Annotated in this window: 416 protein-coding genes, 15 pseudogenes and 1 riboswitch (2 of these 432 only partly in view); of the genes and pseudogenes, 225 read left to right on the top strand and 206 right to left on the bottom strand. The window is 62.4% G+C overall.

The window, feature by feature from the left end:
* Positions 1–217, top strand: partial view of a glycolate oxidase subunit GlcF gene (glcF, locus tag FJ970_RS29395; RefSeq protein WP_140756658.1) — the final stretch only. Its footprint begins 1,109 nt before the window's first position; only the last 217 of its 1,326 coding nucleotides appear in the window; the start codon falls outside the window, past its left edge; it ends in the stop codon at positions 215–217.
* A gap of 15 nt (positions 218–232) precedes the next feature.
* On the opposite strand, the gene FJ970_RS29390 is transcribed toward glcF, so the two are convergent.
* Together FJ970_RS29390 and FJ970_RS29385 are read right to left on the bottom strand one after the other, a co-directional pair.
* Positions 233–1,153 carry a bifunctional 5,10-methylenetetrahydrofolate dehydrogenase/5,10-methenyltetrahydrofolate cyclohydrolase gene (locus FJ970_RS29390; protein ID WP_140756660.1) on the bottom strand — a complete coding sequence of 307 codons (921 nt, stop codon included), beginning with the start codon at positions 1,151–1,153 and terminating at the stop codon, positions 233–235.
* Positions 1,154–1,442: 289 nt separating this feature from the next.
* On the bottom strand, positions 1,443–2,174 hold the full coding sequence (locus tag FJ970_RS29385; protein ID WP_140756662.1) for a L,D-transpeptidase: 732 nt from the start codon (positions 2,172–2,174) through the stop codon (positions 1,443–1,445).
* A 213-nt stretch (positions 2,175–2,387) separates the two neighbouring features.
* Here FJ970_RS29385 and FJ970_RS29380 point away from each other — a divergent pair, with 213 nt between their 5' ends.
* On the top strand, positions 2,388–3,026 hold the full coding sequence (locus FJ970_RS29380) for a DNA-3-methyladenine glycosylase I (RefSeq protein ID WP_140756664.1): 639 nt from the start codon (positions 2,388–2,390) through the stop codon (positions 3,024–3,026).
* A 37-nt stretch (positions 3,027–3,063) separates the two neighbouring features.
* On the opposite strand, the gene FJ970_RS29375 is transcribed toward FJ970_RS29380, so the two are convergent.
* On the bottom strand, positions 3,064–3,312 hold the full coding sequence (locus FJ970_RS29375) for a hypothetical protein (RefSeq protein WP_140756666.1): 249 nt from the start codon (positions 3,310–3,312) through the stop codon (positions 3,064–3,066).
* Between the two features lie 235 nt (positions 3,313–3,547).
* On the opposite strand from FJ970_RS29375, the gene hisS reads away from it, so the two are divergent.
* The 4 genes from hisS to FJ970_RS29355 all read left to right on the top strand — a co-directional run bounded on the left by hisS (position 3,548) and on the right by FJ970_RS29355 (position 8,914).
* On the top strand, positions 3,548–5,053 hold the full coding sequence (hisS, locus tag FJ970_RS29370; protein WP_140756668.1) for a histidine--tRNA ligase: 1,506 nt from the start codon (positions 3,548–3,550) through the stop codon (positions 5,051–5,053).
* A gap of 178 nt (positions 5,054–5,231) precedes the next feature.
* The gene (locus tag FJ970_RS29365) at positions 5,232–6,353 is read left to right on the top strand and encodes an ATP phosphoribosyltransferase regulatory subunit (RefSeq protein ID WP_140756672.1); all 1,122 of its coding nucleotides are present in this window, start codon (positions 5,232–5,234) and stop codon (positions 6,351–6,353) included.
* A complete protein-coding gene (gene hisG, locus FJ970_RS29360; RefSeq protein ID WP_140756674.1) occupies positions 6,350–7,048 on the top strand; it encodes an ATP phosphoribosyltransferase in 699 nt (232 codons plus the stop codon). The genes FJ970_RS29365 and hisG overlap by 4 nt, the downstream gene beginning before the upstream one ends.
* Positions 7,049–7,141: 93 nt before the next feature.
* Entirely contained in the window at positions 7,142–8,914 is a 1,773-nt protein-coding gene (locus FJ970_RS29355) for an AMP-binding protein (protein ID WP_140756677.1), read from the top strand.
* A 7-nt stretch (positions 8,915–8,921) separates the two neighbouring features.
* On the opposite strand, the pseudogene FJ970_RS29350 reads toward FJ970_RS29355, so the two are convergent.
* A pseudogene (locus FJ970_RS29350) lies at positions 8,922–9,401 on the bottom strand (alpha/beta fold hydrolase); the annotation flags it as partial.
* Positions 9,402–9,475: 74 nt separating this feature from the next.
* On the bottom strand, positions 9,476–10,384 hold the full coding sequence (locus tag FJ970_RS29345; RefSeq protein ID WP_140756681.1) for a hydrogen peroxide-inducible genes activator: 909 nt from the start codon (positions 10,382–10,384) through the stop codon (positions 9,476–9,478).
* A 179-nt stretch (positions 10,385–10,563) separates the two neighbouring features.
* Here FJ970_RS29345 and katG point away from each other — a divergent pair, with 179 nt between their 5' ends.
* The gene (gene katG / locus FJ970_RS29340; RefSeq protein WP_140756683.1) at positions 10,564–12,765 is read left to right on the top strand and encodes a catalase/peroxidase HPI; all 2,202 of its coding nucleotides are present in this window, start codon (positions 10,564–10,566) and stop codon (positions 12,763–12,765) included.
* Between the two features lie 69 nt (positions 12,766–12,834).
* Here katG and FJ970_RS29335 read toward each other — a convergent pair whose 3' ends face one another.
* Positions 12,835–13,512 carry an MIP family channel protein gene (locus FJ970_RS29335; RefSeq protein ID WP_135861795.1) on the bottom strand — a complete coding sequence of 226 codons (678 nt, stop codon included), beginning with the start codon at positions 13,510–13,512 and terminating at the stop codon, positions 12,835–12,837.
* Positions 13,513–13,829: 317 nt separating this feature from the next.
* On the opposite strand from FJ970_RS29335, the gene FJ970_RS29330 reads away from it, so the two are divergent.
* The 5 genes and pseudogenes from FJ970_RS29330 to FJ970_RS29310 all read left to right on the top strand — a co-directional run bounded on the left by FJ970_RS29330 (position 13,830) and on the right by FJ970_RS29310 (position 19,555).
* The gene (locus FJ970_RS29330) at positions 13,830–15,119 is read left to right on the top strand and encodes an RsmB/NOP family class I SAM-dependent RNA methyltransferase (protein ID WP_140756685.1); all 1,290 of its coding nucleotides are present in this window, start codon (positions 13,830–13,832) and stop codon (positions 15,117–15,119) included.
* A gap of 140 nt (positions 15,120–15,259) precedes the next feature.
* Positions 15,260–15,718 carry a PaaI family thioesterase gene (locus tag FJ970_RS29325; protein ID WP_023686843.1) on the top strand — a complete coding sequence of 153 codons (459 nt, stop codon included), beginning with the start codon at positions 15,260–15,262 and terminating at the stop codon, positions 15,716–15,718.
* Positions 15,719–15,722: 4 nt separating this feature from the next.
* Entirely contained in the window at positions 15,723–16,388 is a 666-nt protein-coding gene (locus FJ970_RS29320) for a 5'-methylthioadenosine/S-adenosylhomocysteine nucleosidase (protein WP_140756687.1), read from the top strand.
* A 55-nt stretch (positions 16,389–16,443) separates the two neighbouring features.
* A complete protein-coding gene (gene guaA, locus FJ970_RS29315; RefSeq protein ID WP_140756689.1) occupies positions 16,444–18,006 on the top strand; it encodes a glutamine-hydrolyzing GMP synthase in 1,563 nt (520 codons plus the stop codon).
* 292 nt (positions 18,007–18,298) lie between these two features.
* Positions 18,299–19,555: pseudogene (locus FJ970_RS29310) on the top strand (tyrosine-type recombinase/integrase).
* Here FJ970_RS29310 and FJ970_RS29305 read toward each other — a convergent pair.
* Entirely contained in the window at positions 19,509–19,805 is a 297-nt protein-coding gene (locus FJ970_RS29305) for a helix-turn-helix transcriptional regulator (RefSeq protein ID WP_140756691.1), read from the bottom strand. The pseudogene FJ970_RS29310 and the gene FJ970_RS29305 sit on opposite strands and share 47 nt — an antisense overlap.
* A gap of 858 nt (positions 19,806–20,663) precedes the next feature.
* The gene (locus tag FJ970_RS33975; RefSeq protein WP_227791958.1) at positions 20,664–21,047 is read right to left on the bottom strand and encodes a hypothetical protein; all 384 of its coding nucleotides are present in this window, start codon (positions 21,045–21,047) and stop codon (positions 20,664–20,666) included.
* A 428-nt stretch (positions 21,048–21,475) separates the two neighbouring features.
* On the opposite strand from FJ970_RS33975, the gene FJ970_RS29295 reads away from it, so the two are divergent.
* From FJ970_RS29295 to FJ970_RS29250, 10 genes and pseudogenes are all read left to right on the top strand, one after another.
* Positions 21,476–22,567 carry an HlyD family secretion protein gene (locus tag FJ970_RS29295; protein ID WP_140756693.1) on the top strand — a complete coding sequence of 364 codons (1,092 nt, stop codon included), beginning with the start codon at positions 21,476–21,478 and terminating at the stop codon, positions 22,565–22,567.
* Entirely contained in the window at positions 22,564–24,174 is a 1,611-nt protein-coding gene (locus tag FJ970_RS29290) for an MFS transporter (protein ID WP_227791957.1), read from the top strand. The genes FJ970_RS29295 and FJ970_RS29290 overlap by 4 nt, the downstream gene beginning before the upstream one ends.
* 120 nt (positions 24,175–24,294) lie before the next feature.
* Complete coding sequence (locus FJ970_RS29285) at positions 24,295–25,044, top strand: SDR family NAD(P)-dependent oxidoreductase (protein ID WP_140756695.1); 750 nt, start codon at positions 24,295–24,297, stop codon at positions 25,042–25,044.
* Positions 25,045–25,425: 381 nt separating this feature from the next.
* Entirely contained in the window at positions 25,426–29,460 is a 4,035-nt protein-coding gene (locus FJ970_RS29280) for a PAS domain-containing protein (protein ID WP_140756697.1), read from the top strand.
* A gap of 233 nt (positions 29,461–29,693) precedes the next feature.
* Positions 29,694–32,582 (top strand): PAS domain-containing sensor histidine kinase, encoded by a 2,889-nt coding sequence (locus FJ970_RS29275; protein WP_227791956.1) that lies wholly within the window; start codon positions 29,694–29,696, stop codon positions 32,580–32,582.
* Complete coding sequence (locus FJ970_RS29270; protein WP_140756699.1) at positions 32,579–33,220, top strand: response regulator transcription factor; 642 nt, start codon at positions 32,579–32,581, stop codon at positions 33,218–33,220. Before FJ970_RS29275 ends, FJ970_RS29270 begins: the two co-directional genes overlap by 4 nt.
* A gap of 2 nt (positions 33,221–33,222) precedes the next feature.
* The gene (locus FJ970_RS29265; RefSeq protein WP_140756701.1) at positions 33,223–33,612 is read left to right on the top strand and encodes a response regulator; all 390 of its coding nucleotides are present in this window, start codon (positions 33,223–33,225) and stop codon (positions 33,610–33,612) included.
* Positions 33,602–34,309: a response regulator transcription factor gene (locus FJ970_RS29260; RefSeq protein ID WP_140756703.1), complete on the top strand. Its 708-nt coding sequence runs from the start codon at positions 33,602–33,604 to the stop codon at positions 34,307–34,309. The genes FJ970_RS29265 and FJ970_RS29260 overlap by 11 nt, the downstream gene beginning before the upstream one ends.
* 56 nt (positions 34,310–34,365) lie before the next feature.
* Positions 34,366–34,614, top strand: a pseudogene (locus tag FJ970_RS33970) (ferritin-like domain-containing protein); the annotation flags it as partial.
* 348 nt (positions 34,615–34,962) lie between these two features.
* Positions 34,963–35,943 (top strand): alpha/beta fold hydrolase, encoded by a 981-nt coding sequence (locus FJ970_RS29250; protein ID WP_415752016.1) that lies wholly within the window; start codon positions 34,963–34,965, stop codon positions 35,941–35,943.
* Between the two features lie 843 nt (positions 35,944–36,786).
* Here FJ970_RS29250 and FJ970_RS29245 read toward each other — a convergent pair.
* Entirely contained in the window at positions 36,787–37,014 is a 228-nt protein-coding gene (locus FJ970_RS29245; RefSeq protein WP_140756707.1) for a DUF680 domain-containing protein, read from the bottom strand.
* 452 nt (positions 37,015–37,466) lie between these two features.
* Here FJ970_RS29245 and FJ970_RS29240 point away from each other — a divergent pair, with 452 nt between their 5' ends.
* The 7 genes from FJ970_RS29240 (at position 37,467) to FJ970_RS29210 (ending at position 43,052) form a co-directional block, all read left to right on the top strand.
* A complete protein-coding gene (locus FJ970_RS29240; protein WP_140756709.1) occupies positions 37,467–38,384 on the top strand; it encodes an MBL fold metallo-hydrolase in 918 nt (305 codons plus the stop codon).
* 453 nt (positions 38,385–38,837) lie between these two features.
* Positions 38,838–39,623, top strand: a complete 786-nt coding sequence (locus tag FJ970_RS29235; protein WP_140756711.1) for an alpha/beta fold hydrolase — start codon at positions 38,838–38,840, stop codon at positions 39,621–39,623.
* A gap of 70 nt (positions 39,624–39,693) precedes the next feature.
* Positions 39,694–40,452, top strand: coding sequence for an SDR family oxidoreductase (locus tag FJ970_RS29230; protein WP_140756713.1), 759 nt, complete (start codon positions 39,694–39,696; stop codon positions 40,450–40,452).
* Between the two features lie 80 nt (positions 40,453–40,532).
* Positions 40,533–40,937, top strand: a complete 405-nt coding sequence (locus FJ970_RS29225; RefSeq protein ID WP_140756715.1) for a cupin domain-containing protein — start codon at positions 40,533–40,535, stop codon at positions 40,935–40,937.
* A gap of 57 nt (positions 40,938–40,994) precedes the next feature.
* The gene (locus FJ970_RS29220) at positions 40,995–41,642 is read left to right on the top strand and encodes a hypothetical protein (RefSeq protein ID WP_140756717.1); all 648 of its coding nucleotides are present in this window, start codon (positions 40,995–40,997) and stop codon (positions 41,640–41,642) included.
* Between the two features lie 60 nt (positions 41,643–41,702).
* Positions 41,703–42,140 carry a cyclic nucleotide-binding/CBS domain-containing protein gene (locus FJ970_RS29215; RefSeq protein ID WP_140756719.1) on the top strand — a complete coding sequence of 146 codons (438 nt, stop codon included), beginning with the start codon at positions 41,703–41,705 and terminating at the stop codon, positions 42,138–42,140.
* 102 nt (positions 42,141–42,242) lie between these two features.
* Complete coding sequence (locus tag FJ970_RS29210; RefSeq protein WP_140756721.1) at positions 42,243–43,052, top strand: sensor histidine kinase; 810 nt, start codon at positions 42,243–42,245, stop codon at positions 43,050–43,052.
* Between the two features lie 91 nt (positions 43,053–43,143).
* On the opposite strand, the gene FJ970_RS29205 is transcribed toward FJ970_RS29210, so the two are convergent.
* The 3 genes and pseudogenes from FJ970_RS29205 to FJ970_RS29195 all read right to left on the bottom strand — a co-directional run.
* Positions 43,144–43,893, bottom strand: coding sequence for a cyclic nucleotide-binding domain-containing protein (locus FJ970_RS29205; protein ID WP_227791954.1), 750 nt, complete (start codon positions 43,891–43,893; stop codon positions 43,144–43,146).
* A 25-nt stretch (positions 43,894–43,918) separates the two neighbouring features.
* Complete coding sequence (locus tag FJ970_RS29200) at positions 43,919–44,146, bottom strand: mechanosensitive ion channel domain-containing protein (protein WP_415752055.1); 228 nt, start codon at positions 44,144–44,146, stop codon at positions 43,919–43,921.
* A gap of 237 nt (positions 44,147–44,383) precedes the next feature.
* Positions 44,384–45,066: pseudogene (locus tag FJ970_RS29195) on the bottom strand (IS5 family transposase); the annotation flags it as partial.
* Positions 45,067–45,223: 157 nt separating this feature from the next.
* Here FJ970_RS29195 and FJ970_RS29190 point away from each other — a divergent pair.
* Positions 45,224–45,625: a hypothetical protein gene (locus FJ970_RS29190; protein ID WP_140756723.1), complete on the top strand. Its 402-nt coding sequence runs from the start codon at positions 45,224–45,226 to the stop codon at positions 45,623–45,625.
* A gap of 171 nt (positions 45,626–45,796) precedes the next feature.
* Here the strand turns inward: FJ970_RS29190 and FJ970_RS29185 are convergent, their stop codons facing one another.
* Together FJ970_RS29185 and petA are read right to left on the bottom strand one after the other, a co-directional pair.
* A complete protein-coding gene (locus tag FJ970_RS29185) occupies positions 45,797–47,089 on the bottom strand; it encodes a cytochrome b (protein ID WP_140756725.1) in 1,293 nt (430 codons plus the stop codon).
* Positions 47,090–47,103: 14 nt separating this feature from the next.
* Entirely contained in the window at positions 47,104–47,568 is a 465-nt protein-coding gene (gene petA / locus FJ970_RS29180; protein WP_140756727.1) for a ubiquinol-cytochrome c reductase iron-sulfur subunit, read from the bottom strand.
* A gap of 453 nt (positions 47,569–48,021) precedes the next feature.
* Here petA and FJ970_RS29175 point away from each other — a divergent pair, with 453 nt between their 5' ends.
* From FJ970_RS29175 to FJ970_RS29145, 7 genes and pseudogenes are all read left to right on the top strand, one after another.
* Positions 48,022–48,648: a glutathione binding-like protein gene (locus FJ970_RS29175; RefSeq protein WP_227791952.1), complete on the top strand. Its 627-nt coding sequence runs from the start codon at positions 48,022–48,024 to the stop codon at positions 48,646–48,648.
* Positions 48,649–48,946: 298 nt separating this feature from the next.
* Entirely contained in the window at positions 48,947–50,008 is a 1,062-nt protein-coding gene (locus FJ970_RS29170) for an alpha/beta fold hydrolase (RefSeq protein ID WP_140756729.1), read from the top strand.
* A gap of 503 nt (positions 50,009–50,511) precedes the next feature.
* Positions 50,512–50,817 (top strand): preprotein translocase subunit YajC, encoded by a 306-nt coding sequence (locus FJ970_RS29165; protein WP_140756731.1) that lies wholly within the window; start codon positions 50,512–50,514, stop codon positions 50,815–50,817.
* A 236-nt stretch (positions 50,818–51,053) separates the two neighbouring features.
* Positions 51,054–52,621, top strand: a pseudogene (gene istA / locus FJ970_RS29160) (IS21 family transposase).
* A pseudogene (locus FJ970_RS29155) lies at positions 52,554–52,847 on the top strand (ATP-binding protein); the annotation flags it as partial. The pseudogenes istA and FJ970_RS29155, both read left to right, overlap by 68 nt.
* Before the next feature lie 85 nt (positions 52,848–52,932).
* Positions 52,933–55,317 carry a mechanosensitive ion channel family protein gene (locus FJ970_RS29150; protein ID WP_227791951.1) on the top strand — a complete coding sequence of 795 codons (2,385 nt, stop codon included), beginning with the start codon at positions 52,933–52,935 and terminating at the stop codon, positions 55,315–55,317.
* 149 nt (positions 55,318–55,466) lie between these two features.
* Complete coding sequence (locus FJ970_RS29145) at positions 55,467–57,143, top strand: tetratricopeptide repeat-containing sulfotransferase family protein (RefSeq protein WP_140756733.1); 1,677 nt, start codon at positions 55,467–55,469, stop codon at positions 57,141–57,143.
* Between the two features lie 333 nt (positions 57,144–57,476).
* On the opposite strand, the gene FJ970_RS29140 is transcribed toward FJ970_RS29145, so the two are convergent.
* From FJ970_RS29140 to FJ970_RS29130, 3 genes are all read right to left on the bottom strand, one after another.
* Complete coding sequence (locus FJ970_RS29140; protein WP_140756735.1) at positions 57,477–58,643, bottom strand: porin; 1,167 nt, start codon at positions 58,641–58,643, stop codon at positions 57,477–57,479.
* Positions 58,644–58,945: 302 nt separating this feature from the next.
* Positions 58,946–59,128, bottom strand: coding sequence for a hypothetical protein (locus FJ970_RS29135; protein ID WP_140756737.1), 183 nt, complete (start codon positions 59,126–59,128; stop codon positions 58,946–58,948).
* Positions 59,129–59,178: 50 nt separating this feature from the next.
* Entirely contained in the window at positions 59,179–60,246 is a 1,068-nt protein-coding gene (locus tag FJ970_RS29130) for a cyclic nucleotide-gated potassium channel (protein ID WP_140756739.1), read from the bottom strand.
* Between the two features lie 370 nt (positions 60,247–60,616).
* On the opposite strand from FJ970_RS29130, the gene FJ970_RS29125 reads away from it, so the two are divergent.
* On the top strand, positions 60,617–61,681 hold the full coding sequence (locus tag FJ970_RS29125; protein WP_181178366.1) for a RelA/SpoT domain-containing protein: 1,065 nt from the start codon (positions 60,617–60,619) through the stop codon (positions 61,679–61,681).
* 311 nt (positions 61,682–61,992) lie between these two features.
* On the opposite strand, the pseudogene FJ970_RS29120 reads toward FJ970_RS29125, so the two are convergent.
* A pseudogene (locus FJ970_RS29120) lies at positions 61,993–62,427 on the bottom strand (ATP-binding protein); the annotation flags it as partial.
* Between the two features lies 1 nt (position 62,428).
* Here FJ970_RS29120 and FJ970_RS33820 point away from each other — a divergent pair.
* A pseudogene (locus FJ970_RS33820) lies at positions 62,429–62,570 on the top strand (ABC transporter ATP-binding protein); the annotation flags it as partial.
* Between the two features lie 48 nt (positions 62,571–62,618).
* On the opposite strand, the gene FJ970_RS29115 reads toward FJ970_RS33820, so the two are convergent.
* The 3 genes from FJ970_RS29115 to FJ970_RS33965 all read right to left on the bottom strand — a co-directional run bounded on the left by FJ970_RS29115 (position 62,619) and on the right by FJ970_RS33965 (position 67,367).
* Positions 62,619–64,028, bottom strand: coding sequence for an adenylate/guanylate cyclase domain-containing protein (locus FJ970_RS29115; protein WP_140756743.1), 1,410 nt, complete (start codon positions 64,026–64,028; stop codon positions 62,619–62,621).
* 270 nt (positions 64,029–64,298) lie between these two features.
* Positions 64,299–67,211 carry a trifunctional glycosyltransferase/class I SAM-dependent methyltransferase/polysaccharide deacetylase gene (locus tag FJ970_RS29110; RefSeq protein WP_140756745.1) on the bottom strand — a complete coding sequence of 971 codons (2,913 nt, stop codon included), beginning with the start codon at positions 67,209–67,211 and terminating at the stop codon, positions 64,299–64,301.
* Between the two features lie 6 nt (positions 67,212–67,217).
* Complete coding sequence (locus FJ970_RS33965; protein WP_415752054.1) at positions 67,218–67,367, bottom strand: glycosyltransferase family A protein; 150 nt, start codon at positions 67,365–67,367, stop codon at positions 67,218–67,220.
* Between the two features lie 473 nt (positions 67,368–67,840).
* Here FJ970_RS33965 and FJ970_RS29100 point away from each other — a divergent pair, with 473 nt between their 5' ends.
* From FJ970_RS29100 to FJ970_RS29085, 4 genes are read left to right on the top strand one after another with little or no spacing between them, the layout of a single operon-like run.
* On the top strand, positions 67,841–68,506 hold the full coding sequence (locus FJ970_RS29100) for a hypothetical protein (RefSeq protein ID WP_140756749.1): 666 nt from the start codon (positions 67,841–67,843) through the stop codon (positions 68,504–68,506).
* A gap of 7 nt (positions 68,507–68,513) precedes the next feature.
* A complete protein-coding gene (locus tag FJ970_RS29095; RefSeq protein WP_140756751.1) occupies positions 68,514–71,573 on the top strand; it encodes an OmpA family protein in 3,060 nt (1,019 codons plus the stop codon).
* A gap of 32 nt (positions 71,574–71,605) precedes the next feature.
* The gene (locus FJ970_RS29090; RefSeq protein ID WP_265336207.1) at positions 71,606–72,079 is read left to right on the top strand and encodes a Rab family GTPase; all 474 of its coding nucleotides are present in this window, start codon (positions 71,606–71,608) and stop codon (positions 72,077–72,079) included.
* 3 nt (positions 72,080–72,082) lie between these two features.
* Positions 72,083–73,153 carry an adenylate/guanylate cyclase domain-containing protein gene (locus FJ970_RS29085; RefSeq protein ID WP_140756755.1) on the top strand — a complete coding sequence of 357 codons (1,071 nt, stop codon included), beginning with the start codon at positions 72,083–72,085 and terminating at the stop codon, positions 73,151–73,153.
* A 128-nt stretch (positions 73,154–73,281) separates the two neighbouring features.
* Here FJ970_RS29085 and FJ970_RS29080 read toward each other — a convergent pair whose 3' ends face one another.
* A complete protein-coding gene (locus FJ970_RS29080) occupies positions 73,282–73,962 on the bottom strand; it encodes a redoxin domain-containing protein (protein WP_140756757.1) in 681 nt (226 codons plus the stop codon).
* 19 nt (positions 73,963–73,981) lie between these two features.
* A complete protein-coding gene (locus tag FJ970_RS29075) occupies positions 73,982–77,281 on the bottom strand; it encodes an adenylate/guanylate cyclase domain-containing protein (protein WP_140756759.1) in 3,300 nt (1,099 codons plus the stop codon).
* A 238-nt stretch (positions 77,282–77,519) separates the two neighbouring features.
* Here FJ970_RS29075 and FJ970_RS29070 point away from each other — a divergent pair, with 238 nt between their 5' ends.
* Positions 77,520–79,292: an adenylate/guanylate cyclase domain-containing protein gene (locus tag FJ970_RS29070; protein ID WP_140756761.1), complete on the top strand. Its 1,773-nt coding sequence runs from the start codon at positions 77,520–77,522 to the stop codon at positions 79,290–79,292.
* Positions 79,293–79,314: 22 nt separating this feature from the next.
* On the opposite strand, the gene FJ970_RS29065 is transcribed toward FJ970_RS29070, so the two are convergent.
* From FJ970_RS29065 to FJ970_RS29055, 3 genes are all read right to left on the bottom strand, one after another.
* The gene (locus tag FJ970_RS29065; protein WP_140756763.1) at positions 79,315–80,688 is read right to left on the bottom strand and encodes a hypothetical protein; all 1,374 of its coding nucleotides are present in this window, start codon (positions 80,686–80,688) and stop codon (positions 79,315–79,317) included.
* Positions 80,688–81,209, bottom strand: coding sequence for a GNAT family N-acetyltransferase (locus FJ970_RS29060; protein WP_140756765.1), 522 nt, complete (start codon positions 81,207–81,209; stop codon positions 80,688–80,690). Before FJ970_RS29060 ends, FJ970_RS29065 begins: the two co-directional genes overlap by 1 nt.
* A gap of 74 nt (positions 81,210–81,283) precedes the next feature.
* The gene (locus FJ970_RS29055) at positions 81,284–82,108 is read right to left on the bottom strand and encodes a hypothetical protein (protein WP_140757047.1); all 825 of its coding nucleotides are present in this window, start codon (positions 82,106–82,108) and stop codon (positions 81,284–81,286) included.
* Positions 82,109–82,314: 206 nt separating this feature from the next.
* On the opposite strand from FJ970_RS29055, the gene FJ970_RS29050 reads away from it, so the two are divergent.
* Positions 82,315–83,730: an adenylate/guanylate cyclase domain-containing protein gene (locus tag FJ970_RS29050; RefSeq protein WP_140756767.1), complete on the top strand. Its 1,416-nt coding sequence runs from the start codon at positions 82,315–82,317 to the stop codon at positions 83,728–83,730.
* Positions 83,731–83,862: 132 nt separating this feature from the next.
* On the opposite strand, the gene FJ970_RS29045 is transcribed toward FJ970_RS29050, so the two are convergent.
* The 8 genes from FJ970_RS29045 to FJ970_RS29010 all read right to left on the bottom strand — a co-directional run bounded on the left by FJ970_RS29045 (position 83,863) and on the right by FJ970_RS29010 (position 94,887).
* A complete protein-coding gene (locus FJ970_RS29045; protein ID WP_140756769.1) occupies positions 83,863–84,342 on the bottom strand; it encodes a class I SAM-dependent methyltransferase in 480 nt (159 codons plus the stop codon).
* Between the two features lie 206 nt (positions 84,343–84,548).
* Positions 84,549–85,730: an ABC transporter permease gene (locus FJ970_RS29040; protein ID WP_140756772.1), complete on the bottom strand. Its 1,182-nt coding sequence runs from the start codon at positions 85,728–85,730 to the stop codon at positions 84,549–84,551.
* A complete protein-coding gene (locus tag FJ970_RS29035) occupies positions 85,727–86,725 on the bottom strand; it encodes an ABC transporter permease (RefSeq protein WP_140756774.1) in 999 nt (332 codons plus the stop codon). The genes FJ970_RS29040 and FJ970_RS29035 overlap by 4 nt, the downstream gene beginning before the upstream one ends.
* A gap of 2 nt (positions 86,726–86,727) precedes the next feature.
* On the bottom strand, positions 86,728–88,596 hold the full coding sequence (locus FJ970_RS29030) for an ABC transporter substrate-binding protein (protein ID WP_415752015.1): 1,869 nt from the start codon (positions 88,594–88,596) through the stop codon (positions 86,728–86,730).
* 26 nt (positions 88,597–88,622) lie between these two features.
* Positions 88,623–90,518: an ABC transporter ATP-binding protein gene (locus FJ970_RS29025; protein ID WP_140757049.1), complete on the bottom strand. Its 1,896-nt coding sequence runs from the start codon at positions 90,516–90,518 to the stop codon at positions 88,623–88,625.
* Positions 90,519–90,666: 148 nt separating this feature from the next.
* Entirely contained in the window at positions 90,667–92,007 is a 1,341-nt protein-coding gene (locus FJ970_RS29020; protein WP_140757051.1) for an adenylate/guanylate cyclase domain-containing protein, read from the bottom strand.
* A gap of 261 nt (positions 92,008–92,268) precedes the next feature.
* Positions 92,269–93,612: a nucleotide sugar dehydrogenase gene (locus tag FJ970_RS29015; RefSeq protein ID WP_140756778.1), complete on the bottom strand. Its 1,344-nt coding sequence runs from the start codon at positions 93,610–93,612 to the stop codon at positions 92,269–92,271.
* 114 nt (positions 93,613–93,726) lie between these two features.
* Complete coding sequence (locus FJ970_RS29010) at positions 93,727–94,887, bottom strand: DUF3095 domain-containing protein (protein ID WP_140757053.1); 1,161 nt, start codon at positions 94,885–94,887, stop codon at positions 93,727–93,729.
* A gap of 92 nt (positions 94,888–94,979) precedes the next feature.
* Between FJ970_RS29010 and FJ970_RS29005 the strand changes: the two genes are divergently transcribed.
* Together FJ970_RS29005 and FJ970_RS29000 are read left to right on the top strand one after the other, a co-directional pair.
* Positions 94,980–96,068, top strand: a complete 1,089-nt coding sequence (locus tag FJ970_RS29005; RefSeq protein ID WP_140756780.1) for a glycosyltransferase family 4 protein — start codon at positions 94,980–94,982, stop codon at positions 96,066–96,068.
* Positions 96,065–96,829, top strand: coding sequence for a polysaccharide deacetylase family protein (locus FJ970_RS29000; protein WP_140756782.1), 765 nt, complete (start codon positions 96,065–96,067; stop codon positions 96,827–96,829). The genes FJ970_RS29005 and FJ970_RS29000 overlap by 4 nt, the downstream gene beginning before the upstream one ends.
* A 1-nt stretch (position 96,830) precedes the next feature.
* Here FJ970_RS29000 and FJ970_RS28995 read toward each other — a convergent pair whose 3' ends face one another.
* From FJ970_RS28995 to FJ970_RS28985, 3 genes are read right to left on the bottom strand one after another with little or no spacing between them, the layout of a single operon-like run.
* Entirely contained in the window at positions 96,831–97,685 is an 855-nt protein-coding gene (locus FJ970_RS28995) for an MBL fold metallo-hydrolase (RefSeq protein WP_140756784.1), read from the bottom strand.
* A gap of 23 nt (positions 97,686–97,708) precedes the next feature.
* Positions 97,709–98,155 carry a cyclic nucleotide-binding domain-containing protein gene (locus tag FJ970_RS28990; protein WP_140756786.1) on the bottom strand — a complete coding sequence of 149 codons (447 nt, stop codon included), beginning with the start codon at positions 98,153–98,155 and terminating at the stop codon, positions 97,709–97,711.
* Between the two features lie 34 nt (positions 98,156–98,189).
* On the bottom strand, positions 98,190–100,904 hold the full coding sequence (locus tag FJ970_RS28985) for an ABC transporter transmembrane domain-containing protein (RefSeq protein WP_140756788.1): 2,715 nt from the start codon (positions 100,902–100,904) through the stop codon (positions 98,190–98,192).
* Between the two features lie 176 nt (positions 100,905–101,080).
* Between FJ970_RS28985 and FJ970_RS28980 the strand changes: the two genes are divergently transcribed.
* Positions 101,081–101,752 (top strand): class I SAM-dependent methyltransferase, encoded by a 672-nt coding sequence (locus FJ970_RS28980; RefSeq protein ID WP_140756790.1) that lies wholly within the window; start codon positions 101,081–101,083, stop codon positions 101,750–101,752.
* 119 nt (positions 101,753–101,871) lie between these two features.
* Here FJ970_RS28980 and FJ970_RS28975 read toward each other — a convergent pair whose 3' ends face one another.
* The 4 genes from FJ970_RS28975 to FJ970_RS28960 are packed head-to-tail and all read right to left on the bottom strand — an operon-like array spanning position 101,872 to position 106,010.
* Positions 101,872–103,068, bottom strand: a complete 1,197-nt coding sequence (locus FJ970_RS28975) for a glycosyltransferase family protein (protein WP_140756792.1) — start codon at positions 103,066–103,068, stop codon at positions 101,872–101,874.
* Positions 103,065–104,309 carry a glycosyltransferase gene (locus FJ970_RS28970; RefSeq protein ID WP_140756794.1) on the bottom strand — a complete coding sequence of 415 codons (1,245 nt, stop codon included), beginning with the start codon at positions 104,307–104,309 and terminating at the stop codon, positions 103,065–103,067. Before FJ970_RS28970 ends, FJ970_RS28975 begins: the two co-directional genes overlap by 4 nt.
* Before the next feature lies 1 nt (position 104,310).
* Positions 104,311–105,525: a glycosyltransferase family protein gene (locus FJ970_RS28965; RefSeq protein ID WP_140756796.1), complete on the bottom strand. Its 1,215-nt coding sequence runs from the start codon at positions 105,523–105,525 to the stop codon at positions 104,311–104,313.
* The gene (locus tag FJ970_RS28960) at positions 105,522–106,010 is read right to left on the bottom strand and encodes a hypothetical protein (RefSeq protein WP_140756798.1); all 489 of its coding nucleotides are present in this window, start codon (positions 106,008–106,010) and stop codon (positions 105,522–105,524) included. Before FJ970_RS28960 ends, FJ970_RS28965 begins: the two co-directional genes overlap by 4 nt.
* 936 nt (positions 106,011–106,946) lie before the next feature.
* Here FJ970_RS28960 and FJ970_RS28955 point away from each other — a divergent pair.
* On the top strand, positions 106,947–107,201 hold the full coding sequence (locus FJ970_RS28955) for a hypothetical protein (protein ID WP_140756800.1): 255 nt from the start codon (positions 106,947–106,949) through the stop codon (positions 107,199–107,201).
* Positions 107,202–107,493: 292 nt separating this feature from the next.
* Here FJ970_RS28955 and FJ970_RS28950 read toward each other — a convergent pair.
* A pseudogene (locus FJ970_RS28950) lies at positions 107,494–107,822 on the bottom strand (proline racemase family protein); the annotation flags it as partial.
* 406 nt (positions 107,823–108,228) lie between these two features.
* Entirely contained in the window at positions 108,229–109,179 is a 951-nt protein-coding gene (locus FJ970_RS28945; protein ID WP_227791948.1) for a LysR substrate-binding domain-containing protein, read from the bottom strand.
* A 302-nt stretch (positions 109,180–109,481) separates the two neighbouring features.
* Between FJ970_RS28945 and FJ970_RS28940 the strand changes: the two genes are divergently transcribed.
* From FJ970_RS28940 to FJ970_RS28910, 7 genes are all read left to right on the top strand, one after another.
* On the top strand, positions 109,482–110,435 hold the full coding sequence (locus FJ970_RS28940) for an ABC transporter substrate-binding protein (RefSeq protein ID WP_140757055.1): 954 nt from the start codon (positions 109,482–109,484) through the stop codon (positions 110,433–110,435).
* 73 nt (positions 110,436–110,508) lie between these two features.
* On the top strand, positions 110,509–111,396 hold the full coding sequence (locus FJ970_RS28935; protein ID WP_140756804.1) for an ABC transporter permease: 888 nt from the start codon (positions 110,509–110,511) through the stop codon (positions 111,394–111,396).
* Positions 111,389–112,435 carry a quaternary amine ABC transporter ATP-binding protein gene (locus tag FJ970_RS28930; protein ID WP_140756806.1) on the top strand — a complete coding sequence of 349 codons (1,047 nt, stop codon included), beginning with the start codon at positions 111,389–111,391 and terminating at the stop codon, positions 112,433–112,435. The genes FJ970_RS28935 and FJ970_RS28930 overlap by 8 nt, the downstream gene beginning before the upstream one ends.
* Before the next feature lie 121 nt (positions 112,436–112,556).
* Positions 112,557–113,660: a glycine cleavage T C-terminal barrel domain-containing protein gene (locus FJ970_RS28925; protein ID WP_140756808.1), complete on the top strand. Its 1,104-nt coding sequence runs from the start codon at positions 112,557–112,559 to the stop codon at positions 113,658–113,660.
* Positions 113,657–115,273 carry an AMP-binding protein gene (locus FJ970_RS28920; protein WP_140756810.1) on the top strand — a complete coding sequence of 539 codons (1,617 nt, stop codon included), beginning with the start codon at positions 113,657–113,659 and terminating at the stop codon, positions 115,271–115,273. The genes FJ970_RS28925 and FJ970_RS28920 overlap by 4 nt, the downstream gene beginning before the upstream one ends.
* A 56-nt stretch (positions 115,274–115,329) precedes the next feature.
* The gene (locus FJ970_RS28915; protein WP_265336206.1) at positions 115,330–116,058 is read left to right on the top strand and encodes a crotonase/enoyl-CoA hydratase family protein; all 729 of its coding nucleotides are present in this window, start codon (positions 115,330–115,332) and stop codon (positions 116,056–116,058) included.
* An 8-nt stretch (positions 116,059–116,066) separates the two neighbouring features.
* The gene (locus tag FJ970_RS28910) at positions 116,067–117,770 is read left to right on the top strand and encodes an acyl-CoA dehydrogenase family protein (RefSeq protein WP_140756814.1); all 1,704 of its coding nucleotides are present in this window, start codon (positions 116,067–116,069) and stop codon (positions 117,768–117,770) included.
* Between the two features lie 34 nt (positions 117,771–117,804).
* Here FJ970_RS28910 and FJ970_RS28905 read toward each other — a convergent pair whose 3' ends face one another.
* The 3 genes from FJ970_RS28905 to FJ970_RS28895 are packed head-to-tail and all read right to left on the bottom strand — an operon-like array spanning position 117,805 to position 120,939.
* Complete coding sequence (locus tag FJ970_RS28905) at positions 117,805–118,890, bottom strand: ABC transporter substrate-binding protein (RefSeq protein ID WP_140756816.1); 1,086 nt, start codon at positions 118,888–118,890, stop codon at positions 117,805–117,807.
* Entirely contained in the window at positions 118,887–120,278 is a 1,392-nt protein-coding gene (locus FJ970_RS28900; RefSeq protein WP_140756818.1) for a sensor histidine kinase, read from the bottom strand. Before FJ970_RS28900 ends, FJ970_RS28905 begins: the two co-directional genes overlap by 4 nt.
* Positions 120,265–120,939, bottom strand: a complete 675-nt coding sequence (locus tag FJ970_RS28895; RefSeq protein ID WP_140756820.1) for a response regulator transcription factor — start codon at positions 120,937–120,939, stop codon at positions 120,265–120,267. Before FJ970_RS28895 ends, FJ970_RS28900 begins: the two co-directional genes overlap by 14 nt.
* 276 nt (positions 120,940–121,215) lie before the next feature.
* On the opposite strand from FJ970_RS28895, the gene FJ970_RS28890 reads away from it, so the two are divergent.
* The 4 genes from FJ970_RS28890 (at position 121,216) to FJ970_RS28875 (ending at position 124,628) form a co-directional block, all read left to right on the top strand.
* Positions 121,216–122,190, top strand: a complete 975-nt coding sequence (locus FJ970_RS28890; protein ID WP_140756822.1) for a Bug family tripartite tricarboxylate transporter substrate binding protein — start codon at positions 121,216–121,218, stop codon at positions 122,188–122,190.
* Positions 122,191–122,283: 93 nt separating this feature from the next.
* Complete coding sequence (locus FJ970_RS28885; protein ID WP_140756824.1) at positions 122,284–122,742, top strand: tripartite tricarboxylate transporter TctB family protein; 459 nt, start codon at positions 122,284–122,286, stop codon at positions 122,740–122,742.
* A 38-nt stretch (positions 122,743–122,780) separates the two neighbouring features.
* On the top strand, positions 122,781–124,322 hold the full coding sequence (locus FJ970_RS28880) for a tripartite tricarboxylate transporter permease (protein ID WP_140756826.1): 1,542 nt from the start codon (positions 122,781–122,783) through the stop codon (positions 124,320–124,322).
* A 39-nt stretch (positions 124,323–124,361) separates the two neighbouring features.
* The gene (locus tag FJ970_RS28875; protein WP_210243032.1) at positions 124,362–124,628 is read left to right on the top strand and encodes a hypothetical protein; all 267 of its coding nucleotides are present in this window, start codon (positions 124,362–124,364) and stop codon (positions 124,626–124,628) included.
* 35 nt (positions 124,629–124,663) lie between these two features.
* Here the strand turns inward: FJ970_RS28875 and dgoD are convergent, their stop codons facing one another.
* Positions 124,664–125,812, bottom strand: coding sequence for a galactonate dehydratase (gene dgoD, locus FJ970_RS28870; RefSeq protein WP_140756828.1), 1,149 nt, complete (start codon positions 125,810–125,812; stop codon positions 124,664–124,666).
* Positions 125,813–125,828: 16 nt separating this feature from the next.
* On the bottom strand, positions 125,829–126,518 hold the full coding sequence (locus tag FJ970_RS28865) for a FadR/GntR family transcriptional regulator (RefSeq protein ID WP_140757057.1): 690 nt from the start codon (positions 126,516–126,518) through the stop codon (positions 125,829–125,831).
* 259 nt (positions 126,519–126,777) lie between these two features.
* On the opposite strand from FJ970_RS28865, the gene FJ970_RS28860 reads away from it, so the two are divergent.
* The 5 genes from FJ970_RS28860 (at position 126,778) to FJ970_RS28840 (ending at position 131,979) form a co-directional block, all read left to right on the top strand.
* Complete coding sequence (locus FJ970_RS28860; RefSeq protein WP_140756831.1) at positions 126,778–127,767, top strand: arabinose ABC transporter substrate-binding protein; 990 nt, start codon at positions 126,778–126,780, stop codon at positions 127,765–127,767.
* Positions 127,768–127,837: 70 nt separating this feature from the next.
* Positions 127,838–129,349, top strand: a complete 1,512-nt coding sequence (gene araG / locus FJ970_RS28855; RefSeq protein ID WP_140756833.1) for an L-arabinose ABC transporter ATP-binding protein AraG — start codon at positions 127,838–127,840, stop codon at positions 129,347–129,349.
* Between the two features lie 10 nt (positions 129,350–129,359).
* On the top strand, positions 129,360–130,310 hold the full coding sequence (araH, locus tag FJ970_RS28850) for an L-arabinose ABC transporter permease AraH (RefSeq protein ID WP_140756835.1): 951 nt from the start codon (positions 129,360–129,362) through the stop codon (positions 130,308–130,310).
* Positions 130,311–130,316: 6 nt separating this feature from the next.
* Positions 130,317–131,207, top strand: coding sequence for an aldose 1-epimerase (locus FJ970_RS28845; RefSeq protein ID WP_140756837.1), 891 nt, complete (start codon positions 130,317–130,319; stop codon positions 131,205–131,207).
* Entirely contained in the window at positions 131,200–131,979 is a 780-nt protein-coding gene (locus FJ970_RS28840; RefSeq protein ID WP_140756839.1) for an SDR family oxidoreductase, read from the top strand. The genes FJ970_RS28845 and FJ970_RS28840 overlap by 8 nt, the downstream gene beginning before the upstream one ends.
* A 203-nt stretch (positions 131,980–132,182) precedes the next feature.
* Here FJ970_RS28840 and FJ970_RS28835 read toward each other — a convergent pair whose 3' ends face one another.
* The 4 genes from FJ970_RS28835 to FJ970_RS28820 are packed head-to-tail and all read right to left on the bottom strand — an operon-like array spanning position 132,183 to position 134,334.
* The gene (locus FJ970_RS28835; protein WP_181178376.1) at positions 132,183–132,356 is read right to left on the bottom strand and encodes a hypothetical protein; all 174 of its coding nucleotides are present in this window, start codon (positions 132,354–132,356) and stop codon (positions 132,183–132,185) included.
* A 31-nt stretch (positions 132,357–132,387) separates the two neighbouring features.
* On the bottom strand, positions 132,388–133,515 hold the full coding sequence (locus FJ970_RS28830) for a WD40 repeat domain-containing protein (protein ID WP_140756841.1): 1,128 nt from the start codon (positions 133,513–133,515) through the stop codon (positions 132,388–132,390).
* A gap of 13 nt (positions 133,516–133,528) precedes the next feature.
* The gene (locus tag FJ970_RS28825; protein WP_140756843.1) at positions 133,529–133,861 is read right to left on the bottom strand and encodes a hypothetical protein; all 333 of its coding nucleotides are present in this window, start codon (positions 133,859–133,861) and stop codon (positions 133,529–133,531) included.
* On the bottom strand, positions 133,858–134,334 hold the full coding sequence (locus FJ970_RS28820; RefSeq protein ID WP_140756845.1) for a hypothetical protein: 477 nt from the start codon (positions 134,332–134,334) through the stop codon (positions 133,858–133,860). The genes FJ970_RS28825 and FJ970_RS28820 overlap by 4 nt, the downstream gene beginning before the upstream one ends.
* Before the next feature lie 563 nt (positions 134,335–134,897).
* On the opposite strand from FJ970_RS28820, the gene FJ970_RS28815 reads away from it, so the two are divergent.
* The 10 genes from FJ970_RS28815 to FJ970_RS28770 all read left to right on the top strand — a co-directional run bounded on the left by FJ970_RS28815 (position 134,898) and on the right by FJ970_RS28770 (position 145,269).
* A complete protein-coding gene (locus tag FJ970_RS28815) occupies positions 134,898–136,571 on the top strand; it encodes an aromatic/alkene/methane monooxygenase hydroxylase/oxygenase subunit alpha (RefSeq protein WP_210241170.1) in 1,674 nt (557 codons plus the stop codon).
* Between the two features lie 58 nt (positions 136,572–136,629).
* Entirely contained in the window at positions 136,630–137,691 is a 1,062-nt protein-coding gene (locus FJ970_RS28810; protein WP_140756849.1) for an NADH:ubiquinone reductase (Na(+)-transporting) subunit F, read from the top strand.
* Between the two features lie 47 nt (positions 137,692–137,738).
* Positions 137,739–138,797, top strand: a complete 1,059-nt coding sequence (locus tag FJ970_RS28805) for an aromatic/alkene monooxygenase hydroxylase subunit beta (RefSeq protein WP_140756851.1) — start codon at positions 137,739–137,741, stop codon at positions 138,795–138,797.
* Between the two features lie 17 nt (positions 138,798–138,814).
* The gene (locus FJ970_RS28800; RefSeq protein WP_140756853.1) at positions 138,815–139,186 is read left to right on the top strand and encodes an MmoB/DmpM family protein; all 372 of its coding nucleotides are present in this window, start codon (positions 138,815–138,817) and stop codon (positions 139,184–139,186) included.
* A 71-nt stretch (positions 139,187–139,257) separates the two neighbouring features.
* Positions 139,258–140,280, top strand: a complete 1,023-nt coding sequence (locus tag FJ970_RS28795) for an amidohydrolase family protein (protein WP_140756855.1) — start codon at positions 139,258–139,260, stop codon at positions 140,278–140,280.
* A gap of 4 nt (positions 140,281–140,284) precedes the next feature.
* Positions 140,285–141,082 (top strand): iron-sulfur cluster assembly protein, encoded by a 798-nt coding sequence (locus FJ970_RS28790; protein ID WP_140756857.1) that lies wholly within the window; start codon positions 140,285–140,287, stop codon positions 141,080–141,082.
* Between the two features lie 76 nt (positions 141,083–141,158).
* Positions 141,159–142,790 carry a molecular chaperone GroEL gene (locus FJ970_RS28785; RefSeq protein WP_140756859.1) on the top strand — a complete coding sequence of 544 codons (1,632 nt, stop codon included), beginning with the start codon at positions 141,159–141,161 and terminating at the stop codon, positions 142,788–142,790.
* A gap of 37 nt (positions 142,791–142,827) precedes the next feature.
* Positions 142,828–143,871, top strand: a complete 1,044-nt coding sequence (locus FJ970_RS28780; protein WP_140756861.1) for an NAD(P)-dependent alcohol dehydrogenase — start codon at positions 142,828–142,830, stop codon at positions 143,869–143,871.
* Between the two features lie 71 nt (positions 143,872–143,942).
* Positions 143,943–144,632, top strand: coding sequence for an aquaporin (locus tag FJ970_RS28775; protein WP_140756863.1), 690 nt, complete (start codon positions 143,943–143,945; stop codon positions 144,630–144,632).
* A 139-nt stretch (positions 144,633–144,771) separates the two neighbouring features.
* A complete protein-coding gene (locus FJ970_RS28770) occupies positions 144,772–145,269 on the top strand; it encodes a DUF1097 domain-containing protein (protein WP_181178378.1) in 498 nt (165 codons plus the stop codon).
* A 101-nt stretch (positions 145,270–145,370) separates the two neighbouring features.
* Here the strand turns inward: FJ970_RS28770 and FJ970_RS28765 are convergent, their stop codons facing one another.
* Together FJ970_RS28765 and FJ970_RS28760 are read right to left on the bottom strand one after the other, a co-directional pair.
* Positions 145,371–147,455, bottom strand: a complete 2,085-nt coding sequence (locus tag FJ970_RS28765; RefSeq protein ID WP_140756867.1) for a sigma-54-dependent Fis family transcriptional regulator — start codon at positions 147,453–147,455, stop codon at positions 145,371–145,373.
* 105 nt (positions 147,456–147,560) lie between these two features.
* A complete protein-coding gene (locus FJ970_RS28760; RefSeq protein ID WP_140756869.1) occupies positions 147,561–148,034 on the bottom strand; it encodes a hypothetical protein in 474 nt (157 codons plus the stop codon).
* Between the two features lie 450 nt (positions 148,035–148,484).
* On the opposite strand from FJ970_RS28760, the gene FJ970_RS28750 reads away from it, so the two are divergent.
* From FJ970_RS28750 to FJ970_RS28740, 3 genes are all read left to right on the top strand, one after another.
* On the top strand, positions 148,485–148,859 hold the full coding sequence (locus tag FJ970_RS28750) for a Fur family transcriptional regulator (protein WP_265336205.1): 375 nt from the start codon (positions 148,485–148,487) through the stop codon (positions 148,857–148,859).
* Between the two features lie 55 nt (positions 148,860–148,914).
* Positions 148,915–149,886 carry a CobW family GTP-binding protein gene (locus FJ970_RS28745; RefSeq protein ID WP_140757059.1) on the top strand — a complete coding sequence of 324 codons (972 nt, stop codon included), beginning with the start codon at positions 148,915–148,917 and terminating at the stop codon, positions 149,884–149,886.
* 71 nt (positions 149,887–149,957) lie between these two features.
* The gene (locus FJ970_RS28740; protein WP_140756873.1) at positions 149,958–150,200 is read left to right on the top strand and encodes a hypothetical protein; all 243 of its coding nucleotides are present in this window, start codon (positions 149,958–149,960) and stop codon (positions 150,198–150,200) included.
* Positions 150,201–150,300: 100 nt separating this feature from the next.
* On the opposite strand, the gene FJ970_RS28735 is transcribed toward FJ970_RS28740, so the two are convergent.
* The 3 genes from FJ970_RS28735 to FJ970_RS28725 form a co-directional block, all read right to left on the bottom strand.
* Complete coding sequence (locus tag FJ970_RS28735; protein ID WP_140756875.1) at positions 150,301–151,086, bottom strand: hypothetical protein; 786 nt, start codon at positions 151,084–151,086, stop codon at positions 150,301–150,303.
* Complete coding sequence (locus tag FJ970_RS28730; RefSeq protein WP_321575707.1) at positions 151,076–151,726, bottom strand: HupE/UreJ family protein; 651 nt, start codon at positions 151,724–151,726, stop codon at positions 151,076–151,078. Before FJ970_RS28730 ends, FJ970_RS28735 begins: the two co-directional genes overlap by 11 nt.
* A gap of 633 nt (positions 151,727–152,359) precedes the next feature.
* The gene (locus tag FJ970_RS28725) at positions 152,360–153,268 is read right to left on the bottom strand and encodes a LysR family transcriptional regulator (protein WP_140756877.1); all 909 of its coding nucleotides are present in this window, start codon (positions 153,266–153,268) and stop codon (positions 152,360–152,362) included.
* A 788-nt stretch (positions 153,269–154,056) separates the two neighbouring features.
* On the opposite strand from FJ970_RS28725, the gene FJ970_RS28720 reads away from it, so the two are divergent.
* The 5 genes and pseudogenes from FJ970_RS28720 to FJ970_RS28700 form a co-directional block, all read left to right on the top strand.
* Positions 154,057–154,632 (top strand): carboxymuconolactone decarboxylase family protein, encoded by a 576-nt coding sequence (locus tag FJ970_RS28720; RefSeq protein WP_140756879.1) that lies wholly within the window; start codon positions 154,057–154,059, stop codon positions 154,630–154,632.
* 71 nt (positions 154,633–154,703) lie between these two features.
* Positions 154,704–155,426 carry an SDR family oxidoreductase gene (locus FJ970_RS28715; protein WP_140756881.1) on the top strand — a complete coding sequence of 241 codons (723 nt, stop codon included), beginning with the start codon at positions 154,704–154,706 and terminating at the stop codon, positions 155,424–155,426.
* A gap of 70 nt (positions 155,427–155,496) precedes the next feature.
* Positions 155,497–155,880 carry a DoxX family protein gene (locus FJ970_RS28710; RefSeq protein WP_140756883.1) on the top strand — a complete coding sequence of 128 codons (384 nt, stop codon included), beginning with the start codon at positions 155,497–155,499 and terminating at the stop codon, positions 155,878–155,880.
* Positions 155,881–155,922: 42 nt separating this feature from the next.
* A complete protein-coding gene (locus FJ970_RS28705; RefSeq protein WP_140756885.1) occupies positions 155,923–156,795 on the top strand; it encodes an NmrA family NAD(P)-binding protein in 873 nt (290 codons plus the stop codon).
* Positions 156,796–157,290: 495 nt separating this feature from the next.
* Positions 157,291–157,542: pseudogene (locus FJ970_RS28700) on the top strand (Arm DNA-binding domain-containing protein); the annotation flags it as partial.
* A 102-nt stretch (positions 157,543–157,644) separates the two neighbouring features.
* Here FJ970_RS28700 and FJ970_RS28695 read toward each other — a convergent pair.
* From FJ970_RS28695 to araD, 7 genes are all read right to left on the bottom strand, one after another.
* Positions 157,645–158,541, bottom strand: coding sequence for a carbohydrate ABC transporter permease (locus FJ970_RS28695; RefSeq protein WP_140756889.1), 897 nt, complete (start codon positions 158,539–158,541; stop codon positions 157,645–157,647).
* A 1-nt stretch (position 158,542) separates the two neighbouring features.
* The gene (locus tag FJ970_RS28690) at positions 158,543–159,394 is read right to left on the bottom strand and encodes a carbohydrate ABC transporter permease (protein ID WP_411908769.1); all 852 of its coding nucleotides are present in this window, start codon (positions 159,392–159,394) and stop codon (positions 158,543–158,545) included.
* A 287-nt stretch (positions 159,395–159,681) separates the two neighbouring features.
* A complete protein-coding gene (locus tag FJ970_RS28685) occupies positions 159,682–161,010 on the bottom strand; it encodes an ABC transporter substrate-binding protein (protein ID WP_140506225.1) in 1,329 nt (442 codons plus the stop codon).
* A gap of 42 nt (positions 161,011–161,052) precedes the next feature.
* Positions 161,053–162,108, bottom strand: a complete 1,056-nt coding sequence (locus FJ970_RS28680; RefSeq protein WP_140756891.1) for an ABC transporter ATP-binding protein — start codon at positions 162,106–162,108, stop codon at positions 161,053–161,055.
* Between the two features lie 389 nt (positions 162,109–162,497).
* The gene (locus FJ970_RS28675) at positions 162,498–163,208 is read right to left on the bottom strand and encodes a ribonuclease activity regulator RraA (RefSeq protein ID WP_140756893.1); all 711 of its coding nucleotides are present in this window, start codon (positions 163,206–163,208) and stop codon (positions 162,498–162,500) included.
* 24 nt (positions 163,209–163,232) lie between these two features.
* Entirely contained in the window at positions 163,233–164,132 is a 900-nt protein-coding gene (locus tag FJ970_RS28670) for a dihydrodipicolinate synthase family protein (protein ID WP_140756895.1), read from the bottom strand.
* 17 nt (positions 164,133–164,149) lie between these two features.
* On the bottom strand, positions 164,150–165,889 hold the full coding sequence (gene araD / locus FJ970_RS28665; RefSeq protein ID WP_140756897.1) for an L-arabinonate dehydratase: 1,740 nt from the start codon (positions 165,887–165,889) through the stop codon (positions 164,150–164,152).
* A gap of 211 nt (positions 165,890–166,100) precedes the next feature.
* Here araD and FJ970_RS28660 point away from each other — a divergent pair, with 211 nt between their 5' ends.
* The 5 genes and pseudogenes from FJ970_RS28660 to FJ970_RS28640 all read left to right on the top strand — a co-directional run.
* Entirely contained in the window at positions 166,101–167,144 is a 1,044-nt protein-coding gene (locus FJ970_RS28660) for an ABC transporter substrate-binding protein (protein WP_140756899.1), read from the top strand.
* Positions 167,145–167,196: 52 nt separating this feature from the next.
* Positions 167,197–167,616 carry a tripartite tricarboxylate transporter TctB family protein gene (locus tag FJ970_RS28655; RefSeq protein WP_140756901.1) on the top strand — a complete coding sequence of 140 codons (420 nt, stop codon included), beginning with the start codon at positions 167,197–167,199 and terminating at the stop codon, positions 167,614–167,616.
* A 26-nt stretch (positions 167,617–167,642) separates the two neighbouring features.
* Positions 167,643–169,160, top strand: a complete 1,518-nt coding sequence (locus FJ970_RS28650; RefSeq protein ID WP_140756903.1) for a tripartite tricarboxylate transporter permease — start codon at positions 167,643–167,645, stop codon at positions 169,158–169,160.
* A complete protein-coding gene (locus tag FJ970_RS28645; RefSeq protein ID WP_227791946.1) occupies positions 169,157–170,248 on the top strand; it encodes a LacI family DNA-binding transcriptional regulator in 1,092 nt (363 codons plus the stop codon). The genes FJ970_RS28650 and FJ970_RS28645 overlap by 4 nt, the downstream gene beginning before the upstream one ends.
* A 106-nt stretch (positions 170,249–170,354) precedes the next feature.
* Positions 170,355–170,559 (top strand): annotated as a pseudogene (locus FJ970_RS28640) (transposase); the annotation flags it as partial.
* A 3-nt stretch (positions 170,560–170,562) separates the two neighbouring features.
* Here FJ970_RS28640 and FJ970_RS28635 read toward each other — a convergent pair.
* A pseudogene (locus tag FJ970_RS28635) lies at positions 170,563–170,793 on the bottom strand (transposase); the annotation flags it as partial.
* A 107-nt stretch (positions 170,794–170,900) separates the two neighbouring features.
* Between FJ970_RS28635 and FJ970_RS28630 the strand changes: the two are divergent.
* The 7 genes from FJ970_RS28630 (at position 170,901) to uxuA (ending at position 176,786) form a co-directional block, all read left to right on the top strand.
* Positions 170,901–171,917 carry a Zn-dependent oxidoreductase gene (locus tag FJ970_RS28630; protein WP_140756905.1) on the top strand — a complete coding sequence of 339 codons (1,017 nt, stop codon included), beginning with the start codon at positions 170,901–170,903 and terminating at the stop codon, positions 171,915–171,917.
* Positions 171,918–171,945: 28 nt separating this feature from the next.
* The gene (locus tag FJ970_RS28625) at positions 171,946–172,935 is read left to right on the top strand and encodes a TRAP transporter substrate-binding protein (RefSeq protein ID WP_227791945.1); all 990 of its coding nucleotides are present in this window, start codon (positions 171,946–171,948) and stop codon (positions 172,933–172,935) included.
* Positions 172,936–173,043: 108 nt separating this feature from the next.
* Complete coding sequence (locus FJ970_RS28620) at positions 173,044–173,538, top strand: TRAP transporter small permease (RefSeq protein ID WP_140756907.1); 495 nt, start codon at positions 173,044–173,046, stop codon at positions 173,536–173,538.
* On the top strand, positions 173,538–174,002 hold the full coding sequence (locus FJ970_RS33725) for a TRAP transporter large permease subunit (protein ID WP_265336204.1): 465 nt from the start codon (positions 173,538–173,540) through the stop codon (positions 174,000–174,002). The genes FJ970_RS28620 and FJ970_RS33725 overlap by 1 nt, the downstream gene beginning before the upstream one ends.
* Positions 173,978–174,814: a TRAP transporter large permease gene (locus tag FJ970_RS33720; RefSeq protein WP_321575745.1), complete on the top strand. Its 837-nt coding sequence runs from the start codon at positions 173,978–173,980 to the stop codon at positions 174,812–174,814. Before FJ970_RS33725 ends, FJ970_RS33720 begins: the two co-directional genes overlap by 25 nt.
* Before the next feature lie 10 nt (positions 174,815–174,824).
* Positions 174,825–175,538: a GntR family transcriptional regulator gene (locus tag FJ970_RS28610; protein WP_224589927.1), complete on the top strand. Its 714-nt coding sequence runs from the start codon at positions 174,825–174,827 to the stop codon at positions 175,536–175,538.
* Positions 175,539–175,592: 54 nt separating this feature from the next.
* A complete protein-coding gene (uxuA, locus tag FJ970_RS28605; protein ID WP_140756909.1) occupies positions 175,593–176,786 on the top strand; it encodes a mannonate dehydratase in 1,194 nt (397 codons plus the stop codon).
* A gap of 335 nt (positions 176,787–177,121) precedes the next feature.
* Here the strand turns inward: uxuA and FJ970_RS28600 are convergent, their stop codons facing one another.
* Entirely contained in the window at positions 177,122–178,240 is a 1,119-nt protein-coding gene (locus FJ970_RS28600) for an NAD(P)/FAD-dependent oxidoreductase (protein ID WP_140756911.1), read from the bottom strand.
* A gap of 102 nt (positions 178,241–178,342) precedes the next feature.
* Here FJ970_RS28600 and FJ970_RS28595 point away from each other — a divergent pair, with 102 nt between their 5' ends.
* The 5 genes from FJ970_RS28595 (at position 178,343) to FJ970_RS28575 (ending at position 185,070) form a co-directional block, all read left to right on the top strand.
* Entirely contained in the window at positions 178,343–179,248 is a 906-nt protein-coding gene (locus tag FJ970_RS28595; RefSeq protein ID WP_140756913.1) for a LysR family transcriptional regulator, read from the top strand.
* An 89-nt stretch (positions 179,249–179,337) separates the two neighbouring features.
* Positions 179,338–181,416, top strand: a complete 2,079-nt coding sequence (locus FJ970_RS28590) for a hydantoinase/oxoprolinase family protein (RefSeq protein ID WP_140756915.1) — start codon at positions 179,338–179,340, stop codon at positions 181,414–181,416.
* A gap of 5 nt (positions 181,417–181,421) precedes the next feature.
* Complete coding sequence (locus FJ970_RS28585) at positions 181,422–183,407, top strand: hydantoinase B/oxoprolinase family protein (RefSeq protein ID WP_140756917.1); 1,986 nt, start codon at positions 181,422–181,424, stop codon at positions 183,405–183,407.
* The gene (locus FJ970_RS28580; protein WP_140756919.1) at positions 183,404–183,706 is read left to right on the top strand and encodes a (2Fe-2S)-binding protein; all 303 of its coding nucleotides are present in this window, start codon (positions 183,404–183,406) and stop codon (positions 183,704–183,706) included. Before FJ970_RS28585 ends, FJ970_RS28580 begins: the two co-directional genes overlap by 4 nt.
* On the top strand, positions 183,703–185,070 hold the full coding sequence (locus FJ970_RS28575) for an NAD(P)/FAD-dependent oxidoreductase (protein ID WP_140756921.1): 1,368 nt from the start codon (positions 183,703–183,705) through the stop codon (positions 185,068–185,070). The genes FJ970_RS28580 and FJ970_RS28575 overlap by 4 nt, the downstream gene beginning before the upstream one ends.
* Positions 185,071–185,086: 16 nt before the next feature.
* Here the strand turns inward: FJ970_RS28575 and FJ970_RS28570 are convergent, their stop codons facing one another.
* A complete protein-coding gene (locus FJ970_RS28570) occupies positions 185,087–186,412 on the bottom strand; it encodes an NAD(P)/FAD-dependent oxidoreductase (RefSeq protein ID WP_140756923.1) in 1,326 nt (441 codons plus the stop codon).
* A 223-nt stretch (positions 186,413–186,635) separates the two neighbouring features.
* Here FJ970_RS28570 and FJ970_RS28565 point away from each other — a divergent pair, with 223 nt between their 5' ends.
* The gene (locus FJ970_RS28565; protein WP_140756925.1) at positions 186,636–187,112 is read left to right on the top strand and encodes an Lrp/AsnC family transcriptional regulator; all 477 of its coding nucleotides are present in this window, start codon (positions 186,636–186,638) and stop codon (positions 187,110–187,112) included.
* Positions 187,113–187,157: 45 nt separating this feature from the next.
* Here FJ970_RS28565 and FJ970_RS28560 read toward each other — a convergent pair whose 3' ends face one another.
* Positions 187,158–188,099 carry a LysR substrate-binding domain-containing protein gene (locus tag FJ970_RS28560; RefSeq protein WP_140756927.1) on the bottom strand — a complete coding sequence of 314 codons (942 nt, stop codon included), beginning with the start codon at positions 188,097–188,099 and terminating at the stop codon, positions 187,158–187,160.
* Between the two features lie 93 nt (positions 188,100–188,192).
* On the opposite strand from FJ970_RS28560, the gene FJ970_RS28555 reads away from it, so the two are divergent.
* On the top strand, positions 188,193–190,247 hold the full coding sequence (locus tag FJ970_RS28555; protein WP_140756929.1) for an FAD-dependent oxidoreductase: 2,055 nt from the start codon (positions 188,193–188,195) through the stop codon (positions 190,245–190,247).
* A 63-nt stretch (positions 190,248–190,310) separates the two neighbouring features.
* Here FJ970_RS28555 and FJ970_RS28550 read toward each other — a convergent pair whose 3' ends face one another.
* The 8 genes from FJ970_RS28550 to FJ970_RS28515 form a co-directional block, all read right to left on the bottom strand.
* Positions 190,311–191,966, bottom strand: coding sequence for an ABC transporter ATP-binding protein (locus FJ970_RS28550; protein WP_140756931.1), 1,656 nt, complete (start codon positions 191,964–191,966; stop codon positions 190,311–190,313).
* Positions 191,963–192,814, bottom strand: coding sequence for an ABC transporter permease (locus tag FJ970_RS28545; RefSeq protein ID WP_140756933.1), 852 nt, complete (start codon positions 192,812–192,814; stop codon positions 191,963–191,965). The genes FJ970_RS28550 and FJ970_RS28545 overlap by 4 nt, the downstream gene beginning before the upstream one ends.
* Positions 192,811–193,761, bottom strand: a complete 951-nt coding sequence (locus FJ970_RS28540) for an ABC transporter permease (protein ID WP_140756935.1) — start codon at positions 193,759–193,761, stop codon at positions 192,811–192,813. Before FJ970_RS28540 ends, FJ970_RS28545 begins: the two co-directional genes overlap by 4 nt.
* Positions 193,762–193,847: 86 nt before the next feature.
* Positions 193,848–195,458 carry an ABC transporter substrate-binding protein gene (locus tag FJ970_RS28535; RefSeq protein ID WP_140756937.1) on the bottom strand — a complete coding sequence of 537 codons (1,611 nt, stop codon included), beginning with the start codon at positions 195,456–195,458 and terminating at the stop codon, positions 193,848–193,850.
* Positions 195,459–195,524: 66 nt separating this feature from the next.
* The gene (locus FJ970_RS28530; protein ID WP_415752053.1) at positions 195,525–196,217 is read right to left on the bottom strand and encodes an HAD-IA family hydrolase; all 693 of its coding nucleotides are present in this window, start codon (positions 196,215–196,217) and stop codon (positions 195,525–195,527) included.
* Between the two features lie 266 nt (positions 196,218–196,483).
* Positions 196,484–197,857, bottom strand: coding sequence for an aspartate aminotransferase family protein (locus FJ970_RS28525; protein WP_140756941.1), 1,374 nt, complete (start codon positions 197,855–197,857; stop codon positions 196,484–196,486).
* A gap of 126 nt (positions 197,858–197,983) precedes the next feature.
* Positions 197,984–198,823 carry a GNAT family N-acetyltransferase gene (locus FJ970_RS28520; protein WP_140756943.1) on the bottom strand — a complete coding sequence of 280 codons (840 nt, stop codon included), beginning with the start codon at positions 198,821–198,823 and terminating at the stop codon, positions 197,984–197,986.
* A 179-nt stretch (positions 198,824–199,002) separates the two neighbouring features.
* Complete coding sequence (locus FJ970_RS28515) at positions 199,003–199,143, bottom strand: hypothetical protein (protein ID WP_181178383.1); 141 nt, start codon at positions 199,141–199,143, stop codon at positions 199,003–199,005.
* Between FJ970_RS28515 and FJ970_RS28510 the strand changes: the two genes are divergently transcribed.
* On the top strand, positions 199,142–199,810 hold the full coding sequence (locus FJ970_RS28510; RefSeq protein ID WP_140756946.1) for a haloacid dehalogenase type II: 669 nt from the start codon (positions 199,142–199,144) through the stop codon (positions 199,808–199,810). The two genes, FJ970_RS28515 and FJ970_RS28510, sit on opposite strands and share 2 nt — an antisense overlap.
* A gap of 16 nt (positions 199,811–199,826) precedes the next feature.
* Positions 199,827–201,101 carry an NAD(P)/FAD-dependent oxidoreductase gene (locus tag FJ970_RS28505; RefSeq protein WP_140756948.1) on the top strand — a complete coding sequence of 425 codons (1,275 nt, stop codon included), beginning with the start codon at positions 199,827–199,829 and terminating at the stop codon, positions 201,099–201,101.
* A 34-nt stretch (positions 201,102–201,135) separates the two neighbouring features.
* On the opposite strand, the gene FJ970_RS28500 is transcribed toward FJ970_RS28505, so the two are convergent.
* The 6 genes and pseudogenes from FJ970_RS28500 to argE form a co-directional block, all read right to left on the bottom strand.
* Positions 201,136–202,593 (bottom strand): NAD-dependent succinate-semialdehyde dehydrogenase, encoded by a 1,458-nt coding sequence (locus FJ970_RS28500; RefSeq protein ID WP_140756950.1) that lies wholly within the window; start codon positions 202,591–202,593, stop codon positions 201,136–201,138.
* Positions 202,594–202,610: 17 nt separating this feature from the next.
* Positions 202,611–203,653: pseudogene (locus FJ970_RS28495) on the bottom strand (tartrate dehydrogenase).
* 10 nt (positions 203,654–203,663) lie between these two features.
* Positions 203,664–205,127, bottom strand: coding sequence for an aldehyde dehydrogenase family protein (locus FJ970_RS28490; protein WP_140756952.1), 1,464 nt, complete (start codon positions 205,125–205,127; stop codon positions 203,664–203,666).
* A 149-nt stretch (positions 205,128–205,276) separates the two neighbouring features.
* Positions 205,277–205,630: a cupin domain-containing protein gene (locus FJ970_RS28485; protein ID WP_140756954.1), complete on the bottom strand. Its 354-nt coding sequence runs from the start codon at positions 205,628–205,630 to the stop codon at positions 205,277–205,279.
* A 24-nt stretch (positions 205,631–205,654) separates the two neighbouring features.
* Positions 205,655–206,578, bottom strand: coding sequence for a 2-hydroxyacid dehydrogenase (locus FJ970_RS28480; RefSeq protein ID WP_140756957.1), 924 nt, complete (start codon positions 206,576–206,578; stop codon positions 205,655–205,657).
* 13 nt (positions 206,579–206,591) lie between these two features.
* A complete protein-coding gene (gene argE, locus FJ970_RS28475) occupies positions 206,592–207,716 on the bottom strand; it encodes an acetylornithine deacetylase (RefSeq protein ID WP_140756959.1) in 1,125 nt (374 codons plus the stop codon).
* Positions 207,717–207,946: 230 nt separating this feature from the next.
* Between argE and FJ970_RS28470 the strand changes: the two genes are divergently transcribed.
* Positions 207,947–208,849: a GNAT family N-acetyltransferase gene (locus FJ970_RS28470; RefSeq protein WP_140757069.1), complete on the top strand. Its 903-nt coding sequence runs from the start codon at positions 207,947–207,949 to the stop codon at positions 208,847–208,849.
* A gap of 382 nt (positions 208,850–209,231) precedes the next feature.
* On the opposite strand, the gene FJ970_RS28465 is transcribed toward FJ970_RS28470, so the two are convergent.
* On the bottom strand, positions 209,232–209,696 hold the full coding sequence (locus FJ970_RS28465) for a hypothetical protein (RefSeq protein ID WP_140756961.1): 465 nt from the start codon (positions 209,694–209,696) through the stop codon (positions 209,232–209,234).
* A gap of 196 nt (positions 209,697–209,892) precedes the next feature.
* On the opposite strand from FJ970_RS28465, the gene FJ970_RS28460 reads away from it, so the two are divergent.
* Positions 209,893–210,336 carry a MerR family transcriptional regulator gene (locus FJ970_RS28460; protein WP_140756963.1) on the top strand — a complete coding sequence of 148 codons (444 nt, stop codon included), beginning with the start codon at positions 209,893–209,895 and terminating at the stop codon, positions 210,334–210,336.
* A complete protein-coding gene (locus tag FJ970_RS28455) occupies positions 210,333–210,479 on the top strand; it encodes a hypothetical protein (RefSeq protein ID WP_181178380.1) in 147 nt (48 codons plus the stop codon). Before FJ970_RS28460 ends, FJ970_RS28455 begins: the two co-directional genes overlap by 4 nt.
* A 39-nt stretch (positions 210,480–210,518) precedes the next feature.
* Here FJ970_RS28455 and FJ970_RS28450 read toward each other — a convergent pair whose 3' ends face one another.
* The 4 genes from FJ970_RS28450 to FJ970_RS28435 all read right to left on the bottom strand — a co-directional run bounded on the left by FJ970_RS28450 (position 210,519) and on the right by FJ970_RS28435 (position 213,395).
* Positions 210,519–211,331, bottom strand: coding sequence for an SDR family NAD(P)-dependent oxidoreductase (locus FJ970_RS28450; protein WP_140756965.1), 813 nt, complete (start codon positions 211,329–211,331; stop codon positions 210,519–210,521).
* A gap of 122 nt (positions 211,332–211,453) precedes the next feature.
* Positions 211,454–211,957 (bottom strand): SRPBCC domain-containing protein, encoded by a 504-nt coding sequence (locus FJ970_RS28445; RefSeq protein WP_140756967.1) that lies wholly within the window; start codon positions 211,955–211,957, stop codon positions 211,454–211,456.
* A gap of 3 nt (positions 211,958–211,960) precedes the next feature.
* Positions 211,961–212,560, bottom strand: a complete 600-nt coding sequence (locus FJ970_RS28440) for an NADPH-dependent F420 reductase (protein ID WP_140756969.1) — start codon at positions 212,558–212,560, stop codon at positions 211,961–211,963.
* A gap of 100 nt (positions 212,561–212,660) precedes the next feature.
* Entirely contained in the window at positions 212,661–213,395 is a 735-nt protein-coding gene (locus FJ970_RS28435; protein WP_140757071.1) for an SDR family NAD(P)-dependent oxidoreductase, read from the bottom strand.
* Between the two features lie 267 nt (positions 213,396–213,662).
* Between FJ970_RS28435 and FJ970_RS28430 the strand changes: the two genes are divergently transcribed.
* The gene (locus FJ970_RS28430; protein ID WP_140756971.1) at positions 213,663–214,559 is read left to right on the top strand and encodes a LysR family transcriptional regulator; all 897 of its coding nucleotides are present in this window, start codon (positions 213,663–213,665) and stop codon (positions 214,557–214,559) included.
* On the opposite strand, the gene FJ970_RS28425 is transcribed toward FJ970_RS28430, so the two are convergent.
* Both FJ970_RS28425 and FJ970_RS28420 read right to left on the bottom strand, forming a co-directional pair.
* On the bottom strand, positions 214,556–215,464 hold the full coding sequence (locus tag FJ970_RS28425) for an MBL fold metallo-hydrolase (RefSeq protein WP_140756973.1): 909 nt from the start codon (positions 215,462–215,464) through the stop codon (positions 214,556–214,558). The two genes, FJ970_RS28430 and FJ970_RS28425, sit on opposite strands and share 4 nt — an antisense overlap.
* Positions 215,465–215,680: 216 nt before the next feature.
* On the bottom strand, positions 215,681–216,706 hold the full coding sequence (locus tag FJ970_RS28420) for a LacI family DNA-binding transcriptional regulator (protein WP_140756975.1): 1,026 nt from the start codon (positions 216,704–216,706) through the stop codon (positions 215,681–215,683).
* Between the two features lie 195 nt (positions 216,707–216,901).
* Between FJ970_RS28420 and FJ970_RS28415 the strand changes: the two genes are divergently transcribed.
* From FJ970_RS28415 to FJ970_RS28395, 5 genes are all read left to right on the top strand, one after another.
* Positions 216,902–217,933: a Gfo/Idh/MocA family protein gene (locus tag FJ970_RS28415; RefSeq protein WP_140756977.1), complete on the top strand. Its 1,032-nt coding sequence runs from the start codon at positions 216,902–216,904 to the stop codon at positions 217,931–217,933.
* Positions 217,933–218,838 (top strand): sugar phosphate isomerase/epimerase family protein, encoded by a 906-nt coding sequence (locus tag FJ970_RS28410; protein ID WP_181178381.1) that lies wholly within the window; start codon positions 217,933–217,935, stop codon positions 218,836–218,838. Before FJ970_RS28415 ends, FJ970_RS28410 begins: the two co-directional genes overlap by 1 nt.
* A 98-nt stretch (positions 218,839–218,936) precedes the next feature.
* Positions 218,937–219,950, top strand: coding sequence for a substrate-binding domain-containing protein (locus FJ970_RS28405; protein WP_140756981.1), 1,014 nt, complete (start codon positions 218,937–218,939; stop codon positions 219,948–219,950).
* Positions 219,951–220,024: 74 nt separating this feature from the next.
* Positions 220,025–220,822, top strand: a complete 798-nt coding sequence (locus FJ970_RS28400; protein ID WP_127870434.1) for an ATP-binding cassette domain-containing protein — start codon at positions 220,025–220,027, stop codon at positions 220,820–220,822.
* Positions 220,819–221,871, top strand: coding sequence for an ABC transporter permease (locus tag FJ970_RS28395; RefSeq protein WP_140756983.1), 1,053 nt, complete (start codon positions 220,819–220,821; stop codon positions 221,869–221,871). Before FJ970_RS28400 ends, FJ970_RS28395 begins: the two co-directional genes overlap by 4 nt.
* Before the next feature lie 177 nt (positions 221,872–222,048).
* Here FJ970_RS28395 and FJ970_RS28390 read toward each other — a convergent pair whose 3' ends face one another.
* From FJ970_RS28390 to FJ970_RS28365, 6 genes are all read right to left on the bottom strand, one after another.
* A complete protein-coding gene (locus FJ970_RS28390; protein ID WP_140756985.1) occupies positions 222,049–222,792 on the bottom strand; it encodes a ribonuclease activity regulator RraA in 744 nt (247 codons plus the stop codon).
* Between the two features lie 23 nt (positions 222,793–222,815).
* On the bottom strand, positions 222,816–223,979 hold the full coding sequence (locus FJ970_RS28385) for a mandelate racemase/muconate lactonizing enzyme family protein (protein ID WP_140756987.1): 1,164 nt from the start codon (positions 223,977–223,979) through the stop codon (positions 222,816–222,818).
* Between the two features lie 28 nt (positions 223,980–224,007).
* Positions 224,008–225,105, bottom strand: coding sequence for an ABC transporter ATP-binding protein (locus tag FJ970_RS28380; protein WP_140756989.1), 1,098 nt, complete (start codon positions 225,103–225,105; stop codon positions 224,008–224,010).
* 10 nt (positions 225,106–225,115) lie between these two features.
* Complete coding sequence (locus tag FJ970_RS28375) at positions 225,116–226,006, bottom strand: carbohydrate ABC transporter permease (RefSeq protein WP_140756991.1); 891 nt, start codon at positions 226,004–226,006, stop codon at positions 225,116–225,118.
* Positions 226,003–226,962: a carbohydrate ABC transporter permease gene (locus tag FJ970_RS28370; protein ID WP_140756993.1), complete on the bottom strand. Its 960-nt coding sequence runs from the start codon at positions 226,960–226,962 to the stop codon at positions 226,003–226,005. Before FJ970_RS28370 ends, FJ970_RS28375 begins: the two co-directional genes overlap by 4 nt.
* 77 nt (positions 226,963–227,039) lie before the next feature.
* Complete coding sequence (locus FJ970_RS28365; RefSeq protein WP_140756995.1) at positions 227,040–228,518, bottom strand: ABC transporter substrate-binding protein; 1,479 nt, start codon at positions 228,516–228,518, stop codon at positions 227,040–227,042.
* Between the two features lie 184 nt (positions 228,519–228,702).
* Between FJ970_RS28365 and FJ970_RS28360 the strand changes: the two genes are divergently transcribed.
* From FJ970_RS28360 to FJ970_RS28340, 5 genes are all read left to right on the top strand, one after another.
* Positions 228,703–229,413: a GntR family transcriptional regulator gene (locus FJ970_RS28360; RefSeq protein WP_140756997.1), complete on the top strand. Its 711-nt coding sequence runs from the start codon at positions 228,703–228,705 to the stop codon at positions 229,411–229,413.
* Between the two features lie 42 nt (positions 229,414–229,455).
* The gene (locus FJ970_RS28355) at positions 229,456–230,622 is read left to right on the top strand and encodes a mandelate racemase/muconate lactonizing enzyme family protein (RefSeq protein ID WP_140756999.1); all 1,167 of its coding nucleotides are present in this window, start codon (positions 229,456–229,458) and stop codon (positions 230,620–230,622) included.
* A 54-nt stretch (positions 230,623–230,676) separates the two neighbouring features.
* On the top strand, positions 230,677–232,035 hold the full coding sequence (locus FJ970_RS28350) for a mandelate racemase/muconate lactonizing enzyme family protein (protein WP_140757001.1): 1,359 nt from the start codon (positions 230,677–230,679) through the stop codon (positions 232,033–232,035).
* A gap of 103 nt (positions 232,036–232,138) precedes the next feature.
* Positions 232,139–232,465, top strand: coding sequence for an NIPSNAP family protein (locus FJ970_RS28345; protein WP_140505846.1), 327 nt, complete (start codon positions 232,139–232,141; stop codon positions 232,463–232,465).
* Positions 232,466–232,474: 9 nt separating this feature from the next.
* Entirely contained in the window at positions 232,475–233,674 is a 1,200-nt protein-coding gene (locus FJ970_RS28340; protein ID WP_140757003.1) for a mandelate racemase/muconate lactonizing enzyme family protein, read from the top strand.
* Positions 233,675–233,797: 123 nt separating this feature from the next.
* Here the strand turns inward: FJ970_RS28340 and FJ970_RS28335 are convergent, their stop codons facing one another.
* Positions 233,798–234,706, bottom strand: a complete 909-nt coding sequence (locus FJ970_RS28335) for a GntR family transcriptional regulator (protein WP_140757005.1) — start codon at positions 234,704–234,706, stop codon at positions 233,798–233,800.
* Positions 234,707–234,964: 258 nt separating this feature from the next.
* On the opposite strand from FJ970_RS28335, the gene FJ970_RS28330 reads away from it, so the two are divergent.
* The 4 genes from FJ970_RS28330 (at position 234,965) to FJ970_RS28315 (ending at position 238,799) form a co-directional block, all read left to right on the top strand.
* A complete protein-coding gene (locus FJ970_RS28330; RefSeq protein ID WP_140757073.1) occupies positions 234,965–235,921 on the top strand; it encodes an ABC transporter permease in 957 nt (318 codons plus the stop codon).
* Positions 235,918–236,703: an ATP-binding cassette domain-containing protein gene (locus FJ970_RS28325; protein WP_140757007.1), complete on the top strand. Its 786-nt coding sequence runs from the start codon at positions 235,918–235,920 to the stop codon at positions 236,701–236,703. The genes FJ970_RS28330 and FJ970_RS28325 overlap by 4 nt, the downstream gene beginning before the upstream one ends.
* Before the next feature lie 93 nt (positions 236,704–236,796).
* The gene (locus FJ970_RS28320) at positions 236,797–237,714 is read left to right on the top strand and encodes a sugar ABC transporter substrate-binding protein (RefSeq protein ID WP_140757075.1); all 918 of its coding nucleotides are present in this window, start codon (positions 236,797–236,799) and stop codon (positions 237,712–237,714) included.
* A gap of 68 nt (positions 237,715–237,782) precedes the next feature.
* The gene (locus FJ970_RS28315) at positions 237,783–238,799 is read left to right on the top strand and encodes a zinc-binding alcohol dehydrogenase family protein (RefSeq protein WP_140757009.1); all 1,017 of its coding nucleotides are present in this window, start codon (positions 237,783–237,785) and stop codon (positions 238,797–238,799) included.
* A gap of 229 nt (positions 238,800–239,028) precedes the next feature.
* On the opposite strand, the gene FJ970_RS28310 is transcribed toward FJ970_RS28315, so the two are convergent.
* Together FJ970_RS28310 and FJ970_RS28305 are read right to left on the bottom strand one after the other, a co-directional pair.
* A complete protein-coding gene (locus FJ970_RS28310; protein WP_140757011.1) occupies positions 239,029–239,622 on the bottom strand; it encodes a DJ-1/PfpI family protein in 594 nt (197 codons plus the stop codon).
* Positions 239,623–239,768: 146 nt separating this feature from the next.
* Positions 239,769–240,467: a GntR family transcriptional regulator gene (locus FJ970_RS28305; protein ID WP_140757013.1), complete on the bottom strand. Its 699-nt coding sequence runs from the start codon at positions 240,465–240,467 to the stop codon at positions 239,769–239,771.
* Between the two features lie 156 nt (positions 240,468–240,623).
* Between FJ970_RS28305 and FJ970_RS28300 the strand changes: the two genes are divergently transcribed.
* From FJ970_RS28300 to FJ970_RS28285, 5 genes are all read left to right on the top strand, one after another.
* Entirely contained in the window at positions 240,624–241,850 is a 1,227-nt protein-coding gene (locus FJ970_RS28300) for an iron-containing alcohol dehydrogenase (protein ID WP_140757015.1), read from the top strand.
* 17 nt (positions 241,851–241,867) lie between these two features.
* Entirely contained in the window at positions 241,868–243,355 is a 1,488-nt protein-coding gene (locus FJ970_RS28295; protein WP_140757017.1) for an NAD-dependent succinate-semialdehyde dehydrogenase, read from the top strand.
* 9 nt (positions 243,356–243,364) lie between these two features.
* Entirely contained in the window at positions 243,365–244,180 is an 816-nt protein-coding gene (locus FJ970_RS28290; protein ID WP_140757019.1) for an alpha/beta hydrolase, read from the top strand.
* A 108-nt stretch (positions 244,181–244,288) separates the two neighbouring features.
* Entirely contained in the window at positions 244,289–244,411 is a 123-nt protein-coding gene (locus FJ970_RS33715) for a hypothetical protein (protein ID WP_265336202.1), read from the top strand.
* Between the two features lie 86 nt (positions 244,412–244,497).
* Positions 244,498–245,441 (top strand): IS630 family transposase gene (locus FJ970_RS28285; protein ID WP_227791897.1). Its coding sequence is split into 2 segments (ribosomal slippage): positions 244,498–244,834 and positions 244,834–245,441, totalling 945 coding nucleotides; the frame shifts between segments, so codons are not numbered across the junction.
* 12 nt (positions 245,442–245,453) lie between these two features.
* Here the strand turns inward: FJ970_RS28285 and FJ970_RS28280 are convergent.
* From FJ970_RS28280 to FJ970_RS28255, 6 genes are read right to left on the bottom strand one after another with little or no spacing between them, the layout of a single operon-like run.
* Positions 245,454–245,963: a sarcosine oxidase subunit gamma family protein gene (locus FJ970_RS28280; protein WP_181178820.1), complete on the bottom strand. Its 510-nt coding sequence runs from the start codon at positions 245,961–245,963 to the stop codon at positions 245,454–245,456.
* A complete protein-coding gene (locus FJ970_RS28275; protein ID WP_140765175.1) occupies positions 245,956–248,904 on the bottom strand; it encodes a sarcosine oxidase subunit alpha family protein in 2,949 nt (982 codons plus the stop codon). Before FJ970_RS28275 ends, FJ970_RS28280 begins: the two co-directional genes overlap by 8 nt.
* Positions 248,901–249,167, bottom strand: a complete 267-nt coding sequence (locus FJ970_RS28270; protein WP_140765173.1) for a sarcosine oxidase subunit delta — start codon at positions 249,165–249,167, stop codon at positions 248,901–248,903. Before FJ970_RS28270 ends, FJ970_RS28275 begins: the two co-directional genes overlap by 4 nt.
* A gap of 14 nt (positions 249,168–249,181) precedes the next feature.
* A complete protein-coding gene (locus tag FJ970_RS28265; RefSeq protein ID WP_140765171.1) occupies positions 249,182–250,438 on the bottom strand; it encodes a sarcosine oxidase subunit beta family protein in 1,257 nt (418 codons plus the stop codon).
* A 9-nt stretch (positions 250,439–250,447) separates the two neighbouring features.
* Entirely contained in the window at positions 250,448–251,596 is a 1,149-nt protein-coding gene (locus FJ970_RS28260; RefSeq protein ID WP_140765169.1) for a M24 family metallopeptidase, read from the bottom strand.
* A gap of 35 nt (positions 251,597–251,631) precedes the next feature.
* On the bottom strand, positions 251,632–252,813 hold the full coding sequence (locus FJ970_RS28255; protein ID WP_140765167.1) for a M24 family metallopeptidase: 1,182 nt from the start codon (positions 252,811–252,813) through the stop codon (positions 251,632–251,634).
* Positions 252,814–253,040: 227 nt separating this feature from the next.
* Between FJ970_RS28255 and ehuB (FJ970_RS28250) the strand changes: the two genes are divergently transcribed.
* Genes ehuB (FJ970_RS28250) through FJ970_RS28230 form a run of 5 tightly spaced genes read left to right on the top strand, consistent with a single transcriptional unit; the run spans position 253,041 to position 256,829 of the window.
* The gene (gene ehuB, locus FJ970_RS28250) at positions 253,041–253,904 is read left to right on the top strand and encodes an ectoine/hydroxyectoine ABC transporter substrate-binding protein EhuB (RefSeq protein WP_224589876.1); all 864 of its coding nucleotides are present in this window, start codon (positions 253,041–253,043) and stop codon (positions 253,902–253,904) included.
* Positions 253,905–253,961: 57 nt separating this feature from the next.
* Entirely contained in the window at positions 253,962–254,690 is a 729-nt protein-coding gene (gene ehuC / locus FJ970_RS28245) for an ectoine/hydroxyectoine ABC transporter permease subunit EhuC (RefSeq protein WP_140765163.1), read from the top strand.
* Positions 254,687–255,346 carry an ectoine/hydroxyectoine ABC transporter permease subunit EhuD gene (ehuD, locus tag FJ970_RS28240; RefSeq protein WP_140765161.1) on the top strand — a complete coding sequence of 220 codons (660 nt, stop codon included), beginning with the start codon at positions 254,687–254,689 and terminating at the stop codon, positions 255,344–255,346. Before ehuC (FJ970_RS28245) ends, ehuD (FJ970_RS28240) begins: the two co-directional genes overlap by 4 nt.
* Positions 255,343–256,122, top strand: coding sequence for an ectoine/hydroxyectoine ABC transporter ATP-binding protein EhuA (gene ehuA / locus FJ970_RS28235; RefSeq protein WP_140765159.1), 780 nt, complete (start codon positions 255,343–255,345; stop codon positions 256,120–256,122). Before ehuD (FJ970_RS28240) ends, ehuA (FJ970_RS28235) begins: the two co-directional genes overlap by 4 nt.
* Positions 256,119–256,829, top strand: a complete 711-nt coding sequence (locus FJ970_RS28230) for a GntR family transcriptional regulator (RefSeq protein WP_140765157.1) — start codon at positions 256,119–256,121, stop codon at positions 256,827–256,829. The genes ehuA (FJ970_RS28235) and FJ970_RS28230 overlap by 4 nt, the downstream gene beginning before the upstream one ends.
* Positions 256,830–256,873: 44 nt before the next feature.
* Here the strand turns inward: FJ970_RS28230 and FJ970_RS28225 are convergent, their stop codons facing one another.
* The 4 genes from FJ970_RS28225 to FJ970_RS28210 all read right to left on the bottom strand — a co-directional run bounded on the left by FJ970_RS28225 (position 256,874) and on the right by FJ970_RS28210 (position 262,672).
* Entirely contained in the window at positions 256,874–258,193 is a 1,320-nt protein-coding gene (locus FJ970_RS28225; protein WP_227791942.1) for an O-antigen ligase family protein, read from the bottom strand.
* A gap of 183 nt (positions 258,194–258,376) precedes the next feature.
* The gene (asnB, locus tag FJ970_RS28220; RefSeq protein WP_140765155.1) at positions 258,377–260,347 is read right to left on the bottom strand and encodes an asparagine synthase (glutamine-hydrolyzing); all 1,971 of its coding nucleotides are present in this window, start codon (positions 260,345–260,347) and stop codon (positions 258,377–258,379) included.
* A gap of 73 nt (positions 260,348–260,420) precedes the next feature.
* Complete coding sequence (locus FJ970_RS28215; protein WP_140765153.1) at positions 260,421–261,215, bottom strand: class I SAM-dependent methyltransferase; 795 nt, start codon at positions 261,213–261,215, stop codon at positions 260,421–260,423.
* Positions 261,216–261,391: 176 nt separating this feature from the next.
* On the bottom strand, positions 261,392–262,672 hold the full coding sequence (locus FJ970_RS28210; RefSeq protein WP_140765151.1) for a nucleotide sugar dehydrogenase: 1,281 nt from the start codon (positions 262,670–262,672) through the stop codon (positions 261,392–261,394).
* A 128-nt stretch (positions 262,673–262,800) separates the two neighbouring features.
* Here FJ970_RS28210 and FJ970_RS28205 point away from each other — a divergent pair, with 128 nt between their 5' ends.
* Both FJ970_RS28205 and FJ970_RS28200 read left to right on the top strand, forming a co-directional pair.
* The gene (locus FJ970_RS28205; protein WP_140765149.1) at positions 262,801–263,931 is read left to right on the top strand and encodes a glycosyltransferase family 4 protein; all 1,131 of its coding nucleotides are present in this window, start codon (positions 262,801–262,803) and stop codon (positions 263,929–263,931) included.
* Positions 263,928–264,749 (top strand): class I SAM-dependent methyltransferase, encoded by an 822-nt coding sequence (locus tag FJ970_RS28200; protein ID WP_140765147.1) that lies wholly within the window; start codon positions 263,928–263,930, stop codon positions 264,747–264,749. Before FJ970_RS28205 ends, FJ970_RS28200 begins: the two co-directional genes overlap by 4 nt.
* Positions 264,750–264,973: 224 nt before the next feature.
* On the opposite strand, the gene FJ970_RS28195 is transcribed toward FJ970_RS28200, so the two are convergent.
* The gene (locus FJ970_RS28195; protein ID WP_227791941.1) at positions 264,974–266,782 is read right to left on the bottom strand and encodes an ABC transporter ATP-binding protein; all 1,809 of its coding nucleotides are present in this window, start codon (positions 266,780–266,782) and stop codon (positions 264,974–264,976) included.
* A gap of 139 nt (positions 266,783–266,921) precedes the next feature.
* On the opposite strand from FJ970_RS28195, the gene FJ970_RS28190 reads away from it, so the two are divergent.
* The 3 genes from FJ970_RS28190 to FJ970_RS28180 all read left to right on the top strand — a co-directional run bounded on the left by FJ970_RS28190 (position 266,922) and on the right by FJ970_RS28180 (position 271,194).
* Positions 266,922–267,830, top strand: a complete 909-nt coding sequence (locus FJ970_RS28190; protein ID WP_140765145.1) for a hypothetical protein — start codon at positions 266,922–266,924, stop codon at positions 267,828–267,830.
* A 127-nt stretch (positions 267,831–267,957) separates the two neighbouring features.
* A complete protein-coding gene (locus FJ970_RS28185; protein WP_181178819.1) occupies positions 267,958–269,220 on the top strand; it encodes a glycosyltransferase in 1,263 nt (420 codons plus the stop codon).
* Complete coding sequence (locus FJ970_RS28180; RefSeq protein WP_140765141.1) at positions 269,221–271,194, top strand: hypothetical protein; 1,974 nt, start codon at positions 269,221–269,223, stop codon at positions 271,192–271,194.
* Positions 271,195–271,274: 80 nt separating this feature from the next.
* Here the strand turns inward: FJ970_RS28180 and FJ970_RS28175 are convergent, their stop codons facing one another.
* The gene (locus FJ970_RS28175) at positions 271,275–273,287 is read right to left on the bottom strand and encodes an acyltransferase family protein (protein WP_181178818.1); all 2,013 of its coding nucleotides are present in this window, start codon (positions 273,285–273,287) and stop codon (positions 271,275–271,277) included.
* A gap of 381 nt (positions 273,288–273,668) precedes the next feature.
* Here FJ970_RS28175 and FJ970_RS28170 point away from each other — a divergent pair, with 381 nt between their 5' ends.
* From FJ970_RS28170 to FJ970_RS28160, 3 genes are all read left to right on the top strand, one after another.
* The gene (locus tag FJ970_RS28170) at positions 273,669–274,682 is read left to right on the top strand and encodes an NAD-dependent epimerase/dehydratase family protein (RefSeq protein ID WP_140765137.1); all 1,014 of its coding nucleotides are present in this window, start codon (positions 273,669–273,671) and stop codon (positions 274,680–274,682) included.
* 158 nt (positions 274,683–274,840) lie between these two features.
* A complete protein-coding gene (locus FJ970_RS28165) occupies positions 274,841–275,467 on the top strand; it encodes an MraY family glycosyltransferase (RefSeq protein ID WP_227791940.1) in 627 nt (208 codons plus the stop codon).
* Positions 275,468–275,576: 109 nt separating this feature from the next.
* Positions 275,577–276,095, top strand: a complete 519-nt coding sequence (locus FJ970_RS28160; protein ID WP_227791939.1) for a hypothetical protein — start codon at positions 275,577–275,579, stop codon at positions 276,093–276,095.
* Positions 276,096–276,107: 12 nt separating this feature from the next.
* On the opposite strand, the gene FJ970_RS28155 is transcribed toward FJ970_RS28160, so the two are convergent.
* From FJ970_RS28155 to FJ970_RS28105, 11 genes are all read right to left on the bottom strand, one after another.
* Positions 276,108–277,051 (bottom strand): IS630 family transposase gene (locus FJ970_RS28155; RefSeq protein WP_227791897.1). Its coding sequence is split into 2 segments (ribosomal slippage): positions 276,108–276,715 and positions 276,715–277,051, totalling 945 coding nucleotides; the frame shifts between segments, so codons are not numbered across the junction.
* 122 nt (positions 277,052–277,173) lie between these two features.
* The gene (locus FJ970_RS28150; RefSeq protein WP_140765887.1) at positions 277,174–277,737 is read right to left on the bottom strand and encodes a hypothetical protein; all 564 of its coding nucleotides are present in this window, start codon (positions 277,735–277,737) and stop codon (positions 277,174–277,176) included.
* Positions 277,734–278,306, bottom strand: a complete 573-nt coding sequence (locus FJ970_RS28145) for a L,D-transpeptidase (RefSeq protein WP_140765885.1) — start codon at positions 278,304–278,306, stop codon at positions 277,734–277,736. The genes FJ970_RS28150 and FJ970_RS28145 overlap by 4 nt, the downstream gene beginning before the upstream one ends.
* Positions 278,293–279,456, bottom strand: coding sequence for an AAA family ATPase (locus tag FJ970_RS28140; protein ID WP_140765883.1), 1,164 nt, complete (start codon positions 279,454–279,456; stop codon positions 278,293–278,295). Before FJ970_RS28140 ends, FJ970_RS28145 begins: the two co-directional genes overlap by 14 nt.
* Positions 279,453–280,076: a TadE/TadG family type IV pilus assembly protein gene (locus FJ970_RS28135; protein ID WP_227791938.1), complete on the bottom strand. Its 624-nt coding sequence runs from the start codon at positions 280,074–280,076 to the stop codon at positions 279,453–279,455. Before FJ970_RS28135 ends, FJ970_RS28140 begins: the two co-directional genes overlap by 4 nt.
* A 17-nt stretch (positions 280,077–280,093) precedes the next feature.
* Positions 280,094–280,630, bottom strand: a complete 537-nt coding sequence (locus FJ970_RS28130; RefSeq protein ID WP_227791937.1) for a TadE/TadG family type IV pilus assembly protein — start codon at positions 280,628–280,630, stop codon at positions 280,094–280,096.
* Between the two features lie 5 nt (positions 280,631–280,635).
* On the bottom strand, positions 280,636–282,183 hold the full coding sequence (locus FJ970_RS28125; RefSeq protein WP_140765877.1) for a TadE/TadG family type IV pilus assembly protein: 1,548 nt from the start codon (positions 282,181–282,183) through the stop codon (positions 280,636–280,638).
* Positions 282,184–282,253: 70 nt separating this feature from the next.
* Positions 282,254–282,535 (bottom strand): hypothetical protein, encoded by a 282-nt coding sequence (locus tag FJ970_RS28120; RefSeq protein ID WP_227791936.1) that lies wholly within the window; start codon positions 282,533–282,535, stop codon positions 282,254–282,256.
* A gap of 4 nt (positions 282,536–282,539) precedes the next feature.
* On the bottom strand, positions 282,540–283,985 hold the full coding sequence (locus FJ970_RS28115; protein WP_140765732.1) for a type II and III secretion system protein family protein: 1,446 nt from the start codon (positions 283,983–283,985) through the stop codon (positions 282,540–282,542).
* 53 nt (positions 283,986–284,038) lie between these two features.
* Positions 284,039–285,079: a Flp pilus assembly protein CpaB gene (gene cpaB, locus FJ970_RS28110; RefSeq protein ID WP_140765730.1), complete on the bottom strand. Its 1,041-nt coding sequence runs from the start codon at positions 285,077–285,079 to the stop codon at positions 284,039–284,041.
* A 91-nt stretch (positions 285,080–285,170) separates the two neighbouring features.
* Positions 285,171–285,389, bottom strand: a complete 219-nt coding sequence (locus FJ970_RS28105) for a Flp family type IVb pilin (RefSeq protein WP_140765728.1) — start codon at positions 285,387–285,389, stop codon at positions 285,171–285,173.
* Positions 285,390–285,928: 539 nt separating this feature from the next.
* Here FJ970_RS28105 and FJ970_RS28100 point away from each other — a divergent pair.
* From FJ970_RS28100 to FJ970_RS28065, 8 genes are all read left to right on the top strand, one after another.
* Positions 285,929–287,317 carry a CpaF family protein gene (locus FJ970_RS28100; RefSeq protein WP_140765726.1) on the top strand — a complete coding sequence of 463 codons (1,389 nt, stop codon included), beginning with the start codon at positions 285,929–285,931 and terminating at the stop codon, positions 287,315–287,317.
* A complete protein-coding gene (locus tag FJ970_RS28095) occupies positions 287,317–288,288 on the top strand; it encodes a type II secretion system F family protein (RefSeq protein ID WP_140765724.1) in 972 nt (323 codons plus the stop codon). The genes FJ970_RS28100 and FJ970_RS28095 overlap by 1 nt, the downstream gene beginning before the upstream one ends.
* An 18-nt stretch (positions 288,289–288,306) precedes the next feature.
* Positions 288,307–289,257 carry a type II secretion system F family protein gene (locus FJ970_RS28090; protein ID WP_140765722.1) on the top strand — a complete coding sequence of 317 codons (951 nt, stop codon included), beginning with the start codon at positions 288,307–288,309 and terminating at the stop codon, positions 289,255–289,257.
* Positions 289,258–289,310: 53 nt separating this feature from the next.
* A complete protein-coding gene (locus FJ970_RS28085) occupies positions 289,311–289,871 on the top strand; it encodes a tetratricopeptide repeat protein (RefSeq protein ID WP_181178847.1) in 561 nt (186 codons plus the stop codon).
* A gap of 1 nt (position 289,872) precedes the next feature.
* On the top strand, positions 289,873–290,412 hold the full coding sequence (locus FJ970_RS28080) for a prepilin peptidase (RefSeq protein ID WP_140765718.1): 540 nt from the start codon (positions 289,873–289,875) through the stop codon (positions 290,410–290,412).
* 296 nt (positions 290,413–290,708) lie between these two features.
* A complete protein-coding gene (locus FJ970_RS28075) occupies positions 290,709–291,371 on the top strand; it encodes a methyltransferase family protein (protein ID WP_140765716.1) in 663 nt (220 codons plus the stop codon).
* Positions 291,372–291,477: 106 nt separating this feature from the next.
* Positions 291,478–291,672 carry a hypothetical protein gene (locus FJ970_RS28070; protein ID WP_140765714.1) on the top strand — a complete coding sequence of 65 codons (195 nt, stop codon included), beginning with the start codon at positions 291,478–291,480 and terminating at the stop codon, positions 291,670–291,672.
* Between the two features lie 122 nt (positions 291,673–291,794).
* Positions 291,795–291,959: a hypothetical protein gene (locus tag FJ970_RS28065; RefSeq protein WP_140765712.1), complete on the top strand. Its 165-nt coding sequence runs from the start codon at positions 291,795–291,797 to the stop codon at positions 291,957–291,959.
* 16 nt (positions 291,960–291,975) lie between these two features.
* Here FJ970_RS28065 and FJ970_RS28060 read toward each other — a convergent pair whose 3' ends face one another.
* The 7 genes and pseudogenes from FJ970_RS28060 to FJ970_RS28030 form a co-directional block, all read right to left on the bottom strand.
* Positions 291,976–292,251 carry a hypothetical protein gene (locus FJ970_RS28060; RefSeq protein ID WP_140765710.1) on the bottom strand — a complete coding sequence of 92 codons (276 nt, stop codon included), beginning with the start codon at positions 292,249–292,251 and terminating at the stop codon, positions 291,976–291,978.
* Positions 292,252–292,380: 129 nt separating this feature from the next.
* A complete protein-coding gene (locus tag FJ970_RS28055; RefSeq protein ID WP_140765708.1) occupies positions 292,381–292,899 on the bottom strand; it encodes a ferritin-like domain-containing protein in 519 nt (172 codons plus the stop codon).
* Between the two features lie 130 nt (positions 292,900–293,029).
* The gene (locus FJ970_RS28050; protein WP_415752013.1) at positions 293,030–294,043 is read right to left on the bottom strand and encodes an ATP-dependent DNA ligase; all 1,014 of its coding nucleotides are present in this window, start codon (positions 294,041–294,043) and stop codon (positions 293,030–293,032) included.
* A gap of 16 nt (positions 294,044–294,059) precedes the next feature.
* Positions 294,060–294,502 (bottom strand): annotated as a pseudogene (locus FJ970_RS28045) (PPC domain-containing DNA-binding protein).
* Between the two features lie 26 nt (positions 294,503–294,528).
* Entirely contained in the window at positions 294,529–294,846 is a 318-nt protein-coding gene (locus FJ970_RS28040; RefSeq protein WP_027042484.1) for a hypothetical protein, read from the bottom strand.
* A gap of 76 nt (positions 294,847–294,922) precedes the next feature.
* Positions 294,923–296,635, bottom strand: a complete 1,713-nt coding sequence (locus FJ970_RS28035) for an HAD-IIB family hydrolase (RefSeq protein ID WP_227791934.1) — start codon at positions 296,633–296,635, stop codon at positions 294,923–294,925.
* Positions 296,636–296,645: 10 nt separating this feature from the next.
* Positions 296,646–297,617, bottom strand: coding sequence for an SDR family oxidoreductase (locus FJ970_RS28030; protein ID WP_140757801.1), 972 nt, complete (start codon positions 297,615–297,617; stop codon positions 296,646–296,648).
* 625 nt (positions 297,618–298,242) lie between these two features.
* Here FJ970_RS28030 and fghA point away from each other — a divergent pair.
* Complete coding sequence (fghA, locus tag FJ970_RS28025; RefSeq protein ID WP_181178430.1) at positions 298,243–299,106, top strand: S-formylglutathione hydrolase; 864 nt, start codon at positions 298,243–298,245, stop codon at positions 299,104–299,106.
* 219 nt (positions 299,107–299,325) lie between these two features.
* Here fghA and FJ970_RS28020 read toward each other — a convergent pair whose 3' ends face one another.
* Entirely contained in the window at positions 299,326–299,619 is a 294-nt protein-coding gene (locus FJ970_RS28020; protein ID WP_321575705.1) for an FAD-binding oxidoreductase, read from the bottom strand.
* A 362-nt stretch (positions 299,620–299,981) separates the two neighbouring features.
* Here FJ970_RS28020 and FJ970_RS28015 point away from each other — a divergent pair, with 362 nt between their 5' ends.
* The 7 genes from FJ970_RS28015 (at position 299,982) to FJ970_RS27985 (ending at position 307,055) form a co-directional block, all read left to right on the top strand.
* A complete protein-coding gene (locus FJ970_RS28015) occupies positions 299,982–300,755 on the top strand; it encodes an SDR family NAD(P)-dependent oxidoreductase (protein WP_140757800.1) in 774 nt (257 codons plus the stop codon).
* An 80-nt stretch (positions 300,756–300,835) separates the two neighbouring features.
* The gene (gene hisD, locus FJ970_RS28010) at positions 300,836–302,158 is read left to right on the top strand and encodes a histidinol dehydrogenase (protein WP_140757799.1); all 1,323 of its coding nucleotides are present in this window, start codon (positions 300,836–300,838) and stop codon (positions 302,156–302,158) included.
* A 15-nt stretch (positions 302,159–302,173) separates the two neighbouring features.
* Positions 302,174–303,202 carry a zinc-dependent alcohol dehydrogenase gene (locus tag FJ970_RS28005; RefSeq protein ID WP_140757798.1) on the top strand — a complete coding sequence of 343 codons (1,029 nt, stop codon included), beginning with the start codon at positions 302,174–302,176 and terminating at the stop codon, positions 303,200–303,202.
* 1 nt (position 303,203) lies between these two features.
* A complete protein-coding gene (hutC, locus tag FJ970_RS28000; protein WP_140757797.1) occupies positions 303,204–303,935 on the top strand; it encodes a histidine utilization repressor in 732 nt (243 codons plus the stop codon).
* Positions 303,936–304,359: 424 nt separating this feature from the next.
* Positions 304,360–305,370 (top strand): ABC transporter substrate-binding protein, encoded by a 1,011-nt coding sequence (locus tag FJ970_RS27995; protein WP_140757796.1) that lies wholly within the window; start codon positions 304,360–304,362, stop codon positions 305,368–305,370.
* A 28-nt stretch (positions 305,371–305,398) separates the two neighbouring features.
* On the top strand, positions 305,399–306,262 hold the full coding sequence (locus FJ970_RS27990; protein WP_140757795.1) for an ABC transporter permease: 864 nt from the start codon (positions 305,399–305,401) through the stop codon (positions 306,260–306,262).
* A gap of 10 nt (positions 306,263–306,272) precedes the next feature.
* On the top strand, positions 306,273–307,055 hold the full coding sequence (locus FJ970_RS27985) for an ABC transporter ATP-binding protein (RefSeq protein ID WP_140757794.1): 783 nt from the start codon (positions 306,273–306,275) through the stop codon (positions 307,053–307,055).
* A gap of 34 nt (positions 307,056–307,089) precedes the next feature.
* Here FJ970_RS27985 and FJ970_RS27980 read toward each other — a convergent pair whose 3' ends face one another.
* A complete protein-coding gene (locus FJ970_RS27980) occupies positions 307,090–307,413 on the bottom strand; it encodes a hypothetical protein (protein WP_140757793.1) in 324 nt (107 codons plus the stop codon).
* A 306-nt stretch (positions 307,414–307,719) separates the two neighbouring features.
* Here FJ970_RS27980 and FJ970_RS27975 point away from each other — a divergent pair, with 306 nt between their 5' ends.
* Positions 307,720–309,144: a DHA2 family efflux MFS transporter permease subunit gene (locus FJ970_RS27975; RefSeq protein WP_227791933.1), complete on the top strand. Its 1,425-nt coding sequence runs from the start codon at positions 307,720–307,722 to the stop codon at positions 309,142–309,144.
* A 53-nt stretch (positions 309,145–309,197) separates the two neighbouring features.
* Here FJ970_RS27975 and FJ970_RS27970 read toward each other — a convergent pair whose 3' ends face one another.
* Positions 309,198–311,090, bottom strand: a complete 1,893-nt coding sequence (locus FJ970_RS27970; RefSeq protein WP_140757791.1) for an ABC transporter ATP-binding protein — start codon at positions 311,088–311,090, stop codon at positions 309,198–309,200.
* Complete coding sequence (locus tag FJ970_RS27965; protein WP_140757790.1) at positions 311,090–312,943, bottom strand: ABC transporter ATP-binding protein; 1,854 nt, start codon at positions 312,941–312,943, stop codon at positions 311,090–311,092. Before FJ970_RS27965 ends, FJ970_RS27970 begins: the two co-directional genes overlap by 1 nt.
* A gap of 318 nt (positions 312,944–313,261) precedes the next feature.
* Here FJ970_RS27965 and FJ970_RS27960 point away from each other — a divergent pair, with 318 nt between their 5' ends.
* Positions 313,262–314,704, top strand: a complete 1,443-nt coding sequence (locus FJ970_RS27960; RefSeq protein WP_140757789.1) for an NAD(P)-dependent oxidoreductase — start codon at positions 313,262–313,264, stop codon at positions 314,702–314,704.
* Between the two features lie 10 nt (positions 314,705–314,714).
* On the opposite strand, the gene FJ970_RS33710 is transcribed toward FJ970_RS27960, so the two are convergent.
* The 5 genes from FJ970_RS33710 to FJ970_RS27940 all read right to left on the bottom strand — a co-directional run bounded on the left by FJ970_RS33710 (position 314,715) and on the right by FJ970_RS27940 (position 319,500).
* Positions 314,715–314,840, bottom strand: coding sequence for a hypothetical protein (locus FJ970_RS33710; protein ID WP_265336200.1), 126 nt, complete (start codon positions 314,838–314,840; stop codon positions 314,715–314,717).
* 21 nt (positions 314,841–314,861) lie between these two features.
* Positions 314,862–315,965, bottom strand: a complete 1,104-nt coding sequence (locus FJ970_RS27955; protein WP_140757788.1) for an alcohol dehydrogenase family protein — start codon at positions 315,963–315,965, stop codon at positions 314,862–314,864.
* 9 nt (positions 315,966–315,974) lie between these two features.
* Positions 315,975–317,354: an aspartate aminotransferase family protein gene (locus tag FJ970_RS27950; RefSeq protein ID WP_140757787.1), complete on the bottom strand. Its 1,380-nt coding sequence runs from the start codon at positions 317,352–317,354 to the stop codon at positions 315,975–315,977.
* Positions 317,355–317,384: 30 nt separating this feature from the next.
* A complete protein-coding gene (locus tag FJ970_RS27945; RefSeq protein ID WP_140757786.1) occupies positions 317,385–318,878 on the bottom strand; it encodes an NAD-dependent succinate-semialdehyde dehydrogenase in 1,494 nt (497 codons plus the stop codon).
* Positions 318,879–319,008: 130 nt separating this feature from the next.
* Positions 319,009–319,500 (bottom strand): Lrp/AsnC family transcriptional regulator, encoded by a 492-nt coding sequence (locus FJ970_RS27940; protein ID WP_140757785.1) that lies wholly within the window; start codon positions 319,498–319,500, stop codon positions 319,009–319,011.
* Positions 319,501–319,583: 83 nt separating this feature from the next.
* Here FJ970_RS27940 and FJ970_RS27935 point away from each other — a divergent pair, with 83 nt between their 5' ends.
* The 11 genes from FJ970_RS27935 (at position 319,584) to FJ970_RS27885 (ending at position 330,139) form a co-directional block, all read left to right on the top strand.
* The gene (locus FJ970_RS27935; RefSeq protein WP_140757784.1) at positions 319,584–320,969 is read left to right on the top strand and encodes a PLP-dependent aminotransferase family protein; all 1,386 of its coding nucleotides are present in this window, start codon (positions 319,584–319,586) and stop codon (positions 320,967–320,969) included.
* Between the two features lie 179 nt (positions 320,970–321,148).
* The gene (gene ehuA / locus FJ970_RS27930; protein ID WP_027145205.1) at positions 321,149–321,940 is read left to right on the top strand and encodes an ectoine/hydroxyectoine ABC transporter ATP-binding protein EhuA; all 792 of its coding nucleotides are present in this window, start codon (positions 321,149–321,151) and stop codon (positions 321,938–321,940) included.
* A gap of 69 nt (positions 321,941–322,009) precedes the next feature.
* Positions 322,010–322,861 (top strand): ectoine/hydroxyectoine ABC transporter substrate-binding protein EhuB, encoded by an 852-nt coding sequence (gene ehuB / locus FJ970_RS27925; RefSeq protein WP_140757783.1) that lies wholly within the window; start codon positions 322,010–322,012, stop codon positions 322,859–322,861.
* A 166-nt stretch (positions 322,862–323,027) separates the two neighbouring features.
* A complete protein-coding gene (gene ehuC, locus FJ970_RS27920) occupies positions 323,028–323,687 on the top strand; it encodes an ectoine/hydroxyectoine ABC transporter permease subunit EhuC (RefSeq protein WP_140757782.1) in 660 nt (219 codons plus the stop codon).
* A 34-nt stretch (positions 323,688–323,721) separates the two neighbouring features.
* A complete protein-coding gene (ehuD, locus tag FJ970_RS27915) occupies positions 323,722–324,381 on the top strand; it encodes an ectoine/hydroxyectoine ABC transporter permease subunit EhuD (RefSeq protein WP_140757781.1) in 660 nt (219 codons plus the stop codon).
* A gap of 3 nt (positions 324,382–324,384) precedes the next feature.
* Complete coding sequence (eutA, locus tag FJ970_RS27910) at positions 324,385–325,164, top strand: ectoine utilization protein EutA (RefSeq protein WP_140757816.1); 780 nt, start codon at positions 324,385–324,387, stop codon at positions 325,162–325,164.
* A 5-nt stretch (positions 325,165–325,169) separates the two neighbouring features.
* A complete protein-coding gene (gene eutB, locus FJ970_RS27905; RefSeq protein WP_140757780.1) occupies positions 325,170–326,162 on the top strand; it encodes a hydroxyectoine utilization dehydratase EutB in 993 nt (330 codons plus the stop codon).
* Positions 326,159–327,151 (top strand): ectoine utilization protein EutC, encoded by a 993-nt coding sequence (gene eutC / locus FJ970_RS27900; RefSeq protein ID WP_140757779.1) that lies wholly within the window; start codon positions 326,159–326,161, stop codon positions 327,149–327,151. Before eutB ends, eutC begins: the two co-directional genes overlap by 4 nt.
* 137 nt (positions 327,152–327,288) lie before the next feature.
* The gene (gene doeA / locus FJ970_RS27895) at positions 327,289–328,467 is read left to right on the top strand and encodes an ectoine hydrolase DoeA (RefSeq protein ID WP_140757778.1); all 1,179 of its coding nucleotides are present in this window, start codon (positions 327,289–327,291) and stop codon (positions 328,465–328,467) included.
* Between the two features lie 5 nt (positions 328,468–328,472).
* Entirely contained in the window at positions 328,473–329,474 is a 1,002-nt protein-coding gene (gene doeB, locus FJ970_RS27890) for a N(2)-acetyl-L-2,4-diaminobutanoate deacetylase DoeB (protein WP_140757777.1), read from the top strand.
* Positions 329,475–329,740: 266 nt separating this feature from the next.
* Complete coding sequence (locus FJ970_RS27885; RefSeq protein ID WP_227791932.1) at positions 329,741–330,139, top strand: GntR family transcriptional regulator; 399 nt, start codon at positions 329,741–329,743, stop codon at positions 330,137–330,139.
* A gap of 123 nt (positions 330,140–330,262) precedes the next feature.
* On the opposite strand, the gene FJ970_RS27880 is transcribed toward FJ970_RS27885, so the two are convergent.
* From FJ970_RS27880 to FJ970_RS27845, 8 genes are all read right to left on the bottom strand, one after another.
* A complete protein-coding gene (locus FJ970_RS27880) occupies positions 330,263–330,718 on the bottom strand; it encodes a MaoC/PaaZ C-terminal domain-containing protein (RefSeq protein ID WP_181178438.1) in 456 nt (151 codons plus the stop codon).
* On the bottom strand, positions 330,715–331,788 hold the full coding sequence (locus FJ970_RS27875) for a Gfo/Idh/MocA family protein (RefSeq protein ID WP_140757775.1): 1,074 nt from the start codon (positions 331,786–331,788) through the stop codon (positions 330,715–330,717). The genes FJ970_RS27880 and FJ970_RS27875 overlap by 4 nt, the downstream gene beginning before the upstream one ends.
* Positions 331,781–332,110 (bottom strand): L-rhamnose mutarotase, encoded by a 330-nt coding sequence (locus FJ970_RS27870; protein ID WP_140757815.1) that lies wholly within the window; start codon positions 332,108–332,110, stop codon positions 331,781–331,783. Before FJ970_RS27870 ends, FJ970_RS27875 begins: the two co-directional genes overlap by 8 nt.
* Before the next feature lie 10 nt (positions 332,111–332,120).
* A complete protein-coding gene (locus FJ970_RS27865) occupies positions 332,121–333,233 on the bottom strand; it encodes a mandelate racemase/muconate lactonizing enzyme family protein (RefSeq protein ID WP_140757774.1) in 1,113 nt (370 codons plus the stop codon).
* Positions 333,234–333,238: 5 nt separating this feature from the next.
* Positions 333,239–334,336 (bottom strand): ABC transporter ATP-binding protein, encoded by a 1,098-nt coding sequence (locus FJ970_RS27860; protein ID WP_140757773.1) that lies wholly within the window; start codon positions 334,334–334,336, stop codon positions 333,239–333,241.
* Between the two features lie 4 nt (positions 334,337–334,340).
* Entirely contained in the window at positions 334,341–335,207 is an 867-nt protein-coding gene (locus FJ970_RS27855; protein WP_140757772.1) for a carbohydrate ABC transporter permease, read from the bottom strand.
* A gap of 32 nt (positions 335,208–335,239) precedes the next feature.
* Positions 335,240–336,136, bottom strand: a complete 897-nt coding sequence (locus FJ970_RS27850) for a carbohydrate ABC transporter permease (protein ID WP_140757771.1) — start codon at positions 336,134–336,136, stop codon at positions 335,240–335,242.
* A gap of 123 nt (positions 336,137–336,259) precedes the next feature.
* Positions 336,260–337,579 carry an ABC transporter substrate-binding protein gene (locus tag FJ970_RS27845; protein ID WP_140757770.1) on the bottom strand — a complete coding sequence of 440 codons (1,320 nt, stop codon included), beginning with the start codon at positions 337,577–337,579 and terminating at the stop codon, positions 336,260–336,262.
* A gap of 168 nt (positions 337,580–337,747) precedes the next feature.
* On the opposite strand from FJ970_RS27845, the gene FJ970_RS27840 reads away from it, so the two are divergent.
* Positions 337,748–338,533 (top strand): IclR family transcriptional regulator, encoded by a 786-nt coding sequence (locus tag FJ970_RS27840; RefSeq protein WP_023771193.1) that lies wholly within the window; start codon positions 337,748–337,750, stop codon positions 338,531–338,533.
* A gap of 65 nt (positions 338,534–338,598) precedes the next feature.
* On the top strand, positions 338,599–339,438 hold the full coding sequence (locus FJ970_RS27835) for an amidohydrolase family protein (protein WP_140757769.1): 840 nt from the start codon (positions 338,599–338,601) through the stop codon (positions 339,436–339,438).
* A gap of 17 nt (positions 339,439–339,455) precedes the next feature.
* Here FJ970_RS27835 and FJ970_RS27830 read toward each other — a convergent pair whose 3' ends face one another.
* The 6 genes from FJ970_RS27830 to FJ970_RS27805 form a co-directional block, all read right to left on the bottom strand.
* Positions 339,456–340,583 carry an extracellular solute-binding protein gene (locus FJ970_RS27830; protein ID WP_140757814.1) on the bottom strand — a complete coding sequence of 376 codons (1,128 nt, stop codon included), beginning with the start codon at positions 340,581–340,583 and terminating at the stop codon, positions 339,456–339,458.
* 32 nt (positions 340,584–340,615) lie between these two features.
* A complete protein-coding gene (locus FJ970_RS27825) occupies positions 340,616–341,776 on the bottom strand; it encodes a CaiB/BaiF CoA transferase family protein (RefSeq protein ID WP_140757768.1) in 1,161 nt (386 codons plus the stop codon).
* A gap of 2 nt (positions 341,777–341,778) precedes the next feature.
* A complete protein-coding gene (locus FJ970_RS27820) occupies positions 341,779–342,330 on the bottom strand; it encodes a MaoC family dehydratase (protein ID WP_140757767.1) in 552 nt (183 codons plus the stop codon).
* Between the two features lie 360 nt (positions 342,331–342,690).
* Positions 342,691–343,677, bottom strand: coding sequence for a Tim44 domain-containing protein (locus tag FJ970_RS27815; RefSeq protein WP_140757765.1), 987 nt, complete (start codon positions 343,675–343,677; stop codon positions 342,691–342,693).
* 72 nt (positions 343,678–343,749) lie between these two features.
* Positions 343,750–344,049, bottom strand: coding sequence for a zf-TFIIB domain-containing protein (locus FJ970_RS27810; RefSeq protein WP_181178436.1), 300 nt, complete (start codon positions 344,047–344,049; stop codon positions 343,750–343,752).
* A 181-nt stretch (positions 344,050–344,230) separates the two neighbouring features.
* Entirely contained in the window at positions 344,231–345,220 is a 990-nt protein-coding gene (locus FJ970_RS27805; protein ID WP_140757763.1) for a zinc-dependent alcohol dehydrogenase family protein, read from the bottom strand.
* A gap of 102 nt (positions 345,221–345,322) precedes the next feature.
* Between FJ970_RS27805 and FJ970_RS27800 the strand changes: the two genes are divergently transcribed.
* Complete coding sequence (locus FJ970_RS27800) at positions 345,323–346,225, top strand: LysR family transcriptional regulator (protein WP_140757762.1); 903 nt, start codon at positions 345,323–345,325, stop codon at positions 346,223–346,225.
* A gap of 93 nt (positions 346,226–346,318) precedes the next feature.
* Complete coding sequence (locus FJ970_RS27795; RefSeq protein WP_140757761.1) at positions 346,319–347,965, top strand: acetolactate synthase large subunit; 1,647 nt, start codon at positions 346,319–346,321, stop codon at positions 347,963–347,965.
* Between the two features lie 70 nt (positions 347,966–348,035).
* On the opposite strand, the gene FJ970_RS27790 is transcribed toward FJ970_RS27795, so the two are convergent.
* Positions 348,036–348,683, bottom strand: coding sequence for a GNAT family N-acetyltransferase (locus tag FJ970_RS27790; protein WP_140757760.1), 648 nt, complete (start codon positions 348,681–348,683; stop codon positions 348,036–348,038).
* Between the two features lie 176 nt (positions 348,684–348,859).
* On the opposite strand from FJ970_RS27790, the gene FJ970_RS27785 reads away from it, so the two are divergent.
* The 4 genes from FJ970_RS27785 to FJ970_RS27770 are packed head-to-tail and all read left to right on the top strand — an operon-like array spanning position 348,860 to position 353,182.
* Positions 348,860–350,161 (top strand): ArgE/DapE family deacylase, encoded by a 1,302-nt coding sequence (locus FJ970_RS27785; protein WP_181178432.1) that lies wholly within the window; start codon positions 348,860–348,862, stop codon positions 350,159–350,161.
* Positions 350,158–351,216 carry a phosphotransferase gene (locus tag FJ970_RS27780; protein WP_140757758.1) on the top strand — a complete coding sequence of 353 codons (1,059 nt, stop codon included), beginning with the start codon at positions 350,158–350,160 and terminating at the stop codon, positions 351,214–351,216. Before FJ970_RS27785 ends, FJ970_RS27780 begins: the two co-directional genes overlap by 4 nt.
* A 6-nt stretch (positions 351,217–351,222) precedes the next feature.
* On the top strand, positions 351,223–352,512 hold the full coding sequence (locus FJ970_RS27775) for an aspartate aminotransferase family protein (protein ID WP_140757757.1): 1,290 nt from the start codon (positions 351,223–351,225) through the stop codon (positions 352,510–352,512).
* Between the two features lie 13 nt (positions 352,513–352,525).
* Positions 352,526–353,182 (top strand): GntR family transcriptional regulator, encoded by a 657-nt coding sequence (locus tag FJ970_RS27770; protein WP_140757756.1) that lies wholly within the window; start codon positions 352,526–352,528, stop codon positions 353,180–353,182.
* Positions 353,183–353,198: 16 nt separating this feature from the next.
* On the opposite strand, the gene FJ970_RS27765 is transcribed toward FJ970_RS27770, so the two are convergent.
* From FJ970_RS27765 to FJ970_RS27745, 5 genes are read right to left on the bottom strand one after another with little or no spacing between them, the layout of a single operon-like run.
* Positions 353,199–354,503: an NAD(P)/FAD-dependent oxidoreductase gene (locus tag FJ970_RS27765; protein WP_140757755.1), complete on the bottom strand. Its 1,305-nt coding sequence runs from the start codon at positions 354,501–354,503 to the stop codon at positions 353,199–353,201.
* Complete coding sequence (locus FJ970_RS27760) at positions 354,500–355,483, bottom strand: branched-chain amino acid ABC transporter permease (RefSeq protein ID WP_181178427.1); 984 nt, start codon at positions 355,481–355,483, stop codon at positions 354,500–354,502. The genes FJ970_RS27765 and FJ970_RS27760 overlap by 4 nt, the downstream gene beginning before the upstream one ends.
* Positions 355,480–356,388 (bottom strand): branched-chain amino acid ABC transporter permease, encoded by a 909-nt coding sequence (locus tag FJ970_RS27755; RefSeq protein ID WP_140757754.1) that lies wholly within the window; start codon positions 356,386–356,388, stop codon positions 355,480–355,482. The genes FJ970_RS27760 and FJ970_RS27755 overlap by 4 nt, the downstream gene beginning before the upstream one ends.
* Entirely contained in the window at positions 356,385–357,125 is a 741-nt protein-coding gene (locus tag FJ970_RS27750; RefSeq protein WP_140757753.1) for an ABC transporter ATP-binding protein, read from the bottom strand. Before FJ970_RS27750 ends, FJ970_RS27755 begins: the two co-directional genes overlap by 4 nt.
* Positions 357,122–357,922, bottom strand: coding sequence for an ABC transporter ATP-binding protein (locus FJ970_RS27745; RefSeq protein ID WP_140757752.1), 801 nt, complete (start codon positions 357,920–357,922; stop codon positions 357,122–357,124). The genes FJ970_RS27750 and FJ970_RS27745 overlap by 4 nt, the downstream gene beginning before the upstream one ends.
* A 127-nt stretch (positions 357,923–358,049) precedes the next feature.
* Here FJ970_RS27745 and FJ970_RS27740 point away from each other — a divergent pair, with 127 nt between their 5' ends.
* The 7 genes from FJ970_RS27740 (at position 358,050) to FJ970_RS27710 (ending at position 364,010) form a co-directional block, all read left to right on the top strand.
* Positions 358,050–358,784, top strand: coding sequence for a GntR family transcriptional regulator (locus tag FJ970_RS27740; RefSeq protein ID WP_140757751.1), 735 nt, complete (start codon positions 358,050–358,052; stop codon positions 358,782–358,784).
* Positions 358,781–359,263, top strand: coding sequence for a DUF3830 family protein (locus FJ970_RS27735; RefSeq protein ID WP_140757750.1), 483 nt, complete (start codon positions 358,781–358,783; stop codon positions 359,261–359,263). Before FJ970_RS27740 ends, FJ970_RS27735 begins: the two co-directional genes overlap by 4 nt.
* A 1-nt stretch (position 359,264) precedes the next feature.
* Complete coding sequence (locus FJ970_RS27730; RefSeq protein WP_140757749.1) at positions 359,265–359,618, top strand: TIGR04076 family protein; 354 nt, start codon at positions 359,265–359,267, stop codon at positions 359,616–359,618.
* Complete coding sequence (locus tag FJ970_RS27725; RefSeq protein WP_140757748.1) at positions 359,615–360,670, top strand: aldo/keto reductase; 1,056 nt, start codon at positions 359,615–359,617, stop codon at positions 360,668–360,670. Before FJ970_RS27730 ends, FJ970_RS27725 begins: the two co-directional genes overlap by 4 nt.
* Complete coding sequence (locus FJ970_RS27720; RefSeq protein WP_140757747.1) at positions 360,667–361,098, top strand: DUF4440 domain-containing protein; 432 nt, start codon at positions 360,667–360,669, stop codon at positions 361,096–361,098. Before FJ970_RS27725 ends, FJ970_RS27720 begins: the two co-directional genes overlap by 4 nt.
* 47 nt (positions 361,099–361,145) lie before the next feature.
* Positions 361,146–362,405, top strand: a complete 1,260-nt coding sequence (locus tag FJ970_RS27715; RefSeq protein ID WP_140757746.1) for an ABC transporter substrate-binding protein — start codon at positions 361,146–361,148, stop codon at positions 362,403–362,405.
* Positions 362,406–362,615: 210 nt separating this feature from the next.
* Positions 362,616–364,010, top strand: coding sequence for an FAD-binding oxidoreductase (locus FJ970_RS27710; protein ID WP_140757745.1), 1,395 nt, complete (start codon positions 362,616–362,618; stop codon positions 364,008–364,010).
* Positions 364,011–364,012: 2 nt separating this feature from the next.
* On the opposite strand, the gene FJ970_RS27705 is transcribed toward FJ970_RS27710, so the two are convergent.
* The 8 genes from FJ970_RS27705 to FJ970_RS27670 all read right to left on the bottom strand — a co-directional run bounded on the left by FJ970_RS27705 (position 364,013) and on the right by FJ970_RS27670 (position 372,275).
* On the bottom strand, positions 364,013–364,813 hold the full coding sequence (locus FJ970_RS27705) for an ABC transporter permease (protein WP_140757744.1): 801 nt from the start codon (positions 364,811–364,813) through the stop codon (positions 364,013–364,015).
* Entirely contained in the window at positions 364,810–365,643 is an 834-nt protein-coding gene (locus FJ970_RS27700; protein ID WP_246682123.1) for an ABC transporter permease, read from the bottom strand. The genes FJ970_RS27705 and FJ970_RS27700 overlap by 4 nt, the downstream gene beginning before the upstream one ends.
* A gap of 35 nt (positions 365,644–365,678) precedes the next feature.
* Positions 365,679–366,782, bottom strand: coding sequence for an ABC transporter ATP-binding protein (locus FJ970_RS27695; protein ID WP_140757742.1), 1,104 nt, complete (start codon positions 366,780–366,782; stop codon positions 365,679–365,681).
* Positions 366,783–366,858: 76 nt separating this feature from the next.
* The gene (locus FJ970_RS27690) at positions 366,859–367,884 is read right to left on the bottom strand and encodes an ABC transporter substrate-binding protein (RefSeq protein WP_140757741.1); all 1,026 of its coding nucleotides are present in this window, start codon (positions 367,882–367,884) and stop codon (positions 366,859–366,861) included.
* Positions 367,885–367,937: 53 nt separating this feature from the next.
* Entirely contained in the window at positions 367,938–368,936 is a 999-nt protein-coding gene (gene araD1 / locus FJ970_RS27685; protein ID WP_140757740.1) for an AraD1 family protein, read from the bottom strand.
* 32 nt (positions 368,937–368,968) lie between these two features.
* Positions 368,969–369,748 carry an SDR family NAD(P)-dependent oxidoreductase gene (locus FJ970_RS27680; protein ID WP_140757739.1) on the bottom strand — a complete coding sequence of 260 codons (780 nt, stop codon included), beginning with the start codon at positions 369,746–369,748 and terminating at the stop codon, positions 368,969–368,971.
* Positions 369,749–369,759: 11 nt separating this feature from the next.
* A complete protein-coding gene (locus FJ970_RS27675) occupies positions 369,760–371,487 on the bottom strand; it encodes an IlvD/Edd family dehydratase (protein ID WP_140757738.1) in 1,728 nt (575 codons plus the stop codon).
* A complete protein-coding gene (locus FJ970_RS27670) occupies positions 371,484–372,275 on the bottom strand; it encodes a FadR/GntR family transcriptional regulator (RefSeq protein WP_181178425.1) in 792 nt (263 codons plus the stop codon). The genes FJ970_RS27675 and FJ970_RS27670 overlap by 4 nt, the downstream gene beginning before the upstream one ends.
* A 60-nt stretch (positions 372,276–372,335) precedes the next feature.
* Between FJ970_RS27670 and FJ970_RS27665 the strand changes: the two genes are divergently transcribed.
* Complete coding sequence (locus tag FJ970_RS27665; protein WP_140757737.1) at positions 372,336–373,265, top strand: aldose 1-epimerase; 930 nt, start codon at positions 372,336–372,338, stop codon at positions 373,263–373,265.
* Positions 373,266–373,298: 33 nt separating this feature from the next.
* Here FJ970_RS27665 and FJ970_RS27660 read toward each other — a convergent pair.
* The 8 genes and pseudogenes from FJ970_RS27660 to pcaQ form a co-directional block, all read right to left on the bottom strand.
* Positions 373,299–374,743, bottom strand: a pseudogene (locus FJ970_RS27660) (aldehyde dehydrogenase).
* A gap of 35 nt (positions 374,744–374,778) precedes the next feature.
* Positions 374,779–375,564, bottom strand: coding sequence for a coniferyl-alcohol dehydrogenase (locus tag FJ970_RS27655; RefSeq protein WP_140757811.1), 786 nt, complete (start codon positions 375,562–375,564; stop codon positions 374,779–374,781).
* 2 nt (positions 375,565–375,566) lie between these two features.
* On the bottom strand, positions 375,567–376,634 hold the full coding sequence (locus FJ970_RS27650; protein WP_140757736.1) for a branched-chain amino acid ABC transporter permease: 1,068 nt from the start codon (positions 376,632–376,634) through the stop codon (positions 375,567–375,569).
* On the bottom strand, positions 376,631–377,527 hold the full coding sequence (locus tag FJ970_RS27645; protein WP_140757735.1) for a branched-chain amino acid ABC transporter permease: 897 nt from the start codon (positions 377,525–377,527) through the stop codon (positions 376,631–376,633). The genes FJ970_RS27650 and FJ970_RS27645 overlap by 4 nt, the downstream gene beginning before the upstream one ends.
* Positions 377,524–378,252, bottom strand: coding sequence for an ABC transporter ATP-binding protein (locus FJ970_RS27640; protein WP_140757734.1), 729 nt, complete (start codon positions 378,250–378,252; stop codon positions 377,524–377,526). The genes FJ970_RS27645 and FJ970_RS27640 overlap by 4 nt, the downstream gene beginning before the upstream one ends.
* Positions 378,249–378,896 (bottom strand): ABC transporter ATP-binding protein, encoded by a 648-nt coding sequence (locus FJ970_RS27635; protein WP_265336239.1) that lies wholly within the window; start codon positions 378,894–378,896, stop codon positions 378,249–378,251. The genes FJ970_RS27640 and FJ970_RS27635 overlap by 4 nt, the downstream gene beginning before the upstream one ends.
* Positions 378,897–379,013: 117 nt before the next feature.
* A complete protein-coding gene (locus FJ970_RS27630) occupies positions 379,014–380,330 on the bottom strand; it encodes an ABC transporter substrate-binding protein (RefSeq protein ID WP_140757732.1) in 1,317 nt (438 codons plus the stop codon).
* 139 nt (positions 380,331–380,469) lie between these two features.
* Positions 380,470–381,387 (bottom strand): pca operon transcription factor PcaQ, encoded by a 918-nt coding sequence (gene pcaQ / locus FJ970_RS27625; protein ID WP_140757731.1) that lies wholly within the window; start codon positions 381,385–381,387, stop codon positions 380,470–380,472.
* Between the two features lie 93 nt (positions 381,388–381,480).
* On the opposite strand from pcaQ, the gene pcaD reads away from it, so the two are divergent.
* From pcaD to pobA, 6 genes are read left to right on the top strand one after another with little or no spacing between them, the layout of a single operon-like run.
* A complete protein-coding gene (gene pcaD / locus FJ970_RS27620; RefSeq protein ID WP_140757730.1) occupies positions 381,481–382,293 on the top strand; it encodes a 3-oxoadipate enol-lactonase in 813 nt (270 codons plus the stop codon).
* Complete coding sequence (gene pcaC / locus FJ970_RS27615; RefSeq protein ID WP_140757729.1) at positions 382,286–382,696, top strand: 4-carboxymuconolactone decarboxylase; 411 nt, start codon at positions 382,286–382,288, stop codon at positions 382,694–382,696. The genes pcaD and pcaC overlap by 8 nt, the downstream gene beginning before the upstream one ends.
* Positions 382,689–383,441, top strand: coding sequence for a protocatechuate 3,4-dioxygenase subunit beta (pcaH, locus tag FJ970_RS27610; protein ID WP_140757728.1), 753 nt, complete (start codon positions 382,689–382,691; stop codon positions 383,439–383,441). The genes pcaC and pcaH overlap by 8 nt, the downstream gene beginning before the upstream one ends.
* Positions 383,441–384,055 (top strand): protocatechuate 3,4-dioxygenase subunit alpha, encoded by a 615-nt coding sequence (gene pcaG / locus FJ970_RS27605; RefSeq protein WP_140757727.1) that lies wholly within the window; start codon positions 383,441–383,443, stop codon positions 384,053–384,055. Before pcaH ends, pcaG begins: the two co-directional genes overlap by 1 nt.
* 19 nt (positions 384,056–384,074) lie before the next feature.
* Positions 384,075–385,127 carry a 3-carboxy-cis,cis-muconate cycloisomerase gene (locus tag FJ970_RS27600; RefSeq protein WP_140757726.1) on the top strand — a complete coding sequence of 351 codons (1,053 nt, stop codon included), beginning with the start codon at positions 384,075–384,077 and terminating at the stop codon, positions 385,125–385,127.
* A complete protein-coding gene (gene pobA / locus FJ970_RS27595) occupies positions 385,127–386,299 on the top strand; it encodes a 4-hydroxybenzoate 3-monooxygenase (RefSeq protein ID WP_140757725.1) in 1,173 nt (390 codons plus the stop codon). Before FJ970_RS27600 ends, pobA begins: the two co-directional genes overlap by 1 nt.
* Positions 386,300–386,365: 66 nt before the next feature.
* Here the strand turns inward: pobA and FJ970_RS27590 are convergent, their stop codons facing one another.
* Both FJ970_RS27590 and FJ970_RS27585 read right to left on the bottom strand, forming a co-directional pair.
* Positions 386,366–387,649, bottom strand: coding sequence for a D-tagatose-bisphosphate aldolase, class II, non-catalytic subunit (locus FJ970_RS27590; protein WP_140757724.1), 1,284 nt, complete (start codon positions 387,647–387,649; stop codon positions 386,366–386,368).
* On the bottom strand, positions 387,646–388,599 hold the full coding sequence (locus tag FJ970_RS27585; RefSeq protein WP_140757723.1) for a sugar kinase: 954 nt from the start codon (positions 388,597–388,599) through the stop codon (positions 387,646–387,648). The genes FJ970_RS27590 and FJ970_RS27585 overlap by 4 nt, the downstream gene beginning before the upstream one ends.
* A 249-nt stretch (positions 388,600–388,848) precedes the next feature.
* Between FJ970_RS27585 and FJ970_RS27580 the strand changes: the two genes are divergently transcribed.
* A complete protein-coding gene (locus tag FJ970_RS27580; RefSeq protein ID WP_140757722.1) occupies positions 388,849–389,883 on the top strand; it encodes a LacI family DNA-binding transcriptional regulator in 1,035 nt (344 codons plus the stop codon).
* Here the strand turns inward: FJ970_RS27580 and FJ970_RS27575 are convergent.
* The 3 genes from FJ970_RS27575 to FJ970_RS27565 all read right to left on the bottom strand — a co-directional run bounded on the left by FJ970_RS27575 (position 389,871) and on the right by FJ970_RS27565 (position 393,012).
* Positions 389,871–390,821, bottom strand: coding sequence for an alpha/beta hydrolase (locus tag FJ970_RS27575; RefSeq protein ID WP_140757721.1), 951 nt, complete (start codon positions 390,819–390,821; stop codon positions 389,871–389,873). The genes FJ970_RS27580 and FJ970_RS27575 overlap by 13 nt on opposite strands.
* Positions 390,822–390,838: 17 nt before the next feature.
* The gene (locus tag FJ970_RS27570; RefSeq protein ID WP_140757720.1) at positions 390,839–391,987 is read right to left on the bottom strand and encodes a Gfo/Idh/MocA family protein; all 1,149 of its coding nucleotides are present in this window, start codon (positions 391,985–391,987) and stop codon (positions 390,839–390,841) included.
* 263 nt (positions 391,988–392,250) lie between these two features.
* Entirely contained in the window at positions 392,251–393,012 is a 762-nt protein-coding gene (locus FJ970_RS27565) for a DeoR/GlpR family DNA-binding transcription regulator (RefSeq protein WP_140757719.1), read from the bottom strand.
* Between the two features lie 162 nt (positions 393,013–393,174).
* On the opposite strand from FJ970_RS27565, the gene FJ970_RS27560 reads away from it, so the two are divergent.
* The 12 genes from FJ970_RS27560 (at position 393,175) to FJ970_RS27505 (ending at position 404,756) form a co-directional block, all read left to right on the top strand.
* A complete protein-coding gene (locus tag FJ970_RS27560; RefSeq protein WP_140757718.1) occupies positions 393,175–393,975 on the top strand; it encodes a class I fructose-bisphosphate aldolase in 801 nt (266 codons plus the stop codon).
* A gap of 3 nt (positions 393,976–393,978) precedes the next feature.
* Positions 393,979–394,929, top strand: coding sequence for a PfkB family carbohydrate kinase (locus FJ970_RS27555; protein WP_140757717.1), 951 nt, complete (start codon positions 393,979–393,981; stop codon positions 394,927–394,929).
* An 89-nt stretch (positions 394,930–395,018) separates the two neighbouring features.
* Positions 395,019–396,164: an ABC transporter ATP-binding protein gene (locus FJ970_RS27550; RefSeq protein ID WP_140757716.1), complete on the top strand. Its 1,146-nt coding sequence runs from the start codon at positions 395,019–395,021 to the stop codon at positions 396,162–396,164.
* Between the two features lie 111 nt (positions 396,165–396,275).
* Positions 396,276–397,523 carry an ABC transporter substrate-binding protein gene (locus tag FJ970_RS27545; protein WP_140757715.1) on the top strand — a complete coding sequence of 416 codons (1,248 nt, stop codon included), beginning with the start codon at positions 396,276–396,278 and terminating at the stop codon, positions 397,521–397,523.
* A gap of 120 nt (positions 397,524–397,643) precedes the next feature.
* Complete coding sequence (locus tag FJ970_RS27540) at positions 397,644–398,540, top strand: carbohydrate ABC transporter permease (protein WP_140757714.1); 897 nt, start codon at positions 397,644–397,646, stop codon at positions 398,538–398,540.
* A 6-nt stretch (positions 398,541–398,546) separates the two neighbouring features.
* Complete coding sequence (locus tag FJ970_RS27535; RefSeq protein WP_140757713.1) at positions 398,547–399,389, top strand: carbohydrate ABC transporter permease; 843 nt, start codon at positions 398,547–398,549, stop codon at positions 399,387–399,389.
* 78 nt (positions 399,390–399,467) lie between these two features.
* Positions 399,468–400,289, top strand: coding sequence for a sugar phosphate isomerase/epimerase family protein (locus FJ970_RS27530; protein WP_140757712.1), 822 nt, complete (start codon positions 399,468–399,470; stop codon positions 400,287–400,289).
* A 4-nt stretch (positions 400,290–400,293) separates the two neighbouring features.
* Entirely contained in the window at positions 400,294–401,370 is a 1,077-nt protein-coding gene (locus FJ970_RS27525) for a Gfo/Idh/MocA family protein (protein ID WP_140757711.1), read from the top strand.
* A complete protein-coding gene (locus FJ970_RS27520; RefSeq protein ID WP_140757710.1) occupies positions 401,370–402,188 on the top strand; it encodes a sugar phosphate isomerase/epimerase family protein in 819 nt (272 codons plus the stop codon). The genes FJ970_RS27525 and FJ970_RS27520 overlap by 1 nt, the downstream gene beginning before the upstream one ends.
* Entirely contained in the window at positions 402,188–403,018 is an 831-nt protein-coding gene (locus FJ970_RS27515) for an alpha/beta fold hydrolase (RefSeq protein ID WP_140757709.1), read from the top strand. The genes FJ970_RS27520 and FJ970_RS27515 overlap by 1 nt, the downstream gene beginning before the upstream one ends.
* Entirely contained in the window at positions 403,015–403,737 is a 723-nt protein-coding gene (locus tag FJ970_RS27510; RefSeq protein ID WP_140757708.1) for a ribulose-phosphate 3-epimerase, read from the top strand. The genes FJ970_RS27515 and FJ970_RS27510 overlap by 4 nt, the downstream gene beginning before the upstream one ends.
* Positions 403,734–404,756, top strand: a complete 1,023-nt coding sequence (locus FJ970_RS27505; protein ID WP_140757707.1) for an ROK family protein — start codon at positions 403,734–403,736, stop codon at positions 404,754–404,756. The genes FJ970_RS27510 and FJ970_RS27505 overlap by 4 nt, the downstream gene beginning before the upstream one ends.
* Before the next feature lie 172 nt (positions 404,757–404,928).
* Here the strand turns inward: FJ970_RS27505 and FJ970_RS27500 are convergent, their stop codons facing one another.
* Positions 404,929–406,257 (bottom strand): dicarboxylate/amino acid:cation symporter, encoded by a 1,329-nt coding sequence (locus tag FJ970_RS27500; protein WP_140757706.1) that lies wholly within the window; start codon positions 406,255–406,257, stop codon positions 404,929–404,931.
* Between the two features lie 231 nt (positions 406,258–406,488).
* On the opposite strand from FJ970_RS27500, the gene FJ970_RS27495 reads away from it, so the two are divergent.
* Genes FJ970_RS27495 through FJ970_RS27480 form a run of 4 tightly spaced genes read left to right on the top strand, consistent with a single transcriptional unit; the run spans position 406,489 to position 409,876 of the window.
* Positions 406,489–407,025, top strand: a complete 537-nt coding sequence (locus FJ970_RS27495; RefSeq protein WP_227791931.1) for a hypothetical protein — start codon at positions 406,489–406,491, stop codon at positions 407,023–407,025.
* A 53-nt stretch (positions 407,026–407,078) separates the two neighbouring features.
* Positions 407,079–408,068, top strand: a complete 990-nt coding sequence (locus tag FJ970_RS27490; RefSeq protein WP_227791930.1) for a sensor histidine kinase — start codon at positions 407,079–407,081, stop codon at positions 408,066–408,068.
* The gene (locus tag FJ970_RS27485) at positions 408,065–409,417 is read left to right on the top strand and encodes a sigma-54-dependent transcriptional regulator (RefSeq protein ID WP_140757705.1); all 1,353 of its coding nucleotides are present in this window, start codon (positions 408,065–408,067) and stop codon (positions 409,415–409,417) included. The genes FJ970_RS27490 and FJ970_RS27485 overlap by 4 nt, the downstream gene beginning before the upstream one ends.
* Positions 409,418–409,447: 30 nt before the next feature.
* Positions 409,448–409,876: a GNAT family N-acetyltransferase gene (locus tag FJ970_RS27480; RefSeq protein WP_140757704.1), complete on the top strand. Its 429-nt coding sequence runs from the start codon at positions 409,448–409,450 to the stop codon at positions 409,874–409,876.
* On the opposite strand, the gene FJ970_RS27475 is transcribed toward FJ970_RS27480, so the two are convergent.
* From FJ970_RS27475 to murA, 9 genes are all read right to left on the bottom strand, one after another.
* The gene (locus FJ970_RS27475) at positions 409,877–410,992 is read right to left on the bottom strand and encodes an anhydro-N-acetylmuramic acid kinase (protein WP_140757703.1); all 1,116 of its coding nucleotides are present in this window, start codon (positions 410,990–410,992) and stop codon (positions 409,877–409,879) included.
* A 9-nt stretch (positions 410,993–411,001) separates the two neighbouring features.
* Positions 411,002–412,006, bottom strand: coding sequence for a serine hydrolase domain-containing protein (locus FJ970_RS27470; RefSeq protein WP_140757702.1), 1,005 nt, complete (start codon positions 412,004–412,006; stop codon positions 411,002–411,004).
* 223 nt (positions 412,007–412,229) lie between these two features.
* Positions 412,230–413,978 (bottom strand): ABC transporter ATP-binding protein, encoded by a 1,749-nt coding sequence (locus FJ970_RS27465; RefSeq protein WP_140757700.1) that lies wholly within the window; start codon positions 413,976–413,978, stop codon positions 412,230–412,232.
* On the bottom strand, positions 413,975–414,814 hold the full coding sequence (locus tag FJ970_RS27460) for an ABC transporter permease (RefSeq protein ID WP_140757699.1): 840 nt from the start codon (positions 414,812–414,814) through the stop codon (positions 413,975–413,977). Before FJ970_RS27460 ends, FJ970_RS27465 begins: the two co-directional genes overlap by 4 nt.
* Positions 414,814–415,773 (bottom strand): ABC transporter permease, encoded by a 960-nt coding sequence (locus tag FJ970_RS27455; protein ID WP_140757698.1) that lies wholly within the window; start codon positions 415,771–415,773, stop codon positions 414,814–414,816. The genes FJ970_RS27460 and FJ970_RS27455 overlap by 1 nt, the downstream gene beginning before the upstream one ends.
* A 37-nt stretch (positions 415,774–415,810) precedes the next feature.
* Positions 415,811–417,325, bottom strand: a complete 1,515-nt coding sequence (locus FJ970_RS27450) for an ABC transporter substrate-binding protein (protein WP_140757697.1) — start codon at positions 417,323–417,325, stop codon at positions 415,811–415,813.
* A 146-nt stretch (positions 417,326–417,471) separates the two neighbouring features.
* Positions 417,472–418,395, bottom strand: a complete 924-nt coding sequence (murQ, locus tag FJ970_RS27445) for an N-acetylmuramic acid 6-phosphate etherase (protein WP_140757696.1) — start codon at positions 418,393–418,395, stop codon at positions 417,472–417,474.
* A 170-nt stretch (positions 418,396–418,565) separates the two neighbouring features.
* Positions 418,566–419,447, bottom strand: coding sequence for an N-acetylglucosamine kinase (locus FJ970_RS27440; protein ID WP_140757695.1), 882 nt, complete (start codon positions 419,445–419,447; stop codon positions 418,566–418,568).
* Positions 419,444–420,700, bottom strand: a complete 1,257-nt coding sequence (murA, locus tag FJ970_RS27435) for a UDP-N-acetylglucosamine 1-carboxyvinyltransferase (protein WP_140757694.1) — start codon at positions 420,698–420,700, stop codon at positions 419,444–419,446. Before murA ends, FJ970_RS27440 begins: the two co-directional genes overlap by 4 nt.
* 171 nt (positions 420,701–420,871) lie before the next feature.
* Here murA and FJ970_RS27430 point away from each other — a divergent pair, with 171 nt between their 5' ends.
* A complete protein-coding gene (locus tag FJ970_RS27430; protein ID WP_140757693.1) occupies positions 420,872–421,732 on the top strand; it encodes a MurR/RpiR family transcriptional regulator in 861 nt (286 codons plus the stop codon).
* 5 nt (positions 421,733–421,737) lie between these two features.
* On the opposite strand, the gene FJ970_RS27425 is transcribed toward FJ970_RS27430, so the two are convergent.
* The 3 genes from FJ970_RS27425 to FJ970_RS27415 form a co-directional block, all read right to left on the bottom strand.
* On the bottom strand, positions 421,738–423,093 hold the full coding sequence (locus FJ970_RS27425; protein WP_140757692.1) for a glutamine synthetase family protein: 1,356 nt from the start codon (positions 423,091–423,093) through the stop codon (positions 421,738–421,740).
* A gap of 248 nt (positions 423,094–423,341) precedes the next feature.
* Positions 423,342–424,040 carry a GntR family transcriptional regulator gene (locus tag FJ970_RS27420; protein ID WP_140757691.1) on the bottom strand — a complete coding sequence of 233 codons (699 nt, stop codon included), beginning with the start codon at positions 424,038–424,040 and terminating at the stop codon, positions 423,342–423,344.
* 186 nt (positions 424,041–424,226) lie between these two features.
* On the bottom strand, positions 424,227–426,287 hold the full coding sequence (locus tag FJ970_RS27415; protein WP_140757690.1) for a N,N-dimethylformamidase beta subunit family domain-containing protein: 2,061 nt from the start codon (positions 426,285–426,287) through the stop codon (positions 424,227–424,229).
* Between the two features lie 438 nt (positions 426,288–426,725).
* On the opposite strand from FJ970_RS27415, the gene ftsZ reads away from it, so the two are divergent.
* Positions 426,726–427,763, top strand: a complete 1,038-nt coding sequence (gene ftsZ, locus FJ970_RS27410) for a cell division protein FtsZ (RefSeq protein ID WP_140757689.1) — start codon at positions 426,726–426,728, stop codon at positions 427,761–427,763.
* A gap of 31 nt (positions 427,764–427,794) precedes the next feature.
* Here the strand turns inward: ftsZ and FJ970_RS27405 are convergent, their stop codons facing one another.
* On the bottom strand, positions 427,795–428,520 hold the full coding sequence (locus FJ970_RS27405) for an MgtC/SapB family protein (protein WP_140757810.1): 726 nt from the start codon (positions 428,518–428,520) through the stop codon (positions 427,795–427,797).
* A 253-nt stretch (positions 428,521–428,773) separates the two neighbouring features.
* Here FJ970_RS27405 and FJ970_RS27400 point away from each other — a divergent pair, with 253 nt between their 5' ends.
* The 10 genes from FJ970_RS27400 to FJ970_RS27355 all read left to right on the top strand — a co-directional run bounded on the left by FJ970_RS27400 (position 428,774) and on the right by FJ970_RS27355 (position 440,582).
* Positions 428,774–429,748, top strand: a complete 975-nt coding sequence (locus tag FJ970_RS27400) for a sugar-binding transcriptional regulator (RefSeq protein WP_181178420.1) — start codon at positions 428,774–428,776, stop codon at positions 429,746–429,748.
* 45 nt (positions 429,749–429,793) lie between these two features.
* The gene (locus tag FJ970_RS27395; protein WP_140757688.1) at positions 429,794–431,239 is read left to right on the top strand and encodes an extracellular solute-binding protein; all 1,446 of its coding nucleotides are present in this window, start codon (positions 429,794–429,796) and stop codon (positions 431,237–431,239) included.
* A gap of 152 nt (positions 431,240–431,391) precedes the next feature.
* Positions 431,392–432,315 carry a carbohydrate ABC transporter permease gene (locus FJ970_RS27390; protein ID WP_140757687.1) on the top strand — a complete coding sequence of 308 codons (924 nt, stop codon included), beginning with the start codon at positions 431,392–431,394 and terminating at the stop codon, positions 432,313–432,315.
* A gap of 9 nt (positions 432,316–432,324) precedes the next feature.
* Positions 432,325–433,182 carry a carbohydrate ABC transporter permease gene (locus FJ970_RS27385; RefSeq protein ID WP_127276378.1) on the top strand — a complete coding sequence of 286 codons (858 nt, stop codon included), beginning with the start codon at positions 432,325–432,327 and terminating at the stop codon, positions 433,180–433,182.
* Positions 433,183–433,184: 2 nt separating this feature from the next.
* Positions 433,185–434,303, top strand: coding sequence for an ABC transporter ATP-binding protein (locus FJ970_RS27380; protein WP_140757686.1), 1,119 nt, complete (start codon positions 433,185–433,187; stop codon positions 434,301–434,303).
* On the top strand, positions 434,300–435,424 hold the full coding sequence (locus FJ970_RS27375; RefSeq protein WP_140757685.1) for an ABC transporter ATP-binding protein: 1,125 nt from the start codon (positions 434,300–434,302) through the stop codon (positions 435,422–435,424). The genes FJ970_RS27380 and FJ970_RS27375 overlap by 4 nt, the downstream gene beginning before the upstream one ends.
* Entirely contained in the window at positions 435,424–436,977 is a 1,554-nt protein-coding gene (locus tag FJ970_RS27370) for an FGGY-family carbohydrate kinase (RefSeq protein ID WP_140757684.1), read from the top strand. The genes FJ970_RS27375 and FJ970_RS27370 overlap by 1 nt, the downstream gene beginning before the upstream one ends.
* 10 nt (positions 436,978–436,987) lie before the next feature.
* A complete protein-coding gene (locus FJ970_RS27365; protein WP_140757683.1) occupies positions 436,988–438,028 on the top strand; it encodes a 2-hydroxyacid dehydrogenase in 1,041 nt (346 codons plus the stop codon).
* 46 nt (positions 438,029–438,074) lie between these two features.
* A complete protein-coding gene (locus FJ970_RS27360) occupies positions 438,075–439,592 on the top strand; it encodes a glycerol-3-phosphate dehydrogenase (protein WP_140757682.1) in 1,518 nt (505 codons plus the stop codon).
* 48 nt (positions 439,593–439,640) lie between these two features.
* Positions 439,641–440,582 carry a sugar phosphate isomerase/epimerase family protein gene (locus FJ970_RS27355; protein ID WP_140757681.1) on the top strand — a complete coding sequence of 314 codons (942 nt, stop codon included), beginning with the start codon at positions 439,641–439,643 and terminating at the stop codon, positions 440,580–440,582.
* A 55-nt stretch (positions 440,583–440,637) separates the two neighbouring features.
* Here the strand turns inward: FJ970_RS27355 and fba are convergent, their stop codons facing one another.
* Complete coding sequence (gene fba, locus FJ970_RS27350; RefSeq protein ID WP_023782262.1) at positions 440,638–441,702, bottom strand: class II fructose-bisphosphate aldolase; 1,065 nt, start codon at positions 441,700–441,702, stop codon at positions 440,638–440,640.
* Positions 441,703–441,974: 272 nt separating this feature from the next.
* Between fba and FJ970_RS27345 the strand changes: the two genes are divergently transcribed.
* Genes FJ970_RS27345 through FJ970_RS27335 form a run of 3 tightly spaced genes read left to right on the top strand, consistent with a single transcriptional unit; the run spans position 441,975 to position 443,989 of the window.
* Positions 441,975–442,745 (top strand): DeoR/GlpR family DNA-binding transcription regulator, encoded by a 771-nt coding sequence (locus FJ970_RS27345; RefSeq protein ID WP_140757680.1) that lies wholly within the window; start codon positions 441,975–441,977, stop codon positions 442,743–442,745.
* A gap of 48 nt (positions 442,746–442,793) precedes the next feature.
* Positions 442,794–443,522 (top strand): triose-phosphate isomerase, encoded by a 729-nt coding sequence (locus tag FJ970_RS27340; protein ID WP_265336238.1) that lies wholly within the window; start codon positions 442,794–442,796, stop codon positions 443,520–443,522.
* Between the two features lie 26 nt (positions 443,523–443,548).
* Positions 443,549–443,989 (top strand): RpiB/LacA/LacB family sugar-phosphate isomerase, encoded by a 441-nt coding sequence (locus FJ970_RS27335; RefSeq protein ID WP_140757678.1) that lies wholly within the window; start codon positions 443,549–443,551, stop codon positions 443,987–443,989.
* On the opposite strand, the gene dhaL is transcribed toward FJ970_RS27335, so the two are convergent.
* The 4 genes from dhaL to FJ970_RS27315 form a co-directional block, all read right to left on the bottom strand.
* Positions 443,986–444,621, bottom strand: coding sequence for a dihydroxyacetone kinase subunit DhaL (dhaL, locus tag FJ970_RS27330; protein ID WP_140757677.1), 636 nt, complete (start codon positions 444,619–444,621; stop codon positions 443,986–443,988). The genes FJ970_RS27335 and dhaL overlap by 4 nt on opposite strands.
* Positions 444,622–444,631: 10 nt before the next feature.
* The gene (locus FJ970_RS27325; protein WP_140757676.1) at positions 444,632–445,639 is read right to left on the bottom strand and encodes a dihydroxyacetone kinase subunit DhaK; all 1,008 of its coding nucleotides are present in this window, start codon (positions 445,637–445,639) and stop codon (positions 444,632–444,634) included.
* 154 nt (positions 445,640–445,793) lie between these two features.
* Positions 445,794–446,267 carry a 6,7-dimethyl-8-ribityllumazine synthase gene (locus tag FJ970_RS27320; RefSeq protein ID WP_140757675.1) on the bottom strand — a complete coding sequence of 158 codons (474 nt, stop codon included), beginning with the start codon at positions 446,265–446,267 and terminating at the stop codon, positions 445,794–445,796.
* A 75-nt stretch (positions 446,268–446,342) separates the two neighbouring features.
* Positions 446,343–446,487, bottom strand: a riboswitch (FMN riboswitch).
* A 101-nt stretch (positions 446,488–446,588) separates the two neighbouring features.
* Positions 446,589–447,764 (bottom strand): MFS transporter, encoded by a 1,176-nt coding sequence (locus FJ970_RS27315; RefSeq protein WP_140757674.1) that lies wholly within the window; start codon positions 447,762–447,764, stop codon positions 446,589–446,591.
* Positions 447,765–447,812: 48 nt separating this feature from the next.
* Here FJ970_RS27315 and FJ970_RS27310 point away from each other — a divergent pair, with 48 nt between their 5' ends.
* Complete coding sequence (locus FJ970_RS27310) at positions 447,813–448,352, top strand: Lrp/AsnC family transcriptional regulator (protein WP_140757673.1); 540 nt, start codon at positions 447,813–447,815, stop codon at positions 448,350–448,352.
* A gap of 58 nt (positions 448,353–448,410) precedes the next feature.
* Here the strand turns inward: FJ970_RS27310 and FJ970_RS27305 are convergent, their stop codons facing one another.
* Together FJ970_RS27305 and oiaX are read right to left on the bottom strand one after the other, a co-directional pair.
* On the bottom strand, positions 448,411–449,733 hold the full coding sequence (locus FJ970_RS27305) for a four-carbon acid sugar kinase family protein (protein ID WP_140757808.1): 1,323 nt from the start codon (positions 449,731–449,733) through the stop codon (positions 448,411–448,413).
* Between the two features lie 8 nt (positions 449,734–449,741).
* Complete coding sequence (gene oiaX, locus FJ970_RS27300; protein ID WP_140757672.1) at positions 449,742–450,992, bottom strand: 3-oxo-isoapionate-4-phosphate decarboxylase OiaX; 1,251 nt, start codon at positions 450,990–450,992, stop codon at positions 449,742–449,744.
* Positions 450,993–451,181: 189 nt separating this feature from the next.
* Here oiaX and FJ970_RS27295 point away from each other — a divergent pair, with 189 nt between their 5' ends.
* Positions 451,182–451,895, top strand: a complete 714-nt coding sequence (locus tag FJ970_RS27295; protein WP_027145252.1) for a transcriptional regulator NanR — start codon at positions 451,182–451,184, stop codon at positions 451,893–451,895.
* Between the two features lie 10 nt (positions 451,896–451,905).
* Here the strand turns inward: FJ970_RS27295 and FJ970_RS27290 are convergent, their stop codons facing one another.
* From FJ970_RS27290 to FJ970_RS27260, 7 genes are all read right to left on the bottom strand, one after another.
* A complete protein-coding gene (locus tag FJ970_RS27290) occupies positions 451,906–453,744 on the bottom strand; it encodes a hypothetical protein (RefSeq protein WP_140757671.1) in 1,839 nt (612 codons plus the stop codon).
* On the bottom strand, positions 453,741–454,775 hold the full coding sequence (locus tag FJ970_RS27285; protein ID WP_140757670.1) for a Gfo/Idh/MocA family protein: 1,035 nt from the start codon (positions 454,773–454,775) through the stop codon (positions 453,741–453,743). The genes FJ970_RS27290 and FJ970_RS27285 overlap by 4 nt, the downstream gene beginning before the upstream one ends.
* A 2-nt stretch (positions 454,776–454,777) precedes the next feature.
* Positions 454,778–455,842, bottom strand: coding sequence for an ABC transporter permease (locus FJ970_RS27280; protein WP_140757669.1), 1,065 nt, complete (start codon positions 455,840–455,842; stop codon positions 454,778–454,780).
* Positions 455,842–457,386, bottom strand: a complete 1,545-nt coding sequence (locus tag FJ970_RS27275) for a sugar ABC transporter ATP-binding protein (protein ID WP_140757668.1) — start codon at positions 457,384–457,386, stop codon at positions 455,842–455,844. Before FJ970_RS27275 ends, FJ970_RS27280 begins: the two co-directional genes overlap by 1 nt.
* On the bottom strand, positions 457,383–458,045 hold the full coding sequence (locus FJ970_RS27270) for a DUF2291 family protein (protein WP_140757667.1): 663 nt from the start codon (positions 458,043–458,045) through the stop codon (positions 457,383–457,385). Before FJ970_RS27270 ends, FJ970_RS27275 begins: the two co-directional genes overlap by 4 nt.
* A 143-nt stretch (positions 458,046–458,188) precedes the next feature.
* Complete coding sequence (locus FJ970_RS27265) at positions 458,189–459,130, bottom strand: D-ribose ABC transporter substrate-binding protein (RefSeq protein WP_140757666.1); 942 nt, start codon at positions 459,128–459,130, stop codon at positions 458,189–458,191.
* A 262-nt stretch (positions 459,131–459,392) separates the two neighbouring features.
* Positions 459,393–459,894, bottom strand: partial view of a phosphogluconate dehydrogenase C-terminal domain-containing protein gene (locus FJ970_RS27260; protein WP_140757665.1) — the 3' portion only. The gene runs 326 nt beyond the window's last position; the window shows 502 of its 828 coding nt (coding positions 327–828); the start codon falls outside the window, past its right edge; the stop codon is at positions 459,393–459,395.

The raw sequence follows: 459,894 nt of genomic DNA, 5'->3' as shown, positions 1-459,894 counted from the left end.
GCAATCCGAGATTTCGGCCAGGCTGCGCGATCGTAAGGTCAGGAACATCGAGGCGACGGGTGCCTCGATCGTCGCCACCGGCAATATCGGCTGCATCACGCAGATCGCATCCGCCGCCAGGATGCCGGTGGTGCACACGATCAAGCTGCTCGACTGGGCCTATGGCGGGCCGAAGCCGGACGGCGTTACGGAAGACAGCCTGGTCGCGGCGGAATAGGCGTTCGTTTCATTGCTACTCGGCCGCGAGCCTGTCCGACGTGCCATAGGTCGCCTCATAGAGCGCGCGCTGGCGGCTGAGCGCGACCATTGTGTTGCGCAGCAGGATCGCCACCGTGATCGGGCCGACGCCGCCCGGCACCGGCGTGATCCAGGAGGCAACCTCGCGCACGCTGTCGGTGTCGACGTCGCCGACGATGCGGCTCGTGCCATCAGGTCCAATTTCGGAATTGATGCCGATGTCGATGACGGCCGCACCCGGCTTTACCATGTCGGCCTTGATCAGGCGCGGCCTGCCGACGGCGACGAAAAGCGCGTCGGCGCGGCGCGCATGGGCGGCGACCGATCGTGTCATATGATGGCAGACGGTGACGGTCGCGCCCTCGCTCATCAGCAGGAAAGCGATCGGCTTTCCGACGATTTCGGAATGGCCGACGATGACGACTTCGAGCCCCTTGAGGTCGAGCCCGGTTTCCTTGAGCAACTCGACCGAGGCCGCCGCCGTGCAGGGCGCGAGGTCGAGCTGGTTGTAGACGATATTGCCGATCGAGGCCGGGTGCATGCCCTCGACGTCCTTGAGCGGGTGGACGGCCGCCTGCAGAGTCTTGATCGGGATATGCGCGGGAACCGGCCGCTGGATGATGATGCCGGTGACGCGCGGATCGGCGTTCAGCCCGTGGATGGCTGCTTCGAGTTCACCCGAGGTGATGGTGGCGGGAAAGCGCCGTTCCTCGAAATCGATGCCTGCGAGCTCAGCCTTGGCGCGCTGGTTGCGCACATAGACATCGACCGCGTCGGTATCACCGACGGTGATCGAGATCAGCTTGGGCGGAAAGCCCTCGGCCTTGGCAATGGCCGCGTCCTCGCGCACGGCGGCGATGATGCGCTGGGCAACCGGCCCGCCCTTGAGATAGCGGCTGTCGTCGGACAGGGACATAGTTCGAACCTTTGGTGGGGAGATTGTGCACTGCAATAGCAGAGCATGGCCAGGAAATCAGCCCTGAAAACGAAACACCGTGCCTCCGGGGCGACCTGTCGCACCGTGAAACGAAAAGGGCAGCCCGGTTACCCGTGCTGCCCTCTCGTGACTGGCCGTATCCCCACACGGCCCGTCCCCCGTTAACTCGCTGCCAGTCTAAGCACGTCTTCCAAAAGTGCGCTATGGCTTGAGGGCAACAGTGCGCCAAAATCTACTCAGCACTGCTTAACCGGTTGATTCGCTATCACTATATCACTTCGACCGTCGTTCCGACATTGACCCGTTCATAGAGGTCGACGACATCCTCGTTGCGCATGCGGATGCAGCCCGACGATACCGCGCCGCCGATCGTCCAGGGCTGGTTGGTGCCATGGATGCGGTACTCGGTCGTGCCGATATAGAGTGCGCGCGCGCCGAGCGGGTTCTCCATGCCGCCGGCCAGATAGGTCGGCAGGTAGCGGCCCTTGGCCGCCTCGCGCTTGATCATCTCGGCCGGCGGACGCCAGTCCGGCCAGACGCGCTTGTTGGTGATCTTGTGCGTGCCCGACCATTCGAAGCCGGGCTTACCGGTGCCGACGCCGTAACGCCGCGCCTTGCCGTTCTTCTCGACCAGATAGAGGAAATTCTGCGTGGTATCGATGACGATGGTGCCCGGCTTCTGCGCGCCGTCATAGGCGACTTCCTGCGGCAGGTAGACCGGGTTGATCTGCGGGCGCATGACCATGCGTTTGCCCGGCGCCTGCACGGCGGCCGTCTGCACGCGGTCTGGCTGCGCGGTGCGCTGGCGCGGCTGCGCGGCCTGTCGGTTCTGCCGCACGATGCCCGGCGCATGGCCGAGCTGCAGCACCCAGGGCGCGGAAAGGTCGGGGCTCACCATCACCGGCGGCCTGTCGGCATAGCGGTCGCCGGCGGTTGAGGGTGTGACGCCGGCGGCAAACACAGCCACGGCGCCGAGCAAGGGAAACAGAACTCTCTTCATCGGGAACGCACCTTGATCGTCTAAATACACCGGGCGAGAACGCTCCCGGCTTGCGCGATCATTGGCGGCGAGCAGCAACCGAAACATGAATCGGAATGCGTAAAATGCGGTTCTGTCAGTAAACCCTTTGGTGTGGTTACCGCCGGGTTCAGGAATCTGGTAAAGCCACGGTAAAGACAGCGCGGAAGCGCGTTAACGGATGGATTTTTCAGGATGAGCAATGAAAATACCGGCCTGCTTGCCGGTCCTGACGGTGTCGCGCGCTGCTTCTGGCATGGCAATCTGCCCGACTATCTGCATTACCACGACCACGAATGGGGCCGGCCGATGGCCGACGACCACAGGCTGTTCGAGAAGATCTGCCTAGAAGGCTTCCAGTCGGGCCTGTCGTGGCTGACCATTTTGCGCAAGCGGGAGAATTTTCGCGAGGCCTTCGCCGGCTTCGATTTCGACAAGGTCGCCGCCTTCACCGAACGGGACGTCGAGCGCCTGCTCGGCAATGCCGGCATCATCCGCCATCGCGGCAAGATCGTCTCGACCATCAACAATGCCAAACGCGCCCGCGAGATGGTCGACGAGTTCGGCTCGCTGGCCGCCTGGTTCTGGAAGTTCGAACCCGGCAAGGAAGAGCGCCCCAAGATCGTCGACCTCGCCCATTTGCGCGCCAATCCGACCACCGCGGTCTCCGTGCGGATTTCGAAGGACCTGAAGAAGCGCGGCTGGACCTTCGTCGGCCCGACCACGGTCTACGCCTTCATGCAGGCCATGGGCCTGGTCAACGACCATCTCGAGGGGTGTGTGTGCCGCAAGGAGGTCGAGAAGGAACGGAAGGCTTTCAAACGGCCGAAATAGCGGCGACGCTCAGGTCCCGAGAGCAGGCCGGCAGATATCAGGTGCCGCCGGCTCCGGACAGGTAAAGCCCGGCGACAATGGCGGCCACGATGGCGAGGGCCGGATAAATCACCAGCAGGCCGGTCACCAGCGCATCGCGCATAGTGGGGCTGGCGCCTTCGCCTGGCTCGAAGGGACCGGCTGCCTGGCTTGTTATCTTGTGAGTGTGGGTGTTGGCTGGGCGCAGCTGTGCGTGCAGGTCGCTGGCGCTGCGATAGCCGATGTCGAATTTCCGCGCCACCGCCATGGCCCGATCCCCTTGTTCCGGTCCGCTTTATCGCCTGCGATTGTGTCGGCGGAATGCCGCGCTTATGGCGGAATTGGTTCATTTCTGCAGTGGTTTGTTGCAGCGAAGCGAGGCTTCGCGCGGCCTTGCCGCACCAAGCGTCATCGTTTAGGACACGCGCGTTGTGAAAATCGCATCATATTGCGAAAATCGCACCACTACCGACCTGCCATCGCCACAAACACCGAGCAAACCCATGGCCGACAAATCGGAAAAGACGAAAGCGCGGCTGCCGCGCGGTTTTGCCGACCGCAGCGCCGAGGACATCCGCGCCGTCGAGAAGATGATGGCGACGATCCGCTCGGTCTATGAGCTCTATGGCTTCGAGCCGGCCGACCAGCCGCTGATCGAATACACCGATGCGCTGGGCAAATTCCTGCCCGACCAGGACCGGCCGAACGAAGGCGTGTTCTCTTTTCAGGACGATGACGACCAGTGGCTGTCGCTGCGCTACGACCTGACGGCGCCGACGGCGCGTTTCGTCGCCGAGAACTTCGAACGCCTGCCCAAACCCTACCGCAGCTACCGCTCAGGCTGGGTGTTCCGCAACGAGAAGCCCGGTCCCGGCCGCTTCCGCCAGTTCATGCAGTTCGATGCCGACACGATCGGCACGCCGGGCGTGGCGGCGGACGCCGAGATGGCGATGATGATGGCCGACGTCATGGAAGCGCTCGGTATCAAGCGCGGCGACTACGTCATCCGCGTCAACAACCGCAAGGTGCTGGACGGCGTGCTCGAAGCAATCGGCCTTGGCGGCGAGGAGAATGCCGGCCGCCGGCTGACGGTGCTGCGCGCCATTGACAAGCTCGACAAGCTCGGTCCGGACGGTGTGCGGCTGCTGCTTGGCCCGGGGCGTTGGGACGGCGGTAAGGAAGGCGAGGGCGACTTCGCCAAAGGCGCCGGGCTGAATCACACGCAAGCCGAGGCCGTTCTTCTGGCGACCGCGCGCAATGCGCAGGCTGGCCAGGATGCCAGCGTCAGCGGAAACGCGGTCTACCAGGAGGGCGTAGGCGAACTCGCGACGATCGAAGCCCTGGTCAGGGCCGCCGGATATGCCGAGGACCGCATCGCCATGGATCGTTCCGTCGTGCGCGGCCTGGAATACTATACCGGTCCGGTCTTCGAGGCCGAGCTTCTGGCCGAAATCCCCAATGAGGACGGCCAGATCGTGCGCTTCGGCTCGGTCGGCGGTGGTGGGCGCTACGATGGCTTGGTTTCCCGCTTCCGTGGCGAACCGGTTCCGGCGACCGGCTTTTCCATTGGTGTCTCCAGGCTGATGACGGCGCTGAAGAACCTCGGCAAGCTCGACAGCGCCGATGTGATCGCGCCGGTTGTCGTGCTGGTCATGGACAGGGACACGGAAAGCCTCGGCCGCTACCAGAAGATGGTCTCGCAATTGCGCGCCGCCGGCATCCGCTCCGAAATGTATCTCGGCGGCGCCGGCATGAAGGCGCAGCTCAAATATGCCGACCGGCGCGGTTGTCCCGTCGCCATCATCCAGGGCGGCGACGAACGCGCCAAGGGTGAGTTGCAGATCAAGGACCTGATCGAAGGCGCCCGCATGTCGGCGGAGATCACCGACAATGCCGAATGGCGCGCCGCGCGGCCGGCGCAGGTGACGGTGGCGGAAAACGAACTGGTCGCCGAGGTCAAGAAGATTTTGGCGGCGCAAGCCGCCGATCGCGGGAAGGGTGGCGCTTGAGCGCCCCCCTCTGTCCTGCCGGACATCTCCCCCGTAAGGGGGGAGATTGGCAGCTTCAAGTGCGGAGTCCTTTCTGCAACGCCGACGGTTGGCGAAGGCATGCGCGACATCCGATCTCCCCCCTTGCGGGGGAGATGTCCGGCAGGACAGAGGGGGGTGCCTCGCGCACATCCTGTCCATGACCTCCCGCTACCCCGCCATATCAACCGACATCACCACGCTGTTCGCCACGCGCAACGCGCATGCGGTGGAAGTCGCGGTGCTGCAGCCGGCCGATCCGTTCCTCGACATGGCCGGCGAGGATCTGCGCCGCCGCATTTTCCTGACCGAGAGCGAGACCGGGCAGACGCTCTGCCTGCGGCCCGAATTCACCATCCCCGTCTGCCTCGATCACATTGCCAGCCAGGCCGGCACGCCGCGCCGCTACTCCTATCTGGGCGAAGTGTTTCGCCAGCGCCGCGAAGGCGGCAACGAGTTCTTCCAGGCCGGTATCGAGGATCTCGGCGACCGCGACACGGCTGAAGCCGATGCCCGCTCGGTGGCCGACGCGCACGCGCTGCTGTCGCTGGTGCTGCCCGACCAGTCGCTGGCGGTCACGCTTGGCGACCAGGGCATCTTCGAGGCGGTGTTGGCGGCACTCGGCCTGCCGCGCGGCTGGCGCATGCGGCTGGCCCGCGCCTTCGGCTCGGCGCCGATGCTGGAGTCGGCACTCGCCGATCTCGCCAACCCGCCGCGCAACGGCCAGCTCTCCGGTCCCGTCGCGGCGCTTGTCCTCGACGGCGATCTGGACGGTCTTTCCCAGCACATTGCCAGCGGCATGGAGAAGGCCGGCCTGTCGGCATCCGCCGGGCGCGCGCCTTCGGACATTGCGCGGCGGCTGATCGAGAAGGCCGAATTGCGCAGCGTGCGGCTGTCGAACGAGGCCTTCGCGGCGCTGAAAAGTTTTCTGGCGATCAATGTGCCGCTCGATGGCGCGGCGCAGGCGCTGGATTCTTTCGCCGCCGGCGCCGGACTTTCGCTGGGTGTGGCGCTGGAAAAATTCTCGGCCCGCGCCAAGGCAATCGAGGCGCATGGCTTGCCCTCGGGAAAAATCCGCTACGACGCCGCTTTCGGCCGTCCGCTCGATTACTACACCGGTGTCGTCTTCGAAATCGCGGCCGCCAATGGCGAGCGTCCCCTGGCCGGTGGCGGGCGTTATGACAGGTTGCTGACGCTGCTCGGCGCCAAGACCGCGATCCCCGGTGTCGGCTTCTCGGTGTGGCTCGACCGCATCGAGGCGTTGCGGGAGACGGCACCATGATCACGCTGGCGATCCCGTCGAAGGGCAGGCTCAAGGAGCAGGCGCTGGAGGTGCTCGCCAAGGCTGGCCTCGCCGTCAGCCTGCCCGGCGACGAGCGCAAATATCACGCCCGCGTCGAGGGCATGGACAATGTCGAAGTGGTCTTCCTGTCGGCCTCCGAAATATCGGGCGAAATAGGCCAGGGCGCGGTCGATCTCGGCATCACCGGCGAGGATCTGGTGCGGGAAAATCTCGCCGACTGGGAAGCGCGGGCCGAGATCGTCGCCCGCCTCGGCTTCGGCCATGCCGATGTCGTGGTCGCGGTGCCCGAGATCTGGCTCGATGTCGATACCATGACCGATCTCGACGACGTTGCAGCCGATTTCCGCCAGCGCCATGGTCGGCGACTCAGGATCGCCACCAAATACTGGCGGCTGACGCAGCAGTTCTTTTCGCTCAAGCACGGCATCCAGGTCTATCGCATCGTCGAGAGCCTCGGCGCGACCGAAGGTGCGCCGGCGGCCGGCCTTGCCGACGTTATCGTCGACATCACCAGCACGGGCTCGACGCTGCGCGCCAACCATCTCAAGGTTCTGGGCGATGGCATCGTGCTGGAGTCGCAGGCCTGCCTTGTGGCCTCGAGGAAGACACGTGCAGCCGCCGACGAAGCGGTCTTGCGCGACATCGTCGCGAAAATGGCGGCCGCGGTCGCATAGCGGTCTTTTCAGGGAAGAGGCTCCAGTACCATCGACGGGATTTCCACCATCCCGGCAGGCTGATAGGTTCGGCCAGTCTTGGAGGAGACAGCGATGCCGGTCAATCTCGACGAGTTGAAGAACGCCACCAATCTGCGCGGACGCGGCGCGCGCGCCGACGGCGTCTTTATCGCGCCCGTGGACGGCAGGGCACATGTCTCGGGCGATCGCGGCGTGCCGCTGCTCGACAAAACGATCCCTGAGCTTTTCTCCGACACCGTCAGCAAATACGGCACGCTCGATGCCGCCGTCTTCGTCGGCCAGGACAAGCGCTTCACCTGGGGCGAACTGTCGGACACGGTGGATGCGCTGGCCGCCGGCTTCCTGGCGCTCGGCCTCCACAAGGGCGACCGCGTCGGCATCTGGTCGCCCAACCGCTGGGAATGGCTGGTGACGCAGTTCGCCACCGCCCGCATCGGCCTGATCCTGGTCAACATCAATCCGGCCTATCGGCTGACCGAACTAGAATATGCCCTCAACAAGGTCGGCTGCAAGGCCCTGGTCACCGCGGCCAGCTTCAAGACCTCGGACTATCTCGGCATGATAGAGACGCTGGCGCCGGAGATCGCCACGGCGATCCCGGGCAAGCTGAAGGCCAGGAAGCTGCCGACGCTCAGGATCGTCATCCGCATGGGCGAGGAGAATTCGGCAGGCATGTTCAATTTCGGCGATGTGTTGGCAATGGCCGGCCGCGACGAGCATGACAGCCTCGACCGCATTTCCGAGCGCTTGAAGCCGGGCGATGCGATCAACATCCAGTTCACGTCAGGCACGACAGGCGCTCCCAAGGGCGCGACGCTCACCCATCTGAACATCGTCAACAACGGCAATTTCGTCACCTCGGCCATCAAGCTCACCGTCGACGACCGCCTCTGCATTCCTGTGCCGCTCTATCATTGCTTCGGCATGTCGATGGGCACGATGGGTTGCGTGTCGAAGGGCGCGACCATGGTTTTTCCGTGCGAAGGCTTCGATCCCGGCCTGACGCTGAAAGCCGTGGCGCAGGAGCGCTGCACCGGCCTCTACGGCGTGCCGACCATGTTCGTCGGCATGCTCGATCATCCGGACTTTTCGTCCTTCGATCTCTCCAGCCTGCGTACCGGCATCATGGCCGGTTCGCCGTGCCCGATCGAGGTGATGAAGAAGGTGGTGTCGCTGATGCATATGGCGCAAGTGACCATCGCTTACGGCATGACCGAGACCAGTCCGGTCTCGTTCCAGAGCAGCGTTGACGATCCGTTGGAAAAGCGCGTCTCGACGGTCGGGCGCATCCACCCGCATGTCGAGGTCAAGGCGATCGACGCCGATGGCGCCACCGTTGCGGTCGGCGCGCCGGGCGAGCTTTGCACGCGCGGTTATTCGGTGATGAAGGGCTACTGGGACGACGACGAAAAGACCCGCGAGGCGATCGACAGCGACGGCTGGATGCACACCGGCGACCTCGCCACTATCGACGCCGAGGGCTATTGCAACATTGTCGGCCGCGTCAAGGACATGGTCATCCGCGGCGGCGAGAACGTCTATCCGCGCGAGGTCGAGGAATTCCTCTACCGTCATCCCAAAGTGCGGGAAGTGCAGGTCTTCGGCATCCCGGACGCCAAATATGGCGAGGAGCTGTGCGCCTGGATCGTGCTCAAGCCCGACCAGGTGGCCACCGAACAGGAGATCAAGGCCTTCTGCGCCGGCCAGATCGCCCACTACAAGGTGCCGCGCCACATCCGCTTCCGCACCGAATTGCCGATGACGGTGACCGGCAAGCCGCAGAAATTCCTGATGCGTCAGGCGATGGTCGAGGAACTCGGGCTGGTGACGCAGAAAACGGCGTGAGGCCGGATCAGCCGCGTCGCACCAGCGCGCTGATGCTGTCGAGCAGCGACCGCTGGTCGCCGACCCAGAACCAGTGATCGTCGCCATCGACCTCCATGAACCGCGCGCCGGGAATCCTGGACGCGAGAAACCGCCCGGCCTCGATGCGCACGGCGCGGTCGCCGGAACGGTGGAGGATCATCGTCGGGGCGGAGACTTTTGCCAGAAGATTACGGACATCGGCGTCCCGTAGTGCATCGAGCAGGCCCGCGACCGCACCCGGGCTGGAGGCTGCCCTGAGCAATCCGGCCCACCAGGTCCTCGCCTGACGGTCGCCAGTGAGGCTCGGGGCGAAGGTTTCGATTTCCGCCGGGCCACCCCAGCCCGCGAGCAGGCGTTGCTTCCACAGGTCATACTGCGCGGCGGTCAAGGCGTAGGGATAGTCGGGCGCGCGGCTGCCTTTCGCGAGCGTCCCCCACAGGACAAGGCCCGTCAACCGCGCGAGATGATCGCCAATCCGACTTCGCCGCGGACCCGCGAGTTCCTATCGCGGGTGCTGTAGCGGCTGTTTTTGGCCAGTTCTCAAGCGGCCAGCATCACCGCACCCAAACCCCGGATAATCTTCGCCAGTTCGACGCATTCGCCGTGCCGCGCATTGTTGCGCCGCCAGGCAAGGCAGATCATGCGCTGCGGCATCGGCTCCTGGAACGGCACGATCTTGAGGTCGGGAATGGTGCCGGCCGGCCCCGCCGCCATTTCGGGGATGAGTGTGACGCCGAGCCCGTGCGCCACCATCTGCAAGAGCGTGGTCAGGCTGGTGGCGCCATAGCTTGCCATCGCCACCGGCCGTACATTGCCGCAGACGGCGAGCGCCTGTTCGCGCAGGCAATGGCCTTCTTCCAGCAGCATTAGTCTTTCCAGCGCCGGGCTCTCGGGTGGAACCGGCGGCGAGGCAAAGGCCGGATCGCCTGATGGCACGGCCAGGAAGAACCGGTCGGGAAACAGCGCTTCGGTGATCAGTCCGGGATGGTCGAGCGGAAGCGCGGCGATGAAGGCGTCGAGTTTTCGCGATGCGGTGTCCTCGACCAGGGAGGTGGTGACCGCCTCGCGCAGTTCGAGCAGCAGGGCCGGGAAATGCTTCTTCAGTTCGGGCAGGGCGCGCGGCAGAAGATAGGGCGCGACGGTCGGGATGATGCCCAGCCGGAAGCGTCCCTCCATGGCCGTGCGACCACGCCGGGCCGTCGTTTCCACGTCACGTATGTCAGCCAGGATGCGCTCGATACGCGGCAACAGAGCGATCGCGTCGTCCGTCATGCGCACCGACTTGCCACCGCGTTCGAACAGCCGGCAGTTCAGCCGTTGCTCCATTTCGGCGATCTGGGAGGACAGCGCCGGCTGGCTGACACCCGCAAGTTTCGCCGCGCGCCCGAAATGCAGCGTCTGCGCCAGCGCGTCGAAATAATGCATCTGGCGAACTGTCAATCCGATCATGCAGTCAAGCCTATCATAAGAAAATCCTATCGAAATGAACAGGAAAGGCAATTTGTTTTTATCGTCAGTGTGGCCTAGTCTGGAACGGTTCCAGATTGGCGCGGGCCGCTGGCCGCCCCCAAAATCTTGGCAAAAATCAACCTCGGCAAAATCAAACCTCGGCAAAATTGGAGTGAGAGATGGACGCGAAAACCGACGACAACAGCGCGGGCAAATGCCCTGTGGCGCACGGATCCACCGGCCGGACCAACCGTGACTGGTGGCCGAACCAGCTTGACCTCGGCGTTCTCCACCAGCAGTCGAACCTGTCGGACCCGATGGGCGAGGACTTCGACTATGCCAAGGAATTCGCAAGCCTCGATCTCGATGCGGTCATCAAGGACCTGCACCATGTGATGACGGACTCCCAGGACTGGTGGCCGGCTGACTTCGGCCATTACGGGCCGCTGTTCATCCGCATGGCCTGGCACAGCGCCGGCACCTATCGCATCGGCGACGGCCGTGGCGGCGCCGGAGCGGGCCAGCAGCGTTTCGCGCCGCTCAACAGCTGGCCTGACAACGCCAATCTCGACAAGGCGCGCCGCCTGCTTTGGCCGGTCAAGCAGAAATATGGCCGAAAGATTTCCTGGGCCGACCTGTTGATCCTCACCGGCAACGTCGCGCTGGAATCGATGGGCTTCAAGACCTTCGGCTTCGCCGGCGGCCGCGCCGACGTCTGGGAGCCCGAGCAGGACGTGGACTGGGGTTCGGAGACCAAGTGGCTCGGCGACGAGCGCTATTCGGGCGACCGCGAGCTTCGCGGCCATCTCGGCGCCGTGCAGATGGGTCTGATCTACGTCAATCCGGAAGGGCCGAACGGCAAGCCCGATCCGCTGGCCTCGGCCCGCGATATCCGTGAAACCTTCGCTCGCATGGCGATGAACGACGAGGAAACCGTGGCGCTGATCGCCGGCGGTCACACTTTCGGCAAGACCCATGGCGCCGGCGATGCCTCGCTGGTCGGCGCCGAGCCGGAAGGCGCCGGCATCGAGGCGCAGGGCCTCGGCTGGTCGAGCAAGTATGCGTCGGGCATTGCCGGCGATGCCATCACTTCGGGCCTGGAAGTCACCTGGACCACGACGCCGACCAAGTGGAGCAACAACTTCTTCGACAACTTGTTCAACTATGAATGGGAATTGACGAAGAGTCCCGCAGGCGCCCATCAGTGGACGCCGAAGGGTGGCGCCGGCGCCGGCACGGTGCCGGATGCGCACAACCCCTCGAAGCATCGCGCGCCGGCCATGCTGACCACCGACCTCGCGCTGCGGGCCGACCCGGCCTATGAGAAGATCTCGCGGCGTTTCCACCAGCATCCGGACCACTTCGCCGATGCCTTCGCCCGCGCCTGGTTCAAGCTGACCCACCGCGACATGGGTCCGGTCGTGCGTTATCTCGGCCCGTTGGTGCCGAAGGAAGAGCTGATCTGGCAGGACCCCATCCCTGCGATCGACCATGAACTGGTCAGCGACCAGGACATCGCATCGCTGAAGGCCAAGATCCTGGGCTCCGGCCTGTCGGTTTCCGAACTGGTCTCGACCGCCTGGGCCTCGGCTTCGACCTTCCGCAATTCCGACAAGCGCGGCGGCGCCAACGGCGCCCGCATCCGGCTGGCACCGCAGAAGGACTGGGACGTCAATCAGCCGGCCGAACTGGCGAAGGTGCTTGCCAAGCTCGAAGGCATTCAGAAGGAGTTCAACGCTGGCGGCAAGAAGGTCTCGCTCGCCGACCTGATCGTGCTCGGTGGTGTCGCCGCTGTCGAGAAGGCAGCGAAGGATGGCGGCAACGACCTGAAGGTGCCATTCACACCGGGTCGCATGGACGCCTCGCAGGAACAGACAGATGTTGCTTCCTTTGCCGCGCTCGAACCGAAAGTCGACGGCTTCCGCAACTACGTCAGGGGCAAGCAGCCCATGTCGGTCGAAGCCATGCTGGTCGACCGGGCGCAATTGTTGGGCCTGACGGCTCCGGAACTGACCGTGCTTGTCGGCGGTCTGCGGGTGCTCGGCGCCAACACCGGCAAGTCCAGGCACGGCGTGCTTACCGACAGGCCCGGCACGCTGACCAACGACTTCTTCGTCAACCTGCTCAGCATGAGCACGGTCTGGGATCCGGCGGCCGGCTCCGAGCCGGGTTCGGAAGAGGTCTACGAGGCGCGCGACCGCAAGACCAAGGCAGTCAGGTGGACCGGCACCCGCGCAGACCTGATCTTCGGCTCGCATGCGCAGTTGCGGGCGCTGGCCGAGGTCTACGGGTCGGCGGACGCCGGGCAGAAATTCGCCCGGGATTTCGTTGCGGCATGGACCAAGGTGATGAACGCCGACCGCTTTGATATCGCCGCCTGATCCGAGCTTAAGGACGTACGAAAAAGGCGCGGGCCACGGCCCGCGCCTTTTTCATCCTGGCTCCGGAAATCAATCCTTCTCGAAGACGCGCGCCTTGGCGACGACGCCGGCAATGGCGCCACCGATTAGCGGCGCGACGATGAACAGCCACAGCTGGCTGAGTGCGGCACCGCCGGTAAACAGCGCCGGGCCGATCGAACGCGCCGGATTGACCGAGGTGCCGGTGACCGGGATCATGGCAAAGTGAATGCCCGCCAGTGTCAGGCCGATGACCAGACCGGCAAAAGCCGTCGAGTGCTTTTCAGCGGTAACGCCAAGGATCACCGTGACGAAGGTGAACGTGCCGATCAGCTCCCACAGGAACGCCGAGCTCATGCCCCACTTCGTCTCGTCCCAGCCATTGGCGCCGAAGCCGCCGGTGTGGCCGCCCGTCTGGCCGGAAACGATGATCCACAGCGCCAGCGAGGCGATGATGGCGCCGATGATCTGCGCGATCCAGTAAGGGATGACGTCCTTGGCCGGCAGCCGGCCGGCAAGGAACACGCCGAGCGTCACCGCCGGGTTGAGATGCGCGCCCGAAATCGGGCCGATCGCATAGGCCGCCGCGATGAGGCCGATGCCGAATGCCAGGCCGATGCCCTCCTGGCCAAGCGGCAGCGCGCCGCCGAAGCCGCCCGTCACCACGGACGCCGTGCCGATGAACACCAACAGAAATGTGCCTAGAACTTCCGCCAGATAAGTCTTCATTGCCCTCTCCTCGTGACGATCCGCCGGTCCACGTTTTCCGCGCCGCGAATCATGGCGGCAAGAGTATTCCCAACCGAAAAACTTGGAAAGCAGAGCTGTAGCGCCACGCACCAACCTTGCGGACGCCAATTATGAACATTAGAAGTCTTGCATCTACTGGTCTGCCTGCCGCCAGCGGCCGCGAAGATTTACTGATCGGACAGGTTTGCCGACCATGGCCAGCTTGCGCTCGCGGCGAGACCGAGCGGGGTTCAATCCGGACGTGAAAGGCTCTAAGAGCAAACCGAGATAATGTGCTCGATTTGATGGAATGACGAATGCGACTGGGCGGACGGCTGGCTGCGGCCATCGAAGTGCTGGAGGACATTGGCCGGCGTCACCGGCCGGTGGCCGACGCGCTGAAGGACTGGGGCCTGTCGCATCGCTTCGCCGGCGGTGGTGATCGCGCCGCGATCGGCAACATCGTCTACGACGCGCTGCGCCACAAGCGCTCCGCCGGCTGGTTGCTGGGCGAAGACACGCCGCGTGCCATCGGCTTCGGGGCGCTGCTGCTCGAATGGAGCCAGACGGGGCAGTCGCTCAACGCCACGCTCGAAGGCGACAAGTTCGCGCCGCCGCTGCTCAGCGCCACGGAACTCCAGGCGATCGCGGAACGCCGGCTTGCCGACGCGCCGCCCGCGGTTCGCGCCGACATACCCGATTGGTGCGAACCGCTTTTCGAGCGGGCCTTTGGCGAGACATGGGTCGAGGAGGGCGCCGCGCTCGCCACACGCCCGCCCCTCGACATCCGGGTCAACACGCTTCAGGCCGATCGCGCCAAGGTCTTGGCCGAACTGGAGCAGACCGGTGCCAGCGCCGCCCGGATCGCACCCTACGGCATCCGCATTCCCCCGATCGACGGTGACGGCCGACACCCGAACGTGCAGGCCGAGCCGGCTTTCCAGAAGGGTTGGTTCGAGGTCCAGGACGAGGGGTCGCAAATTGCGGCGGCGCTTGCCGGCGCGACGGCTGGAATGCAGGTGCTTGACTTCTGCGCCGGCGCCGGCGGCAAGACGCTGGCGCTCTCGGCTGCGATGGACAATCACGGTCAGATCTTTGCCCATGATGCCGAAAAGGCGCGGCTGGCGCCAATCTTCGACCGCATCCGCCGCTCGGAAAATCGCAATGTACAGGTCGCCACCAAGCCGGCCGAGCTTGCCCCGCTGGTCGGTCACATGGACATCGTGCTGGTCGACGCGCCCTGCACCGGCAGCGGCACCTGGCGGCGCCGTCCCGACGCCAAATGGCGGCTGACGCAGAGACAGCTCGACGCCCGCAAGAGCGAGCAGGCGAAGATCCTCGATGCCGCCAAGGTGTATGTCAAACCCGGCGGCCTGCTGGTCTATGTCACCTGTTCGGTGTTCGACGAGGAGAATGGCCAACAGGTCGCCGCGTTTCGTGAGCGCAGCAGCGGCTTTGCCCCGGTCGATCACCGCGCCCTTTGGGACGGCCGTTTTCCGGGCCACCAAGCAGCGGCGCGGATCGGCGCTGGCGGAGATATTTCCCTGTCGCCAGCGCTGAGCGGCACTGATGGGTTCTATTTCTGCGCGCTGCGCCGGACCATCTAAGCTCGCCGGATTCCCCCGTCGGTTCGCGGCCACTCGGACGGCGACGGCCTACGAGACCGATTGTTGCAGTGCAGCAATTGAGATTGCCTGCCACCGATCCCTCTGCAATAAGCTTTGCCAGACAAACGAAGGCAACGGCGATGGCAGCGAAGATCGTACCGGCTCCGGACTATGAGGATCGCGTCAGGGCGTCCTTCGCGCGCCAGCAGGCGATGGCGACGATCGGCGCCGAACTGACATTGGTGACGCCCGGCATCATCGAGATCGAGATGCCCTATTCAGCGGCGCTGACCCAGCAGCATGGCTTCCTGCATGCAGGCGTCATTTCGACGGCGCTGGACTCGGCTTGCGGCTATGCGGCGTTCTCGCTCATGCCGGAGAATTCCGGCGTGCTGACCATCGAGTTCAAGGTCAACCTTCTGGCGCCGGGCCGCGGCGAGCGCTTTCTGTTCCGCGGTTCGGTGACCAAACCCGGCCGCACCATCATCGTTGCCGACGGCCAGGCCTATGCCTTCGCCGCCGACGGCGAGGCCAAGCTGATCGCCACCATGACCGGGACGATGATGACGGTGGTTGGTCGCGACGGCATAGCAGGATGATCCGATGAGCAACATCGTGCGCATTGGCGGCAAGGATGTCCTCTTCGTCATGGCGGCGCAGGCCGAATACGGCCCGCATCTGCAGCGGCTGTTCACCCCGCTGATGACGGGCGTCGGCCCGGTCGAAGCCGGCGTACGGCTGGGCGCCGAGCTCTCCTGGTTGAAATCCGAGAAGGCATTGCCGGACCTCGTCGTATCGCTCGGCTCGGCCGGCAGCCGGACCCTCGAGCAGGCAGAAATCTACCAGGCCATCTCGGTGAGTTATCGTGACATCGATGCATCGCCGCTGGGCTTCGAAAAAGGCGCGACGCCGTTTCTCGACCTGCCGGTGACTGTGCCGCTGCCGTTGCGCATTTCCGAAATCAAGGAGGCGACGCTGTCGACCGGCGGCGCCATCATCACCGGCGCGGCCTACGACACGATTGAGGCCGACATGGTCGACATGGAGACCTTCGCCTGCTTGCGCGCCTGTCAGCTTTTCGACATTCCGATCATCGGGCTGCGCGGCATCTCCGACGGCGCGGCCGATCTCAGGCACGTCGGCGACTGGACCGAGTATCTGCACGTCATCGACGAAAAGCTGGCCGACGCCGTCATGCGCCTCGAACGGGCGATCGGTTCGGGCTTGCTCCGGCCGGAATCACCCCGTGACGAGGCGATACCTCTCTGAAAGTCAGGCGACGCAACCCATTGCGCCGACTCGTTTCTTTCTCTAAAGGCTCGCCATGACGACAGCCAATCACACCGACACCGTCCTGATTGTCGATTTCGGCAGCCAGTTTACCCAGCTCATCGCCCGCCGCATCCGCGAGGCCGGCGTGTTTTCCGAGATCGTGCCGTTCCAGTCGGCCGAGGCGGCGTTCAAGCGCATCAATCCGAAAGCGGTGATCCTGTCCGGCGGCCCCGCCTCGACATCTGATATCGGCAGCCCGCGCGCGCCACAGATCGTCTTCGACGCCGGTGTGCCGGTGCTGGGCATCTGCTACGGCCAGATGGCCATGTGCGTGCAGATGGGCGGCGTCGCCGAAAGTTCCAACCATCGCGAATTCGGCCGCGCCTTTGTCGAGATCGAAAAGGACAGCCCGCTGTTCGAGGGCCTGTGGGCCACCGGCCAGCGCCATCAGGTGTGGATGAGCCATGGCGATCGCGTCATCGCCCTGCCGCCCGGCTTCGAGGTGTTCGGCAAATCGGAAAGCTCGCCCTTCGCCATCTTCGGCAATGTCGAGCGCAGGATGTACGGCATCATGTTCCACCCGGAGGTGGTGCACACACCCGACGGCGCCCGGCTGCTCCGGAATTTCGTTCACAACATCGCCGGCATCGAAGGCGACTGGACGATGCGCGCCTACCGCGAACACGCGGTCGAGGCGATCCGCAAGCAGGTCGGCAAGGGCAAGGTCATCTGTGCGCTGTCGGGCGGCGTGGATTCCTCGGTCGCCGCCCTTCTGATCCATGAGGCGATCGGCGACCAACTCACCTGCATTCTCGTCGACCATGGCCTGATGCGCAAGGACGAGGCCGCCGGTGTGGTGGCGATGTTCCGCCAGCACTACAATCTGCCGCTGATCCTTGTCGATGCGTCGGAAAAATTCATCTCCGCGCTCGAGGGCGAGTCGGATCCGGAAAAGAAGCGCAAGACCATCGGCCGGTTGTTCATCGAAGTGTTCGAGGACGAGGCGAAGAAGCTCGGCGGCGCCGATTTCCTGGCACAAGGCACGCTCTATCCCGACGTCATCGAGAGCGTCTCCTTCACCGGCGGCCCGTCGGTGACGATCAAGTCGCACCACAATGTCGGCGGTCTGCCCGAGCGCATGAACATGCAACTCGTCGAGCCGCTGCGCGAACTGTTCAAGGACGAGGTGAGGGCGCTCGGCAAGGAACTCGGCCTGCCCGAAAGCTTCATCGGACGCCATCCCTTCCCAGGTCCTGGCCTCGCCATCCGCTGTCCTGGCGGCATAACGCGCGAAAAGCTGGAGATCCTGCGCGAGGCCGACGCCATCTATCTCGACGAGATCCGCAAGGCCGGCCTCTATGACGCGATCTGGCAGGCCTTTGCAGTGCTGTTGCCGGTGCAGACCGTCGGCGTCATGGGCGACGGCCGCACCTACGAATTCGTTTGTGCGCTGCGCGCCGTCACTTCGGTCGACGGCATGACGGCTGATTTCTACCACTACGACATGGCCTTCCTGGGTGCCGCCGCCACGCGCATCATCAACGAAGTGCGCGGCATCAACCGCGTGGTTTATGATGTCACCTCGAAGCCGCCTGGGACGATCGAGTGGGAATGATTCAGGCCTACGCAAACGCCGCCGAATCTACGCCAAGCTACGACGCAAGCCAGTGAATACAAAAATAAATCCTTTCCAAGACAATCGGTGACTATCGGCACGCAGAGTTTGGCTTTGGCGGCCTGCCTGACGGACCTTCGGCATATTGCTCGGACAAGTTTTTCAAAGTACCGTCACGGCCAATCAGGCTCGTGACGGTACTTTTTTTGCTTTAACGGATTGAAAGTAAAAGGTAATCGCCACCACGAGCCCTTGAAATTGCGCTGACGGTACTTTTCAAGAGACAATACGGATGTTGACGGATGCTGCCCTCAAGGCACTGAAACCCAAAGACAAAATTTACAAAGTTGCGGACCGCGACGGGATGTATGTTCGCGTCATGCCAAGTGGCGCAATTTCGTTCCGCCTGGATTACAGGCTCAACGGCCGCCGAGAGACCGTCTATCTGGGAGGGTACGGACGGGACGGGATCTCACTCGCCCGAGCTCGGGAGAAGTGCATCGACGCGAGGCGCGCCATCGGCGAAGGACGATCGCCAGCGATCGAGAAGCAGCGCGAGAAGCGCCGTCTGAAGGAAGCCAAGAGTTTTGGCGAATTCGGCGAGAAGTGGCTGGCCGGCGCGCCGATGGCCGACAGCACGCGGGCCATGCGGCGATCGATCTTCGAACGGGATCTGCTGCCTGTCTGGCGCAATCGTCTCCTGACGGAGATTACGCCAGACGATCTAAGAACCCAATGCGGCAAGATCGTTGAGCGCGGCGCTCCGGCAACGGCCATCCACGTACGAGACATTCTCAAGCAGATCTACGCCTTCGCGATCTTGCATGGTGAAAAAGTTGCCAACCCAGCGGACGACGTCGGGCCGGCATCGATTGCCACCTTCGTGCCAAAGGACCGCTCACTTTCGCCCTCCGAGATTCGCGTGATGCTGAAGCAGCTCGAGCACATCGCCACGCTTCCCACAATCCGATTGGGAATGCGGCTTTATCTGCTCACCATGGTGCGGAAGAGCGAACTACAAGACGCTGTCTGGGATGAGGTCGATTTCGAGAATGCGGTCTGGACGATCCAGAAGGAACGAATGAAGCGGTCCAAGGCGCATAACGTCTACCTATCACGCCAAGTGCTTGACATCATGATTGCCCTGAAGACCTGTGCAGGAAATTCAAGATACCTTCTGCCGTCGCGGTAGGATGCAGATGCCCCGATGTCGCGTGCCACCTTCAACCGGGTAACCTACGCAGTTGTCGAACGGGCAAAGGCGGAAGGTTTGCCCCTGGAACCGTTTACGGTGCACGATCTGCGGCGGACAGGTTCGACTTTGCTGAACGAACTCGGCTTCAGCAGCGATTGGATAGAGAAGTGTCTGGCACATGAGGACGGGCGCTCGTCGCGTGGCGTCTATAACAAAGCCGAGTATGAGGTACAGCGAAGGCACATGATGCAGGAGTGGTCGGACATCTTGGACGCTTGGGTCGATGGAAAGAAGTACGTGCCAACGCTCATCCCGCCGTCGATGCCGATCCTGGCTCCCGATCCTGCTCTCTGACCGGGCGAGCTCGACGTTGTTTCACGTCGGGGCCGGGAGCACGGAGAACTGGCTTTGAGCGACGGGCCGCAAGCCATGCCTGAACCTCGCCCAAATCCCAAACCACGCATCTTGGGGTCAAAGCGAAGCGTCGGGGAAATTCCCCCCGCTGTTCCATTTCGTAGATTGTGCTGTCCGCTAGCGGCACGATCTCGCGCAGGCGCTGCCTGCGAGTGGTTTGTCTGATTGGCAGTGGTTCTGCGCGGCTCATGCCCTGTACCTCCATCGTGAACACTGAAGGCGATAGAAGCCGATAATCGGTGACGTTAAAATACTTTCGTGAAGGCGGTAGCAGAAGCGGTCGATTTGGCCTGTAGAAAGGACAGTGTGGTTGATGATAGTAGCGGGAGAGGGCTACCGCCAATACAGCGCTGTTGTAGAAATCGTCTGCTAACCGAACGTTCGCGGCGTGTCTGTGCGGTTTCGATCCGATGGGCGAAGTGTGTGATCTGGCGGGACGAATGACTGGCCTAATGTCGAAGCAACGCGCCCCACTCCACCGCCTCGTTGGTTCGAAACTGTGACCTCACATGGTTGAACACGTCTCGGAGCGGGCCTCGATCAGCCCATCAGAGGTAAGCGGCCGTCTAAACTGCTCGTCTCCATTGGAAACTCCGCAAAGCTATTTCGGGCGCCTCGGCAAAGCGTCTGGCCGGATTGGCCTGCTGCCGATTTCGTGGGTGGTCGATCGGCGCTACTTTCGGCGTCGGAACCCTCGATCGCCACTTGCCGCGGGCAGCGGTCTCGCGGTGTGCCATACACCTTCGCATCACCTTGGAGATACCCCGGTTTAATGGTTTTCGGCGGCCACGCCATCGTATTTCGTGTCTTTGCCAACTGCGGCCATATGGCAAAGACGATGCGAAGTTGTCACGAGACCATGATGCTCGGCGCGTCTCTTACTGTCGCCGGAACCTTGCCAGCGCATGCCGTCGCGACCGATGAAGTTCGGGCCGTGGAGGAAGCCACAACGGAATTGTTGAGCTGCGACGGTCTCACGACGGAGTTATCCAGCAGCGGACCCACTTAAAATGAATATCCGAGGGCTGCACGAGACGTACGACAAAACTCAAACTCGAAAAATCACGGGAAGTTCAACATGAAAATTGTGGTCATTGGTGGCACCCGTCATATCAGGTCGAGGACGGTCAAGAAGCTGCGACGAGAGGGTCACGAAGTTGAGGCCGTGTCCCCGAAGATCGGCATCGATATCATCAACACGGATTATTTCGACGCTGGGTACTCGGGCCAAGCTCTGCGACTTTGTCTTCTGAATATCGTGGCAGTCATGCGTGAAATGTGGCGCTACCGAAGTGCCGGGCGTGGCAGACTTGGCGTTTTCAGGGTGAGGCGTTCTTACTCGGATTAAGGTCGGCGCGGCGGATGGCCCACAAGTTCGCAGATGCGGCGTTTCTGTTTCGAAGGATTGCGCCCCGCGGGTGACCGAGAACATGGGGCGCCAATCTGTCTTGGCATACAACGGTTCCACGTGCACCCGGTGGCCGAGTTTTCAGGATATTTCGGTGATAATCGAAGCCCGGCTCGTCCTTGAAGACTTCCGCCCCATTCAGGTGCATCAGGTTTCGATCGAATCTGTAGGCCGCGGCTGAGCCAAACGGCATTGAAGTCCCTATGGGCATTTTCTTTCTGACTAACCAACCTATGCCAAAGTTTGGCAAGACCTACCGATCAGTGAGCGCTGGGATACCAGTCCGCGTGATGGCGGGGAGATCTAAACAACCATCATCATTGTAGCGGATCCCAGTTCGACGGAGACACCATGGTGACGCCGCACCAACCTCCAAACGCTCACAGCCCCAGCGACCATATCGCGGGAATTCTCGTCAATAGCGAGCGGGTCGATTTGTGGGCGAGGCAATCATGAGCATAACTCGCAAGATCGCGATCGCCATCGTTGCCGCGGTGGTGATGTCCTTGGGAGGTACGTGGGGCTGGCAGTGGTTCGTGAGGGGCCGTTTCGAACAAACAACTGACAACGCTTATCTCCGCGGAGACATCACCAGCATTGCTCCCAAGCTCGCGGGCTATGTTGTCGAAGTTGATGTAGATGACAACGCCGGCGTTTCGAGGGGCACTGTCCTGTTTCGCATCGACGATAGCGACTACAAGGCCAAGGCGCATCAGGCGAGGGCCAACGTCGCCGCCCGGGAGGCGGAAATCGCGAACATCGAGGCAACTCGGAAATTGCAGGACGCTTTGATCGCGCAGGCTGAGGCGCAGAAGCAGTCGGCCGCAGCCGACCTGCAGTTCGCGCGCGCCAACCTGGACCGCTACGTCACACTCCAGAAGAACGGGACCGCAAGCGACCAGAAGCTTCAGGATACGCAAACTGCCCACGACAAGGCGCGGGCATCCCTGGACGGGGCAGAGGCCAATCTGTTGGCTCAAAGACTGAAGCTCGGCGTCCTGGACGCACAGTTGACCGGCGCGCAAGCAGCCTTGTCACAAGCGCAGGCCGCGCTCGACCTGGCTGTTCTTGACCTAGCCAATACCGTTGTGAAGGCTCCGGTCGACGGGATTGTCGGCAATCGCCAGATCCGTGTCGGTCGCTATGTCACCCCGGGGACGGCTGCGCTGGACATTGTTCCCGTCAACGACGTCTGGATAGTCGCCAATTTCAAGGAAACGCAACTGAGCCAGGTTAGGATCGGCCAACGGGTCCGCGTGAAGATCGATCAATACCCAGATCTCGAAATCGACGGTGTTGTTGATAGTTTCGCCCCCGGCAGCGGCGCGGCATTCAGCCTGCTGCCGCCGGACAATGCCACCGGAAACTTCATCCGCGTTGTCCAGCGCGTGCCGGTCAAGATCAGGATGACGCGCAATCCGTTGCCCGGCCGCCTTGTTCCGGGGCTCTCGGCCCGCGTTGCCGTCGCTGTCGGCGGGAATGCCGAGGCCGTGGCGCTCGAAACGCGGACTGGCGAAACCGCCAACGGACGCTCGGTACAGTGACAAACCTCGCTGAAAAAGGGGTCGTGCAGGACCGTCTCGACGCGCCGCTGCGCGCTTGGTTGATGGCGACCGGCGTCGTATTGGCCGCCCTCATGGATGCGGTCGCAAGCACGGCTCTATCCATCGGCAGGATCGACATGCTGGGCGATACCTACGCAACGCCGGATGAACTGGCGATGGTCGACATTGTTTTCATCGCTGCGAAGCTGACTGCCTTCCTTGTGGCTCCGCTTTTTGTCAAGGCAGCCAAGCCGACCGCCTGCCTGCGCGCAGGGGCTGTCACCCTGTTGCTGGCATCCGCCGCCATGACTTTCTCGGTCGACCTCACCTGGATTTGCATCTGCCGTCTTGTCCAAGGGCTGGCTGGCGGCACAATTCTGGTCGCGGGTCAGACGTTGCTGTTCTCTCGCTTCCCGCATCGCCAACAGCCGATCGTTCAAGCCGTTTTTGCCGTAGGCGCCGTCATGGCTCCGGCTGCCATAACGCCGGCTCTGCAGGGCTGGCTCGTCGACCATCTCTCTTGGGACTGGATATTCCTGAGCAACATTCCGCTCGGCATCACCTCCCTTGCCCTTTTGGCCACGGACGGCGATCGGACCTACTGGCGGGAAATCAGGCTTCCTGTCCCGGAGATATTCTTGCTCGGGATCGGTGCCGCGCTTTTGACTTACGTCCTGCTGCAGGGCAGCAGGTTCAACTGGTTCGACGACCCGGACATCACTGTCCTTGCAACGATCGGAGTGGCGACGGTCGGTCTTTTGGCTATCTGGGAAACCTGTTTGCGTTCAGAAGGCTCACTGCTGGCCATCTCGCCATTTGGCAATCCCGACTTCTGTTTTGGCCTTCTCGTCAGCCTCGTAGCGGGTCTTGCCCTTTCGGGCAGCGCCTATCTCATTCCGGCTTTCGCCCTCAACGTCCTCGACTTTACCGCTACGGGCGCGGGAGTGCTTCTGCTGCCCAGCGGAATGGTGCTCGCGCTGGCACTTCTGTTGTCCGGGCTCGCCATCGAAAAGACCGGGATCCGTCCGATCATGCTTGTTCCATTTGGCATTCTGCTCTTCGCAGGAGCGATGTGGCTCCTGTCCGGTTCGACGAGCGGCAGCGGATCACCGGACCTGACCCTTCCTCTACTTTTGCGAGGTGGCGGCCTGGGCCTTCTGTTCGTGGCATTGACGCTGATTACACTGCAGGGACTTGCCGCCGACGCGCTGCCGTTCGGCATTGGGCTGTTCAACTTCGGCAAGCAGGCAGGCGGTCTGATCGGTACGGCCCTCTTGCAAACGTATATTGATCACCAGAATGCACATAACCGGACGATGTTGTCTGCCCATCTCGTCCGTGGCGACCCGGCCGTGGATCAGCGCTTGCGGGCCATTGCGAATGTTCTTGCGTCGAACGGCATCGACAGCGCCTCCGCAACGAAGGCCACGCTCTCGGTATTGCAGCGCACCCTTGAGAAGCAGGTCGCCACAATCTCGTTCGACGAAGCTTTCTTCGCGCTTGTCCTGCTGTTCGCGGTCGCAGCGCCCTGTGTCATTCTCGCAAAGCAATTGCTCGGCCGCCAAGCCGCTCCGGGCAGCAACCAAACCGCTCTGGAGGGGACGTAGCCATGACCACCGGGCTTTGCCAGGTAAATCCACCACGTTCGCCGTCACCATAGTGAAAGCTGCCGGCAAGTGACGGCCTCAGCCGACATCCCTTTTCCGAAACAGGAGCATGAAAACAACATGGGTACTCTCACGGGCAAAATCGCCTTGGTCACCGGCGGAAACAGCGGAATCGGACTGTCCGTCGCAAAGACATTCGCCGCTGAAGGCGCCCAGGTCGTCATCACCGGCCGCCGCCAGCAGGCGATCGACCGGGCGGTGGAGCAGATCGGGTCAGGGGCTGTGGGTATACAGGGAGACGTTGCCGATCTCGCCCATCATGATCTCGTCGCAAAGGAAATCCTTCAGAAGTTCGGAGCGCTCGACATCTACATGGCGAACGCAGGGATCAACACCATCACGCATTCGGCCGAAGTTTCCGAAGCGGAGTATGATGCACAATTCGCCGTCAACACGCGCGGTACGTTCTTCGGCGTTCAGAAGCTCGCCCCGATCATCCGGGATGGCGGCACAATCATTCTCACTGGGTCGATTGCCAGTGAAAAGGTACTCGACGGGCATGCCGTCTATGCCGGCTCCAAGGCGGCCCTTACTGCCTTCGCTCGAAGCTGGGCAATTGAGCTGAAATCTCGCCGCGTCCGCGTCAACGTGCTGAGCCCTGGGCCTGTGGATACGGAAATCCTCGCCAAGTTGGGCATACCCGGCGAGCAGCGCGGTATCTTCGAAAAAGCGATGGCGGACGCGATACCCCTCGGCCGAATGGGCCTTCCGGAGGAGCTGGCACAGGCTGCGCTGTTTCTGGCATCGGACGCGAGCAGCTTCATTACGGGCGTCAACCTGCGTGTCGATGGGGGAATGACGGTTCTTTAACGTTGAAGCTTCCTCCACTGGAGTATGTCGAACGACTGCTAAATCACTCTGTCTAAGGCGAGCGTCCTACATGTCCGGCAATCATTTCTCGGCGGTGAGTGGCGCCGCCTCGTTGATGTGCACGTCGCTCCATGCGCGCCGAGGCGGCGATCGTCTCGCGCGCACGAGCGCCCCGGCTTGGTTCCAGCTTTCCGCGAGGGGGCCGCCGGCCATTCGTCCGTCAATACATGGATTTCCATGGGGTGCGCTGGGGCATGGTGGACTTAGAGTGGAGGCACCGGGTTCGCCAGCACATCTTAAGGTGACTTCGCCAGCGAGATGTCCAGAAGTAGTGCTATACGAAGCATCGACGGTCCAGTTTTTGTCCGGTAGGAGCAGCCGATGACATGCGTGAGGTCGCACCGCCCCCAGTTCTTGCACCTGGGGCTTTTTGTTGCGGCCTATGTTCTGGGCTGCGGATTCGCTCAGTCGCTCGCAATCGTCCCTGGAACAGGTATTGCCATTTGGCCTCCGAGCGGGCTTTTCATCGCTACTCTTGTCCTCGCCTCCAGGCATAGCTGGTCATGGTGGATACTGGCTGCCTGCCTGGCCGAACTGTTCAGCAATTTCTTGTGGTTCCACAGCCCGCTGCCTGCGGCCTTCCTGATCTATACCGGTAATGCTCTTGAAGCGATGGCCGGCGCGTGGCTCGTGAACCGGACCTTGCGGCGACCCGTTCGGCTGGAAACCTTGCAGGAGGTTCTCGCATTCGTCGCGCTGGGTGCCGGAGTTGCGCCGGTCATAAGCGCGACGGTTGGGAGCGCGACGCTTGCGTGGTTTGGCATGCAATCGCAAACCTTCGCGGCGGCCTGGCCTCTCTGGTGGATTGGAGATGCCACCGGGGTCCTGATCATAGCGCCACTGGCGCTGGTCGTGCTCCAGAACTGGCGCGGTAAGATCCAACTGTCGGTAGCGCGATGGATAGAAGCTTGCATCCTGGGGGTGATCTTTCTCGGCGTTGCCACGCTTTCCTTGAGCGGTTACCTGCCGTTCGCCTACATCATCATGCCGCCACTTCTTTGGGCGGCGGTGCGCTTTGAGTTTAGAGGCGCTGCCGTCGCCCTGGCCCTCCTCGCTGTCATCACGGCGGTATTCACAATCTCCGGTGCCAGCCAATTTGCCGGCGATGTCGAGTCCCAGAAGCATAATCAGATCATGCTTCAGCTTTTTCTGGCCATCTCGGCATTTTCAGCGCTGATCGTGGCCGCCATATCCCGGCAGCATCAACTGGCGTTGCTCACATTGCGTCAAAGCGTGGAGGCATTGCGCGACCGGGAAGGGGAGCTCTCGCACCTTGTCGACATGGTTCCGAGCCACGTTTGGCGTCTGACGCCGGACGGCGAGCCGACCTTCTTCAACAAGCGGATGGTCGATTTCCTCGGTATGGACATAGTGGATACGAACAAGCCCGGCATGGGCCGACTGGAGGCGGTCATAGAGACCGTCCATCCGGACGACGCAGCGGAGTTTAGGGACGCCCTATACCGCTGTCTCGCCACCGGCGAGAGCTTTGCGATGCGATACCGCCTGCGCCGCGCCGACGGCGTCTACCGCTGGATGTCGAGCCGCGCGGAGCCCATGCACGATGATGGCGGACGCATCGTCCAGTGGTACGGCCTCTGCCATGACATAGACGATCAGATGTACGCCGAAGAAGCGCTGCGGCGGAGCGAGCGGCAGCTTCAAGAAATGATCGACGCCGTGCCGGTCCGCGTCTGGAGCGCAACCCCTGCGGGTGGGCCAGTCTACTTCAACAAGCGATACCAAGACCATTTTCGCTCCGTCATCCCGAATTTCGAAGCGCTTGAGGAGCCGAGCATCGAAGAATTGCTGCAAGAGCTGATTCATCCCGAAGATGCTCTCGAGGTGCAGCGAACGTTGCGGAATTCTTTCGAAACCGGCGGCGGCTCCGCGATGCGGTTTCGTTGGCTTGAGAAGGATGGCGCTTATCGCTGGGCGGAGTGCAGGGTGGAGCCCCGGCGTGATCAAGATGGTTCGATTGTGCAATGGTACGGGGTCTCTCTCGATATCGACGATGAGGTGCGCGCGCAGCAGGCATTACGCGACCGGGAGCGTGAGCTCTCGCAACTCGTAGACATGGTCCCGGTCCAGATCAGGCGTCTGACGCCCGAAGGCGAGCCGACCTTCTTCAACAAGCGCTTGCTGGACTTTTTCGGTCTGGACGACGTAGCGCAATTGGATAAGGCGAACATGAGCCGGCTGTCGGCAGCCATTCAGACTCTCGTCCACCCTGAAGACAAGGCCCGTCTGCTCGATACCGTCCGCCACTCCCTCGCTACAGGCGACCCCTATTCGATGAAGTATCGTATGCGTCGCGCCGACGGCGCGTACCGGTGGGTTGACGGTCGCGGGGAACCGCTGCGGGATCAAGGCGGAACGATCGTGCAATGGTTCGCAATTTCCATCGACATCGACGATGAGATGCGCGCGCAGGAGGCATTGCGTGAACGCGAGCGAGAGTTGTCGCAGCTCGTCGACGTTGTCCCGGTCGCTATCTCACGTTCGACAGCCGATGGCGAGCCGACCTTCTACAACAAGCGCCTGATAGATTTTCTGGGTCTTGATGTGGCGGATGCACACAAGCCAGGCATGAGTCGCCTGGCCGCCGCCCTGGCCACCGTCATTCATCCCGATGACGCAGCCAGCCTGGGTGAAACCTACAGCCACTCGCTCCTCACCGGCGAGCGTTTCTCCATGAAGTATCGCCTTCGGCGTGCGGATGGCGTGTATCGCTGGGTGGAGGGCCGCGCGGAGCCTCTGCGTGATCAGAGTGGAGCAATTGTGCAATGGTACGCGGTCACACTCGACATCGACGAAGAGGTGCGCGCGCAGGAAGCATTGCGCGAGCGGGAAAGGGAACTCTCGCAGCTTGTCAATTTGGTTCCGAGCCTCCTCTGGCGCCTGTCTCCCGAAGGCGAACCGGTTTTCTTCAGCAAGCGCATGATCGAGTTCTTCGGCCTGAATGTAGGAGATTACGACAAGCAGGGAAGGAGCGGGCTGGCGGCTGCCATAGCAGCCCTCGTTCATCCCGACGATACGGCCCGGCTGGGAGAAGCGCTCAATCGAAGCTTCGCTACCGGCGAGCGCTTCTCGATGAAGTATCGTTTGCGTCGTGCGGACGGCGCCTATCGTTGGATGGAAGGCCGCGCGGAGCCGCTGCGGCACGAGGACGGACGTATCCTCCAGTGGTACGGCCTCTCGCACGACGTTGACGACCAGGTGCATGTCGAGGAGGCATTGCGTGAGAGAGAACGATTCCTCTGGCAACTTGTTGAAACGCTGCCCGCATTGATCGATTGCGCCGCGCCGGATGGCGAGCCGATCTATCGCAGCCAGCAGCTCCGCGAATTCCTCGGATACAACCTTGAAGAATTAGACGGTGCGGGAAAATCCCGGTTGGTCGGCACACTCGACGCCGGCGTTCATCCCGATGACGTCGCGGGGGTGAAGGAGCAGTACGCCCATTCATTGTCCACCGGCGAGCCATACTCGCGCAAGCACCGTCTGCGGCGTTTCGATGGCGAATATCTCTGGGTCGACACGCGCGCTGCGCCGATGCGCAACGCCGAGGGCGCCATTATACAGTGGAATGTCATCTGCCTGGACATCGATAGTGAGGTTCGGACGCAGGAAGAGCTGCGTCTGGCGCAAGAGCGTCTTGCACGGGCAAGCCAGGCGGCAAGCCTTGCTGAGCTTTCGGCGTCTATCGCGCATGAGGTGAACCAGCCACTGGCGGCGATCGTGGCCAACTCACACGCCTGCTACCGTTGGCTGGCCGCTGAACCCCCTAACCTCGTTCGTGCGAAGACCACGGCCGAGCGCATCATCCGGGACGCCAACTCGGCGGCGGATGTTGTCAGCCGCATCCGCGCTCTGTTCAGACCATCCCTTGAAATGAGAACCAGCACACCGATCCCCAGCGTCATTGCCGAAGCGCGTGACCTGATGGCCGAGGAAGCCACGCGCCGTCGCGTTCGCATGAAGGTTGATGTCGAGGGCGAGCTGCCGCCTGTCGCGCTCGATCATGTCCAGGTTCAGCAGGTTCTGATCAATCTCATCCGCAACGGCATGGATGCTATGGGCTCCGTTGCGGGCGACAGGGTTCTTGAGATACGCGTGCGCCGAATGGGGAACGAGGTTCAGACTGAAATCAGCGACCTCGGTCGAGGCGTAGAATTCCCCGACAAGATATTCGAGCCGTTCTTCACGACCAAAGAGCACGGTATGGGCATGGGGTTGGCGGTCTGCCGTTCAATTGTCGAGTCTCATGGCGGGCGGTTGTGGGCGGAGAAGAACGAGCCGCATGGAGCGACATTCATCTTCACCTTGCCCATAAAAGCGAAAGCGACGCCGTGACGATGGCGGATCATATGTCTTCATCGTGGATGAGGATGGACACAATCCCGAAGCTCTCAGCGCACTGCGGCCCTCTATAGCGGCCACACCCCAATACATGGATTTCCATAAGATGCAGCTCTAGCGCGACCGCACTAGAGTGGGGCGTGAACTCGCCAGCCCAGATATTAAGAACAAGTGCTGAACGAAGCGCTGACGGTCCCAAGGCCTTGCTTGTCCGGCAGGAGCCGCCGATGATGATGTTAGCAACGCTCCTGCAACAACGCCTGGCCCTTGTCATCGGAGCATCCGTCGTCGGGATCACCGCTTCCTGGCTGACCGCGACGCCATTTGGCCTGGTGGCCCCGGTTGCCGCCCTTAACCTCTATGCACGTGGTCGCAAGGTTCAACTCCTCTATGCGATATTGGGGATCGCGCTCGTCGGTTTGGTCTGGGCCGCCTGGTTCGACGTTGGCGGTATGCGCGATCTCGCATTGCCGTGGGCAACGTTCTTTGCCGTAGCGCTTTGCGTTGCGGCGGTCGTTGCCACAGGTGTCTCGGCGCCACCCGATGCCGACCCAGGTTGGGCAGCGCAGGTTGTCGAGAGGGTAGTCGGCAATGCATGGGCGACCGATGCCGCCGGCAGGTTCACCTACGTGACGCCGGCCGCACTGGCTGTTCTTGGGATGAGGCTGGACGATCTGAATTCTTCGTCGCAAGAAGGTGAATTTGGCTGGAAGCACGTGATTCATCCAGACGATTGTGACGACGCCGTCGCCACATGGCGTCGCTGCCTGCAAACAGGTGAGCATTACAATGTCGAACATCGCATGTTACGCGCGAGTGGTGCTTACGGTTGGAGTCGAATCTCGGGGCAGCCATTGCGTGACAGCCACGGTTATGTCCTTGCATGGTACGGCACAATTATTGACGGCGATGTTCCGCCCGTCGTCAGTGATCGATTTGCGGACGCCGCCAGTGCCGCGCTCGAGGAAAAAGCCGCGCCCGATGCACCGCATTCGCTGGGCCTTATTCATCCGGATGATCGGACTGCGACGGCTCATGCGGCCGCCCGCGCCTTCTGGACCGGCGTCCCCCAGGTCACGAGACATCGGCAACTCCAGGTCGACGGCAACTATCGTTGGACCGAGACCCGATCAGAGCCCGGGTACAGTACAAGTGTCGACATCGACGATCTGGTGACGGACAGGGAGCCGCCAATTACCACAGGATTAGACCCGCTGGGTGAACCCGAAGCCGAACCAATCCGGTCGGCGAAGGTCATCGAGAGCATATTCGGCAACGGATGGGCATTCGATGCGGCCGGCAGATGGATCTACCTGCATCCGTTTGCCCAGAACTCCCTCGGGGTGACGCCGGAGGATTTGAACGCCTCCTTGAAGGAGGGTCATACCGCCTGGAAACGGCTGCTTCATCCGGACGACTATGACCAGGTCGCAGCCGCATGGCGTCACTGCCTGGAGACCGGCGATCATTTCAATGTCGAGTTTCGCTTTCGGCGCGCGACCGGCATCTATGTCTGGGCTCGAACCGCCGCACGGCCAACGCGCGACAGCCAGGGTCAAATCACAGGATGGTTTGGCATCGCGCTTGACATCGACGTTTATAAGAAAACCGTGGCGGCGTTGCGCGAACGGGAGCAGCAGCTCCAGCAGTTGATCGACACCGTTCCTGCCCTGATCTGGACCACAACGCCCACAGGAACACCGACTTACGTCAACAAACGCTTTATCGACATAACTGGCGCCACCCTCAAGGACATCACCGACGCTGAGGGCTCGCCCTCCCTCAGCGTTATCCATCCGGACGACGTCGGGGCGGCAAGACAGGCAATTGGCCATTCACTCACAACGGGCGATCCCTACATTCAGCGGTATCGGCAGTTGCGGGTGGACGGGAGCTATCGCTGGACGGAGACACGCGCGGAACCGTTGCGCGACGAGGATGGCGCCATCCTCCAGTGGTATGGCGTGTGCGTTGACATACACGATCTCGTCACCGCTCAAGAGGCGCTGCGCGAGAGAGAGCGTTTTGTCTGGCAGCTCGTCGAAACGCTGCCGGCATTGATCGATTGCGCCGCGCCGGATGGCGAGCCGATCTATCGCAGCCAGCAGCTCCGCGAGTTCCTCGGCTACGAGCTTGAAGACTTGGATGGTAACGGAAAATCACGGCTGAGCGGGACGCTCGACGCTGGCGTTCATCCCGACGACGTCGCGGGGGTGAAGGAGCAGTACGCCCATTCATTGGCCACCGGCGAGCCATACTCGCGCAAGCACCGTCTGCGGCGTTTCGATGGCGAATACCTCTGGGTCGACACGCGCGCTGCGCCGATGCGCAACGCCGAGGGGGCCATTGTGCAGTGGAATGTCATCTGCCTGGACATCGATAGTGAGGTTCGGATGCAGGAGGAACTGCGTCTGGCGCGAGAAAGACTTGCACGGGCGAGCCAGGCGGCAAGCCTTGCCGAGCTTGCGGCTTCTATCGCGCACGAGGTGAACCAGCCACTGGCGGCGATCGTGGCCAACTCACACGCCTGCTATCGTTGGCTGACCGCTGAGCCCCCTAACATCGTTCGTGCGAAGACCACGGCCGAGCGCATCATCCGGGACGCCAACTCGGCGGCGGATGTTGTCAGCCGCATCCGTGCTCTGTTCAGACCATCCCTTGAAATGAGAATCAGCACGCCGATCGCCAGCGTCATTGCTGAAGCGGGTAGCCTCATGGCCGAGGAGGCGGCGCGGCGCCGTGTCCGTCTGGACATCGACGTCGAGAGTGAGCTTCCGCCTGTCGCGCTCGATCGTGTCCAGGTCCAGCAGGTTCTGGTCAACCTCATCCGCAACGGCATCGAGGCGATGGACCCTGCTGCGGGCGAAAGGATTCTCGGTGTGCGAGTGCGTCGAATTGGGGATCTGGTCCAGACGGAAATCAGCGATCGTGGCCTGGGCGTCGAATTTCCGGACAGGATATTCGAGCCGTTCTTCACGACGAAAGAGCAGGGGATGGGGATGGGGTTGGCGATCTGCCGGTCGATCATAGAGTCTCACGGGGGGCGATTGTGGATGGAGAGGAACGAGCCGCATGGAGCGACGTTCATCTTCACCTTGCCTATAAAGGCGCCATGACGATGGAAGATCATATTGTCTTCATCGTGGATGACGATGAACGTATTCGGGAGGCGCTCGGCGAATTGCTGGCCTCGCACGGTTTGCGCGCCATCGCGTTTGGATCAGCGGGTGACTATGTCAGCGCGGACAAGCCGGACGCCCCGTCGTGCCTCATCCTCGATGTCGAGCTGCCGGATATTAACGGCCTTGATCTGCAGGGGCAGATCGCGGAGGGCGATCATCCGCCGATCGTTTTCATAACCGGACATGGAGACATCCCATCCTCGGTGCGTGCGATCAAGCACGGCGCCGTGGATTTCCTGACCAAGCCCTTCAGTGATGCGGATCTTATGGCCGCAATCCACGCGGCGATCGCGCAGGATCGAGAAAAGCGAGCAGAGCGCGCCGAGCTTGGTGTGCTGCGGCAACGCTATCTTGATCTGACGCCGCGCGAACGTGAGGTGCTGCCACTGGTGGTGAGCGGTCTGCTCAACAAGCAGGCCGCCGCGGAACTCGGGATCAGCGAGGTCACGCTACAAATCCATAGAAGGAATGTGATGCAGAAGATGGCGGCGGCGTCGCTGGCCGATCTCGTCCGTTTCGCGGAGCGACTGGAGATCCCGATCACCCACTCGCGCCGAGCGGGAGGGAGCTGAGCGTGACCAAGCGAAGACCTGTCGTGGCGGTTGTAGATGACGATCCAAGACTGCTTGAGTCGCTGGAGGACCTTCTTGAATCCGCGGGCTATGTGGCTCGCAGCTTCTCGTCGGCGGGATCGCTGCTCGTCGACGGACTGTCGGGCGTGGACGTACTCATCACGGATATCGGGATGCCTGGTATGGACGGCTTCGAACTTCGCGACCTGGTGAAGAAGGCGCGCCCGGAACTGCGGGTCTTCCTGATCACCGGCCGTCACGAGATAGCGGATCAGTACCGCGCCAGGGGCATCAGTGGGTTTTTCCGCAAACCTTTTGATGGCCAGGCCCTGCTTGCCGCCGTCAGCGACGCTTTACGCAACCAAGAAACCGAGGACAAACATGAGAGTTGACCAGCCGCTCTTACGGAAATCGGCGCCGTTATCGCAGCAGCAGCGGAAGCGTGAAGCGGGGCAGCCGCTCGTCATCATTGTCGATGACGATGCGTCTGTTCGAGAGGCGCTGTTCGAATTGATCCTGTCGGCGGGTTTCCTGCCGGTCTGCTTCACCTCGACCCGCGAATTGCTTGACGCCGACATACTGGACAGCCCCGGCTGCCTGATCCTCGACGTGCGCATGCCAGGGACGAGCGGTCTCGATCTGCAGCATCATCTTGCGAAGAACGGAAACCCCAAGCCCATCATCTTCCTGACCGGGCATGGCGACATTCCGATGACCGTCCAGGCGATGAAGGCCGGCGCCGTGGACTTTCTGACCAAGCCGGTGCGGGACCAAACACTGCTCGACGCCGTGATCGCGGGCATCGCGACGGATGCCGAGCGGCGGGCGCAGGCCGTGGTCGTCAAGCGCAACATCGAGCGCGTCGAGACGCTGACGCCACGCGAGCGCGAGGTTCTGCATGAAGTGGCGCGCGGCCGTCTCAACAAGCAGATCGCCTTCGAACTCGGCATCAGTGAAGTGACAGTCAAGCTGCATCGCGGCAATGTCATGCGCAAGATGGAGGCCGCTTCCATCGGCGAGTTGATCCGGGCATGGGAAACACTGCCCGCGCCGATGCGCGAAGCCGGGGCAACTTCTGCTCTGGGATAGGCTTATCCATGCTCCGTCAGCAGAGTCAGCAATGCACCGTTTCGCAGCCTTCGGTGCGCAAACTCGGCGGCACCGCCATTCGCTCGGTTGGCGACATTTCCCGCCGCCAACGACTCATGCACAACGACGCCGATTTCGTCCAGTCGCATGAGGCGCTTGCGTAAATGCGCGAGGAAAATGGCACGCCGGCCACCCGCATGCGCGTCCGGCAGACCTTTGCGACGAACACAGCGACGTGGCCACCTCGAGCCTCCTATGAGAATTGGATCGACGAGTCCGAGCGGCGGGTCTGGCTCCTGTCGTGACCCTTCGCAGATCGAACCGATATCGCCGGTTGCAACCCGACGCCCGGGGGGCCATATCCTTGATGCCCCATCCGGGAGCACGCATGCCTGCCGAATGATGTCATGAGCGCCCTGCCTCGGCAGGACCCACACCTCGGCGTGCCTATCCTGCACCTTGGCATCGTATCACAGATCCTTCCGTAGAATAGGTTCGCGGCCCGGATCGGCGCATCCTCTTCCCAGCCATCACGCCCGTCGAGTTTCGACCGCTCCTTCGCTCGCCCCTCCCCAAATGCGATCGTGCAGGTCGATTTCGACAGTCGTGATGGTGAGCTGGAAGTTCAAAGCCACACATCATGGATGGATGCGATGAATAAGAATGGACTTTTCTCCGTTGGCGGATCCCGCCGCGATGTCTTGTTGGCTGGCTTGAGCGCCGTTGCGGCGGCCGGTCTGCCTCCGGCTGCCTTGGCCACGAACCGAAAGCAAAACCTTCCCACCTCTCAATCAAACAAAGGATCCAAGCCGATGAGCACCATCACAACCAAGGACGGCACCGAAATTTACTACAAGGATTGGGGCAAGGGCTCGGTTGTAACGTTCTCGCACGGCTGGCCGCTGAACTCCGACGCCTGGGACGGTCAGATGCTCTTTCTCGCACAGAACGGCTTCCGGGTGGTTGCGCACGACCGCCGCGGCCATGGCCGGTCCAGTCAAGCCTCGTCCGGCAATGACATGAACGGCTATGCCGACGATCTGGCAGCGGTGATCGAGGCGCTGGACCTTCGGGACGCCACGCTGGTCGGACATTCCACCGGAGGCGGCGAGGTCGCTCGCTATATCGGACGTCACGGGACGAAGCGTGTCGCCAAGGCCGTTCTTGTCGCCGCCGTTCCGCCGATCATGCTGAAGACCTCGGCCAATCCGGAAGGCCTGCCCCAGGAAGTATTTGACGACATGCGGAGCGCGCTCGTCAGGGACCGCTCGCAATTCTACCGCGACCTGGCGCCGATGTTTTATGGCGCAAACAGGCCCGGCGCCAAGGTTTCGCAAGGGATCCTGGATCAGTTCTGGCTGTGGAGCATGCAGGCCGGTCTTCTGAACGCCTACGAAAGCGTCAAGGCATTCTCCGAGACCGATTTCACCGAGGACCTCAAGAAGTTCGACGTGCCGACCCTGATCCTGCACGGCGAGGACGACCAGATCGTTCCCGTCAAGGACTCGGCGGTCAAGTCGGCGCGACTGATAAAGGGTGCCAAGGATATCTACTACCCCGGGGCGCCGCACGGCATCACAGCCACGCACCAGGACCAGGTCAACGCTGACCTGCTCGCCTTCATCAGGGGATGATGTTGCCTAAACTGCCGCGTCGTTCGCAATTCCCTGGAGTTCCCAATGACCATCCTCGGCAACCTTTCGCGGGTGTTGAACCGCATGTCGGGCGGCCCTCGAGGCCAAACGTTGAGCGCTCGCATAGCCGAGTGGTGGCCGGAATGCTGGTTTTGTCTACTCATGTCTCGGGCGGTGGAGCCGAACCACTGCGCCATCGAACTCGATCGCTGGCGTAGTCAAAGTGAACACGCTGAGGCACGCATGGCGTACGGACGGCCACCAGGGCAACAGCTGCCGAGGCATGAAACTTCTGCCGAACAGGCGGGCACTGCACACGCTCAACTCGTCCGCGAGCTAGCGAACTGGTCATTATTTGAAGGAGGGATGCCGCCAGAGGTCCTGGAGACCTCTGGCGGTCCTCCGCTCGCTACGGAGGTGGCCGCCGGCGTTCGACACTATGTGATTGCCGACCATCGCCGCCGGGCGCCTGTCCTTCCACAAGGACCAATCCATAAGGACCAATGCGCTCTGGAGGAATTTGGGCCGGCAGAGGGCCGGGAAATTTATCGATCGTAAGTAGCTGTTTTGCGAGTCCAATCTCGGCGCTGCTGTTCATCCGCCATGATATGACAGGCCGGGCCGGTCGATCTATCGATCAAACCTGGCGCTGAACTACAGGGCGTGATCGCAGAGCAGATCGATACCTATTCGTGGCAGAGGTCCCGGCGCGCCGTACAGCCCAGCTGTGCGAGCGGTGCAGGATCTGCCCGAGAAGTAGGGTTCACATTTCCAAGGAATATCGCTGATACGACGAAAGGACCGAGGCCGCGCCCCGGTCCTTCAATTTCCTGACTGTCAGGCTCAGCGGCCCCAAATGCCCTGGCCGTATTCGTCGTTGGGAATCATCGGTTTGCGTACGGTTTGCCGCACGTCGGCGTCGTTGTTCGTCTTTTTGGTCGAGCGAGTATGCATGTAGTCCGTGACAGCTGCAGGCTGCAGATCCCTGTCTGACCCATAGTGGTCGCTTCCGGCGAAGGCGCCTCCTGCCGAAACAAGAAGAACAGCGGCAGTAAGGACGGTCGTTTTCATCGAGTAACTCCTGTATTGGTTTCTGGACAATCAGTACTACAGAAATATAATACCCGCGCAGGTGCCGAGCGATAAGACGAGCTGACTGCCTGAGCGGCACAAAAGAATTGGGCGGTGTAGGCCAAGGTGCAGGGGATAATGTCGTTGGCTTTTCGGCCGCGCCGCCCTTGCTTGTTCTACCAGCGTGCAAACCAACGACATGCGTAAACGCCGTGCTGGAGGTATGTCGACTGCATCATAGCCGTTTGCGGGAGATCACCCATGCTCGCAACGGGTCTGGCATAGACCTTCGCATGGCGAGACCGACGCTTCTGTTCGATGGCCTCGCGGGCCGATGCGGTGCAATTTCCACCGACGTCAGTGACCATCCGTGGAGGCGCATGCCGACCCAGGGAGGCCAGCGGCGGAGGTGGCCGATACGGCCGTGATAAGGCGATCAGCAGGAGACAGACATGAGCTTGGACAATACCTCACAGCCCGGTAGACCGGGGTCGGACGAATTGGTTCCGTCGCGCTACGCGCTGCGGGTCGGCGAGATTGAAGTAATGGTGGTCAGCGATGGAGTGCTACCGATACCAGCCCCGGTTATGGCACACAACGTCGACCCGGCCGTCCGGGCGGCCTGGCTGGAGGACATGTTCCTGCCGCCCGAAATGCTCGAGTGGCCGCTGAACGTGATCGTGCTGCGTAGCGGCGGCCGGACCATACTCGTCGACGCTGGGCTGGGCATGGACCCGGACTTGCACTTGCCGCAGGCAGGGCGGTTGGGCCAGCGACTGGAAGCCGCCGGCATCGATCTCGCATCCGTCACCGACGTGGTGCTTACCCACATGCACATGGACCACATTGGCGGGCTGCTCGTCGAGGGAGTGAAGGACCAGCTGCGTCCGGATCTGCGGATCCACGTGGCAGCCGCCGAGCTCAAGTTCTGGGAGTCGCCCGATTTCTCGCGCGCCTCAATGCCGCCGGGGTTCCCAGACGCACTTCGGCGAGCGGCAAAGCAGTTCGTGAACGACTACCGCAAGCAGTTGCGGCCATTCGAAGAGGAGCATGAGGTGGCGCCGGGGGTGATCGTCCGTCGCACCGGCGGCCATACCCCCGGGCACAGCGTCGTCCGCCTCGCGTCCGGCGGCGATCGGCTGACGTTCGCGGGCGACGCCGTGTTCCAGGTCGGGTTCGACCGCCCAGACTGGCACAACGGCTTCGAACACGATCCCGAAGAGGCGGCCCGCGTCCGCATCGGTCTCTTGCGGGAGTTGGCGGCGACCCGCGAGCCCCTGGTGGCCACTCACCTGTCGTTCCCATCCGTCTGCCACGTCGCGGTCGACGGCGACGCTTTTCGTTGCGTACCGGCCGTCTGGGATTACTGACCGCTTGTCGGGTTAATGCATGTCGCGCAAAAGTGACCCCGGTTTTGCGGACATGCATCGAACAAAAAAACTTAGAGCGCGTCGCATGGATCAGTTTTGACGCGACGCGCTCTAAAATCGCCGCTCGGACATCGTCGCGGATCATGGCGACGGCCGCTTGAAGTGTGACTCTCTTCGCCAGAGACCTTCGGCGCCAGGCTATGAAGAGTTAGCGCGGAAATGCTGGCCAGCGGCCGCGATTCCTGTTCCGGCATCTGCCGGCCTTCCACACTAGCGATAAATACCTCACTGCGACGCACGGGAAATCGGGCCTCATCCCGCTGGTCCCCATCCCCTGATGGCCTACCCTGTACCTTGGCATCGTATGACAGACCCTTCCGTAGAATAGGCGGGCGCGCCGCGTCGGCGCATCTTCTCCCTCACGGTCACGACAGGCCATGAAGGAGAAAGCAAATGTCAAATATTACTGGAGTTCTGGCGCTCACTGCAGCGCTTGCTATGTCGGGCAGCGCGGTAGCGCAGGCCGCGAGCCCTCAGCCCAAGCCGACGATCGTACTGGTGCACGGCGCCTTCGCAGGGTCATCGAGCTGGGACGCAGTCATCACCAAACTCACCAGGGACGGTTATGTAGCGATAGCCGCAGCCAATCCGCTCCGCAGCGTCGCCGGCGATGCAGCGGCGGTCTCGGCCATCGTCCGGTCGGTTTCCGGGCCGGTCGTGCTGGTGGGTCATTCCTATGGCGGGCCTGTCATCACCGAGGCCGCCAATGGCAACGCCAATGTCAAGGCCCTGGTGTACGTGGCAGGATTCGCACCGGATACCGGCGAATCGGCCTTCACGCTTTCTGGCAAGTTTCCCGGCAGCACCTTGGGGAGTGCGATTGTCCCAGTCGCATTGCCGGACGGCGGACGGGATCTCTTCATCCAGCCGGACAAGTTCCGCGCGCAGTTCGCCGCCGATGTTCCCGAAGAGCAGGCTTTGCTCATGGCGGCCACACAACGCCCCGTTACGCAGGCAGCTCTGGCTGACGCTTCGGGCGTCGCCGCATGGAAGACGCTGCCGTCCTACATGATCTACGGCTCAGATGACCGCAATATCCCGCCAGCCGTCATGAGCTTCATGGCTAAACGCGCGCACGCCGTAAAAACCATCGTCATCGAGGGCGCGTCCCACGCTGTGATGGTCTCGCATCCCGACGAGGTCACTTCACTGATCGAGGACGCTGCATCGGCTCACTGAGCAGTTGGCCGGGAACGTCTCTGTTCGATCAAACAATCCAGTAGCAGCACGCAAAACCAGGAGCTTAGACATGAAAATCGTCGTCATCGGCGGAACCGGGCTGATCGGCTCAAAGACTGTGGAGAGGCTACGAAACAAAGGACACGACGTGCTTGCCGCGTCACCGAACTCGGGAGTCAACACCGTCACGGGCGAAGGGCTGGCCGCCGCGCTTGCGGGCGCGCAGGTCGTCGTTGATCTCGCAAACTCGCCGTCGTTCGAGGAAAAGGTTGCCATCGAGTTCTTCGAGACGGCCGGACGAAACCTCTTTGCAGCCGAAACGGCAGCTGGCGTGCGCCATCACGTTGCGCTGTCGGTTGTCGGCACCGACCGCCTGCAGGGCATGGGGTATTTCCGCGGCAAGATGGCTCAGGAGAGGCTCATCAAAGAGTCGGGCATTCCCTACACGATCGTTCACGCGACGCAGTTCTTCGAATTCACGTCCGCGATCGCCAATGCCGGCGCCGTCGGGGACACCATTCACCTGTCGCCGGCATACTTCCAGCCGATGGCAGCCGACGATGTCGCCGATGCAATGGCGGACGCCGCGCTTGCGGCGCCACTGAACGGTATGATCGAAATCGCCGGTCCGGAGCGGGTGCGTCTCAGCGAACTCGTCGGGCGGTTCCTGAAGGCTACCAAGGACCCTCGCAAACTGGTCGTGGATCCTCACGCGCTCTACTACGGCGCGGTGGAAATTGACGATCGAACGCTCGTCCCCGGCGAGAATGCTCGCATCGGCTCGATACACTTCGACGATTGGCTCAGCCACTCCGCGCAACAGAAATAGGCAGTCAGAAAAGGACCGCCGATCTCGTGATCCACCAGATCGGCGGTCTTTCACCATTCTCTTCCAAACAGGAGACCGACATGATCAAGACATTTCTCTGCGCGGCGGCGCTCGCCACCGCATTTGTTCCCGCAGCTATGGCCCACGATGATGCAAGCGTGAAGCTTGTTTACGACCAGGCTCTTCCAAACGTGCCCGGCAAGAGCATGAAAGCCGTGCTTGTCGAGTATGCACCGGGCGGCACATCGCCGGCCCATACCCATCCCAACTCCGCGTTCATCTATGCAACCGTCCTGGAAGGAGCGATCCGGAGCCAGGTCAACGATGGACCCGTGACGACCTATCGCGCCGGCGAAAGCTTCTCTGAATTTCCGGGCGACCATCACGCCGTGAGCGAGAACGCGAGCAAGACGGAACGCGCTCGCCTGCTTGCGATCTTCGTCGTTGATACAAGCGAGACGAACCTGACGACGTACGCGAAGTGAGCTTGGAGCACCCAGTTAATCTGGGCGCACCACCGGCGGGAAGGAAAGGTCACTGCCATGAATGCAATCGCCAGTCGGATACTCGCGGGGATCGCAGTCGCCGATACGCCACTCGTCGTTCAGGCGATCGAATATGCCCGCCAGAAATGTGAACCTTATTTGTTCAACCACGTGGTCCGATCCTGGCTGTTCGCGACCAGGATCGGACAGATTCAGAACGTCGAGCACGACGCGGAAGTCGTTGCCGTCGGCACCCTGTTACACGACCTCACGCTCAATGAGAACTTCGCCGGGCCACGCCGTTTCGAGGTGGAAGGCGCCGACCTTGCCCGGACTTTCGTTCGGGAAGGCGGCTTCGACGAGCGACGCGCTCAACTCATCTGGGACAGCGTCGCCCTGAACTCGACGCCGTCAATCGGCCTCTACAAGGAGGCTGAGGTGGCGCTGTGCACCGCCGGCGTCTGCCTCGATGTCGTTGGGCTGCAATACAACCTCATTTCGTCCGCCGAGATCGCAAAGGTCGTCCGCGAATTCCCGCGCCTTGGAATGAAGCAACGAATGACGCGATGTTTTTGCCATATCGCCAAGGTCAGGCCGGAAACGACATATGACAACTTTGCCCGGGATTTCGGTGAGCGCTTTGTCACTGGCTATAAGGCTCCTTCATCGGTTGATTATGTGATGAACACGGCCTTCGACGACTGATGTTGGCCAGTTGCCCATCTTGCTCCGGCACGCTCCGCAAGGCGCGCCCAGGAGGACGTCATGCGCATTGACAGTCTGCATCCGGTGACATCGGCCCGCCTCATGGTGATCGGCGTGGACGCTACGCTGCGGAATGCAGCGCTCTCACTTTCCAATCCAGCCATAGGCCTGGTTGTAGTGTGCCACGGCAGTGGAGAGGCCGCAGGCGTGTTGAGCAAATCCGACCTTGTGCGTCATCTGGCGAATTCAGGATCGGCGGACGCGGCCGCATCGACACTGATGGGCCGGTCCGTCGTCTCCTGCGGTCCCGAAGACGACGTCCATTCAGTCTGGCAGACCATGGTCGCACAAGGACTTCAGAACGTCCCGATTCTCGGCGCCGGCTCGAAACCGCTTGGCATTCTCGATATCCGCGATGCGATGAAGGCGCTCTTCGAGCAAGAGGAGTTCCAGGAGCGGCTGCTCGCCAACTACATTGGCGGTGTCGGCTACCAATAGCGCATCAGCGGGACACCGCTTTGCGACCTCCACCAGGCAACAGGACACCACCGACCGCAGATGCCCATCACACGCCTAAACGTCGAGCAAACGGGGAATGGAATGTCACGCGCAGAAGTAAAAATAGATGTCTTCGACCGCCCCGCCAGTGTTGTTCCGGACGGGGCGCCCATGCAGCTGTCGACAGCTGGCATCGTTCATGACCTGGGCAACCTCATTCAGGTCGCTTCATCCGCATTGAACCGGCTGGCTCGCGACCCGGGCGTCTCAGCGACCCCGGCACTTGTGCTCGTAATCGCCAGTGCCAGGACGGCCCTGGAACGAGCTGGCGGGCTTGTCCGCCATACCATCAGCCTGGCCCGGGAGAACCACACTGAAATCGAACATGCCGACGTGGCTACGTGCCTGGCCGAAATCGAGACTTTCATCCGAACTGCCTGGGATCCCAACATCCGTCTTGCGGTTCGAGTCAGGCCCGATTTGCCCTTGGCAAAATGCGATCGGATGGATCTGCAAAACGCGGTTCTAAACCTCGTGTTCAACGCGCGCGATGCAATGCCGAACGGCGGTTTGATTTCTATCGAGGCGGCGGCGATCGGGGAAGGCTCCGACGCCACCCAGATCGATCTTCGTGTCGCGGACAACGGCATCGGAATGACGCGCGAGACGATCGCCTGCGCCTTCGATCCTTTCTTCACGACGAAAGGGGAAGGCCTGGGCGGTGTCGGCTTGCCGATGGTGAAGCGTTTCGCCGGGCAGTCAGGCGGAAGTGTCGAGATCGAGAGCATGCTGGGGTCAGGCACAACCGTAATATTGCGGTTGCCCGCGATACGATTGGGAATCGACGAGACGCGATCAGTCGACCTGCCTTATGAAGCGTCCGATCAGGCGCCGATCCGCGGAGGGCAATGAGCATCGCACCTTGATTCCCTTCGCCAAGTCACGGACCGCTGTCAAGACGACTGTGTCGATATTCACGATTCCGGTCCGGCGATCTTGCGTGCTAATGTTCTGGAATGCTGCTTTCGCCGAACGTCGGCGTCCCGCTCGACAGGATCGCCGCAAGATCTTTGGCCATTTCAGGCCTCTCGAGCAGCAAGGAAGCGAAGCTTTTCTGATCAATTTCGTAAACTGCGACGTGGGTCATTTCCCGTAACGTCGACATCTCGCCAATGCCAGCGAGCAGACCGTTCTCGCCGAAGAAGTCGCCGGGCGAGAGGCGGCCGATTTCCCGCGGGCTGGCCTCGTCTTCGCCGCGTCGCCGGACGATGACGCCGGTCCGAACGATCATCAGTGACGGCAGGATCTCTCCTTGCCGGGCGATGATGTCGCCCTTGCGGTAGGTGCGAACAGAGGTCGTTGCAGCGAGCGACTCCTGTTCGGCATCCGTCAGTGCGGAGAACAGCGGTATGGACTTGATAAGTTCGATCGGGGTGAAGCGCGGGGGTGCCGCCGCCTCATCGCTCAACGGGCTGGTCGCAGCAACCGAAGCGGAAAGCGGCATCGCCAGCAGCATGCAGGCCCACTTCGAATGGCGATAGATCAGATCGAAGATTTCGTTTCTGGCCGCACCTTGCTGGTCGAGATTTGCGACGCGAAAAAAGAGCTGGACCTCGATAGCCGCCGCATCCAGGCTGGCGATCGCAACCGCAGGCGAGGGCTCCTTGAGAATTGTGTTGCAGCTCAGCAGTACGGTATGCATGAGGTCTACGACGATCGCCGGCGTCGTGGTTGGCGCCATCCTGACGGTCACGGCAAGTCCGTGGCTCTCGTCCGGGTTACTGACATTTGTTCACGCCGATTTCGGCGAGAAGGCTGTTCGGTACCGCTACAACGTCATGGGCCGCGGTAAGGAGATGGGTCGACTGCCAATTGGTCTCGATAACGCGCCCTTCGGTTCCGTCGCTCAGAATGATCCAGTTTCCAAGCACATAGGGGCGACCGACGTTGAGCGCGATCCCGGAAAACAAGTCACCGAGCGTGTTCTGGAGCGCCAATCCCAGCATGATGGCAAAGACGCCCGACGTCGTGATTAGGGTGCCGACCGGCACGGCAAAGACGAATGCCAGGATCGACAGGAGCATTCCAACGTAGACGATACCGACGACGAGGTCTTGCAAGAGGCGTGCCTCGCGCGGCTTTCGCTCGACGACGAGATAGATGCGAACAAATCCGATCAGCGCCCACCAGATGCGGATTGCGACGAGTTTAAGGGCGGCGAGATAATTTTCGGCCAGCTTGTCATAGCGCGTCGCGATGCGACGGAACTGCTTGGCTTTGTTGAAGAAGCGCTCGATCAGATTACGGGCTTTGTATAAGAAGGGGCTGAAGCAGATCGGGTCTTTTCGATTGGCCTTCGGCGGGATATTGGCCCATGCCTTCTGGTCGGTGATGGCAGTGCGAAATGCGTTGGCATCGTAGCCCTTGTCGGCGAGCAGCATGGCACCCTCGGGCAAATCCTTGATCAAGTCGGCTGCGGAGGCGATGTCGCTCTTCTGGCCTGCCGTAAGCATCAGCTTTATTGGCCTGCCTTCGGCGTCGACGAGAGCATGGATTTTAGTTGTCAGCCCATCTCGGGAACGATCGAGACAATGATCTCGACCCCCCTTTTTGCCGTCGCGCCATGCTGATGGACGCGAACAATGGAGGTGTCGATCATCTGCACCTTGCCGTCATGGCCTGTGGTGATAGCGTCCATGAGGCGATCCCACACACCTGCTTTCCGCCAGCGGACGAAGCGGTTGTAGCAGGTGGTGCGTGGGCCATATCGCTCGGGTAGGTCTCGCCACGGTGCGCCGGAACGAAGCACCCAGAAGATGCCGTTGAGCACGCGGCGGTCGTCTGCACGCGGCACACCACGCGGTTTGTTGGGGAGAAGCGGCTTGATCACGCGCCATTCGAAGTCGCTAAGATCATATCGGCTCATGATGATTCTGAATCAGAACCTGGCGTGATATGAAAGCGTCAATTGAAAGAATGATCCATTGCCGAGGAAGGCATAGCTATAAGGCCGGTAGATGAATTCCGTTAGAGCCGACGAGTGGGACGCCGTTCACACTGTCCATGAATTTTATGATCGACCCTTGAAGGGGATCGCCGACTATAAAGGGTTCCCGCATGCTTATATGCGCGAATGGGATGTAGATCAGGACGACTGGGCGGATACGCTCCTGTTGAGCCCGGTCAGTGACGAACAACTGTCTGCCGTCAAAGAGCAATGGCATCTCTGGTTGCGGTGGCGATCGGCGCACGACAATGGCACTCTGCGGCCAGAAGACCATCACCCGACTCTCGCAAAGGATAGGAAGCGCTACGAAGAGCTAGCCACAGTCGTCGAGGCCGCCCTGAAGGTCGAAGACGCGAAATCGATCAGGGTGAAGGCCGACTTCCGTGGCGACATCCTGTCTATGGGGAAAACGGCAGTTCGATGGACTGAGCCCGATGATGGCGGCACTCCACCCATCTCGGCCATTCCGCATTTATGAGTTCACGACCTAACCCTCTATTTCCTGAACTAAGGCCCTGGCTATTCCTGCACGCGAGGGTTCCCTTGTCGTGCGGATCGGCATTGACTGCTCGGATCGGTCCAGGATGTTTTCTATCGGTGCCTGGTCAACGGGCGGAAAGCACGCGCCGTGGACAACCCACCCTGTCCATCAAGGTTTGGTCTCCGGCCCGGCGATCCCGCCATCACCTGCGGCCTCGCTTTTTTCGAGAACCGCTTCGGTGATCGAGTTCGGCAGCCGACGCGGTGTCTCGACCAGCCCGAGCACTGGCATGACGACGATGAAGAACGCAAAATAGTAAAGCGTGGCCAATTGGGACATGATTGCGTAGGCGCCTTCCGCCGGCCCTGAGCCAAGCCAGCCGAGAAAGAGAGCGTTGGCTACGAACACCCAGAAGAACACCTTGTACCAGGGCCGGTAGACCGCCGAGCGGACCTTCGAGGTATCGAGCCACGGCACGACGAATAGCATCGCTATTGAGCCGAACATCGCGAGCACGCCGCCGAGTTTCGAATTGATAGGTCCGACATTGAAGGTGACGGCGCGCAGGATTGCGTAGAACGGCAGGAAGTACCATTCCGGCACGATATGGGCGGGCGTCTTCAGTGGGTTGGAGACCGTCTGATTGTCCGGATGACCAAGGTAGTTCGGCAGGTAGAAGACGAAGTAGGCGAAGAAGAACAGGAACACGATCATGCCGAATGCGTCCTTGACGGTGGCGTAAGGCGTGAAGTCCACGACATCGGCCGTCGATTTTACCTCAATGCCGGTCGGGTTGTTCTGGCCGACTACGTGAAGCGCCCAGATATGCAAGGTCACCACGCCGGCGAGCATGAACGGCAGCAGATAATGGAGTGCAAAGAAGCGATTGAGGGTCGGATTGTCGACCGCGAAGCCACCGAGCTGCAACTGTTGGATCCAGTCGCCGACGAGCGGGATGGCGGTGAAAAAGTTGGTGATGACGGTTGCACCCCAGAAAGACATCTGCCCCCAAGGCAGCACGTAGCCCATGAAGGCCGTCGCCATCATCAACAAAAGGTTGGTACAGCCAAGTACCCACAGAAGCTCACGCGGGGCCTTGTAGGAGCCGTAGTAGAGTCCGCGGCGGATGTGGATGTAGACGGCGATGAAGAAGAACGAAGCGCCGTTCGAATGCAGAGCGCGCAACAACCAGCCCGAATTCACGTCGCGCACGATCTTTTCGACCGAATTGAACGCCAGCGCCGTGTCGGGAACATAATGCATCGCCAGCACGACGCCGGTGAGGATCTGCGAAACCAGCATGATCGTGAGAATGCCGCCGAAGGTGTAGGCGTAGTTCAGGTTGCGCGGGACGGGATAGACGATGAAGCTGCCGTGCACCAGCCGTGGCAACGGCAGGCGGGCGTCGAACCAGCGTCCGATACCGGTCTTGGGCTTGTAGGTCGAGTGGCCCGCGCTCATGGAAATCCCCTGCCTCAGCCGATACGGATCTTGGTGTCGGAAATGAACTTGAACACCGGCACCGCCATATTCTCTGGCGCCGGCCCCTTCCGGATACGGCCGGCAGTGTCGTATTGCGAACCGTGGCACGGGCAGAGCCAGCCGCCGAAATCGCCTTCCTGACCGAGCGGGATGCAGCTGGAATGGGTGCAGACCTGGACCATCACCATCCAAGCTTCTTTGCCCGGCGTGGTGCGGTTGGCGTCCGTCGCCGGCGCGTCGGCGGTCAGATTGGCGTTGCGGGCGATCGGGTCTTTGAGATCGCCAAGATTGACTGCCTGGCCATCCTTCATTTCCTGTTCGGTGCGGTTGCGCACCACCACCGGCTTGCCGTGCGACTTGACGACGAGCGACATACCGGGCGTCAACGAGGAGATGTCGACTTCGACCGCGGCCAGCGCCTCGGCGGTGCGGGTTTCGGAGTCGGAAGCGTCGGCCATGATAGCGACCCCTGTTATTGGAAAGGCTGCGTCGAGCAAGCAAGGTCGGTGTGCCCGCCTCGCCTCGAGGTTCCATCTCGGGTCGAAATATGCCGGCCACGGCGGGATGTGAGCCATCGTGCCAAGGGCACGTGCTTCCAATACCTTCGTTTATGGTCTCCTGAGCGAAGGACTGGCCGGACCATCGAGGCGTCACGCGCCGTGACAGAGGCTGGACCCCTGCGTGGCGCACACCGCAGTCGCAGGACAATTGTTTCAGCCCGCTCATACCTCGGCATAGGCGCGCCTACCTGTCGGTGTCGTGGCCGCGCTTTCATCGAAGTGCGATTTTTCTGGAGGGGTTTTCTCTTCGAAGCCGCGGGCAAGGATAGCGACAAGCAGCGCGTGGCGCTGGGGACGTCTCCGTCCGAGACCAAATAACAGAACGCAGTCGGGTCCAGAAAGGAAAAAACGGTGAAGCTCTTCTATAACCCTCTTGCCCGCAGCCTTTCTTACCACATCGCCCTACTGGAGGCTGGTGCTTCCTTCGAGCGCGAAACGGTGAACCTCAAGACGAAAAGAACGGCCTCTGGGGATGATTTCACCGGCATCACGCGCAGGGAGTACGTTCCAACCCTCGTGCTGGATAACGGGGAGACGTTGACAGAAAATGTCGCCGTTCTCGACTGGATCGCGTCGCAATATCCAGAACTGGGCGTCGGAGGGCCGCTGGGCCGTACCCGCGTTCTGAAGGCGCTGACCTACATTTCAACCGAAATACATCGAAGCTTCAAGCCCATGTGGCATCAGGACAGCGATGCGGAAAAGGCCAAGGCGAGCGCGACGAATGCGATGCAATTCGACCTGTTCGCCGATGGTCTGTGGACCGATTATCTATTCGGCGACAACCCGAGTGTCGCGGATTTCTACCTCCTCGTAACGCTGCCTTGGGTCGCGCGCTTCCACGTCCCGATCCCTGCGCCCGTTGGAATCCCTGCGCGCCCGAATGGCGGCCCGTCCTGCGGTGCGCATCGCGATGGAACGCGACGGGCTCGTCTAACCGCGAACTGGATCTCCTTGCATCCACCAAACACAAGATAACGCCCGAGCCAGACACAACGAAGGAGTCCATTCAATGCTACCGTTTCTGCAGACGCTACATCTGATCGCTGCCAAGCGCGGCGATGGGTTACGCCCCGAATTTCTGAGGATGGAAGCCGAGGAAGCGCTCACGCTTCCGTACATTCGATCAGAACTCCTAGCACTGCCCCCTAATCGCATGGGTCAAATACTTGCGTCGATGAAGACGCCGTCGAAATAGGCGTGACGCTTTCTTGTCGGCTGATGCGGCGGGTTGTCGTTTCCGCTTGTCGGTCATAGCAATCACAGAGGCTTCATCATGGATAAGAGCAAGTCTAACGAGAAAATCGACCATAGTCGCCGCCGCATTGTTGGTGCCGCGGCAATGACGTTCGCCGCCACCGAGTTTGGCTTGAATGTGCCGGTAACGGCAGCCGGTTGGGCGAAGCAGGCAACAGCGTCTGCAACGCAGCCGGCGCACAGATCATTCGGCTCGCTCAGGCAGGTCAATGCCGGAGCGCTGAGCATCGGATATGCGGAGCTGGGACCCGCCGACATCGCGCCCGTCGTCCTGCTTCACGGCTGGCCTTACGATATTCACACCTACGCCGACGTCGCGCCCATGCTCGCTTCGAAGGGGCACCGCGTGATTGTGCCTTACGTGCGCGGCTACGGCACGACGCGCTTCCATTCGGACGCGACGATGCGCAACGGCCAGCAGTCGGCGCTCGCCACAGATACGATCGCCCTGATGGACGCGCTAGGAATCGAAAGGGCCACGATAGCCGGTTGCGACTGGGGCGCCCGGACAGCGAACGTCGTCGCCGCGCTCTGGCCTGAACGTTGCAAGGCGATGGTCTCGGTGAGCGGCTATCTCATTGGCAATCAGCAAGTCGGCATCCTGCCGCTGCCACCGAAGGCGGAGCTGCAATGGTGGTACCAATATTACTTCGCCACGGACCGCGGTCGTGCTGGCTACGAGAAATACACGCGCGATTTCGCCAAACTTATCTGGCAGCTCGCTTCGCCGAAGTGGAATTTCGATGATGCCACCTTTGAGCGCAGCGCCGCGGCCTTCGACAATCCGGACCATGTCAGTATCGTGATCCACAACTACCGCTGGCGGCTCGGGCTTGCCGAAGGCGAGCCGAAATACGATGATCTGGAACAGCGGCTCGCCCAGGCCCCGGTCATTGCCGTGCCTACCATCACCCTCGAAGGCGACGCCAATGGCGCGCCACATCCGGACGCCAGTTCCTACGCCAAGAAATTCTCCGGCAGATATTCGCACAGGGTCATCAGCGGCGGCATCGGACATAATCTGCCGCAGGAAGCTCCGCGAGAATTTGCCAACGCAGTCATCGAGGCCGACCGCTACTGAAAGCAATCGGGGGCGATGCACCAAAATCGCTGCCACCAGCGAATGTCGGTATCGGCGATTCGCCTTCGCACCCAATTACCTTGCAATTCGCATCCTCCACGTCGCTTGTTCGGACAACGGCTCGCGGGGTCGAACCTCAATCGTCGTCCTCGTTATCGGGTTCGACAGATCATACGAGATCATACGAAGGGTATGGGTTGGCGAACCACCCTGTCTGAGCAGGAGAGAATGTCTCTGATCACCTTTTGTTTCCCTAGAGAAATTGTCACGAGCCGCGGTTCATCGACCCCGTCAACAAGATAGCCAGCCCTGAGAGGGTCGCTGGATCGCCGGCGATCAAATATTTCATTGATCGGCGGCGCTGGAAATGCCCACCCGGGCTTCCCGAAGCCCACTAGGAAACGGTGCTCGGACCGATGGAGGCGACGGCGCAGAGACTTGCGATTTCACGCAACCAAGTCAGTTTGTCGGCATTAATATCTGGGAAGGCGCCGGAGGAGGCTATGCTAGACCACAGCGTGCCCCGGGAATTTGAGATCGGTGACGAGGTCGCCTTGACGGGTACGGTCACCACCATGCTGCCTAGCGGACGTGCCAAAGTAAACATTCCATCGTATGACCCACCCTATTCGGTTGACCCGCCACCGAAAACCCGCGCTGGAGATAAGGTCGTTCTTGTTGGGGACATCATCCGTATCGATCGCAAAGACGACAAGTTGACGGTGCGGATTGACTGCGGCGGTATCATCACCGTCGGACGCTCGGCGGTTACCAGGCTGAGAAAGTACCGCGGGTCTTCATCGCGCTGACGCTCAGCGCCGGAGAGCGCGCCCACGAAGTCTGCCGCGCAACTCGCAGGTGGTTAGCAGTCGAGAGCCTGCGGCGCGGGATGCCTCGCAGCATGTCAAAGTCATTGAGAACGCATTGCGTGTGAATCGGCGCGCAAAATTGACCCCATAAGCCGGGGAATCGGCGTCCAATTTTGACCCCCCTGATGCTTTGATTTGCGACCATCCGCTCGTCGTGGCGAGCGGATGGTGTGGGGATGAAGTCGGTGGATACGATTGCCCGGGTTCGGCGCGCCTTCCATGTGCAGGGATGGTCGCTCAAGCGGATTTGCCGCGAACTGCATGTGTCGCGGAACACCGTCCGCAAGATACTCAGGTCCGATGAGACATCGTTCTCCTACGAACGCGAGCGGCAGCCCAAGCCGAAGATCGGTCCGTGGCAGGATCAGCTTGACGGGTTTTTGAATGGCAACCGTGGCAAGGCGGCGCGCGAGCAACTGACACTGATCCGGATTTACGAAGAGCTCTGCAGCCTCGGCTACGAGGAAGGCTATGACGCCGTCCGCCGATACGCGAAGAGCTGGGCCAAGGCGCAGGGGTCGGCGACGGCGGACGCCTATGTGCCGCTATTCTTCGCGCCGGGCGAGGCCTACCAGTTCGACTGGAGCCATGAGATCGTCCTGATCAACGGCGTGACAGTGACCGTGAAGGTCGCCCATGTCCGGCTCTGCCACAGCCGCATGATGTTCGTCAGGGCCTATCCGCGCGAGACCCAGGAGATGGTGTTCGACGCCCATGACAGGGCGTTTGCCTTCTTCGGCGGCGCCTGCACGCGCGGCATCTACGACAACATGAAGACGGCGGTGGAAACGATCTTTGTTGGCAAGGACCGCCAATACAATCGCCGCCTCCTGCAGATGTGCAGCCATTATCTGGTGCAGCCGGTCGCCAGCACACTGGCGTCGGGCTGGGAGAAGGGTCAGGTCGAGAACCAGGTCGGGTTGGTGCGCGAGCGCTTCTTCAAGCCCAGGCTGCGCTTCAAGACCTATGAGGAACTGAACGCCTGGCTGCAGGACAAGTGCGTCGCCTACGCCAAGGCGCATCGTCACATCGAACAGCCGGAACGAACGATCTGGAACGTGTTCGAGGAAGAGCGCGGCAAGCTGGTCGAATATCGCGGCCCCTTCGACGGGTTCCATGCGGTGCCGGCCTCGGTGTCGAAGACCTGCACGGTGCGCTTCGACAACAACAAATACTCCGTGCTCTCGACCGCAGTCGGCCGCCCGGTTGAGATCCATGCCTATGCCGACCGCATCGTCATCCGCCAGGACGGCGTGATCGTCGCCGAGCATGCACGCTGCTTCGGCCGCAACGAGACGGTTTATGATCCCTGGCACTATGTTCCGGTGCTGGCCCGCAAGCCTGGCGCGCTGCGCAACGGGTGCACCCTTCCAGGGCTGGGCTCTGCCACCGGCAATGGAGCGGGTGCCGCGGAGATTGAAGGCGGCGCATGATGGCGATCGGCAGATGGTGTCGATCCTGGCCGCGGCGTTGACCGACGGCATCGATGCCGTGGAGGCCGCCTGCCAGGAAGCGCTCGACCAGAACGTCTGCTCGTCCGCCGTCATCCTCAACATCTTGGCGCGCCGGCGCGATCCGGCGCCGGCCGTCACCATCCTCACTCCGGACGCTCTTCGCCTGCAACACGAGCCGCAGGCCGACTGCGCCCGATACGACAGCCTCAGGAGGGCAAGCTGATGGAACGCACTCAGGTTCTCGACTTGATGGGCACGTTGAAGCTCTACGGCATGCGCGGCGCCTATGACGAGGTCATGGCGACGGGCATCAAACGCCAGCATGAGCCGCCGCGGATCGTCGGCGATCTGCTGTCGGCCGAGATCGCCGAGAAGCAGGCGCGCTCCATCAAATACCAGCTCACCGTCGCCAAGCTGCCGCTGGCCAAGGACATCGAGGAGTTCGACTTCGACGGCACGCCGGTCAACGAGGTGCTGGTCCGGGACCTTGCCAACGGCACCTTCGTCGCCGACCAGCCGTGACGCCCAGCGTCTTCGAATTGCTGATCCATGATTTGCACGACCAGACCCTACGCAATGGTCTAGCTTGAACGATGGCGTCTTGCACCACAACATCGGCTTCTTCAAGGTAGGAGCAATGGCGGGCATAGATGTCGTTGCTTGCCGATTTGACCGGAAGGCTAACAGCACGATGCCACTCATGATTCGACGATTGGGAGCCAGGTATCTGGCACGCCCGACACAACGTCTCCTGGGCGCGATGTTTGTCCTGGTTGCCAGGGCGCTGATTGTTGGGATCGCCCTCTTGTTGGCTGGTCAGGCAGAGGCGCAGGCGCCGGCGACCGTCCCGCCTGAAAGGGTCAAACAGCTATTCGAGCTTCTCGACGATCCATCAGTGAAGGCCTGGGTGGCCGAACAGCGAAATCAGGACGCCGGGTCAACGGGAGCGCCTGCCAAGGCAGGAGCTTCTCCGGCCGACGCATCGTCCGACGCCGTGGCCGCACCAGGCCAGATGAATACGATGGCATCCTCGACGCTCGATCGGATCAAGCATCATATCGAAAGAATCATACAAACTTTGCCCTTGCTGCCCGGTCAGTTCGCGCTCGTCCGCGCAAAGACCATGGAGGATATGTCCAGCAAGGGATCGGCCGGAATAATCATGCTGATCGCGGTGTTCATCGCAGCCGGCCTGGCGCTCACTTGGGCAACGTATAAGTTGACCCGTCCATTTCGCCTTTGGATTATCGCGCAACCGAAGGATACGCCCATTGGGCGAGTCAAGAAGATTGGTGGTCGCATGCTTTATTCCAGCACGCTGATCGTCTCGTTCGCACTGGGCAGCGCCGGCGCGTTCATGCTGTTCGACTGGCCAATGCTTATCCGCGAGATAGTACTGACATTTCTGATGGCGGCGGTCGTTACATGGGGTGTGCGCATGTACGTCATGGCCATGCTCGTCCCTTCCTTCATGAACGTCGAGAACGCCGTCGAGGTTCGTGCCTTGCCAATCACCAACGAAGCGGCTGACCATTGGTCCTATTGGCTACCCCGGATCGTTGGCGTCTTCGCCTTCTTCGGCGCCGCGTTCATCCTCTTGCCAGGTCTCGGCATCGATCAGGACGGAATGATGGTCCTGTCGCTGGGCGCCGATTTCGTGCTGCTGCTGCTCTTGGTGCTGGCCATTTGGCGCCGGCCAAGAACGCAGCGAGTCGGTGCGCGCCACAGCGTTCACACGGAAGCGACATGGCTACTGACGGCTTATTTCGTCGTCCTGTTCCTGCAGCGCATCGCCGGCCTTTATGGATACTTCTGGTTTACCTTCGCCGCATTCTTCCTGCCGTTGGCAATCGTGACGACGCAACGCGGGGTTAATTTCGTCCTGCGGCCAGGTTCGGAAGATCTCGGCCGGCCTACGATCCCGGCGGTGACGATCGCTGTCATCGATCGCGGAATCCGAATGATTTTCATCCTGGCGGCGGCTTACTTTCTCGCGCGTGTCTGGGGTCTGAATATGCAATCCATGCGGGACAGCGATACGACGACGACCTTCATATTGCGCGGCTTGATCAATGTCGTGGTCATTGCCCTCGCAGCCGATTTCGGCTGGTCGATCATCAAAGCCTTGATCGAACGAAAGCTGGGCATCGAAACACCGCACCCTGTGATCAGCGACGAAGAGGTCCCGATCCTCGATCCGCAGCAGGCGCGGCTGCACACGCTCTTGCCGATCCTCCAGAACATTCTGCTCGCATCGATCATCGTGATGGCGGTGCTGATGATGCTCGCCTCAATGGGTATCGAGATCGGCCCGCTGATCGCTGGCGCTGGCGTCGTCGGCGTGGCGGTGGGCTTTGGGGCACAAACCATCGTCAAGGACATCATTTCGGGCGTGTTTTTTCTGCTCGACGATGCGTTTCGCGTCGGCGAATATATTTCCTCGGGCAATTACAAGGGTACCGTGGAAAGCTTTTCGCTGCGCTCGGTGAAGCTGCGCCACCATCGAGGTCCGCTGTTCACCATACCTTTCGGTGAACTCGGGGCCGTCCAGAACCAGAGCCGTGACTGGGTTATCGACAAATTCAACATCACCGTCGGCTATAACACCGATATCGATTTCGCTCGCAAGCTGATCAAGCGGATCGGGCTCGAGCTGGCGGAAGATCCCGATTTCAAACACTGGGTGCTCGACCCGATCAAGATGCAGGGCGTACAGGAGTTCGGCGAGTACGGCATCGTATTGAGGGTCAAGGCCACGACCAGACCGGGAGGCGCCTTCGCTATGAAACGCAAATTCTATGTACGCCTGCGCCAGGTCTTCAAGGAGCAGGGCATCGAACTCCCATTCCCGACCGTCCAGGTCCAGGGGCTACAGAATCCACATGGGGCAGAGAATGCGCCGCTGGACATCACACCCGCGTTGCAAATGGCCGCCGCGCAATCGCACACCATTCGTCGCAGAAAAAAAGCTGGCGCAACGGAATAGGAAAGAGCGCCGTCACCGGACCGACCGGAGCGGAAATCCGATAAGGCTCGATCCGGAAGAATGGGCAAATCGATGGGGCCACGCCAGCGCTCTGCGCAAAACGGCTATTGAGGCTGGATTCTCCAAGCCCCTTTTGCTAGCGAAACAGGATGAGCAACCGATTGCCGCCCGCATGGGCAAAGCACCTGAAGACCCAACCCTCGCCGAAGGCGGCATCACCGAAGGCTGCGCCACTCAAAGCGCAGCCTAAGGCAGGCCCCCACCGCAGCCACGCCGACGACTTGCTTTTACGGCAGGCGCTCGAATTGCAGCAGGCCGAACGTCTGTCCGAGGCTGAGGAACTGTGCCACAGGGTCTTGGCTCGCACGTCAAACCATCCGCTGGCCCTGTATATCCTGGGAACGCTCGGGCTCGGTTTCGATAACGAAAAGTCACTGCGGTATTTCGCTCGGGCGGTGGCAGAGGATCCGCAGAACCCCTACTACCATCTTAGCCTCGGCGAGACCTATTTGAAGGTCAGCGAATTTACGCCGGCGATCAGTCACCTTCAGTACGCCCTGGACTTGAAGCCGGATCTGGTGGAAGCGCTTTGCGCCTTGGGCGATGCATACAATGCGTTTGACAAGGGGGAAATGGCGCTGCCGCTCTTTGAGAAGGCGCTCAGGGTCGACCGAGATCATCCCGTAGCCCGGTTGGGGCTGCCCCGCGCGCTCGCAAGCCTCGGCCGTATGGACGAAGCCGCGGTTCATCTGAAAGAGGCAATAGAACGGCGCATCGCGGTACCGGCTGCCCACAATGCGCTTGTACGCACGCGCAAATTCGCTGAAGAGCCGCCAGAACTCGGGGCAATCCTGAGGGAGCTTCAAGATCCGGGCCATGGGCCGGGGGGAGCGGCAGCGCTCCATCACGCCGCTGGAAAGGTTCTCAACGACCTCCGTCGCTATAAGGAGGCGATGGATCACTTCAAGAAGGGGAATCAAGCCGGGGGCCATACATTCGATCTGCAATCTTATCGTCGCTGGATCGATGTCATGATCGAAACCTTCACGCCGGAACTGGTCGCTTCAAGAGCCGCGTACGGCAATCCCTCGGAGACGCCTGTATTCGTCGTCGGCATGCCTCGCTCGGGCACGACGTTGACAGAGCAGATCTGTGCCAGTCACCCCGATGTTCATGGTGCCGGCGAGCTCAGCAAACTTAGGCGAATAGCCAGTGGACTCGGTGTCGTAGACGGTTCCAACGCGAGCCTCGGTCAATCGATCGCGATGATTACTCCCGATCTGACCAGGACTTTGGCCGAAGAGCACCTTGCTTATCTGCGCGAGCGGGCTCCGGACTCGCTGCGAATTGTTGACAAGATGCCTCACAATTTCGAGATGATCGGCCTGGTTGGTCTCCTTTTCCCAAAAGCGCGTATCATTCATTGTCGTCGCGACGCCATCGACAATTGCATCTCCTGTTTCGTCCTGCAGTTCAATAAAGCCCACAGCTACAGTGCCGATCTTGAGACGCTGGGGCTTTACTACAGGGAGTATGATCGCTTGATGCGGCATTGGGATAAGGTTTTCCCGGGTCGCATTTTCGAAAATCGCTACGAGACGTTGATCGAAAATCAGGAGGAGCAGTCGCGCCGGCTCATAGATTATCTCGGATTGCCGTGGGACGATGCCTGCCTGCGCTTTTTTGACAGGGGCGGCTCCGTAAATACCTACAGCAATTGGCAGGTCCGCCAGCCGATCTATAATTCGTCCGTCAAGCGTTGGAAGAATTACGAAAGCGAGATTCAGCCGTTGATCGAAGCCTTGGGCGATCTGGCTGAGGTTTGAGCGGTAGTGCCTGATGCTGCGCGCATCTTAGGTTGCATCCTATCCGGCAGGCGTACGCTTTCCGCCGCCAGGGTTTGCTCAGGCTGAGTTCTTTCACACCCGCTCTGTCCTGCCTGCGTATCCTGGCCACAGAGTCTCCCGCCGTTTCGAGCGTCGCTTGCCAAGCAGTTTTGCTTCCTGCTTTCCTTTCGCTGCGAGGATTGCTCTTCCACGTCTGCAAGCGTGGCAGCAGGCGGGCGGCCATGCCATCGGCTGTCCGAAGTTCCATACAGACGGCATAAAAAAACCCGGCGGTTGCCCGCCGGGTTTTCGATTTCAATCAGGCAGCGCCTGTTAGAAGGAGCGCTGGAAGCGGAGCATACCGCCGACGCTGTTCTTCTTGTCGGCATTCGTCCAGTTCGAGAAGCCCACATCGCCGAAATGACCTGCGTGCAGGTAGTCGACTTCGGCCGTGACTGTGAAGCCGGGAACGATGTCGTAGGCAACGTTTGCAACGAGACTGAGGTTCTTCCAGTCGTCATAGCCCGCCTGGGCGTTGAACGAGGTCTTCTCGTTGAACTTGTAGGTGCCACCGCCCCAAACTGCCCAGTTGCCGCCCCACTGCTTGTAGAAGCCGCGGCCGCCAGCCGGGAGCGCATAGCTGGTATCGTTGAGGTGGTTGTCAGAACCATAGCCGCCCATGATCCACAGCGACAGTGCGCTGGAGACATTCACGTCCAAGCGAACCTTGCCGGCCACTTCTTCGTAGTTGCTGTCATAAGCGACGACACCGGTGATGGCGCCCCAACCCTGCGTCCACTTCACGCCACCGACGACATGCGGAACGTAGCTGTCGATCGTGCCCACGCCGTAGGCACCAGGAGTGCCTTTGCCCGAACCTTCTTCGAGCGAAACCACGGCCGAGAAGCCGTTGCCGGCGTCGAAGTAGTACTGCACGACGTTGGTGTCGAAGTCGCCGTAAGGAACAAGCGTATCCTGGATCACGTTGCCGGCGTAGCCGATGAACGTGTTGAAGGCCGATTCGTCCTTACCGACGCGCAGGCCGCCGAGCTGGATCCAGGCGAAGTTCAGCGACGCGCCCGTGTTGCCCGCAGGATTGCCATAGTAGGAGGCATAGCCGTTGCGATTTTGGAAGTTGAAGCGGGTCTCGGTGTAGGTCTTCAACGTGCCGAGCTCGGTTTCCTGGCCGGTCCAGGTCTTCAGCGTGAAGCGGGCCTTCTTGCGCCAGGTCTCCTGTACGTCACCGTCCTTCACGTCACGGGACTTCGCACCATCGAACGAACCGACGTCGCCACCGCTGATGTCGTAACGGATATAGCCACCGATGCGCAGGCAGGTTTCGGTGCCGGGGATGTAGAAGTAGCCAGCGCCGTAGACGTCGCAGATCTTGACGTATTCAGCGGGTTCCGGCTCGGCGACGACGACGGCGTCGGCGGCGCGCGCACCGGAAACTGCGAGCAGAGCCGCAGCGGAGCCGAGGAGAAGGCTCTTGATGTTCATTTTCTGACCTCCAGTCAAAAGTTAAAAAACGGGTCTGGGTATTCTTTGCTGAAGGACAGCGTTCCCTGCCCCATCCCCACTACCGAAAAAGATGCGCACCGCGCCGCTCCTTCGAATTCGACATTACCCATGAGCCGGCGGCGTTCAACAACGATCGTACCGGCGAAAGGACAGTTCGGCTGCTATCCCCGACCTGTGTTGCAGAAACGTCACGATTTGGCCTCACTCAGAAAGCTCTCGTTAACTATCGGGCCCGCCGCAACCGCCTGTTTCCGGCCGAATCCGGCGATCGGCCGACGGAATCATGGCAAGGCCTGGAGTCGTCTGCCAGGGAATTGCCGCGGATTCGCCGCATCCGAGGAAAGGCCGATGTTCGGCGCGCTCAAACTTTTCCATAGAAAGACGCGGCCTTGTTGATTGTGCCGGCGCTCGGCTGCCGCCTCGGCGAAGCGCCCGGTTTGACCTGGAATGACATCAAGGAACATAGCGTCAGTTTCCGGATCCGCGTCCTCCTCCTGGCGAACGCCTGGTACGGTCAAGCCGTCGGTGCCGCGCCGTGCCGTTCGCGCGCGGTCTTGCGGATGATTTCCGCGATTTCCGGGCTGCTGCTGCACAGCATCTGGAAATCCGCCGCGTGCAGCGACAGGAGTGAGACCGCCGTTGCGGCGCTGACGGTCGCCGAGCGCGGTTCGCCGCTGATCAGCGCCATCTCGCCGAAAAAGGCGCCAGGGCCAAGCTCCACCGGGTGTGGCGTCGCGACGCTGACACGGCCCTCCACAACGAAGAACATCCGATCCCCAGTCTCGCCCCTGCGGCAGATCACGGCGCCCGGCGGCAAATTACGAGGTCTCAACGCGCGCACGATCTCGACCAGCGTGGCCGGGCCGAGCTTCTGAAACAACGGCACGGCGGCGACCAATTGCCAATTGCGGACGAAATCCTCGCGGCGGATTTCTTGATAGAAGCCGGAGGCAAGAATACCGGCCCAGAGCGCGAAGACGCCGATGCCACACATCATGACCGCCCCGGCAAGGAGGCGGCCGGCGAAACTTTGCGGAATGGCGTCGCCGTAACCGGTGGTGGACAGCGTGACCACCGCCCACCACATTGCCTGGGGGATGCTGCCGAACTTTTCCGGTTGGATGTCGCGCTCGATGACATAGGCCGCGAGCGCGACACCGAACAGAACGACGCCGAAGAGCGTGGTGACGCCGATCAGGTTGCGCGCTTCGTTGGCCAGCACCCTGCCCAGTACCGGGAAGAAAGTCGAGTCGCGCAGCGGTTTCAGCAGCCAGACAGCACAGTAGAGGCTCCGGTCGGGCGTGCCGACGAGCAGAAATGCGGCGAGTGGAACCAAAACCGCGAGCATATCAACGGCGATTGCCGGCGTCCTGTCCCGAAGGTCTCCCGCCCAGCGCTTGAACAACGTCTCGGCCATCTGCAGAAGATAGGCGCCCCAAATGACCGTGAGCACGGCAGTCAGAGCCAGCCTGCTTCGTCCGGACATGTCCGGCATCGTGAGCGCAGCCACCGCCAGCAGCCCAGGCGCAGCCAGCACCGCGTTGAGCGGCGCGTAAATTCTCAGGAAAGGCAGTACCGACATTCTGTGCCCACGAGCGGATGCTATTCCTCCAGAATAGGATGCCTTCAAGGCAAGCGCAAAGGTGCTTACTTTCGCTGCGATGTTCATCACACGGTGAAACTCAGATGGCCGGGAAAGTGAACAGACGCATGGTCCGACGTCGCATGCGCTTGAGCTGCAGGAGTCGGTGAGGTTAGCGCCAGCGCAACTCGAGGAGGCACTGTCGAGGGCTTCCGGCTTCGATCCCAGCCGCTCTGAGCGGACTTCGCGTACACAAAGAGATACGATCCATGCGATCGATTCCCTTGCGGTAGTCCCGCCAGTCCAGAATGAGGCGGCCTACCTTGATTATATGGGTCCAATGACTGAGTACCCGCGCCTTGAATACAGCATGAAAGCCGTTCGCAAGGCAGGCGATCGGCTGGCAAAACCTATGCAGTTCGGACGAGACATCACTGCCGGCCAGTATGTGGACGCACTCGAAATCTTCTCAATCGCCAATAGCTGGCGCGACTCGCACTTTCTGCCGATGCGGAGCGTTCGGTTCTCTGTCGGTCACCACATGAGAGCCCTGCGGTTGAAGGGCGACATGGCATCGCGTCCGAAGCGCATGGCATCCATTCGTCGGAAGCTTCGAGAGTCCACCACCAATTTGGATACCATGAACGATATCGGCGGCTGCCGAGCAGTCATGCCCGACATCAAAAGTGTTCGCATGCTTCTCGCATCGATGCGAGACAGGTTCCCCCATGAGATACACTCTCGGGAATTTGACTATATCGATGAGCCGAAGCCGGACGGCTATCGAAGTCACCATATTGTTTTCCAGTACCGACCCAGAGCTGCCGACACTGAGGCTTTCGAGGGACGACGCATCGAATTGCAAGTTCGGACCACACTTCAGCACTCATGGGCAACTGCAGTTGAGGCCGTCGGGCTATTCCGGCGCCAGGACTTGAAGCACGGAAACGGCGAGCAGGATTGGCTACGCCTTTTCCAGCTTATGTCGGCGGAATTCGCGTACGTTGAGCAGTGTCCCGTTCCTATCGGTGTTCCGGATCACGATGACCGAGTGCGGGAATTGCGGGATATCAACACGCGTATAGGTGCGACAAGCATATTAGACGACATCAAGGATCTTCCCCTCTACTCAGAGAACGTCGTCCAGAAGACGGAAAAATTTCGATACTATTTGCTCCAATATAGCAAAGATCATAACGTAACAATTGAACCATACAGAACTATTATGTTAGGCGTGCGGACGTTGGAGGAGATAGAGAAAAAGATCGAGATAAGAGGTATTGATGTAACGGCCGCCTTGGTCGAAGTAGATAAATTTGAAAAACTTATTGAAATGTACCCGAATTATTTCGGGAACATTTCCTTGTTTGTCCGTAATCTGAAATCCATCTGCACGGGAAAGGCGGATATCGAATACAGTCTAGCAGACTTTTGAAACGGCACTCGCCACCGGACCGCAGCGGTGACTCACTGGTTCGGAAGGGATTCGGAGGTGACGAGTGCGCGGGGGCGACGATCGAACTGGCGAACTGTTCAGCTACGCTGACGTTGAGGCTGACGGAAGCCTGTAGACGCTCTCCCCCTCGACGAGCAACGCCTCACTGTCAAACGGCTTCCAAAACTGACCCCCGATCGGCGTCCAATTTTGACCCCCCCTTATGTAATGCGCGGCGGTCAGCGTTCGCCCGGGCGGAGCTGGTCAGGGTTGCGCAGCCCGGGCGAAGGCGGATGACGCTTGGCAGGTGATCAGGCGCGGTTCTTGAAGCGCCAGGATTCGTTTCCGGTCTCGATGATCTCGCAATGATGGGTGAGACGGTCGAGCAGCGCTGTCGTCATCTTGGCGTCGCCGAAGACGGCGGGCCATTCGCCGAACGCCAGGTTGGTGGTGACGATGATCGAGGTCCGTTCATAGAGTCTGCTGATCAGGTGGAAAAGCAATTGTCCGCCGGCCTGGGCGAAGGGCAGATAGCCGAGTTCATCGAAGACGACGAAGTCGAGCCGAGTAAGATGATCGGCAATGCGGCCCTGCTTGCCGCCGCGGTGCTCGGTCTCGAGCCGGTTGACGAGATCGACGACGTTGAAGAAGCGACCGCGCGAGCCGTTGCGGATCAGGGCGCGGGCAATGGCGATTGCCAGATGCGACTTGCCGGTTCCTGTGCCGCCGATGAGCGCGGCGTTGCGTGTGCTTCTGGTAGACCAGAACGCGTACGCCGCGTTGGGCATCGCGGACCGAGGCTATGTGATGGAAACCGGGCGCATGACCATGCAGGGCCGCCGAGGAACTGATTGCAGACGAGCGGATAGGCGCTGACTATCTGGGTTCCGACACAGCTGTAACACATGAAGGCAGCCAAAAGCATCGCCGTGTGCGTCTATCCTCGCACAATGCGATAGACAGTCGCATCGCCCTCTACACCTCGAAGAGGCGCATCAAACGCGACGATGCCTAGGCCAGCAAGCAGGTCGCTCACGCCTGGCGCGGAATAGAGCGCTTCGGAGATGCAAATCTGCCCGGCTTCCGCCAGTGACTGCACGCGTGCGGCGACATTAACGGTCTGGCCGAAGTAGTCGAGGTTCTCGTTGAGCGTGACGGCGATCGATGGACCGCAGTGGGCACCCATCTTTAGGATAATACCCGGCCTGACATTGTCGCCATTGAAGCGATCGATTTCTTCAAAGATGTGAAGAGCGGCCGAAATCGCATCCGGTGGCCGCGAGAATACTGCCATCACCGCATCTCCGATCGTCTTTACAACGGCGCCGGAATGCTGGTGGACCGCAGCATTGAGAAGCGCGAAATGCTCGCGGACGAGGGCATAGGCGTTGAGATCGCCCAGGCGCTCATACATGGCGGTGGAACCCTTGAGGTCCGTAAACAGGAAGGTGATCTGCCGGATGCCGAGCCCCTCCTTCTCGTCGACACGCTCGGAACGGAAGAGCTGGCGGAAGGTTTGCCGCGCAAGCAGAGCCCCGCCGGAAACATATGGATCGAAATCGAGCGCCGGTTTGGTCTTCAACGCGACAAGCTCGGGCGGCCAGTTGATGAGAAGCAACGCGCCACGACCGGGCCCGGTATTCGCAACCTCAATGACAACCGGACCGGGCGGCACGACCGGCAACGCCGGCAAGAAACGCTTGCCGTCATAATTGATCTTAAGAAGTGTCGGTGCCGACACCGGATCCCCTGATATAGGTACAGCGAACGCAGCCTGTGTCTGCACGTTCACGCCCGACAGGGATCCGGCATCGAGGTCGGCGCGCAGCATTGTTGTGGTGCCCGGAGGCAGGAACGTCATGCCCCGCACCAAGCCTCGCAAAAGGTCCAGAAAGCGTACGTCCTGCCCGGGCAGCCGTCCGTCATTGCCAAAGCGTAGCTTCCAATGAAAATCCTCGACAGAGAGCGTCTCGGGCTCGTGGAACGGAAGCCGCCGCAAATGGGGCGATACAGAGAAGGAGACCTCGATGAAGTCGTCGAGGTCGGTATCGCCCGATACGTCGCACAGGCCGCAGACGTAATGGGTCTGCAGCGTGCGCAGGGCGCCGAAACTGTCGAGCACCATCCCGGACTGGGGACAGAGCACGTCCCAGCTCATATCGAACAGGCCGCAGCGAGCCGCGTGAAGGAAGAGGTCGATTGCTTCAGGCTCGGCGATTGCGCGGTCGCGGGCGAAGGCCAGCGGATTGACCCGATACAGCGCAAGGTCGTCGCCGCTCCTGACAAGCGTTTCGAATTTTGAGATGACGCGCGGGCTCCATGCTCGCGCTTGCTCGATCTCGGTCATCTTGCGTTCGAGAAGACGATCGTTGACCACCGGAACAACAGCTCCACCCGTTTGCCCTGCGGCAGCTTACCAAAATTCGGCCCCGATGCGAATGGATGGAAATCCTTCGTCTGTCTCGAGCCTTAGGGCGGCACGTGCCACGCTGGTGCAGGTGCTCTGAACGTCGGCATAGGGTCGTCACGAGCGTAGGACCGCAAGGTCACGCTGCGAAGTGTCTCGTCGATCTTGCGCATTGTGAGCGGAAATAATGACACTGACAAAGCTCACCGTTCAATTGAGCACGGCCTCGACGGTGGCAACAAAGTCATCGAGCGAACGATCCCCACGAATCTCGATGCGTGGAAGGTCGATGGGATCGCTATCAAGGTCCGCCGGCCCGTGTCTGCCGCCGAAGCCGATCCGATAGCCGGACTCCTTGGCCAGCCCGCCGAGCCGTCGGTCGGTGACGGAGAAGGGTGCCGCGAACGCCGAGATTGGCCGGCCGGTCCACCGTTCGATGAACATCCGAGAGCGCAGGAGTTCGGCCGCCAGGTCAGAGCTCGAAAGACCATCGATAGCGCGATGCGTCGCCAGATGGCTTCCGAAGAACGCACCTTCGGCGGCGAGACGTCGCACCGTCGCGGCGTCCATAAGCGGCGCCGGCGGACCGCTGACGGCGTCCCACTTTGCACTTTCACCCACCAGGTCCGTCACCAGGAACACTTCCGCGGTCAGGTCGTGCGCACGCAGAATCGGCCAGGCATGGTCGGCAAAGTTCTGAAAGCCGTCATCGAAGGTGATGAGCACCGGGCGGCCAGCGAAAGGCTGACGGTTGGCGACGGACCATTCCAGCTGCTCGGACATGATCGCGTGAAAGCCGTTTGCGCGCAGCCATGCCATCTGGCTCGCGAATGCGGCGGGCGTGAGCCGGAAACGGGCGAGCGCGGCCGGACCTTCATCGGCGACGCTGTGATACATGAGGACAGGGATGCGTTGCCGCCGCTCGCTGCGCGCGACGTCGCGGCGCAAGACCCGCGCCCCGCCCCAGACGATATTTCGCGCGACCCCGATTCCGAGGGGTGCGCGGACCGGCACATGATCGATCACCGGCTCCGTCGCCATGTGGTCCGGTGACAGGCGGCGGAAGCGATCTATGCGATAGAGTTCGGTCTGGATCGATTGCGCAAGAACGAGTCCTTCGGTCTCTGCCAGGGTTTGCGAGATCGTTTGTGCACCGAATGTGTTCCAGTCGAAGCCCGTCCTTTCAACATTGTCGCGTAGCACGAATGCGTGTGCGTTGATGAAACTGCCGCCAGGCGCCAATGCCTCAACGAATTTCTTGGCGATGCGACGCAACCCGGCGAGATCATCCAGGTAGTAGAGCACTTCCGAACAGACGATCAGATCCATCTCACCGGGCAGTGTGTCCGCAAAAAAATCCAGGACGCCGAACTCGACATTCGGCTGGTCCGAGCAGCGCGCGCGCGCCCGTTCGATGGCTACGGCGGAAATGTCGGTTGCGGTCAAATGGCCCACCAGCGGCGCCAGTTGTCGCGTGAAATGGCCCTCCGCGCAGGCCAGCTCAAGCGCTCGTCCGATGGGACCGGCCGGCAGAATCTCGAGCTGGCGCTCATATTTTTCCTGCTCGTAGGGCGAGCTGTAATTCCAGGGATCCTCTATCGCGAAATAGCGATTCCAGAACAAAGTACGATCCTTGTCGTGGCCATCCGAGGCCGGTGCACGGCGCGGCGCCGGAATAGGCTGCGTAGCTTCGGCGCTCGACCGAACCAGTTCCCGCGCTTCCGAGACCAATCGCGCGAGTCTGCCGAAGTGGCTGTCCGGATCAGGCCGGCGTTCCGCTGTGGTCGACAGTGCCTCGGCTGCAAGCGTGTTTGACGTGTCGGCACCGTCGTCCTTTTGCGGTGCGAAATTCAGGATCAGTTCAATCCAGTGACGCCTTGTCACTTTCCCGAGTACGCCGAACTGCACGACAGCTTCGATCTGGCCATCCATCATCAGGTAGGCATAGATTTGATCGATTCCTTCCGGAAGCTCGGTCGAGGTTGGATTTCGAGCGTCGACACGAATTCCGAGTGTCCGCGCCAGCCTGCGAGGTGCGGCAAGATCATCGGCATCGAGAAGCATTTGCTCGAGATGATACTGGACGCGACGACCCGCGACCGGATCGCCCCAGACCTTGCCGAGTTCGATGATCAACTCGGTGAGGGCGCCGCCAAACCTGTTCCATCGGGCAGCCAAATGCGCTGGCACCGATAGGCTTCCTACCATAAGGCCATCGAAGGCCACCTTGGCGATCTCACGCGCCCATTTGCGCCCTGCCGGGAGCGCGCGCACGGATTTCGGGTCGATCGAGCCCCCGCCGCGGCCGCAATCAGCTGCCGCGATCCACAGCGCGAACCACGCCAGTGCCTCGGAAGCGGTGCGGCCGTCCGCCGAGGTCGCCCCATTGGCATGCGCCGAAGCTGGGTGCTTGACCCTTGGGTCGGCGGAAAAGCCGCGGGCGATGACGATTTCCGCGTCTGCCAGCATCTGCGTCGAATTGCGGGTGAGCGAGTTGGAGCTTGCCCGATAAAAAGCGAGCGGCTCGTCGACCATCACCCAAGGTTTGCTTTGACGTGCGACGCGCTGCCACAAATCCCAGTCCTCGCAGGTGCGCAGCGACACATCGAAACCGCCCAACTCGACGATTGTTTCCCGGTCGACCAGCAGCGCGTGAGTGGCGATGGCACATCGGCGGGCGAATGTTTCGAAGGGCTGGATCGCGATCTCGGGGTCGATGCTCGACGGCGTGAGTGCTCCATCGGGCATCACGCGCCGCGAACCGCAATAGGCGGCCACCGCATCGGGAGCGGTTTTCAGTGTGGCCAGCATTGTCGCAAGGAAGCTGGCATCCACCCAATCGTCGGCGTCCAGGAACATCAGCCAGCGGCCACGCGCCATCGAAACCCCTATATTGCGCGCCCCCGCGGGGCTATTCGCGCAAGAACTCAACGTCCGAAATCGGGCATCTTGTTCCACATAAGCGGCGATGAGCGCGGGGGTGCGGTCCGTGGAGGCGTCGTCGACGATGATCGCCTCCCAATCCGCGATTTCCTGATCGAGAAGGCAATCGAGTGCGCGCGTCAGCGTTACCTCCGCGTTGTGCGCAGGAACTACGATTGAAACCAATGGATTATGCGCCACGTTGTCTTACCCGCGCCTGGTTCGTAAGAGGTAGTACAAGTTGCGTCGATCTTTGTCGGCGCAGGCCGTCACGATCGACGCCGATCCATTCGACCCATCGTCCACCACGACTATATCCACTATCTGGTAGGTCTGCCGGCGGCTGCCGGCATGCATTGCGCCGATGCTTTGCTCGACATTGAACATCGGTACCACACCGCCTTGCGGTAGCATTCTGGATCATCGAGCTTTCGTTTTCTTCGGCAAGAGTCGGCGAATGTCAAAACCGCATAACGGCATCGGATGGCTGCACTGCCCTGTCAAGATCGGGGCGAATTAGGGTAAGAAAAAAGACTTGAAGACAGGCTTGAATGGCAAGCACTCATGCCCGACGCCTTAGAGCTGCGGCCCTCGGCAAAAAAGATAATCGCGGCGAAGACGCGAGCGCAAGCTGATCCGGATCGACCACTCGGAACTGCGGCCGAACTGCGAGCGCTGCAGTTGGTTAATGATGGATCTAAGGCGCTCGAAATTGCGCGCGAGCCGGCTTAAGCCGAAAAAATTCCGGCTTGCGAGCCGGGTATTTTGCTGACATCTTTACAAGTTGCTAAATTAGTGCGGTGGCTGCTGTTCAAATGAAGGGTATAGGGATGGCCAAGGAATCTTCGAGTACCGCTTCTCCGGCAAATAAAGCGGACGGAAATCTAACAAGTAATGCAGAAGCAAACGGGCTGGCCTTCATGGCGGGCCAGGCTCGCGAGAGCGGGACCCCCGGCGACGCTGTAGGTGTCGACAAGATACGTGATCTGCTGTTCGGCAACCAGATGCAGGACTATGACCGCCGCTTTTCCAAGCTTGAAGAACGGGTCTTGCAGCGCTTCAAGGATGTCGAATCCGAGGCCAAGCGCAATCTTGAAATGTACGAGTCAAATGCGAAAAAGCAGGTCGACTCGCTTGCGGCGCAATTGCGGAACGAAAAAGACGCGCGAGCCGACGCCGACAAGGAGATTGACCGGAATCTTCGCGAGCAAAATCAAGCGCTTGAAAAGCAGGTGCGCGCGTTGTCGGATCAATTGAACGAGCTTGAGCGCGAAATTGCGGACCGGATAAATCGAAACGATCATTTGCTGCGTGAGGAAATCAAGCAAAAGAATGAAGGCATTCAGATGCTGATGGAGAAAATGTTTTCCGATCTCGGCAATGTCAAGACCGACCGAAATCTTTTGGCTGGCCTGTTTGTCGAGGTTGCAAAATGTCTGAATCAGGATCCCGTCGGCAGCAAGACCAACTCGGAGCGTAGCTGGAAAGTGAGTTGATCGGAACTTGACGTCGACCGTCGACCCAATCAGCCTTCCAAAAAAAACAGCCTCGAACGATACAGAGATTGATCGCGAGGCTCTGGCCCGTCTTTTGATCGAAATTGCCCGGAACGTTGATCCGGACTACCGTGCGCGTCTCGGCGGAGTTCCAACCGCCGATCCTCGCATGGAAACGCTGCGCCAGTTGCTGGTCAGCCGCGAAATTTCGGAGCTTTCACGAGTTACGCATCTGCTCGACGAACCGGAGCAGCTTGCGGCAGCAGTGGGCGACGTGCTTCCCAGTGCGGCCGCACGAGCGCCTCATGCGCAACTCGGCGAGGCCCTTGCGCCAGCTGTCGAAAGGGCTGTGCAACGGTCGATCCAGAAGAGCCCGCGTACGCTGACGGATATATTATACCCGGTGTTTCTGCCAGCAATTCGCAAGTCGATCGGGGAAAAGATCGACCAGACCTTTCAGTCGCTGAATGAAACTTTAAGACATATATTTACCTGGCATGGGCTCAAGTGGAGACTCGAATCCTGGAGGACTGGTGCTAGCTTCTCTGAAGTTGTACTGAAGCATTCTCTTATCTATCGTGTCGAGCACGTCTTTCTCATTAATCGCAATTCGGGTCTTTTGATAGCGCATGTAACTGCGGACAATGCGACGAGCGAAGATCCTCAACTCATTTCTTCGATGCTTAGTGCAATTCAAGATTTTGTGAAAGATTCATTTAACGAGAAAGAGCAGAGCGGCCTGGACACAATTCGTTTTGGCGACCTTCGTCTCTGGTCGGAAGTTGGACCGTTTGCGACCCTGGTTTCGGTGATCCGAGGAAATCCGCCAGAAGAACTGCATGAAATAGTTCGCGATGTATTGCTTCGTATCCATGAGGAATGCTCGCAGGCTTTAGTGGAGTTTGACGGGGACAGTTCGCAGTTGGCCGGCATAGAGGCGCAGTTGCGGACCTGCGTCGAGCTGAAGCAGGAGGAGTCAAACGAGGGTTTTCCGTGGCTGGTGGTGGCTCTGGCTCTGCTGCTTTTGAGTCTGGCAGGCGGTTGGTTCTTTCTTTCCTGGCAATCCGGGCAGCGATGGCAGGCCTACGTGTCGCGACTGGAGACCCAGCCGGGCATCATCGTTGCCGAACAAGAGATACGCGGCGGCCAATTTTATATTGCCGGCCTCAGAGACCCGCTTGCCGCCGACCCGCAGTCGCTGTTGTCTGGAACGCAGGTCGATCCAGCCCGGGTTCATTCGCAGTGGCATTTTTATCAGAGCCTTGAACCGGAGTTCGTGTTGAAGCGCCTGACGGCGTCGCTGGCTCCTCCGGACTCAGTACGACTTTCGATCGTAGGGGATCGCATCGTTGCCGAGGGTGAGGCTCCCGACACCTGGATAGATCGGGCGCGCGCAGCGGCCCGACAGCTTTCGGCAGGCGGACCGGAATTCGACATCTCCAAGGTTCGTGATGTGAGCCCCCAAGCACGCGCGGCAGAGCACTGGCAAGCCTATGTGTCGCGACTGGGGACCCAGCCGGGCATCATCGTTGCCGAACAAAAGATACGAGATGGCCAATTCTACATTTCCGGCCTGAGAGACCCGCTTGCCGCCGACCCGCAAGCTCTGCTGTCCGGAACGCAGGTCGATCCCGGCAGGGTCCATTCGCAGTGGCAATCCTATCAGAGCCTTGATCCGAAGTTCGTGGTGAAGCGGCTGACGGCGTCGCTGTCCCCGCCGAATTCAGTGCGGCTTTCAATCGTCAATGATCACATCGTTGCCGAAGGTGAGGCTGCTGCCACGTGGATCGACCAGGCGCAGGCCGCCGCACGGCAGCTTTCAGCAGGCGGGCCGGTATTCGATATTTCCAGGGTCCGTGACCCCGAAGAACGCGAGGCGGAGCGCTGGCAGGCCTATGTGTCGCAACTGAAGACCCAGCCGGGCATCATCGTTGCCGAACAAAAGATACGCGACGGCCAATTCTACATTTCCGGCATGAGAGACCCGCTTGGCGCCGACCCGCAGTCGCTGTTGTCGGGAACGCAGGTCGATCCCGCCCGGGTTCATTCGCAGTGGCAATTCTATCAGAGCCTTGAGCCCGAGTTCGTGTTGAAGCGGCTGACGGCGTTGCTGTATCCGCTGAAATCGGTTCGGCTTTCGATCGTCGAGGGTCGCATCGTTGCCGAGGGTGAGGCTCCCGACACCTGGATAGATCGGGCGCGCGTAGCGGCCCGACAGCTTTCGGCAGGCGGACCGGAATTCGACATCTCCAAGGTTCGTGATGTGAGCCCCGAAGCACGCGAGGCGGAGCACTGGCAGTATTATGTGTCGCGACTTGAGGCCCAATCGGGAATCATCGTCGCCCAACAACGGACGAGCGGCGGACAATTCTACATTTCCGGCCTGAGAGACCCGCTTGCCGCCGACCCGCAAGCTCTGCTGTCCGGAACGCAGATTGATCCTGCCCGCGTTCATTCGCAGTGGCAATTCTATCAGAGCCTTGATCCGAAGTTCGTGGTGAAGCGGCTGACGGCGTCGCTGTCCCCGCCGAAATCGGTTCAGCTTTCGATCGTCCAGGGTCGCATCCTTGTCGTGGGTGAGGCTTCTGCCGGCTGGATCAACCGGGCGCAGGCCGCCGCCGAACAACTTTCGGCGGACGGAGTGGTTCTGGATGTCTCGCAGCTGCGTGAGCTGAACCTTGCAGACCTTAATTATTTGAGAGAAGCCATCCAGGCGACCGATATTTTCTTCTCTTCCGGCAAAGTTGTGCCGGGACCGGAGCAGTTGCCGGTTCTCGACAGGTTGGCGGATCAAATAAAGGAATTCGCCCAAGATGCCCGCAAGTCAGGCGTAACAGCACGGTTCATGTTGACCGGGCATTCGGACACCACGGGCCGTGAGACGGCCAACGCGTCGATCAGTGCAGCCCGCGCCGAGACAGTTCGCGCGCTTCTCAACAAGCGCGGAGTCGCTCCGGAACTGCTGCTGGTTCGGGGCGCGGGCACTTTTGAGCCGCTGGTGCCAGAAAATAGTCAAACCGGGAGCTCCACCAATCGCCGGGTCTCGATTTCGGTAAACCTGGACTAGCGGGGCCCAAGATGTTGCAAAGAAAGATATGCATGCTGGGCGGGTTCTCTGTCGGAAAGACGAGTCTGGTTCGCAGGTATGTGCAGAGCATCTTTTCAGAAACCTACTTGACCACGGTGGGAGTGAAAATCGACAAGAAGAGTGTCGCGCTCCCGGACAAAACCGTGGATCTGATTTTGTGGGATTTAGCCGGTGAAGACGATATCGGCTCATTCCGCGTCAGCTATGTGCGAGGTGCAACCGGGCTTGTGCTTGTCGTCGATGGAACGCGCCCTGCCACTCTTGCCGTGGCGCTCACGCTACGGGAACGGGTCGAGGCCGAATTCGGCGCCATGCCGTTTGTATTGCTGTTCAACAAATCTGATCTGGCCGATCGGTGGGCAGTATCGGATAGTGAGATTGACGAACTGAGGCAACGTGGATGGCAAATCTATCTAACAAGTGCGCTTTCGGGTGAACATGTTGATGATGCGTTTCGTCAACTTGCTTCGATGGTAGCCAAATAGACCATGCATGGATTGCCAAAAGAAGTTGAAAGTTGGATTTTCAATTTCTTCTACAATGGCAACTCTGTCGCATATCTGAAAATCGACGCCCAGCTTTGCATAGCTGCTAAGGGCGGTAATGTTGAGCACTACGGGCTCTCGTCGCTTCGCATTGGCGAGCCTGTTGCCGAGCAGCTTGAATTCATGGAAGGTTTGCTGCCTTGCCCGGAGCTTCCGTTTCACATTGCGATGGTCGAGCTGCCCGGCGGGCGTGTCGCGGACCTTCATTTTTTTGCTGACAATGCCTGCGTGTGGCTGCTCTTTCTTGACGCCACTGCCGAACGCGACAATAGGCAGCGGCTTCAACAAAAGGCTTATGAAATGACACTCCTGCAAGAGAGGGAGCGTCAACTCAACGAGAAATTACAATCGACGAACGAGGCGTTGAGGAAGAGCCAGGAGGGATTGGCGCGTGAATACCAGCGCGCCGAAACCCTGCTCCTCAACATTCTTCCGGCGTCGATCGCGGAGCGGTTAAAAGCGCACAAAAAAATTGCTGACAACCACGCAGAAGTGAGTGTGCTTTTTGCCGACATAGTCGGTTTTACGGAACGAGCGCGGAGCGTCGGAGCCGTGACGACGCTCGCTATTTTAAATTACTTCTTCAAGGCGGCGGATCGGCTCTCGGAACGATACGGCTGCGAAAAGATCAAGACAATCGGCGATTGTGTGATGGTGGTCGCTGGCCTGCCCACCGCGCGATCCGATCATGCAAAGGCCCTCGCGCGCTATGCACTTGAGCTGCGCAAGGCGGTTAAGCGCGAACGCTTCGCGGGAGAACCGCTGACACTCAGAATTGGAATTCACTCAGGCCCAATCGTCGCGGGCGTCATAGGCAAGAGGCGGTTCGCCTATGACCTGTGGGGCGACACCGTTAATCTCGCCTCGCGTATTCAAACGTCCGCGGAGCCCGATGAAATCCGTATTTCGGATGCAACTCGCCAAATGCTTGGACCAAATTTTGCTTGCGACCCACTCGAGGAAACGGAATTGCGTGGTACCGGTCGTGTGCGAATGTGGCGGCTCCCGGCCTGATTTGCCGCGCGACAGTGCCGACCCTGGAGCCCACGCGCCTCAAGCCCTAAGCTGTAACGCGAAGTTTTGACCCAATCGTGACCTTCATTGTCCGCTTGCAAATGGCAGCAATGCAGTCTTCCGACGATCTATTGGGCGACTTGGGACACGGCTGACATCAGCTCCTGCGGGCTCGCCGCCCCAAACATATATCGTCCACCTTCTGGAACCTCCGTGAAGCTCCAGCGAACGATCCCCTGCCGGTCCAATAGGAACTGACCGATCAGTTGTCCGTGTCCCGTCGCCATCATCTGCGCGTCGGCTTCGGTCACTTCGTAATTGTCCTTCTTGTCGAGGAATTCGCTGGCCGCAAAAGGATCCATTGGACCGGGCAACTCGCCTGGTATGTCGACCCGCATATCCTTTGCCGCTGCCATCGAGACCTTGTACGGCCAGTTCGTCTCGTCTTGGGTGAATTCGAGATTGGGCAGTCCAAAAGCACGATGTGAAGCGCGTTCAGGGTCGGAGGCCGCAAGCAGATTCGGCATCGGGTGGTAGCGGAAATAGAGACGCGCCCGTTCGATCGGCGTGTTTACCACCGTCAGGCTCTGCACGCCCTTTTCACGCAGCTCCGGATCGAGCCGCGCCTGGGCGGCGATATGGCGCCGGCAAAACGCACAATGCAGACCTCGAAACAGGCCAACCAACACCGGCTTTTGTCCGCGAAAGTCGTCAAGCGCGATCTTGCCTTCCTGGGTAATGGCGTCGAGTACCAAGTTCGGCGCACGGTCGCCCGGTTGAAGCGGTACCAAGTCAATACGCGCGGACATTTCGGACCTCCAACCCCGGCTAATCGAGAAAGGGCAGCACCACAAGCGCTTCCGGGTCGAGCCCGTGCTGGGCGCATATACCCTGCGCCAGGGAAAAGTACCGTTCGGCCTCAGCCAGATTGTCGAGGTCGAGATTAAGCGTTGCGAGACCATCATAGCACGGAAACAGCAGTTGGGGTTCGCCCGTTTCGCGGGCTACGTCCAGTGCTTCGTGGAACAAGCCAACGGCCAGTTCCGGACGGCCGTTGCACTGGTGGATCTGCCCAAGCACGATCAATGGTACCGGCAGGTGCTCGCGCTGGTCGAGCGCCCGGTCGATCTCGATGGCCTTCTCGGCAGCAGGCACGCCCTCCGTTGGGCAGCGATCCGTGAAAGTACAACAAGCGACCGCCAGATTGGCGAGAAGGCGCGCCTGGAAGCCCAAATCACCAATATGGCGCGCGACTTCAAGACCGCGTCGGCAGACCTCCATCGCCTTTGCCGGATCGATGGTCGTGTAAAGCACGCCGAGATTGGTGTAGCCACGGCAGGCCGCGCCCAGCAGACCGGCGGCTTCGGCCAATTCAATGCTGTGCTCGACCTGACCCACGGCTTCACGGTTTCGCCCAAGGCGAGCCAGCGCGACAGCCTTGGTATTGAGGGCCTCGGCGGTCACAAGAGTGGCCTCACGCCCTACCTCGGAGACATGCTCCGTTGTCAGAGTGCGTACGCAATCCAACGCCGCGTCCGCCCATTTTGCCGCGAGAGCGTGATCTCCGCTCCGGAACGCCTGTCGGCCACGTTCTTCCCAGAGATGCGCCTGCTCGATCGGAGCATCCGCTCCATCGAGGAGCGCTGCCGCTTCAGCGTAGCGGGATTCTGCTTTGTCCCGCTTGCCGACGTCCCAGAGCAGCCGACCGATCTTACGCAAAATTCGCGCCGACGCTACGCGATCGGCCGACTCGCGGTATGCCTGCAACGCCGCCTCATAGTGGTGGTGCGCGATCTCGCGGCGGCCCGCCGGGCCGCTCAAATCGGCAATGCGCTCGGCAATCGTCAGTTTGAGCGGTGTTTGCCCGGTCGCCTCCAACGCAGCCAGTGCTCGCTCGTAGAAACGAAGGGCGTCGTCGTTGGCGTATATCATGCGAGCGCGATCGCCGGCCGCCTGCAGGTAATGCGCGCCCTTCTCCCGCTCGGCGCTCTGGGCGAACTGATGACCGAGCACGGTCAAATCCTCGAGCCGTTCCGGATTATCGCCGCACAGTTGCTCCAAGGCAGCACCTATCCGCCCGTGGATTTCGGTCCGGCGTTGCAGGAGCAGATTCTGGTAGATCACGTCCTGCAGCAAGGTTTGCGTAAAGCGGTAGCTTTGCGACGAGACAGAGCCTGATCCGGCAACTTCCTCGATGATTTCCGCATCGCAAAGCAGTTCGCAGCCGGCTTCTAGCCGGGCGGGGTCGGCTGTCACGGTCTTCAGAAGTGTGGCATCGAAGCGCGGGCCGATTACCGCGGCTTCCTGGGCCAACCGGCGCACCTCTTGTGGCAGCCGGTCGACGCGAGCAAGCAACATTGCCTGGATAGTGGCGGGAATGTCGGTTGCGACTTCGCCTGCCACAGTCCGCCATCGCTGGCCCTCGCGCATCAGTACACCGCGATCGATAAGGCCGCGAACGATCTCCTCTACAAAAAGAGGGTTGCCGCCCGCCCGCTCGAGGATCTGATCGACGAGCCCTCCCGCGGAGCTTACCCAGCTCTCGCCGAAAAGCGCGGCCAGCAGGCTGCGTCCTTCATCGCTGTTGAGCGGCGAAAGCCTGAGTGCCGTGTGACTGACCCGACTTGAGTCGAGCTGGCCGCTGTCCGGCGCCGAGCGATGCGTGACCAGCACCATCAACCGCGTGCGTTCCAACCTGTCCATCACGAAACGCAGTGCCTCGAGCGAAACGGCGTCGGCCCAGTGCAGGTCTTCGACGACAATCAACAGCGGCGACAACGCAAGCCGCCGTTCGATGATGGTACGGACCGCGTAGAGAATTTGCCGCCGTAGCTGCTCGGGTTCGACATGCTGCAAGGTGGCATCGGGGTCGCCAAGGCCAAGCACATGGTAGAGCAAAGGCATCAGCTGGTTCGCCTCCTCGCCCCGCAGGCCGAGATCGGCAAGCAAGCCTGCGAGCTTCCCGCGCATTTCGTCCCCATTGTCGTTTTGCATTATCCCGGCAGCACTGCGCACCACTGCACCCAAAGCGCCAAATGATTGTTCGCCCAGCGGTGAGCACGTGGCCTGTCGCACGGCGACGTTGCGGAAACGATCCTCGTCGCCGACACGGGCGACGAACTCCTTCACCAGCCGCGATTTCCCGATGCCGGCTTCTCCGACGAGGCGGACAAGTTGGGCCGAGCCGCCGCACGCCTGATCCAGGCTCGCCAGCATTCTATTGAGCTCCGCAGCACGACCTATCATCGGCGCGCTGAGGCCGAGCGCCTCGAGCCCACGCGCTGCACGCGGCGCCGCAAGCGGTGCATCCAGTCGATGGACGAGCACACTGCCAGCCTTGCCGCGAAGCACGACATCACCCATCGACTCGTAAGAGAAGGCATGCCGGGTCAGTCTGTGAGTGAGTTCGCCTACCAGCACTTCACCCGGTGCGGCCAGCGATTGCAGGCGTTGCGCTGTATTTACCGTGTCGCCGGTCACCGAATAGGATTTGGCGGTGCCGATGCCTAATCGTCCAGTAACGACCGGACCAGTGTTTATGCCGATGTGGAGTAATAGAGGCGAGCCGGCGTGGGGGGGGCTTTTGCCGAGCCGCGCCGTCCGGGCGATCATGTCGAGAGCGGCGCGAAGCGCACGTTCCGGATCGTCCTCATGCGCGACCGGCGCACCGAACAAAGCGAGCAATGCATCGCCGATGAATTTGTCGACGAAACCACCAAAGTTTCGCACGGCCGCCGTCAATTCCTTGAACAGTTCGTTCTGCAGCGTTTGCATGACCTCGGGGTCGAGCTGCTCGCTGAGTGTGGTGAAGCCGCAAAGGTCGGCAAAGAGGACGGTTACCGTCCGGCGATCGGCGTCAGAGATGGGATGCAGCCCTTCGTCGCTATCGATGTTCGCAAGCAGCGACGGAGTTCGAGAAGGCGGCACAATGGTTCGGCTTGGTGTCGGAGCAGGCCGTTCGACGGCTTTTGCAGGCGCACCGACGCTTGCCCCACATTTCGGACAGAACTCGAAATCAGGTGCGCAAGGATAGCCGCAACTGGCGCATGGCACGGGCTGGCGCTTGCCACACTTCGGACAGAAAGCATAACCGCCCTCAACTTTGAAACCGCAGCCTGCGCAGTCCATCGAACCAGACCTCACTAGGGGCCGTGACGGCGTGATCTCCCTACGCACTTCACGGCCAGGGTATTCACAAGCATGAACCGATAGCCGTCGACCGGCAAGCGGTAGCGCAAATGGGCATCGCGATCGGGTGGGGCCCGTGGCAGCGCGAAGCCAATTCGGGTTTCTGCGTGGCTGTCGGTTGCGAAAGTTCCCTCTTGGTTTGGTCTTCCTGCTATCATGGAGGTGAGGAGACGGACCGTTGAGCGAGAATCGGAAGCTAGCCGCAATTCTAGCTGCGGATGTGGTCGGATATAGCCGGCTCGCGAGCGCGGACGAAGATCGCACTTTGGCGAGGTTGCGGGCACTGCGCAGCGACCTGATCGATCCGATCATCGCAGTGCACCACGGCCAGGTGATCAAGCGCACCGGCGATGGGGCGCTGGTTGAATTCCGGAGTGTGGTGGATGCCGTGCGCTGCGCCATAGAGGTTCAGAATGGTATGGTTGAGCGCAATGCCGGCGTGCCGCAGGACCGACGTATCGAGTTCAGGATCGGCATCCATCTGGGAGATGTGGTCGAAGAAAGCGACGGCGACCTGATGGGCGACGGCGTCAACATCGCCTCGCGTCTGGAGGGACTCGCGGCACCCGGCGCCATCTGCCTGTCCGAGGATGCCTATCGCCAGGTCAAGGCGAGGCTCGACCTCTCGGTCAGCGATCTCGGCAGCACACAGCTCAAGAACATCGCCGAGCCGATCAGGGTCTATTCGCTGCTAGTCGGCAGCGCCGGGACCAAGGCGGCCGCGACCTCGGAAACCGCGACGAGCCGGCCGGCGACGGCAGCGCCGCCGAAGCTGTCGATCGCCGTGCTGCCGTTCGCTAACATGAGCGGTGACGCCGAACAGGACTACTTCGCCGACGGCATCTCCGAAGACATCATCACAGCGCTGTCGAAACTGTCGCAACTCTTCGTCATCGCACGCAATTCGTCGTTCACGTTCAAGGGCCAGAACGTCCATGTGCAGGAGGTGGGCACGAAACTCGGCGTGCGGCATGTCCTTGAGGGCAGCGTACGCAAGTCGGGGAACCGGGTGCGCATCACCGCGCAGCTCATCGATGCAACCTCGGGCGGCCATCTTTGGGCGGAGCGGTTCGATCGCGACCTGACCGACATATTCGCCGTGCAGGACGACGTGACGCAGCAGATCGTCGGCGCGCTGGCGCTCAATCTGACTGAGGGTGATCGGCAGCGGCTGGCGCCCGAGGACCCGCGCAACACGGAGGCGTATGACTATTTCCTGCGGGGCAGGGAGCTGTGGCACCGGCTGACGAGGGAAACGAACGTCGCGGCCCGCGACCTCTTGCAACGTGCCATCGAACTGGACCCGAAGTTTGCCTCTGCCCACGCATTCCTGGCCCTCACGCACGGACTCGATTACCTGAACCGGTGGAGTGCGTCGCCGCCGGAATCGATGGCGCAAGCGGAAGAGGCCGCAACGCGAGCGGTAACGCTGGATGGCAGCGATCCCTGGGCGCACTGGGCGCTTGCTATTGCCAAGCTGTACACACGACGACACGATGGGGCCATCTACGAGGCTGAGCGCGCGCTAGTCCTCAATCCGAACTTCGCCGAAGCGCACGTCGTTCTCGGCGAGGCGCTGTACTATTCGGGCAGATCCGAGGACGCCCTCGAGAGTTTTGCCCGGGGGAAGATCTTGAATCCCTATTTTCCGGATGTGCTTCTGCACTTCCAGGCTTTGGCCTTGTTTCAACTGGGAAGGTACGAAGAGGCCGTTGACCTCCTGATGCAACGGCTGGCTCGCAACGCTGTCACCGACGTCTCGCGGGCGCTTCTGGCCGCCAGCTACGGCCATCTGGGCCGTTTCGCCGAGGCCCGGGCAGCATGGCAGGAGGTGCTTCGCGTCAATCCCGACTATTCGCTGGAATACCGTCGCAAAGTCCTGCCCTACAAGAACCCTGCCGATTTCGAACTCGTGGTGGAGGGGCTCCGCAAGGCCGGTATAGTGCAATGACAGGTGAGGCCATGCGGCCGGATCAGACGCCGTAGGCTTGGCCGATCTTGCGCCATCGCGCGTTTTCGCGAACCAGTTTCAGGTTGTCGGTGGTTTCGGCAAATGTCCGCGAACGGTATTGCCGGAGCAGGTCCGCGAAGAGCGCCCCGTCCGGCAGGCCGGCAAGCTGCTCGCGGACCGAGATCTTTTCATCGATGACCCGGGTGCCCCAGGCATTTTCCCTTACCCGCAGCTCCGCAGCCAGATCACGTTCTTCCGGCGCGGTTTCGTCCAACGCAGCCAGGAGGATCGAGTGGAAAAGCGCTACATAGCCAATCTGTCTCAGGCCGCCGACAACCCGCACCCGCGGCAATATGGCAAGAACGAGGAACGTCAGGAACAAGTTCGGCAGCAGCATGCCGTCCAGCAGCGCCTGGTTGAGATGTGGCCGCTCAAACGGGATGGAAAGACCATGCGGCTTGTCAGGCTCGATCAGGTGCCCGTTCTCAAGAACGAGCTTGCGCACGCGCTCCTCGCGGATGCCCCAGAAATAGTCCGTGGCATTGGGCAGGAATCTGCCGAATGGGCCCGATGCGGCCTCTTGCAATTCATGTTCGAGACGCTGGCGTCTTGCGGGTTCGATGAGCAGCCTGGAAAGAAGACTGCCGTCATATTGTAGATGCCGCGCCATGACAGCCGCGGCGAGCCGATCATCGATGAAAACCGGCAGGGCCATGCCGGAACGATCCCAATTGGCGACCAGATCCTCGTTGAGGGCTGTCATGGCATCGGCCGCGGTTCCGAAGACCTTATCCTTACTGGCAAGCAATGTACCTAGCCAGCGGCTGGCATCCGTTTCATCACCCGCCGTTTCGAGCGCGCGCTTGTTGAGGGAGACGGGACCGGCCGCGCAGGCGCTTTTGCTGCACAGCTTGTGGCGCCCCATGCCAAACAGGTTGACCTTGTCGTCTCCGAGATCGAGCCATCCGGGCCCCTCCCGGCCAGTTGTCTCCATGGTCATCGTCGTTCCCATGAAGCCGACGAAGGCTGACAGCTCGTTTTCGACCGCGCCGAGCCAGGCAAGCAGGAGGGCATCGAAGGTGATCCGGTCCATCAGAAGCAGGCAGTGCAGACCGGACTGAATCACCGGTCTGTGCTCGAACTCGTCGAGGGTTTTGCCGATCTCCTCAGGCTGCATAGTTACGCCGAGGCGCTGATGCAGGACTTCGCGCAGGATCGAGCGGGCAGCGATCGCCGTGCCGGATGCAGGCCTTGCCACCGGCCGCCACAGATGGCGGGCGTAGTCGGAAACTGGAGCATTCCAGTTCTGCTCGATGTCACGCACGACTTCCGGGCAGAGCAGCGACAGCACAGCCAGAATTTCCACGGGGGGGACTGGGGCGAAGACGGCGGTCATCAGAACCGCAACCGGGCCATGCTCAGGAGGTCGTGATACTGCCCGTTGGTAAGACCGGCCTTCACATGCCGGCCTTCAACCTCGAAGCCGTGGCTGGTGTAGAGACGGATGGCCGGCTCGTTGTCGGCATAGACGGTCAATTCGACCCGCTTCAGGGCGCGCCAGTTGTCGGCCACGTCAAGCAGCGCGCCAAGGATGGCAGAGCCGATGCCCTTGCCGACAAAGGCATCGTCAAGGCCGATATTGATCTCGCCGATATGCGAACGGCGCGGCGAACCCTGCACGACCAGGCTGCCATGGCCGACGACCTTGCCGTCCAATTCGGCGACGATCCAGGTGGTTTCCTGGCCGGACTTGGCGATGCGCCGCTCCACCTGATCCACCGTCTCGAAGGGCATCCTCAGCGTCCCCCAGCGGAAGCCCGGCATGTTGAAGATAGCGCAAAGCGCCTCCGCATCGCTTGCCCGGACGGCCCGGAGCTGCGGCTGGATTTTCTCGGATGGCGAGGTCGTGCTGGTCATGACTTTCCCGGCGAAGGCAATCGGCCCGGCACGATGCACCGGACGTCACCTGAAAATCCAGCCGTCTCTGCAGCCTATGCTGCCGATTGCGAACCAAAATACCGGGATGCGGTGTAGAGTTTGAAGGCGCCGCTGATGCCGATCCAGCCGAAAAGGGCGAGCCAGCCCAATGTAGCGGCCGCCGTCCAGTCGATCCGGTGCACCGCAGCGTTGGTGATAACGAGGCCAAGAATGGAAAGCAAGCCGACCAGAAATTGCGCCAGGCCTAGCACCAGCAATTCTTCGCGCGGCGCACTTTTCCAGACGAGATAGGTGCCGCCAGCGCCGGCGAGGAAGATGGCGCTGTAGACCTGGGCGTGGAAGGGATCGACCGGCCATGGCCAGGTGCTGCTGACCATCAGGGGAAACAGCAACATGCCGAAGCCATAGACCCCAAGGATGGCCGTTTCCGCCAACATGTAGCTGCGCCATGCGGGGCTTAGGGTCACGCCATTTGCTGACGGACGGGCCCTTGCCCGCCACAGGAACAACCCGGACACCGCGACCGAACCAAGATAGACCAGAAACCAGAGCCAGGTCGCTTTGCGCCCAAAGTTGAAATAGCCGAGATTGATCAACGAAACCGCCGACACGATTACGGTGAAGATGAGAGCCATGACCAGCACGAGCCTGCCCGGCGACCAACGATTCCAGAACAAGAGCGCCGCCATCACTGCCATTTCGGCGGTGTAGAAGCCGCCGAGAAAGCGGGCACTGAATGGCGTGACGGGCCAGGGCCAGCGCGGCTTGACCAACGCAGGCGCGAAAAACAGGCCGGCGCCGACGATCAGGACGATAATGACCCCTGCCGAGAAAAGCCGAAACGCCGCGGGAAATGGCGGGTTGTCGGATGTCGGCACGGGAGAAAGCCCCAAAGATGAATGCGCCATGTACCCATCATAGTGCCGCTTGCGGCCGGTGAAAATCCGCCGAATTCAAATTGAGCTGTCACCAGATCTATCCATTCGAATGGCCGTTTGATCCCTTTCGACGTAAGATGGTGTGCGCGGACCGAAGACCGGTCCGGCGAACACGCCTGGGAGGCGCATTTTCCGGAGCCTGCACGATGACCGAAGCTCAGGATCTGTTCTCGCTTCTGCGGCAATCGACCGATGTCGATCCGCAGGCAATCGACGCGATCCGGCGAACCATCGCCGAGGGCAAGGACCACGAACTTTGCCGCATCAATGCGCTGGCCTTCGCCAGCAAGAATGGCCTCGACGAGGAACGCACCATCAGCGCCTTTCTCCATGCGGCGCGGGTGGGCATCTTCGACATCTCCTGGAATGTTCTGTGCCCCGGCTGCGGCGGCGTGCTCGACACCAACGCCACGCTGAAAACAATGCAGAAGGACGAATACACCTGCGCGCTGTGCTCCCAGGGCTATTCGCCGACCCTCGACGAGATGGTCGAGGTGACATTCACCGTCAGTCCCCGCATACGCAGGATTGCCGCCCACAATCCGCACGAACTGCCGTTGATAGAATACTTCCGCCAGATCTACTGGGCGTCCGGCGCCGATCTGCCGGAAGAGGATTTCGCGGAGAAGATTGAAGCGTTCTCGCTGGAGGATATCGAGCTTGCGCCCGGTGAAAAGGCGGTTCTGCCCATACAGCTTCCATCTGAATTCGTCATCGTCTTCGAGCCGGTCACGCATTCAGCGCAGTTCATCGACGCTAAGGGCGAACCAACAAAGGAGCGCCGAAGCCTCTCATTGGTTTTCGACCGCGACCATGTCCAGAACCAGACGTTGGAGATGCAACCAGGCCCTTTGCGCATTTCGCTGGAAAACAGGACCGACACCCGCGTGCTGCCGACGGTCTTCATCGCCGGCCACGCATTGCATGATTTCCTGGGCAAGCGCCGGCCCTTCCTGACCGCCAAGCGCCTGCTAACCAACCAGACGTTCCGCGATCTCTATCGCACAGACACGCTCGACATCAACCAGCGGCTGAAGATCACCAGCCTGACCTTCCTGTTCACCGACCTGCGCGGATCGACCGAGCTTTACGAGCGGGTGGGCGATCTTTCAGCCTTCGATCTCGTGCGCGAGCATTTCCAGGTGCTGCACGAGATTGTCGCGGCGGAGGCGGGCGCGGTGGTGAAGACGATCGGTGATGCGGTGATGGCGACCTTCGCGACGCCTGATCGTGCGATTGCCGCGGCCCTCAGGATGCGCGAGGCCATGCGTGCGCTCAATGAAAAAAGCGGGCGCGAGGATCTGCTGCTCAAGATCGGAGTCCATGCCGGCCCTTGCATCGCAGTGTCCATGAACGAGCGGCAGGACTATTTTGGCCAGACGGTCAACATTGCATCACGGGTCCAGAACCTGGCCAACCCACAGGCAATCTTCGCCACCCGTGCGGTGGTCGACGACAATCTCACCGCCGATCTGTTGCGCAGGAACGCGCTGACGCCCGTGCCTCACGAGGTCTCGCTGCGCGGCATTGAGCGGGAGATCGCGGTGTATACAATCACCTGAGGAATTCCAGAGCAATTCCAGGAAAAGCCTGAAACGGCTTTCCCGGGAAAGCGCGTAACGCTTTCTCTTGGGAATTGAATTGCGTTAAAACAAAGAGCTGGAGCAGCGTTTCCGTGAAGCGCTCTCGGCCGCTCACACGCGCTTGCAGAGGAAATAACGATCGGCGGGCTCGGACGTCGGCGCCGGGAGGCGTTGCAGCAGCGGGTGATTGAGCGGCGTGCCACTGACCGCGAAGCCGCCGACGCGAAGCAGGCTCGCAATCAGATCGGGAAGCCAGGTAGCGGTCACTGCATCGCGATCATCATAGCCGGTGCCGATGTCGGCATGAACAAGGGCGGCTTCGATGCCAATGAACTTGCGGGCCGTCTCGCGTATTTCGCCGAGCACGAGGTTTTCAGCTTCGGGAATTGAACTGGTGTGTGCGCCGACTTCGCGGTCGAACACCACGATCCGACGCCCGGGCAGGCGCTCGCGCAGATGGTGGAACGTCCGGCCATTGCCGAGTCCGAGCTCGAGCACAAGCCCCTCCATCTTCGCCACTTCGGGGCAGACGTGATCGAGAATGTCACGCTGTGCGGTCATCCTGCTGATGAAATTCTCGAGACGACTCATATGCTTTTGTGTGTCCTGAACCAGATCAAGAGATCGGCAATGCCCGCGAAGAATTGTTCACGAGTGCATCCCGAAGGCGAGGCGCTAATCTCGATTGCGTGTCGGCACATATACGGGCGGACGATGAACACTGCAATAACCGTACGGGCGGCCGGCAGGGACCATACCGGGTGGAGCCGGCGGCCCGGCGCGACGGAATAGCGATCTCACTTGTAGGGGTCTGCGGCGTCCCGCAAGCCGTCGCCGAGGAAGTTGAACGCCAAGATGACGAGAACGACGGGGAGCATCGGCAAAAGCAGCCATGGATAGAACGCGATCACGCTGACGCTGCGCGCCTCGGTTAGCAGGATGCCCCAGCTGGTTGTCGGTGGCCTCAGGCCCAGCCCAAGGAAGCTCAGCGCCGTCTCGCCCAGGATCATGCCGGGTATGGAGATCGTCGCCGTCGCGATCAGATGCGACATGAAACCGGGAATGAGGTGCCGCCGGATAATGCGGCTGCTGCTGGCGCCCATCAATTGCGCGGCCAGAACGTAATCCTCCTCGCGCAAGGCCAGAAGCTTTGAACGCACGGCCCGCGCCAGTCCGGTCCAGTGGAGCAGCCCGAGGATAACGGTGATGCCGAAATAGATCAGGATTGGACTCCAGGTTATCGGCATGATCGCCGCCAGAGCCAGCCATAGCGGAATGCTGGGGATCGATTGCAGAACTTCGATTATCCGTTGAACGATCAGGTCGAAGATACCGCCGTGATAGCCAGCCAGTCCGCCTATGACAATGCCGAGCAGGAAGCTGAAACTGATGCCGACAAGGCCGATTGTCAGTGAAATGCGTGCGCCATAGATGATACGCGAGAGCACATCGCGCCCCAGCCTGTCGGTGCCGGCCAGAAAGAGCTGGCCGTTTTCGGCAGGACAGACAAAATGCCAGTCACCTTCGACCAGGCCCCAGAACCGGTAACTGTCGCCCTTGCAGAAGAAACGAATCCGCTGAACATCATCCTGGTTGTCGATGTAGTTCCGCTTGAGTGTGTCCATATCCAGCGTCATCTGGCGACCATAGACGAAGGGCCCGACAAGCTGGCCGTTATGGAACAGGTGCACCCGCTGCGGCGGCGAATAGATGTAGTCCATGTTGCGCGTGTGCAGATTGTAGGGCGCCAGGAACTCGCAGATCAGTATCCCGAAATAGAGCGCTGCCAGAAATATGCCGGACAAAAGGGCAAGCCGGTGCCGTCGGAATTTCCACCACATCAGCCGCAACTGCGACGCCTGAAAGACCTTCGACTGCTCCGCCGTCATCGCCTCGACGGATTGCAGGTCAAAAGGCGCGATGGAAACGTAGTGTTGCAGCGGGGCACCCGGAGCGGGCAGGGGCGATTGCGTGTTCATTTGGTGCTGCCGCCCTGCAAACGAATTCGTGGATCAAGCAGCGCCAGCGCCAGGTCGGAAATCAGGACACCGATCACCGTCAGGAAGGCGAGGAACATCAGGAAAGACCCTGCCAGATACATGTCCTGGCTTTGCAGCGCTCTGATCAGCATCGGCCCCGTCGTTTCCAAAGACAGCACTATCGCAGTGATTTCGGCACCGGATATGATGGCCGGCAGGATGGAGCCGATGTCGGAAATGAAGAAATTGAGCGCCATGCGCAGCGGATATTTGACGAGCGCCTTGAAGGGATGAAGGCCTTTGGCGCGCGCGGTCACGACATATTGCTTGTGAAGCTCATCGAGTAGATTGGCGCGCAGCCGCCGGATCATGCTTGCCGTGCCCCCGGTGCCGATGATCAAGACCGGGATCCAGAGATGGGCGAGGATCGACTTCGCCTTGGCCCAGCTCATCGGCTCACTGAGATATTGCGGGTCCATGAGATGGCCGATGGAGGTGCCGAACCAGATATTGGCGAAATACATCAGGATCAGCGCCAGCATGAAATTCGGAATGGCAAGGCCGAGAAGGCCGAAGAGAGTAAGGCCGTAGTCGCCCCAACTGTATTGATGTGTGGCGGAGTACATGCCGATGGGAAAGGCGATGAGCCAGGTGAAGATGATCGTGACGAAGGAAACCAGCACGGTCAGCCACATTCGGTCCCCGACGACGTCGCGAACCGGCAGCTCATACTCGAAGGAATAGCCGAAATCGCCGTGCAGCATCCCGCCGACCCAGTAGAAGTAGCGAATGACGGGCGGCTGGTCGAAACCATATTCCTTCCGCATCATTTGGATGCGATCGGAATCTACCGCTTCGCCCTGGGCCCGAAGCTCGGCGACATAGCTGTCGAAATAGTCACCCGGTGGAAGTTCGATGATGGTGAACACCAGCGCCGATATGACCAGCAGCGTTGGAACCATCACAGCGATGCGCCAGACAATATATCGAAGCACGCTCAGGAGCCTCCAAGCCAGAATGTATCCGGCATGTAGACACCGAAATAGGCGGTCGGGTCATAGCCGAAGAGTGCCTTGTCAGGCAGATTGCGCAGCCGCGAGGACACCAGAATGGGCTGAAGTGTTTCGTTCACCGTACCGATCGAGAACACCTGATCAGTGTAGATCGACAGCATTGAATTCCAGATTTCGGCGCGCTCCGTGGCTTTGGTCGATGCGTTCCAGCGCTTGAGCAAAGCCATCAACTCGACCACTTCAGGAAGATCGGGCGCCTCACCCATCTTGCCATGGGACAGATAGTAAGCGCCCCAGAGCGGCCATTGCAGTTGGTCGTCGATGGTGGGGGCCAGCTGGTATGGGTTCATGTCTGCGGTCGGCACGCCATTGTCGATGCCCGACGACATCGACATCATGATCTCGCCGCCAAGCGCGCGGCTGCGGAAGATGTCGCGCTGCGAAGTCCGGACGAACAGGGCGATGCCGATCTTGCGCCAGTGATCGGTGACGAGTTCGAGCGCGTCGGTTTCCAGCGTGCTTTCGCCGGCAGTTTCCACGATGATCTGCGCCGGGCGCCCATCGGGAAGTAGCCGCAGGCCGTCATCGTCACGTGTCTGAAGCCCGACCTGGTCTAGCAGGGCATTGGCCTGGTCGGGATCATGGGCAACCCAGGCCTTCGCGAATTCCGGCCGGTAGAGCGGGCTCTCCGGCAGGACCGTATCGGCGCTTTCCTGCGCCAATCCGTAGAACACGGCCATATTGATCTCGCGCCGGTCCACGGCGAGCGAAAGTGCGCGGCGCACGCGCACGTCACGCAAAAGGCCACGCCACACCGGGTCGGCACAATTCAGATTGGGCAGCAGCGCCAGCCGCGAACCCTGTGTGCGTTTCCAGAGATGCATCTTCACGGGGTAACGCTTCTCCGCATCCTTCAGGAAGGAGTAATCGCTGAAGTCAATTCCCATGCATTGCAGGTCGCTCTCGCCCGCACCGGTCTTGGCGGAAATGATCGCCGACGAGCTGACATTCATGACAATCCGGTCGACATAGGGCAGTTGCCGGCCATTCTCGTCTATTCGATGAAAGAACGGGTTGCGCTCGAAGATGAACTGCTCAGCCGGCGGCTTGGTCCGGTTCTGCCAGGGATCGAGCGTGGGCAGCTCCGGATTCTCCGGGCGATACTGCCGCGACATGCGGATATGCAGGAGCGTCCATTTCGCGACCCGGTTCTCCTTCATAAGGCCGGCGAGCCGGAATGGATCCTGGTATTTCTTGTGGAACTGCTTGAGATAGGCGGCCGGCAAAACAAGCGGTGTCGGCGAGGCAGCGGCAAGCTTGGGCAGGAAGTCGGGATTTGGCGCATCCCAACTGTAGCGGACAGTCAACGGATCGACGATCTCGAAACGTGGCGGCTTGCCGTCCGCCAGCAGGGCAGGGGCGAGCCCGCCTTGCGAAAGCTCATCGTTCAGCCAGACATCTTCCCAGCAATAGCGAAAATCCTCCGGCGTCAGCAGGCTGCCGTCGGACCATTTATGCCCTTCCCGAATCTTGAACGTGAAGACGCGATCATCCGCTACGTCGAAGCTTTCGAGAATGTCGGCTTGCAAGTTGAGCTTTTCGTCATAGCCGACCAGGCGGGCATATCCGTAGATCGTCATCATCCGGATATCTTTCTGGCTGCCGATGATCGTGCGCAGCGTGCCGCCATACTGGCCGGGTTGCCGGCCCATCGCAGCGAGGTTCAATACGCGCGGGCTCTTGGGCAGGCGCTCTGCGAGTGCCGGCAGAGCCCTGGCCTTCAGCTCCGGCTGAAGAAAATCCGGCTCCAAATCGCCAGCGCGCGACGTGCCCGGCAGAAGTGCCGAAGCCATGAGTCCAAGGAGGGTGCGACGGCTGATCAATGGCGCAACTCACTGACATCGGCCAAACGTCGGGCCAGCACGAGGTGGCCGCCGCCAAGATCGATCGGCGACAGCGTATCCTCTTCGCCCTCGTCGTGGAATTGCGGTCCCCATGCGCTGGCGTCGGAAGCGCCGCCGAGCTTCAGCGTCTTGAAATCCATCGGCCGGTCGAGATCGGGGAAAGGGACTGCGGCGACCAGTGAGCGCGTGTAGGGGTGGACCGGTTTCCTGAGCAGAATTTCGCGCGGCGCAAGCTCGACGATACGCCCGCCGCACATCACCGCGATGCGGTCCGCCATGTAGTCCACCACCGCCAGATTGTGGGATATGAACAGGTAGGTCAGGCCCAGTTCCTTCTGCAGGTCCTTCAGGAGGTTTAGGATCTGCGCCTGGACAGAGACATCGAGCGCCGAAACCGGCTCGTCGCAGATCAGGAGTTCTGGCCCCAGGGCTAACGCGCGCGCGATGCCGATACGCTGACGCTGCCCGCCGGAGAAACTGTGGGGATAACGCTTGATGAAGCGCGGATCGAGCCCGATTGCCTGCATCAGGCTCTTGACGGTGGCTAGTCGGGACGCGGCATTGCCACGTTGATGGATTTCCAGCGGCTCGCTCAAGATATTTTCCACCGTCATGCGAGGTGAAAGCGACGAAACCGGATCCTGAAAGACCATCTGGATTTTCGCGCGCAGCAGGCGCAGGGCGTCTCTGTCGCCTCCCAATACGTCGATCGGTCCATCGCGGCCATTGAAGATCACAGAGCCGCCGCTAGGCGTGACAGCCCGCATGAGCATCTTGCTGACGGTGGTTTTGCCGCAACCACTTTCGCCGACCAGGCCCAGGCACTCGCCCCGCCTGATATCGAAGCTCACGCCGTCCACGGCGCGAACAGAGGTTTGACGATCCCCGCCGAACCATCCGGACTTGCGGATGGTAAAAACCTTTGTCAGATCCCTGACCGACAACAGGATGTCGTCCGGTCCTTTCGATGCCGGCGCCGTCTGCTTGCCCAGCAGGGTGCCGACGTTCACCGGCACCTCGCGGAGCGCCTTTAGCCTCTCGCCCGGCTTCAGGTCGAAATGCGGAACGGCCGCCATCAGGCCCTTTAGGTAAGGGTGACCTGGCCGGCGGAATATCGCCTCGACAGGTCCCGCTTCCATGATCTCGCCATGGTACATGACCACCACCTCGTCGGCGACATTGGCGACAACGCCGAGGTCGTGCGTGATCAGCAGCATCGCCATATTCAGCTTGCTCTGAAGCCCGCGCAGCAATTGCAGGATCTGCGCCTGGATGGTGACATCCAACGCCGTCGTCGGCTCGTCGGCAATCAACAGGGCGGGCCGGCAGATAAGCGCCATGGCGATCATGGCGCGCTGACGCAATCCCCCCGAAAGTTCAAACGGATACATGTCATAGGCGCGCTTGGGATTGGGAAAGCCGACAAGGCTGAGCATTTCCTCGGTCCGCGCCTTGCGCTCCGCCCGAGCCATGGGCGTATGAATCTGCAGGGATTCGCTGACCTGGTTGCCGATCGTGTGCAGCGGCGAAAGCGATATCATCGGCTCCTGAAAGATCTTGCCGATGCGGCTGCCTCTCAGCGCCCGGATTTCGGGTCCATCACGTGGCATCTGCAGGATATCCTGTGTCGTGCCGGGCTTTTCAGGATCGGAAAACAGGATACGGCCACGAACATGGGCGGTGTTCGGCAAAATGCCCATCACTGCCTGGCTAAGAACCGATTTTCCGGAACCGGACTCGCCCACAAGCGCGGTGACCTTGCCGGGAAGGACGCGAAGATTTGCACGCCTGACGGCGTGCAACGGTCCCCCGATAATGGCAAAAGAGATGCCAAGATCTTCGACCCGTAGTAGATCAACGCCCGAATTCATTCTCACACCAGCCCCACTCTGGCAACGTGCAGAAAGCGAGAGACTAGCGCATTGCCAGTCTAGAGCAACTTGGATTCGACACGGTCGCCGGCGGCGGAACCGGCGACCGGACTGCTTACCAAAGGCGTTCGGATCAGATTGGGGTGGGCTACTGGAGCTTCCTCGGGTCGCCCGCCGACTGCCGTGCGGCATCGCGATGAAGCAGCATGACCTGCTCGGCCTCCGATCTCCGGTCGTAAATCGGCTCCAGCGCACCGTCTTCATCGAGTGCGAGAGCGCCCGACAGATCGGGTGAAAGCACCGTCAGCTTCTGCTTGATCCCCGCCAGTTCCTCGCTGCCGAGCGTCAGCCAGCTGCTGGCGCCGCAATAGCTGGCGAAGTCTTTGCTGGCGAGAACGCGGTGCGGATATTTCTTGGTCAGGGTCTGGAGGCGCTGGACCTCGTTTACAGCCGAGCCGAAGACAGAGAATGTGAGCCGGTCGGTAAGCCCGACATTGCCGAACATCACGTTGCCGACATGCAGGCCGATGCCAAATTTTATGTCGGACAACCCCTTTTCCTTCCTTCGCAGATTGAGATCCACCATGCGCGCAGTGGCCTTGTGCGCTGCCGCCAGAGCAGACTGGCAGGCGGTCTCGGAATGCGAGCGATGTCTTTCGCAAGGGTAGACGGCAATGAAGCCATCGCCTATGAAACTCATGATCTGCCCGCCTTTGCGATTGAAAGGTGTAGCAATGGCATCGAAAAACTGGTTCAGCGTATCGATGTAGATTTCGCGGCCGGAAGTTTCGGCAAGCCTTGTTGACCCGCGCATATCGGCCATGACCAGTGCGGCCCGGATTGTGTCGCCCTCGCCGCGCTTGATCTGGCCGTCCAGCACGCGTCTGCCGGCGTCGCCGCCGAGATAAGTGGTCATCATGTTGTCGGCCAACTTGGTGAGCACCGCCATTTTGGTTGCGATGGCGAGATGGTTTTGGATACGCAGCAGCGCCGAAATCATGCTCTCGCTGAAACCTGAAGCACTGTCGGTGGACCAGGACCCGATCATGCCCTGACTGGTATTGCCGTTGAAGGGATGGACGAAAGCCATGTAATCGGTCACGCCCATAAGCCTGAGTTCATCGAAAACAGGAAATTCCGTCGGGACCGACGGGTCGAGCCGGCGCCGCAGATGGTCGAGCTTGTTGCTGAGCAGATAGTAGTATGGGCTGGTCAGGAACCTGTCAGAATGAACGCCGTCCTTTTTGCGGAAGCCTTCCACTTCCATGCCTTGGCCGCGAATCCAGGTGAAGCCAAGCGCGTCATAAAGCGGATGAAGCATCGAAAAGCTCAAATGCACCCGCTTCAGTGGCAGGCCGGCAGCAGCCAGCCGTTCGCAAAACCCCTTTACCAATGTTTCCAGCTCATTGCCCGCCAGCGCCGACTGAGTCAGCCAGTCGGCAACCTTATCCATGAGAATTGTGGAAATTTCTGCTTGCGCCGTGCTCATACCACCTCGAAACCCGTCGAAGACGGAGCCATTATCCGTCGATCCGCCATAATACAGTCCGCCGGCGACCCAAAGATACCCCAAAGTCAACGACGTCGGCTTCGACGGCAGAACGGCGAAGGAATTTCCCGAATGACTGTCCTTGCAACCAAGGGACAGGCTTAACTGCATTCATGTCTTGTGGCGTTATGTGGCGAAGCCGCGGCCGGAGTGCAATCACGATCCTGGCATCGGGCAAAAAATTTGCCGGCTGGGACGCCGTCAGGCCTTCACCACCGTCTCTCGGAGCAGCCCGAGACGGCCAAAAACATTGCGTGTGTCGACGATCAGAAGGGCGTGATCAGCGATTGTCTGATAGTCGATCGCGTCATGGTCGGTTGCAACGACGACGGCATCGAAATCCTTCAAGGCCGCCTCGGTCAATTCGACCGAGCGGCGCCCCTTGATCGCCATATGCTCTCTTGTGGTCGGGATCTCGGGAACATGCGGATCGTGGAATTCCGCCCTGCCGCCCCATTCCTCGATGAGTTCAATGAGCCGCAATGAGGGGCTTTCGCGGATGTCGGGCACATTCTTCTTGTAGGCGAGCCCGATGATGAGAATGCGCGAGCGGCTGAGCGCCTTGCCGCAGCGCCGGTCCAGCGCTTTCGCCAGTTCATCGACCACATGACGCGGCATAGCAGTGTTGATCTCTGCCGCCAGCTCGATGAAGCGGGTCGGCAGTTCGTATTCGCGCGCCTTCCACGTCAGGTAGAAGGGATCGATCGGAACGCAGTGCCCGCCCAATCCGGGGCCAGGATAGAAAGGCATGTAGCCGAAGGGCTTGCTCTTGGCCGCCTCGATCACCTCCCAGATGTCGATGCCCATCGCCCCGAGCACGACCTTCAATTCGTTGACGAGGGCTATGTTGACCGAACGGAAGATGTTTTCCGTCAGCTTGACTGCCTCGGCGGTCGCCGTGCTGGAAACCGGAACGACGGTTTTGACCACGCCTTGGTAGAAAGCCTGCACGAGCGTCGCAGCTTCGATGCCGTCACCTGCCACGACCTTGGGGATCGTCGCGACTTCAAAGTTGCGGTTGCCGGGATCCTCGCGTTCGGGCGAGAAGCCGAGGAAGAAGTCTATCTTCGACTGCAAACCGGTTTCTTCCAGTATGGGCTTGATCACGTCGTCGGTGGTGCCGGGATAGGTGGTAGATTCCAGCACGATGAGGTGGCCGAGACGCAGATGCTTTGCGATGACGCCAGTCGTGTTCCTGACAAAGGAGAGGTCCGGCTCACGGTTTTTCGTCAGCGGCGTCGGAACGCAGATGATGATGATATCGCAGACGGACAGTTCGGCAAAATCCGCCGTGGCGCGGAACCGTCCACTCGCCACGTGGCCGGCAAGGGCTGTCGACGTCACCGCCTCAACGTAGGATTGGCCGTTGTTCAGGCTCTCAACCTTCTGGGCTTCGATATCGAAGCCGAAAACCGGGAAGCCGGCGCGTGCGACCGCGATTGCCAGCGGCAACCCGACATAGCCCAATCCGATCACGCCGACTCGCGCGGCGTGCGTCGAGATACGGTTCAGCAGACGGTCATATGCCGATCGTGAAGCGTCCAAAAAACTGCTTTCCCGTCAATTCGGATAGGCTGGCCGCTACCAGGCGCGGCTTACCATGGTCCCAGGAGCCATGGCCGGGGCATATTGCGGAAAATGGATTCTCGCAAGCCGTCATCAGACCGGCAACTTTGCCTTCAAACTTGCGGCAGCCATCGCATAGCCGCCGGCGGCACCATCTATGAAATGAACGTGATCGCGCTGCAGCGGCGAGGCGACCAGGCATGTCATCAAGGCCGATTTCTGGCGGTGCAGGCCATAGTTGCAGATGCCCGCCTCTTCCGCCTGTTTCAGCCGGTTCTCGATCCGTTGCAACACATCAGCGTCAACGTCGATGGTCATCTTCAAGCCGTCGTCGAATTTCCGGAAATCCGAATTGCTGGCCACGTCGCGTTTGTAGATCTTCGGATCGAAACTGCCGATCGTCCAGCCATATCTGTCGGTGACGGCCGTAAGCGTCATCAGGAACACTATCCACAGCTTCGACAGCCACCGCCGTCCTGCCGGCGCCGTGGCCCGCGCCTCAATATCGAGGCCGGCGGGCAGCAAGCTGTAATCCGGCCCGTTCACCGGCACAGGGTGGCCATCGCGTTCCTGCCTGCCGGCAAGGGCGATGATGTCGGATGCCAGAAACTGAAAACCGCGCAGGTCGCGCGACGCCCCCGGTATGGCTATGATCGAGACGATTTCGCCATGCCGGGTTTCGATCGGGTTCCAGCGGCAGGAGAGGCCGGTCAGATCCGGCCGTGCGCCGGCCGGCGCAGGATCGACGCGGTAGCGCCCCGCTTTCATCTCGGCTTCCGCCCAACTGCCGCCACCGCCGGCGAACATGGCATAGAAGACCGCATCGGATGCTTGGAACCTTGCCACGCGAACGTCGAGGCCTTGCGCTCGAATATCCTTTATAGGCACGATTGCGGCACGCAGGGTTAGGTCCAGTTCGTCCGCCACCCATCTCTGGACAGCCGCCAGCGCGTTGCGGGTGGTCTCCACCGCCGAGCCGGGAAATGCGACGAGCGCGCCGTCGCCGCCGAAGACAAAGGGAAGATCTTGCCGACCCAGCGCATTGAGCAGGGCCGAAATGACACTGGCGCCAGCCATATTGACTGTTTTATAGCGTCCAGTCTCGATCGCCTTTGTCGAGCCGACGATGTCGGCGGTGGCCAGCGCCCAGCCATCGGGGAGAGGCCGATAGTTGTCGATATCGGCAACGCTTTCGAACTTTGCGAAGACCGGCAGAGAAGCGACAAACGGGTCCGACGCGGCAGCTGTTTCCATGAGCATCAGATAGCACATTCCACTGCTTGAAGGTGAAGTCGATGATGGTTCGAAATTGACTTGCGCATGCTTTCCGATGATAGGGTCGCGCAATGCGAATTGCCTTCTACGCACCGCTGAAGTCGCCCAATCATTCCGTTGCCTCCGGCGACCGCCAGATGGCACGCACGCTGGTCAAGGCGCTGGAGCATGGAGGACACAGCGTCGAACTGGCATCCGAATTGCGCTTCTATCTACGCGAACCGGAGCCGAAAAGTTTCGATGCGCTCAAGATAGAGGCCCGAGAGGAAGCCGCGCGACTGACCAGACTTTGGGATCGTGACGGCAAGCCCGATCTATGGTTCTGCTATCATCCCTATTACAAAGCGCCCGACCTGATCGGGCCCGAGCTGGCGTCGACCTTTGCTGTCCCATATGTGACGGCGGAAGCCTCCTATTCGAGGCGGCGCAATGCCGGTTTGTGGGCCGATACGCAAGCGTTGGTGGTGCGCGCCGTCGAACAGGCGGCACTGAACATCTGCTTCACGCAAAGGGATCGTCGGGGACTGGCAGATGCGATACCCGGGGTCGCTGTTGATATGCTGTCGCCCTTTATCGACACATCGGTATTCCAGGAGATGCCGGCACGAGGTTGTCCAACGCGCCTCGTTGCCGTTGCCATGATGCGCCCGGGCGACAAAGTCGAAAGCTATCGCATGCTGGCACAAGCGCTCGGTCTGATCGGCCACCTGCCCTGGACCATGTCGGTCGTCGGCGACGGGCCTGCCCGTGACGAGGTCAAGGCGCAATTCGCCGGCTTTGCCGCCGACCGTATCGAATGGCTTGGCGCGATTGAGCCAGCCGCAGTGCCGGATATCCTTTATGGCGGAGGAATTTACGTCTGGCCGGGTTACGGCGAGGCCTATGGCGTTGCCTATCTTGAAGCACAGGCCGCCGGCCTTCCGGTGGTGGCTCAGCACATCGCCGGCGTGCCGGAAGTCGTGCGAGATGGCCAGACCGGGTTTCTCACCCCGCCGCGCGATGTGGCGGCGTTCGCTTCTGCCATTGAAAGGCTTCTGGCCCGTAACGATGAAAGAACCACCATGGCTGCAGAGGCCAGACGTTTCATCCTTGAAGAACGTTCCCTCGGCGTTGCAGCGGCGCATCTGGCCGAACTTCTTCCGAAGGTCCCGGTTTCATGACATCGTCCGATCGGATCTGGCAGCCCTTGGTGGAAGAACTGGCGGGCCGGCAACGGGCGGGTCGTAAGGCAGAGTTCTGGCTGCGCGACGATGATGCCGTGGATCCGACGCCTGCGCTTGATCGGCTGCTCGACCTCACCGGTGAATTCGCGGTTCCGGTCACTCTGGCCGTCATTCCGGCCCTCACTGATGAGAAGCTTGTCGCCCGGCTTGACGAGGCGCCGCATGCCACGGTCGCCATCCATGGATGGGTGCATCGAAATCATGCGCCCGAGGGTCAGAAAAAGCAGGAACTCGGCGCCCATCGGCCACGCGAGGCGGTGCTCGATGAACTGGCTGGCGGGCTGTCGCACGTAACCGGCCTGCACGGCGCGCGCACCGTTCCGATGCTGGTGCCCCCCTGGAACAGGATCGACGCCGGCCTGGTATCCGACCTTGGATCGATAGGATTTGCGGCATTGTCGGTCTATGGGCCGCCGAAGCAGGCTTCGCTGGCGGTCATCAACAGCAATGTCGACATCATGGATTGGCCTGGCACGCGCGGCTGCCGCGATCACGGCCTATTGGTCCAGGCAATCATCGCGCACTTGCAGCATGCATTCGACGACGAACCGGTCGGCCTGCTCACTCACCATCTCGTACATGATGAATCGGCATGGCTTTTCCTCGAACGGCTGTTCGCGGTCACCGCACGGACTGAAGCCTGCGCATGGCTTCCGATCAGGACATTGATCGCGCGCAGCGCCGGTAGAAGAAAATAGCTCAGCGCTTTTTATGCGATGAGACTGGAAATTTGAGCGTCTGGCCATCCCGCGCGGCAAACGCGCCGGCAAACCTGTCCTTGGCCAGTTTCTCCATCTCGTCCAGTTGCTCGTCGGTGCGTGCTGGATCGTGGTGAAACAGCGCGAGCCCCCGCGCACCGGCCGCCTCACAGAGCTTGACGCCCTGTTGCCATGTCGAGTGGCCGTTACCGCGGCGGCGTTCCATTTCCTTCTCGGTATAGGTGCAATCGTAAACGACGAGGTCGGCATCGTCGATCAGGCCGAGCACCGACTGATCGAGCTTGCCCGTCTCGTGCTCGGTGTCCGTGATCACCGCCACGACGCGGCCGCCCCATTCGACTCGGTAGCCTATGCAGCCGCCCGGATGGGTAAGGCTGTCGGTCCGAACCACCACCCCTTCGCGCGGCCGAAGCACGTCTCCGGACACGAAATCGCGGCAGTCGAGCTTTGCCTTGCAGACGTCCATTTTCACCGGAAACCACGGCGGACGTATGAACTCATCGATCATCTGCCGGGTCGTCATGCGTCCTGCAAGATGCCCGGACCAAACGGTAAGCTTGACACTCGGGTCAAAGATCGGCGCAAAAGCCGGCAGCCCGATGATGTGATCGTAATGGCAATGGGTGAAAAGCAGGTCGAAATCGGTCACGTCCGCCGCCTGAAACGCCCTGCCGGCAGCCCGCAGGCCAGAGCCCGCGTCGAACAGAAGCGTATGCTTGCCGCATCGCATCTCAATGGAGCTTGTGTTGCCGCCATAGCGAGCGAATTCTGGCCCGGATACCGCGATGCTGCCGCGCACGCCCCAAAATCTGACCAGGAAAAAATCGTCGTCCATACTACTTTTCGCCCATCGTGGCTCTAGGCGGTTCGTGCGTCGATCAGATCCGCGGTCGTATGGCTCAGCCGATCGGCAAGAACCCGCAATATCTCGATCGTCATTTCCGGGAATTCCTTCATAAGCCTCAGGAAATGATCCTTGCGGATTCTCAAAGCCTCCAGATCACTTGCCGCTCTGACGGTGGCAGTGCGGGAGCTGTTGCACAATATGGCGATCTCGCCGACGATCGAATTTGGCAGCAGTTCGGCAACTTTTATCGGCCCGCTGTCGGAATCGACCAGAATATCCGCCCTGCCTGAAAGGATGACATAGGCGGCGTCTGCCTCGTCGCCCTGCCGGAAAAGAATCTGGCCGGCGCCGTAGTTCACGCGATCGGATGTGAACGCGAGCAGCTTGAGCTTTGCCGGCTCAATGCCAGAGAACAAGGGAACGCGTTGCAGCATTCCAACTTCATCCTTGAGCAGCATTGTCGCAAACCTTCCTAAATTCGCGTCTGCCAGACTATGACAGAAGTTCCTTGAAAATACCGTTCCCTGCCAAAAGTGTCTCGTGTGTACCGTCTTCCACCAATTGACCCGAGTCAAAGACGATAACGCGATCGAACCCTATCGCCATTGCCGGACTCGTCACGACCCACACAATTGCCGGCGAATGGCTGTCGCGTCTGGCCTCCTCGAGCACGTTTCGCAGCACCTTGTCCTGAATGCGCTGATCGAGCGCCGACAGCGGCCGGTTGAGAATGAGAAAATCGGGACGTTTGAGCAGGGCCCGGGCAACATCGAGCTTCTGTCGCTGCCCAGCGGTCAGCCGCCTGCCGCCGGCGCCGACGTTGAAATCCAGGCCGACATCCAGAAGCTCGGCATAAAGCCCCAGCTCGTCAAGAATTTCATAGACGATGGAGCGTATGCGGTCCGGCGCGTCGGGATGGTTGTTACCTACACGCCCGAACAGGACATTGTCCATGACGGTCGCCGCGGCAATGTATTTGGCAGGATCATACCGTTCGATCGCGTTTTGCAGCTCGGACGGCAGGTTTTCATAGAACTGGTTGCGTGCGGCGACGATCTTGCTCATCAGCTCGCCGGTCAGCAGGCCGAAGCGGTGCCGGGGCTCGATATAGGCAAAGCTCAAGGTGATAATCATGGCGCGGTCGGCCTCCGAAACCGCCTCGTAGGGACGGTTCTTGAGCCGCTGCAGCAAGGTCTCGTAGGTGGGGATCTCTTCGGCGCTCATGAAGGCGAGCTGCTGAAGGAATTGGTGATCGGGCGGCAGGTCGGCAAACAGCTCGATCGCCTGTTCGGCGATCTCCATGCCCATTTCGTAGAGCGTGCGGTCGAGGCCGGCTTGCTTCAGCACGGAAGCAAAATAGGGATTGGCCGCCAGAGCCTTGTCGGCCAGTTCGGGGCCGGCGGCCGCGCCGAAAAGCAGGTTCTGGCCGATCGTCGCTTCCGTGTTGTAAGCGCCCGGCTCGAAAGGAACCACCAGTTCGCGCAGCCCTTCCTGTTCTAGCCGGGTTCGCAGCGCTGCACGCAGTTCGACGATCCGCCCGGCAAGCTTCGTGTGACGCGTGAGGTCGGCCGAAGAGCGCAAGCCAAGATCCAGAATGTCGCGCGACAGAAGAACCGCGTCGAGCACCCGGCGCACGGCTTCAAAGAGGTCGTGCGGTCCGGTAGCCCCGGCGGAAGCATAGTTGATCCAGTCGCTGTGGATGTCGAGATCCGGATTGCCCGACCGACGCGCCTCGTCAATGTTCCAGCGGTGCTGGTCTGCCGCGGCACCGTCATAAGTCACCTGTGTCAGCGGCGCATGTTTCAACCCGTAGAGCAGGTTATCGCGGAGGCTTGCCTGGAACAGGAAAACATCCGACGAGGCATAGGACATGCGCCGGCCGGTCACCGCTTCCGGGAGTTCAAGCAGGTCGTCGGTGCCCGAAGTGACCCTTCCACTGTCCGGCCAGTTCAGCCGCGCGAAGGCTTCTGCTAGCGCCTCCGCTCCACCTGTTGGGGTGCTTACCAGCGCCACCGTCTCAGCCGGCTTGACCTGCATGGAGATACGGTTGAGGAGCATTGAACCGCCATCGTCTGCCATGGACAGACCGACCGCCGACAGCGGGTTTGTCATCGGACCGGGATCGTCGATCGTCAGTGCTCCGATTCCCGGCGCAATGATGTCATCGACGGTAAACTGTTCAACGACCTGTTGATATTTGACCTGGACATCCTGCCGATCCTGATCCCAGTCGATCAGTTCCTTCATCGGTCCGGGCAAGTCCTTGTAGGCGCCGATCACGGCCACGAGTTGGCCGACGTCCAGCCGGCCCCCGATGACCAGATACCCGCCGATCATGTAGAACAGAAAGGGCGTGAGCTGCGCGAGAAAATTGTTGAGGAACTTTACCATGAATTTCCATTGGTAAAGATCGAAGCGGATCTTGAAGATGAGCCCGAGCCGGGCAGCTATGTCGGCGCGCTCGTAGTTTGACGTATCGTGGACGTGAACCGCGCCGATGCCGTCGACGATTTCGCCAACCCGGCCCGAAAGCGCGCGCGCCGTCAATTGTCGTTGGCGCCCGAGCACGAGTAGCCGCCGCCGCATTCGCGGGATGAGCACGATCTGGATCACCACGATCACGACCGCTATCATTCCGAGCCAGACGTTCTGGACCATGATGAACAGCATGGCCGTCAGCGCCTGGCCGCCGAGCAGCACCGGCTGCAGGAAGGCATCGCCGATGAAGCCGCCCAAGGGCTCGACCTCGTCCTTCACCATGGTCGCCACTTCGGCGGATTTCACCCGCTTGAAGTAAATCGGCGGAAACCGCAGCACACGATCGACCAGATCGAAGCGGATACGCCGCAGCATGCGTTCGCCGAGACGGCCCTTGTAGGTGTTGATGTAGAGTTTGAACAGGCCGTTGATGACGACCAGCAAGAGGAACACGATGCTCAGGGCAAGCAGCGTCGCCTTGCGGCCGAGCTGAAAACCGGAGAAGAACAGGACCTCGCCAATAAACGGCAGGTTATAGTGCAACCTCATGAAAGGCAGGGTCGCGCCGGGTTGCTCGAAGCCGCGGCCTTGGATCGGGCCGTTGACGATGAGCTTCGGCAAGTTGAAGGACATGAAATACGGGATCATCGAGAGCACGACGATCAGCAATATCCAGACCTGCTGCTTCTTGGTGTGCATCCAGATATAGCGGGCTAGGCTGGGTTCCATATGCGACTGTGGACCTCAGTTGGAAGGATGGATGCAAAAGCACCTGCTGGCGAATGGCGTATCGGCAATTTCTTCGTCGCCAATGACAAGCTCGAAGCTGCAGTGCACGGAAGTAGTGCTGCGCTCAGCAAGATTGCGTTGTGTCGCCCGAAATCCCAACATACAAGGCGAATATGATGGATGTCACGCAACCGCGCAATGCCGGCATGGACGGGCACGAGCAAGCCTTGGACCTCACCCGAGGAATTGCGGCCTATGTCAAAAACCCTCTCGTGGCAGGGCTGGCGCGCGTCATCGCCAAGCACCCGAACGCCGATATCGCCAACGCCTTCAATCACAAACAGGTCGCCTGCAAGATGTGGGCGCTCGATAGGCTGTTCGAAAGCTGCGGCGGCCGGTTCGGGCGCATATGGGTTCTGGGTGGTTGGTATGGCGTGTTGCCGGCAATGCTTTTCAACGATGCCCGCTTCGACATCGCGGCGGTCGATAGCATCGACATCGATCCCGAAGTCGCGCCCGTCGCCCGGACCCTCAATCGGGAAGCCGGCGACCGGTTCCGGGCGCTGACGGCAGATATGTATGCACTCGACTATGCGGCCGAGCGGCCCGACCTGACGGTCAATACGAGCTGCGAACATATAGCCGATCTGCGCGCCTGGCTTGCTCTGCTTCCGCTGGGCACGAATGTTCTGCTGCAATCGAACGATTATTTCAGCGAGCCGACGCACGTCAACTGCGTGGCTTCGCTGGCAGCCTTCGAAGCAATGGCGGCGCTACGGCAGGTGCGGTTCTCCGGCGAACTGCCGACAAAAAATTATACGCGCTTCATGCTGATCGGAACTGTCTAATGCATTTCGCCCAAAAATTGCGTAGCGGTTTTGGGACTACGACATACATAAAAACAACGGCTTGAACCGCGTCGCACGAGATAGAGCGGTTCTGCGTTTCCGTGAAACGATAAACCGTTCTAGGATGCATCGTCCGTTTGATCATGTACTTTTCCGAAATCCGGTCCCCTTTTTACGGGCCATGTTCGATACCGCTCGCGCAGGATTTGCGCCGAGTGGCGGGCGCCTTCCAGATCGAGACGATGCGCGGATGGTCTCGGTGCCACAAGCGCCTCTTTGATCGCTTGCGCCAAGCCTTCAGGCGTTAAGTCCCTTTCCATCACAACCGTCGCAAGACCGAGTTCTTCTAGCCTCAGGGCGCGAACCGTTTGTTCTGTTTCCCCGCCGGTTGCAAATGGGACGAGCAGGGAGCGACAACCCGCGCGCAGGACATCGCAGACCGTGTTGTAACCAGCCTGCGAGACTGACAGGCGGGCGCCGGTCAGCAGGCTGGCGAAATCTTCGCGGAACCGGAAGATCGACAGGCCCGGCGTGACATCGCGTGCGATCGCGTCAAACTCGTCTTTCGGCAGGTTTGGGCCGGTGATCAAACACCATTTCCAACCGTTGTTGGCACTCCGCGCCGCTGCGATGGTGGAGCTGACAAGGCTCTTTCCGGCAGCTCCGCCGCCAACTGACACCAGAACGTCGAAGCGCTCGGAGGCCGCGGGCGACGACGGCGCGGCAACGAGCCCCGTGTAGGTGACCTCGGCCTTGATCGCCCCGGCCAGGGGAAATGTCTTGTCGATGGTTGCGAAAGCCGGGTCGCCGTGGACCATAACCAGATCGAAATGCCTATTGACAAGATCAACCGTTTCCTCATTTCGGCCCGGCTTGACGCGCTCCTGAAGGATATCACGGACGGACGTCGCCAGCAGCGGTCTGGGCGACATTGCGTCGATGGCCTCGATCAGCGGCAAGAGTTCGAAACGCATCTGCCGACGTCCAAATGGAAACGCCTCGACAATGACGATATCAGGCCCGCAATCCCTGAATGCCTGCAGCAGCATCTCCGAACGCCGTTTCTTGAAATCATCGTCGATGGGTTTGCCCTGCAGGTCGACAAGTCCGGAAAATACTTCATCGCCGGAGGTAACAGGTGGCAGGGTGACAGATTTTACTCCCAGTCCCGGAAACCCCGCGACCGGAGCTCCGCCGGTCACGACGGTTACGTCAAACCCGTCATCGACCAGAGCCGCCGCAACGCGGCTGGTGCGTGCGAGATGGCCGATACCGAGCAGGTGCTGGACATAGAGGAAGGCACGCAGCTGCTTCAATCGGCGGCCCGCCACTCGCGCTCGAACAGTTCCTTGAGCTGTCCAATGCTCGCCATATGATCGAAATTGCCGCGCACATGCCGCTCTGCGGCGTCGCCGAGGCGGGCGCGCAGCACGGGATCACGGATCAGGCGCTCCAGCGCTTGTGCCAGGGCAATTGGGCTACCGGTCGGTACCAGCAGCCCGGTTTCATCCGGCGATATAAGCTCCGGCACACCAGAAACATCGGTGGACACGCAGGCAAGCCGCTGGCTAGCTGCCTCCACAAGAACATTTGGCAGACCGTCCCGGTCGCCATTTGCCGTGATCCTGCAGGCCAGGGCGAAGATGTCGGCGCAGCGGTAGTGCTCAAGCACCTGCTCCTGCGCAAGCGCGCCTTTCCAAGAGACGCGATCATCGAGGCCGAGCTTTTGCGCCAGCGCCTTGAGCCGTTCCAGTTCCTCGCCGTCGCCGATATGCTCGAAACGCCAGGCCAAATCGCCAGGCAAGAGGGCAAGGGCCTCCAGCAAGGTATCGTAACCTTTCTTTTCGACGGCGCGCCCGACACTCAGAACGACAACCGGTCCGCTCGGCTCCGAGCCGTCATGCTGTTTTCGCGCCTCGCCGAAACTGCCGAAGCGATGAAGGTCGAGCCCATGATAGCTCAGATGCACAGACGAGTTGCCGTTGGCGAGCTTTTTCAGACGATCGAAGCCGGTCTTCGTGCAGGTGACTGTCCAGCGCGCCGAGGAAAGTTTGCCAGCCAGATCCCAGTCCGCCGAAGTCCAGATGTCCTTGGCATGGGCTGAGCAGCTCCAGGGCAGGCTACGAAGCTGGCTGGCATAGCGCGTCACCGATGCCGGCGTGTGCACGAAATGTGCATGCAACCATCCCGCATCTTCCGGCCATTCGGCCGCCAGCACGAGTGCTTGCCCGAAGCGGCGTACGCGATTGCGCGTAAAGTCGCGGGGGATATCGGCGGCCAGCGATCCGAGCGCGCGCCAGAAGCCCGGCCGCGGCAAATAAGCAAACAGCGAGCGAAGCACGCGTAGCGGCTCGTCGTGCAGATATTCCGGCAGGTAGTGGACGGGCGCTTTGATCTCGTCATGCACGGGGTGGCGTTTTGCGTCGGTGGGCCGCCTGAGCGCGACGAGTATCAAGTCGAATCCCGCGCGTTCCAGACCGAGCAGTTCCTGCGCGATAAAAGTTTCCGACAGCCGCGGATAGCCCTTCAGAACCACGACGATCTTGCGATGTTGCAAGTCAGTTGATTCCTTCAATGACCGAAAGGTGATGGCCGGCCCGCCGGGCGAGCAGTTCCGCGACAATCTCGGAAATATGAGGCAGCCCTTCCAGCGTCAGATGCGGATTACTCTGTGAGGGGCGGGACCGGCCCGGCAGCGCCACTAGTGCATTGGCAAACCGCTGGGAGTCCTTGGCTTCCTCCGGCAAAAGCATCTCGATGAGGCCGAGTTCGGCTGCGCGCCGAGCGCGGATCAGTTGTTCCTGGCGGGGCTCGATGCGCGGCACGATCAGCGCCGGCTTGTCGAAAGATAATATCTCGCAATAGGTGTTGTAACCGCCCATCGCCACTACCGCCTTGGCGCCGGCAATCAGGTCTTCCATGCGGTTGTCGAACTCGATGATCTTGATGTAGGGGATCTTGGACCCCTTCTTGAGCAGCTTGTTGCGCTTGCGCGCCGGCATGTAAGGCCCAAGCACGATCAGCGCCCTGTGCTGCAATCGCGGATCCTGCTGATAGGCATCGATGACGTCGTGAATCAATTCGGCACCGTCGCCGCCGCCACCGGTGGTAATGAGGATATAGTCGCCCTCGGGCCGGTGGCCGGGCAACTCGTTCCGCTGCAGGCTCCGTTGCAGGAAACCGACGAAACTCATCTTTGCCCTGACAGCCGGCGGCACATCCAAGCCGGTCAACGGATCGTAGAAATCCGGCGGCCCATAGGCCCAGACCTTGTCGTAGAACAGGCCTATCTTGCGCATCACATCCCTGCGCGCCCACTCTGCTTCAAGCAGGTGCGGCGCATCCATCACCTCGCGCAGGCCAAGCACCAGCGTGGTGCCCCGCGTCTTGAGGTAGGACAGCGTATCCTCAATTTCACCGCGCAGGCCGAGCGGTTCCTTGTCGACGATGAAGATATCCGGCCGGAAGGTCTCGGCTGTGTGGCGGATGATCGACTGGCGCAGCCTCAGCGTCTCATGCAGATCGATATCCTTTTCCAGCGAGGTGTATTCGCCGTTGCGCAACTTGATGACGCTGGGGATCTTCACGAAATCGACACGGGCGCGGTAGTCGAAGGCGCCAGCGATAGTCGCACCCGAAATGATAAGCACCTGAAGTCCGCGGAAATCCTCGACCAGCGAATGCGCGATAGTCCGGCAGCGCTGCAAGTGGCCGAGCCCGAACGTGTCGTGGCTGTACATGAGAATTCGAGCGTTTTCTGCGTGCTGGGTCATTGTTGAACGTCTCTTAGAATTCTCGCCTTGAGGACCGTGAGCGACGCGCCGGCTTCGAAATCATCCTGATTTTGAAAAATGAGGCCGCCATTTTCAATGTGTATTTCTTCCGTGGAAAGCTTGTCAGATAGGCTTTCTGATTGTTGAGTTGGCGAATATCGCCTCGGCAGCAGCGGGCCGAGACTCGCTGTTGTCGATTTGGGAAGGATCGAAGGAATGTGGTATCCAAAAGGTCGGCAGAAATCACCCTCGTGATTCCAAAAAGTTCCGGTGTCTCCGAACTCCATTGGTTTCGGAGCGGTGAAGGCGAATTCCGCTATCCTGCCCATATAGCCAATTGATCGGTCGCCGGGCGTCGCACGGCCCATATTGTTGTAGACCTCATTTCGCGCGCCATTGCTCTTGGTCTTGGGGGACCAAAGGTGCTGCCTATCAATCTCTTGACTGGCGGTCTTATGGTGATTCACCGACCAGAACTGAGCCATCTGTCGCCCAAGCTAGCCGGAATTTCAGCAAGAATCGAGTGGATGCCAGCGCTCACAACGCACCGCCCGCAGGAGGGCGTGTGCAAGACCAGTTGCTTGTCGATCGCTGTGGCCTTCTAGTTGGGCCGGCAGATCGACCATGGTGCCGAAAGCAGTCCTCGGCGCCGCCGACGAAGAAGTGGATGGGGACATCCTTGCACCACGCCGAGCGCCTGCCGGCAGTGTCGAGATGGGCGCCGTGGTGGCCGCCAACCAGCAGCTGTTATCAACGCGGTCACAACCATCAGCGCGCGCATCATGGCCTAAGCTCTCGCCCGTGCCGTGCCCGCGGCTGGGCGGCGGCGTATCGCTGACTATTTGAAGTGTCCGGAAATGCGAAGTTTCGCTAGCAGGATTGCGGGGCCGCGGTACGCGGCGCGCTACGACTTCTCGGATCCTTACGTCGCGCCAGCCTGCTTGCCGCACGAAGGCCTATCCGCGCCATGCCGAACAAAGCGGCATGGGCCGGCCTGCTCGAGCAGGATGGCCGTTGAGGTGATGGGGGATAAGACAGACAACCTCTTAATCTCGATAAGCGCCGACCTCTCCACCATAAAGCGCAATCTTAAGCAGCCGATGGGCGACTTAGGCCAGACCACTTCAGGCACCTAGAAGAAGCAGTTCGACAGGCTCGGCAAAGGCATCGACCCGTCGTCCACTCCGATGCAAAAGCGCATCAACGAATAGTTGAGTTGGTCTGCCATTTGCTCCAAAGTAGAAAGAATGGCGTGGAGCGCTTGCCGATGCCGGGACTAAACAGTTCCTTCCGAGCGAGGGCCTCAACGGTATTCAACGGTTTGATCCAAAGGGGAGCGAAAACAGCCATGCCTCGGAGCCACTTTAGCGCAAGCTGATTAAATCGTGGTTGGTAGCAATCGCGGGCGCGAGTGTCGCAGTATGGAGTTGAGACTATCTCTGGCGGATCGGTTTGTCTTCCAGCATGGTCATGGCCCAGGTGCCATTCAAAGCGGCACGCCAGCTTGTCACATTGCGGCACCAGGAACTATTTTTGGAACCGTCTTGGGACTGATGGGCGGCTTCGCTATGGCTGCTGTGGTATGCGGGAAGCCCGCAACCCTGCTGCTCATTGAAAACCATCTGTACAATCTGCTGGCGGTAGTGGAACGGAACCGCGCACCAAAGGAAATTTAGGGTTGCTAGCTGGGTTTTCTATCTGAATGCAAACGGCGGTGATTTTCCCGAATCACCGCCGTTGATGCAACCAAGCCACAGGGAAGGACGGCTAGGCACATGAGAACGATCACCAAATTAAACCTACCGGTGAGTCCGTCAAGTCGTCCCGTGGCCACATGTCGTAAGCACATGAGTTGTCCGGATTAGGTAGCACATGAGTTGTCCGGTTTTATCGCCAGCCAAAGGAGGCTGGGGATGAGACCGACAGCATGGCTACAGGGCCGGGGAATGCAGAAGTTTCGGGACGTTTTTCCTGGCGGAAGGTGTCGCCGACCTTCAGTCGGCCTTTCCCATGAAGTTGCGCCATGCGAGCCGAAGTGCCGGTGCCGCCTGACGAACGGTCGATCGCCTTGTCGCCGTAAGATGCCGCGCCGCGGCCGTCGGCCTTGCTACTCGAGGGCCTGTCGCACCAGATGACGTGGTGCACGCCGCGTATCCTCTCGTCTTCAGGATGAACTGGATTGCAGACGGTTCGAGCGCGTCGAAGAGACTGCGACTGAACTCCACGATGTCACTGGCCGACATCCCATCCAAGCCCTGCCACGAGGCCTGCGGCTCGACTACAGCGTAGTAATCACCCCGCTAACGGGGCCCTGCTCCCTACGCTTGTTAATGCATGTCGCCCGGAAGTGTCCTCGGTTCTTGGATAACGACATGCATAAAATCAGAAGCTTACAGCAGGTCGGGCGAATCCTATTCGCCGCGACATGCTGTAGGCGCCGCGGAACTCTCCGACTGACGGGATATCTTCAAGGGTTCGCAATCTGAAAATAGGGCGCGATCTCGCGCGCGCTCAAGCAATCCGCCTTCCAATAGCTCAATATTGCGGATCGCTACTGCGCAACCGATTGGATGGCTTGGATATGCCCGTGAATGAACGCCGCACTCGGATGGTTTGATCGGCGAAGGTCATCGAACAGGCGGCTCGATACCATTACGCCAAGTGAAAAGCGGCGATATGGCAGCTTACAAACAGACACGAACTTCACAATGAGTTGCCCTGGGATGTCGTCTTCTTATCGACCAAGGACTGGATCACAAGCCTTCCGATCTTGCTATCCAGAAAATCCTGCCGTGCGACCAAGAAATACCCTCGTTCGGATGAGATCGGTTCTGGATCCATTGCAATCAGAAGCCCATTCGCGATCATCTCGTCGATCACGCCGCTCCAGCCCAGCCCAATTCCGTACCCCATCAAAGTCTGATGAATGGCAATGCCATGGTTGGTCACTGTGATGCCAGCATTGATACTCTGACTGTCCGGCGACCTTAGGTCCCGCCAGTCCGACCAAGTGAACCAGCGCTGTTCTCGATCCTCAAGGTGGATCAAAGGCCCCTGAGCGAGCATTTCGGCGCGAGAAACGCCGGCAAGGCGCGAAGCGAGAGCGGGCGCTGCCACCGGAACCACAATTTCCTGCATCAGCAAGCGGCTTTCGTACCCTGACCAATCGCCGCTGCCAAAAAGAATAGCGCAGTCCACCTCCTCCAACGGAATGTCTTGATCGCGTTCCGCCGTCGTTACCCTGACAGCCAGATCGGGATAGAGGCGCCTGACTCTCTCCAGACGCGCCATAAGCCAGAACATGGCAATGCCCGGATAGGTCGCGAGCGTCAGGGCATCCTGTCGATTATTTCTTCGGAGCTTGGCGCTCGCCCTGGCCATATCCGAGAGGCCGTTCGCTATCGTCTGGTAGTACGACAGCGCCTCGGCAGTTGGCACCGTGAGCGAGCCCTTCCTTTCGAACAGCTGGACGTTGAGGTCTCTTTCCAGAGCATGAATCTGGTGACTGATGGCGGGTTGGCCGACATTCAGTTCTCTTGCCGCCCGGGTAAAGTTCCCGAGCCGGATACAGGCCTCGAAAACACGCAACGATTTCAAAGGAGGTAAATCATGCATTCTGGAGTAGCCATTTTGCCTGTCGATGCCGAACGGCAATGTGAAGATTAGCAGCCATCATCAAAAAAAGTAATGCACCGATGAATCTTATCTGCCTGTCCATGCCTCAAGCCGGGTGAGAAAAACAGTCTGGGAGAACGGGAATGGGAGTTGGCCCGGCCTCGGCCATCGCCGGCTTGGAGGAAGGCTTTCATAGACGAAAGCTGGCGCTGTTCTCGATAGCTGTTTGAGGAGGCGGTGGTCGTCAAATAGCGAAGTCTGCATCAACCGCTTGGGAGGAAGAAATGAAATACAGACACATTGTTGCATGCCTCGCCGGAACAACCCTCGGCCTTCTGTCGATGGCATCGGCATCGCTTGCGGCCGGATGCGGCGAAGTGACAATCGCCACGATGAACTGGCAATCCGCTGACGTGGCGGCCAGTCTCGACAAATTCATCTTGGAGAAGGGCTACGGCTGTTCCGCTGAAATCGTTTCCGGCGACACCGTGCCAACCCTGACCTCGCTCGCCGGCAAGGGGCAACCGGATATCGTTCCCGAGGCCTGGGTCAGCCTGCAGCCGGAACTGGTCAAAAGCGCTCTGGACGGAGGCAAGGCGATAGCCGCATCGAAAATCCTTTCCGACGGGGCGATCCAAGGTTGGTGGATTCCGCAATACGTCGCCGAGGCACATCCTGACATCAAGACGATCCCCGACCTTTTCAAGCATCCCGAACTCTTTCCCGCTCCGGAGGACAAGAGCAAGGGTGCCGTCTACAATGGTCCGCAAGGCTGGGGCGGTACGGTCGTAACCACGCAGCTCTTCAAGGCGTTCGGTGGAGAGAAAGCCGGTTTCACGCTGATCGACACCGGATCCGCGGCCGGGCTCGATGGCTCGATCGCGAAAGCCTACGAGGCCAAGCAGCCCTGGGTCGGCTACTATTGGGCTCCGACCTCGCTCCTCGGCAAGTACCCGATGGTCAAGCTCGGGTATGGAGTTGACTATGATGCAGCTGAATGGAAGCGCTGCACATCGATCGGCGACTGCCCCGACCCAAAGCCGAATGCATGGCCCGCAGACGACGTGCAGACGCTTGTCAGCAAGACTTTCGCCGATCGCGCCGGTCCGGCAATCATGGACTATTTGAACAAGCGCGCATGGTCGAACGATACCGTCAACAAGCTGATCGCCTGGATGACGGACAATCAGGCGACCGGCGAGGACGGCGCCAAGCATTTCCTCAAAAACGATGAGGACATCTGGAAAGCCTGGGTTTCTCCCGAGGTGGCCGAAAAGATCAAGGCCTCCCTCTAACTGCCCGCGCAAGCGGTCGAGGGCGGCATCGCTGAGCTGGCGCCGCCCCGCCTTTTCCACGGGGAAACTGGGAATGGATTCGTTCTGGAAATTTCCGACGATGGACGCAGATACGCTGCGTCTCTTGAAGAAGAATATCGATGAAGGCTTCCGTGCATTCACACGCGCCTACGGCGACAGCATAGAGAGCCTTTTCAACCCGCTTCAGAGCTTCCTCATCTGGGCTGAACGCCTGCTCCTCGCAACCCCATGGCCGGTCGTGATTGCGGCGGTCGCGGTCATTGCCTGGATCGCAAGTCGCAGCATGAAGATTGTCGCAGGCTGTGTCGTGACGCTTCTGGTCATCGGCTGGTTCGATATGTGGGATGACACGATGAAGACGGTGTCGATGATCTTCGTCTGCACCGTGCTTGCAATCGTGATCGGAATACCGATCGGGATCGGAATGGCCCGTTCGAACCGGTTGCAACGCATCGTCAATCCGGTACTCGACGTCATGCAGACAATGCCCAGCTTCGTTTATCTGATCCCAGTCGTCATGTTGCTGGGGATCGGCCGCGTGCCCGGCGTCATTGCGGTCGTTATCTACGCTGTTCCGCCGATGATACGTCTTACCAATCTCGGAATTCGTATGGTCGACAAGGATGTGCTGGAGGCGGCGGACGCCTTCGGCTCATCGAGCTGGCAGAAGCTGCGCAATGTCCAGCTCCCGCTTGCGCTGCCCACGATCATGGCAGGCGTCAACCAAACGATCATGATGGCGCTTTCCATGGTGGTGATCGCTTCGATGATCGGCGTGCAGGGGCTCGGCCAACCGGTGCTCAAGGCAATCGCCAACCAATACTTCACTCTGGGCGTCTTCAACGGCCTCGCCATTGTCGGTATCGCCATCATCTTCGACCGCATCAGCCAGGCATACGGCAGCCGCCTGCAAAAACACCGAGAGATCGTCCATGGCTGAAGCGAACCAGCCCGGGATCGACATCAGGAACCTCTGGAAGGTTTTCGGACCGAATGCCAAAGCCATGGTTCCCTTGCTGGAGCAGGGGACTTCCAAAGCCGAACTGAACGGGCGCCACGGCCACGTCCTCGGTCTCAGGAACGTCAACATCACCATGCCGGCCGGAGCGATACAGGTCATCATGGGCCTTTCCGGCTCCGGCAAATCGACGTTGATCCGCCACATCAACAGACTGGTCGACCCGACCGCGGGCGAGATCCTGGTTGGCGACGAAGACGTCGTGCAAATGGGGGCTCATGAACTGCGCGAGTTCAGGCGGCATAAGACGGCGATGGTGTTTCAGAAGTTTGCGCTGCTACCGCACCGCAACGTGCTGGAAAACGTTGTCTACGGCCTGGAGATACAAGGTGTGCCGCGACGCCGGCAAGTCGAGGCGGCCACCCGCTGGGTCGACCGTGTGGGTCTTGCCGGTTTCGAAAAGCACTATCCCAACCAATTGTCCGGGGGCATGCAGCAGCGTGTTGGGCTTGCTCGGGCGCTCGCAAACGATGCTCCGATCCTGCTGATGGACGAGGCGTTTTCGGCGCTCGATCCCCTCATTCGCACGGACATGCAGACGGTGCTGCTCGATATCCAGAAGGAAATCAGGAAAACCATCGTCTTCATCACCCACGATCTCGACGAGGCCCTTCGGCTAGGCGACCGAATCGCCATTCTGCGCGACGGGGAAGTGGTGCAACAGGGCACCAGCCAAGACATCGTCCTGCGACCCGCAGACGACTACGTCAAGGCGTTCGTCAAGGAGGTCAGCCGGGGCCGCGTCGTCTATGTCGAGGCAGTCATGGCGCCGTTCAATCCGGAGGATCGGTCGTTGGCTACCGTGCCAAGGCAAACGACGCTTGATGCCGCCGCGAATGTGCTGATGCAGCATTGCTGTGAGCATCTCACCGTGATGGACGAAGCCGGAACGCCGGTCGGCCAGATCAGCCTGCGACAGCTTTTGCGCGCGATCGTGACTCCGGCTGATGACATCGGTTGAACTGACGGCCGTTCTCTGGGCGGCACATTTCTGTCAAGATATCGCGGCCGCGAGGGCAGCGTAACCGCAAGAACCGGCAATCGGAATTCCCGTGCCCGTCGGGACGCAACAGGAGACCTCGATGTTTTCATTTTCACCGACGGCACGTGTTCGACCGTCCCCCTTTTTCGAGGCCGCGGTGGCGGAGGGCATGGTGGCCGCGAACGTCTACAACCGAATGATCATGCCGACGTCCTACGGCGATCCCGAGGGCGAATACTGGCGCCTCATTAACGGGGTTTCACAATGGGATGTGGGCGTGGAACGCCAAGTGCAGCTCAAGGGACAGGACGCCGGCCGGCTTGCGCAGATCCTGTCGCCGCGCGATCTCTCCACTTGCAAGGTCGGCCAGGGCAAATATGTGCCGCTTTGTAATCATCGCGGCACGATCATCAATGACCCTATCCTGTTAAAGCACGCCGACGATCTCTTCTGGTTTTCAATCGCGGACTGCGACATGTGGCTGTGGGCAAGCGCCGTCGCGGCGGAGCGTGGTCTAAAGGTCGATATCAGCGAACCCGACGTTTCTCCGATGGCTCTTCAGGGACCCAAGGCCGAAGACGTGGTGGCCCACGTCGTCGGCGATTGGGTACGCACGCTCAAGTACTTCTGGTTCAAGGAAACCGAGATTGAAGGCATTCCCGTCGCAGTGCAGCGGTCGGGGTGGTCCAAGCAGGGCGGGTTTGAGATCTACCTGAAGGATGGCACGAAGGGCACGAAGCTCTGGAACATCTTCAAGGAGGCAGGCAAACCCTGGGGGATCGGACCGGGAGCGCCCGCGACGGCCGAGCGCACGGAGAGCGGGCTGGTTTCCGTTGGCGGTGACACCGACGAGGATACCAATCCCTTCGAAGTGCGGCTGGGCAAATATGTGGACCTCGATGTTGCGGACGATGTCGTCGGCATCAAGGCGCTACGCAGGATCAAGGCCGAGGGGCCGAAGCGGCACCAACTGGGTCTCGTGCTCGACGGTGCAACGGCGGCACCGCTCGGCACGAAACGCGAGGATATCACGCGCGACGGCTCCATGGTCGGTGTGATGACCAATTGCACATGGTCGCCTCGCATGAAGGCGAACATCGGATACGCCCTTATCTCCGCCGGCATGAAGGCGGGCGAGACTGTCGTCGTTCACCGCGCCGGCGGTCCGACCGCCGCGCGGCTTGTGGAACTCCCATTCCTATGAACACCGAAGCACCCTACCTACGACCAAGGCCCGCAAACTATGTCCCGCTGACGCCCCTTTCATTTCTAGGGCGAACGGCCGAACTCTATCCAGACCGATTGGCGCTTATCGATGAGGATCGACGCTTCACCTGGCAGGAGGTGCGCCAACGCTGCGAAACTCTGGCCGCCGCCCTCATGGATATCGGTGTCAAGCCGGGTGACGTGGTTTCCGTGCTTGCTCCGAATACGGCGGAGATGTTCGAGGCGCAGTTTGCTGTCGCAATGGCCGGCGCCGTTCTTAACACCATCAACATCCGCCTTGATGCCGACACGGTGGCCTATATCCTGGACCATGCGGAAACCCGGGTCCTGATGCTGGACAGGCAGTTCGCATCGACGGCTGAGGAGGCGTTGCAGCGCACCAACTGCGGCCGACCCGTCATCATCGATCTCGGCGGGCCAGGGGACGCCCTGCCAGGCAGCCAGCGCCATTCGGATCTGGTTCGATCCGCGCCCGCCGACTTCCACCCGGTGTTCCCGACCGACGAGTGGCAGACCCTGTGCCTCAACTATACGTCCGGTACCAGTGGCAGGCCGAAGGGGGTGCTCTACCATCACCGTGGCGCCTACCTGATGGCGCTCGGTACCATTGCCGGCTGGGGTCTGGCGGGTCATCCGACCTATCTCTACACAGTGCCCATGTTCCACTGCAATGGCTGGGGCCATGCGTGGACCATGACCGCGCTCGCCGCGACGATCGTCTGCTGCCGGCAGATATCGGCCAAGGCCGTTTACGATGCCATCGGTTCCTTCGGCGTCACGCATTTCGGCGGTGCGCCAATCGTGCTGGGCATGCTGGTCGAGGCCGCGGAAGCAGAACGGCCGGTGCTTCCGCACAAGGTGCGGGTGATGACGGCGGGGGCGCCTCCGCCAGCGGCGATCCTCGAGAAAGTCGAGGCATTGGGCTTCGACGTCATGCAGGTCTACGGCCTCACGGAAACATACGGCCACGTCGTTCAGTCCATTTGGGAGGAAGAGTGGAACGAAATGGATGTCGCGCAGCGCGCGACGATCAAGGCACGCCAGGGCGTGCGTTTCCCGATGATGGAGACTGCCGAGATCCGGGATGTCGAATCGGGAAAACGTCTGCCGAAGGACGGGACCGCGATGGGTGAGATCTTGTTGCGTGGCAACACGATCATGAAAGGCTATCACAAGGATGAAGCGGCTACGGAAGCAGCCTTTGCCGGCGGCGTGTTTCATAGCGGCGACGTCGCCGTGCAACATCCCGACGGCTTCCTCGAAATACGCGATCGCTACAAGGACATCATTATCTCCGGCGGGGAGAACATTTCCTCGATCGAAGTGGAATCCGCCTTGTATCGCCACCCCGCCGTCAGCGCCGCCGCTGTCGTGGCCAAGCCGGATGCCAAGTGGGGCGAAACGCCCTGTGCCTTCGTGGAATTGAAGCCGGGTGCGAGCGTCACTGCTGACGAGTTGAACCAATTTTGCCGCCAGCATCTTTCCGGCTTCAAGGTTCCCAAGAGCTACGTCTTCGGGAGCTTGCCCAAGACCTCAACGGGAAAGATCGAAAAATACAAACTGCGTGAAAAAGTGAAGACAACACCATGACGAAACCGAACTACATCACCATCGAGACGGACGGCCCGGTAACGATCGTAACGCTGGTGCGCGAGGACCGGCGCAACGCAATCAGCGAAGATATGCTGCTGGAAATCGAAAACGTGTTTCGTGCGCCGCCGGAGGGCACGCGATCCTTCGTGCTTGCGGCTAAGGGCGACCACTTCTGCGCTGGGCTGGATCTTCGCGAGCACTATGACAAGGACCGGTCTCCGATCGAGTTCATGACCATGTGCCAGAAATGGCACCGTGCTTTCGATATCATTCAGTTCAGCGGAATCCCGGTGATTGCCGCCCTGAAGGGAGCGGTCGTCGGCGGAGGGCTTGAACTGGCAGCGGCGGCCCATGTACGCATCGCCGAAGAAGGAACCTTCTTTGCCCTCCCGGAAGGCCAGCGCGGCATTTTCACGGGCGGCGGGGCGACCGTGCGCGTGGCCCGGATCGTTACCCCGGCGCGCATGGTCGATATGATGCTGTCGGCCCGCACATACGATGCGCGGCGTGGCCTGGACCTTGGCCTGTGCCATGAAGTGGTGGAGGCCGGGCAAGCATTGTCGCGCGCCAGAGAATTGGCCGCACAGGTCGCACGTAATCCGCCGACCACCAATTTCGCCATCGTCACCGGCATATCCCGCATCAACGACATGTCCACCACGGACGGCCTGTTTGCGGAGGGCCTGCTCGCAATGGCGGTTCAGACCAATCCGGAGATCAGGGATCGGCTGGAGGCGTTCTTTTCCAAAAAGACCAAGCGCCTCGAACCCGGCACGAGTTGACGTTCGCGATGACCTACAATCCGCCCATCCCCCAAATCCTTCTGGCGATGCAGACCGCCGATCGGTTTGCCACGACGCAGAGCGGGGACCTTTCCCCCGAAGACGTCCAGGCCATCCTCTCCGAAGCAGGGCGTTTTGCGAGCGAGCGCATCGCGCCCTTGAATCCGGTTGGCGACCGAACCCCTTCGACCCTCGACGAAAGCGGAAAGGTGACCACGCCGCCGGGCTGGCGCGAAACCTACCAGGCCTGGTGCGAGGCGGGCTGGAACAGCCTTACAGGACCAACCGAATATGGCGGCCAGGGGCTTCCGATCTCGCTGGCCGTGGCCTGCACCGAGTTCTGGAATTCGTCCTCCATGGCTTTCGCCCTCTGCCCGCTTTTGACTGCTGGCGCCATCGAAGCCATCTCCGAGCACGCCTCTCAGGAGCTCAAGGACCGCTACCTGCCCAAGCTTGTGTCCGGTGAATGGACCGGGACAATGAACCTGACGGAGCCACAGGCCGGTTCCGATCTTTCAAATCTTCGTTGCAAAGCCAAACGGACGGGCGACGGCAGCTACCGCATTACCGGCAACAAGATCTTCATCACCTATGGCGAGCATAATTGCTCGCCGAATATCGTACATCTGGTTCTTGCACGGCTGGAGGATGCGCCCGCGGGCACGCGCGGCATTTCCCTGTTCCTGGTTCCGAAGATCCTTCCTGACGGCTCGCACAATGATCTGCGGTGTCTTTCGCTCGAGCACAAACTCGGCATTCACGGCTCGCCCACCTGCGCCATGGCTTATGGCGACAACGGAGGCGCAAGGGGCTGGCTCATCGGCGAGGAGAATCGCGGTCTCAATTGCATGTTCACGATGATGAACAATGCGCGGCTCCTGGTCGGGACCCAGGGTGTCGCGCTCGCGGAGCGGGCGACGCAGGCGGCCTTCGCCTATGCAAGGGAACGTCTCCAGGGCAGCGCCCCGGGTAGAGATGGAACTACAAGCCCCATCATCCGCCATCCCGATGTTAGGCGAATGCTGCTCGAGATGCGAACCCGGACGGCCGCGGCGCGCATGCTGTGCATGGCGACGGCTTCCGCGCTCGATTCAAGCGTGAACGCGCCGACAGAAAACGAAAGGCACCGCGCCTATGCGCGAGCTTCGTTGCTGACGCCTTTGGCCAAGGCGTACTCGACGGATATCGCGGTGGACGTGACCTCGACCGCAATCCAGGTTCACGGCGGCATGGGCTACGTCGAGGAGACCGGTGTGGCGCAATACTACCGCGATGCGCGCATTCTTCCGATCTACGAAGGCACGAATGGCATCCAGGCTATCGACCTCGTCACGCGCAAACTGCTCCTTGGGGGCGGTGAGACGCTGTCTCAGATTTTGGAATCTTGTCGCAGGACATTGTCCGCCTTCGAAAGCTGTTTGCCGGCCATGGAGGCTGTAGCTGACACGGTGGATTTGGCGAAAATGCTCTGCGATGCGCCCGGTAGTTCATTGTCACTCGCGGTTGCCGTGCCATTCCAGCGTGCCTTGGCCAACGTTGTCGCCGGTGCTCATCTGGCTGAAGCCGCAGCGCTTGCACGAGGCGGCGCGCTTGAGACAGAAGCTGCAATCAACGCAAGGTTTTTCATCGCCGTTGAATTGGTATCGGCAGTTGCTGCGGCGAAGGCGTCATTATCCGGCGCCGATGCGACAGATTCGGATGACCTTGAATAGTCGGTGTACCTGAGCCGCGCGACTGGCATAGAAGTCAGGGTGACGGCTTGGCGATCAAGCTCGCCCAGTCGGCGATGAAGCGCTCACGCAGAATCCTGTCCTGAGCGGCAAGCAGGGCGGGGCCGATGCGGATGGGCCGTCCTATGCCCGATTCCATCAGTGCCGCCGGCCCGTCGACACCGTCGGGCAAGGGCGATTTCTCCGAGAAGAAAAACGCCTGCTCGCGGGCGACGCGCTGGCCGCGCTCGGACAGCAGATAGTCGAGAAACCGCGCCGCGAGATCGCGGTTGCCGGTGGTCGTTGGGATCATCACGCCCCTGGACAGGATCAGCGCGTAGTCGCGCGGCACGACGATCTTCAGGTTGGGGTTCTTGCGGTAGGCGGCATAGGCGTAGGACCCCAGAATGTTGTAGGCGATACGAATGTTGCCGCTGGCGACTTCGCCGAGAACCTCGGCGTTGCAGCAACGTTTGACCGCTTCCGCCCGGCTGAAGCTTTCCAGCAGCCGCCCGTAGATCGTCGGCGCCTGGCGTGCGTCGTTGAAGGCCAGCAGATAGCCGATGCCGGAGGCGGCGACATCGTAGGTGCCGATGCGGCCGCGGTAGACCTCGGGCTTGCGGCGCAGAAGATCGGCGAGCTCGTCATGTGTATGCGGGACGTCCCCGGGCGGTACTTTCGTGGAATCGTAGACGATGACGGCCGGCTCGAAGGTGAAGCCGTACACCTCCTCGCGCCAGTCGGCCCAGGCCGGCGCCGATCGCGCTTCGGCCGAGACATGCTGCAGGGCGCAGCCGTCATTAGCCAGTTTCACCAGTTGATCCACCGACGACGACAAAAGGATGTCGCCCGGCCCGCTGCCCTGGCGGCACGCCTGCTCCGCCTCGCGGAACAGGTCGTTGGTGACGTAGTCGGAGAGCTCCACCGACACGCCGGGCGCAATTTGCTGGAAGTCGAGGACGAGCGGCCGCATCGCGTCGAGATCGGTCGCTGCATGGATGGTCAGCACGGCCGACTGCGCCTGTTTCGACTTGAAGAACACCCGGTCGCCTTCGACGGCGCTGGCGACGCCGGCAAACAGCAGCAGGGCCAGGGCGCACAGCGTGGCCAGGGTCGCTCTCATGACCTCTCCTGCGCGTGAAGCGGCAATTCCAGCACCACGGTGAAACCGTGTGCACCGGTCTTCTCGCGAAATCGAAGCGCGCCGCCGAGAACGGCCGCGACCTCGGAAGCGATGGCGAAGCCAAGTCCTGCGCTGCCCTCGCCACTTTTGGTGGAGGTAAACCGCCTGGTCAGATGGTCGAAGTCCGCCGCCGACAGACCTGGCCCGTCATCCTCAACGGCGACTATCGCCAGCCCATTGCCGGTGGCGACGCGCACTTCGAGCCGGGAGATGGTCCCATGGCGCAAGGCATTGTCGATGACGTTGACGATCGCCTCGCGCAGGCTGAGCGCATCGCCGAGAACGGTCACCTCCTCGTCCGGGGCCTCGAAGGAAACGACGATGTCCGGATCTATGGTGATCGGAACGGCGGCACGAAAGGCCTTGCGCGCCGCTTCGGTCAGATCGACCGGCGCCAGTTGCGCCGAATCGAACCGGTGTATGACCATCGCGTGGCTGAGCAGCTGATTGGTGAAGCGCGACAGCTCCGCCGTGCGGTCGCGCACCCTTGTCAGATGGCGGCGGTCGCCTTCGGACAGGCGTTCGTCATTGATCAGGCTCACCTGTGCCGACAGGGCGGTAAGCGGTGTGCGCAGCTGATGGGCACTGTCGGCGACGAAGCGTTGCAGCAGCTTCATCCGGTCGTCGAGCCGGTTCATGAAATGGTTGATTGAAGCGACGAAGGGCGATAGCTCGCGCGGCACCGCCACGGCAAGCGGCGTCAGGTCTTGCGGATCGCGCGAGCGCAGCGCCTCGCCAAGATCGGCCACCGGACGCAGCGAATAGCGCACCGCCAAGGCCGAGCCGGCCAGTGCCAGAACGCTCATGACGGCGACCAAGACGCTGGCCCGCAGCGTCAGCTGCGACGCCAGCTCCGCCCGCGCTTCGGTGGTCTGGGCGATGATGATGTGAGCCCATCCGGACACCGCCGGATCGGACAGTGCGCGACCGGTGACCGCCACCCGAACCGGCACGCCGCGATAGACGGCCGAATGGAACACCGGGCTTGACCGTACCTTGCCAAGGTCGATCCCGGGCGGAAGATCGTCATAGCCGGTCAGCGTCCGGCCCGACGGCGCCATCACCCGATAGAAGATGCGGTCCCGCCCGGCCAGGCCGAGCAGTTCGAATGCGGACGGCGGCAGATCGAAGGTAAGCGTTCCCTCCTCGACCGTCAGGCTCTCGGTCATCTGGAACGCCGCGCCTTGCAGCAGGCGATCATAGGCATCGTCGGCGGCGGCACGCGCATAGTACCAGGCGGCGGTGACCAAAATGGCCGCACCCACCGCCAACACCAGCGCGACGCGCAGCACCAGCCGCGAGAAGAGGGAGCGCTCAATGCTCTGCATCGGAGACAAGCTTATAGCCGATGTGCCGCACGGTGACGATGTGCGCCCTGGCGCCTTCCAGTTTCTTGCGCAGGCGACCGATATAAAGCTCGATCGCGTTGGCGCCGGCGGCCTCGTCGAAACCGAACAATTGGTCCAGCAATTCGTCCTTGCCGAAAACCCGGCCGGGTTTGGCCGCCAGGATTTCGAGAAGGCTGATTTCGCGCCGCTTCAACTGCACCTCGCGCTTGCCGACGCGCACGCTGCGGTTGGCCCGGTCGAGCACGATATCGCCGCAGACGATCATGTTCGTCGCCTCGCCGCTACGCCGGCGCATCAGCACCCTTGCGCGCGCTTCGAGCTCGCGAAAATCGAACGGCTTGACCAGATAGTCGTCGGCGCCGAGATCCAGCGCGCTGACGCGGTCGTCGACTTCCGAGCGCGCGGTCAGCATCAGCACCGGTACGGCATTGCTGCCTTGCCTGAGCCGTCGCAGGATCTCGAAGCCGTCGAGACCCGGCAGCATGACGTCGAGAATGACCAGGTCGAATTCAGTGAAGTCGAGAATCTCCGACGCTGCATCGCCGTGTGTTTCCCAATCGACGGTGTGTCCGACCGCTTCGAAGCGACGGACGATGGCCTCGCCGACATCGTGGGTGTCTTCGACCAGCAGAATACGCATCAGCAACGTCTTGCACTGAACCCGGCGACGTTCAAGCGCCAAAGCCGCTACCGGCGGGCATGACAGCATGGTGACAGTTTTGAGGTGTATCAGACCTGCGTCTGTCCGCGGCACGAGGAGTGTGCGGACATGCGCGGGGGAGGAGAGCCCCGAAAACAGACGAGACGTTTGATCGAACGCGGCCGGTGCCGCGGCGACCAGAGGCTTCGTGCACTCGCCCGCCGCTGGCGGGACGGTTTTCCGGTCCCGGTATTCCAGGCCCATGAGGAGAAAACGATGATCCGATTTCTGACTAAAATGGTGGCCGGTGCCGCCCTTGTGGCGGTGGCCGCGGGCGGCATGGCCCTGGCCCAACCGGCAAAGCCGGAATGCCTCGCCGGCGCCAAACCCGGCGGCGGCTTCGATCTCACCTGCCGGCTTGCCGCCAACGCGTTACTCACCACCAAGCAGATTTCACAGCCGATGGCCGTGACCTACATGGAAGGCGGGGTAGGCGCGGTTGCCTACAACCATGTCATTGCCAAGCGCGCCAAGGACGGCAATCTCATCACCGCCGCTTCGTCGGGCTCGGCGCTGCTGATCGCCCAGGGCAAATTCGGCCAGTATGACGAGAACGCCGTACGGTGGCTCGGCGCGCTTGGCGCGGATTACGGGGTTCTCGTCGTGAATGCCGACTCGCCCTACAAGACGCTCAAGGATCTCGTCGACGCCTACAAGGCCGATCCGTCTTCCTTTGCCATCGCCGGCGGTGGCGCCGTCGGTTCGCAGGACTGGATGAAGGCCTCGCTTCTCGCCAAGGCCGCGGGCCAGGAGCCCAAGCAGATGCACTACGCGGCCCTCGAAGGCGGTGGCGCCGTGCTGACGGCGCTCGAAGGCGGGCACGTCCAGGTCGGATCGGGCGATGCCGCCGAAATGGTCAAGCATCATGTCGCCGGCAAGATCCGCATCCTTGCCGTCATGGCACCGCAGCGGCTGACGGGCGCATTGGCCGACGTTCCAACCGCGCATGAACAGGGCTTTGACATCGATTGGCCGATCTGGCGCGGTTACTACGTCGGCAAGGATGTCTCCGACGCCGATTTCGACTGGTGGGTGAAAGCCTTCGAGGCTGCCAGCAAGACCCCTGAATTCGCCAAGGAGCGTGAGGAGCGCGGCCTGTTCGAATTCACCATGGTAGGCAAGCCGTTCGAGGAGCGCGTCAAGGCCGACGTCGTGCGCTTCAAGCAACTCGCCAAGGAAGCCGGGATGTAATTCCCTCAAAAGGCAGCGGACCCTCCCCGGATTGGAAGGTCCGCTGCCGACTTCTGGACGAATGAGTTTCAAACGGACTGACGGAGGCCCGCAATGTCCGACAATGCCAGAACTGCTCTTGTGATCGGCCGAATTTCGGCATTGTGTCTGTTCGGCCTGGCCGTTACCTATGGCGTCGGCGGCGCCAGCATCGAATACGCCTTCTCGTCCGACCCGCTCGGGCCTCGCGTGGTGCCGGTGGCCTTGGCCCTCATTCTCGGACTGCTGTGCGTGTTCTATGTGCGCTCGCCCGGCACCGCCGAGGCGTTTCCATCCGGACGGCTTTTGTGGCGGGTGCTCGCCATCCCTCTGGTGCTGGTCTTCTGCGTCGCGGTCTTCGAGACGGCGGGTTTCGCGATCTCCATCTTCCTGCTGACCCTCGGCACGGGCCTGATCTTCGGCGCGCCGCTCGGTTACGCGGCGGCCGGCGCGGCCGGCCATGCGGCGCTGTGGTGGTTCATCTTCTCCTACCTGCTGCAAGTCTATCTGCCCACGGGCACACTGTTCGGCTGATCGCGGATCGGCCGCTCCTTGCGGGAAAGGCAAACATCATGAATCTCGATTATCTCTGGCATGGGTTTACCGTCGCCCTGACCGGTCAGAACCTTCTCGTCGGCCTGATCGGCTGTTTCATCGGCACACTTGTCGGTGCGCTTCCCGCCATCGGCCCTATCAACGGCATCGCCCTGTTGCTGCCGATCGCCTACACGATGGGCCTTCCCGCTGAAAGCACGATGATCCTTTTGTCGGCCATCTATTGCGGCGCCGAATATGGCGGTCGCATTTCGTCGATCCTGCTCAATGTGCCAGGCGATGCCGGCGCCGTGATGACGGCGCTCGACGGCTATCCGATGGCGCGGCAGGGACGGGCCGGCGAGGCTTTGACGCTGTCCGGCATCTCGTCCTTCGTCGGCGGCATTTTCGGCTCCATCGGCCTTGCGCGGTTCGCGCCGGTTCTCGCCCGCCTGGCGATCGGCTTCGGCCCGGCCGAATATTTCGTGCTGATGGTCTTTGCTTTTGCCACCCTCGGCTCGATGGTCGGCAGCCAGCCGGTCAAGACGCTGATCGGCTGCACGCTCGGCCTGATGCTCGCCACCGTCGGCCTCGACGCCACGTCGGGCGCCTACCGCTTCACTTTCAATCAACCCGAACTCGGCGACGGCATCGAATTCGTGGTGCTGGTGATCGGCCTGTTTTCGATCTCGGAAGCGCTGGTCATCCTCGAGCACCAGGGCCGCGGCTTCACCGTGATCCGCGAACTCGGACGCATGACGGTGCGCGCTGCCGATGTCGCGAGATGCACGGGCACCATGCTGCGCAGCTCGGTCATCGGCTTCGTCGTCGGCGTGCTGCCCGGCACCGGTGCTTCCGTTTCCAGCGCCATCGCCTACACCACCGAGAAGCGCCTGTCGGACACAGAGGACACCTTCGGCAAGGGTGACGTGCGTGGGTTGGCGGCGCCGGAAGCGGCCAACAACGCCACCGCCTGCGGCGCCTTCGTGCCGATGCTGACCCTCGGGATTCCAGGCTCCGGCACCACTGCCGTCATGCTTGGCGCCTTGATGCTCTACAACATCCAGCCGGGGCCGATGCTGCTTACAGAGCGGCCGGAGATCGTCGGTGGCCTGGTCGCTTCGCTGTTCATAGGCAACTTTCTGCTGCTGCTGCTCAATCTTCCGCTGGTCAATATCTTCGCCCGCGTGCTGACCGTTCCGAACTGGCTTCTGGTTCCCGGCATTCTGGTCCTGTCGATCGTCGGCGTCTATTCGACCCACGCCTCCGTCTTCGCGATCTTCCTGATGCTCGGCATCGGCATGGTCGGCTGGCTGCTGCGTAAGGCGGGCTTCGACATGGCACCGATCATCCTCGGCTTCGTGCTCGGCCATGTCATGGAAATCAATCTGCGCAACGCGCTTGCGATCAGCGGCGGCGAGCTGTCGATCCTCTTCTCCAGCACCATCTGCATCGTATTGTGGGTCATGGCGGCAGCGGTGGCGGTCCTGCCGACGATGCTGTCCTGGCGTTCGCGGCGATTGAAGATGGCCCGCGCCACTCGGATGCCGGCAATCGACGGCGCCCCCCGACTCGATTGAGCCGATCCACCGCCGGCGCACCTTGCGCCGCCACACTGGATGGAACAGAGCGGGATCGATTTCGGTGTCTTTACCTGTGATCCGCCGCTCGCCGGTTTTTACGCCCGGGCGGGCGCATGGCTGATCATGCCGGATGCAGTTCTGATCGGCAGCCGGGCAAGGGATGCCTTGCGCAGCGACACGCTGGGGAAAGTCGTGTTGACGCGTCTTTTTTCGTCGAAGGCCATTACGGCCGAGTTGGAGATCACCCACTCGACGGTCGAACTTGACCTCCCGGTCGGGCAGTTTTGGCAAGCTCGTATTTGAAGGAGGAATTCTGTGAAGGCTGCCGCTCAGCCAAGTCACCACTCGGCGAAGGAGCCGTCCCTGTGGCGCCAGATCGGGTTACGCCAGCGATGTCCTTCCTTGGCGCGCTCCTTGACGTAGTCCTCGTCGATCTCGACACCGAGGCCCGGGCCATCGGGAATGGCGACATAGCCATCCTCGTAGCGGAAGACATCCTTGTTGGCGGCGTAGTCGAGCAGGTCATTGGCGGCGTTGTAGTGGATACCGAGGCTTTGCTCCTGGATGAAGCAGTTGTAGCTGACCGCATCAAGTTGCAGGCATGCGGCCAGCGCGATCGGACCGAGCGGGCAGTGCGGTGCCACCGCCACGTCATAGGCCTCCGCCATGGCCGCGATCTTGCGGCATTCGGTGATGCCGCCGGCATGCGACAAGTCGGGCTGGATGATGTCGACTATGGCTTCCTCGAACACGGACTTGAAGTCCCAGCGGCTGTAGAGGCGCTCGCCGAGCGCGATCGGCGTCGAGCCAAGGGCGGCGATCTCCTTCAGCGCCTCGCGGCTTTCGCTGAGCACCGGCTCCTCGATGAACATCAGCCTGTAGGGCTCAAGCTCCTTGACCAGGATGCGCGCCATCGGCCGATGCACGCGGCCGTGGAAATCGACGGCAATGCCAATGCCGGATCCGACGGCTTCACGAACCATGGCGACGCGCTCCACTGCCGCGTCGATCTTGTCGTGGCTGTCGACGATCTGCAGTTCCTCGGTGCCGTTCATTTTGAGTGCCAGGAAGCCGCGCGCCACCATTTCCCTGGCGCCGGCGGCAACCTCGGCCGGCCGGTCGCCGCCGATCCAGGAATAAACCTTGATGGTGTCACGCAACTTGCCGCCGAGCAGTTCATGCACGGGCACGCCGAGCGCCTTGCCCTTGATGTCCCACAGCGCCTGGTCGATGCCGGCAATGGCGCTCATCAGGATCGGCCCGCCGCGGTAGAAGCCGCCGCGATGCATCACCGTCCAGTGATCCTCGATCAGGCGCGGGTCTTTGCCGATGAGATAATCACCAAGCTCCTTGACCGCCGCCTCGACGGTCAGCGCCCTGCCTTCGACCACCGGCTCTCCCCAGCCGGTAACCCCTGCATCGGTCTCGATCTTCAGAAACAGCCAGCGTGGCGGAACGAGGTAGGTGGTGAGCGAGGTGATTTTCATGCGGGCGGGACTTGTCTCAGTTGCTCTTGAGTTTCTTGGCGCTGGCGAGATCGCGCGCCGCAAGGTCGAGGATCCGGTTGGCTGCATCCCGCGCCGCCTTGGCGTCGCGCATGCGCAGCGCTTCTACCACCTCTTGATGCGCCGACACCGCTTCGGTGCGCCGCTCGAGCGAAATCGTCGCCGTTGCCTCCAGTGAGAATTTCAGCCCTGTGTCGATCAGATTGCCAATCTGGCGAAAGATCGGGTTGTGGCTGGCGGCATAGACGATCTGATGGAAGACAATATCGGAGCGCGAGAACGCTGAGAGATCCTCGCCTGCGCTTGCCATACCTTGCCAAGCCGCCTCGAGATCGGCGATCTCCTGCAATGTCGCGCGCGTCGCGGCCAGCTCGGCGACCAGAGGTTCGATGGCCCTGCGCGTCTCCAGGATGGCGTCGAAGAGCTTGTCGTCCAGCGCATGCGGCGCATGCCAGGCCAGCACCTGCGGATCGATGATGTTCCAGTCGTCCTCGTCGCAGACGACAGTGCCGACGCGCGGCCGTGACAGCACCAGCCCCTTGGCGGCAATCACCTTCAGGGCCTCGCGGATGACAGTGCGGCTGACGCCATATTCGACGCCAAGTTCGTTTTCGGTCGGCAATGAGGATCCGGCCGGATAGCGTCCGGAAAAGATGTCCGAGGCGATCGCCTTCGTCACATCCGGCATGACGCGCGGGCGGCGAGCGGTGGCGTTCCCCGGGGCCTTGTTTGAAATCTCGGTCACCTCAGCCCTCCTCCAAGGCGGCGAACCTGCCATGTTCGCGCAACCGGCCCGGCATTAGCGGATACAAACGACTTGCGCCAGCGATCGTTGATCATAGCATGTACATTAATTATCATACCAGATCAATTGACGAGTATGATAAAAGCGACTAGAGAATCCGATACCCGGGCTGGAGCGCCCGGCCTATCGCTGGGAGGTAATCATGCGACTTTTAAAGACCGCGCTCGTCGCGGGCGCGCTTGCCATGCTGTCCGTCACGACCATCGCTGCATATGCTCAGGACACCAAGATCGGTTTCATCGTCAAACAGCCCGAGGAGCCATGGTTCCAGGACGAATGGAAGTTCGCCGACCAGGCCGCCAAGGAAAAGGGGTTCACCCTTGTCAAAATCGGCGCCGAGGACGGTGAGAAGCTGATGTCGGCGATCGACAATCTCGGCGCTCAGGGCGCCCAGGGCTTCATTGTCTGCACGCCGGACGTGAAGCTCGGGCCTGGCATCGTCGCCAAGGCCACCGCCAACAATCTCAAGCTGATGACCGTCGACGACCGTCTGGTTGGTGCCGACGGCAAGGCGCTGGAAGACGTGCCGCATATGGGCATCTCGGCAACCAAGATCGGCGAGGCCGTCGGCAAGGCCATCGTCGACGAGATGAAGGCACGCGGCTGGAAGGCCGACGAGGTCGGCGCCATTCGCGTCTCCTATGACCAGCTGCCCACGGCCGTCGACCGTGTCGAAGGCGCCATCTCGGTGCTGAAGGCAAATGGCTTCAAGACCGAGAACATCTTCGACGCGCCGCAGGCCAAGACCGACACGGAAGCCGCACTCAATGCCGCGACAGTCGTGCTCAACGCCCATGCCGACATCAAGAAATGGGTTTCCTTCGGCCTCAATGACGAAGCCGTACTGGGTGCGGTGCGTGCCGCCGAAAGCGTCGGCATTCCGGCGGACGGCATGATCGGCGTCGGCATTGGTGGCGCGGATTCGGCGATCAACGAGTTCAAGAAGCCGGCTGCTACCGGCTTTGTCGGCACCGTGATCATCTCGCCGAAGCGCCATGGCTACGAGACGGCGCTCAACATGTATGACTGGGTTGCCAACAACAAGGAACCGGAGAAGCTGATCCTGACCTCCGGTGCGCTGGCCAAGCGTGACGACTATCAGAAGGTCCGCCAGGGCCTCGGCATCGAATAGTCCTCCCTGTACAAACAGGCGGCGGCTCATCCCGCCGCCTGTTTCTCAATGGCAAGAAGGATCGCTGCCCGTGTCCTTTCTCGATTTCTCGCACATCACCAAGACCTATCCGGGCGTCAAGGCGTTGTCGGACGTCTCGTTCAGCGTTGACAAGGGCGCCGTGCACGGCCTGATGGGCGAGAACGGCGCCGGTAAATCCACCCTGATCAAGATCCTTTCCGGTGACCAGCATGCCGACGCGGGCGAAATCCGCATCGATGGCAAGGTCCAGGCCTATGCCTCGACCCGGGATGCCTTCGACAATGGCGTCATCGTCATTCACCAGGAATTGCAGCTCGTTCCCGAGCTCACTGTTGCCGAAAATCTCAGCCTCGGCCGCTTTCCCGCCAGCGCCGGCATCATCGCGCGCACCAAGATGCTGGAAGACGTCGGCGCCAAGCTGAAATCGGCCGGCATCGACATCGACATGCGCCGCAAGGTCAAGACGCTGTCCATCGGCGAGCGCCAGATGGTCGAGATCGCCAAGGCGATCATGCTCGATGCGCGCGTCATCGCGCTGGACGAGCCCACCTCTTCCTTGTCGTCACGCGAGAGCGAAATCCTGTTTGCCCTGATCGATCGCCTGCGCGGCGAGGGCAAGGTCATCATCTATGTGTCGCACCGGCTCGACGAGGTGTTCCGGCTCTGCGACAGCCTGACCGTGCTGCGCGACGGCAAGCTCGCGGCGCACCATGCTTCGGTCAAGGACGTCACCCGCGACCAAGTCGTCGCCGAAATGGTCGGCCGTGAAATCTCTGACATCTGGGGTTTTCGTCCGCGCAAGGCCGGCGATATCAGGCTGAAGGTCGACGCTCTGTCCGGCGTAAAGCTCAGGACGCCGGCCAGTTTCGAGGCCCGCGCCGGCGAGATCGTCGGCTTCTTCGGCCTGATCGGTGCCGGCCGCTCGGAACTGATGCGGCTGGTCTTCGGCGCCGATCCGCGCTCGGGCGGCGCCATCACCGTCGACGGCAAGGCGGTCCACGCCGCCGACCCGCATGGCGCGATCCGCGCCGGCATCGTGCTGTGTTCGGAAGACCGCAAGCATGACGGCATCATCCAGGGCCGTTCGATCGAGGAGAACATCAACATCTCGTCGCGGCGCCATCACACGCGCTTCGGCATCTTGAACCGCGCCAGCGAAATCGCGACCGCCGAAACCTTCATCAAGAAGCTCAAGGTGCGCACGCCCTCGCGCAGGCAGGACATTATCAACCTCTCCGGCGGCAACCAGCAGAAGGTCATCCTTGGCCGCTGGCTGTCGGAGCAGGGCGTCCGGGTTCTCATCGTCGACGAGCCGACGCGCGGCGTCGATGTCGGCGCGAAATCGGAAATCTACGAACTGCTCTACCAGCTTGCCGAGGACGGCATGGCGATCGTCGTCGTCTCGTCCGAACTGCCGGAGGTGATGGGCATCTGCGACCGCGTCCTGGTGATGTGCGGCGGGCGTGTCAGTGCCGAACTCACCCGCGACCAGTTCGCCGAAAGGGCGATCCTGGCCGCCGCTCTTCCCGACAAGAAAACTCCCGACGCGATCGCATCCTGAGGACTCTGGCATGACCCAACCCTTGAAGAAGATCCTGCTCGGCGAACAGGGGCTCGTCGTCATCTTCGTCGTTGCCTTCGCGCTGGTGTCGGCTCTGGTGCCCAACTTCCTCACCGATCGCAACATGCTCGGCCTGCTGCAGTCGGTGGTCACTGTCGGCATCGTCGCCTGCACCATGATGTTCTGCCTCGCGGCGCGCGACTTTGACCTGTCGGTCGGTTCGATCGTCGCCTTTGCCGGCATGGTCGCGGTGATGGCGTCGAACGCGTCAGGTTCGATCCTGCTCGGCCTTCTGGCGGCAATTGCCTGCGGCGCCTTCGTCGGTTTCGTCAACGGCGTCGTCATCGCCAAATTTCGCATCAACGCGCTGATCACGACGTTGGCGACCATGCAGATCGTGCGCGGCCTTGCGCTGATCGCGTCCGATGGCCGCGCTGTCGGCATCAACAGCCCGGATTTCTACCAGCTCTCGCTGTCTAAATTTTTGGGCATTCCGACGCCGATCTGGGTATTGGCCGTCCTCTTCGGCATATTCGGCTTCGTGCTGAACCGCACGGTCTTCGGCAAGAACACGCTCGCCATCGGCGGCAACCCCGAGGCGTCACGTCTGGCCGGCGTCAATGTCGACAGGACACGCATCTGGATCTTCGCGCTGCAAGGTGTCGTCTGCGGCGTCGCCGGCATCCTGCTCGCATCGCGCATCACCTCGGGTCAGCCCAACGCGGCGGTCGGGCTCGAGCTTTCGGTCATCTCGGCCTGCGTGCTCGGCGGCGTCTCGCTTGCCGGCGGACGCGCCACCATGTCGGGCGTCATCGTCGGCGTGCTGATCATGGGCATCGCGGAAAACGCCATGAACCTGCTCAACATTCCGGCCTTCTACCAATACATCGTGCGTGGCGTGATCCTGCTGCTGGCCGTGCTGCTCGACAATCTGCGTTCGTCGGCACTGGGGCGGCGCTGAGCGGGCGTGTCGTCCCGGATTCTCATAGAGAGCGATCGGCTGAACGTCCGGATCAGCCCACTTGGGGGTGCGATCGTTGAGGGCCATACGGTAGAAGGCATGCCGTTCCTTCGCCCCTACAAGGGCAACGCCAAGTTCGATGTGGCCGATGGCGCGTGCTTTCCGCCGGTGCCGCTCGGCAATCGCGTCGAGAACAATGCGTTCTCCTTCGGCGGTCGAACGTTTGCGTTCGCGCGCAATGCCGATGATCCGCTGTATATTCATGGCGATGGCTGGCTTGGCGCCTGGGCAGTGGAGGAATGCCGGGCCGATCACGTTGAACTGGCCTTCGACAAACAGCAGAGCGCGGTCTCGCCGTATGCCTATCATGTGCGACAGTCGTTCAGGCTCTTGGGTGCCCGACTGGAGTTACTGATGTCCGTCACGAACACTGGCGGCGTCACACTGCCGTTCGGCCTCGGCTTTCATCCCTTCTTTCCGCGCACGCCTTTGACGACCCTGCTTGCCCGGGCCCAGGCGTGGTGGACGGAGGGCGATGGGCATCTTCCGGCCTCCAGGGGCGCCATTGCTGAAGATGTCGACTTCTCCACGGCGCGCCCATTGCCAGACAGCTGGCTGAACAATTGCTGCGAAAGCTGGAATGGCGTCGCGCGCATCGTCTGGCCGGAGCGGCGGCTCGGGGTGCACATCAAGGCGGACAGTGCGCTCGACCGCTACATGCTCGACGCGCCAGACCAGGACAAGAGCTACTTCTGTTTCGAGCCGATGAGCCACACGCCGAATGCGCTGAGGCATGTCGATGCTGACACGATGGGGCTCAAGTTGTTGGCGCCCGGCGAAACGCTGAGCGCCGGATTCACAATGACCATCTTCGATTGGAGTGACGACAATGGCTGAACGCCTTTCCGGCAAACGCATCTTCCTCACAGGCGCCGCCCAAGGCATCGGGCTGGCTATTGCCGAGGCCTGCCTTGCCGAAGGGGCAAAGCTGTTCCTCGTCGACCAGGACGGTGCGTTGCTGGACGAGACTGTCGCCGGCCTGGCCGGACCGCAAGGGCGTGTCGGGCATATCGCAGCCGATATCAGCGATGGGGCGGCGATTGCGGCTGCCGTTCGCCATGCAGCCGTTGAGATCGGCCCAATCAACGCTCTGATCAATAATGCGGGGATGAACGTGTTCTCGACACCGCTCGATGCGACTGAGGCCGAGTGGAACCGCAATTTCGACGTCAACGTGAAGGGCGCATGGAACTGCGGCAAGGCTGTCTTGCCGGGCATGATAGCAAGTGGCGGCGGGGCGATCCTCAACATAGCCTCGACGCATAGCTTCACCATCATCCCGCACACCTTCCCCTATCCAGTCGCCAAGCACGCACTGCTCGGCCTGACCAAGGCCTTGGCGCTCGAATACGCAGGCCAGGGCGTGCGGGTTAACGCGCTTGCGCCCGGCTATGTCGAGACGCAGAAGGTCGTCGATTACTGGAACTCGTTCCCCGACCCCGTTGCCGCCCGCGCCAAAACGATGGCGTTGCATCCGAGTGGCCGCATCGCCTCGCCGCGCGAGATCGCTCTTGCCGCGATCTTCATGATTTCCGACGAATGCCCGTTCATGAATGCAGCTTGCCTCGTCGTCGATGGCGGTCTCAGTCAGCTCCAGCACCCCGCCTGAACAATCCCGAAGAATGCGTTAGACATCAAAAAAGCGCGAAGCGGGATTGCGCGTTAAATGAAGCAACCTTGGGAGCGCAAGCCGCGCGCCCACCAAACGGCGGACCAGCTGGCAACGGCGGTCGCGCTCGACATGACGGCACAGACTGGACGCCGACCGTGCGCACCTACCTCGCCACCGAGGAATGGAACAGTCTCGTCGATCTAGTTCGTCTTCAGTTGACCAATCCGGTTTTCGGCGATCCAGCGCGCGGCGAGCACCAGCGCGCCCATGCTGAAATCCTTGCCGTGCTTGGCAACCATCTCTTCCGACAATTTGGCGAGCCGTTCGAAGAAGGCGTCCTTGCTCTCTTCCTCTGTGGTGATTTCAATCTGCATTCTATCCTCCTGTTTCGCGCGGACTGCCCCGCTATTTGAACATCTGCGCCGGAAAGGTGATGATCGCCGCAGTGCCGTCGACCATGCCCGCAGCCAGATGCCGTCCGTCGCCGGACCAGGCAAGCGCGGTTACCCCACTGCCCAAGGGCCGGACGAGAAGCTCGTCGCGCCCGCCGATCTGGGCGACGGTGATCCGGCCGTTGGCGTAGCCCGCCGCGACGAGTTTCTTTTCCGGATGCGCCGCCACCGTTTCGACTAGCACGAGACCCGCGCGACCGGTCTCCAGTGCTCCGGCGCTTTCGCCGTCAAGCGGCGGCGCGGTCATCGACCAACCGGCGATCCGGAACGCACCGGAGGCAAGCAGCGCGTTCGCCGGCTGGCTCCAGCACAGGGTTCGGACCGGCGAGGGGAATCCCGCGATGACGCCGTTAAGACCATCGGCGATGTTGATCAGGGCAAAGCCGCCGGTTTCGAGCCCACTGGCCAACCATGTGCCATCGCCGCTCCAAAGGATCGATGTCGGGCGCGCCGGAAAGGCAAAGTCTCGTATCAGGCTGGCAGGCCCTTCGACTGCCCAGATCGACAGCCCATTGCCCAAGCCACAGGCGAGGCGGCGTCCGCCGGGGGAGAAGGCCAGTGTGTCCGTCGATGATGTCGCACCGCTTTCCAGCTTCGTCACATCGCCGAGGTTGCTGGAGAGGAAGACATCGCGCCCGTCGCTGACCGCCGTCATCGCTGTCGGGGCACTATGGTCGATCGCGACTATCGGCCCTTCGATCTTGATCTGTGTCTCCGCAACTTCGCCGTCAGCCGTCAGATGCACTGCCTTGCCGGTCGCCGTTCCGACGAGAAAGCTGGAATCCAGATAGACGGCGAGGGGGGCATCGCCATCGCCAAACCCCGCCGAGGCGATCAACGGCACCGGCGGCTTCTCGCGCGGGCGGATCGTCGTCTGGCCGAGATCGCCGCTTACCCTGATGCGCGACTCCGGCGGTTCCTGGTCGGCGATCGCGGCCAGGGCGAGCGTTCCGTCCACGGATGTGAAAGCAACGGTCGAACCATCGGCGCTGAAGCACAGATCGGCGATCGCCGACGGGCGCCGCCAACTGCGTGCCAGCAGGTCGAACAAGGTCAGGTTTTGCATCGTCTGCTGGTTCACTGTGTCTCTCCGGTCAGTCCTCGTTCACTATCGCCGCGAGCTCGCGATCGACATCCGCGACCTCGCTTTCAGCAGCGGCGATGCGGTCTTCGCACGCCGAGCGTGCGTTCATGATCGCCTCGGCGCTCTCTTCCGCCTCATGCAAATCCTGCACCAGTTGCGCGCTGGCGCCGCTCCTGCCGATCTCCAGTTCCACGCGCAGCACATCCATCTCGAGACCCGCCAGTTTCTGATTGAGCCGCAATGTCTCGGCGGTGAGCGCCGAGACGTTGCCAACAAGAGCCATCCGGCGCTCAAGCAGCCCCTTGCGCGCGGCGGCTTGCCTCTTCACTGAACCCGTCGTCATTTCTCCTCCCCGGCTGCCGGCCCGGCCGGATTTTCGAAAGCCGAAAGCAGCTTGGGCAGAGTGTCAGCCTGCGATTGGAACCGCTTCTCGGCCGTTTCGATGTGGCTCTTGAGCTGATCCCAGATATCGACGCGGATCATCGATGTGGTGTCGCCGGTGAGGCGCTCAATCTCGTCGACGCGGAACTGGCGCGTCAGCGAAACACCGGAAAACACGAAGTCGCGCAGCAGGATCGCATGGCTCTCGATGAACAGATGGATCATCGGATGGGTTTCAGTGGTGACGCCGCCGGCAGCAAGCTCGGCCCGGATGAAGTCCTGGAAATGGCTTTGCAGCCGGTACTGGCTTTCTCCCATGAAACGCATGACGAAAACCAGGTCGCGCGGCATCAGCCTGACCAGATCGCCGGTCACCCCGTCGGCCTGGTTGGACATTGGCGGGGCTGGGCCCCGGTTGTCTTTGTCGTCCGGCATGATCCTTCTCTGACACTGCGCTCGTCTAATGCCTGCTCACGATAGTAGAGCAAGATCATAAAATAAATAGATCTCGAAAGAATTTGATTATATTGCGGAAGCTAACCGAATATATTGCAGTGCAAACATGAATAAATGTTACGGTCGTAATATACATGTGTAAAATATCGTTACAGTTGCCTATGCGTTTACGAGTGGAACAGGCTGGGATTTCGCTCGGCGCGTGGCTCACGGCCCCAGTTTTCAAACTGGCACGGCGATTGCTTTACCTATTTGCATAAGAAGCCCATCGCGCTTGACGCGGTGCCAAAAGAACGAAGGACCGGAGGAAGCAGGGACAGGGTACATCCGCTTCGGCACGCCCTCGCAAAATGCGGTTGGCGTCTCGCGGCTCCCTGCCAGACACCTCGAAAACCTTTGCCGCGATCCACTTGAATGGCTGGACCATGAGTCGCGCCTGAATGCGCAACCCTTTGTCGTGCCGTTCGCACTCTCACTGGCGGTGCCGAGCGCCGCTTCATGCCGGGGTCAAGGGACCCGCGGCTCAAACCTGGTGGAGGCTTATGACGATGACGTCTCTGACGCTCAACAAGATCACCTCGCAACGCGGCATCTCCGTGGGCGAAGCAACCAAGAAGATCGCCGACCTCGGCTGGAATCCTTCCTACGTCCAGGAAGCGATGACGTTTCCGACCGACTACAAGATCAACAAGACGCCGCGCGACCCGATGAAGCAGGTCCTGCGGTCCTATTTCCCAATGCAGGAAGAGAAGGACAACCGTGTCTATGGCGCGCTGGACGCGGCGCTACGCGGCGACATGTTCCGCAATGTGGAACCGCGCTGGGTCGAATGGATGAAACTCTTCCTGGCCATCATTCCCTTCCCGGAAATCTCCGCCGCGCGCTCGATGGCGATGGTCGCCCGCATCGCGCCCGGCGAGGAACTCAGAACCGGCTTCACGATGCAGATGATCGACGAGTTCCGTCACTCGACGATCCAGATGAACCTGAAGAAATGGTACATGGAGAACTACATCGATCCGGCCGGCTTCGACATCACCGAGGAAGCCTTCGGGAAATGCTACGCCACCACCATCGGTCGCCAGTTCGCCGAAGGCTTTATCACCGGCGATACCATGACCGCCGCCTGCATGTATCTGACCGTGGTGGCCGAAACCGCCTTCACCAACACGCTGTTTGTAGCCATGCCTTCGGAAGCCGCCCGCAATGGCGACTACGCACTGCCGACAGTTTTCCTGTCGGTGCAGTCGGATGAGAGCCGGCATATCGGCAATGGCCACTCGCTGCTCATGGCGGCGCTCAAGGAGCCGGAGAACCACCTGCTGCTCGAGCGCGATCTGCGTTACGCCTTCTGGCAGAACCACGCTATCGTCGATGCGGCCATCGGCACCTTCATCGAATACGGCACCACCAACCGCGATAAGAACAAGGAGTCCTACGCGGAAATGTGGCACCGCTGGATCTATGAGGACTACTATCGCACCTACATGCTGCCGCTCGAGAAATACGGCATCAAGGTCCATCACGACGACGTCCAGGCGGCCTGGGAACGCATCACCAAGAAGAACTACGTCCACAAGGTCGGGCAGTTCTTCGCGGTCGGCTGGCCGGTCAACTTCTGGCGCATCGAAGCCCAGACTGACAAGGACTTCGAGTGGTTCGAGCACAAGTATCCGGGCTGGTACGCCGAGTTCGGCGATTTCTGGAAGTGGTACGCCAAGCTCAGCCACAAGGGCGAGAAGGTGCTGCTGTTCAACAGCGACGTCGGCTACGTCTATCCGCACCGCTGCTGGTCCTGCCTCGTGCCTTGCCTGATCCGCGAGGACATGGTGGTAGGCGAGATCGACGGCCAGTTGCACACCTTCGCCCACGAACTCGACAAGTGGACCGCGACGGTGGCCTTCGCCGACGAGTATCAGGGCCGTCCGACGCCCGCCATGGGCCGCTTCAGCGGCAAGCGCGAGTGGGAGACGCTCTATGACGGCTGGGATCTGGCTGATGCGATCAAGGACCTGAACTTCGTCCGTTCGGACGGCAAGACGCTGGTTCCGCAGCCGCATATGCGCTTCGACGACAAGGAAATGTGGACCCTCGACGACGTGCGCGGCAACAAGCTCGGATCGCCGCTGAACGCGCTGCGTGGCATGTCGCCAGCGGACCGCGAGAAGCACCTGGCGGAATACCGGGCCGGCTTCACCATCAATCCCTGCAACTGATCAGGCCAAAGGGGGGCGGGTTCGTCCCGCCCCCGGCTCATCCCAACTGGAGGCCCGCATGTCGGAAACCCACACGGTCAGGCTCAGCCCGGTCGGCGTCGATTTTGAGGTCGAGCATGGCGAGACGGTGCTCAACGCCGCGTTCCGCCAGGGCATCGCCCTGCCGCACGGTTGCAAGGAAGGGCAATGCTCGGCCTGCAAAAGCGTGTTGCTTGATGGCGAAGCTGACATGCTGAAATACTCGACCTTCGCACTGAACGACATGGAGAAGGAGAGCGGCCACGTCCTTTTGTGCCGCTGCATCGCCTACTCCGATCTGGAAGTCGAGCTTCTCAACTACGACGAGGAGATTCTGGCGAAAGCCATCGCCGTAAAGACGTTCAAGGGCCGGATTGCTCTGATCGAGCATCTGACCCACGACATTCGCGGCATCGAGATCGAACTCGGCTCGCCGATAAAGTTCTGGGCGGGGCAATATGTCGACATCACGGTTACCACGCAAAAAGGGGAGACGATTACGCGCTCGTTCTCCATGGCAAATACGCCGGACCAAACCGAAAAACTCTGCTTCATCATCAAAAAATACCCTGAGGGAAAATTCTCCGGAGAACTCGATTCCGGAGGCATCAAGGTCGGAGCCGAGGTCACCGTCGTCGGACCCTATGGAACCTGTTTCCGTCGGGAAGAACGGCAAGGACCCCTGATCCTGGTCGGCGCCGGCTCGGGCATGTCGCCGATCTGGTCGATCCTCAACGACCACCTGAAGAGCGGCGAGAAACGTCCGGTCTATTTCTTCTACGGCGCCCGCACCCGCAACGATCTGTTTTATCTCGACAGGATCGCCCAGCTGGTCGGCAATCATTCCGACGTCACCTTCATTCCCGTGCTGTCGCACGCGAACGACGACGCCGAATGGCAAGGCGAGCGTGGCTTCGTGCACCAGAGTGTCGACGCCAAACTCAAGCGACTGGCGGTCGACGGGCAGGGCGATGTCCATGCCTGCGGCCCGCCGCCGATGATCGATGCGCTGCAGCCGGTCCTGTTCATGAACGGGTTCGAAGCGGAGCGGATCTTCTTCGACAAGTTCACCACATCGGCAGGTGCAACGCCGGCCCATTGAGGGGCGGCCACGCAGCCAATCACAACTGCAACAAGGGAGAGAGAACTATGCCTGCAACCTCGAGTTCAGTCGGATCCGGAGCCGCCGGCGCGGCGATCTTTGCCGACTCCGACAGCCGGAAGTACCGGTATTTCGACCCGAAGGGCCAGCGTGCCACTCACTATGAGGACATGACGGTCGACGTGCAGCCAGATCCCGAGCGTTACCTGATCCAGGACTGGATCATTTCCTTCGCCGACGGCAAGGGCGCCTACGTCAAGCAGAACACCGCCGCGCAGAGCTCCAACTGGCATGCCTTCCGCGCCCCCGATCAGGAATGGGAGCGCACGCACTACCAGCGCCAGTCGAAGATCGAGACGATGGTGCAGAGCGTCATCAACAATGCGCGCAAGTCCGGTGCACCGAAGACCTTCGACAAGGCCTGGGTCAAGATCCTTCAGGCCCAGCTCGGCGCCTGGAAGCATGCCGAATTCGGACTTGGCACCTCGCTCATGCAGGCGCAGCGTTACGGCTACACCCAGATGATCAACAACGCGACGCTGACCAACTCGTCTTACAAGCTCAGGCTTGCACAGGACATCACGCTCTACCTTGCCGAGATCGGCATGGACTTGCCCGGCTGGGACGACGAACTCGGCAAGAAGACCTGGCTCGAGGACAAGAACTGGCAAGGCACCCGCGAAGCGGTCGAGACCATCATGGGCGCGACCGACTATCTCGAACAGTATTTCGCCATCAACATCATCTTCGAACCGTTGGTCGGCGAAGTATTCCGCTCCGGCTTCCTGATGCAGATCGCCGCCGCCAACCACGACTTCATCACGCCTGCGGTGATCTCGGCAGCCGAGGCCGACTACGAGCGCAACCTCGCCAACACGATCGACCTCATGCACTTGCTCGCCAACGACGAGAAACACGGCGCGGCAAACAAGAAGCTCTTGCAGGGCTGGGTCAAGAAGCACGGCGCGCTCGCCGACAAGGCAGCCATCGGCCTGCAGCCGATCTGGTCTATGCCGCATTCCAAGCCCGTCGCGTTCGCGGACGTTCGCGCCAAATCCGACGAACGGATTGGCCAGATCCTTGGCGAACTCGGCCTCAAGCGCTGAAAAAAGGGGAAATTGTCATGTCACTATCAGCACGCGATGCCACGCACTCCAACATCTTCAAGGAGATGAAGGACATCACCTTCGAACAGACGATTTCGCACCAGTGCGGCGTCACCATGAACGACTCCGTCGAAGCCAGGGCCATCGCCGAATTCATGGGCAAGAAGCCTGGGGTGACGATCACCTACCAGCCGGCGCTGATCCGCATCGACGGTGACGGCAAGCTGATCTTCAAGATGGACGCCATCGGTGAATACCTCGGCCGCGAGATTTCAGCCGAGACCTTCGAGGTCAACACCTCCACCCACTACGGCCGCATGGTTCGTGTCGACGATAACACGGTGATCCTGTTCGGCAACATGGACGAGATGTTCGAATACATCGAGTAGACGCCAAAAAACGGGCGCGTCGCCGACGTGCGGCGCGCCGAACCGATCAACGCCATCTTGCGGAGGAACGAATGTTTAGAACACCGGAAGGCAAGGATATTTTCGTGGTCGACGGTCACACCCATTTCTGGGACGGCAGCCCCGAGAACCAGAAGAACATCCACGGCAAGCAGTTCATCGAGTGCTTCTATGCCTATCACACCGGCCTGAGCCCCAAAGACCAGTTGTGGGAGAAGTCGAAGTTCGAGAAATACAGTGCCGACGACCTCTATCGCGACCTGTTCATCGACGGTCCCGATGATGTGGCGATCGTCCAGTCGACCTATCTCAAGGACTTCTACAAGAACGGCTTCAACACGATCGAGCGCAACGCCGAGGTGGCCAAGCGCTATCCCGAGCGTTTCATCGTCAATGGCGCCTTCGATCCGCGCGACGGTGAGAAGGCGCTTGAGTACATCCACTTCCTCAAGGAGACCTACAACGTCAAGGGCGTGAAAATGTACACGGCCGAATGGAACGGCGCCTCCAAAGGCTGGAAGCTCACCGATCCCGATGCCTACAAATGCTTCGAACTCTGCGACAAGCTCGGCATCAGGAACATCCACGTCCACAAGGGTCCGACCATCATCCCGCTCAGCAAGGACGCCTTCGACGTCCATGACGTTGACTATGCGGCGACGGATTTCCAGGGTCTCAACTGGATCATCGAGCATTGCGGCCTGCCGCGCCTCGACGATTTCTGCTGGATCGCAACGCAGGAAACCAACGTCTATGGCGGACTGGCGGTGGCGCTGCCCTTCATCCATTCCCGCCCGCGCTATTTCGGCGAGGTGATTGCCGAACTGCTGTTCTGGATTGGGCCGGAGAAAATCCTGTTCGGTTCCGACTACGCGATTTGGACGCCGCGTTGGCTTGTCGAGAAATTCTGGGCCTATCAGATCCCTGAGGACATCGCCGCGGAACGTGGTGTGCAGCTGACCGACGAGATCAAGGAGAAGATCCTCGGCCTCAACGCAGCGCGCCTCTACAACATCGACGTCGAAGCCAAGAAGAAGGCGCTAGCCGGCTCGCCCTTCAGCATCGCGGCGGAGTAGGGCCATGGCAACCGCCAGCGTTTCCGGCAGCCGAGAGAACGAACTCTGGCGGTGCCTTGGTGAGGTCAACGACCCCGAGCTCGACGAACCGATTACCGAGATGGGCTTCGTCGAGCGGGCCGAGGTGACGAGCGATGGCAGCGTGGAGATAGATTTCCGCCTGCCGACCTATTGGTGTTCGCCCAACTTTGCCTTCCTCATGCTGGACGGCGTGCGCAAGACGCTCGACCAGCTCTCCTGGTCGCCGGCCTATCGCGTCAAGCTGCACGATCACATGTTCGCGGAAGAGGTCAATCGCGGCATGGAAGCCGGCAAGACATTCAGCGACATATTCGCCGAACTTGCCGAGGATCGGGATCTCGGGGCCTTGCGCGAAACCTTCAGGATGAAGGCATTCAAGCGGCGCCAGGAGGCGGTCTTGCGCGGCCTCAAGGCGCACGGTCTGACGGATCGGGAAATTGTCGGCATGGAGCTGCCGGCATATGACGTCGCTCGGTTCGAACCGGGCGCGGCGGCCAAACAGAAACCGAGATACAGGGCGGCTCTGCTCGAGCGTTTTCCCGACCGCAGGGCGGACGATCCCGTCTTCGTGACATGGGAAGGGCAAGGCATACCGGCCGGCGCACTCGGCGCCCACCTCGCCGAACTGCGCGGTGTACGCATCAACATGGAGTTCAACGGCGCGCTGTGCCGGGGGCTCAAACAAACAAGATACAAGGAACTGGATGTGGTCGACGGCGAACCAACGCTGGTCGATTTCATCATGGATCGCGTGCCGGCAAGAGCCGCGCCGACCGCATGAAGCAGAGCTGACACAACGGCCTCCCTTGCACGAGGCCCCTAACCAACAACCCGCCCGTAAGGCGGAAGGAGGAATCATGCCCAAAATTATGCTTCACAATTCCGACGCGCGTCGTGCACTTGCCCGCGGCGTCTTTCGCTTGGCCGCTGCCGTCGAGCCCACGCTCGGCCCCAAAGGCATGAACGCCATGATCGACCGGCCGATCGGCACACCGATGGTGACCCGCGACGGCGTCAGCATTGCCTCCGAGATCGAGCTGCACGACCGTTTCGAAAATATGGGCGCGCAAGTGGTCCGCGAAGTGTCGATGCAGACCAACGAGGTCGCCGGTGACGGGACCACGACAGCCATCGTGCTCGCCAACGCGCTCATCCAGGGCGGCATCGAAGCGAATGAGCGCGGCGCCAAATCCGTCGATCTGTGCAAGGGCATCGATCTTGCCGTGGCAGCCGTGGTGGCCGCCCTCAAGGCTTCGGCGAAGCCCGCCAAAGGCAACGGCATCCTGGCTTCGGTCGCCAATATTGCTGCGACCGACACGAAGCTTGGCGCCCTGGTGGCGGAAGCCCATCAGCGCGTAGGAGCCGACGGTGTCATCACCACGGACTTCAGCGTCACCACCGAGACCACGCTCGATGTGGTCGAGGGCATGTCCTTCGACCGCGGCTATCTCTCGCACCACATGGTGACCGACCAGGAGAAGATGGAGGCGGTTCTCGAACGGCCCTACATCCTGATGACCGATCTCAAGATCAAGGAGCCTGAAGCGCTGGATGCGGTTCGCCGTATTGCCGACGAGGATGGTCGACCGCTGCTGATTGTGTCCGAGGAAATGTCGCCGGAAGTTGTGGTGACACTGCTCGGCAAGCAGGGGCCTGGAAAATACCTCGTCGTCCATCCGCCGGAATACGGCCATTGGCGCAAGGCGATGATGGAGGATCTGGCGATCATCACCGGCGGCAAGGTGATTGCTCGCGACCTCGGCGGCCGGCTGGAAGACATCACCGCCGAAGACCTTGGCACCGCCGACCGGGTGAAAACCAGTTCGTCCTACACCTCGATCATACGCGGCGGCGGCGACCATGCCGCAATCGCGTCGCGTCGCGCCCAGGTGCAGCGACAGTATGAAGCCTCGCCGCCGAACATCGACCAGGACAAGCTGCGCGAACGCCTGGCCAAGCTCTCCGGCGGCACCGCGATCCTTTATGCTGGCGGTGTCACGCCGGTTGAGCAGAAGCGAACCATCCAGCTTATCGAGGACTCGCTGAATGCGGTGCGCGCCGCATCCGAAGAGGGCGTGGTCGCCGGCGGTGGCTCCGCGCTTGCCCAGATCGCGCCGCTGCTCGACAAGGTGGCGGCCGATGTCAGCGGCGATGTCGCCGAAGGCGTGCGCCTGGTTCGTTCGGTGCTGTCGCGGCCGCTCTGGCGCATCGCCGCTAATGCCGGCGCCGATCCCGAGGCAGTCGTGGCGGAAGTCACGCGCATCAATGGCGGTTACGGTTACAACGCATCCGCCGGCAGCTACCAGAACATGTTCGAGGCAGGGATCATCGATCCCGTCCGCGTCACCTATACCGCGCTGGCTAATGCAGCTTCCGTGGCGACGCTGATCCTGACCACCGAAACGCTGATTGGCCATCTCGCCGAGGACGAGGATCCGACGGCCGGACCGGCTCGTGGCGGCGGCTCCGAAAAGCTCGGCCGCGCCTGAAGCAATCGAACAATCTCGACGTTGAAAGGATACGACGATGAAAGCTGCCAGACTTTACGAATACGACCCGAAGATGAACGTCCAGCTCAAGATCGAGGAGGTCGCCGCGCCGACGATCACTTCCCCCGACGAGGTCATCGTGCGGGTCGGCGCCGCTGGCCTCTGCCGCACCGACCTTCACATCATCGAGGGCGTGTGGAAGCCGACCATGGACCCCGAAGGCACCCTCTTGCCTTACATCATGGGCCACGAAAATGCCGGTTGGGTCGAGGAGGTCGGCAGCGGCGTCCGGTCGGTCAAGCGCGGTGACGCCGTGATCTGCCATCCCTTCCGCTCGTGCGGCATCTGCCTCAACTGCCGACACGGCGAGGACATGTACTGCGATAATGGCCAGTTCCCCGGCCTTGGCATGAATGGAGGCTTCGCCGAGTACTTCATCACCAGCGAGCGATCGCTGATCAAGCTGAACGCCAATGTCACGCCGATCGAAGTGGCGCCGCTGGCCGACGCCGGCATCACCGCTTACCGTGCCGCCAAGCGGGCGGCGAAGCTGTTGCGGCCAGGCAGCTACTGCGTCCTGCTCGGCATAGGCGGGCTCGGCCACATCGCGCTGCAGTCGCTGCACGCGATTTCGGGCTGCCGCATCATTGCCGTTGATCGCGAACCGGCTGCGCGTGTGCTGGCCAAGGATCTTGGCGCCGACTTCGTCCTCGATGGCGGCCCTAATGTCGTCGAGGAAATCGCCCAGATCACCGGCGGCGGCGCCCATGTGGTGATCGACTTCGTTGGCGAACTCGGTGTCGAGAACATCTGCTGGAAGATGGTGCGCAAGGGCGGACAACTGTTCGTCGTCGGTTATGGCGGCAACATCAACGTGCCGACCGCGCACCTCGTCATCGAGGAGATCAACATCGGCGGTAGCCTGGTCGGCAACTTCACCGAACTTGTCGAACTGATGGAGTTGAACGCCGACGGCAAGGTGAAGATGCACTACACGGAATACAACCTCGCCAGCATCAACACTGCGCTCGACGATTTCAAGAATCGGCGATTCACCGGCCGCGGCGTCATAGTGCCTTGAAACATCGAACCGGACTTCGCGCGAGCACGTGCGGTGTCCGGTTCACACCATCATCCAGAGGGGAAAAACAGATGAACAAATACGTCTGTGAATTCATCGGAACCTTCGCGCTGGTCTTCTTTGGTTGCGCTACGGTTCTTTTCATGCGCTCCGAGGTCGGTCTGCTGGGTGTGGCCATGGCATTCGGCCTTTCGGTGGTGGCGATGGCCTATTCGATTGGACCCATTTCCGGCGCCCATCTCAATCCGGCGGTAAGCCTTGGTTTCTTCGTCGCCGGCCGACTGAAATCCAATGATCTCATCGGCTATGTGGTCGCGCAATGCGCGGGGGCGATCATCGCATCGGCGGTGCTCTACGTGATCGTGCAAGGCAAGGGCGGCGGCTACGACGTGGCGGCAAATGGCTTTGCCCAGAACGGCTGGTCGGCCTATTCCGCAACTTCCGCCTTCCTGTTCGAGGCGATCGCCACGTTCCTGTTTCTGCTGGTGATCCTGCGTGCCACCGCCGAAGGCGGCGCCGGTCCTCTGGCTGGTCTGGCGATCGGCCTGACGCTGGTCATGATCCATTTAGCCGGCATTGCAGTGTCCGGATCATCGGTCAATCCGGCCCGCTCGCTCGGTCCGGCTCTGTTTGTCGGCGGAGCGGCGGTGTCGCAGCTCTGGCTTTATATCCTGGCACCGTGCCTTGGCGCCACAGCCGCGGGGCTCGCGTTGCGTGCTGGTGTGATCGGTGCTGGCGAAACGGCCGCGCAGCCGGCCTGATCCCTTGCCGGACCCGGCCAGCTCTTCTTCTTGGACCCCGTGGCGGCTGCCATGGCGTTTTGCGTGTCGGGGACGTCAGCGAAGCGCGATCCTGAAACGAATGTCTTTGCTTCGAGGTTTGAAAAAACGGGAGGACAACATGGATCTTATTACAGGACTGGCCGTGGTCATCGGCATTATGGGTGGCATTGCAACATGGGCGGCGATCACGATCGGCAGTCCCTATCTGCTGATCTGGGCGGTATTTGTCGGCTGGGGCAGCTTTTATCACTGTAGCGGCAAGGAAGCCGGGTTCCGGAATTCGGCGGTTGCAAACCTCTGGGGGGCGATCTGCGCGGCCGCCGCATTGGTAGCCCTGACGTCCATCGGGGTTACGGCGATCATGGCCGGTATTTGCGTCGGTATTTCCATCGTGGTGCTGATTCTCGCCGCCAAGCTGCCGCTACTCAGCGCCATTCCATCAGCGGTCTATGGTTACGCAACGACCGCCGCGCTTTTTCTGCTCGGTGCCGCCGCCTATGGTGATGGTGCCAGCGGCATAATCAAGGTCGCAACCGCTGTGGTGATCTCGCTGATCATCGGCAATGTTCTCGGCTATGTGTCAGAGAAAGTGACTGGGGCTGTCGTAAAGACCTGATCATGCCTGGCGACCGCTGCTTCCAGGGCAACCAGTCGCCGAACATTCCCCATCCCGCGGCGCGAATGCCGCGGGATTTTTTGCCGGTGGCAGGCCTGACCCTAGAGGAAGCCGCGCCGAATGCCGTATTGGCCGAGCTTGCGATAAAGCGTCGGCCGCGAGATACCGAGCCTGACGGCGACCTTGCTGAGATTGCCGCTCTCTGCCGCCAGCGCGTTCTTGATCGCCTGGCGTTCGGCATCCTCGAATGTGCATACCGGTGCCTCGAGCATGGCTGCGGGATGGTCGCTGTGGATGGCCGCGTTGTTGCTGGCCGCATTGATTTCACCGGGAAGATCCTGGAGCTCGATCGTGCTGCCGCGCGCCAGTATGTGCAGGCGCTCCACCAGGTTCTTCAGTTCGCGCACATTGCCCGGCCAGCGATAGGCGAGCAGCGCGTCGAATGCGTCGTTTGAAAACTCCAACGGCTCATTGCCGGCCAGCGCCGCGATTCGGCGGTTGAAATGCTCGATCAGCAAAAGTATGTCGTCGCCGCGCTCGCGCAAGGCCGGGACTTGAATCGAGACGGCGCCGATCCGGTAGTAGAGGTCACTGCGGAAGCGCCCGGCCGCCACTTCCTGCTTGAGGTCGCGGTTGGTCGAGGCAACCAGTCGCACGTCCACCGGCCGGCCCCTTGAGTCGCCGATGCGGTGGACCACACGCTCTTCCAGGACGCGCAACAGGAATGGCTGAATCTCCAGCGGCAACTCGCCGATTTCGTCAAGACTCAGCACGCCGCCATTGGCCATTTCGAAGATGCCCGGCTTGCCCTCACGCGAGGCTCCGGTGAAGGCCCCGGCCACATGGCCGAACAATTCGCTGCCGAACAATTCCTTGGTTATCGCCCCACAATTCATGGCGATGAACGGATCGTTTTCGGTGCGCCGGCTGCCGGCATGGACAAGCCGCGCGAACAGCTCTTTTCCAACCCCGGTTTCACCCTCTATGAGCAGTGACGTGACGCCGTTCGACCGCGCCACGCGGGAGGCGACATCGACGGCGGCGAGCAGCTTCTCGCTTTCGCCGACGATCATCTCCGCGGCTGTCTGCAGGTGCTTGTTAACCTCCCGGCTTACTGTCATCGCGCTGGAGACGGCCGGCATGGAGGGGAACACCAGAGCTGCGCCGCGAAGGTCGCCGTCGAGCTTCAGCGGCGTAACGTGGCAGGATCGCAGATGCGCCGGCAACGCCTTGGCAAGATCGGCGTCGGAGCCGGACGCCGGCAGGTTCATAAGCCAACGACCGCGGCCCGGCTCCATCGGGCCGTCCATCATATCCGTCGTATCGCCGTTGGGCACATTGTTGCAGAAGATCGCCCGGCCACGGTGGTCGACGATCACCAACCCGTCCTTTCGGCGGTAGCTAGGGGCCGAGGAAATGAAGGCTTCGAGCAGGCGCGTGCGCTGCTCCTGCTGCTGTTCGGCGAGCGCTTTTTCGATCTGCCGGGCGGTGGCGGCGACGAGCGCGGTGTTGTGCGGCCGGAAGATCGGCGAATAGCCTGACAGGTCGACGACCCCGATAATCTTGCCGTCGAGCGGGTCGCGGATCGGCGCGCCGGCGCAGGTCCAGGATTTGATGCCCGCGCAGAAATGCTCTGCCGCATGAACGAAAGTCGGCTCACCGGTCCACAGCGCCGTGCCGATGCCGTTGGTGCCGACGGCGTCCTCGTTCCATTTGCCGCCGATCCCCAGATGGATGTCCATGCCGTCGTGCAGGGTCTTCTTGTCGCCGATCGCGTCGATCAGCACGCCGTCACTGTCGGCAAGCACAAGCATCGCGCCTGTCCCTTGCAACAACTGGCCAAGGGAGTCGAACGACCGCCGCGCCGCCGCAAGCAGTTCTGCATTGGACCGGGTCAGATATTCGATCTCGTCGCGATCACTGCTCAGCGGCGCTTCAATCCCCTGGGCGTTGATGCCGCCGGTGACGCTGCGATACCAGGAATCGTGGATGAGGGAGCGGACGTGGCTTGGTTGGACTGCGTCGCGGGCGCATTTGGGCGCGTCGGCCAGAAAATCTTCCCAGGCGCGCATGGTGGCCCGCTCGTCATAGTCGATGTTGCCCAGAACCATTTGCCCAGCGGCCATTGACGCACGCGCCGGAAGAGCATCGATCTTCATCTGATTGGGGCCTATCTCGCGTTTCATTCAGCCATCACAGAACCTATTGGGGTATGCTATTTCTGTATGCTGTCGCGTTTCGCAAGCTGACGCGGATTGGACGTGCACAAGCACGCCCGGGCGTCTGCCTCATCAGTCGATGCCGAGTTTCGCGCCGATATCGGCGGCAAGCTGTTCTTCGGTATAGGTGGGCGCAAGGCGGGATCCGTCCAACTCGGCAAGTGCTTCGGCGACGGTTTCGTCCACCGGCGAGAAAAAGCCATTCTGTTTCGTCGCCAGCACGAAGATCTGGTCCCCGCTTCGGTTGCGGATATCGCCGATGTGATGAAGTTGGCGGCCCGTGTTCTGATCCTTCGAGATCACGCGGCCGTTCATGGTGACCCGGATGGACGGCTTAGCTTCGGCTACAGACGGGGCACTGGCGCCAACATGGATGATCAGTCCTTCCGCCTTCGGTTGCTGGCGCGGCTTCCTGGAAGCCGAATAGCCGCCGCCGCTGATCTGGTCGGCAAGGCGAACGATGGTCGAGCGGTTTTGCTCGATCAGTCTCTTGACTTGCACGTCCTCGCGCCGCGGGCCATCCCGCTTGGAGATGATCTCAACCATGAATCCTCCCAGATTCGCTTGGGCGTCGCCGTTAGTACGGCTTACTCCTCTTTTGAGGTGAACTCTACACTGCCTCGGTGAAGTTCGCCATTTCTAATCCCATAGCGCCAAAATTCGGGTCGCCGGTAGCAGGCGGCTGCTACACGGGATTTTGAGTAACACCCGCCTAAGGTTGCCTTGTTCGCCAATTCCGCGGGTTCGCTGTCAAGTGATTGCCTGTTGCGCAGGTAGAGTGCGCACGTGGTGCGCAGCATGGAGGCAAAGTTCGGGATATGGCCGTTGCATTCCGGAACGTTGTGGTTGACGGGTGGATAGGTTATGTTATTACGTTCGCTAACAAAGAATCGTAATGTTATCTTATAACAAGTGTGACCCGCTATGCTTCGTCGATCATATGGGCAAACTGCGACGGTGGGGCAGATACCCGAGCTAACGAGGAACCAAAAGCTGGTGTTGGAGGTCATCTCCCATGCCCGCAAGCCGGCCAGCGCGTATGACATCCTCGATGAAATCAGGCCGCAAGGCATCCGATCGCCAGTGCAGGTCTATCGGGCGGTCAAGAAACTCATCCAGGATGGTACCGTCCACAAAATCGAGAGCCTGAATGCATTCGTGTTGTGCGCCGGCCCGCATGCCCATGGTCAGGGGGCAGCAATTCTGGCGATTTGCGAACGATGCGGCCGGGTCGCCGAGTTCTGCGACGACATCATCGATCGCCGGCTTGCCGAAGGGGCGGGACGCCAGAGTTTTAAGATCGAGGCCGTGAGCCTCGAACTTAGCGGGCTATGCGCTGACTGCCTTGTCGAAGCGAACGCAACCCTTTGAACGGCAGATACCTAATTCTCTGAGAATCCAGATCATCATTTGGAAGGAAACATTGATGCCAATGCCTGTCGAGCGCACCCCGGTAACCGTGCTTACCGGTTATCTTGGATCCGGGAAAACCACGTTGCTCAACCGCATCCTGACCGAGAAGCATGGCAAGAAATACGCCGTCATCGTCAATGAATTCGGCGAAGTCGGCATAGACAACGATCTGATCGTCGATGCTGATGAGGAGGTCTTTGAGATGAACAACGGATGTATCTGCTGCACGGTTCGTGGCGATCTGATCCGCATCATCGAAGGTCTGATGCGCAGACGCGACCGGTTCGACGCGATCCTCGTGGAAACCACCGGCCTGGCCGATCCCGCGCCAGTCGCGCAGACGTTTTTCGTCGATGAGGATGTGCGCACAAAGACCAAGCTGGACGCCATCATCACCGTTGTCGATGCCAAGCACCTTCTAGGCGAGCTAGGCAAAGCGCATGAGGCGCAGGAACAACTCGCCTTCGCCGATATCGTTCTCCTTAACAAGACCGATCTCGTTTCAGCCGAAGAGCAGAAACAGGTGGAGGAGCGCATCCGCCGCATCAACCCCACCGCAGCGATCCATGGGACGGAGCGCTGCAGTGTCGGTCTCGAAAAGATTCTAGATCGGAACGCCTTTGACCTCGATCGGATTCTCGAGGTCGAGCCGGACTTTCTCGACGCGTTTCACGAGCACGAACACGACGAACACGTGACGAGTTTTTCGCTGGTGACGAAGGAACCGCTCGACCCTCAAAGGTTCATGCCATGGATCGGGATGATCACGCAGCACTTCGGAATGGACATTCTGCGCATGAAGGGCATCCTTGCATTCAAGGGAGACAATGATCGCTTCGTCGTGCAAGCTGTCCATATGCTGCTGGAGGGCGATCATCAGCGGCCTTGGAAGGACGACGAGGAGCGCGTCAGCCGTCTGGTGTTCATTGGCCGTAACCTGCGCAAGGACATCATCAATGACGGCTTTCTGGCATGCCGTGCATGATACCCTTCTTTAATCCGCTGGCACCTCGCAGCAGAACGGTCCCTCCCTCTTCCTCGAGAATCAAGGATTGGGTGAGAGCCCATATCGGTTGGTCCGAAGATGTGACCATTTCGGTCAATGAAATCATTTGCCGCGATCAGGGATGCCCGGATGTCGAGACGGTCATCGGCATCATGGTGGCAAATATGCCGACCAGGTCCATCCGCATTTTGAGGCCCATCGAGAATGTGCGCGAGACGGATGTGGCTCATGCACTGGAAATGCCGGGCCATTATCGGCCCGTTGATGAAAAGCGAACGGATAGGAGAGGGTGAGATATTCGGGCTCATCCCGCCAAACCGTTGGCGGCGGAGCCTCAGAAGTACCCTGCAAAGACGGTCGACCGAAATTCCCCGGCAACCTCACAGCGCTTGTTCACGGAAGGGATGGCCTTGCAGCGTTCCGTGAACGGTCGCCTTGCCGATTGATGCCCGGAAACGGTGTTTCAAAGCGGTTTGCTCCGCCTTCGGTCAACGATGCCGGCGGAGGCGGTGGTGCAAGCACCGGAGGCTTGGAGGCAATTGCCGCGCCTCCAAGAAGAAGGCCGATCGCAATCAGCCAGCTGCCAAGGATGCGCGCGGCAATCGGAAACCAGCCGTGCCAGAAGGCGTGCCCGCTGAGACCAATGGCAGCCAGGATCCACAAGCCGATGAGAGTGGCGATCATCGAAATTGCGGGATCATGCAAGGTGGGGTCGGTCAGCGTTGTGGCGACACCGAGCATCGCGCCGATCAACATGGCGCCAACGGGAAGAATCCATCGTCTGACGCGGGCAGGCAGGATCAACAGCAGGCCGGCCGTAAGCGCCGAAACTGGCCCGGTCAGGAAAAGGTGCGTCGTCACCCCGGGGACGTCCACCATGATCGCGAGATACCGATCACGAAAGGCAATTCCGAGCACGACGCCCAGGAGGAATGTTGCCAGTGCGACAGCCACGTGGCGTCCGCGCGCTAGTGCGATCGCCACACCCAATCCGGCAAGCGGCATGACCCGTTCTGCGGAAAGGCCACTGTTGAGAATCCACCATGTCGTCACTGTCCGTTCGGATCGCGTCTCCAATATGAGAGCGCAGATCGAGGCAATCCCGAGGAATGCCAGCAGGGGGCCGGACCAGCGCAGAGCCCCGGGCGTTGTTCGCTCAGTGTCGTTCTCAAGTGACAAGGAAATAGACGCCTCCAACCGCGATCAGCCCGCCCAGCACTTGCGATAGCCGTCCGCCGAACGGCTTGCCTAGAACAAGCCCGACCCCGATGCCAAGAAGATGGATCAAGCCGGTGGCGATGACAAACCCGATTGCGTAGTCGGCTGGATCGGCTGCGTTCGGAAGCTCCGCACCGTGAGCATATCCATGACAGATCGCAAACACTGCGATCAACAGCAAGGCCATCCATTCCGCCGGCCGCCAGGCGCATGCAATGGCCAGTCCTAGCGCGATGATCGAAAGCGCGATTCCGATCTCCACGCCGGGTAGAGGGATTCCCGCAATGCCGGCGATGCCGCCGAGAACCATGATCAGCGGGAAGGCAACCGGCAGCGTCCATATTGATCGTCCGCCGATCTGAGCACCCCACAGGCCGACGGCGAACATCGCCAGAAAATGATCGGGGCCGGTCAGCGGATGTTCGAATCCGCTGCCGAACCCCCCGGATCCAGACTGAATTATGTGAGCTTGGACCGCCGTTGGCATGGATATCAGCACACAACTGACGACCAAGCGAGAGACGAAGACACGCCCTGGGCGAAAGGCATCGGTTTGCCTAAAGTTCGGTTGAGGCGACGCGAGGGTCTGCTGACTACGCACTAATCACGCCACCCATGATCAATCGTTCCGGACAGAACTCTTTGGATGGTTCTAGCGATAGAGTGTGCGAGACGCATTGGCAATTTCAACAGTTGGCATCGTGATGCGGATCGTGCCCGCCGGTCTATCGCGAAGCGCTGATTCTGGAACAAAAAATGCGCTACTTGGGTGGGCGGTGACGGTACTTTTCAAGACCATGGAGCACGCTATCGAACGCAGCAAAATGTGAGAAATCTTCCGATTGGTCCCGATAGTCGGTGAAACCTCAAGTATTTTTTGCAACGATTTTCCCTCCAAAATCAAAAGTGTGATTTTTTGACGGCCGATGGGTTCGGCGTTGTGCGTCACAAATAGGAAATAAACCAGCTAGCGCCGAGCCTCCGAGCTGTCCGCTGGCGCCACTTGGCCACGGTTTGATTGAAGGGACATTGAAACTCTCTGTCCTCGACCTCGAAGGCTGACTCCACTGCGCCACACCCTGCGTGAAGCGTGTCTTCAAGCGCATGGCGTTCGGTGTGTTCCAGTCCTTTCGTCTATTCCAGATCAACGGCGTAGCCGCGGCTTGGTGATATTATGCATTCCAATCAGGAATACTCCGACGCCGCTTAACCCGGTGCATGGCTATCGTTGAAGCTATGCAGCGCTCCCCGAGCTCGCTGGCTGTCGCATCACCTCCTCGACGAAGGCGATAAACGTGCGCGCCTTGGTCGTCGCCGCCCGCCCCGTGGGATAGACGGCCCACAGATCCATTGATGGCAAGTCCCAGTCCTGGAGCACCGCCTTGACCGTCCCAGCCGTCAGTTCGGGCGCGAACATCCAATCCGAGGCGATGGCGATGCTGGCGTCCGCCAGCACGGCTGCGCGCACCCCCTCGGCGGCCGTAACGTGCAGCCGGCCTTTGACCGTGACCGCCACTTCTGCCCCGTCGCGATGAAAGGTCCAGACCGTGCCGCCGCCACGCTGGCTGTAGATCACCGCCTCATGCGCAATCAGTTCGCCGGGTGACCGAGGCTCGCCGGCCCGCGCGAAATACGCGGCGGTGCCGATCACGGCATGTCGAGTTGTGGCAATGCGGCGGGCGGTCAGCGCCGTGTCGGCGAGCCGCCCCATGCGTAAAGCCACGTCGATTCCCTCTTGCACGAGGTCGATATTCCGGTCGTCCAGCACAACCTCCATCTCAAGATCTGGATGGCGTGCCAAGAATTCCGGTAAACGCGGAATCAGATGGATGCGCGCGAAAGTGACCGCGGCGCAGATTCTGAGCTTGCCGGTGAGGCCGCGCCCGGCGCCGCGCGCCGCCAGCTCTGCCTCCTCTGCCTCCTCGATCGAGCGCCGTGCCCGTTCATAGAAATTGAGCCCGGCCTCGGTCGGCGCCAGACCGCGCGGCGAGCGAAGAAGCAACTTGACGCCGAGCCGGTCCTCCAGCTGCGCGACCGATTTCGAGACCGCCGGTTGTCCAACATTGAGACGGCGCGCCGCGGCCGAGAAGGAGCCGGAATCGATCACCAGCACGAATGCCTCCATCGCCGACAGCCGGTCCATGCGCATGCCTCATTGGAATAGATCATATAGCCACGGGGCTTTCTGCCACACATATCCTGGAATGGCTATTTTCTCTTCCGGCAGAGCCGGAGTGGCTATGGATACGCGGAGACAAAAAAGATCAGCGGCGCGCCGTGCGTGCGCGCTGGCGATCGCGCGCCAGATTTCATGCTCACCACCCATGGCGGACAGCCCGTTTCTCTGACGGCTGAGCTTCAGAAGGGGCCGGTCATGCTTTCCTTCTTGGCCTCTATGCAACTACGCGATGTCGACATTCAGCTCGCGGCCCTGTCAAACTGCGCGGGCAGATTGGAACGGAGGGCGGGGTACTTCTGGCGATCTCGTCTGCCGTCATGCCGAGGAGCGACTCGGCCAGGATCTTCCCGTGCTGTACGACGCCTGCGTTGTCGCGGGGCGTTATGGAATTTCGGCGCCCGCTACCTTTGTCATCGGCGATCGTGCTGTCACTGATCGACGTTGCCCCTGGCAACCGCCTCACCGGCGCGCTCTGGGCACTGCGCTGCATCGGAGTGCGCCGGTCATGATCACGCTCTTGTCCGCTGTCCTGCGTGTTCGTGCTGATCCTGGCGAACCTGCCATCAAAGAATTCCTCGTCTTAAGCCTTAAATCCTTGGCCGTACTACTGACAATGTCTCGGCACCGGGAGTCGCGTCACTGCCCATATTCCAATTCAGAATAGAAAGTATTTCTCCATGCTATCTGCTCACCGATTGCGGAATGAGCAATACTTCTCCTTAGAACGCAGCTTTAGAACAAGGAGAGAGATCATGATTAACGGTTTCAAGCTTCACGAGACGGCGACCGCTCCTGCAGCCTCGGCGGAGATCCTGAACTGCGTCCAGAAGGCCTGGGGCTTCGTACCCAATCTGCACCGCGTCCTGGCCGAGAGCCCGGCCGCGCTTGAGGCCTACAACACCCTTTGGGGCATCGCCGAAAAGACCAGCTTCACCGCGCAGGAACGCCACATCGCCTATCTCGCCGTCATCTACGAGAACGAGTGCACCTACTGCATGGCGGGCCACACCAACCTGTCGCGGATGGCGAAGGTAGCTCCCGAGGCGATCGCGGCGGTCCGCGAGAGCCGGCCGATTGCCGATGCCAAGCTCGAGGCGCTGCGCCAATTCGCCGCCAAGGTCACGCGCCAGCGCGGCGCGGTCAGCGAGGCCGACGTCGAAGCCCTGAAGGCTGGGGGCTATGACAACCGCGCCGTGCTCGATGTTCTCGTGCTCGCAGCGACCAAGCTCATCTCAAACTACACGAACCATCTCGCGCAGACGCCCAATGACAGCTTCATGAAGGGCGCAGAATGGACGGTACCCGGCAAGCTCAAGCCGGCCGTCTGACCCACCCGCACCGCCGTTATTCCCGCGATCGAAATGGTGACCGCGCTCGCTTCAAAGGAGTGAACTGTGCCATGCCACTTTTACTTGAGGGTAAAAAGGTCGTCGTAATTGGCGGCAGCTCCGGTATCGGTTTGGCGATTGCCCGCCAAGCTCAGGCGCAAGGAGCTTCGCTGGTCATCATCGGCCGGGATCCGATGAAGCTCTCGAATGCGGCGTCAAAACTCGGCGGCGACGTTCAGACCATCGGGGGTGATGCCCATGATCACGCTGCCCTTGAGAGCTTCATCGCGGCCCTGCCAGAATTCGATCATCTTGTCTCGATGATCGGCGACACCATGGCGGGCGGTTTCCTGCAGACACCGCTCGACTCGATGCGGCATGTGCTGCATTCGAAGTTCTGGACCAATCTGCTGATCGCCCGTTTTGCCGCACCCCTCGTCCGCGAGAGCGGCAGCATGACGTTCACCTCGGGGAGCGGTGTTAGGGCGCAGGAGGCGGCGGCGAGCTACGTGGCGAACGAGGCGCTCGCCGCCATGGCGCAAGGATTGGGTTCTGAACTCGGCCCGCGCGTGCGTGTGAACGTCATCGCCCCGGCGTTCATGGACACGGCCTTGTGGCGCGCAAAGCCACGTGAGGACATAGATGCCAGGATACGCTCCTATTCTCAGATCAATCCACTGGGGCGTCTCGGGACGCCAGAAGAAGTGGCATCGGCCTATATCTTCCTAATGGTCAATACGTACACAACGGGACAGGTCTTGCAGATCGACGGCGGCATGATGCTGCGGAAATAGCTCCGGTGGCGTGACCCATCGGAGAACGACAATGTCCCAAACTATGAACCTGCGTTAGGTGCCCGAAACCATGACCTTGCAAAGCGCCCTGTGGGCCGGCCGGATAATGAGCGCGTTTGTCGTGATCGCTCTGGTGGCAGACGGCACTATTCAGCTTTTCGCGCCAGCACAGATCGCGAGCATGTTGCAGGAAACCGGCTTCGCGATGGACCTGACCCGTGTCGTGGGTCCGATCATACTCGCCTGCGCCATCCTTTACGCCATCCCGGCCACGGCAGTCCTCGGCGCGATCCTGGTGACGGGCTTTTTGGGAGGTGCGATCTGCGCACATGTCCGCATTGGTGAGTTGGGGTCGCCGCCGGAAATTATTTCCCTGCTTCTGGGTGCGATGACATGGGGCGGCCTTTACCTGCGCGCGCCCCGCATCCGGTCCCTTCTGCCGCTCGTCCGTTGAACCAACTGGGCGGCTCCGTCCCTCAAGATCAGGAGAAAACACATGTTTTTAGTCATGGGAATCACAGGAAAGGTGGGCGGCGCAACGGCAGAACATCTGTTGGCGCATGGCAAGAAAGTACGCGCACTGGTCCGCAATCGCGAGAAGGCGTCAAGCTGGGCGAACCAGGGCGTGGAGCTGGTTGATGGCGACTGGACTGATTCGGCAGCCATCGAGCAAGCGCTCAAAGGCGTCGAAGGCGCGTTCGTCATGTTGCCGGCCGTCTGGGCTCCCTCGCCCGATTACCAAGAGGCAAAGGGCGTGATTGCAAACTATGTCGAGGCGCTCACCAAGGCAGCGCCGCCGCGAGTGGTTGCGCTTTCATCGATGGGTGCTAACAGAATCAACGGGCTCGGGATGATCACGGCCTTGTCACTTCTGGAGCAAGGCTTTCGAAACCTAAAATCCCCGGTCGCCTTTGTGCGCGCAGGCGGATTTTTCGAAAACTTCCTCTACGGCTTGCAGGTTGCCCAGGGCGGAACGCTACCGGTCTACTACAATCCGACAAACCGGAAATCGACCATGGTCGCGACGAACGACATCGGCGCGGAGGTCGCAACCCTTTTGACCGAGCCAGCTTGGTCAGGGCAGCGCGTCGTCGAGCTTGGTTCGATGGTCAGCGCGGATGAAGTCGCGGAGCAATTGGGTGAAGTCCTCAATCTCGACGTGAAAGCCTTTGCAGTGCCGCGCGCAGGGTGGGCGGAAGCGTTCGAGCAATTCGGCATCCCGAAGGGCCGCACCGGACCTGCCGAAGAAATGTTTGAAGCCGTGAATGCGGGATGGATGGACCTCGGAGTCGAGGGTACGGAGCACGTAGCGGGTACGACGTCTGCTCGCGACGTCTTCGCGGCGGCTCAGAACGGCGCCAAGGCGTAAGTCCGAGACGGATCAGGCATGCGACGGAGACTGCCCCCCTTCTGTGTATCGTTGAGGCTCTTGCTAGCCGTGACGGCCTCTTTGCCGACGGGGCTAATCGTGAAGGCACAGCTAAAGAACGTCGAAAATCGACCAATCGATGCCGATAGTCGCTGGAACCGAGGGGATTTTGGATCGCCGAAATTTCCCTTTGAAATCAAGAGCGAAAATTTCTGACGGATCGGTGAGACGGATCTTCGTCGTGCGCAGAATTGTTAGATCAATGTGTTACCGTGGCTTAGAACAATCGAGTGGGAGTGATTCAGGCCTACACAAACGCCGCCGAGTCTATGCCGTAATACGACGCAAGCCGTTGAAAACAAAAATGAACCCGTTCGCCGACACTCGGTGACTATCGGTACGCAGAGCTTGGCTTTGGCGGCCTGCCTGACAGGCCTTCGGCATATTGCTCACACGAATTTTCAAAAGTACCGTCGCGGCCAATCAGGCTCATGACGGTACTACAAAGTTGCAGACCACGACGGGATGTATGTCCGCGTTATGCCAAGTGGCGCGATCTCCTTTCGCTTGGATTACAGGCTCAACGGCCGCCGGGAGACCATCTGTCTGGGAGGGTACGGACGCGACGGGATTTCACTCGCCCGGGCTCGGGAGAAGTGCATCGACGCGAGGCGCGCCATCGGCGAAGGACGATCACCAGCGATCGAGAAGCGTCGCCTGAAGGAAGCCAAGAGTTTTGGCGAATTCGTCTGCTAACGCCGTGTTCGGCCACCGCGTATCGTGTGGATTCAGTTGCGATGGCGGGACGCCGGAGATTGCCATTGCTGTCAGTTGCCCTATTGCGCTGGGCTACTCTTTGACCGCCCCGGTCATCGACGACACATAGTGCTCGACGAAGAAGGAATAAAGGATCACCACCGGCAGCGATCCGATCAGGGCGCCGGCCATTAGCGAACCCCATTCGTAGACGTCGGAGCGGACGAGCTCGGTCAGCACGCCCACCGGCACGGTCTTGTTTTCGGACGACTGAATGAAGGTCAGAGCGTAGGTGAACTCGTTCCACGACAGCGTGAAGGCGAAGATACCGGCGGAGATCAGCCCCGGCACCGACAGCGGCAGCACGATCTTGGTCAGCACCTGCCAGCGGCTGGCGCCATCGATGAGCGCACACTCTTCCAGTTCGAAGGGAATGGAACGAAAATAGCCCATCAGCAACCAGGTGCAGAAAGGCACCAGGAAAGTCGGATAAGTCAGGATCAGGGCAAAAGGCGTGTCGTAAAGCCCGAGATTGAAGACCATGACCGACAGCGGAATGAACAGGATGGACGGCGGCACCAGGTAGGCGAGAAAGACGGCGAGCCCGACCTGGCGCGACCCGGAAAAGCGCAGCCGCTCGATCGCATAGGCAGCCAACACCGCGGCGATGAGCGAAAGCACGGTAGCGGCGACCGAGATGATCGTCGTGTTGAGCAGCCAGCCCGGATAGGAGGTCTCGAACAGCAGGTAACGGATGTTCTGCAACGTCGGGTGGACCACCCAGAACGGGCTCGATGTATCGTAGCTTGTCATCTCCGCGTTGGGTTTGATGGCGGTGATCGTCATCCAGTAGAAGGGAAAGAGCAGCACGATGACGAAAATCGCCAACGGAAGGTAGACCGTCACCACGCGGCGCGGCATGCTTTGCAAATAGGTCATGCCACCGTCGTCGCCGGCGGCGGGGTTCGGTTTAGCGTTGATTAGAGCCATCTCAATCTCCGCCGCCTTGCTGCCATCTGCGCCGCTGCAGGCCGAAATAGCTGAACAGGATCGCGCCTAGCAGGAAGGGGATCATCGCCACGGCGATCGCGGCGCCTTCACCGAGTTGCCCGCCCGAAATGCCGCGTTGGAAAGAAAGCGTCGCCATGAGATGTGTGGCGTTCACCGGGCCGCCGCGCGTCAGCACATAGATGAGCTGGAAATCGGTGAAGGTGAACAGAACCGAAAAGGTCATGGTGATGGCGATGATCGGCGTCAGCAGCGGCAGGGTGACATAGCGAAACAGCTGCCAGCGACCGGCGCCGTCCAGCGTGGCGGCTTCGTAAAGCGATTGCGGGATCGTCTGCAGGCCGGCGAGCAGGGTTATGGCGACGAAGGGAATGCCGCGCCAGACATTGGCGGCGATCACCGAAGCGCGGGCGTTCTGCGGATCGCCAAGGAAATTGATGTTGTGATCGATGAGGCCCATCTGCTTGAGAGCCCAGGAGATGATCGAGAACTGCGAATCGTAGATCCACCAGAAAGCGATCGCCGACAACACCGTCGGCACCACCCAGGGAAGAAGCACCACCGCGCGGAAAAAGGATTTGAACGGCAGGTTCTCGTTGAGCAGCAACGCCAGCCATAGCCCGAGGGCGAACTTCAGGATCGACGCGCTCACCGTGTAGAGAAGCGTGTTGAACACGGACAGCCAGAACACGCTGTCGTCCCAGAGATATTCGTAATTTTCCAGGCCGATGAATACGCCTGGCCTGCCGATGCGGGCGTCGGTGAAGCCGAGCCAGACGCCGAGCCCCAGCGGATAGGTCAGGAAGACCAGCAGCAGCACCACTGTCGGCAGCATAAAGCCAAAGCTAAGCAGCCCGCGGCTTTCCGCAATGCGCGACAAGAAGGAGGGGCGGGGCGGGGCAGCGGCGGTTGTCACGGCCATGAAAAAGCTCCTCTGGTGGCTATCGAGTGGCCGGAGCCAGCAGTCTTTCCGCCTTCGTGGAGAAGACTGCTGGCGCGCGGATCTCACGGCCCGCGCTCTCCTTATAGGGCGCTTGCATTTCGGCGGCACGTCTCGACCCACGCTGCGGCCGACCCGAAAATACAAGCGTCTTCTTCCGTGAACGGAAGAAGACGTGCGGACTAAACCCGGTAATACCGGTTGGCGCGCTTCTCGGCCTCTTCCATTGCCTCCTGTGGCGTCGCCCGACCGGTCACCGCCTTGGCGAACATGTCGACCAGCACATAGTCGGCCATGGTGGCGGCCGAAGCGTAGCCGAGCGGCCCGGCGTAGCCGTTGTTGCGCAGCGTTGCGGACGCTTTGGCATAGGGCGCATAGTTCGGATCGGCCTTCCAGATCGGATTGTCGTCGTAGGCCTTCAAGGTTTGGCAGCAATAGCCGGAAGAGCCCTTGATCCATTCCGACATCTGCGGTTCCTCGAACATGAACTGCAGATAGGCCTTGGCCGCGTTCGGATAGGGCGTGTAGTTGAAGATCACCGCCGAGGTGACCTGGTAAAGCTCCACCGCCTTGCCGATCGGACCGATCGGCAAGCTAGCGGTGCGGATGTCCTTGGCCATTTCAGTCAACTTAGGATCCTTGTCCTTGTTGATCCTGGCGGTTTCATAGGCCGAGATACCGTTGGCGATGACGGACAACTCTCCGGCCAGGAAGGCGCGGTTGTTGTTCACGTCGAGCCAGCTTTCCGTGCCGGGGATGAAGGTCTTGTAGAGCGCCTGAGCATATTCGATCGCCTTCATCGTCTCGGGACTGTTGATCACCACCTTGCTGTTCTCGTCGACCATCTTGCCACCATGGCTCCACAACAGCCAATGAGCGTAGTTGTTGCCGTCACCGACGCCATGCCCATGGGTGAAGCCGGCCGGATGGCCTTTAGCCTGCACGGCCTTGCACAATTCGAGGAAGCTGTCGGTGTCTTTCGGGAACTCGGAGAAACCGGCCTCCTTGACCCAGCTCTCGCGGTAGACGATGGCGTTGCCTATGGTGGCCAGCGGCAAGCCGATGAACTTGCCGTCCTTGGTGGCGTAGCTCTTCGGGCCCTCGTGCCAGCCGCCATACTTCTTGCCCAGATAATCTCCGAGATCGGTTACATCGAGGAGCTTGTCGGGATATTGGAAGGGATCGTCGAACCAGACGAACATCAGGTCGGGGCCCGAGCCGACATTGGCCGCGACCGCCGCCTTGGGACGAATGTCCTCCCAGCTCTCCTTGTCGACGCGCACCTCGACACCGGTGGCATCAGTGAATTTCTTCGTCAGCGCCAGCCAGGCGGTCTCATCGCCCTGGACAAACGGCGACCAGCGAAGGAGCCTGAGCTTGGCGCCTTTTTCGGGCGTGTATTTCGGCGCATCCTGGGCAAAGGCTGGCGTGCCAAGCAGGCGGTTGCCGATTGCTCCGGCAGCCGCCGCACCGGCGCTGGTTCGGATCACGTCGCGTCTGGTAAATCTCATTGCCATTTCCTCCTGTTTTGATTGGCTGAGACCTAGGCATCTTCAAAGCCGGCGGCCCGTATCTGCGTCAAAGAGATGGATCAGGCTCGGCTCGGCGGCAAGCTTGACGGTTTCGCCGGGCTGGAACGGGTGGCGTTCACGGAAATTCGCGACGATCTCTTCACCGCCAGGCGCGCGGCCGATGATCTGCAACTCCGACCCGGTCGGTTCGACGACCGAAATGGTGATGGGGAAGCCGTGGTCGGAAAGGCGCAGATGCTCGGGCCGTATGCCAAGCACCACCGGACCGTTATTCAGGTTTTGCGGCGTCCGCGGCAAATCTATGGCGACGCCGCCGCTGCCTTCGAAGCCGCCGGCGCCAATGCGGCCTGTCAGCATGTTCATTGCTGGAGAACCGATGAACATTGCCACGAAAAGATTGTCCGGCCGGTCATAAAGATCGAGCGGTCGTCCGATCTGCTCCACATTGCCGTCATGCATGACGACGATCTTGTCGGCCATCGTCATCGCCTCGATCTGATCGTGAGTGACATAGACGGTCGTGGTCTTCAGGCGCTGGTGCAGTTCCTTGATCTCCGCGCGCATCTGCACGCGCAGTTTGGCATCGAGATTGGAGAGCGGCTCGTCAAACAAAAAGACCTGCGGGTCGCGCACGATCGCCCGGCCCATGGCCACGCGCTGCCGCTGCCCGCCCGAAAGCTGCCGGGGATAGCGCGACAGCAGCGGCGTGAGGTTGAGAATTTCCGCGGCACGCTCGACCTTGCCATCGCTCTCCTGCTTCGAGACACGCTTCAACATCAGGGAGAACGCCATGTTCTCGCGCACCGTCATATGTGGGTAAAGCGCGTAATTCTGGAACACCATGGCAATGTCGCGCTCCTTGGGGGCGACCGTGTTGACAATGCGCCCGCCAATGGCGATCTCGCCGCGCGTGATGCCTTCGAGGCCCGCGATCATGCGCAACAGTGTCGACTTCCCACAGCCCGACGGGCCGACCAGCGTCACGAACTCGCCGTCTTCTATATCGATCCCGACGCCATGGAGAATTTCGGCGGCGCCGAAGGATTTGTAGACATCGCGGATCGCAACGGATGCCATCGATTCCCTCCCGAGCGATGCGACGCCTGCGAGGGAGACGTCCACTCCATACATACGCAGCTTGCAGTCTTGCCGCGTCCTCCATCTGAATTGGTAGCGCTACCAGCAGCGCATGTAAAGCACGGCCGGAAGGCTGGCGGATTTCCGAATGGCACGCCTTGCCATCCCTTTCTGCGACCAATCGATTTCATGGCTTCTCTCATCTCTCGCACGAGCACATCTTGCGAAACGTGCCTGCCGCGACCGGAGTGATCGCGTTGGATCCTGCGGTGCTTGCATTTGCGTCCCTCCTCCTCCTTCTGACACATGTGTTCTCAAATCCGGGTCGCCTTCCATTAAACGGACAGGTTCATGCCACGGCTTTCCTGCTCCTCCGGTAGCGCAACGGTCTATCGGCCGTTACTCTTTCGCCACTCGGCGAAAGCGGCCTGGTGTTCCTCCTTCGTGCAAGGGTAGAGACCGATGATGGTCTGGCCATTCTTCACCTGCTTGACCACAAAATCCTCGTAAGCCGACATTTCCACCGCTTCGTCGGCCACCTCCTCGGCCAGATGGGCGGGAATGACGATCACGCAGTCTTCGTCGCCGACGACGATGTCGTCGGGAAAGACCGGCGCATCGCCGCAACCGATCGGCCCATTGATCTCGATCGCTTCATGCAGCGTCAGGTTCGTCGGGCTTGAGGGGCGGGCGTGATAGGCCGGAATGTCGAGCGCGCCGATCGTTGCGGCGTCGCGGAAGCCGCCGTCGGTCACGATGCCGGCGCCACCGCGCATCATGAGCCGGGTGATCAGAATGTCGCCCGCGCTTGCCGCCCGGGCATCCTTGCGGCTGTCGATCACCATGACATGGCCTTCGGGACAGGTCTCGATCGCGACGCGCTGGGGATGCTTCGGATTGCGGAACTCGCTGAGCTGGTTGCGGTCCTCCCGGGCAGGCATGTAGCGCAGCGTGAAGGCAGGGCCGACCATATTGCGGCCCTTGGAGGCCACCGGATGGACGCCCTGGATCACCTGGTTGCGCAGGCCGCGCTTAAAGAGGGCAGTCGCCAGCGTCGCGACGGACACGCCCATGAGTTTGGATCTGGTTTCAGATTTCATGACGGGGCTTTCCTCTGGGTGGGTTCAGACGAGTCCTGAGGATCTCAGGAAAGCGAGCATCTTTTCCTGCTGGCCGGCGGTCAGAGGCCAGGCGGACGGCGGCCGCGTCGGGCCGCAATCCTTGCCGACCGCCTGGAGAGCGGCCTTGACGCCGGTGACATTGGTTCCGTTCAGCTCTTCGGCGCGCACTTCCTCGAAGGCGCGCATGCCGGCGATCAGTTCGCGGGCGGTGGCATAGTCGCCGGCCTCGAGCGCCGAATGGATCGCGATCGAACGTTCCGGCCAGAGATTGATCAGACCGGAGGTGAAGCCCCGCGCGCCGACCGCGTAGAAGGTGGGGGCCCAGACTTCCGCGAGGCCGCCGACCCAGACGATCGACGGATCGCAGGCCGCTATCGCCTCGGCAAGCTTCATCGGGTTCGGCGTCGCCCACTTCACGCCCCTCACACCCGGAAGGGCGCAAAGGTCGGCAATCGCCTTGGTCCCGATCGCATCGTTGCGCAGATAGAGCATGACCGGAAGGCCGCCGGAAGCCTCGCTGACCGCCTTGACGTATTCGACCGTTCCGCGCGGAGAAACGAAGGGATCCGGCGGCTGGTGGATCATCAGCGCGGCGGCGCCCGCATTGGCGGAAGCCGTGGCGAGGCGGCAGGCGTCGCGGATCGACCGGCCGATGCCGGCCAGCACCGGTGCGCGACCGGCAACCATCGCCGTCACCTCACGCATCATGGTGCAGGCTTCGTCTGTCGTCAGGGCGTAAAACTCGCCCGTGTTGCCGTTGACGACGGGGATGTGGACACCGGCCTGCAACGCGTGGTCGATGATCGGCTGAAGGCGTTTGGGTGCGACATTCCCGTCCGTGTCGTAGGGCGTGACGAGAATGCCGGAAATACCGGTCAAGGCCTTGTCGAGGTCGTGGGACATGGCTTTTCCTCGTCCGTTCAGAAAATGTCAGGCTCGCCGGCCGGCTGGCCGAAATCGCGGGTCAGGAAGTCGAAATCGCAGCCCTCGTTCGCCTGGGCGACATGGCGCTGGAACATGTAGCCCCAACCGCGCTCGAAACGCGGTTCCGGCGGTATCCAGGCAGCCCTGCGGGCGGCAAGCTCCTCTTCACCGACAAGCATGTCCAGACGGCGGTTCGGCAGGTCCAGCCGGACGATATCGCCGCTCTTCAGGAGCGCCAGCGGTCCGCCAATGAAGGATTCCGGGGCGACATGCAGGATGCAGGCGCCGTAGGACGTGCCGGACATGCGGGCATCCGAGATGCGCAGCATGTCGCGGTGGCCCTTCTTGACCAGCGCCTTGGGGATCGGCAGCATGCCCCACTCGGGAAAGCCGGGGCCCCCCTGTGGGCCTGCATTGCGCAGCACCAGCACATGGTCCGGCGTTACGTCGAGATCTTCGTCGTCGATGGCCGCCTTCATTTCCGGGTAGCTGTCGAAAACGAGCGCCGGGCCTTCATGCACATGAAAACGCGGATCGCAGGCAGCCGGCTTCATCACGGCGCCGTCGGGACAGAGGTTGCCCCTGAGCACGGCTAACGAACCTTCGTAATAGACCGGATTGGAAAGCGGGCGGATGACGTCATCGTTGTAGACCTCCGCGCCTGCCAGCGTTTCGCCGAGCGGTCGTCCGGTGCAGGTGATGCTGCTTCTGTCCAGCCGGTCTCCGAGCTCATTCATCAGCGCCCTCAAGCCGCCGGCGAAATAGAAATCCTCCATCAGGTAGTCCTTGCCCGAAGGCCGGATGTTGGCGATCAGCGGCGTTATCCGTCCGAGAGCGTCGAGGTCGTCGAGGCTCAGCTTCACGCCGGCCCGCCGCGCCATCGCCAAAAGGTGCACGACCGCATTGGTGGAGCAGCCCGTTGCCATGGCGACGATGGCAGCGTTGCGGACGGCGGCTTCGGTCACGATTTTGTCCGGGGTCAAGTCTTCCCAGACCATGTCGACGATCCGGCGCCCGCAGGCCGCACTCATGCGCTTGTGGTTGGCATCGGGGGCGGGAATGGAAGATGCACCGGGCAGGCAGAGGCCCATGGCCTCCGCAATCGCGGTCATGGTCGAGGCTGTTCCCATGGTCATGCAGTGACCATAGGAGCGGGCGATGCCGCCTTCCACACCCAGCCATTCGTCGTCGGAAATATTGCCCGCCCGCCGCTCGTCCCAGTACTTCCAGGCGTCCGAACCGGAGCCCAGCGCCCTGCCGGCATAGTTGCCCCGCAGCATCGGACCCGCGGGGAGATAAATGAAGGGGATGCCGGCGGTGATCGCGCCCATGGTCAGACCCGGGGTCGACTTGTCGCAACCGCCCATCAGCACCACGCCATCGAGCGGATGGGACCGGATCGTCTCTTCCGTCTCCATGGCAATCATGTTGCGGTAGAGCATGGATGTCGGCTTGGTGAAGCTCTCGTCGATCGAAATCGTCGGAATTTCGACACCGAGACCGCCTGCCTGCGCGATGCCTTTTTTCACGTCCTCGGCCCTGTCACGGAAATGCAGGTGACAGGGGTTCATCTCGGACCATGTGTTCAGGATGCCGATGATCGGTTTGCCGGCCCAGTCCTCCGGCGCGAGCCCCATCTGCATCATACGGGACCGATGTCCGAAACTGCGCAGGTCATCCGGTGCGAACCAGCGTGCGCTGCGAAGCGTTTCCGGGCTCTTTTTTCCTGGGACCATCGACTATTCCTTGAAACAGCAATTATGTATGCGCTTTCATCATTTCGTGTCAACCGCAGCCGGCCCATCCAGATTTGGTTATCCGCAACGAAGACTATGAGAGTTGACAGGCGCAAATGAACCGAACAAGATAATGTATGCGCATTCACTGCGGGCTTGTGCATGCCATGAAATGAGGAACCCCGCCAGTGGGCTGGGTATGGGAGGAAAGATGAAAATTACCCGTAGAATGATTGTGGCCGCCGGCGCGGCAATGTTTCTCACGCAGCCGTTGGCTGCGGCCGCTCGGGATTTGCCGCACAATATCCGGATGGTGATCGGTTCGTCATCGACCGGTGGCGACACCTACCAGAACTCCGCCATCGTCGCCGACGCGCTGTCCCAAAAGCTTGGCGTGAACATGAAGGTGGATGCAGTCGGCGCCAATGAAGCGTTCAAGGCGCTGGAACGCGACGGGCGCGGGACTACGATCATGATCTTCCACGATTCTGCCTATCTCTCACACCTCTACGGCGTGCACGGCTTCGACGACATCTTCACGAAGTACAAGATCGGCCCGACGGTCGCGATCAATCCGGGCAATGCCTATCTGGTGGCCAAGGATTCGCCCTATAAATCGATGGACGACATCTTCAAGGCCGCCGCCGCCGGCACCAAGATCCGCGTGGCGATCGAGCCCGGCGGGGTTTCCGAAATCGGCTTTTCCGCGATGAAGAATGCCGCAAGCATCCTGTCGCCCGGTTCGGAGGCCAACATCGTCTCGGTGAAGACCGGCAGCCAGTCCGACAAGAACCAGGCGATGTTCGACGATCTTGCCGACGTCATCAACGGCTCGATCCAGGCCAACGAGCAGTTCACGCAATTGCCGGAATCGGACCAGAAGGCGATGCGCTTTGTCTGGATCACGGCGCGGCCGGAGACGATCGAGCAGGCCCCGGAAATGGGCATGGGCAAGACGACTCGAGACGATATGTTGAAATACACCAGCCCGAAGACGAGCGTGACTGAAGACGGCAAGAAGGACTTCACCTTCGACAAGGAATTCTTCTTCCTCTACAACAAGGACATGGATCAGGGCATGGTCGATGCGATCGACGCGGCGCTCAAGGATGTCTTCGCCGAAGGCAAGATCCAGGAACGCCAGAAGCAGGCCTTCTTCATTCCGAATTTCATGCCCTCGAAGGAAGCGGCCGCGCATCTCGAAGAGAAGAACGCAGCCTACAACGGGATCATCGCGAAGATTTCCGGCAAGTGACGGCCGGGGCCGGGTGAAAACCGGCCCTTTTCCTTCTTGCACAGGAGACGGCATGAGCAGCCTTACGCACGTCACCATCAACTTCGAAACGTCGCATCTCGTCTTCCCGGGAGTGATCGGCGCGATCCTCGCGATCCTCGGCCTTGCGATCGTCGTCACCCGGCGCCGTTCCATTGCCGGATCGGGCGCCTATTGGCGCGGCATCGTCTCACAGATGGACAAGATACGGTTCTTCGGCGCGATCGGGCTGTGCTTCATCTATTTCGCGCTCCTCGAACCCGTCGGCGAACTGATGCCGAACACCGGCTTCGGGTTCCTGGCTTGCTCCATTCCCTTCGTTTTGTTGACGTCGCTGCTCTTCATGCACCAGCGCAACCTCAGAACGGTCTTGCCGGTTGTCATGATGGCCGCCATTGCGCCCGTGCTGACGTGGTGGCTGTTCAACGACGTCTTCTTCCTGTCGCTTCCCTGATCAATCCGTCCGCGGGCCTGAACTCCATGGAACTTTTCGATTTCGTCACCCCGCTTTTCCTGTCGCTCATCGTTGGCGGAACCTTCGTGGGCATCGTCTTCGGGGCCATTCCGGGGCTGACAGCAACGATGGCGGTCGCGGTCTGCCTCCCGCTCACTTATTCTCTGGGACTCACGAACGGCCTCGCCCTGCTGCTCGGTCTCTATGTCGGCGGCATATCAGGCGGGCTGGTGCCGGCCATCCTGATCGGCATACCGGGTACTCCCTCCTCGATCACCACGACGCTCGACGGCTATCCGATGGCGCGGAAAGGAGAGGGGGAGAAAGCATTGCGCATCGGCATCATCTCCTCCCTTTTCGGCGGCCTCTTCAGCCTGCTCATCCTCTATCTGTTCGCTCCGGCGCTCGCCGACTTCGCGATCCGCTTCTCCTATGTCGAGAAGTTCCTGATCATTCTTTTCGCGCTCACCGTGATGGGCGCGCTCAGCAGCGACATGCTGATGGGTGTCTTCTCCGGCTTTCTCGGCATCTTCATCAGCCTCATCGGCACCTACGCCACATCGAACGGCGGCAATGGCGAAATCCGGTTGGTGCCGCCGGGTCTCGAATACTGGCTGGACAACGGCTTTTCCCTGCTGCCTGTCCTGATCGGCCTGTTCGGTATCGCGGCCGTCCTTGAAGAAGCACAACAGGGCGTTCCCGAAGGACAGGACATCAGCGACCTTAAGCTCGGCAAGCATTCGACTTTTTCGTTTTCGCTGTTCCGAGGTCAGATATGGAACCTGATTCGCTCCTCGGGCATCGGCACCTTTGTTGGCATCCTGCCCGGCGTCGGCGGATCGGCGGCCTCGATCCTCGCCTATTCGAACGCCAAGACTTTCTCACGAAATCCCGAACGCTTCGGCAAGGGAGAGCCCGCAGGCGTCATCGCCTCCGAATCCGGCAACAACGGGCTGACTGGCGGGGCACTGATCCCGCTGCTCTCGCTCGGCATTCCCGGCGACTCGACGACGGCGCTACTCATCGGCGCCTTCACTCTTCAAGGTGTGCAGGTGGGGCCGCTTTTCATCGGCAACAATTCCGGAACCTGGGACGCGATAATCGTGGCGATGCTGATCGCCAATCTCGCGATGTTCGCCATGATGTATCTCGCCATCCGCTATCTGGCGCTGATCGTCACCGTGCCGAAGCACATTCTCTTTCCACTCATCGTGATGATGTGCATGGTCGGCGCCTACACCACCAACTACGGCGTGATGTTCGACGTGTGGACGCTTCTGATCTTCGGTGTCTTCGGTTGGTTCGCGCTGAAGATTGGCATCGAGATCGCCCCTTTCATCATCGGCTTCATCCTCGGGCCTTCAGCAGAGATCTATTTCGTGAAGAGCCTCGAATCGTTCGGCGACCTGACGATCTTTTTCACCAAGAGCTGGATTGCCGTTCTGATGTGGTTCTTGATCGCCGGGTCCATTTGGGTATCAATCATTCTTGCAAGGCGCAGCAAACAGCACAAGACAAGTGAAGCTGTTCGTGAGCAAGCTTGATCGCGGCGGGAAACGGAAATGGCATGAGCAAGACCGGGTCGGGCCGGCGAGACAGGGACGACGGCGGAAACGTCGAGCGGGCGAAAGAAGGCTCCAGCCGTCCCGTTACCATGGCAACGGTCGGCCGCCTGGCCGGTGTTTCACAGGTCACCGTTTCGCGGGCGCTGAGCGACCCGTCGAAGGTCTCCCCGGCAACGTTCGAGAAGATCCGCAACGCCATCGAAATGACCGGGTTCGTACCGAATGCGATAGCCGGCGCGCTAGCCTCTCGCCGCAGCCGCCTTATTGGGGCGCTGGTGCCTTCCATCACGAATATCGTCTATTCCTCAATGATCCAGGCCTTCAGTGAGGGCATCGCCGGGCACGGCTACCAGATCCTTCTGTCCGAAACGGGCTTCGACCCGAAGGAAGAGGAAAGAGCGATCGTGACGCTTCTTTCCCGCCGGCCAGACGCGATGCTCCTGACCGGCATCCACCATATGCTGGAGGCGCGCCGCATGCTGATGGCGGCCGGAATTCCTGTAGTGGAATTGTGGGACATGACCGAGACACCGATTGATCTCTGCGTCGGCTTTTCGCATGTCGAGACGGGCCGCGCAGTGGCGGAATTCGTATTGGAGGCCGGCTACAAGAACGCTGCGACGGTTTCCGCTGGCGATGAACGCGCGCTCAGGCGCAAGGACGCTTTCGTAAAGGAGATCGGCCGCCGCGCGGGCATCGACGTTACGCAGATTAATTTCGTGGGAGGCGCTAGCCTTGCACGCGGTCGCGAGGCTCTGCGAATTCTCGTTGACGAGCAGAATTTCAAGGGTGGAGCGATTTTTTGCAGCTCCGATCTGCTCGCGCACGGGGTTCTTATCGAGGCCAACGTCCGCGGCCTGCGGGTGCCCGACAAGATCGCCGTCATCGGCTTCGGGGATCAGGATTTCGCGGCCCATGTCGTGCCGCCGCTTACCACCGTCCGGGTCGACCGGACGGAGCTCGGGCTCACTGCCGCCAAGGCGATCCTGGCGCGCTTTGACGGCGAACCGCCTGCTGGACGGGTCAAGGATATCGGCTTCCAAATTATCGCGCGGCAATCCGCTTGAACAAAGGAGAAGGAGAATACCGGTCTCCTTTCACCTGAAGGTCTCGGTGCCGATATCGGAAGGGCCGGATGAGCTGTGACATGTGCCCGTGTCAATCAGCCAATTGCTTCGCAAGCTGACGCGGCGCGGCCTCAGGAGCGTGAAGCTCGTCGTCTCCGATGCGAATGAAGACCTGAAGGCGCCTGTTACCAAGGTTCTTTCGGCCGCGTGGCAACGCTTGCCGCGTCCATTTCATGAGGAACGTCCTGGCGCACGCCGGCAATAGCAACCGCCGCGTCGTCTCGGCCTTCATCGCCACCGCCTTCGCCAAATTGAGCAAGGAGTTTCTGGGATCCGAGATTGTCCATGACTGCGATGTCGTCGGGCTCGAGCACCGGCAGGAGCTGCTGCTCGACGTAGGCCCGAAAAACACTGGCCGTTGATCGGCCCGTCGAAAACGCAAGGCGCCATGAGCTGGTCGCAGCGCAGGGCACCGAGAAGGTCAGCGTGCGCCAGTGGCCATGCGGGGCAAAGCCACGCAGGCGTTGGCCCGACGGTCCCCGGCCGCTAGGGCATTGCAAGACGTTGGGTGCCAGAGTCCGATGCGTTAATTGACAGACCGAAGAAACTTCCATACTAGTGATGCACACTAGTATGGAAGTTGGGAGGAAGCATGGTTGCCGTCGCCGTCGAAAGGCCGGGCACCCTGGTCCTGATGGAGAACGAGCCGCGCGCGCTGGGAGCGGACGATGTGATGGTGCGCGTGCAGCGCGCAGGTATCTGCGGCTCAGATATCCACATTCTCCACGGCACCAATCCCTTTGCAAAATATCCGCGCATCATCGGCCATGAATTTGCAGGTGTCGTCGAGGCAGTCGGGCCGCAGGCGACGGGATTGGCGCCGGGCGATCGCGTCGTCGTCGATCCGGTGGTTTCCTGCGGCCATTGCTATGCCTGTCGCGTCGGCCGGTCCAATGTCTGCGCCAATCTGGAGGTGCTGGGCGTTCATCGGGACGGCGGCTTCCGCGATCGGGTTGTCGTGCCCGCTGCTAATGCGGTGAAACTGCCACCCACACTGCCGGTCGAGGTAGCCGCGCTCGCCGAGCCGTTTTCGATCGCGGCGAACGTCCTTTCGCGAACTGGCTGCTCGGCAGACGATGTGGTGCTCGTCTACGGTGCTGGCACCGTGGGCCTCACGGTCCTTCAGGTGGCGAAGCTCCATGGCGCACGGGTGATTGTGGCAGATCTCGACGCCAATCGCCTGCGACGCGCAGAAGCCTTCGGTGCCGACCGCGTCATCCATTCCACCAGAGAGTCTGTGCCACTCGCCGTTGCTGGCGAGAACGAAGGCCTCGGGCCGTCAGTGGTCATCGACGGTGCAGGCGTACCGGCGCTCCTGGCCGAGGCCTGCGGGCTGGCAAGTCCCGCCGGCCGTATCGGCCTGCTCGGCTTTTCACCCGCGCCGTGCAACGTCAGTCAGCAGGAGATCGTCAGGAAGGAACTGTCGCTGCACGGGTCACGGCTCAGCCGTAGACTCTTGCCGGAAGTCATCAGGTGGCTGGAGCAAGGGAGGTTGCGTCCGGCCGCCATGATTACCCACACCTTTGCCGCCGCCGAGGCGAAGGCTGCGTTTTCGCTGATCGAGAGTGAACCGGGACAGGTCGTCAAGGTTCATCTCGCCTTTGACTGATGCATAACAACCGAAGGAGGAAGAAACTGTGTTCGATACCAAAATTTCACGCCGCGGTGTGCTGGCCACCGCTCTCGGTGCTGGCGCCAGCATCACTATCGTCGGCCGTGCCCGAGCCAAGACCGTATTGAAGCTTGGCCATCTCGCGAACGAGCAGAACAGCTGGCACAAGGCCTCGCTGAAGTTCGCCGAGGAGGTCGCCACCCGCACCAATGGCGAGATCGAGATCAAGGTCTTTCCGAACGAGCAGCTAGGCAAGGAAACCGACCTCATCAAAGGCATCCAACTCGGCACCGTCGATTTCACGATCACCGGCGAGTCACTGCAGAACTGGGCACCGCTCGCAGCCTTGCTCGCCGTGCCTTACGCCATCCGCGATCTCGACCACATGAAGGCCGTGATCGGGGGCTCCGTCGGCCAGAAGATCGCCGCCGAGATCGAGGACAAGACCAAGCTCGTTCCGCTGACCTGGTTTGCGCGCGGTCCGCGGGAACTGACCGCCAACAAGGCGATCCGCACGCCCGATGAACTCGCCGGCCTCAAACTGCGCGTGCCGAACGTGCCGTTGTTCGTCTCGTTCTGGCAGGCGCTCGGCGCCAAACCGACGCCGATGGCCTTCTCCGAGGTCTTCACCTCGCTGCAGAGCCATGTCGTCGACGCGCAGGAGAACCCGCTCGCCCTGATCCAGTCGGCGAGTTTCTTCGAGGTGCAGAAATATCTGAACAAGACCGACCACGTGCTGAGCTGGATCTACCTCGTCGGCGGCAGCCGGAAACTCGGCAAGCTGCCAGATGAGCAGCAGAAAGCCATCCGGGAAGCGGCCGCCGTGGCGCAGGAATTCGAGCGCAAGCTGTTCCTGGCCGACGAGGCTCGCATCGCCGACGAACTGAAGGCCAAAGGCATGGAGTTCATCGATGTGGACAAGCAGGCGTTCGCCACCAGGGGCAAGGATGCGGTCACCGCCTCGCTCGGCGCCGACCTGAAGCCGCTTTACGAGGACATTCTCGCCACGAAATAGGCGAGTCGGGAAACCGCCCGTTGGGCGGCTTCTCCACTTTTGTCGACCCCACAAGGACCATGAACGCCGGACCGCGATAACGACCCGGCGCTCGTCTGGGAGGAGCCCATGAAACGAACCGTCGGTATGCTGCTGGCTGGCCTGAAGGCGATCTGCAAAGCCGGAACCATCATTGCTTTCGCCGTTCTCATCGCCGTCGTGACCATACAGGTGCTCGGCCGTCTGCCGGGCTTCCCGTCACCGGCCTGGACCGAGGAGGTGGCGCGTTTCGCGTTGCTGCACATGGTCGCCTTTTCGTGCGGCCTCGCCGTCCTGCGTGGCGACCTGGTCAATGTCGACCTCTTCACGGCATCCCTGCCAGCCCGCGCCCGGCGCCAGGTCGAGCGGGTGGCAGATGTTATCACGATGCTGTTCAGCCTCGCCGTCATTCCCGGTGCCTACGCCTATGTCTCGGGAAGCATCGGCGAGCGCGCACGATCCCTCGACGCGCCGATGCTCATCGTTTACGTCACCGTGCTGATAATTCCGGTTGCGCTTGCCATCTTCTCCCTGGCCCGGCTGTTCGGCTTCGGACAGCCAATGCGTCACGAGGAGCTGATCTGATGCTGGTCGCGGCCCTTTTCGGCAGCTTCGCCATCTGCCTCATCCTCGGTGTGCCGGTTGCGATCGCGCTTGGTGTTGCGTCGGCCATTTATCTCTACCTTGCCGACATCGACCTGACGGTCGTGGCACAGTTCATGTATTCAGGCATGGACAGCTTCGTGCTGTTGTGCATCCCCGGCTTCGTGCTGGCCGGCAACCTGATGAACGGCGGCGGTATCACCGACCAGATCGTGCGTTTCGGCAATGCGCTTGTCGGCCACATCCGCGGAGGCCTCGGCCTGGCCAACGTCACCGGTTCGATGATCTTCGCCGGGATATCCGGCACGGCTGTCGCGGAGACGGCCTCGATCGGCGCCGTCATGATCCCGGCGATGAAGAAGGCCGGATATGACGCCCCCTTGCTTCGGCTCTTACCGCCGCCGCCTCCACCGTTGGTCCGATCATTCCGCCAAGCGTTCCGATGATCATTGCCGGAACGCTCACCGGCCTGTCGGTCGGCAAGATGTTCGTGGCCGGCGCGATCCCCGGCTTGCTGCTCGGCCTCGGCATGCTGATCACTGTCTATATCCTGTCGCGCCAACGCGGCTACCCCAAGGGCGAATGGGTCGGCTTCCGTGTGTTGCTGCGTTCCAGCCGTGCAGCGATCTGGGCGATCCTTATGACGCTCATCATCCTCGTCGGCATCGTGGGCGGTGTGTTCACGCCCACAGAGGCGTCGATCGTCGCCTCGCTGTACGCCTTCGCTATCGGCCTCTTCGTCTATAAGGGGTTCCGCCTGAAAGACCTGCCGGGCATCCTCCTGGAAAGCGCCATCGGCTCGGGCGCGCTTATCCTGCTGGTCGGGCTTGCCAACGTCTTCGGCTGGATCATGACCAGCGAGCAGATTCCGCAGGCGATCGCGGCAGCGATGCTGGCGGTGACGACGAACAAGTATCTCATCATCCTGTTCATCAACATCCTGCTGCTGATCGTCGGCACCTTCATGGAAACGATAGCCGCTCTCATCATCCTGTTTCCGCCGCTTCTGGCGGTCGCCACGCAGGTAGGCATCGATCCGATCCATTTCGCGATCTTCTGCATCCTGAATTTGATGATCGGCCTGACCACGCCGCCGGTCGGCGTATGCCTGTTCGTTGCCGCCAACATCGGCAAGGTTTCGCTTGCCCAGGTCAGCAAGGCCATCGTGCCCTTCCTGATCTGCAATATTATCGTTCTGATGCTGGTATCCTACATACCGGCCATATCGCTCTGGCTGCCGAGCTTGTTTTTTGAATAGGAGAATGGACGTGACCAAGGGCCTACCGGCGATCCGACCGACCAGCCCGTCGGGTTTTCGCACCATGCCGGCTTCGGTGCGCGAGATCCATGCCGCGCTGCGGCGAGATATCGTCTCGCTGCGCCTGACCCCAGGCGAGCGGCTGTCGGAGAACGAACTGGCCATGCGCTTCGGCACCAGCCGCACGCCGGTGCGCGAGGCGCTGATCCGCCTGGTCGAGGAAGAGATGATCGAGGTGCTGCCGCAACGCGGCAGCTTCGTGCGCCGCATCTCGCTCAAGGCCGTGGAGCGTGCCCGCTTCGTGCGTGAGGCGCTGGAGGTCGCCGTGGCGCGGAGTGCCGCTGCCAGCGGCATCAGCGAGGAAACCGCGCGGAACCTGCGTGCCGCGCTTGCCCGCCAGCGCGACGCCGGCGGTGACGCGGCACGCTTCACCGAAGCCGACGACGACTTTCACGCTGCTCTGGCCGACGGTATCGGCCAGAGCAGCGTCTGGGGAGTCATCGAGCGGGAAAAGGCGCAGTTCGACCGTCTGCGCTTCCTCAGCCTGCCGGCGATCACGCCGGTCGACACACTGATCGCCCAGCACGAGGCGATCTTCAAGGCCGTGCTCGATGGCGATATCGCGGCGGCGGAGGCCCGCATGCGCGAGCATCTGTCGGAGGTGCTGAAGATCACGCACGGCCTGGCGGCCAGCCGGCCCGATCTGATCCAGGCCGACGACTGACCGCTGCGGGCCGCAACTTCCCTCCCATTGAAAATACGCAAGGATCGCAAGGCGATGGAACAGACCTTCCGCTGGTTCGGCCCGGACGACGCCGTCCGGCTCTCCCATATCAGGCAAGCCGGAGCGACAGGCATCGTCACGGCGCTGCACCACATCCCCTATGGTGTGGCGTGGAGCGTTGATGAGATCGAAAAGCGCAAGCGCGTGATTGCCGATACGGAGCTCGGGCTGGAGTGGCGCGTCGTGGAGAGCCTTCCGGTTCACGAGACCATCAAATCCGGAGATGGCGATCTGGAGCCGCTCTTCGCCAACTATCGGCAATCGCTCAGAAACCTGGCCCGTTGCGGCATCACCACCGTTTGCTACAATTTCATGCCGGTGCTCGACTGGACCCGCACCGAGTTGGCCGCGCCGCTGCCGGGAGGCGGTACGGCGCTGCGTTTCAACGCGCACGAATATGCTGCCTTCGACTGCTTCATTCTCGAACGTCACGGTGCCGAAGAGGAGCACACGCCCGAAATCATGGCTCGGGCCAGAGCATGGTTCGGCGCCTCTTCGGAAGGCGACCGCGCGCGCCTGCTGGCCAACATCATGGCCGGCCTGCCGGGCGCCTACGAGCGCTATGACGTGCCGGGGCTGAAGGCCGTGCTCGCTCGCTACCACGGCATGGCGAAGGCGGAACTGCGGCAGAACTTCGTGCGCTTTCTTGCCGCCGTCATCCCCACCGCCGAGGAGCTCGGCATCAATATGTGCGTACACCCCGATGATCCGCCGCGTCCGTTGTTCGGCCTGCCGCGCATCGTGTCCAACGCCGAGGACATCGCCTTCACGCTTGATGCGGTGCCGTCGCGCTCGAATGGTCTCACGCTATGCTCCGGTTCGCTGGGGGCGGGACCGGACAACGACGTGCCGGCGATCGCGGCGCGCTTTGCCGAACGCATCCATTTTGCCCATTTGCGCAATGTCGCCAACGAACCGGACGGCTCCTTCATGGAGGCCGAGCATTTGGGAGGCGACACCGACATGGTGGCCCTGATTACGATATTGCTGCGCGAGCAAAAGCGGCGGCTCGAAGAAGGGCGGCGCGACTGGCGCATCCCGATGCGACCCGATCACGGTCACGAGCTGCTCGACGATGTCGGCAAGCCGACCCATCCCGGCTATCCGATGATCGGCCGCCTCAAGGGTCTTGCCGAGCTGCGAGGGGTCATGACTGCGGTAGCAGCGCTGGAGCGCTTGCCGCTTTAGAATCCTTGGTCCGCGTGGACAGCCATTGCGGCCACCTGGTCGAACATCTTCTTCAGATGCTTGCTCATGAGCACTTGTACGGTCTTCGGAGCTTGACCGCTATCGTAGCTGGAGCCTTCGATAGTTTCCCGGAACTGCTTCACGGCGGTGCAATTAAGTGGTTCTGATTTTGGTCCGTGCATCCCCGGTGCCAGTGTTGGCTGATGGCCAAAACCATCGAGGAAACCTTTGTGCCGGGCAACGCAGCGCTTCCTCATGCTCGAAGACGCCGACGAATGGATTGTCCCTCTTTCGCGACCAAAGGGCCGTCGTTGCGCGGATGTCGACAGTTGCTCTCAGACGGCGCGGCCGAAGCGATCGACCCTGAAATCATCGAGCGGCGTTTCGCATCGGTCGGTCATGATGAGTTCGGCCATGGCGTCTCCCACGCCCGGGCCGAGCTGGAAGCCATGACCGCTGAAGCCGAAGGCGTGGTACAGGCCCGGCGTCGTCGCCGAGCATCCCATGACCGGCAGCATATCCCTGACATAGCCCTCGCAGCCTGACCAGGTGCGGATGACGGTGGCCTGCGCGATTGCCGGCAGCAGCCGCACGACGGCACGCAATTGCGTGGGCAGGCGCATGGGGTCGGCGGCCGCATGGCCTGGGTCGAGATCCACCGACACTCTTTCGGCGGCGCCGCCGAAGACGATGTTGCCCCGCTCGACCTGACGCAGATAGGCGCCATGGTTCTTGTCGAGAGTCCAGATGCCGACCACCGGCAGGATCCGGTGCGGCAGTGGTTCGGTCACGCCCATTTGTGGGCCACGCGCGTCGAGCGGAACCTGTTCGCCGAACTGTGCGGCGATGCGTGCACCCCAAGCTCCGGCAGTGTTGAGCAAACACTCGGCGGCGAATTTTCCCTTTGAACTGACAACGAGAAACCCGGAAGCCGTGTGCTTGATCGTCTCGACCTCCGCTTCTTCGACAAGTTTGGCGCCCAGTTGGTGCGCGGCCTCGGCAAAGGCGGGTGCAATCAGCCGCGGATTGCCGCTGCCATCACGCGGCGAGAACGACGCCGCGATCGCATCGGGACCGAGGCCGGGAAAGCGTGTGTGAATCTCGCGTGGGCTGAGTTCTTCCAGCTCAAGTCCCCAGGGCCGCGCCGTCTGGGCATAGGTCCGCATGTCGGCGAGACTGGCTTCATCGAAGATCAACCGGATATGGCCGGTTACGCGGAATTCGACGTCGCGGCCAAGCATTTTCTCGGCCTCGCCCCAGAGCCTGAGCGAGCGATGGGCCAATGGAAGCTGGGACAGATGACGTCCTGTGCGCCGGATGTTGCCGAAGGAGGCGACCGTTGCCCCGGTTCCGATCCGGCTCCGCTCGATCAGCGTCACGCGTGCGCCGCGCCGGGCGAGGAAATAGGCCGAAGCCGTCCCCATCAGTCCGCCGCCCAGCACGACTACATCCATAGCGCCCTCTAGCAATCAATCCCAGCCGATCTTGTCCGCGCCGCGCTATTGCGTCAAAGATGGGTTTGGACAGAAGCCATAAGTTTTACCTATGGAGTAGCCATGCGGGCCCGGCAGCTCGAAGTGTTCATCGCCGTGATGCGCGCGGGTACCGTGACCGCCGCGGCACGGATGCTGAACATCTCCCAACCTGCGCTCAGCCAGATCCTGCTCCACGCCGAGGACGAACTCGGTTTCACCCTGTTCGAGCGGGTGAAGGGCCGGCTGCGACCAACCCCGGAGGCGTTAGAGATCTTCCCCGATGCCGAGAGGTTGTCGGCCGGGCTTGAGGGCTTGCGCCGCAAGACAACCGACCTGCGCCTGGGCCGGGCAGGGCTTGTGCGGGTCGCGGCGTCGCCGCCGCCGGCAATGGCGATATTGCCGCGTGCGTTCACCAAATTCCGGGCGCAGCATCCCAACATAATGCTGCGTGCCCATAGCGCGCCCATCTCGGCAATCGTCGACATGCTGCGTGCGGGCGATGCCAGCCTCGGCCTGGCGATGGACGACCGGCTGCCTCCGGATATCGAGGCGGAGGTGGTCGGCAGACTCGGCTTCGTATGCCTGCTGCCCGCCAGGCACGCGCTGCAAACGAAAACCGAGCTGACGCTCGCCGACCTCGTCGGGGAAGAGTTGATATCCTATCGCGGCAACACCCGCCCTGCCGATGAACTGGCCCACGCGGCCCAGGCGCAAGGCGTGGCGCTTTCGCCGTCGCTCGAGATCGACGCATCCATCTCCGCGGTCGGCTTCGTCCAGGCCGGTCTGGGCATCGCCTTGGTCGATGCGCTGCTGCCGTGGCACCAGTTTGCCGGGCTTGCGGTCAGGCCGCTCGCGGCCGGGCCGGAATTCCCGATCGCGCTTCTCACCTCACGCGCCCGAGCCCTTTCTCGGGCCGATGAGATGATGCGCGACGAAATTCGCGCGGCCTGTTCCGCCGTCCTCGGCGAGCATCGAGCCAAAGCATAAGCACGACTTATATCCTTGCTCCTCATCCATCTTGGACCGGCACCATCCGGTCGTGCCAGCTTTGGTCGTCAGACAGGAAGGAACGCATCATGGATGGCGCCATCACGGCGAACGGGGCAGGGAACGAGGCCGACTGGAAGGTCGGCGTCGACATCGGCGGGACCTTTATCGATTTCTGCGCGCTTGAAGTAAACTCCGGACGCGTCGCCTCGCTGAAGGTGCTGACGACGCCGGAGGATCCGGGCGCCGAGCTGATGACCGGTCTTGGCCTTCTGGCCGAGCGCGAGGGCTTTGATCCCACCCATATGACGCGCTTCGTGCACGGCACGACGGTCGGCATCAACACGATCATCCAGCGCAAGGGCGCGCCGCTCGCGCTGTTCACCAATGCCGGCTTCGAGGACGTGATCGAGCTCGCACGGCTTCGAATGCCGGACATGTATTCGCTGTTCTGCTCTCGGCCGGACCCGCTGATCCCTCGCGACATGGTCTTCGGCATTCCGGCCCGCATGCGCGCCGATGGCAGCGAGACCAAGGCACCTGATGTGGCAGCCGTTGAAAGAGCGGTCGCGGCGGCGAAGGCGAACGGGGCGCAAGGTATCATCGTGGCCTTCCTTCATTCCTGGCGCAACGCCGCGCAGGAGGCCTCGGTTAAGTCTGCTATTGCGCGCCTCGCACCCGACCTCTTCGTCTTCACCTCGGCCGAGGTCTGGCCGGTCATTCGCGAATACGAGCGCAGCTCCACCGCCATCCTCAACGGCTATGTCCATCCGCGTGTCTCGGGCTACCTGACGGCGCTGGAAGAGCGGTTGAAGAGCCGCGGCGTGCCGGCCCGTCCGATGCTGACGAAGTCGAACGGTGGGCTGATGAACGCTGCCGAAGGCAAGCAGGCCTGCGTCAACATGCTGCTTTCGGGTACGGCTTCAGGGGTCATCGGCGCTGCGTGGCTGGCGCGTCAGGCCGGCGAGGACAGGATCCTTACCCTCGACATTGGCGGAACCTCGGCCGACTTCGCGCTTATCATCGACGGCGAGCCGCAGTTCGGCACCGGCGAGCTGATCGGCGAATTTCCGCTCCATATTCCTTCCGTGTCGGTGAGTTCGATCGGCGTCGGCGGCGGCTCGATCGCCAGTGTCGACGCACAGGGTGTGCTTCGCGTCGGGCCGGAGTCGGCCGGCTCGACGCCGGGACCGGCATGCTACGGCCGCGGCGGCGAGCAGGCGACGGTGACGGACGCCATGGTGGTGTGCGGATGGCTCGGCCACAGCGAGATGGCCTATGGACAACTTAGCATCGATACCGGGCTGGCGCATCGCGCGGTCGGCGAGCTTGCGAGGCGACTCGGCCGCCCGGTCGAGCAGACCGCGCAGGCGATCCTCGACATCGCGGTGTCGGAGATGTTCGTCGAGGTCGAGAAACTCGCATCGCGCGCCGGCGTCGACTTGCGCGATTTCACGCTGATGCCCTTTGGCGGCGGCGGCCCCATGCTCGGCGCTTTCCTTGCCCGCGAACTCGGCATGAAGCGCGTCATGGCGCCACGACGCCCCGGCGTGGTGTCGGCACTGGGCGGACTGGTGGCGGATCTGCGCGGAGATTTCATTCGCACCATTTTCTCGCCGCTGTCGGCCGCGTCGCTCCCAATTATCCGCGCGGCTTTCGAGGCGCTCGCAAGCGAGGGCCGCGACTGGCTCGCGGCGCAGGGGCATGACGCGGCCGCTGAGCTCAATTTCTCCTGCGATATGCGCTATCTCGGTCAGAGCTATGAGATCGAGGTCGTCCTTTCGCCGGAATGGCTCGAGGAGAGTGACGCAGAGGCCATCGAGCAGGCCTTTCACCGCACCCATGAGCGGCTCTACGATTTCCACGACCCGGATGGCGAGATCGAGCTTGTGAATATCAGGCTGTCCGCCGTCGGCGCGGGTCCGGCGCTCTCCTTTCCAGAGATCGACGCGATCGACGTCTCCGCCGGTCCGGCGCGCCGGCTTCCGGTCTATACAGGCCTGGGCGTCGAGACCGTAGACCTCCACGACCGGCAGACTCTTGTGCCTGGCAGTAGCTTCCAAGGGCCTGCCGTGGTCGTTCAGGAAGACACCACCCTTGCCATTCCCGCGGGAGCGCAGGCACGGGTTGATCGCCACCTCAACCTTCTTCTGACTTTCGCGGAGTGACGCCTTTGTTTGACCGGACAAACCTTCAGGTTCTGGCGAACCATGCCCGCGCGGCGGCCGAGAACATGGCCCACACGCTACACCGCACCGCGCATTCCGCCTTCGTCAAGGAAACGCAGGACTTCACGGTGATGCTGATGGACCGCTCCGGGGCAACCTTCGCCGTCCCCATGGAACTCGGCGCCACCTGGTATCCCGGGCTTTCGTATCGCCGGGCGATCGCAATGGTGGACGACTACCGGCCTGGCGACGTCGCCTTCACCAACGATCCCTATTCAGGCTATGTGGCCACCCATGCACCCGACACGCATCTGTGGAAGCCGGTCTTTGTCGATGGCGAGATCGTCGCCTGGACCGGAGGCCACATCCACAACACGGACATGGGCGGGGCGGTGCCGGCTTCGCTCAGCCGGGCGCTGACCGAAATCCATCAGGAGGGCATCCGCTTTCCACCGATGAAGCTCGTGAACGAGGGCGTCTTCGACGAGATGATCCTGCGCATCATGAGCACCAATGTGCGCAAGCCGGATCTCAACATCGGCGACATCAAGGCGCTGGTCGGCGCGCTCAACACCGGCGAGCGCAAGATCCACGCAATGGTGCGGAAGTTCGGCAAGACAGGCTTCATCGAAGGCGTTGCCGCTCTTCTTGATCATGCGGAGGCGCAGGCGAGCGACGTGCTGCGCTCCATGCCTGACGGCACATGGGAATTCGCGGATTATGCCGACGAGGATTCGGTCGAGGCCAATCCCTGCCGGCTGAAGCTGAGGCTGACGATCAAAGGCGGGGAGGCGGTGCTCGACTTCACCGGCTCCGATCCGCAACTCGGCTCCTCGCTCAATGTGCCCTCGGGCGGCGACCCGCGCCACACCATGCTGCTGGTGGGTGTCTATTACGTTCTCTATACGCTCAACCCGAAAATCCTGCTCAACACGGGCCTCACTCGACCGTTCACCTGCATCACCCCTAAAGGTTCGGTGCTGAACCCGGTCCACCCCGCCGCCGTCGGCATGCGCTCGCTCACTTGCGCCCGGCTGCGCTCGGTCATCTTCGGCGCGTTCTCACAAGCGGTGCCGGAGCGCCTGCCTGCGGGTCCGGCCGGCAATAATTGCATCATCAACGTCATGACGACGGATGAGCGTACCAGCCGGAGCGTCATCGCGGCGGTGAACCCCGTGGTGGGCGGCGGCGGCGCGATGCCGCACCGCGACGGCACCAACGGATCGGGCGCCGATGCCGCCTATCTCAAAAACACGCCGATCGAGATCACCGAGACCGAAACTCCGGTCGAGTTCGTGAAATACGGACTCGCCAGGGATAGCGGCGGTGCGGGCCGCTGGCGCGGCGGGCTGGCGACCGAGATGGCCTTCCGTGTCTTCGCCCCCGATTCCAGGATCACGGCGCGCAACCGCGACCGCAGTTTCTTCCGCCCCTGGGGCGTACTCGGCGGTAAGGCGGCCGGCCTGTCCGACATGGTCGTCAATCCGGGGGGCGAGCACGAGCGGCGGCTGGGCAATATCGACACGGCGGTCCTGCAGCCCGGCGACGTGCTCGAGATCCGCTCCGCCGGCGGCGGCGGCCGCGGCGATCCGCTGCAGCGCGAATCCTGGCGGGTCGCTCAGGACGTGCGGCGCGGCTATGTCTCGCCGACAGCCGCCGAGCGTGACTATGGCGTTGTCATCCGCGGCGGCGAGATCGATGAACACGCGACCAAGCTGCTGCGCTCACGCAAGGAACCATCAGTCGGTCATTTCCATTTCGGTCCGGAGCGCGATGGTTACGAAGCGCAGTGGACGCTGGCGGCCTATGACCAGCTTCATGTGGTTCTGGATGCCTTGCCGATCCATTGGCGCTTCTTCGCCAAGACGGAGATCTTCCGCCGTATGAAAGGACGCTCCGGGCCGGAGGGCGTTCAGGCCGCCTTCGATGCGGTCTGCGAACGTTTCCCCGAATTGCCGCGTCCTCGTCCGCTGCAAGAGGCAGCGGAATGAGCACGGCCGGCCGTATCGTCCGGCTGGCCGAGCGGGACCGGGCACGCGTGCGGATCTTTCTCGACGGCGAGATGCGTCACGCGCTGGCGGGCGACACCGTGCTGACCGCCATGTTGGCGTCGGGGCATGTCTTGCGAATATCCGAGTTCGGGCCCGAACCGCGCGCAGGGTTCTGCCTGATGGGCGCCTGTCAGGATTGCTGGATATGGCAGGAGGAGGGACCGCGTCTGCGCGCGTGCACAACCCTTGTCGCCGAAGGTCTGCGGCTACGCACGACACCACCGGAGAGCTGGCCGTGAACGAGGCCTCACCGCCGCGGATCGTGATCGTGGGTGCGGGTCCCGCCGGCATCAGGGCTGCCGCCACGCTGGTCGAGGCCGGGCTCCGTCCGACAGTGATTGACGAAGGCTATCGCGCGGGCGGGCAGATCTATCGCCGTCCGCCTGCCGGGTTCGTCCGCACGCCAAAGCAGCTCTACGGGTCGGAAGCGGCGAAGGCGCGCGCACTGCATGCGCTCTTCGACCGGCTGGCCAAGGATGGGCAACTCACCCATTGCGCGGGCAGTTCTGTCATTGCCGCACATGGCGGCCAGTTGCATGTGCTGGGCGAGGACGGCGTTCAGGTTGTCGGCTATGAGCGTTTGATCCTTGCCACGGGCGCGTCCGACCGCGTCGCGCCGATCCCCGGTTGGCAGAATGCCGGCGTCTACAGTCTTGGCGCGGCGCAAATCGCGCTCAAGGCGCAAGGTGTGGCCCTTGGGCGTCGGATCGTCCTGGCGGGATCGGGGCCTTTACTGACGCTGGTCGGCGCCCAGCTCGTCGAGGCTGAAGCGGATGTGGCGGCGGTGCTTGATACGTCTCCCTGGCGCCAGCAGGTGCGGGGATTCTCAGACCTTGCCGCCCGGCCCGTCGTTGCGTTGCGCGGCCTGGCGCTGCGGGCGCGGCTCGGCCGCCGCTATCATGCGGGTGTGACACTGGAGCGGATCGAGGCCGACCAGCAGGGCGTCGCAGCCTTGCACTGGCGCGATGCCGGCGGACGGCAGCAGCTCACTTCCTGCGACATGATCGGCATGGGCTGGCACCTGCGGGCCGAAACCCATCTGGCCGATCTGGCGGGGTGCGCCTTCACCTATGACGAGCAGTGGCGGCAGTGGCTGCCAAAGACCGACGAAATGGGTCGGGCCGGCAACGGCGTCTACCTTGCGGGCGATGGGGTTCGCCTGCTCGGTGCCGATGGCGCCGAGATTGCGGGGCGCCTTGCAGCGGCGGCGTGCCTTGCCGACATCGGATATCAGGCGCCCTCGGTCAGTGCCGATCTGCGCAAGCTCGTGCGGCTCGAGCGCTTTGCCCGCGGTCTGGCTCGCGCCTTTCCCTGGCCGGCGGCCATGGTGCGGGCGCTGCCCGATGAGGCGATCGTCTGCCGCTGCGAGAACGTCACTGCCGCAGCCGTGCGCGAGGGGACGGATTTCGGCGGCGGCGAGGCCAACAGGGTGAAGTCACTTTCACGCGCCGGCATGGGGCGCTGCCAGGGGCGCTATTGCCAGTTGGCTGCCGTCGAACTCGTCGCCGCGCAAACCGGCTGTATGCCCGAAGCCGTCGGCAGGTTTCGCGCGCAAGCCCCTATCCGGCCAGCACCCGTCGGCGCTTTCCTCCGGGAAGACTGATACGGTTTCGTCGGACTTAGAAGTCGGCGACCTTGCCCCATACCGAGGCGTCGAAGCGGCGCGGGTCATAGGATGTCGGATCGACGATCGGTTCCGACCCGGTCACCAGATCGGCAACGAGGTGCCCGGCGCCCGGTCCGATGCCGAAGCCGTGCCCCGAAAACCCGGCGGCGAGGAAGAAACCCGGAACGCTATGGATCTCGCCGATGGCGGGCACGCCGTCCGGTGTGCTGTCGATGTAGCCGGCCCAGGCCGCGCTGATCCTGGTCTGGCGAAGTGCAGGCAGCAGCTCGAGCGCCCGGGCGTGGGTCAGCCGGATGGTGCCCTGATCCGGAACCGGGTCGAGGATGCGCATCCGCTCCATCGGCGTCGGCCGGTCGAGCCGCCAGCGTTGCAGCGTTTCGTGGCCCGAACGCATGCCTTGCAACCCGCCAGGCCCGATGCTGCGCCAGCGCTTCAGGAACATGGGAAAGAACTGCGACGAGAAACGCAGCTGCTGCGCGGTCACGTCCACGCGTCCGCGTCCGCTTATGGCGAGCGTATAGCCGCCGTCGCCGCGGCGCGTGGCCGAAATCTTCGCGGTGTGCAGCGCATCCGGTAGGTCCTTCGCGCCGGGCGAGACGGACAGGATGGACGAGCGTACCGACGCCTGCGGGAAGCGGAAGCCGAACTGGTGGCAAAATGAGGAGGCCCAGGCGCCACCGGCTATGACCGCAGCTTTGGTCCGGATCGTTCCACTTTCCGTGACCACGCCGCTCAGACGCCCGGCCTCGGTCTCGATACCGCGCGCCGCGCAATTCTGGTGGACGGTGCTGCCAAGCTTGAGGATGGCGCGGGCGACCGCGGGCGCCGCCCGCGACGGATCGGCTGTGCCGTCGGTCGGCGAGAAGACGCCGCCCCTCCAGCTCCGGCCGGTGGCACGGCCCCGCTCGGTGGCCGCGGCACTGTCGAGCATGTACGTTGTAACGCCGGCGGTTCTGGCGAAGTCACGCCAACGCGCCCAGCCGGCAAGTTCCGCCTCGTCATTGCTGAGATAAAGCAGCCCGCAACGGCGGAAGCCGGTGTCTTCGCCGGTTTCCGCCGCAAAGCTGTCCCACAGGTCGAGGCTTCGGGTTGCCATCGGCAGCTCGCGGGCGTCGCGGTTCTGCTGGCGGCACCATCCCCAGTTTCTGCTGGACTGCTCGGCGCCGATGCGTCCCTTTTCGACAAGCGCGACCTTCAGGCCGCGCCTGGCCAGATAGTAGGCCGCGAAGACACCTACGATGCCTGCGCCGATCACCACCACATCAGCGGATTGCGGCAGTTCGCCAGACGTTTCGATTTGCTGCAGCGGCGCGCGCATGGTTCCCTCTGCCTTGAAACGCCAATCTAGCGTGTCGTGCAGGCAGCCGCTGCTGCAGTTGTGACCTGAGCAGAATTTTATTCCGGCAGTCGTGCTGAAATCGAAAGTCCGTGCGTTTCAAGCGGCATCCGCTCGGATGGACAGCCCAGCGGGCTGTGGTAGTCTCGATGGTCACCAGCAAGGCAGCATTTTGTGCTGCGGCCCTCTTCCGCGGAGACAACCCGTGAAACTCGATCGGATCGATATCAAGATTCTTCACGAACTGCAGAAGAACGGCCGCATCACCAACGTGGAATTGGCCGAACTGGTTCATTTGTCGCCGAGCCCATGCCTGATGCGGGTCAAGAGGCTGCAATCGGAGGGTTATATCGAAGGCTATTCCGCGCAAATCAATATTGCCAAGCTCGGCCAGACATTGACTGTCTTCACCGAGATCACCTTGAAGAACCACCGCCAGGTGGACTTCGCCCGTTTTCTCGCCGTCGTGGACAAGATCGAGCAGGTCATCGAATGTCACCTTGTGTCGGGCGGCTACGACTATCTGATGAAATTCGTGACCTCCGGCATCGGCGAGTATCAGTCGATCATGGAGCGGCTCACCGACATGGATATCGGCATCGACAAGTATTTCAGCTTCGTCGTGCTGAAGTCTCCCATCGTCAAGGCGCACATGCCGCTGCCCAGCCTGTTTCCGAGGTAGTCGGCGGTGGCCGCGCCGCACGCTACGGCTGTCGCCCGCAGCCCGCTACAAAATGTCCAGCCGCAGTATCGCGTGCAATGCTTTCAATTCGGCTTCCATCTCGGCGATCATCCAGGCGCTGATATCAGAGACGACAGGCCGTACCGGCCTTGAGCGCGGTGCAATCAGCTGATGAATCCGGCCCGTCTTGATCTGCCTGTCCGAGGCCGGAACAAGCGTTCCCTGAAGCAGCGCCCTTGAAACATTGCTGAGCCAGCCGAGCGCCACGCCTTCCCCGTTCATCGCTGCCTGAAGGACGACCGCGTAGTCCGAGAACTCGAGCCACTTCGCCTTGCTAGTCTTGCGGTCCGCTATACTGCCCCAGGCGTCCAGCCACTGCTCCTTGGCGTCTGTCAGATTAAGCAGGACATGATTGTCCCCGGTTCCGGCATGTATCAACCGACCGTGGGCCGACAGATAGGATGGACTGCACACGGGAACGATGATTTCCGGCGAGAACGCCCAGCGGTGATACAGCGTATCGTCGTCGGTCAGGATTCTCGTGGCAAGGTCTACATTCTCGGCAGGCCCTCGTAGAACGCCGGCGATCAATTCGAACCTCAGGTCCACATCAGGAAATCTCTTGTTGAACGCCCCTAATCTGGGAACAAACCAGTGTGTTGCCAGAGAACTCGAAAGGGAAAGGGTAACCAGCGGCTTTGCAGCGCTGTTCTGCCTGATCTCCCGGATCACCTGCGCGATGCCTTCAAATCCCTCTCGTACAACCGAATAAAGGGCGCGCCCTTCCGGGGTCGCGGCCAAACCCGTTGGCTCCCGGGTGAACAGAGCGGCGCCAAAATCGGCTTCGAGCTGGGCGATGCTGCGGCTAACGGATGGTTGAGTGACGTTGAACTCCCGCGCGGCGGCCGTGAAGCTGCCCAGCCGGACAGCAGCCTCGAAAACGAGAAGTCCGCGCGCGGAAGGAACGAGTTTTGCAAAACCAGCCATACGTCCAGCGTATAGCCACCCCAACAATTTTCAAGCTTTCTGAAGTCCCGTAAAGGGCAGACTATAACTCTCAGGAATGGCACGGAGCAAGACGTGAACGTAGCGGCATCTCAAGCAGACAGCACATCCGGCGATCCTCTGCTTCAGCCGTTCCGGCTCAAGGGTCTGACGCTGCGCAACCGCGTCGTCAGCACCAGCCATGCCTCGATGCTGGACGAGGGCGGCCTGCCGCTCGAGCGCTACCAACTCTACCATGAGGAGAAAGCGCGCGGCGGCCTGTCGATGACCATGGCAGGCGGCTCGGCGATGACCTCGCCCGACTCGAGCTGGGGCGGTGGTCAGCTAGACCTTTCGAGCGATCGCATCGTCCCCCATCTTCAGTCTCTGTCGCAGCGAATCCATCGCCATGGCGCGGCTGTCATGTGCCAGGTCTCACATCTTGGCAGGCGCGCCACCGCCTATGCCGGGAACTGGCTTCCGCCGGTGGCGCCGTCACGGGTTCGCGAGACGCGAAACCGGAATTTTCCGAAGGAGATGGACGCAGCCGACATCGACAGGATCGTCAAGGATTACGCAAGCGCCGCCAAGCGTTGCCGTGACGGTGGGCTGGACGGCATCGAGACCGTCACCGGCGGCCATCTCATCGGCCAGTTCCTGTCGCGCAGGACCAACAGACGCATGGATGGATTTGGCGGCTCGCTCGAAAATCGCGCGCGCTTCGGCCTGATGGTTCATGAGGCGATTCGCCAGGCGGTTGGCGACGATTTCGCGGTCGGCATTCGGCTCGTCATCGACGAAGCGGCCGACGACGGATCGGACTTCGAGGAATGCCTGGCTTTCGCCCGGTTGTTCGAGCGGGAAGGTCATATCGATTTCTTCAATTGCATCTATGGCCGCATGGACACCGATTTGTCTCTGGCCGAGCAGAACATGCCTGGCATGTTCACCCGCAGCGCGCCGTTTCTGCCGCTGGTCGGGCAGTTCAAGCGAGAGACCCGACTGCCTGTCATCCATGCCGCGGCCATCAGGGATGTAGCCACGGCCAGGCATGCCATCCGCGAGAACCTTGTCGACCTGGTTGGGATGACGCGGGCGCATATCGCCGACCCGCATATCGTCAACAAGCTGATGCGGGGAGAAGAAGACCGCATTCGCCCGTGCGTTGGCGCTTCCTACTGCCTGTATAAGAAGGTGCAGTGCGTTCACAATCCGGCCAGCGGCCATGAAACGATCATCAGCCATGCCATCGCCGGGGCCGAAACGCCGAAACGTGTGGTCGTGGTCGGCGGGGGGCCGGGTGGAATGGAAGCGGCAAGGGTCGCCGCCGAACGTGGGCACAAAGTCTGCCTGCTTGAAGCCGGAGCGCGGCTCGGTGGGCAGGTGCTCGTTGCAGCCTCCGCCGTCGACCGCAAGAATCTCATCGGCATAGTCGACTGGCGCGTCGATGAACTCGCCCGCCTCGGCGTGAACGTCCGTCTCAACACCTATGCGGACGCAGAGATCGTCCTGGCCGAGAAACCGGACGTGGTCATCGTTGCCACCGGTGGCGTTCCGGACATGGAATGGCTGGAGGGCGCCGAAAATTGCGACAGCGTCTGGGACGTCTTGACCGGCGTCGTGCCGGCGAAGGACGATGTGCTCATCTACGATGAGACTGGACGCCAGGCCGCCATTTCGTGCGCCCTGCATCTTGCCCGCCTGGGGCGCGTGGTCAGCTTGGCCATAGCGGACGATACCTTGGCGATCGAGACACCCTATCCGGACAGGGTGAATTTCCGCAAACTTGCCTCGGAACTCGGCATCCGGGTCGTCAGCGACGTGCGCCTGGTCAAGGCGGTAGGCCAAGGCAACAGGATCGCTGCCAGGTTCCGGCATGAGCTCACCGGCGCGGAGACGGAAATGGCGGCAGGCCAACTCATTGTCGAGCGCGGCACGGCGCCCATGGAAGATACCTACCAGGAATTGCGTGCGCGCTCCGCCAACAATGGCGTCACCGACATCGCACTCATGACGGGAACGAAGGCAAAGCCGGGTGGTGGTCTCCACGCTGCTGGATCGTTCGTCTTGCACCGCATTGGAGACGCCGTTGCCAGCCGGGATATCTACTCGTCGATCTATGAAGCCTACCGGCTTTGCTCGCAATTGTAGAGCGGGTGAAAGCCGGCATGCTGGCTGACCTCGATGCCGCTGCCCAGTCTGTTTCCGAGGTAGTCAGCGGTGGCCGTACTGGCTGACCAGTTCGGGATCGCGGACGAGGCCGTCGAGCCAGGTGGGATCGAGTTTCGGCACCGAGGAGAACAGAAGCTTGGAATAGGGGTGGGTAGCCGCCTTGACCTTGTCGGGCGTGATCTGCTCCACGCGCTGCCCATTATACATGACCATGATCTCGTCGCAGATGGCCTCGACGACCGACAGGTCATGGCTGATGAAGATATAGGAGAGCCCCAGCTCGCGTTGCAGCTCCTTGAGCAGCTCGATCACCGCGGACGCCACCACCGTGTCGAGGGCCGAGGCGATTTCGTCGCAGATGATCAGCTTGGGGTCGGCTGCCAGCGCGCGCGCGAAGTTCACCCGCTGCTTCTGGCCGCCCGAGAGCTCCGATGGATGGCGGTAGCGCAGCGCCTTGGGCAGGCGCACCATGTCGAGCAGTTGGTCGACGCGCTTCGACCGCGTCTGTCTGTCGAGCCCGTGATAGAAGGCCAGCGGACGGGCGATGATGTCTTCCACCGGCTTGGCCGGATTGAGCGCGGTATCAGCATACTGAAACACGATCTGCATCTCGCGCAGCTGGTCCTGGCTGCGCTTCCCCGCCGCGCGCTGCAGTTCCTTGCCGTCGAAGACGATCTCTCCGGCGGCCGCCGGATGGATGCCGGCGATCACCCGCGCCAGCGTCGATTTTCCGCAGCCGGATTCGCCGATGATACCGAGATTGCGCCCCTTCTCCACGACCAGGCTGACGGAGTTGACGGCGCGGATGAGGGGCAGTCCGTCATCCCGAACCGCGCCGTAGCCGGCCGTCAAATCGTCGATGCGCAGCAACTGCCTGGTAGCCGCATTCGCATCCGCATGCGCTTGCCGCCGCTTCGGTTCGAACGCGGCCAACAGTTCGCGCGTATAGGGGTGCTGGGCAGCCGAAAGGATTTGAGCCGTGGTGCCGGTCTCCTGCACTTCGCCACCCTTCAACACAACGATATGGTCGGCGATCTGGGCGACGACCGCGAGGTCGTGGGAAACGTAGACGCCCGCTATGCCGCCCGCCCGCATCACCGACTTGAACGCCTTCAGCACGTCGATCTGCGTCGTCACGTCGAGGGCTGTGGTCGGCTCGTCGAATATGACCAACTTGGGATCGCCGATGAGCGCCATGGCCGCCGACAGCCGCTGCAATTGTCCGCCCGAAACCTGGTGCGGATAACGGGCGCCGATCCCATCGGGATCCGGCAGCGACAAGGCCTTGAACAACGCGACCGCGCGCTTTCGAGCCTGTTCGGGAGGCATCAGTCTGTGGATCCGTGTCACCTCGATCACCTGCTCCATGATCGTGGACGCGGGGTTGAAGGACGCGGCGGCACTTTGCGGAACATAGGCGATGTCGGTGCCGCGTAATTTGGCGCGCTCCTTTTCGGAAAGTGCTGCCATGTTCTTGCCGTTGACGTTGATCTCGCCGCCGGTGATCCGGCAGCCTGGCCGGGCGTGTCCCATCAGCGAGAGCGCCACTGTCGTCTTGCCGGAGCCGCTCTCGCCGATGAGTGCGACGATCTCGCCGTCGGCGATATCGAGGCTGACGCCTTTGATGATTTCGACAATCCGCCCGGCATCGGTCGTTGCCTCGATCTTCAGGTTCCTGACCTCAACGAGATTGGTCATGCGTCCCTGTCCCTGATCTTCTTCGGCAAATTGTCGATCAGCAGGTTGACGCTGATGGTGAGGCTGGCGATCGCCAGCGAGGGCACGATGACGGCGGGCGCCGCGAAAGGCAGGCCGCCGATATTCTCCCGCACCAGCGCGCCCCAGTCGGCAAGCGGCGGCTGCAGCCCAAGCCCGAGGAAGGACAGGCCGGAGAGCAACAGCACGATGAAGACGAAGCGCAGGCCGAAATCGGCCAGCACCGGGCGGATGATGTTGGGCAGAATTTCGGACCCGATGAGATAGATGGTGCTTTCGCCACGGACACGGGCGACGGTCATGAAGTCCATGGTGTTGATGTTGACGGCGAGCGCCCGTGCGAACCGGTAGGCGCCCGGGGTATAGATGACGGCGAGCGTCAGGATCAACACTGGGATCGATGAGCCGACCGCCGCAACGACAACAAGGCCGAACAGCTTGCTGGGAATGGAGTTCATGGCGTCGAGGAAGCGGCTGAGGCAGGTGTCGAGCCAGCCGCCGGTGACGGCCGCGATCATGCCGAGCACGACACCGGAAAAGCAGGCGATGACGACGGCGGCAAGCGATATGCCGACGGTATAGCGCGCGCCCATCAGCACCCGCGAGAGCATGTCGCGCCCCAGATAGTCCGAGCCGAGCCACAGCCCCTGGCGCATCGGGCCGAAATAATCGTCGTCGACGATGTCGCCGATCGAATGGGGAATGATGTAGGGCGCGAAGATGGCAATCAGCGTCCATGCCAGGATGACCAGCGCGGCGATCACGCCCACGAGATTGTAGCTGTGGCCAAGGAAGGATCGTCGGGAAGCTGCCACGTGCGCCACCATCATCTGAGCCTCGGGTTGGACATGATGGCGACGATGTCGGCCGCAGTGATGAGCAGGAGATAGCCGAGGCAGAAGATCATCGCACAGCTCTGGATCAGCGGCAGGTCGCGGGTCGCGACCGCGTCAACCATCAGCTTGGCGATGCCGGGATAGTTGAAGATCGTCTCAACGATGATGACGCCGCCGACCAGGTAGGACAGCGACAGCGCGACCGCGTTGACGATCGGCCCGAGCGCATTGGGAAGCGCGTGCTTCAGCACCATGCGGCTGCGCGAAGCACCCTTGAGAAGCGCCATCTCGACATAAGGCGTGGAGAGCGTTTCGATCACCGCGGCGCGGGTCATGCGGATCATCTGGGCGGAGATGACGAAGGTAAGCGTGATCACAGGCATCGCATAAATGCGCAAGAGGTCGGTCAGCGAATGAGCCTCGTTGACCGAGGACAACGCAGGTAGCCATCTGAGATAGACGGCGAACAGCAGCACCGCGAGAGTCGCGACCATGAATTCCGGTACGGAGATGATGCCGATCGAAAGGATGGTGACGGTGCGGTCGTAGACGGAACCCCGCAGCATCGCGGCGGTGATGCCGAGCATCAGCGCCAGCGGCACCGAGAGCAGCGTGGTGATGCCTGCGAGCTCCATTGTGTTGAGCAGGCGTCCGCCAATCAGTGCCGCGACGGGCATATTGTTGGCGTAGGACGTGCCGAGGTCGCCGTGCAGCAGGCCCACGAGCCAGAGCAGGAAGCGCAGGATCGCTGGATCGTTGAGATGCATGGCCTCGCGCAGACCGGCGACCGCTTCGGGGGTCGCCGCCTGGCCGAGCAGGATCGACGCGGTGTCGCCAGGCAGCATACTGGTGGCGAAGAAAACCGCGAACAGGACGATCAGAAGGGTGACGACCGCGATCGCCAGCCGCTTCAACACGAGGTTCAGAACCCCAGACGTCATGGAAGCGCTCCTGCGGTTGCGTTCGGCCAAGCCAAGTTGCGCAATAGGTGCCGGGGACCGGCTGTCCGGTCCCCGGTAGGACCCTCTCAGGCTTCGAGCCACAGGTGTTCGGCCATTGCGTAGCCCATCATGCCACCAAGCGGGTTCGCCTCCAAACCCTTCACCTTGCTGGATAGGGCATCGACGTTGGAAATGTAGGCCGGGATGATGGTGCCCGCCTCCTCGGAGACCATGGCCTGCATCTGGTTGTAGATTTCCTTGCGCTTGGCCTGGTCGAGCGAGCCGCGCGCCTCGATCAGCAGCTTGTCGAACTTCGGGGACTTGTACTGGCTCTCGTTCCAGGGCGCGTTGGAGGCATAAAGGAGCGAGAACAGGATGTCCGGTGTCGGGCGCGGATTGATATTGCCGAAATGGACCGGCGCTTTGAGCCAGTAATTGTCCCAGTAGCCGTCTGCCGGGACGCGCTGCACGTCGAGCTTCATGCCGATGTCGGCGCCGGCGGCCTGGATGATGACAGCCATGTCGATCGACGAGGTCGCGGCGTCGGACGCGACCACCGGGATTGACTGGCCGAGCAGGCCCGCCTTCTGGAAGTGGAACTTCGCCTTGTCGGGGTCGAAAGCCTTCGGCTTAAGGTCGGCATTGTGGAAGATGTTCGCCGGCGAGACAGGCTGGTCGTTGCCGATTTCACCGAGGCCGCGCAGTGCCGATTTGACGATCTGCTCGCGGTTGACGAGATACTTCATGCCGGCCACGAAGTCGGCCTTGTTGCCCGGGTCCATGTCGAGCCGGATGTTGAGATCCGTATAGTTGCCCGAAGTCGTCTTCGAGAGTTCAAAGCCCGGCTGGCCCCCGATGAGCTTCATGGCGCGCGGATTGATCGAGGCCGCGAAATTGATGTCACCGGAAAGCAGGGCGTTGACGCGGGCACTGTCGTCGCTGATGGCGATGAACTCGAAGGAGTCCAGATAGGGCTTGCCCGACTTCCAGTAGTTCTTGTTCTTGGTGACGACGGACCGCACGCCCGGTTCGAACGTCTGCAGCACGAAGGCGCCGGTGCCGTTGCCCTTGGAGAAGTCGGTGGTGCCGTCGGCGACGATCATGAAGTGATGCAGCGAAAGGATGGTCGGAAGGTCGGCGTTCGGGTCGGCGAGCGTGATCTCGACGGTCGATTTGTCGACCGCCTTGAAGCCGGTCATCTGCGCGGCGATCTTGGCGACCTTGGAGCCGACCGCTTTGTCGAGATGGCGCTTCAGCGAGAAGACGACGTCGTCGGCGGTGAGGTCCTTGCCGTCGTGAAAGGTAACGCCCTTGCGTAGCTTCACGGTCCAGGTCTTGGCGTCCTTGCTGTCGAAACTCTCGGCCAGTTCCATCTGCGTGACGCCGTCCTTGTCGAGGAAGGTGAGGCGGTTGTAGAGCGAGCAGCAGCGGACATAGTCGGTGGAGAGCGACGCCTTTGCCGGGTCGAGCGTATCGGCGGTCGAGGACGACCAGCCGGCCGCCTTCAAATTTCCGCCGGAAACAGGCGTGGCGGCGACGGCTTGGGTCGCTCGTCCGAGCACCAAGCTGCCCGCGGCAACCGCGGCGCCGCCGGCCAGCAGCATCTTGAGGAGTTCGCGGCGGCTCGCGCCCCGCCGAATGGCGCTTTCGACCATGGCATCGTCTGCGCTGGTCCAGTTGGTGATCTTGTCGGTCATGTCATTCCCCTTTCTGTTGATTTCTCGGTCCGGATGCCCGTCTTGCCGCGCGCTTTCCGGCATGGCTTAGGTTCGTTCCTTCAGGCTTTCCCGCACGGCCGCCGCCAAGGCTGCCATCGAGGTGAAGTGGTGGTCCGGCACGGTGAAGCGCTCAGGCTCGATCGTGCCGCCATAGCCGTTCTGCGCATGCCGGCGCTCGATCCAGCAATTGGTCATGCCAAGCGCCCGGGATATGCCGATGTCGTGGTACTGGCTTTGCGCGACGTGCAGGATGTCGTCCTTGCTGTCGCCACGGACAGCCACGAAGTCGAAGACCTTCTGAAAAAAGGCCGGGTCGGGTTTCTCGGTGCCTGTATCGTCTGCCGTGAAGGTGGCGAAAAAGGGCAATCCGAGCTGCTTTTCGAAATGTTCGAGCGCCCAGCGCCGTGCATTTGTCATGGCGATCAGTCTGTGCGACTTCGCAAGGTCTGCCATTGCCGCCGCGCTGTCGGGGAAGCCTTTCCAGAGCTTGGCAGAATCCCGCAGACGGATGCCGTATTTCTCCTCGGCCGGCAGGCCGAGCTGCGGCGCGATGACCCCGTAGACACGAACGAGATCGTCGGGAAACAGGCCTGCATCGGGCATGTAGCGGGCCTGCCGGTAAAGGGCCAGCGCCTCTTCGCCGTCGATCGAGACGCCGGCCTCGGCGGCAATGCCAGCCAGGCAGGTCGTAATGCCGCCTTCAAAGTCGATCAGCGTGCCGACCACATCGAAGGTCATGTATTTGAATTTGCTAAAGCCCCTGGCCAAGACTGGCTCTCCTCTGCGCTGCCGAAATGCATGTGCTGAACAGAACAAAATTCCGTGCTGCCCGGGGCGTCGGCCGTTTCCGAAGGCCCGGAAAATCGGGCTTTCTGGCCTTGTCTTAGCTGCAGTCTGGCACTTCCCTCGCGCTGGATTTGCCGAAAAGGCGCAAGTGCGCGGCACAAAATTGCGAAATCGTCTGCCCCGGCGATATTTCGAAACCCGACATATTTCGCTGCCCCTCATGCCAGAGCTTGGCGGACATCGGGATCGTCCAGCGTCTGGTCCAGCGTTCGGCGCGTGCGGTCGATGATCGCATCGATATCGCTGTCGGTACAGCACAGCGGCGGCGCGTAGCCGAGGACTCCATGCGCGAAGGCGCGGATGATCAGGCCATTGTCCCACGCCCTGTCGAAGACCCGCCGCGCCGGCATGGCCGAGGCCGGAAGCGGCGTCTTCTTCTGCTTGTCGGTCACCAGCTCTACTGCGGCAAGCATGCCACGACCGCGCACCTCGCCGACGAGCGGATGATCCCTCAGGCCGGCCAATCCCGCCATCAGGCGTGCGCCGGCCTTGATGCCGTTCTCCAAAAGTCCATTCTCATAGAGCTTCAACACTTCGAGCGCGACGGCGGCGCTGACGGGATGGGCGGAGTAGGTGTAGCCGTGACCGACCGCCGAAGCGCCCGCGCCATCGGCGATCACGTCGTAGACATGGTCGGCCATGAACACCGCGCCCATCGGAACATAGCCCGAGGTCAGGCCCTTGGCCGTCGTCATGAGATCGGGAACGATGTCCTCTTCCGTGCAGGCGAACAGTGGTCCCGTGCGGCCGAACCCGGTGATCACCTCGTCGGCGATGAACAGGATGCCGTACGCCCGGCAAAGTTCGCGGATCGCCTTGATCCAGCCTTTCGGGGGGACGATGACACCGCCCGAGCCCTGGATCGGCTCAGCATAGAAGGCGGCGACCCGCTCCGGCCCAATCTCCTCGATCTTGGTCTTCAACGCGGTGAGCGAGGCTGCGATGATCGCGTTCCCGTCTTCGCCGGCCGGGTTTCGATAGGGATAGGGGGACGGAATCTTGTGCTGCCATTCAAAAGGGATGCCGAAGCCGGCGTGAAAAGCGGGCAGCGCGGTCAGGCCGGCACCGACCACCGACGATCCGTGATAGCCCTGCTCGATCGAAATGAACTGGTCGCGCTGCGGCTCGCCCTTGGCGTTCCAGTAGTAGCGGACGAAACGGATCGTGCTGTCGACCGCGTCCGATCCGCCGAGCGTGAAATAGACGTGATTGAGATCTCCAGGCGCACGCTCGGCCAGCTCCGAGGCGAGGCGGATGGCCGGTTCCGAGCCGAGATCGAAATAGGCGGTAGCGTAGGGAAGTTCGCGCATCTGCCGTGCCGCCGCCTCGACGATACTGTCATGACCGTAGCCTGCGTTGACGCACCACAATCCTGCGAAACCGTCGACGAGCTGCTTGCCGGACGCATCGGTCACGGTCGCACCCTTTGCCGATTTCAGCACACGCACGCCAAGCGCCTCGTGGCCGCGATATGACGAAACCGGATGAATAAGATGGGCGCGGTCGAGTTCGATCAGGGAATTGGCGAGCATTGATACCTCCGGCTAGAGCATGACGCCGAAAAGCGTGAAGCGGTTTTCGGACGACATCATGCTCTATCCCTTTGATTTAGAGCCGGATTCAGACTTCGGATCGACTCGATCCGAAATCATCCGGCTCTAGCCGAGCGCCTGGTTGGCGAGTGCGTAAACTTTTGGCCGCGCCTGTGCCGCGTCCGGCCTGGACGGACGGTCCATGGTCACGCCGCCGCCGACATGGGCGAGGCCGATTTCCGTGAGCCAATCGGCGATGCCGCTCCTGCTGTCGGTATCCACGCGCAGGAAGGCACCGGGGCGCGACGCGGCGAAAAAGCTGATCAGGCTCTTGGCGTCCTCGACACTTCCGGCGATCACGGGGCCGATCACCTCGCCGCGTCCAAACGGGCGGATCGCCGCATAGGCCTCGATGGCGCCGTTGCGGCGGACGACGGCGAATTCCCCGCGCTCGGCAAGCGCATCGATCAGAGCTTCACGGTCCGCGCCATAGGCGTCGCGGTCCATCGCCTTGATTTCCGGCAGGTCGACGGTGGCCGCGGCCTCCACCCCGGCAGGCGCATCGAGTTCCGCGACATGGCCCTGATGCTGCACGACCGTGCCGGAGGGCACAAAGCCCAGTCTCTCGTAGAGAGGCATGCCCTCCCGCGTCGCGACAAGTCGCAGCGGACGATCTTCGGCAAGGGCGAACGCCTGTTCCATCAGCCGGCGACCGAGCCCTTTGCCTCGCACATTCCTGTCGACAATCACCATGTTGATCATGGCGCATTCATCGCCATAGGGTGTGACCAGGATGGTCCCGGTGACCTGGCCGTGGTCGCCGAGCGCGACCGCGCCGCTGGAGAGTTGCAACGCCATCTGCCAGTCCTGCGGACGATGCGGCCAGTTCTCCTGACGCGAAAGCGCCACCGCGCCCTCGATATGGTCCGGCCCGAACGCTCGGAGTTCGATCTCTTCCTGCTGCATGAGGCACCCTTCCGTCTGCCGTAAGTCTCGACCATCGGCGCGCCGCAGATCGTCTGAAGGCGCTGGCTTCGGCGACATCTTTCGCCGTAGCGTAAGCGGTGCGCCGCATCTTGTGCTGGCGCCGCCCGTGGCGGATGCGCTTCAGGTCGAGGAAGGCAGGCCCATTGACCGTCGGGATGCTACAGCGTGCCAAACCAGCAGGCGGATACGAAACTTTCTGCTTTCGGGAAGGCTATTTCGGTCAGGTGGCTCGCCGCCTGCCAGCCTATGATGAAATACGTCCCAACGCGGAAGTGCTTCCACCGGAGATCGACGGACATGGCTTCTTTCAGGCCCAAATATATCACCTTCGACTGCTATGGCACGTTGACCTTCTTCCAGATGGCGGAAGCGGCGCGCGACCTCTATGGCAGCCGGCTCGACGAGCCGCGCATGCAGGAGTTCATCAAGAACTTCGCGGCGTACCGGCTCGACGAGATCCTGGGCGACTGGAAGCCCTATGCCGACGTCGTCCACAACGCGCTCGAGCGCACCTGCAAGCGTAATGGCGTTGCCTTCAGCTCCGACGACGCCAAGATGGTCTATGAGCGTGTGCCGACCTGGGGGCCTCACGCGGATGTCCCGGCCGGCTTGGCAAAGGTCGCCAAAGAAATTCCGCTGGTCATCCTGTCCAACGCCATGAATGCGCAGATCATGTCCAACGTCGAGAAGCTCGGCGCGCCCTTCCATGCCGTCTATACGGCCGAGCAGGCACAGGCCTACAAGCCCCGCTTCAAGGCCTTCGAATACATGTTCGATAGGCTGGGCTGCGGCCCGGAGGACGTTCTTCACTGCTCGTCCTCATTCCGCTACGACCTGATGTCGGCGCACGATCTCGGCATCAAGAACAAGGTCTGGGTCAACCGCGGTCACGAACCGGCCAACCCCTATTACGGCTATGTCGAGATATCGGACATTTCGGGCCTTCCAGGCGTGGTCGGTCTCTAAAACAGGCGGATTGCCGATGAAGCTGGTCTCCTACTGGCACGACACAGCCCCCGTATTTTCCGGCGCGACGCAAGGCCCGGTCGAGGGGCACTACGATGCCGCCATCATCGGCGGCGGCTTCACCGGTCTCGCCGCCGGGCTCCAATTGGCGAAGGCCGGCGCCAAGGTGGCGGTGCTGGAAGCGGAGCGCGTGGGCTGGGGGGCATCCGGGCGCAATGGCGGGCATCTGAACAACGGGCTTGCCCATAGCTACCTCTCGGCCAAGGCGGAGCTCGGCAAGGACCGCGCCATCGCGCTCTACCGGGCGCTCGACGACTCCGTCGATACCATCGAGGCGCTGATCGCCGAGGAGGGCATCGATTGCAATTTCCGCCGCGCCGGCAAGCTCAAGCTCGCCTCCAAGCCGCAGCATTTTGCATCGATCGCCCGTAACTTCGAAGCCCTCCATGCCGAGGTGGATCCGGACACGGCGCTGCTGTCGGTAGACGATCTGAAATCCGAAATCGGTTCGCCTTTCCATGGCGCGATGCTGTCGAAGAAGAGCGCCATGATGCATATGGGCCGCTATGTGGCCGGGCTGGCCACGGCGGCTGTCCGTCACGGCGCAATTATCCATGAGAACGCGGCGGTGACGGATCGCAAGCAGGTGGGAAAAAGGCATGAGTTGACCACGTCGCGTGGCCGCATCAGCGCCGACAATGTGCTGGTGGCGACCGGCGCCTATACCACGCCTGACTTCGGCTATTTCCGCCGCAGGATCATCTCCGTCGGCAGCTTCATCATCGCCACGCGGCCGTTGAGCGACACGGAGATCGCCGCGATCATGCCGGGCAACCGCACTTGCGTGACCTCGATGAACATCGGCAACTACTTCCGGCTTTCGCCCGACAATCGCCTGATCTTCGGCGGCCGCGCACGCTTCTCGGCGACATCGGACCAGCGCTCCGACGCCAGGAGCGGCCAGATATTGCAGGCAAGCCTGGCCACGATCTTCCCGCAACTCGCCAGGGTCGAGATCGACTATTGCTGGGGCGGGCTGGTCGACATGACCAAGGACCGCTTTCCGCGGGCCGGCTACCATGACGGGGAGTGGTACGCGATGGGCTATTCCGGCCACGGCGCGCAGCTTTCCACCCATCTCGGCATGGTCATGGCCGATGCCATGCTCGGCCGCGACGACCGCAATCCGCTGAAAGGACTCGAGTGGCCTGCCATCCCAGGCTATTCGGGCAAGCCCTGGTTCCTGCCTATTGTCGGCCTCTACTATAAGGCGCTCGACCGGATCCAGTGACCTCCGATCCGGCCCGGCCTCGGCAAAAATCGCCTCAGCCGAGCCCGCCGATGTGAAAGCTCTTCATCTCGAGATATTCCTCTATGCCGGCCTGCGCGCCTTCGCGCCCGAGGCCGGACTGCTTGACGCCGCCGAAGGGCGCCACCTCCATCGAGACCGAGCCGGTGTTCAAGCCCACCATGCCGAACTCCAGCGCTTCGCCGACGCGCCAGGCGCGTTTCAAATTTTCCGTGTAGAAGTAAGAGGCAAGCCCGTAGGGCGTGCCGTTGGCCAGCGCGATCGCTTCCTCTTCCGTCTCGAAACGGAAAAGCGGTGCGACCGGGCCGAAGGTCTCCTCGTCGGCAAGCTGCATGTCGTTCGTGGCGCCGGTTAGCACTAGCGGCGCGACATATTGCAGGCCCTCCGGCAAAGCCGGCTTCTGCGTGACGATCTCGGCACCCTTGGCGAGCGCGTCCTCGACGTGGCGGTTGATCTTCTCGACCGCCGCCATGTTGATCATCGGCCCGATCGCGATGCCGGGCTGCGTGCCGGGCCCCACCGTCATGGCGTTGACACGGGCGGTGAGCTTCGCGGCGAAGGTTTCATAGACGCCAGCCTGGACAAGGATGCGGTTGGCGCAGACGCAGGTCTGGCCGCCATTGCGGAATTTCGAGACGAGTGCGCCCTCGACGGCGAGATCGAGATCGGCGTCGTCGAAAACGATGAAGGGTGCGTTGCCGCCGAGTTCTAGACTCAAGCGCTTCACGCTGTCGGCCGCGCCGCGCATGAGCAGCGAACCGACTCGCGTCGAGCCGGTGAAGGAGATCTTGCGAACCGTCTCGTTCGCCATGATCTCGTTGCCGATCTCGGCCGGCATGCCGGTGACGATGTTGATGACGCCGGGGGGGATGCCGGCCCGTTCGGCGAGCACGCCGAGCGCCAGTGCCGAATAGGGCGTGAACTCGGACGGCTTGATCACCACCGTGCAGCCGGCGGCCAGCGCCGGCGCGACCTTGCGGGTGATCATCGCGTTGGGAAAGTTCCACGGCGTGATGATGCCGCAAACACCGACCGGCTCCTTCAGCACGATGATGCGGCGGTCTGATGTGGGCGAGGGGATGGTGTGGCCGTTGATGCGGCGCGCTTCCTCGGCAAACCATTTGACGAAGGATGCGCCGTAGCGGATCTCGCCCTTGGCCTCGTCCAGGGGCTTGCCTTGTTCCGTCGTGAGGATCAGCGCCAGATCGTCAAGATACGCCAGCATCAGGCCATGCCATGCTTCCAGGAGCGTCGCGCGTTCGGCGTTGGTCTTCTTCCTCCAGTCCCGATAGGCGGAAGCCGCGGCCTCTATCGCCGCACGGGTCTCCGTACCGGCCATGTCGGGCACCGTGCCGATCGCCGACTGGGTCGCCGGGTCGAGCACATCGACCGTTTTGCCGGAGCCGGCAGCGACCCACTTACCGTCGATCAGGCCGGCTTCGCGGAAGAGATCTTCGTCTTTCAGGCATTTCATCGAAAACGACCTTGCAATCAGGAGAGTGCTGTCACGACGGCGGCCGTGATGGTCTCCGTTCTGTCTTTGCCAGTAGTGGTGCCAATGCCGAGCGCGGTTGTCGCTTCGATGGCTTTCATGATGCGGCGGGCGGCGGCTGTTCGCCGAGATGTTCCAGCATCATCGCGCCGGACCATATGGTGGCGATCGGGTTGGCGATGCCCAGATGCGCGATGTCGGGCGCGGAGCCGTGCACCGGCTCGAACATGGACGGCGCCGAGCGGTCGGGGTTGATGTTGGCGGAGGCGGCGTAGCCGAGCCCGCCCTGGATCGCCGCGCCGATGTCGGTGAGGATATCGCCGAACAGGTTGGAGGCGACGATCACGTCGAGGCTCTCCGGCGCCATGATCATGCGCGCGGCCAGCGCGTCGACATGATAGCTGGTCACAGCGACGTCAGAGTACTCCGCAGCCAGCTTTCGCGTGATCTCGTCCCAGAACACCATCGAGTATTTCTGCGCGTTGGACTTGGTGACGGAGGCCAGCTTGCAGCGCCGTGTCCGCGCCTGCTCGAAACCGAAGCGCAGGATGCGCTCGACGCCGGCGCGGGTGAAGATCGAGGTCTCCACGGCGACCTCGTCCAGAGTGCCTTGATGCACACGCCCCCCGGCGCCCGAATATTCGCCTTCCGTGTTCTCACGAATGCACAAAATGTCGAAGCTCTCGGCTCGCAGCGGCCCTGTCACACCCGGCAGCAGGCGGTGCGGCCGGATGTTGGCATATTGCACGAATGCCTTGCGGATCGGCAGCAGCAGGCCGTGAAGCGAGACGGAATCTGGCACCTCCATCGGCCAGCCGACCGCGCCGAGCAAGATGGCGTCAAAGCCGCGCAAGGTTTCGATGCCGTCCTCCGGCATCATACGCCCAGTGTCCTTGTAGAACTTGCAGGACCAGGGGAAATCGGTCCCGGCCAGGGCAAAGCCTGCGTGCCTGGCCGCCGTCTCCAGCACAGGCCAGGCGGCGGCGGTCACATCGCGGCCGATGCCGTCACCGGGGATCAGGGCGATCGAATAGGACTTCATCGGCATCTCTCTAGAGGCTGATCAGGACGCTCTTGGTCCTGCGATTGGCGAGATAGGCCTCGCGGCCGAGGTCCTTGCCGATGCCGGAACGCTTGTAGCCGCCGGTCGGCAGGATATGGTCGCGCGAGCGACTGTAACGGTTGACCCAGACGGTGCCCGCCTCGAGCTTGCGCGCGAAGCGGATGGTGCGGGACAGGTCGGAAGTGAACAGGCCGGAAGCCAGCCCGTAGGTCGAATGGCTGGACAGCGCCAGCGCCTCTTCCTCGGTCTCGAAGGTCTGCACCGTAAGGACCGGGCCGAAGATTTCCTCGACAATTGCAGGATTGGACTGGTCGACACCTCCAATCAGCGTCGGCTCGTAGAAATAGCCGGCGTGGTCCATCATGTTGCCGCCGGTCAGGCATTCGCCGCCGGCCTCGACCGCTGCCCGCACGATACCGCCAATACGCGCCCGCTGTCGTTCGGAGATGATGGGGGAGTACTGCGTCGTCGCATCCCAGGTCGGGCCAGGCCGGGCCGCCTTCATCTTTCCCAGGATGGCGGCCGTCAGCCTGTCGGCCACGCTCTTCTCGACGATCAGGCGCGTGCCGGCCACGCAGGCCTGGCCAGCGTTGAAGGTGACGCTGCCGGCGATTGCGATGGCCGCCTTGTCGAGATCGGCATCGGCAAAGACGAGCTGCGGGCTCTTGCCGCCGAGTTCCAGCGTCATCGGCTTGACGCCGGTGCGGGCGACATTCTCCATGATGGCCGATCCGGCGCGGGTCGAGCCGGTGAAGGAGACCTTGGCGATGTCGGGATGACCGGTCAGCGCCGTGCCGGTCGTCGGACCATCGCCCAGGACCACGTTGACGAGCCCAGCCGGCAGGCCAGCCCTAACAGCGAGCTGCGCGATGTAGACGGTCGAGAACGGCGTCATCTCGGAGGGCTTCAGCACAACCGCGTTGCCCGCCGCCAGTGCCGGGCCGAGCTTCCACCCGGCCATCGACAGGGGAAAATTCCAGGGCGTGATCGCACCAACCACGCCATAGGGCTCGCTCATGATCATGCCGAGACTGCCGTCGTCGGTCGGCGCCAAGTCGCCGCCTTCCTTGTCGGCGAATTCGGCAAAGAAACGGATCTGCTCGGCGGTAATGGCGATGTCGCCGGCGACAAGCTGGCCGACGGGTCGGGTCGAGCACAGCGCCTCGATCCTCGCCAACGTTGCCGCTTCCGCTTCGATCAGATCGGCCCAGGCCTGGAGTGCCTTGGTGCGCTCACGCGGCCGGACGCCGCCCCAGTTGCTGGCCTTCAGTGCCGCTTTGGCGCTCTCCACCGCACGGTCGACCATGTCTATGCCGGCCACGGGACAGGCAACATATGATTTGCCATCCGACGGGCGGCGTATCTCGATCCCGTCCTCAGCCGAGATCAACTCCCCGCCGATGAAATGACCGACGGGAAGGGGGATCGTATCGGGATCGAAGCTCAGGCTCATCGACAACCACTCTGCGGCATCGGCAGGAGCCTAGCGCGTGCCGGCACGCAGCATGCGCTGTTCGGGGTTCCGCCACCGACGAATGTTGTGTGCTGGGTCCGGGGGACGGCAAAATCTTCCGCGCGGGCCAGCACCTCGCTCGGATCCTGTCATCCCACGGTCACGTAGATCTTGCGCACCGTTTCGATCGTTTTCCAAATACCGGTGAAGCCAGGCTTCATCACGAAGCTGTCGCCAGCGCGGTAGGTCATCGTCGCGCCGGCATCGGGCGTGATTTCTATCACGCCGGAGAGGATGTGGCAGAACTCGAATGTCTCCCCCTTGATCGAGCGCGTTTCGCCTGGGGTCGCTTCCCAGACGCCTGTATGGACGAGGTCGTCCTTGGCGACATCCTGCGCCCAGGTCTTGAAGGCAGGGTCGCCGGCAATCAGCCGCTCAGGCAGCGCCTTGGATTCGCGTGGCGAAAAGCTTGGGTTGGTATCGACGGTTTTGAGCAGCGACATGAGGACGGCCTTTCTGGTTGGACTTCAATAACCGCGCGACCGGTCGACGAGCCCGATCGGCTCGACACCGGCGCGGTGGCGCCTGATGTTGTCGATGACGGCGCGTGCGGCGGTCGCGGGCTGGGTGACGCTGGCGACATGCGGAGTGAGGAGGATCTTCGGATGCGACCAGAACGGATGGTCCGCGGGCAGGGGTTCAGGATCGGTCACGTCGATCATCGCCGCTGAAAGGCGGTCGCGGTCGAGTGCGGTGACAAGCGCGGCGTGGTCGAGCTGTGGCCCCCGACCGGTGTGGACGAGAGCCGCGCCTTCGGGCAGTTTCGCGAACAGGTCGGCATCGAGGAAGCCGCGGGTGTCCTCGGTCAGCGGCAGCAGGCAGATCAATATGTCGCTGGCCATGAGCATCCTCTCCAGCCCGATCTCGCCGTGATGGCAGGTCACGCCTTCGATCTGCCGCGGCGAGCGGCTCCAGCCGGCGAGGGGAAACCCGAAGGGCTTCAGCCGGTCAAGGACGGCCTGGCCGAGCTGTCCGAGGCCGAGCACGCCGATCCGGCGCGATCCAGCCTGGAGTTGCAGGACGTCACGCCATTCGCCGGCGCGCTGCTGCGCCAGATAGGCCGGCAGGTTGCGGTGCAGGGCAAGTACGGCCAGCGTCACATATTCCTGCATCATGCGCACGATGCCCTCCTCGACCATGCGCACGATCTTCACCTTCCCGGGCACCGCCTCGAGGCGAAACTGGTCGACACCAGCGCCGATTGAAAACAGGACTTCCAGGTTCCTGTAGCGGGCGAGGTTCTCCGGCACCGTCCAGGTGATCAGGTAACGCACGGTGTCGGGATCGACTGTCCCAGCATCAATCGCGAAGGGGATGTCCGGCAATTCTTTGGCGAAAGCGTCGGCGAAGACCGCGCCGCGCCGCGCATCGGAATTGAACAGGAATGTCATTTCCGGTTCCCCTTCAGGCCGTGCAACGGACACCCAGCGCTTCGATCATCCGCTGGCAGGCCGTGAGTTCGCTGGCGAGAATATATTCGTCCGGCTTGTGGGCGCGGCCAATGTCGCCCGGGCCGCAGATGATCGCGTCGAAGCCGGCACCCTGGTAGAGCCCGGCCTCCGTGCCGTAGCTGACGGCGGCAAGCGGCGCTTCGCCGGTCAGTGCGTGCAGCAGTCCGGCAAGTGGCGCGCCCGGCGGCAGCGATAGCGCCGGATAGGCGCTCATTGGCTCCCACTCTATCCGAAAGCCTCCGGCCGCGAGTGCTTCGGCCCGCGCCTTGACCGGCGCGAGCAGGCTGGCCGGGTCGACACCGGGTATGGCACGCGCCTCGAGGTCCAGCGTGCAGCTGTCGGGGATGATGTTGACCGACTGTCCGCCCGCGATCACGCCGGCCTGCAGCGAAGAATAGGCTGGCTCGAAGACAGGGTCGAAAGGACCGTGTGTCAGCCGCTCGGCTTCACTCACGGCAGCGGCGAGCACTTCGGACATCGCATGGATGGCGTTGAGCCCGAGATCGGGCCGGGAGGAATGGCCCGACCGCCCCTTGATAATCACGCGGGCGGCCGCCTTGCCCTTGTGGCCACGCACGGCGCGCATGCCGCTCGGCTCGCCGACGATGACGCCGAGCGGCTTCGCGCAAAGGTCGGGAAGCCGGGCGATCAAATGCGGCACGCCGCGGCACCCAATCTCCTCGTCGTAGGAGAAGGCGAGGTGGATCGGCCTGGCAAGGCGCAGCCGCGCCAACGCAGGCACCGCCGCGAGCGCTGCGGCAAGAAAGCCCTTCATATCCGTGGTGCCGCGTCCGTAGAGGCGGTCGCCGTCCGGACGCAGCACGAAAGGGGATGAACTCCACTGCGGCTCGCCAGCGGGAACGACGTCCATGTGGCCAGACAGGATGTAGCCCGGCACATCGGCGGGGCCGATCGTTGCAAAAAGATTGGAGCGGTTACCCTCCGGGCCTGGAAGTAGGGTGACCTTTATTCCGTGCCCCGCGAGGTGGGCCTCGATCCAGCCAACGATGTCATCGTTTGGCTTGCCGGCGACCGATGGAAAGGCGACGAGGCGGTCGAGGATATCGAAGACGTCCATTCCTGCCCTCAAACATTTGGGTGCGCCGATTGGTGCCGTCGACCATAAGCTGCAACAATTCGAAAGAGGATGTGCGGCTTCTTTCGCGATTGCGTGCCGAAAGCGGAAGTGTTTCAGTTGAATCTTGCGTTGATGTGCGGCTTTCTAGCAAATCGTATCGATGGTTTGTTTTAGCGTTGGCAGGAGCATGGGTGGCCTGTGTTTCACTCGTTACGCGGTCTTTCAGAGGCATGGAATTGAAGCCGTCCGGAAGCTTGAAAATCGATGCCTTCTCGATGCGGATCGGCGACATCGAAGGCGTCGAACTCGACCGGTTGCACGCGCACTCTCTATCCGTGGGATGGCCGCATCGCGCCGAGGACTGGCAATTCCTGCGCGAATCGGGACGGGGGTTCGTTGCGCTCGACGAGATCGGCCGGGTGCTCGGCTCGGCCATGTGGTTCCCGCATGGCGACGATTTCGCGACCGTTGGGATGGTCATCACCTCGCCGCGGCTGCAGACGCTGGGAGCCGGCCAGTGGCTGATGAAGCGGGTCTTCGACAACGTGGTCGGGCGCGACTTGCGCCTCAATGCGACCCGGGCGGCAAAGCGGCTCTATCTTTCGCTCGACTTCAAGCCGGAGAAGACCGTCTATCACTGCCATGGGATTGCCCGCGCCGCCACGGCGGCTGGAATAGACAGGGAGTGTGGCGAGTTGCGCCGGCTGGTGGCCGAGCACTTGCCGGCGATCATCGCGCTCGATGCGGTCGGTTTCGGAGTGCATAGAGCGGCACTTGTCGAAAAGCTGTTCGAACAATCTGTTGGCTACGGGCTCTTCGACGAGGGGGCGCTCAAGGCCTTCGCTCTCTGCCGGCCCTTCGGCCGCGGCCATGTCGTCGGTCCGGTCATCGCGGAGCGAGATACCGATGCCATCGCAGTGGTCCGGCCGCACATCGCCGATCATTCGGGCAGTTTCCTCCGGGTGGACACGCATATGGGAAGCGGCGAATTCGCCGCCTTTCTGGCGCACAGCGGAATGCCGGTCTTCGACACGGTACTGACCATGTCGATGGGCAAACGCCTCGCCGATTTTGCGGTCGACGGTGCAGCTTCACCGGTAACTTATGCTCTGGCCAGTCAAACTCTCGGATAGGTCAGCCGAGGATGCGGGCCGTCGCGACTGCCTAAGCTGACGGTATTTTTGCAGGCGGCGTCGGGGCGCAGCCAAACGTCCCGAGGTCTGGAAATCAACCGACCGTCTCCGATAGTTGGTGAAACCCCTAAATTTTTTTGCGACGATTTTCTCTTTAAATCAGAAGCGTAACTTTTTGACGGTCTTCATGTCGGCATTCGCGCGGCGTTGAAAACTATTCGACAGTGAACTCAATAGGTTATATGCAATTTGAGCAATCGGGTGAGAGTGGCAGGTAGTACTGCGGAGTACAATAGAGTAAAATAGCGGGCTCCAGGAAAGTGCTGCTCAGCGATAGACATCGATAGTAGTCGAACGACGCATTTGCTGAAACAACCGCAGTTCAACTGGAATGCGAAGTGCGCAAGGCTTTGTGTGGCAGATATTTGTCCAGTCCCCAGAGCAATAGTCCGAACACCAAGTGCGGCACGAACGACGCCGGAATAAGTTTCGGACCGACATTGAATCCTGCAAGCCCCCACCCCACGAATGGGAAGAAGACCACAAGGATCACCAGCCAAAGTGCTCCGGCGAGCGCCAATGCCGTCGTGAGATCGCGCCGCGAAAAATAGCGTACGAAGATCACCGCCCAGAATGTCACGTAGGCGGCGTGGAACAGCAAGCCTACCGGCAACGGCAGCGACCGGCCCAACAAGGTCTCCGCGAAAGCCAGCGAAGGTGGTTTTGGAAAAGGCGATGCGCCGGCAGCTGTCAGTGCAAGCATCACGATGGCTGTAATCACCGCAATGATCACGCCGATGCCGATGGCTCTCCGCCATGAGCGGCCATTGGCGTTAGTGTTTGTCATCGACTTCCTCCTTCGAGTGTCAAGTGTCGCTCGGCGGCTATCGCGCGATAAGCGCAGCGACAACGATCGGCTCGATGGCCGGCCAGGGCTTCGTGCGGTTTCATTCTCGTTCCCTCTCCTGGCGATCGGTTCTAGCCAGAACATAAGGCCTCAAGTAGCTTGAGGTTCAAGTCCTTTCGAACAAGGAGCCGACGTCATGAAAATAGGCGAACTCGCGCAGCGAACCCGCACGAACGCGCCCACTATCCGCTACTATGAGGAGATCGGGCTGCTACCTGTTCCGGCACGGCGTGCCGGCGGCCAACGGACCTACGACGAGCCCGACCGCAGACGGCTGGCTTTCGTCCGGCAATGTCGCGAGTTCGGATTTCCAATCGAACAGGTCCGCTCGCTGGTCAAGCTGACGGAGGATAGTGACCGGTCGTGCATGGAGGCGCGCTCCATCGCGCAGGTTCATCTCGGCGCGGTACGCGAGAAGGTCGTGGAATTGAAAGGACTGGAACGCACCTTGGCCGATTTCATCGAACGCTGCGATGCAATCTGCTGCGGAGGCCCAGGACCGGACTGCGTGATCCTCAAGGACATGGCGGAGCCGGTGTCCGGCGACGCGCCCCTTACGGGTCGAAGGAAGCGCCGGTGATCAAAACCGCGATTGTCTATGTCGCCGCCGCGTTCTTCGAGATCGCCGGCTGTTTCAGCTTCTGGACGTGCGTTCGCGAAGGGAGGGCGGGTGGTGGCTCGCGCCTGGTGTTACGTCGCTGGCACTGTTTGCATGGCTGTTGACACAGACCGACACCGCCGCTGCCGGGCTAGGCTAGACGCTTAGGCGACGAAGCGGACCACGCCGCCATCCACGCGCAGAGCCGCGCCAGTGGTTGCGGAGGCCTGCTCCGAGCACACATAGACGATCATGTTGGCGACCTCGTCGGTGGTCGCGAAACGCTGGATGAGGGTGGTCGGACGCATAGTCCTCAAGAAGCCTTGTTCGGCTTCCTCTTGCATGATTCCGTTTGCCTCAGCCTGCTTTGCCATGAAGTCACCCAGGATCTCAGACCGGGTAGGTCCCGGCAGGACGGCATTGACGGTGACACCCGTGCCCGCGACCGCCTCGGCAAGACCGCGCGATACCGCGAGTTGCGCGGTCTTGGTCATGCCGTAGTCGAGCATCTCCTTGGGAATGTTGACCGCGGACTCGCTGCTCACGAACACGACGCGGCCCCAGCCCTTCGCCACCATGCGCGGCACGTAGTGACGCGTCATGCGCACGCCGCTCATCACGTTCAGCTGGAACAGGCCAAGCCAGTCCTCGTCGGGGATCTTCGCGATGTCCTCGACGCCGTTGTAGTCCCGGATGTGAGCCGTACCCACATTGTTCACGAGGATATCGGCGTCGGGCGCCTGCGCGAAGAATGTGTCGGCGCCCTCCGCGGTCGACAGATCGGCGGCGACGCCGGAGATCTCGCTGTCCGGGAAAGACTGGCGCATCTGCCGCACCGCCTCGTCGACCCGGGCATTCCCACGGCCATTAATGACGACCGACGCCCCGGCGCGAGCTAAACCCTCCGCGGTGGCGCGGCCGATGCCTGCCGTCGACCCGGTGACGATCGCCGTCCGGCCCTTGAGTTTGATATTCATGTCATTCATCTCCTGTTGTTGTTGTGAGCGGCTAAGGCGATCGATGCGCTGAAGCGCATCGTTCCCCTCGACCGAGAGCCTTGAAACCTGGCCCGTGCGGCCCAGGCTTCAGGACAAATGCACTAACCTGCCTTTTTCGCGACATCCGCCTCCGCCGCGCGGGCGAGGCTTTCGACCCATTTCTGGTGATAGCGGTAGAGCGCACCGGGATGCTTGCGTCCGAGTTCCTCGAGGAACCGGGGGCCTTGCTGTGTCTCCTCGGTCAGCACATGACAACCATTGCTCGTGGGAGTGATGACCCAGCCGTGGTACGCGCTCGAGCCGGTCTCGTCGCCATCGACGGTCGTCGCCCATGCAAGCCTGCGGAAGGGCTCGCATTCCGTCACGACCAGACTCATCGGGAATCCGACCGTCACCCGGCTGTATTTGGCTCCGAGCGCAAGTTCCGGCTCACCGGTCAGGATCTTGACCTGATCCTCGGCAGGAAAGTAGCTCGACCAGTTCTCGGCGTGGGCCAGCAGCCTCCATACCACTTGAGGGGGCGCCTTCGCGTCGATGTCATTGAGCGCATAGATGGCCGACGTTTTGGGATCGTGCTTCTCGGGCCAAATCACACGGTCGTACATCGATTACTGCTCCTTCTTGAACAAATCCTGGAAGATGAGCTGGCCCCAAACACGGCCGCGTGCGTGCACCAGCGCGCCACCCTCGTTGAGCTTTCCCAGCTTGACGGGTGCGAACCCGAGTTGTTTGGCCAAGGCCGCCACGGGAGCGATCGCGTCCTCGTCGTCGCTCGACAGAAAGACGACCCGGTGCCCGCCCTCGACGATCGGATCGGCTGCCAAAGTGGCCGCAATCAGGTGATTGAAGCCTTTCACGAACTTGGCGCCGGTGAACGCCTTCGCGACGAAGGCGGAGGACGGGAGACCGTCCAACTCCTCAGGGGGGACTAACGCGTTCATCGCGTCGATGACCGTCTTGCCTTTCCAACTCGGCAGGGCCTTCGCAACCTCGCGATGCTCGCCGAACGGGACCGCCAAGATGATCATGTCGGCCTCGAGCGCGTCCCGCAACGACTTGGCGACGACCGTGGGTCCAATCGCCCCAGCCTGCGGCGCCAACGCCTCGGGCGGCCGGCGGCTCGCGACGGCCACCTCGATGTTTTTACGGGCAAAGGCGCGGGCGAGGGCCTGGCCTATCTTACCGAATCCTACAATCGCATAGCTCATGATACTTCTCCGATCCATGTTGATATTGGTTCCCCGGCTCTCAACGGCACCGGGTTGTCTGTTCCCGCCGATCAGCCGCTTCCCGCGATCCGGCGCGATTTCAGATCGCCGAGAATCCTCCGTCGACAGACAACTCCAGCCCATTCACGAAGCTCGAATCGTCTGAAGCCAGAAACAGCGCGGCCGCCGCAATTTCCTCGGGACGCCCCATCCTTCCCCGCGGGATCAGGGATTCGAACATCCGCTTCGCCTCCTCGGTGAGAACTTGGTCCTGCATCGGTGTGGCGATCGGCCCCGGGTGCAGCACGTTCACCCGGATATTCCTGCTCTTCAGTTCGTTGAGCCACCCGCGTGCGAATGCCTGCAACGCCGCCTTGCTCGCCGCATACACGCTGTAACCAGGAAAACCTTTCGCCGAAGCCACTGATCCGGTCATGAAGATCGATCCGCCATCGTTGAACAGCGGCAACGCCTTCTGAACCGTGAACAGCGTGCCGCGCGTATTCAGGCCGAAGGTCGCATCGAAATGCTGCTCGGTAATCTCGCCCAGTGGGACGGCTTCGCCCGTGCCGGCGCTCGCATACAGGACATCGATCTTGCCTTTTTCCCGCTTGACCGTGTCGAACAGGCGGTCGAGGTCGTCGAGATTGGCCGCATCGCCGCGCACGCCGGTCACGTTCCGGCCAATCAGCCTGATGGCCTCGTCCAGCGCCTCCTGCCTCCGGCCCGTGATGAAAACGTAGGCGCCTTCTTCGACGAACCGCTTGGCGCTCGCCAGCGCCATGCCGCTCGATCCGCCTGTGACGACTGCAACTTTACCGTCTAGCTTTCCCATGACTTCTCCTTTTGTGATGTCGGACAGCATCTGCCTCCGAGAACCTCGAAATGGGTCCGCCGGCGTCAGTTGTTGAGTGAGGAAGCGCGCACATCGGTGGTGCAAAATCGATCCGGCTGGACGACTGACGCCGTGCCGCGACGATCGGTATCAGTCGTTCGGAATTGGGTCGCGCTCGTCGATATAAGCTATGATGGCGGCCGTACTGCTGTACGATGCGTTCGATACGGACTTTGGAAAGCGCACCACGCGGTGCGGGATTGCACCATGATCGACTGGGATGACATTCGCCACTTTCTTGCCGTCTCGCGTGGAGGCTCGGTGCGGGCCGCCGCCGAGCGCCTCGGTGTGAACCACTCGACCGTGCTGCGACGCGTCGCCCAACTTGAGGAACGCCTCGGGGCGCAGATGTTCGAAAAGCTGCCTTCGGGCTACCGCCTGACGGCTGCGGGCGAGGAGGTCCTCGAGTTCGCGGACCAGATGGAAGCGTCGTCGCACTTGCTGGAGACGCGCGTCTTCGGGCGCGACGAGAGCGTGCGCGGGCTTCTGCGGGTGACGCTGGCACCGCCCCTCGCGACACACCTGCTGATGCCGGATTTCGCCGATTTCGCGCGTCTGCATCCGGACATCGAGATGGAAATCTTGTCGGCCGGCGAACTGGCAAATCTGACCAATCGAGAGGCCGACGTGGCGATCCGCGTCGTCTACGACCGCAAAACCCTGCCGCTCAATCTTCACGGCCTGAAAGGACCGGAGCTGTTCGGCGGCGTCTACATGTCCCGCGATCTACTGGCTGCGTGGCGAGCGGGGGCGCCGGACCCCATCCGGTGGATCGTCATAAGCATTCATGGAATTCCGGATTGGGCCCGCGAGGGTGAGGTTCGCACCACGGGGGTTCCGTTCAGGACCACGGACAGCGAGGCGCAGATCGTTGCGGTACGGCAAGGGCTCGGGATCACGACGCTGCCGTGCTTCGTCGGAGATGCCGACCCCCTGCTGGCGAGGGTGCCGGGCACCGACCTGCACATGTATGGAACGCTCTGGCTTCTCACGCAGGGGGAGACACGCAAGACGAAGCGCGTGCGGCTCCTCACGGAATTCGTATCCCGCAGGCTCGCCGCATACGCTCCGCTTCTCACAGGGCTGTCCATGTCGCGCGACTAGACGATGAGGGTGGTGAAATCCGTCGCGACAAGGCTGTTCGTAAATGTCCGGACGGCTTCCGCGAGAAGTTCTTCGTCGCGATAGCGGCCGGAGATGTGGGTAAGAACGAGCTGCTTTACATCGCTGGTCGCTGCCAGCGAAGCTGCCTCCGCAGCTGTCAGATGTCCGTAGTTGCGCGCCATCGTTGCATCTCGTTCGAGGAATGTGGCTTCGATGACCAGCAGGTCGGCGCCGCTCACCTGGTCGGCCAATCCATTGGTGGTTTCGACGTCGCCTACAATGATCAGTTTCTTGCCAGCTTCGGGTGGTCCGAGGACGGCTTCGGGTGCAATCATTCTGCCGTCGGGGAGAGAAATCGAGCGGCCTTCGGCCAGGTCCTTCCGGATCGGACCGTCTGGCACGCCCAGAGCCACCAAGCGGTCGGGACGGAGGTGACGACGCGCCGGCGTCTCGAAGATGAAGCCGTAGCTGCCGGTGTCGCGATGGCGAACTTGAAAGCAGTCGACCGTGAACTCATCCACCTCGAACACGCGTCCGGGAACGAGCGGCACGAGTTGCAGCGGGATCGGCGCGCGTCCCTCACCCCAAAGGCCAGCGAGCATGCGGGCGACGACGTCGAGAGTGTCGGCGCTGCCATGAATGGTCACAAGGTCCTCGCTCTGCCGGAGCCGAAGCGTCGAGAACAAGCCCGGAATCCCGAGCACATGGTCGAAATGCGCGTGCGTGAGGAGCAGGCGATCAAGTCGCCTGAATCCGGCGCCGCTGCTCAGAAGCTGACGCTGGGTGCCTTCCCCGCAATCGACCAGCACCCGTTGACCGCCGGCTTCAATGAGCAGCGCCGGGTGGTTGCGCTCGGCCGAGGGCACGCTGGCCGAGGTGCCAAGGAAGACAAGCCTGAAGGTCATGCGAGCAGTCTACCTCGCGGGCAACGAGACCTCAAAGCGAGCGAAAGAGCGGTCGTGGACAGGCTTCGCGTACGCGCGCCAGTCATCGGATGCAAACGCCACAAAGCGCCATACGGCAGCGGCGCACCCTCCCTGAGGTTCACTCGTGAGGGTTCCTCCCAGGCGTCGCTTTGCTTCAGGCAGCCGCAGCCTCGATCCGCACCGGGATCAGTATGATCAATCGCTATCGCGCGCAATTAGCTCCAGCGGCCAGACCTCGCGCATGATGCGCGGGCCCTCCGCGCCGGCGAAGGCAGGAAGCGACGCCAGCAGCATTTCGGCGAGCCGCCGTCCCATCGGCTGCAGCGCCGGGCGGAAAGCAGTCAGCGCCGGCGAGAAATAGCGGCAGAGCGGCGTATCGACGATGACGGTCACCGCCATGTCGTGACCCGGCTTGATGCCCATCTCGGCCAGCGCCTTGCAGCCGCCAAGCGCCATGGCGTCATTGTTGAAGATGATGGCGGTCGGCGGGTCCTTGCAGCGCATCACCCGCGGTGTCACTTCGTAGCCCCCGGCCTCGTTGATGAAGCCGTCGGCGATCAGACCGGGATCGACGGCGATGCCATGCCTGCGCAAGGCCTTGCGATAGCCGTCGACGAACAGATAGCCGAAATTGAGATCGAGCGATGGGCGGATGGCGGCGATGCGGCGATGGCCGCGCGCCACCAGCCGGTCGACCGCGTCGGCGCCTGCTTTTTCGAAATCGAGATCGAGCGAGGGATAGGTCTTGTCGCCGGAGCGGCTGCGACCGAGCGTGGCGAAGGGGAAGCCGGCCTGGGTGAGATAGTCGATGCGTTCGTCCTCGCGCCGCGTCCAGGCCAGCACCACCGCGTCGGCACGACGCGTCTCGACGACACGCCGCAGGCGCTCCTGCTGATAGTCGCCCGGCGCGCCCATCACCACGATCAGGTCAAGCCCGCTTTCGGCGAGCCGGCCTTGCAACCCAGTCAGGAACGGAATGAAGAACGGCTCGCCATATTCCTGGTCGCCCGGATGCGGCTGCAGCATGAAGGCGATCGAACGAGTGGCGCCTTGCCTGAGACTGCGGCCGGACTGGTTCGGCGAATAGTTGAGAGCCCTGGCCGCCTCGAGCACGCGCTGGCGCGTGTCGGCATTGACGTCGGCGCGACCGTTCAGCGCCCGCGATACCGTGCCGATCGAAATGTTCAGGTGACGGGCAAGGTCGTGAATGCTGGACGCCAAGTGACTGTTTCTCCCCATGCTTGGCTAGCACCGGTGGCCGCCCGGGCCAAGGCGCAACGACGATTTTCGTGGGCTGCCGATTGACATTCTACGCCTTCGGGTGTGTTCTCGTAAACGTTTACGGAGAAACGTTTGCGGTAATGCCGTGAACGCCGGGACGATCGGCCTGGAGGGGCCGAGAGGGAGGAGTGCTGGATGATCGACGCCGTCCTGGTCGGCTGCGGAGCGATGAGCAAGGCCTGGCTCGATGCCGCGCGGCGGATCGATGGGCTTGCCATTGTCGGCCTTGTCGACCTCGATGCCGACAGGGCGAAGGCGAGGGCGCGAGAATACGACCTCGGTGGTGCCGTCATCGGCACCAGCCTCGACGCCGTGCTCGACCAGACCCGACCGCAAGCGGTGTTCGATGTAGTGGTTCCCGCCGCCCGGCGCGACGTTGCGTTTTCCGCCTTTGCCCATCATTGCCATCTGCTGACGGAAAAGCCGCTCGCCGATAGCCCGGAAAATGCCCGCGCCATCGTCGAGGCCGCCCGCCAGGCCGGGCGCATCCATGCCGTCGTCCAAAACCGCCGCTACGTCGCCAATGTCAGACGCATCCGGAGGTTTCTGGACTCCGGCGCCATCGGCAAGCCGACCAGCATCCACGCCGACTTTTTCGTTGCGCCGCATTTCGGCGGTTTTCGCGAGGAGATGGCGCATGTGCTGCTGCTCGACATGGCGATCCACACATTCGACGCCGCCCGCTACATGGTCGATGGCGAGCCGGCCGGCGTCCATTGCCAGGAATGGGAACCGGCCAATTCCTGGTACCGACAGGGCTCGTCGGCCAGCGCGGTCTTCGATCTCGGTGGCGGCAAGGTCTTCACTTATGCGGGCAGCTGGTGCGCGGCCGGCTTCCGCACCAGTTGGGAGGGCAGCTGGCGCATCGTCGCCGAGCGCGGCAGCCTGATCTGGGACGGCCATGACGGGTTGAAGGCGGAAGTGGTGGTGCCGGGCCGCGACGGCATGTTCGACAAAATCCAGCCAATCGAGGTGCCGGCGCTCGATCCCGCCGACCGCGTCGAGGGCCATCTCGGCATCATCAGGGATTTCATGCATGCCATCGAGACCGGCACCGAGCCGGAAACGCGCGGCGCCGACAACATCAAGAGCCTGGCCATGGTCTTTGGCGCCATCGAGAGCGCCGAAACCGGACGCCGCGTGATGATCGCAAAGGAAGCACATTGATGCCAAACCCGCTTCTCGACATCAGGATCGGCACCATGGTGCGGGCCAACCTCGACGACCCGGCCGCCTACATCAAGGCAATCCTGCCGCTCGGCTTCGAGAGCATTCAGCCCTTCTTCTGGCAGACGCTGGGTGGCAAGGACCTGCCCCGGCTGGCCGGCCAGATCCACGAGGCGATCGGCGACGCCGATGTCACGGTGTCCTCGCTCGGCGTGTTCGGCAATCCGCTGGAGGGCGGCGATATCGACCGTGGCGTGCTCCAGGCTTGGGAGACGGTCATCGACAATGCGCATTTGTTCGGCGCCTCGATGGTCTGCGGCTTTACCGGCCGGCTCCGCGGCAAGCCGCTGACAGACAGCCTGCCGCGCTTTCGGGAGGTGTGGGGGCCGCTCGCCAGGCGCGCCGCCGACAAGGGCGTTCGCATCGCCTTCGAGAACTGTGCGATGGACGGCAACTGGGCTGCCGGAGACTGGAACATCGCCCACAATCCGGATGCCTGGGAGCTGATGTTCAACGAGTTGCCTGACGACAATCTCGGCCTCGAATGGGAGCCCTGCCACCAGCTCGTGTATCTGATCGATCCGATGCCGCAGATCCGCAAATGGGCACCGCGCATCTTCCACGTCCACGGCAAGGACGCGACGGTGCGCTGGGACGTCATTCGCGAGCACGGGGTGTTCGGCCGGCTGCCGTTCGTGCAGATGCGCACGCCGGGCTTCGGCGACAGCGACTGGACGCGGGTGATCAGCGAATTGCGGCTGGCCGGGTACAAGGGCGCCATCGACATCGAAGGCTGGCACGATCCGGTCTATCGCGGTGACCTCGAGATCACGGGGCAGGCGCGGGCGCTGGAGTATCTCAAGCTATGCCGGGGAGGTGCGAGCTACCTGCCAAATCCGGCGTGAGGATCGGTCGGCGGGAGGAGCCGGCCGCAAGTGGTACTGCCAAAGCAATCGTTCAAAGGCCCCCTCGGCTGACGAGGGAAACAATGGGAGGAACGTGCATGAGCATCGCGATCAGAACGACACTTCTGCGCACGACCGTCGTGGCGGCGGCCACGGCGCTTACCGCCGCAATCTCCACCTTGCCGGCGCAGGCGCTCGACGCCCAATGGTGCAAGGACGTTCACATCCGCTTCTTCGTCGGCGGTGCCGAGGGCGACGCCTTCGGCACCATCGTCTACAATGGCGCCAAGCAGGCCGCGGCCGATCTCGGGCCCAAGGTCGACTACATCTTCTCCCAATGGGACGCGGAGAAGATGGTGCAACAATTGCGCGAAGCGGTCGCGGTCAAGCCTCAGGGCATCGCCATGATGGGCCATCCGGGCGACGCCGCGATCATGCCGCTCGCCGAAGAGGCGCATAAGGACGGCATCAAGATGATGTACCAGAACGTCCCGGTGCCGAAGGTGACGGCCGCGTTCGGTGGCGGCTATGTCGGCGCGCAGCAGGAACAGCAGGGCCGCGCGCTCGGCGCCGAAGCGTTCAAGCTCGGCAAGCTCAAGGCCGGCGACAAGGCAATCATGATCGGCCCGTTCGAGAACGAGAACCGGGGCGCGCGCGAGCGCGGCACGGTGGCGGCGCTGAAGGAAGCGGGGGTCGAGGTCATCCAGCTGTCCTCGCCGCCGAGCGGCGAATGGGCTTCCGACCCCAACCTCGCCATTCCGGTGATCACGGCGGCGCTCCTCAATCACCCGGACATCAAGGCGGTCGGCTATCCCGGCGGCCAGATGCTCGGCAATGTCGCAACCTACATGCAGGCGGCGGGGCGCAAGCCCGGCGATATTTTCAACTTCGGTTTCGACACCAGCCCGCAGATCGTCGAAGGCTTCAAGGGCGGCTGGGTGCAGCTGACGGCCGACCAGCAGCCGTTCCTGCAGGGCTATCTGCCGATCCTCAGCCTTTGCCAGCAAGTGGTGCTGGGTCTTGCGCCGATGAATGTCGACACCGGCGCCGGCTTCGTCACGCCGGAGAATTACGAGATCGTCGCGGAACTCGCCAAGCAGGCGCTGCGCTGAGCTCCCAAGCCGTCGGCCGGGATCAGGCCCCGGCCGGCGGGACCGCTGGTGCGTAACAGTCAAGCGAGGATCCGATGGCCGAACGTCTCATAGAACTGCGCGATATCGCCAAGTCCTACGGCCACGTCTACGCACTTGGCGGGGTCAATCTCAGCGTCGACCGCGGCGAGGTGGTCGGCCTCATCGGCGACAACGGCGCCGGCAAGTCGACGCTGATCAAGATCCTGTCGGGCGTGGTCAAGCCGACCAGCGGCGAGATCCTCATCCGCGGTAAGCCGGTGACCGGATGGAATGCGGCACGTTCGCGCGAGGCCGGCATCGAAACGGTGTTCCAGGACCGGGCGCTGGCCGTGCAGCAGACGATCGTGCGCAATATCTTCATGGGCCGCGAACTCACCGGCTTTCTCGGCTGGCTGAAGGTCGGCAAGGAAATCGAGGAGGCGAGTCGGCTGATGCGCGAGATAGGCTTCACCTCGAAAGTATTCACGCCGCACTCGATCGTCGGCCAGTTGTCGGGCGGCGAACGTCAGGGCGTGGCGATCGCGCGCGCCATCTACAAGCAGGCGGAACTGATCGTCCTCGACGAGCCGACGACGGCGCTGTCTCTGACCGAGACCGCCAAGGTCTTCCATTTCGTGCGCCAGGTGCGGGCGAGCGGCCGCTCGATCCTGTTCATCGGCCACAACATCCATCATGTCTTCGACATCGCCGATCGCTTCGTGGTGCTGGATCGCGGCAAGGTCGCGCTCACAGCCGACCGGAGCGAGGTCAAGTCGGCCGAAGATCTCATCAATTTCATGGAAGACGTCGCACATCCGGGTGGGTTGGCCGGGTTGCACGACACCGGCGACGCGGAGCAGAGAGCACGATGAGCAAGACCATGGAGCCCAATCTGCACGAGCCGGCGGCCGGCACTTCCCGCCAAGGCAGTTCCCAGAACGAGTGGAAGCACCCGTCCGATCACTGGATGCGCGGCTTCATCCTTGACAACCGCGCGTCGCTTGGCACGCTCGGCGTGTTCATCGTCATGATGGCGGTGTTCATGATCGCCAACCCGACGGTCTTCACAACCTGGTATCTCTACAGCGCCGTGCTCACCACGCTTCCCGTGGCGCTGTTCGTGGTCGTGCCGCTGGTCTTCGTCGTCACCTGCGGCGAGATCGACCTGTCGTTTCCCGCGACGATGGGTTTTGCCTCCTGGGTCTTCGCGCTGGTGGTGCAGGCCGGCTACGATCCGTTCCTCGGCATTGTGGCAGCGCTGGTCACCGGCACGCTGCTCGGTTTCCTCGTCGGGTCGCTGGTGGTCTATGGCGGGCTGTCGTCGCTGATCGCCACGCTTGGCATGAATTTCCTGCTGCGTGGACTGATCCAGATCATCAATGAGGGCAGATCGACGTCGCTGACCAGCCTTGCCGACAGCTGGGCCTACAGGATCTTTTCCAGCCAGATCCTGGGCGTCCCAGTGCAGATATTCTGGGCCATCGCCTTCGTCGTCCTTTCGGCGCTGCTCTACAACCGCCACCGCTTCGGTGCGCAGGTCAAGGTGGTCGGCGACAATCCCGACAGTGCCCAGCAGATGGGCATCGACGTCAAGCGCGTGCGGGTGAAAGTGTTCGTCTTCGTCGGCATCGGGGCCGCGATCGCCGGCACCTTCTCGGTGATGATCAACTTCACCTGGTGGCCGACGGCAGGCGACGGCTATCTCTTGCCGGTGCTGGCCTCGGTGTTCGTCGGCGGCACGCCGACCTGGGGCGGTATCGGCACAGTGGCCGGCGGCGCGATCGGCGCGGTCACGGTGTCGTTCATCCAGACCGGCGTCGTGGCGGCTGGCCTGAGCGGCTTCTACGTCCAGTTCTTCAACGGGCTGATCATCATCCTTTCGCTGCTTGGCCATAAATGGAACCAGGCAAGGTATCGGTGACACGATCAGCTTGGTGCAAGAATTTGTTGGCCGACGGCGCCGGCATTGATGGAGCTGTCCGCCAACTCACGTAACTCGGTATGGGTGGCTTTTTTCTCCTCAAACTTCACCGAGAACATCGGCACGGTTGGCCACGCGCCAAAGCTATCGGTGACCGCGGAGTTTTGCGTCGTCCGACTATTGAAATTTCGGGTTGGCTTTCCGCCAAGCCTCATACTCTTCGTTGGCACTTGGGTGCAGCGGATAATAGCGTTGCAACGACCCGCCCTCCATGAGCTTCATGCGCGAAAATTCCTCCCATTCGTGATGCTTTTGGGATTCCTCGATCACCTTCGCGGCCATTGCGACGGGCAGCACCACCACCCCGTCATCGTCGGCGACGATGATGTCGCCGGGGATCACCGTGACACCGCCGCAGGCAATCGGAACGTTGACGGCATTGGGATAGATGCTGGTTTGCACATGGTAGTTGGGCGTCCAGCCGCGCAGCCATAGCGCCAGATCGAGCTTTTCGACATTGGGCCGGTCGCGCATGCACCCGTCGATGACGATACCCGCGCCGCCTCTGCCCTTGAAATACGTCGACATCATATCGCCGAAGACGCCCGAGCTCATGTCGCCGCGCGCGTCGACCACGACCACGTCGCCTTCCTGCGCGTGGTAGAGCACATGCCGGTGCAATTGCGTCTCCGGGTCGGCATATTCGCCCTCGGTGAAGAGGTCCGGCCGCTGCGGCATGAACTGCAGCGTCAGCGCCGGCCCGACGATCGACTTGCCGTGGTTCTGCGCCACCGGACCGACCATGTGCGGATTGCGGAAGCCCATATGGCCAAGCGTGCCGGCGACCGTCGCGGCGCCGATCTCCCTTAGCGCGTCGATCAGATCCTTGGGCGGCCGCGTGATGTCGGAAGTATGCGTCATTGTGGACTCCGATTGAAAGGGAACTACCAGTTCGTGACAGAACCATCGCGGCGCTTGAGGTGGGGCGCTTCCCAGAAACGGAAGCTCTGCGCGCGGACCGCCTCTTCGTTGACCTCGACGCCGAGCCCCGGCAGATCGGTGACGAGATAATCGGGGCCGTCGAGCCGTGGTTGCACCGGGAAGAATTCGGAATTGTCGAAGCCAAGCTTTGCTTCGGGCGCCCTTGTCTCCAGCCACGAAAAATTGGGTACCGCGGCGGCCAGATGCACGGTCGCGGCCGTGCATACTGGACCAAGCGGATTGTGTGGCATCAGGTCCACATAGTGCGCCTCGCTCCAGCCGGCGACTTTCATCGCTTCGGTGAACCCGCCGACATTGCAGATATCGAGCCGGTTGAACTGGTGGATGCCGCGCTCGATATAAGGCAGGAATTGCCACTTGCTTGCAAATTCCTCGCCGATGGCAAAGGGGATGTCGGTCATGGTGCGCAGGGACTCGTAGGCCTCCGGCGTCTCGTCGCGTATCGGCTCCTCGAGGAAATCGAGCACGCCGCGGTCGAGCTTGTTGCAGAAGCTCGCCGCCTCCGCCACCGACAGCCGATGATGATAGTCGATGCCGAGGACGACATCGTCGCCCAGCGCCCCGCGCGCCTTGTTCAGCATAGTCGCTGTAGCGCCGATCGACTCGCGGGGCTCGAAGATGTCCCTGCTGTTTTGCCCGACGGGGAAAAAGCGGATTGCCTGCCAGCCCTGGGCGCGCAGTTCGCGGGCCCGCTCGATGGCAACATCGCCCTCGGCCTCGTCTCCGGTCGAGGCGAAGGTGGGGATCCGGTCCCGTTGCTTGCCGCCCAGCAGCTCGTAGACCGGCACCCCCAGCGCCTTGCCCTTGATGTCGTGAAGGGCGATGTCGATGGCGGATATCGCCGCCTGCAGAACGCGCCCGCCTTCGAAATACTGGCTGCGATAAACCTCCTGCCAGATCCGCCCGATCTGCATGGGGTCGCGGCCGACCAGAAACTCGCGATAGTGCTCGACCGCGCCGGCCACGGCCTTCTCGCGTCCGCTCAGGCCGCTCTCGCCCCAGCCGAAGATGCCGTGGTCGGTCTCGACCTTGACCAGCATCTGGTTGCGCGTTCCCACCCACACCGGATAGGGCTTGATCGCGGTGATCTTAAGCTTCGCAGTCATCCACGTCCCACAAGCATTCCGCCCTGTCTCAGTCGGCCTCGAGGGCCATTTCGGTTTCGCCGTCGAACAGATGCATCCGCTCCTGGTCGAACTCGAGCCAGATACGCTCGTCGGGCGCGACGGCAATGTTCGGCGGCACGCTGACATTGACGATGGCGCCGGACAGGAACGCCTGCACGAAGGTGACGTCTCCGGTTGGCTCCACCGTGTAGATCTTGGCCGGGATGCTGCCTGACACCGCGCTCTTGTGCAGTTTGATCGTCGAGTGACGTGCGCCGAGTACGACTTTCTTGGTCGTTGCCTTCGTGACCTTCTGGACGTTGCGCGGCGAGAGCCCGAGGCTCCAACCCTCCGCGCTGGTCAACACGGTTCCGCCGTTCGCGGAGGACGCCTCCAGCGGAATGAGGCTCATCGCCGGGCTGCCGATGAAGCTGGCGACGAACATGTTCACCGGATGGGCAAAGACCTGCGCCGGTGAATCGTATTGCTGCAGGAAGCCACCGTTCATCACCGCCATCTTGTCGGCCATCGTCACGGCTTCGAGCTGGTCGTGCGTTACATAGATGATCGTCGCCTTCAGATCCTGGTGGAAGCGCTTGATCTCCGACCGCATCTGCACGCGCAGTTTGGCGTCGAGGTTGGAGAGCGGCTCGTCCATGAGGAACACCGCTGGGTCGCGCACGAGCGCGCGGCCCAGGGCGACGCGCTGCTGCTGCCCGCCCGAAAGTTCACGCGGCTTGCGTTCGAGCAGGTGCGTCATGTCGAGCACCCGCGCCGCTTCCTTGACCTTCTTGTCGATCTCGTCCCTGGGCAGTTTGCGCATCTGCAGCGGGAAAGCGAGATTCATATAGACCGACTTTTGCGGATAGAGCGCGTAGTTCTGGAACACCATTGCGATGTCCCTGTCCTTGGGGTCGAGATCGTTGACCACCCGGTCCCCGATGACGATGTCGCCCGAGGTGATCGGGGTCAGCCCCGCGACGAGATTGAGCGTGGTTGTCTTGCCGCAGCCTGAAGGGCCGACGAGCGCAACGAACTCGCCGTCGCTGACCGTCAGCGAAACGTCGTTGACGGCCTTGAAGTTGCCGTAGGTCTTGACGAGATCTTTGAGGGCCACGTGGGCCATCGGCAACTCCCTAATGCTTGACCGCGCCTTCTGTCAGGGCGCGTACGAAGTATCGTTGCAGGACGAGGAACAGCACCACGACGGGCACGCTCATCATGAAGCTCGCCGCCATCAGGCCCGGAAAGTCAGTCGTATTTTCCGAGAAAAAGCGCTGGATGCCGACCGGCAGCGTCAGCTGGTCGTTCTTGGAGAGGAAGGTGTAGGCGTAGATGTATTCGTTCCACGCGCCGATGAAGGAATAGATCGCAGTGGCGATGATCCCCGGCGTCGAGAGCGGCATCACGATCATGATGAAGGCCTGAAACCGCGTTGCCCCGTCGATGCGCGCCGCCTGCTCGAGCTGCACCGGGATATTGTCGTAGAAGCCCTTAAGCAGCCAGATCGCCAGGGGCAGGCCGAAGGTGAGGTAGGTCAGGATCAGCGAGCCATGCGTGTTCACCAGCCCGATCGCGCGCATCAGGATGAAGAGCGGCACGAGAAAGATCACCGCCGGGAACATGTTGCGCAGCAGCACGGCGAAGAACAGGAAGTTCCGGCCCGGGAAAGTGAAGCGCGAAAACGCATAGGCCGCGGGGACGGCCACGATCACCGAAAGGATTGTCGTGGCGGTCGACACGAACAGGCTGTTCCAGAAGAAGCGCAGGAAGTCCTGGCCGACACTGTTCTGCGGATCGAGCAGCTTCTGGTAGCTGGCAAGCGTAGGCTCGTCCGGCCACCATTGTGGCGGGAATTGCGTCGCCGCGAAGCCGGACTTGATGGAGGTGACCAGCATCCAGATCATCGGCACCCCGGTGTAGAGCAGCATGAACAACAGGAAGATGCGCCCGGCCCACCGCCATCCGTCGACGCGCATGCGGCGACGGGTCCGGCCTCGAGAGGCTGTCTCGGCGATCGTGCTCATGCGCTCCCCTCTTTCCGCTCATTGCCGCTCAGCGCACGGACGTAGAAATAGCCCAGCGCCATCAGGATGAGGAACAGGAGCACCGAATATGCGGATGCCACGCCCCAGCGCTGGCGGCCGAAGGCGAGCTCGTAAATGTGGGTTATCCAGATATGCGATGCGTTCGACGGCCCGCCTCCGGTCATGATCCAGGGGATGATGAAGGAATTGAAGTTGGCTACCGCCAGCAGCAGGATCGTAACCACCGAGACGTTGCGCAAGTGCGGGAAGGTGACGTGCCAGAAACGCTGCCACGCATTGGCCCCGTCGACTTTGGCGGCGCGCAACAACTGGTCGGGGACAGTCTGCAGGCCGGCCATCATCATGATCATGGCAAACGGGAACTCGCGCCAGATATTGACGACGATCAGGGAGGGCAGCACGGTGCTGACGTTGTCGATGAAATTGGGCGGCCGGTCGGTCAGTCCGAAGCCCACCAGCACCGCGCCGATGATGCCGAAATCCGAATGGTAGATCCACTTCCAGATATAGGAGGCGGCGACGGCGCTGATCACCCAAGGAATGATCAGGATGGCACGCAGGACACCGCGGCCGACAAAGTCGCGGTGGAGCGCCAGCGCCGTGGCAAACCCCAGGACAAAAGAGATGAAGGTGGACCCGAATGTCCAGATCAGGGTGTTCCAGGTTACCTTCCAGAACACCTCACTGGTGAGGATGGTGGTGTAGTTTTCGAAGCCGATGAATGTCTTGTCGCGGAGCTGCAGACCAGGCGGCGTCTTATAGAACGACAACTCGATCGTGTAGTAGATCGGATAGGCGATGACGATGAGCATCACGGCGATCGCCGGGAGCACGTATGCATAGTCGGCGCGATGCTCCCAGACGTTCCGCAACGCGCCGGACCTGCCGGGTTGCAATTTTCGGCGAGCCTCGGCCTTGCCGGTCACGATCGTCACTGTGGCGTGCCCTTGTTCTTCGGAATGAACCGGCTGCGCTCTCGGCGCAGCCGGCCAGATCGGAGGTCAGGTCCGGACTAGAGTCCGCCCATCAGGTCTTTCACCTTCTTGGCCGCGTCGTCCGCTGCCTGATCGACGGTCATCGCTCCGGTCAGGGCATTCTGCAGCATGTCCGGGACGATGATGTTCATGATCTCGGGGGACTCCGGCAGCGCCGGAAACGGGATGCCATACGGCAGCATCGAGGTCGTGACATCGAGGAACTTGATGTTGTCCAGACGTTCCTTCATCCACTTGGTCTTGAAACCGTTGAGGTTGCCCGGGTTCGAGCCGGCATAGGCCATCTTCAGCGACCATTCAGGGCTCGTCCACATGCAGATGATCGCCTTCGCCGCCGGCTCGTCCACCTTGCCGCCCTCTACATATTCGGGCTTCAGGATGTGAATGTTCGAGCCGCCGAACACGACGGCGCGCTTGCCGTCGGGGCCGGTCGGGATCAGGCCGTAGCGCATGTTGTCGATGACGGTCTGCGCCTTGTCCTTGTCGGTTCCGGTCGCCTTGGCCTGGAGGTCGAGCATGACGTTGTAGTCGGACGGGTGCGAGATCATCATGCCCAACTGGCCGGCGACGAACAGAGGCTGGTTGTCGGCCTGCTGGTTGGTAAGTGCCGAAACCGGAACAGACTTGTCGCGAACATACATGTCGTATGAGGCTTGCAGCGCCGCCTTGCTCTGCGGGCTGTCGAGCTCCACTTCCTTGTAAGTCGGATTCGCGGTGGCTTCGTCGAAGACGCCGCCGCCATAGGCCCACAACTGCGGCATGAAGCGATAGGGCGTATTGCCGGCATTCTTGCGAGCCACGAGGCCGTAACCGGCAATGCCGAGCTTGTCGTGGATCTGCTTGGAGTATTTGACGACGTCGTCCCAGGTTGCCGGAGCCTTGTCCGGATCGAGGCCCGCACGCTTGAAGATGTCGGCATTCCAGATGAACGCCATCGTCTCGTTGTTCGTCGGTATGCCGTAGGTCACCCCATCCCAGGTCACGGCCTTCATGGCGCCGGGCCAGAAATCCTCGGTCGAATAGCCGACATCCTCGGGTTTGAGCGGCTGCAGGTAGCCCTTCGAGGCGAATTCGGTACCGCCCAGGATTTGCAGGCGCACCGCCATCGGCGCGGCATTGCCCAGGAGTGCCGTGCGGAATTTGTCGAGAAGGTCGTTATAGGTGAGTGCCTGTTCCTCGAGCTGGATGTTCGGATAGGTCTTGCGGAAAGTCTCGAAGAAATCCTTGTAGTACTGGCGCAGGAGGTCGGGGTCGCCCTCGAACACGCCCTGATACCAGAAAGTCAGTCGCCCCTTGTAATCGAGCGGGGTGATCTTGGCGCAATCGCCGGCCGTGTCGAAATCCTGTGTTCCGGCGATGGAGCGCACATATTCGGGCGACCATTTGCTCAGGTCGACCGGCGGCGCACCCAGCGCCGACGTGGACATAAGCGATGCCGCCAAAACTCCGACGACAGTGCCGCGCAGGACCGCACTGCCGAGCATGATCCTCGTCATAGGTATCCTCCCTGGTTCTCCGCCCTGCGATCGCGAGGATGGTTCTTTCGGTATAATGTACCCCCTCGATCAGTTAGTACGTTTTCAGATCATGAATTCCCTGTCAACGCGCCAGATCGTACATTGTTTGTGGGAACCATGCGTGATATCGGACAGACTGTGTATTAATTTGGGGGAGCCGGCCTTGGCCGAAACAAGCGATTTCAAAGCGAAGCCACCTGCGGGGATCGACGCCATCGGAGCCTCCAGCGAGGGTGCCTCGCTTTATCAACTGATAAGGGAAGACATCATCGAGGGACGGCTCGCCGCCAACGAACGGCTTGTTGTCACGGATCTCGCCCGCCGCCACGGCACTTCGACCAATCCCGTGCGGGAGGCCCTGCAACTGTTGCGCGGCGAGGGGTTCGTCATCTTCTCGCCCAATCGCGGGGCGCGTGTAAGGCCCATCGATCAGGATTTTGTTCGCGACATCTACGAAATCGGTGTTCTGATCGAACCAGCCTTGACGCGATGGTTCGTGGGTATGGCTACCGGCGAGGACATCGCCGAACTGGAACGTATCCAAGGCCTGATCGAAGAGAACAACTTCGCCGACACGTTTAGGCACAGCGAACTGGATACAGCCTTCCACACCGTGATGTACCAGCGGCACTATAACCGCCATGCGGCCGAGCTCTGGTGGAAGCATCGCGAAGTGCTGCGAGCGGTGAGCCGACGCTTCAATTTCACGCTCGCGCGGCGTGCCGCGATCATTCGCGAGCACCGCGAACTCATTGCGCTCATCAAGGCGGGAGAGGCAGACAAGGCAGCCGAAGTCATTTCCCGCCATGTCGAGGGCTCCGGCCGGCATGTTCTCGAACAGATGCGTGCGCGCAACGCCGCTCGGGCCGGATAGGACGAGGGATCAAGTCTAGGATTACGGACAAAGGTAGTTGAAATGAAAATCACGAGCGTTCGGCCGTGGCTGATCAAGTCCGATGCTTCCTATTGGGGAGAATTCCTGTTCGTCGAGGTGACGACGGACGAGGGGGTGAGCGGCTGGGGAGAGATCACCACCACCACCAAGCTCGCCAACCGTGCCCTCTGCACGATCCTTCGACAGATCGGAGCCGCGGTGACGGGCGAGGATCCGGCGCGTATCGAGTATCTATGGCACAAGATCTTCCGCAGCTTCACCTATATGGGCAGCCGCGGCGCCGCGGTCGAATGCGTGAGCGCGATCGACATAGCCCTCTGGGATCTCAGGGGCAAAGCTCTCGGCAAGCCGGTCTACGAGCTCTTGGGCGGGCCAGTCCGGGATGAAATCGCGCTCTACACCCATCCCAACCAGGCTAAATTCACCAGCAAGGATGCTGTGGCCCGCGAAATCCTGGACATTGTCGAGTCCGGACACACTGCTCTCAAGTTCGATCCTTTCCCTCACCAGGGTCGCGGTGCCGGCGGCGTGTCGCGCGAACAGCGGGACGGCTACCTCGATGGCAGCATGACCCGCAAGGACGAGCGCGAGGCTGCCGAACTCACGGCTCTGATCCGCGAAACGGCGGGCCCAGATGTCGACATTCTCATCGATGCGCATGGCCGCTTCGACGTTCCGACCGCCATTCGCCTCTGTCGCAGCCTCGAGGAAGCCGGCCAGATCGACTGGTTCGAGGAGCCTTGTCCGCCCGAGAGCCTTAACGCCCTTAAGCAGGTGCGCGAGAAGGTCAGTGCCGCCATTTCGTGGGGCGAGCGCGGCCACACGAAGTGGGATTTCGTGCCGGTGCTCGAGAACAAGCTCGCCGACTACATCATGCCCGACGTCACCTGGACCGGCGGCATTACCGAACTCAAGAAGATTTCCGCCCTGTGCGAAGCCTACTACATCCCGGTCTCGCCCCATGATGCCGCGGGGCCGATCAACGTGGTTGCGGGAGCGCAGGTGATGATGACCGTTCCGAACTTCTACAAGCTCGAAACGTCGGAGTGGAATTTGGGTAAGTACAATCATCTCATCGACAAGCCGCTCGACGTTTCGAACGGCAGCCTCAAGCTTTCGTCGAGGCCGGGCCTCGGCATCGAGATGAACCGCGATTATTTGCAAGCCCATGAGATCGAACTGGGCTAGCGCCATCGGCAGCATGCGGGGCGACAGGCCCGCCGACCAGAACGAGGATAAGTTATGCCAAGGACGGATGGAGCCGACGAGGCCCTCAACCGGGTCAACACCAATTCGAAGCCGTCCGAGCTTCGCATCACCGACATGCGGGTGGCCGAGATCGTCGGTGCGCCGTTCACCTCGGCGCTGCTCAAGATCTATACCAACCAGGGCATCGTCGGGCTTGGCGAGGTGCGCGACGGCGCCAGCGCCACCTACGCGCTGATGTTGAAGGGCCGGCTGCTTGGCGAGAACCCCTGCGACATCGACCGCCTGTTTCGCCGGATCAAGCAGTTCGGCGGGCACGGCCGGCAGGGCGGCGGCGTCTCGGCGGTCGAAATCGCGCTGTGGGACATCGCCGGCAAGGCCTATGGTGTGCCGATCTACCAGATGCTGGGCGGACGGTTCCGCGACAAGGTGCGCGTCTATTGCGATACCGACGCCGAGAAACCCAGCGGCACCGAAACCGGCAAGCGCCTCAAGGAACGCATGGGCCGCGGGTTCACCTTCTTGAAGATGGATCTGGGCTTGATGCAGATCGCCCATGTCCCGGGCGCCGTGGTCGCACCCGCCGGCGCGTTCGAAGGGTTTAACGGCAACCCGCGCGGCCGCGGTGGCTCGTTCGAGGAGCGAAAGGCCCGCAATCTCGCTTATGACGCGCAGAACGTGCAGCACCCGTTCACAGGCCTGCATTTCACCGAAAAGGGGATAGACCTGCTCGAGCAGTATATCCACGAGGTTCGCGAGGTCATCGGATACGAGATCCCGCTTGCCATCGACCATGTCGGCCACATCTCGCTGCAGGATGGCATACGCCTGTCGCGCCGTATCGAGAAATACGTTCCGGCCTGGCTGGAGGACGTGATCCCCTGGCAATACACCGAGCAGTACCGGCAATTGCAGCAGGCTACCACGGTGCCGATCTGCACCGGCGAGGACATCTACCTCAAGGAAGGCTTCGAGCCGCTGCTCAAGAGCGGCGGCCTCTCGGTCATCCACCCGGACCTGCTCACCAGTGGGGGCATTCTCGAGACCAAGAAGATCGGCGATATGGCGCAGGATCACGGTGTCGCCATGGCGATCCATATGGCCGAAAGTCCGATCGCCGCGATGGCCGCCGCGCATGTCGCCACCGCGACCGAGAACTTCATGGCGCTCGAGTTTCACAGCGTCGAAGTGGACTGGTGGGACGATATCGTCACGGGTCTGCCCAAGCCGCTTGTGAAGGACGGCTTCATCACCGTGCCCGACAAGCCGGGGCTGGGCATCGACGACGTGGTCGAGGAGGTGATCAGCCAGCATCTGCAGCCCGGTGTCACGGGGATATGGCAATCCACCGAGCATTGGGACAATGAATATAGCTGGGACCGGACCTGGAGTTAGCCCAGACCCCTTGCCCTCATTCCCCCAGGCTCACCGGACCAACGACCGACCATTCGTGTCGACCTCTCCCAAGGGAGAGGCGAAGAAAGAAACGGACGAAACCATGATCTACGAACTGCGTATCTATGACTGCCTGCCGGGCAGGCTGCCGACTTTGCTCAAGCGCTTTTCCGACCAAACGCTGGCCATCTGGGAGAGGCATGGCATCCGCCAAGCCGGGTTTTTCACCACGGCGATCGGCGAAAACAGCAATCGCCTCACCTATTTCCTCGCCTGGGAATCGCTGGCCGAGCGTGAGGCGAAATGGGCGGCTTTCGTCACCGATCCGGCATGGCACAGGGCCCGGGACGAGTCTGAGCGCGACGGGCAGATCATTGCCAATATCAGCAGCCAGCTGCTCACGCCGACAGCTTTCTCGTCTGTGAAATAGGACTGCGCCATGAAGATCACCGACCTGCGGTGCGCCGTTATCGGCAAACATCCCATCGTCCGCATCGTCACTGACGAAGGTCTCTACGGCCTTGGCGAGGTCGAGTTCACCAAGGCCTACCTCAAGCCATGGGTGCTGCATTTCCGCGAGGCGCTGATCGGCGAGGATCCGACCGACGTCGAGCGGGTCATGTTGAAGATCCGCCAACGCGGCTCTTTCAAGCCCTATGGCGCGGCGGTCAGCGCCATCGAACATGCGCTGTGGGACATTGCCGGCAAGGCCGCGGGCGTGCCGGCATATAAGCTGCTCGGCGGCAAGGTGCGCGACAAGGTGCGCGTCTACAACGGCTCGATCCGCCAGAAGCGCACGGGCGACCGGCCGGAGGATTACGCCGCCGATGTCAAATGGATGATGGAGCAGCCGCAGAATTTCTTCATGGTCAAGCAAGGAATCTCGTTCCATTCCAACATGAAGGACACGGTCGATGGCTTCCATTATGGCGTAACGCAGAAGAAGGCCGGCTATCACGGTGCCATGGATCAGGGCGTGATCAGCGAACGCGGTTTCAACCACATGCTCGACTGCGTGATCGCGATGAAGGAAGTGTTGGGCGACAAGGTCAGCCTGGCGCTCGACTGCGGCCCCGGCTGGATGCTGCCCGATGCGATCAAGTTCGCTCGCGCGGTCGAGAAGTACAATTTGATGTGGCTCGAGGACATGTTGACCGGCGACTATGTACCGTGGGTCAACCCGCAGGCCTACCGGGAGCTGACCACCTCTACTTCGACGCCGATCCATACCGGCGAGCAGATTTACCTCAGGCACAATTTCAAGGAGCTGATCGAGACGCAGGCGGTGCGCGTCATCGGCCCCGATCCTGCCGACATTGGCGGCATTGCCGAGCTCAAATGGGTCGCCGAGCACGCCTATATGCACTCGATCCTGATGGCGCCGCACGGCACCGCGAACGGCCTGCTTGGCCTCGGCGCACTGATCAATGTTTGCGCCACCTTGCCCGCCAACTACGTGGCGTTCGAATATCCCAGCGCCTCCGATCCCTGGTGGAACGACATCGTCATCGGCCTGCCCAAGCAGATCGTGAAGGACAGCATGGTGGATCTGCTCGAAGCACCGGGGCTGGGCCTCGACATCGACGCCGAAGGTGCCAGGAAGTATCTCAGGGAAGAGGATGCGGGCTTCTTCGACTGAACCACCTTCTTTGCGCACGACGCCAATCGCTTCACGGCAGCTTGGGTCATTCGGACTAAAGTGTGCCCGTCCGCCATCTCGCCTTAGCTTCCGGGCAGTAATGCGCCGCCATATGTCGGGTAATTATCCTGTCGGAATCTCATCAAATACCAGCAGAGAACGCGTCAGCGTTTCCTTTGCCGAGTCGAGGTGCGCGCGACAGGCGATCTCGATCCGCTTTGCATTGCGGCTTTCCAGCGCATCGATAAAAACGATGTGTTCGACGATGGCTGCCTGATTGCGCTGCTTTTCGTCCTGCTTGTTCCACTGATAGTGATAGTGAAAAATGAACGTGATGATGTCGTAGAAGTCATCGATGAACCGGTTCGGCGATGCCTCGTTGATGAGCCGGTGAAAACGATTGTCGAGCCTGGAGAAGTCATGAAAGCGGCGGTCCATGTGCTCGAGCAGTTCAATGTGCGATAACTTGAGCGCGGCGAGTTTCGCCCACAGCGGAGAACTTTCGGGCTGCTGTGAAAACAGGCGCGCCGACCGCACCTCGAACATCACTCTGATTTCAAACAGTTCGAGTGCGAAGTCTTCCGTGAAGCCTTTGAAAAGCCACCCGGAATTCGGCCGCTTTTCGATCAGGCCGAAGCGGCTGAAACGGATCAGGAATTCCCTGATGCCGTTGGTTGCGACGCCAAATTGCCGGGCAAGGTCAAGCTCGTTGATGCTGGTCCCGGGCCTGGTGTCGCCACGCAGCATCCACTCCATGAATTGCTGTTCGACATGCGTCGCGCGGGGCGTGGTTTCCGCGTCCGGGTAGCAGTCGTCATCGTTGGCCGGTCGCCCAACTGCCCGAATGCCGTTCTCTTCGCTGACCATGGCTCGGTGGACAAGTTCTTCCAGCACCTTGCGTATCGTCGTGCGGCTGACGCCCACCCGCCGCCGCAGCTCGTTCTCGGATGGAAGCTGACCGGCCAACTGCCCGTCGCGCATCATGTGGGCCACGCGATTGAACGCCTTCTTGTAAACGGTGTCGGTTTTCATCGGGGCCTCCAGAGAAAGTCTTGTCCTTTCTAGCATGACCTTTATCCATAAAAAACAACTTGACCCGATACTCCAAGATGTTTTTTATCGATAACAAGAAGATCGAAATTGACACGACTTGGTGGCGCGCGGCTCGCAAGAGTTCGCGCGGGGAGGAAAGTTTTGCCTGAGGTGGGAAACAGCAGCGCCACTGCTGACGAAGGCACGGCTCAAGCGTCGAGGAAAGCGGAGGCGGCGCCGGGTCTGGCGCTTGGCTTGATGTTGCTCAGCGCCGGCCCGGCTGTGATCCTGCTGCTGCTGATTGTCATCCTCGGCTTCCTGTCGCCCTATTTTCTGACCGGCCGCAACCTCAGCAATATCCTTGCCCAGACCGCTGTCATTTCGGTCGTCGCAATGGGCCAGCATCTGGTCATCCTGACGCGTGGCATCGACCTCTCGGTTGGATCGAACCTTGCGCTGGCCTCCGTTCTTGGAGCGTTGAGTTTTCATGCCGGCGCTACCGCGGTGGTCGTGATCGCGGTAATGGTTGGAAGCGGCGCGGCGGTGGGCGCGATAAATGGACTGGTCTACGTCTTCGGCCGGCTGCCACATCCGTTCATCATCACGCTTGCAACGCTGAGCATCGCCAAGGGCCTGGCCCTCGAACTGGCCGACGGGCGTGCGATCCCTGGAATGCCAGATGCGATCGACGTGCTCGGCCGCGAGGCGATCTGGGGCTTGCCAGGTTCGGTCTTCGTCGTGGTCGGTGTCGCCGCGGTCCTGTTTGTCATGGCCAAGACGATGGTGTGGGGGCGCTGGATCTATGCCGTCGGCGGCAGACCGGATGCTGCGTTGCGCATGGGCATTCCGGTGTCTTGGGTTCTGGTCTCGGCCTATGTGATTTCTGGCCTCTGCGCCGGTATCGGCGCTGTCATCCTTGCCGGCCGCACCGACGCCGGTTCGCCGCTGTTCGGCAATTTGCTCGAGCTTGACACGATCGCCGCGGTGATCATCGGCGGCGCCAGTTTTCTCGGCGGTCGCGGCCACCTTGGCCACGCCCTGATCGGTGCCATCATGATCGGCGTCATCCGCAACGCGCTCAACCTGCTCAACGTCAATATCTTCTTCCAGCTCATCGTCATCGGCGTGGTCATCGTCATCGCGGTCGAGGCCGACGTGCTGCGCAATTACCTGGAAGGGCGCGTGCGTGTCATGCAGGCCGGGAGGCAGCCATGACCGCGCCCGCGGCCGAAGCCCGCAGTCCCGGCACTTCAGACCATCCTGTGCTCGCCGTAAGCGGTGCAACCAAGCGCTTCGGCTCTGTCATGGCGCTCGACGATGTCAGCATCGAGGTGCGGCGAGGCGAAATTCTGGGGCTACTCGGTGACAATGGCGCCGGGAAATCGACGCTGACCAAATGCATCAGTGGCGTCCATCAGCTCGACGCCGGCGCGATCGTGCTGGACGGGTTGCCCGCGCAGATACGCTCGCCGGCCGACGCGCGCTTTGCCGGCATCGAGACCGTCTATCAGGACCTGGCGCTGTTCGACAATCTGACGCCGGGGCAGAACTTCTTCGCCGGCCGCGAACTCGCCGGTCCGCAATGGCTGCCGCGCGGCCTGCGTTTCCTGCAGCAGCGCAGGATGGACGCCGAAACCCGGATCCTGCTGGAAAGGCTGAAGGTGACGCTGCCCCGGCTGGACGCGGTCGTCGCCATGATGTCGGGTGGACAAAGACAGGCCATCGCCGTGGCGAGGTCCACGGTCTTCGCCCGCAAGGTCGTCATCCTTGACGAGCCGACGGCAGCCCTTGGACTGCGTGAATCGCGTCAGGTTCTCAATCTGGTGGCGACGCTTCGCGACCAGGGCAACGCCGTCATTCTGATCACCCACAATATGGAGCACGTCATCGAGCTCGCCGACCGTGCGGTGGTCCTGCGCCAGGGCCGCAAGGTCGGCGAACTGGTGCCAACCAAGGACAACAAGCAGGAGTTGGTTTCCATGATCGTGGGGGCCTGAACGCATTCGAGATTTTGCGGACCGCCTCGGTCCGCAAATGCCTGAAGCGTCTTCCGCCGGAAGGCGTCTCAATTCCAAGGGAGGAACGGAATGCTGATGCACAGAAGACTATTGGGAGGACTTGCGATTGCCATCGCATTCGCAATGCCTGCTTCGGCCGCCGACAAGATCAAGGTCGGCCTGATCACGAAATTCCCGGTGCCATTCTATTCGACCATGGAGGATGCGGCCAAAAAATACGCCGCCGCCCATCCTGAGATCGAGCTGGTCACCGGCCAGGGCCAGGCGGCCACGGACATCGAGGGCCAGATCGCTTTGATCGAGTCCATGATCACGCAAGGCGTGAAGGGCCTGGCAATCACGCCGGTCGATCCGACAGTTGCCCCGGCGCTCGACAAGGCCGTCGCCGCCGGCATCAAGGTGGTGCTCGTGGACAACAGCATTCCGAACTGGAAGGGCCAGACGGCGCTGGTTTCGACGAACAATCTCAATGGCGGCAAGATCGCCGGAGAATATCTGAAAACCGTTCTCAAGAGCGGCGACAAGATCGGTATCCTGCAAGGCGTACCGGGCGTTCCGGCGCTGGATGATCGCGTCACCGGCATGATGGAAGGGCTCGGCGACGTCAAGGTCGACGTGGTCGGCAAGGGCGCCACCAACTGCACGCTTGAACTCGGCACCTCGGTTGCGGAAGACATTCTGACAGCCAATCCCGATCTCAAGGCGATCTATTCTGCCTGCGGTCCGCCCATCCCCGGTGCCGTCAAGTCGATCAGCAATGCCGGCATCGCCAAACACAAGCTCATCCTGGTTGGCTTCGATGCCTGCTGCGGTGAAATCGAAGCGATAAAGTCTGGCGCGGAAGACGCCAGCGTTGCGCAATTCCCGGCAAAGATGGGTGAACTTGGCATCGACACCGTCGTCAAGGCCATTCGCGGTGAACCCGTCGAAGCCAATGTCGATACCGGCGCCGGGCTCGTCACGCTGCAGAACGTCAAGGACTTCGAATAGCTCCCAGACCCTGGCCCGGCGGTGTCTACCCGCCGTCGGGTCCTCTTTTCTCGGAACATGGATGTCGAATGAAAGCGGTGGTGTGCCGTAGACCGGGTGAACTGGTCCTCGAAAGCCGTCCTGACCCGGGCATGCCCTCCGCCGGCTGGGTGCTGGTGGGCATAAGCCATATCGGCATATGTGGCACCGACTACCACATCTTCGAGGGCAAGCATCCCTACCTCGCATACCCCCGGATCATGGGCCACGAACTCTCGGGGACGGTACTGATGGTCGGTGAGGGGGCCAATATCGAGCTTGGCGAGAAGGTTGTCATCAACCCATATCTGCACTGCGGCAAATGTACTGCCTGCCGGCAGGGCAAGCAGAATTGCTGCGTCTCAATAGAGGTGCTGGGTGTGCATCGCGATGGCGGCATGTGTGATCAATTGCTGGTGCCGGCGGCGAATCTCTATCCGGTAGTCGGCCTTTCGCTCTCCGATGCGGCGGCTGTCGAATTCCTCGCCATCGGCGCGCATGCGGTAAGGCGGTCGATGCTTTCGGCGGGAACGCGCACGCTGGTCATCGGCGCTGGCCCCATTGGCCTCGGCACAGCCTTGTTTGCACGGCTTGCCGGACAGACGGTCACGATCATGGACACGAGCCGCGAGCGGTTGGATTTTGCGGAGGATCAATTGGGTTTCCCCGTCATCGACGGTGCTGCGGCGTCGCCCGGCGATCTGGTGAGGGGCCGCACGGACGGCGATTGCTTCGACCTGGTCTTTGACGCAACCGGCAGCAAGGTTTCCATTGAGGCCGCGTTCACCTACGTGGCGCATGGCGGCACCATGGTAATGGTGAGCGTCATCAAGGATGACATTACCTTTTCCGATCCGGAATTCCACAAACGCGAAATGACGCTGATCGGCAGCCGCAACGCCCTGACCACGGATTTCGACCGCGTCATGGCGGCGATCCGCACCGGTGCTATTCCGCTTGCCAAGCTGGTGACGCATCGCACGACGCTGCAAGACAGCCCCCGCTACATCGCCCAATGGGCAAATGAGAAATCGGGGCTCATAAAAGCTGTCATTGAAAACCGGTAGGCTACGCGGCCTGCCGCATGAACGGCTGCCGCAGCGCGTCTCTGCCCTGGCATCGAGACGGCAGTGGACTTGATCACCTCAGGGGGAAAGCGGACCGGCGCATCTCGCAATAGGCCGGTCTAATGCATGTCGCCCGGAAGTGTCGTCGGTTCCGGGATAACGACATGCATAAAATCAGAAGCTTACAGCAGGTCGGGCGAATCCTGTTCGCCACGACATGCTGTAGCTATCAGCTATGCCGGATTTCAGTCCCGAGCACCGTGAGGCATTCGCGAATGAAGGCGGCTAGAGCGGTCCAGCCCTTTGCGGAAACCATGGTGCCATCGACATAGGCCTCCGTCGGCGAAAGGTCGACATAGGTTCCGCCTGCCAACGTCACTTCCGGTTCGCAAGCGGCGAGCGCGCCTACCTTCTTGCCGCGCACGACGCCGTCCACGGCAATCAGAATCTGGACCCCATGGCAGATGGTGAAAATCGGCTTCCGGGTGTCGTGGAAGTGGCGCAGCATGGCTTGCACCCGTTTGTCGGTGCGGATGTATTCCGGGCCGCGGCCGCCAGCGCAGTATACGGCGTGGTATTGATCGAGCTGCTTTTCCGCCTCCGAAAACGTCTTGTTGATCACCTGAAAATGGCCGAGCTTTTCGGTGTATGTCTGGTCGCCCTCGAAGTCGTGCAGGGAGGTCTTGATGAGGTCTCCGGCCTTCTTGTCCGGGCATACCACATGGACGGTGTGACCGACGGCTTCCATCGCCTGCTGGTAGACGAAGATCTCGTATTCCTCGGTGAACTCGCCGGTGAGCATCAATATTTTCTTGCCTGACATAGTCGGTTCCTCTGTCGTGTGAAAAAAGCTGGGCGAGTCATGCTGCGCCCCGCATTGGCTTTGGCCGTCCTCAGGATGGAGAGTCGGGGAAGTAGTGTTCCTCGGCGTTGTCGTTGGTGGTCAGCGGCGCGGACATCGGTTTCGCCTCAATCGAAGGCCGGCAGCAGGCGATCGCGCGAGTGCTCGATGTGGGCGCGCATTGCTTTGGCGGCGGCATCGGGATCGGCCGCGCCGAACGCGGCCAGGATCGCCTCATGTTCGTCCAGCGCCTCCTCGGTCACGCGGGAGTGGTACATCAGGCGGAATATGTGGAAGTGGGTGTGTTGATAACCCAGCGTCTCGCGAATGAGCTCGTTTTCGGCATATTCCATGATCTTGTCGTGGAAGATCGCGTCCTGCCTGGCGAAATTTGAATAGCGCAGGCGCTCGTCCTTGCCCTCGCGGCGCGACATCACGCCTGCTGCCTCCAGCAGTGTGCCGAGCTTGGCCTCGTCCATCGCGGCAGCGGCCTTCGCCGCGCCGTGCGGTTCGAGCAGGAGACGCATCTCGTACAATTCGTCGAAACGGCGCCGGGTGATCTGCGGTGCGGCGCGGTATCCGATCAGATGCGTCTTCAGGACCAGGCCTTCGCCTTCGAGACGCCCGAGCGCCTCGCGGATCGGCGTATGGGAAACGTCGAACTCCTTGACCAGATTGTCGACGGTGATGCGTGAACCGGGTGCGATCTTCAGCGACATCAGCTGCGCGAAGATGGCTTCGTAGACGTCCTCGGCCAGGCTGCTCGCGCGCTGGATGCGACCCGCTCCCGTGGGTGCTTCACCATTGCTCAAAATGACGGGTTGCATTCTTTAGCCTCTCGACACGGGAGACTGCTAACACGAGGGTTTGACCGATGCAATACGATATCCTATACGATTTTATCGGCACCCCTCAGTTCAGGATCTTCGGTGCGGATTTTGCAATGCGAGTTCCTCCGACACCACTCGAGGATGCAGCCTGTCATGAACCTTCTCACAGCCCTCCGGCTCCCGCGCGAAATTCTGTTCGGAAAGGGCCAACGCCAGGCATTGCCGGTCGTGGCCGGTCGCTACGGCCGACGCGCCCTGGTCTGCACAGACGAGCGTTTCGCCGGCACGGCTGTGTTCGCCGAAATCATGGCATCCTTGCAGGCAGCGTCGATCGACGTGCTGGTTCACGACGGTGTCCTCCCGGACGTGCCGCGCGATTCGGTGGCGGTCTGCGTCGAGGAAGCGCGGGGCTTTGGGCCCGATATGGTGATCGGGATTGGCGGCGGCAGCTGTCTCGATTTCGCCAAATGCGCCGCCTTGCTGATCAGCCATGGCGGCGAGCTCCAAGACTACTACGGCGAGTTCAAGGTTCCGGGGCCGATGCTGCCGCTCATCGCCGTGCCGACCACTGCGGGCACAGGATCCGAGGTGACACCAGTCGCGGTGATATCCGATCCGGACCGGACGCTCAAAGTCGGGATATCGAGCCCCCATCTCATTGCCGCCGTTGCCATCTGCGACCCCGAACTGACAATGACCTGTCCGCCTGGCCTGACGGCGATCGCCGGCGCCGACGCGCTCACGCATGCGATCGAGGCCTTCACGGCCATGCGCCGGGACGGGGACTTCAGCCTGCCGCAGCGCCACGTCTTCATCGGCAAGACGCCGCTGACCGACCATTTCGCGCTGCTGGCCATCAAACTGCTCGGCCGCAGCCTGGAGAAGGCGTGCACTGACGGCGGCGACGCTGAGGCGCGCGCCGACGTGATGATGGGAGCGCTGGCGGCCGGTTGCGCGTTCGGCACCGCCGGCACGGCGGCGGCGCACGCGGTGCAATACCCGGCCGGCGCGCTCACACATACGCCGCATGGGCTGGGGGTGGCGACAATGATGCCTTATGTCATGAGCTACAACAGCCGTGTGGCCGCGGCGGAGATCGCCGAGATAGGGATTGCTCTTAGCCTTGAGCCGCACGGTCGAAGCGCGGACGAACTGGCGGGCGCGACCATCGAGGAGATCAGGCGTTTGTTTGCGGCGATCGGTATCACTCCGACGCTGGCCGGTCTGGGGCTTCCGCCCGACAAGCTCGACTGGACCGCCGAGCAGGCGCTCGGCATCGATCGCCTGATCAAGAACAACCCGCGCCCATTCGACCTCGCCGCCATGCGCCGCCTTGTCCAGGCTGCCTATGACGGCGATCTCAACGCCTGCGCCATGTGAACGTCAGGAACAAGACGATGAACCTTCCCTACAATGCCTCCCAACTCGATCAGGATCTCTACGAGGTGCGGGGCTTTCCGCACCGGCTCTATATTGGCGGACAATGGCTGCCGTCTTCCGACGGCGGGCTCATCGAGGTCACCGATCCATCCTCCGGCGCGGTGATCGCGGCAGTACCCGATGCGACCCTGGAGGACGCCGCCGCAGCAGTCGAGGCAGCGGCCAAGGCCGCCAAGGGGTGGCGCGAGACCGCGCCACGCAAGCGCTCGGAGATTCTGAGGCGCTGTTTCGAGCTGATGGTCGAGCGGTCGGAGACGCTTGCCATGCTGATCTCGCTGGAAAACGGCAAGGCCCTGCGCGACGCGCGCGGCGAGGTGGCTTACGCAGCCGAATTCTTCCGCTGGAACGCCGAGGAAGCTGTTCGTATCACCGGCGAGTTCGGCACCGCTCCATCCGGAACCAACCGGATCGTGGTCGACTATCAGCCGATCGGCATTTGCGTCCTCATCACGCCGTGGAATTTCCCTGCCGCGATGGCGACGCGCAAGATCGCGCCAGCCCTCGCGGCCGGCTGCACGGTCATTCTGAAACCGGCCAGCGAGACGCCGCTGACCGCCTATGCACTCGCCGCGCTCTATAGCGAAGCAGGTGTCCCGGACGGCGTCGTGAACGTGCTGACGACGTCGACACCCGGCCCTCTGACGTCGGCCATGCTGGCCGATCCGCGCGTCAGGAAGCTCTCCTTCACCGGCTCGACGGGGGTCGGCCGGGCCTTGCTCGCCGAGGCCGCCAAACATGTGATTTCCTGTTCCATGGAGCTTGGCGGCAACGCGCCCTTCATCGTTTTCGACGATGCCGATCTCGATGCGGCCCTCGACGGCGCCATGATCGCCAAAATGCGCAATGCCGGCGAAGCCTGTACCGCCGCCAACCGCATCTACGTCCAGTCGGGCATCCACGATGCGTTCGCCGACGGCCTTGCGCGGCGCATGGCTGCGCTCAAGCTCGGCGCCGGGACCAAGGCAGAAACGGAATGTGGACCCATGATCACCAAAAAGGCGGTCGACAAGATCGACCGGCTGGTCAAGGACGCGGTCAGCCGGGGTGCCAAGGTGCTGTGCGGCGGCTCGGTGCTCGAAGGAGATGGCTTTTTCTATCCTCCGACGGTCCTGTCCGAAGTCTCGCCGGAGGCCGATATGGCACATGAGGAGATTTTTGGCCCGGTGGCGCCCATCACCCGCTTCGAGAGCGAGGCGCAAGCCATCCTCCACGCCAACAACACCGAATACGGTCTCGCCGCCTATCTCTACACGCGTGATGTGGCACGCGGCATGCGGGTGGCCTCGGAGATCGAGGCCGGCATGATCGGCCTCAACCGCGGCCTGATGTCGGATCCCGCCGCGCCTTTCGGCGGGGTAAAGCAGAGTGGCCTCGGGCGGGAAGGGGGTCAGCATCACGGCATCGCCGAGTTCATGGAGGCCAAATACATCGCTGTAACCTTCTGAGCGGACATCATGTCGAAGGATCCTTTTCGCACGCGCGACCACGTTGCCGATTTCGATGACATCGTGGCCGATATCGTCGCCCGCAGCGCCGCGACGCGGGCAGCGCTGCCCATGCTGGCGGACATCGCCTATGGTCCGGACGGGGCCGAACGCCTCGACCTGTTCTTTCCGGAGGGGCCGCGTAAGGGCCTCCCGGTGCACATCTTCGTCCATGGCGGCTACTGGCGCATGTTCACCAGAAGCGATTATTCCTACATTGCCGAAACGGTGACGAGTGCAGGAGCAATCGCGGTCGTGATCGACTATGCGCTGATGCCTGCCGTCAGGATGGCGACAATCGTCGACCAGGTCCGGCGCGCGAGGCAGTGGGTGCTGGATAATATCGCCAACCATGGCGGTGATGCCGGTCGGCTAAGCGTCAGTGGCCATTCCGCCGGGGCGCACCTGGCGACCTTCCTGTTCAACGGGGGTTCGGCACATCCCCCGTCAACGGCACTCCTGCTCGGCGGGCTCTACGATTTGAAGCCCCTTCAGCATTCTTTCCTGGAGCCTTTGATAGGCCTGACCGACACGGAAGTTGAGGCATTTTCGCCGATGAGCAAATACCACTCGTCGCCGACAAAAGTCACGGTGTTGGTCGGTGAGCGGGAGACGGAACCTTTTCACCAGCAGGCCAGGCTGTTTGCCGACCGCCTGACGGTGCAGGGCTTGAGTGTGTCGAGGAGCGTGCTCAAGGGGAGCAACCACATGAACAGCGTACGTGATTTAGGGCTGCGCGGGACAGCCGCGGGCGACTGGCTTCGCCACGTCATCGTGGCCGGATAAATTCGACCCGCGTCGGGCCACGCTGCCGCTGCCCGCCTGAAAGTTCACGCGGTTTGCGCTTGAACAGGTGGGTTATGTCGGGCACTCGCGCCCCTTGTGGCACGTTTTGTGACCGAAGAGATGCTGCCCGGCACGCAATATGACAGCGACGAAGACCTTACCCGCAAGGCCGGCAATATCGGTACGGCGATCTTCCATCCCGTCGAGCAGACCATAGGTCAGGACAGCTAGAGCGGGATGAGATTTATAAGAGTCGTGAGATTCCCAAATCATCGCAGTTCTGATTCAACATGCATGCTGGGAGGAGGCCAGCATGGATGGCAGCCTATTCGATGGACCTTCGCGAGCGGGTTGTAGCCGCGGTCAAGACGGAAGGGCTCTCGCGACGCGCGGCGGCGGCTCGATTTGGCGTCAGCTACAGCGCGGCCATCGCGTGGCTTAAGCGCGTCGAAGAGACTGGCAGTGCTGCGCCTCGCCAGGTCGGCGGCTACAAACCGAAGAAGCTCTCGGGAGCGTGGCGCGACTGGCTGATCGAACGCTGTCACGACAGGGACTTCACCTTGCGCGGGCTTGTGGCCGAACTTGGCGAGCGTGGCCTGAGGGTCGACTACCGTTCGGTGTGGGAGTTCGTGCATGCCGAGAAGCTCAGTCACAAAAAAAGACGCTGATCGCCGTCGAACAGGATCGTCCCGATATCGCGCGACGGCGCATGCAGTGGACGAAGTATCGGGACCGGATTGATCCGACGCGACTGGTCTTCATCGACGAGACCTGGACCAAGACCAACATGTCGCCGCTAAGGGGCTGGGCGCCGGTTGGACAGCGCATCAAGGCCAAAGTGCCGCATGGCCACTGGAAGACCATGACCTTCCTGGCCGCGCTGCGCCACGATCGCGTCGAGGCGCCCTGGCTGATCGACGGACCTATCAACGGCGAGAGATTTCTTCTCTATGTCGAGAAGGTTCTCGCTCCGACCCTCCAGCCGGGCGACATCGTCATCATGGACAATCTCGGCTCGCACAAAGGCAAGGCGGTGCGCCGCGCCATACGCGCCGCCGGCGCCAGGCTCTTCTTCCTGCCGAAATACTCGCCCGATCTTAATCCGATCGAACAGCTCTTTTCAAAACTCAAGCACTGGCTGAGAAAGGCAGCAAGCCGCACCGTCCAAACCGTTTGCGACGCGATCGGCCAAATTCTCAACCGCATCACACCGACAGAATGCTCACACTACTTCGAAAACTCCGGATATGACCGAAACTAATCTCATCCCGCTCTAACCGGCGTTATCCACTACCCAGTCGGCAAGGCTCCGCGCAAAGCTTCGCGGCACAATCATGTCGCAGCCGGTCTCGGTGGTGCGCAATACCAGTACCGGCACGTGATGAAAGGCCGTTTGGAACGCGCGGCCTGACGCTGAGGCTGGCGAGCGCCAGTCGACGGCGATGCATTTGGAGAGAGCTTCCAGGACGCGCGCCCCGCTCAACCTGAAGCGTACGCGTCCCTCGTCGAGAGCAACCGAACAGCCCAATCCGGGATCGACTGTCAGGGGGGATGGTTTTGCACCTGCCTCTTTCATCAGCCAGAGACGGTGGGGAGAGATCCGGACGGTGAGGGTGTCGGCATTGCGGGCCGTTTCGCCGACCGAGATGGGTAGGGCGGTACCCAGCATCTGTGAAACGGTCATTTCGAACCGGGTCAGCATCCCGTCCCAACTCTCGATCTGAACGATCGGGCAATCAGCCATCGACAGGTTGAAATCTTTCAATGCCAAAACCTCAACCATGCAGCCGTTCCCCCTTCGGATCGAGAAAGACGGGCGAGACGATGCGCGCGCGAACGGTTTCGGCCTTCATGGGATAGGCGGCGAGGACTTCGCGTCCCTCGACCGCTGCGTCGCCCGCAAGCAGCGCCAGGCCGACATAGCGGCCAAGTTCCGGACTGAAGGTCACCGAAGTTATCCGGCCACGCCCATGCCCCGCAATGGTGTCGTCGGGCATGAACAATATCGCGCCGCCGCGCAGGCGCTTGCCGTCCTCGATGCATTCCAGCCCGACAAGGCGCTGGCGGTCAGGCGCCCCAAACGCCGTGCGGCGACGCAGGACGTCGCCGACGAATCCCGCACGTTTGCCGACCATACGGCCGAGGCCGAGGTCGTCGAGCGTGGTGCGGCCGTCGATCTCTGGTCCGGCGACGTGGCCTTTCTCGACGCGCAGCGCGCCGAGCGCCTCGACCCCATAGGGTTTGAGGCCGAACGGCGCGCCGGCTTCCAGCAGGCGGCCCCAGACCTGTTCGCCGACGCTGGCGCCGACATAGATTTCGTAGGCGCGTTCGCCGGAATAGCTGAGGCGGATGATGCGCAACGCCCGTCCTTCGAACTCCGCTTCGATGAAACCCATCTGTGGCAGCGCGTCGTTCGAGATGTCGAGCTTCGGAAAGGCAGCGGCGAGGATATCGCGGCTCCTCGGTCCGGCGACCGACATCGCCGCCCATTCATCGCTGACGGAGGTGACCGCGACCCGCAGGTCCGGCCAGGCGGTATCGAGCAGGAATTCCAGCCGCGACAGCACATCGGCCGCCTTGGCGGTCGAGGTGGTCATGAAGAAGCGGGTTTCCGACAACCGCGTGGTGGTGCCGTCATCGAAGACGATACCATCGTCGCGCAGCATGACGCCGTAGCGGGCGCGGCCGACCGGCAGCTTGGCGAAGCCGTTGGCGTAGAGCCGGTCGAGGAAAATGGCCGCGTCCGGCCCTTGCACGTCGATCTTGCCGAGGGTGGAGATGTCCATCAGCCCTGCGGCTTCGCGCACGATGCGCATCTCGGCGACATAGGCTTCGTTCACGTCGCGACCGGCGCTGCGGTAGAAATACGGACGCATCCACAACCCGACTTCGAGCATCTCGGCATCGTTGGCTAGGTGCCAGTCATGCATCGGCGTACGGCGAAACGGCTTGAAATGGTGGCCGACGGCGCGACCGGCGAGAGCGCCGATGGCAACAGGCGCATAGGGCGGACGGAAGGTCGTGGTCCCGGTTTGCGGGATGGTCGCCTGGCGCAACACCGCCATGGTCGAAAGTGCGGCAAAATTGCTGGTCTTGCCCTGGTCGGTGCCCATGCCGAGCGTGGTATAGCGCTTCAGGTGCTCGACCGATTCATAGCCCTCGCGATGCGCCAGCTCGATGTCCTTGGCGGTCACATCCATTTGGAAATCGACGAAGGCCTTTCCACGTCCCGAGAAGGGGATCGCGCGGAACGCGTTGGCAGCGGTTTCACCGAGATCGAGCCTAACCGGGGCCGCCGGCGCCGCCGATTTTCCGCAGAAGGCTGCCGCTTCGATGCCGGCGCGGTGGCCGCCCTCGATGGCATCGGCGGTCGAGAAGCGGCCCATTATCGAGCCGGCGCCAAAATGCCCTGCCGCAAAGCTGCCGGGGATGAAGCAGTCCATGTCGTCGCGATAAGCGGGTTTGACGCCGAGATGCGCGGTGAGGTGCACAGTCGGAGACCAGCCGCCTGACACGCAGACGATGTCGCAGGCTACTTCCGAATTGCCGCCTGGCCGGGCGAGCTTTGCTGCCTTCACTGCATGGCCGCCACGCAGATCGACGATTGGTGTTCCGGATCGGATCGCTATGTTCAAACGCTTGGCTTCAGCGGCCAGAGCAGCGGGCGGGTCGCCGCGCTGGTCCGCGACCGTCACGTCCGCACCGGCGGCGGCAAGATCGAAGGCGGCGCGATAGGCGCCGTCATTGGTGGTAGCGACCAGGATCCGTCTCCCCGGCAGAACGGCGAAGCGGTTGAGGTAGGTCCGGGCGGCCGATGCCAGCATGACACCGGGCCGGTCATTGTTGGCGAACACCAGCGGGCGCTCGATGGCACCGGCTGCAAAGACGATGGAGCGCGCGCGAAGAATGGTGAACACCTGCCGCGCAGCGCCTTCCGCGACCGGATCATCGTTTCGTTCGATCAACCCCAGGGTGTTGCCGTCGTAGGTGCCGAACGCCATCGTCTTGCGCAGCACGGTGACGTTGGGCAGTCCTGCCAGTTCGGTCTCGATCGCCTTCAGCCAGGCTGCCGCCTCGTCTTCGGAACGCTCCGACAGAAGCTGACCGCCGAGCAAGAAGTCCTGCTCGACCAGCGCAACGCTTGCGCCGGCCATTGCTGCGGCGCGCGCCGCCGAGAGGCCGGCAGCGCCGCCGCCGACGATCGCCACGTCGGCAAATAAGTGACGCACCTCGTAACGGTCCGGGTCCGGCTCGGTGCCGGCTCGGCCCAGTCCTGCCGCCCGGCGGATGAAATGCTCATAGAACATCCAGGCGCGCCGCGTCGGCCCCATGAAGGTCTTGTAGTAGAAGCCGGCGGAGAGGAACGGCGCAAACAGCCCGTTGATGCTCTGCAGGTCGAAGCCGAGCGAGGGCCAGCGGTTCTGGCTTTCAACAGCCATGCCTTCCGCTAGTTCGAGCGTGGTGGCCGGCAGGTTCGGTTCGCGTCGTCCACCAGCACCCAGCGTGACCAGCGCATTCGGTTCTTCGGGTCCGGCCGAGAAGATACCGCGCGGCCGGTGATATTTGAAACTGCGTCCTGTGAGTGTGACGCCGTTGGCCAGCAGCGCCGATGCCAATGTGTCGCCTCGGTAGCCGTTCAGCGTGCGGCCGTCGAAGCTGAAGTCGATCGGCTGCGTGCGATCGATGCGCCCGCCGGCCGGCAAACGTTTCCGGTTCTCGTTCATGCGGGCATTTTCCTGGCGAAGCCGACCGATGCGATGGCGTGATTTCTGGTGTCGCGCTCGACGACCAGCCATTGTCGGCAGCCGGTGACGTGCTGCCAGAATTCGCGATGCAGCCCCGCCGGGTTCTTCCGTACATAGACATGGCGATACCAGGCTTCCGGATCGGGATCGTCATGGGCCGGACGCGCCGCGGAAGCGTCGCCGCCATAGCGGAACTCGTCATGGTCACGCGGGCCACAGCACGGACATTCGATGCGAAGCATTGTTTCGCCCCCCTCTATTGCAGCCAGGCCGAGGGACCGGCGCCGGCCTCGTCGAGCGTGCGGCCGGTGCGAAAACGATCGAGCCCATAGGCGGCGATCAGTGGATGCGGTTTGCCGGTCGCCAGCATGTGCGCAAAGCACCAGCCGGAGGCCGGCGTCGCCTTGAAGCCGCCATAACACCAGCCACCATTGAGATAGAGTCCGTCGATCGGCGTCGGGCAGATGATCGGGCTGGCGTCGGGCGTCATGTCCATGACGCCGCCCCAATGGCGCAGCAGCCGGACGCGCGAGATGCACGGCATCAGTGCGATCGCGGCCTCCGCCACTTCGCGCACGACGCCGAGATTGCCGCGCTGGGCGTAGGAATTGTAACCGTCGAGATTGCCGCCGAAGACAAGCCCACCCTTGTCGGACTGACTGACATAGAAATGATCGGCGCCATAGGCGACGACATGGTCGACCAGCGGCTTCAGGGGCTCGGTGACGAATGCTTGCAGCACATGGCTTTCGATCGGCAGTTCCAGGCCTGCCTTCTGTCCGAGCACGGAGGTATGGCCGGCAACCGCGAGGCCGATTTTGCCGGCGCCGATCCGGCCCTTGCTCGTTTCGACGCCGCCGATCCTTTCGCCGTCACGAACGAAACCGGTCACCTCGCAATTCTGGATGATGTCGACGCCATGGCCGTCAGCGGCACGCGCATAGCCCCAGGCAACGGCATCGTGGCGGGCGGTGCCGGCACGGCCCTGGAGGATCGCGCCATATATCGGAAATCGCGCCGTTTCGGAGAAATCCAGATAGGGAACCAGCCGTCGCACCGCGTCGCGGTCGAGTATGTCGGCATCGATGCCGTTCAGCCGCATGACGTTGGCACGATGGCTGAAAGCGTCGAGTTGATCCGCCGAATGGGCGGTGACGATCTGGCCGCGTTGCGAAAACATGACGTTGAAATTCAGCGCCTGCGACAAGCCTTCCCACAGCTTGACCGAGAATTCGTAGAACTGGGTGTTGCCGTCGAGCAGATAATTGGAGCGGATCACCGTGGTGTTGCGACCGACATTGCCGCCGCCGACATAGCCCTTCTCCAGCACGGCGACATTGCGGATGCCGTGGTTCTCGGCGAGATAGAAGGCCGTGGCCAGCCCATGTCCGCCACCGCCGACAATGATCACGTCATAAGCCGGCTTCGGCTCCGCAGCGCGCCACGCGCGCTGCCAGTTCTTGTGGCCGGACAAGCCGTTGCGAAAAATCGAGAACGCCGAATAGCGTGCCATGCTGAGGGTCTAGCGAACGATTGAGCCAGCCGGGGTGCGCGTCAGCACTTCGGCGCCCGCATCGGTCAGCAGCACGGTGTTTGAGATGAAATGGTCGCCGCGGCCGGTGCCCATCAACCAGGATAGGATATGGAAACTCATTCCCGTTTCGATCTCGAGATCGGAATCGTGCCTCAGGCCGGTCACAGAATTGCCGCCGGTCCAGGATGGTGGCTGGCCGATGCCGACCAGATAGCCGCAATGATGGCGGCGATAGTGCGAAAGACCGGCCTCATCGGCGACGCCCTGCCAGGCAGCATAGACGTCGCGCGCCCTCACACCGGGCTCGAGCGACTTGACGACGGCGTCGAATGCCTTGGCTGTGACCTCGGCCATCGCCGCGTCTTCGTCCTTGATGCTGCCGATACGGACCAGCCGGCCGAGTGGCGCGTGATAGCGCGAGATGCAGCCGGAGAGTTCGACGAATACGGGCTCGCCGGCGCGATAGAGTCCGTCGCCCCAGGTCGTATGCTCTTCGCCAAGCCTGGCGGCGGGACGGATGAACGGGCCGAAGCCGGGCACATGGCCGCCGGCGCGGATCATCGCCGCCACACATTGGGCGGCGACCTCCTGCTCGGCGGCACCGTCGGAAATCGCCGCGATCGCGGCACCTGCCGCGGCGTCCGTGACCTTGGCGGCGCGACGCATCAGCACCTGTTCCTCGGCACTCTTCACAAGCCGCATCCTGTCGACTAGCCCGGAAACGTCGCTCCACTTGGCATTGGCCTGCGCCTCGAGTTTCAAGGCGAGGCCATGGCTCAGCCCCGAGGTCCAATGTTCGAGGCCGATCCGCTTGCCGGTCAGGCCAAGCTCGGAAATTACTCGCGCGGCGAGATCGGCCGCCGTCTCGCTGTCGGAATGGCCGCGGAATTCCGCCGCCTTCACCTGGTTTTCGATCGTCACTTTTTCCATCGACCGGGTGACCAGAACCGGCTGATGGCCGAGTGGGACGATCAGGAGGTGCGGCGCGAAATACCCCCAATGGTCGAGCCCGGTGAGATAGAAGACATTTTCCGGCGAGGCAAAGACGGCGGCGTCGAGCCCGCGCCCGGCCAGCGCCGTGCGAACTTTCGACAGGCGGCCGGCGATTTCTGCTTCGGAAAAAGGATTTCGGTCCATTTTGTATCCTTGGATTGCCGGCTTTGGTGTCGGGTTCAGTCGATGGTGATGAGGTCGCGGATCACGTCGCAAAGTCGCTCGCCGCCGCCTTCGGCAACGACGAAAGATTCGGAGATGGCGACGCCGAAATCGTCGAGCCAGACGCCGGCCATGAAGTGGAAGCACATGCCGGGCCGCAACTCGGTCCTGTCGCCTGGCCTCAGGCTCGCAGTGCGTTCGCCCCAATCCGGCGGATAGGCGAGGCCGACGGGATAGCCGACGCGACTTTCCTTCTTCAGCCCATTTCTGCGCAGCACCGCCTGCCAGGCGGCTTCGACCTGTTCGGCGGTGTTGCCGGGCCGTGCCAGTTCGAGGCCGGCATCGACGCCTTCGACGATCACCTTGGCCATATCGGAGAGGGCGGTCGGCGGCTTGCCGAAATGGACCGTCCGGGTCAGTGCCGCATGGTAGCGTCGTCGCACGCCGGCGATTTCGACGATTGCCAACCCAGTGTCGGGAAGTGGCGCGTCCGACCAGGTCAGGTGTGGTGTGCTGGTGCCTTCGCCCACCGGCATCAGCGGGCAGATTGCGGCGTAGTCGCCGCCGGCGCCCGGCACGCCCAAGATCTGGGCATGATAGATCTCGGCAATCACCTGGTTCTGCGGCACGCCCGGCCGCATCTTTTCGACAGCGCGGTTCATGGCATTGCTGCAGATCGCGCCGGCTTCGCGGATCAGCGCCAGCTCGGCATCCGATTTCACCAGCCGGGCCCAGTTGACGAGGTCGTGGTTGTTGCTGAAACGCGCCGCGGGCAGGCCGGCTACGAGATGGGCATGGCAGCGCGCCGTGTAGTAGTGCGCGTCCATCTCGACGCCGATGCGCGCCCGTTCCCAACCGCGTGCCCGGATCAGACCGGCGAGCTCGTCATAGGGATGCTCGACGGGCTGCTGCACCAGCCGCTCCGAGAACGGGACGATGTTTTGTTCGGGCAAGCCGGTGGTCATGCGGGCGCTTCTGGCGTCCTGCGCCCGGCCGAACCAGATCGGCTTGTCCTCTTCCAGATGGACGAGCACGCATTGCGGCACGTAGAAGGACCAACCGTCATAGCCTGTCAGCCAGCACATGTTCGCCGGATCCTGGCAGACGATGAGATCGAAGCCGGCCTTCTCAATGCGCTGCTTCACGCCGGTCAGGCGCTGCGCATATTCCGTCTTCGTAAAGCTGCCTGAGCCGCTCAAACTCGTTCCCCTGACCGCCACGTCAACCCGACAAGCATGGGTAATTGTGCACAACTATCAGCCCATCTCGGCTGAACGTGCGATCATAGTCATCTATTTCCAGGATTCGTACAGCGCGTCTTGCGATATGTCCAGATGAGTTGTATACGTCTTGCATACTCGCTGCGACGGAGGAGAAACGTCGTCCGGGCAAGACAATCGTCAAAAAGAAAAGGGGATGCATGCTCATGTCACAGATATCTCGTCGAACGGCCATGAAGGCGGCTGCTTGCCTTGCACTTGTCGCGACCGCGTTCACGGCGCTGCCGGCCCAGGCCGAAACGACCCTCGAACGCGCCAAGAAGGACGGTTATATCCGTGTCGGCTTCGCCAACGAGGCGCCGTTTGGTTTTGCGACGCCTGACGGCAAGCTGACCGGCGAAGCGCCAGAAGTCGCCAAAGCGGTGCTTGCCAAGATGGGCATCCCGCAGGTCGACGGCGTGCTGACCGAATTCGGCTCGCTCATCCCCGGTCTCAAAGCCGGACGCTTCGACATCATCGCGGCCGGCATGTTCATCAATCCGAAGCGCTGCGCCGAGATCAATTTCTCCGAACCATCTTATGGCATCGGCCAGGCCATGCTGGTGGCGAAGGGCAATCCAAAAGGCATAAAGGATTATTCGAGCATCAAGGACAATCCAGACCTCAAGCTCGCCGTGATGGCGGGTGCCGTCGAGGGCGGCTACGCCAAGGATGCCGGTGTCGCCCCGGGGCAAATCGTCGCCTTGCCAGATCAATCCAGTCTCGTCGCCGCCGTCCAGGCCGGTCGCGCCGATGCGGCCGCGCTTACCGCGCTGTCCATCGCCGACATGGCCAAGAAGGCCGATGGCGTCGAATCGACAAAGCCCTTCGGCGAAGTCGCCGGCAAGTCGGTGAAGGGCCATGGCGGCTTCGGCTTCCGCAAGGAAGACACCGATCTGCAGAAAGCGTTCAACGCCGAACTGAAGAAATTCCTCGGGTCACCCGAGCACATCGCCCTGGTCGAGCCGCTCGGCTTCGGCAAGGACTATCTGCCGAACAAGACGACTGCACAGCTCTGCAAGGGCGAATAAAGTTCCCAACTGCTGGGCGGCGTGAACGCGCCGCCCTCTTTTTCTCCGGAGAAGCAGATGGGAATCCGCACACTTGTTGCCATGCTGGTCGTCTCGCTCGCCGTCATCAGCGTGCTGGCGACACAGGCAACATACAGCCTGTTCCTGCCGGGACTGCTGCAGGGCGCTGTCCTGACAATCGAGATCGCCGTTCTTGGCAGCCTGCTGGCGGTTATCATGGGCGTGCTCGCCGCGTTGGCGCGCATGTACGGCCCCGCGCCGCTTAGATGGCTGGCGACGGCCTATGTCGAGATCTTTCGCGGAACCTCGGCGCTGGTGCAACTGTTCTGGCTGTTTTTCGTGCTGCCGCAATTCGGCGTCACGCTCGACGCATTTCTCGTTGCCGTGCTGGCGCTCGGCCTGAATGTCGGGGCCTACGGATCCGAATGCGTGCGCGGCGCCATCCAGTCGGTCGCGCGCGGCCAGTGGGAAGCGGGAACGGCGCTCAACATGAGCCGAGGGCAGATGCTGCGCCGGATCATCCTGCCGCAGGCCTTCATCGCCATGATCCCACCCTGGGGCAATTTGTTCATCGAACTGCTGAAGTCGACCGCGCTGGTGTCGCTGATCACCCTGTCGGACCTCGCCTTCAAGGCGCAGCAGATGAACCAGAATACATTCAAGACCATTCCGATCTTCACACTGGTGCTGCTGATGTATCTCGCCATGTCGCTCACCGTCTCCATCGGCATGCGGCTTCTCGAAAAACGGGCCTCGATCGGCCTCGCCAGGGGGAAGGCGACATGATCTGGGATTGGGGTTTTACACTCGAGATCCTACCGGTGCTGGCGCACGCCGCCGTCATCTCCATCGAGGCGACACTGCTCGGTTTCGCCATCGCCGCTTCGCTCGGTCTGGTCTTGGCCGTGGTCCGCATCGCCGTGCCACGGACGGGCTGGACGATTTCGGTGCTGGTCGAGCTGATCCGGTCGACGCCGCTGCTCATCCAGATATTCTTTCTCTATTTCGTCTTTCCGAAATTCGGCATCGTGCTCGACGCCTTCACCGCAGGCGTTCTCGCCATAGGCATCCACTATGCCGCCTACTGCTCCGAGGTCTATCGCGCCGGCTTCGACAACATCCATCGCGGCCAATGGGAAGCCTCGATCGCTCTCAATCTCTCGTCTTGGACGACCTTTCGCGACATCATCATCCCGCAGGCCATTCCGCCGATCGTGCCGGCGCTCGGCAACTATCTCGTCGCGCTGTTCAAGGAGACGCCGCTGCTTTCGGCTATCGCCGTGCTGGAACTCATGCAGACGGCCAAGATCATCGGCTCCGAGACATTTCGTTACACCGAACCGATCACGTTGGTCGGCTTGTTCTTCCTCGCGATGAGCCTGGTTTCGGCCGCGCTTATTCGTGCCCTTGAACGCCTGCTCAACCGGAGGAACGCGCGATGACGGAACAACCGATGGTCCGCTTCGACAATGTTTCCAAACGCTACGGCGCGTTGACCGTCCTCGACGGCCTGAACCTCGAAATCGCGCGCGGCGAGAAGGTCTCCGTCATCGGTCCGTCCGGTTCCGGCAAGACCACCGTGCTGCGCATGCTGATGACGCTGGAGACGATCAATGACGGCGTCATTTGGGTCGAAGGCGAGCCGCTGACGCATATGAAGAAAAACGGCGCGCTGGTTCCCGCCGACCTTGCCCACATTCGCCGCATCAGGGCGAAGATCGGCATGGTGTTCCAGTCCTTCAATCTGTTCCCGCACATGACCGCGATGGCCAATTGCATCGAGGCGCCGATAACCGTCCTTGGCATGAAAAGGGCCGATGCCGAGGCGCGGGCGGCCGAGCTTCTCGACATGGTCGGGTTGTCGCAGAAGAAGGATCACTATCCTTCCCAGCTTTCCGGCGGCCAGCAACAGCGCGTCGCCATCGCCAGGGCGTTGGCGATGCGACCCAAGATAATGCTGTTCGACGAGGTGACCTCCGCGCTCGACCCGGAACTTGTCGGCGAAGTGCTGCAGGTGATAAGGCAGATCGGCCGCGAGCATGATTTGACGATGCTCATGGTCACCCACCAGATGGGCTTCGCCAAGGAATTTTCCGATCGCGTCTGCTTCTTCTACCAGGGCAAGATATGCGAGCAGGGACCGCCAAGCGAGCTGTTCGGTGCCCCTAAGAACGAGCGGACGCGGCAGTTCCTGCACGCTGTCCTGGAGGCTGGATGACGCTGGAGACGGATGCCCCGGCCACCACGGCGATCGCAGAGGCGCCACGACCGCTTTCGGCGCGGGAACGGTTCGAGCGCATCTACCGGATCCTGCGTGACCGCATCTGCCTGCTCGACTACCCGCCGGGAAGCCGCCTCTCCGAGGAAGAACTCGCCCAGGAATTCGAGATCAGCCGCACGCCGGTCCGCCGCGTGCTGGCGCGCCTTGAATCCGAAGGTCTGGTTCAATCCGTCCACGGCGTCGGCACCATAGTCACCGATGTCGATATCGAGGAACTGCAGCAGGTCTATCACCTGCGCCTGGAATTGGCGCTTCTGGTCGGCAAGCTTTCGCCGATCCCCCGAACAGCGGCCGACCTGGATCGGATCCGGGCGCTCATTGCGCGCTGTGATTCCGATATGCTCAATCCAGATCAGCGCGCTTTCCTGCAGCTGAACATGGATTTCTTCTCGGAACTGACCGCCATGACCGGGAACCAGCCGCTGCGCGAGATCAGCGAGAGACTATATTTCCAGGTGGCGCGTGTCGTCCTGAAGATGATGCCGCAACTGGGTTTGGTGGAGGAGTTCACGGCCTTCCGGCGTGAAATGGAGGAAGTTCTGGCTGCGGCAGAGATCGGCGACTGGGAGTCGATCGGGCATATAAGGCGCGCCCATATCTCGATGAGCTTTCGGCGCATGATCCGGCATGCTGGCCGAAGTTGAGACAGCGCGTACTCTGCTGGAATGTGCCGACCGTCACGAACGTTTCACGGGGAACCGGCTCCCCGAATATCCGAGACGGTACTGCCGATCGAGGTTATGTCGGCCGACTCTCCTTTGATCGGCGAAACTGTTCGTCCGCAAGCCAGGTATGTTCCTGAAACCAGGAAGATCATCAGCGTCGAATCCAGAATATCGTGGCCGACAAGGATGCCTGTCAGCCCACCAACAAGGTATACTATGACGGCGACCACTATCATGGTCGCCCCGAACCGCTCTAACGGATCGGCACTGAAGCGAAGGACCTTCGTCGCGTTCCAGATCGCGATGATGAAGATCGCCGCCAATGATAACGCGCCCACAAGTCCAGCCTGAACCAAGGCTGTCAGAAAGCCGTTGTGAAAATGGTTGAAACCCTGACTCACCCCAAATTGCTTTTTGAAACCCTGCTGTGAAATCGCCCGGCTGGCGGACATGCCGTGGCCGAAAAATGGTGCTTCGCGAAATGCATCGATCCCAATGTCCCAGAGCCCAACCCTTAGTCCGAGCGGAGTGGAATGGTCACCTTTGGTGGCGAGAGCTTTCCAGTCATCGAACAGGAAATGAGTGCGATCCACGATGATTGGAGACGTGATTGCCGCGGTGAGCAGGCAGCAAGCGCTCGCAATCACCAGCAACCGCCTCATATTCGATCGCGTGAATCTCTGGCGATTGATCACGAGGATGGCGGCAATGGCGATCAGCAAGGCCACCCAGATCATGCGGGAGCCAGAATAGACGGTCGCCACGGCGCCGGCGAGTATGGCGACGGTGAGTGTCTTCCAGGCTTTCTCTATTCCCGACACCGCGCCCGCGAGGCACATCATCACGGCGAGGCAGGTGACCGTCGCGAACACGATCGGATTTCCAGCCCCTCCTTCGGCTCTCAGCATCCCGATCCAATAATATTGGACGATGGTTAGCGCCAGCGCTCCGACACACGCTGCCGCGCTGGCCAGCACAGCAATGTGTACAAGCGTCGCCTTGTCGGTGATGCTCCAGGTCGAATAAGAGATCGGGAACACCAGCAAGGTGATCAGCGGCAGGAAGTGCGTGACATCGGCCCGCAGGGTGCCGTTGACGATCGACGCCAGGACCATCGCCGCGCAATAGGCATAAAGCGCAAGGGTCATGGCAAACATCGGCCGGTCGATGTTCAAGCGGCGTCGCGTGGCGACCAGCAACACCACCGACCAGAGCGCTCCGCCATGAAATACGAAGCTCACCACCGACCCGAGCACCGGTGGCGAAAAGAAGCAGATGATCGAAAACCAACGGTTGACCTGTTCTGCCGTTAGGTGGCGCCGCAGCGATGTAAACGCGTCCAATGCCCTTGCTTCGCAATCTTCCGGATCGCGTGCGAATCGTTCGAACGATCCTTGCTCACCGTGCTTCGCCCCAGTGCTCGAATCGGTATAGCTGCTTGCTTCCGTATCTGATAGTGCGGAACCGTCTCGCTTTCATCCGACTGCATGAGTGAACAGGCAAAAACCTGCGGCCCTGACGCCTGTTCACGCCGCGACCGCCGATGAAGCTCCCTGGGTTGCTTCCTGCCAGGATTGGAACATCAAGACGTCCCAAAGCAGATACTGGTTGTTGCGGTGTCCGGAGAGGTGTTCCGACCACGCGCGCCGGATTGCCTCGGGCCGAAAGAAACCGTCTTCCCGCAATCGACGTTCGTCGAGCAGCGCCTCCGCCCATTCGCGAAGCGCGCCGCGCAACCAGGCGTCGATGGGCACGCCGAAGCCCATTTTCGGACGTTCGACAAGCGCCTTCGGAACATGTCGGTAAAGCAGTTGCCTGAGCGGCCACTTTGTCTGGTTGCCGCCTCGCCGGATGGAAAGCGGTAGCGAAAGTGCAAAGCTTATCAGGCGGTGGTCAAGCAGCGGCACGCGGGTCTCGAGGCTGACTGCCATTGCCGCGCGATCGACCTTTACCAGGATGTCGTCCGGCAAATAGCTCATCATATCGATGTACATCATCCGCTCGACGTTGCCCGGCAACGCTGGAAGCGCTTCCAATCCCGTCAGCATGGTGGGCGGCTCGGCTGCATCCGGGATGATCTCGGTCGCTTCCCAGTGCGAGCAGAGGCGACGGTAGACATCGTCCATGGTTCGCAGCGAAAGAACCGACGCCGCCTTGTGGATCTTGTCGCCGACGCGCTCGCGGCGCAGGCGCTGCGGCAGAAGCGGCATGATCCCGCCCGCCACATTGTTGTAGAGACCGGGCGAGGCCAGTGTCGCCAAGCTGGCCGACGCGCGGCGCAGCCCCGTCGGGATGCGGGAAAGCTTGTTCCATAACGCATCGGCGAGTGCGTAGCGCGTGTAGCCGGAGAACAGCTCGTCGCCGCCATCGCCCGACAACGCCACGGTGACGCTGCCACGCGCCAGTTTGGAGACGAGGAATGTCGGGATTTGCGAGGAGTCGGAGAAAGGCTCGCAATAAATGCCTGGCAGTTGGGGCACAACCTCTAGCGCGTCCCGCTCGCTGAGATAAAGTTCCGTATGGTCGGTGCCGAGGTGGCGCGCTACTTGCTGGGCATGGCCGGCCTCGTTGTAGCCTGCTTCGTCAAATCCGATCGTGAAGGTCCGCACCGGTCGCGAACTGATCGACTGCGTGACCGCTACGATGGCGGAAGAATCGATGCCGCCCGAGAGGAAGGCGCCGAGCGGCACGTCCGCGATCATCTGCCCTTCGAGCGCGCGGCGAAGATGACGCTCGACCTCGTTGACCGCCTCTTCGGGGCTCCCTTGAAACGGATCGCGCTGGCCTTGTTCGGCGACTTCCCTGGCGCTCCAATAGCTCTCGACGTGTGGCTCACGCATCGGGTCGGAAAGGACGAGGAGATGGCCGGGTCTCAATTTCCGAATGCCTTGGTAAATGCTGTAAGGGGCGGGGATGTAGTTATGGCGCATCAGCAAAGCCAGTGCATTCCGGTCGATGTCCGGGCGCCAATCCGGCAGCGGTCGAAAGGCCTTGAGTTCCGAAGCAAACGCGAAGGCCTTGCCGATCCGGCCATAATATAAAGGCTTTTCCCCTAGGCGATCGCGTCCGAGAACGAGCGTTCTCTCCCGCCGGTCCCACAACCCAAAAGCAAACATGCCGACGGCCAATTCGAGAGCCCTTTTTGTTCCAAGCTCTTCGATCGCGGCCAGAAAGGTCTCGGTGTCGGAATGGCCGCGCCAGGCATGAGCGCCGAACTCCCGATCGAGATGCGTCCGCATCTCGCCGTGATTGTAGATTTCCCCATTGAAGACGATGACATGGCGACCGCTATGCGAAAGCATCGGCTGCGCGCCGGCCGACGACAGGTCGATGATCGACAGTCGGCGTTGACTGAGCGCAACGCCGGCCTCGGCGTCAGTCCAGACGCCGTCGCCGTCCGGTCCGCGATGCCGGATCATGTCCGCCATACAGCGCACGCTGAACGGGCCGCTGCTGGTCGCGGCTGCGCCACCTACAATGCCGACGATACCGCACATCCGGCGTTTCTGCTCCACAATGACCTGGCTCGGATCTTCTCTCTATCGCGAAATCAGAGGAGGAAACCGGCCGCTATGAATTCATTCGCTCGAAACACCATTCACCACAGCCGGTGCCGAAGAGGCCAACTCCAGGCGCCACATTGAAGCGTTGCTTCGTGCGAAACCCAAGTTTTTCGACGGACGTCTCCAACTCTTCGACTGTGGTGGATTGATAGGGATAGCCGCCTAGCCAGTCGTCGACATCCGCCAGGAACTCCATGCCTCGGCGCGCGCGATAGCTCTTTACAAATGAGATCGTGTCCCGATGGCGCAGCGTCCTTGCCAACATGTAGGCCGAGACAAATAGCGCTTTGACCGGGGGCCGTAGCCACCGATGGGAGGAGTAGAGCCTTTTTTCGACTGTCCACAGTCCGCAAAGGGGTGTCTTCAGGTAGATCGCAATGCCAAACCTTCCGCCGTGACCAACGAGGCCGGCTGCGTTGCTGATCGCCGCCCACATGTCTCCCGTGTGATGCAGGACGCCCCACGAATAGACGACGTCGAATGTTCCGGTTGGAAGCGACGCCCTGTCGAGGATATCGGCTCGCTTCACACTCCATTCGGCTTCCGGCGCGAAGCGAGAAAGCACGGCCTTGGTTGTTTCGACACAGCCCGCGTCATAGTCAACGGCGTGAACCTTCGCTGCCCCCAGCCGAAGAGCGGCCGCTGAATGCAGGCCCGATCCGCAACCCATGTCCAGAAATGTCTTCCCCTCCAGATCTCCCACCAGGCGGCGAAGATCCTCGCAAGCCCGATCCAGATGCTCGTCCTCGAAGCGCGCGGCAAGCTCGGACCAGTTGCGGCCGAAATCATAACGCGCGTTCATAAGCTTCCCACCATGTCCTTTCCGAAAGACCGAAGCCTTGGCCGATGCTCGATAGAAGTCCCCAAACCAATGCGTTCAGCCGGTCGAGCCGCGCCTGACTCTTGCAGTTGCGTCGGCGATCGGAATCGACCTGCTTAATGTCACGGTATATCCCAGTGTTAAATTCAGGCCGAGCCTTACAGACTCCAATACTTTAGATTGTCAGAAATTTCATGCGGTTTGATAGCAGACTTGATGTCGAACAGCGTTCCTCCTGGCCTGATCATTTGAAAAAGACGCGCTCTCTCGCTTGTGAGATAAACCTTGTGAGGTACCGCCAAAACAAGCGCCTGCAAATCAGTTATCTCATCGAGCGGCAGGATCGTTTCGCCATGGTCGCGTCGAGCGGATTCGGCATCGGCGAGGGGATCGTGGACTTTAGGGACAATTCCGAACTGCCTCAGTTCCTTGACCATGCCGAAAACGCGGCTGTTGCGCAAATCCGGCACGTCCTCCTTGAAGGTCAGTCCGAGAATGCCGACTGAAGCCCCTTTGACAGGTATGTCCGAGCGGATCAGCTGTTTGACGACCTGTTGGGCAACGAAGGCTCCCATGCCGTCATTGATGCGGCGGCCGGCGAGGATAATCTGCGGGTGATAGCCTTCGGCCTCGGCTTTGGCAGTCAGGTAATACGGATCGACGCCGATGCAGTGGCCGCCGACGAAGCCCGGCTTAAAAGGAAGGAAGTTCCATTTTGTCGATGCGGCATCAAGGACATCCTGCGTCCGGATATCAAGCCGCGCGAAGATCATGGCCAGTTCATTCATCAGCGCGATGTTGAGGTCGCGCTGCGTGTTCTCGATAACCTTCGCTGCTTCGGCCACCTTGATCGACGGTGCGCGGTAGACGCCGGCATCGATGATGCTGCCATAGACGCCGGCCACGCGCTCCAGCGTCTCGGCGTTCTCACCGGAGACGACTTTGATGATCCGTCGCAGCGAGTGTTCCCGATCGCCTGGGTTCGCCCTTTCAGGCGAATAGCCGAGCGCGAAATCATGAGGGTGCCGCAGGCCTGACAGATGCTCGATGATCGGCCCGCAAAAATCCTCGGTCACGCCTGGATAGACCGTCGATTCGAAAACGACGACCGCGCCTTTGCTCACCGCTTCGCCGACAAGCTCAGATGCCAGTTTCAAAGGCGCAAGATCGGGAGCACGGTTGATGTCGATAGGTGTTGGCACGGCAACGATGAAGAAAGTCGCGCCTTTCAACATCTCCCGGTCGGTCGTAAGCGCGATCGAGGATTCCTTGAGCGCCGCCGTGTCGACCTCTCCCGTGCGATCGACGCCGCGACGCAGTTCCTCGATCCGGGTTTCGCTGATATCGAAAGCAATCGTGCCCGGGAAAACCTTCCCAAACGCAACGGCTACCGGCAGGCCGACATATCCCAAGCCGATAACGGCGATGCGTTCGGACATCCGCGGATTTCCTAAGGTCGCTTATGAGTGAGCTTGTATGGCAGGCCGCACGCAAATTCAACGATGTATAGTTGCGTAGCGGGAAATCTCCACTCAAAATAGTGCTTGATCAACGCACGTATCGCCATATGGATCGTATCGTTGTTGTCGTTAGCGAACCAAAATCCCTTGCAACCGCGCGGGGACATCTTCTGCTCGCGTTGCGCACAGCCGGATACGAAGTACATGCCCTGGCGCCAGTCGATGCCATGACCGTTGGTTGGCTGACCGAGAACGGCATCCGTTTTCACCCATTGCCCATGGAGCGTGCCGCTATTGCGCCATTCGGCGATACGCTGTTGGCTTTTCGTCTTCACAGGAAGCTACGAGAGCTCAAACCCCGGGCCGTACTGACCTGTGCGATCAAGCCGATCGTCTATGGCATACCCGCGGCGCTGATTGCGGGGGTACCGCGCCGGCACGCGCTTGTCACGGGCCTCGGCTATGCGTTCACGGACCGTCACAAATCTCTACGGTGGAGGATGGTCAATGCGGTGGCCCGGCTTCTTTATGCCGCGAGCCTGCGTGTTGCCACTACGGCCACCTTCCAGAACGACGATGACCGAGATGACTTCCGTCGTCTGGGACTGCTCGGACGCACACCAGCCAATGTCGCCAACGGTTCAGGGGTAGACCTCGATCGATTCAAAGTTGCACCATTACCGGAGAAGCCGCGATTTCTTATGATCGCACGCCTGCTTCGCGACAAAGGCCTCGGCGAATATCTGGGTGCGGCGAGGCTGGTTAAGGCAATTCGACCTGAAGCTCGTTTCGACCTGGTCGGCGATACGGATCCAAATCCCGCGGGATTTCCAGTATCGGAAGTTGAGGCAGCCGTCGCGGACGGAACCATACACTATCACGGGCCTGTCGAAGACGTCCGTCGAGTGATCGCCGATTCGCGTATCTTCGTGCTTCCGTCCTATCGCGAGGGTACGTCGCGATCTGTCCTGGAGGCTATGGCAATGGGGCGCCCGGTGATCACGACAGATGCGCCGGGTTGTCGCGCGCCGGTCGTCCCCGGCGTGAACGGCCTTCTGGTGCCGGTCGGTGTCACGACCCCATTGGCGGAGGCTATGATCCGCCTGATCGACAACCCGAATGAAGCCGAATGCATGGCCAGGAACAGTCGATCGATCGCCGAACAGCGCTATGATATTAGGAAAGTTACCGCTCATATGATTGAAATCATCGAAGCCGGGCACCGAGCCGCAGAATGACGTTTGCAGGAAATCCATCGTCGAACCGATACGAGTTCGGGGCCAATTGGGCGTCGTTCATCGATAAGCACTACTCGGCTGAACGCCGTCGGATGGCGGCGGAGAAGCTCTTGTCCTTCCTCGGCAAACGGAGCCTCGAAGGGTTCGACTTTCTCGATATCGGCAGCGGCAGCGGACTGCACTCGCTTGCCGCCTTGGACGCAAAAGCGGATAGGATACATTCCTTCGATTTCGACCCGCTTTCGGTAAGCACAACCGGCAAGCTGCGCCATTTGGCCGGTGATCCGCCAAACTGGACCGTCGAACGCGGCGACGTGCTCGACGCCGACTATCTGGAGAAGCTAGGCACCTGGAACCTCGTCTATTCCTGGGGCGTGCTCCACCACACAGGTGCCATGTGGCAAGCTATCGAAAATGCGGTGCGCACGGTTGCGCCCGGCGGTCTCTTCTTCATTGCTCTCTATTCGTCGAATGTGGTGAAACCTTCGGCGGAATTCTGGCTCGACGTGAAACGGCGATACAACCGCGCCAACCCTCTCCAAAGGCGGTGGATGGAATATCGGTACATCTGGCGCTTCGGGCTCGGTCGCAATCCATTTCAACTGCCCTCGCTTGTGAAGCAGATCCACCAAAAGAAAAAAGGTCGCGGCATGAGCTACATGACCGATATCCGCGACTGGCTGGGCGGCTGGCCTATGGAGTTTGCCGAAGACCAGGCCGTGATCGATTTCCTGAAGAAACGGTTCGATTTCGAGCTCGTCAGGATATCTGCCGGTGAGGCTTGCACGGAATTTCTATTCCAGAACCCGATCAGGTAGCCATCCAAAACCGAACCAGAGCAATTCTGATGCATGTCGCCCGGAAGTGTCCTCGGTTCTGGGACAACGACATGCATAAAATCAGAAGCTTACAGCAGGTCGGGCGAATCCTATTCGCCGCGACATGCTGTAACGTATGCCCCAAAGTGCGTGGCGGTTTTTGGGAGAACCACATGCGACAGAGACGTCAAGCGCATCGCCAATCCATTTCGATGCGACTCGTTTCAAGCGGCCGGCCCGCCGGTTCTCGTCCAGATACGCGGTCTGCCGTCTTCGAGGGTGACGATCTCGTCGCAATTTTCGACCGTCGTGAGGCGGTGGGCGATGATCAGCACCGTCAGGTCGGCCGGCAATTCCCGCATCGCCTCCATGACCGCGGCCTCGGTCTCCATGTCGAGCGCGCTCGTGGCTTCGTCGAAGACGAGCAAGGAGGCCTGTTTGTACAACGCCCGGGCGATGCCGATGCGCTGGCGCTGGCCGCCTGACAGGCGGACACCGCGCTCGCCGACCCGCGCCTCATACCCCTGGGGCAAACCTTCGATGAATTCAGCCAAAGCGGCCTGCTGCGCGGCACTGCGGACGCGATCACGGTCGATTCCGCTGGGGTCGATACCGAAAGCGATGTTCTCCGCGATCGAGGCGTCGGCCAGGAAGATGCTTTGCGGCACATGGGCGATCTGTCTTTGCCAGGCGCGCCGTGTAGCGCCATCCAGCCTTTGCCCGTCGATCTCGATCGCGCCGCTGGTCGGCTCGAGCAGGCCCATAATCAGATCGACTGTCGTGCTCTTTCCGCTGCCTGTCTTGCCGACGAACCCGACCTTGGTCCCTTTCGAGATCGTGAGATTGAACCGCTCGAGTATCGGCGGTTGGTCAGAAGCGTAACGAAACGACACATCCTTGAGCATGATCGCTCGATCGAATGGGAGGCGCTTGGCCGGAGGCTGGTTCCACTCTGGGCCAAGTGGTGCCTCGAGTGCCTGGAGCACGACTTCAGCGCCGGCAAGATTGCTCAGTATCAGCGCCCAATTGCCGTATACAAGCTGCATGGATGGGAGAAGACGCTGCGCTCCAAGAACAAATGTTCCAAGTATCGGCAGAACTTGGCCGGCATCGTTCGAGCGGGTGATGAGGAAATAAGCAAGCGCCGCGATGATCACCATACCCGCAGCTTCGATCGCGAAGCGCGGAGCGCCCGCCGCAAGCGCGTTCGTTGCATTCGCGCGCTGCAGGCGTAAGTCGAGTTGGCTGTATCGCGAGAGAAAATACGGCTGGGTGTCGTTGATGATGACATCACGAATGCCACCCAGTCCCTCTTGGACAGATCGGATGCCTTCGGCCTGCGCGCTGGCGATAATTTGCGCATTCCTCCTGAGGTGCTTGCGGATGACGAGCGACATGGCGAGGTAGACCGCCCCAAAGCCCGCGAAGATAACGAAGGTGATGAAAGAACTTAGGGCAAAAAGGGCAGCGATGATGAAGACACCGATGATTATGCCGCTGATCGATTGCAACAGGGGCAGCATCACACCCGCGGTGATGGCCTGAACCTGACGAAGCGCGGCCAACACCGAACTGGAATTGCGTGAAACGTGGTAGCTGTAGGGCTGGCGGAGTACTTGGTCATAGACCTTCACGCCCACCTCATGTCCCAGCGAGAAGACATAAGAATTCGTAGCCCAGGCAAGGAATATGCGCACGGCGCCGGCTATGATCGCCACCACCGAAAACAGAATCGTCAGACCGAAAAGGCTGTCTGACGGGCCGGTCAGCCGGAAGCCGGCAAACTGGCGCGCGAGGAAGGACTGGCCGCCAACCGCCTCGGGATTGGCGATGCGCGCAAGAAACGGCAGCAAAGCACCAAGCGTAGCGGCTTCCGCAAGTGCACCGAACATCATCAAGACAAGGAGGCCGAAAAACTGCCTCTGTCTAGGCTTCGATACCTGCCGCCACAAGCGCCGCAGTGTGTCGAGAGTGCTGCCTGAGTTTCGGTTTCCGCTCAATGCCAAATCGATGTCCGCATTCAGAGCGCTCAATGCACACGTTCGGCGCTCCACGACAAGTCACAACCGATGCCCATTGACAAATTTATCACAGAAGTCCGAAGGTGATCTGTCCACAACTCTGCGTAATGGGCGAGAGACCGTGATTGCGGTGAAGTGATATGCTTCAACCATGAGTGACGCTATAAAGATTCGGGATCGAAGGCAGTGGCTGAGCTTAATTGCGGCATTGCTTCGTATACTCGGCGTGTTCTCGGCCGGGGTAGGGACGGCGTTTCTGTTCTTTGTCTCGGCATATCCGCTCGGATTGGTCAGCGCCTACCCGGCTCCGCCAGCTTCAGCAATAGAAGGACCGCTGGGGTTTGCGCAGAAAGTGGGGTCGGTCGAGGACCTCTACCGTCGCCAGAGTGAGCCAATGCAGGCGTATCTCGATCGTCTGACTACGGCCGTCGCGGGTGGAATGGTGCACTATTGGACGGAAGGTGATCGCTGGGCAGCGGCCGATGTGCCCTACACGCGGATCGGTGCTTTCGACAACTACCTCCTCTGGATGCTCAGCTTTCGCCCAGAATACCGGGAAAACCTGCAGAACTATGAATTTGTGACTCCCCGAAAGGCACTTGATCGGGGCTATGGGTTCTGTTCCCAGGTTTCGAAGATCGTCTACTCTGTCCTTGCCGATCAAGGCATCGAAGCGACGATCTACAGTGCGCCCGAGCACACTGTGGTTGAGTCGAATGGCAACATTCTCGATTCCGACTATGGTGTCTTCGTTCCTCACTCGCTTGAGGATGTACAACAGGACCCGTCGATCATCGACACCTACTACGCGCAATTCGGGCCGATGCTGCCTCTGCTAAGAAGGGCGTATGGTCAGGCTTGGCAACCGCTTGGGACCGCCAAAGACTTCAACGACGTGCGTGCGTACGAGGCAAAGTTCGAACGCCTGAAATGGGTTCCGCCGCTGGCGCTTCTGGCAGCCGGTGTCTTGCTCGCGGCTATTGGCATGGTGCTCCGGCATCATGAAAGGCTTGCCCGGCTTATGCCGTTGCGGGTTCGCAGAACTGCTCGGTCGATTTGATTTTGCCTACTCGTGACCATTTCCAGAACCCATTATCCGGCAGAGACTGCCGCTTGCGGACCGCCGGCACCTTATGGCAAGCCCACCAGGTCAGGCGGGGCGGATGACGCTGCGAGAAGAACTTCCGATGACGGATACTGAAAGCCGACAATACGCTGCCGGGCCTTCGACCGCACTGGCGAGAAGGCCTCGTCGCAAGGTGCTCTTTGTTATTGGGACGCTTGATCTCGGCGGCACGGAGAGCCAACTCGTGCTGCTTGCCACGGAGTTGAAGAAGCGAGGCTGGAACGTCGAGGTTTTTGCGCTTTCGCAGGGCGGCGTTCTGGCGGAAACACTGCATCGTGCAGGAGTCCGGGTATCGTACGGGTTTCATCGGCCGAATCCGTCACCTGAATCGCCGACAACAGCCAAGACGGCGACCAAATCGAGCGTGGCCGCGAAGACGCGCCCGAGCATGAAGGCGATGCTGGTTCTCGGCGCCGCGGTCACTTCGCTGGTCGTTCGCACTGCTTTGACGCGGCCGCGCGTTGTCCACGCCTTCCTGCCTTTGACAAACTTCCTGGGCGCTCTGGCGGGACGGTTTGCGTTGGCACCACTCGTCATCACTTCGAGACGCGGTCTTGGCTATCACCAGGAGCGCTGGCCACGGCTGAAGCGTATGGATCGCATCGCCAATCGGCTATCACATGTGGTGGTCGCGAACTCGCATGCGGTCGCGTCCGATATGGCGGCTCGCGATGGCTACGATATCGGCCGCGTCCGCGTGATTGCGAATGGTCTCGATCTGAGCCGCTTCGACCATGTGGGCCATCGACGAGGCGACACGCGGCGCCACCTCGGTCTCGATGCCGACGACGTCGGCATCGTCATAGTCGCCAATCTCATTCCGTATAAAGGGCATGGCGATCTCATCGAGGCGTTCGCTCTCGCCAGCAAAAGTCGACCGAAGCTAAGGTTGTTCGTGGCAGGACAGGATCGGGGCATCGGGCCGGTTCTGAGCGAGCAAGCCGAGCGCCTCGGGATTGGATCGAAAGTGCGGTTGTTGGGAACGCAGAATGATGTTCCGGGCCTGCTCGCCGGCATGGATATCGGTGTGATCGCCTCCCACGAAGAAGGTTTTTGCAACGCCTTGATGGAAAAGCTCGCGGCAGGTCTTCCGGTCGTCGCTACCGATGTCGGAGGAAATCCCGAGGCTGTCTCGGGTATGCCGGGTTGTGTACTGGTGGCGTCTCGTGACCCTGCCGATCTCGCTCGCGGGCTCCTCGCCGTTATCGACCGGTTGCCGGAGCCGGCAACTGACCGCGAGTTTCGGCAACGGACCATGAGAGAGCGCTACTCGGTCGGATCCATGGTCGACGCTTATGAACGCCTCTATCTCGAGGACAAATGAATGAGCGGGATCGCTCACTCTGAACGATCTTCGGCGCGTCCACTGGCGGGGATTCTCGGTTGTATCGCCGCCGGTCTGTGCGCATTTACCATAGTCATTTATCAGTCCTGGTTCATGCCATACTTTCTGCCGTTCTTTACGGGACGGGACGAGTTCGCGAGGCTGGTTTTCCATGCGCTGTATGGCGGCGTGCTGATTGTTTCGATCGCGGTTCTTGCAACGCGTCGAGAGGTGCGTAGCGCGATCCTCCTGCTTGCGATCGCCGCCGCCATGGCGGTCGTCCCGGTTGCGCTTCATCCGGTCGGGATCGTCGCCAAGTGTTACCTCATCACCCTTTTCCTCGGCGGCGCGGCGATTGTCCTCATGCTTGCCTCCGCTCCGGTAATCGTGTTGCGCCTCTCGGCGTCAGTCACAGCGCTCAATGCGGTGGTTTGCTTCCTCGATCTCCTCTTTGCCAACGGCTTCACCAACACTCCTGGCCGGGCCGCCGGTTTGGCGATCAATCCCAATGTCGCGGCGGCCGGACTTCTGCTTGGGGCTGCGGCGAGCTATCGCGCCGTCGCACAAAAATGGCGTGCAAGCTTTCTTGTTCTCGTAGCCATAACGCTTCTTGCGACGCTTTCTCGCTCGACCCTTCTCGCCGCCTTTGCAACGGTGGCGGTTCCGAGTGTCGTTCGCGTTTGGCAACAATTTCGCAGCGGCCGTCGTTTTCAGATCGATCTTGGGGGTTGGGGCCGTGCGGTCGCCGTCGCGTTTGGACTGCTGGGAGCGATCGGCATCGCGCTGACCACAAATGCTTCCTTCCGCATCGCCATGGGCGAATCCTTTGCCGGCATTTTGTCTGTAAGCACCGCGCTCGACGAGGCATCAAAGGCTGTCGATCGACCTCCGCCTGCCGTTACAGTGCCAATTGCGGCGTCGCCTGAAGGGGCTTCGGCAAATCAACCGGCTTCGCCAGGGACAAGTTCTGCCGGCACTGCCACGCCCCCCGGTGCATCTGCGGACGCCGTAACGTCGTCTCCTCTGCCATCCGGCACCTGGTCCGCAGCCAGTCAATCCACGAACGTCGCCAAGATGCAGGCGCTCGGCGAACGGCTGACGGATGAAGGCAAGAGGAACTCGATTTCGGCAAGGGCTCTCTTTCTCGAGCGCGGACTGCTCGCCTATCGGGAGGGTGGCTTTTTCGGTCGCGGACTTGAAGAGGCGCAAGCCCTTGCGCCGCACAACACCTTCGTCCTGTTTGCGATCGCTTTCGGCCACCTCGGCTGGCTCATTCCGATCGCCATCGTCAGCTTCGCCTTCTGCTTTGCTCGAAACGCCGATGATCTTGCCCTTGGTGTCGCGGTTGTAGGGGTAATGCTGACCTCGCATGACCTCTTGCTGACACCAAGTCTCTTTCTTCCGATCGCGCTTGGGATTGGCGGCATGCTCGCCGCGCGGAAAGTGGCTGTCGAAATGCCATCGCCGACAGAGCCTTGGAGCTTTGCTTGCGGAACAGTGGCAGGCGTCGCGGCCTTTGGCGCCGGCTGCATCGCGATATTGCTCGTCACACCACCGCTTTCTACCGGACGGCTGCAGAACGAGACCATGTTTACTGTCCGAGGCGGATACGAGACGCTACTTCCGCGGTCACAATTTCCCGGTCTCTTCCAGTTTGACGACTTGTCCGACATTCCGCCTTCGCAAGTATCCTATCTGCACGAGAACGGGACATCGCTCCACCGCGTCGACTGGTCTTCGCATGCATGGCCCGCCGTCAGGCAAGGCGAGTATACTTTCCGCCGGCGGGCTGCTGTGCTGTTCGCGCCGACGGATTCGAGCGACCCTCGCAGCAATGAGCGAACCTACGAGGTCGCCGTTCCGGTTTCGGTGAGTGCACTCTGTTTCATTCTTCTAGGCACAATCATCGCGTGGTCGGTCGCGACGGTGGTTGCCGTGACGCCACTAACAAGTCGGTCTCGAGCCTCTGGATAATTTTCGGAACAAAAAGCCTCGCGCCGAAGATCGATAGGTGTTGATCGTCGACATGGAGACTGTGTCCGGCGGCATCGCGCTCAATTGCTCTTGCTGGCTGTGTGGGGCTGCGCGGCCGCAGCCGATACCTGGTTTTGCTCTTCGCCAGTGTCGAAAGCGAAGTAGAGACCTATCATCCGCGCAATCGCATCATCGGTCTCCGGTCTCAAGTTTCGGCGCAGGTGAGCTTTGTCGCGGTAAATGAACTCGCCATTGATGTAGGTGGCGCAATGCCTGTCCGGACACATACCTTTGAGTGGATCGACGAAGAACACCCCATTTTCATCCGCAAGCGACTCTAACGCGGTCACCACCGGCGACCAACGCCGTAGGATTTGCTCGCTATCCATGTCTGTCGAACAACGTCTCAGCATCCCGCTTTCGCGCATTGCCGCGCAGGACGTCAGATCCACGCCTGGCACCGGCACCTGTCCAATGATTCCGATGCGTCGTTGCCGAGCGGTGATTTCTTTGACGAGGCTGAGCAGGCCATCGCGCAACAGCAGGACCCTGTCGGCCGGCCGGCCGTCATCGGCGACGACATTGGTGTCAGCAAGGTTTGTCCAGGCGGAAGACAGGACCACGAGGTCGATATCTTTTCGCTGTCTCAGCATGTGGACGACCGCCTTTCGGGAAGTCGCGCAGCTTTCCTGGTAGTCGGGATGTTCTGGAAAATCGCGATGGACACCTTCTCCGAAGGCGGCCGGGCAGCCACGATAAAGAAAGAAGGCCGTATTCTCCCTTTGGCCCACCGCATCCAACAGGGGGGCGAGATGCTCCGCATGGCTATCGCCCCACAGCACGGCGTGATGTCTCGCTTTGTTCCAGGGCGCCCCAAACGCGCAAAAGGTGCTGCCGAGTTCAGGGATGCCGACCGTCTGTGGACACGGCCAATCCCACATCACATCGAGGCTGCTTATTGCCTCGGCTTCTTTCGGAATCCTGCTGGTGAAACCGCCGGCTTCGAAGATCGCATTGCCGCTTAGGCAAACTATCACCGCGGCGGCAAGACCGGCGGCAAATGCCCTGGATGGAGGCGCCCGTAGACGGCGAAGGGGTTCTTCGACGAACCGCCAAGATAAATACGCCGCCAGCCAGGCCACCGCGACAAGGACCGACGCCTCGGCCGCCGTCGGCATTGCGGTGCCTGCGTAGTGACGGAAGAAGACCAGGATCGGCCAGTGCCAGAGATAAAGGCTATAAGAAATCTTGCCCGTCGATCGCAAAGGCGCGCTCGCAAGTAGCGCCGAGATCATCGACTGCGAACGCGGCCAGATGAGCAGGACAGCGCCGATCACTGGGAATAAAGCGCTCAGGCCTGGAAACGGTTGACCCGGCGACAGCCAGATGGTGCTGGCGGCGACCAGGCAAAGGCCGACCAGTCCGCAAACTTCGGAAGTGCCTCGGCGGCGAATGGGCGCCGCAAAGACCAGCAGGCCGCCGAGAGCCAGTTCCCAGGCTCGGCTGAAGGGAACATAGAACGCCTGTTTTGGATCGATCGCCACCAGATGGAGGGCAATCGAGAAGCTGATCAGTGCGACGATAGAAATCAGCGCGACGATCGGCAGACGGCGGCCCCGTGCCAACCGGTTCGCGACCAGAAGCAAAACCGGCCACACTAGGTAGAACTGCTCTTCGACGCCGAGCGACCAGAGATGGAGCAGGGGCAGAAGCGTCGACTCGCGGTCGAAATAGCCCGTGTTCCAGAGAAAGTAGTAGTTCGCCAACCCGACGGTGGAATATGCCGCACTGTGTCCTAAGCCGGCATAGTCCCCGGGGAGCAACAGAAACCACCCGGCAATGAGCGAGAAGCCGATCGTTACCAGCATCGCCGGCAGAATTCGGCGTATGCGTCTGGCGTAGAACTCGATCAGGGACAGTTTAGCGCCTTCACCCGCCAAAAGGCGCGTGATCAAGTAGCCAGACATGACAAAGAAGATATCGACGCCGACGAAGCCACCCGGGAAACCGGGTACGTCAAAATGGAAAAGTATGACGGCGGCCACCGCGATTGCACGCAACCCGTCGATATCTGGCCGATAGTCGAACGTCAAAGCTCCTCCGGGGTCGTCTGCCGGCCTCATAGCCCAATTGCGCAACATGAGTCGATGACCTGATGTATACAGTGGCGGCACTCGCGGTTAGACTTACAAGTCGCATTTTGAGAAACGTGGGGATACCCTGACAATTTGTTTCGCGCTAGAACGACGAAAACCTAAACATTGGTACGCATATGTCAGAATCAGTCTGCCGGTCCTGGACCGGGATGTCGGACTAATGGCAGCATTTCGGAGGGGTACTTATTCGTTAATGATATAGGGGGCGATGAAAATTCGCTCGCTTGATAGAAAAACGGGTTGTTCGTCCCGTCCCTGACTGTATAGAAGATTGTCCCGTGCGTTGCGAGGCCACGGGTCGTTCTGGAGGCGTCAACGTTGGACAACCATAGCGCGGACATGGTTGAAGTCGGCCAGCACGCACATGTGTTGGTTACTGGGGGCGCAGGCTTCGTAGGGTCGGCACTGGTCGATATGTTGCTAGCGCGCAATTGCACCGTGACCGTTGTCGATGATCTTTCGAACGGCTTGCTTCGCAATCTGCCGACTGGTGACCCCCGCTTGACGATCCGCACCTTCAGGGTCGGCGATCCTGCATACAATGCGGCGGTCCAGGATGAGGTTGGCCTGGCCGATGTCGTATTCCATCTGGCGAGTCCGATTGGCGTCGAGCGTGCTCACAAGGAACGCTTCGCCGTCACCAGCGGCATTCTCGAGTCGGGTTGTTCAATCGTCGAAGCATGCCGGCTGCACAGGCGCCCGCTGCTCTATACGTCGAGTTCAGAAGTCTACGGCTCCGGTCGGGACCGGCCAATCACGGAGTCCGATCCGGTTATGACGGATCTGCGACCGCGATGGGGTTATGCCGCTGCCAAGGCAGCGGTTGAGCATCTGGTTGCTGGACTGTTTTTTGATTTGGGCATCCCTACTTGGATCGTTCGACCATTTAACATGGCCGGACCGCGCCAGCGCTCGGCGACCGGCCTCGTATTGCCAGTGTTTGTCGACGCGGCGTTGCGGGGCGAACCGCTCGTGGTTCACGACGATGGCGAGCAGAGGCGCGCGTTTCTCCACGTAGCCGATGCCGCCGAGGGCTTGCTTCAGGTGATGCAGTGCCGGTCGTTGCGAGGCCGGCCAGTCAACCTGGGCGGCAGCGAGGCGGTTCAGATTGGAAATCTTGCAAAGATGGTGGTTGATGCCACCCAGACGAGTGCGACCATCGTCATGAAATCTTCCAGTGCGGTCTTTGGTGAGCGGTTCGCCGTAACGCACGATCGCGTGCCTGACACAAGTCTATTGACCTCCATGACCGGATGGCGGCCACTGCGAAGCACCAAACAGACAGTGCTCGACTGCATCGAGCACATGCGTTCCGAACGAGCAATGGCTTGATACCTGGTCCATTGGTCCCGTTCATCGGGGCCTTGCTCATATCGGCCGTTTGTGTCTGGCTGTTTGCGCGTCTGGCGATACGCATCGGAGCGGTCTCAAAGGTCAAGAGCGACCGATGGCACACATCGGGTGAGGTACCCCGGCTGGCAGGGCCGGCCATGCTGATCGCGATGGCTCCGTGGCTTCCGGTTGAGCATATTCTTCTGCTGGCTGTTTTCTGCCTGATCGGGGCGCTGGATGACGTCCGGTCCCTTTCCGCCGGTGCCAAGGCAGCGGCATTGGCCGCTGCCGCGATCTTGGCTGGAATCATCACAGGTCTGTGGTGGGTCCCGATCGTCATTTGGATAGCTTGCAACGCGGTCAACATGCTCGATCATGCCGATGGCCTTGCCGCGAGTGCAATCACGGCCGCCTTCCTGGGGCTGGGCGGCGATATCGGGATGGCCGGCGCGGGCGCATGCGTCGGGTTCCTTTGCTTCAACTATCCCCCGGCGCGCGTTTTCATGGGCGATAGCGGCAGCCTTCTGCTCGGGGCGGCAATCGTTCTTCTTGCTTCGAAAAGAGGTTTTGACGCCTCGTTGGCGTGGATTGCCGTCCCGCTGATTGATGCAATATTCGTAACCACTCGCCGCTTGCTACAGGGGCGGAGGCCTTGGATGGGCGGCACGGATCACCTTGGTCATACCTTGCTTCGGGTTGGTGTGAACCGTCGGCTTTTGCCGGCTATTTACGCAGTGGCGGCACTGGCGATAGGGCTGATATTTTCTGCTTTGGCCAATCCATAGGCCAATCTTCGCGATACCGATCTGCAAAAACGCCCCGTTAAGCCTCGCGCAATATATGCGGCATAATCTGCCCGCCAGATTGCGAGGCACCATGAAACGCAAACCACACTTGCTTTTCGCCTTCCCGGCCTTTGTCCTGCTGATCCTGGCGGCGGAGCGAATGGCCACGATCCTGCTCGGAACCTACCCCGCGAGCCCCGATATGTGGAAGCTCTGGCTCACCTTGCACTCGTCTTCCGGGATGGTCTGGCAGCAGGTCGATGTCTATCTGGGAGGGTCGATGGTCCTGGATTTCGCTTTGCTGGGCGCGGCGCTGGGGATCTGCTGGATGGCATGCCGGGCCAGAAGGTCGGCCGCTTTCTTTCTTGCCAACCATGGCGCCTTGATCCTCGCGGCATCGATGATTTTCATCGGTGGCCGCTCGCAGACCGCCAGCACCATTGCCGCGTTCACGGCGCCGAGCGGCTTTCAGTTCTCGCTGATGATGGACTTCACCTGGCTGAACTGCCTGCTGGCGGTCATCGGGCTGACGGCGTGCGCGTATTGCCATTTTGCCTATGTCCGTGAACTCGGCATGCGCGTCGAATCGCGGCGCGTCCGGATCATGGCGCTGCACAGAGACTTCTAGAGCGGGATGAGATTAGTTTCGGTCATATCCGGAGTTTTCGAAGTAGTGTGAGCATTCTGTCGGTGTGATGCGGTTGAGAATTTGGCCGATCGCGTCGCAAACGGTTTGGACGGTGCGGCTTGCTGCCTTTCTCAGCCAGTGCTTGAGTTTTGAAAAGAGCTGTTCGATCGGATTAAGATCGGGCGAGTATTTCGGCAGGAAGAAGAGCCTGGCGCCGGCGGCGCGTATGGCGCGGCGCACCGCCTTGCCTTTGTGCGAGCCGAGATTGTCCATGATGACGATGTCGCCCGGCTGGAGGGTCGGAGCGAGAACCTTCTCGACATAGAGAAGAAATCTCTCGCCGTTGATAGGTCCGTCGATCAGCCAGGGCGCCTCGACGCGATCGTGGCGCAGCGCGGCCAGGAAGGTCATGGTCTTCCAGTGGCCATGCGGCACTTTGGCCTTGATGCGCTGTCCAACCGGCGCCCAGCCCCTTAGCGGCGACATGTTGGTCTTGGTCCAGGTCTCGTCGATGAAGACCAGTCGCGTCGGATCAATCCGGTCCCGATACTTCGTCCACTGCATGCGCCGTCGCGCGATATCGGGACGATCCTGCTCGACGGCGATCAGCGTCTTTTTTTGTGACTGAGCTTCTCGGCATGCACGAACTCCCACACCGAACGGTAGTCGACCCTCAGGCCACGCTCGCCAAGTTCGGCCACAAGCCCGCGCAAGGTGAAGTCCCTGTCGTGACAGCGTTCGATCAGCCAGTCGCGCCACGCTCCCGAGAGCTTCTTCGGTTTGTAGCCGCCGACCTGGCGAGGCGCAGCACTGCCAGTCTCTTCGACGCGCTTAAGCCACGCGATGGCCGCGCTGTAGCTGACGCCAAATCGAGCCGCCGCCGCGCGTCGCGAGAGCCCTTCCGTCTTGACCGCGGCTACAACCCGCTCGCGAAGGTCCATCGAATAGGCTGCCATCCATGCTGGCCTCCTCCCAGCATGCATGTTGAATCAGAACTGCGATGATTTGGGAATCCCACGACTCTTATAAATCTCATCCCGCTCTAGCGCGGCGCTACCTGCGGCGGCCGAGGCCAGAGCTAGTTTATCTTGTGATAGGTGACCTTGCCTTCCGGGGATACGATCCGCTGGTAGTTGGAGCTTGGCGCGGGAGGCGCCGCCGGAGCCTGCCTCCTTCGCGTTATGCGCGGCATTTCCTCCATGGCAGGCTCCGCCTCGGCGGCGCTGGCGACCGCCGCCGTATCCTCGGCAGGCGAGGGGACCTCCACGACGCGCGGCTCGTCGCCACCGTGGTTTCCCGACATTTCCGGTGCCTGCCTGGCGATGTTGGCGTTGACCTCGCCGAAGCTCGCCCGCAGCCGGTCGTCCAGCGCCTCGAACCGGCTTTGAAATCCGTTGTTGACGGTGTCCAGCCGCGCGCTCATCCGCTGCTCGAACTGGCCAAGGTCTTCCAGCCGCGCCTCGATCGTGCGCAGGTCGTTGATGCCACGGTAGAGATAGACGGCCGCGGTGGCGTTCAGGAGCGCAAACAGCGCCAGGCCGACACCGACGGCAACGGCTAGCCTGAACCGGCTCTTCTCCTTGTCGAGCAATGGCGGTTCGACCGCCGCCACCAGGTCGTCGGGATCGCTGATCGTCGTCATTGGACCACCACCTTGGTGCCGACAGGCACGCGCCTGAAAAGATCGATGACATCGGTATTGGTCAAGCGGAAACAGCCCGACGTGCCGTCGAAACCCACGCCCGAAGGGTCGTTGGTGCCATGGATGCGATAGAGCGTGTCGCGGCCATCGCGAAGCAGATAGAGCGCCCTGGCGCCGAGCGGGTTGTACGGCCCCGACGGCACCATCTCCGGCAACTCCGGCTGGCGGGCGCGCATTTCCCGGGGTGGGCGCCACGCCGGCCACTCGGTCTTCGCCCCCACCTCGACCGTACCCGTCCAGCCAAATCCATCGCGGCCGACACTGATCTGGTAGCGCAAGGCTTCGCCCTTGCCGGTCACCAGATAGAGCGCTTTTTCCTGCTTGCGGATGATTATGGTTCCAATCTTCTCGGCCGTGGAAAACGCCACCGTCTTGCGCAGGCTGGGTCCCATGGCCGGCAAAGGCGGGCGGCTGTCCGCCCACGCGATCTGTCCGGCCGGAAACGCCAGCGCCAGGCCGAGGAGGCCGGCGGCCGTCAGTCGAAAGAGATGGCCGCTAGCGGGCCGCATCGTCGAGCCGCTCGCGGAACATCTTCTTCAGGTCCTTGCTGAAGCGCGCCCGCCCATCCACTTCGGACGGCAGCATCGCGCGGTTCAGGGCGTCGGCCAGCAGGGCGTTGTCGAGGCCGACCGATTTGATGTGCGGCGCCTTGAAGATCTTCTCCAGCTCGCTGCGCGAGAAGTGGTTGCCGAACCATTTGCGCTTGTGCTTGTTGGCCACCAGCGTGATTGAGACGGCATTGCCGCGCAGCTCACGGATCTTCTTGTAGAGCCGTTTGCCTTGCCGCAGCGAGGCGACGTTGAGCTCGAAGACGATGAAGATCTCGTCGCTCGTCGACAGCACGGAATTGTGCCAGGGCGTTTCGATGTTCGGCAGGTCGATGACGATGTCGTCGAAACGGTAGGCGACGAGGTCGAGCAGCCGGAAGACGAAATCGGCGCCCTGCGGCTCGAACGGCAGTTGCGGCCGCTCGAAGGCATAGAGCGTCAGGCCGGACGGCCGCGACAGCTTGATGACATCCATCAGTTCGACATCGAGCCGCTCCGGCTGGCCGATGATGCCGGCAAGGTCGAACTGGTTGAACAGGTTGAGATAGGCGCCGCAATTGGCGCTCTGGAAATCGAGGTCGACCAGGCAGGTCGAGGCCGCGCGCTCGGTCGATTTCGAAGCCAGGAATTCGGCCGCCGATAGCGCCAGCGTCGTGGCGCCGGCGCCGCCGCTGGCGCTGATGAAGGTGATGATGCGGCTCTTGGCGCCCTGGTTGCCGCTGTCGTGGAAGGTGACGGCGTTGAGCAGCTCCTTGCCGTCGAGCGGCTTGTGCAGCCAGTCCGAGGCATTCATGCGCACCAGGACGCGCGTCTGCTCCGAGGTCAGCTCGTCGGAAACCGCGATCAGCGGCACGGTCGCCCACAGCGCGCGCGCCTCGACGATGCCTGGCTTGCCAAGCAATTCGCCATTGCCGAGATCGAGGATGACGATGCCCGGGCGCGTGTCGGCGGGCGGCCCCTTGAGAAAATCACCCGTCTCGGCAACCCGCACATCATAGATCGCCAGCGCATCGAGCCGCGTCGCCACCTCGCGCTTGAAATTCGGATCGGAGGAAAACAGCGCGACCTGCTTTCGCTTGGTGGGCAGGACCTTGGTGTTGATGGCGTTCATGGCGATGTACTCTTCATGTCTTCGCCCGTAACCGTGCTCAGCATGGAGGGCATGGCCATATTGTCTAGCCCGATCAGTCCGCCCAGGAAGAAAAAGTGGTAATTCACGTTCTGCAGGCTGACGGAAATGGTCGGCACCGGGCCTCCCAAACGAGTCTGATATCCAAGGCCTGTGGCGGTGTATCGGATGACGACGTTCGCGGGCAGCAGAAATGGAAAGAAATGGCACATGCCCGGCCGTTGTCCCGCGGCAAGACCAGGACAGGTACCCGCGCCGGTCGCATCACCTTGAAAAATTCGATTGAAATTCGCTGCCGTCCAGACGCCCGCAACACAATTCGCTCCGCTGCAGCTGCAAGTCGAAGTCGCGCCGTCGCAGATATAGTCAAAAGAACCGGCCACCACAGGAGCTCCTGGCGTCGTGGTCGCACCAGCCGTCGAAATCTGCGGCGCGACCGGGTCGGAAATGGAAGCTAATCGTGCTCCCGCCTGCACTGCCTTGGTCGCGCCGTTCCATTGGTAGAGCGCGAAACCGAAATCGATGAAGCCGAGGATGAGGGTAAGCAGCAGCGTCATCGCGATGGCCATCTCGACCATCGTCGTGCCGTCCTCTGATGCCATGAACCGTCTAAACATCGTCAAAATCGGATCAACCGCTCCTGATGACTGCCGCCGAGCGTGATTGAGTCGACGCCGACGAGCGACAGCATGCCTAAGTCGCTGTAATGGAAGCTTGTGGACGCTGTGACGATGCATACCTGCGACGTCGTGGAAAGATATAGAACAGTGCCGTTGGCGGCGATCGTATTCTGGCACGTAGCGGGATCAGCGATGTTTACCGTCACATCGGACTTCTTCCAGCCGTCGACGCGCGTGAGATCCGTTTGCTGCCCGTTTATCTTGCCATATACCGCTATGCTTGCTGCAATATCGGCGCAGTTGATCGCCGCCAGGCCCGCATCGGTATACAACTGGCTGTTGCAGCGGGCGGCGAAGCGGGCTGCGTCGGTGAGACCGGCCTCCACCAGAAATTTATCATGGATGAACCGGCCGAATTCGAACACACCCGCCGAGAGTAGCACCATCAGCGGCGCGACGAGAGCCATCTCGATCAGCACGGTGCCGCGCTGTTCCAGGCAAAATCGTCGTAGATAGCGGCGAAGCATTTTTGTCATTGCCATCACCGGTACAACTGCGCTTCGTCGCGGAGGAAATTGTCGAGCGTGCTTTGGCCGCCACGGCCTGTAATGTCGACGAGCTCGACAAACACCGACCCTCCGCTTGACGCACCCGGAACGGGTTCCGTCATGAAGAAACTTGCGAAGGCTTCGACGGGAAGGTTGGTGCTGTTGCCGCTCAAATTGTTGCCGGCAGCCTGCAGCGCATTGCAGTTGAGGATCGCTCCATAAAGCAACCGGCGATCGACTGAGGTGACCGGCGGCTGGCATGCGCTCGGCGGGGTTCCCACCTCGCCGCCTGTCGACGCTTGTCCAACGAGGTTGTTCGCGATTTCATATTTATAGACCTGGTAGCGGGTCGGCTTGGTCGTATCCCAGGAAGAGGGGTAGCTGGTGGAACCGAAATTGGTGCTCCAGTAGCCGGACATGTTCCAGTTTCCGTCACCCATCCGCCCGCTCATGTAGGGCGTGGTGGCATCCCGGGGCAGGCCCATGTTGCCTGTCGCGTTGAACGTCAACTGGTTGTAGGAAGGACACTGATTCCCATTGCCGCCGCCGTTCCCATTGCCGTTTCCGTTCCCGCCCGTCGACGCTCCCTTACGGACATTCGAGGCTGGGCCATATTCCGGGCTGTTGAAGGCATTGCCACTGGCATTGATCCCAAAGCGAACGTTGAATGCGTCCTGCACCGGGCCGTTGTTCTGGCCAGTCTTGGTGCTTACGCCCTGCGCCGAGTAGCAGCCGCGAGGCGTCGACGTGGCTATCGTTTGGGCAAGCGCCTGTGCGCCGTTGCCGACATCGTCAGGCGGTTGCAGGAAGCCGAAATTGCCAGGCCCGTAAGCGGCATTGTTGCCCACCAGCCGAAGTTCGATTAGCCGGCGATGGACCGCTGGATCCGTCACTGCCTGTTCGAGTGTCACACCACCCGCCGAATTGGTGCCGTTTACCATCTCGTATGGGTTGCACATGAAGACTGGTGTGTAATTGCAGACGCCGGATGTGAAGCCCGCTACCGAAACAGCTCCGAAAGTGAAGCCATTGGCAGCCGTGTTCCCCGAAATAAAAGAGATGGGGAAGATGGTTGTTAAAGTTTCGGGCTGGGCTGCCACCATGATGAAGCGAGTCACGGATGCCGAGGCCGCATAGTTCGCTGAGGTAATCAGGGCGGAATCATTTGCAGGGATGCTCGCTAGGAAACACCACGATATTTGGCCTCTCGAGCGGCAGGCCGGGTACGTCGCGTCGACAGTGGTCGTTCCGCTGCCCGGCAGGGCGACGATGCCTCCATCGGAGAATGTGGTGGTGTTCGAAATCAGATTTCCGAGGGCGTTCTCGGCGCGAGTCCATGCATCGGTTCTGCCGTTCAACTCGGCCGCGGCGGCAAGCGCCAACGCATCAGTGCCCTTTTGTATATCGTTATGCAGGTTGTTGATCCGGCTCATGTCAATCGCCAGCAGGGAAAAGCCGATGATCGCCGGCAGCGTGACGCTGAACAAAATCAGCGCTAATCCCCTCTGATCGTGCCAGAACGCGCGAACAATCCGCAACATGGCCCTGCCCTTTACTTCCTTTGGCGCCAAGATCCTCGTCTTGCTTAGCGCTGAAGTCGCATCCTTCCGTTCAATTCGACGGTGTAGTCACACCCGACCCGCCGACATTGACCGTGATAGGCGGCGGCGGCGGGGGTGGCGGCGGAAATTTGTAGTTGTGCGCAACAGCGGCGGCGCGTGTGCCGTCGCCCTCGATATGCGTGTTCCTGGAGACCGGATTGAGCGGGTCGACCGTCTGAAGCATCGAGTTGAACTTCTGCGTGTCGCCGGCGGCCAAGGTCACCGAGTCATAGTGGTTCAGATAGTCCGCGGCGCAGCCCGAAAGCGACCCGGCACACAGGATGAGGATCAAGACGCTATTTCTTGACATAGAGCATCTTGTCCTTCGATTTGAAGTCCAGCATGTGGCCATAGGGGCCGGTGACGCCGTCGCCCGTTTCATATTTACGGATCATGTCCTTGTTCACTTCGAGTTGGCCGAGCAGGAAGAACTCCGGGTCGTTGGCGGGACGTGTCTTGTCGAAAGGCGTCGCCAACTGCTCGCCAGGCTTCACCGGCCGCACGAGATGCGGCGTGACGACGACGACCAGCTCGGTCTCTTCCTTCTGGTTGCTCGAATTGCGGAACAACGCCCCGATGACAGGCACCTGGCCGAGCCACGGCACCTGGTTCTGCAGCTTGGTCGTCTTGCTCGACAGGAGCCCGCCGACCGCGAAGCTCTGGCCGTCGCGCAGTTCGACGACGGTGGACAGTTTGCGGTTGGTGAAGATCGGATCGCCGGCAGTGGTGAAGCCGGTCAGGTCGCTGACCTCAGGCGCCAACTGGATGTGGATCTTGTCATCGGCGAGCACGATCGGCGTGAACAGAAGATTGACGCCGAATTGCTTGTAGTCGATCTGGACCAGCCCATTCTTGTCGACGCTACGGATAGGGACCTGGCCGCCGGCGTTGAAACTAGCGGGTTCGCCGGAAAGCGTGGTGAGGTTTGGCTCGGCAAGCGTGCGTACCACACCCTTGGCTTCGAGGGCTTCGATGATCAGGTCGACCTTGATGTTGCTGTCGATGACGCGGGTGATCAGCGCTGCAAACGGATTGGTATTCGACAGCAGGCCACTGACGAGGTCGCCCGCTCCGAGCTCCGCCCCGTCCTTATCCACCGTGGCAATACCAGTGCCGACCCGGGTTGTGCCCCGACTGTTGGTACTCCTAATCGAAACTCCAAGGTCGCGTCCCGCATTGCGCTTCGCCTCGAGCACGCGCACTTCGAGATTGACCTGCTGGCTGTCGTCGACGGTGACGGCATTGATGATGGCGTCGGGCCCGTATTGCTGCGCGACTTCCATGATGGCCGCCAAGGTGGCGCCGTCCTTGACATGGCCGCCAAGCCGCACCCTGCCGTTGACCGAGCCGATCTCGATACGCGACCTTGGCGAAACCTGGCGGATCGCCGCCGCCATGTCGCTGACGTCGACACCGACCTCGATCTGGATGACGCCGAGCGATCGCTTGTCGGGTGAGAACAAATTGACCGTGGTGGTGCCGGCGCCCTTGCCGATGACATAGAGCGTGCGGTCGGTCATCGGCTGCGCGTCGGCGATCTTTTCGTCACCGACGACGATATCGCCGAGATTGGCGTTCACCTGGATTGTCACCGATTGCGACATCGGCAGGAAAACACGATGGACGCTGGGGTTCGATACGTCGATGAACCGATCGGCTGCTTCAGCCGCCAGGCTCGACAGCAACAGCGACACCAGACACGACAACGCGGCCGCCGCCATCCTTACCCAAACCCCCTGCATCCCCGTCTCCCCAATCGCTGCTGTGGCAGCCCATTTTCATTAGCTGCAGCTTATCATGGTTGTCGCGGCACGTCATATGTCTCAAGCTTCACGCCACGAAATACGCCCACGGTTACGTTCTTCGGCGGTTCCGGCTGCACATATTTGACCACTTCCTTGACGACCTCGCGCACTTCCGGCGCGGATGCCACCGCCGGAGCGGGTTTGACCTTGCCCAACTCGTCAAGGCGGCTTCCCACCTTCTCCACGGCCTGGGCTAACCCGGCAATCTTGTCGTCGGCACGCTTGCGCTCAGCTTCCGCCAGGGCGTCCGCCGCCGCTTTCTTGTCGAGTTCGGCCTGCCGCTTGGCGACGTCTTGAGGCGTTTCGCCAGTCAAATCCGACAGCGTCACGCGTTCGGTCGTCTCGCCCTTGCTGGCCGCGGCCTGGCGAAGCGCCAGCGAGAGCTGGCCGGCCCCAGCCGCCAAGGTGAGCTTCTGGGCATCCTTGGTGCTGGCCTCGAGCGTTACCGCCTTCACCACGGTCGGACTGTCCTTGCTCTCATCGGCGACCTGGTCGACGGCAAGCACCTTCATGCTCTGCAGCAGCACGTCGACAAAGCTCTTGTCCGCCCCGTCACTGTCGCGCACCGTGCGAGTCAGCAAAACATCGACGCGGTCGCCCGGGAAGACGAAGCCGGCGACGCCGAGCACATCATTGACCCGTATGGAAACAGCTTTCATGCCTTCGCCTATTACCGCCGAAAGCGTGGCGCGCTGGCCGGGACCGGTGATCTTGGTGGCGAGTATCGGTTCGTTGACGCCAATTGTTTGGAGGGCCTGTCTTGCACCTTCGCCAGCCAGTGCTTCCTTCGTCGTCTTGAAGGCGCCTGTTGGAATCGCGCCTGCCGGCCATGCGATTTCGCGCAGCTTGTCTGCCGAAAGCGCGTCACCGAATTTCAGCGGCACGGCTGCAACCACCACGGTGTCGCGCTGGATACCATTTGCTTCCGCCATGGCGCTGCGTTGACTGGCCAACCAGATGTTGGCAAGCACCACCGCGAGCACGCCGAACACGCCGGCGAGTACGATCATTATAAGTGTGTTGGCGCGCATGGACCCAAGCCCCAAAATCCACAATGCGGGAGTTCACCCGCTAAAGATAAGGTCAGGCCCGGATCGGACGACCCGGGCCTGAATTCACAAGTCAGGCGGCGGCGGCGGCGCAGACGGTATTGCCAGCGGCACCGTGGCCGTTGAGCGCGGCGCAAAGGCCGGTGAACTGACCGGTTACCCATATGCCGATGCCGATGATGATCAGGATGGACGCGGCGGCGATAATGCCGATGAGGATGGAATATTCGACCATGGCAGCGCCGTTTTCGTCGTCGCGGAACTGCCGGGTCATCGTCATGAGCTTCTTCATGTCAATTTCTCCCTTTGGAGGTTGAACCCGACGAGACAGAGCCAAGGATGAACTCCATACCCAAGCATCCCCCGTCATCTCGATCCTAGGTCCCGAGAAATTGCGGAGTCAAACGGGATTAACGGTTCCTTAACTTACCAATACATGAACTTCCGAGCTGGATGTAGCTTTAAATTTCAGCAAGAGCTTGATTCGCCTAATGTTTCAAGCGTCCTTAACCATTCGTTCACAATTATTCCCGTCAGCTAATAAAGTGACGGCTACTTTAGCGGTATGGCATATCCCTTTATATCTAGGAGGTTATAGCCAAATATGGAGGGATGCCGATGCCGCAGCGGGTCAGGGCACAAGATGCGACCAAAGTGCAGTAGGCCACTCATGTTTGCCAGCATGGTGACCAGAAATAAAAACGATATTTTTTTGGTGCGATCCTTAACTATGTTGAAAGTAATGGCGGCAGGCAAGGCGCCCTAGCGCTTGTGCGTCGCGTGGTTAACGTTTAGTTTCCGCTAATGTGCGCTAGAGGGGTATAACGGATTATGCTGGGGCGTTTTATCAAGGGACCAAGCGAGCAGCAGGCCGCGACAAAGGCCGAGGCGCTGACTGTGCTGCCCATTGTCCCGGCCGTTTCTCCAGCTGCTGATCTTGACACCCAAGGCGAGGACTTCCTGACGCTGAAAGTCGAGCTTCATCGCCATCTCATTGACCGTTTCAACCTGACTGCGCTGGAAACCGCATCCAAGGACGAGATACTGAACGAGATCCGGCCGATCGTTCGCGAATTCGTGCGCAGTCACAATGTGCCGCTGAATGCGCGCGAGCTAGACCAGCTAACCAGCGACACCGCCGACGAGATGCTCGGACTCGGGCCGATCGAGCCACTGCTCAAGGACGATTCGATCGCCGACATCTTGATCAACACGCACAAGCGCGTCTTCATCGAGCGCCGTGGTGTGATCGAGGAAACCTCGATACGCTTTCGCGATGAGGCGCACCTGCTGCGTATCATCAACAAGATCGTTTCCGCTATCGGCCGGCGTGTCGACGAATCGGCGCCGATGGCAGATGCCCGCCTCGAGGATGGCTCGCGCGTGAATATCGCGGTGCGACCGATCTCCGTGGACGGCCCGCTGGTGTCGATCCGGAAATTTTCCAAGAACCCCTATTCGCTCGAACGGCTGATGGCGTTCAATTCGATCCGCCAGCCGATGGTCGATCTGCTGCGCATCGCGGTGCAAGCCCGCAAATCGATCCTCGTTTCGGGCGGCACCGGCAGCGGCAAGACCACGCTGCTCAACGCGTTGTCGAGCTACATCCCAGCCACCGAGCGCCTGATCACTATCGAGGATGCGGCGGAACTGCAGTTGCAGCAGCCACATGTCGGCCGCCTCGAGACCCGCCCGCCCAATGTCGAGGGCAAGGGCGAGGTTCGTCAGCGCGAACTGCTTAAGAATGCGCTGCGCATGCGGCCCGACCGCATCATCGTCGGCGAGGTTCGCGGCGAGGAAGCCTTTGACATGCTGCAAGCCATGAACACCGGCCATGAAGGCTCGATGACAACAATCCACGCCAACACCCCACGCGATGCATTGTCCCGCCTCGAACAGATGGTGGGTATGGCTGGCATGCCGATGACCAATGACTCGATCCGAGCGCAGATAGCATCGGCCATCGACATCATTGTACAGACGCAGCGTCTTTCCGACGGCGGCAGACGGGTCATTTCGATATCGGAATTGACCGGCATGGAAGGCAATGTCGTCCAACTCCAGGAAATTTATCACTTCGTTCGGCGCGAGGTGACGCCGGAAGGCAAGATCGTGGGAGATTTCCGTGCCACCGGCATCCGCCCACGTTTTGCCCAGGAAGCGGCGACGCTTGGCCTTTTCTTTTCCAAGGATGCCTTCAATCCACAGGCGCCACTTTAATGCCCACCGGTCAGACGCTCCTCTACTTCATCTATGTGCTGGCAGCCGCATCAGTGATCCTTGCCGCCGAATCGCTCTATGTGTCCTACGCGGGGCGGCGGCTCAGAACGGGCACGATCAATCGGCGGCTCAAACGACTGGGCGAGGAGGCGCCGGCGGAAAAGAGTCTGCAGGGCCTGTTGCGCGAACGTGGATTGACGGACACCGGTGACTTTATTTTTCGCGCGATCGGGTTGAACCGGCTCTATACACAATCGGGTATCACTGGCAGTCCGATAGCCTTTGCCGGCATGTTCGCTCTGGCCGGCCTTGTTTTGGCGCTGGCATCGTCGTTGCTGTTGAATTTCTCTATCGTCATAGCGTTGATCATCTTTTTCGTCATCGCCTTGGTGCTACCATTGCTCGTTCTCCGGCGTGCCCGCAACAAGCGAATCCAGAAATTCGCCAAGCAACTGCCGGACGCACTCGACATGATCGTGCGTTCATTGCGTGCCGGACACCCGACATCGGTGGCAATTGCCCTTGTCGCCCGGGAAATGCCCGATCCGCTCGGCACAGAATTCGGGATAGTCTCCGACGAAATCACTTTCGGCCTCAGTCTTGAAAACGCCGTTCGGAAACTTTCGCAGCGCGTAGGCTTCGAAGGCCTGCATCTGCTTTCGGTGTCACTCTCGATTCAGGCCAAGACAGGCGGAAACTTGACCGAAATCCTGCACAACTTGTCGTCGGTGTTGCGCGAAAGACAGAAGCTGCGGATGAAGATTCGGGCGCTTTCAGCCGAGGGCCGTGTGTCGGCGTGGATCATTTCGCTGTTTCCGGTTGTGATGTTTCTGATACTTCAGGTCCTTGCCCCGGCTTATTACGGCGGCATCTCGAACGATCCCGCCGTCGTTCCAGCTTTTGTGGGTTTCGGGACGTGGGCGCTCTTGGGCGACTTCATCATGTATCGAATGGTCAATTTCGACTTTTGACGGGGGCGAGCCATCAATCTGCTTTCGAACATCCAGGACGTAAGCCTTCTGATCTCAATTGCCGTTTTTCTTGCGGCAGTGGCGCTTTTCCTGTTCGGGGCCCTTATCCTGTTGCCGGTATTGCAGACTCGAAGGCTGGTCACGCAGAGCCTCATGGCGGAGGGAATCACAGACCGTCGTTCGCTTGCCGGTCAAGAACAACTCGCCCGGATATCGGCACAGCGGCCGGTTGACGCCTATTTCCGAACGGTCGAGAAGGAGCGGGGGGAGCCAAATGCGCTCGAGGCCAAGCTCTTTCGTGCCGGTTTCTATCAGTCAAGTGCCCCTCTTATCTACACCTTGTCACGCATCGGAGCTGTCGGAATTGGCTTTTTAGGCGTCTATGCGCTCCTGTCGCGCATACTGCCCCCGTATTTGCCTGGCTTTGTCGCATTAGGCGCGGCTGCCTTGTTCGGGCTTGCATGCCTGGTCGTTCCGAGCGTCATGCTCGATCGATTCGAGAATGCCCAGAAACATATCTATCGCCGCAGCTTCCCAGATTTCATGGATATGATGATCACCTGCGCTGACGCCGGGATGAGCCTGGAGGCCGCAGTCGAGCGAGTCAGCACCGAAATGGCTGGCACTCACAAATGGCTCGGTATCCAGCTTGCGATCATGAATCTGCAATTGCGTGCGGGCAAGCCGCTACGGGAGGCGTTGCGCGAGCTCGCCGACCGCGTCGGCCTTGAGGAGGCTAGGGCCTTGGCGGTGCTATTCCGCCAATCGGAAGAACTTGGTACCAGCCTGACGGAAGCGCTGCGTGTCTACAGCGACGAAATGCGCAGCCAGAGAATCCTGCATGCCGAGGAGCGAGCAAATGCTCTGCCAGTCAAAATGATGATCCCATTGGGGCTGTGCATCTTTCCCGTTGTGCTCATGGTCATCATGTTGCCAGTGATCATTCGCATGAAAGGCGTTTTCTTCTAAATGGTTATATGCTTTGATTCTAAAATAGAGTCGTAGGACTCTTGGGGGATAAAATGATAGGGCCAATGCGCCTCGCAACCGTCGTCGCCGCCAGTCTGTTGACGGCAACCCTTGCCGGCTGCCAGACAAACGGCGCCGACGCCACCGGCGGTGTCGTGCGCACCAACGAACCCTCGAAAGGTGATGTAACGTCCTTCGGCGATGCGTTCGATGGATTGAAGACGGTCAGCAACGTCGAATACTACGCCTCGGACCAGGCCGTGGCCGAAGCCAAGAACCAGTTCCGCGCGGAAAATTATGGCAATGCCGGCGCGCTGTTCTTCAAGGCGACACAACTGGCGCCCAATGACGGCGGCGCCTGGATGGGTTTGGCCGCTTCGTGCGACCGGATCCACCGCTTCGACCTCGCCGACCGTGCCTATGGCCGCGCCTTCAAGCTGATGGGGCCGTCGCCGGAATACTACAACAATGTCGGCTATTCCGATCTGCTGCGTGGCAAACTGCAGGACGCCCGCACGAATTTTCTCAAGGCTTATGAGTTGGCACCAAACGATCCGACCGTAGCCAACAATCTAAAGCTGCTGTCGTCGAGCGTGCAGAACATCGAGCGCTAGCATGCTGCTTGCCGAAACACTGCTGCTGAAGGCGCTCGCCATCCCTCTGCTCGCATGGATTGCCTGGTTCGACTTCACCACCCAGAAAATAGCCAATCGCAATGTGCTGCTGCTGCTCGGCCTGGGGGCGGGATCGCTGCTGCTGCTTTCGCTCCAGGCCGGATCGTGGTGGGATATGGGGCTGTGTGCTATGGCGGGGCTTCTGTTGTTTGTCGCGCTCTTCCCGTTCTGGGCGCTGGGCAAGATCGGTGCCGGCGATGTCAAGCTGATGGCGGTCGTGCCCTTTCTGATCGGCGGACACGACCTCATCCTGTTTTCCGTTTTGCTGCTGGTTTTTGCTCTTGGCACGGCCGTAGTCGTGAAAATTCCGTTCATGCTGCCGCAAGGCGCATTCCGCCTTTATGTTCAGTATCTGGATCGTAAGGGGGTCGTGCCGTTTGGGGTGCCGATTTCTTTGGCCGCGATCTGCACGATACTCTTCGGAATCTATGAAACTCTGGTGGTTGCGACCAGTTCGGGAATACTGGATCAGCTCAATTGAACTGAGGCAGTTCGTTCTGCTTTATGAGGCCTGGGCCATCCCGCCGCGTTTACAGGCAACGCCAGCCAAAACGCAAATGCTGCGCTGTGAGGATTGAGCGCGATCATCGCGATGGCTGAAATCAGAATTGAGATCGGCGCCAGGAAACGAAGCACGGAAAGAAGGTTTGGCATTTGGCCACAGTAGGCCGGACAGCTTAATCAAAGTTGAGAGGCGTAGTTGTTAACTCTTTGGAAACCATCTTCTTGTCGGGGCGCGAAAGTGATGTTTCAATGAATGCTTAGGGAGGGATGAAAATGTTGAACGAGGATTTTCTTGGCCGAATTGCCATCATCTTCGCCATGACGGTTTTGGCGACGTCCGGCGCGATACCTCTGTTCCTCTATTTTCGTCAGGATGCTTCAGTAATTTCGCTCGCAATCGTTACTCAACTGGCGTCGACCGTGTTTCTGTTGTTGCAGCTTGTGATGACAATCGCCCGGCTTCCGCCAAAGGGAACCGCGCAGGGAATTGAACCGAGAGTAGCCTCGGTAGCTGGGACATTTATGATCCTGCTCGCATTGAGCCTGACACCGGCATTGCAAAATGAGGCGGCGCAAGTGACGGCGCTCTGCTTGGTCCTCATCGGTACGACCAGTTCGATTTTCTGTCTTTATTGGCTGGGCCGTTCCTTCTCTCTCATGGCGACAGCTCGTCGCCTGGTGACCACTGGCCCGTATTCGATTGTCCGGCATCCGCTTTACATCTGTGAAGGGGTATTCGTCCTCGGAATGATCCTTTCGCATTTTTCGGCGCTGATGGTGGCCTTGGGCACGGTTCAGTTTCTTCTGCAGTACCGGCGCGCCCGCAACGAGGAAGGAATCCTTCGACAAACCTTCCCCGAATACGATGCATATGCCCGACGCGTCCCAATGCTTTTCCCGCGCTTCCGTCGTGTGGTGCCTGCACCTGGCCAGTGATGTCCGGCACGATTCACGAAATATTACGTGAGGGAACATCCGGGCCGCCAGTTTCTTTTGACCCCCGAGGCGGCCGTTCGCCTCGATAACTCAAAGGAGAAGAAGAATGCCCAATCAAGGTGGTAGCCATGAGCAACATGTGAAAGCAGGCCAGCAAAGCCACAAGAACATGGACGACAAGAACCGTCAGCAGCAGGCGGCCGGTGGCAACCAGCGCCAGCAAGGCGACAGCTCCGGCATGCGCGGCGGAACCCATGAACAGCATGTGAAGGCCGGCGAGCAGAGCCACAAGAATCGCTAGTCAACCCGCGTGGCACAGAGCCCATCCCGAGCGCTCGGGATGGGCTTTGCATGCGTGCCGTGGACCAAAGCCAAGCCGGCCAGTCCCGCGAAAGAGAGTCCGCCCAAAGAGAGACAGATTTGATGCCCGATCCGAGAGAACCCGACCCCAACCGCGACGTGCCCATGCCTGCTCCCAACTGGAAGCCCAAGCCGATCGGAGAACCGGAGCCGGACGAATTGCCCGATGAGGTGCCGTTGCCCAATCCCGATGAGAATGTAGAGCCCCCGATGCACGCGGCCGGCTGACCGGATTGCGCTCGGGTCAATCCTCGTCGAAGCGGCCGCCTTCCCTTGACGGATCGCGTGAAATAGCCGCCTCCTCGATATCGTCGGGCAACGCCTCGTCGCTTTCCTGGTAGGCGTTGTCGTCATCTTCCTCGGGCAAGTCGCCCTCAGCCTCGTCTTCCACCTCGACGTCGTCGGGAAGGATTTTCGCGCCTGCGAGCGCGTCCCAGTCCTGCTGCTCTACCGTGGGACCTTCAGTTTCCGCCGGGTCTTCCGTCTGCGCTGCCGGTTGCTCTCTTTTGCGGGGGTTCATCGTCGTTCTCCGAAATTCGGGGAGTTGCCCCGGATCGCCTGGCGCCCGGGGCAACAGCTCGCCTGCTAAAGCAATTCCAGGAAAAGTGCGTAGCGGTTTTCCGTCCGGAATTGCGCGAAAACAAAGAGTCTAGGCGGCCTGTTGCAAGGCACGTTCGTTGACGCCGCCCTCGCCAAGGCCGGAAAGTGCCTTGTCGGTCGCCATCTCTTCTTCAAGAGTCTGGTTGAGGAGTTTGACCACGTCGCTCTTGCCGAGCTGTTCGGCCCAGGCGATCAGCGTGCCGTAGCGCGCGATCTCGTAGTGTTCGACGGCCTGCGCCGCCCCGACCAGCCCGGCGTCCAGCGCGGGGTCGCCCTTATAGTCCTGGAGGACTTCCGAACCCTCCTCGATGATGCCGTCAATGGCCGGACAGGTCTTGCCTCGGGCCGGCTTGTCGAGAAGCTCGAAGACCTGTTCGAGGCGGTCGACCTGGCCCTCGGTCTCCTGCAGATGTTTCTCGAACGCCGCCGAAACATCTTCGGATTCGGCGCCCTTCGCCATTTTCGGCAGCGCCTTCAGGATTTTCTTCTCGGCATAATAGATGTCCTTCAGCCCGTCGAGGAACAGGGCTTCAAGGCCCTTCGTTGCCGCTTTCTTCGCAGTCGCCATTGTCATCTCCGATTGTGTGAAGCCCACCTGCGGTGTAGCTGGGGCACAACTTGCTATGCTGACGGTTGTTCCAGCGACTTCGCAAAGGGACGCCTCCGGCTCCACGGGCGCGACCGCGGCGCGAACTCCGTCACTCGATCTGCCGCATGGTGCACTGGCGCGGCGCCTTGTCCGGCCGCCAGCGCAACAGTTTCGTGCCATGCCGGAACCTGTCGCCGGTGACATGGTCGAAGCGGACCTCGACCACCAGTTCCGGCCGCAGTGGCTCCCATTCGCCGCTGCGCTGCGTGCTCCAGCGGCTCGGCCCGCCTGGCGCCTTGCCGGTGAAGCCCGGTCCGCCACGCAGCTTTTCCAGCTTTCGGGTGACACGGGCCCGGTCATCCCTGCCGATGGTCGAGGTAAAGCCGACATGGTCGAGTTCGCCCCGTTCGTCGTAAAGGCCGAGCAGGAGCGAGCCGACCTCCTTGCTGCCGCTCAGATAGCGAAATCCGCCAACCACGCAGTCGGCGGTACGCAACCGTTTGACCTTGACCATCGCGCGTTCACCCGGCCGGTAGGGATCGGCCAGCAATTTGGCGACCACGCCGTCGGTGGGGCCATGACCGGCCCCTTCAAGCCAACGCCTGGCGGCGGCCGGATCGGTCGCGCTGGGTGAGAGCCGCAAGCCGGGTTTGGCGCAATCGCGAACAAAGCCCTCGACCGCCCGGCGGCGTCGCGACAACGGCTCGCCAAGCAGGATCGTCCCGCCAGGCGCGGCCAACATGTCGAACAGGATCAGCCGGGCAGGCGTTTGCGCGCTCAGCTTGCGGATACGGCTTTCGGCCGGGTGAAGCCGCATCTGCAGCGCGTCGAAGGAAAGCTTGCCTTCGAGCTCGATGACGATTTCGCCATCGACGACGAAATTTCGGGCCTCGACCTGCTGCAGCATGGCGACCAGTTCCGGGAAGTAGCGGCCGAGAGGTTTGCCGGACTTGGCGCGCAAGTCGACATCCGTGTCGCCCTTGAAGGCGAGGCAGCGAAACCCGTCCCATTTGGGCTCGTATTGCCAAAGGCCTTCCCCTTCCGGCAGGACATCGGCGGCCTTGGCCTCCATGGGAGGTGTGTCCAAGGGGAGGGCAAACCTGTCCGTCATTGCCTTTGTCATCGCTCCCGCGGCAGGTTCAGGCGCCGAGATCGATCAAAGCCACACCGAATTCGGCACGCTTGCGGCGGCGCAGGTGACCCGGCGCTTCCACCACGATGACTTCCAATGTCGGCCGAACGGTGCCTTCGAGCAGATGGCCGCCCCTGGTCGTGCCGTCCCTCAAGCCAAGCACCGCGTGGACATGAAGACTTGGCTTGCCATCTCGCCGGTCGCGACATCACCGATCGCGCTCAGGACCTCGCATTGTTCGTCGACCGCGATCTTTCGATAGCTCTTCGCCTCCAGGTCGAACCAGCCGACAGTGGCCCGTTGGAACGCACCGATCGCGGTCAGCGACGCGCTGCCGATCGTCTGCTCGACCGTGAAGCTGGTCAGCGCCGAAAATGCCTCCTCGCCCGGGTCGAGCACCACGACAAATGTCCGTTGGCCATTGGCCTCGTTGACGAGTCGCGATTTCATGCCGGTGTTCCGATCCTCGAGGCCGTTCAGTGGGCGTGGTGTTCCGCGTTCCTCTTGCGCGTCGCCGCCGCCTTCTTTGCCGATTCGGACCGGCTCGCGGCCGATCGGGAAGCGGACGCCTTTCCGCCGCTCTTGCCGCCCTTGTGCGCTGCTGGATTACCGGTGTGCTTGCCGCGCCCGGAGCCGCCTTCCTTCTTGCCGCCGCCATCGTCCTTGTTGACCGTCGCCCATGCGCGTCGCTCGGCTTCCTTGTCGGACACGCCACGCTTCTCATAGCCTTCGGCGATATGGTCGGCCTTGCGTTCCTGCTTGTCGGTGTATTTGGATTTCTCGCCTCGTGGCATGATCGTTTCTCCTTCTCGATGGAGGTTGAACGTCAAGTCGGCGCCCGGGTTCCAATGGCGGTCGGCGAACCGGCTGCTATTCCTCAGGCGCCGTCGCGGGTGCGGTGTAGCGCCGCCGAACGGCGTCGAGCACCCGTTTGCGGCTCGCTTCCGCCGAAAGCTTGCTGTCCTTTTCAGCCTCGGCGGTTTCGCGGGCGAGGTCCCTGTCCCTGATCTGCTGGCGGAACCATTTCGAATAGTCGCCCGCGCGCAGATGGAACTCCCAGGTCTTGTCGTCTATGCCTTCGGCCATCTGGGCAAAGATCATCAGATTATGGGCCCTGAGGTTCATCGCATCGTCGGGACCGCGGAAATAGAAGCTGCCGGTCTCATCGAGCTGGCCCTCGGCATATTTGCGGCTGTGGCGCTTGAGAGACTGACGAGGTTCGATCACCTTGACCGTCATGAGTTTCTTGCGCAGCTGCGGCCGCCAGAACAGAACCCGGTCGCCCTTGGGTGTGGGAATGTTCTTCGGCGGCTCGATGCCGGTCTCATGGCAGAAGGTCTTCACCACGTCCTTCGCCTTCGGGCCAAGGGCGATGACGGCCGTAACCAGGCGCAGGGCGTCGGTCGAAATCGCCTCGGGATGGACGGTGATCAGGATCGTACCCGGCAGTTCCAGGGAGAGCACGGAGCGTGTGTCGTCGCGCCGCTTCGGAAGAAGATGGTGCGCTTCGTCGATGACCAGCCAATGCGGTCTTGCGGTGCGGCGGCGGAAGCTGCCAAGGCCAGGCAGCAGATCGGCAAAGAAGTCAGGCCGTTCATCGACACGCAGCGCCAGCCCGTTGACGACGACATTGCTGTCGGCCTTGGCGATCAAATCCAGCACTTGCGCCTTTGTCGGCGCGCTCGATCCGTCCCCCAGCCGAACCGCATCCTCGAGGCCATCATAGTCGCCCTCGGGGTCGAAGACGCAAAACTGAAATCGGCTCTCGACAAAGCGTTCCGTCAGCGCGGTGGCCAGGGTGGATTTGCCGATGCCCGAACTGCCGGCGATGAGCACGCTTTCGGTCGGCGACAGATAGATGTCGTCGCCACCGGCCGATCCCAGAACAATGCCGTCATGACGCTTTGCCACGATCCCATGGTCGCGCTCGATCAGCTTGGCGATCAATTCCTCGACGCCTTTGCCGCGTGCGCCGCGCGTGACCAGGTTTGCGGTGCCTTTGACTGCGGGAATGGCATTGTCGACCGCAACGCTGCAGCCGCAGGCCTGCAGAAAGGCATGATCATTCTCGGCGTCGCCGATACCCACCACATTGTGCGGCGACAGATGAAGGTCCTCGAGTGCGGCCGCCAGCCCGGTGGCTTTGTTGACGCCACTCGGCAGGACCATCACCGCGCCCTTGTTGAAGATGATTTCGAGCTCGAGCCCCATCTTCTTGATGACTTCGAGTACGGTCGCCTGATGTGGCTCCCAGGTGGCGACGATCGATTGTCCCACCGAAAGCGGCTTCACCCCCTGTTTTTTCAGTCTGGCGACGAATTTGGGCTCCGGCGACGGCGAGATCACCCGCTCCTCCTCGCTCGCCGGGGTGTAGATCAGGGCGCCGTTCTCGGCGACGACCTTGTCGAACAAGCGGACGTCGGGAAATACGCGCTTGAGGTCGGGCAACTCGCGTCCGGTGACCAGAAGCAGTTTGCGGCCGCTTTTCTTGAACCGCTCCAGCGCGGCCAGCGTCTTCCTGGAGACAGCCCCGTCATGCGCGAGCGTCCCGTCATAGTCGGTCGCCAAGGCAATGAAATACATTGCGATGACCTCAGTAGCCGCCGACGATCGGCAGGATTTCGCCGGTGATGTAACTCGAGCAATGCGGGGAAGCGAGGAACACATAGGCCGGAGCCAGTTCCTCCGGTTGTGCCGGCCGTTTCATCGGCGTGTCCGCGCCGAATTTCGAGACGTCGCCTGCTTCCTTGTCCGATGGATTGAGCGGCGTCCACACCGGGCCAGGCGCGACCGCGTTCACCCTGATACCCTTGGCGATGAGGTTGCCCGAAAGCGCACGCGTGAAGGCGTGGATGCCGCCCTTGGTCATCGAATAGTCGACCAGTTGCTTCGAGCCGTCTATGCCGGTAACCGAGCCGGTGTTGACGATCGCCGAGCCCGGCTTCATGTGTGGCACCGCTTCCTGTGCCATATGGAAATAGCCGTAGAGATTGGTCTTCAGCGTGGTGTCGAAATGGTCTTCGGTCAGGTCGCTGAAGTCGCTTGAATGGATCTGGAATGCGGCGTTGTTGACCAGCACGTCGATGCGGCCGAAGGTTTCGACCGCGGCCGCCACGGCTTTTTGGCAATCCTGGCGTTCGCTGACGTCGGCCTTGATCAGGATGCAGCGTCGCCCTTCTTTTTCGACGGCGGATCTTGTCTCTTCGGCGTCCCTGTCCTCGGCCAGGTAGACGATCGCGATATCGGCGCCTTCGCGGGCGAACAATACCGCCACCGCGCGACCGATGCCGGAATCGCCGCCTGTGACGAGAGCCACCTTCCCTTCGAGTTTCCTTGATCCGAGATAGTAGGGTGCATCGTAGAGCGGGGCAGGTTCGACCGCCGCCTCATGCCCGGGTTTCGCCTGATGTTGCTTGGGGAAGGGCGGCTCGGGATAGACGCGCGCGCCTGCCTGCATGGCATGCTGCGCCTTGCCGTTGCTCTTCGATTTCTCCTTGGCATCGATGCCACGCTGGATATGGCGCTGCTTGGCGGCTTCACCGGCGGTCTGGGATTTCGTCTCCATGGTCGTCTCCTCGGTTGAAGAAAGTTCAACGCGCGGCAGACCAAAAGGTTTGCGCGACGCTAAAGCGCGTCAGTCTTTGACATAGGCGCCGGGCTGGCGCCCGATCTTGGGGACTTCGCGTCCTTCGAATGTTCGGAGCCCGCGCCGGATGCCTTCCCTTTTGCGGGGCCGGGCGTCGCCTGGCCAGGTGGGTTCCGTCCTTCGGACTGATGTGTTTCTCCACTTGTCTGATCCGCCGGTCGCGTGAGGCCCATTCCGCCTGCCGGCGGCTTGTTGCCGGCCGCATCGAGCGAGAAATCATCGCTCGGATCCGGGCCGGTCCTCGCGGGATATTTCCGCGCGCCGGTTTCATATTCGGTCTTGTCGCGTGCCATGGCTTCCTCCGTGCTTGCCTGAACGGAAACAGCCGCCGGGCGATCCGGTTCCGAACAAAGGGTGATGGCCATCCCTTTTCGCCAATAGTCGCATCGGCTGCCAGGATATGCGGGCTACCGATTTCGATGGCGATGGCCGACGCCGATCGAACCTGGCCCGACATCCAAAGCCCAATCCGTCGAGGTTGCCGTGGTCCCAGCCGATGCCGTAGACAAGCGGCGGTGAATCAACATTGGCGGAGAAGAAACCCATGTCGGACCGGATGAAAATCATCTCCGCAGCCAGGTCGCATGGCGGCGTGCAGGGCGTCTATTCCCACCCTTCGGATGTCTGTGCCTGCGACATGACTTTTGCCGTCTTCGTGCCGCCGCAGGCCCGCGAAAGACCTTGCCCTGTCGTATGGTATCTCTCCGGCCTTACCTGCACCCACGCCAATGTCATGGACAAGGGGGAGTACAGGCGCATGGCCGCCGAGCTCGGCCTGATCGTCGTCTGTCCCGACACCAGCCCCCGAGGCACCGATATTCCCGACGAGAAGGACAATTGGCAGTTCGGCAGCGGCGCCGGTTTCTATGTCGACGCTACGCAGGAACCCTACGCCAGTAATTATCGCATGTATTCCTATGTCACCGAGGAATTGCCGGCGCTGATCGCGCGGGAGTTTCCGGCCGACATGACGCGTCAGGCGATCTTCGGCCACTCGATGGGCGGACATGGCGCATTGACCATCGCGCTGAAGAATCCCGAACGCTTCAAGAGCTGCTCGGCCTTCGCGCCGATCGTGCAACCCAGCACCGCCGGCTGGTCGAAGCCGGCCTTCGAAAAATATCTCGGTGCGGACGAGAAATCATGGCGAGGCTACGATGCCACCTTGCTCATCGAGGATGGTCACCGCTTCCCGGAGCTTTTCGTCGACCAAGGGACATCGGATGGATTTCTCGATGACGGGTTGAGGCCCTGGCTGCTGGAAACGGCATGCGCCAAGGCCGGCATTGCGCTGACGCTGCGCATGCAGGACGGCTACGATCACTCGTATTTCTTCATTTCGACATTCATGGACGACCATCTGAGATGGCACGCCCGAAGATTGTCTGATCCTGAAGCCGGAGCATAGCGGCGGGCTCTTCTCGTCAAAGGCCGAACCGGTCCTTCACCCGACCCGAAAGGATCGCCGCCTTGACGCCAAGCGGCCAGAAGCGATGGAACCGGATTGGCTTGAGCCCTGATATCGGCATCGGGAAGGGAGTGGTCGCATCGCCGCGAAGGCGATTTGCTAGCGCATTGCCCATCGCCGAGGCCGTGGCGACGCCACGACCGTTGTAGCCAAGGCAGATCAGGATGCTGTCTTCCGGCTCGTGAACATGCGGGAGATGGTATTGGTGATCGCGACCCGGCCATTCCAGCCATGGCCGCCATTCGTGCCCGACGCCGCCCAGCCAGGCTGATGGGCCTCGAGCAGGCAGACGTCGTCGCCAGCTTCAGCCAGATGCAAGGCGGCGGATAGGCCCGTGAAGCCGCCGCCAACGATGGCGACCCTCGCCCGCTGCGCGCCGGCAAGGGCGGGGTAAGTGCCGGTACCGCCGGCCGTTTCGCGAAAGAGGCTCCTGGGCGGGCTGCTTTCCAGCATATGACGGGCTCTCACGATAGGGCGGCGGGCTTGACGGGCAACCGGCTTTCAATTGCCTGATATCCGGCACGCGCGGCAGACCCAGACTTTTTTGTCGGGTACGCCAGGAAATTCTGCATGGCTTTCGGAAATCACAGCTTTGGACATGTTGGTCTTCCCCATCGCCGGACGGCTATTGTCTTAGACAAACCTCGAACAATCGTCGCCCGTGGCATCTCGTACGGGAGAGCCAACTATGCGATCGCGCTTGCGACGGATAACGTCCCCCCAATCTTATTCAAGGCAAATTTGTATATGCTTGTATATGTAAGTTGATCTGATAGTCTCTATGCCACGCAACCGGAGCGGCCAAGGAGGATCATATGCGCAACGCTACTCTTTTCGACCTCTCGGGCAGGAAGGCGCTTATCACCGGCGCCAGCCGTGGCATTGGGCGCAGCATCGCCGAGGCGCTGAGCGCGGCCGGCGCCGACGTCGCGATCACGGCGCGCAGCCTGGACTCGCTTGATGAGACGGCGGCGGCCATCCGCGCGGCCGGCGGAGTCGCGCATGTCATTGCCCTTGACGTGACCGATGTCGGCCAGTGCCGCGCGGCTGCCGCCGAGGCAGTCCACCTGCTTGGTGGCCTCGACATTCTCGTCAACAACGCCGGGGTGGAAGAGGTCCGGCCCTCGCTCGATGTCGACGAGGCGCTGTGGGACCGGATTGTCGACACCAACCTCAAGGGGGCGTTCTTCTGCGCCCAGGCGGCGGCGCGGCAGATGCGGGACGCCGGCCGGCCTGGCGCCATCATCAACCTGTGCTCGTTGACTTCAGACGTCGGCATTCCAACGGCGGTGCCGTACGGCTCGTCGAAGTCTGGCCTGCTCGGCATGACTCGGGCGCTGGCAGCGGAATGGGCGGAGCTTGGCATCCGGGTCAACGCCATCGCCCCGGGCTATTTCAGGACGGCGATGACGGAGGTGTTCTACGACAACGAGGCGTGGCGGCAATCCATGCTCGCCAAGATCCCGCAGCATCGTTTCGGCGATCTGCGCGACCTGCACGGCGTCGCTGTGTTCCTCGCCTCGGATGCGGCAGCCTACATAACCGGCCAGTCCATTCCGGTGGATGGCGGTTTCCTTGCATCGATCTGAGGCGGCGGGCCCGGGTTCGAGAACAAAGTCTTCCGCAATGTGACCGGCCGGCACATTGCGTTTCAACAGAAGGGAATACCATGTCCGACATCAGCTTCCACGATCTGTCATCCCTCGATGCCACCCGGCGGGCCGGTCTGCTGAAACGCGCCGAAGGCGATTTGTCGGTCTTCGTCGAAAAAGTCCGCCCTATCATCCAGGCGGTAAAGGATGAGGGCGACGCCGCCCTGATCCGGTTCGCCAGGGACTTCGACAAGGCCAATGTGGCCGAAGGCGAATTGAAAGTGTCGGAAGCGGAGTTCGACGCGGCCTTCGACAAGGTCGAGAAGGATGTCGTCGAGAGCATCGGGTTCGGCATCGAAAACATCCGGCATTTTCATGAAGAGCAGAAGCCGGAAACCATGTGGCTCAAGGAAGTTCGGCCGGGCGCCTATGCCGGCGACCGATATACGCCGATCGCATCGGTCGCGCTCTACGTGCCGCGCGGCAAGGGCGCATTTCCGTCGGTGACCATGATGACGTCGGTTCCGGCTGTCATTGCCGGCGTGCCGCGGATTGCGATCGTGACGCCACCGACAGCGGACGGTTCCGTCGATGCGGCCACGCTTGTCGCTGCTCGTCTCGCCGGGGTGAACACCGTCTACAAATGCGGTGGCGCGCAAGCCGTTGCCGCCGTCGCCTACGGCACCGAGACGGTGAAGCCGGCGCTCAAGATCGTCGGCCCCGGCAGCCCCTGGGTGGTGGCGGCCAAAAGCGTGCTGTCCTCGATCATCAACACGGGCCTGCCTGCCGGGCCGTCCGAAGCCATCATCTTTGCCGACGACAGCGTCGATGGAGGCCTTGCCGCGCTCGATCTGCTGATCGAGGCCGAGCACGGGCCGGATTCCTCGGCCTATCTGGTGACGCACAGCCGCAAGGTTGCCGAGGCGGCACTTGCCGCACTTCCCGACCACTGGTCGCGCATGACCGAGCAGCGCGTGGAATTCTCGCGCGCGGTGGTGACGGGAGAGCGTGGCGGCATCGTGCTGACCGCGTCGCTGGAGGAAAGCTATCGCTTCATCAACGACTACGCGCCCGAACATCTGGAAATCCTGTCGACGGAGCCGTTCGCGCATCTCGGGCACATCACCGAGGCGGCCGAAATCCTCATGGGTCCGCACACGCCGGTCACCCTTGCCAACTTCGTCCTCGGGCCGAATGCCGTGCTGCCGACCAGCCGTTGGGCGCGAACCTATGGGCCGCTTTCGGTGACTGATTTCGTCAAGCGCTCGTCGGTCGGCTACGTCACCTCCGCCGCCTATCCGGAGTTGGCGCGGCATGCCCGCAGGCTCGCCCGCTACGAGGGCTTCAGCTCGCACGAAAACGCGGTCTCGGAAATCCGCGACCGCTATCTCGCCGGCTGAAGAAAGTCGATCGCGATGAAGACGGCACGACTTTATGGACCGGGCGATCTGCGCGTCGAGGACATCGCCGCGCCGGGCGTTCCGGATGCGGGCTGGGTTAAGCTCAGGGTCGATGCCGCCGGCATCTGCGGTTCGGACCTGCATAATTTCCGCACCGGCCAATGGATAAGCCAATCGCCCTCGACGGCGGGCCATGAACTGACCGGCACGGTGATCGCGCTGGGCGAAGGCGTCGATGCCGTCGCCCTCGGCGACAGGGTGGTTGCCGATTCCCGTTTCTGGTGCGGGGATTGCGCGCAATGCCGTGCCGGCAGGCGGCATCTCTGCACCTCGCTGGGCTTCATCGGCGAAATCTGCGATGGCGGCTTTGCCGAACAGGCGGTGTTGCCCGCACGTCTGCTGCATGTGATCGACGCCGGTCTTGACGAACGGGTCGCTGCCATGGCCGAGCCGCTCGCGGTCGCGCTGCACGCGGTGCGGCGTCTGCCGAAGATGGCGGGCGCGGTGCTTGTCGTCGGTTGCGGCCCGATCGGTGGTCTTGCCGCGCTGCTGCTCTCCCGAACCTTCGCCGGCACCGTGCTTGTCGCCGACCGTAACCAGGCACGTTGTGCCCGCGTGGCGCGGGTGACCGGCGCCACCATCGTCGATCTCGACCGCGATGCCATTGCAGCCGCGACCGCCAATGCCCCGCTGCTGGCGGCCGTCGAGGCGACCGGCAGCATCGCGGCATTCAACCAGTTGCTCGGCGTTCTCGATCCCGGCGGCGCGGTGGCGATGGTCGGCATCTTCCATGGCCGGCTCGACATCGACCCCAATGTTCTGGTCGAACGCGAGATCGCATTGCTGGGATGTCATGCCTTCGCCGACGAATTGCCCGAGGCCGTGCGGATGCTGGGTGAACTGAGTGAACCGCTGCTGGCCCTGGTCGACCGTGAGATCGGCCTGGACGACATTCCAGCCGCCTATGAGCGGCTGCTGGCCGGGCAGAGCGATGGCTTGAAAACAATCATCCGCATGCGGCAACCTGCCGGAAAGGATTTTTGAAATGATCGATTTGCCCGATACGGCGAGCCCCCTTTACGAGAAGGTGAAGGACTACATCCTGACCAACATCGGGACGGGCAAATGGGGCAAGGATCGCAAGCTGCCGTCCGAGAACGAGCTGGTGGTTTCGCTGGGTGTGTCGCGGATGACGGTTCACCGGGCTCTGCGGGAACTGACCGCCGCGGGATTCCTGATCCGGCTGCAAGGTGTCGGCACGTTCATCGCGCCACCCCGGCCACAGTCGACGCTGATCGAGATCAACAACATCGCCGCCGAGATCGTCGAGCGCGGCAACAGGCATCGCTCCGAAGTCCTCGTCCTCGAAACCATCATGCCGACCAAGGAACTGGCGCTGTCGTTCGACTTTGCGAAGCGGGTTTCGATCTTTCACTCCGTCGTCGTCAATTTCGAGAACGACCTGCCGGTGCAGCTGGAGGAGCGCTTCGTCAATCCGGGCCTGATCCCCGACTATGACAAGCAGGACTTCACCAAGACGGCGACCTACGACTACCTCATGCAGAAGACCCCGGTAACCGAGGTCGAGCATATCATCTCCGCCATCCCGGCCGACAAGGAAACGGCGCAGCATCTCGGCATCGATGTCGGCAGCTGCTGCCTTCTCCTGCATCGCCGGACATGGACGGGGGCAGTCGTGGCCACGATCAGCAAGCTGACCTATGCCGGCAGCCGTTACTCGCTGGGCAGCCGCTACTCGCCTTCCAGGGCAAGCTGAAGTCGACGAGCCAATGCAAGCCGAGGTTTCACGGCGACAGGAAAAGTCCTGATCGCAGCATTGCTCGCCAATCCACCGGCAGCATGCCGCGACGCTCGAGTTCCAACCGCAAGGGATGGTCGAGCCAGATGGCGAAACCGACCGGATGACCGGTTTTTCTCGATCTGATCGGATCCTGAAAGCATGAGTAGTCGGGCTGGGCACTCGCCGGATCAATGCAAAATTTGAGTCACCCCAACTTGTATATGCATGTATGTATTTCCGCCTTGACATCCGCTGCCGCTGACGCTGAAATATGTCAGCGCTTCAACCATGAAGTGGCGGGCAAGACGCCGAGGCACAGTGCCGCAAGAGCAGAACCCCGCAGTCTCACCAGACCGGATGCCTGGGTAAAAAGCGGTCTGATCATCAAGGGGAACGAAAGATGACGCTCAATCTAGCAGGACAATTTCGTGCATTGGTGATGGCCATTGCCGTCGGGCTCACCGCCGCCCCGGCGGCCCACGCGGCCGATGCGAGCATTCCCACGACGCCCGAGGCCGGATCGTTCAAGATCGGCATCGAGCCCTGGCTTGGATATGGCCAGTGGCATGTCGCCGAGGCCAAGGGCCTGTTCAAGACGAACGGCCTGTCGGACGTCCAGATTGTCAATTTCGCCGAGGACAAGGATATCAACGCCGCGCTCGCAAGCGGCCAGCTCGACGCCGCCAACATCGCCACTCACACAGCGATGGGCATGGTTGCGGCCGGCCTGCCGGTGAAGATCGTGCTGCTGCTCGATGTCTCCATGACGGCCGACGCCATCGTCGCCGGCAAGGACGTCACCTCCATCGCCGATCTCAAGGGCAAGCAGGTCGCTTTCGAGGAAGGTACGACGAGCGACATCCTGCTCAAATACGCGCTCGCCAGGAACGGCATGTCGGTCGCCGATATCCAGCCGGTTCCGATGCCTGCCGCCGACGCCGGCAGCGCCTTGATCGCGGGCCAGGTGCCGGTCGCAGTCACCTACGAGCCGTACCTCACTGTCGCCATGGCGCAGAACAAGGACATCAAGCTGCTGTTCACCGCCGGCGAGGATCCCGGCCTGATCAGCGACGTGCTGGTTGTGCGCGACGAGGTGATCAAGTCACGGCCCGGGCAGGTGCTGGCGATGATCAAGAGCTGGGACGCCGCGCTCAAGGACTACAAAGCCGACACCTCGGGCGGTCGCGCCATCATCGCCAAGGCCGTCGGTTCCGACGTCAAGGACCTCAACACCGCCTTCGACGGCGTGCGCTACTACTCCCTGGCCGAAAACAAGACGGCGCTCACCGGCGACTTCACCACCAAGACATTCGCCGATGTCGAAGCGGCGGCCAAGAATGCCAAGCTGCTTCAGGCCGATGTGACGCCGGAGCAGATGATCGACCCGTCCTTCGTCAAGGCGGCGCAATGACGAGATCCGGATCGCGGTGGTAGCGCAGATGTCCGGGGAGCCTCCCGCGAAAATCGGTTTGGCCCGCCCGACGCCGGTGCCCGCCGCAAAACCGGCGAGGCGTCGCCGATCCTCCGGGATCGGCGTGCCGATCGCCCGGTCGCGTTTCCTGGCGATAGCGGTGGCCGTCTTTGTCGGCCTGGGGCTCGCCTGGTGGGCGGCGACCGGGCTGGGATGGGTGAAACCCATCTTCCTGCCGTCGCCCGGCAGCGTCGCGACCCAGATCGCCAAGCTCGCGGCCGACGGTACCTTGTGGCTGGACCTCAGGGCCTCGATGTACCGCATTTCCATCGGCTTTCTTCTCGCCTCGGCACTGTCCATCCCGATCGGCGTGCTGATCGGCAGTTTCCGCTCCTGGGAGGCGGCCATCGAGCCGCTGGTGGATTTCATCCGCTATATGCCGGTTGTCGCCTTCGTGCCGCTCTCCATCCTGTGGGCCGGTACCGGCGATACGCAGAAATTCCTGATCATCTTCATCGGCACCTTCTTCCAGCAGGTGCTGATGGTCATGGACAATGTGAAACGGGTTCCTACCGACTTTATCGGCCTGGGGCGTACGCTCGGCCTGCCGGACCGCAAGATCCTGACGCGCATCGTCGTGCCCAGCGCCTTGCCGGGCATCTGGGACACGCTGCGCATCAGCCTCGGCTGGGCATGGACCTGGCTGGTTCTGGCCGAGCTCGTCGCGGCGACATCCGGCCTCGGCTATCGCATCACCGTATCGCAGCGCTATTTCCAGACAAACACCATCATCGGCTACATCCTGCTGCTGGGCGTGCTTGGCCTCATTACCGACCAGGTCATGAAGGCATTGGAGAAGGTACTGTTCCGGCAGGAAGGCCATTCGCAATGAGGAACCGCCGATGACTGTTCCAAAATTGCGCATCGCGGGTCTCGACAAGAGCTTCGGCACCGGCGAGCGGTGCACGCAAGTGCTGCGGGACATCAATCTCGACCTTGCCGACAACGAGTTTGTCTCCCTCGTCGGCACGTCGGGATGCGGCAAGAGCACGTTGCTGTCGATCGTGGCGGGGCTGCAGGATTTCGACGCCGGTGATCTCAGCATCGATGGCGCGCCGATCCTGCAACCGGGTCTCGATCGTGGTGTCGTCTTTCAGTCCTATACGCTGCTTCCCTGGCTGACGGCGCGGCAGAACATCGAGTTCGCCCTCAAGGCCGCCGGCTATGATCGCGCCGCCTGCCGCGAGATCGCGCTCGAGCATCTCGACCTCGTCAAGCTGTCGCAGAGTGCCGATCGCTTCCCGTCCGAACTGTCGGGCGGCATGAAGCAGCGCGTCGCCATCGCGCGCGCGCTCTCCTATCGGCCGAAGATGCTGCTGATGGATGAGCCCTTCGGCGCGCTCGATGCCTTGACCCGGCACCAGATGCAGGAGCTCCTGACCCAGATCTGGGAAGAGCATCGTCTCACCGTGCTCTTCGTCACGCATGACGTCGAGGAGGCCGTCTACCTCTCGGATCGCATCGTCGTCATGGGGATCGGCCCGGGACGCATCATGCAGACCTTCAATGTCGACATTGAGCGTCCGCGCCGGGAAGAGGTGATGGAGACCCCCGCCTTCATGGATTTGCAGCGCGGCGTGCACAAGGCGATCCGCGAGGCGTCAAGACGCCCCGAAATGGCGTAAATGCAACCTTCGTTGGCTTCACCTGCGGTCAGGATCAGGGGCCGTGGGGACTGCATATCTCGAGCGTCCATGCGATGGTTCCGCAAAAGTCGCCGGCATACCCACGGTAACTGCCGTAGCCATTGTAGTAGCTGCCCATCCAATCGCTGTTGTCGGTCGAATTGTCGGCGATCCAACCGCTACCGACCCAACCGTAACGGTGTCCGCGTCTGCGGTTAGCGGCGTGCGTATGGCCATTATGGACGGTGGTGACGCGGACATAGTGGTGCCTGACAACGGCGGCATCGGCGACTGTGGCAAACGGGACAGCGCTCGTCGCCAACGTCAACGAACAGAGAAATACGCTTGGCTTTCTCATGAGCATGTCTCCTTTTCATTCGAGACATATCGAAAAGAACGCGCGCCTCGATGCACATGTTCCTTCACGAAATCGGGACGCCGTTCGCTGAAACGGGCAGTGTCTCGTCCGCGTCACTTCGGGTGCCGGTCAAGATTTGTTGACTTCCCGCGATCTGGAAAAGACTACCGCTCGTCTATTTGTCGGATCATAAGACCGCCTGCGATCAGGCCCGGCTGGCCGGTAAGGCACTCTTGCCTTTGAATCGGGATGCGCCACGTCGGCCAGAGCCTATAAGCCACCTGCATGACGGAATTGACCAGAGCATTGGAACAGCCTCAATTTGCCACCGAGCGCGACCCGAGGCTCAGGCTGATCATCCCGATCATCGTCGCCATCGCGTTTTTGATGGAGCAGCTCGATTCCACCATCATCACCACCGCGATCCCGGCAATAGCGCAAAGCCTCGGCACGACGCCGGTCCGGCTGAATCTTGCGATCACCACCTACATCCTGACGCTCGCCGTGTTCATTCCCGTCAGCGGCTGGTTTGCCGACAGGTTCGGCGCGCGCAAGGTGTTCGCGCTGGCGCTTTTCACCTTCACCCTGGGCTCGGCACTGTGCGGCGTGGCCGACAGTTTCGGCATGCTGCTGGCGATGCGTGCCTTGCAGGGGCTTGGCGGCGCCATGATGACGCCGGTCGGCCGGCTGATCCTGCTGCGCAGCTTTCCGCGCAGCGGCCTGATCACCGCCATGACCTACACGACCCTGCCGGCCATCATGGGGCCGATCATCGGGCCGCTGCTGGGCGGCCTGCTCACCACCTATGCGTCGTGGCGCTGGATATTCTATGTCAACGTGCCGTTCGGCTGCCTGGGGATCCTGGCCGCGCTGCGCTTCGTCGACGACTTCCATGGCGAGGCGGTGCAACGTTTCGATGTCCCGGGATTCCTGATGGTGGGCGTCGGCGTGGCGCTCCTGCAGTTCGGGCTGGAGAACATCGGCCGGCCGATCATTCCCGGGTCTGCGACGGTGCTGGTGCTGGCCGCGGCATTCCTGCTGCTGCTTGCCTTCGGGCGCTATGCGCGCCGCGTCGTCGCGCCGGCTGTCGACTTGACGCTGTTTCGGTTCCGCTCGTTCTGGGTCGGCACGCTGGCGGGCGGCCTGTGCCGCGTCGGTCTCAACGGCGTGCCTTTCCTGGTGCCGCTGATGCTGCAGGTCGGCTTCGGCATGAGCCCGGTCACATCGGGCTCGCTGACATTCGTCGGCAGTTTCGGGGCGCTGCTCATGCGGCCGCTGCTGTCGCCGCTCCTGCGGCGCTTCGGCTTCGGTGTCGTGCTGATCGGCAGCGCGGTCGTCGGCTCAGCCACCGTGGCGGGCTTTGCCCTGATGGGGCCCGGTACGCCGCATTGGTTGATCGGTTTCTATGTCTTCCTGTTCGGCATCGTCCGCTCGGCGCAGTTCATGACTTCCAACACCTTGTCCTACGCCGATCTGCCGGCCGACAAGCTCAGCCGCGCCACCAGCCTCGGCGGTGTGCTGCAGCAACTCAGCGTATCGCTCGGCGTTTCAATCGCCGCGATGCTGCTGGGCCTGATCGCGGGCGAAAGCCACGTCCTGACGCCGGAACGCTTTCACCAGGTGTTCCTGCTGACCGCGATCATCCCGCTGCTCTCCATTCCCGGATTTCTGTACCTGCGTGCCGAAGACGGCGTGCAGGTCAGCGGCCACGTCAGGCGATCCGCCAAATAGGTCCTGTCGGAGGCAGCAGGCGATCCGTCCGTTCGCACCCTGCCGGCACCGGCTCACGTCGCTTTGCCGACCGAAGCGTCCATTCCCATCTGTTCCTCGGAAATGTCGTCGAAGGAAGCGTAGTTCATGTTGTAGAGGCGGGCGTAAAGACCTTTCCTCTTCATCAGCTGTTCATGGTTGCCGCTTTCGACGATCTCGCCATTCTGCAGCACGATGATGCGGTCGGCGCCGCGGATGGTGGCCAGGCGATGCGCGATGACCAGTCCGGTGCGGCCCTCCAGCAGCTTTATCAGCGCCTTCTGGATCAGCATCTCGGTGTAGGAATCGATGCTGGCGGTGGCTTCGTCGAGCACGAGGATCTTGGCGTCGGCCACCAGCGCCCGCGCGAAACTGATCAACTGGCGCTGGCCGAGCGAGAGATTGCCGCCGCGCTGCTCGAGCTCGGAGTCGTAACCGTCAGGCAATTGCTCGATGAAGTCGTGCGCACCGACGGCCTTGGCGGCGCGCACCACTTCTTCGCGGCTGGCGCCGGTCTTGTGATAGCGGATGTTCTCCAGCACGGTGCCGGAGAACAGGAACGGCTCCTGCAGCACCATGGCCACCTGGTCGCCGAGCGAATCCTGCGTCAAGTTCCGCACATTATGGCCGCCGACCAAGACCTCGCCTGACCAGACGTCATAAAAGCGGTGCACCAGCGCCATCGAACTCGATTTGCCTGACCCGGTCGGCCCGACAAGCGCGACCGTTTCGCCCGGATTGACGCGGAAGGAGATGTTCTTCAGCACCGGCTGGTTCGGTCGGTAGCCGAAGGTGACGTTCCGGAACTCGACCGAACCATCCATGTCGCGCGACAGCGCGATGGCGCCGTCCTTGTCGCTGACATCCACCGGCACGTCGAGCACTTCGGAGATACGCTGGCCCGAAGCCATGGCGCGCTGCATGACGCTGTACTGCATTGTGAGCGAGCGGATCGGGTCGAAGAAGCGCTGGATGTAGAACAGGAACGCCACCATCACGCCGATGTCGAGGCTGTGCGACAGCACCATCGACCCGCCGACGACGATGACCGTCGCCATGGCGATACCGGTCAGCGTGTCGACGATCGGCACCATCACCTGCGCGTATCTCGCCGAGCGCAGATGGGCGTTGAGATTGGCCAGCACCTTCTCGTCATAGAGGTCGAAATTGACGTGCTGGCGCTCCAGGCTCTGCACGGTGCGCACGCCATGGATGCCCTCGGCAAGCGCGCCGTTGGCGATGGAGTTGGTCTCGTGGGCGGCCATGAAGGCGACCTTGGCGCGCGGCAGCCAGAACAGCCGCACGATGAACAGCATCGGCATTGTCGACAGCGTCAGCAGCCCGAGCCGGAAATCGAGCCACAAAAGGACTGTGACGATGCCGAACAACAGCACGATGTCGCCCACCGACATCACGGATGTCTCGAGAAATTCCTGCATCGAATTGACATCGCCCTGCAGGCGCGACATCAGCCGGCCGACCTCGGTCCTGTCCATGAAGCCTAGAGAGACCCGTTGCAAATGACTGAACATGGCGCGACGCAGGTCGGACAGCACGTTCTCGGCCACCTTGCCGACGACGCTCTCCTGGACATGGCTGGCGGCGTAGTTGATGAGGATGATCATGGCGAAAGCGACGATCGCGGAGATCATCACCGAACGGTCGAGCCTGCCTGGCGCCATGCCGTGATCGATGGCGTAGCGGATGACCAGCGGGATCGCCAGTTGCGTGAGCGTGAACACCAGCACGGCGGCGACCGAGATGAAAATCCGGCCCTGATAGGGTCTGACGAAGCTCCAGATGCGCCTAACGATGCGCGGATCGTAGGCCTTGCCGAAGACCTCTTCCTCATCGCGATGCGAGCCGACGACCGCCTTGGTCGGACGCCCGCTTTTGTCTTCCTTCTCGTCGTCGTTCTGCGTCGACATCAGGCGGCTCCCTCGAGCCGATCGTCGTCCGGCCGCAGCTGCAGGTCGTAAAGCGCGCGGTAGCGTCCGCCGAGCGCCAGCAATTCCTCATGCGTGCCGCGTTCCACGATGCGGCCGCTCTCGACGAACAGGATCTGGTCGGCATGCATCAGCGAACTCAGCCGGTGCGAGATGACGAGCGTCACGCGATCCCTGGCGAAGCGCCTCATCGCCGCCCGGATCCGCTGCTCTGTGCCGGCGTCGACGGCCGCGGTGGAATCGTCGAAGACAAGCACCGATGGCCGCAGCATCAGGCTGCGCGCGATGGTCAGGCGCTGCCGCTGGCCGCCGGAAAGCGACGCGCCGCGTTCGCCCACGACCGTGGTGTAGCCGGCCGGAAGCCCGATGATGTAGTTGTGCAGCTGGGCATACTCGGCAGCTTGACCGATGCGGGTCTCGCGCGCCCAGGGATTGCCATAGGCGATGTTGTTCTCGATCGAGGTGGTGAACAGGAATGCGTCCTGCTGGACGACGCCGACTGCCTTGCGCAAAGATTGCAGCGTGACCTTGCGGATGTCCTGTCCGTCTATGGTGATCGCGCCCGAGGTCACGTCGTAGAAGCGTGGGATCAGATGCGCGATGGTCGACTTGCCGCTGCCTGGCGGACCGACGATGCCGACGGTCTCGCCAGGCCTGGCTTCGAAGGAAACGCCGGAAAGCGTTGGGCGCTCGCCCGCACCCTCGTAGCGGAAGCCGACATTGTCGAAGCGCAGCACGCCGTCGGTTATGACCAGATCTTTGGCATCGGGCGCGTCCTCGATGTCGAGCTCCGCATCGAGCAGTTCGAACAGCCGCGTGCCGCAGGTTGAGGCGCGCGCGAAGGAGTTGACCATCAGGCCGAGCTGGCGCACCGGCATCTGCAATATGGTCATGAAGGTGAGGAACTGGGCCAGCGTGCCGACGCTGATCTGGCCCGCGATCACCTTCTGGCCGCCGAACCAGAGTACCAGGCCCATGGCGGCCAGGAACGAGAAATTCATGGCGCTGGTGTTGGAGACGCGGATGTCGACGCGCTCATTGGCGAGGTCCAGCGCATCCTGTTTGGCGCGGTCGAATTTTGCCAGCTCATGCCGCTGTGCCGCGAAGGCGCGCACGACACGAATGCCGCCGAGATTCTCATCCATCACCCGGCTCAGCACCGACAGCCGCTCCTGCAGCGTCAGCCAGGTGCTGCGCAGTCGGAGCTGCGTCACCGAGGAGCGCCAGGCGACGAATGGTACGAAGCTGAGGCTCAACAACCCGAGCACAAGGTCGGTGCTGATCAACAGATAGGCGCCGACGCCGATCAGCACGCCAAGCAGCACCACGCGCAGGATGCCCGTGGAAAAGAACATGCGCACGCCGTCGAGATCGAGCAGCCCGAGCGTGATGAGATCGCCCGTATGGACCTTGTCGTGGAAGGAAAAGCTCAGTCGCTGGATCTTCTCGTAGAAGGCGAGCCGAAGCTCATAGCCGGTCTGATGGCCGACGGCCTCGCCATAGTAGTTCTGCGCCATGGTGAAGAGGCCGCGCAGGATGCTGACGAGCAGCAGCGTCAGCGCGGTATTCCATAGCGCCTGCTCGGCCGCAGTGCCGGCACCCGCCGCCATTACGCCTTGAGCCTGATCGATAGCGCGGCCCAAGAGGCGCGGAATGAAGAGCTGCAGCGTCGCGGCGACAAAGGTCGAGACGAGGGTGATGGCAACCTGCCAGGGATGGCGCAGCGTCATGCGCACGATGCGCAGCAAGGTGCTGAGGCCCTTGCCCCAGGAGGCTTCGGCCACATGGGCAAATGATTTGCCGCGCTTGGCCGCGCTGGTTGCATCCGTGTGCAAGGAAATACCCAGACCAATCCGGACATTAGCCCGAACGAATGTAGCAGACTCAATCAGATAGCGCGATTTTACGCGCGTCCGGCTGGCCCGTTCAAGGGGCCAATGGCGCCATCGCACTGTACCTGAAAGGCGGTGCCGGGTGCCATCTCCAGCATGGCCATCAAGAACTGATCGGCGGTGCGGTCACCGGCAAGAGCGTGTCGCAACTCGCCGCTGGTCTGCCGCCGGTGATCGACCCCGCGCCTCTCTGGGCGGATAGGTTCTGATTATTCAGCGCCTGCTCTACCAGTAGGCTTCCGTCCTGCATGAGGGAACGACGTGACCGCGACCACAGACACACACGCCGTTGAGTCGATCGATCCGCAACGCGCCTACGCCGTTCTGATCTGCGATCTGATCGGCTTGCGCTTCGATGCTGACGGAAAACCCGACCCTTCGGAGGTGCGTGCCCATATCGAAGCCAAGGGCGGCCGCTTTCATGCGACCGGACTTGGCGACAAGACCGCTCTCGAACGTGGGCGCGTTCATTTTTTCTACCAGCCGGATCTCAGCACCCGCGAAGAGCTGATCGAAGCCGCCGGCGACGGACGCTATGACGCCGTCATTGCCGCCGCCACCGTCCTGCCGGCCGAGACCGTCTTTCCGCTCGCCGGCGTGCGCATCGGCGCCGGTACCGGCAATATGGGCTCGCGCTCATGGGGCGGCGGCAGCGGCGAGGGCGGCACCGCCGTGCTGATGAACACGCCAGGCATCAACAGCCGCGCCACGGCGCAGATGGTGATGAAGGCGATTCTGAAAGTGCTGCCGGATCTCCCGGTCGGCATGCTTCACGACCGTGTGGCGCGGGGCGCCTTCGACACGGGCAGGGAGCTGCGCGATTTCCCCACCGAAAAGCTCGAAGGCAAGACGGTCGCGATTGTCGGCTACGGCAATATCGGCAGGGAGGTGGCCAAGCTTGCCCGCGCCTTCGGCATGCGCGTGTTGATCCATGCGCGGCCTCGGCATCGGGACTGGATAGAAGCCGAGGGATTTGCCTATGCGGCGGACCTGGCCGACGCGGCTGCGGGCGCCCATGTGCTCAGCGTTCATGTCGGCCTGGGCAAGCAGGATGCGCAGACCGGCCACTATGCCAATGCCGGGCTTATCGGCGGGGACATTTTGTCTCGCATGAAAAGCGGCGCGGTGCTGGTCAACTACGATCGCGGCGAGCTTGTCGACATCGAGGCGCTTGATGAAGCTTTGAGTACAGGCCGGCTGCGCCATGCCGCCATCGATGCCGACCTGTTCAGGGATGCCTCGACCGGCAGCCTGTCCGGCCCGATGCTGCCTTATCTCGACCTGGTCGAGAAGCATGGCGCCAGGCTCGAGCTCCTGCCGCATGCTGCGGCCGACACGGATCACCCTTCACGCGTCGCCGGCGCCAAGCAGGCAGTCGACCAGATATTCGATGTCCTCTGCCGCAAGACAGCGGTGAACGCAAAAGGCACCGTGCCGCCAGGCTATCTTTCCCTAGGAGCGACCACGCCTCCAGGCATCGGACCGGTGACTGCGGATCATCTTTTGAAATTGACCTCCAACGACTGCGCTGAATTGGCGGATGTCTGTGATCGGCAGAGCCGGTTGTGGAGGATCTTGGCTGACACGCCGCAGTCCGAGCGCGGTAAGATTGTCGCCGAACAGGGTGAGGCGCTTGTCAGGCTGATCGACCGCTTCTGCCTTCTGGCCGAGAACCTCAATCTCAGGGGACCTTTCCAGCGATAAGCCGGAACTCTCAGTCCCGGGGAACGGCCACCATACGGGCGACCCGCGTCATGTCGGCGCTCATGTCACGATCGTCGTCGAGCGGGCTGACGAGCGCACGGACTGCGGCGAAGGTGCGCTGCGGTCCTTCACCCATGCCGGACCAGGATTTTTGCGACTACGCCGATCGCTCCGCGACAGCGTCGGGCACCACCACCAGCTTGCCGACAAAATCCTTTGCGACGAAATCGGCTTGCGCGTGGTGGAAATCGGAGAGCTTGTAGACGCCGCCGACCAAGGGCCGGATCTTGCCCTCCTCGATGTAGCGTACGATGCGGCGGAAATCGGCGCGCGTGCCCTGGCTCGAGCCATGCAGTTGCAGCTGCTTGAGATACATGGTCCTGAGGTCGAGCTGGACGACCGGGCCTGCAATCGCGCCGGCAGTGGTGTAGCGGCCCTCGGGCCGCAGGATGCGCAGCAGGTCGTTGAAGATCGCGCCGCCGACGAGATCGGCGACCACGTCGATCGGCTGGCCGCCGGTCGCTTCGGTCACGGCTTGCGGCAGGTCCGCGACGCCGCGGGTGATGACGGCCTCGGCGCTGATGTCGAGCACAGCCTGTTCCTTGCCCTTGCCGACGACGGCATAGGGAATGGCGCCACGCGCCCGCGCCAGCTGCACGATGCCGGAACCGACGCCGCCCGAGGCCCCGGTGACCAGCACGCGCTCGCCAGCCTTCAGGCCAGCGCGCTCCAGCATCTGTTCGCCGGTAAGGTAGGCGCAGCAGAAGGTCGCGAGTTCGATATCGCTCAAGTCGGTGTCGACGACATGCGCGTTGTCGGCCGGCACAGCCTGATACTCGGCATAACCGCCGTCGCGGCCATGGCCCATATAGTCGATGTCGGCGAGTGAATCGTCCTCACGGTTGTAGATGGAGAAATCGACCATCACCCGTTCGCCGATACGATCGGGAGAAACGCCTTCGCCGACGGCAACGATGGTGCCGACAGTGTCGGTTCCCTGGATGCGCGGGAAGGTCAGCGTATTGCCCTGCCTTCGCCAGGTCGACACCGCGCCCGCATCCTCCTCGGTGCCATAGGCGCCCTGACGCACCCAGACATCGGTGTTGTTCATCCCGCAAGCGCTGACCCTTATGAGCACTTCACCTGAAGCGGGGGCAGGCACTTTGACATCGGTTCGGTAGACGAGCTTTTCCGGTCCGCCGTGCCCGGTGAGCAGCACGGCGGCCATGGTGGCGGGGAGGGTTTGGGTGATGGCATTCATCGGTCGGTCTCAGAGATTGGCAAATACGCTGTTCACGGCATCGGCGGTCTTGGCCACCACGATGTCGGCTTCCTCGCGGGTCAGGCATAGCGGCGGCGCGAAGCCGAGGATGTCGCCCTGCGGCATGGCGCGACCGATGACGCCGCTTGCGGCAAGGGCCGTGGCAATCTGCGGCCCGATCTTGAGCGAAGCATCGAAGAAGACACGATCGTCGCGATCCCTGACGAATTCCACTGCCGCCAGCATGCCGTCGCCGCGCACCTCGCCGACATGTTTGTGACCGCCGACGGCCTTGGCCAGTTCGGCACGGAAATAAGCGCCGGTCTCGCCGGCATTCCGCACCAGGTCCATCTCGTCGATCAGTTCGAGATTGGCGACCCCGGCGGCGACGCAGATCGGATGCGCCGAATAGGTCCAGCCATGGCCGAGCGAGCCGAGCTTGTCGGAGCCCTGCACCAGCACCTGCCACATCTTGTCGGCGACGATGACGCCCGACAGCGGCGCGTAGGCGGAGGTCAGGCCCTTGGCGATGGTGATCAGGTCGGGCGTCAAGCCGTAATGGTCGGAGCCGAACATCGTGCCCAGCCGGCCGAAGCCCGTCACCACCTCGTCGGCGACCAGCAGCACATCATACTTCTTCAGCACCGCCTGGATCTTTTCCCAGTAGCCGGCGGGCGGCGGCACGATGCCGCCAGTGCCGAGAATCGGCTCGCCGATGAAGGCGGCTACCGTTTCGGGCCCTTCGGCGAGGATCATCTCCTCGAGCTTGTCGGCGCAATGCTGCGAGAACTGCTCTTCGCTCATCGAGCGGTCGGCGCGGCGGAAATAGTACGGCGCCTCGGTGTGCAGGATCGGCGCGCGCGGCAGGTCGAAGGCGTTGTGGAACAGGTCGAGCCCGGTCAGCGAGCCCGTCATCACGCCCGAGCCGTGATAGCCGCGCCAGCGCGAGATGATCTTCTTCTTCTCCGGGCGTCCCAGCACATTATTGTAGTACCAGATCAGCTTGATGTTGGTTTCGTTGGCATCCGAACCCGAGAGGCCGAAATAGACCCTCGACATGCCCTTCGGCGCGCGGTCGATGATCATCTTGGCCAGCGTGATCGAGGCCTCGGTGCCGTGCCCGACATAGGCGTGATAGTAGGCGAGGTTCTTCGCCTGGGTCGCGATGGCATCCGCGATCTTCTGGCGGCCATAGCCGACATTGACGCAATAGAGACCGGCGAAGGCGTCGATGCTCCTCTTGCCATTGTTGTCCCAGACGGTGACGCCTTCGCCACCGGCCATGATGCGCGTCGGCGATTCACCGCGCGCGTGCGTGCCCATATGGGTCGAGGGATGGAAGAAATGGTCGCGATCCCAGGCGGCGAGTTCGTTGGACTGGTCGAGCATTTTTTTACTCCTTCAAAATTCCGGTGTGGCCTACGCTACGTCGAGGCATAGATATTTGAGATCGGTGAAGGCCTCCAGGCCATGGCGCGAGCCTTCGCGGCCGATGCCGGACTGCTTGACGCCGCCGAACGGGATCGGCGCGCCGGTGATCTTCACACGGTTGATGGCGACCATGCCATAGTCGAGCGCGCGGCCCATGCGTTGCTGGCGCGCGCCGCTCTCGGTCACGACATAGGCGACCAGGCCGTATTCGGTCGCGTTGGCACGGGCGATGACTTCGCCCTCGTCGTCGAAGGGTGTGACGGCGGCGACCGGGCCAAAGGTCTCCTCGCGCATGATCAGTGCGTTGTCGGCGACATCGGCCAGCAGTGTCGGCTGGTAGAAGAGCGGCCCGGCCTGATGCCGCTTGCCGCCGGCGAGGCAGCGCGCTCCAAGGGCTACGGCGTCGGCGACCTGTTCCTCGACCTTCTTGACAGCGCGCTCATGCATCAGCGGCCCGATGTCGATATCGTCGGAAAGGCCGTTGCCGGCCCGCAGCGCCTCGATGCGTCTGGCGAAAGCGGCGCAGAAGCGGTCGTAGAGCGGACGCTGGACATAGATGCGGTTGGCGGCGAGGCAATCCTGGCCCGAGGTGGCGAATTTGGCGTCGATGGCGATGGTCACCGCTTTGTTGATATCGGCATCGGCAAAGACGATCAGCGGCGCGTGGCCGCCGAGTTCCATGACCAGCCGCTTCATCGTCGGCGCGCTTTGCGCGGCGATCAGCCGGCCAATTTCGGTCGAGCCGGTGAAACTCATGGCGCGTACGCGCGGATCATCGCACATGCGTCCGACGATCGTCGCGGCCTTGCCGGTAACGATGTTGAACACGCCGGCGGGCAGTCCGGCGCGTTCGCCAAGTTCGGCCAGCGCCAGCGCCGACAGCGGCGTCTCCGAGGAGGGATGCGCAACGATGGTACAGCCGGCGGCAAGCGCGGCGGCCGCTTTGCGCGTCAACATGGCCGATGGAAAATTCCACGGCGTGACGACACCGACAACGCCGAGCGGCTCACGCCGCACCATCATTTCCGCGTTTGGCAGGTGGCTGGTGACGCTCTCGGCGTTGAGACGCTTCGCTTCCTCCGCATACCATTCGATGAAGGAGGCGGCGTAGCCGATCTCGCCGAGCGACTCCTTCAACGGCTTGCCCTGTTCCAGCGTCATCAGCAGGGCCAGGTCGTCTTTCGCTGCTATAATCAGCTCGAACCATTTTCGCAGGATTTTCGAGCGCTCCTGCGGCAACAGCGCCCGCCACGCCGGAAAGGCGCGCGCAGCGGCGTCGATGGCTTTTGTCGTCTGCCGGCTGTCGAGTGCTGCGACGAAGGCGACGGTGGTGCCGGTCGCCGGATCGGTGACCTCGAAACTCTCGGCCGCCTCGCTCGCCGTCCAATGGCCGTCGATATAGGCAAGCTCGCGCAGCAATCGGCGGTCGGCGAGCCGGTCGAGCGCTTCGTGGCGATGCGAGCGGGCAAAATGCGCGGACATGGTCGAAGCCTCCCGGTTCGGTTTGATGCGGGGAGACTATCCATCACTGGCAGACAGAGAGGCTTTTTGGACGCCTGGCCGCAGAGAGAATCTCTCTATTGCGCCGAGGGGGCAGCCCATTTCTCCGGCGCTATGTCGATGCCGGCAACAGGTCGGCTATCGGCAGCGCGACATCGTCTTTAACCGTCTTGATGACGATGTAGGTGAAGTAGCGGTCGATGCCGATCTCGCGATCGAGCAAGCCGTCGACGAGCCGCTGATAGGCGTCGATGTCGCGCGCCATCACCTTCAGTACATAGTCGACGCCGCCACCCACCGACCAGCAGGCGACGATCTCGGGGATGTCGCGGATGACGCGCTCGAAGCGGTCGAAATCGGCCTGGCGGTGGCTGGCCAGCGTCACCTCCATCAGCACGGTGGCGACAGGCGCCACGACACGCATGGCGATCCGGGCGTGATAACCCGAGACGATGCCGGCTTTTTCCAGCTTGCGCAGCCGCATCCAGCATGGCGTCGGCGACAGCCCGACCTGCTCGGCCAGCGCCAGCTTGGTGATGCGTCCGTCACGCTGGATGGCGTCCAGGATTTTGAGGTCGATAGGGTCGAGTTTCGCAGCAGTCATCAGCGCTCACTTTTTCGTCGATCGTACCATGACGGCGCATTATTTCGATTGTCAATTGCACTGATTTCGATCTCTAATAAGTCATGACATTGTGGCAACCCGATCCCACGCTCATCCGGCGGCCAGCCTATCAATCGTTGGCCGATCAGTTCGCACGCGCCATCCATGACGGACGCCTTGCCAACGGCGCGCGGCTGCCGACGCATCGCAGGCTGGCGGACGATCTGAAGCTCTCGGTGCAGACGGTCAGCCGTGCCTACGAGGAATTGATCCGGCGCGGCCTGATTTCGGGCGAGATCGGCCGTGGCAGCTTCGTCCAGACGCAGCGCCGCGAGCCGGAGCCGCCTTATCTGCCCGAGCGCCTGGGCGAAGTCATCGATCTGTCGATTCTGAAGCCGGTCTGCGAGCCGATGCACCTGGAGCGGATGAAGCAGGCACTGGGCTGGCTCGCCGAAAACCTGCCGTCGAGTTCGGCTCTGTCGTTCCGGCCAAACATGGTGTTTCCGCGCCACCGTGCCGTGGCGGTCGAGTGGCTGAAACTGTGCGGCCTCGATGCGTCCCCGCAGAACATCAGCCTGACAAATGGCGCCACCGCCGGCATGACGGTGGCGCTGATGAGCGTGGCGCCGCCGGGTTCCACCGTTGCCACCGAGGCGATCGGCCATCACACGCTGGTGCCGCTCGCCCGTTATCTCGGCTTCAACCTCGAAGGCCTGCCGATCGACGGCAACGGCCTGGTTCCGGAAGCGCTGGACGAGGCCTGCCGGCTGTCCGACATCCGTGCGGTGTTCGTCCAGCCTTCCGTCATAAACCCCACGGCAACGCTCATGGATGCGGCGCGCCGCGAGCAGATCGCGGCGGTGGCGCGCAAGCACGACATCGCCATTATCGAGAACGATGTGCTGGGACCGTTGGTCGAGCATCGACCGCCGCCGGTCGCCGCTTTCGCGCCGGAGCGGACGCTTTACGTCACCTCCTTCACCAAGATCACCGTGCCCGGCCTGCGCATAGGTTATCTCGCGGCGCCCGATCGTTATGTCGCGGCCGTTGCCAACCGGCATCTCGTCTCGAACTGGATGGCGACACCAATGGTTGCGGAGATCGCCACCAAATGGGTGGCCGACGGCACCGCGATGGACCTTGTCCACTGGCAACGGGTGGCGCTGCGGCGGCGGCAGGACATCGCGGCAGAGGTGCTGGCCGGCGTCGACTACCGTGCCCATCGCGACGGACTGCATATCTGGCTGCCACTGCCGGCCGACCGTTCCGAGGAGAGCTTTGTCGCCCAGGCCCGGCTGCAGGGTGTGGCCATTGCGCCGGGCACCTCCTTCCGCATTTCGGATGCGCCCTGGCATCCGGCGGTGCGCATCTCGCTGGGTTCGACCACCGAGGGGGAACTGCGCGCCGGTCTCGGCGTTGTCACCAAGCTCTTGCTTGGCGATCCGGAGCATTTGCTGCTCGCAATCTGAGCATGGCGTCCAAAAGTGTCAGGTGGTTCCGGGGCGAGGGCATGCCCAAAAAGCCGGCTGTGATTGACTGCAAAATGTGCGCAATCAGAATAATTGTCATGATATTATTTTCCCAATTGACATGATTTGGCGCGTTCCGCATCGTTAAGCACCACGCTTCTCCAGCACGGGAAATTCATTTGTCCGCATCCGCACCCATCATCAAGGTCGACAGCATCTCGAAGAGCTTTGGCAGCTTCAAGGTGCTGGACGGCCTCTCGATGCAGGTCATGCCGCGCGAGAAGCTGGCCCTGATCGGCCCCTCCGGCTCAGGCAAGACGACGATCCTGCGCATCCTGATGACGCTGGAGCGCATCGACGGCGGTCATATCCAGATCGACGGCGAGCAGCTTTACCATATGGAACGCAACGGTCAGCTGCTGCCGGCCGATGAGCGCCATCTGGCGCGGATGCGCCAGAAGACCGGCATGGTCTTCCAGCTGTTCAACCTGTTTCCCCACAAGAGCGTCATCGACAATGTGACGCTGGCGCCGATGCTGACCAAGGGCACGCCGCGCGCCGCTGCCGAGAAGCGGGCCATGGAACTGCTCGAGATGGTCGGCATGGCCGACAAGGCGAAGGCGATGCCGGCCCAATTGTCCGGCGGCCAGAAGCAGCGCGTGGCGATCGCCCGCGCGCTCGCCTTGCAGCCAAAGATCATGCTGTTCGACGAGGTGACGTCGGCGCTCGACCCGGAGCTGGTCGAGGAAGTGCTCAACGTCTTGTGGCGGCTCTGCGCCGAGACCGACATGACCATGCTGCTGGTCACGCACGAGATGGGTTTCGCCCACGATTTCGCCGACCGGGTGCTGTTCTTCGATCGCGGCCGAATAGTCGAGGAAGGCAAGCCCGACGAGATTTTCCGCAATCCCAAACAGGAACGCACGCAAGGGTTCCTGAAGAAGATCATCGCGGCCGGACACCGTGTCTGACCGCATGTCAAAGGCGGCTAAGCCGTCCTGAAGTCACGCAAACCAAGACAAGAACAAGGAGTTGGGAACATGAAGAAACTTGGCATTCTGGCCGGCGTCGCGGGCCTTGCAATTACGGCGGTGCTTGCGACGTCGAGCATCGGCTCGGCCGCGGACAAGAAGCTCGAACAACTCAAGGCGCAAGGGTTCGCACGCGTCGCCATCGCCAACGAGCCGCCCTATACGGCGGTCGCCGCCGACGGCAAGGTGTCTGGTGCCGCGCCTGACGTGGCGCGCGAAATCTTCAAGCGACTCGGAGTGGCCGATATCGTCGCCTCGATCTCTGAGTATGGCGCGATGATCCCCGGCCTGCAGGCTGGCCGCTTCGACGTCGTCACCGCCGGCCTGTTCATGAAGCCGGAGCGCTGCGCGGCGGTCGCCTATTCGGAACCGGTGCTGTGCGACGCCGAGGCGATGCTGGTGAAGAAAGGCAATCCGAAGGGCTTCAAGAGCTACGAGGATGTCGCCAAGGACACGTCCGCCACCATCGGCGCGCCGGGCGGCGGCACCGAGGAGAAGCTGGCGCTCAACGCCGGCGTGCCGCGTGAGCGCGTCATCGTCGTGCCGGACGGCCAGAGCGGCCTGAAGATGGTGCAGGACGGCCGCATCGATGCCTATTCGCTGCCCGTGCTGTCGATCAATGATTTGATGAAGAAGGCCGCCGATCCGAACCTCGAAGTCATCGCCCCGGTGCAGGGCGCGCCGGTCTATTGCGACGGCGCTGCCTTCAAGAAAGGCGACGAGGCTCTGCGTGATGCCTATGATGTCGAACTGGCCAAGATGAAGAAGTCGGGTGAGTTCGCCAAGATCATCGAGCCCTATGGCTTCTCGGCGGCGGCGGCGATGTCCACCACGCGCGAAAAACTCTGCGCGGCGAAGTAGCCGTTCTTTTTGCCTTCTCCCCGTTCACGGGGAGAAGGTGGCCCGAAGGGCCGGATGAGGGGCGGCGCCCGGTTTGCCGGGCTAGCGCTGCCCCTCTTCTGCCTGCCGGCATCTTTTCCCCGTAAATGGGGAGAAGGACCCCAGTACTACAAACGTTGGAAACTCAATGACCCAGTGGTCCGGCTATTTCGGCCTGATATTGCAGGGAGCGCTTGTCACCATCGAGCTGACGCTGATGGGGTCCGTGCTGGCCCTGATCATGGCCTTTCTCGCCGGCTTGGGGCGCCTGTCGCGCTTCTTCGCGCTGCGGGCCTTGGCGACGGCCTATATCGAATTCTTCCGCGGCACATCGATCTTCGTGCAGCTGTTCTTCGCTTATTTCGTGTTGCCCCTGCTGGGTCTCGAACTGACTCCGCTGCAGGCCGGCGTATTGGCGCTGGGCTTGAATGTCGGAGCCTATGCCGCCGAGGTGGTGCGCGGCGCCGTGCAATCGATCGGCCGCGAACAGCATGAGGCCTGCATCGCGCTCAATCTGGGCCGCTGGCAAGGGATGCGCCACGTCATCCTGCCACAGGCGTTTCTGGTGATGCTGCCGACCTTCGGCAACAATGCCATCGAGCTGCTCAAGGCGACATCCGTGGTCTCGCTGATCTCGCTCGCCGACCTCACTTTCCAGGCACAGGTGGTGCGCTCCCAGACGGGCAACACCATGGTGCCGTTCACCACCATCCTCGTCATCTATTTCATCCTGGCGCTGCTCATCTCATGGGGTGTGCGCTCGCTGGAACGCCGCATGGCACGCGGCCTCGACGGAGTGCGAGTCTGATGGCCAAAGCATTCCCGATGAATTGGGCCCGCTGATGGATTGGGATTGGGATTTTGTCCGGCAGATCCTGCCGACGCTGATCCAGGGGGTGAAGATCACCATCCTGGCGACGCTGCTCGGTTCGGTGCTGGCGGCGATCGTCGGGTTGGGGATCGCGCTGGCGCGCCGCTCGCCCAACAAGGCGGTGTCGCGCACCGTCGGTTGGGTGACCGAATTCATCCGCGGCACACCGCTCCTGGTGCAGCTCTATTTTATCTTCTATGTGCTGCCCGACATCGGCATCCTGCTGCCGCCGCTGGTCGCCGGCGTCATCGGGCTCGGCCTGCACTACGGCACTTACACGGCGGAAGTCTACCGTGCCGGCATCGACAATGTACCGCGTGGCCAATGGGAAGCCGCCAAGGCCTGCAATCTCAGCGCCCGGCAGACCTGGACGCACATCATCATCCCGCAGGCCATTCCGCCGATGATCCCGGCATTGGCCAACTACTTCATCGCCATGTTCAAGGAGACGCCGCTGCTCTCGGCGATCACCGTGCTGGAATTGATGAACCAGGCAAAAAGCGTCGCCAACACTTATTATCGCTACCTCGAGCCGATCACGCTGGTCGGTGCCTTCTTCCTCGCCATCAGCCTGATTTCGGTCGTACTGTTGCGCTGGCTGGAACGCCGCTACGGCAAGATTGAAAGATAAATGATGAAGCCCTTGCCCGAGATCAAAGTGGCACCCAACCGGCCAGCGCTCGATGACCGCCCGCTGAGGCGGCGTGTCGGCCTGATCATCCTGGCCACCGACCATACGACCGAGCCGGATTTTCGCCGCATGGTGGCGAGCGAACGGATCGGCGTCTACGTCGCCCGCATTCCCTACGCCAATCCGACGACGCCTGAGAATCTGCGCAAGATGCAGCCGGCGCTAACGGCGGGCGCGGCCTTGATCCTGCCCGATGAGCCGCTCGACGCCATCTGCTATTCCTGCACGTCGGCCTCGGTTGTGATTGGCGATGGAGAGGTCGAGGCTGCGATCAAGGCCGCCAAGCCAGGCGTGCCCGTCGTGACACCAACAATGGCCGGCGTGCGCGGGCTGAATGCGTTTGGCGTGCGCAGGATCAGCATCCTCACGCCCTATACGGCCGAAACCTCCAGGCCGATGGCGACCTATTTCGCCGAACGTGGCTTCGAAATCCTAAGCTTCACTTGTCTCGGCTTCGAGGACGACCGTGAGATGGCGCGCATCGCCCCGGCGACGCTTGTCGATCTCGCACGCCAGGCAATGCATCCGCAGGCCGATGCGCTTTTCGTGTCGTGCACAGCACTGCGCGGCGCGCTCGCGGTCTCCGGCATGGAGCAGGCGACCGGCCGCCCGGTGGTGACCAGCAACCAGGCGACGGCCTGGAATTGTCTGCGCCTTTGCAATGATGAGACAGCCCATCCCGAATTCGGCCGTCTGATGACGCTGCCCTTGTCGCGCGACTGACGATCATGGCGACAGTAACCCTTGGCGATATCCGTGCCGCCCGCGAGCGAATTGCCGGCAAGATCGAGCGCACATCGGTCGTGCTTTCGGCGAATCTCTCCGAACGGCTGGACGTCCCGGTTCATCTCAAGCTTGAGCACCGCCAGACCACCGGCAGCTTCAAGCTGCGCGGCGCTTCGAACGCCGTCGCTTCGCTTGATGCCGAGGAGAAGGCGCGCGGCGTCGTTGCGGCATCGACCGGCAATCATGGCCGCGCGCTTGCCCACGCGGCCAAGCTGGAGGGCATGCGTGCGGTGATCTGCATGTCTCGACTGGTGCCCAAGAATAAGCTGGACGAAATCCGCCGCCTCGGCGCGGAAATCCGTATTGTCGGCAACAGCCAGGACGACGCCCAGCAGGAGGTCGAGCGGCTGGTGGCGGAGGAGGGGCTTGTCATGCTGCCGCCCTTCGACCATCCGGCCATCATTGCCGGCCAGGGCACGCTCGGACTGGAGGTGATGGAGCAGGTCCCGGATGCCGCTCTCGTCCTGGTGCAGCTCTCCGGTGGCGGACTGGCCTCCGGTGTTGCTGCCGCAATCAAAGGCATTAACTCCGGCACAAAAATAATCGGCGTGTCGATGGCACGTGGCGCCGCGATGAAGGCCAGCCTCGATGCGGGCCGCCCTGTCTTGGCCGAGGAACTGCCGACGCTGGCGGATTCGCTCGGCGGCGGCATCGGCCTCGACAACCGGCTGACCTTCGCCATGTGCCGCGACCTGCTCGACGATGTCATCCTGCTCAGTGAGGACGAAATCGCCGCCGGCATTCGCCATGCCTATGAACAGGAACGCGAGATCGTCGAAGGAGCAGGTGCGGTAGGCATCGCCGCGCTGCTCGCCGGCAAGGTCAAGGTGCAGGGGCCGGTGGTGGTTCTGCTTTCCGGCCGCAACATCGACATGGAACTGCACAGGAAGGTCGTCTGCGGGGAGATACCATCGATTTCGGAGCGCGCCGCATGAGCAGAATGACAATCCTCACCGAAGCTGAACTGCGCACAATCGTGACGCTCGATCTCGATGCCGTCGCCTGTGTCGAAAATGCCTTCCGCGCGCTTGCCACGCTGCCGGTGGCGATGCCGCCGATCCTGCGGCTCGATATTCCGCAGCATCGCGGCGAGGTTGATGTGAAGACCGCCTATGTGCCTGGTATCGACGGGTTCGCCATCAAGATCAGCCCCGGCTTCTTTGACAATCCCAAGCTCGGCCTGCCCAGCGTGAACGGCATGATGGTGCTGCTGTCATCGGAGACAGGGTTGGTCGAGGCCTTGCTGCTCGACAACGGCTATCTGACCGACGTTCGCACCGCTGCCGCCGGAGCCGTAGCGGCCAAACACTTGTCGCGACCGGACTCATCCGTCGCCGCGATCTTCGGTGCCGGCGTCCAGGCAGGGCTGCAGCTGGAAGCCCTGATGCTGGTGCGGCCGATCACGCAGGCGCGAATCTGGGCGCGCGATGCCGCCAAGGCGGAGACTGCCGCGGCCGCCTTGCGCGAAAAGCTCGGCATCGACGTGCGCGCCGAACCCGAAGCGGCCAACGCTGTTGCCGGCGCCGACATCATCGTCACCACCACGCCGTCGACCGAACCACTGATCAAGGCAGGGTTTGTCTCGGCCGGCCAGCACATCACCGCCATGGGGTCCGACGCCGAGCACAAGAACGAGATCGCGCCGGCGATCCTGCGCATGGCCGATCTTTATGTCGCCGACAGCGCGAAGCAGACGCGGCGCCTGGGCGAACTGCACCATGCCATCGCGGCGGGCGTGATGCCGGCCGAGACGGATGTGACCGAGCTCGGCCAGATCATCGCCGGCGCGAAGCACGGCCGGCGCTCGACCAGCGACATCACCATCGTCGATCTTACCGGCACCGGCGTGCAGGATACGGCGATCGCCACGCTCGCCCGCGACCGCGCGCTGGCCGCGAAAGCCGGAACGATTTTTGAAAGCTGATGCCGGCCGCAGGAGCATGATCCGGAACAATGGCAACCGGTTTTCCCGGCAGATCATGCTGCGACAAAAAGAACTAGCTGGAGCCCGATTCAACGGAGTTGAAACAGCTCCAGCCCTAACAAACGAGGACCAACAAAATGCAGCCGAACTTGAGATTCTCGCGGAGCGAATATGGGGAACGCCTCGCCAAGACGCGGAAAGCCATGGAGGCGAAGGGCGTCGATCTCCTTGTTATCAGCGATCCCTCCAACATGGCCTGGCTGACCGGCTATGATGGTTGGTCGTTTTACGTCCATCAGGCGGTCATCGTGCCGCCGTCGGGCGAGCCGGTCTGGTACGGCCGTGGCCAGGACGCCAACGGCGCCAAGCGCACCGCCTATCTCGCTCACGACAACATCGTCGGCTACGCCGACCATTATGTGCAATCGACCGAGCGCCATCCGATGGATTTCCTGTCCAGCGTGCTGACCGATCGCGGCTGGGGCAAGCTCACCATCGGCGTCGAGATGGACAATTACTGGTTCTCCGCCGCCGCCTTCGCCTCTTTGCAGAAGCATCTGCCCAACGCTCGCTTCGTCGATGCCACCGCGCTGGTCAACTGGCAGCGCGCGGTGAAGAGCCCGACCGAGATCGACTATATGCGCAAGGCCGCCCGCATCGTCGAGGCGATGCACCAGCGCATCTTCGACAAGATCGAAGTCGCCATGCGCAAATGCGATCTGGTCGCTGAGATCTATGATGCCGGCACGCGCGGCGTCGACGGCATCGGCGGCGATTATCCCGCGATCGTTCCGCTGCTGCCGTCAGGCGCGGACGCCTCGGCGCCACATCTGACCTGGGACGACAAGCCGATGAAGCGGGGCGAGGGCACGTTCTTCGAGATCGCCGGCTGCTACAACAGGTACCATTGCCCGCTGTCGCGCACCGTCTTCCTCGGCAAGCCGACGCAGGAATTCCTCGATGCCGAGAAAGCGACGCTGGAAGGCATGGAAGCAGGCCTTGCCGCCGCAAAGCCGGGTAATGCCTGCGAGGACATCGCCAATGCCTTTTTCGCCGTGCTGAAGAAATACGGTATCGTTAAGGACAACCGCACCGGCTATTCGATCGGTATTTCCTATCCGCCCGACTGGGGCGAACGCACGATGAGCCTGCGCCCCGGCGATCGCACCGAGCTCAAGCCCGGCATGACTTTCCATTTCATGACCGGTTTGTGGCTGGAGACGATGGGGCTGGAGATTACCGAGTCCATCCTGATCACCGAAACCGGTGTGGAGTGCCTGGCCAATGTGCCGCGCAAGCTGGTGGTGAAGGATTGAGCCCGATGTCCAGTCTTCGCCCGTCGCCGATCGCACCGACCGTCGATTTCGATCGCGACGGCGTCCAGCATGGTTTCCTGCGCCTCCCCTATAGCCGCGACGACTCGGCCTGGGGCTCGGTGATGATCCCGATCTGCGTCATCCGCAACGGCAAGGGGCCGGCAGCGCTGCTGACCGGCGGCAATCATGGCGACGAGTATGAAGGGCCGCTGGCGCTCTACGAACTCGCCCGCACGCTCGATCCCAGCCAGGTCGGCGGCACGGTGATCATCGTGCCGGCGATGAACTATCCGGCTTTTCGGGCCGGCACGCGCACCTCGCCGATCGACAAGGGTAACATGAACCGCAGCTTTCCCGGCCGGCCGGACGGCACGGTGACGCAGAAGATCGCCGATTACTTCCAACGCGAGTTGCTGCCCCGCGCCGACATCGTCTTCGACTTCCATTCCGGCGGCAAAACGCTGGATTTCGTGCCGTTCTGCGCCGCCCACACTCTGTCCGACAAGGCGCTGGAGCAGAAAGCCTTTGCCGCGGTGGCGGCATTCTCGGCGCCGTTCTCGATGCGCATGACCGAGATCGATGCGATCGGCATGTATGACACGGCGGCCGAAGAGATGGGCAAGGTCTTCGTCACCACCGAGCTCGGCGGCGGCGGCACATCGCGAGCCGAGACGGTGCGGATCGCCCGGCGCGGCATCCTCAACGTGCTGCGTCATGCCGGCATCGTAGCCGGGGCGGTCGAGGCGGGCAAAACCCAGTGGCTGGACATGCCGTCGGGAGATTGCTTCTGCTTCGCCGAGGACGACGGCATGATCGAAACCATGGTCGATCTCGGCGAGCCCGTCGAAGAAGGCGCGGTGCTCGCCCGCATCCATTCCACCGGCCGCACCGGCGTTGCGCCGCAGGAAATCCGGGCGAAAATGTCGGGCATGCTGACAGCGCGGCATTTCCCTGGCCTAGTCAAGGCCGGCGACTGCGCCGCGGTGGTCGCCGTGCAGGTCGATTGACCGACGTGATTTTCTCCGCCCGGACCATGCCGGGCGGACCCAGCCATCCATAGCCCCGGTGTCACTCCTCCGCTGGAAACCAAACCGCTCTCGTACACGGGGATACTTATATCCCCGCAGGTTTTCCACTAGGCTGGCCATCGCGTGGCATGGGAGCTTCGATTGCGCGGATTTAGGGGAGGCCTGATCGAGAGGCCGCGGACGGTGGCCGAACAGGTCGCCAACGTTTTGCGCGAGGCCATAGCCAGCGGATAGTTGAAGGCCGGATGGAATGCGAGGCGCTCCGGCTGTCCGTTCCGGTCCTGCCCGGAGCCAAGCTTGAAGAAGCCGAGCAGGTGCTCGATCAGATCGACGCGGAGCGCAATGTCGGCCGCTGGGGCGCCCTGAACAGGGTCTTTCACCTCTCGCTCTACGATGCCTGCGGCAACCGTCGTTTGCTTGACCTGATCGACGCGCATCACAACGCGGCCGACCGCTATGTCCGTATCCTGCTGTCGAACCTCGACTATCGCACCCACTCGCAGACGCAGCATCGCCATCTGCTGGCCGCTTGCCGTCAGCGCGACGGCAAGAAGGCCGTGAGTGTTCTGAGACAGCATATGCGTGAAGGAAGCGAGACACTCGTCAATGCGATAGACGGTGGCGGGCTATCGCGAAAATCCTAGACCGAGGGGCAGGGCCGCCCGCGATCAATACCATGGCGCGCGGTTGCCTGCGGACCGGTTCGCCGCTGCTCGGACTGGAGCGCATCACCGTGCGCCACCGGTTCGTAGGAATTACGCTGCGTTTCAGCCCTGCGCCGGCTTGCGTTCGACGATGTAAATATGGTCGGCCGCCAGCACCACTTCATCGCGCTGGTTGATCACCTCGCAGCGTTCGATCACCCGTCCTGAAGCCGGTCGCTTGGGGTCGTCCTCCTTGGCCGCGATGGTGGTGCGCGTGCGGATCGTGTCGCCGATGAACACCGGCTTGATGAAGCGCAGCCGGTCGTAGCCATAGGAAAAGGCGACAGGATTGATCACGGTCGCCGTCAGCCCGATCCCGACCGAGAACACCAGCGTGCCATGCGCGATGCGCTGGCCGAACGCCGTCGTCTTCATGAACTCGGCGTCCATGTGGTGCGGGAAGAAATCGCCGGTGTGGCCGGCATGGACGATGAAGTCGGTCTCGGTGATCGTCCGGCCGCTGGTCAGCCGGGTCGAGCCGATCTCGTAGTCCTCGAAATACTGGATCTGTTCCATCAGGGCCTTTCCGCGATCGGCGTCGCTGGCGCCGCACTCGAACGATAGGCGGCTTCCACCAGCGCCATTGTGTTCCAGGCGTCCTCGACCGGGCTGATCAGCTCATCGTCTTCGCCTGCGGCAAAGCGCTGGACATTGGCCATGCGCCCGACGAAGGCATCGGGAAACCATTCGCCGGCCAAAGGCACGGCAATCCAATCGGCCCCGCCTTTCGGATAGATCTCCAGAATGTCCGGTTCGCCTCTGGGATAGTCGAGATTGAGACCGAGCTTGAGGTAGGCGGCACCCTCGGTGCCGCAGATGCGGAACTCGCAGGCCTGATGCCGGCGCCCGAACTTGTGGTCGTGGTTGATCGACAGCGCGCAGCGCACCGTGTCGCCATAGTCGAGGATGGCGCTGGTGCGCGTCTGCGCCACCTTGTGGTTGGGATGGCCAAGCGTCTTGGCGTGCACCCCCTTGGGATCGCCGAGCAGTTGCCGGATCAGGTCGAGATAGTGGATCGAATGCATGGCGATCTCGACGCGCGGCGCCTTGAGCAGGAATTCCCACAACTGCCACGGCGTCGCCAGCGCCAGCCAGGCGTCGAAATCGACGACCTCGCCGAGCCAGCCCTTGGCGATTGCGTCCTTCAGCGCCAGCATCATCGGCGCGAAGCGCAACTGGAAATTCACGGCCGCCTTGAGATTCTTGGCGCGGCAAATCTCGAGGATTTCGGTTGCCTCGCCGAGATAGTTGCCCATCGGCTTCTGGATCAGTGCGACCGCTCCGTCGGGCAGAGCCTTCAGGATCTCGGCATGCCGCCCCGGTGGCGTTGCCAGATCGAAGATCGCATCCTTGACCCCAGCGGCTTCTTCCGCCGAGCGGAACGCCGTCACGCCCCATTTGTCGGCCAGGGCCTGCGCCTTGGCCTGATCCGGATCATAGAGACCCGCGATCGGAAATCCCGCCTTCCGGTAGGCCGGAAAATGCGCGTCGTCGACGATCGAGCCGGCGCCGAAGGTGACGATCGGCCGGGTTTTCGAGGGTTTTTGCCAGGACTGGACGAGCGAGGCAGGGTCGAAACCCCTAGTCATGATGGAAGACCTCGTCCATCGAAGCCCACCACTCGCCATCCTTGCGGGTCGGCAAGGGCTCCTGACAGGGTATGCAGACAGCCCACCATTCCTGCGTCTTCGGGTCGGCCGCCATCTTGGCCATGTCGGCCGCGTAGTCGGTGCCGTGATATTCGAAATACGAAAAAAGCAAATTCTCCGGCCGCTTCAGGTAGATCGAATAGTTCTTGATGTTGCAGGCCGAGATCATGGTCAGCACGTCGGGCCAGACGGCGGCATGAAGGCGGACATACTCCTCGACCTTCTCCGGCTTCAGCCCCAGAACCATTCCCATCCGCTGCATGTTCATTCCCCTATTTCGTGATCGCCGTGGTGAATTCGGCGATGCTCATGGCCTTGATCGCGTCCCAGTCCCAATCGATGCCGATACCGGGCTCGTCGGGCGCCAGCGCCTGCCCATCCTCGATGCGCATGTGCCTGCCGGTCAACTGGTCGAGTTGCGGAATGTACTCGACATACCTGCCGTTCTGAACAGCGCAGGTCAGGCTGACATGCAATTCCATCAGGAAATGCGGGCAAACCGGAATGTCGAAGGCCTCCGCCGCATGGGCGATCTTGAGCCAGGGCGTGATGCCGCCGATGCGGCCGACATCGACCTGCACGATCGAGCAAGCGCCTTTCTGCATATATTCGCGGAAGTGGCGCACGGAATAGAGCGACTCGCCGATGGCAATCGGCGTCGGCGTCGAGTTCGACAACCTGATATGCCCGTCTAGGTCGTCGGCCGGCAGCGGCTCCTCGATCCAGGCGAGGTCGAGCTCGCGCAACCTCGCCGCGCGCCGGATCGCCTCGTCGACGGAGAATCCCTGGTTGGCGTCGGTCATGATCTCGTAGCCGTCGCCGACCGCCTTGCGCACCGCCGACAGGCGCGCGAGATCCTCGGATCCGTGCGGTCTGCCGATCTTCACCTTCGAGCCGCGAAATCCCTTCGCCTTGGCGGCCAACGCATCATCGACCAGCGCCCGCGTCTCGATGTGCAGCCAGCCGCCTTCGGTGGTGTAGAGCGGGCAGCGGTCCTTGGCGCCGCCGGTGAGCTTCCACAGCGGCAGGTTCAGTTTCTTTGCCCTGAGGTCCCAGAGCGCCGTGTCGATTGCTGCGATGGCGATGGCCGTGATCGCACCGATCGTGGTGGCGTGGGTGGCGAATTCGAGATCGTGCCAGATCGCCTCGATCATATCAGAATCGCGGCCGATCAGGCGGGGCGCCAGGTGATCGGACAACAGCCGCATCACCGACGAACCGCCGGTGCCGATCGTGTAGCTGTAACCGGTGCCGACCGCGCCGTCGGAATCGGTGATGGTCACAATTGGCGTTTCCTGGCTGACGAAACTCTGGATCGCGTCGGTGCGCTTGACCTTGGGCACAAGGTCGACCATCCGCAGTTCGATCTTTTCGATTCTTGCCATGTCGGTCAGCTCCGCAATGTCTTCCCGGTCTCGGTGGCAAACAGATGCGCCTGCGACAGGTCGAGGCTCATCGTCACGCGTTCGCCAGACCGCACCGGTCTCGGATTCAGCATGCGCGAAACCCAGTCGCTGCCGTTGAACTCGACGAACACCAGCGTCTCGTTGCCGAGCGGCTCGGTGACCGTGATAGGCAGTTCGATCTGATGCACGTCGGCGGCCGCGCCGGAACTGATGCCGTGGCCGGTCGGATAGATATCGTCGGGCCGCAGCCCGAACACGACCTTGTCGCCGGCGGCGACATTGGCCTTGAACTGGCCGGGCAGGGGCAGCTTGGCACCACTGGCGAAAACCAGCTGGCCGTCGTCGATCGTCGCCTCGTTCAGGTTCATCGGCGGCGAACCGATGAAGCCGGCGACGAAGCGTGTCGCCGGTCGGCGGAACACCTCGTCGGGCGTGCCGACCTGCTCGATATAGCCATCGCGCATGATGACGATGCGGTCGGCAAGCGTCATCGCCTCGACCTGGTCGTGGGTGACGTAGATCACCGTCGACTGCACCTTGGCGTGCAGCTTCTTGATCTCGGTGCGCATCTGCGTACGAAGCTTGGCGTCGAGATTGGAAAGCGGCTCGTCGAACAGGAAGACATCGGGGTCACGCACGATGGCACGGCCCATGGCGACACGCTGGCGCTGGCCACCGGAGAGTTGCGACGGGCGGCGGTCGAGCAGCGCATCGAGCCCGAGGATGGCTGAAGCTTCGGCGACGCGACGGTCCATATCGTCCTTGGCGGCACCCGCGATCTTGAGGGAGAAGCCGAGATTCTCGCGCACCGTCATGTGCGGATAAAGCGCGTAGGACTGGAATACCATGGAGATGTTGCGCGAGCGCGGCGGCAGGTCGTTGACGACGCGCCCGCCGATCTCGATCGAACCGGCGCTGATCCCTTCCAGTCCGGCGATCATGCGCAACGTCGTCGACTTGCCGCAGCCTGACGGGCCGACCAGCGCGATGAATTCGCGGTCCGTGATATCGAGGTCGATGCCATGCACGATCTGGATATTGCCGTAGCGCTTGGTCAGCTTTTTGAGGGAAACCGTTGCCATGAGATCAGCCTTTCACCGCGCCGGAGGTCAGGCCGCCGACGAGGTGCTTCTGGACGATGTAGGTGAGGGTGAGCGCCGGGATGATCATCACCACGGCCAGCGCGCACATGCCGCGCCAGTCGATGGTGAACTCGGCCGTGTAGTCGAGCAGGCCGACCGGCAGCGTCTTGGCGCTGACAGAGCGGGTCAGTTGGGAGGCCAGCGCGAACTCGTTCCAGCAGGTCAGGAAGGCGAAGATCGCCGCCGACGCGATGCCAGGCCCGGCGAGCGGGAACTCGACCTGCCAGAAGGCCTGCCAGCGCGTGCAGCCGTCGATCTGTGCTGCCTCCGCGAGGTCCTTCGGCACCTGGCGGAAGAAGCCGTCGATCAGCCAAATCGTGAACGGCACATTGAGCGCGACATAGGCGAGGATCAGCCCGAAATGCGTGTCGATGATGCCGAGCCGCACATAGAGGAAGAACAGTGGCAGCGACAGCGCGATGCCCGGCACCGTGCGCGTCAGCATCAGGCCGAGGAAGACGCTGGATTTGCCGCGAAAACGATAGCGCGCGAAGGCATAGCCGCCGGCCATGCCGATGGCGACCGCTATCACCGTCGAGGTCACCGAAATGATCAGCGAGTTGCGGAAATATTCGATGACGGGAATGCCGCCCTTGCCGATGCCTGAGAACATCGCGACATAGGCGTCGAACGAAATATCCTGCGGGATCCACACCGGCGGCTTGGCCATGATCTCGACCGTCGGTCGAAGCGACGACAGCACGATCCACAGACCGGGCAGGCAGATCGTCAGCATCGCCAGGAACAGGCCGATGCGATAGACGATATCAAGCAGCCGGCGCTTGAGGCGGGCGGAAGAATTCTCGTCCATCTTCACCACTCCGCCCTTCACCACTCCGCCCTTCACCACTCGGCACCGATCTGCGTGCGCGCCGCGGCGAGCTTGTTGAAGAAATAGACGGTGAAGGCGATCGACAGCAGGATCGAGAAATAGGCCATGGCGTTGGCCATGCCCATGCGCCCGTCGCTATAGGCGGTGCGCGCCACCAGCGTCCACAAGAGTTCGGTGCGGCCGGCCGGTCCGCCGTCGGTCATGATCTTGACGATGTCATAGGCGCGGGCCACGTCGAGCGAGCGGATGGTCATGGCGATGTAGGCGAAAGGCATGACGAAGGGCCATGTGACATAGCGGAATGTCTGCCACGGCGTGCAGCCATCGACACGCGCCGCCTCGATCGGCTCCTTGGGCATGGCGAGCAGCCCTGCGAGGATCAGGATGGCGAAGATCGCCGTCGACGACCAGATCTCGGCAATCGAGATGGCGATGAAGGCGAGATGGCCTTCGATCAGCCACGGTATGGCGTCGCTGGTGATGCCAAGTGATTGCAGCGCATTGTTGACCAGGCCGATATTGTCGTTGAACATGAACTTGAACTGGAAGCCGACCAGGATCGGCGAGAACATCATCGGAAACATCATCAGCGTACGCAGGATGCGCTGGCCGCGTGTCGCCTTCTCGACCAGCATGGCAAGCCCGAGGCCAAGCAGCATTTCGAGATTGAGCGCGATCGTCAGCAAAAGAACGGTGCGCCCGAACGCCCACCAGAAATCGGTGTTGGCTAGGATCGAAAGATAATTCCGCAAGCCGATGAAGACGAAGAATGTCTCGGGCTTGGTCAGCCGGAAAGGCGTGAAGCTGGAATAGAGCGACAGAAGCAACGGCACCACGACGACCGCCGCCAGCACGATGATGGCCGGAAGCAGCAGCAGGAATGGTGCGGATGGCTTGAAGCCCTTCATCGGCGTCCTTTGGTATCTGTCATGCAATTTTGGGCCGAGGCCCGACCGGCTGAATGGACAGCACAGGAAAGACGCGATCGCCTCCCCCATTCACAATGGGGGAGGCGATCTTGAGAGCAACGCCTAGAGTTTGCCGGCGTCCTGCAGGATCTGCGTCGCCTTGGCGGCGGCTTCGTCCAATGCCTGCTTGGAGGTCTTGTCGCCGAGGATGGCGGCCTGCAGCTCCGGATAGACGGCGTTCGAGATCTCGATCCACTCAGGCGTCTGCGGCACGGCAAAGGCGTGCTTGGCTTCTTCCTGGAAAGCGGAAAGAACCTCTTTCTTGTAAGGATCGTTCGCGGCCTGCTGCAGGTCCCAGTCCCAGACCGCGGTGCGGGTGGGCAGCGGGCCGGCGGCGGCCTCGAGCTTCTGGCTGTCCTCATTGGTCAGCCACCAGACCAGGGAGGCAGCGGCCTCCTTGTTCGGGCAGTTCTCGGTCACCGAGAAGCCATGGAAACCCGACCAGCCGGTGCGTACTCCAGCGGAGCCCTTCGGCGCGACCTTGACGCCGACATTGCCCGCCACCTTCGACGACTTCGGATCGTTGAAGAAGCCGGCCCAGCCCGGCCAGTCCAAATTGATGGCGACGGTGCCCGAGGCAAAGCCCTGGCCGAGATCGTCCCAGAGGTAGTTGGTGGTTCCGGCCGGCACGGCCTTGGCCTTGTAGAGGTTGACGAACCAGTCGAGCGCCCGGATGCCGGCCTCGGAATTGAAGACCGGCTTGCCGTCCTTGTCGAGATATTCGCCGCCCTCGGCGACGACCATTTCATAGAAGCGGCCGTTGATCGCCTCTTCCTTGCCGGCGAATTGCGTGCCGTAGAAATTCGGCGGGTTGGCGAAGAACTCGGCCTGGTCGGTGACTTCCTTCCAGGTGTCCGGCGGCACCAGATCGTAGCCGTATTTGGCCTTGAACTTGGTCTTGTTGTCGGCGTTTTCGTACAGGCTCTTCTGGTAGTAGAGCGCCGAGACGTCGAACTGCGCGCGCGGCAACATCTCCAGCTTGCCGTCAATGGTTGCAGCCTTGATCGTCGACGGCACGAAGGCGTCGATCTCCGACTTCGGCAATAACTTGCTGAGATCGGTGTAGAGGCCGGTGTACTGCGGCGCGAACGACGAATGGTTCCAGCCGACGCACCAGTTGGTGCTGCCCGAGGCGATGTCGGACTTGAGTTCCTTGTCGATGTCGAAGCCGTTCTTCTTGGTCAGGATGTTGACCTTGGCGCCGGTCGCCTTCTCCCATTCCGGGATGCGCTCGTAGAGCTTTTCATATTGCTGGCCGCCGATCAATTTAACGTCGACGGTCACGCCTTCGAACTTGCCGGGCAGGTCGCCGGCAAGGACAGCACCCGCACCAAATGCGAGCGCCAATGCACCGGCGGACACGCCGGAAAGCAGTCTGTTCATTGATATCCTCCCTAGGTGCGCCTCGGTGGCGACCGCAACTCGTCTGATGACAAGAAGTGCTACATTCATATACAAACAAAACATTCATGGAAACGTCAAGGCGAAATTTGTTTCCGTCGGTCGCGTTCCTGCGTATATGAAGAGCTGAATTCACTGGAGGGATGCCCCATGGACGACAGCGAAGACGAGCGCTATCGCGCGCCGGCGCTCGACAAGGGGCTCGACATCCTCGAATTGCTGGCCGGCGTCGACGGCGGCCTGACGCAGGCGGAAATCGCCAAGAAACTCGACCGGAGCCCTAACGAATTCTATCGCATGCTCGACCGGCTGGTGCGGCGCGGCTATGTCACGCGGCTGGACGGCGACCGTTATTCGCTGACGCTCAAGCTGTTCGGCCTGGCGCAGCTGCACGCGCCGGTGCGCAGGTTGGTTTCCTATGCCACGCCGCTGATGCGCGAGCTGGCCGAGACTTCGCAGCAGGCCAATCAACTCGTTGTTTTTGATCGCGGTTCTGCTGTCGTGATCGGCCAGCAGGAGGCGCCGAACTATTGGGGGATTTCGATCCGGGTCGGTTCGCATATCAGCCTGTTCGACACCGGTTCAGGCCATGTCCTGCTCGCTTTCCGCTCACCGGAAGAGCGGCAGATGATGATTTCGGAGCACGTCCGCAGCACCGACAAGACTGCGCAGCCGGCCGAGTTCTTCGCCCGTCTCGACCAGATCCGCGACCGCGGCTACGAGATGATGGCTTCCATGCAGACCGCGGGCGTCTTCAACCTTTCCGCCCCGGTGCGTGGTTCCGACGGCAAGGCCATCGCGGCTCTGTCGATCCCCTACATCACCGTGGTCAACGCCCCGTCCGCGCCCGATATCACCCGAACCATCGAGTTGCTGTTGGCAACCTGTGAAAAGCTGTCGCACCTAGCCGGGTCGGCTGTCGGTTCATCAGCATGAATTCTTATTTGAATGAAGAATTCCCCCATGAGATGATCCAATAACGCTACCGGAGGAGCCTCGCCATGATCATCGACACCCATCTGCATCTCATCGATCGCTCGGCGCTGCGCTATCCCTGGCTTGCGGGAGTGCCGGCGCTGAACCGCGATTTCTCCTACGAGGAATATGCGGTGGAGGCCCAGCGTGTCGGCGTCGGACGTGTGCTGCATATGGAGGTCGATGTCGACCCGGCCGACATCGAGGCGGAGACCGCACGTGTGGAGGGCCTGTCGCGGCAAGCGGGCAGCATGCTCACCGGGGCGATTGCATCTTGCCGTCCCGAAGAGGCGGATTTCCAGGCCTATCTTGAATGCCAGCGGGCAAATCCCTTCGTCAAGGGCTTTCGCCGCGTCCTACACGTCGTGCCGGACGATCTTTCGGAAGGCGCATTGTTCCGTGACAACATCAAACGGCTTGGCGGCACCGGCCTGACCTTCGATCTCGTCGTGCTGCCGCACCAGATCCCGAGGGCGATTGCGCTCGCCGATCTGGCGCCCGATGTCCAGTTCGTGCTTGACCATTGCGGTGTCCCCAATATCAAGGGCAACGCAGAGCATCCTTGGCGCGAACATATGAGCGAGATCGCACGGCGCTCTAATGTCATGGCAAAAATTTCCGGCGTGGTCGCCTATGCCGACCCCGGCGACTGGACCGCCGAGACGCTGCGGCCCTACGTCGAACACACCATCAATTCATTCGGCTGGGACCGTGTCGTCTGGGGCAGCGATTGGCCGGTCTGCACGCTTGGTGGCGGCCTCTCGACCTGGGTGGCGGCGACACATGCGCTGCTTTCGGGCTGCAGCATTTCAGAGCGCGACAGCCTGCTGTCGGGCAATGCCCGCAAACTATGGCGGCTGAAATAAGACCCAGGCCAGGTCCCTCAGGTGATGTTGGTTGCCTGGGTACTGGCCCGGAACAGGCTGATGAGATCGGCGACGACCTGGCCGGCCGGGCGGCCGGAGGCCAGGCCGGAATTGATGCGGTCGGACGCCGCCTGCTGGAATGCCATGTAGCCGTCATGGCGCGGCCGCACCCAAGCCCCCTCAAGCGTCGCGCGCGTGTCCCGATAGAAGTCACCGGTCGCTTGATTGACCGTCTGGTCTTCCCAGGCAGCCGCATGGCCCGGCTGGCCGCCGGCGGCTGCATAGCTGCCGCGCTGGACATCGCCGCTGGCGACCCAATAGGCGAAATCGATCGCCGCGTCTTTCGCCTTGGAAAAGGCCGAGACCGCAATGCCGGTGCCGCCGAGCGCCGAGCCGATCGGGCCATCGGAACCAATGACCGGAATGTCGGCAAAGGCCAGCCTGTTCGCGCGAAAACCCGACGCCGCATAGGAGACATAGCCATAGATCAGCGGCGCGCAGACAATGCGGGAACCGGCCTCGGCCATGCGCTCCGAAACGGCGATCGGGTCCATGTCGAAGCAGGTGGGGCCGACCAGCGTCGCGATCTCACGTATCGTCTCGAAGACTTCGCAGCCCGTCTCGACGTCGATGAGATCGCCCGACGGATCGATCGCGCAGGGATGCCCGAGATTGCCGGCCAGCGTATAGAAGGTCATCAGCGAGTGGGGTGGCCGCAGCGGCAGCAGCACGCGGCCCTGCCGGGCGAGATCAAGCACCTCGCCCCACGTCGCCGCCGGCGCATCTAGCGCGTCCGGCCGCCAGGCCTGCACTTGGGCCGCCGCGTCTATCGGAAACGCCCATTGCCGGCCCTGCCAGGCGTAACTCGGATAGGACTGGCCGACGCTGCCCGAGGCAAGCGCGGCGCGCTCCGCCTCGCGGCCGGCGACGTCGAGAGGCTCGAGACAGCGCTCCGCCGTGACCTGGCCGACATGCGGATGATCGATGACGATAAGGTCATAGGCCCGCGCCAACTCCTCGACCGGGAAGGATTCGAAATCCTGCAGCGAACGCTTGTCCCATTCGACGACAACGCCGGTTTTCTGCTGCCACAGAGATGAACACGCGACCATTGGATCGTAGCCGCGCGGGTGGCTCCAGGTCATGCCCCTGAGTGTGGGCTTAAGGAAGCGCGTGGTCACAAGCCGAACTCCGCGCGGATTTTCGCACTGTGCTCGCCGATGCGCGGCGCCGCGCGGTCGACCTTGGCTCTGATCCCATCGACCCGGAGCGGCGAACTGGTGGTAAGGATCGAGACATCGTCCTCACGCGTCACCGTCTGCAGCATGTCGAGCGACTGAAAACCTTCGCTTGCCAGCATCTCGGGCCAGTTCAACACCTTCGCGCACCAGATGTCAGCGGGCTCGAGAATGGCAAGCCATTCGTCGATGGTTTTCGTTGCAATCCTCTGGGCGATGATCGACTTGATATCGTCGCGCGCGGTGAACCACGATGCCGGCTTGTCGCGATAGGGCGCCAGTTCATCGAGCGACAAAAGGTCGGCGAGCTTTGGGATCGGCGTCATGGCGATGGCGAGATATCCGTCCTTGGCCGGATAGACGCCGTAAGGCGCCGAGAGATAGGCATGCGCGCTGCGGAAACTCGAGCGTCGCGGCAGGCGGCGGCCGTCATTGAGATGCGTGGTCAGCACCTCGAACTGGAAGTCGACCAGCGCTTCCAGAAGGCTGGTCTCGATATGGCTTCCCTGACCGGTGATGCCGCGCCGCACCAGTGCAGCCAGGATGCCTTGCGCGCAGGCCGCACCCGCCAGCATGTCGCCGATGGCGAGCCCGAACGGCACCGGCCCCTGGTCTTCGTCGCCGTTCAGCCACATCACGCCGGAGCGCGACTGCGCCAGCAGGTCCTGGCCGGGACGCTTGACCCACGGGCCTTCCTCGCCATAGCCGCTGATCGAGGCATAGACCAGGCGCGGATTGATCTGGCGGACGGCTTCGTAGTCGACGCCAAGCCGCTCGATGACACCCGGCCGGAAATTCTGGATCAGCACATCGGCCTTGGCCAGAAGGCCGCGCAATGCCTCGAGATCGGCCTCGTTCTTCAAATCGATTGCGAGGCTTTCCTTGGCCCGGTTAATGGCGTGGAAGATGGTGGAATCGCCGCCGATCTCGGTGTCGCTGAGATAGAGCTGACGCGACAGGTCACCTCCATCCGGACGCTCGATCTTGATGACGCGGGCGCCGAGATCGAGCAATCTCAGCGAACAATAGGGCCCGGACAGGAACTGGCTCATGTCGACGACGACGAGGCCGGCAAGCGGCAATTCGGCTGCTGCCGGCATTTCTATTTCTCCGTCTTGCCGATGAAATCGGCAGGGTTGCGGTACTTCACCGTTTGCAGGTGTTCGCAATAGAGCACCAACTCGCCTTCGCCCTTGAATACCTCGTAGCTGGCGCGGATCAGTCCCATCTCCTGGTAACGAGGCTTTTTGTCGAGGTTGGAACGGATCGAATAGATCGTGTCGCCAATGAAGACGGGCTTTATGAAGCGCAGCTTGTCATAGCCATAGGAAAAGGCGTTGACGCAGTTGGTCGCGACCAGTCCCAGCCCAGCCGAAAAAACAAACGCGCCGGCGATCAGCCTCTTGCCGAAAATGCCTTCGCTCTCGGCAAACATCTGGTCCTGCACGTAAGGATGGATATCGAGCACCAGCGAGTTGAAGAGGTGGCTGTCGCCTTCCGCCATGGTACGTCGCAGCGAGCGGATCTTCTGGCCGACCGGCCAGTCCTCGTAGAACCAGTTCTCGGCGTTCCACACCGGTAGCGCGGCATGCTCTTCGGGCATGTTCCTGGGAAGCGTCGAGGCAATGCCGACGGTCGGTGCGAAATCGTTCATGGCTCAATCCACCGGTCTCGCGAGAGCGCCCGGGCAACCCTTCGAGCACGCATCGAAGCGCCTGATTGCACGATGTCTCCTCCCGCCAATCTTCTTTTGTAAATACTATTTTCACATATGGGATTGCGTTGCAAGCAAGGACGGGCGAAATTTTGACCGGTTTTTGCGCGCGGAAGCGCGCGCAGGGCAGGAGGAAATCATGCGCGGTGTCGGGAATGCGTGTCTCGTGTTTGTCGGCAGCCTGAACCGGGAGGCGCCTTATTTTCAGGACGCCCGCGGTGTCGGTCTCCGCCATCGGGATCGGCACGCCGATGTGCGTCCAGATCGTGAGTTGGCCGTCAGCAGGTAAACTCGCGACGCTCAAGCCTCTTGTATCGCCGAGAGCTTCCAGTTCGAGCCGTTCTGACGCGTGAATGTCCACAACTCGATCGTCTCGGTGGGATGGTCTTGGTCGCCCTCGACGACCTTGCCGCTCGCCCGTTCGCGCATCACGTCGCGAGACTCGTAGCGCAACGCGGCCGTCGCGTAGTCGCGGTCATCCTCGCGCCAGCTTTCCGCGATGTCGGCCTGCAGCAGGGTGACATCGGACACTTCGTTCCTGAGACCTTTCTGGGCATTGTCGGCCAGTTCTTCCGACAGATAGGACACCATCTCGGGCGTCACCGACCGCCGCAATGCGGCATGGTCCTCGCGGCCGAATGCCTCCTGGACCTCAGTCAACAGCTGCTGGAAGGCGTCGAGGTCGGTCTGGGCCAGCGTGATCTCTTCGGATCGGGTGGCATCATAGCCTCCGCCCGAACCGCCGCCAAAGCCGGGAATTGTGAAGGAGCCCGCGGTTCCCGTCTCCCGTTGTGCGCGGTTCTCGAACTGTGAAGCCTGGGTATTGCCCACGCCGGCGAGTGCGGGCGCGGGGCCACGCGCGGATTGCGACCGGAAGAACCTGATGGCCAGGATGATCGCGCCACCGATGAGCAGGGCCTGGAGCAGGAAGCCGAACATGCCGGCGAGGCCGCCGAAACCATGGCCCACGAGCAGGCCGATCAGGCCGCCGAGCAGCAGGCCGCGCATCATCGTTCCGCCGAAGCCGCTCATGAAGCCGGGCCTCTGCAGGCCGGCCTGCGGCTGCCGGGCCGCATTGTTCACGCCGGTGTTGGGTGTCATCGAACGCTCGACCGGCGCGGTCGGCGCCGGCGCGGTCCTGGTCGGCGGCGCCGACTGGAAGGTGCGTGTACCACGACTGCCGAAACTGCCGCCGCGCCGCGCCTCGGCATGATCGATCGCGACCATGGAGAATGCGAGGAACAGTCCGGCGAGGAGGGCGGCAATTCGGCTTGTGCGGGAAGTCATCGGGGTGACCTTTATCGATGTGGTTTCGGAAATTTCAGCAAAAACGTTGGCCGGGTGGCGGGCCTCATGCGGTCAATCGAACAGCTCTTCGAAGAATGATTTCTTCCGCTTCGGATAGCGTTGGCCATGCGAGCGGGAATAGTCGTCATCGCGGTCCCGGCCATCGCGCGGCTGCGAGAACGCTGCCGGCTGCGCCTGTGGCGCGGGCGACGCATCCCTGCTGGAACGCTCGATGATCTTGTCGAGTTCGCCTCGATCGAGCCAGACACCACGGCACTGCGGACAGTAGTCGATCTCGATCCCCTGGCGTTCGCTCATCACGAGCGCGACGCGGCAGGAGGGGCAAACCATACCAAGGAGAGATGTCATCAGGGGCTCCTAACCAGAAAAGAAATGAGCCCGCTTGACCGAAAGGATGAAACGGGCCCGTTGAAGCGGTCCGACATCACGGTCGCCAAAAGCGACAGTCAGAGGGGCCCGGCCCGCACACGGGAGTTAGGCATGCGGCACGGCGCCTTCAAGGGGCAATATTGCCCGTGAGAATGATTGCTGCTCAAACCGTCACGACGATCTTGCCGAACTGCTCGTTCGATTCGAGATAGCGATGCGCCTCGACGATCTGGTCGAATGGAAACGTCCTGTCGACGATCGGCGTGAGAGTGTCGTCCTCGAGGCCTTCGAGGATGAACGCCTTGGCAGCCTCCAACTTCTCCGGATTGCCGGTGATCTCGTGGACGAGATAACCGCGCAACGTCAGTGTCTTGCCCAACACGGCAGCCAACGGAAACGGCGTCGGGTCGCTGCTGAGGCCGCCATATTCGATGAGAATGCCGCCTTTCGACATGGCCGCCGTCAACGGCTCGAAGATCGGCCCGCCGATCGGATCGAACACGACGCGTACGCCTTGCGGCCCGGCAATCTGGCTCAGTCTTCTCACAAGATACTCTTCCTCGAGGACCACCACATGCGTTGCACCGGCGTCGAGCAGTGCTTGCCTCTTCGCCGACGCCCGCGTCACCGCGATCGTTGTCGCGCCAACCCTGTTGGCGATCTGGATCGCCGCAAGGCCGACGCTGCTGGAGGCGGCGGTGATGACGACGAAGTCTTGTCCACCCAGCTTGGCGATCTCGACCAACGCACCATAGGCGGTGAGGTACGGCATCCAGATCGCCGCCGCAGTTTGCCAGTCGAGGGACGCCGGGTGTTTGACGATAAGCCTGGCGGGAAAGGTGACAAGCTCGCCGTAAGCCGGCCAGCGAACCATCGATTGCGGCGGGATGACACTGACGGCGTCGCCGGGGGTCAGCCCGGTCACGCCTTCGCCGATTGTCTCGATGACGCCTGCCGCTTCCAGCCCGAGCCCGGAGGGCAGGGTGGGTGTCTCGATATAGTTGCCCGCGCGCAGCAGCGCCTCGGCGCGGTTAAGGCCGAATGCCTTGACGCGGATTTGAACCTCACCATGGCCCGGCGGAGGAAGATCGACCTCCTCGATGCGCAGGACCTCGGGACCACCATGCTGGTGGAAGCGGACGATACGGGTCATTTTGCTCACTCCAAATTATCTGAACCGAATGAGCTATGATGCAAAGCCTTTTGGCGATAAATGGCTGTTTAGATTGTGCAGTAGAAACCAAGAGTTTCGAAAATGGATAGGCTTGAAAGCATGGCCGTGTTCGTCAGGGCCGTTGATCTCGGCTCGTTCGCGGCGGCGGCCACCGTGCTCGATCTATCCGGACCGATGGTCGGCAAGCATGTCCGGTTTCTCGAGGACAGGCTTGGCGTACGTCTCATCAACCGGACCACGCGCCGCCAGAGCCTGACCGATTTCGGACGCGCCTATTATGAGCGGTGTCGGCTGGTGCTGGCCGAGGCCGAGGCCGCCGATGCGCTCGCCGCCGACCAGCTCTCGGAACCGCGAGGAAAACTGCGCGTCACCATGCCGGCGCATTTCGGCCGCCATTGCGTGACCCCCGTGTTGCTGCAACTGGCGCGGCGGTATCCGACGCTGGAGCTCGACCTGTCGCTGAGCGACCGCTTCGCCGATCTTGCCGAGGACGGCTACGATCTCGCCATCCGGACCGGTGATCTGGACGACAAGGCCGGCGTGATCGCGCGCCGCGTTGCACGCCAGCACATGGTCGTCTGTGCCGCGCCTTCCTATCTGGAAATTCATGGCGAACCACGGCGGATCGAAGACCTCGCCGATCATCAGGCGATTGTCTACCGCCGGCTCGGCATGATCGTTCAGCCCTGGCTCTTCCCGCGCGAGGAACAAGCTGCGGCCGAGTTCGTCCCAACCGGCCGGCTTCGGCTCGACGATCTCGATGCCATCGCCGATGCCGCCGCCGGCGGTATGGGCCTCGCGTGGCTGCCTCATTGGCTGGTTCGCGAACGAATCCAGGCCGGCGCGCTGGTCGAGCTGTTGCCGGACCGGCCGCGCTATCCCTACGACTGCCACGCGCTATGGCTGGAGACGCCGTATCTGCCGCTCAAGGTCCGGCTGGCCGTCGACGCATTGGCGGCCGCATTGCCGAAAATGATGGCGTGATCGCTGGCAGGCGAACTGCCTCTTTGAGGTGTCGCATTCCGGTGCCATATGAAGGTGGCTGACGGAATGCCAGCATTGCAGGAGAGACGGTTCATGACCAAAGGTTCGGATCTGTTCGTGGCGGCCCTCGAGAACGAAGGAGTCGATCGGATTTTCGGTATTCCGGGCGAGGAAAATCTCGACATTGTCGAATCCATCCGCCGCTCGTCGATCCAGCTGATCCTGACCCGCCACGAGCAGGCGGCCGCCTTCATGGCCGCCACCTATGGCAGGCTTACCGGCAAGCCGGGTGTGTGCATCACCACGCTCGGCCCCGGCGCGCTCAATCTGACGACCGGCTCGGCCTATGCGCTGCTCGGCGCGATGCCGATGATCATGATCACCGGACAGAAGGGCATCCTGTCGTCCAGGCAGGCTCGCTTCCAGATCGTCGATATCGTCGCGGCGATGAAGCCGCTGACCAAGCTGTCGCGCCAGATCGTCTCGCCGAAGATGATTCCGTCCTTGGTGCGAGAAGCCTTCCGCGTCGCACAGGAAGAACGCCCCGGCCCTGTGCATCTGGAACTGCCGGAAGATATCGCGGCGGCGGAGTGCGAACCGATTGCCTTGGTGCCGACGCATCCGGTCGAACTGCCCCTAGCCAGCGCTGGCGCGCTCGATCGCGCCGCCCGCATGATCATCGAGGCCAAGCGTCCGCTGCTGATGTTCGGCGCGGCGGCGTCGCGGCCGCGCGTGACCCCTGATGTCGCCCAGTTCGTCCTGCGCACGCAGATACCCTATTTCACCACGCAGATGGGCAAGGGCACGGTGCCCGGCGGCACCGAACTCTACATGGGAACGGCGGCCCTTTCGGAACGCGACTATGTCCACGAGGCCATCGAGCAGGCCGACCTGATCATCACCATCGGCCACGATACGGTCGAGAAACCGCCCTTCATCATGGGCGCGAAGGGACCGAAGGTCATCCATGTCGGCTACCAGACGGCCGATGTCGAGCAGGTCTATTTTCCGCAAGCGGAAATCGTCGGCGACCTCGGTCCGTCGCTGGCGCTGCTGGCCGATCGCGTCGAAGGCAAGATCCCCAATGCGCAGGCCCTGCTGCCGCTGCGCGAAGGCATTTTGAGCCGCATCGCCGCGCGCGCCACCGAAGACCGCTTCACGCCGCAGCGCATCGTGCACGACGTGCGCGCCGTGATGCCGGCCGACGGCATCCTCGCGCTGGACAACGGCATGTACAAGATCTGGTTCGCCCGCAACTACCGCACGCGCATGGCAAACACGCTGCTGCTCGACAACGCGCTGGCCACCATGGGCGCCGGGCTGCCGTCGGCGATGATGGCGGCGCTGCTCTATCCCCAGCGCCGTGTCATGGCCATTTGCGGCGATGGCGGCTTCATGATGAACAGCCAGGAACTAGAGACGGCTGTCAGGCTCGAGCTCAACCTCGTCGTCCTGCTGCTGGAAGACCATGCCTATGGCATGATCCGCTGGAAGCAGGCGGTCGATGAATTTCCCGATTTCGGCATGACCTTCGGCAATCCCGATTTCGTCAAATACGCCGAGGCCTACGGCGCCAGGGGGACCAGGGTCAGCGCGATCGCCGAATTGCGGCCGGCGCTGGAACAGGCCTTCACCGACGGCGGGGTCCACCTCGTGGTCGTGCCGATCGACTATTCCGAAAACACCAGGGTGCTTGTCGACGAATTGCGCGAGCGCCTGCCGGCGCCGCAGGCGAGCTGACGGTTGCCGATATGACGAACGCGCGGCCAGTGCGGTGTCGCGCGCGTCCTCGCGGGTCGCGACGACGGTCTCATCTGGCGCCGGGCACCCATTCGGTCTCGATCAACGGGATTTGCGGGGCCGCACCGCGCGGCAGGGTTCCCTTGATCCGCGGATCGTCGGTGATCTCGAAACCAGCCGCATAGGGTTCAAACCCGCAAGCTCCGTAGAAACCGATGACGCTGTGATGATCGAAGCTGCTGGTGTGCAGCCAGATGCGGCTGGGCTCCAGGCGCCATGCCTGATCGAGCGCGCCAGCCATCAGCCGTTTGCCGAAGCCTCGGCCGGTCAAGGAAGGGAACAGGCCGAAATAGGTGATCTCGATCTCGTTGCTGTCGGTAACCGAGAATTCGACCATGCCGACACGGCCGCCGCTTTCATCATGGCCGTAATAGAGATGCTGGCGTGGGTCGGCGAAATGCGCCGCGATGTCGGCGTCCGACATTTCGGCGGCGCGGTCCCAGAGCCAGGGTGCGCCGATCTCCAGGAAGACCGCGCGGTAGACGGCGGGGTCGGGCTCGGTGACGCGCGTCATGGCCAAGGGTTGGGCGAGACCCTGCACCGGCGCGCGCGCCTCCATCCACGTCACCGCATTGACGATCTTGCCGGCCGGCACACGTCGGTAGCCGGACGCGAGGTCGGTGATTTCATCCGGCAATACGCCCTCGGTGACTTGCATCTGTCCTCGATCTTCCGCCGCGCAGCTTTGCCGACATGTCAAGAAGCTGATGCCAACTCTGCGACCGCCTGCCAAGAGGCTCCAGGGGTGGGCCATCATTTTGGCCCGCCTGTCTTCTTGTCTATTCGAAATGGCATATGAGATATGATACATCATTCGTGGGAAAGCGGAATATGATGCCTGAGCGAATTGCGGATGAGGCCATTTTGCGGGCAGTCGACGAAGGCTTCGACCGCCAGCTCGCCTTCCTGGCCGATCTCGTGCGCTTTCCCTCGCAACGCGGCGAGGAACATGCCGCGCAATCCTTCATGGCGGCTGCTTATGAAGCCAATGGCTATTCGGTCGATATGTGGCCTGTCGATGTCGATGCTATCCGCGACCTGCCCGGATTTTCACCCGTCGCGGTTTCGTATGACGATGCCTTCAACGTCGTCGCCACCCACGCGCCGAGAAATGCCACCGGTCGGTCGCTGATCCTCAACGGCCATATCGACGTGGTGCCGACGGGACCGCTCGACCGCTGGGTGCGAAACCCCTACGATCCGGCGATCGAGGACGGCTGGATGCATGGCCGAGGCGCCGGCGACATGAAGGCCGGCCTGTCGGCCTGCCTCTATGCGCTGGCCGCCTTGCGCGGCCTCGGCTATCAGCCAGCGGCGAAAGTGTTCCTGCAGTCGGTCGTAGAGGAGGAGTGCACCGGCAACGGCGCGCTCGCTTGCCTGCAGCGTGGCTACCGCGCCGATGCCGCCTTCATTCCCGAGCCGCTGGAACCAAGGCTGATGCGGGCACAGGTCGGCCCGATCTGGTTCAGGGTCGAGGTCGACGGCGATCCGCAGCACGCGTCGGGCGCCTTTTCCGCCGGCGCCAATGCCATCGAGAAGGCCTTCCTCATCATCCAGGCGCTGAAGCAGCTCGAAATCGTCTGGAACGCGCGCAAGGTCGATGATCCGCATTTCTGCGATCATCCGCACCCGATCCGTTTCAACCTCGGCAAGATCGAAGGCGGCGAATGGACATCGAGCGTACCGGCGCGCTGTATCTTCGAGATGCGGGTCGCGACCTATCCCCGCCAGAAGCTGGAGGATGCCAGGGCCGAACTCGAGGCCTGCATCGCCGATGCGGCGCGCGCCGATCCGTTTCTCGCCAATCGCCCGCCCAGAATGACCTATAACGGCTTCATGGCCGAGGGCTACGTGCTGGAAGGCGCCGACGAGATGGAAGCCGTACTGCGGCGCAGCCACACCGCCGTATGGGGCGAGCCGCTGACGGAACATGTCACCTCGGCCACCACCGATGCCCGCTTCTTCGGCCTCTATGCCGACACGCCGGCGATCGTCTACGGCCCGATCTGCCGCATGCCGCATGGCTATGACGAGGCCGTCGATCTCGACTCCGTGCGCAAGGTCACCCAGACCATCGCGCTCTTCATCGCCGACTGGTGCGGTCTCGAACCCATCCAGCCCGAGGTCGGGCCATGAACGCGGCCGTGTCGGATGCCTTCGGCGACACGCTCGCCGAGGATGCGCCTGACGTTTCGATCGCCGAGGCGCTTGCCCTGTTGCGCCTGCACTACGGGCTCACCGGCAGCGCGCGCCCGCTGCCGGGCGAACGCGATCACAACTTCCATATCAAGACAGGAGGCGAGGGCGACTTCGTCCTGAAGGTCTCGCATCCGGCGGAAGAGGCCGGCTTCACCGATTTCCAGAACAAGGCGCTCGACCACATCCTGACGGTCGACCCGGCCTTGCCCGTTCCCTCGGTGCGCAAGAGCCTCGAAGGCGAAGCGCAGTTTACGGTCAGCGTCGGCGGATCGGCGCCGCGCATCGTCAGGCTGGTTACCTATCTACCCGGCCAGCTGCTTTCGCGCTCGCCTACGTCAGCGGCGCAGGATCGCAATCTCGGCATCTTCCTCGCCCGGCTTGGCCGGGCACTGCGCGGCTTCTTCCACCCGGCCGCCGGCAGCGACCTACTTTGGGACATCCGCAAGGTCGCCAAGACACGGCCGATGCTGGCGTATATCGCCGACGCCGGCCATCGCGCCATGGTCGAGCGTGTCATCGATGCTTTCGAGGAACATGCGGCGCCGGTCATCCCCGGGCTGCGCGCCCAGATCGTCCACAACGACATGAATTCCTACAATGTGGTGATGGATGCCTCGCGGCCGGAAATGGTCAGCGGCATCCTCGATTTCGGCGACATGATCCACTCGCCGCTGATCTGCGATCTCGCCATCGGTGCCGTCTATCGCTGGCCGGCCGAAGGTCATCCGCTGGCGCCTGCGGCTCGCTTCGTCGCCGGCTATCAGTCGGTGCAGCCGCTCGAGATCGAAGAGCTTGGCATTCTCTTCCACCTCATTCGTGCCCGGCTTGCGCTCATTGCCAACATCGCCAGCTGGCAGGCCGAGCGGTTTCCCGCCAAGCGTGACTATGTCCTGCGCCTCATCACCGAGGTCTGGGCCTCGCTCGAACGGCTGGACGGGCTGTCGTCCGCTGAAGCCCGCCGCTATTTCCTCGACCATTCCAAGCCGGAGTAGACGCCCGTGTCCCAGTCCTTTCCAAGTGCCTCCGCCGATGCCGAGCGCGCGCTGCTCGAACGCCGCGCCAGGTTGCTCGGGCCGACCTATCGCGCCTTTTACCGCAATCAGATCCATCTGGTGCGCGGCAGCGGTGTATGGCTCTACGATGCGCAGGGCCGAAGATTCCTCGACGCCTACAACAACGTCGCTTCGGTCGGACACTGCCATCCGCGCGTCGTCGAGGCGCTTTCGGGACAGGCCGCCACGCTCAACACGCACACGCGCTATCTCAGCGAGATCATCCTCGACTACGCGGAAAAGCTTCTCGGCACGCTTCCATCCCATCTCGGCCACGCCATGTTCACCTGCACCGGCAGCGAGGCCAACGACCTCGCCATCCGCATCGCCCAGCACTGCAGCGGCAACACCGGCGTGATCATCACCGATTTCGCCTATCACGGCGCCACCATCGCGACGGCGCAGCTGTCGCCGGCGGCGGTCGGGGCCAAGGGCGTACCCGCGCAGCATCGCACCGTAGCAGCGCCGGACACGTTCCGCGACGGCGGCCGCGCCGCGCATGATTTCGGCAGAAATGTCGCCGCCGCCATCGAGGATATGCGCGCGCAAAACATCCGTCCGGCGGCGCTGCTTCTCGATTCCGCCTTTTCCAGTGACGGCATCTTTTTCCCCGATGCTTCTGTCATGCGCGAGGCGGCCGATCATGTCAGGAAAGCGGGTGGCATCGTCATCGCCGACGAGGTCCAGTCCGGTTTCGGCCGGCTCGGCCAGGGCATGTGGGGCTTCGCCAATTATGGCCTCGAGCCTGACATCGTCACCATGGGCAAGCCGATCGGCGATGGGCATCCAATGGGTGCGGTGATCGTGCGGCCGCAACTGGTGAGCTCGTTCGGCTCGAACACCGGCTACTTCAACACCTTCGGTGGCAACCCGGTCGCGGCCGCCGTCGGCATCGCCGTGCTCGAGGTGATCGAAGGCGAGGGGCTGATCGAGAATGCATCCAACGTCGGCGCCTATACGGGCGACCTGCTGCGCGCCTTGCAGAGCCGGCACGGCATGGTCGCCGATATCAGACACAATGGCCTCTATTTCGGCGTCGAGCTGATGGCGGATGATGAGGCCACCGCCGCCGCCAAGACCTCATCCGTCGTCGAAGCCATGCGCGAGGACGGCGTGCTGATTTCGTCCTGCGGTCCGCGCGGCAATGTGCTGAAGATCAGGCCGCCGCTGCCTTTTTCCAGGGACAATGCCGAGCAACTGGCCGAGACGCTCGACCGCGCACTGTCGAAATGGTGAGCCGAGCAGGCGCATGCTGAAGCTCGAGCATCAAACCCTCAATGACCGCGCCTATGGCGCGCTCAAGCAGGAATTGATTTCAGGCGGGTTCAGTCCGGGCCAGACCCTGGTCATCCGCAAGCTCGCCGAAACCTTCGGCATTTCGACCACCCCGATCCGAGAGGCATTGCAAAGGCTGGTCGCCGAGCGGCTTCTGGAAATGCAGAACAACCGCTCGATCATCGTGCCCTTGCTGTCCGATTCCGCTTTCGAGGAACTGACGCGCATCCGCATCGCCGTCGAGGGGCTGGCGGGCGAGATGGCCGCCACGCGGATGAGTGAGCGCGCGCTGGTGGACATACAGGTCGCGCTCACCGGGATGCAGCGGGCCATCGAGGCGCAAGACGCCACGACCTATCTCTCCCTGAACGAGGCCTTCCATTTCGCTATCTATGAGCATGCCGGCGCGCCGATCCTCTTGAACATGATCCGCGATCTCTGGGGTCGGGTTGGACCCTATCTCAAGCTCCTGATGCGGGCTGATCGCTACATTCCGCAGTCCAACGACGCGCACCGAAGGATCGTCGCCGCGCTGGAACAACGCAACGGTCCAGCCGTTCGAGCTTCCCTCGAGCAGGACATCGCGGCGGCGGCCGCTATTCTCTCCGAGAATCTTCGCACGGCGCGCTGATCGCACGGCGGTGGGTCTATGCCGCGTGGTCCATCCGGTCACGCAGAATGCTCCAGCCATGCAGCATGTTGGGTGCGTGCCGCAACAGGGTATGGAATGGGATTGGCGCCGGCGGTGCAAAGGGCAGCGGCAAATCACGCGCTTCGGCTCCAGCGGCCCAGTCGGCCAGCACCTTGCCCATCGCCGTGGTCATGGCGATGCCGCGTCCATTGCAGGCGCGGCCGGCGATCAGCCCCGGGCCGAGGTCCAGGAGGTGCGGTAGGAAATCCGGCTCGACCGCCGCCATCCCCGACCAACTGTAGGCAAGCTGCGGCAAATCAGGCAGGTCGAGGTGGCTGGCAAGCCGCCGCCAGATTGTTTGCGGCACGCGCATATCGGCGCCGGCGCCGAGAATATGCATGCCGCCGCTGATCAGCCGGTTGTCGGCGTCGAAGCGAAAGGTGAAGAGATTGCGCCTGGTATCGCCGACGCCCTGTCCGCCAGGCAGCAAACGCGGGCGGATTTCGAGCGGTAGTGGCGCGGTCGCGATCTGGAAAACCTTGAGCGGAAAATAAGTCCGCTGCAGCAAAGGAATGAGCGACCCGCCATAGGCGTTGGTGGCGATCAGCACCCTGGCCGCGCGCACCGAGCCCGATGGCGTTTTCAGCGCCCAGCCATCGGCTATGCGATCGACCGACGTGACACGTGTCCGCTCGAAAATCCGCGCGCCGGCCTTTTCCGCCGCATCGGCCAGTCCGCGTGCATAGGCGACGGGATTGAGCACGCCGCCGGAGCGATCCATCCAGCCACCGACATAGCCGCGCACGCCGGTCAGCGCTTCGACCTCTCGCCGATCCAGGGTGACGACAGGCCGGCCACGCCGCGCCCACTGTCCCGCACGTGATTTGACCTTCTCCAGGGCGGCCGGCGAGTGCGCCGGCTGGATCCATCCGTTCTGCACCGCGTCGCAGTCGATGCCGTGCCGCCGGATCAGGCCGAAGACGAGGTCGGCACTGCCGGCGGCGAAATCGACCAGCCTTTGGCCGCGTTCGGAGCCGAGATGCGCGAGAATGCTATCGGGGTCCATCTTGGCGAAGTTCGGTACGACGAAACCCGCGTTCCGGCCGGTCGCGCCCCAGGCGATGATTTCGGCTTCGAGCACAGCGACCGAGATGCCTTTTTCCGCGGCGTGCAGCGCGGTCGACAGACCGGAAAATCCACCGCCGACGATGGCCAGATCGACATCGAGCCTGCCTTGCAGCGTCGGCCGTTCCCGGTGATCGCGGTTGATAGCATGCCAGAGCGAAGTGCCATTCGCACCCTGCCGGACCGGGGCATTCATGAGCCGGAACTGCTTTTGTCCGTAGCGATCCGCCTGCGCTTGCCAAAGCGCGGCCGCCGCGGCCTGTCGCCGAACAACCCGTTCGGCCTGACCAGAAGGATGACGCAAAGCATGACACCGATCGCGACGATCTGCAGCGAGGCGGCGCGCGCCTGCTGCTCGGGCGCAAACAGCACGCTGGTCAGCGTGCCCGACCCTGCCCAGATCGCCCAGACCAGTATGCTGCCGATGACGGCGCCAAGATTGCTACCCGAGCCGCCGACGATCAGCATCACCCAGACCTGAAAGGTCAGGATCGGCAGGTAATTGTCCGGCGCTATGAAGCCGGTGAAATGCGCCTGCAGTGCGCCGGCCAGGGCCATGATGGCGCCACCGACGGCAAAGGCCTGGACACGGTAGAAGCGCGCGCTCTTGCCGAGCGAAATCGCCGCCCGCTCGTCCTCGCGCAGCGCCTTCAGCACGCGGCCCCACGGGCTTCGCGACAGGTGTTCCAAGGCGAGATAGGCAATCAGCGTCACAGCGCAAACAATGGCCAGGCTCGACAGGTTGAACAGCAGCGGCGTCTCGGCGAGGCTGCCGAACGGACGCGGGATGAAGCCGATGCCGAATGGTCCGCCGGTCAGTTTCTGTGCGTTGAGTGCGACCAGTTGCACGACGACGGCAACGCCGAAGGTGGTGATCGCCAGATAGTCGGATCTAAGACGCAGCGTCGCCATGCCGGTAAGTGCCGCGGCAATACCGCCAACGACCATGGCGCCCGCCCAGCCGGCGAGGATGGGCAGGCCGAAGCCGCCAAGCCGCGCGGGGTCGTCCGGTGTCGTCAGCAGTGCCGAGGTGTAGGCGCCGATGGCAACAAAACCGGCGAGGCCGACATTGAACAGGCCGGTCAGGCCCCATTGCAGGTTGAGCCCGAGCGTGACCAGCGAGAAAATGAGCGCCGTGGTCAGGAAGAACGCGCCGTAGCCGATGAGATCGATCATCTTTCCCGAACTCCGAAAAGGCCGATCGGCCGCACGAACAGTACCGCCATGAGGATGATGAAGGAGACGGCGGCACGCCACTCGGCGCCAATCAGTTGCACCGCGCCGGCTTCGGCGAGCCCGATGATCAAGCCGCCGAGCACCGCCCCCGGGATGCTGCCGATGCCGCCCAAAATGGCGGCGGCGAACATGGGCAGCAGCATGTCGAAGCCCATGAACGGTCGGATCTGCACCAGGATGCCGATCATCACGCCCGCCACGCAGGCGAGCGCGCCGCCGATGATCCAGGTCACCCGCACCACGCTGGCAACGTCGATGCCGACGATGCGGGCCAGTGCCGCGTTCTGGCTCAAGGCCTGCATCGAGCGGCCGACTTGAGTACGCGTGATCAACAGATGCACGCCGAACACGAGTACGGCCGTCAGCAGCAGCAGGGCGATCTGGTCGGGTGTGATGCGGATGCCGAAGCCGACCGGCATGGCGATCTGGATCGCCCGGCTGAAATAGGTCGGCCGCGAGGTGAAGGTGAATTCGAGCAGGCTGCGTAGCGCCATCGAGGCGCCGAAACTCGCCATCACCACGATGATCGCCTGGCCCTGCGAGCGCAGCCGCGAGAACAACACCTTGTCGAGCAGCAGCGCCAACAAGGCGGTAAATGCCATGCCGACGATCAATGCAACGAGGAGCGGCCAGCCGAACGACAGCGGCGCGATCGGCGCGACCTTGCCGAATGTTGCGCCGATGGCGCTGACCATGGTCAGCGTCGCATAGGTGCCCCAGGCCATGAAGTCGCCATGCGCGAAGTTCGAGAAGCGCAGGATCGAATAGGTGAGCGTCACGCCGATGGCGCCGAGGCCGATCATCGAGCCCGTCAGCAATCCGTCGACGATAAATTGCAGGCTCATGCCGCGCCTCCCTGCTGAGGGCGCCGGCCGAGATAGAGTTCGGCCACGACCGGGTCGTTCCACAGTTCGGAGGCAATGCCCTCGTGCCGGTCCCTGCCCTCGACCAGCACATAAGCGCGGTCGCCGATGGCAAGTGCAGCCTTGGCGTTTTGCTCGACCAAAAGGATGGTGACTCCGGACTTGCGGATGCCGCCCAGCATCTCGAAAACCATCGCGACGAATTTCGGCGACAGGCCGGCCGACGGTTCGTCCAACACCAGCACCTTGGGATGGATGATCAGCGCCCGAGCGACCGCGAGCATCTGCCGCTGGCCGCCCGACAGATTGCCGGCGGCGGTGCGGCGCTGGCGGACGAGATCGGGAAAGGCGGCATACATCTCCTCGATGCGGCCGGGGATTTCGCGACGGTCGAGGATGCCGCAGGCAACCCTCAGATTGTCCTCGACCGACATCAGCGGAAAGATGTTCTCGGTCTGCGGCACGAAGGCGAGGCCAAGCCGCACCATGGTGTGCGCCGGTGCGGCGGTGATGTCCTTGCCGTCCAGCAATACCGTGCCGCCGGTGATCGGGATCAGGCCGGCGATCGCCTTGATGAAGCTCGACTTGCCGGCGCCATTGGGGCCGAGGACGACGACGATCTCACCCTTTTCTACGGTGATCGAGGCGCCGCGCACGATCGGTACGCCAGGTTCATAACCCGCTTCGAGATTGCGGATATCGAGGACGGTCTGGCTCACGCGGTGCCTCCGAGATAGGCCTCGATGACGCGCGGGTCCCGGGCGACTTCTTCCGCCGTGCCTTCGCTGAGCAACTGGCCACTCGCCATGACGAGGACGCGATGGCAGAGCCGCGTCACCATGTCGATATTGTGCTCGATCAGCAGGAAGGTGATGCCGTGCGCGTTGATGTCGCGGATGCGGTCGATGATGACTTCGAGCAGCGTCGCGTTGACGCCGGCCGCGGGTTCGTCGAGCAGGATGATCGCCGGGTCCGCCATCATGACGCGGGCAAGTTCGAGCAGCTTGCGCTGGCCGCCGGAAAGCACGCGCGCCGGCTCATGGGCGAGATGGCTGAGGGTGACGAGTTCCAGCAGTTCGAGTGCCTTTGTCCTGGCGGCTTTTTCCTGTGCCGCCACCCGCCACGGCGTGACGAAGTTGGCGAGCAGCCTTTCGCCGGCCTGGCCCTGTGCCGCCAGCATGATGTTTTCGATCAGCGTCAGATTGGGCAGCGGGCGCGGGATCTGGAAGGTGCGGCCGAGACCTCGACCGATACGCAGATGAGCGGCTTCGCCGGAGACTCGCACGCCGTTGAGAAGGATATCGCCACTGGTGGGCAGGATGCTGCCGGCGAGCAGGTCGAACATCGTCGTCTTGCCGGCGCCGTTCGGCCCGATCAGGCCAAGGATTTCGCCCGCTTTGACATCGAACGAGACATCGTTGACGGCGACAAGGCCGCCGAACCGCCTGACGACGTTGCGTGCCGTCAGAACCGGCGCACGGGTCTCCTTCCCCTGCCTTTCCGCTGCCTCGCTCATCAATCCCTCTGGTCGAAGACGATCATCGCCGCCTCCTGATTTTTGATTTGTGATCACACTTGCTTTGATCACGCTATTCGGCTTTAATTTCCTCCGCAAGCCGAAAACCCGCCGAGAACGGAATTCCATGCAAAAGGCTGCCATCGAAAAGAACAACGAGGCGATCGCGGCCCAGCTCGCGCCGGTCGGCCGTGAGACGGTGCAGGATCGCGTCTATTCCGAGCTGCGTCGCGCGCTGATCGGCGGTCTGTTCGAGCCGAGCCAGGTGCTGACCATCCGCGGTCTGGCCGACGCGCTGGTCACCTCGACCATGCCGGTGCGCGAGGCGCTTGGCCGGCTGATCACGGAAAAGGCGTTGGAGGCGCTGCCTAACCGTTCGGTGCGGGTGCCGCCAATCACGCTGGAACGCCTCGACGATCTCTTGCGGGCCCGCATCCTGATCGAGGGCGAGGCGATCGCGCTGGCCGCCGCCCGCATGGGGTCGCGCCAGATAGCCACCATCGAAACCATTCTCGGTGAATGGGACGAGATGCGGGCGCTGAAACACAAGAAGGATGTCGATCGCGAAGTGACGCTCAACCAGAGCTTTCACTTCGAGATCTATCGCTCCTGCGGCTCGGCCGTGCTGATCCCGATGATCGAGAGCCTGTGGCTGCAATCAGGTCCTTGCATCCGCGTCGCCATCTACGCCTTCTCGGAAGCCGGCGAGGTCGACACCGCCCAGTATCACCGGCGCATCGTCGAGGCGCTGGCCACGCAGGACGCGCGGGCGGCACGTGAAGCGCTTGCCGCCGACATCAGCCGGCCCTTCACCTTCCTGCGCAGCAAGCTGCAATCCGCCGCCGCGAGAGACCAGGCATGACCTCCATCAAGATCAGCGAGTCGCGCTCGAAACTTTCCGTCACGGCGCTGTTGCTGCCAGGGAAGGCACCGGAAAACGGCGCCTTTCTCACAGCCTATCTCGCCATGCCACGTGTCGTCCCCGCCATTCACGCCATGTGGACGGGACCTGAGATCTCCTGTCCTGTTCCTGCCTCCGATCTCGAGGGGCAGGCCTATGCCCAACCGCTGCCGGCGGAGAATGCGACACTGACGCCGCAGCCGGGCGACATCGTGTTGTCCTACGTGCCGCCGCGCATGTGGGGCGGCAATCCCAATGCCATCTTCGACATCGGCCTGTTCTACGGACAGGGCGCGCGGCTTCTGTTCCCGATCGGCTGGCTGGCCGGAAGCGTGGTGGCGCAGGTGAAGCCCGAGGAGCGCGATCAATTCGCGGCTGCCTGCTGCATCATCCGCCGCAACGGCGCCTGCGACATCACCTTCAGCCTGGTGGGGGCCTGAAATGGCTGACGACAGTTTCGAGCTCTTCGATCTCCGCGTCGAGGCGGTCATTCCCGAAGGCAAACCGATCTATTGCGGCGCCAAGGCCGGCGACTATTTCGAACTCAAGGGCGAGATGCTGTCGATGCCGGCGGGGCAGGGTTTTTCGATCTATTCGCTTGCAGCCGTGTTGCCGCTGCTGGCGGCAAAGCAGCGCCCGACCCACCCGAATGACTGGATGACCTCGGACGCCGAGATCGCCTGTCCCGATCCCAACTGCGCCAGCCGGCTGAGGATCGTCAGGACCGGCAAGCGGCGGTTCAGCCATGCCGAAACCACGGCCGTGCCGCTGCCGAAGGAGAATGACCTGACATGACCGCCAAGGCCTTCGAGCTCAGTCCTGGCTACACCATCTCGCGCGTCATACGCGGTGGCTGGCAACTCGCCGGCGGCCATGGCGCCATCGATCGCAGCCAGGCGGTGACCGATCTGATTGCCACCTTCGATGCCGGCATCTGGACCTATGACTGCGCCGATATCTACACCGGCGTCGAGGAGCTGATCGGCGCCGCGCGCCTGCGGCTCGCCAACGAGCGCGGCCTCGATGCAGCGGCCAAAATGAAGGTGCATACCAAACTGGTACCCGACCTTGAACGGCTCGCCACGATCAGCCGCGATTACATCAGGGGCATCGTCGACCAGTCGCTGCGCAGGCTGAAGACCGAGCGGCTCGACCTCGTGCAGTTCCACTGGTGGGACTATGCGCAGCCGCGCTATGTCGAGGCGATGGGTTGGCTCGACGAGCTTCGGCTCGAGGGCAAGCTGCGCAATCTCGGCACCACCAATTTCGACACGCCCCGGCTAGCCGAAATCCTGGCAGCCGGTGTCCCGCTGGTCAGCCAGCAGCTGCAATATTCGGTGCTCGACCAGCGCCCGGCGCACAGCCTCGCCGCACTTGCAGAGGAGAACGGCGTCAGCTTCCTCTGCTATGGTTCGGTGGCCGGCGGCTTCCTCAGCGACAAATGGCTCGGCGTGGCCGAACCCGCCATGCCGCTCGAAAACCGCTCGCTGGTCAAATACAAGCTGATCATCGACGATTTCGGCGGCTGGGACCCGTTCCAGCAACTGCTTCGCGCATTGAAGGCGGTCGGCGATCGCCACGGCGTCGACATCGCCACCATCGCCAGCGCCTGGGTGCTGGAGCAGCCGCAAGTGGCGGCGGTCATCGTCGGTGCCCGCAACCAGGCGCATGCGGTGGCCAACGCCAAAATTATGGACGTCGAACTCGATGCCGAAGACCGCGCAATCATCGCTGCCGTGATCGGGCAAAGCCAGGGGCCGCAGGGCGACGTCTACGCGCTGGAGCGCGACCGCGATGGCCGCCACGGCTCGATCATGCATTACAACCTCAATGCAGGCCGGACATGAGTGCCACCAGCGCGACGCTGTTTTCGCAGGCCAGCGCCGAAGTCGTCGACCTGCATCGCTTTTTCGTCGACTGGTTCGTCGCCGCGCGGGCCGACAAAGTGGATTTCGGCCGCCTCGAAGCCGTCATGGGCGAGGGCTTGACCATGATCACACCAGGCGGCCAGACCCTCGATCGCGATGCCGTGATCGACCATGTCCGCTCCAGCCGGGCCACCTGCGACGACGGCTTTGCTATCTCGATCGAGGACATCAAGCCCGGATGGCAGGATGGCAATACGATCGTCGTCCTCTATGTCGAGGCGCAGCTGCGCGCGGGCAAGCACAGCCGTCGCCAGTCGAGCGCGGTTTTCACCACCAGTTCATCGGCGCCCAACGGCGTCCAATGGCGGCATCTGCATGAAACCTGGCTGCAGGTGCCGGAACACTGAGACTTTCCAGACGTCAAATCAGTTCGTGTAACTCAAGGGGAACAACAATGAGAAAGACGATACTCCAACTCACCACCGCTCTTGCTCTCGTCACGATAGCCAGTGCTGCCCAGGCCGCCGATTGCAAGATCACCGTCGGCCTCGTCATGGAACTGACCGGCCCGGCCGGCGAATACGGCCAAGCCGGCGCCAAGTCGGTCGAGATGGCGTTCCGCGACATCAACGAAGCCGGCGGAGTGCGCGGCTGCGATCTCGTCACCGACACGCGCGACAGCCAGAGCCAGGGCAACATCGCGGTCGACGCCGCCACCCAGCTGGTTCAGGTCAAGAAAGTGCCTGTCATCATCGGTGGCATCATTTCCTCGGTGTCGATTCCGATCCTGACCTCTGTCACCGCGCCGGCCAAGATCGTCCAGGTCTCGCCGGCATCGTCTTCGCCGACGCTGACGACACTCGGCCGCGACGGCAAGACCAACGGCATCTTCTTCCGCACCATCACCTCGGACGCGCTGCAGGGCGTGGCCGCTGCCAAATACGCCGTCGACAAGGGCTTCAAGAAGCTGGCGATCATCCACGTCAACAACGACTTCGGCGTCAACATGGTGGCCGAATTCTCGCGTGCCTACAAAGCGCTCGGCGGTACCATCGTCTCCGACACGCCCTACAACGAGAAGCAATCGAGCTATGCCTCGGAAGTCACCGCGGCGATGGCCGGCGAGCCGGATGGGCTTTACCTAGTCAGCACGCCCGTCGACGGCGCGACCATCGCCCGCACCTGGATTTCGCAGGGCGGCGTGCAGAAATTCCTGCTCAATGACGGCATGAACAGCCCTGATTTCATCGAGTCGGTCGGTGCCGACTATCTGAAGGACGCCTATGGCACGTCGTCCGGCACCAGCCCGACCGCATCGACGGAGTATTTCACCAAGAACTACAAGGCGTTCTCCGGCATCGAACCGTCGAACCCGGCGGCCGACCGCTCCTATGATGCCGGCGCCATTGTCGGGCTCGCCATCGCGATTGCCGGCTCCGAGGATCCGGCCAAGATCAAGGACGCCATGTACAAGGCGGTCGACCCGGCCGGCACGCCGATCTATGCCGGCAAGGAAGAATTCGCCAAGGCGCTCGGCCTGATCAAGGATGGCAAGCCGATCCGCTATGAAGGCGTCATCGGTCCGGTCGCCTTCGACAAGTTTGGCGACATTACCGGCCCGTTCCGGCTGTGGAAGATCGTCGACGGCAAGGTGACCACCGATGGTGAAATGACCACCGACGACGTCAACGCGCTGCAGGCCAAGCTTCAGTAAACTGCGCGGCCCTTCCGGCATCAATCTCGGCTCTCGCGATTGATGCCGGCATCGCCTGGGCAGCCGATATCGCTTGCACTGAATGCGATCACGAATAGGATCGGCCGGCTGCAATTCAGGGATGGCGAGCGTGTTGGACAAGAATACTCATCGGGCCATCCGGTTGTTGGATGCTGACGATGCGCCTTGTCACGCAGGCGCCTGAGCCGGATGTCGCCTGAAACGACGCGACTTCTGTCCGCTCTTGGCGACAGGCTGGGCGTGGGCGGCGTGCTCGCCGGCTCCGACGTCGACCAGCGCTACCGCGATGATCCCGACGGCAAGTTCGGCACGCTTCCCGAAGCCGTGCTGCGCCCGCGCGACACCGATGGTGTCGCGGCAGCACTCGCCGCATGCGACGCTCTTCGCCAGCCGGTTGTCATCCAGGGCGGACGCACCGGACTGGCCGGTGGCGCGCGCGTCCAGCCGGGCGAGATCGTGCTGTCGCTGGAGCGCATGACCGGCCTTGGCGCGCCGGACCGGCAGGCCGCCACCATCGTCGCCGAAGCCGGCGCCACGCTGCAGGCGGTACAGGAGGCCGCCGACGGCGCCGGGCTGATGTTCGGCGTCGACATCGGCGCGCGGGGTTCCGCCACGGTGGGCGGCAACATCGCCACCAATGCCGGTGGCATCCGCGTGCTGCGCTACGGCATGTACCGGGCGCAGGTGCTGGGCTTGGAGGCCGTGATCGCCGATGGCAGCGTGCTGACGTCGCTCAAGGGCCTGCCAAAGGACAATTCCGGCTACGACCTCGGCCAGCTCTTCATCGGCGCGGAAGGGACGCTCGGCGTCGTCACCCGCGCCGCGCTCCGGCTGCATCCAAAGCCTGCGTCCGAAGTGAACGCCTTCTGCGCGCTGCCTTCGCTCGATGCGGCGATAGCCCTGCTGGGGCTGCTGCGGCACAAGCTCGGCCCGTTGTTATCGGCCTATGAGGTCAACTTCGCGCCGCTCTATGACGTCATGGTCGCCAGCATGGCCATGCCGGCGCCGTTGCCGGTTGGATCACCCGTCTATGTGCTGGCCGAAATCCAGGGCAGCGAGCCCGACCGCGACGGTGAGCGCTTCGCCGAGGTTCTGATGCAGGCGGTCGAGGACGGCGTCGTCGACGATGTGGTCGTCTCGCAATCGCCGCGCGAATTCCGCGCGCTCTGGGATGTGCGCGAAGACGCCAACCGCGTCCTGTTTTCGATGAAAGGTCTGATCAGCGTCGACATCAGCATCCCGTTGGCTCGTATGGCAACTTTCTTGCAAGAAGCGGACGCCGCCATTCATGCCGTCGATCCCGGGGCCGGCATCTATGTCTTCGGCCATCTCGGCGACGGCAACCTGCACTATCAGGTTCTGACCGAGGATCCGGCGGCGGCCTACGGCATCATCTATCGCGGTGTGGCGGCCGCCGGAGGCGGCGTGTCGGCCGAGCACGGCATCGGCCTCGACAAGAAGCACTGGCTGCATCTGGTGCGCAGCGACGCCGAAATCGCCACGATGCGGCGGCTGAAGGCCGCGCTCGATCCGAACAACATCCTCAACCCAGGTCGCGTCTTCGACCTCAGCCCATTGGCTTAAACTCAATTCCGTTCCGTCGCCATTTGCCTCGGGATCAGAAAACGGGCGGCAAGCACGCACAGCAGCACGGTGAACATCAGGATCAGCGCCACCAGCGCGTTGATGTCGGGCGAAAAGCCAAGACGCATCATCGCCCACAGCCTGACTGGCAGTGTGCTTTGCGTGCCGGTGACGAGGATGGTGATCATCGTCTCGTCGAACGACAGCGCGAAGGCCAGGATGGCGCCGCCGACCATGGCGCTCGACAGGTTCGGCAGGATGATGCGCCAGAAGGTCTGCCAGCCCGTTGCGCCGAGATCGTAGGATGCTTCGACCAGCGTGCGGCTCATCGACTGCAGCCGCATCAGCACGGTGCGATAGACGATCGCCAGCACGAACACCGTATGCCCGATGACGACCGTCAGCAGCGAGCGTTCGAGCCCGATCTCGCGGAAGAAGATCAGCAGCGCCAGGCCGCTGATGATCGGCGGCATCAGGAATGGCAGGAAGATGATGAACTGCAGGATCGAACGTCCCGAGCGGCGGCCGTGATAGTAGAGCGCCAGCAGCGTTCCGCTGACCACCGAGAGCACGACGGTGCAGAGCCCAACGATGAGCGTCGTACGCAGGGCGGCCAGGATGTCATGGTTCCCGGCCAGCGCCCGATAGGTCGAGAGGGTGGGCGACGACCAGTCGACATCGCCATGCGCAATGCTGAAGAACGACGAGACGATCGGCACGAACAGCGGGCTGTAGAGCAATACAGCGACCAGCGCCGTGATCGCGGCCAGGAAGATGGTGGACGGCCGGGGCAGCGCACTCATACCGATGTCCCCCGGCTGCGCCCGAACCGTTCGCCGACGAGAATGGCGGCGATCACCACGATCGCCAGCGCCACCGACAGCGCCGCGCCGAACGGCCAGTTATAGGCCGTGCCGAACTGGCTGTAGAGGATGCGGCCGAAGGTGAAGCCGCTGATCCCGCCGACCATCTGCGGCGTCAGGAAATCGCCGATCGCCAGCACGAAGACGAAGCTCGCCGCCGAGGCGACGCCGGGCAGGCTGAGCGGCAAGGTAATGCGCAGGAACGTCTGCAGGCTGCTGGCGCCAAGATCGTCCGAGGCGCGCAGCAAGGTCTGCGGGATCCGCTCCAGCGACAGGAAGATCGGCAGGATGGCAAACGGGATCAAAAGCAGGCTCAGCGTCAAAAGGATGGCGTTCATGTTGAACACGAAAAGCGTCGATGGCTGATCCAGGATGCCGAGCGCCACAAGTGCCTTGTTGAGGAAGCCGTTGAGGCCGAGAATGCTGCGGATCGCGTAGATCTTGATGACATAGCTCATCAGCAGCGGCACCAGGAGCAGCATCAGCAGGGCATAGCGCCAGCGCCCCTTCAGCGTCGTCAGGAAATAGGCGGCGGGATAGGCGAGCAGGATGCAGATGACCGCAACCGACACGCACAGCACGATGGTGTTCCAGAACACCGGCAGAAAGATTGGATCGGTGAAGAACCTGACATAGTTGCCGAGCGTCGGCGCATAGACGATCGTGCCCTGGTCGACGCTGAAGAAGCTGTAGACCAGGAAGATCGCCAGCGGCACGAGGACGAAGATCACCGGCAGGGCAAAGGCCAGCACTGTGACCAGCTGCGACAAGCGCCTTTCCGCGGAGTGTGTCAAACCCGCTCCGCTCACGCCAGCACCAGATGGCCTTCATGAGGCGCAAAGCAAAGCGAGACCGTCTCGCCTGACTTGAGCGCGCTGCCGTCGATCCGGCTCGGCACGCGCAACCGGAGGCGTTGCGGGGCATTGTCCGGCCCCGCCATGATCGTGGCGACCGTCGACGAGCCGGCAAAGGCCAGATCGGCAATGGTGCCGGAAAAGCGGTTGCCGCCGTCCGTGTCCTGCGCAAGGTGCAAGGCCTCGGGACGGAACGCTGCGAAGGCGCTGGCGCCGTCGGGGGCGGCCTTCAGATGCGGCTGGTCGCCGATCGAGCAGACCAGTTGTCCAAGCGCGGTCTCGATCGACCGTTGCTCGCCCTGCACGGGCCCGAGCCTTCCAGCCACCAGATTGTTCTCGCCGAAGAACCGCGCCACGAACTCGCAATTCGGCTTGTAGTAGAGCTCATGCGGCGTGCCAAGCTGGCGGATATGGCCGGCCTGCATGACGCAGATCCGATCGGCCATGCCGATGGCTTCTTCCTGGTCGTGGGTGACGAACAGGAAGGTGGTCTTGATCTCGCGCTGGATGGATTTCAGGAACTCCTGCATCTGCCGGCGCAACTCGAGATCGAGCGCGGCGAGCGGCTCGTCGAGCAGGATCAGGCGCGGCTGGCAGATGAGCGCCCGGGCGAGCGCGACGCGCTGGCGCTGGCCGCCCGAAAGCTGCGCCGGGAAGCGCTCGGCGAAACGCCCGAGCTGCACAAGCTCGAGGGCTTCTCCGACACGGCGCGCGATTTCCTTGCGCTTGAGATGGCGCACCGAAAGCCCATAGCCGACATTTCCGGAGACGGTCATATGCGGGAACAGAGCATAGTCCTGGAACACGGTGTTGAACGGCCGCCGGTTGATCGGCATGCGGCTGATGTCCTGGCCGTCCAGCCGGATTTCGCCCGAGCTCAACGGCTCCAGCCCGCCGATCAGCCGCAGGACCGTGCTCTTGCCCGAACCTGACGGTCCAAGAACGGTGAGGAACTCACCGTCCCGGATCGACAGGTCGATGTCGTGCAGCACGGGAACCGTGCCGTAGGATTTCGAGACGGACCGCAGCGTCAAGAGGTCGGTGTTCTGGCTCATGGAATATTCTCGCATACGCTTCGGCGGTCCGGAACGTCCGGACCGCCGGGTCCTTCGAGGTCAGGCGCGGAAGGGATCAGGGCGTCGCCTTGACCTCGTTCCACATGTCCGAACGCTTGAGCGGGTCTTCGACATTGTTGAGCCAGACCAGCTTGTCGTTGCCGCCGGCGCTGCCCGACTCGACCACGGTGTTGCCGAAGCCGGTGCGCTCGGAAAGCTCGCCACCGATCTTCTTCGTCAGCATGAAGTCGATCCACTTCTCGGCCGCCGCATTGTCGCGGACGCCCTTGGAGATCACCCAGTTGTCGAGCCAGGCAAGCGCGCCTTCGCTCGGGTTGACGTAGGCGACATGGGCGCCGATCTTCTGCAGCGCCTTGACCTGCTGCTGGCCGTAATTGGCCCAGATCAGCGCAACGTCATTGTTCTGGTAGATCTGCTGGGCCTCGTCGGCGGTGGTGTAGAAGCTCAGCACATTGCGCTTGAGTTCGACTAGCTTGGCCTTGACCGCCGCCATCTGCTCCTCATTGAGGTTGAACGGATCCTTGTAGCCGAGTGTCAGCGCGGTGAACGAGAAATTGTGCTCGCCATTGTCGTAGGCGAGGATCTTGCCCTTGTAGGCCGGATCCCACAGGACCGACATCGAGGTCGGCGCCGGCTTGACCTTGTCGGTGTCGTAGATCAGCCCGATGGAATCGAAGCAGAATGGAATGCCGTAGACCTTGCCGTCCTTGGTGTCGCCGCTGACCTGGGACAAATCGCGGAAGCGCGGCAGCACGTCCTTCTGGTTCGGCAGCTTGGTGATGTCGATCGGCGATACCAGATCGGCCTTGATGTAGCGCTGCAGCTGGGCGGTGTTGACGGCGAAGACGTCGAAGTCCTGACCTTCGCTGCCCTTGATCTTGGCCCAGATCTCGTCATCGCTGCCGATGAAGACGACATCGACGCCGATGCCGGTGGCGGCGGTGAAGTCCTTCACCCAGTCCGGGTCGGCGTAACCGTCCCAGGCCAGCACGCGCAGGTTCGCGGCGAGCGCCGCCGATGTCATCAGGCCGATACCGAGCCCGATCGTCGCTAGTCTCAAAAACGCTTTCTTCAGTCCCATTCTCAATCTCCCATTGTCGTTCTGGTGGACCGTAATTTCCGGGGCTTTTGCCATCACAGCTGGATGACGGCGACCAGCCCCTCGTCCGGCACCGACACCATCCGGTTGCGCAGCGGCTTGCCGAATGTCTGTGCCTGGATTTCAAACTCGTCGCCGGAAGCCGTCTTGACGCCGGAGGCGTAGCTCATCACCGCCGCGCCGAAGAAATAGGCGTGCAGGTCGCCCGCCCTGCGGTGCATCGGATAGCGGAAATGGAAATGTTCGAGATTGGCGATCGAGTGCGACATGTGCGCCTCGCCGGACAGGAACTCCTGTTCCCAGATAACAGTGCCGTCGCGCAGGATGCGGGAATGGCCGCGCACTTCTTCGGGCAGGTCGCCGATCAAAAGCTCCGGGCCGATCGAGCAGGAACGGAGTTTCGAGTGGGCGAGATAGAGGTAGTTCTCGGCCTCCGTCACATGGTCGGAATATTCGTTGCCCAGCGCGTAGCCGATGCGATAAGGGCGGCCATCCGGCCCATTGAGGTAAAGCCCGACGATCTCGGCCTCTTCTGCGCCGGCGCGTGCGAAGGCCGGCATGGGCAGATCGGCGCCGGGTGGCACGACACAGGTGCCTACACCCTTGAAGAACCACTCGGGCTGGATTCCGATCTTGCCGGCGCCGGGCTTGCCGCCTTCCAGGCCCATGCGGAAGATCTTCAGCGAATCCGATTCCTCGGCGTCCTCGCCATGGGTCAGCACATGCATCTTGTCGCGGGCGGCGGCACTTCCGGTGTGGGTGAGGCCGGTGCCGGTGACCAGGAACCGCGCCGGTTCCGGATGGTCGACAGGAGCGAGCACGCGGCCATCGCGCAGCAGTTCGCCATAGTCGACCGTGGCCGTACCCGTCCGCTTCTCGACCAGCGACGCGATGGACGCGCCATCGGCGATTGCCGCTTCGGCGAGTTCCAGTACCGTGCCGGTCTTGTCGAGCGGATGCAGGCGATTGCCGTCATCGGAGACGCGGCCGACCCGCCTGCCGCCATCGAGCGTTGTGTACTGAACAAGACGCATGAAATACCCTTTTTCCCTTGAGGCCGTACCGGTCACACCCAGCCCGCATCGACGATGAACTGCTGGCTCGTGCACATCAGGCTGTCGTCGGCGGCCAGGAACAGCGCCATGCGCGCTATGTCGGATGGCTGCAGCCGGTCGGGCAGGCACTGCCGCTCCGCGATCTGGCGTTCGCCGGCCGGGTTCAGCCACAGCCGCATCTGGCGCTCTGTCATGACCCAGCCAGGCACCATGCAGTTGACGCGGATGCGCTCGGGGCCGAGTTCGCGGGCCAGCGCCCGCGTCATGCCATAGACAGCGGCTTTCGCGGTGACATAGGCGGGACAATCGGGATCGCCGACCATCCAGGTGATGGAACCAAAATTGATGATCGAGCCGCCGCCATGCGCGCTCATCTGAGGGCGCACCGCCTGGGCCGCGAAGAACTGGTGGCGCAGATTGACCGCCATGCGGTCGTCCCAATAGGCCACCGTCACGTCCTTGGTCTGATGGCGGTCGTCATTGCCGGCATTGTTGCACAGCACCTGGATCGGACCGTTGTGCCGCATCGCCTCCACGGTCGCTGCCTGCAGATCTTCGACATTGCGCAGGTCGCAGGGAATGAACAGTGGGGCGGGATGCCCTTCGGCCGCGATCGCATCGACCAGGCGCCGTGAAGGCTCCTCGGCCAGATCGATGAAAGCGACGCGGCTGCCTTGCGCGCAGAAATGGCGCACCAGGCTTTCGCCGATGCCGCTGCCGCCACCGGTGATGAACACGCTGCGGCCCTGGAGGCTGGGGTAGGTCGCGTAGCTGCCGATCTGATCCGTCATCGCGCGCCTCTCTAGTGGGAATGCCGGGGTATGCCGGCATCGCGCCGGCCGACGAGAAAGTCGAAGTCGCAGCCCTTGTCGGCCTGCAGCACGCGCTCGACATAGAGGCTCTGGTAGCCGCCTTGCGGCGGCGCCGGCGGCTTCCAGTCGCGGCGGCGGATCGCCAGTTCCTCGTCCGAAACCAAAAGCTCCAGCCGGCGGCCGGCGACGTCGAGCTCGATGAGATCGCCGTCACGCACCAGGGCGAGCGTGCCCCCAGCCGCGGCCTCGGGCGCCACATGCAGCACCACCGTGCCGTAGGCGGTGCCGCTCATGCGCGCGTCCGAAATGCGCACCATGTCGGAGACGCCTTCTCTGAGCAGCTTGGCCGGCAGCGGCATGTTGCCGACCTCGGCCATCCCGGGATAACCGCGCGGTCCGCAGTTCTTCAGCACCATCACCGAGGAAGCATCGATATCCAGCTCCGGATCGTCAATGCGGGCGTAGTAATGCTCGATATTCTCGAACACGACGGCCTTGCCGCGATGCTGCATCAGCTCGGGCGTTGCCGCCGACGGCTTGATGACCGCGCCGTTGGGCGCCAGATTGCCGCGCAGGATCGAAATGCCGCCTTCCATGGTCAAGGGCTCGCTCAGCGGCCTGATGACTTCGCTGTTGTAGTTGGGCGCGCCGTCGATCAGTTCACCGATGGTCTTGGCGCTGACGGTCATGGCGTCGCGATGAAGAAGCCCCACTTCATCAAGCGACGCCATGACCGCAGCTAGCCCCCCGGCATAGTAGAAATCTTCCATCAGGAACCGCCCCGACGGCATCAGGTCGACAATGGTTGGAACGTCGCGGCCAAGGCGGTCCCAGTCATCGAGGCTGAGATCGACGCCGACGCGGTTGGCGATGGCGATCAGATGCAGCACCGCATTGGTCGAGCCGCCGATCGCGCCATTGACGCGGATGGCATTCTCGAAGGCTTGCTTGGTCAGGATCTGCGAAATCGTCACGTCGCGGCGGACAAGATCGACGATCTGCCGTCCGGCCAGCTGGGCAAGCACGCCGCGGCGCGAATCCACCGCCGGGATCGCTGCATTGTCCGGCATGCCGATGCCGAGCGCTTCCACCATGCTGGCCATGGTCGAAGCGGTGCCCATCGTCATGCAGCTGCCCGCCGACCGGCTCTGGCCTTGTTCGGCGGCGAGAAAGTCGGCGATCGGCATGCGGCCGGCCTTGACCTCCTCGGCGAATTTCCAGACATGCGTGCCCGAGCCGATATCCTGTCCACGGAACTTGCCGTTGAGCATGGGTCCGCCGGAGACGGCGATGGTCGGCAAGTTGCAGGAGGCAGCCCCCATCAGCAGCGCCGGCGTGGTCTTGTCGCAGCCGACCAGCAGGATGACGCCGTCGATCGGATTACCGCGGATGGATTCCTCGACATCCATGCTGGCCAGGTTGCGGAACAGCATGGCGGTGGGGCGCATGTTGCTTTCGCCAAGTGACATCACGGGGAATTCCAGCGGCAGGCCGCCGGCTTCGTAGACGCCACGCTTGACGTGGTCTGCCAGTGCCCGCAGATGCGCATTGCACGGGGTCAGTTCCGACCAGGTGTTGCAGATGCCGATCACCGGGCGGCCGTCGAAAGCATCTGCCGGAATGCCCTGGTTCTTCATCCAGCTGCGGTGCATGAAGGCGTTCTTGCCTTCACCGCCGAACCAGGCTTCGGACCGCAGTTTGCGTTTGGTCTCTGTCACGATTGCTGGCCCCGGCCGTTGCGGCGTTTGTTGCGGTTCTCGACGCTGCGGCGCACGTCGTCCTCGGCATTGTCGATGAGCACCAGCAGCGCCTTTTGCGCGCCCGCTGCATCACCGGCGGCGATCTTCTCGGCGACTTCCCGGTGCAGCGGCAAGGAGTGGCGCTGGCCCTCGGGATTGTCGTTGGAGAGGCGAAAGCTCATCACCAACGCGGTTTCGACCAGTGCCGCCAGCGAACCGATCAGCTCGTTGCCGGTCATGCGCAGGATGGTCTGGTGGAACACCAAATCGGGCTGGGCGAAGCGGTCGCCGTCATCGCTGACTGCTTCCATTTCGGCCAGTGCCGCATGGATCTCGGCGATCTGCGCCGGCGTGGCGCGCTGGGCGGCAAGGGCCGCCGACATTGGTTCGATGGCCCGGCGCAATTCGAACAGCGCCCGCACATCCTCGGCGCTGACACCGCCGGCGTAGCGCCATGACAGCACGTCCGGATCGAGGAAATTCCAATCGGCGCGCGGACGCACCCGTGTGCCGGTCTTCGGCCGCGATTCGACCAGCCCCTTGCCGGCCAGCACCTTGATCGCCTCGCGCAGCACCGTGCGGCTGACCCCCAGCATCTCACTGGAATCGTCGGCATTGGGCAGGGCCTCGCCGGGCAGGAAGTCACCTTGCACGATGCGCAGGCCGATCTGCTCGACGACGGTCGCGTGCAGCGCGGTGGAACCGCTGGAAACCGCCACGGCAACCCGTGACGTGCGCGCGGTGCTGAACGTTTTTCTATTCTTCATACTATTCATATGATATGTCTTATAGCCGTGACGGTTGGAGTCAAGGGATGGGGAGTGCCGATGGCAAAGAATTGCGCTGCCGTTGCCGTGCAACGCACGGAACTGGTCTCGATCAGTGACGGCGTCGCGACGGTCGAAATTGCGCCCGCCGCTGGTGGAGCTCTGGCGTCGTATCGGTGGTGGCGGGATGGCTCGGCCGTGGATTGGCTGCGCCCGGCCGGCCCAGCGGCGATCAGCCGTCGCGATGCCGGCGCCATGGCTAGCTTCCCGCTTGTGCCCTATTCCAACCGCATCAGGGATGGCCGCTTCGAATTCGCGGGGCGTTCCATTCAACTGCCGACAGGGCCGGACGATCCACATCATGAGCACGGCCATGGCTGGCGTCGTCCGTGGACGGTCGTGAGCCATGAAGCGAGCACGATCGTCCTGCGCTATCGCCACGCCGCTGATTCCTGGCCGTGGAGCTATGAAGCCGAGCAAGTGATCTCTTTGGCCGAAGGCAGGCTTTGCATGACCATTGCGGTGCGCAATTTGTCGGACGCGCCGATGCCGGCTGGCTTCGGCCTCCATCCCTATTTCCCGTCGACACCGTGGACGCATGTCCAGGCACGGGTATCAGGCATGTGGGAAACCGATACGGAGATCCTGCCCACCCGGCATGTCCCGCCACCCGTTGGGGCCGATCCATCCATCGGCTTTGACGTGTCGGAGGTGGACTTCGACACGGTCTTCACCGGATGGGCGCGCCGCGCCCGGATTTCTTGGCCCGAATACGGACGGCAGCTGGACATCGAGGCCGAGGCGCCGCTCGATTTCCTCGTCCTCTACACGCCGCCGGGCGAGCCGTTCTTTTGCGCCGAGCCGGTCAGCAACATCACTGATGCTTTCAACCGGATGGGCGACGAGGAGATCGACGCCGGCGGCATCGTACTGGCGCCTGGCCAGAAGCAATCCGCCAGCGTTCGTTTCACGCCGTCGCTGGTCATTTGACCTTCGCTGCCAGTCGTCCGAAGCGAAGCTGGTTCAGAACGGATAGTGCTGGCCCGGATCCTCGATCGTCACCCAGCGCAAATCGGTGAATTCGGCGATAGAGGCCTTGCCGCCGAAACGGCCATAGCCGGAGCCCTTGACGCCGCCAAACGGCATCTGTGCTTCATCTCCGACCGTCGGTCCGTTGATATGGCAGATGCCTGCCTGTATGCGGGCGGCGACCGCCATGGCACGTTTGATGTCGCGGCTGAACACCGCTGACGACAGGCCATATTCGGTGTCGTTGGCGACCCCCGCCGCTTCGTCCTCGCCCTTCACCCGGATCACCGGCTTGACCGGGCCGAAGGATTCTTCGGCGTAGACACGCATCGCTGGGGTGACGTGATCGAGAAGTGTCGCTTCGACCACGGTGCCCGTGCGCTTGCCGCCGGCGACAAGCTTCGCGCCTTTGGCCACCGCATCGGCAACGAGTTCTTCCATCTTGTCGGCCGCCTGGCTGCTGATCAGCGAGCCTAGCACGACATGCCCCCGCGGGTCGCCGGCTGGAAGCTGGGACGCGCGGGCGGCGAGCTTGGCGACGAATTCGTCGGCGATCTTCTCATCGACGATCAGCCGCTCTGTCGACATGCAGATCTGGCCCTGATGCATGAAGGCGCCGAAGGTGGCCGCGTTCACCGCGGCGTCGATGTCGGCATCGTCCAGCACCAGGAGCGGCGCCTTGCCGCCGAGTTCGAGCAGCGCCGGCTTCAGATGCCGGCCGGCAAGCTCGGCGATGATCCGGCCGACCTTGGTCGAGCCGGTGAAATTGACACGTTTGACCGAGGAATGCGCGACCAGTGCTTCGACGATTGCCGCGGCATCCCTGGGGTCGTTGGTGACGACATTGATGACGCCCTTGGGCAGGCCCGCCTCGACCAGCACCTGGCCGATCAGCCGATGCGTGCCCGGGCACATTTCGGAGGCCTTCAGCACCACCGTGTTGCCGCAGGCGATCGGCATCGCCACGGCACGCGTGCCGAGAATGACCGGCGCGTTCCAGGTGCGATGCCGAGGCACACACCGGCCGGCTGGCGGATCGCCATGGCGAGCGTGCCCGGCTTGTCGGAGGGGATGATCTCACCTGAAATCTGCGTCGTCATGGCGGCGGCCTCGCGCAGCATGTTGGCCGCCAGCATGACGTTGAAACCAGCCCAGGGTCCGGTGGCGCCGGTCTCTTCCATCATCAGCTTGGTGAATTCGCCGACCTTGGAGGCCATCACGTCGGCTGCCTTTGACAGCAAGGCGCGGCGTTCGCCGGGGCCGGTCTTCGACCATGCCGGGAAGGCGGCGGCCGCGGCTTCGACCGCGGCATTGGCGTCGGCCACGCTCGCCGCGGCGGCACGCGTCGCCAGTTTGCCGGTGAACGGGTCGATGCGGTCGTAGGAGGCCTTGCCTGTTGCCGCCTTTTCGTCGCCGTCGATCAGAAGTCCGATATCCATTGTTCTTTCCCTCGCTCTCGATGGAGCTTCACAGATTAGAAGCCGAGCACTTCGGCATTGATCGATGCTTCGAGGCCACCGTCAACCGGCACATTGGCGCCGTTGACCCAGCGCGCGCCATCCGAGCACAGGAACAGCACGACCGGCGCGATGTCACCCGATGTGCCGGCACGTCCGACCCGGGCGATGTCGCTGTCGACGCGGGCGTCGCCAAGCACGGTGCGGAATTGTTTCAGGATCGGCGTCTCGACCGGGCCGGGGCTGACCGCATTGACTCGGATGCCTCGGCGCTTGAACAGATCCTGATGCGCAGCGCGGAAGGTCCACAAGAGCAGCAGCTCCTTGGAAACGGGATAGCCTTCCTCGTTCTTCACGGCCTGGTCGGCGACCACTTTGGCGACATCGGGGAAACCCTCGATGGCGACCATCGAGGCGGCGCGGTTGAGATTGGCGCGCCAGCCATAGCCGGCGATCGAAGCGACGTTGACGATGGCGCCGCCTTCGCGAAGTTTTGGCGCAAGCGCTTCCGAGAGTGCCCGCAGCCCGAAGAAGTTGACGGCCAGCGTCGATGCCGCGCCGGTGTTGCCGGAGAGGCCGGCGACATTGCAGAGCGCGTCGATGCGTTGCGGCAGGCGCGCGATGAGGTCATCGACACCCGCCTTAGATGAAATGTCGGCCTTGACGAAACTGCCTATCGGTGCGGCCGGCTCGCGCACATCGATGCCGATCACATCGGCACCAAGCTGGCCGGCGAGTTCCGCCGTGCGTGCGCCGATGCCGGAGGCGACGCCGGTGATGAGGATGGTCTTGCCGAAAAGCATGGTCATGCCTTCTCCTGATGCGGTGTGGTTTGCCGCGCGAAGGCCGCGTCGTCGGCTGGCGCTGCCGGGTTTCCGGGAAGCCTGACGCGGTAGCCGACCGGCAGCAGGCGCAGCCCGAAATGCTCTTCGATCGTCCCCCACAGGCCGCGCGGCAGGAACAGCGAGAACAGCACCGCAGTGGCGCCGAGGCCGACCAGGTACCAGACGCCGGTGCCGCCGAACCATGTCTCGATGAGGAAGAACACCACAGCGCCGAGAATGGCGCCTTCGAAAGTGCCGATGCCGCCGACCAGCACCATGAAGATCATGTAGGCGGTCCATTGCACATTGAAGTAGGTCTTCGGCTGGAAGGTGATGGACGTCGCCAGCCACAGCGCGCCGGCAATGCCGATGCCGAAGGCGGCAAGCATGAACAGCAGTCGCTTGGTGCCGGTGACGCGCACGCCGATCGAAGCTGCGGCATCTTCGTTATCGCGGATCGCGCGGATGGCGGCGCCGGTACTGCCGCGCAGCAGGCCGAAGAGGACAGCGAGCAGCGCCGTCATCGAGGCCAGCGCCAGCCAGTAGATCGTCACTCGCCTTATCGAGGCATCGTAGAGATTGAGCGAGATCAGCGACGTGCCGGTTTCGCCTTGCACCAGCCGGTCGAGATTGACCAGCAGATGGGTGAGGGCCGCGATCACCCACATGCCGATGGCGAACTCGCCGTTCCTGAGCTTCAGCATGAACAGCGACAGCGGCCAGGAAACCGCGCCGACGATAATTCCGGATGCAAAAAGCGCCAGGAAAGGGTTGAGGCCGGCATCGGCAAGGCGGATAGCGAAATAGGCGCCGAGCCCGAAGAACACTTGCTGGCCAACCGAGACCAGGCCACCGAAGCCGGCCAGCGCATTCCACATCGCCGCTAGGATCACATAGACGAACAGTGCCGTCATGCGGTCGACGGCGCCGGCCGACAGGAATTGGGGCGCGATGGCGAGCAGCGCGATGATGATCGCGACCGCAATCGCCGCGATCCGCGATGCCGCTGTACCGCGCTCGACGATGGGCGAGGTCGGAACGACGCTCATGGCGCACTCCGGGAAGGCAGGCGCAACAGTCCACGCAGGCCGAGGCCGGATGCCGAAAGCCGCACGAACAGCACGACAAGGAAGACAGCGTGGCCCCCGATCAGAAATCCCTGTGGATGCACTTGCGCACCGAGTGTCTGGGCCAGCGCCAGCACGATGCCGCCGATCAGCGTTCCCCACAGCGAACCGGCGCCGCCGATCACCGCCGCCTCGAAGGCGAACAGCAGTTGCGGCGCGCCGGCATAGGGATCGAAGGTGGCGCGCATGCCGAGGAACGCGCCGGCAAGGCCGACGGTGACCATGGCTATGGCAGCGGCAATGGCGTTGGCACGCCGCGCATTGACGCCGACCAGCCCGGCGGTGTCTGGGTCTTCCGAAGTGGCGCGGATCGAGCGCCCAAGCCGGGTGCGGCTCAAGAACAGCTGCAACCCGCCAAGCAGGGCCACGGCGGTTGCGAACATGATCACCGCCAGCTTGCCGACATAGACGCTGCCGGGCCATTCCCAGGAATCGTAGGACAGGCTGCCGATATAGGGCGCCAGCGAACGCGTGTTCGCGCCGAACTGCTGGAAGAGCATGTTATCGATGACGATGGCGAGACCGAACGTGGTCAAGATCGGCAGCAGCGCGCCGCCGCGCGCGCTGCGCTCGAGCAGGAAGCGCTGCAGCGTCCAGCCGATCACGGCCATCGCTGGCAAGACGATGAGCAGGCCGAGAAACGGTGAGACGTGGAACCGCGAGGCCAGAAACCACAGCGCATAGGCGGCGAGGACGGCAAGACTGCCATGGGCGAGGTTGATGATGCGCATCACCGAGAACATGAAGGACAGGCCGCAGGCGATCAGCGCGTAATAGCCGCCGAGCAGGATGCCCTGGATGATCTGGTTGCTCATGCCGGAACGCTCCCGGTGCTTTTCCGGTGCAGGCCGAAATAAGCTTTCGTCACATCCTCACGCGACACGCTCTTGCTGTCGCCCTCGAGCGCAATTCGCCCCTCCAGCATGCAGATAACCTTGTTCGAGACCGAAAGCGCCCGGTTGAGGTCCTGTTCGACCAGGATGATCGTCGTACCCGAACTGATTAGGCCCTGAAGTGCCGCGTAGACACGGTCGACGATCAGCGGCGACAGGCCGAGCGAAACCTCGTCGAACAGCAGCAGTTCCGGATTGCTCATCAGCGCCCGGCCGATCGCGGTCGCCTGCTGCTCGCCGCCCGACAGATGGCCGGTCTTGGCATGACGGCGCGGCTTCAAATTGGGAAACATATCGAGCACCTTGTCGACGTTCCAGTCGCCTGGCCGCCCAGCGGTCCTGCCGAGCAGAAGGTTCTCCTCGACCGTCATCCGCACGAACAGCTTTCGCCCTTCCGGCACCAGCGCGATACCTATGCCAACCCGTCCGTGTGATGGCACGCTGGTAAGATCGGCGCCGTCCAGCAGAACGCGGCCGGCCGCCGGCTGATGCGCGCCGGCGATGGCCCTGAGCAGCGTCGTCTTGCCGGCGCCGTTGGCGCCGACCAGCGCCAGCGTCTCGCCGCGCTCGACGCTGAAGCTCACGCCGCGCACCGCCTGCAGCAGGCCGTGCCGGACCACCAGGTTCTCGACCGAAAGCAGGCTCATTTCGGGCCTCCGCCGAGATAGGCGCGCACGACCTCGGGGTCGGCCATCACCGCTTGGGGTTCGCCATCGGCGATGATTTTCCCCGCATCCATGCAGATCAGCCGCTCGGCCACCTGCAGCAGGATATGCACGATGTGCTCGATCCAGACGATGCCGATCTTGCGGCGGCGCAACTCCTTGATCGTGTCGACCAGTTCGCCGGCCTCGCCGTCGGTCAGGCCGCCGCCGATCTCGTCCAGCAGCAGCAGCGTCGGTCTGGCCGCCAATGCGCGCGCCAATTCCAGCCGCTTGCGATCGAGCAGCCCTAACGTCTCGGCGCGCCGGTTGGCGACGCCAATCATGCCGCACAGTTTCAACGAGTTCAGCGCTTCCTCATAAGCCTCGTCGCGGCCGAGACCGGCACCATGCGACGCGGCGACGAAGACGTTCTCGAAGGTGGTCATGTCGCTGAACGGTTTCGGCACCTGGTGCGTGCGCACCAGGCCGAGCCGGCAGCGTTGCGTCGCCGGCAGGGACGTCACATCATCCCCCTTGAAACTGACCGTGCCCGAGCTTGGCGGAAAGGCGCCGCCAAGCACGCTGAGCAGCGTCGTCTTGCCGGCGCCGTTCGGGCCGACAATGCCGACCGCCTCGTCCGCTGCCATGGTGAAGTCGACGGCATCCAGCACCACGAGCGCGCCGAAGCGCTTGTGGATGCCGGCGGCGGCGAGAACAGCCTGTTGTTGCGGATGGGTCACCAGGCGTTCCTCGTCAGCGGTCCGTCAGCCGTTGTAAGGCAGAAGCTTTGCTTCGACAGGCACTTTCGGATCGGTGGCGTTCTCGGTCACGACGTAGTCGAGCGGGAACTTGGCTCCTTCCTTGGCGGCGATCCACTGCGTGCCGATGATCGGGCCGGGCGAGACATTGGCCACGGGGCCGCTGGTGAAGTCGACCTTGCCGATCATGGTCTCGGTGTTGAGCGTGCTCAGCGCCTTCGCCACAGCGGCCTTGTCCTTGGGGTCGGTGCTTGCCTTCATCGCCTCGAAGCCGGCGTCGAGCAGCGACATCGAGGCGCCGAGCTGCTGCGTCCACTGCTTGCCGCTCGTCGCTTCGTAGCCGTCGGCCAGTTCGGTTCCCGAAACGCCGGTCAGCGGCGACTTGTAGGGGAAGGCCTTGTGCCAGTAGGCGGCGCTCGAAATCTTCATGCCGAGGTCGCCGAGCGCCTCGATGTCGGACGGGAACAGCCCGGTCTTGGCGACCTGGCAGATCTTGATCTGCCTGATCAGGCCTTGCTGCGCCGCTTGGCGCCAAAAGGCGGCGAAGTCAGGCGGGATCGGGAAGGAGTTGAAGATCTCGACGCCTTCCTGCTTGAAAAGAGCGATCTGCGACGAATAGTCGGTGGTGCCGGTTTCATAGGCGCCCGGGTCGACGATGGTGAAACCCTGCTTGGCCAGCAGCGGTGCGAGATGAGCGCGGATGGCGTTGCCGTCGGCGTCGTTCGGATACATGACGCCGACCTTCTTGTTGGTCGCGATCAGGTTCCACTGCGAGACGTAGGCTCTGAAGAATTCGTCGACCCCGAAGCCGAAATGATAGGTCCATTTGAACGGCGAGGGCGCGCCGGGCTTGGCGCCACGGCCGAAATACCAGGCCTCCCACGGCATGACCGTCGACAGGCATGGCACGCCGGCGGCTTCGCAGGCATCGGCCACCGGATTGATCACTTCGGGCGTCGATGTCGCGAGCATCAGGTCGATGGCCTGATTGTTGATCAGGTCCTTGGCGAGCTGGCCCGCGCGGGAGGGATCCGATTGCGTATCCTGATCGAGGATTTCCACATTGTATTTCTTGCCGCCGAGTTCGATGCCGCCGGCCAGCGCCTTGCGGGCAAGATCGAGCACGTAACCGTCGGTCTCGCCGAAGCCGCCGAGCGGTCCGGTGCGCGGGCTGACGAAGCCGACCTTCAGCGTGTCGGCGGCCTGGGCGAAGGCCTTGTTGCCGCCAAGTGCCAGGGCAGTGCCGCCGGCAATCGAGGTGGCGATGAACTGGCGTCGCGAAATGCCGGAAATGCCGGGTTTGCTGCCGATAGAATGGGCCATATGTTCCTCCCTCTGTGGCTCCTCCATCGCCACAGTGCACCAGCGTTTTGGTTCGGTAAAATGATATTTTGCGGCGTTTCATTAACCTCTGGGTTAGCAGAGTTTCGATGAGACGAAGGGCAGTTGGCCGTTCAGTGTCTCAGTTGCCCGGCCTTGCCGCCTCGCGAATGGTTTGCAACAGGATGGAGAAGGCGGGCGAGGGGGCGGTGTCGGTGCGCATCGTCAGCCCGACCGGCCCCTTGGTTTCCTCGGTGTCGACCGGCAAGGCGACGAAAGCGCCGCTCGCGATCTCGTTGGCGACCACGCCGGCCGAAATGATCCACACCGCATTGCTCTGCCGCATGAAGGCGCGGCCGAACGAATCCGAGACCGTCTCGATCTCGGTGGCCGGCGCGGTCATGCCGTTGGTTATGAACAGGCGATCGACAAACGGCCGGATGACGGATTCCCGGGTCGGCATCAGCACCGGAAATTCGTCGAGGCTGGCGAAGATGTCGGCCCCCGGCTCCAGCAGCGGATGTCCGGCCCGCACCACGAACAGCACCTGTTCGGAGTAGAGATGCTCGAAGAAGAAACCGGTCATGTTCTCGGGTGCCGCCAGCCGCCCGACGACGAGATCGAGCGCGCCGGTGCGCAGTTGTTCGAGCAGCACGGCGTTCTCGCCGGTGACGATCTTGAGCGCGGCGCCCGTGTTTTCCCTCAGGAACAGGCTCATGGCCCGCGGCATGACCTTCGCCGACACCGTCGGCAGCGCGCCGATGCGGATCGGATGGCGATTGACGGCGCCGTCCTGGCGAACGGAATCGACGCCGCGCTTCAGAGCCGTAATCGCCGAACCGGCATGGCTGAGGAAAATCTCGCCAAGCCTCGTGACGCGGATGCCGCGCCCGTCACGCTCGACGACGGCGATACCGAGCGCTTCTTCCAGTTCACGCAGCGTCTTGGTCACCGCCGGAGCGCTGACATGCAGGAAGTCGGCGGCGCGAGCCACGCTACCCTGTCGTGCGACTTCCAGGAATGCCTGCAGGTGGCGGAACCGGATGCGGCTCTCGGACATGGATTTGATAACCCCTGAGTTAATGAAACGGCGCAAAATATCATTTTACCGAACCAAATGCCTTGTGCAATGTGGAGATGGAGGATCGAAATCGTGCCATTCGTTACCCTTGGCGGCATCACGCTGCATCACCGATATGTCGAGGCGAACGGCAGGACGCCACCGGTGGTGTTCATCAATTCGCTCGGCACCGACTTCCGCATCTGGGACGAGGTCGTTGCGCTTCTGGCCGGCGAGATGTCTCTGCTCGTCTATGACAAGCGTGGTCACGGCCTTTCCGACAATGGCGGCGGCGTGCGCTCCATTGACGACCATGCCGACGATTTGAGCGCCCTCATCGACCATTTCGGTTTCGACAGGGTTGTTCTGGTCGGACTGTCGGTTGGCGGCATGGTCGCGCAACGCCTCTACGCCCGCCGGCCGGAGATCGTCCAGGGCCTGGTCCTCAGCGATACGGCCCACAAGATCGGCACTGCCGAGAGCTGGAACGGCCGCATTGCGACCATCGAGCGCGACGGCATCGAGGCGATAGCCGACGGCGTGATGAAAGTGTGGTTCACGCCGGATTTCCATGCCGCGCGCGCCGCCGACCTTGCCGGCTGCCGCAACATGCTGACCAGGCAGGCGCTGCCTGGCTATGTCGGAACCTGCATGGCGGTCCGCGATGCCGACTTGACCGAGGCCGCGCGCCGCATCGCGGTGCCGACGCTCTGCATCGTCGGCGACAAGGATGGCTCGACGCCTCCCGATCTTGTCCGCTCGCTGGCCACTCTGATCCCTGGCGCGCGCTTCGAGGTGATCCGCGACGCGGGACATATCCCTTGTGTCGAACGGCCCGAAGCACTCACCACCTTGATCCGCGACTTTGTTGCCTCGCTTCCCAAGGGAAAGCCCGCTCATGGATGATGTCTCCAAAACCCCCAACCGATACCGGACCGGGGTCGAAGTCCGCCGCGCCGTGCTCGGCGATCCGCATGTCGATCGGGCCGAGGTAGCTGCCACCGATTTCGACCAGCCTTTCCAGGACCTGATCACCGAGGCCGCCTGGGGAACGGTGTGGGCCAGACCAGGCTTTTCGAAGCGCGAGCGCTCGATCGTCACGCTGGCGTTGCTGGCGGCACTCGGCCATGATGAGGAGGTCGCCTTGCATGTGCGCGCCACCGCCAACACCGGAGCGACGCGCGAAGATATCTGCGAAACGTTCCTGCATGTCGCCATCTATGCCGGCGTGCCGGCGGCCAACCGTGCCTTCAAGATTGCCAAGGAGGTGTTTTCGGAAATGGACGGGGACAAGGCTGCTCATGGCTGAGCCGGGCTCCAACCGGACGCCGGAAACCGGCGCCTTCTTCCAGCGCGACCGCCAATGGCATCCGCCGGCGTTCACGCCGGCCTACAAGAGTTCTGTGCTGCGTTCTCCGCAGAAGGCATTGCTGTCGTTCGACAACACGCTGTCGGAACTGACGGGCCCTGTGTTCGGCCATGCCATGATCGGCGAACGCGACAACGACCTGATCCACAATTTCGCCAGGCCAGGCGAGAGCGCCATCGGCGGGCGCATCATCGTCCATGGACGGGTGCTCGACGAACGCGGCGTTGGCGTGCCCGGCGCTCTGCTCGAATTCTGGCAGGCCAATGCCGGCGGCCGCTACCGCCACAAGAAGGACGGTTATCTCGCGCCGCTCGATCCGAATTTCGGCGGATGCGGCCGCACCATCACCGGCGAGGACGGCTCCTATGCCTTCCGGACCGTCAGGCCCGGTCCTTACCCCTGGCCGAATGGCCCAAACGATTGGCGGCCGGCACATATCCACTTTTCGCTTTTCGGCCACGGCTTCGCGCAGCGGCTGATCACGCAGATGTATTTCGAGGGCGATCCGCTGATCTGGCGCTGTCCGATCGTCGGCGGCATTCGCGACAAGGCGGCCGTCGAAGCGCTGATCGCCGCGCTCGACATGCAGTCGACCATCCCGATGGACGCGCTTGCCTACAAATTCGACATCGTGCTGCGCGGGCGCCGCTCGACGCTGTTCGAGAACAGACCGGAGGGCAATTGATGGCGCAGTCGCTCGACCGGCCGAAGGAGAGCCCTTCGCAGACCGCCGGACCTTATGTCCATATCGGGCTGACGCCGAATTTTTGCGGCATCGGCGGCGTTTATGAGAGCGACCTTGGCGCAACAATGGTCAATGAACGGACCAAGGGCGAGCGCATCGAGCTGCGCATTCGCGTGCTCGACGGTACCGGCACGCCCCTGAAGGACGCGCTGATCGAGATCTGGCAGGCGGATGGCGACGGGCTCTACAATTCGCCTGCGGAGATGCGCGGTGCCGCCGATCCGAATTTCCACGGCTGGGGCCGTTGCGCGACCGACATGGAAACCGGTCTCTGCGCCTTCGAGACCGTCAAACCCGGTCGCGTGCCGTTCCGCGACGGCCGCCTGATGGCGCCGCACATTACACTCTGGATCGTCGCGCGCGGCATCAACCTCGGTCTGCACACACGGCTCTATTTTTCCGACGAGGAAGAGGCCAATGCCGAGGACCCGATCCTGGCCCGCATCGAGCACCGCATCCGCGTGCCGACGCTGATCGCCGAGCGCAAGGACAACGCTTACGTCTTCGATGTCCATCTCCAGGGGGAGAAGGAAACGGTCTTCTTCGACAGCTGATGGACGCAAGGAGCAGGACATGACCGTATCGCCCTTCGACCATCCGCTGCTTTCCGGCCTGCTCGGCGACGAGGAAGCGGCGCGGCATTTTTCGGTGGAAGCCGACATTGCCGCGATGATCGCCTTCGAACGCGCGCTGACCGAGGCCGAGGCCGACTGCGGCATCATTCCCAGGGAGGCCGCAGCGGCGATCGTCAAGACGCTTGCCTCGTTCCGGCCGGATACCGGCAAGCTGCGCGCCGGCGTCACCAGGGACGGCGTCGTGGTGCCCGAACTGGTGCGCCAGATCAAACTGGCCGTCGGCGAACCGCATGGCGGTTCCGTCCATTTCGCCGCGACCAGCCAGGACGTCATCGACACCAGCCTCATGCTTCGGCTGAAATCCGTCGCCGAGCATCTTGGCCTGCTACTGACCGAGACCATAATAAGGCTCGCCTCGCTCGAGGAGCGCTTCGGGGGCAGGGCGCTGACCGGGATGACCCGCATGCAACCAGCAGTCCCGATCACGGCGGCGGATCGCGTGACGGCGTGGCGGGCGCCGCTGCAGCGGCATCAGGAGAGACTGTCGGAACAATTGGCGCGCCTGCTCGCCGTGCAGTTCGGCGGCGCCGCCGGAACGCTGGAAAAGCTTGGCGACAAGGGGCCGGCGGTGCGCGCGGCGCTAGCGGGCAGGCTCGGCCTTGCCGATGCGCCGCAATGGCACAGCCAGCGCGATGCGCTCGCCGATCTTGCCGGCCTGATGTCGCTGATAACGGGAAGCCTCGGCAAGTTCGGCCAGGACATCGCGCTGATGGCGCAAGGCGGCACCGATATCGAGCTATCGGGCGGTGGCGGCTCGTCGGCCATGCCGCACAAGCAGAACCCGGTGAGGGCCGAGGCGCTGGTGGCGCTTGCGCGTTTCAACGCCACGCAGCTTTCCGGCATGCATCAAGCGCTGGTGCATGAGCAGGAGCGCTCGGGCGCGGCCTGGACGCTGGAATGGCTGCTGCTGCCGCAGATGATCGTCGCCACCGCCGCATCCTTGCGCCTTGCCGCCGAACTGGCCGCGCGGATCGAAAGTCTCGGCCACTGATGCGCACCCAGGTTCTGATTGTTGGCTCGGGACCGTCCGGCCTGCTGCTTGGGCAGCTTCTGGCCGGCATCGGTGTCGAGACGGTTATCCTCGAGCGCTCCAGCCGCGAGCATGTGCTCGGCCGCGTGCGTGCCGGTGTCTTGGAGCAAGGTACCGTCGAATTGCTGGAAGAGGCTGGTGCGGCAGCAAGGCTGCATGCCGAAGGCTTGCCCCATTCCGGCATCTCGCTCGCCTTCGACGGGCGCCTGCACCGCATCGATCTCACGGCACTCACAGGCGGCAAGCATGTCACCGTCTATGGCCAGACCGAGGTGACGCATGATCTGATGGACAAGCGCGACGCGATGGGGCTCGTCACCGTCTATGAGGCAGCCGATGTCCCGCTGCACGATTTCGATGGCGCGGCGCCGTTCGTCACCTATGAGAAGGACGGCATCACTCATCGCATCGATTGCGACTTCATCGCCGGCTGTGATGGCTATCACGGCGTCAGCCGCAAATCGGCGCCGGAGCGCGCGCTGAAAACCTTCGAGCGGCAATATCCGTTCGGCTGGCTGGGCGTGCTGGCGGAAGTGCCGCCGGCCGATCCTGAACTGGTCTACGCCAATCACGAGCGAGGCTTTGCGCTGTGCTCGATGCGCTCGACGCATCGCAGCCGCTACTACGTGCAATGCCCGCAGGGCGATCGGGTCGAGGCATGGTCCGACGATCGGTTCTGGGACGAATTGCGCCGCCGCTTGCCGGAGCGGACGGCAGCAGGCGTCACCACCGGGCCGTCCTTCGAAAAGTCGATCGCGCCGCTACGCTCCTTCGTCGCCGAGCCGATGCGTTTCGGCCGGCTGTTCCTGGTCGGCGACGCCGCCCATATCGTGCCGCCGACGGGCGCCAAGGGGCTCAATCTCGCCGCCAGCGACGTGTGCTATCTCTTTGCCGGTTTGCGCGACTTCTATCGCGAAAAATCCATGGCCGGCATCGACGCCTATTCGCAAAGGGCGCTGGCGCGGGTGTGGAAGGCGGTCCGCTTTTCCTGGTGGATGACGACCATGCTGCACCGTTTTCCCGACACCGGCGATTTCGGTCAGCGTATCCAGGAGGCCGAGCTCGATTACCTCGTGCACTCGCGCGCGGCCTCGACCGCATTGGCGGAAAACTATGTCGGCCTGCCTTTCTGAAGGCGGCTATCCATGGCGCTGCGCGGCGAAGATCGCTGGCCGGGCATCGGCGCCGATCATTGGGGCCTAGTCCGTTGCGCTGGCGTAAATGTCGAGAACCTCAGTCACGCTTGCGATCAGGAGTTCGCTGGCTTTTGGCGCGACGGATCCGCTCGCCACCACGCCGTCGAGACGGCCGAGATACTGGCTGATCAGGGGAGAGGGGATGTCGCGCTCGCCCAGCGCCTGCATCAGCGCGTTCACGGCCTGCCGAGCCGCCTGCGCCGGCCAGTAGTAGCGGATACGGTCGCTGTAGGAGAAATGCCGCTCGATCCGCTGCTCGGCCTCGCTGCCATGATAGTAGTTCTTCCAATTGCCCGGCGCCGCCAGCATGACGCGCTCCATCGCCGCCGGCAGGTTTTCGCGCGCCGGGTCAGGAACCAGAATGTCGGCAATATGGCTCAGGCCATAGAGCGCTTCACGCAGCGCGAAGGTCAGCCATGGTCCGACTTTCAGGATGGCGAAGCCATCGTCGACAAGTGCGCTCAGCGCTTCGACCGGCTGGTAGTCGGTCGAGTGGGCCTCGAAGACGAATTGCGGCAGGTCCCGCAGCGTGCCGGCGAGCGCCCGGGCGCGTTCCGGGCGGTAGGCGATCACCTCGGCATTGCCGAATTCGACACCCGGCTGCACAACGACGCCGATCACCCGCGAGAAGGCATGGTCGAGGCCACGCCGGCTGAAGGCAGCGCGATGAATGCGCACCGTCTCACCCGCTGCCTCCGGTGTCGTCACCGCCAGATGGTCCATCGCTTCCAGGGCGCCGCCCGGCACCGGCACTTCCGTGCCGATGACATAGACAGGCCTGGTGTCGCCTGTTCGTTCGACCGCGGCCTCCGCCACCTCGGCCAGTACGGCGGCGCGCGCGGCGATCGTGGCGTCGGGCGGTGCAGCGCCTTCGCCGGCGCAGCCCATGCTGGCGTCCAGGTGGATCTTGGTGAAGCCGGCCTCGGCATAGGCATCCACCATGCGCGATGCCTTTTCCATGGCCTCGGGCGCCGCCAGGTGCTTCCAGGGGTTGGGGCCCAGATGATCGCCGCCGAGCACCAGCCTGTCCAAGGGAAAGCCGGCCTTGCCGGCGATCGTCTCGACGAAGCGGCGGAAATCGCCTGGTGTCATGCCGGTGTAGCCGCCTTCGTGATTGACCTGGTTGCAGGTGGCCTCGATCAGCACATCGGCGCCGCGCGCCTTGCCGTGGCGCAGCGCCGCTTCGATGACCAGCGGATGGGCCGAGCAGATCGAGGCGATGCCGGCGCGTTCGCCAGCCGCACGGCGCTTTGCAATGGCGGCCAGCCTGTCGGTCGCCTGGCTCATGCCGGTGTTCCGGTCCTGGCGGTCGCGATGAACGCCTCGACAGCGGCCAGCGAGGCGATGCCTTCCATCGGCCCCTTCTTCGTCACCGCCAGCGCGCCGCAGCCATTGGCGATCTCGAGCGCCTTTTCGGGGGCTTCTCCACGCAGCCAGAAGGAGACGAAGGCTGCCGCAAAACAGTCTCCGGCGCCCGTCGGGTCGATTTCCTCGACGACGAAGCCGGGTGACGCGATGCGCCCTGACCGGTCGTAGTGGACGGCGCCCTGCGCGCCCTTCTTGACGACCACCGCCGAGATGCCGCGGTCCAGCATTTCGCGCGCCGCGCTCTCCTCGTCGGTTGCCTTGGCGAAGGTGAACAGTTCCGGCCCGCTCGGCAGGAATACATCGGTCTTCGACAGCACGAAATGCAAGGCGTCGCGCATGCCTGGCAGATCGAGCATCTCCTTGCGGATGTTGGGGTCGAAGGAAACCGTGCCGCCGCGCGTCTTGACGGCTTCGATCCCGTTGCGGGCGACCTCGATCACCTCGGGCGAGAACAGCGATGTGCCCATGACGTGGAAATGGTCGGCGCCGGCCAGCAGCGCGCGCGCTTCCGTGCCGATCTCGATCAGCCCGGCGGCACTCTGCTTGATGTTGTAGACGAAGTGCCGGCTGCCATCGCTCTCATAGGTGACGAAGGCGGTTCCGGTCGCGGCACCCCGATGGATCTTGATGGCCGAGATGTCGGCGCCGTCAGCGCGCAGGCGCTCTATGTTCAAATGTCCGAAATCGTCGTCGCCCACTGCCGCGATCAGCCCTGCAGGCTGACCGAGCCGCGCCGCCTGGTCGATGAAGATGGCGGGAGCGCCTGACGGAAACGGACCGATCAGCGGGCCGGGAGCGCGAAAACTCTGGCCGATCCGCTCGGCCATGATCTCGACCAGGATCTCGCCGGCGCAAACCAGTTTCTTCATGTCCTCACCATCTGCCGGACGGTCGGCTGCCGCGTGCTCCCCTATGTCCGTGCGGTTCAAAACCTAAGTCGTCGTTTTCAGAGCGTCAATAAATAATTTGACGTGCGCAATTCTTTTGCGTTGTACTGGAAACGTGAAAATTTGACTGAATAAGTTCGGTCAAGCAATGCTGCCTCACCGCGACGGTCGCAAGACTGATTCTGGCCAGGGCGCGAAGGCTAGCATTGAGAGTAAGGGGCTGAAATATCGATGGCGGAGAAGACCCACCGCACGATGGATGATTTCGCCAGGGCGTCCGGCGTGTCGCGGCCAACCCTGTCGAAGTATTTCGACGATCCGGCCAGCGTGAAGCCGGCGACACGGGCGCGCATCGAGGCGGCGCTTCGTTCCTCGGACTATCAGCCGAACGTTTTCGCGCGCAATCTCAACCGCAAGCGCACCCGCAATGTCGGCATCGTCGTGCCGACGATCACCGATCCGTTCTATGCCGAGATGGTCAGCCGCATCGAACTGCGCTGCCGCGAGGAAGGGTTTTGGCCGATCGTCATTTCCTCGCACGGTTCGCCGAAGCTGGAGGCGGAGTCGGTGAGGACGCTGATGTCACTGAAGGTCGCCGGCGCCATCGTCGCTCCTTTGGGAATAGTCTCCGAACCCGGCGTCTTCGAGCGGATGAGCGAGGACATTCCGATCGTCTATTTCGACACCTACATCGAGGGCGACACGCCGTTCGTCGGCAATGACAACCACCAGAGCACCTCGACGATCGTCGATTATCTCTGCCGGTCCGGCGAACCGCCGGTCTATGTCGACATTCCGCACGTCAACCACAATTCGAGCGAACGGCTGCAGAGCTATATCGACACGATGCACGCCGCCGGCCTGGAGTCCGTCGTTCTCAAGGCGGCGGGCGACTACAGCTGGGACTTCGAGCGCATCGGTCACGAATGGATGGACAGGACGCTCGAGAAAGGCGGTCTGCCGGCCCGCACGCTGCTCTGCGCCAATGACCGTCTCGCCTTCGGCGTGATGTCGGCTGCCTTCTCGCGCGGGCTGAAGATCGGCCGCCGCGCCGATTGCGATTTCCGTGTCGCCGCTCACGACGATCATCCGCTGAGCCGCTACACCTGTCCCGCGTTGACCACCATGGCGCAGGACTTCGCCGCCATGGCCGGCCGCAGTGTCGAGATCCTGCTGGCCTTGCTGGACGAGGCTGACCCGCCCGGCCAGGATCTGGTGCGCAACGTCAAGCTTGGCGCGACCCTGGTGATGCGTCAGTCGGCCTGAGCACGCGTCTGCCGCTGAAGCCAGGCCGCCGCCTCGCTCACCGCTTGCCGCGCGGCCAGGATGTGGCGGCCCATCGAGACGAAGCCGTGGATCTGACCCGGCCAGTGCCGCAACGCCAGCGGCACTCCTTCGGCCTGCAGGCGCCCGGCATAGGCCGTGCCTTCGTCGACAAGGATGTCGTGGCCGGCGATCACGACGAAGGCCGGCGGTGCGCCGGCAAGGCTGGAGGCCAGCAGCGGCGAAACGCGCCAGTCCGCGATATCGTCCGGCGTTCGCACATAGTGGTCGCGGAACCAGGCCATGGTGGCGGCGGTGAGCCCGAAGCCGTCGCCGAAACGCCGGCAGCTGTCCGCCGTCTGGCGGGCATCGGTGTTGGGATAGATCAGGATCTGGGCGGCAAGCGGCGGCGCCAGCCCGTCGCGGGCAAGCAACGCCAGCACGGCGGCAAGGTTGCCGCCGGCGCTATCGCCGGCAACGGCAATGCGGCCTGAGTCGATGCCGAGTTCGCCGGCGTTCCCGGCCATGAAGCGCAGCGCTGCCGCGCAATCCTCGAGCCCGGCGGGAAACTTGTGCTCCGGCGCCAGCCTGTAGTCGGGGCAGACGACCACGGCGTTGCCGAGATTGGCCAGCCAGCGGCAGATTTCGTCATGCGAATCGAGATTGCCGATGACCCAACCGCCGCCATGCAGGTAAAGCAAGGCGCGCGCGCCGGTACGCGGAGTGCCTATACCGCGATGGATGCGGATCGCGACCGGGCCGTTCGGCCCGTCGATCTGCCGTTGCTCGGTTGCCGTGACCGGCTCGTGCTCGCCCTGCTGGGTCGGGAACGAAGCGATATACGCGGCCCGCGCCGCAGCCACGCTGCCATTCTCGAACGGTTCGCCACCGGCGGCCCGGCCGATTTCGAGCGCACGCAGTGCATCCGGATCGAGTGTCATCGTCATCTCCGTGCGGATCAGGCGAGCAGGCCGCGTGCCTCGTCTTCGCTCAGCAGGGTCGGCTGGACGACGTCACCGGCAATGGCGACCGAGCTTTTCGTCTCGCCCGAATGAAGGATCGCTTCCATGATCTCCAGCACATGCAGCGCCAGAGTGCCGGAAGCGCGAGGCGTTGCCCCAGTCTGCAGCGATCGCACCAGGTCGGCGACGCCGAGCATCCGGTAATTGGCGCGGTCGGGCGCCGCGTAAGGCCAGTTGCGGGCGCCGTAGAGTTCGCCTTCGCTGGCGAAATCCTTCCAGTCGGCGCCGCGTTCGGAGAGCGACACCGTGCCGCCGAACGTGTCGGGGTCAGGCAGGCGCAGAGAGCCCTCGGTGCCGTGCAACTCGATCGGATGGTTGGAATGTTTGAACACATCCCATGAGGCACCGAAGGTGACGGTCGCGCCGGAGCGGAATTCGAGCAGCGACAGCACGTTGGTCGGCGTGCCGACCTTGAATTTGGTGTTCTTGAACGGCCCTTCGGCCGATATCAACCGTTCCTCCTGGCCACGCGTCGCCATCGCCATGACGCGCGCGACCGGACCGAGCAGGTTGACCAGCATGGTGAGATAGTAGGGGCCCATGTCGAATACCGGGCCGCCGCCCGGCTGGTAGTAGAATTGCGGATTGGGATGCCAGTGTTCCATGCCGCGTCCCATCATGAAGGCGGTGCCGGCGACAGGGCGGCCGATGGCGCCCTCGTCCATCAGGCGGCGCGCTTTGCGTCCGGCGGCGCCAAGGAACGTGTCAGGCGCCGAGCCGAGCAGCAGGCCACGCCTGGCCGCCTCGGTCACCAGGCGGCGGCCGTCGCTGGCCGAGGTTGCGAGTGGCTTTTCGGTGAAGACATGCTTGCCAGCAGAAAGGGCGGAGAACGAAATGTCGAAATGCGCCGCCGGGATGGTCAGGTTGAGGACGAGGTCGATTTCGGGGTCGGCCAGGAGCGCATCGACGCCGAGAGCGCGAATGCCGTATTCCTTGGCCCGCAACGCCGCCATCTCGGCCGAAATATCGGCGCAGGCGCGGAATTCGATGCCGCCGAAAAGCGCGGCATTGCGCAGGTAAGTCATCGAGATGTTGCCGCATCCGATGACGCCGATGCCGAGTTTGGCCTGTGATTTTGCCTGCATTTTCTGTCGTACTCTCCCCAATGCGGTCACGTCTGCCCGATCCGTCGCGACGATGCCGGATCGCAATCGAAATCGCTATACAACATTTTAAATATTGACGCGCGTAAAATTTTTATAGAACATGCGGAAATGCTGGCGGGACATCGGGAGGCTGCCAGCCCTGGGAGGAGAAGATGAGAGGCAGGAAAATACGGCTGGCCGATACGAATCCCGTGGGCCATCCGCATCGGATCTTTCGGTTGCGGGCATGGACCGCGACGGGTTCAGGCATAGATCACCATGGCCCCCGTTCTATCCAGCTGGCTGCGTATTGGGCCGGGCAGGCCATCGTCGGTGATCACCACATGGACGCTCGACAGCGAAAATGCCTTGGAGGTCCCGCTGACGCCCCATTTGCTCGAATCCGCAAGGAGGACAACGCGCCGGGCCATGCGCACCAGGTTTCGCTTCGTTCGCGCCATGTCTTCGTTCACGTCGACCACATCCAGTGACGAGTCGATCGCGTGCGCTCCCACGAAGACCTGATGCGCCACCAAGCCGCCGAGAGCCGTGTCGGCATCGGTAATCAGCGTGCTCACCGTGTCTGGATAGACCCGGCCACCGATCATGTGCACGTCGAGCCCGGGCCGATGCATCAGATGCTGCACGATATTCATCGCCGTGGCCGCGACCACGACATTGTTGAGTGGCGGTAACTGCATGGCAACCTGCATCAATGTCGAGCCGCCGTCGAAGAGGACCGATTGGTTGTCCTCGAACAGTTCTACCGCTGCCCGGGCGATGCGTTTCTTCGCATCGAGGTTCGTTTGCATCCGCCGGGCGAACGCGGCCGTAGTCGAATCCGTGGTCCGGGTCACCGCCCCTCCACGGGTCTTGGTCAGTAGTCCCTTGCGGTCCAGTATCTCGAGGTCGGAGCGCACCGTGACTTCCGACACGCCAAAATCGTCGGACAGATCCTTCGTGCGAACCTGTCCGCTGCGTTGCACCTCACTCAGGATCGATTGGCGTCTCTGCTCCGACAACATTGCCCTGTCCTTGCCTCCATGCGCCGAGCAATCGCCCCGGCCTCGACCCACCTTACCAAAAATACGCAAATTCGAAAGCTTTCGAAAGATTGCATTTATCGTTTCTTTCGCAAACACTGGTTCCAGGATTTTGAAACCAAACGATTGGGACTTTTTGCACTCATGAGCCTAGGAACCAAAGTGCGCCTTGCGCGCCTCTTTTCGCATCCATCGGGAAATCTTTTTGGCGGCGCGGTCGACCACTTTGTCGGCTATGGCGACGTGCGCAAAGGAGGTCTTGCCGATCTGCCGGGCGCGCTCGCTCGCGTCATGGTGGGCAAACCCGATTACGTCAGCATCCAGCCCGGCACCGCGCGCCATCTATGGCCGCAATACGCGGGCAAGGCTTCCCTGGTCATCCAGGCCGGCTGCTTCACCCCGGACGATCGCATCAGTGAGCTGATTGCAACGCCCGAGGATGCGGTGCGCGCTGGCGCCGATGCGTTGGCCGTGGCCATTCCGGTACGCGGCGCGACCGAGGGCAAATACATACGCTGGCTGACCGATTCGGTGAATGCAGCGGCCCGCTACGGCATGCCGGTAGTCGCGCATATCTACCCTCGCGATTTCACCGATGGGGCAAAAATCGTCTTCACCCCCGACGAGATCGCCTATGCGGCGCGCATCGGCTACGAGTCCGGCGTCGACGTGATCAAGATCGGTTACACGGGCGATTTCGAGTCGTTCCGAGAGACCGTTCGGACCTGCCCGGTGCCGGTTGTGATCGCGGGTGGCCCGAAGACAGATACGCTGCTCGGCGCCCTTCAGCAGACGGCGGACGCCATCCGTGCCGGCGCGCGCGGTGCCGTGGTGGGCCGCAATCTCTGGGGGCATGGCGATCCGCAGAAGGCAGCGATTGCCTTTCGGGGCGTCATCCATGACGGCCTTTCGGCGCAAGACGCCCTGGCAAGAGCGGGTGCCTGAACGATGCACACCGTCCCTTCAATCCTCGGCTTCGGAGCTATTGCGATCGACGACATCGTCTATGTCGATCAGCCGTTGTCGGCGGGCAAGGGGAAGGTTCTGCAAAGCACCAGAGCTTTCGGCGGAAATGTCGCGACGGCCCTTGCCGCCGTCGCGCGGCTCGGCGGAACCGCCGGGTTCGTCGGATGGCTGGGCAGTGCCGAGGACGACGCCGTGCTGTGCGATCTCGTTGCGAGCGGCGTTGAAACTGCATTCGCGCCGCGCCACCCGCACGCACGTCCGGTGCGCTCGCGGATCACCGTCGGCTCGGATGGGGAGCGGTTCATCGCGTATGACGACGAAGCGATGCTGGGCACCGCGCCGGACTTTCCGGACGAGGTCCTCAGCCGCGCGACAGTCCTGATCGTGGATAGTTACGCGATCCGGTCGCTGGATGTCGTGGTTCGGGCTCGCGATCTCGGCCTTGCGATCCTCGGCGATATCGAATGGAGCAGCGGCCCGGCCACCGAGAGACTGATCGCGCTCTGCGACCATCTCATTCTTCCCCTCGGCTTTGCGCGGGCTTTCACGGGGTGCCGATCGCCCGCCGAGATGCTCGATGCATTGTGGTTGCCGTCGCGGTTCGCCGTAGTTCTGACGGATGGCGGCAAGGGCGTCTATTATCGCGGACGCGACGAGACCGGGCTCTGGCACCTGCCTCCGCATCGGGTCGCCGTCGTCGATTCGACCGGCGCCGGTGACTGCTTTCACGGCGCCTATGCCCTTGCATTGACGCGCGGGGCCGACACCGCAGGCCGGGTCGCATTCGCCGCCGCAGCGGCGGCCCTTTCGATAACGGGGCGGGGCGGGCGCGAAGCGCTTCCGACCGACGGCCAGGTGATGGAATTCCTGGCATCGACGAACGCGCCGTCGGCAGTCGAATTGAAATATACGCAGCTCGATACCGGAACATAGCCTGAAACTGTCCGAGGAAACATTTCACAGGCGGAATAAGCCAAGGAGCACAATAAAAATCAGTGGCTTAGACTTGTGGAGGGAGGAAGATGGCAGAAGTCATTCTTGAGAATATCTGCAAGACCTACGGGAACAATTTTCGCGCAATCGACCACTTGAACCTGTCGGTCGAGCACGGTGAGTTCTTGATTCTCGTCGGGCCGTCCGGCTGTGGCAAATCCACCGCGTTGCGGATGATCGCGGGATTGGAGGACATCACCAGCGGCAGCCTTCGGATCGGCGGTACCGACGTCGTCGACATGCCGCCCAAGGACCGCGACATCGCGATGGTCTTCCAGAGCTACGCGCTCTACCCGCATATGACCGTGTTCGAAAACATCGCCTTTTCGATGCGGCTGGCAGGCAAACCCAAGGCCGAGCGCAAGAAGCGCGTGGACGAGATCGCCAAAACCCTGCAATTGACGTCGCTGCTGGACAGCAAACCCGCAAACCTCTCAGGCGGGCAGCGTCAACGGGTTGCCATGGGCCGCGCCATGGTGCGCGAGCCGGCCGCCTTTCTCATGGACGAACCCCTTTCCAATCTGGACGCGAAACTGCGTGTTCAAATGCGCGCCGAAATCACCAGTCTGCAAAAGCAGCTCGGCGTTACGACCATTTACGTGACCCACGACCAAACCGAAGCGATGACGATGGGGGACAGGGTCGCGGTGTTGAAAGGCGGCGTGCTGCAGCAGGTTGACACCCCAAAGAGACTCTATGAATCGCCGGTGAACGCCTTCGTTGCCGGCTTCATCGGTTCTCCTTCGATGAACCTTTTCGAGGCAACCCTGAAAGGCAGCGAACTGATTTCCGGCACCTTCGCCATCCGGCTGCAGGATGAGGCCTTCGTGCGCAGGCCGGGCTTGAGATCGTATGCGGGACGCAAGGTCGTGTTCGGGGTCCGACCGGAGCATCTCTATGACAGCAACCTCGAATCCGGCCGCAAGTATCAGACGATACCGGCAAAGGTGACCTCGATCGAAGAACTCGGGTCCGAGCACATCGTCCATCTGAACATCGAAGCGGTCCGGGTGGACTCCGGCGACCCGGACGCGGTGGATGATTTCGGCCGGGCGTCGAACGCGGTGGCGAAATTCGAACCGGTCAGCGCAGTCCGCTCCGGCTCGGAAATCCAGTTGGCCCTGGATGACTCCAAGCTCCATTTCTTCGATCCCGAGACGCATCTGGCGATCTGAAGATCCGCGGCAAGGCCCGCAGGCGAGAGCGAGGCGTCTGCGTAAGAAGACTTCTGAATAACCAGACGATCGGCAGCATTGTGCGGCCGATCATAAAAGAAGGAGGAGAAAATGACCTTTCGTATAAAACCCGCGATGCTGAAAATAGCCGCGGCCGCGTGGTTGCTTGGCGCAACCGGCGCCATGGCGGACACGACGCTGGAATTCACCCAATGGTGGGAGCCCGAATTGCCGGCTGGCTCGCTCAGGGCAATCATGGACGATTTCGAGGCCGCGAACCCCGGAATCAAGGTGACGCTGGTCAGCGGCCCCTACGCGACCACGCGAGACCAGATCTCGGTTGGTGCTGCAACCGGAACGCTCAGCGACGTCGTCGGTCTCGACGGCGCATGGGTGAACAATCTGAATGCGCAGAACGCGCTCGCCGACATGAACCCGATGATGGATGCGAGCAAATTCGACAAGAGCCAGATCGCCGACATCATCAAGGTCGATGGCAAGGCGGTGATGTTCCCGGTCGCTTCGTTCGTCTATCCGGTCTTCGTGAATATGGACCTCGCCGCCCAGGCAGGCGTGACCAAGCTGCCGTCGACCCGCGCGGAATTTCTCGAAGCCGCCAAGAAGATGACGCACGCCGACAAGAACCAGTATGGCTGGGTGCTGCCCCTGTCGCTGCAAACGCCGTCCGGTGTCCAGAACGACATGATGTCGTGGGTCTGGGCTTCGGGTCAATCGATGATGGCGAACGGCAAGCCCGACCTCGAGGGCAAACCGGTGGTGGACATGCTCACCTTCGTCAAATCGCTCAACGACGCCGGCACCATCTCGCCCGGCATCGCCACCAAGACCGAGCAGGAAAAGGTCGAGGAATTCGTCAACGACCGCGTCGGGATGATGATCGACTCGCTCGCGCATGTGAACCTTATCCGCAAGCGCAATCCCAAGCTGAACTTCGACCTCATCCCGGTTCCGGTCGTGGAAAACTATACGGGAAAGCGCGGCCTTCCCTATGCCTCCTGGGGCATCGGCATCTCCGCGGCCTCGAAACACCAGGAGGAGGCCTGGAAACTCGTCCAGTATTTGATGAGCGAAAAGGTGAACGCCAAGCTCGTTTCGCTTGCAAACGCCTTCCCGGGCAACGTCAACGCCAAGCCTGACTTCGTGACGTCCGACAAGGCTTTCGGCAAGGCTTTCGAGATCTTCAAGACCGGCTATCTCGCCAACGAGTTCACGGGCCTGCCGGTGGCTGAAGACCTGATGACCCAGTTCGACGTGCAGGCGCAAAAAATGCTTGCCGGTGAGCAAACGCCGGAAGAGGCGGCCGCTGCCGCGCAAAAGGCCTGGATGGCGAAATTCTGATCGCCATGCTCCGCTCTTGCGGCCCAATTGCCGGCTGGCCTGCCATTAGGCGGGCCAGCCGGCAAATGACGAACCTGAATGGTATTTGAAGCTCTTTTCTCTTGTCGCGAGGTTGGCACCATGACCCGGCAGAAGCGCTCCCATCACAAGCTCAGACGAGCTGTGGCGCCCTATCTCTATCTGTCGCCCTCGCTGCTCATAGTCGGGCTCCTGATGCTGTTGCCGATGGTCACGGTGATTGCCTATTCCTTTCAGAACAGCGCGGTACTGCGCCGCGATCCATCCTTTGCCGGGCTAAAGCACTACCAGGCGATCTTTGACGATCCCGTGTTCTGGGCTTCGCTGTGGCATACGCTCTATTTCACGTGCATGAGTGTCGTTTTCCATATGACCATCGGCATGATCTTCGCACTCATGCTGAACAGCGACCGTATCAATCCGACGCTGCGCAATGTGCTGCGCGTGCTCTACATACTGCCATGGCTGTTCACCGCGGTGATCATCGCGGTGATCTGGCGCCTCCTGCTTGAGCCGAACGGTGTCGTGAACAGCATTCTCATGCAGATGGGCATCATCGGTTCCAAGGTCGAGTGGTTTTCCTCGCCCGAGACCGCGCTTCACGCCGTCACTTTCGCCAATATCTGGGCGGGCTACCCGCTTTTCATGGTCAGCCTGCTCGCAGGCCTGCAAGGCATTCCTAAGGATTTCTACGAGGCCGCCGATATCGACGGGGCGAAGGCCTACCAGAAGCTGATCTTCATCACCATCCCGCAGCTGATGCCGATCATCATCAGCATCTCGCTGCTCGATTTCATCTGGACCATGCAGGTCTTCCCGTTGATCTGGATAACCACGGGCGGCGGTCCGATCTACGCGACCGAGGTCCTCAGCACCTACACCTACAAGCTGGCGTTTTCGAGCTACAACCTGTCCCAGGCGTCTGCGAGCGCTGTGGTCATCCTGCTGATCTCTCTCGGACTGACGTTGTTCTATATTCGCTATCAGCGGGCCAGGTAGGACGCCATGAGGAAGCGGAATTCTGGCAAAGACAAGCTGATCACCGTCGCGCTGCATGTCGCTCTTGCGGCTGGACTGTTCTTCGCAGCCTTCCCGATCTACTGGATGCTCAGCAGCTCGTTCAAGTCGAATACCGAAATCTTTGCCCTGCCTCCAACCATCCTGCCGAAGGCCTTCACGCTGGAAGCGTATGCAGCCATCCTTGGCGATCCGGTGAAGCTGCGTTTCTTCTTCAACAGCTACTTCGTTGCGGGAGCGGTGACCGTGCTGACGGTGCTGATCGCCTTGCTGGCGGCCTATGGGTTCAGCCGCTTCAACTTCCGCGGCAAGGGCAGCCTGAACACAATCATCATCAGCACGCAGACGATCCCGCCGATCACGCTTTTGATCCCCTTCTTCGGGCTTGTCGTCTCGTACGGCATCTTCGACACCTATGCCGCGCTGATCCTGACCTACCTGGTGTTTACGTTGCCCTATGCGATCCTGCTGATGACAGGGTACCTGAACACGTTGCCACGCGATCTCGATGAAGCCGTTGCCGTTGACGGCGGCACGAGTTGGACGGCGCTCTGGCGGGTGATCGTCCCGATCTCACTGCCTGGTATCGTGGCGACGTCGGTCTACACTTTCTTGTTGTGCTGGAACGAATTTCTCTTTGCGCTGACGCTGACGAAGTCGACGTCCATGCGCACCGTCCCGATCGGCATACAGCTGTTGATGGGGCAGCACGCCTTCGAATGGAACCAGATGATGGCGATGAGCGTGCTCGGCTCGCTGCCGCTCTTGCTCATCTACCTCGTTGCCCAGAGGTTCTTCCTAGCCGGCATGACCGCGGGCTCGGTCAAGTAGGATGTTCATTCCAGCGCCATCATCGAAGGGCTGGCGCAGGGCGGCATCAAGGAATAGGCGGGATCAAGGAATGAAAGGATGAACGTGAAAGACCTCAAAGTCGGCTGCCAGACCTTCACCTGGGAAATGCTGGGAGACCGGTTCACCGGCGGCCCCGACGATCTGTTGAAGGCGATCGCGGATGGCGGCTATGCCGGCATCGAGATTACCGACACCATGATCGGCCGCTACGCCGGCAAGCCGGCCGAGTTCGCCGCCGCGCTGAAATCGTCCGGCCTGGCGCTGGTTTCCTTCGCTTTCGGCTCGAAGAGCGGCTTCACGCTGAAGGATGAGATCGGCGCCGACCTCGAAACCGCCAGGCGCTGGATCGATTTCGTGGCAAACTTTCCCGATGCGCTGGTGTCGATGGGCTCGGCGACCGTCGTCTCCGACGGGCCGCGCGACGACAAATTCGCTATCGCGGCCGAGCTGTACAACAAGGCCGGAGAGCTCGGCCGCATGGCTGGCGTCCAGGTCGCGGTGCATCCGAGCTCGCACCACAATACGCTGCTGTTCGACCGCGCCGATTACGACGCGATCTTTGCCTTGCTCGACCCCGATCTGGTCGGCTGGGTGCCGGATACCGGCCACATCCTGCGCGGCCACAAGGACATGGCCGACACGCTCACCACCTACCGCGACCGCATCCGCTATATCCACCTCAAGGACGTCGACGCCAAGGGCACATGGGCGATGCTGGGCGAAGGCGTCTGCGACACGCCTCGAGTCATCGAGATCGCCGGTACCGCGTCGAACTTCAACGGCTGGCTGGTGCTGGAAGAAGAATCCGACACCGCTGCCGCCGATCCGGCCGGTGCGGTCAAGACCAACCGCCAGACGATGCGCGGCTACGGGGCCTGAGACGATGATCAAGAAACAGGACAGACGCCTCAGGGTCGGTGTGCTTGGCTGCGGCCCGATCGCGCAGTTCGCGCATCTGGAATCCTGCGTCAAGGCCGGCAATGCCGACCTTTACGCTATCTGCGACGCGGCACCCGATCTGCTTGCCCGCATGGGCGCGACCTACGAACCGCAGAAGACGTATGCCGACTACGACGCCATGCTCGCCGATCCCGAGCTGGAAGCGGTCATCGTCGCCACGTCGGATGCCTATCACGTGCCGATGTCGATCAAGGCGCTCGATGCCGGCAAGCATGTTCTCTGCGAAAAGCCGATCGGCACCTCGATCGAGGAAGGCGAGGCGCTGGCCGCAGCGGTCAAGCGCTCCGGCAAGGTGCTGCAGGTCGGGCACATGAAGCGTTTCGACCCTGCGCTGGAGGCCGCGCGCGACTTCGTCCGCGACGAGATCGGCGAGGTGTTGGCGCTGAAGGCCTGGTATTGCGATTCCACCCACCGCTACACCAACACCGATGCCGTGCAGCCGCTTCCCGTCACCAGCAAGTTGGCGAAGAAGCCGGGCGGAAATCCCAAGGCCGATCTCAGGCAATATTTCATGCTGGCGCACGGCTCGCATCTGGTCGACACCGCCCGCTTCCTCTGCGGCGAGATCACCGCCGTGCGTGCTCGCCTCAACGAGCGCTTCGGCGCCTATTGCTGGTTCGTCGAGACCGAATTCGCCAGCGGCGCGCTCGGTCACCTCGATCTGACCGTCGCCGTGCGCATGGACTGGCACGAGGGTTTTCAGCTCTATGGCGAGAACGGGTCCGTCATCGCGAAAACCTTCAACCCCTGGTACTTCCGCGCCAGCGAGGTCGACATCTTCCATGAGAAGGACGCGACCTCGCGAAAACCGCTCGGCGCCGACGGCCATTTCTTCCGTCGCCAGCTCGAAGGCCTTGCCGACACCGTGCTCACCGGCGCACCGATGCGTGGCGCCAATGTCGAGGACGGCATCGCCTCGATCCGCGCCATGGTGGCGATTGCCCGTTCTGTCGAGACTGGCGAACGGGTTGAGCTCGCCTCGGTTTCGGGTGCGGTCTGATGCGCCTCGGCATCTTCGCCAAGACCTTTTCGGGCACCGACCCGGCCGCCGTGCTGACTGCCGTGAACCAGGCCGGATACGAGACGACGCAGTTCAATCTCGCCTGCGCCGGCCTGTCGTCGATGCCGGATGTCGTGCCGGCGGATGCCGTCGCCGCCATCCGCACCGCAGTGCGATCGTCGAGCGTTTCGCTGGCCGCGCTGTCGGGCACCTACAACATGGCGCACCCCGACAAGGCTATGCGCGACGACGGACTTCGCCGTCTTGGCATCGTCATCGAGACTGCCGCCACCCTCGGCATCCCGCTGGTCACGCTCTGCACCGGCTCGCGCAATGCCGCCGACCAATGGGCTTTCCACCCCGACAATGCTGATCCGTCCGCCTGGTCCGACATGGCCGCCGAGATGGCAAAGGCGCTGGCGCTGGCCGAGGAGGCCGGCGTCGATCTCGGCATCGAGCCCGAGCAGGCCAACATCGTCACCTCGGCCACGGATGCGACGCGCCTGATCGCCGAGATGGGCTCCAGGCACCTGAAGATCGTGCTCGACCCCGCCAACCTGTTCGAACATGCGACGCCGGATGAGGCGCGCATGATCGTCGCTGCCGCGATCGATGAGGCCGCCGGCCACATCGCCATGGCGCATGCCAAGGACCGTTTCGCCGACGGCCGCTTCGCTACTGCAGGGCAAGGCATCGTCGACTTCCCGGATTTCGTCGCGCGGCTGAAGGGCGTGGGTTTCGATGGCGCGCTCGTCACACATGGCTTGTCCGCCGACGGGGCTGCTGGCGTAGCCACCTTCCTGCGAGGGCTGCTCTGATGGACGTCGCGCCAACAATCATGCTGCGAGATGACGCCGCGCTCCGTGTCTTCGACACGGGGCAGGGACTTCCCATCGTCTTCCAGCACGGTCTCGGCGGCGATGCCGCCCAGGTGGCGCAGAACTTTCCCGCCAGCCCGTCGCGCCGCCGGCTGACCGTCGAATGCCGCGCGCAAGGCGGCGCCAGTGTCGGCAGTAGCCGTCCGTTCTCGATCGCCATGTTCGCCGACGATGTGCTGGCCGCTGCCGATGCGGCGGGAATGGAGCGCTTCGTCGCCGGCGGTATCTCGATGGGTGCCGCCATTGCATTGCATCTGGCGGCCCGGCATCCCGATCGCGTCTCTGGCCTCGTGCTGGTGCGCCCAGCCTGGGCCTTCGACGCGGCGCCTGGGAATATGCAGCCTTACGTCGAAGTGGCGGAACTGATCGACCGGCTTCCGCTGGACGAGGCGCGCGCGGCCTTCGCGTCCTCCGCGACAGCAACCCGCTTTCGCAGAGAGGCGCCAGACAATCTCGCTTCGCTGCTCGGCTTCTTCGCGCGTGACAATGCGACCGTCTTCGCCGAGGTGATGCAGGCGATCGCGAATGACGGACCCGGCGTGACGCGAGCCGAAGCCGCCGATCTTGCAAGGCCCACGCTCGTCATCGGCAGCGGCGTCGATCTCGTCCATCCCTTGGCGACCGCCCGCGAACTCGCCAACACCATCCCCGGCGCGGCCTTTGCCGAGGTGACGCCGAAGGCTACCGACAAGAATAGCCACTTCACCGAAATCCGTGCCGCCATCGGCGGCTTCCTCGATAGAATTTTCAACAACCAGGACCAGTCATGATCTCGAAACCCTTGTCAGGCCCGGCCGCCATCGCCGCATTGCCGCGCGACCGTCTGATCGCCGAATTCTCATCGTGGTCCGCCAATCTCGCCAATTTCGAGAGCGACCTCAGGCGCATCGAACCCTATGTCGATCTGCACCACATCGACGTCGCGGACGGCCATTTCGCGCCGTCCTTCCTGTTCTTCCCCGATCTCGTCGCCCGTATTGCCAAACTGACGGCCAAGCCCATCCACGTCCATCTGATGGTCGATGGGGCAATCGTCGAAGAACAGACGCGTCAGTTCATCGAGGCTGGCGCCGACATGATCAGCGTCCATGCCGAGAATGGCGAGGCGGGCCTGCGCGCGGTGCGGCTGGCGCGTGCACTCGGCGCCGAGGCCGGCGTCGTGCTGAGGCTGGAGACCCCGGTCGAGGCGGTGACGCCTTTCGTCTCCGAGGTCGCTTTCGTCACGCTGCTCGGCACCGCGATCGGCGTCAAGGGCCAGGGCCTGTCGGAGAAAGCCTGCGACAGGCTTGGGGAGGCCCGCGCCATCCTGAGGAAGGCCGATCGCGAGGCAACAGTGGTGCTCGCCGCCGATGGCGGCATCCGCCACGAAACCGTGCCGCTGCTGCGCGCCGCCGGCGCCGAGACCGTGGTGCTCGGTTCGCTCGCTTTCGGCGACAAGGATCTCGCCGGCCGCATCGGCTGGCTGCATGGTTTGAAGGTCGCGGCATGAGCATCGAAGCCGCCCTTGCGATCGATCTTGGCGGCACCGAGCTTCGTGCCGCTTTGGTCGACCGTGACGGCAAGATCCTGGCTTTCGCAGCTGTGCCGACGCAGGCGCAGGCCGGTCCCGAAGTGGTCATCGGCCAGATCGAGGCGCTGGCGGCAACCGTCCATGCCGAGGCGCCGGGGGTGTCGATCCTCGGCGTCGGCGTCGGCGCGCCGGGTCCGCTCGATCCGCTGGCCGGCATCGCCGTCGGACCGCCGACGCTGACCGGCTGGCAGGACGTGCCATTGGCAGACATCCTCGAGCGGCGGCTCGGCCTGCCGGTGCGGCTGGAGAATGACGCCAATGCGGCGGCGCTCGGCGAATGGCGCTTCGGTGCCGGCCACGGAGCGCGCTCGCTGGTCTTCGTCACCGTCTCGACCGGGATCGGCGGCGGCGTCGTCGCCGACGGGCGCATCCTGCATGGGCGTCGCGGCCTTGCTGCAGAGATCGGCCACATGACCATCACCAATGAAGGCGAGCGCTGCGTTTGCGGCGTCGTCGGCTGCTTCGAGGCCATCGCCTCCGGCACCGCGCTCGGCCGCCGCGCCAATACCGCGACGTCGCCCCTGGACGGCTCGACGCTGCGCCGCCTCTCGGCAAACGCCGAGGTGACCGGCCGCCACGTCGTCGAGGCGGCACGCCTGCAGGACGATCTCGCTCTGGCCCTGCTCGAGGAGGAGGCCCGCTGGCTCGGCGTCGGCTTCACCAATCTCTTGCATCTCTATTCGCCAGACGTGCTGGTCGTCGGCGGCGGCATCGCCAATGGCCTCGACCTGATGGCGCCCGTCATCGAGGCGACCATCCGCCAGCGGGCCATGCGCGCCTATCGCGACGTGCCGGTGGTCCAGGCCCAGCTCGGCCGCCACGCCGGGCTGGTCGGCGCGGCCAGCCTGGTGCTGTTCGATGATTTGGGCACGCTGGCGGCTCCCATGCCGGTCGGCCCTAGCACGTATCCGGACACGAGGAGGGACTTCAATGGCTGAGTTCAAGCTGCGCGGCCCGATCGCGCTGCAAGTCGATCCGTCGCGCTGCCATCTCTTCGCGGCCGATGGCAAGGCGCTGGCGCCACTGGGCAAAGCCGCCTGACGTCACGGACATAAGACGATGGCCGCAAGCTGCGTGCCTGCGGCCATCGTCATTTCACGGAACGGCGGATTACTCGGCGGGAAGGATGTCCGCCGGCAGGCTGTCGTCGGCCGTGCCAGCCAATGCGCTGGCCAGCTTGGTTTCGTCGAGTTCGCCTTCCCAGCGCGCCACGACCAGCGTCGCCACCGCATTGCCGACGAAGTTGGTCAGCGCCCGGCATTCCGACATGAAGCGGTCGACGCCGAGGATCAGCGCCATGCCGGCGACCGGCACCGAGGGCACGACCGAAAGCGTCGCGGCCAAGGTGATGAAGCCGGCCCCGGTGATGCCGGCGGCTCCCTTGGAGGACAGCATGGCGACCAGCAGCAGCAGGATCTGATCGCCGATCGACAGATGGATGTTCGTCGCCTGGGCGATGAACAGGGCGGCCAGCGTCATGTAGATGTTGGTGCCGTCGAGATTGAAGGAATAGCCGGTCGGGATGACCAGCCCGACCACCGAGCGTTTGGCGCCGGCCTTTTCCATCTTCTCCATCAGCGAGGGCAGGGCGGCTTCCGACGAGGACGTTCCCAACACCAGCAGCAGCTCTTCCTTGATGTAGCGGATCAGGGACAGGATCGAGAAGCCGTTGTAACGGCAGACGGCACCGAGCACGACGAACACGAACAGGAACGAGGTCGCGTAGAAGGTTCCGACCAGCATGGCGAGGTTGATGACCGAGCCGATGCCGTATTTGCCGATGGTGAAGGCCATGGCGCCGAACGCGCCGATAGGGGCGGCCTTCATCAGCACGCCGACCAGCTTGAACATCGGCGCCATCAGCGCCTGCAGGAAGTTGAGCACCGGCGTGCCCTTGTCGCCGACCAGCGCCAGCGCGATGCCGAACAGCACCGAGAAGAACAGCACCTGCAGGATGTCGCCGTCGGCGAAGGCGCCGACGATCGTGCCGGGGATGATGTTCATCAGGAAGCCGGTGACCGACTGGTCATGTGCCTTGGCGGCGTAAGTGTTGACGGTCGAGGCGTCGAGCGTCGCCGGGTCGATGTTGAAGCCGGCGCCCGGCTGCACGACATTGGCCATGACAAGGCCGATGATGAGCGCCAACGTGGAGAAGGTGAGGAAGTAGAGCATCGCCTTGCCGGCGACGCGGCCGACCTTCTGCAGGTCGCTCATGCCGGCGATGCCGGTTGCCACCGTCAGGAAGATGACCGGGGCGATGATCATCTTCACCAGCTTGATGAAGGCATCGCCGAGCGGTTTCATGCTCTCGCCGATCGACGGATAGTAATGGCCGAGCAGGATGCCGACGGTGATTGCCACCAGCACCTGGACGTAGAGCTGGGCATAGAGGGGCTTGCGCTGCGCGGCGGGCGCGGCGGATTGGTCTGCGATATGCATGGAACTCTCCCTGGCCGGATGGACGGAACCCGCCCTGCGTGACTTCTCCCATCGCGGCGTTCCGGTCGCCCGCCGCTGCAAGGACTTTTGCAAGCGCTGTGCCAGATGGCGGAAAGACCGGAATTCCCGGGTCTCAGCCGTTCCTGCCCTGCTTTCGACGGAGATTTGTGCGGATTTCCGCACAGCTCTTGTTTGCCCTGGCGGAATTTCGCATTAGACTGGGGCCAAGCCTTGCAGGGAAGGAGAGGGCCGACGCCGCGACAGCGCATCGATAGCGAAGCCCCAGGATTTGCCGGTCGCGACCTGTTGCGCGAAGCGGTAGCGCGCCTGCGCGGCGGCCGTTGGCTGCTTCTAGCAATCGCGCTCGCGGTGCTGGTCGGCGCGGTCGCCATTGCCGGGCGCATCGCCGAGGGGCAGGCCGCCGGCAACCTGCGCGCCGGGGCACTGGCCGCCTTGCCGCTGGCGGCGGGAACGCTGACCGGCGAAATCGAAAAGCAGCGTCTCGTGCCGCTGGTGCTGGCGCGCGACGATGCGGTGCGCGATGCGCTGCGCCGCGCCGGGAAGGTCGAGGAAACAGCTCTCGACGCCAAGCTGAAGGCCATCGCCGGCGATGCGTCGGCGTCGTTCTGGCCACCAGCCAGCCCGACTGGCGGTTCCATGCGCTGGCGCCGCTCTCCGCCGCGGACGCCGCCGCGGCGCATGACCAGCTTCAACTGTACGCCGCCTTCGAACCTCTGCCGATACGCCGTGGCGCCGGTGACGGCCTGACGACAATCGACGAAGCCGGAAAATCGCGCCGGTTCGTCGAGGTGGTGCAGGACTTGCCCGATGCCGTTCCCGGCTGGCGCCTGTGGCTGCTGACGCCCGCCGATGCCGCCCTGGCTGCCGCCGCCAACACGGCGCGCCTGACGACACTGCTCGGGCTGCTGCTGATGGGGCTGCTTGCCTACGTGCTCACGCGGCGCCGTCGCACACGCCGGCTGCGGCAGGAGGCACTGGCGCGCATGAATGCCGAACTCGAGAGCCGGGTCAGCACAAGGACGGCCGAATTGACGCGATCGAACACGGCCCTTGCCGGCGAAATCGTCGAGCGCGAAAACGCCGAGGCCAAGGTCCGCCGGCTGCGCGACGATCTCGCCCAGGCCAACCGGCTCTCCATCCTCGGCCAGATCGCCGCCGGCGTGGCGCACGAGATCAATCAGCCGGTCGCCGCGATCCGCACCTATGCCGAGAATGCCGGCCGCTTTCTCGACGCCGGCAAGACCGAACCGGCGAGCGGCAATCTGACCTCCATCGTGTCGATGACCGAACGCATCGGTGCCATCACCGGCACGCTGCGCAGCTTTGCCCGCAGGCCCGGCACTGCTGCAACCCCCTTGCCGGTGCGCGAGGCGATCGAGGGCGCGCTGTCGCTTCTGTCCGGCCGCATCCGCGATTCCGGCGTCACCATCGTCAAGCCGCGCGGCACCGCATCCCCACTGGTGATGGCAAGCCGCATCCGGCTGGAGCAGATCCTCGTCAACCTGTTGCAGAACGCCCTGGACGCCATGAAGGACCGGCCTGATCCCCGCATCGAGATCGACCTCGCCGAACGTGGCGACAGGGTGCTGATTTCAGTGCGCGACAATGGGCCCGGCCTCGGGCCGGAAGCCGCCGGCAATCTGTTCATGCCGTTCCAGACCACCAAGGAGAAGGGGCTTGGCCTGGTGATCTCGCAGGAGATCGCCCAGGAATTGGGCGGCACGCTGCGGCTCGACCCCGACACCGCCAGCGGCGCATCCTTCACCATCGACTTGAGGCGGATCGAATGACCCAGGGATCAGAGCTGGTGGCGCTCGTCGACGACGATGCCGACCTGCTTCATGCCACCACGCAACTGCTCGAACTTGCCGGCTTCACGGTAATCGCGCTCGACGCCGCCGAAGCGGCGCTTGGCGTCGTCGACAAGGATTTCGAGGGTGTGGTCGTCAGCGATATCCGCATGCCTGGCATGAACGGTCTGCAGCTCTTCGACCGCATCAAGGCTGTCGACGCCGACTTGCCGGTGATCCTGGTCACCGGGCATGGCGATGTCGATCTTGCGGTCGCCGCGCTCAAGGACGGCGTCTATGATTTCATCCCGAAACCCTATGCGGGGGAGCGCCTGGTCGAGGCGCTGAAACGGGCATCGGAGAAGCGGCGGCTGGTCATGGAAAACCGGCGACTGCGCGACGCCGCGGCACTTGCCGCCGACGGCATGCCGTTGATCGGCGAGGCGCCCGCCATGAGGCGTTTGCGCGAGACGTTGCGCCAGATCGCCGACATGGATGTCGACGTGCTGGTGGAAGGCGAGACCGGAACCGGCAAGGAAGTGGTGGCCGACCTCCTGCATCGGTGGGGCCGGCGTCGCGCAAAGCCCTTCGTCGCATTGAACTGCGGCGCTCTGCCCGAAACCGTCATCGAAAGCGAGCTGTTCGGCCACGAGGCCGGCGCGTTTACCGGGGCGCAGCGGCGGCGGATCGGCCGGATAGAGCACTCCAGCGGCGGCACGCTGTTTCTCGACGAGATCGAATCCATGCCACCGGCCCTGCAGGTCAAGCTCTTGCGGGTGCTGGAGACGCGCAGCCTCACCCCGCTCGGCTCGAACGAGACACGGCGCCTCGATCTCCGGGTCGTCGCGGCGACCAAGATCGACCTCGGCCGGCCCGACCAGCGTGGCGATTTCCGCGAGGATCTCTATTTCCGCCTCAACGTGGTGACGCTGCGCATTCCCCCGCTACGCGAGCGGCGCGGCGATATCGCGATGCTGTTCGGCCATTTCCTCGGCAAGGCGGTGGAACGGTTCGGCCGCCCTGTCGCCAGGGCGAATGCAGCCGTGAGCCATCATCTCCAGTCGCACGACTGGCCGGGCAATGTGCGCGAACTCGCGCATTTCGCCGATCGCGTCGCGCTCGGCCTTGGGCCTGAGGACGAAGCCAGGGCAGTCGATCGGCTGCCGGAGTCTGCCGCCGCGCTGCCCGAAAGGGTCGGGCAATACGAGGCGCAGCTCATCCGCGACGCGCTACGCGATCATGGCGGCGATGTACGCGGCGCCATCGACGCGCTCGGCGTGCCGCGCAAGACGTTCTACGACAAGCTCAAGCGCTACGGCATTGCCGCTTCCGACTTCCGCCCCTCTTGACGCTTCCAACTGCGCAATCCGGAAAGAGCCATGAACACGACACTCGAAACGACGGCAAATCCCCAGCCGGAAGAACTCGCCTTTCTCAGTGAACGGCTGACGGCGTTCAACGACGCCGATGTCGGCGCGTCCGAAAGGAAGGCGTTGGCCGTATTCGTGCGCGGCGAGGACGGCGCGGTGGTCGCCGGCATTTCGGGCTACACTGCCTGGGGCTGGCTCTACGTGCAGTGGCTGTGGGTCGACGAAAGGCTGCGCGGCCAGCACATGGCCGGCCAGATGCTGGACGCGGCCGAACGCGAAGCCGTGGCGCGCGGCTGCCAAAATGCCTGGATCGACACTTTCAATCCCAACGCCGCCAAGGTCTATCAGCGGCAGGGCTACCAACCCTTTGGGACGCTGGCCGATTTCCCTGTCGGCCGCAGCCGCATCTTCTTGCGGAAGACGCTGCCGACCGGTTGATCAGCCAGCCAGCTTTCCGCCGCGCATCGGCTGCGGTGCGCCGGTCGTGCTTGGAAAACTGATCGGCAGGCCGCGCAGCACGCGCACCGCGAGGAAGGCAAAGCACTCCGCCTCCACCGCGTCGCCACTCCAGCCGAGGCTTTCGGCCAGCACCACCTCGACGCCGGCGCGGCTGGCCAGCATGGCCATCATCGTCGGGTTGTGGCGGCCGCCGCCGCTGACCACCAGCTTCTTCGGCCGGCTTGGCAGAAGGTCGAGCGCCTTGCCGACAGCCGACGCGGTGAAGGCGGTAAGCAGGGCCGCTCCATCCTCGGCGCTCAGGCCATCGGCCATGGCCGCGCCGAAGTCGAAACGGTCGAGCGATTTCGGGTAGGCCTTGGTCAGATAGGGATGCTGCAACAGCTTGGCGAGCCGGGCTTCGTCGACCGTTCCCGCGCGGCCAAGCGCGCCGTCGCGGTCCATTTCGCCAAGCCCTTTCGACTTGATGAAGTCGTTGAGCGGCGCGTTGGCGGGGCCGGTATCGAAGGCGATGACATTGTCGGCGCCGTCCCACCAGGTGATGTTGGCGACGCCGCCGAGATTGAGCACGGCCACCTCGCCACTGGCGCCGGCGCTGCGCATCAGCGCGGTGTGATAGGCGGCGGCCAATGGCGCGCCTTGTCCGCCGGCGCGCATGTCGGCCGAACGGAAATCATAGGCAACCTTGGTGCCCAATATCGCATGCATCAGCTCGCCGTCACCAAGCTGGCGGGTCTGGCCGAGCCGCCCGACCTGCGGCGCGCGGTGCAGCACGGTCTGGCCGTGAAAGCCGATGACGCCGACATCAGCCATTGTCATGCCGTATCCTTCGACGAGTTCCTTCACTGCTGCCGACTGCGCACGCGTCAGAGCCTCTTCCGCCTTGCGAAAGATCGCCGGTTCGGGTCCGACAAAATTCCAGGCTCTGGCCGCTGTCAGCGTCTCCTCCAGCAAGGAGCGGATCGACGGGGGATAGGGCATCAGCCGGTAGGTGCCGAAATCCTCGATCCGCTCGCCATCGGTCTTGATCAGCGCCACGTCGATGTTGCCGTCAAGCACGGTGCCGGTCATCAGGCCGACGGCCCAGATTGGTTCCATGGTCTATCCCTAGCCCCTGTTGATGAGATCGCCGACCGCCTGCCGCAGCAGGACGATACCGCTGTCGAAATGACGTGTCGGATGGATGCGGTTGGTGAGCAAGGTCCACGCCTTGCCCTTGTCGAAGTCTATCCACAGTCCGGTGCCGGTAAAACCGGTATGGCCGATCGTTCCCTGACTGCATAACGCACCGCCGGACCAGCCTTCGTGAGGTCGCTCCCAGCCATGGGTTCGGGTGGCGGACAGGGGCGTGCGCATCAGCGCGATCGATTGTCCGGATGCGCCCGTTCCGTCCAGCAGTCGCTGGGCGAAATCGAGCACCGAAGCGGCCGTGCCGAACAGCCCGGCGTGCCCAGCACCTTGCAGCGCCGAGCAATTGTCGTCGTGGACCTCGCCGGACAGCACGCGGTGGCGCCAGGTGCAGTCCTCGGTCGCGGCGGCGGCATCGGGTTCCGTGGACCAGGCAAAACCCGGGCCGGGCTCCATGGCGCGGATGCTCTTGCCCGACAGCCGCTCCAGCGCAAAGCCGAGCAGGATGAAGCTGATGTCGGAATAGACGGGGTCGCGCGCCCGCCATTCCCGCTGCAGGATGAAGGCGCGCAGCAGTTCGGGGTCGCGTCCATAGGTGTAGATCGGTTCGACAGCCGGGAAGGGCGTCTGGTGGCCGAGGCACTGGCGGAAGGTCACTGTCCGCTCCCAGGCGTTCGCGTCATACTGGCGAAGGTCGGGGAGTACCGAGGTCAGCGGCGCGTCGAGATCGATGATGCCGTCCTGCGCCAGCGCCAGGATGCGTGGCGTGGTGAAGATCACCTTGGTCAGGGACGCCAGGTCGAACCAGGTGTTTTCCTGCATCGGCCGCGGCTCCGGCACGAGCTGCGCAGAGCCGATCGCGCGGACGATGCGGTCGCCATCACGGCTGACAATGCCGAGCACGCCGCCGGGGATGCGGCTGGCGGTTACTGCCGTTGCTAAGGGCGCGAATGCGCGGTCGAAGATCTGGGGGAGGCTACTCAATGCCAGCCTCCTTCGGAGAAGTAGCGCTCTACGGCGGCCCCCTCTGTCCTGCCGGACATCTCCCCCACGTGGGGGGAGATTGGCAGTTTTGGCGCCCCGCTCTTTTTACAACGTTGGAGATTGGCGAAAGCCGCGATGACATCCAATCTCCCCCCTTGTGGGGGAGATGTCCGGCAGGACAGAGGGGGGCGCTGTCCCGCCGACCTTGCATATCCCAAGGCCATCACGCCTCCACCCTCGCCATATGATCCCCGCCAAACCGCTCCCATTTCGCCGGCGCCGGTTCAAACCCTTGCGGCCTGACCAGCGACGGCACCTGGCGCGTGTCGATCTCGAAATGCTCGTGCCGCCGGTCGATGGTCGGAACGGCGGCGATCAGCTTCTTCGTGTAGGAATGCCTCGGCTTCGACAGCACGGATTGCGCGTCGCCGATCTCGACGATCTGGCCGGCATAGATGACGGCGATGCGGTGCGCGATCCGTTCGACCACCGCCATGTCGTGCGAGATGAACAGATAGGCCAGCCCAAACTCGCGCTGCAGGTCGACCAGCAGCTCCAGCACTTTGGCCTGCACCGAGACATCGAGCGCTGACACCGCTTCATCGAGAACGACGACGGACGGGTTGAGCATCAGCGCGCGGGCGATGCACAGCCTTTGCCGCTGGCCGCCGGAGAATTCATGCGGATAGCGCTCGAGGCTGTTCCTGGGCAGGCCGACGCGTTCGAGGAGGCTCGCCATCCTGGCCCGGGTTTCGGCATCCACCCGCCCGCCGGTGGCGATCACCGGTTCGGCCAGGATGCTTTCGATGGCCAGCCTCGGGTTGAGCGAAGCGTAGGGGTTCTGGAACACCATCTGCACGGGTTTGGCGCCGCGCTCCGGCGACGCCATTCGGCGGCCAACCGAGAAGCTGCCGCGCGTCGATCGCACCAGCCCGAGAACCGCCTTGGCGGTGGTGGATTTACCCGAGCCGCTTTCGCCGACGATGGCCAGCGTCTCGCCTTGCATCAGATCGAAATCGACACCGTCGACGGCATGCACCGCGCCGGTGGCACGGCTGAAGAAATTGCTCTTGAGCGGAAACCGCACCACGAGACCATCGATCGTCAACGCCGGTTGCGTGTTCGCACCCTTGTCGCGCTGCCCGTCCGCGCGTGTCGCCCGGCCGCTGGCGAAATGCGGCACGTCCTGCAGCAGATGCTGCGTGTAGGGATGCTGGGGGCTGTCGAGGATCTGGTTCAGCTCGCCCTGTTCGACGGCCTGGCCGTTCTGCATCACCATCACCTTGTCGGCGATGCCGGCGACTAGGCCGATATCGTGCGTGATGAAGATCATCGACATGCCGCTTTCGCGCTTGAGTTCGGCCAGCAGCGCCATGATCTGCGCCTGCACCGTCACATCGAGAGCCGTCGTCGGCTCGTCGGCGATCAGCACGCGCGGATTGCAGGCGAGCGCAATGGCGATCATCACCCGCTGCAGCATGCCGCCGGACAGCTGGTTGGGTGTGTATTTCAGCCGTCGCGCGGCATCGGGAATGCGCACGCGGTCGAGCGCGTCCCTGGCTGCCGCCGTGGCTTGCCGGCCTGTCAGCCCGCGATGCAGGCGGAACGATTCCTCGATCTGGGTGCCGATGGTCAGCACCGGGTTGAGCGATGTCATCGGCTCCTGGAAGATCATGCCGATCTCGGCGCCGCGAATGCCGGTGAGTTGCGCCTCGGTCGCGGCCGCCAACTCGAAGATGGTCCCATCGGCCCGCTTGAGCTTCATCGAACCGCCGGTGATGCGGCCGCCGCCGAAATCGACGAGCCGGTTGATCGACAGCGCGGTCACCGATTTGCCCGAGCCGCTTTCGCCGACAATGGCCAGCGTCTCGCCGTCGGCGATATCGAAACCGACGCCGCGCACCACTTCATTGGCCTTGGGATTGCGGCCGAAGCCGACGCGCAGATCCGAGACCGACAGCAGCGGGGTCATGCGAACGCTCTCCGCATCCTCGGGTCGAGGATGTCGCGCAAGGCGTCACCCAGCAGGTTGAAGCCGAGGATGCTGATCATGATCGCCAGACCTGGGAAGATCATCAGCCAGGGCGCCGTCTCCATCAAATTGCGGCTATCGCTCAGCATCAGGCCGAGCGAGGCGGCAGGCGGTTGAGTGCCCAGCCCGAGAAAACTCAAGCCGGCTTCCGTCAGCAGCGCCCAGGCCAGCGCCAGCGTCACCTGCACAGTCAGCGGCGCCACGAGGTTGAGCAGCAGGTGGCGCGTGACGATATAGCTCGCACTGCTGCCGAAGGTGCGCGCGGCGTCGACGAATTCGCGTGCCTTGAGCGACAGGGCTGGGCCGCGCACGACGCGGGTAAAGATCGGCGTGTAGACGATGCCGATGGCCACCACGCTGGTCCATGTGCCCGGCCCGGCGACGGTGACGATGAGCAGCGCCAGAAGGATCGCCGGGAAAGCCAGCAGCACGTCCATGATGCGCATCACGACGCCGTCCCAGCGGCGCCCGAGCCAGGCGGCGGCGAGCCCCAGGACCGTTCCGGCAAGGGACGCGAACGCCACCGAGAAGAAGGCGACCGTAAAGGACTGGCCGATGCCCGCCATCAGGCGGCTGGCGACATCGCGGCCGAACAGGTCGGTGCCCATCCAGTAGGCGGCGCTGGGCGCGTGCAGCCGGTCGATACGGTATTGCGTGATCGGATTGTGCGGCGTCAGCCCCAGCAGGCCAAGGATGGCGAGCAGCAGATAGACGCATACGATGATGCCGCCGATGCGGCCGCTTCCATGGCCGAAGATCGCGCGCAGGATGCGCATCACTGTTCCCCCAGCCGGATGCGAGGATCGAGCGCGACATAGGCGAGGTCGACCAGGAGATTGACGATCATGAAGTTGAAGGCGATGAACAGCACGCTTCCCTGCACCAGCGCATAGTCGCGCTGCAGGATGGCGTCGAGCACCATGCGTCCGAGGCCGGGCAGGGCGTAGATCTGCTCGACGATGACGGCGCCGCCCAAGAGATAGCCGAACTCGATGCCGCTCAGCGTCACCACCGGGATCAGCGCGTTGGGCAAAGCATGCCGCCAGATGACGCTGCGCGCCGAAGCGCCCTTGCTGCGGGCCGTGCGCACATAATCGTCGCTCAACACGTCGAGCATCGCCGAGCGCGCTATGCGGGTGACCGACGCCGCGAAGGCAAAGCCGAGCGTGATGGCTGGCAGGATCAGCTGGCTGAGGTTGCGCAATGGATCCTGCCAGAGCGGTGTGAACTCGCCCATCGCCGGCAGCACGCCGAAGCCGGCCGACAGCGTGTAGATGATCAGGAGCCCAAGCACGAAACTCGGCGTCGACTGGCCGATCATGGCGACGACGCGCACCCCGAGGTCGGACGGCTTTTCATTGTGCGTGGCGGCATAGATGCCCGCTGGCATGCCGACGGCAAGCGCGATGATCATCGACAGGAGGGCGAGCTCCAGCGTCAGCGGGAAGCGCTCGATGATGACGTCGAGAACGGGCCGGCCATAGGTGACGGAGATGCCGAAATTGCCGTGCAGGATGCCGCCGATCCAGCGCCAGTATTGAACGAACCAGGGTTGGTCGATGCCGAAATAGGCGGCGAGTGAATCGCGTTGTACCGGCGTCAGCAGGCCGGCCTCGGTGCCCAGCATCGCCGTGATCGAATCGCCGGGCACCATCCGGATCGCCACGAAGACCAGGATGGACACGCCAAGCAGGACGAGAGGAAACGTCGCCAGCCGTCGCAAGAGATAGTTCACGCCAGGAAGACCTCTCGTCCCGTTGCCGAATCCGGCGCTATTGGATCGTCACTTTGCTCAGGCTGAACAGCGTGCCGGTCGGCGTCGGCACGAAGCCGGCGATGTTTTTCTGCTGGGCCGTGTAGCTGTAGGAGGTGTAGAGCCAGATCCACGGCGACATCTCGGCGAGATGCTTCTCGAACGCGGCGAAGATCGCCTTGCGTTTGGCCGGGTCGGTCTCGGCGCGGCCCTGCTGCATCAGGCTGTCCAGCGTGTCGTCGATGTAGTTCGCCACCTTCTGCAGATTGCCGGCCTTGGTCCAGTAGCGGTTGTACATCGTATAGGGGTCGGCACGACCGCCGTTGAGCGCGATCGCCATGTCGAAATCGCCTTTCAGCCAGGCGTCGACATAGACGTTGAGCTCCATCATCTTGATGTCGAGCTTGACGCCGATTTCGGCGAGTTGCGACTGGATGACCTGGGCTTCCGCCGCCGCCGTCGGCGGCTCGCCGGTGGCGCCGATCACGGTCGCCGAAAAGCCGTCGGCAAAACCGGCCTCGGCCATCAGCTTCTTGGCCTTTTCAACATCGCGCTTGTAGCAGAACAACTGGCTCGGATCGGTGGCGAACGCCGGGATGGTCAGTGGCCCGGTGACCTTGCCTTCGCCCAGCGCAGCAGTGTCCAGCACCTCCTGCCGGTCGATGGCGCAGGAGATCGCCTGGCGCACCTTGAGCTCGGTCATCGGCTTGCGCGACGGGTTGAGCTGCAGCACGTTGTAGGCAAGCACGGGCACGCGGTTGAGCTGCAGGGTGGCTTCCTTCGGCACGAGCGTGGCGACCAGCGGGTCGTTGAGCAGGGCGAAATCGATCTGTTTGGTGCGCATGGCCGCGAGGATCGCCGCCTCGTCCGGCAGCACGCTGATCTCGATGCCATCGACGCCGGTCGCGCCGCCGGCCCAGTCCTTGTTGGCGCTCAAGACCTCCTTGGCGTTGGGGTCCCACTTGTCGAGCTTGAACGGGCCGGAACCGACCGCTTTGGTGCCGATCGAGCCTGCCTTGATTTCAGCCGCCGGAACGATGGCCGCGTTGACGTCGCTCATCGCCGTCAGGATCGGCGCGTCGGGCTGCGAGAGGTGGAATACGACGGTGCCTGCATCCGGCGTGTCGATGCTGGCGATCGACAGAAAATTGGCGCGGGCGGCGGCACCCGTCTTCTCGTCGAGGATGCGCTCGAACGACACCTTGACGTCGGCGGAGGTCACCGCCGTGCCGTCCTGGAATTTCGCCTTGGGATCGAGCTTGAAGGTCAGCTCCTTGCCGTCTTTCGAAAACTCCCAGGAGGTGGCGACGGCAGGGATGATCTGCAGGCTGGCGTCGAGCCGCACCAGGGGCTCGTAGATGAGCTCCAAAAGCCGCAGCGAGGAAAATGCCGTCTGCTTGTGCGGATCAAGCCCGGTGGCGTCTTGCGACCAGGCCATGTGCAATGTCGCCGCCTGCGCCGAAACCGAGGCGATGCCGAGCATAGCGGCAAGGGTGATGCCCGACAGCAGTGTTCTTGTGAGGTGCCTTACCATTTTCGTCTCCCATTATGACTTGACTTGATGCCTTGCAGTTTCTGTCGACCGCTTCCAAGGTACACGTGCTTTGGAGTATCGGCCCAGTCTATGCGGCTTCACCCCGTCTTGTCTAAAGCGGCTTCAGCCGTCATGTCCCATCTGCTTCAGGCCGCTTCGTCGCTGATGGCCTTTCGCAGGAACCCTCCGGCTTTGACCAGCGCGGCCCGCGCCGCCTCGACATCGAGGCCGGTGATGGTCACCAGGATCGCCAGCTTGACGTCATTGCCGGTCCGCTCGAGCGCCTGTCGCGCCTGCGGCGCGGTGCAGCCGGTCGTCTGCATGACGATCCTGACCGCGCGGGCGACCAGCTTCCGGTTCGACGGGTTCAGGTCGACCATCAGATTCTGGTAGCTCTTGCCGATGCGGATCATCGAAGCCGTGGTCAGCATGTTGAGCACCAGCTTCTGCGCGGTTCCCGATTTCAGCCGCGTCGAGCCGGTGAGCACTTCGGGGCCGACGACGGGCGAGATGGCGATGTCGGCGATGCCTGCAATGGTCGATGCCGGATTGCAGGACAGCGCGACGGTCGTCGCGCCGATCTGCCTGGCATAGGTCAGCCCGCCGATCACATAGGGCGTACGCCCGCTGACCGCGATACCTACCACGACGTCGTCAGCGGTGAGCGTGATCTCCTGCAAGGCCTTGGCGCCCATCTTCGGGTCATCCTCGGCGCCTTCGAGCGAGCGCACCAGCGCGTCTAATCCGCCGGCGATCAGGCCGACCACCATGCCTTCGGGCACACCGAAGGTGGGCGGACATTCCGAAGCGTCGAGCACGCCAAGCCGGCCGCTGGTGCCGGCGCCGATATAGACGAGCCGCGCGCCTTTCTGGAAGGCGAGCACGATCTGGTCCACCGCGGCGGCGATTTGCGGCAGGACCTTTTCGACGGCCGCCGGGACAAGCCTGTCCTCGTCATTGATCCTGCGCAGCACGTCGATGGTCGGCAGCAGGTCGATGTCGACGGTCCTTGGGTTCCGGCCCTCGGAAACCAGCCGGTCCAGTTCGGACATCAACCCTTGCTCGGTCATCCCAGTGCTCTCAAAAATCATACTGCACGGCGCGCCCGGCATGGCTCGACGGGCAACCAGTGCAGACGGACCTTGGGTCCGTCACCGCAGTTTTTCTTTGTTAACTTTTTAGAATTTGATATTCGCATCGTCAACAGAGATTTGGAATATTTTATTCCTACTCTTACCAGCTATCCCTTGTAGACCGACCTCTTCGCAAGAATGATCGCTCCGGCCACGGCATCGCCGTCGGCCGGCTTCAGGCGACGCCGGACATCGGGGGAAAGCCAGGGCTCGAGCGGGCTGGCGAGACCGCCCAGCAAGGTCACGCGCGGCGCGCCTTTTTCGAACAGCACCCGAACCAGCGTGTCGATCTGCTCTGCCGCGATTTGCACGATGCGGCGTCCGACGGGGTCGCCCTGGTCGGCATGGCGCATCACCATGGGTGCAAGCGCGGCATAGTCCGTGGCGCTGGCGCGGTCCATCCAGGCAACGGCCTCCATGGGGTCGCCCGCGAAGCGCTGCATGACCTCCGCCAGCAGCGCCGTCCGTTCGTGCCGGCCGTCATGGGCGCGCAGCGCCAGCTGCACGGCTTTCAGTCCAAGGTCGGCGCCGCTGCCCTCGTCGGAGATCGGAAATCCATAGCCGCCGGCGCGCAGGTCGCGGCCCTCGACAAAGCCAAGGCCGATCGAGCCGGTCCCGGCAATGACGATGGCGCCGTCCTGACCCGAATGGGCGCCGAGGCAGGCGCCGACGCCGTCGCTGACGAAGTCGATGCTGGCAAAGGGGTGCGCTATTGCCCGTAACGCCTCCAGCGCGCCTTTGCGGCCGATGCCGGCAAGACCGATTCCGGCATGGATCCGGGCGGTCTCGGCCGGCGCGAAACCTGCTTCCTCGATCGCCGCGCCGAAGGCTTTCGCAATGGAGGCCCAGGCTGCCTCGATGCCGAGCCGCGTCGTCGCCGGGCCCGATAGGCCTTGTCCCAGCACCGCGCCTTGCGCGTCCTCGAGGCGGGCGCGGCAACCGGTGCCGCCGCCATCGACGCCGAGAAAATAATCCGCGTCGGTATTCATGCGCCCAGCCGCTCGATGTCGGCGCCGCAAAGGCGCAGCTTGCGGTCCAGTTGCTCATAGCCGCGGTCGAGGTGATAGACGCGGTTGATGATGGTCTCGCCTTCGCTGACCAGCGCCGCCAGCACCAGCGACACCGAAGCGCGCAGGTCGGTGGCCATCACTTGCGCGCCATGCAGCTTCTCGCCGCCGCGTACCAGGGCCATGGTGCCTTGCAGCTTGATGTTGGCGCCGAGCCGCATCAGTTCGGGCACGTGCATGAAGCGGTTCTCGAAGATGGTTTCGCGCAGCAGCGAGGCGCCCTGCGCGCAGCACATCAGCGCCATGAACTGCGCCTGCAGGTCGGTCGGAAAGCCCGGATAGGGTTCCGTGGTGAGGTCGGCTGCCTTGAGCGGCCGGTCGCGTGACACGATGAGGCCACGGTCGCCCGGCCAGACGCTGACGCCGGTCGCCTCCAACAGTTGCACCACCGAGGCCATGTGTTCGAGCCGGGCGTGCGTCAGTTCGAGCTGGCCGCCGGTGATCGCGGCCGCGATGGCATAGGTGCCGGCCTCGATGCGGTCGGGGATGATGTCGTGCCTGGCGGCGTGCCAGTTGGTGTCGCCCGCGATCAGGATGCGATGCGTGCCGGCGCCCTCGATGCGCGCACCCATGGCGTTGAGGCAAGCGGCGAGATCGGCCACCTCCGGTTCGCGCGCCGCGTTGAGGATCTCGGTTTCGCCCTTGGCCGTGGTCGCCGCCATCATGGCGGTTTCCGTCGCCCCGACCGATGGTGAGGGGAGCACGATGCGCGTGCCGGTCAATCCGTTCGGCACTGAAGCGACGATCAGGCCGTTCTCGATGGCGATCCTGGCGCCGAGCGCGGCGAGTGCGGCGACATGCATGTCGACCGGGCGCGCGCCGATCGCGCAACCGCCCGGCAGCGAAACCCGGGCGTGGCCGAACCGCGCCAGCAACGGCGCCAGGACCAGCACTGTCGCCCGCATCTTCCGCACCGTGTCGTAGGACGTTTCCTTGGAAACGGCGGCACTTGTGTCGATGGTCGCGGCATGGGCGGACCTTGTCACTTCGGCACCGTGAAGCCTTGCCACGCCGAGCATGTTTTCGACGTCGGTCACATCGGGCAGGTTGGTCAGTTCGAGCGGGTAGGGGCTGAGCAGTGCGGCCGCGATCTGCGGCAAGGCGGCATTCTTGGCGCCCGATATGGTGACCGCGCCTTGCAGTCTCTGTCCGCCGACGATCCGCAATCTGTCCATGGCTGATACCTTGACGATGAGGCTCACACCGGCAACCTGCCTGGGAAAGCTGCTCCAAATCCCGAGCGGTGACCCGGGTCAGGTTTGAGAATTAATTCTGCGTTCTTGGCTGTCAATCGAAATTGGAATAATTTATTCCTCGTCTGGCAAGTCTGAACAGCGAGGGATTCCGTGTCCGTCTTAAGCAGGATCAATGCCAAGCTCGACGGCATGGCGCCCAGCGATCGCGAGATCGGCCGTTATATCGTCGACAATCCCGACCAGATGCTGCGGCTGTCGACGGCCGCACTCGCGGCCGAGATCGGCCGCAGCCAGTCGAGCGTCGTCAAGTTCAGCCAGAAACTCGGCTATGCCAGCTATCAGGAACTCAAGCTCGCTGTCAGCGAGGCCAAGGCGCAGGATTGGCAGGTGCCGGCCGGTGTCATCCACGGCTCGATCGAGGTCGGCGATGGCTTTCCGGTCATCCTGAAGAAGCTGATCGGCAGCAAGCTGCTGTCGATGCAGCGGACCGTCGCCGCCAACAGCGAGCGCATCATCTCCAGGACGCTTGAGCTGCTGGATGGCGCGCGGCGCATCCATCTGGTCGGCGTCGGCGCCTCTTCGCTGGTGGCGCGCGATTTCTCCTACAAGCTGATGAAGCTCGGCCGCAATGTGCTGCATGACAGCGACAGCCACATCCAGATGGCCAACGCCTCGACGCTCGGGCCTGGCGATGTGCTGTTCGCGCTCTCCTATTCCGGCGCCAGCATCGAAACCTTGCGCATCGCCGAGCTTGCAGCCAAGCGCGGCACGTCGGTGATCGCCGTCACCGGCCTGCACGACAATCCGCTGAGCCGCGTCGCCGACATCCGCCTCTACACCATCGCCGACGAGGAACGCGCGCGCTCCTCCTCCATCACCGCGCGCGACGCGCAGCTGACGCTGACCGATCTTCTGTTCATAATGCTGGTGCAGAAACAGCCGGACGCCAACGACTATGTCCACAACAGCGAGGCGGCGGTCACGGTGCTGAAGGCCGAGCGGTCGTCGTAAAGGCCTCAGACGCTTTCGAGATAGGTCTCGATCTCGAAATCGCTGACGTTGAGGGCGAACGTGTTCAATTCCTGGCGTTTGCAGGCGACGAAGGAGTCGCGCAGGATCGCCGGGAAGATCTCCGCCACATGCGTCCCGCCTTCGAAGGTCGCGATCGCCGACGCCCAGTCCGGCGGCAACTTGGCAGGCACAACGCCTTGGCCGTCATTGCCGGCCGGGTCGCCCGGCGACATCTGCTTCTCGATGCCGATCAGTGCTGCGCCCAGTATGGCGGCAAGCACGAGATAGGGGTTGGCGTCCGCGCCCGAGACGCGATGCTCGATGCGGCGCGCCCCGGTCGGGCCGCCGGGAATGCGGATTGCGACCATCCGGTTCTCGTAACCCCAGGCGACCGCGGTCGGTGCGTAGGATCGCGGGCGCAGCCTGCGGTAGGAATTGAAATGCGGCGCGAACACCAGCGTGCTCTCGGCCATCGCAGCCAGCAGCCCGCCGACCGCGTGGCGCATGGTGTCCGAGCCCTGGTCCGTGCCATCGTCGAATACGTTGCGCCCTTCGTCGTCGACCAGGCTGAAATGGACGTGAAACCCGTTGCCGGCGCGGTCGCCATAGGGCTTGGCCATGAAGCAGGCGGCAAAGCCGTGCTTGCGGGCAATGCCCTTCACCGTGCGCTTGAACAACACCGCATCGTCGGCCGCTCGCAAAGCGTCGGCGACATGGTTCAGGTTGATCTCGAACTGGCCGACGCCGTTTTCGGCGATCGCCGTGTCGACGGGAATGCCTTGCGCGCGGCAGGCTTCGTAGATGTCGTGGATGAAGGCTTCGAAATCGTCGATCTCGTCGATCGACAGCGCCGCGTCGGAATCGAGACGCCGCCCGGTGACTGGCGAGACCGGTCCGACCGGCCGCTGCGATTGCGGATCAACCAGGTAGAATTCGAGTTCGGTCGCCGCGACCGGAGCGAGGCCGAGCGCCTGGTAGCGATCGAGGATGCGGGCCAGCGCCCGCCGGGGATCGCCGAGATAGGGCGCGCCGCTCTCGTCGGCGAGCCAGAGCGGGACGAGCGCCGTCGGATGCGCCGTCCATTCCACCGGCAGAATGCCGCGTCCCGTCCATTGGCAAAGGCCATCGGCATCGCCGGTCGAGAAGACCAGGCTGTTGCCTTCGATGTCCTCACCCCAGACATCGAGCCCGATCAGCGAATAGGGCATGCGCAACTTGCCTTCCAGCGCCTTGCGCGCTTGCTCGACCGGGATGCGCTTTCCCCGCATGATGCCGTTGAGGTCGCACACCGCGGCCCTCAGGCTCTGGATGTCGCTTCGGGTTTCAAGCCAATTCAAAACGTCCGCAATTGCATCGCTCAATTTCCGTTACCTCTGGTTCCCTGCGGTGCCGCGCCTGAGGCGGCCACCCTATTTCACGACAAGACAGCTGATGAGTTCATGAAGGTATCTCCGACGTCAGTCGAAAGAGTTTCCTTCATTTTTTCAAATCATTAGCTGGGATGTCGGGAGGCATTTCAGGAACCAATTGCGCGATTTGCGATCGCAACATAGCGACAAGGCAAGGGAAAGCCAAGGGGCATCTGGTGACGTGTCCAGGAGACACCGGTCTAGCTCCTCGCTTCCGGGAACTTGCCCTGCCGCAGGATGTGGGCCGCGCCCTCGTCGATGTCGCGAACGATGGCCGCCCGCGCCCGCGCGCCGTCTTGTGCCTCGATCGCCGCGACGACTTCCTCGTGATAGTCGATGTCCAGAATGGAGGAGAGGTCGTCCTCGAACCCCGTGGCGAGATTTCTGAGAAACGGGCCGACCTGCATCCACACCGTTTCGATCAGGAAGATCATCTGCTCATTGCCGCAATGGCGATAGATCGAGAATTTGAAGTCGTGGTTCTTCCTGAGATAGTCGCTGATATCGCCCTTGCGGGCCGCCAGGGTCAATTCGGTGCAATGGCGTCGGATCGCCCGCAGATTGTTGCCGTTGATCAGTTTCGTTGCAAGCTCGGTCGCCGGGCCTTCGAGCAGCGTGCGCACGGCGGTCAGTTGCGAAAACCGCTCGGCCGAGATCACCGGCACCTCGACACTGCCGTTCGGCATCGGGCTCAGCGCCCGCAATGCCTGCAGCCGCATGAAGGCACTGCGCACCGGCATGTCGCTGGTGCCGAGTTCCTTGGCGAGTTTGCGCGAGGTCAGCTTCTGGCCAGGCAGGAATTGGCCGGACATTAGGGCTCGCACGAGCTCCAGATAGACCTTCTCGTGCAAGGGCACGGTGTCGACGGCGGTCAAACCGAAATGTGTTCTGTCGGCCATTGGCGAGGGCGCTACTTTATCTGTTCTGAAAATGACCTGACGACATCGGCCGCGGACAAACCTTGAGCCGGGTATGGCGGGAACACCCAAGCCGCCGATTGATCAGGCATGATAGACGCTTCGATCGTTGCGCGGCAAGCGAACTGCTGGAACCGGCGCGGTGCCGCGGGTGCCACCTTTCCGGGGCTATCGATCCGGGGCCTTCCGGTTCTTTGTCGCCGCCAGACGCGTCAGCAAGTTCTTGGTGATCCGGCCGACGTCGTTCATGGCGTCGCCCGCCGGCAAGGCGCCGCACCAGGCGACCGAACTCGCGCAGAAGATCAGGCCGTCCGAAGGCAGATGGCGCAGCGTCATCTCCGCGCAGCGGCGCCCGTCGCGCTCGCTGTCACCTCCCTCGTACCAACGGGTCGCGTCTTGGACGAAGCTGTCCGGGAAACCGGTCGCGCGCGCAATGACGATGGTGTCGGGGGATGTGCCCAGATGCGGGTCGGTGGCATCGACCTCGTAGCCGGCAGCCCCACCAAGCACGATGCCCTCGTCGCCAAAGGTCTCGCTGGCGACGCCGTCGAACAACCATGCCGCGGAAGGGTGGCGGCTTTCCGGTGTGCGCGTGAAGGGTCGTGCGCCTTCGAAACCCATCAGCGAGATGGCGACGCCGGTCAGCGAGAACTCGCCGCGCCCGCTGGCGCGCAGGTAGCCTCCCGGCTGGTTGGTGATCGACAGCGACTGTTCGGCGATGGGACCGTCCCAGGTCCGGCCCGCCTCGAGCGGCGAGCGGCGCAGTTCCATCAGATCGTCTTGGAACGCCACCTTGCCGGCAAAACCATTGCCGCCGAGATAGGCGATGCTGCCGCCCGCCGCCGCGAACTGGCGCAAGGCATGTTCCATCTCGACCGACATGTATTCGGGATGGCTGCCGGTGATGACCGCGTGATAGTCCCGCAGGCCGGCTACGCCCCGTTCATGCAGGTCGCGGTCTGTGATGAGATCGAAGGCAATGCCGTTGCTGTGGCAGAAGCGCAGAAAGTGCAGGTCGACCGGTAGGTTGTGCGGACAGCCGCACAGCGGGTAATTGTAGTCGTCGCGCAGCGTCGCCTTCGGCTTCCTGGTGGAACAGATCGACACGCCGCTGAGGTCGCTGTGGTAGTCGTAGAGAGACTTCAGGTTGTTGTCGATCGCCAAGCGATGGCCGCGATCCTCGCACATCCATTCGTAGAGATGCGCCGGCAGGAATTCATCCGCGTAGGCAAGGTAGGTGGCCGTAGGCACCAGGAACAACAGTGGCGTGCGGCGTACCGACGAAGTGATGAAGAAGACGATACGCTCCGCCCCTTCGTCCTGGCCGACCTCGAAGGCATAGACGCCGGCCGGCGCTTCGGCGGGGATTTGCAGCTGGTAGGACGCGGGCCACTGCAACGCGCCCATGTCGTCGTCGTGGCAATGCACGGCGTCGTAGTGCGACGGCACCAGGCGGGGGTCGAAACTCGACCCGTCCCAGCGGCGCGAGGTCATGCAGAAGGCGGGCTGGTTGATCGTTTCCAGGAAGAGGACGCGATCGGTGCCTGTCGAGGCGAGCGGGCCGCTCGGCAGCAGGGTCGGAAACGTCCACGCGATACGACCAGCCGCGGTTTGCAGGGAGATCGCAGAGAATTTCGCATTGAGCGACCTGACATCGTTTGCCGTGCTGGTGCCGAAGACCATGTCACCGGGCAGCGGGCGCCATGGCAGGTCGAATCGATGATCCAGGTGAAACGGCGACAGGAGATCGTCCGAATCGACCCGCAGCACGGTCGCGCCGTCGTTCGACGAAATCTCGAGCTTGAGCCAGATGTTTGCCGGCAAGGCCACGCCGCTATCGAGCGGCTTGCCGCGGTCGCCTGACATCAGCCGCCCGTCCTGCAGGCCGAGGCGCAGGTTTCCGCTCTCGAACAGCACGCGGGCGCCATCATTGCGGGTCAAGTACACTTCGAAGGCGACGCCTTCGATCTCGGTGGCCTTGGCCAGTTCGGTCGCCGCGATCTTCAGGAAGGATCCATGATCGAAGTCCCGATGCGACACGGCATTTCCTGTCGACTCGACGCGCCAGCCCATCGGCTCGGCCGCGGGCGTGTCGAGCCGCACGACGTGCACGTCGCGTACCTGCCGCGCTGACGAGACATGAAGGGCGACCGGTGTTCCGGCCGCTGTATGCCAGGGAACGGTATAGCCCGAGACGGCCATGGCGCCGTGATTGACGGGGCGTTTCATCGCCGCAAACGTCCGCGCTGCGATCCCCGCGGTCGCAATCTCATGGATGACAAACTGGACAATTCTCTCATACCCTTGGATTCTGGAGGGGATATACCCTCGAGCTTTGATTGGTGACGAAGTCCGCGGAGATCTCGCCTTGGCCATTGAGACGATCGGCCAAGGCGGGTTCGACCCAGCCATCGCCAGGCACTCCGCGTGGTGCCTGATCTACGGCGACACTATCGCGATCGTCCGAAACCGGACAGTCGTTCTCGTAGCTCGACCTCTTCATCACAAATCTTGACCTTCCCGCACTTGCACGTCCGCTCGCTCTCTGGCTTTTTGGGGTACCCATCCGAACGGACTGATTCGCGTCATGCCGCTCGATTGCAATGTCTTGCAGGCGGTCTGCTTGTGGGTCGTGAAGCACACGCAGTTGGCGAAGGAGAAGCAGGCATGGCCGAGTTCAAGAAGCCGGAAATCTCCGAGATGAGACCCAAGATCACCGTGATCGGTGTCGGCGGCGGCGGCGGCAACGCGATCAACAACATGATCGTGGAACAGCTTCAGGGAACCGAGTTCATTGCCGCCAACACCGATGCCCAGGCGCTGACCATGTCGAAGGCGACGCGGCTGATCCAGCTTGGCGCACACGTCACGGAAGGCCTCGGCGCCGGCTCGCTGCCCGAGATCGGCCGTGCCGCTGCAGAGGAATCGCTCGACGAGATCATGGATCATCTGGCCGGCACGCATATGTGTTTCGTCACCGCCGGCATGGGCGGCGGCACCGGCACCGGTGCGGCTCCGATCATCGCCCAGGCGGCGCGAAAGGCCGGCATCCTGACGGTCGGCGTCGTCACCAAGCCGTTCACCTTCGAGGGCAGGCGCCGCATGCAGATGGCCGAAGAGGGCATCGAGCGGCTGCGCGAGGCTGCCGACACGGTCATCGTGATCCCCAACCAGAACCTGTTCCGGATCGCCGATGCCAAAACCACCTTCGCCGATGCCTTCGTCATCGCCGACCGGGTGCTTTATTCCGGCGTCAGCTGCATCACCGACCTCATCGTCAAGGAAGGCCTGATCAATCTCGACTTCGCCGACGTCAAATCGGTGATGCGCGGCATGGGCCGCGCCATGATGGGAACCGGCGAGGCCTCGGGCGACGGCCGGGCGATGAAGGCGGCGGAAGCCGCGATCGCCAACCCGCTGCTCGACGAAATGTCCATGAAGGGCGCCAAGGGCGTCCTGGTGTCGATCTCGGGCGGCAGGGACATGACCCTGTTCGAGGTCGACGAGGCTGCCACGCGCATCCGCGAGGAAGTCTACGAGGATGCCGACATCATCGTCGGCGCCATCTTCGACAAGAGCATGGAAGGCCGCTTCAGGGTCTCGGTGGTGGCGACCGGCCTCGATCGTTCGCTCGCCGAGGGCGACGCCGATGCCGGCATCGCGCGGGATCATTCCCTACCTTCCGCCGCACGGACCTTGCAGTAAGGGCTGCTCCATTCAAATCGGCTGGCATCGGTCAGGACGCTTTCTCGCCGACTAGATCAAATCGCTCGATCTCACATTCGCGGGCGACCAGCGCCAGGATTTCCGTTGAAGGTTCGGTCGCATCGGGCTGTCTCCATTCGAGATTGAACGAGTAGACGAAGCGGTCGCGGCTGAAATCGTGCTCCATCGTGGCAAGGCGTGCGTCATAGCCGAGCGGCCGCACCATCTCTTGAAGGTCGGGCGGTGAACTTTTCGCCCAGGAAACCGACAGGATCGCATGGTGGTCGCGCGGGATCTTGAGATCGACCCATTTCAATACCTGAAGCGTCAGCAGCGTCAGCACGGTTGCAATTCCCGCAAGACCGAACTGGCCGCCGCCAAACGCAAGTCCGATCATCGTCATGATCCACATGGTGGCCGCGGTGGTGACACCGGTCACGAGGTCGCCGCGCCGAAGGATGGCACCGCCGCCGATGAAGCCCACGCCGGTCAGCACGCCAAGCGGGAGGCGCAGCACGTCCATGCGGGAGAAGAAATCCATTCCCTTGCCTGTCGTATCAAGCAGCAAGTTGGCCTGGATCATCGCAACCGCGGCCGCAAGGCCGACGAGGATGGTCGTCCGAAGCCCGGCGGTGTGGCCACGCGCTTCTCTGTTCAGGCCAATGAGAAAACCTGCCAGCACCACAAACAGCAGCCGTGCGACAAGATCGGGCCATGTCGGATGAAGCGGCATATCGCAGCAAAGCGGCTCGAACATTGTCCTGTCAGGCGGCGCCACTGCTCCGCCTCTCCACCTTCCCCCCGGGTTTTTGGCACCGCTCGGCGCCGGCGGCCGGCCGGCGCGCCGCGACCTCGATGTAAGAACCTCTTTGCCCTCCTGAAGTTCCGGCCGAACCGCGGCGCGGCCGGCCGGCCAACCGCCATGCGATTTTGAAAGGTGGCGCTTGACTTCGGTCAATCCATGTGAAAAATTTTGCATCAACTGATAAAAATATCACCGGGACGGAAACGTGGTTGGTTTTGGAAACGGCCTTTTGCGCGACGATGATGCCAGCATGGCGGCGCGGGCTGCGTGGCTTCATTACGCTGGTGGCCTGACCCAGTCCGAGGTCGCCAAGCGGCTCGGGCTGACCAGCCTCAAGGCCCACCGCCTCATCACCAAGGCCAACCAGGAAGGGCTGGTGAAGGTCTATATCGACGGCGAAGTGTCGGAATGCGTCGAACTCGAGGACGAATTGTCCCGCCGCTACGGCCTCGACTATTGCGAGGTGGTCCCGGATTTCGATTCCGAGGACCTGCCGCTCAAGGCGCTCGGCATTGCCGGAGCGCAGTTCCTCAAGCGCGAGATCGAACGCGGCGAGCAGGCGCTGATCGGTGTCGGCCATGGCCGCACGCTCGCGGCTTGCGTGGAATATCTGCCGCGCACGACCACCGACCGGATCCGTTTCGTTTCGTTGCTCGGCGGCCTGACGCGGAAATTCTCGGCCAACCCGCATGACGTCATCCACCGTCTCGCCGAACGCACCGGCGCCGAAGCCTATGTGATGCCGGTGCCGATGTTCGCCAACACGGCGGAGGACCGCATCGTGCTGCTGGGCCAGAAGGGCGTTAGCGAGGTCTTCGATCTCGCCAGATCCGCCGACCTGCTTTTCGCCGGCATCGGTACCGCCGAACGCGAGGCTTCGCTGGTCGCCACCGGCATGATCGAGAAGGGTGAGATGGAGGAGATCCGCCGCAATGGCGGCGTCGGCGAATTGCTCGGCCATTTCTTCGACGAGGCCGGCAAGGCGGTGGCGACGACCGTTTCCAACCGGGCGCTGGCGCTGGCGCGCGAGGACATCGCCAGCCGTAGGATCGTCGCCGTCGCCGGCGGCAGGATCAAGGTTCGCGCCATCAAGTCGGTGCTGGAGGGGCGCTATCTCAAGGGCCTGATAACAGACGAGCGGACGGCGCGATCGCTCGTGGAAGAGACGCCGGTCGGGTAGCCGGCAACGGTTCAGTTGAAACTACCCTGTGGAGGAGAAGACGAAATGCATGAGAAAGAGAAAGACCTCATAGAGGCCTTCCTGCGCGGACAAGTCGACCGTCGCGGACTGATCAAGGGCCTGGGAGCCATGGGCCTGGCCGCCGGCACCGCCGGCACGCTGCTCAACCTGGGCCAGACCCGCGCGCTCGCCGCCGACTTCGACTGGCAGGCGCATAAGGGCAAGACCATCAAGCTCCTGCTCAACAAGCATCCCTATGCCGATGCGATGATCGCCGACCTGGAGAACTTCAAGAAGCTGACCGGCATGAACGTCGTCTATGACGTCTTCCCCGAAGACGTCTATTTCGACAAGGTGACCGCGGCCCTGTCGGCGAGCTCGCCCGAATACGACGCCTTCATGACCGGCGCCTACATGACCTGGACCTATGGCCCAGCCGGCTGGATCACCGACCTCAACGAATGGATCAAGGATCCGGCCAAGACCAACCCGAACTATGCCTGGGACGATTTTCTCCCAGGCGTGAAGTCGTCCTGCGCCTGGAACGGCAAGCCGGGTGGCGCTCTGGGTTCGGAAGACGCCAAGCAGTGGTGCATTCCGTGGGCCTTCGAGCAGAACAACATCACCTACAACAAGGGCATGTTCGACAAGGCCGGCGTCGGCGTCCCCGGCAATCTGGACGAGATGATCTCGACGGCGGCCAAGCTGCAGAAGGATATCGGCAGCGGCGTCTACGGCATCGGCGTGCGCGGCTCGCGCTCCTGGGCGACCATCCATCCGGGCTTCCTGTCTGCCTACTCGAACTTCAACGAGAAGGATCTGACTGTTTCCGCCGATGGCAAGCTCGCGGCGGCGATGAACACCGCCGGCTCAAAAGCCTTCCATGCCAAATGGGTGCAGATGATCCAGGAGAGCGGCCCCAAGGACTGGTCGACCTACACCTGGTACCAGGTCGGTACCGATCTCGGCGCCGGCGCCTCGGCGATGATCTTCGACGCCGACTGCCTCGGCTACTTCATGAATGGCGGCGACAACAAGATGGCCGGCAAGCTCGCCTATGCCGCCTTCACCGCCAACCCGGAAGCCAAGGCTTCGACGCCCAATATCTGGATCTGGTCGCTGGCGATGTCCAACTTCTCCAAGGACAAGGACGCGACCTGGTACTTCCTGCAATGGGCCTCGGGACCGGAGCACGGGCTGTTCGGCGCCACCAAGATGGACTTCGTCGATCCGGTCCGCCAGTCGGTGTGGAAGGACGAGATGTTCCGCGAGAAGCTGAACAAGAGCTATCCCGGCTATGTCGAGATGTTCGACGCTTCGGCGGCCGGCGCGTCGATCAAGTTCACGGCGCAGCCGCTGTTCTTCGACCTCACCACCGAATGGGCGGCGACGCTGCAGAAGATGGTGGCCAAGGAAGTGCCGGTAGACGAGGGCCTCGACAAGCTCGCCGAGAGCATCAACGGCCAGCTCAAGGAAGCCGGTCTCGGTTAAGTCGCAAGGACGCCGGCCTGCTTGGCGGGTCGGCCCTGGTTACACCTTTTCACGTTTGCGACGCGGTGCCGAAAGGTGACCGCCATTTCGCCCGACCGGCCGCCTTGCTCCCTTGGGCGGCCGGCAGGGCGAGGCAACAACGGAGCAGCTCGATGACTGCGGTGGTATCGCAAAGGCCCAGGCCATCCGGCTTCAGGATCAGCAAGCGGGTGCTGCCCTATGTGCTCAGCCTGCCGGCCTTGCTGGTCTGCATCGGCATCCTGATCCCGTTCCTGACCTCGGTGGTCTATTCCTTCCAGCGCTACCGTCTGAGCCAGCCCTGGGCGCGCCAGTTCAACTGGGGCGACAACTACATCTCCTTCTTTACCGATCCGAAGTTCTGGAACACGTTGAAAGTCTCGCTGGTCTATGCCGGCACCACGGTCGTGCTGGAACTGCTTCTGGGTCTCGCTATCGCCTTGCTGCTGCAGAAGCGCTCGACGCTCAACAACTTCATCTCGATCATGCTCTTGATGCCGCTGATGACGGCGCCGGCGCTGGCCGCGCTGATGTGGAAGCTGATGACCAATCCCGGCTTCGGCGTGCTGAGCTATCTCGCCAGCCTCATCGGGCTGCAGGATTTCCGCTGGGCGTCGTCGCCGTCGACCGCGCTGTTCACCGTCGTGCTCGTCGACATCTGGGTCTACACGCCTTTCATCATGATCCTGCTGCTCGCCGGCCTGCGCAGCCTGCCGACGCAGCCCTTCGAGGCGGCGGCGCTCGACGGCGTGCCGAGGAGCTTCGTCTTCTTCCGCATCACGCTGCCGATGCTGACGCCCTACATCCTGACGGCGACGCTGTTCCGACTGCTCGATTCGATCCAGCAGTTCGACATCATCTACGCGATGACCCAGGGCGGGCCGGGCGACACGCTGACCGTCTTCCAGGTCGAGGCCTATCTCAACTTCTTCCAGTCGACCAATGTCGGCCGCTCGGCGGCGCTGATGATCATCCTGTGGGCGATCACCTATTTACTCTCCAACATCTTCATCAAGAACTGGCTCAGGCTGCGCGAACGCGCCCGTGGCCAAGCATAGGAGGCGGCGATGGAACACACCTCGCTTCTCGAACGCATCCTGCGCGGCGCAGCACTGACCCTGGTGGTGATCTTCTTCATGTTCCCGATCGTCTGGATTTTCATGATGTCGTTCCAGACCAACGAGACCATCCTGCGCATCCCGCCGCAGCTCATCTTCGAACCGACGCTCGCCAATTACACGGCGCTGATCACCGGCAAGCTGATGACCGCAGCCGGCACGCTCGACATCGCCTTCATGCGCAATCTCTGGAACTCGGTGTTCCTGTCGGTAACCTCGGTCGCCGTCTCGCTGCTGCTCGGCGTGCCGGCCGCCTACGCCTTCGCGCGCCACAAATTCCGCGGTTCGGAGGACATCGCCTTCACGCTTCTGTCGTTCAAGTTCGCGCCGGCGCTCCTGGTGCTGTTGCCGCTGACCCTCTATTTCCAGAAGCTCGGCCTGGCCAACACCTATATCGGGCTGATCTGGGTCTACCAGCTGATCTGCCTGCCGTTGATCCTGTGGATCGTGCGCGGCTATTTCGAGGATATCCCGGCCGACATCGAATACGCCTACCGCATCGGCGGCCATTCGTGGTTCGCCACCTTCCGCAAGATCGCGCTGCCGCTCGCCGGTCCGGGGATCGCGGCGGCCGGCCTGCTCGCCTTCATCTTCGCCTGGAACAATTTCGTCTTCGCGCTGGTGCTGGCTTCGGCCGACAAGCAGCCGGTGACGGTCGGCGCGCTCGCCTTCATCACCTCATCCGGCATCCAGTATGGCCAGATTTCGGCGGCCATCGTCTTGTCGATCACGCCGACGCTGGCGCTCGCCCTCTACGCACAGCGCTATCTGGTCGAAGGCCTGTCGCTCGGCGCGGTGAAAGGATAGAAATGGCCAGCCTCGAACTCAGAAACCTCGTCAAGCGCTACAAGAGCCAGACCGTCCTCGACAATTTGTCGTTGACCGTCGCGGATGGCGAGACGCTGGTGCTGTTCGGACCTTCGGGCGCCGGCAAGACGGTGCTGCTGCGCCTCGTCGCCGGCGTCATCGATCCCGACGAAGGCAAGATCCTCATCGGCGGCGAGGACATGACCGATGTCGACGCGGAGTTCCGTGGCGTCGGCATGGCGTTCCAGAATTTCGCGCTGTTTCCGCACATGAGCGCGTTCGACAACATCGCGACGCCGCTCGAGGCCAAGCGTTCCTCACAGAGCGCGATCAAGGCCGGCGTCGAGAGCGTCGCCAAGCTGTTGAAGATCGGCCATGTGCTCAGCCACAAGCCACGCGCGCTGTCCAACGGCCAGAAGCAGCGCACCGCACTTGCGCGCGCTCTGGTCGGTTCGCCGCCGCTCCTCTTGCTCGACGATCCCTTGCGCAATGTCGACGCCAAGCTGCGCTTCGAGATGCGTCTCGAACTGCCGAGGCTGCTCGCCGATCGCGGCGCCACCGTCGTCTACGTCACCCAGGACTACAAGGAAGCCATGGCGCTCGGCGACCGTATCGCGGTGATGTCGCAAGGCGTCATCCGGCAGCTCGGCACCCCGGAGCAGATCTATCGCGAGCCGGCCAACATCGAGATCGCGCGGCTGTTCGGCGACCCGACCATAAACCTGCTCGACGTCAAGCCCGCGCGCGATGGCAGGGGAGGTTATGTCGGCCTGTCCAACGTGCAGGTCCATCTCGCCGACGTTCCCGATACCGCCGTCGGTCGCGACTGCATCATCGGGCTGAGGCCGGAGGCACTGCATTTCGTTGGCGAAAACGAGCCCGGCGCCATTCCGGTCACGGTCGAGGCCGAGACGCCGCTCAACGAGAAGATCGTCACCCTGGTGCGCACCGTTCGCGGCCGCGAAATCCTGGTCTCGCGCCCGGCCGGGACGCCGGGCCGCAGCGAAGGCAAGGCGCATATCGTCGTCGACGGGAAGAGCGCCTTGCTGTTCGATCGGGCAAGCGGCGAGCGCATCGGCGCGAAGAACGTCGTCAAACTGCGCAACGGAGAAGCGGCATGAGCGCCAGCGCACTCACCATTTCCGGCGTCGACAAGTTCTACGGCCCGATCGACAGGGGCGTTCACGCCGTCAAGAACCTGACGATGGAGATCGGCAAGGGCGAGATCGTGGCGTTGCTCGGCTCGTCGGGCTGCGGCAAGACCTCGACGCTGCGCATGATTGCCGGCTTCGAGGAGGTCTCGCGCGGCACGATCGCGGTCGCCGGCCGCAAGGTACACACCTTGCCGCCGGTCAGACGCAATGTGGCGATGGCCTTCGAGGGCTACTCGCTCTATCCCCCGCTGACCGTGCGCGAGAACATGGCCTTTGCCCTCAAGGCCGCCCGGATGCCCAGAAGCGAGGTCGACGCCAAGGTCGCCAGCATCGCCAAACTGCTGGAGATCGAAGACATACTGGAGCGCTATCCCAGCTCCATTTCGGGCGGCCAGCAGCAGCGCGCCAGCCTTGGCCGGGCGCTCATCCGCGAAGCCGACCTGCATCTGCTCGACGAGCCGATGGGGCAACTCGAGCCGCAGCTTCGCGCCGTGCTGCGCGGCCGTATCAAGCACTTCATCAAGGAGCGTGGACTGACCGCGATCCTGGTCACCCACGATCAGACCGAGGCCAATGCACTTGCCGACCGCATCGCGGTGATGGAAGGCGGCGTGCTGCAGCAGTTCGACACTCCCGACAGGATCAAGGAGCGTCCGGCGAACCTGTTCACCGGCACCTTCGTCGGCGAGCCGCCGATGAACGTCTTCGAGGCCTTTGTCGGAACCGCCGCCGGCCGCATCAATCTCAGGCTGCCCGACGGGCTGTCGCTCGACTACGACAAGGACGCTTTCAGCGCTCCGGTGCGTGACCAGCTGCTCAGCCGCGAACGGGTGGTCATCGGCATCAGGCCCTACGCGGTCCGGCGCTCGAAGGAAGGTGTCCCGGCCAGGGTCTCGGCCAACCAGTGGCTCGGCGACCAGACCCATATCGCCGCCGATTTCGCCGGCGGCTCGCTGGTGCTGGTCGAGCATGACCGCACCCGGCTCGATCTCGGCGCGCCCATCAACGTCAGCATCGATCCGAAAAACCTGCACGTCTTCGACCAGGCAAGCGGCAAGGCCATCTCGCACGGCATGGAGCTCGCGTGATGCGCGACATACTGATCGGCATCGATGCCGGCACCTCCGTCATCAAGTCCATCGCCTTCGACACGGCGGGCCGGCAGATCGCGGCCGCGGCAACGCCGAACCATTATGAGACGCTGCCGGGTGGCGGCGCCGAACAGGATCTGGCGCGCACATGGGCCGATGCCGCGACGACCCTGCGCCAGCTTGCCGACAAGGTGCCCGACCTCGCCAGCCGGACCGTCGCCATCGCGGTGACGGGGCAGGGCGACGGAACCTGGCTGATCGATGGCAAGGGCGAGCCGGTGGCCAAGGGCTGGCTCTGGCTCGATGCGCGCGCCGCCGGCGTCGTCGAGGAGATCCGCGCGCGGCCCGATGACCGGCTGCGCTTCGAGAAGACCGGCAGCGGGCTCGCCGCCTGCCAGCAGGGCTCGCAGTTCGTCTTCATGAAGCGCACCATGCCCGAAATGCTCGGCAAGGCTGCCACCGCGTTCCACTGCAAGGACTGGCTCTATTTCAAGCTGACCGGCGAACGCGCCACCGATCCGTCCGAAGGGACCTTCACCTTCGGAGACTTCCGCACCCGCGACTATAGCGACGAGGTGCTCGACGTGCTCGGCGTCGCCGATCTCAGGCACCTGCTGCCGCCGGTTGTCGACGGCACGAGGCACAGCACCGGACTATCGCCTGCGGCCGCCGCCGTCACCGGCATGCTTGCCGGCACACCCGTCGTGCTTGGCTATGTCGATGTCGTCTGCACCGCGCTCGGCGCCGGCCTGCTTGACCGCGAGCGCAAGCCCGGCTGCTCGATCATCGGCTCCACCGGGATGCATATGCGGCTGGCCGAGACACCCGACGATGTGCAGCTCAACGAAGCGGCGACCGGCTACACCATGGCGATGCCGGCGCCCGGCGTGTTCGCGCAGATGCAGTCCAACATGGCGGCGACGCTCAACATCGACTGGGTGCTTGGCCTTGCCTCGGGCATTCTCGCCTCGCAAGGCATAACCCGCAGCAATGGCGAGATGATCGCCCTGGTCGATGCCTGGATCGCGGCATCGCAGCCGGCGTCGCTGCTCTACCAGCCCTACGTGTCGGAAGCCGGCGAGCGCGGGCCGTTCGTCGATGCCAATGCCAGGGCGGGCTTCGTCGGCATTTCCTCGCGCCACGGCTATGCCGATCTGGTGCGCGCCGTCTTCGAAGGCTTGGCGTTCGCGGCGCGCGACTGCTACGCCGCCATGGGTCCGCTGCCACGCGAAATCCGCCTGACCGGCGGGGCCGCCCGAAGCCCGGCGCTGCGCAAGATCCTGGGCGCGGCCATCGGCGCCGATACGCGCACCAGCGCGCGCGAGGAGGCTGGCGCCGCCGGTGCGGCGATGATCGCCGCGGTCTGCGTCGGTCAATACGCCTCGATGGACGAATGCGTCGGCGAATGGGTGACGCCGCTGCTCGGCGAGGCCGAACCGAGCGACCCGGACCTTGCCGCGATCTACGACAGGATGGCCCCGTCCTACATGCTGGCGCACCAGGCCCTGCGGCCGGTCTGGCGTGCCATGGCGACATCGCAGGAAAATTGAGAAGTCGAGTATGCCCAGGAAAATAGCGATCATTGGCGACAACTTCATGCTGCCGGAGGTGTTTCGCGCCAAAATCGAGAACGTCGTCAGTGGCGGCCTCGATATCAGGACCTTGCAGACGGCCTGGCCCGACGAGCCGATGGAGTTCGGCGATCCGGCGCTCGGCCTCGACAAGGTCAAGGAATATTTCGGCCATCCCGCCGAGGTCGTCGACTTCATCGGCGATGCCGAAATCCTCGTTACTCAGCTTGCGCCCCTGTCGGAAGGCATGATGCGGCGCCTGCCGGGGCTCAAGCTGGTCGCTGTCTCGCGCGGCGGCCCGATCAACATCGACATGGAAGCGGCCAGGGCGAACGGCATCACCGTGGTCAACGTGCCCGGCCGCAACGCCACCGCCGTGGCCGAGTTCACCATCGGCGCGATCCTTACCGAGACGCGGCTGATCCGGGTCGGTCACGAGGCCCTGCGCAAGGGGGAATGGCGCGGCGATCTCTACCGCGCCGACCGCACCGGTCGCGAACTCGGTGAAATGACAGTCGGCGTCGTCGGCTATGGCAATATCGGCACGAAAGTGGTGCGCCTGCTGCGCGCCTTCGGCTGCCATGTCCTGGTCAGCGACCCCTATGTGCAGTTGAGCGCCGAGGACCGCAACGCCGGCGTCGAACTGGTTGCGCTCGACGATCTCCTGTCGCGCTCCGATGTGGTTACGCTGCATTCGCGGGTGACGCAGGAGACACGCGGCCTGATCGGTCAGGACACCCTCGCGCGGATGAAGCCGGGCGCGATCTTCGTCAACACCGCGCGCGGGCCGCTGGTCGACTACGACGCGCTCTACGAGGCGCTGGTTTCGGGGCGGATCGCCAGCGCTATGCTGGAGACCTTTGCGGTCGAACCGGTGCCCTCGGACTGGCCTTTGCTGCAGCTTCCCAATGTGACGCTGACGCCGCACATCGCCGGCGCCTCGGTGCGCACCGTGACCTATGCCGCCGAGCAGGCCGCCGAGGAGGTGCGCCGCTACATCGCTGGCCTGCCTCCGGTCAATCCGTGCTGAGAGCGAGAGCCATGATGCGAGAGTCCGGTCGCGGGGTGATGGCAAGATGAGCGTCGGCCCTGACATCGTCGATCTCTTCGTCATTGGCGGCGGCGTCAACGGGGCCGGCATCGCGCGCGATGCCGCCGGCCGCGGCCTTTCCGTCATTCTGTGCGAGAAGGATGATCTCGCCGAAGGCACCAGTTCGCGCTCGGGCAAGCTCGTGCATGGCGGGCTGCGCTACCTCGAATATTACGAGTTCCGCCTGGTGCGCGAGGCGCTGATCGAGCGCGAGGTGCTGTTGGAATCGGCGCCGCATATCATCTGGCCGATGCGCTTCGTGCTGCCGCACAGCCCGGACGACCGGCCGGCATGGCTGGTGCGGCTCGGCCTGTTCCTTTACGACCATCTTGGCGGCCGCAGGCGGCTGCCCGCCACCCGCACGCTCGACCTGCGCACCGCGCCCGAGGGGGCGCCGATCAAGGACAGTTTCAAGCGCGGCTTCGAATATTCCGACTGCTGGGTCGACGATGCCCGCCTCGTCGTCATCAATGTGTTGGACGCGGCCGAACGGGGAGCGAAGGTCTTCACCCGCACCGCCTGCACCGCTGCCCGCCGCGAGGGCGGCCTCTGGGTCGTCGAGATGCGCGACGTCAGGACCGGCAACAAGACCAGTGTGCGGGCTCGCGCGCTGATCAATGCCGCCGGCCCCTGGGTCAACGACATCGTCAACCGCGTTGCCGGACAGAATTCCAGGCGCAATGTCCGCCTGGTCAAGGGCAGCCATATCGTCGTGCCCAAATTCTGGGAAGGCCGGCAGGCCTATCTCGTCCAGAACAGCGACAAGCGCGTCATCTTCATCAACCCCTACCAGAACGATCTTGCCCTGATCGGCACCACCGACATTCCCTACGAAGGCCGGCCCGAAGATGTGACGGCGGACGAGAGCGAGATCGATTACCTGATCAGGGTGGTCAACCGCTATTTCAAGCGCGGCCTTGCGCGCAACGATGTGGTCTATTCCTTCTCCGGCGTCAGGCCGCTCTACGACGACAACGCCGACAATCCCAGTGCGGTGACCCGCGACTATATTTTCGAACTCGACGCGCCGGACGCGCAGGCGCCGCTGCTCTCCGTCTTCGGCGGCAAGATCACCACCTTCCGCAAACTGGCCGAGCACGCGCTGGACAGGATCGCGCCGTTCTTTCCGAAGATGGGCAAAGCATGGACCGCGAAGGCGCATCTGCCCGGCGGCGACATCGCCAATGCCGACTTCGAACAGTTTCTCGGCGACCTCGCGAACGAGTATCCATGGATGCCGGCATCCCTGCTCAAGCATTACGGCCGGCTCTACGGCACCCGGGCGCGGTCCGTGGTTGGCGGCGCCCATTCGCTCGCCGCACTGGGGCGGTGCTTCGGCAGGGATTTCTTCGAGCGCGAGGCGAACTACCTCTTCGAACAGGAATGGGCGGAAGACGCGGCCGACATTCTCGAACGGCGCACCAAGCATGGCCTGCACCTGTCCGCCGAGGAGAAGTCGGCCTTCGAGCATTGGTGCGCGAACCGACAGGCGAGGGCAGGCTGATGGCGCTCATTGCCCCTATTCGGCGACGGCGTTGAAGGGATCGCGACCTTGGCCTTCACGCTCTCCCTCAACACCAATCCGCTGGTCAACCGCTTCGCGGAGCCGGACGATGTAATCGACACCATCGCCTATGGCATCGGCATCAGGGACATTCAGCTCACACATGAATTCGTCAACCCGGGCTGGCCGGCGGCGACGATCGTCAAATTCATCCGCCTGTTCCGTAATGCCTTGGATCGCACCGGCGTGCGTGTCACCTCCGGCATGACCGGCCCCTATGGTCGGCTCAACCATTTCGGCCACCCCGATGCCGATGTGCGCCGTTACTATGTCGACTGGTTCAAGACCTTCGCCGATATCTCGTCCGAGCTTGGCGCTGGCGGCATGGGCACGCAGTTCGCCATCTTCACGCATCGCGACTATGATGACCCCGACCGCCGCGCCCGGCTGTTCGACATCGCGCTGGACTGCTGGCGAGAGGTCGCCGAACACGCCCGGGCGGCAGGCCTGAGCTACCTGTTCTGGGAGCCGATGTCGGTCGGTCGCGAGTTCGGCCATACGATCGAGAATTGCCGGATGCTCCAGAATGCGATCGATGCTGCCGGCATGGCCATTCCGCTGGAGATGATGGTCGACATCGACCATGGCGACGTGACTTCCTCCAACCCGGCCGACATCGATCCCTATGCCTGGGCCGAGGCCTTCCCCCTGAAGTCACCGATCATCCACATCAAGCAGTCGTCGATGAACAAGGGCGGCCACTGGCCGTTCACCGCAGCCCACAACAAGGACGGCCGCATCACGCCTGAGAAGCTGCTGGAAACGGTGCGACGCGGCGGCGGCACCGACAACGAGATCTGCCTCGAACTGTCGTTCCGCGAGCGCGAGCCGGTCGACCACCAGGTGGTCGCCATGATCCGCGAGTCGGTCGACTATTGGGCGCCGTTCATCGAGACCGGCAGGCCTGGCCTGCTACCGAAAGCCGGATAGAAATCGGACAGGAGCCGATGCGGCTCCTGTCCATGAAATGCAACGGGGAGCGAACTCAGGCGAATTTCGGATCGAGGCTGCCCGACTTGTAGCGCTTGGCCATTTCCGAGACCGGCAGCGGCTTGATCTTCGGCGCATTGCCGGCGGTACCGAATTGCTCGAAGCGCTCCTTGCAGAGCTTGCGCATGGCGGCCATCGCCGGCGTCAGGTATTTGCGCGGATCGAACTCGCTGGGGTTTTCGGTCAGCACCTTGCGGATCGCGCCGGTCAACGCCATGCGGTTGTCGGTGTCGATGTTGATCTTGCGCACGCCATGCTTGATGCCGCGCTGGATCTCTTCCACCGGCACGCCCCAGGTCGGCTTCATCTGGCCGCCATATTTGTTGATGATTTCCTGCAGGTCCTCCGGCACCGAAGACGAGCCGTGCATGACCAGATGCATGTTCGGCAAGCGGCGGTGGATCTCCTCGATGACGTTCATGGCGAGAACCGCGCCGTCGGGCTTGCGCGAGAATTTATAGGCGCCGTGGCTGGTGCCCATGGCCACCGCCAGCGCATCGACATGGGTGTCGCGCACGAACTGTTCGGCCTGCACCGGATCGGTCAAGAGCTGGTCGTGGCTGATCGCGCCTTCGACGCCATGGCCGTCTTCCTGCTCACCGCCGCCGCTCTCGAGCGAACCCAGCACGCCGATCTCGCCTTCCACCGAGACGCCGCCCCAATGCGCCATGTCGACGACGCGCCGTGTGATGCCGGAATTATAGGCATAGTCGGCCGGCGACTTGCCGTCCTCCTTGAGCGAGCCGTCCATCATCACCGAGGTGAAGCCGTGCTGGATGGCGGTGACGCAGGTGGCTTCGTTGTTACCATGGTCGAGATGCATGCAGACCGGGATGTCGGGGTGGATTTCGACCAGCGCGTCGATCAGCTTGGCCAGCACCACGTCATTGGCGTAGGCGCGCGCACCGCGGCTTGCCTGCAGGATGACCGGCGACTTGGTCTCCTCCGCGGCCTCCATGATGGCGAGGCCTTGTTCCATGTTGTTCATGTTGAAGGCCGGCACGCCATAGCCGTATTCGGCGGCGTGATCGAGCAATTGTCTCAGTGTGATGCGAGCCAACGATTAGTCTCCCGTATCTGGTTTCAAACCTGTGGTTGCGGGCTGTCCGCGCATCGTTCAGCCCACCGATGCTTCTGGCCGGAATTCCGCGCAACCGCAACCGTGACAGAGGGTACCGGCCGCAATTCTTGTTACAGCGTCGCGATAAAAGCCGGCGAAATATCCCACGGAAATGTCTCATTATCACAAAAATTATGATACTTTTGCGGTGATATCTGTTATATCTGGGTTCGATCAAGGAGCCAGGCTTCTGCGTTGGCAGGTCTGTGGCAATGAAGAGCGACAACAGGCGGCAAGGCATCATGGATTTCCTGGTGGACGCCGGCGCGGCAAGCGTCGACGACCTCGCCTCGCGTTTTGGCGTCTCCAGGATGACTGTGCACCGCGACCTCGACGAACTCGAGGAGAGCGGCTTCCTGCGCAAGGTGCGCGGCGGCGCGTCGATCCAGCCGAGCAGCCTCTTCGAAAGCGATTTCCGCTACCGGCAGAAGCAGGCGATCGGGGAAAAACAGCGCCTTGCGGCTGCGGCCGTGGCCATGATCGAGCCTGGCCAGACGGTCGTCATCGACGACGGTTCGACGGCGGGCGGCATCGCGCGGCATCTCACCGATCTCAGGCCGCTGACGGTGATCACCAACAACCTCGCCGTCATCCAGGACCTGGCCGGTGCCGGAGGCATCAACCTGATCGCGCTTGGCGGCCAGTACTCGAAGAAATTCCATGGCTTCTTCGGCCTGCTCGCCGAGGCTTCGCTGAGATCGCTGCGCGCCGACGTCGCCTTCCTGTCCTCATCCGCCATCCACGGCGCCTCCGCCTTCCATCAGGACCAGGAAGTGGTGCAGGCCAAGCGGCTGATGATGGCCGCGGCGACACGCAAATATCTGCTGGTCGATCACGGCAAGTTTGGCCGCAGCGCGCTGCATTTCCTGACCGACCTCAAGGCATTCGACGCCGTCTTCACCGGACGCGAGCCGGAACTCGGGATGCGCGCGACGCTGGATGCGGCCGGGGTTTCGTTGACGGTGGTCGCCGACAAGGATTGAGGATCAAGGAGAGTACGCGTGGTTTACTGGGTCGGTACAAGCTGGAAGATGAACAAGACGCTCGCCGAGGCGCTTGATTTTACCGGGGCGCTGGCCGGCTTCGCGCGGGGTTTCGACGATCGCGTCCAGCCTTTCGTCATTCCGCCTTTCACGGCCGTGCGCGAGGTCAGTCAGGCACTGTCGGCAACGCGCATCAAAGTCGGCGCGCAGAACATGCATTGGGCCGATGCCGGTGCCTGGACCGGCGAGATCTCGCCGGTGATGCTGAACGATTGCGGCCTCGACCTGGTCGAACTCGGCCACAGCGAGCGGCGCGAGCATTTCGGCGAGACCGATCGCACGGTCGGGCTGAAGACGGCGGCAGCGGTCAGGCATGGACTGATACCGCTGGTCTGTGTCGGCGAGACGCTGGCCGAGCGCGAAAGCGGCAAGGCCGATGCGGTGCTGACCAGCCAGGTCGAGGGTGCATTGCAATTCCTCGAAGGCGAGGCGAGGCGAGCAGAAATCCTGTTCGCCTACGAGCCGGTATGGGCGATCGGCGACAAGGGCATTCCGGCCAGCTCCGACTATGCCGACAAGCAGCAGGCGCTGATCAAGAAGATCGCCGGCGGTCTGCTCCCGTCCGTGCCGCCGGTGCTCTATGGCGGCAGCGTCAACCCTGGCAATGCCGCAGAACTGATCGGCCAGCCCAACATTGACGGCCTGTTCATCGGCCGCTCCGCCTGGCGGGCCGAAGGCTACATCGACATCCTGCGCCGCGCCTCGGCGGCAATCTGAACCAATCGAACTGGAAAGGACAAAAAATGAAAATAGCCATCGGAGCCGACAGCGCCGGCAAGCCGCTGCTCGACGTCATCGCCGCGCATCTGGCAACCAAGCCCGGCCTCACCGTCAGCGACCTCAGCCAGGCCGGCTTCTATGCCGACCTGTCGCAGAAACTTGCCCAGACGATCGTCGAAGGCGAGAACGACCGCGGCATCCTGTTCTGCGGCACCGGCATCGGCGTCTCGATCTCGGCCAACAAGGTGCCGGGCATCCGCGCCGCGCTCACCCACGACACCTATTCGGCGGAGCGCGCGGCGAAATCCAACAACGCCCAGATCATCACCATGGGCGCCCGCGTCGTCGGCCCGGAATTGGCCAAGGCCATTGTCGATACGTGGCTGGCCTCGGAGTTCGACGAGAAGGGGCCATCGGCCGGCAACGTCCAGGCGATCAACAAGCTCGACGCGGCGAAGAGCTAAGCGAGACTGTCGCGCATAGCGCCGATGACGGTGACGGTCGATGCAGCTCCCGGATCCATGTGGCCAAGCGAACGCTCGCCAAGCCGTGACGAACGGCCTTTGGCGGCGATCATGTCCTTTGTCGCTTCCGCGCCGCGCTCGGCGGCGGCAAGGGCTGCCCCAAGGCTTTCCGGCAAAGGCTTGCCGGCCGCATTTGCAGCGCCAGCCGCGTCTGCCGCCGGCTGCCAGGCATCGACCATCGTCTTTTCGCCGATCTCTGCCTTGCCGCGATCCTTGATGCCTTGCGCCATGGCCTGCAGCAGCGTGATGAATTCGGCATCCGCCAGCGTCGCCTTGCCCTTGACGGCGGCGCCGGCGCGCATGAAGGCCGTGGCATAGAGCGGGCCGCAGGACGCGCCGACGGCATTGAGAAACGATTTCGCCGCAGTGTTGAGGAGCGTGGTCGGTTCGGTCGCCGTAAGGTCGAGCGATGCCAGCGCATCGCGCACGGCGTTGAATCCGAGCGCCATCGCAATGCCGTGGTCGGCGTCGCCGATGACGCCGTCGAGCTGGCAAAGCCGGTCCCTGTCTGCCTCGATCGCGATCGCGATCGCGTCGAACATTCTCTTCAGGTCGGAGACACCGATCGTCATGGAGCGCTCCTCAGCCGGCACGGAACATGGCGCAGTCGCAGGGGTGGTCGAGCATCGCCTGCAATTCTTCGTCGAGATGAAACAGCGTCACCGAAGCGCCGGCCATTTCCAGCGACGTGCAATAATTGCCGACCCAGGTCGCATGAATGGAAACGCCGATTGCGTCCAATCTCTGCTTGACCCGGCGGTTCATGATGTAGAGCTCCATCAGCGGCGTCGATCCCAGCGAATTGACCAGCACCGCGACCTTGTCGCCGCGCTTCGGCGCCATCTCGGCGAAAATCTTGTCGAGCATCTCGTCGGTGATCTGATCGGCGGTTCCGAGCTTGCCGCGCGCAATGCCGGGTTCGCCATGGATGCCCATGCCGATCTCCATCTCGTCGGCGCCGATCTCGAAATTCGGCCGCCGCGTCTGCGGCAGCGAGCAGGGCGACAGCGCCACGCCCATGGTGAAGGTGCGGTCGTTTGCCTTGCGCGCGACGCGTTCGCATTCGTCGAGGGAGAGCATGAGATCGCAGGCGGCACCGGCCGCCTTGAAGATGAAGAAATTGCCGGCGACACCCCGGCGCTTCTGCCGCTGGTCGAGCGGTGCCGAGGCGACGTCGTCGGTGGTGAGCACGGTGCGCACCTCGACGTCGTCCATGCCGGCCATCTCGGCCGCCATGTCGAAATTCATAACGTCGCCGGCATAGTTGCCGTACATGAACAGGACACCGGCGCCGCCGCTGACCGCCTTGGCGCATTCGAGGATCGGATCCGGTGGTGGCGAGGCAAAGACGTTGCCGATGGCCGCTGCGTCCGCCAGCCCCTTGCCGACAAAGCCGAGAAAGGTGGGCTCGTGGCCGGAGCCGCCGCCGATCACCAGCCCGACCTTGCCGGGCCGTGGTCCGTCGCGGGCGATGATCGAGCGCGGGCTGCCGTCCACGCTTGCGAGATGGCGAGGATGCGCGGCCAGTATCCCTTCGAGCATTTCGTCGACGGCGCGGTTGCCGTCATTGATGATCTTCTTGGTCTGCACCAGCATCCTCCCGAACTCGGCATGTTCCTGGAAACGTGTCGCGTTTCCAGGTCTTTTTCTATGCACGTCCTTATCCCAAAACCACTGCGCGCTTTGGGCGACGTGCATCCGATACTACCGGCTGTCATCGGGATTTCCACCCGGCTTCGGTACTTCAGGCCGCGATCTTTTTCCGCGCGGCGAGAATCTCCACGCACGCCTTGGCCGCCTCTTTGCCCTTGACCGTGAAGTGCTCGAAGAAGAAGCGGTGATGCTCGGCGCTGTCGTGAAAATTGTGCGGCGTGAGCACCGCCGAAAGGACCGGCACGCCGGTTGAAAGCTGCACGTTCATCATGCCGTCGATGACGGCGCCGGCGACAAAGTCGTGCCGGTAGATGCCGCCATTGACGACGAACGCCGTGCCGAGGATCGCAGCATAGCGGCCCGTCCCGGCGAGCGTCTTGGCGTGCAGCGGAATCTCGTAGGCGCCCGGCACGTCGAAGACATCGACGGCAAAGCGTCCACCGCCGATCTCGGCCAGCTCCGCCTCGAAGGCTTGCACGCACTGGTCGACGATGTCGGCGTGCCAGCGCGCCCTGATGACGGCGATGCGGATTGTTTCATAGTCTTTGTGGGAATGCTGATTCATGGGTCCATCCTTCCGTTTCGAACCAGAATCAGGACGCACGATACGAAATCCGGCCCGCCGGGGCGGTCCGTTTCGTTTCGTTCTCTTTCATCCGGACTCTAACCGTCGGCTCCGGAATCACACCGGATCTGCTGACCTTTCCGATGCCGGAAAGCGCTCGCGGGCTTCGGCCGAAACCGTTACCGCCGGTGGGGACTTTCACCCCGCCCTGAGAACATTAACGGCTCTGTATGGAAGGGTAGGGGTGCCGCTGTCAACCGCGCCAGCGGCCGGTGGCCAACCACATTCCGTCGACTGGAGCAACGCGATGCGAGGCTGTCTCTACCGAGTGCGCCATGCTGCAGCCGAGGCGGCAACCAGCATCAGCACCGCCGCGACCATCGCACATGTGGCAAAGCCGAAGCCGGAATAGAGCGGCCCGAAGCCGGTGGTGCCGACGAACACCGCGAGGTAGGTCACCGCGCTGTTCAGGCCCATGATCGTGCCCCGTCGTGACGGATCGAGCGCCGACAGGCGCATCACCAGCACGTTCAGCCCGAAATGATTGGCAAGCCCCCAGGCCGCTACCATGGCGAGGGTGAGACCGTAGCTGTCGCTGGTCGCGGCAATCGCTACATAGACGATGGCGACGAGAAGATAGGCGAAAGGCATGACGCGTCCGGCGCCCAGGCGATCGATGATGCCGTCGAAGAGCGCCGCCGCGCCGAACCCCACCCCATAGGCAAGCGCGGCAAGCCCGTTGGCGCTGACCGGCTCTCCCAGACCGACATGAAGGTGGTCGCCGAGGTAGCCATAGACGCCGTAGAAGGCGGTCATGAATGCCGCACAGGCGACCAGCAGCGGGATGATGCCAGGCGTGCTCAGCGCCTCCAGCGGGGCTGGCGCAGGCCCGGCTTTTCTGGCGTCGCTGAGCGAGGTCATTGTCAGTCCCGCCCAAGCGAGAGCAGCAAGCAGCGCCACGGCCGCGAAGACGGCGCGCCAGTGCACGAGATCGGCAAGCACCGCCGACAGGGAAACGCCGGCCACCATGCTGAGCGTCCATCCGGTCAGCACCACGCCGATCGTGCCGCTTTCGCGCCCGGGCGGAGCGATGGCCGCGGCACTGGCGTAGATCGCCGGCATGGCGACGCCGGCGGCAATGCCGGCGACAAGCTGCGCGGCAACCAGCGCGCTCACTGTCGGCGAAGCCGCGCTGGCGACCAAGGCCAATGCCAGCAACAGCAAGGCCGCCTGCAGCATCCGGCGCGCGCCGACCCGGTCGATATGGCGTGCCAGGAACAGGGCGCTCGCCGATGTGCCGAGGCCGAAGGCCGCCGCCGCCATCATCACCATCGGAACGCTGGTCGCGAACGATACGGCCACCGCCGGAGCGATCGGGCCCAGCACCAGCGAATTCGAGCCGATCACGGCGATGCATCCGGTCAGCAGATAGGCAAGGGCCGGGATGGGCGGCCTGGTGTCCGCGCCCAAGGCTGTAGCTTGATCGTTGTTCGACATTTCATCATAATGGCCGTATTAAATTCCGTGACAATTGGGAATGTCGATATGGATGAAGAAACAGATGGCATTCAGCGGAACAGGCCGGCGGCCCGGGATGTCGACGCGACCGACCGAAAGATATTAGGCGTTCTGGTCGACGACGCGACGGTCAGCTATGCCGAACTCGGTGATCGCGTCGGCCTGTCGCCGCCGGCCGCGCATGAGCGCGTCAAGCGGCTTCGGCGCAGCGGCGCCATCCGCAGCACCGCCGCCATCATCGATCCCAACGCGGTGAGAAAGCCGCTGCTCACCTTCGTTCACATCGACACCAGTGGCTGGGGCAAGACCCCGGAACTGATGGCGATCTCGGAATATCCGGAAGTCGAGGAGATCCATACCGTCGCCGGCGATACATGCGTGTTGCTCAAGGTGCGTACCGAGGACACCAAGGCGCTCGAAGGACTGCTTTTGCGTCTCTACGAGACACCCGGCGTCACCTCGACGCGCAGCTACGTGGTCCTGGCGACCTACCTCGAACGGCCGGTGCAGCCCGGCATCACCGCGCAGTGGCCGACGCCGAAGCACATGGGCAAGCCGCTGTATTAGAGCAATTCCAGGAAAAATGTGCAGCGGGTTTCCATCCGGAATCGCGCCGAGAGATGGTCTAGCTCCCCAGCCGGATCGTCTCGAAATAGGCGTCGGTGCCGACCTGGCCGCCTTTCAGTGCGATCTCCAGGCCATCGATCGCACCGCTGCCATGGGCGACGCAGAGCGGCGACCCCGGCGATTGCGGCAACGGCATGCGCACGGTCAGCGCGTCGATGGCCAATTGTCCGAGCGCGTGGCTGGACGTGTCGCCACCGGCGATCACCGCGCGCTCGAGTTTCTGCTCGGCGATCAGACGGCGCAGAATGGTCCCCAGCGCCCGCCCGAGCGTGTTCCGGGCGCCGTCGATGCGGTCGATCTCGGCGCCGCGATCGGCCTGTGGACCAAGCGCTGTGTAGAGGATGACGCTGCGGCCCTTGGCCAGGCTCGCCAGCCCGGCCGCGACTGCCTGCTCGATCGCTTCGCGGGCGCCTTCGCGGACCAGTCGCATTGCATCCATCTCGACGCCGTCGAACCCGCGGGCAAGCGCGTGGCGAATCTGTTTTTCCGTGGTCGGGGAGACGCTGCCCGACACCACGGCGAGCCGATCCACCGGACCGGGCGGTGCAAATGCCGCATGCCCCGACACGATGCCTTTGGCGGCCCACTCGGCAAGCAAGGCATATTCGGCGCCGGAAGATCCGACGACGAAACCATGGCCTTTCTCGTGAATGCGCCAGAGCTGTTCGCCGACCCGTTTCTGCGTCTGGGGGCTATCGACATCGAACAGGACGATGTCCTTGTCCTGCAGGATTTGGTCGACCGTTCGCGCGAGATCGGGAGCCTGCAGGGTCGCCAGGTCGACCAGGCCGGAACCGAGGCTGGTCTGGCGCGACAGGTGAACGAGCAGGTCGGCCTCGTCCATCGGCGTCACCGGATGCCTGCTCATCACCGGGTGCCGGTCGATGCGGAAATACGCGCCACGGAATGCCGCGAAGAGATGGCCGAAGGCGGTGTAGCGCTTGAGTTGCGGCGCCCCGACCACCATCGGTACGCTTGCCCCGCCGAAGATGCGCCTGCCGATCTCGGTGGCGCGGCCGATGCTGCCGACTGCCGGGCTGGAATCGAAAGTCGAACAGATCTTGTAGTGGCAGACAGCCGCCCCGAGGCCTTTCAGCCATTCGAAGGCCGGCGTCAGGTTTTCCTCCATCCATTGCGGCGTTTCGCTTCGGCTGGTGCCCGCCAACCCGACCGCGCGGCAATGCGAAAACCGTGCCAGCAAGGAAGGGTCGGGCCGGCGCATGAACAGCACGGTCGGCACGCCGCCGAGTTCGAGCGCCTCCATGACGTCGGTCGAGCCGGTAAGATCGTCGCCGTAGTAACTGAGGAGCAGGTTTTGCACGGCCATGCTCATGCTGCCTTGCCGTCGCCGAACTTTTCGATCGATCGGGCCAGTTCGATGTGATCGCGGGCATAGTCCGCCAGCGCAATGCCCTCGACGGCGGCTTGCCAGGCTTGCAGCACGGCCCGTACGCCGGCGCCGGGCCCGTCCGGATGGCTGACGACGCCGCCGCCGCAGAGGTAGAGAAGGTCGACCGTGCGGCCGGTGCGCTCATAGGTTTCGGGCGCCTGGCCGCCCCACTGGCCGGAACAGGCCACGGGCAGCGCGCAATCGTCTGGTGAAAACAGCGGCGTCGTCACCGCCTCGAAGGAACGGATGAAAGAATCGTCCGGCTCCCAATATTTCGAGCCGATGCCGTTGATCTGGAACTGGTCGACGCCGAGCAGCCGCCAGAATTGCTGCCAAACCTTGAAATCCATGCCGAGGCCGGGATGGCGTGTGAGGATGTCCCAGCCATTGCGGTGCGCATGCAGCACCAGCCCGGAGCGCTTCCTCAGATAAGCCATGCCGCCGAAGCCGGTCGAGTTGATGTTGACCACAGCGCAGTTGCCGCCGGCTTCGAGCACGAGATCATGGTTGCGCATCATCTCGTCTGGATCGGCATGCGAGATGCCGAAGGCGTACATCACCTTCTTGCCGGTCTTCTGCTCGTGGTCGAGGATCAGCGGCATGATCGCCTTCACCCGTTCCGCGAGCGGCGAATAGGCAGGGCTCATCAGCTTCTCGTCGTCCTTGATGAAATCGACGCCGGCCTCGATCAGTTCGCCCACCATTTCGGCCGTCTCATGCGGCCTGAGCCCCAGCGCCGGCTTGACGATCGTGCCGATGATCGGGCGACCCTCGACCCCAGTCAGCCCGCGGCTGCCGGCCAAGCCGAACTGCGGGCCCGGATGGGCTCCCCGGTATTGTTCCGGCAGCTTCATGTCGATGACGCGGATGCCGGACAGGCCCCTGATCGAATAGGTGCCGCCGATGGCGATGGTCATCAGCGCCGACAGGTCGGTGCCGATGGCGTCGAACGGAAAGGCGATGTCGACGTCGGCGCGCCTGAAGGGCCCGTTGCCGGATCCCGGGAGAGACGGTTGCGCGGCATCGGGCAGGTGCCGGATCGCCAGCACGCGCGCCGCCACACGCGCCTTCAGTTCCTCGGTCTCGCCCGGCAGCGCGACGAAGGTCCCGGTCGACTGGTCACTGGCGATCTTGGCCGCCAGCGCCTCGATGCTGCCAGGGGTTTCGATGCGATAGGTAAGCGTGATCATGGTCGGCCGGCCGCTCGAAAAGGGTTCGAAAAAAGTTTCGTCGCGCAGGAAATCTGGTATAATGAGTACATAAGTATTGCAAGAAATATCCGAGCCTCGGCATTGGAGCGACCCGCTCCAGGCGCGGGCATTCCGGTAATCCTGCCGGGAATGCTAAACAGGAACCGGGCCAGGGAGTGATTCGTCACGATGAACCGTTCGGAGCCGATCGTCCGGCGCAAACTTTCCGACGAAGTCTTTGCAAGACTGAAGCGGCTGATCACCAGCGGCGAACTGCAGCCGGGCGACGACATGCCGTCCGAGCGCGAGTTGATGGAGCGCTTCGAGGTCGGCCGGCCGGCAATCCGCGAGGCCATGCAGGCGCTGAGCAATATGGGGCTCGTCGCCATCTCGCATGGCGAGCGTGCGAAGGTGCTGCAACTGACCGCCAAGTCGATCATCAAGCAGGTCGACGGCGCGGCCAAGATCATCCTGTCCTCGTCCAGGGACACGCTGGAGCACCTGAAGACCGCGCGCATCTTTTTCGAACGCGGCATGGTCAGGGAAGCCGCGGAAAAAGCCACATCCGAGGATGTGCAATTGCTGAAGGCGACCGTGGCCGAACAGCGCGCCGCGCGCGGCGATTCCGAAGCCTTCATCTCCGCCGACATGAAGTTCCATACCCAGATCGCATCCATTTCAGGCAACCCGATCTATGTCGCCGTCAGCGAAGCCACGCTGGGCTGGCTGAAGGAATACCACACTGAAATGCTGATCTGGACCGGCAAGGAAAAATACACGTTGACCGAGCACGAGGAGATCATCGACCGCATCGAGCACGGGGATGCCGACGGCGCCGAGAAGGCGATGATCAAGCACCTCGAACGCTCGCGTGCGCTCTATGTGATGAATTCCGAGAAGTAAGGCTGTTTGCCTAACCGATCTTGGTAATCGCATAGGGCGACATTATGAGATTGCCCTGGCCAAGCGCGGAAGCGTCGACCGGGACGTCGTTGGCCGTCAGGTTCGCCAGCCATACAATGGTTTCCCCTGAGGCGGAGCGGCCGGCCAGCGCCAGAACCCGCGTCTCGTCGCTCGTCGTGGCGGAAACATAGGTTAGCCCGGCCAACTCACAAAGCCCTTCGATGGCGCGGAAGATCGGCCGCGACGTTCCTTGCGCGACGGGTTCGCCCGATTCCGCGACCACGCCGAACGGCCCGCTGAAGCTGGACAGTGTCAGCATCTCCAGTCCCGCCGGCGCGACGCGCGCGGCATAGCCGATCGTCCATGCGGCGGCGAACTGCGCGGCATGGCGGGGATCGCGGTTCGCCATGGCGATGCGCTGTCCCTGCGGATTGTCCTTGGTCGCGCCGCCATAGGGGTTCTGGCGCATGGCGATCGTCGATGGCCCGATCCGGTACGGCTTTGTCTCGAAGATCGCCCGGGTGGACCGGGTGATGAAGGGCAGCGCCTCCAGCGACTGCATGACGCTGAGATCGTCGGCGGCATGCACGATCGGACAGGTGCAGTGGGTGATGAAATCGAGCTGGTCGGCCGGAACGCGCTTGCGGTTGAGCTCGGTGAAATAGCTGAACATACCGCCGCCGAGACGGAGGCCGGGAAAGGCGCGGCGCGCCGCGGCGTAGACGTCCTCGAGCGGCGGACATGCCGGCCAGGCGCTCCCCGGCGGCGTCGACTGCCGGTCGACCGCGGGCGATACCGCGATGGCGTCGAGCCGCAGACCCGCCCGGCGTACCATATCGGCGACATCGGAAAGTTCGGCGTCGAGATCGCCGGTGCAGGCGACCACGCATTCCAGCGTCGTCGAAACGGAATAGGCGGCGGCGAGGCGGGCATGGGCGCGCAGCGCTTCGAGGCCGTGGCCGCGCGTCGGATCGAAGTGGAAAAGCAGCTGCCGGGGACCAAGCCTTCCCAGCATCGGCAGGTCGGCAAACGCCGCCTCGACATCCTCGGGATAGATCACGATGCCGATGTCAGGCAGCTTCGAGCCGGCCTTGCCGAGTTCGACGCGGACCGGTTCGGCCGGCGCTGCCGAGGCAGGCACATTGGCCTGGCCGGCAATGCGCAGGCTGATCGTCTGACGCAGGGCTTGTCTGGCCGGCAGCACATAGGGCCAGGGCAGCGCCAGCGGCCGCACATAGGTCTTGTAGGAGGCGTCAGACCAGTTGCGCTGGTCTTCCATCTCGAATGTGTCGCCTTCCATACGGCATTGCGCGACAACACCGGGTCGCACCTGATGCGTGATGGCGCGCAAATCCTTGAAGGGCTGCCAGGGGTCGACCAGATCGGGCAGTTCCGTCTCGACCACGCTGCCGTTGATGTGCTCGACCGTCACCGGGCAGCCGGCGAGGCCAGCGATCGGATGCAGGATGCAGAAGCCGCAGCGGTTGGTTTCGAAATTGCTCTGCGGCAATGCGGTCACATCGAAGACCAACCTGCCGTCGGCGGAGCCTTCGATCGTGGCGTGGAAAACGAGCCGGCTGCCGTCTGGGCCGAGGCGGCTTGCCGCGTAGCTGACGGAGAAACGGTCGTCCTCCTGGTCGATGGTCAGGTTCGTCAGGTCAGGCTCATAGGTGCCCCAGTCGCGGTCGCGCACGATATAGGCGATGGCGCGCAGCACTTCGGTGCCGCCATGGCGGATGGTGCGCAGATTGCCGTTGACCAGTTCCGCGCTCAATGCGCCCGCGCGCAGCGTGACCGGCTTGGGCTCGACCGCGCGCGTGCCGTAGAGCTGGAAAGCGTCTGGTGTCATCTCAGCAAGGCGTCGATCTGCACCGGCTCGCGGCTCGCGGCACTCGCATAGGCGGCCTCGACCAGGGCAAATGTCTTGAGATTATCCGCGCCCGAGGTCGCCGGTTCCTGGCCTGATGCAAGGCAGTCGATCCAGTGCTGCTGGATGGCGGCAACGCTTTCCTGGATGTTGTGCCAAGGCCGCGAGGCCCAGGGCAGCAGCGGCGGAGAGACATCGCTCACTCTGGTTCCGCTCTTGCCGGTGACGGTCAGCCTGTAGCTTTGCGCCAGCCGGATCGTGCCGTCGCTGCCGTCGAGTTCGATGAGCGTTTCCGGGAACGGCTCCACGGCAAGCTTCGTCGCGTAGCTGCAATCGACCACTGAGGTGGCGCCGCCGACATGGTCCATGAGCATTGTCGCGACGTCCTCGCCGGCGATGGCGAGATTGATGCGTGCGGTTCGGGCGGTCAGGCTCGACACATCGCCGAGCAGGAAGCGGGCGATGTCGAGAATATGGATGCCCAGATCCTCGATGATGAAGCGTTCGCCCGTCGCCAGATAGGGCTGGCCGGAAAACACGTCATAGCCGGAACGAAAGGAGATGCGGCCGAAGAAGGCCGTGCCGATCTCGCCGCTGTCGAGCACCGCGCGCACCGCCTGGATCGGCAACTGCCAACGAAAGTTCTCATGCACCATCAGCGGCACGCCGGCGGTTTCGCAGGCCTTCACCATCGCCTTGGCATCGCCAAGCGTTGGCGCGAACGGCTTTTGGCAGATCACGGGAACGCCGTGCGTGGCAGCCATCTCGACCAGCGCACGATGGCTGCCCACCGTGGTGGCGACGTCGACGAAGTCGAGTTTCTCCCCGGCAAACATCGCCGCTGCGTCAGTGTAGCGCCGCGCCACGCCGAACTGGTCGCCGACGATCCTGAGCCGCTCGGCATCGCGGTCGCAGATGGCGACGATCGAGGCGCCTTCGATGCCGCGCCAGGCATGCATTTGGTTGACGGCGAAGAAGCCGCAGCCGATCAGCGCTCCACTTAAGCTCGCCATGCTCAACCCGCCTTCGCCATCTGCATCAGGGTAACGCGTTGCTGCAGCCGGCGCTGCGCCTGGTCGACGACGACGGCGACGATGATGACCAGGCCCTTGATCACCATCTGCCAGAAGGAACTCACGCCCATCATCACCAGCCCGTCCGACAGGATACCGATGACGAAGGCGCCGACGATGGTGCCGCCGATCGTGCCGCGCCCGCCCGACATCGAGGTACCGCCGAGCACCGCTGCGGCAATCGCATTCAATTCGAAGCTCTCGCCGGTCGCCGGATGCGAGGCCATCAGCTCCGAGGAGATGATCAGCCCGACGATCGCGGCGCAGAAGCCGGAGAACATGTAGACGAACATCTTGACCATGTTGACACGCACGCCCGAGATCCGCGCCGCGCGCTCATTGCCGCCGACGGCGAAGATGTGGCGGCCGAGCGGCGTGTAGCGCGCGAGATAGGCAGCCCCCAGCGCCACCACGATCAGGATCCAGATCGACACCGGCAGGCCGAGCAGCCGGCCGGCGCCGAGGAAGCCGAAGCCGGTGGTGCCGAGTTCCGGCTTGCCGACGAGGTTGGGGAAGGTGCGGCCGTCGGAGGACAGCAGCGCGAAACCGCGGGCGACATAGAGCACGCCGAGCGTGGCGATGAAGGGCGCGACGTTGAGCCTGGTGATCAGCAGGCCGTTGACGGCGCCGATCGCCATGCCGACCAGAAGCGTGATCAGGATGATCTCGAAGACGTTGAAATAGACGGTGTAACCGATCTGCAGGTCGATGCCGTTGAGCACGAGATAGCCGGCCACCATGCCGCATAGGCCGACGATCGAACCGACCGAAAGGTCGATGCCGCCGGTGATGATGACGAAGGTCATGCCCATGGCGAGGAAGGCGTTGAGCGCCACGTGCTTGGCCATCAGGATCAAATTGGCGGCCGAGAGGAAGTTCGGCGCGGCGATCGAGAAGAACACCAGAACCGCGATCAGCGCGATGAAGGTCCTGAGCTTCATCAGCGTCAGCAGCGCGGAACCGCTGGAGGCGAAAGGAGCGGCCGCCTTGGCCGGAATGTCAGTCATCAGCGTTGCTCTCCATGTGCCGGTCCGTGACCCAGCGCCGATGCCGCGACGATCGCCGCTTCCGTCGCCTCGGCGCGATCGAACATGCCGGTCAGTCTGCCATTGCTCATCACCGCGATGCGGTCGGACAGCGCCATCACCTCGTCGAGATCGGAGGTGGCGAACAGGATGCCGAGTCCGTCACGCGAAAGCTTGCGCATAGTGCGGAAGACGTCGGCCTTGGCGCCGACATCGATGCCGCGGCTGGGTTCGTCCATCAAAAGCACTTTCGGTTCGGTCAGCAACGCCTTGCCGATCACCACCTTCTGCTGGTTGCCGCCCGACAGCGACGACACTTCCTGCGCCGGATCGGCGACCTTGATCGCCAGTTCCCGCACCATCTGCACGACGGCCTGCCGCTCGGCGCCGCCGCGGATATGAAACAGGCTGACGAAGCGCGACAGGCTCGCCAGCGTCAGGTTGCTGGCGACCGAGAGGATCGACACCAGCCCTTCGCGCTGGCGGTCCTCGGGGATCAGTGCCAGTCCGCGCTGGATGCGGCGCGTCGTGTCGCGCTCCTTCACCTGTTTGCCGGCGATGAAGATCTTGCCGCTGGCATGGCCGTGACGGCCCATGATGCAGTCGAACAGCTCGCTGCGCCCGGCGCCCATCAGCCCGTATATGCCGAGGATTTCGCCGGCGCGCAGCGACAGCGAGACATGGTCGACCGCCAGTCCGCCGGTGACGCGCGGCAGGCAGATCTCCTCGGCGCGGAAGATTTCCTCGCCGGGCTGATGTCCGTCGGCCTTGGCGAAATCCTTGGCATCCGAGCCGATCATCTGCCGCACGATCCACTGCGTGTCGACGTTCCTCATTTCCTCCTGGCCGGTGATGCGGCCGTCGCGCAGTACGGTGACGGTGTCGCCGATGCGGATCAGTTCTTCCAGCCGGTGCGAGATGTAGACGATGGCGACGCCGCGCGCCTTGAGGTCGGCGATCACCTTGAACAGGATTTCGACTTCCGCCGCGCTCAGCGCCGAGGTCGGCTCGTCCATGATCAGGATCTTGGCGTCGAGCGAAACCGCCTTGGCGATCTCGACCAGCTGCTGCTGGCCGATGCGCAGGTCCTCGACCAGCATGTCCGGCCGGATGCCGGCTTCGAGCCGGTCGAGGAATTCGCCCGCCCGTTTTTCCTGCTCCTTGCGGTCGATCTTGCCCAGCCGGTTGGTGATTTCGCGTGTGGCGAAGATGTTCTCGGCCACGGTCATGTTGCCGAACAGGTTCAGCTCCTGGAACACCATGCCGATGCCGCGCGCCACCGCATCTCCCGACGAGGAGAAGGAAACCTCTTCGCCTTCGAGCAGGATGCGGCCGGCGGTCGGCTGCTCGACGCCGGCGATGATCTTCATCAGCGTCGACTTGCCGGCGCCGTTTTCACCGACCAGCACGTTGACGGCACCCCTGCGCACCTCGAAGTTCGCCTGCTTGACCGCCACCGTGCCGGCATAGACCTTCGAGACGTCCTCGAGCTTGAGGATCACCTCATGAGCGGCCGCCATGCTCATGGCTTCGGCCCGATCTCGGCCTCCGCCGGCGTCACCAGCGGCAGGTCCTGGCCGCCTTCGATCGTGTAGGCGCCGATCACCTTGGCGGTGCGGCCTTCAAGTGCCTCGCGCGGCAGTTTGGACAGCACGGTCTTGTCGGCATAGGCGTTGAAGGCCTTGCCGAACTGGGCGAAGTCGATCTGGTTGGTGAAGTCGTTGAACTGGACGAAATCGAGGCTGTCGCGCAGTGCGGTGCCGCGCATCGCCGGCCCGATCTGGACGCGCGCATCGGCCTTGCCGTCGCCGTCCACGTCGATGTCCATCGTTGCCGCGCGCGACTGCGTGTTGGCGGCGACGATCTTGCCCTCGACGCGCACCGCGAAGGTCCATGGCGAATTCGCCTGCTTCCTGGGGTTGCCGTATCTGGCGCCGGCTGCGGCCGGATCGGCTTTCGCCAGCGCATGGACCTCGGCGAACGGCCCGGCCTTCTGCCTGAGGTAGGGGATGACCTTCGAGGCCCAGATGTCCTCGACCATCTTGTCCGGGTTGAAGGTGGGCGCCTTGCTTTCCTCCTGTGCCGATGACGTCGGCAGGATCTTGCAGGCGCTGAGACCGATGCCGGCGAGGGCGACAAGCGTCAGCCAAGTGAAAGGGGTCAGCCAGGTCAATCTGTTCGGCATGGCGGTCAAAAAAATCACCCGGAACGTGAAACTGGAGCAATTCCAGGAAAAGTCTGAAGCGGTTTTCCGTGCGGAATTGCGTCAAAACAAAACTGGGCGAGGGGCGAACACGGGTCCGCCCCTCCCTGTTATTTTGCGCCGGCTCAGTTCTTCAACGCGAAGGTTTCCAGCTTGGCGGCATTGTCGCCGTTGACGAGCACGCAGTCCATCAGCTGCTTCTCCTTCTCGGGCGACTTCTTGTTCTTGATGAAGTCGTTGGCCTGTTCGACCGCCATCTGCGCCTGGGCATAGGCAGGCTGCAGCACCGTCGCCTTGATGCCGCCTGAGGTGATGGAATCGCGCACGTCGTTCGATCCGTCGAAGCCGACGACGATGACATCCTTGCGGTTCGCGGCGGCGAGCGCGGCATAGGCGCCCATCGCCATCGTGTCGTTGCCGGAGATGACGCCCTTGATGTCGGGATTGGCCTGCAGGATCGATTCCATCTTGGAATAGGCCTCGGTCTGGCTCCAGTTGGCCGACTGCTGCGCGACCATCTTCAGGTCCGGATAGTCGTCGATGACGTCATGATAGCCCTTGGAGCGGATGCCGGCATTGGTGTCGGATTCCTTGCCGACCAGCTCGACGAAATTGCCCTTTTCGCCCATCAGCTTGATGAATTCCTGCGCGCCCAGCTGGGCGCCCTGGTAATTGTTGGAGACGATCTGCGCCACGGCGACGCCGGTGGCGTTGATCTCGCGGTCGATCAGGAAAGAGGGAATACCGGCGTCCTTGGCCTTCTGCACGGCGGCGACGGTGGCGTCGGCGCCGGCATTGTCGAGGATGATCGCCTTGGCGCCGCGGCCGATCGCGGTGTCGATCAGTTCGGACTGCTTGTTGGCATCGTCGTCATGCACCAGCACCAGCGCCTCGTAGCCGAGTTCCTTGGCCTTGGCCTCGGCGCCGACGGCTTCGGCCTTGAAGAACGGATTGTCGTGCGATGGTGTGATGATGGCGATGAGGTCCGCCGCGTAGGCGGGCATCGCCGTGCCGAGTGCCAGCACGCCGGCGAAAGCCGCAAGCGTCATTCTGCGTGTCAGTTTCATGAAGTCCTCCCGTTTGAAAAGTCTGTGTCTCGATCGATCGAGGCCACTGTCCGCGTTTGAATCCGTCAGGCTGTGAAGGTTGCGGAACGCCTGGACTCAAGCCGTCGGTCGGCTCCGCCAAAGCAAGTTCCTTTTCCCCGCCATCCTCCACCCGTTTCAGCTTCGAACTCCCGGCGAAGCGTGATTGATCCGAGCGAAGATTAGCTTAGCCAACTGGTATGATGAGTCAACCACAAATTCAGATGATCTGTACCTGAGGCGCTCAAGTGATCCGCTGAATGCTGGCCGCGATCTCTTCCGGCTCGAAGACGCGCTTCCAGTCGTCGCGCATCAGCACCGGCTTGCCGAATTCGATCGCCTTGTTGCAGGCGTCCGAGAACACGCCCTTGGTTTCGCCGAAGATGACGGCGCCGAGCACGTTCATGTGGCCAAGCAGGAAATCGAGCGCCGCCTGCTGGTCGACGCCACGCGCCACGACCTCGTCGACCGCTTCCTTCATGACGACCAGCAGCGAAGCGCATACGGTTTCCGAAAGACCTGGCTCGAGCAGCGCCATCTGTTCGACGGAGACGCGGTGCGAGCGCATCACCGGCGCCCAGATGATCTTGGCGATGGCCTCACCCTTGGCGTAGTCGGCTTCCGGTCCCTGCATCAGGGCGCTGACCATGTGCTGCTTGGCCTTGACACCGCCGAAATAGTCCTTCTTGGCCGCCATGTCGGTCTCGTCGTTGAAGATCGGCGGATGGCAGGGATGGGTGACGAAG

The organism is Mesorhizobium sp. B2-1-8 (assembly GCF_006442545.2).
Lineage (GTDB): Bacteria > Pseudomonadota > Alphaproteobacteria > Rhizobiales > Rhizobiaceae > Mesorhizobium.
The sequence above is the reverse complement of the archived record's forward strand: the minus strand, read 5'-3'. Positions and strand labels throughout refer to the sequence as shown.

Excerpts from the sequence above, each read along its gene's own strand:
- FJ970_RS29390 (WP_140756660.1), bottom strand. The coding sequence starts at position 1,153 with ATGTCCCTGTCCGACGACAGCCGCTATCTCAAGGGCGGGCCGGTTGCC.
- FJ970_RS29385 (WP_140756662.1), bottom strand. The coding sequence starts at position 2,174 with ATGAAGAGAGTTCTGTTTCCCTTGCTCGGCGCCGTGGCTGTGTTTGCC.
- FJ970_RS29380 (WP_140756664.1), top strand. The coding sequence starts at position 2,388 with ATGAGCAATGAAAATACCGGCCTGCTTGCCGGTCCTGACGGTGTCGCG.
- FJ970_RS29375 (WP_140756666.1), bottom strand. The coding sequence starts at position 3,312 with ATGGCGGTGGCGCGGAAATTCGACATCGGCTATCGCAGCGCCAGCGAC.
- hisS (WP_140756668.1), top strand. The coding sequence starts at position 3,548 with ATGGCCGACAAATCGGAAAAGACGAAAGCGCGGCTGCCGCGCGGTTTT.
- FJ970_RS29365 (WP_140756672.1), top strand. The coding sequence starts at position 5,232 with ATGACCTCCCGCTACCCCGCCATATCAACCGACATCACCACGCTGTTC.
- hisG (WP_140756674.1), top strand. The coding sequence starts at position 6,350 with ATGATCACGCTGGCGATCCCGTCGAAGGGCAGGCTCAAGGAGCAGGCG.
- FJ970_RS29355 (WP_140756677.1), top strand. The coding sequence starts at position 7,142 with ATGCCGGTCAATCTCGACGAGTTGAAGAACGCCACCAATCTGCGCGGA.
- FJ970_RS29345 (WP_140756681.1), bottom strand. The coding sequence starts at position 10,384 with ATGATCGGATTGACAGTTCGCCAGATGCATTATTTCGACGCGCTGGCG.
- katG (WP_140756683.1), top strand. The coding sequence starts at position 10,564 with ATGGACGCGAAAACCGACGACAACAGCGCGGGCAAATGCCCTGTGGCG.
- FJ970_RS29335 (WP_135861795.1), bottom strand. The coding sequence starts at position 13,512 with ATGAAGACTTATCTGGCGGAAGTTCTAGGCACATTTCTGTTGGTGTTC.
- FJ970_RS29330 (WP_140756685.1), top strand. The coding sequence starts at position 13,830 with ATGCGACTGGGCGGACGGCTGGCTGCGGCCATCGAAGTGCTGGAGGAC.
- FJ970_RS29325 (WP_023686843.1), top strand. The coding sequence starts at position 15,260 with ATGGCAGCGAAGATCGTACCGGCTCCGGACTATGAGGATCGCGTCAGG.
- FJ970_RS29320 (WP_140756687.1), top strand. The coding sequence starts at position 15,723 with ATGAGCAACATCGTGCGCATTGGCGGCAAGGATGTCCTCTTCGTCATG.
- guaA (WP_140756689.1), top strand. The coding sequence starts at position 16,444 with ATGACGACAGCCAATCACACCGACACCGTCCTGATTGTCGATTTCGGC.
- FJ970_RS29305 (WP_140756691.1), bottom strand. The coding sequence starts at position 19,805 with ATGAGCCGCGCAGAACCACTGCCAATCAGACAAACCACTCGCAGGCAG.
- FJ970_RS33975 (WP_227791958.1), bottom strand. The coding sequence starts at position 21,047 with ATGTTCTCGGTCACCCGCGGGGCGCAATCCTTCGAAACAGAAACGCCG.
- FJ970_RS29295 (WP_140756693.1), top strand. The coding sequence starts at position 21,476 with ATGAGCATAACTCGCAAGATCGCGATCGCCATCGTTGCCGCGGTGGTG.
- FJ970_RS29285 (WP_140756695.1), top strand. The coding sequence starts at position 24,295 with ATGGGTACTCTCACGGGCAAAATCGCCTTGGTCACCGGCGGAAACAGC.
- FJ970_RS29280 (WP_140756697.1), top strand. The coding sequence starts at position 25,426 with ATGACATGCGTGAGGTCGCACCGCCCCCAGTTCTTGCACCTGGGGCTT.
- FJ970_RS29275 (WP_227791956.1), top strand. The coding sequence starts at position 29,694 with ATGATGATGTTAGCAACGCTCCTGCAACAACGCCTGGCCCTTGTCATC.
- FJ970_RS29270 (WP_140756699.1), top strand. The coding sequence starts at position 32,579 with ATGACGATGGAAGATCATATTGTCTTCATCGTGGATGACGATGAACGT.
- FJ970_RS29260 (WP_140756703.1), top strand. The coding sequence starts at position 33,602 with ATGAGAGTTGACCAGCCGCTCTTACGGAAATCGGCGCCGTTATCGCAG.
- FJ970_RS29250 (WP_415752016.1), top strand. The coding sequence starts at position 34,963 with ATGAATAAGAATGGACTTTTCTCCGTTGGCGGATCCCGCCGCGATGTC.
- FJ970_RS29245 (WP_140756707.1), bottom strand. The coding sequence starts at position 37,014 with ATGAAAACGACCGTCCTTACTGCCGCTGTTCTTCTTGTTTCGGCAGGA.
- FJ970_RS29240 (WP_140756709.1), top strand. The coding sequence starts at position 37,467 with ATGAGCTTGGACAATACCTCACAGCCCGGTAGACCGGGGTCGGACGAA.
- FJ970_RS29235 (WP_140756711.1), top strand. The coding sequence starts at position 38,838 with ATGTCAAATATTACTGGAGTTCTGGCGCTCACTGCAGCGCTTGCTATG.
- FJ970_RS29230 (WP_140756713.1), top strand. The coding sequence starts at position 39,694 with ATGAAAATCGTCGTCATCGGCGGAACCGGGCTGATCGGCTCAAAGACT.
- FJ970_RS29225 (WP_140756715.1), top strand. The coding sequence starts at position 40,533 with ATGATCAAGACATTTCTCTGCGCGGCGGCGCTCGCCACCGCATTTGTT.
- FJ970_RS29220 (WP_140756717.1), top strand. The coding sequence starts at position 40,995 with ATGAATGCAATCGCCAGTCGGATACTCGCGGGGATCGCAGTCGCCGAT.
- FJ970_RS29215 (WP_140756719.1), top strand. The coding sequence starts at position 41,703 with ATGCGCATTGACAGTCTGCATCCGGTGACATCGGCCCGCCTCATGGTG.
- FJ970_RS29210 (WP_140756721.1), top strand. The coding sequence starts at position 42,243 with ATGTCACGCGCAGAAGTAAAAATAGATGTCTTCGACCGCCCCGCCAGT.
- FJ970_RS29200 (WP_415752055.1), bottom strand. The coding sequence starts at position 44,146 with ATGCTGGGATTGGCGCTCCAGAACACGCTCGGTGACTTGTTTTCCGGG.
- FJ970_RS29185 (WP_140756725.1), bottom strand. The coding sequence starts at position 47,089 with ATGAGCGCGGGCCACTCGACCTACAAGCCCAAGACCGGTATCGGACGC.
- petA (WP_140756727.1), bottom strand. The coding sequence starts at position 47,568 with ATGGCCGACGCTTCCGACTCCGAAACCCGCACCGCCGAGGCGCTGGCC.
- FJ970_RS29170 (WP_140756729.1), top strand. The coding sequence starts at position 48,947 with ATGGATAAGAGCAAGTCTAACGAGAAAATCGACCATAGTCGCCGCCGC.
- FJ970_RS29165 (WP_140756731.1), top strand. The coding sequence starts at position 50,512 with ATGCTAGACCACAGCGTGCCCCGGGAATTTGAGATCGGTGACGAGGTC.
- FJ970_RS29145 (WP_140756733.1), top strand. The coding sequence starts at position 55,467 with ATGAGCAACCGATTGCCGCCCGCATGGGCAAAGCACCTGAAGACCCAA.
- FJ970_RS29140 (WP_140756735.1), bottom strand. The coding sequence starts at position 58,643 with ATGAACATCAAGAGCCTTCTCCTCGGCTCCGCTGCGGCTCTGCTCGCA.
- FJ970_RS29135 (WP_140756737.1), bottom strand. The coding sequence starts at position 59,128 with ATGTTCCTTGATGTCATTCCAGGTCAAACCGGGCGCTTCGCCGAGGCG.
- FJ970_RS29130 (WP_140756739.1), bottom strand. The coding sequence starts at position 60,246 with ATGTCGGTACTGCCTTTCCTGAGAATTTACGCGCCGCTCAACGCGGTG.
- FJ970_RS29125 (WP_181178366.1), top strand. The coding sequence starts at position 60,617 with ATGAAAGCCGTTCGCAAGGCAGGCGATCGGCTGGCAAAACCTATGCAG.
- FJ970_RS29115 (WP_140756743.1), bottom strand. The coding sequence starts at position 64,028 with ATGACCGAGATCGAGCAAGCGCGAGCATGGAGCCCGCGCGTCATCTCA.
- FJ970_RS33965 (WP_415752054.1), bottom strand. The coding sequence starts at position 67,367 with ATGCATGCCGGCAGCCGCCGGCAGACCTACCAGATAGTGGATATAGTC.
- FJ970_RS29100 (WP_140756749.1), top strand. The coding sequence starts at position 67,841 with ATGGCCAAGGAATCTTCGAGTACCGCTTCTCCGGCAAATAAAGCGGAC.
- FJ970_RS29090 (WP_265336207.1), top strand. The coding sequence starts at position 71,606 with ATGCTGGGCGGGTTCTCTGTCGGAAAGACGAGTCTGGTTCGCAGGTAT.
- FJ970_RS29085 (WP_140756755.1), top strand. The coding sequence starts at position 72,083 with ATGCATGGATTGCCAAAAGAAGTTGAAAGTTGGATTTTCAATTTCTTC.
- FJ970_RS29080 (WP_140756757.1), bottom strand. The coding sequence starts at position 73,962 with ATGTCCGCGCGTATTGACTTGGTACCGCTTCAACCGGGCGACCGTGCG.
- FJ970_RS29075 (WP_140756759.1), bottom strand. The coding sequence starts at position 77,281 with ATGGACTGCGCAGGCTGCGGTTTCAAAGTTGAGGGCGGTTATGCTTTC.
- FJ970_RS29065 (WP_140756763.1), bottom strand. The coding sequence starts at position 80,688 with ATGACCGCCGTCTTCGCCCCAGTCCCCCCCGTGGAAATTCTGGCTGTG.
- FJ970_RS29060 (WP_140756765.1), bottom strand. The coding sequence starts at position 81,209 with ATGACCAGCACGACCTCGCCATCCGAGAAAATCCAGCCGCAGCTCCGG.
- FJ970_RS29050 (WP_140756767.1), top strand. The coding sequence starts at position 82,315 with ATGACCGAAGCTCAGGATCTGTTCTCGCTTCTGCGGCAATCGACCGAT.
- FJ970_RS29045 (WP_140756769.1), bottom strand. The coding sequence starts at position 84,342 with ATGAGTCGTCTCGAGAATTTCATCAGCAGGATGACCGCACAGCGTGAC.
- FJ970_RS29040 (WP_140756772.1), bottom strand. The coding sequence starts at position 85,730 with ATGAACACGCAATCGCCCCTGCCCGCTCCGGGTGCCCCGCTGCAACAC.
- FJ970_RS29030 (WP_415752015.1), bottom strand. The coding sequence starts at position 88,596 with ATGGCTTCGGCACTTCTGCCGGGCACGTCGCGCGCTGGCGATTTGGAG.
- FJ970_RS29025 (WP_140757049.1), bottom strand. The coding sequence starts at position 90,518 with ATGAATTCGGGCGTTGATCTACTACGGGTCGAAGATCTTGGCATCTCT.
- FJ970_RS29020 (WP_140757051.1), bottom strand. The coding sequence starts at position 92,007 with ATGAGCACGGCGCAAGCAGAAATTTCCACAATTCTCATGGATAAGGTT.
- FJ970_RS29010 (WP_140757053.1), bottom strand. The coding sequence starts at position 94,887 with ATGGAAACAGCTGCCGCGTCGGACCCGTTTGTCGCTTCTCTGCCGGTC.
- FJ970_RS29005 (WP_140756780.1), top strand. The coding sequence starts at position 94,980 with ATGCGAATTGCCTTCTACGCACCGCTGAAGTCGCCCAATCATTCCGTT.
- FJ970_RS29000 (WP_140756782.1), top strand. The coding sequence starts at position 96,065 with ATGACATCGTCCGATCGGATCTGGCAGCCCTTGGTGGAAGAACTGGCG.
- FJ970_RS28995 (WP_140756784.1), bottom strand. The coding sequence starts at position 97,685 with ATGGACGACGATTTTTTCCTGGTCAGATTTTGGGGCGTGCGCGGCAGC.
- FJ970_RS28990 (WP_140756786.1), bottom strand. The coding sequence starts at position 98,155 with ATGCTGCTCAAGGATGAAGTTGGAATGCTGCAACGCGTTCCCTTGTTC.
- FJ970_RS28985 (WP_140756788.1), bottom strand. The coding sequence starts at position 100,904 with ATGGAACCCAGCCTAGCCCGCTATATCTGGATGCACACCAAGAAGCAG.
- FJ970_RS28980 (WP_140756790.1), top strand. The coding sequence starts at position 101,081 with ATGGATGTCACGCAACCGCGCAATGCCGGCATGGACGGGCACGAGCAA.
- FJ970_RS28965 (WP_140756796.1), bottom strand. The coding sequence starts at position 105,525 with ATGACCCAGCACGCAGAAAACGCTCGAATTCTCATGTACAGCCACGAC.
- FJ970_RS28960 (WP_140756798.1), bottom strand. The coding sequence starts at position 106,010 with ATGGCTCAGTTCTGGTCGGTGAATCACCATAAGACCGCCAGTCAAGAG.
- FJ970_RS28955 (WP_140756800.1), top strand. The coding sequence starts at position 106,947 with ATGGAGTTGAGACTATCTCTGGCGGATCGGTTTGTCTTCCAGCATGGT.
- FJ970_RS28940 (WP_140757055.1), top strand. The coding sequence starts at position 109,482 with ATGGCATCGGCATCGCTTGCGGCCGGATGCGGCGAAGTGACAATCGCC.
- FJ970_RS28935 (WP_140756804.1), top strand. The coding sequence starts at position 110,509 with ATGGATTCGTTCTGGAAATTTCCGACGATGGACGCAGATACGCTGCGT.
- FJ970_RS28930 (WP_140756806.1), top strand. The coding sequence starts at position 111,389 with ATGGCTGAAGCGAACCAGCCCGGGATCGACATCAGGAACCTCTGGAAG.
- FJ970_RS28925 (WP_140756808.1), top strand. The coding sequence starts at position 112,557 with ATGTTTTCATTTTCACCGACGGCACGTGTTCGACCGTCCCCCTTTTTC.
- FJ970_RS28920 (WP_140756810.1), top strand. The coding sequence starts at position 113,657 with ATGAACACCGAAGCACCCTACCTACGACCAAGGCCCGCAAACTATGTC.
- FJ970_RS28910 (WP_140756814.1), top strand. The coding sequence starts at position 116,067 with ATGACCTACAATCCGCCCATCCCCCAAATCCTTCTGGCGATGCAGACC.
- FJ970_RS28905 (WP_140756816.1), bottom strand. The coding sequence starts at position 118,890 with ATGAGAGCGACCCTGGCCACGCTGTGCGCCCTGGCCCTGCTGCTGTTT.
- FJ970_RS28900 (WP_140756818.1), bottom strand. The coding sequence starts at position 120,278 with ATGCAGAGCATTGAGCGCTCCCTCTTCTCGCGGCTGGTGCTGCGCGTC.
- FJ970_RS28895 (WP_140756820.1), bottom strand. The coding sequence starts at position 120,939 with ATGCGTATTCTGCTGGTCGAAGACACCCACGATGTCGGCGAGGCCATC.
- FJ970_RS28890 (WP_140756822.1), top strand. The coding sequence starts at position 121,216 with ATGATCCGATTTCTGACTAAAATGGTGGCCGGTGCCGCCCTTGTGGCG.
- FJ970_RS28885 (WP_140756824.1), top strand. The coding sequence starts at position 122,284 with ATGTCCGACAATGCCAGAACTGCTCTTGTGATCGGCCGAATTTCGGCA.
- FJ970_RS28880 (WP_140756826.1), top strand. The coding sequence starts at position 122,781 with ATGAATCTCGATTATCTCTGGCATGGGTTTACCGTCGCCCTGACCGGT.
- FJ970_RS28875 (WP_210243032.1), top strand. The coding sequence starts at position 124,362 with ATGGAACAGAGCGGGATCGATTTCGGTGTCTTTACCTGTGATCCGCCG.
- dgoD (WP_140756828.1), bottom strand. The coding sequence starts at position 125,812 with ATGAAAATCACCTCGCTCACCACCTACCTCGTTCCGCCACGCTGGCTG.
- FJ970_RS28865 (WP_140757057.1), bottom strand. The coding sequence starts at position 126,518 with ATGCCGGATGTGACGAAGGCGATCGCCTCGGACATCTTTTCCGGACGC.
- FJ970_RS28860 (WP_140756831.1), top strand. The coding sequence starts at position 126,778 with ATGCGACTTTTAAAGACCGCGCTCGTCGCGGGCGCGCTTGCCATGCTG.
- araH (WP_140756835.1), top strand. The coding sequence starts at position 129,360 with ATGACCCAACCCTTGAAGAAGATCCTGCTCGGCGAACAGGGGCTCGTC.
- FJ970_RS28840 (WP_140756839.1), top strand. The coding sequence starts at position 131,200 with ATGGCTGAACGCCTTTCCGGCAAACGCATCTTCCTCACAGGCGCCGCC.
- FJ970_RS28835 (WP_181178376.1), bottom strand. The coding sequence starts at position 132,356 with ATGCAGATTGAAATCACCACAGAGGAAGAGAGCAAGGACGCCTTCTTC.
- FJ970_RS28825 (WP_140756843.1), bottom strand. The coding sequence starts at position 133,861 with ATGACGACGGGTTCAGTGAAGAGGCAAGCCGCCGCGCGCAAGGGGCTG.
- FJ970_RS28820 (WP_140756845.1), bottom strand. The coding sequence starts at position 134,334 with ATGCCGGACGACAAAGACAACCGGGGCCCAGCCCCGCCAATGTCCAAC.
- FJ970_RS28815 (WP_210241170.1), top strand. The coding sequence starts at position 134,898 with ATGACGATGACGTCTCTGACGCTCAACAAGATCACCTCGCAACGCGGC.
- FJ970_RS28810 (WP_140756849.1), top strand. The coding sequence starts at position 136,630 with ATGTCGGAAACCCACACGGTCAGGCTCAGCCCGGTCGGCGTCGATTTT.
- FJ970_RS28805 (WP_140756851.1), top strand. The coding sequence starts at position 137,739 with ATGCCTGCAACCTCGAGTTCAGTCGGATCCGGAGCCGCCGGCGCGGCG.
- FJ970_RS28800 (WP_140756853.1), top strand. The coding sequence starts at position 138,815 with ATGTCACTATCAGCACGCGATGCCACGCACTCCAACATCTTCAAGGAG.
- FJ970_RS28795 (WP_140756855.1), top strand. The coding sequence starts at position 139,258 with ATGTTTAGAACACCGGAAGGCAAGGATATTTTCGTGGTCGACGGTCAC.
- FJ970_RS28790 (WP_140756857.1), top strand. The coding sequence starts at position 140,285 with ATGGCAACCGCCAGCGTTTCCGGCAGCCGAGAGAACGAACTCTGGCGG.
- FJ970_RS28785 (WP_140756859.1), top strand. The coding sequence starts at position 141,159 with ATGCCCAAAATTATGCTTCACAATTCCGACGCGCGTCGTGCACTTGCC.
- FJ970_RS28780 (WP_140756861.1), top strand. The coding sequence starts at position 142,828 with ATGAAAGCTGCCAGACTTTACGAATACGACCCGAAGATGAACGTCCAG.
- FJ970_RS28775 (WP_140756863.1), top strand. The coding sequence starts at position 143,943 with ATGAACAAATACGTCTGTGAATTCATCGGAACCTTCGCGCTGGTCTTC.
- FJ970_RS28770 (WP_181178378.1), top strand. The coding sequence starts at position 144,772 with ATGGATCTTATTACAGGACTGGCCGTGGTCATCGGCATTATGGGTGGC.
- FJ970_RS28765 (WP_140756867.1), bottom strand. The coding sequence starts at position 147,455 with ATGAAACGCGAGATAGGCCCCAATCAGATGAAGATCGATGCTCTTCCG.
- FJ970_RS28760 (WP_140756869.1), bottom strand. The coding sequence starts at position 148,034 with ATGGTTGAGATCATCTCCAAGCGGGATGGCCCGCGGCGCGAGGACGTG.
- FJ970_RS28745 (WP_140757059.1), top strand. The coding sequence starts at position 148,915 with ATGCCAATGCCTGTCGAGCGCACCCCGGTAACCGTGCTTACCGGTTAT.
- FJ970_RS28725 (WP_140756877.1), bottom strand. The coding sequence starts at position 153,268 with ATGGACCGGCTGTCGGCGATGGAGGCATTCGTGCTGGTGATCGATTCC.
- FJ970_RS28720 (WP_140756879.1), top strand. The coding sequence starts at position 154,057 with ATGATTAACGGTTTCAAGCTTCACGAGACGGCGACCGCTCCTGCAGCC.
- FJ970_RS28715 (WP_140756881.1), top strand. The coding sequence starts at position 154,704 with ATGCCACTTTTACTTGAGGGTAAAAAGGTCGTCGTAATTGGCGGCAGC.
- FJ970_RS28710 (WP_140756883.1), top strand. The coding sequence starts at position 155,497 with ATGACCTTGCAAAGCGCCCTGTGGGCCGGCCGGATAATGAGCGCGTTT.
- FJ970_RS28705 (WP_140756885.1), top strand. The coding sequence starts at position 155,923 with ATGTTTTTAGTCATGGGAATCACAGGAAAGGTGGGCGGCGCAACGGCA.
- FJ970_RS28695 (WP_140756889.1), bottom strand. The coding sequence starts at position 158,541 with ATGGCTCTAATCAACGCTAAACCGAACCCCGCCGCCGGCGACGACGGT.
- FJ970_RS28690 (WP_411908769.1), bottom strand. The coding sequence starts at position 159,394 with ATGCTGCCGACAGTGGTGCTGCTGCTGGTCTTCCTGACCTATCCGCTG.
- FJ970_RS28685 (WP_140506225.1), bottom strand. The coding sequence starts at position 161,010 with ATGAGATTTACCAGACGCGACGTGATCCGAACCAGCGCCGGTGCGGCG.
- FJ970_RS28680 (WP_140756891.1), bottom strand. The coding sequence starts at position 162,108 with ATGGCATCCGTTGCGATCCGCGATGTCTACAAATCCTTCGGCGCCGCC.
- FJ970_RS28675 (WP_140756893.1), bottom strand. The coding sequence starts at position 163,208 with ATGAAATCTGAAACCAGATCCAAACTCATGGGCGTGTCCGTCGCGACG.
- FJ970_RS28670 (WP_140756895.1), bottom strand. The coding sequence starts at position 164,132 with ATGTCCCACGACCTCGACAAGGCCTTGACCGGTATTTCCGGCATTCTC.
- araD (WP_140756897.1), bottom strand. The coding sequence starts at position 165,889 with ATGGTCCCAGGAAAAAAGAGCCCGGAAACGCTTCGCAGCGCACGCTGG.
- FJ970_RS28660 (WP_140756899.1), top strand. The coding sequence starts at position 166,101 with ATGAAAATTACCCGTAGAATGATTGTGGCCGCCGGCGCGGCAATGTTT.
- FJ970_RS28655 (WP_140756901.1), top strand. The coding sequence starts at position 167,197 with ATGAGCAGCCTTACGCACGTCACCATCAACTTCGAAACGTCGCATCTC.
- FJ970_RS28650 (WP_140756903.1), top strand. The coding sequence starts at position 167,643 with ATGGAACTTTTCGATTTCGTCACCCCGCTTTTCCTGTCGCTCATCGTT.
- FJ970_RS28630 (WP_140756905.1), top strand. The coding sequence starts at position 170,901 with ATGGTTGCCGTCGCCGTCGAAAGGCCGGGCACCCTGGTCCTGATGGAG.
- FJ970_RS28620 (WP_140756907.1), top strand. The coding sequence starts at position 173,044 with ATGAAACGAACCGTCGGTATGCTGCTGGCTGGCCTGAAGGCGATCTGC.
- FJ970_RS33725 (WP_265336204.1), top strand. The coding sequence starts at position 173,538 with ATGCTGGTCGCGGCCCTTTTCGGCAGCTTCGCCATCTGCCTCATCCTC.
- uxuA (WP_140756909.1), top strand. The coding sequence starts at position 175,593 with ATGGAACAGACCTTCCGCTGGTTCGGCCCGGACGACGCCGTCCGGCTC.
- FJ970_RS28600 (WP_140756911.1), bottom strand. The coding sequence starts at position 178,240 with ATGGATGTAGTCGTGCTGGGCGGCGGACTGATGGGGACGGCTTCGGCC.
- FJ970_RS28595 (WP_140756913.1), top strand. The coding sequence starts at position 178,343 with ATGCGGGCCCGGCAGCTCGAAGTGTTCATCGCCGTGATGCGCGCGGGT.
- FJ970_RS28590 (WP_140756915.1), top strand. The coding sequence starts at position 179,338 with ATGGATGGCGCCATCACGGCGAACGGGGCAGGGAACGAGGCCGACTGG.
- FJ970_RS28580 (WP_140756919.1), top strand. The coding sequence starts at position 183,404 with ATGAGCACGGCCGGCCGTATCGTCCGGCTGGCCGAGCGGGACCGGGCA.
- FJ970_RS28570 (WP_140756923.1), bottom strand. The coding sequence starts at position 186,412 with ATGCGCGCGCCGCTGCAGCAAATCGAAACGTCTGGCGAACTGCCGCAA.
- FJ970_RS28560 (WP_140756927.1), bottom strand. The coding sequence starts at position 188,099 with ATGGCTGGTTTTGCAAAACTCGTTCCTTCCGCGCGCGGACTTCTCGTT.
- FJ970_RS28550 (WP_140756931.1), bottom strand. The coding sequence starts at position 191,966 with ATGACCAATCTCGTTGAGGTCAGGAACCTGAAGATCGAGGCAACGACC.
- FJ970_RS28545 (WP_140756933.1), bottom strand. The coding sequence starts at position 192,814 with ATGATGGTGGCGCACGTGGCAGCTTCCCGACGATCCTTCCTTGGCCAC.
- FJ970_RS28540 (WP_140756935.1), bottom strand. The coding sequence starts at position 193,761 with ATGACGTCTGGGGTTCTGAACCTCGTGTTGAAGCGGCTGGCGATCGCG.
- FJ970_RS28535 (WP_140756937.1), bottom strand. The coding sequence starts at position 195,458 with ATGACCGACAAGATCACCAACTGGACCAGCGCAGACGATGCCATGGTC.
- FJ970_RS28530 (WP_415752053.1), bottom strand. The coding sequence starts at position 196,217 with ATGACCTTCGATGTGGTCGGCACGCTGATCGACTTTGAAGGCGGCATT.
- FJ970_RS28525 (WP_140756941.1), bottom strand. The coding sequence starts at position 197,857 with ATGCTCGCCAATTCCCTGATCGAACTCGACCGCGCCCATCTTATTCAT.
- FJ970_RS28520 (WP_140756943.1), bottom strand. The coding sequence starts at position 198,823 with ATGCAGCAGGAAGAGATCGAACTCCGAGCGTTCGGGCCGGACCATATC.
- FJ970_RS28510 (WP_140756946.1), top strand. The coding sequence starts at position 199,142 with ATGGCTTCTTTCAGGCCCAAATATATCACCTTCGACTGCTATGGCACG.
- FJ970_RS28515 (WP_181178383.1), bottom strand. The coding sequence starts at position 199,143 with ATGTCCGTCGATCTCCGGTGGAAGCACTTCCGCGTTGGGACGTATTTC.
- FJ970_RS28505 (WP_140756948.1), top strand. The coding sequence starts at position 199,827 with ATGAAGCTGGTCTCCTACTGGCACGACACAGCCCCCGTATTTTCCGGC.
- FJ970_RS28500 (WP_140756950.1), bottom strand. The coding sequence starts at position 202,593 with ATGAAATGCCTGAAAGACGAAGATCTCTTCCGCGAAGCCGGCCTGATC.
- FJ970_RS28490 (WP_140756952.1), bottom strand. The coding sequence starts at position 205,127 with ATGAGCCTGAGCTTCGATCCCGATACGATCCCCCTTCCCGTCGGTCAT.
- FJ970_RS28485 (WP_140756954.1), bottom strand. The coding sequence starts at position 205,630 with ATGTCGCTGCTCAAAACCGTCGATACCAACCCAAGCTTTTCGCCACGC.
- FJ970_RS28480 (WP_140756957.1), bottom strand. The coding sequence starts at position 206,578 with ATGACATTCCTGTTCAATTCCGATGCGCGGCGCGGCGCGGTCTTCGCC.
- argE (WP_140756959.1), bottom strand. The coding sequence starts at position 207,716 with ATGGACGTCTTCGATATCCTCGACCGCCTCGTCGCCTTTCCATCGGTC.
- FJ970_RS28470 (WP_140757069.1), top strand. The coding sequence starts at position 207,947 with ATGGAATTGAAGCCGTCCGGAAGCTTGAAAATCGATGCCTTCTCGATG.
- FJ970_RS28465 (WP_140756961.1), bottom strand. The coding sequence starts at position 209,696 with ATGACAAACACTAACGCCAATGGCCGCTCATGGCGGAGAGCCATCGGC.
- FJ970_RS28460 (WP_140756963.1), top strand. The coding sequence starts at position 209,893 with ATGAAAATAGGCGAACTCGCGCAGCGAACCCGCACGAACGCGCCCACT.
- FJ970_RS28450 (WP_140756965.1), bottom strand. The coding sequence starts at position 211,331 with ATGAATATCAAACTCAAGGGCCGGACGGCGATCGTCACCGGGTCGACG.
- FJ970_RS28445 (WP_140756967.1), bottom strand. The coding sequence starts at position 211,957 with ATGTACGACCGTGTGATTTGGCCCGAGAAGCACGATCCCAAAACGTCG.
- FJ970_RS28440 (WP_140756969.1), bottom strand. The coding sequence starts at position 212,560 with ATGAGCTATGCGATTGTAGGATTCGGTAAGATAGGCCAGGCCCTCGCC.
- FJ970_RS28435 (WP_140757071.1), bottom strand. The coding sequence starts at position 213,395 with ATGGGAAAGCTAGACGGTAAAGTTGCAGTCGTCACAGGCGGATCGAGC.
- FJ970_RS28430 (WP_140756971.1), top strand. The coding sequence starts at position 213,663 with ATGATCGACTGGGATGACATTCGCCACTTTCTTGCCGTCTCGCGTGGA.
- FJ970_RS28425 (WP_140756973.1), bottom strand. The coding sequence starts at position 215,464 with ATGACCTTCAGGCTTGTCTTCCTTGGCACCTCGGCCAGCGTGCCCTCG.
- FJ970_RS28415 (WP_140756977.1), top strand. The coding sequence starts at position 216,902 with ATGATCGACGCCGTCCTGGTCGGCTGCGGAGCGATGAGCAAGGCCTGG.
- FJ970_RS28410 (WP_181178381.1), top strand. The coding sequence starts at position 217,933 with ATGCCAAACCCGCTTCTCGACATCAGGATCGGCACCATGGTGCGGGCC.
- FJ970_RS28405 (WP_140756981.1), top strand. The coding sequence starts at position 218,937 with ATGAGCATCGCGATCAGAACGACACTTCTGCGCACGACCGTCGTGGCG.
- FJ970_RS28400 (WP_127870434.1), top strand. The coding sequence starts at position 220,025 with ATGGCCGAACGTCTCATAGAACTGCGCGATATCGCCAAGTCCTACGGC.
- FJ970_RS28395 (WP_140756983.1), top strand. The coding sequence starts at position 220,819 with ATGAGCAAGACCATGGAGCCCAATCTGCACGAGCCGGCGGCCGGCACT.
- FJ970_RS28390 (WP_140756985.1), bottom strand. The coding sequence starts at position 222,792 with ATGACGCATACTTCCGACATCACGCGGCCGCCCAAGGATCTGATCGAC.
- FJ970_RS28385 (WP_140756987.1), bottom strand. The coding sequence starts at position 223,979 with ATGACTGCGAAGCTTAAGATCACCGCGATCAAGCCCTATCCGGTGTGG.
- FJ970_RS28380 (WP_140756989.1), bottom strand. The coding sequence starts at position 225,105 with ATGGCCCACGTGGCCCTCAAAGATCTCGTCAAGACCTACGGCAACTTC.
- FJ970_RS28375 (WP_140756991.1), bottom strand. The coding sequence starts at position 226,006 with ATGAGCACGATCGCCGAGACAGCCTCTCGAGGCCGGACCCGTCGCCGC.
- FJ970_RS28365 (WP_140756995.1), bottom strand. The coding sequence starts at position 228,518 with ATGACGAGGATCATGCTCGGCAGTGCGGTCCTGCGCGGCACTGTCGTC.
- FJ970_RS28355 (WP_140756999.1), top strand. The coding sequence starts at position 229,456 with ATGAAAATCACGAGCGTTCGGCCGTGGCTGATCAAGTCCGATGCTTCC.
- FJ970_RS28350 (WP_140757001.1), top strand. The coding sequence starts at position 230,677 with ATGCCAAGGACGGATGGAGCCGACGAGGCCCTCAACCGGGTCAACACC.
- FJ970_RS28345 (WP_140505846.1), top strand. The coding sequence starts at position 232,139 with ATGATCTACGAACTGCGTATCTATGACTGCCTGCCGGGCAGGCTGCCG.
- FJ970_RS28340 (WP_140757003.1), top strand. The coding sequence starts at position 232,475 with ATGAAGATCACCGACCTGCGGTGCGCCGTTATCGGCAAACATCCCATC.
- FJ970_RS28335 (WP_140757005.1), bottom strand. The coding sequence starts at position 234,706 with ATGAAAACCGACACCGTTTACAAGAAGGCGTTCAATCGCGTGGCCCAC.
- FJ970_RS28330 (WP_140757073.1), top strand. The coding sequence starts at position 234,965 with ATGTTGCTCAGCGCCGGCCCGGCTGTGATCCTGCTGCTGCTGATTGTC.
- FJ970_RS28325 (WP_140757007.1), top strand. The coding sequence starts at position 235,918 with ATGACCGCGCCCGCGGCCGAAGCCCGCAGTCCCGGCACTTCAGACCAT.
- FJ970_RS28315 (WP_140757009.1), top strand. The coding sequence starts at position 237,783 with ATGAAAGCGGTGGTGTGCCGTAGACCGGGTGAACTGGTCCTCGAAAGC.
- FJ970_RS28310 (WP_140757011.1), bottom strand. The coding sequence starts at position 239,622 with ATGTCAGGCAAGAAAATATTGATGCTCACCGGCGAGTTCACCGAGGAA.
- FJ970_RS28305 (WP_140757013.1), bottom strand. The coding sequence starts at position 240,467 with ATGCAACCCGTCATTTTGAGCAATGGTGAAGCACCCACGGGAGCGGGT.
- FJ970_RS28300 (WP_140757015.1), top strand. The coding sequence starts at position 240,624 with ATGAACCTTCTCACAGCCCTCCGGCTCCCGCGCGAAATTCTGTTCGGA.
- FJ970_RS28295 (WP_140757017.1), top strand. The coding sequence starts at position 241,868 with ATGAACCTTCCCTACAATGCCTCCCAACTCGATCAGGATCTCTACGAG.
- FJ970_RS28290 (WP_140757019.1), top strand. The coding sequence starts at position 243,365 with ATGTCGAAGGATCCTTTTCGCACGCGCGACCACGTTGCCGATTTCGAT.
- FJ970_RS28280 (WP_181178820.1), bottom strand. The coding sequence starts at position 245,963 with ATGGTTGAGGTTTTGGCATTGAAAGATTTCAACCTGTCGATGGCTGAT.
- FJ970_RS28275 (WP_140765175.1), bottom strand. The coding sequence starts at position 248,904 with ATGAACGAGAACCGGAAACGTTTGCCGGCCGGCGGGCGCATCGATCGC.
- FJ970_RS28270 (WP_140765173.1), bottom strand. The coding sequence starts at position 249,167 with ATGCTTCGCATCGAATGTCCGTGCTGTGGCCCGCGTGACCATGACGAG.
- FJ970_RS28265 (WP_140765171.1), bottom strand. The coding sequence starts at position 250,438 with ATGGCACGCTATTCGGCGTTCTCGATTTTTCGCAACGGCTTGTCCGGC.
- FJ970_RS28260 (WP_140765169.1), bottom strand. The coding sequence starts at position 251,596 with ATGGACCGAAATCCTTTTTCCGAAGCAGAAATCGCCGGCCGCCTGTCG.
- ehuB (WP_224589876.1), top strand. The coding sequence starts at position 253,041 with ATGTCACAGATATCTCGTCGAACGGCCATGAAGGCGGCTGCTTGCCTT.
- ehuC (WP_140765163.1), top strand. The coding sequence starts at position 253,962 with ATGGGAATCCGCACACTTGTTGCCATGCTGGTCGTCTCGCTCGCCGTC.
- ehuD (WP_140765161.1), top strand. The coding sequence starts at position 254,687 with ATGATCTGGGATTGGGGTTTTACACTCGAGATCCTACCGGTGCTGGCG.
- ehuA (WP_140765159.1), top strand. The coding sequence starts at position 255,343 with ATGACGGAACAACCGATGGTCCGCTTCGACAATGTTTCCAAACGCTAC.
- FJ970_RS28230 (WP_140765157.1), top strand. The coding sequence starts at position 256,119 with ATGACGCTGGAGACGGATGCCCCGGCCACCACGGCGATCGCAGAGGCG.
- asnB (WP_140765155.1), bottom strand. The coding sequence starts at position 260,347 with ATGTGCGGTATCGTCGGCATTGTAGGTGGCGCAGCCGCGACCAGCAGC.
- FJ970_RS28215 (WP_140765153.1), bottom strand. The coding sequence starts at position 261,215 with ATGAACGCGCGTTATGATTTCGGCCGCAACTGGTCCGAGCTTGCCGCG.
- FJ970_RS28210 (WP_140765151.1), bottom strand. The coding sequence starts at position 262,672 with ATGTCCGAACGCATCGCCGTTATCGGCTTGGGATATGTCGGCCTGCCG.
- FJ970_RS28205 (WP_140765149.1), top strand. The coding sequence starts at position 262,801 with ATGGATCGTATCGTTGTTGTCGTTAGCGAACCAAAATCCCTTGCAACC.
- FJ970_RS28200 (WP_140765147.1), top strand. The coding sequence starts at position 263,928 with ATGACGTTTGCAGGAAATCCATCGTCGAACCGATACGAGTTCGGGGCC.
- FJ970_RS28190 (WP_140765145.1), top strand. The coding sequence starts at position 266,922 with ATGAGTGACGCTATAAAGATTCGGGATCGAAGGCAGTGGCTGAGCTTA.
- FJ970_RS28185 (WP_181178819.1), top strand. The coding sequence starts at position 267,958 with ATGACGGATACTGAAAGCCGACAATACGCTGCCGGGCCTTCGACCGCA.
- FJ970_RS28180 (WP_140765141.1), top strand. The coding sequence starts at position 269,221 with ATGAGCGGGATCGCTCACTCTGAACGATCTTCGGCGCGTCCACTGGCG.
- FJ970_RS28165 (WP_227791940.1), top strand. The coding sequence starts at position 274,841 with ATGCTGATCGCGATGGCTCCGTGGCTTCCGGTTGAGCATATTCTTCTG.
- FJ970_RS28150 (WP_140765887.1), bottom strand. The coding sequence starts at position 277,737 with ATGACGACGATCAGCGATCCCGACGACCTGGTGGCGGCGGTCGAACCG.
- FJ970_RS28145 (WP_140765885.1), bottom strand. The coding sequence starts at position 278,306 with ATGCGGCCCGCTAGCGGCCATCTCTTTCGACTGACGGCCGCCGGCCTC.
- FJ970_RS28140 (WP_140765883.1), bottom strand. The coding sequence starts at position 279,456 with ATGAACGCCATCAACACCAAGGTCCTGCCCACCAAGCGAAAGCAGGTC.
- FJ970_RS28135 (WP_227791938.1), bottom strand. The coding sequence starts at position 280,076 with ATGGCATCAGAGGACGGCACGACGATGGTCGAGATGGCCATCGCGATG.
- FJ970_RS28130 (WP_227791937.1), bottom strand. The coding sequence starts at position 280,630 with ATGACAAAAATGCTTCGCCGCTATCTACGACGATTTTGCCTGGAACAG.
- FJ970_RS28125 (WP_140765877.1), bottom strand. The coding sequence starts at position 282,183 with ATGTTGCGGATTGTTCGCGCGTTCTGGCACGATCAGAGGGGATTAGCG.
- FJ970_RS28115 (WP_140765732.1), bottom strand. The coding sequence starts at position 283,985 with ATGCAGGGGGTTTGGGTAAGGATGGCGGCGGCCGCGTTGTCGTGTCTG.
- cpaB (WP_140765730.1), bottom strand. The coding sequence starts at position 285,079 with ATGCGCGCCAACACACTTATAATGATCGTACTCGCCGGCGTGTTCGGC.
- FJ970_RS28105 (WP_140765728.1), bottom strand. The coding sequence starts at position 285,389 with ATGAAGAAGCTCATGACGATGACCCGGCAGTTCCGCGACGACGAAAAC.
- FJ970_RS28100 (WP_140765726.1), top strand. The coding sequence starts at position 285,929 with ATGCTGGGGCGTTTTATCAAGGGACCAAGCGAGCAGCAGGCCGCGACA.
- FJ970_RS28095 (WP_140765724.1), top strand. The coding sequence starts at position 287,317 with ATGCCCACCGGTCAGACGCTCCTCTACTTCATCTATGTGCTGGCAGCC.
- FJ970_RS28085 (WP_181178847.1), top strand. The coding sequence starts at position 289,311 with ATGATAGGGCCAATGCGCCTCGCAACCGTCGTCGCCGCCAGTCTGTTG.
- FJ970_RS28080 (WP_140765718.1), top strand. The coding sequence starts at position 289,873 with ATGCTGCTTGCCGAAACACTGCTGCTGAAGGCGCTCGCCATCCCTCTG.
- FJ970_RS28075 (WP_140765716.1), top strand. The coding sequence starts at position 290,709 with ATGTTGAACGAGGATTTTCTTGGCCGAATTGCCATCATCTTCGCCATG.
- FJ970_RS28070 (WP_140765714.1), top strand. The coding sequence starts at position 291,478 with ATGCCCAATCAAGGTGGTAGCCATGAGCAACATGTGAAAGCAGGCCAG.
- FJ970_RS28065 (WP_140765712.1), top strand. The coding sequence starts at position 291,795 with ATGCCCGATCCGAGAGAACCCGACCCCAACCGCGACGTGCCCATGCCT.
- FJ970_RS28060 (WP_140765710.1), bottom strand. The coding sequence starts at position 292,251 with ATGAACCCCCGCAAAAGAGAGCAACCGGCAGCGCAGACGGAAGACCCG.
- FJ970_RS28055 (WP_140765708.1), bottom strand. The coding sequence starts at position 292,899 with ATGGCGACTGCGAAGAAAGCGGCAACGAAGGGCCTTGAAGCCCTGTTC.
- FJ970_RS28050 (WP_415752013.1), bottom strand. The coding sequence starts at position 294,043 with ATGACAAAGGCAATGACGGACAGGTTTGCCCTCCCCTTGGACACACCT.
- FJ970_RS28040 (WP_027042484.1), bottom strand. The coding sequence starts at position 294,846 with ATGCCACGAGGCGAGAAATCCAAATACACCGACAAGCAGGAACGCAAG.
- FJ970_RS28035 (WP_227791934.1), bottom strand. The coding sequence starts at position 296,635 with ATGTATTTCATTGCCTTGGCGACCGACTATGACGGGACGCTCGCGCAT.
- FJ970_RS28030 (WP_140757801.1), bottom strand. The coding sequence starts at position 297,617 with ATGGAGACGAAATCCCAGACCGCCGGTGAAGCCGCCAAGCAGCGCCAT.
- fghA (WP_181178430.1), top strand. The coding sequence starts at position 298,243 with ATGTCGGACCGGATGAAAATCATCTCCGCAGCCAGGTCGCATGGCGGC.
- FJ970_RS28020 (WP_321575705.1), bottom strand. The coding sequence starts at position 299,619 with ATGCTGGAAAGCAGCCCGCCCAGGAGCCTCTTTCGCGAAACGGCCGGC.
- FJ970_RS28015 (WP_140757800.1), top strand. The coding sequence starts at position 299,982 with ATGCGCAACGCTACTCTTTTCGACCTCTCGGGCAGGAAGGCGCTTATC.
- hisD (WP_140757799.1), top strand. The coding sequence starts at position 300,836 with ATGTCCGACATCAGCTTCCACGATCTGTCATCCCTCGATGCCACCCGG.
- FJ970_RS28005 (WP_140757798.1), top strand. The coding sequence starts at position 302,174 with ATGAAGACGGCACGACTTTATGGACCGGGCGATCTGCGCGTCGAGGAC.
- hutC (WP_140757797.1), top strand. The coding sequence starts at position 303,204 with ATGATCGATTTGCCCGATACGGCGAGCCCCCTTTACGAGAAGGTGAAG.
- FJ970_RS27995 (WP_140757796.1), top strand. The coding sequence starts at position 304,360 with ATGACGCTCAATCTAGCAGGACAATTTCGTGCATTGGTGATGGCCATT.
- FJ970_RS27990 (WP_140757795.1), top strand. The coding sequence starts at position 305,399 with ATGTCCGGGGAGCCTCCCGCGAAAATCGGTTTGGCCCGCCCGACGCCG.
- FJ970_RS27985 (WP_140757794.1), top strand. The coding sequence starts at position 306,273 with ATGACTGTTCCAAAATTGCGCATCGCGGGTCTCGACAAGAGCTTCGGC.
- FJ970_RS27980 (WP_140757793.1), bottom strand. The coding sequence starts at position 307,413 with ATGAGAAAGCCAAGCGTATTTCTCTGTTCGTTGACGTTGGCGACGAGC.
- FJ970_RS27970 (WP_140757791.1), bottom strand. The coding sequence starts at position 311,090 with ATGTCGACGCAGAACGACGACGAGAAGGAAGACAAAAGCGGGCGTCCG.
- FJ970_RS33710 (WP_265336200.1), bottom strand. The coding sequence starts at position 314,840 with ATGGGTGAAGGACCGCAGCGCACCTTCGCCGCAGTCCGTGCGCTCGTC.
- FJ970_RS27955 (WP_140757788.1), bottom strand. The coding sequence starts at position 315,965 with ATGAATGCCATCACCCAAACCCTCCCCGCCACCATGGCCGCCGTGCTG.
- FJ970_RS27950 (WP_140757787.1), bottom strand. The coding sequence starts at position 317,354 with ATGCTCGACCAGTCCAACGAACTCGCCGCCTGGGATCGCGACCATTTC.
- FJ970_RS27945 (WP_140757786.1), bottom strand. The coding sequence starts at position 318,878 with ATGTCCGCGCATTTTGCCCGCTCGCATCGCCACGAAGCGCTCGACCGG.
- FJ970_RS27940 (WP_140757785.1), bottom strand. The coding sequence starts at position 319,500 with ATGACTGCTGCGAAACTCGACCCTATCGACCTCAAAATCCTGGACGCC.
- FJ970_RS27935 (WP_140757784.1), top strand. The coding sequence starts at position 319,584 with ATGACATTGTGGCAACCCGATCCCACGCTCATCCGGCGGCCAGCCTAT.
- ehuB (WP_140757783.1), top strand. The coding sequence starts at position 322,010 with ATGAAGAAACTTGGCATTCTGGCCGGCGTCGCGGGCCTTGCAATTACG.
- ehuC (WP_140757782.1), top strand. The coding sequence starts at position 323,028 with ATGACCCAGTGGTCCGGCTATTTCGGCCTGATATTGCAGGGAGCGCTT.
- ehuD (WP_140757781.1), top strand. The coding sequence starts at position 323,722 with ATGGATTGGGATTGGGATTTTGTCCGGCAGATCCTGCCGACGCTGATC.
- eutA (WP_140757816.1), top strand. The coding sequence starts at position 324,385 with ATGAAGCCCTTGCCCGAGATCAAAGTGGCACCCAACCGGCCAGCGCTC.
- eutB (WP_140757780.1), top strand. The coding sequence starts at position 325,170 with ATGGCGACAGTAACCCTTGGCGATATCCGTGCCGCCCGCGAGCGAATT.
- eutC (WP_140757779.1), top strand. The coding sequence starts at position 326,159 with ATGAGCAGAATGACAATCCTCACCGAAGCTGAACTGCGCACAATCGTG.
- doeA (WP_140757778.1), top strand. The coding sequence starts at position 327,289 with ATGCAGCCGAACTTGAGATTCTCGCGGAGCGAATATGGGGAACGCCTC.
- doeB (WP_140757777.1), top strand. The coding sequence starts at position 328,473 with ATGTCCAGTCTTCGCCCGTCGCCGATCGCACCGACCGTCGATTTCGAT.
- FJ970_RS27885 (WP_227791932.1), top strand. The coding sequence starts at position 329,741 with ATGGAATGCGAGGCGCTCCGGCTGTCCGTTCCGGTCCTGCCCGGAGCC.
- FJ970_RS27875 (WP_140757775.1), bottom strand. The coding sequence starts at position 331,788 with ATGACTAGGGGTTTCGACCCTGCCTCGCTCGTCCAGTCCTGGCAAAAA.
- FJ970_RS27870 (WP_140757815.1), bottom strand. The coding sequence starts at position 332,110 with ATGCAGCGGATGGGAATGGTTCTGGGGCTGAAGCCGGAGAAGGTCGAG.
- FJ970_RS27865 (WP_140757774.1), bottom strand. The coding sequence starts at position 333,233 with ATGGCAAGAATCGAAAAGATCGAACTGCGGATGGTCGACCTTGTGCCC.
- FJ970_RS27860 (WP_140757773.1), bottom strand. The coding sequence starts at position 334,336 with ATGGCAACGGTTTCCCTCAAAAAGCTGACCAAGCGCTACGGCAATATC.
- FJ970_RS27855 (WP_140757772.1), bottom strand. The coding sequence starts at position 335,207 with ATGGACGAGAATTCTTCCGCCCGCCTCAAGCGCCGGCTGCTTGATATC.
- FJ970_RS27850 (WP_140757771.1), bottom strand. The coding sequence starts at position 336,136 with ATGAAGGGCTTCAAGCCATCCGCACCATTCCTGCTGCTGCTTCCGGCC.
- FJ970_RS27845 (WP_140757770.1), bottom strand. The coding sequence starts at position 337,579 with ATGAACAGACTGCTTTCCGGCGTGTCCGCCGGTGCATTGGCGCTCGCA.
- FJ970_RS27840 (WP_023771193.1), top strand. The coding sequence starts at position 337,748 with ATGGACGACAGCGAAGACGAGCGCTATCGCGCGCCGGCGCTCGACAAG.
- FJ970_RS27835 (WP_140757769.1), top strand. The coding sequence starts at position 338,599 with ATGATCATCGACACCCATCTGCATCTCATCGATCGCTCGGCGCTGCGC.
- FJ970_RS27830 (WP_140757814.1), bottom strand. The coding sequence starts at position 340,583 with ATGACCTGGAGCCACCCGCGCGGCTACGATCCAATGGTCGCGTGTTCA.
- FJ970_RS27825 (WP_140757768.1), bottom strand. The coding sequence starts at position 341,776 with ATGCCGGCAGCAGCCGAATTGCCGCTTGCCGGCCTCGTCGTCGTCGAC.
- FJ970_RS27820 (WP_140757767.1), bottom strand. The coding sequence starts at position 342,330 with ATGAACGATTTCGCACCGACCGTCGGCATTGCCTCGACGCTTCCCAGG.
- FJ970_RS27815 (WP_140757765.1), bottom strand. The coding sequence starts at position 343,677 with ATGACTTCCCGCACAAGCCGAATTGCCGCCCTCCTCGCCGGACTGTTC.
- FJ970_RS27805 (WP_140757763.1), bottom strand. The coding sequence starts at position 345,220 with ATGACCCGTATCGTCCGCTTCCACCAGCATGGTGGTCCCGAGGTCCTG.
- FJ970_RS27800 (WP_140757762.1), top strand. The coding sequence starts at position 345,323 with ATGGATAGGCTTGAAAGCATGGCCGTGTTCGTCAGGGCCGTTGATCTC.
- FJ970_RS27795 (WP_140757761.1), top strand. The coding sequence starts at position 346,319 with ATGACCAAAGGTTCGGATCTGTTCGTGGCGGCCCTCGAGAACGAAGGA.
- FJ970_RS27790 (WP_140757760.1), bottom strand. The coding sequence starts at position 348,683 with ATGCAAGTCACCGAGGGCGTATTGCCGGATGAAATCACCGACCTCGCG.
- FJ970_RS27785 (WP_181178432.1), top strand. The coding sequence starts at position 348,860 with ATGCCTGAGCGAATTGCGGATGAGGCCATTTTGCGGGCAGTCGACGAA.
- FJ970_RS27780 (WP_140757758.1), top strand. The coding sequence starts at position 350,158 with ATGAACGCGGCCGTGTCGGATGCCTTCGGCGACACGCTCGCCGAGGAT.
- FJ970_RS27770 (WP_140757756.1), top strand. The coding sequence starts at position 352,526 with ATGCTGAAGCTCGAGCATCAAACCCTCAATGACCGCGCCTATGGCGCG.
- FJ970_RS27765 (WP_140757755.1), bottom strand. The coding sequence starts at position 354,503 with ATGAATGCCCCGGTCCGGCAGGGTGCGAATGGCACTTCGCTCTGGCAT.
- FJ970_RS27760 (WP_181178427.1), bottom strand. The coding sequence starts at position 355,483 with ATGATCGATCTCATCGGCTACGGCGCGTTCTTCCTGACCACGGCGCTC.
- FJ970_RS27755 (WP_140757754.1), bottom strand. The coding sequence starts at position 356,388 with ATGAGCCTGCAATTTATCGTCGACGGATTGCTGACGGGCTCGATGATC.
- FJ970_RS27745 (WP_140757752.1), bottom strand. The coding sequence starts at position 357,922 with ATGAGCGAGGCAGCGGAAAGGCAGGGGAAGGAGACCCGTGCGCCGGTT.
- FJ970_RS27740 (WP_140757751.1), top strand. The coding sequence starts at position 358,050 with ATGCAAAAGGCTGCCATCGAAAAGAACAACGAGGCGATCGCGGCCCAG.
- FJ970_RS27735 (WP_140757750.1), top strand. The coding sequence starts at position 358,781 with ATGACCTCCATCAAGATCAGCGAGTCGCGCTCGAAACTTTCCGTCACG.
- FJ970_RS27730 (WP_140757749.1), top strand. The coding sequence starts at position 359,265 with ATGGCTGACGACAGTTTCGAGCTCTTCGATCTCCGCGTCGAGGCGGTC.
- FJ970_RS27725 (WP_140757748.1), top strand. The coding sequence starts at position 359,615 with ATGACCGCCAAGGCCTTCGAGCTCAGTCCTGGCTACACCATCTCGCGC.
- FJ970_RS27720 (WP_140757747.1), top strand. The coding sequence starts at position 360,667 with ATGAGTGCCACCAGCGCGACGCTGTTTTCGCAGGCCAGCGCCGAAGTC.
- FJ970_RS27715 (WP_140757746.1), top strand. The coding sequence starts at position 361,146 with ATGAGAAAGACGATACTCCAACTCACCACCGCTCTTGCTCTCGTCACG.
- FJ970_RS27710 (WP_140757745.1), top strand. The coding sequence starts at position 362,616 with ATGTCGCCTGAAACGACGCGACTTCTGTCCGCTCTTGGCGACAGGCTG.
- FJ970_RS27705 (WP_140757744.1), bottom strand. The coding sequence starts at position 364,813 with ATGAGTGCGCTGCCCCGGCCGTCCACCATCTTCCTGGCCGCGATCACG.
- FJ970_RS27695 (WP_140757742.1), bottom strand. The coding sequence starts at position 366,782 with ATGAGCCAGAACACCGACCTCTTGACGCTGCGGTCCGTCTCGAAATCC.
- FJ970_RS27690 (WP_140757741.1), bottom strand. The coding sequence starts at position 367,884 with ATGGGACTGAAGAAAGCGTTTTTGAGACTAGCGACGATCGGGCTCGGT.
- araD1 (WP_140757740.1), bottom strand. The coding sequence starts at position 368,936 with ATGCGTCTTGTTCAGTACACAACGCTCGATGGCGGCAGGCGGGTCGGC.
- FJ970_RS27680 (WP_140757739.1), bottom strand. The coding sequence starts at position 369,748 with ATGACGGATCAGATCGGCAGCTACGCGACCTACCCCAGCCTCCAGGGC.
- FJ970_RS27670 (WP_181178425.1), bottom strand. The coding sequence starts at position 372,275 with ATGAAGAATAGAAAAACGTTCAGCACCGCGCGCACGTCACGGGTTGCC.
- FJ970_RS27665 (WP_140757737.1), top strand. The coding sequence starts at position 372,336 with ATGGCAAAGAATTGCGCTGCCGTTGCCGTGCAACGCACGGAACTGGTC.
- FJ970_RS27655 (WP_140757811.1), bottom strand. The coding sequence starts at position 375,564 with ATGCTTTTCGGCAAGACCATCCTCATCACCGGCGTCGCCTCCGGCATC.
- FJ970_RS27650 (WP_140757736.1), bottom strand. The coding sequence starts at position 376,634 with ATGAGCGTCGTTCCGACCTCGCCCATCGTCGAGCGCGGTACAGCGGCA.
- FJ970_RS27645 (WP_140757735.1), bottom strand. The coding sequence starts at position 377,527 with ATGAGCAACCAGATCATCCAGGGCATCCTGCTCGGCGGCTATTACGCG.
- FJ970_RS27640 (WP_140757734.1), bottom strand. The coding sequence starts at position 378,252 with ATGAGCCTGCTTTCGGTCGAGAACCTGGTGGTCCGGCACGGCCTGCTG.
- FJ970_RS27635 (WP_265336239.1), bottom strand. The coding sequence starts at position 378,896 with ATGGCAGCGGACGAGGCGGTCGGCATTGTCGGCCCGAACGGCGCCGGC.
- FJ970_RS27630 (WP_140757732.1), bottom strand. The coding sequence starts at position 380,330 with ATGGCCCATTCTATCGGCAGCAAACCCGGCATTTCCGGCATTTCGCGA.
- pcaQ (WP_140757731.1), bottom strand. The coding sequence starts at position 381,387 with ATGTCCGAGAGCCGCATCCGGTTCCGCCACCTGCAGGCATTCCTGGAA.
- pcaC (WP_140757729.1), top strand. The coding sequence starts at position 382,286 with ATGGATGATGTCTCCAAAACCCCCAACCGATACCGGACCGGGGTCGAA.
- pcaH (WP_140757728.1), top strand. The coding sequence starts at position 382,689 with ATGGCTGAGCCGGGCTCCAACCGGACGCCGGAAACCGGCGCCTTCTTC.
- pcaG (WP_140757727.1), top strand. The coding sequence starts at position 383,441 with ATGGCGCAGTCGCTCGACCGGCCGAAGGAGAGCCCTTCGCAGACCGCC.
- FJ970_RS27600 (WP_140757726.1), top strand. The coding sequence starts at position 384,075 with ATGACCGTATCGCCCTTCGACCATCCGCTGCTTTCCGGCCTGCTCGGC.
- pobA (WP_140757725.1), top strand. The coding sequence starts at position 385,127 with ATGCGCACCCAGGTTCTGATTGTTGGCTCGGGACCGTCCGGCCTGCTG.
- FJ970_RS27590 (WP_140757724.1), bottom strand. The coding sequence starts at position 387,649 with ATGAGCCAGGCGACCGACAGGCTGGCCGCCATTGCAAAGCGCCGTGCG.
- FJ970_RS27585 (WP_140757723.1), bottom strand. The coding sequence starts at position 388,599 with ATGAAGAAACTGGTTTGCGCCGGCGAGATCCTGGTCGAGATCATGGCC.
- FJ970_RS27580 (WP_140757722.1), top strand. The coding sequence starts at position 388,849 with ATGGCGGAGAAGACCCACCGCACGATGGATGATTTCGCCAGGGCGTCC.
- FJ970_RS27575 (WP_140757721.1), bottom strand. The coding sequence starts at position 390,821 with ATGACACTCGATCCGGATGCACTGCGTGCGCTCGAAATCGGCCGGGCC.
- FJ970_RS27570 (WP_140757720.1), bottom strand. The coding sequence starts at position 391,987 with ATGCAGGCAAAATCACAGGCCAAACTCGGCATCGGCGTCATCGGATGC.
- FJ970_RS27565 (WP_140757719.1), bottom strand. The coding sequence starts at position 393,012 with ATGTTGTCGGAGCAGAGACGCCAATCGATCCTGAGTGAGGTGCAACGC.
- FJ970_RS27560 (WP_140757718.1), top strand. The coding sequence starts at position 393,175 with ATGAGCCTAGGAACCAAAGTGCGCCTTGCGCGCCTCTTTTCGCATCCA.
- FJ970_RS27555 (WP_140757717.1), top strand. The coding sequence starts at position 393,979 with ATGCACACCGTCCCTTCAATCCTCGGCTTCGGAGCTATTGCGATCGAC.
- FJ970_RS27550 (WP_140757716.1), top strand. The coding sequence starts at position 395,019 with ATGGCAGAAGTCATTCTTGAGAATATCTGCAAGACCTACGGGAACAAT.
- FJ970_RS27545 (WP_140757715.1), top strand. The coding sequence starts at position 396,276 with ATGACCTTTCGTATAAAACCCGCGATGCTGAAAATAGCCGCGGCCGCG.
- FJ970_RS27540 (WP_140757714.1), top strand. The coding sequence starts at position 397,644 with ATGACCCGGCAGAAGCGCTCCCATCACAAGCTCAGACGAGCTGTGGCG.
- FJ970_RS27535 (WP_140757713.1), top strand. The coding sequence starts at position 398,547 with ATGAGGAAGCGGAATTCTGGCAAAGACAAGCTGATCACCGTCGCGCTG.
- FJ970_RS27530 (WP_140757712.1), top strand. The coding sequence starts at position 399,468 with ATGAACGTGAAAGACCTCAAAGTCGGCTGCCAGACCTTCACCTGGGAA.
- FJ970_RS27525 (WP_140757711.1), top strand. The coding sequence starts at position 400,294 with ATGATCAAGAAACAGGACAGACGCCTCAGGGTCGGTGTGCTTGGCTGC.
- FJ970_RS27520 (WP_140757710.1), top strand. The coding sequence starts at position 401,370 with ATGCGCCTCGGCATCTTCGCCAAGACCTTTTCGGGCACCGACCCGGCC.
- FJ970_RS27515 (WP_140757709.1), top strand. The coding sequence starts at position 402,188 with ATGGACGTCGCGCCAACAATCATGCTGCGAGATGACGCCGCGCTCCGT.
- FJ970_RS27510 (WP_140757708.1), top strand. The coding sequence starts at position 403,015 with ATGATCTCGAAACCCTTGTCAGGCCCGGCCGCCATCGCCGCATTGCCG.
- FJ970_RS27505 (WP_140757707.1), top strand. The coding sequence starts at position 403,734 with ATGAGCATCGAAGCCGCCCTTGCGATCGATCTTGGCGGCACCGAGCTT.
- FJ970_RS27500 (WP_140757706.1), bottom strand. The coding sequence starts at position 406,257 with ATGCATATCGCAGACCAATCCGCCGCGCCCGCCGCGCAGCGCAAGCCC.
- FJ970_RS27485 (WP_140757705.1), top strand. The coding sequence starts at position 408,065 with ATGACCCAGGGATCAGAGCTGGTGGCGCTCGTCGACGACGATGCCGAC.
- FJ970_RS27480 (WP_140757704.1), top strand. The coding sequence starts at position 409,448 with ATGAACACGACACTCGAAACGACGGCAAATCCCCAGCCGGAAGAACTC.
- FJ970_RS27475 (WP_140757703.1), bottom strand. The coding sequence starts at position 410,992 with ATGGAACCAATCTGGGCCGTCGGCCTGATGACCGGCACCGTGCTTGAC.
- FJ970_RS27465 (WP_140757700.1), bottom strand. The coding sequence starts at position 413,978 with ATGACCCCGCTGCTGTCGGTCTCGGATCTGCGCGTCGGCTTCGGCCGC.
- FJ970_RS27460 (WP_140757699.1), bottom strand. The coding sequence starts at position 414,814 with ATGCGCATCCTGCGCGCGATCTTCGGCCATGGAAGCGGCCGCATCGGC.
- FJ970_RS27450 (WP_140757697.1), bottom strand. The coding sequence starts at position 417,325 with ATGGTAAGGCACCTCACAAGAACACTGCTGTCGGGCATCACCCTTGCC.
- murQ (WP_140757696.1), bottom strand. The coding sequence starts at position 418,395 with ATGACCGAGCAAGGGTTGATGTCCGAACTGGACCGGCTGGTTTCCGAG.
- FJ970_RS27440 (WP_140757695.1), bottom strand. The coding sequence starts at position 419,447 with ATGAATACCGACGCGGATTATTTTCTCGGCGTCGATGGCGGCGGCACC.
- murA (WP_140757694.1), bottom strand. The coding sequence starts at position 420,700 with ATGGACAGATTGCGGATCGTCGGCGGACAGAGACTGCAAGGCGCGGTC.
- FJ970_RS27420 (WP_140757691.1), bottom strand. The coding sequence starts at position 424,040 with ATGGCCGACAGAACACATTTCGGTTTGACCGCCGTCGACACCGTGCCC.
- FJ970_RS27415 (WP_140757690.1), bottom strand. The coding sequence starts at position 426,287 with ATGAAACGCCCCGTCAATCACGGCGCCATGGCCGTCTCGGGCTATACC.
- ftsZ (WP_140757689.1), top strand. The coding sequence starts at position 426,726 with ATGGCCGAGTTCAAGAAGCCGGAAATCTCCGAGATGAGACCCAAGATC.
- FJ970_RS27405 (WP_140757810.1), bottom strand. The coding sequence starts at position 428,520 with ATGTTCGAGCCGCTTTGCTGCGATATGCCGCTTCATCCGACATGGCCC.
- FJ970_RS27395 (WP_140757688.1), top strand. The coding sequence starts at position 429,794 with ATGCATGAGAAAGAGAAAGACCTCATAGAGGCCTTCCTGCGCGGACAA.
- FJ970_RS27390 (WP_140757687.1), top strand. The coding sequence starts at position 431,392 with ATGACTGCGGTGGTATCGCAAAGGCCCAGGCCATCCGGCTTCAGGATC.
- FJ970_RS27385 (WP_127276378.1), top strand. The coding sequence starts at position 432,325 with ATGGAACACACCTCGCTTCTCGAACGCATCCTGCGCGGCGCAGCACTG.
- FJ970_RS27380 (WP_140757686.1), top strand. The coding sequence starts at position 433,185 with ATGGCCAGCCTCGAACTCAGAAACCTCGTCAAGCGCTACAAGAGCCAG.
- FJ970_RS27375 (WP_140757685.1), top strand. The coding sequence starts at position 434,300 with ATGAGCGCCAGCGCACTCACCATTTCCGGCGTCGACAAGTTCTACGGC.
- FJ970_RS27370 (WP_140757684.1), top strand. The coding sequence starts at position 435,424 with ATGCGCGACATACTGATCGGCATCGATGCCGGCACCTCCGTCATCAAG.
- FJ970_RS27365 (WP_140757683.1), top strand. The coding sequence starts at position 436,988 with ATGCCCAGGAAAATAGCGATCATTGGCGACAACTTCATGCTGCCGGAG.
- FJ970_RS27360 (WP_140757682.1), top strand. The coding sequence starts at position 438,075 with ATGAGCGTCGGCCCTGACATCGTCGATCTCTTCGTCATTGGCGGCGGC.
- FJ970_RS27345 (WP_140757680.1), top strand. The coding sequence starts at position 441,975 with ATGAAGAGCGACAACAGGCGGCAAGGCATCATGGATTTCCTGGTGGAC.
- FJ970_RS27340 (WP_265336238.1), top strand. The coding sequence starts at position 442,794 with ATGAACAAGACGCTCGCCGAGGCGCTTGATTTTACCGGGGCGCTGGCC.
- FJ970_RS27335 (WP_140757678.1), top strand. The coding sequence starts at position 443,549 with ATGAAAATAGCCATCGGAGCCGACAGCGCCGGCAAGCCGCTGCTCGAC.
- dhaL (WP_140757677.1), bottom strand. The coding sequence starts at position 444,621 with ATGACGATCGGTGTCTCCGACCTGAAGAGAATGTTCGACGCGATCGCG.
- FJ970_RS27320 (WP_140757675.1), bottom strand. The coding sequence starts at position 446,267 with ATGAATCAGCATTCCCACAAAGACTATGAAACAATCCGCATCGCCGTC.
- FJ970_RS27315 (WP_140757674.1), bottom strand. The coding sequence starts at position 447,764 with ATGTCGAACAACGATCAAGCTACAGCCTTGGGCGCGGACACCAGGCCG.
- FJ970_RS27310 (WP_140757673.1), top strand. The coding sequence starts at position 447,813 with ATGGATGAAGAAACAGATGGCATTCAGCGGAACAGGCCGGCGGCCCGG.
- oiaX (WP_140757672.1), bottom strand. The coding sequence starts at position 450,992 with ATGATCACGCTTACCTATCGCATCGAAACCCCTGGCAGCATCGAGGCG.
- FJ970_RS27295 (WP_027145252.1), top strand. The coding sequence starts at position 451,182 with ATGAACCGTTCGGAGCCGATCGTCCGGCGCAAACTTTCCGACGAAGTC.
- FJ970_RS27290 (WP_140757671.1), bottom strand. The coding sequence starts at position 453,744 with ATGACACCAGACGCTTTCCAGCTCTACGGCACGCGCGCGGTCGAGCCC.
- FJ970_RS27285 (WP_140757670.1), bottom strand. The coding sequence starts at position 454,775 with ATGGCGAGCTTAAGTGGAGCGCTGATCGGCTGCGGCTTCTTCGCCGTC.
- FJ970_RS27280 (WP_140757669.1), bottom strand. The coding sequence starts at position 455,842 with ATGACTGACATTCCGGCCAAGGCGGCCGCTCCTTTCGCCTCCAGCGGT.
- FJ970_RS27275 (WP_140757668.1), bottom strand. The coding sequence starts at position 457,386 with ATGAGCATGGCGGCCGCTCATGAGGTGATCCTCAAGCTCGAGGACGTC.
- FJ970_RS27270 (WP_140757667.1), bottom strand. The coding sequence starts at position 458,045 with ATGCCGAACAGATTGACCTGGCTGACCCCTTTCACTTGGCTGACGCTT.
- FJ970_RS27265 (WP_140757666.1), bottom strand. The coding sequence starts at position 459,130 with ATGAAACTGACACGCAGAATGACGCTTGCGGCTTTCGCCGGCGTGCTG.